Source organism: Bradyrhizobium liaoningense (assembly GCF_018130825.1).
GTDB lineage: Bacteria > Pseudomonadota > Alphaproteobacteria > Rhizobiales > Xanthobacteraceae > Bradyrhizobium > Bradyrhizobium liaoningense_B.
On sequence record NZ_JAFCJS010000004.1, the window covers coordinates 221,389 to 672,742 of the forward strand.

Sequence of the window (451,354 nt, forward strand, 5' to 3'; positions counted from 1 at the left end):
CTTGATCTCCTGCTTGGCGCAGATCTGCTTGGCCATCGGGGAGACGTTGTTGCTCATCTCCTTGTCGACGGTCTCGTCGGTGCAGTGCTGCATGGTCATCTCGGGCATCGCCGAGCCGGTCCTGACCATCTTCATTTCCCAGAGGCCGGCCTTGCGCACCGGCAGGTCGTCGGCAGAGGCGCCGGCTGCCGACAACACAACGCAAAGGGCCGAGCCGAGCAAAGCGAGTTTGCGCGTCATGAGGGAAGCTCCCGGCAAAGAGATTGCGACGTTACGACGCCTCAGTAGAGCGTGCGGATCGGCCGGTCGGCGGCGCCATAGGGCACCCAGCGGCAGGAGAACGAGATGTATCCACCCTCATAGGCCTGCACGCCCAGGAATTTGACGACCTTGCCGTAGCGCGCGCAATGATCGACCGCGACCTGCCGCGCATCGACCTGGTTCGCCATCGAATAGGCGATGATACCGCCGGTGTCGTTACCCTTGAACGGAGGCACCGGAAGGATATCGGCGCGCGCCGACTGGCTCGCCATCATACCCAGGGCAAGAAGGCCCGCGGCCGCAATGATTCGCATTCCCGTCACTCCAATTGGCTGGCACTAGTTTACGGTGCCGGGGCCAAAGTGAAAAGAACCGAGGCCGGCCGGCCGCGCCGTTCTGGTCAACTCCTGGCGAAGTGTTGCCGCGCTGCACTTGACCTCTTCCGGCCTTCGCGGCACCGTTCGAGCTTCGAAGACCCAGCTGTCCGGATTGCCCATGCGCGCCCCCTCCCTGAAATCGCTCCGCTTCGCCGCCATGCTCGGCCTCATGTTCGGGGCGCTGTCGCTCGGCGAGGCCCGGGCCGCCAATCCGCTGGAGCTGAACTTCTGGCTGAGCGGGCCGCGCTATGACGGCGCCGTCGCCGATTGCGACAGGGCGCTGCCGACGATCGCCACCCAGTTCTGGGAGAAGGAAAGCTCGTTCTGGAATTCCTCGTTGAAGATCACGGGCTTCTCGGCCGTTCGCGAGGTCGCCTTCCGGCCCTGGCAGTCCGACAACATCCCGCGCCGCTACTGCACCGGCGAGGCCATGCTCACTGACGGCAAGGTGCGCAAGGTGCATTTCTCGATCATCGAGGATGGCGGCTTTGCCGGTTACGGCAACGGCGTCGAATGGTGCGTGGTCGGGCTCGATCGCAACTGGGCCTACAACCCGGCCTGCCGCGCCGCGAGGCAGTAATTCGAACGCCCTGATTCGGCCCGATCAAGCGGCCGAACGAGCGGCGCACGAAGTTTGTTCTTGAAATGTTCTCATCGCCTGCTAGGCTCGATTGCACAGTCTAGTTGAGGGGCGTCGCCATGTTTCATTCCAGATTGCGTTCGTTCTCCCGTCTTGTGATCTCACTCACCCTTGCCGCCGGGCTGGTTTCGCTCGCCGGCGGCGCGAAAGCCCAGGACAGGCGGCAGAACGCGCCCGGCGAATTCGATTTCTATGTGCTGTCGCTGTCATGGTCGCCGTCGTTCTGCGAGGAAGCGGCCGAGCGTGGCGGCCGCTCCCAGATTCAGTGCAGCGGCCGGCCCTACGCCTTCGTGGTGCACGGGCTGTGGCCGCAATATGAGAACGGCTTTCCGGAATATTGCCAGCGGCCGGCGCCGCGGCTGAGCCGCAGCATCGTTTCCTCCATGCTCGACCTGATGCCGGCGCCGGGCCTGATCTTCAACGAGTGGGACAAGCACGGCACCTGCTCGGGTCTCGCCGACCGCGGCTATTTCGAGACGATCCGCAAGGCGCGCGCCGCGATCAAGATTCCGGCCGAGTTTCTCGATCTGTCGCAGGCCAAGACCGTCGCGCCCGGTGACGTCGAGGAGGCCTTCATCAAGGCCAATCCGGGCCTCAGCAGCGCCGCCGTCTCGGTCACCTGCAACCGGACGCGATTGTCCGAGGTCCGGATCTGCCTCAGCAAGGACCTGCAATTCCGCGCCTGCGAGGAGATCGACCGCCGCGCCTGCCGCCGCGACCAGGTGACGATGCCGCCGATCAGGGGTGGATAGAGTTCGTCATTCCGGTTCGCGCGGAAGCGCGAACCCGGAAATCCATCTCGCCACAAACAATGCTGACAGATGGATTTTAGGCTCGGTGCTGCGCACCGCCCCGAAATGACGGGAGTTACTTTCATCGCGCGATGTCGTAACTCTCCGCCATGAACTACCGACACGCCTTCCACGCCGGCAACTTCGCCGATGTCATCAAGCACATCGTGCTGGCGCGCATCATCACCTATCTGCAGGACAAGCCGGCCGCGTTCCGCGTCATCGACACCCATGCCGGGGCCGGCCTCTACGATCTCGAAAGCGACGAGGCGCGCCGCGGCGGCGAGTGGCTGACCGGCATCGCGCGGCTGATGCAGGCGCGCCTGTCGAACGAGACCATTGCACTGACCAAGCCCTATCTCGACATCGTCCGCGCCTTCAATCCGAAGGGCGAGCTCAAGGTCTATCCGGGCTCGCCGCTGATCGCGCGCGGCCTGCTGCGGCCGCAGGACCGTCTCGTCGCCTGCGAGCTCGAGCCCAAGGCGCGCAAGGCGCTGATCGATGTGCTGCGCCGCGACGAGCAGGCTCGCGTGGTCGATCTCGACGGCTGGGTGGCACTGCCGGCCTTCGTGCCGCCGAAAGAGCGCCGTGGTCTCGTGCTGATCGATCCGCCGTTCGAGGCAAAGAACGAGTTCGAACGGCTGGGCGAAGCCTTCTCGGCAGCCTTCGCGAAATGGCCGACCGGTATCTATGTAATCTGGTATCCCGCAAAGAACCGCCGTGCCACCGACACACTGGCGCAATCAGTGGCGCGGCTCGCAGCCGCAGCAAAACCACCGGGCAAATGCCTGCGTCTCGAATTCAGCGCCGCACCGCAACTCGACGGCGCCCCCCTCACCTCCACCGGGCTCTTGATCGTCAATCCGCCCTACACGCTGCACGGCGAGCTCAAAACCATCCTGCCCGAGCTGGAGATGCCGCTCGGCCAGGGCGGCGCTGCCAGATTCCGATTAGAGGTACCCAAGACGTAACACTCCGTAGAGGTACCCACGACGTAACACTCCGGCATTCTTGGGAAAAATATGCAGTAGCGGTAGTCAATCCGCAACGAACCGTATTATGCTGTTTGCGTGACTGGCTTTACGTTCCGCTTCCGCGAATGGTTGCGGCGGAGTGAAGGCCCTAAGAAAGATCCGATCGGGCCGATAAGGCTCGCTCAAGGATGGCCAGCTCCCGGGCTCCGTATTGCCCGGTCATGTCGTGACGTGCGTCTGCGTCGCGACGGAGGAGCAATGAGGGGGAGTTTCCCGATGGCCATGACGGGAACGGTCAAGTTCTTCAACGGCGAGCGCGGCTACGGCTTCATCAAGCCCGACGACGGCGGTCGCGATGTCTTCGTTCACATCACCGCTGTTGAGCGGGCGGGATTGAAGGACCTTGCCGAAGGACAGCGTATTACTTTCGAAGTCGAACCGGACAAGAAGGGGAAGGGACCGAAGGCGGTCAACCTGGTCATCCTTTCCTAGCGTGCCCTGAAAAAAATCCCGGCCGCGAGCGGCCGGGAGGCTGTGGTCCGGTATTTTCTTCTTCAGCTATCAGAAGTGATAGTTCACGCCTGCGCGCACAACGCTGGCGCTGTAGCCGTTCGACACGCCGGTGATTGCGAACTGGCTCGTCGACAGGTCGATATAGAGATATTCGAGCTTGGCACTCCAGTTCGGAGCGAGGCCCACTTCCGCACCAGCACCGATGGTCCAGCCGGCGGTGGTGTGCGACTCGGTCCAGCCGAAGGTCTGCGCGCGCAGCTCGCCGAAAGCGAGGCCGGCGGTGCCGTAGAACAGCACGTTGCTGAAGGCATAGCCGGCGCGGCCGCGCAGCGTGCCGAACCACGGATTGGAAAACTTCCACGGCGCGAAGGTGTCGTCGGCGCCGGCGGCCTGGATGTCGCCCTCGACGCCGAACACCCACGGGCCGTTCTGGAAATTGTAGCCGGCCTGGATGCCGCCGACGAAGCCGGACGGCTTCGATGGGTTGTTGTCGACCGACCCCCATTCGTAGCCGATGTTGCCGCCGAGATATGGACCCGCCCAGCTATATGCATTGAGCGGCTGGTTGACGGTATAGGGCGCTCGCTGCCCGTAATTGAGATCGGCGGCCTCTGCCGAAGCTGTCCAGCCGGCAACCAACGCGGCCGCGCCCACAACGAGCCTCTTCATCACTTAACTCCAACGCAACTGCCGCCCCGCGAACGCCCGCGCCGCCGCGCGAGGCGAAACCGCGTGGTTACGGAACCAAGAACCTTTCGCGTAGGATTTATCGAGAGTTTTAAGTTAAAGGCCTGTTAAGCCGGGTTACCGCGCTCTTAACAGGCTTAAGCAAGCGTTACCGGGAACCGCGCCGCCATCCTGTGCGTGCCGCACGGCCGGAACTTCAAATCGGTCCCCCCAGCGCCTAAATTCGCATCATGGTTCACGATTCCACCGACAATCCGGACGACCGCGCGCGCAAATCGCCGCAAGCCGCTGCGAACGACGTGCCGCCCGGGGGGCTGGCCGCGCCCGACGTCGATCCCGCCACCACGGGCGGCGACGACGAGGACGATGCGCTGCTGCCCGATATCCTCGAAGAGAGCGGCGCGGTCGGCGACGAGCCGTTGGCGACCGGCCACGAAGCGATCGAGCGCGCGGTCCGGCTCGCCCCGACCTCGCCCGGCGTCTACCGCATGCTCAACGCCAATGCCGACGTGCTCTATGTTGGCAAGGCCAAGAACGTCAAAAAGCGCCTGTCCAACTACGCGCGCCAGAGCGCGCCGCAGCCGGCGCGCATCCTGCGCATGATCGCAGCCACCGTGACGGTGGAGATCGTCTCGACCAACACCGAGACCGAGGCGCTGCTGCTCGAAGCCAACCTGATCAAGCAGCTGCGGCCGCGCTTCAACGTGCAACTGCGCGACGACAAGTCGTTTCCCTATATCCTGATCACCGGCGATCATTGGGCGCCGCAGATCCTGAAACATCGCGGCGCGCAGACGCGGCCCGGGCGCTATTTCGGCCCGTTCGCCTCCGCCGGAGCGGTCAACCGCACCATCACGGCGCTGCAGCGCGCGTTCCTGATCCGCTCCTGCACCGATTCCTTCTTCGAGAGCCGCACCCGGCCCTGCCTGCTCTATCAGATCCGCCGCTGCGCCGGCCCCTGCACCCGCGAGATCGATTTCGGCGGCTATTCGACGCTGGTGCGCGAGGCGAGCGATTTCCTCTCCGGCAAGAGCCACGCGGTGAAGCAGGAGCTCGCCGGCGAGATGGAGAAGGCCTCGAGCGAACTCGAGTTCGAGCGCGCCGCGCTTTACCGCGACCGCCTCGCCGCGCTGTCGGCAATCCAGTCGCAGCAGGGCATCAATCCGCGCACGGTGGAGGAAGCCGACGTGTTCGCCATCCACCAGGAGGGCGGCTTCTCCTGCGTCGAAGTGTTCTTCTTCCGCACCGGCCAGAACTGGGGCAACCGCGCCTATTTCCCGCGCGCGGAGAAGACCTTCACGCCGGAGGAAGTGCTCGGCTCGTTCCTCGCCCAGTTCTACGACGACAAGCCGCCACCGAAGAACATCCTGCTCTCGCACGAGATCGAGGAGAGCGAGCTGCTCGCCAACGCGCTCTCGATCAAGGCCGGCCACAAGGTCGAGGTCACCGCGCCCAAGCGCGGCGAGAAGAAGGAGCTCGTCGCCCACGCGCTGACCAATGCGCGCGAGGCGCTCGGCCGCAAGCTCGCGGACACCGCGACCCAGAGCCGCCTGCTCGACGCCATGGCCGCGACGCTCAGCCTGCCGCATGCGCCCAAGCGCATCGAGGTCTACGACAACAGCCACATCCAGGGCACCAATGCGGTCGGCGCTATGATCGTCGCCGGCCCCGACGGCTTCGTGAAGAACCAGTACCGCAAGTTCAACATCAAGTCGGAAGGGATCACGCCGGGCGACGACTTCGCCATGATGCGCGAGGTGCTGGAGCGCCGCTTCAAGCGCCTGATCAATCCGCCCGAGGAGGGCGCCAAGGTCAAGGATGATGACTTCCCGCAATGGCCCGACCTCGTGATCATCGACGGCGGCCGCGGCCAGCTCAATGCGGTGCGCGAGATCTTTGCCAATCTCGGCCTGACCCAGGTGTCGCTGATGTCGGTCGCCAAGGGGCCGGACCGGGATGCCGGGCGCGAGACCCTGTTCATGCCGGATCGCGAGGCGATCAAGCTGGAGCCGCGCGATCCCGTGCTCTATTTCATCCAGCGCCTGCGCGACGAGGCCCACCGCTTCGTCATCGGCTCGCACCGCAAGCTGCGAAAGAAGGACATCCGCGAGGCCGGCCTGCAGGAGATTCCGGGCATCGGCCCGTCACGCAAACGTGCCTTGCTGCACCATTTCGGAACCCTGAAGGAGATCGAACGGGCCTCGATCGCCGATCTCGGCAAGGTTCCGGGGGTGAGCGCCGAAAGCGCCCGCAGGATTTTCGAGTATTTCCATCCCCAGCCGGGGTGAACTAAAGGGGGACCGCGGTCATAAGGGCGTCGCATCCGGCATCGCATTTGTGAGCGGGACGGTTGACCTTCAGCCTTGAGCGGTATTGGTAGGACGGATGAACATCGCCACGACACGAGGGACAACCAGCCGCGCGATGTCCCTCCCCAACATCCTGACCTATGGCCGGATCGCCGCGATCCCGGTCGTGGTCGGATGCATCTATGCGCAGTCGATTCTGGATCAGCCGCTCTGGCTGCGCTGGCTCGCGGTCGCCATCTTCATCGCGGCCGCGGTCACCGATTACCTCGACGGCTATTACGCGCGGATCTGGAATCAGCAATCGGCGTTCGGCCGGATGCTCGACCCGATCGCCGACAAGCTGCTGGTCGCCTCCTGCCTGCTGATGCTGGCCGCCGACGGCATCATCCACGGCTGGTCGTTGTGGGCCGCCATCGTGATCCTGTGCCGCGAGATCCTGGTCTCGGGTCTGCGCGAATACCTCGCCGCGCTCCGCGTCAGCGTGCCCGTGACCAAGCTTGCGAAGTGGAAGACCACGGTCCAGCTGGTCGCCATCGGCTTCCTGCTCGCGGGACCTGCCGGCGACGAGGTGGTGCCCGTGGTCTCGATGATCGGACTGGCGCTGCTGTGGGCCTCGGCGATTCTGACCATCTACACCGGCTACGACTATTTCCGCGCCGGCATCCATCACCTCATCAAGGAGGATGAGGGATGAAAGTGAAGTATTTTGCCTGGGTGCGCGAGCGCGTCGGCAAGGCCGAGGAGACCATCGAGCCGCCGGCGACCGTGCGCACCGTGGAGGAGCTGATCGCCTGGCTCTCCGGCCGGAGCGAGGCCTATGCGTATGCGTTCGAGAAGCCGAAGGTGATCCGTACCGCAATCGACCATGCCCACGTCAAGTCGGACGCCGTGATCGCGGGCGCACGCGAGATCGCGTTCTTCCCGCCGATGACCGGCGGTTAGGCTCATGAGCTGCCCCGTCACCATCCGTATCCAGGAAGACGATTTCGACATCGCGCGCGAGATCGCGGTCCTGACCAAGAGCCGCACCGACATCGGCGCGGTCGTGAGCTTCTCCGGCATCTGCCGCGCCGACGACGACAGCGCCAGGATCGCCGCACTCACGCTCGAGCACTATCCCGGCATGGCCGAGGAAGAGATCAGGCGCCATACCGACGAGGCCATTTCGCGCTGGCCGCTCAACGGCGTCACGGTGATCCACCGCGTCGGTCGCTTCATGGCCGGCCAGAACATCGTGCTGGTGCTCACCGCCTCGCAGCATCGCCACGCCGCATTCCAGGCGGCCGAGTTCCTGATGGATTACCTCAAGACCAGCGCCCCGTTCTGGAAGAAGGAAGAGAGCGCCACCGGCACCGGCTGGGTCGAGGCCCAGGCCCGTGACGACGAGGCCGCCGCACGCTGGACCAAATCCTGATGGCAAAAACTGCGAAAAAGACCGCGCGCGGCCGCGCCGCGCCGAAGCTTGCGAAGGTGGGGCCCGGCGAGCTTCTCACGCTGCTCGACTTCGTCCGCTATGCGGTGAGCCGCTTTGTCGAGGCGAAGCTCGCCTTTGCCCATGGCACGACCGACCCGGTCGCGGAAGCCGTTTTCCTGGTCTCCGAGGCGCTGCATCTCACGCCCGACCAGTTCGAGGGCTTTGCCCACGCGCGCGTCACCGTCGCGGAAGGCAAGACCCTCCTCGACCTCATCCACCAGCGCGTCACCACCCGCAAACCGGCCGCCTATCTCGTCAACAAGATCTACATGCGCGGCCTGCCCTTCTATGTCGACGAGCGCGTCATCGTTCCGCGCTCCTTCATCGGCGAACTCCTGGATTCGCATTTCGGCGACGAGGGCGGCCCCGGCTCGCTGATCGACGACCCCACTGCCGTCGATCGCGTGCTCGATCTCTGCACGGGATCGGGATGCCTTGCGATCCTCGCCGCGCACCACTTCCCGAACGCTGCGGTCGATGCCGTCGACATCTCCAAGGGCGCGATCGAGGTCGCTGCGCGCAATGTCGAGGACTACGGGCTCGAGGACCGGATCACGCTCTATCGCGGCGACCTGTTCGCCCCGCTCGGCGATGCGCGATATGACCTGATCATCACCAATCCGCCCTACGTCGATGCCGAAGGCATGGCGGCATTGCCGCCGGAGTGCCGGGCCGAGCCAAAACTCGCCTTCGACGGCGGCGCCGACGGTCTCGACGTGGTGCGGAAGATCCTGCGCGATGCGCCCGATCATCTGACGCCCGGCGGCGGACTGATCTGCGAGATCGGCCGCGGCCGCGAATTGGTCGACGAGGCCTTCCCGGAACTGCCGCTGCTATGGCTGGACACGGAGGACTCCGAGGGCGAGGTGTTCTGGATTTCGGCCGCCGATCTCGGCTGATCCGCCACGGCCACGCGACTTCGACGGAACAAGTCAAATTCGGCCACGTTCATCCCCCGATGCATTGTCTCGCTCTCGGAGGATGTCCGTATGCTCGCGCCATCGGGCGAATTGCTGCGCGCCGGTGTGGCGCTCAAGCTCAATCACGTCAAACGGGCTGCTCAATCCTATCTGCGTGACCAGACCAGCCAAGCCACCGGCAAGGTGACATCCTACGCGGTGGCCGGCGGACTGTTCGCGGTCGCGGGCCTGTTCGTTGTCGCAGCATTCTTCGTCGGGCTGATCGCCCTGTATCGCTGGATCGCCGTCACCTACGGGCAGTTCTGGGGTTTTGGTACCGTCGGCGCAGTGCTGCTCGTGCTGGCCGCGGTCTGTGCCGGGGTGGCGATGGCGCAGATGAGGCGCAAGCCCAAGCCGATCGTGCCGCTCGCGAGCCGTCTGCGCGTGGCGGTCGCGACGCCGCGGATCCCGCGCGGAACGGTCAAGGAGGCCGTGAAGGAGGTGGCGACGACGATTCCATTGGCGCCGCTCGCGCCGGGCGAACGCGGCCATGGCAGCCGGAGCCGGCCGGCTCGCACCAACCGGCCCGTGCAGCTTGGCCTGATGCTCGCAGCGGTCGGGCTGCTGGGCGTGACGGCGGCGCGCCGGCGACGCCACGGGCAAAAGCTGGAGACGTGACATGCTGGTGCGGCGCTCCGAGTCAATCGACAGCTGGCTGCTGGTGGCAGCCACCGCCGTCTTCGTGCTGACCGCGGAGCGCTACTTCCAGGACTCCAGCCTGATCCGGCCGGGACCTCCGCCGGACCACCGCAAGCAAGAGGCGAATTCACCGGAAACCCACCCGGCGGGCGCGGCCGTGCAGCCCGGCCGCGGACGTCACGCGAAGAGCCCGTTCGCGATCCCGTGGGCGGGCTGGAAGGATATTTTCTGGCGCACCTATCAGCGCATCGACGAGGATCGCCTGCTCGCCACAGCCGGCGGCGTCGTGTTCTTCGGGCTGCTCGCGATCTTCCCGGCCGTCACCGCACTTGTCTCCTCTTACGGTCTGTTCGCCGATCCCTCGACGATCAGCGCCAATCTGCAGACGCTCGCGACCATGCTGCCGGAGGGTTCATTCCAGATCGTCGAGGAGCAGGTCGCGCGCGTGGTGTCGCATGGCAATACGACGCTCGGGGCCACCTTCCTGCTCGGCCTTCTGCTTGCGATCTGGAGCGCCAATGCGGGGGTCAAGGCGATCTTCGATGCCCTCAATGTCGCCTATGAGGAGCGCGAGAAGCGCAGCTTCATCGAGCTCAACATGGTGTCGCTGGCCTTCACCGTCGGCGGCATCGTGGCTCTGCTGCTGATGGTGGGGGCCGTCGTCGCCTTCCCGCTCGCACTCAACCATCTCGGCATGGCGCCCGAGAGCAAGCTGATCGTGGCACTGGCGCGATGGCCGCTGCTGTTCCTCATCCTGCTGGTGGCGCTCGCGATCCTCTACCGCTTCGCTCCCAGTCGCGATTCGCCGCGCTGGCAATGGCTGAGCCTCGGGGCGGTGACGGCCGCCATCCTCTGGATCGCCGGCTCGGCGCTGCTGTCCTTGTATCTCTCGGAATTCGCCAATTACAACGCGACCTACGGCTCGCTCGGCGCGGCGATCGGCCTGATGATGTGGATGTGGATGTCGGCGATCGTCATCATGTTCGGCGCCGAGCTGAACTCGGAGATCGAACGGCAGACCCTGCGGGACACGACGACCGGGCGGCCCAAGCCGCTCGGCACCCGCGAAGCCGTCTCGGCCGACACGGTCGGTGCCAGCGCGCCAGCTTGAACGTGGGCGGTCAGGCCGGGAGCCGGCCTGACCGCATTTCGAGCAGATCAGCGCTTGGTGATCACGGCTTCCAGATATTCGCTGTGCACGACGATCGTGCCGTCGTCGGCATGGTTGAACTCGCCGAGCAGCGCCAGCAGATCGCGCTTCAGCGCCGCCTGGCCGTCCGCGTCGAGCGCGGCAAACGCCTTCAGCGTAGGTCCGTAGAAGGTCTTGAAGATCTCGAGCCAGTGCTCCGGCGAGCGATAGCGGAACACGAACATGCGCGGCTCGGCGGCGATCTCGGAGGCCTGGCCAGCGAACATCTCTTCAAGCCGCGCCTGTGTGCCCCACAATGCCGGCGACTTCACGCCCGCTGGCGGCGGCAGATGCTTGCCGATGGTCTTGAACAGCTGGCCGATGAAACCCTGCGGCGTCCAGTTGGCGAGGCCGATCTTGCCGCCGGATTTGCAGACCCGCGCGAGCTCGGAGGCCGCCTTGTCCTGGTCCGGCGTAAACATCACGCCAAAGGTCGAGAGCACGACGTCGTAGCTGGCGTCGGCAAACGGCAGCGCTTCGGCATCCGCTTCGCGGAACTCGATCATGAGATGTTCGGCCGCCGCGCGCTCGCGCCCGCGCTTGAGCAGCGCCGGCACGTAGTCGGTGGACGTGACGTCACACCAGCGCCGCGCCGCGGCCAGCGTCGCATTGCCGTTGCCGGCGGCGACGTCCAGCACCTTGCTGCCGGCGCGTATGTCGAGTGCCTCACAGAGCTGTTCGCCGACGATCTGCAAGGTGGTGCCGACGACGGCATAGTCGCCCGACGACCAGGCGCCGTGCTGGCGCTGCTTGACGGCGGCAAGATCGGGTTGGGCTGCGGTTGGCTTGAGCGCGGCGGATGTCGACATGGCAATCTCCTAAGGTTGAAAACGCCGGGACGATAGGGCGCATGCGGCTCGCTGGCCTTGAGAGGGGCGTTATTTTACGCTGAGAGCGCCTTGATTTCCGAACGGGAGCCGAGGGGGAACTGTGACATTTCAGTTCGAGGATTTCCTGCTCGACCCCGAGCGCCGCGAATTGCGACACGCGGACGCGCTCGTCGCGCTCGAACCCCAGGTGTTCGATCTCCTGACCTACCTCGTCCGCAACCGCGATCGCGTGGTGACGCGGGACAATCTGCTCGATGCGATCTGGAACGGCCGCGTCGTCTCGGAATCGACATTGACCAGCCGGATCAACGCCGCGCGCCGCGCGATCGGCGACAATGGCGAGGAGCAGCGACTGATCCGTACCGTCGCGCGCAAGGGCGTGCGGTTCGTCGGCGCGGTGACCGAGCTGGCCCGCGCCGCCGGACCGGCCGGGACAGACGAGGCGCCCGCGCCGCCGACGGGCCTGCCCCTGCCCGATCGCCCCGCGATCGCGGTGCTGCCCTTCACCAACATGAGCGGCGAGGCCGAGCAGGATTATTTCTCCGACGGCATCAGCGAGGACATCATCACCGCGCTGTCGAAGCTGCGCTGGTTCTTCGTCATCGCTCGCAACTCCTCCTTCATCTACAAGGGCCGCACGGTTCATTTGCGGCAGGTCGCCGACGAGCTCGGCGTGCGCTACGTCGTCGAGGGCGGCGTCCGCAAGGATGGCGAGCGCGTCCGCATCACGGCGCAGCTCAACGACGTCGCCACCGGCAGCCATCTCTGGGCCGAACGCTACGACCGCGAGCTCGCCGACGTCTTCGCCGTCCAGGACGAGATCACCGAGGCGATCGTCGCCGCGATCGAGCCGCAGCTCTATGCCGCGGAGAATTTTCGCGCCCAGCGCAAGCCGCCCGACAGCATGGACGCCTGGGACCTCGTCATGCGCGCGCTCTCGCACTATTGGCGCGTGACGCGGCAGGATCACGTGGTGGCCCAGGCCCTGCTCGAAAAGGCCATCGCGCTCGACCCCACCTACGGCAAGGCGCTCGGCCTGCTCGGCACCAGCTACATGTTCACGGCGCATATGGGCTGGATGGACATGGCCATCGCGATACCCACCGCCGAGCGCGCGGCACGTGCCGCGATCCGCGCCGACGACGAGGATGCCTGGGCCCACAACGCGCTCGGCCACGTCCATCTGTTCGCGCGACGGTTCGAGGACTCGCTGGCCGAGTTCGAGACGGCGCTACGGCTCAATCCGAACTTCGCACTGGCGCAGGGCTATCATGGCCTGGCGCTGGGCTATTGCGGTCGCTGGCAGGAGGCCGACGAGGCGGCGCGGCGGGCGATCCGTCTCAGCCCGCGCGACCCCTATGCCCCGGTCTATTTCGGCATCGCCGCCTATGCGCGTTTCCTCGGCGGCGACGACGAGGAGGCCATCCGCCTGGCGCAGGAGGCCTTGCGCCAGCGCAGCGACTTCGTCGGGGCGCACCGGGTGCTGACCGCGGCCGCCGGCATGGCCGGGCATCGCGAGATCGCCGCCGCCGCGTTGAAGGAACTGCGCCGTGCCCAGCCCAACGTCTCGCTCGCCTGGATCGCCGAGTTCATGCCGATCAAGCTCGCCAATGACCGCGAGCGCTACCTCGAAGGCTTTCGCCGGGCTGGCCTCACCTGAAGCCCGAACAGCCCGCTATCCCCTCGAATCAACAATGATGTTAAGCTCATGCGGCTTGGGGGAGCATGAGGCGTGACGGGTTCGCACAGTGACCCGTGTTTTCCCGGGTGAGGCATCAGCTCTTGAGGCGTAACGCGCGGCATGATTCGCATTTCGACGATCTTCATCGCCATCTGCATGGTTCTGGTCGCGGCTTCGCTCGGCCTTGTGCTCTACGCTGTCGCCGGCATCAGCGGAACCGAATCCGCGATTGTGGCGCTGACCGCACTGACCTTCCTCATCCTCTACAACGCGGTGTCGATGCGGTTGCGCGACCGCAGCGACGTCGGCGGCCAGATCGCGGACCTCTCCCGCGGCACCGCCGACCTCGCCCGCCAGGTGGCCGAGTTCGGCCGCCGGCTGGCGGCGATGGAGGGGCGCATCGCCTCGTCCAACTCGACCAATTCCGACCGCATCCAGTCGGTGGTCGGCGAGATCAACGAGCTCGGCGGTCTGGTCAAGCAGCTCGCTTCCACCGTATCGGCGCATGAGGACCTGCTGGCGGGTGCCGCGCCTGGACCTGCGGCGGCGCCGGCGGCACGACCGGAGCCGGAAGCACCGATCGACCTGATCGCGCCGTTCGAGGAGCGACCCGCCGCGCCGCCGCCGCTTCCGCCTGCGGCTGTGCAGCCGGGGCCGGCGGTTCAGGCCCAGACCGCCAATGCGGTCCAAACCACCAACGGGCGCAACCAGACCCAATTGCTGGCGACGCTGCGCAACGCGATCGACGAGAACCGCATCGACATCTTCCTCCAGCCGATGGTGACGCTGCCGCAGCGCAAGGTGCGGTTCTACGAAGCCGTGACGCGGGTGCGCGACGAGCGAGACCAGCTGATCGCCGCCGAGGATTTCATCAGCATCGCCGAGGCCTCGGGGCTGATCGGGCGCATCGACAACATGGTGATGCTGCGCTGTGTGCAGGTGCTGCGGCGCCTGATGGTGCGCAACAAGGATGTCGGCGTGTTCTGCAACGTCGCAGCCTCCACGCTCGGCAATTCCACGACCTTCGCGCAATGCCTCGACTTCCTGGAAGCCAACCGGGCGCTGGCACCGTCGCTGGTGCTGGAGTTCAAACAGTCGACCTTCCGCAATCTCGGTCCGGTCGAGACCGAGAACCTCGCCGCGCTGGCCCAGCGCGGCTTCCGCTTCTCGATCGACCATGTCACGGATCTCAGGATCGAGCCGCGCGAGCTCGCCGACCGCGGCGTGCGCTTCATCAAGGTGCCGGCCACGCTGCTGCTCGACCCCAGGCAGGCCTCGACCTCCGACATCCACCCGTCCGACCTCTCCGACCTGCTCGGCCGCTTCGGCATCGACCTGATCGCCGAACGGATCGAGGGCGAGCGCGCCGTGGTCGATCTGCTCGATTATGACGTACGGTTCGGCCAGGGGTTCCTGTTTGCACCGCCCCGGCCATTGCGGCCGGAGGGGGCATCTGCTACCGGCGGGGCCTCGCCGAACCAGGCGCAGGACACTCAGGGACCCAATGGCTCCGGCACACAAAGCTCAGGCGCGACCTCTTCGGCGCCTCCGCCCCAGCGCCTCACCGGTAACGCGGCGCTCGCGCGCCGCATCTGATCGGCCGCACGCATCATGACCACGCTGCATTTTGCCGAAAGCCTGCGCGAGCTCGTGGGCGGGGTCGACGTCGTGCTCAGCGACATCTGGGGCGTGGTCCATAACGGCCTGGAGTCCTTCCCGGAGGCCTGCGAGGCGCTGCACACCTATCGCAGCCGCGGCGGTACGGTGATCCTAATCACCAACGCGCCGCGCCCGGCCGACTCCGTGCAGCGGCAATTGCGCAAGCTCGGTGTCGCCGACGAGACTTATGACGCGATCGTGTCATCGGGCGACCTGACCCGGCTCTATGTCGCCGAGCATCCCGGTCGCAAGATGTTCTGGCTCGGCCCCGAGCGTGACAATTCGATCTATCGCGGCCTCGACGCAACGACCGCGCCTCTGGAAGAAGCCGACTACATCGTCTGCACCGGCCTCTATGACGACGAGACCGAGACCGCCGAAGACTATCGCGGCATGATGCTGAAGGCGCGCGAGCGCAATCTGACGCTGGTCTGCGCCAACCCCGACATCGTGGTGGAGCGCGGCGACCGCCTGATCTATTGCGCCGGTGCGATCGCCGAGCTCTATCGCGAGCTCGGCGGCGAGGTGATCTTCTACGGCAAGCCGCACCGCCCGATCTACGAGCGCGCCATGCGGCTGGCCGGCGAGCGCCAGGGCCACATGATCGACCGCAAGAAGGTGCTGGCGATCGGCGATTCCGTTCGTACCGACCTGACCGGCGCGCGCGCATTCGGCATCGACTGCCTGTTCGTCACCCGCGGCATCCATGCCGAGGAGTTCGAAGGCCTCGACCAGCTCGACCCGGCCTCGGTGATGGAATTGTTCGGCCACCCGCCGAAGGCGCTGATGCGCGAATTGAAGTGGTGATGGCCGACATCGTCATTCCATAGTTCGGTGCAGCGCACTGCCCCGGAATGACGGACCCAACGCAGAAAGCCCGGGACGCGCCCGGGCCTTGCGAATTCAGCCGAAAGCTCTGGCGCGCTTACGCGCTCGCCATGTCTGGGAAGACCGCCTCGATCTTGGTCTTCAGCGTCGCCGCATTGAACGGCTTGACGATGTAATTGTTCACGCCGGCCTTCTTGGCCGCGATCACGTTCTCGGTCTTCGATTCCGCCGTGATCATGATGAAGGGCGTGGTGGCGAGGTTCGGATCCGCGCGCACTTCGCGCAGCAGGTCGTAACCCGTCATCGGCTCCATGTTCCAGTCGGAGATCACGAGCCCGTACTTCTTGCCGCGCATCTTGTTCAGCGCCGCCGAACCGTCGCTGGCATCATCGATATTCTCGAAGCCAAGCTGCTTCAGCAGATTCCTGATGATTCGGATCATGGTGCTGTAGTCATCAACCACCAGAACCGACATCGACAAATCAACCGCCATCTCGACTCCCCCAACGCAAACCCAGGAATATTACGATCGGACCTGCCAGGCCGAAGGCCCGTCCAGTTCCACGTTCCAAGGACTAGCACCAAGGCTTTAAACAGCGCGTTAACTGGGGCCGCCCCCGAAGAATTGAAATCCTGTTCAATGCGGGCCCCCTCCCCCGCTTGACTTCATCGGGCGGCTCAAGCCACGGTCCCGGCCGGTCCCGCCGGTTCGAGAAATTCCCCTGATGGCCCCGCAATTTACAGTTATTCGCGACACCACGCCGGATTCCTTGATTTCCAGGGGCGCCGTGGTCGCCATGGGCAATTTCGACGGGGTCCATCTCGGCCACCGGGCCGTCATCGCGGCCGCCCTGGAAATGGGCCGGACGCATGGCCGCCCTGCGCTAGCATTGACCTTCGAGCCGCACCCGCGGCGGTTTTTCAGCCCCAACACCCCGCAATTCCGCCTGACGGACGAGCGGGCCAAGCTGCGGCTTCTGGCCGGCACCGGGCTCGCCGGCGCCGTGGTCATGACCTTCGACAAGGCAAGGGCCGGCACCAGCGCGCAAGATTTCATTCACCAAGACCTGATCGGACGTCTCGGCGTCAGCGGCATCGCGGTCGGCTACGACTTCCATTTCGGCAAGGGGCGGGTCGGCTCGCCGAGCCTCCTGGTCAACGAAGCGCCCCGGCTCGGCATCGAGGTCGACGTGCAGCCCCATGTCGATATCGACGAGCGGCCGGTCTCCTCCAGCGCGATCCGGATCGCGCTCGCCGAAGGCCAGCTCGACGAAGCCACGACCATGCTGGGCGCACCCTGGTTCATCACCGGCGAGGTGATCCACGGCGAGAAGCGCGGCCGCGACCTCGGTTACCCCACCGCCAACATCCGCCTGGACGCCAATTGCGGCCTCAAGCACGGCATCTACGCAGTGCGGGTCGGCCGCGGGCCTGGGCGCCTCGACGGCGTGGCCAGCTTCGGCCGTCGCCCGACCTTTGATAATGGCGCACCGCTGCTCGAAATCTTCCTGTTCGACTTCAAGGGCGACCTCTACGGACAGACGCTCGACTGCGCCTTCATTGGCTTCATCCGCGAGGAGCTGAAATTCGACGGTCTGGAGGCCCTGATCCGCCAGATGGACGACGATTCCGCCCGCGCCCGCACGATCCTGGCCGCCGCCCCGGACGCGTTTCCGCGGCTCGGCACGATCGATTGAGGCCGAAACCGGCCCGCCGGACCTTTGCGCTTCGGACCTTTGCGCTTCCCTTGGCCCCCTGCTATGGAGAGCCCATGTTTGCGCGGCGCATCATAGGGATTAGCGGCCCGGCTTCCGCCTGAGCTTTCGGCTCGGCGCAAGACCGGGATTTCGTCGTTTCACCCCCGCGATTCCAAGTCGCCATCCGTTTCCGCGCCCTTCCGAGCCAGTCATCCTCATGTCCGAAAAGCCGCAAAAGTCCCAAAAGACCGAAGCCAACGACTATTCCAAAACCCTGTTCCTGCCGCAGACCGAATTCCCGATGCGCGCCGGCCTGCCGCAGCGCGAGCCGGAGATCCTGAAATACTGGAACGACATCGGCCTCTACGACAGGCTGCGCAAGGAAGCCGAGGGCCGCGCCAAATTCGTGCTGCATGACGGCCCGCCCTACGCCAACGGCAACATCCATATCGGGCACGCGCTGAACAAGATCCTCAAGGACGTCGTGACCAAGAGCCAGCAGATGCTCGGTTTCGACTCCAATTACGTGCCGGGCTGGGACTGCCACGGCCTGCCGATCGAATGGAAGATCGAGGAGGAGAACTACCGCAAGAAGGGCAAGCAGAAGCCCGACTTCCGCGACTCCACCGCGATGGTGGCATTCCGGAAGGAGTGCCGCGCCTATGCGACGCACTGGATCAACGTGCAGCGCGAGGAGTTCAAGCGGCTCGGCATCATCGGCGACTGGGATCATCCCTACCAGACGATGAGCTATCCGGCCGAAGCGCAGATTGCGCGCGAGCTGATGAAGTTCGCCGCCAACGGCACGCTCTATCGCGGCTCCAAGCCGGTGATGTGGAGCGTGGTCGAGAAGACTGCGCTGGCCGAGGCCGAGGTCGAGTACGAGGACTACACCTCCGACATGGTCTGGGTGAAATTCCCGGTGACCTCGCCGGCTCACGGCGTGCTGGCTTCCGCCAGCGTCGTGATCTGGACCACCACGCCGTGGACGCTGCCCGGCAACCGCGCCATCTCGTTCTCGCCGAAGATCGCCTACGGCCTCTACAAGGTGACGGATGCACCGGCGGACAATTGGGCCAGGAACGGCGATCTCCTGATCCTGGCCGAGGCGCTGGCCGCGGACGTGTTCAAGCAGGCGCGCGTCACGGCTTACGAGAAGGTGCGCGACATTCCCGGCGACACGCTGGATGCCGTCGAATGCGCCCACCCCTTGCGTGGCCTCGGCGGCGGTTACGAGTTCATCGTGCCGCTCCTCGCCGGCGAGCATGTCACCGACGACACCGGTACCGGCTTCGTGCACACCGCGCCGAGCCACGGCCGCGAGGACTTCGACGTCTGGACGGCCAACACCCGCGAGCTCGATGCGCGCGGCATCCCGACCGCGATCCCCTACACCGTCGACGAGAACGGCGCCTACACCGCACAGGCCCCCGGCTTCACCGGCAAGCGCGTGCTCAACGACAAGGGCGAGAAGGGCGATGCCAACGAGGCCGTGATCCAGGCCCTGATCGAGCGCGGCAAGCTGCTCGCGCGCGGCCGCCTCAAGCACCAATATCCGCATTCCTGGCGCTCCAAGAAGCCGGTGATCTTCCGCAACACGCCGCAATGGTTCATCGCGATGGACAAGGACATCAGCGAAGACGGCCAGGCGAAGAAGGGCGATACGCTGCGTGCCCGCGCGCTGCATGCGATCTCCGTCACGCAATGGGTGCCGCCGTCGGGCGAGAACCGCATCAACGGCATGATCGCCAATCGTCCGGACTGGGTGATCTCGCGCCAGCGCGCCTGGGGCGTGCCGATCGCCGTGTTCGTGCGCGAGAAGGCGGACGGCTCGGCCGAGATCCTGCAGGACGAGATCGTCAACCAGCGCATCACCGAAGCCTTCATGGAGGAAGGCGCGGATGCCTGGTACATGGACGGCGCCCGTGAGCGCTTCCTGGGATCGCGCGCGGGTGAGGACTGGAAGAAGGTCGACGACATCTGCGACGTCTGGTTCGATTCCGGCTCCACGCACGCCTTCGTGCTCGAGGACCGCCAGAACTTCCCGCAGCTCGGCAACATCGTCCGCAAGGTCGACGGCGGCAACGACACCGTGATGTATCTCGAAGGCAGCGACCAGCATCGCGGCTGGTTTCACTCCTCGCTGCTGGAAAGCGCCGGCACGCGCGGCCGCGCACCCTACGACATCGTGCTCACCCACGGCTTCACGCTCGACGAGAACGGCCGCAAGATGTCGAAGTCGATCGGCAACACCGTCGAGCCGCAGAAGGTGATCAAGGATTCGGGCGCGGACATCCTGCGCCTCTGGGTCTGCGCCACCGACTATGCCGACGACCAGCGCATCGGCCCTGAGATCCTGAAGAACACCATCGAGACCTATCGCAAGCTGCGCAACACGGTCCGCTGGATGCTCGGAACGCTGCATCATTTCAAGGCGAGCGAGAAGGTCGCTCATGCCGAGATGCCAGAGCTCGAACGGCTGATGCTGCACGAGCTTGCCAAGCGGGCCGCCGTCATCCGCTCGGCTTACGCGGTGTTCGACTACAAGACCGTCGTCGCCACGCTCTCCGCTTTCCTGAACAGCGAGCTGTCGGCCTTCTACTTCGACATCCGCAAGGATACGCTGTATTGCGATCCGCCGTCCTCGCCGGCGCGCAGGGCGGCGCTGACGACGATCGATCTGTTGTGCGAGTCCGTCCTGAAGTGGCTCGCTCCGATTCTGAGCTTCACCGCCGAGGAGGCCTGGCGGATGTACAGGCCGCAGGCCGAACCGTCGGTGCATCTCACGGTTTTCCCCGATGCGATGGACGCATTCCTCGACGACAGGCTCGCCGCGAAATGGGAGATCATCCGCGACGTCCGCCGCGTCGTCACCGGCGCGCTCGAGCTCGAACGCGCCGCCAAGAACATCGGCTCCTCGCTCGAGGCGTCGCCGGTGATCTATGTCGCCGACCGGAACGTGCTGATGACGCTGTTCGACACCGATCTGGCGGAGGTCTGCATCACCTCGAACTACGAGGTGCGTGAGGGCGAGGCGCCGGCATCGGCGTTCCGTCTCGATGCGGTGCCCGGCGTTGCCGTCGTGGTCGAGAAGGCGGTCGGCACAAAATGCGCCCGCTCCTGGAAGATCTCGCCGACGGTCGGCGAAGACCCCGAATATCCCGACGTCACCCCGCGCGACGCGAAGGCGCTGCGCGAATGGAAGGCGCTGGGGGTTGGGGTTTGATCTAGCGTCGTCCTGGCGAAAGCCAGGACCCATAACCACCGTCGCAAGTTGCAACGAAGGCTGATGACCACGAGTCCCTCAAACAACGACCGCCTGGGGTTATGGGTCCTGGCCTTCGCCAGGACGACGGCGGACAATGTGGCGACGGCATTGGCATGACCCCCCTCCGCGCCGGCATCATCACGGCCGTGGTCACGGTCATCCTCGACCAGGCCTCAAAGCTCTGGCTGCTCAACGTGTTCGACCTCGCCCGGCTCGGCGTGGTGAAGGTGACGCCGTTCTTCGACCTGGTGCTGGCCTGGAACATCGGCATCAGCTTCGGCTGGCTCCAGAACGACGGCCAGGCGGCGCAGATCGCGCTGATGGCGGTCAAGGCCATTGCGGTGGTCGCGCTGGCGATCTGGATGGCCCGGTCGCACACCGTGCTCGCCACGATCGCGCTCGGGCTGATCATCGGGGGCGCCATCGGCAACGGCATCGACCGCCTAGCCTATGGCGCGGTGGTCGATTTCGCCCTGTTTCACATCGAAATCGGCGGAAATACCTATAATTGGTACGTGTTTAATCTCGCGGACGTGGCCATCGTTGCTGGGGTGGCGGCGCTATTGTATGATTCCTTCCTGGGGGTACCCGCCGCAAAAGCGCCCTGATCCCGGCCGATACGACCGGCACGTGGAACCTTGCTTTTGCGAGGGTTTAAGCCGCGAGCGAGCGGCAAACTGCCACAATTTGGAACAGGTACAGTGATGCGCAGCTCGAAGACCAGCGGTTCGATGGTTCGCGATGCCCGGTTGGGGTTCTGGCGAGCATTGAAATTATCCGCCGTCGCGGTCGGCATCGGTCTCGTCATGTCGGCAGGCGCGGCCCGCGCCGGCGACGACGGCGACGATGACGATGACATGACCTTCGAAGAGAAGCTCATCGACAACCTGATGTCCGGCATCGGCGCCAAGAGCATGGAGAAGAAGGGTATCGAGTACCGCGAGCGCTCGCCGCTGGTGGTGCCGCCCAAGCTCGACCTGCCGCCGCCCGCCGGAACCGAAGCCAAGAACGCGCCGAACTGGCCGAAGGACCCCGACGAGAAGCGCCGCAAGGAAGCGATCGCCCAGCGGAAAAAGGCCGTCAAGGCGACGGAGAGCTGGCAGGCTGCCCGGCCGCTGACGCCCGCCGAGATGAAGGCCGGCCAGGTCGCCGCCCCGGAACGCACGAGCAATGACCCGATCCAGCCGGGCACCAACGGCAACCCCTCGCTCAGCCCCGCCCAGCTCGGTTTCTCCGGCGGTCTGTGGAACATGATGAAGGGCGGCAACGGCTCCGAAGAAAAGAAGTTCGAGTCGGAGCCGCCGCGCCAGTCGCTGGTCGAGCCGCCGCCGGGCTACCAGACGCCGTCGCCGAACTACGCCTATGGCGCCGGGCCGGACAAGTCGCGGCGGACCTATTTCGACATCATGTCGGGCAAGGACAAGGAACAATAGCGTTCCTCGTCCGTCGCAACATCCCGATAGACGCCAATCCGGCGCCGGCGGCGGCTGCACGCCGGACGCGGTCTATAAATTGCCTATCAGTAACTTGCCTAAGCGTTGAGTTCTCTGCTTCGTGACGCGAAGCCTCAGCCGCACGGTATACCATGCCGTGCCCTCCGAGCCGGACATCCGGGCTCGGCCTGTCATAAGGATCATGATGTCCGCTAACCGATCGGCTGCCTGCCTCCTTGCCGTGCTGCTTTCGACCAGTGTCCTGTCGGCCGGCCCCGCCGTTGCCCAGACCACGGTGACATCGGCACCACCCGCCAGCTTCACGCTCAGCAATGGCATGCAGGTCGTGGTCATTCCGGACCACCGCACGCCCGTGGTCACCGAGATGATCTGGTACAAGGTCGGCTCGGCCGACGAGACGCCGGGCAAATCCGGGCTCGCGCATTTCCTCGAGCACCTGATGTTCAAGGGCACCTCGAAGCATCCGGTCGGCGAATTCTCCCAGACCGTGCTTCGCGTCGGCGGCAACGAGAACGCCTCGACGTCGGTCGACTACACCAACTATTACCAGCGGGTGCCGAAAGAGCAGCTGCCGACCATGATGGAGTTCGAGGCCGATCGCATGACCGGCCTGATCCTCAAGGACGAGAACGTGCTGCCCGAACGCGACGTGGTGCTCGAAGAGTACAACATGCGCGTCGCCAACAATCCCGAGGCGCGGCTCAACGAGCAGATCATGGCCGCGCTCTATCTCAATCATCCCTATGGCCGGCCGGTGATCGGTTGGCACCAGGAGATCGAGAAGCTCGATCGCGAGGATGCGCTGGCCTTCTACCGCCGCTTCTACGCGCCGAACAACGCGATCCTGGTGATCGCCGGCGACGTCGAGGCCGCAGACATTCGCCCGCTGGTCGAGCGCAATTTCGGCTCCATCCCGGCCCAGCCCGCGATCCCGGCCCGCCGTGTCCGCCCGCAGGAGCCGGAGCCGGCCGCCCCGCGCACCGTCACGCTGGCCGACCCGCGCGTCGAGCAGCCGAGCCTGCGCCGCTATTATCTGGCGCCCTCCGCAACCACGGCCGCAGCCGGCGAGAGCGCGGCCCTCGACGTGCTGGCGCAGTTGATGGGCAGCGGCAGCAATTCCTACCTCTACCGCGCCCTCGTCGTCGACAAGCCGCTCGCAGTCTCCGCCAGCGCCAGCTATTCGAGCATCTCGCTCGACCCGACCCAGTTCGCGATCTCGGCCGCGCCCAAACCCGGCGTCAGCTTCGCCGAGGTCGAGCAGGCGGTCGACGGCGTCATTGCCGACATCGCGCAGAACCCGATCCGCGCCGAGGATCTGGAGCGCGTGAAGACCCAGCTCATTGCCGAGGCGATCTACGCCCAGGACAATCAGGCCGTGCTGGCGCGCTGGTATGGTGGCGCGCTGACCACGGGCCTGTCGATCGAGGACATCAGGAGCTGGCCCGACCGCATTCGCGCGGTCACCGCCGAGCAGGTGCGCGCCGTCGCGCAGAAATGGCTCGAGAAGAAGCGCTCGGTGACGGGCTATCTGATCAAGGACACTACAGCCGCCAAGCGCGAGGAGAAGCGTTCGTGACCTATCCCTTCCTTCGCGCAAGACACTTCGCACTGTCCCTCGCCACCGGCGCGGCGCTCGCGCTCGCCACGATCTCGCCGTCGCAGGCGGCCGCAAAGATCCAGCGCCTGGTCTCGCCCGGCGGCATCGAGGCCTGGTTCGTGCAGGACGCGACCGTGCCGCTGATCGCCATGGAATATTCCTTTGCCGGCGGCTCGTCCCAGGATCCCAAGGACAAGTCGGGCGTCGCCAATCTGGTCGGCGACCTGCTCGACGAGGGCTCCGGCGATCTCGACTCCAAGACCTTCCACGAGCGGCTCGACCGCCGCGCCATCGAGCTCTCCTTCAGCGCCAGCCGCGACAGCTTCCGCGGCAGCCTGCGCATGCTGCGCGACAACAAGGACGAGGCCTTCGACCTGCTCAGGATGGCGTTGACCTCGCCGCATTTCGACACCGTCGACGTCGAGCGCATCCGCTCCCAGGTTCTCTCCGGCCTGCGTCGCGAGACCACCAATCCGTCATCGCTGGCGAGCCGCAAGTTCCTCGAGGTCGCCTTCGGCGATCATCCCTATGGCCGGCAGAGCAACGGCACGCTGGACAGCGTGCCGACCATCACGGTCGCCGACCTCAAGGATTATGTCGGCCGCGTGCTCGCCAGGGACGGGCTGAAAGTCGCTGTTGTCGGCGACGTCGATCCGGCGACGCTCGGCAAGCTGCTCGACCACACGTTCGGCAGCCTGCCTGCCAAGGCCAATCTCGTGCCGGTGCCCGACGTCGACGCGGCCAAGCCGCCGCAGCGCGCCTTCGTGCCGCTCGACGTGCCGCAGACCGTGATCACCTTCGGCGGCCCCGGCGTGAAGCGCAGCGACCCCAACTTCATGGCGGCCTATGTCGTCAACCACATCCTGGGCGGCGGCGGACTGTCCTCGCGGCTCTATCGCGAGGTCCGCGAGAAGCGAGGCCTCGCCTATTCGGTGTTCGAATCCCTGCTGTGGATGGAGCATTCGGCGGTCTTCATCGGCAATACCGGCACCCGCGCCGACCGCGCCGGCGATACCATCGACGCCATCGAGAAGGAGGTACGCCGCATCGCCGAGGAGGGCCCGACGCAGAAGGAGCTCGACGAGGCCAAATCCTACCTCAAGGGCTCGCAGATGCTGGCGCTCGACACCTCCTCCAAGCAGGCGCAGGCGCTGCTGCAGTACCAGCAGGACAAGCTGCCGATCGACTACATCGAAAGGCGCAATGCCATTGTCGATGCGGTGACGCTGGACGACGCCAAGGCGGCCGCCAAGCGGCTCTGGGGCCAGGGCCTGCTGACGGTCGTCGTCGGCCGCGCCCCGCAGGCCGCCGCGCAGCCCGCGGCCACGGCGCCCAAGTCCAATTAGCAGTCGAACTGACCGCTTCTCCATACGCTTCCTGAAATGGCCGGGCTCGCCCCGGCCATTTGCGTTTTCCATGAGCGCCATTGCCGAACATGGATGTCCGCGATATGTCCGGGCATCACGAATGGTGCCATCATGCTGCGGATATCCCGCGATCTCGTCATCGACGAGGACGACATCGAGATCGGCTTCGTCCGCGCCTCCGGCCCGGGCGGGCAGAACGTCAACAAGGTCGCGACCTCGGCCCAGTTGCGCTTCGACACGCGCAAGCTGACCTTGCCCGAAGATGCGGCGCTGCGCCTCGCCCGCATCGCCGGCCAGCGCATGACCAAGGAGGGCGTCATCGTGATCCACGCCCAGCGCTTCCGCACCCAGGAGCGCAACCGCCAGGACGCCATCGACCGCCTCGTCGAGATCCTCAAGGAAGCGATGGTGCGGCCGACGCCGCGGCGCGCAACGCGGCCGACCTTCGCCTCCAAGCAGCGCCGGCTCGAAGGCAAGAAGCGCCGCAGTGACGTCAAGGCCGGACGCGGCGGCCGCTTCGACGACTAACAGGCGCGGCAAAAAACTCCGGCCGCAAGGCGACCGGAGCTTTGCCGGTTTACCCGCTGACTAGTAACGCTTGGACGGGGCTGCGCCGCCCGTCGCGGCATCGTCGGCCGTTCCCTTGCGCGCAGCGCTGCCCGTGGTGCCGACCGCGCCTCGGGTAGACTTGGTTGACTTCATGCCGGCCTTCTCGCCCGCTGCGCCCGGCTGAGCATTCATCTCCTCATCTTCGCCGACTGCCGCGCCGCCCTGCATGGGCTTGCTTTGCACGGTGCCGCCAGGCCTGGCGCCCGACGACGTCCCTTGCGCGAGAACGGGCGTCGCAATGAGGGCCGCGAGAGCGCATGCGATTGCAGAGGTCTTCACCAACTTCATCCATTATCTCCTGGATTTTTTCGCGATGAACGGATCGGCTGCCTTCTGCGCCGTTCGCCTGCACCGGACCGGTTCATCGCGTAGAGAGTTCGAACGGCGCGTTGGTGATGCAAGCCGCGTCGTGTGGTGATCGTTTAGGGTTTTCGCGGCGGTTTCGCGGAATTGTGCTCCGCATATAAGGCAGCGCGGAACACCACACGCCACAAGCATCCACGCACGCAGCGAAACAGCCCGCTACTACCACCGCATGTTTGGCCGCGCCTAGTGTTTGCGCACGTTGTTGCAGATGGGCGGATTCTTGGCGATGCGCGTAGTCGTGCTGGGATTGTGCACCGCAATGGTGCTGGTGGTGCGGGTTGCCGATGCGCAGATGCCGTTGCCGGCCGCAAAGCCGCCGGATGGCGCCACATTGTTCAAGCAGCAATGCGCGGTGTGTCACACCTTGAGCCTGTCGGAGCCGATGCGACAAGGCCCGCCCCTGGTCAAGGTCGTCGGCCGGCCCGCCGGCAAGGCCGAAGGCTTCAAATACTCGGAGGCGATGTCGAAAGCGGACTTTGCCTGGGACGAGACCCGGCTCGATGCCTGGCTGAGCAATCCTCAAGCCGTCATTCCCGGCGTGACCATGGTGTACCGGCAAGCCAAGCCGGAGACTCGCGCCGCCATCATCGCCTTTCTCAAGGAGCAGAACTGAATGGCAAAGCCAGTCCATTCCATGATCCGCGTGCTCGACGAAGCGCGCTCGCTCGACTTCTACGGGCGCGCCTTCGGCCTGGAGGTCGCCGACCATCTGAAGTTTTCCGACTTTGCCCTGATCTATCTGCGTCACCCGTCCTCACCTTTCGAGGTGGAGCTGACGGTGAATTTCGATCGCAAGGAACCGTACGCGCTCGGCGACGGCTATGGGCATCTCGCCGTGGTGGTCGAGGATCTCGATGCCGAGCATGCCCGCTTCGAGCGCGAGAAGCTCGCACCGGGCCCCTTACGCGACTTCAAGCATGACGGCCGAACGCTGGCGCGCTTCTTCTTCGTCAGCGATCCCGATGGCTACAAGATCGAGGTGATCCAGCGGGGCGGACGCTTCGGCTGATCACATCACAAAAATCCAAATCATAAAAATCCACGGAGGAATGCCATGAGAGAAGTCGATCGTCGAAGCAAGCACAGCCGCCGCGTCTTTCTCAAGGGCGCGGCGACCGCCGTGCCGGTCGTAACAGTCGCGACCAGCGTCGCCGTCAGCATCGAAGACGCATGGGCCGATGATGCGAGCGCGCTCTCGCCCGCGACGATGAAGACGCTGCTGAAAGTCGCGCGCGACATCTATCCGCACGATGTCCTCGGCGACAGCTATTACATCACCGCGATCAAGCCGTGGGACGCCAAGGCGGCCAAGGATCCCGCCGTCAAATCGCTGATCAGCGACGGCATCGGCCGGCTCGATCAGAACGCGCGCGATCGCCACAAGCTCGCTTATGCCGAAGTGCCCTGGGAAACCGATCGCGTAGTGCTGCTGAAGGAGATCGAGGGAAGCGACTTCTTCCAGAAGGTGCGCGGCGACCTCGTCGTCTCGCTCTACAATCAGAAAGAGGTCTGGCCGCGCTTCGGCTACGAGGGCTCCTCCGCCGAGCATGGCGGCTACATCAACCGCGGCTTCGCCGACATCGACTGGCTGCCGAAGGCTTAAGCTCACCCAACGGTTCAGGAGAACGCATATGGCAAAATTCGATCTGAACGACTCCAGCGTTGTGGTGATTGTCGGCTCCGGTGCCGGCGGCGGCACGCTGGGCAACGAGCTCGCGCAAAAGGGCGTCAGGGTTGTCATCCTGGAAGCAGGTCCCCGCATCGAGAACCAGGACTTCGTCAACGACGAGTGGGAGAGTTTTTCCCAGCTCGCCTGGACCGATGCCCGCACCACATCCGGCACGTGGCGCGTCGCCAAGGATTTTTCGGGCCTGCCCGCCTGGATCGTCAAGGCGGTCGGCGGCTCCACGACACATTGGGCCGGTGCCTCGCTGCGCTTCGACGAGCACGAGTTCCGGGTGAAGAGCGCCTACGGCAACATTCCCGGCGCCAACCTTTTGGACTGGCCGGTGACGCTCGCGGAGATGGAGCCGTGGTACGCCAAGGCCGAGAACAAGATGGGCGTGACCCGCACCAACGGCATTCCAGGACTTCCCGGCAACAACAACTTCAAGGTTCTGGAGGCCGGCGCCAGGAAGCTCGGCTACAAGACCGTGCACACCGGCAACATGGCCATCAACAGCCAGCCGCGCGACGGGCGCGGCTCCTGCCAGCAGATCGGCTTTTGCTTCCAGGGCTGCAAGTCCGGCGCGAAATGGTCGACGCTCTACACCGAGATCCCGAAGGGCGAGGCGACCGGCAATCTCGAAGTCAGACCCAGCAGCATGGCGGTCAAGATCGAGCATGACGCCAGCGGCAAGGTGACCGGCGTCGTCTATGCCGACGAGACCGGCGCCATGCAGCGCCAGAAGGCACGCATCGTCGCGGTCGCCGGCAATTCGATCGAGAGCCCGCGGCTGCTGCTCAACAGCGCCTCGACCATGTTCCCCGACGGCCTCGCCAATTCATCGGGCCAGGTCGGCCGCAACTACATGCGGCACATGACCGGCAGCGTCTATGCCGTGTTCGAGAAGTCGGTGCACATGTATCGCGGCACCACCATGGCCGGCATCATCCGCGACGAGTCGGTCAACAACCCGAAGCGTGGCTTCGTCGGCGGCTACGAGATGGAGACGCTGTCGATCGGCCTGCCGTTCATGGCGGCGTTCCTCAATCCCGGCGCCTGGGGCCGTTCGTTCACCTCAGCGCTCGACGGCTATCCCAGGATGGCCGGCATGTGGCTGGTCGGCGAGGACATGCCGCAGGAGACCAACCGCATCACGCTCGACCCGGTCGTGAAGGACAAGTTCGGCCAGCCGGTCGCGAGCGTGCATTTCGACGATCATCCCAACGACGTCGCGATGCGCGCGCATGCCTACAAGCAGGGCGCCGCCGTCTACGACGCCGTCGGCGCCACCGTGACCTATCCGACCCCGCCCTATCCGAGCACGCACAATCTCGGCACCAACAGGATGAGCGAGAAGCCGCGCGACGGCGTGGTCAACAAGTTCGGGCAGAGCCACGACGTCAAGAACCTGTTCGTCTCCGACGGCAGCCAGTTCACCAGCGGCGCGGCCTGCAACCCGACGCTGACCATCGTCGCGCTGGCGATCCGCCAGGCGGACTACATCGCGGGAGCGATGCAGAAGAAGGAGATTTGAGCCCTGCTCTCTCCCGCGTCATTGCGAGCGGAGCGAAGCAATCCAGAAATGTCTCTGCCGAAAGACTCTGGATTGCTTCGTCGCAAGGGCTCCTCGCAATGACGGTGTGGATGGAGTCGCGTAGCCCGGATGGAGCGCAGCGTAATCCGGGGCCGCCGCCGCTTGTGGCACGAATCCCGGATTGCGCTGCGCTCCATCCGGGCTACGGACCTGGGACAGCTACTCGGCCGCGTCGAGAATGGGCGCAACGGTTGCCTTGAAATCCTGGACCGGCGTGACGCTCCGGGAGCGGTAGATCAAACACGAGCAGCGCAAGAGCGAAGCGAAATTGTTGACCTCGCCGTGATGGTCGAGCACCTCGTTGTAGAGCGTGGTCAGGAACTTGCCGAGGCTCATGCTCTCCTTGGCCGCGATCTCCTCCAGCGTGTCCCAGAATGCCATCTCGAGCCGGATCGAGGTGCAGTGCCCGCCGATCCTTAAAGAGCGGGTCTGGGATTCGTAGTCGCGTTGGGGCTGGTGCGCGAAGAGATGGCACATGGCGTCCTCCCGTCCTGTTGCCATTTTTTCACGATGCTACACCGCAGCCCGGCACCCCACAATCAGGACGGTATCCGAACCTCCGTCCGTCCCGGTTGCGCGATTTTCTCGAACGCCCAATGTCTTCAATGTGATAGGCAACCCTCTTCCCCAGGCGGCCACGACCCTGTTGCCCAACACATGCTTTTGACGCAACACGGCCTAGAATAGCGCCGTCAGCGAATCCAGATCGTAAGCCTCATGCCCGTCCGCCAGCTTCCAGAACAGGTCGTCAACCGCATCGCCGCCGGCGAGGTGGTCGAGCGGCCCGCGAGCGTGGTCAAGGAGCTGGTCGAGAACGCCATCGATGCCGGCGCGAGCCGGATCGACGTCTTCACCGATGGCGGCGGGCGGCGGCGGATCGGCATCACCGACGACGGCAGCGGCATGACCGCGAAGGACCTGTCGCTCGCGGTCGAGCGCCATGCCACCTCCAAGCTCGACGACGAGGATTTGCTCCAGATCCGCACCCTCGGGTTCCGCGGCGAGGCGCTGCCCTCGATCGGATCGGTGGCGCGGCTGTCGGTCACGACGCGGCACGCCAGCGAGCCGCATGCCTGGGCGCTCAGCGTCGAGGGCGGCGAGAAGTCCGAGATCATGCCGGCGGCGCTGGCGCACGGCACGCGCGTCGAGGTTGGCGACCTCTTCTATGCGACGCCGGCGCGGCTGAAATTTCTGAAGACCGACCGCACCGAGGCGGAAGCCATCCGCGAGGTGGTGCGGCGCCTTGCCATGGCGCGGCCCGACGTCGCCTTCACGCTCGCGGGCGAGGAGCGCGCGCCGGTGACCTGGACCGCCGCGCTACCCGGCGCGGCCGGGCGCCTGACGCGGCTCGGCGATATCCTCGGCGCTGAATTCCGCAGCCACGCCATCGAGGTCCATGCCGAGCGCGAGGGTGTCGTCGTCGCCGGCTATGCCGCGGCTCCCGCGCTGACCAAGGCCAATGCGCTCGGGCAATATCTCTTCGTCAACGGCCGCCCGGTGCGCGACAAGCTGATCCTGGGCGCGGTGCGCGCGGCCTATTCCGACTATCTGCCGCGCGACCGCCACCCGGTGCTGGCGCTGTTCGTCACGCTCGATCCGCGCGAGGTCGACGCCAACGTGCACCCGGCGAAGACCGAGGTACGCTTCCGCAATGCCGGCCTCGTCCGCGCGCTGATCGTACACGGATTGAAGGACGCGCTCGCGCGCGAAGGCCGCCGTACCGCCGCCAACAGCGGCGAGAGCGCGCTGTCCGCATTCCGCCCCGCCTTCACGCCGCAGCGCCCGGCAAGCTGGGACTGGCGCGCCTCGCCGTCCGCTCCGGTCGCGCCGATGCCGTCATTCGAAGGCTCCGCCGCGCCGGCGTTCGCAGAGCGCGCGCAGGCCACCTTCGATGTCGGCGCGCCCAGCGCGGACGTGCGGATCGAGACGCAGCCGGTGGCTGACCTCGTCGACCGCCCGCTCGGCGCGGCGCGCACGCAGATCCACGAGACCTACATCGTCTCGCAGACCCGCGACGGCCTGATTATCGTCGACCAGCACGCCGCGCATGAGCGCATCGTCTATGAGCGGCTGAAGGCCTCGCTGGCCGAGAACGGCGTGCAGCGGCAGATCCTGTTGATCCCCGAGATCGTCGAGATGGACGAAGCCACTGTCGAGCGCCTGCTGGAGCGCAGCGAAGAGCTGGCCTCGTTCGGCCTCGCCATCGAATCCTTCGGCCCCGGCGCGGTCGCGGTGCGCGAGACACCGTCGCTGCTCGGCAAGACCAATGCGGGCGGCTTGCTCCGCGATCTCTCCGAGCACATGGCCGAATGGGACGAGGCGCTTCCGCTCGAACGCCGCCTGATGCACGTCGCCGCCACCATGGCCTGCCACGGCTCGGTGCGCGCCGGACGGAGGCTGCGGCCCGAGGAGATGAACGCCCTGCTCCGCGAGATGGAGGAGACGCCGAACTCCGGCCAGTGCAATCACGGCCGGCCGACCTATGTCGAGCTGAAGCTGAGCGATGTGGAGAAGCTGTTCGGGCGGCGGTGAAGGTGCCTTGACGCCGTAGGGTGGGTTAGCCCTGCAGATGCGCGAAGCGCATCTGCTCGGCGTAACCCACCTCTTCTTTTTCCGCGGAAACAGACGTGGTGGGTTACGCCTTCGGCTAACCCACCCTACGGCAGCGCGGCCCTACGGCCTCTTCAAAAACACGAACTCCGTATCGTCATAAGCCCGTCGCTCCAATTCCTCGTACCCTTCCGGCGTCACGAACTGCGCGGCCTTGGCCTCCTCCACCACCAGCAGCGCGCCCGGCGTCAGCCAGCCGCCATCGCGCAGGCTCGCGAGCGCCTTCTCGGCAAATCCCTTGCCATAGGGCGGATCGAGGAACACCAGCGAGAACGGCTCGACGGGATGCGCGGGGCCCAGATCAGTCGCATCGCGGCGATAGACCTTTGTGACGCCGCCGAGGCCGAGCGACTCGACATTGTTGCGCAGCAGCGCGCGTGCCTCCGCCCCGTTGTCGACGAACAGCGTGAACTTCGCGCCGCGTGACGAGGCCTCGATGCCGAGCGCGCCGGTGCCGGCGAAGAGATCGAGCACGCGCGCATCTTGAATCGGATCGTCATAGGCGTGCACGAGGATGTTGAACACGGACTCGCGCAGGCGGTCCGCCGTAGGACGGATGTCGCGCGAGGACGGTGAGGCGAGATTGCGCCCCTTCAACCTGCCGCCGACGACGCGCAAGCTAGTCCTCCCGCGGCGTCAGGTCGCGCTTGCCGTGATAACCACGCTTGGGACGGCGCGGCGGGCCGTAGCCGTTCGCCTCCATCTCGTTGCGCTCACGCGCCTCCTCGCTGCCGGTGCGCTGCACCAGCACGCGGCGGCCCTTGCGGTCGTTGATGACGGCACGCTTCATCGGCGTCTTCGGCGCATCGTCACCGCGCCCGGCGGATTTCGACGGCACGTCGAACTCGGCGCCCGACTTCTCGATCACCTTGTCTCCGAGCTGCTCGCGCAGCACGCGCGACTTGATCTCGTCGACCTGGCCTTCGGGGATCTCGCCGAGCTGGAACGGGCCGTAGGAGACGCGGATCAGCCGGTTCACCTCGAGCCCGAGATGGGCGCAGACGTTGCGCACCTCGCGGTTCTTGCCTTCGCGGATCGCGAACACCAGCCAGACATTGGCGCCCTGATCGCGCTCGAGCGTCGCCTCGATCGGACCGTATTTGACGCCCTCGACCTCGATGCCGCTCTTGAGCTCATCGAGCTGCGCCTGGGTGACGTCGCCATGGGCGCGGACGCGGTAGCGGCGCAGCCAGCCGGTGTCCGGCAGCTCGAGCGTGCGCGCGAGGCCGCCGTCATTGGTGAGCAGCAAGAGGCCCTCGGTGTTGAAGTCGAGCCGGCCGACACTGATCAGGCGCGGCAGGCCTTCGGGCAGATTGTCGAACACGGTCGGACGACCCTCGGGATCGTCATGCGTCGTCATCAGCCCGCGCGGCTTGTGATAGAGGAACAGCCGCGTGCGCTCGCGCGGCGGCAACGGCTTGCCGTCGACCAGGACGACGTCGTTCGGCGTGATGTCGAGCGCCGGCGAGTTGATGACGCGGCCGTTGACGGTGACGCGGCCCTGCGTGACCATTTCCTCGGCGTCGCGGCGCGAGGCGAGCCCCGCACGCGCCAGCGCCTTGGCGATGCGCTCGCCGGCCTTCTTCGGCTTCGGTGCCTCGTCGCGGCGCGGACGTCCCTCGAAATCCCGATCCCGCTCGCGATAGGCGCCGCGGCCGCCGAAGGCGGGGCGCTTCTCGAAGATCCTGCTCTCGTCCTCGTTGTCGCGGCGCGGACGGTCGCGGAAGCGGCCTTCGCTGCGCGGATGCTCCTGCCAATCCATGCGGCCTTCCGGGCGCTGGCGCGGACGATCGAATTTCGGACGGTCACCACGTTCGCTGTCACGATCACGCGGCCGATCGAATTTCGGACGATCGCGGAACGGACGATCGCCAGATGCGCGGTCATCGCGCGAACGCGAGAAGCGCGGACGGTCCTCACCGCGGCCGCCGTCGCGACGGTCGTCGCGCTTCTGCCAGGGCTTGTCCTCGCCGCGGTCGCGGCCGCCAAAATCCTTGCGCGGGCCGCGATCCGGTCCACCCCGCGAAAACTTCCGGTCCTCGAATTTGCGTTCGGAACGCTCACCGCGTGGCGCGCGATCACCGCGATCGAAATTCGGGCGGTCTCCACGCGGCTTGAAGCTGCGCTCGCCACGATCCTCACGCGGCCCGCGATCCCGGTCGCCGCCGCGCGAAAACTTCCGCTCGCCGTCGAACTTGCGTTCCGGACGGTCGCCACGCGGCGAATATGGCCGCTTGTCGCCGAACTTCTTGTCACCGGACCGGTCGGCGGGACGGGACTCGTCGCGATCCCGGCTGCGCGGCGGGCGGTCGTCACGGCCATAGGACGGGCGATCACCGCGCGGTTTGAACGAGCGCTTCTCGCCATCGCGCGAGGAGCGGTCGGAAAACGGCCGGTCGCCACGCGGTTTGAAGCTCCGCTCGCCACGGCCCTCGGCGCCGCGGTCGTCGCGCTTGAAGCGCGGACGGTCGGAAAAATCGCGGCGCGGGGCATCGCCGTCCTCGCGACGGCGGAAGGGGCGGCCCTCACGACCCTCGCGGGGCGGACGGCTGTCGCGGTCGCCCTTGCCCTCGAAGCCGCGCTTGGCGAATTTCTTCTCGGGACCGCGCGGCTTGCCGCTACGGCCCTTCGACGGTCCCTTGGAGGGGCCTCGCCGGCCGCGGGAATCGTTGTCTTTGTCGCTGTCGCGAGGCATGAATAATCTCACTCAGGGGTGGCCAGAAAGCAGTGTGCGCGCTCGTTCCGAGCCGCATGCTCAGGCAAAACCGGTATTCACTCTTGCTGAAGGCGGAGCTACTAGCAGGTTTCTGGCGATGATACGAGGCTTGAAAGCCCCCTCTTTCATGGATTTGGCGCTTCTGGCGGCCGAAAATGCCGGAAAAGCGGGCGAAGTTCCGATCGCATGTGTGGTGGTCCGCGATTCCGAGGTCATCGCCACCGCGGCGAACCGGACGCTGACCGACCATGACCCCACCGCCCATGCCGAGATCGTCGCGCTGCGCGAGGCTGCGAAAAAGATCGGCAGCGAGCGCCTCGTCGACTGCGACCTCTACGTGACGCTGGAGCCCTGCACCATGTGTGCGGGCGCGATCTCTTTTGCAAGGGTCCGCCGGCTCTATTACGGCGCGGCCGACCCTAAGGGCGGCGCGGTCGAGTCAGGCGTGCGCTTCTTCGCCTCGCCGACCTGCCACCACGCGCCGGAAGTCTATTCCGGCGTCGGCGAGAGCGAGGCGGCGCGGCTGCTCAAGGAGTTCTTCCGGGAGCGGCGTTAACCCGCGGAGAAGAATTCGTGCAGCGCCTTCGCGGTCACATCGGGGTTCTCCTCCGTCAGGAAGTGCCCTGAATCCACCGGCATGCCGTCAACGTTGGTCGCCCATTGCTTCCACGTGTCGAGCGGGGTCGCTGCGGCCTGGGCCACGCCGGCATTGCCCCACAGCGCCAGCATCGGCACCGTGATCTTCTTGCCGGCCTCGAAATCGGCCTTGTCGAGGTCGTAGTCGAAATAGGCGCCGGCGCGGTAGTCCTCGCACATCGCGTGCACGCGGGCGGGATCGCGGAACGGGGCGATGTAGTGCTCGAGCGCTCGCTCGTCGATCGCATCCAGCGTCTTCGACTTGGTCTGGCTCGCCATCTTGACGCGCAGGAAGAACTCGCCATTGCCGGAGATCAGCGTCTCCGGCAGCGGCGCAGGCTGGGCCAGGAAGGTCCAATGATAGATCTTCAGCGCATAGGCGCGGTTCATCCGCTCCCAGTAATTATAGGTCGGCAGGATATCGAGCACGGCGAGCTTCGACAGCCGACCGGGATGGTCGAGCGCCAACCGATACGACACACGGCCGCCGCGGTCGTGGCCGGCGAGCGCGAAGTGCACGTGGCCGAGCTGCTCCATCGCCTCGACCATGGCCTTGGCCATCGCGCGCTTGCTGTAGGGCATGTGCAGCGCATCGCTCTCGGGCATGTCGGACCAGCCATAGCCCGGCAGGTCGGCGACGATCAGCGTGAACTTGTCCGCGAGTTGCGGCGCGACGCGGTGCCACATCACGTTGGTCTCGGAGAAGCCGTGCAAGAGCAGCAGCGGCGGGCCTTTGCCGCCGACGCGGGCGAAGATGCGACCGAACGAGGTGTTGATCCATTCGGAGGCGAAGCCGGGATAGAGGTCGGCGAGATCGGACATCTTTCTGCATCCTTGTCTGGTCAGTCCTGAGAGCTGCTCCCAACAAAAAAATGTCGAATACAACCCCATGCACAGTAGCACGCGTCCTCGGCGAAGGACGCTAAGTCCAACAGCCGACTACGCATTTCTGGAATGTCGATGTGGCGGCGCGATGGCGCAAGGTTTTTGCGCGCGCAGCGGAAAAACCGCTGTCAGCCCTTGGCCTTCTCCGCTTCCACCGCCTGCCAGCCGATGTCGCGGCGGCAGAAGCCGTCCGGCCAGTTGATGCGGTCGACGGCCTGATAGGCGCGCGCCTGCGCCTCGGTCACGGTCTTGCCCAGCGCGCAGACGTTCAGCACGCGGCCGCCATTGGCAAGGATCGCGCCGTCCTTCGCGACAGTTCCGGCGTGGAAGATCTCGACGGTGTCGACCTTCGCGGCATCATCGAGCCCCTCGATCCGCGTGCCCTTCTGGTAGTCGCCGGGATAGCCCTTCGCCGCCATCACCACGGTGATCGCGGATTCCGGATGCCAGCGCAGATCGAAATGCTTCAACTCCCCGTCGCAGGCGGCGATGAACGCCGGCACGATGTCCGACATCATGCGCAGCATCAGCACCTGGCACTCGGGATCGCCGAAACGGACGTTGAACTCGAACAGCTTTGGTCCCTGCGTCGTCAGCATGATGCCGGCGTAGAGAATGCCGCGGAACGGCGTGCCGCGCTGCTTCATGCCGGCAACCGTCGGCAGGATGATCTTGGCCATGATCGCGTCGTGGATCGCGGGCGTCACCAGCGGCGTCGGCGAATAGGCGCCCATGCCGCCGGTGTTCGGGCCGACGTCGTGGTCGAACACGCGCTTGTGGTCCTGCGCGGACGCCAGCGGGATCGCCGTCTCGCCGTCGCACAGCGCAAAGAAGCTGATCTCGCGGCCGGGCAGAAACTCCTCGATCACGACCTCGGCGCCGGCCTCGCCAAAGGCGCCCTCGAACATCATGGCGATGGCATCTTCCGCCTCGCGCACGGTCTTGGCGACGACGACGCCCTTGCCGGCGGCGAGGCCGTCGGCCTTGACCACGATCGGCGCGCCCTGGCTCTGGACATAGGCGCGCGCGTCATTGGCGTTGGTGAAGCGCTTGTAGGCGCCGGTCGGAATGCCGAATTCGGTGCACAGCGCTTTCGTAAAGCCCTTGGAGCTTTCGAGCTGGGCCGGGATCCTGCTCGGCCCGAACGCCTTGATGCCGGCAGCAGTGAGGTCGTCGACGATGCCGGCCGCCAGCGGCGTCTCCGGGCCGACCACCACGAGCTCCACCGCATTCTTCTTGCAGAAGTCGATCACGGCGGCATGGTCGGCGATGTCGAGCGCCACGCATTCGGCCTCGCGCGCGATACCGGCATTGCCGGGTGCGCACCAGAATTTGGTCACCAGGGGGGAGGCCGCGATCTTCCACGCCAGGGCATGTTCGCGGCCGCCGGAACCAAGCAGGAGAATGTGCATCGAGGGCTCAGAAATAAGGGGTTTGCTGGGGGCGGAGGTCGCACGAATCCGCGCCGGTCTCAAGGGGGGCGTGCTCAATCACCCCCGTCATTCCGGGGCGCGGCGTGCAGCCGATCTTACCCTCCCCTGGAGGGGGAGGGTCGCTACGCATGTAGCGAAGCGGAATGCGTAGCGGGGTGGGGTGACGGTCTCTCCGCACGCGATACTGCCCGTGGGGAGAGATCACCCCACCCCGCTCGCGCTGCGCGCGATCGCCCCTCCCCCTCCAGGGGAGGGTAAGTCAGACCTGCTTCCCCGCGATGATCTCCTGCAAGGTCGCCACATGCCGCGCGAAGGCGCCTCGGCCGGTTACGGTCGCGGTGACCGTGGTCTGCGGCTTCTTGCCGACGAAGGCCTTGTCGACCGAGACGTAGCCGGCCTTGGCCAGGGTCTCGATATGGGCGCCGAGATTGCCGTCGGTCGCGCCGGTGAGCTTCTTCAGGCGGGCGAATTCCAGCCCGACCTCCGCAGGCAGCGCGTTCAGCGCCGCCATGATCTTCAGGCGCAACGGCTGGTGGATGATGTCGTCGAGCTCTGCCACTTCTAGCTCCGACGCATCCAGAGGCCGCCGACGAACAACCCGCCGCCGTTGACGCCCGCCATCCACAGCAGGAACGGCATTCCGGGGATGTAGACATATCCGATCAGCGTCAGCGCGATGATCACGGCGCCAATCACGATGAAGGCCGTGCCGAACCACACGCCTGCCAACATGTAGAACATCATGATGTAGACCGGCCAGAACGTCGTCTGCTGACGCGGCGTGAATTGGCCGAACACGCAGCAGAAGATGCCGAATGCAATGATGAACAGGAACGTCAGCAGATAGCGGTGATCGAAGGTACGGATGCGGGATTGTGCATAATTGTAGGCGCTGAGGGCGAACAGCCCGAGAGTCGCGAAGACGTAGACGCCGATCCAGATATAGAGGCCATAGCGCGGCCAGAGCCAGCTCAGGACGTTCCCGGCGAAAACCAGACCGCCCCACATCAACATGATGAGACCGGAGAGCTGGTAGATCAGCGATTGCCGCACGCGGCGGACGGTATCATCGATGTCAGCCAGTGCATCTGTGGCCTGCTTGCTGTCGATCATGACTGCCCTGCCCCGCGCGTAGCGACGTCCTCGGCGATCGCGGAGATCGCTTTCGGGCTGGTGACCATGCCCATGTGATTGACGCCCTCGATGACCTTGACGTCGACGGACGGCTTCACCGCCTGCACGGCCTCGGCATATTTGTCCGAGATCATCATCTCGTCGTCGGCGGCGCCGAAGATGGTCATCGGATGCGTCACGGCCGGCAGGTCGAGCCGATAGCCGCGCGTGGCAAAATTGCGCATCAGGCGGTCGGAATAGGTCGGCACCAGAATACGCTCGGAATTCGGCGGCACAGCGAACGCCAGCACCGGGAGTTGCGAGCAACAGTCGATGCCGAGCTTGCGCAGCGCGGCGAGACCAAGAAGGCGCGGGATGTCGGGATTGGCCCAGCCACCGGAATTCGGTCTATTGGTCGGTGCGTCGTAGCCGAGATAGGGCGCGATCAGCACGGTGCGGACGAACAGGTCCTGCATGATCGGCGTCGCGGCCACACGCAGCGAGAAGCCGGCACCCGCGGAATGACCGATCAGGGTCAGCGGCAAATCAGGTGCGGACTTGCGCACGTGGGCGACGAAATCGACGAGATCGTCCTCGAGTTGACCGACATAGCCGATGTCGCCGCGGGTGCCCGAGGCGCCGTGACCGCGCATGTCGAGCGCCCAGGTCTCGACGCCGCGCGCGGCGAGCGCGGCCGTCAGCGCGTGATTGACGGTAGCGGACGAGGCCGAGGAGCCATGGATGAAGATGGCGCCGCGATCCGTGGCCGCCCCCTTCGGCGCGTAGTGGCGGAAGCCGAGCCAGGTGCCGTCGCGGGCCTGGAAGCGCTCGAGCGGCGGCAGCGTGGACCAATCGATGCCTTTGGCGGAGTCCGAGACAGAGCGCATCTCGGCGGGCCGCTCGAGCGGCGTCGCGATCAGGGCGGTCAGGAGGAGCGCCACGGCGCCGACCGCGCACAGCCCCCATTTCAGCAAGCCCAGAGCACCTCGCAGCATGGCCAACTCTCACCTAATTCATCCTCGATAGAGAACTCTATAATACAGAGTACTCTCCCATTCAATCCCCGGATTGGCGCCGCGCGGCGAAAATCCTTAACGTCGGGTCTGACCCCAAAATGCCGAATCGTTTGCCGATGCCGCCTGCGGAACAACTGAACAACGCGTTCGAATTCACCGTCTCCGAGCTCTCGCAGTCCCTGAAGCGGACTGTGGAGGACACCTATGGCCATGTCCGGGTCCGCGGCGAGATCTCGGGATTCCGTGGTGCCCACTCCTCCGGCCATTGCTATTTCGCGCTCAAGGACGAGAGCGCCAAGATCGAGGCGGTGATCTGGAAGGGCGTGCACGGCCGCATGCGCTTCAAGCCCCAGGAGGGGCTCGAGGTGATCGCCACCGGCAAGCTCACGACCTATCCGGGCTCCTCGAAATACCAGATCGTGATCGAGGCGCTGGAGCCGGCCGGCATCGGCGCGCTGATGGCCTTGATGGAGGAGCGCAAGAAGAAGCTCGCCGCCGAGGGCCTGTTCGACGAGGCGCGCAAGCAGCTTTTGCCCTGGCTGCCGGAGGTGATCGGCGTCGTGACCTCGCCGACCGGCGCGGTCATCCGCGACATCCTGCATCGGCTCGAGGACCGCTTTCCCCGCCGCGTGCTGGTGTGGCCGGTCAAGGTGCAGGGCGAAGGCTCGGCCGAGCAGGTCGCGGCCGCGATCCGCGGCTTCAACGCGCTGCCCGAAGGTGGCAAGATTCCGCGCCCCGACGTGCTGATCGTCGCGCGCGGCGGCGGCTCGCTGGAGGATCTCTGGTCGTTCAACGAGGAGATCGTGGTGCGGGCGGCGGCCGAGAGCATGATCCCGCTGATCTCGGCGGTCGGGCACGAGACCGACATCACGCTGATTGATTTCGTCGCCGACAAGCGCGCGCCGACGCCGACCGCGGCCGCCGAGATGGCCGTCCCCGTGCGCAGCGAATTGTTCGTCGAGGTCGCCGATCTCGGGCGCCGCACCCGCGCCTATTGGCAACGCGCGCAGGAGAGCCGCCGCAGCGAGCTGCGCGCCGCAGCACGCGCATTGCCGGCCGCGGGCGATCTGCTCGCGATCCCGCGGCAGCGGCTGGATTCGGCAGGCAGCGCCCTGCCCCGTTGCCTCAAGGCCAACACGCATGCGCATTTCCGCAGGTTCACCGCGGCCAGCTCAAAGCTGACGCTGCGGGTGCTGCACGGCCAGATCTCGCAGGCCGATCATCGCCTCACCGTGTGCGGCGAGCGGCTCGGCCTGTCGGCGCGCTCGCTGCTGCGGCAGCGGCGCGACCGCTTTGCCGGGCTGGAGGTGCGCCTGCGCGCCTCAAAGCTTTCCAATGCGCAGGCGCAGCGCAATGCGATTGCCCGCCAGCGCGAGCGCACGCATCGGCTTGCCGAGCGCGCCGGCCGCGCGCTCGTCACGCTGCTGCAGCGGCTGGAGGCCCGCGTCGAGAACAGCGGCAAGCTGCTCTCCGCTCTGTCCTATCGCAGCGTGCTCGCGCGCGGCTTTGCCCTGGTGCGCGACGAGGCCGGCCATCCCGTGCATGCGGCGGACGCGATCGGCCCCGGCGCGCGCGTCGAGATCGAGTTTGCGGACGGCCGTGTCGGCGCGACCGCGGATGCGGATCGCCCTGCGCCAGCGGCAAAGCGCGCCCCGGCGCAAGCGAAGCCAGCCGCGCAGGAGACAAAGCCAGCGCCGAAGCGCGTGGGCAAGCCGGTGGATCAGGGCAGCTTGTTCTGAGGCGGGAGGGCGGCGCTCGGCCCTCGGTGTCATTCCCCGCGAAAGCGGGGAATCCAGTACGCCGCCGCTTCTCGATGAATCACAGACGCCTCGGCGTACTGGATCGCCCGGTCAAGCCGGGCGATGACAGTGAATGTGTGGAGACACGCGTACAACATTCTCGCTGTCGTCCCGGCGAAGGCCGGGACCCATAACCACAGGAAGGAGTTTGGCGAAGACTCGTCGTTCGGTACTCCGACCGCCTGCAATTGATAGATCACGCGGTATGGGTCCCGGCCTTCGCCGGGACGACGCGAGGAAAAAGTACGCCTCACACGTCTAACCTAATACGCAGCGACAAGGCTCCCGCCCTACCGGCAGGACAATCCCGCGTCGATCGTGGTCCAGAAGCCGCAATGTTCCGGCGCCAGCTGTGGGGCGCCGGCGTGGGCTTCGTACAGGAAGATCGCGACGGTGAAGACGATCAGGGCGGAGGCGAAGAGCGTGATGCGGTTGCGCATGTGAGATGCGTTTAATCGACATCGTGGTCGAATGATGGCACGGCCACAGGCTGAAACCACGGCCGCGCGCGCTCCGTAGATTCACGGTCGGCCATTTTCCGTGCAGGGCGGTGGTCGATGCGGGGCTGTCCGCCAGACGTTGTTCCCCGGGCGGCCCCGCTTCCGCCTTCGCTCTGTCGAGCTACGGCGGGACAAGTCCGTAGCCCGGATGGAGCGCAGCGTAATCCGGGGTCGAGCTGCAACTTCGACTGTCCCGGATTTCGCTGCGCTCCATCCGGGCTACGGCAGTGCGCTCACCGCGCCAGCCATTGCGCGACTTCCTTCTGCGACTCCGCGCGCGCATCGGCATCCGTGCCGAGATGGCCGTGCTCAGGCGCGGCGGCGTCGCTGCTGCCGCTGGCCGCGTGCAGCGGCGTGTTGGCGCGATCGAAATCGTGATAGGCGCCGGGGTAGACCACGATGCGCGCGAGCGCGCTGCGGCCGCGCGCGCCGTCGACCATCTGGCGGCAGGCCGGCGGCGAGGAGACGTCGTCATCGGCGCCGATCAGCACGAGGGTCGGCACCCGCGCGCTCCATCCCAAACCCGCCGAGATCCGGCAATCCGGATAGAACGCAATCGCGGCGCGGAAATCCGGCCCCTGATCGCGCGCCGTGCTCTGCGGACGCACCGCCCAGAGCAGTGCGCTGGCGCCGTTGGCCCAGCCCATCAGGCTGATGCGGTCGCGCGCCACCCAGGCCTGATTCATCAGCCAAGCGCGCGAGGCCGCGATGTCGGCGACGCGCTCGCGCCGCGCCTTGACGTGACTCTCCTTGACGCGACACTGCGGACCGAGCTCGCGCGAGCCGTAGCTGTCGGGCATCAGCACGGCGTTGCCAGCCTTGAGCAGGCGCTCGGCCCAGTCGCGATAGCGCGGCAGCACGGGATCGGAATGGCCGCCGAGGCCGCCGCAGCCATGCAGCGCGATCACGGTCGGAAACGGCCCCTCTCCCTCGGGCTTGTAGAGCTGCGCATGCAGCACTCCGGACGCCAGAGGAATCTCGACCTGATGCGGCGCGGGTGCCGGCGCCGCGTGCGCAGCCGGTATCAGGAGCATCAGGAACAGGGCGATCAGTCGAAGGCGCATCGGACTCTGCCGTATCAGGTGCCGGCCGCGAGCGGCGGGACGATCCTTCGCCCGGAGCAGTACCATGCGTAAACGGCGGCAAAACATCACAAACCGGTGGGTTTAACGGGCGGACAAGCCACCCTATCTATGCTACATCCCGTCCAACACATCGTGCCCTTACGGGCCTTCCACGGAGACTTTCGACCGTGCTGAACAAGTTCGGCTCTTCCGGCCATGGCGAAGCGCAGGTGCAGTATCTCGACGGCGATTTCCGCGTGATCTCGCCGGGGACCTTCGTGCGTTGCGCCATCACCGACACGCGGATCCCGCTCGACGAACTGAAGTACTGGAGCGTGGACCTGCAGGAGGCCTACGCCACGCCCGCCGCGGTGCTGCAGCGGCACTTTCCCGGCGCGCTGAAGCAGTCGTGATCCTTCGGCTCTCGTAACTCTCGTAGGGTGGGCAAAGGCGCAAAGCGCCGTGCCCACCGTCTCTCCAAGACCGCGACAACCAACGTGGGCACGCTTCCGCCTTCGCTCTCCGAGCTTCGGCGGACAAGTCGCTTTGCCCACCCTACGATACCGCGCTTGTGGCATCGTTCTGCTATTGCGGCTCTGGACCATCTCCGCCTACGCACGTCTTGATGAAACTCTTCCTGCTCTCCCCGACCACCTTCTGATCGATCGCCTGCTTCAGGCAATCGACCCGCGCCTGCGCCATGCACAGCTGCATCTGGTCGCGCTTGTCCTGGCCTTTCAGGTTTTGCGTGGTGGCGAGACAGGTGACGCGCTTGGCCGCGGGAACCGGAACGGTAGTGGGAGCGGCGGACGGGGTCGCCGTCTGCGCGAACACGGGCGCAACAATCAGACACACAAGGCTGGCGGCGACGGCGGCGGACGGCAGTTTCATCGAACTCTCCTGATCGTCCGAGATCGATAGGGAGGGTGCGATGAATGAGGCGTGAATGCCGAACTGCCGTAGGGTGGGCAAAGCGCAAGCGTGCCCACCGCTTCGATTATCGAGTGAGGCAGCATTGTTGGTGGGCACGCTGCGCTTTGCCCACCCTACGGGACCTGCCGACCTTCACGCCTCACTGAGAAATGATCCTCGTCATCCCGATCCGCGTTGCATCGAATCGTGCTTACACTCCGAGGTAAGTCATTTCGCTTTGTGGTTGGATTTTTCGTCGCGGTCCGGCGTCCTTAAGTTGTTCGACGAAGTCTTGCTGAAACAGAGCGCTGCTAAACTGCGTGTTAGGTAATTAGCCCTGTTCTTTTTATCGCGCAGACAATCAAGTCAACCAAACGGCCGTCGAGCTTTGGAATTGGCGCAGTCTGTGAACGGGCTCATATCGAAGAGCCATCTGACGGGCTACGATCACCTCGAAAATCCGCGGTGGAATATCTGTAAATTCCAAAGTCAATCGATGGGGGTGATCATGCCCATCATACTGGACTTGCTCTATCGCGAATATTGCCGCGCCCGCCTCGCCGAAATGCGCAAACAGCTTCTGATCGCAGCTGAACGCTTTGAAGCGCTCGAAGCGGACTACCTTCTTTCGGATCAAAGTGACGACGAGAAAGCGGCACATCGCAAGGCCGGCCGCGGCGCGCCGAATTGAAGCGACCCAAACCGGCAATCTCTTCCGCGTCGCAGTGACCAGGCAATTGGCATCAGTTTGGATGGCAGCGATGAACACGCCCGAATGCTATACCGTCATGGTGACCTGCGCCTCGTGCCTGACCATCATCGGATTGATGGTCGTTGGGGCGTGGTGAGCACGACTGACTGCTGAACCGCGATCGCGGACCGTGACCGGCTTTGCAGGCAAGCACGTTCCGTCGGAACATGGCACGGCCGATGGTCACGGCACCCAACAAGGCAGCGCCGTAGAGTGGGCAAAGCGAAGCGTGCCCACCCGACGAGATCAGCGTCTGGAGAACCGCCGCTCGCGCGCCTTGTAGAGATGATCGCTGATCAGTTGCCGCAGCTTGGCGGGGTCGTCGAATTCGAGCTGGACGGCGAACGGCACGATGCCGGCGGGCACGCCTTCGCTGCCATGCAGGCGGGCAAGATCCTTTTCCGTCGTCACCAGCGTCAGTTGCTCGCGCTGTGCTTCCGCCGCGAGCGCGGCGAGCTCCTCGCGCGAGAACATGTGATGATCGTCGAAGCGGCGCGTGCGCGCGACATCGATGCCACTGCCCTGCAATGTGCGGAAGAAGCGCGCGGGATCGCCGATGCCGGCGAAGGCGAAGACCCGCTTGCCGAGGAGCTGCGCGAGCGAAGCCGCATCCGGCTTCAACCGCGCGCGCAGCTCGGGCTTGTTGCGCTTGGCGAGCTCGCCCGCGACATCGTTGGCAGCGCGGCCGTCGCCGATCAGCACCAGCGCGTCGGTGCGCGCGAGCTGCGCCTGCAGCGGCGCGCGCAGGGGGCCGGCCGGAAACACCGCGCCGTTGCCGAGACCGCGCTCGCTGTCGATCACGATCAGCGAGGCATCCTTCAGCAGGCGCGGGTTCTGGAAGCCGTCGTCCATCAGGACCACGGTGGCGCCTTGCGACTTCGTCAGTGCGACGCCGTCGAGGCGGTCGCGCGCAACGGCGACAGGAACGTCGCGCGCCATCATCAAGGGCTCGTCGCCGACATCAGCCGCGGTGTGACGCATCCGATCGACCATGACAGGGCCCTTCAGGCGTCCGCCATAGCCGCGGCTGAGCACGACAGGCGTCTCGCCGAGCTCGCGCAAAAGCTTGGTCAGCGCCAGCACGGTCGGCGTCTTGCCGGCGCCGCCGACATGGTAGTTGCCGACGCAGATCACGGGGATGCCGGCGTCAAAGCCCGTGCGCAGCATGCGCCGTTCGGTGATCGCGCCGTAGAGCGCACCGAGCGGCCATAGCGCGTGCGATTGAAGGGAACGTGGCCGGTACCAGAAGGCCGGCTCACGCATTGGCGGCTCCCATCTCGATCCGCAATTGCAGCAGATAGGGCTCCAGCGCGGTCATGGTGCGGTTGAGCGCGCCGCCGAGTTGCTCGACGACGCCGGCACCTGCCTGCTGCATCTTGTCACGCAACGTGGGATCGGCCAGCAGCTGGCCGAGCTGCTTGACCAGCGCTTCCGGCGTGTCGGCCTGGCGCGCGCCGCCGCTCGCATCGAGCGCCTCGTAGACGTCGGTGAAGTTGAAGACGTGCGGGCCATGGACGATCGCCGCCCCTAACTTGATCGCCTCGATCGGATTCTGCCCGCCGTGGCGGATCAGCGATCCGCCCATGAACACGATCGGCGAGAGGCGGTAGAACAGGCCGAGCTCGCCCATGGTGTCGGCGACGTAGACGTCGGTCGCGGCCGTCGGCAGCTCCTCGCGCGAGCGCAGGGCAGGCTTGAGGCCCGACGCCGTGACGAGGCCTGCGATCGAGGAGCCGCGGTCGGGATGGCGGGGCACGATCACGGTCAGAAGCTGCGGGAAGAAGCCGACGAGGCTGCGATGCGCGGCGACCAGCATCTCGTCCTCGCCCGGATGGGTCGAGGCGGCGACGATGATCGGCCGCCCGCGCGTCATCGCCATCAGCCGTTCGAGCTTGGCGGGATCGGCCGGCGGTGCGGGCACGTCGAGCTTGAGATTGCCCGTGGTGACGACGTCGCGGCCGCCGAGCGCGGAGAAGCGCTCGGCATCGGTCCTGGACTGCGCGAGACAAATATCGAACCGCGACAGCAGCGCCGAGATGGTGCCGTGCATCCGGCGCCAGCGCGGGAAGGAGCGCGGCGACATCCGCCCGTTGATCAGCACCATCGGCACCCGGCGCGCAGCGCCCGCCAGGATCAGGTTGGGCCACAAATCGGATTCGATGAACAGCGCCAGCGACGGCTTCCAGTGGTCGAGGAAGCGCGCAACGTAGCGCGGGGAATCATACGGCACGTATTGATGGATGACGTCGGGCGGAAAGCGTTTTGCGACGACCGCCGCCGAGGTGACGGTGCCCGAGGTGAGCAGGATGCGCAAATTGAGATCGCGCAGGCGCTCGATCAGGGCGGCCGCCGCCAGCACCTCGCCGACGCTGGCGCCGTGGATCCAGACCAGCGGGCCGTGCGGCCGCACGTCGCGGGACAGGCCGCGCCGCTCACCGACCCGCGCGGGGTCTTCCTTGCCCTGCTTCAGCCGCCGCTTGATCAGCGCAGGCGCGAGCGGCACCAGGCCGGAGGCCAGGCGCCGATACATCCGCAGCGTGATCGGCAGCGCAATGGGCAGCGATTTAGGCATCTTCCGGTCCAGGGCGGCCGAGCTGCGCATAGGCGCGCCGGGTCGCCTCGTTCAGCGTGTCCTCCAGCTCCTGCCGCAGCGTCTCCATCATGGCGGCGTCGGCATCTGCGGGAACGTGGATTTCCTTGATGCCGACCAATGCGCCTCGCCCGAATGGCAAATTGATGGTGGTGCGGTCCCAGTTCTTCAGCCGGATGAAGCGGCTCGTGGCCATCGCAAAAGGCATGATCGGCCGCCCCGATTCCCGTGCCAGCATGATGATGCCGAGCCCGGCCACGCGCGAGCGCTTGGGGACATCGGCGGTCAGCGCGACATTACAACCGTCCTGGAGCGTCCGCACCATTTCCTTGAAGGCGCCGACACCACCTTTGCGGTGGAAAGCCCCGCCGTGATCGCCGGAACCTCTGATCGTGCCGATGCCGAGCCGCTCGGCGGCGATGGCATTGAACTCGCCGTCGCGGTGCCGGGAGATCAGGACCCTAGCCTTGTACCAGTCCTTGTTCTTGATGAAGGGGGTGAGGAAGTGCTGGCCGTGCCAGAAGGCGAAGATCGCGGGGATCTGCGGCTCGACGATGTCATAAACGTCGGGCGGATCGAACGTGAACTTGTTGGTCCGCCAGACAAGGCGCAGATATTCGGCCGCCAGGACCCCGACGGCACGCTGAACGAAGCTGCTTCGCAGCGTATTGCGAAGCAGTTTTTTCAACGCGCCGGTTCTTGATTGGGGTCGAGCAGCCGGTGGAGATGGACGATGAAATAGCGCATCTGCGCATTGTCGACCGTGCTCTGCGCCTTGGCGCGCCAGGCGGCGTGCGCCGTCGCGTAGTTCGGATAGAGGCCGACGATCTCGACGTCGTCCAGGTTCTTGAAGGTGTTGTGCTCGAGATCGACGAGCTCTCCGCCGATGACGAGGTGAAGCAGTTGTTGCGGGGCACTATCTGGCATGGGTTCTCTTTCTAACGGGCTGCCCGGCAAAGCAGTGGTCGACAGGCACGCGAAAGCGCTTCAGGGCAAGGGACGGTCTCGAAAATGCGCGACAATGCTCGCATGACGATCGCGTCCCGCTGCCACCAGCACCCCGTGGGCCACTTCCCGGCGGTTATAGAGGATGGGATCTCCGGAGAGGTCGCTCATCCTACCATCCGCTTCCTGCACGATCAAATCGGCGGCCGCAAGGTCCCAATCATGGCTGTTGCCGCCCGCAAAAGCCGCATCCAGCGCGCCATGGGCGACCCGGCAGAGCCGGAGCGCGAGCGAGCCGATTCGCCGGTGCAGCTTGATCTCGCCGAGCGAGGGCTTCAGGCGCTCGATCAGGGGTTTGGGCCCGGCCACGCGCGAGAAGTCGAGCTCGGATCCGGCAGTAGCCTGCACGGCTCTGCCGTTGAGTGTCGTGCCTCGCCCTCGGACCGCAAAGAAGAACTCGTCGCTGGTCGGTGCGAACACCGCGGCGAGCACGGGCGTGGCGCCCTCGACCAGCGCGACGCTGACGCACCATTCGTCATGGCCGCCCAGATAATTGCGCGTGCCGTCGATGGGATCGACCACCCACGTCAGCCGGCGCGACAGCCGGGTGGAATCGTCGGCGCTCTCCTCGGAGAGCCAGCCATAGTCCGGCGTGGCGGCGCGCAGGCGCGCTTCGAGCAGGTCGTTGACGGCGATGTCGGCCTCCGACACCGGCGAGGAGACGCCCTTGATCCACTTCTTCAGCTCGGTGCGGAACATCGACTGCGCGAGCGCACCCGCCTCCCGCACCGTGTCCTTCAGCAGCGCCGCATCGCGGTTCAGGATGGTTTCGTCGAGGGAGTTCGCGTCAGCGTCCGCCAAGCGTCAAGCCCTCGATGCGCACCGTCGGCGCATTGATGCCGTACCGGAACTCCAGATTGTTCGCCGGCTGCATCGACTTGAAGATCTCGAACAGATGGCCGGCGATCGTGACCTCGCTGACGGGATAGGTGATCTCGCCGTTCTCGATCCAGAAGCCGGAGGCGCCGCGGCTGTAATCGCCGGTGACGCCGTTGACGCCGGAGCCGATCAGGTCGGTGACGTAGAAGCCCTGCTTGATGTCGGAGATCAGCTCGGCCGGCGTCGGCGTGCCGGCTTCGAGATGCAGATTGTACGGCCCCGGCGAGGGCGAGGACGAGACGCCGCGATGGGCGTGGCCGGTGGTGGCGAGCCCAAGCTCGCGCGCGGTGGCGCAGTCGAGCAGCCAGGTCGTCAGCACGCCTTCGTCGACGAGGGCGATTTTCTTCACCGCGACGCCTTCGGCATCGAAAGTCTGCGAGCGCAGGCCGCGCTTGCGCAGGGGATCGTCGATGATGCGGATGTTCTTGGCGAAGAGCTGCTGGCCGAGCTTGTCCTTGAGGAAGCTGGTCTTGCGCGCGATCGAGGCGCCGTTGATGGCGCCGACGACGTGGCCGACCAGCGAGCCCGCGACGCGCGGGTCGAACACCACGGGCACCTTGCAGGTTTCGACCTTGCGCGGATTGTAGCGCGCCACGGTGCGCTCGCCGGCGGAACGGCCGACGGTTTCCGGCGACAGCAGATCGGCGCCATGCGGCGCGGAGGTGAAATCGTAGTCGCGCTCCATGCCGGTGCCCTCGCCTGATATCGCGGTGGCCGAGATGCCCTGGCTGGAGCGCAGGTAGGAGCCGTGGAAGCCGGTCGAGGTGACGAGCACCATGCCGCCCATGCCGGCGGAGGCCGAGGCGCCGCCGGATTTTGTGACTCCCTTCACTGCGAGTGCGGCAGCTTCAGCGGCGAGCGCACGGCGCTCGAGCTCGCTGGTCGCGGGCACATCGGGATCGAGCAGATCGAGATCGGGGAAGTCGCGCGCCAGCAGCGCGGGATCGGCCAGGCCGACATATTTGTCTGATGGCGCAACCTTCGCCATCGCCACCGCGCGTTCGGCAAGCTTGGTCACGGCATCGCCGCTGACGTCGTTGGTCGAGACCACCGCCTGGCGCTGGCCGACCAGCACGCGCAGGCCGACATCGTCGCCCTCGGAGCGCTCGGATTCCTCGACGCGGCCGTCGCGCACCTCGACCCCTTGCGAGACGCCGCGCACCGCGACCGCATCGGCCGCATCGGCGCCTGCGCGTTTGGCCGCCTCCACCAGCCGCTGTGCGAGATCGGACAGCGCGGACTGATCGAACAGGTCGCGATTGGCCTTGGAAGAATCCTGGGGCGAAAGCGTCGAGCTTGGTGAAGGGTTCACAAACGAAATCCTGTTGGGGCGGAGGTCGGGGCTCGGGACGGCCGAACCCACCAGATGTGCCCAAATGGTGCGGACTTCAAGCATTTTCAGCCCGCAAAAAGCTCAGATTCGCTTCTTCGGCGCAACGTCTCGTCAATCATGCGCGCCAAGGTCTTGTCAATCATGAGCCGCGGTGACGCTGGGTTAACCAGCCTTTTTAAGCGGTTTCGGAAACGGCCGCGCTAAGGTCCTCGCATCGACCGGGAACATAATCCTGGCGGGGAGAACGAAAGCCGTGAGGCGTCAAACATCAGCATGCGGGGTCGCTCCCGCCGGGTCGAGCCGCAGCTTGCGGCTCGACCCCCTTTCCCTTCCGGTCCGCTTCGACGCGCATGATCCGCGCGCCGACGGATACACCAGGCAGATCGAGCTTCATCGCGAGCGTGTCGTGCTGCGCCGTGCCGTCCGCGGCATGCAGATGGCGATCAACGTCCGCGTCAGCGATTTCACCGGCGTCGCGCTGCGCGGCAATGACGAGGCGCAGGCGCTCGTCCTCGTCCATCGCGACCCCTCGCTCTCCGTTCCGCTGCTGGTCGGTGCCGAAGCCGACGAGCTCACCGAGGCCTGGGCGATCTGGAGCGAGATTTTTGCGCTTCCGCAACTCGACGAAGGTGCGCGCAAGCCCGCAGCCCGCCGCCGCCGCGCCAACGCGATCCGCGCCCGCCGTCCGAAATTCTTGATGCGCCGCCGCACCGGCATGGTGCGCGAGCTGGCCGTTCATCAGGGCGAACGCGAGATCATCGCGAGGAACTGAAGGTGCCGTAGGGTGGGTTAGCCGTAGGCGTAACCCACCTCTTCTGTTTCCGTGGAGAGAGACAGTGGTGGGTTACGCTTCGCTAACCCACCCTACGAGTCACGCCGCCCGCATCACGGCGTCCGCGAGCAATCCCGCAAACAGTAGCAGCCCTGCATCCCGGTTCGATTTGAACAGGCGCAGGCAGAGCGCGCCATCAGCGATGTTCAAGCGCACGATCTGCGACGCCAGATGCGCGGCAAAGGCCGCAAGCCCAAGCCAGGCCGGCCAGCGCACATCGCCGGAGGCCAACGCGACGCCGATCAGCACCACCGCAAGCCCATAGAACAGGATCAGCGCCTGACGCGTATGCGCGCCGAACAAACGCGCAGTGGACTTGACGCCGATCAGCGCGTCGTCCTCGGCGTCCTGATGCGCATAGATCGTGTCATAGCCGATCACCCAGGCGATCGACCCCGCATAGAGCACCAGCGCGGTGAGGTCGATGCGTCCGAGGATGACGGCAAAGCCCATCAGCGCGCCCCAGGAGAAGGCAAGCCCGAGGAAGACCTGCGGCCACCAGGTGACACGCTTCATGAAGGGATAGATGGCGACGACCGCGAGCGAGGCGATGCCGGTCGCGACGGCAAAACGGTTGAACTGGAGCAGCACGACGAGACCGATCACGGCCTGCGCGACCATGAAGGCGAGCGCCTGCTTCACGGTGATCTGCCCCGCGGGCAGCGGCCGTGAGCGCGTGCGCTCGACCTTGGCATCGAGGTCGCGGTCGGTGATGTCGTTCCAGGTGCAGCCCGCGCCACGCATCACGAAGGCGCCGATGAAGAACAGCACGATGGTGAGCGGCAGACGGTTGACATCGTGCGCGATGCCGGCGGCGAGCGCCGCCGACCACCAGCACGGCATCAGCAGAAGCCAGGAGCCGATCGGACGATCGAAGCGGGACACGCGCAAGTAAGGCCGCGCCCAATGCGGCGCGAGCGTATCGACCCAGTTGCCGGTGGAGTCGGCAACGCGGGCGGATGTATCACTCATCGGGTCAGAACGTTGCCGTTGAGCGTATCGAACGTGCTGCCGCCCTTCTTGCCGGCATTGGCCTCGGGCGCCGAGCCCGAACCCAGCACCTCGCTCAGCGACGGACCGGCCGGACCGCGCGGCTGGTTCTGCATCTGCTGCGCGACGTTGCAGACCTTGGTCTGCATGGCCTCGGTGTTCTTGTGGCCGTCCTTCATCTGCGCGCCGACCTGCGGCGGGATTCCGCACTTCGAGGCATTGGCCTCGATGTACTTGATCATCTTCGACTCGGCCTGGCTGAAATTGCGGATCAGCTTGCAGGCCTCGTCCGGCGGCGCGTGACGGTCGCTCGCCGCCTTGATCGCCTTGCCGCGCTTCTCGGCCTCCTCGCGCAGGGGCATGAACGCCTTCATGCAGTCCTCACCCGGGCCCTGCGTCGGCGGGGCCGCACTGAAAGCGCCGGCGCCGCCGATCGGGGCTGCGCCGTTCACCGGAAACGAGGATTGCGGCGCCGTGCCGACGGAGGCGGTCGGCGCCGAGCCGTTCACGGGCGGAAACGCCGAGCTGCTCGCGGCCTGGTTCGGCAGCGGCGCCGGGAAGGCGCTCTGCGCATAGGCGCCCGCGGCACCCATGGTGACCATGGCGGCAGTGATCGGAACCATCAGATGACGGATCATCAAGGCAGTCTCTCCGGCAGGAGCTTACGGGGTTCGGCGTCTTCCCAATTGAAGCGCACCCAGCGTGTTCGTGTTTTTACGATTCCCGCCGACGCTTAACAACCCGCCGAATAGGGCAAGAGCGCGGCGCGGGGACGCACCGATTCGGCGATATTTACCCCCAAAACGACTGGTTTCGGTTAAGAACGGCCCCAAATTGGACCTTTGAACGATGCCATCCCACGATTTTCGCGCCCCCCGCCTGTTCGTCGATGCCCCCCTCGCCCAGGATGCCAGGGTCCCGCTCGACCGCGACCAGAGCAATTATCTCGGCAATGTGCTGCGGCTGGCCGCCGGGGCCGAGGTCCTGGCCTTCAACGGCCGCGACGGCGAGTGGCAGGCCGCGATCGAAGGCCGCAAGCGGCCCGACGGCCTCGTCATCCTCCAGCAGACCCGGCCTCAGGACCGGCTGGCCGACCTCACTTATGTCTTCGCTCCGCTCAAGCATGCCCGGCTCGACTATATGGTCCAGAAGGCCATCGAGATGGGCGCCGCCAGCCTGCAGCCGGTCCTGACCCGGTTCACCCAGGCTTCCCGCGTCAACACCGAGCGGATGCGCGCCAATGTGGTCGAGGCGGCGGAGCAATGCGGGATCCTGAGCATCGCCACTGTGGCCGAGCCGGTGCCGCTGGACCGGTACCTCAGCCAGCGCCCTGCCGACCGGCTGCTGATCTTCTGCGATGAGGCGGCAGAGGTCCAAAACCCCGTTCAGAGCCTGCAAGGCGCGCGTGAGGCCGGGCAAGGTATCGACGTGCTGATCGGCCCCGAAGGCGGTTTTGCCGAGGAAGAACGGGCGCTGCTGCTGCGGCAGCCCACGATCCTGCGGCTGGCGCTCGGCCCCCGCATCATGCGGGCCGACACCGCCGCCGTCGCCGCACTGGCGCTGGTGCAGGCGGTGCTGGGCGATTGGGCCGGCCAAACCGCCTGATCCCTCGCATTGCCCGCCTGTTAAGCGATTGATCCTTTGGAGGTCGAAACCGCTGTCGGGCCATGCTAAGGGCTGCGCCAATTCGCCTCCCCCTTGCCCTGCCCGGTTCCGCCGGGACGATGGACCCTGAGATGACTGCGACTGCCACCTCAAATGCTGCCGGCTCCGCCGCCTGGGCGGATACGCTGCTCTTGTCGTTCGCGCAGGCCGGCTATGTCAGGGCCGAGCCCGCGATCCTGCAGCCGGCCGAGCCGTTCCTGGATCTGTCCGGCGAGGACATCCGCAAGAGCCTGTACCTGACGAGCGACCTGTCCGGCGAAGAGCTCTGCCTGCGCCCGGACCTGACCATTCCCGTCGCCCGCGACTATCTCGCCTCGGGCCGGGCCGGCCAGCCGGCCGGGTTCAGCTATCTCGGACCGGTGTTCCGCTACCGCAGCGGCCAGGCCAGCGAATTCCTGCAGGCCGGCATCGAATCGTTCGGCCGTCAGGACCGCGCCGCGGCCGACGCCGAGATGCTGGCGCTGGCCCTGGAGGCGACGGCCGCCTTCGGTGTCCGCGACGTCGAGATCCGCACCGGCGACGTCGCGCTGTTCAACGCGCTGCTCGACGCGCTCAACCTTTATCCGGTCTGGCGCCGCCGCCTGGTCAAGGATTTCAACCGCAAGATCAGCCTCGAGCAGGATCTGGAGCGGCTGGCGGCCGCGGCCACCGCGACGCGCAGCGAATATGAGGGCGTGCTGGCGGCCCTCGCCGGCTCCGACCGCAAGGCGGCGCTCGCCTTCGTCACCGATCTGATGTCGATCGCCGGCACCACCAATGTCGGCGGCCGCACCACGGCCGAGATCGCCGACCGTTTCCTCGAGCAATCGACGCTGAAGGGCGGCGCGCTGCCGCGCGAGGCCATCGCCGTGCTCAAGCGCTTCCTGTCGATCGCGGGCAATCCGGACGATGCCATCGCCGAGCTGCGCGCGCTGACGACTGACGCGAAGCTCGATCTTGCTGCTGCGATCGACCAGTTCGAGAGCCGGGTCGGCTTCATGGCCGCGCGCGGCATCGACGTGAAGCAGACGCGCTTTTCGACCGCGTTCGGGCGCGGCCTCGACTATTACACCGGCTTCGAATTCGAGCTGCATCACAGGGGCAACGGCGCCGAGCCGCTGGTCGCCGGCGGCCGCTATGACGGGCTGATGACCCAGCTCGGATCGAGCGAGCCGATCGCCGCGGTCGGCTTCTCGGTCTGGGTGGACGCGCTGAACCGGATCGGCCGCAAGGTGGGAGCTTAAGTCATGAGCGCGCCATTCGTTCTGGCCGTTCCCTCCAAGGGCCGCCTGCAGGAAAACGCCGAAGGCTTCTTTGCCCGTGCCGGCCTCAAGCTGTCGAAGGCCGGCGGCGCCCGCGACTATCGCGGCACCATCGCAGGGCTGGACAATGTCGAGGTCGCCTATCTCTCGGCGAGCGAGATCGCATCGCAGCTGTCGCGCGGCTTCGCCCATCTCGGCGTCACCGGTGAAGACCTGGTGCGCGAGAACATTGCCGATGCCGACAAGCGCGTGTCCCTGATCGAGGGGCTCGGCTTCGGCTATGCCGACGTCGTGGTCGCGGTGCCGCAGGCCTGGATCGACGTCCGCACCATGGCCGATCTCGACGACGTCACCACCGGCTTCCGCGAGCAGCATCACATGCGCATGCGGGTGGCGACCAAGTTCGTCAACCTCACCCGCGCGTTCTTCCAGAGCCACGGCATCACCGATTACCGCATCGTCGAGAGCGCGGGCGCAACCGAAGGCGCGCCGGCGGCCGGCAGCGCCGAACTGATCGTCGACATCACCACCACGGGCGCGACGCTCGCCGCCAACGGCCTCCGCGTGCTCGACGACGGCGTGATCCTGCGCAGCCAGGCCAATCTGGTCGCCTCCCGGGAAGCCGACTGGTCGCCGCAGGCGCGCGAGACCGCGCGAGTCATCCTCGATCACATCGCAGCAAGGGCGCGCGCCAACAAATACCGCGAGGTCCGCACCCGCTTCCGGCAGTGCGACGCCGCCCTGCTCGGCGAAGCCCACAGCCGGTTCGGCGTCGAGGCCCCATTTGGCGGGCCGACCTCGTCCGGCATGCTGACGCTGCACTGCCCACCGGGGCAGCTCTATGCGCTGGCGAGCTTCCTGCGCGAGCACGGCGCCGAGACCGTCTCGGTGGTCTCGCTCGACTACGTGTTCGACCAGCAGAACCCGCTGTTCGCCAAGCTCGAGGCGTTCCTGCGGCGGTGAGCCCCAGGTCCGTTCAGCGTAGCGACAGCTAACGGCAGCTATCATATGCTGTTGAGATGACCTTGATCGCCTTTGGAACCCTAATCGATGACGCTGGGCTCTGACGTTTCCGCCCTGACGACCACCGCGGCGAACTCCGCCGCGAAGGGATTGTCGATTGTCGTCCCCGTCTATAACGAGGCGGCGGGTCTCGCCGCGCTGCATCAGCGCATCTGCGAGCTCGCAAAAACCTTGCGCGAGCGCCACCGCCTCGGTTGCGAGGTCGTCTATGTCGACGACGGCAGCGCGGACGCGACGCTGTCGATCGCACGCAACCTGCCGGCCGACGCCATCGACGTCCAGGTGGTGTCGCTGTCGCGCAATTTCGGCAAGGAGGCGGCGCTGATGGCCGGCCTCGACCACGCCCGCCTCGGCGCCGTGATGTTCATGGACGGCGACGGCCAGCACCCGCCGGCCCTGGTCGAGCAGCTGGTACGGCACTGGATCGATGACGGCTATGACGTCGTCTATACCGCCAAGGCGCATCGCGACAACGAACCCTTCCTGCGCCGGCTCGCCGTGCACGGTTTCTACGCGCTGATCAATTGGGGCGCGCGCCAGAAGATCCCCGAGGACGCCGGCGACTTCCGCCTGCTGTCGCCGCGCGCGGTCGCAGCGCTCAGGCAGCTGCCCGAGCGCAACCGTTTCTTCAAGGGCCTCGCCAGCTGGATCGGCTTCCGCCAGATCCGCGTCGACTACGAACCGGCGGCACGCGCCCATGGCGTCACCACCTTCAACGCCGCGCGATTGCTCGGTCTGTCCATCGAGGGCCTGACCTCGTTCTCGGTGGCGCCGCTGCGTTTCGCCAGCCTGCTCGGCGTGGTGCTCGCCGGCGGCGCCTTCCTGTTCGGCCTGTCGATCCTCTGGGAGGTCTGGACCACCGGCAAGCAGGTGCCCGGCTATCCCTCGCTCGTGGTCGGCCTGATGACCATCGGCGGCGTCCAGCTCATCATGATCGGCATCGTCGGCGAATATATCGGCAAGATCCTTTCCGAGCTGAAGGCGCGCCCGATCTACTTCGTCGCCGAGCACAGCCAGAAGCATTTCGAGGCCGGCAAGGCCCAGGACGCTTCAACCCAGGACGCTTCAAGCCAGGACGCCTCGAGCAGGACGGCGGCCGAATGAGCAGCGCCGCGAGCCCGCGGCGAATCTGGCTCTGCGCCGACGATTACGGCATCAGCCCGGGCGTCAACCGCGCCATCCGCGACCTGATCGAACGCGGGCGTCTCAACGCCACCTCGGTGATGATGGTGGGAGCTGCGATCGAGCGCAGCGAGGCCGAGGCGCTGCAGGCCTCGGCCAAAGCGAGCCCGCGCTGCGCGATCGGATTGCACGTCACGCTGTCGGCGCCGTTCCGGCCGCTCACCATGCATTTCCGTCCCCTCGACGGCGATATGTTCATGCCCTTTCCGAAGCTGTTGCGCGCCGGCCTTGCACGGCGGCTCGACCGCGAATTCTTTCGCGCCGAGGTGAAGGCGCAGCTCGCGGCCTTCGTGGACGCCTTCGGCCGCGCGCCTGATTTCGTCGACGGCCATCAGCATGTGCAGCTCTATCCGCAGGTGCGCGACGGCTTTGTCGATGCGGTCGCTGAGGCTGCGCCACAGGCGTGGGTGCGCCAGGGCGGCCGTAACCTGCCACTGGCACAGCGGCTGGCCTCGCCCAAAGCCATGGTGCTCGACATCCTCAGCGCGCAATTCCGCCGCCGCGCCGGCGGCGCCGGTCTCGGCTTCAATCCCGGCTTTGCCGGTGCCTACGACTTCACGCGCGCCGCCGATTTCGGCGAGCTGATGCGGCAGTTTCTGGACGGCCTGCCGGATGGCGGCCTCGTGATGTGCCATCCCGGCTTCGTCGACGACATCCTCACCAGCCTCGATCCGATGACCAACGTCCGCGAGCGCGAGCACGCCTATCTCAAGAGCGATGCCTTCGCGCGCCTGCTGGCGGACAGCAACGTGACACTGGGATGAAACCGGCGAAACGCCGGCCAAGGGGCAGCTAAGGGGCAGCTTGTCGCATACCGAAATTTAATCCGGCCGGCACTGTTGGGGCCACAATGGAACCCTACATCTCCTGCGCGCTTGATTTTGCGCGAAGGAGACAGATCATGACGCCGCAGGAACGCCAGCTCGTCGACGACCTTTTCGACCGGCTTTCAAAGCTGGAAAATGCCCCGCGCGATCCCGACGCGATCGCCGCGATCTCCGACGGCCTGCGCAAGGCGCCCAGCGCGGTCTACGCGCTGGTGCAGACCGTGCTGCTACAGGATGAAGCGCTGAAGCGCGCCAATACCCGGATCCAGGAACTGGAAGCGGCCCATGCGCCCGAGCCGGCCCAGTCCGGCGGCTTCCTCGATACCATGCGCGACTCGCTGTTCGGGTCGAGCCCGTCGCGTGGCTCGGTTCCGAACGTGCCGCCGCGTGAGCAGCGGCCGGTCTGGAACACCGGCCAGGCGATGCAGCAGTCCCAGCCGGGCTACGGCCAGCCGCCTTACGGCCAGGCTCCGGGACAAGGTTATGGCGCCCCGCCGGCCGGCGGTGGCGGCGGCTCGTTCCTCGGCACGGCCGCGGCGGCCGCGGCCGGCGTGGTCGGCGGCTCGCTGCTGCTCTCGAGCATCCGCGGCATGATGGGCGGCTCGCACCAGCAGGCCTTCGGCGACACCAACGCGCTCGGCGACCGCAGCTCTGGTGGAAGTCCTTGGGGCGGCAGTGACCAGTCCGGCGGCTCGCTCGCGCGCGATGCCGGCCTCGGCGACATCGGCTCTAACCGCCGCGACGACTCGCGTCAGAGCTTCTCCGACCAGGCCTCGAACGACCGGGACAACAACGACCAGAACTACGACGACGATCACGACGACAGCATGGACATGGCCGACGACAGCGATTTCGGCGACGACGACGGCGGCAGCGACTACGCGTGAGGCTGCTCCATAACATTGCAAACAAGAACGGCCGCCGAGGAGGCGGCCGTTTTCATTTGAATCGTCTGGCGCTCTGGCCCCTTCACTTCTCCCCTTGCAAGGGGAGAGGGTGAACAGCGAGCGCTTGGCTACATCACCACGACCTTGGTGCCGACATTGACGCGGCCGTAGAGGTCGATGACGTCCTCGTTGCGCATGCGGATGCAGCCGGAGGAGACGTTGGTGCCGATGGTCCAGGGCTCGTTGGAGCCGTGGATGCGGTAGAGCGTGGAGCCGAGATACATCGCACGGGCGCCGAGCGGATTTTCCGGGCCGCCTTCCATGTGCCGGGGCAGATCGGGCCGGCGCGCGATCATTTCCGCGGGCGGGGTCCAGTCCGGCCATTCGCGCTTGGCCGTGATCGACTTCACGCCCGACCAGGTGAAGCCGGGACGCCCGACGCCGATGCCGTAGCGCATCGCCTTGCCGTTGCCCTCGACGAGATAGAGGAACTTGTTGGGCGTATCGACCACGATCGTGCCGGCGCCTTCCTTGCCGCTATAGTCAACAAGCTGTTTCTCGAATCTCGGATCGAACGGGCGCTGCCGCGGGTCGACCATCTCCTGCTGCAGACTTGCGCCTTGCTGATATCCACCTTGCATCTGCGGCTCGCCCATCGGCGGCAGGCGGCGCTGATCGTAGTAGCCGGGCTGCTGCTGATATACCGGGCGCTCCGGCGCATAGGCGGGGCCGCGGCCCGGACCGTCGCCGAACAGAAACTCGATGAAGCCGCCGCCCATGTTCGCATTGGAGGCGACGCGTACCGGCGCCGGCGGCACGCGCGGCTGGTAGATCACCGCGGGCGGATCGTTCGGCACCGTGTTGTCGAAGGCGCCGGCGCCGCTGGTGCCGGCAATGAAGGTGCAAGCGCTGCCGAGCAGCGCGACAGACATTTTCTTGAACATCGACGTACTCTGTACTGTTTCGTCTAGATCACATGCGTCGTGCAGGGCTGATGACTGATCCGCGCCCGCGACGTGGTCAATAAAAAGCAAAAGCCGTTTTGTTTGGTAAACAGAAGCGGCGTTTCGATTCACCACGTCGCAAGCGGGCCCGCAATTTGGCGATCAGCGTTTATTTTCGATGAACGCGGTGCGGTGATGGTTAATCGCTTCTTTGCGCGCCGTCGCGCGCAGCCGCAACGACAGTTCCTGCTGTGAACTTCGTGTTAAATCGCTTCTGCCTACAAAGACGCGTGAGTGAGGTGGGGGGAGTGTCCTGATGGCTGTTCACCGCAAACGTTTTCGTGTCGAGGATATCGCCGGTGGCGAGATGCCCATTCTAGACGTAACTGAAGAGGCAGGGCCGATGCACAGCGAGATCATGGCCGAGTTGCGCGCGATCCGCGCCCAGATGGCGAAGGGCATTACGGCTGCCCCGCTGTCCGGCAGCGCCGCGATGGCGGCGATCGACGCGTCGACGGCGCATGAGCTGTCCGAAGCGCGCACCATGCTCGAGACCTACCGGGCGCAGATCGAGCAGTGCGAGAAGCTGAAGGTCGAGCTCGACCTCATCCACGACGCCATCGACCGCACCAAGCGCGAGATCGCGACCCTGCACGGCAAGAGCTTCGACGGCGGCGAGATGGCCAAGGTCAATGGCGAGCTCGGCGCGGTGGTCGGCGGCACCGAGCAGGCGACCCAGCAGATCCTCGAAGCGGCCGAGTCGATCGACCAGGCCGCCAGCGCGATGTCCAAGGTGGACTCGGCCGACCAGCAGAAGCGGCTCGCCGACGACATCCAGGAACGCGTCATCTCGATTTTCGAAGCCTGCAACTTCCAGGACCTGACCGGCCAGCGCATCAGCAAGGTCATGAGCACGATGAAGTTCATCGAGCAGCACATCAATGCGATGATGGAGATCTGGGGCGGCGTCGACGCGATCAAGGCCCATGTGCCGGCGCCGGTCGACCAGCGCAGCGAGGACGAGAAGCTCCTCAACGGCCCCAAGCTCGCCGGCGACGTCGGCCACGCCTCGCAGGACGACATCGACGCGCTGTTCGACTGAGCGGACGCGGCATAGGAAACAGCAAAACGCCGGCCCTTGAGGCCGGCGTTTTTGTTTTGGGACTCACATTGTCATTCCGGGGCACGCGAAGCGTGAACTATGGTGCGCACTTGCGCACCTGAGAATCTCGAGGTTCCGGGTTCGGTCCTGCGGACCGCCCCGGAACGACAATCAGAAAATCACGCCCTCGGCGCGCAGCGGACGTAGACCATGTTGCCGTAGCGGGTGGCGGCGTCCTTGTCGATGAAGCGGGTGATCAGGACACGGCCGTCGAAGGAGACGATCTCGCGGTCCTGGTCGCCAGGGGTCGGACCCGCCGGCCCGATATAGTTCTTGCCGCTAGGCGAGCCCTTCAGCCGCAGCTCCTGCGGCGTCGCCTGGTCGGCCAGATGCATGATCACGCCGCCGGAGGAGCCGGCGGTGATCACGTAAGGATTCTTGCACTGGGACCTCGCCGCGGCTTCGGTGCGGGCGCGGTCGGCCGGGTTCTGGAACGAGGCAAGACCCCAGCGGCCGACGATCTCGTCGGCGCGGATGGTCGCCGGCATTTCCGGAGCGACGCCGGGCTCCGCCTCGGGCGGCGGCGGCGACGATGAGAAGGACGGCAGGCTCATACCGCCGCCGCAGGCGCCAAGCAGCAGCGCCAAGCCAGAAGCGGCCGCCAGATTGGCAACCGTGCGCGCGCGAGCTGAACTGATCATGGCATTCCCCCGAACAAGACCATGGCCGCACCCCTCCCGCAGCCAAGCGCAAAACCGCTGCCGGAGCAATGACGTCCTTTGACACGCCGGCGCCCCGAACAAGTTTCCAATGCCACCATCCTATATCCGCCTCACCAATCGCTTAACCACCTTTGCTTGACAGGATCGCGGCCAAGCCATATTCCCGGGCGCACTATTAGCACTCGGAAAGCCCGATTGCTAAGCGCGCCGTTCGATCCTCGGGACGAGGGGGAATGGCAGCGCCGCCCCACCCACTTCCACTACTTCCGAAGCGAGCCTCCAAAGGGAAACGTCATGGCTAAATCCAAATTTCGTCCGCTGCATGACCGTGTCGTGGTCAAACGTATCGACGCCGAGGAAAAGACCAAGGGTGGCATTATCATTCCGGACACCGCCAAGGAAAAGCCGTCCCAGGGCGAGGTTGTCGCCGTCGGCCCGGGCGGCCGTGACGAGACCGGCAAGCTGATCCCGATCGACCTCAAGGTCGGCGACCGCGTGCTGTTCGGCAAGTGGTCGGGCACCGAGGTCAAGATCGACAACGAAGAGCTCCTGATCATGAAGGAGTCGGACATCATGGGCGTTCTGGCCTAAGGCCATCCGCCTGAACGGCCGCTGAATGTCATGCCCGGATCGCGGAGGTCCGGGCATCCATCATTCCGCCGCACAGCACCAAACAAGACACATTACGAAACACGAGGGATTGCAGACCATGGCTGCCAAAGACGTCAAGTTTTCCGGAGACGCGCGCGATCGCATGCTGCGCGGCGTCGACATTCTCGCCAACGCCGTCAAGGTGACGCTCGGCCCGAAGGGCCGCAACGTCGTCATCGAGAAGAGCTTCGGCGCGCCCCGCATCACCAAGGACGGCGTCACCGTCGCCAAGGAGATCGAGCTCGAGGACAAGTTCGAGAACATGGGCGCCCAGATGGTGCGTGAGGTCGCCTCCAAGACCAACGACCTCGCCGGCGACGGCACCACCACCGCGACCGTGCTGGCCCAGGCCATCGTGCGCGAAGGCGCCAAGGCGGTTGCCGCCGGCATGAACCCGATGGACCTCAAGCGCGGCATCGACACCGCGGTGGCCGCGGTCGTCAAGGACATCGAGAAGCGCGCCAAGCCCGTTGCCGCCTCCTCCGAGGTCGCCCAGGTCGGCACCATCTCGGCCAACGGCGATGCCGCCATCGGCAAGATGATCGCCCAGGCGATGCAGAAGGTCGGCAACGAGGGCGTCATCACCGTCGAGGAGAACAAGTCGCTCGACACCGAGGTCGACATCGTCGAGGGCATGAAGTTCGACCGCGGCTATCTCAGCCCCTACTTCGTCACCAACGCCGAGAAGATGACCGCCGAGCTCGAGGACGCCTACATCCTCCTGCACGAGAAGAAGCTGTCGGGCCTGCAGGCCATGCTGCCGGTGCTCGAAGCCGTGGTGCAGTCGGGCAAGCCGCTCGTCATCATCGCCGAGGACGTCGAGGGCGAGGCGCTGGCCACCCTGGTCGTCAACCGCCTGCGCGGCGGCCTCAAGGTTGCCGCCGTGAAGGCGCCGGGCTTCGGTGACCGCCGCAAGGCCATGCTCGAGGACATCGCGATCCTCACCGGCGGCCAGCTGATCTCCGAGGAGCTCGGCATCAAGCTCGAGAACGTCACGGTGAAGATGCTCGGCCGCGCCAAGAAGGTGGTGATCGACAAGGAGAACACCACGATCGTCAACGGCGCCGGCAAGAAGCCCGACATCGAGGCCCGCGTCGGCCAGATCAAGGCGCAGATCGAGGAGACCACCTCGGACTACGACCGCGAGAAGCTGCAGGAGCGCCTCGCCAAGCTCGCCGGCGGCGTCGCGGTGATCCGCGTCGGTGGCGCCACCGAGATCGAGGTCAAGGAGAAGAAGGACCGCGTCGAGGACGCGCTCAACGCCACCCGCGCCGCGGTGCAGGAAGGCATCGTCCCCGGCGGCGGCGTCGCGCTGCTGCGCGCCAAGAAGGCGGTGGGCCGTCTGTCCAACGCCAATGACGACGTCCAGGCCGGCATCAACATCGTGCTGAAGGCGCTGGAAGCCCCGATCCGCCAGATCTCCGAGAACGCCGGCGTGGAAGGCTCGATCGTGGTCGGCAAGATCCTGGAGAACAAGTCCGAGACCTTCGGCTTCGACGCCCAGAACGAGGACTATGTCGACATGGTCGAGAAGGGCATCATCGATCCCGCCAAGGTGGTGCGCACCGCGCTGCAGGACGCTTCCTCCGTGGCCGGCCTCTTGGTGACCACCGAAGCCATGGTCGCCGAGCTGCCGAAGAAGGACGCTCCGCCCGCGATGCCCGCCGGCGGCGGCATGGGCGGCTTCTGAGCCCATCCTGATCTTACAGCACCAACGAAGGCCGCCTCCGGGCGGCCTTCTTTTTGCCGACGTTGCCCCAAGCTTTTCCGATTCAACCGGCGGCCAAAACTCACTACGGTGGCGCCGATTCTGATTGTTTGGGCATGATCCGCTCGGAAAACCGCTTCACACTTTTCCGGATCATGCCCCACTGCCCGAGGATTTCGTCGATGCGCGCGCTCCTGGTTTGTTCGACTGCCCTCCTGGCGGCTCTGCTCGCCGTCTCGCCCGAAGTCGCCTCCGCCCAGATGAAATTGTCGCCCAAGGCCGCGGCGCCGGGCGGAACCGAGACGCGCTATTTCACCTCGATCGACGGGCTGATGGACGGCAATGCCGACGTGATCCTGAAGGAGACGCGGCAGGGCAAGACGGTCACCGCGGCCGTGCTCGACGTCTGTTACCCCGTCGCGAAGAATTCCGAGCGCAAGGACCGCTTCGTCGTCAATCTCCAGGTCGCCGGCCAGACGCTGACCGGCACGACGCAGAGCATCAGTGAGAAGTCGCCCGTCAGCGTCAAGCTGCAGCGCAAGCAGAGCGGAGACACGTTCGAATTCCGCGGCCAGATCAGCATCGGCCAGGCGGTGACCGAGGTCACCTCGCCCGACAATTCCGATCTCAGCGAGAAGGAGTTTCAGGACAACCAGACCTCCGATGACGGCATCACGTCGCAGCCGAAGGATTTCACCGACGTCTCGCCCGAGGCGATCGCGGTGAAGGTCAAGCTGGACGCGGCGACCGAGTTCCTGAAGAGCCTGAAGGGCCAGGCGGTCGAGGTGACGCTGGCGAGCCTCAATGTCGGCTGCGACGCGCTGCGCGCCGGCGAGCAGACCGTCAACATGTCGGTCGACCCGGAGCGAGCAGCCGCGCTGCTGGCAAAATTCAAAGCGATGCCGGGCGTCACCGCGGCAGGCTGGACCGCGGGCATGACCGAGATGGACCGCACCATCCGTTTCCCCGCCGCCGACTGGCGCGACGGCGACAAGATCAACCGCGACAAGCTCGCGGCCGCCGTTGCCGGCGTGCTGAGCAGGACGCTCGCGGCAAAGCCGGTGTCGCAAAGCTTCAACCCGGCGACCGGCAAGCTCAAGCTGGTGTTCAAGCGGCCGAACCAGGATCATCCGGCGCTCGAGCTCACCGACACGATCGAGGTCGCAGGCCTCGTCTCGCCGGACAAGCCCGGCACCACCGACAAGCTGATGCTCTGGATCGGCAGCCCCGCGACCACGACCGCCGACGAGAGCAGCGGTGCCAAGCTCAACCTCTCGGACGACGCTTCGGCCGACGAGGAAGGCGATCTGCCCGACGACAACGGCTCGGTCGAGGCGCTCGCCAGGGAGTTGAAGGGCCAGCGCTGGGACGCGGACAAGTCGGTGTGGAAGTAGGCGTAGCCATTCCGGGGCGACGCGTCAGCGTCGAACCCGGAATCTCGAGATTCCGGGTTCGCGCTTCGCGCGCCCCGGAATGACCTGACGGTCAATTCCCGTTCACGCGAAAGCGCAGCGGCTTGGGGCCGATCAGCGTCAGCACGTCGCCCTGGCGTTTCCAGGTCTCGATGCTGCCGAGCGCTGCGACCAGCTCATCGTCGGCCTGGGCCCTGGCCGGCGGACAGGACCGGTCCTGGATCTGGCCGGGGACGAAGATCACTGTGTTGCCGGCGACCGAGAACTGGCCCTTGCCGCCCTTGCACCAGAGCTCGAGCACGACCTCGCCATTGTCGCCGATCTCGATGTTCGGAATCCGCTTCGAGCCTGCTTGCGGCAACGCCTCCAGCGTCATCTCGGTGCCGAACGGAAAACCCTCCTCGGCGCGCGCGAGCGTGGACATCGCGAGCATTGCAACCACAGCGCACACCATCTGCCTGAGCGAAACCATGACACCTCTCGACCGACCTGATTTGCCGCACCTTCTATAAGACGGCGGCGTCATTGAGAAGGTTCGCCTGCGCAGGATGCAAAAATCCCCGCGGGGGCGAACCTCGCGGGGATTTGCGTCGAAGCGAGACGCCGATTGCTACTTCAGGACCATTGCCGTGAACGGCCAGACATAGGCCTGCAACGTCACGAGCACACCGACCAGACAGGCCAGCACGATCGAGTGCCAGAACACGAAGCGCAGGATGGTGCCCTCGTGGCCGTACCAGTTGGTGGCGGTGGAGGCGACCACGATCGACTGCGCGTCGATCATCTTGCCCATCACGCCGCCGGAGGAGTTCGCAGCAGCCATCAGGATCGGCGACAGGCCGAGCTGCTCGGAGGTGATCTTCTGGAGGTTGCCGAACAGGATGTTCGACGACGTATCCGATCCCGTCAGCGCCACACCCAGCCAGCCGAGCAGCGTGCCGAAGAAGGGATAGAGCACGCCGGTCGCGGCGAAGGCGAGACCGAGCGTGGCGTCGACGCCGGACAGCCGCGTCAGCGTGCCGATCGCGAGCATCGCCGAGATCGTGATCAGCGAGATCGCGCACAGGCGGATGGTGCGGCCGTACTCGGTCAGTAACCGTCCGGGACCGACGCCCATCAGGAAGCCCGAGATGATCGCCGCGATCAGCATGCCGGTGCCGGTGAACGAGAGATAGGTGAAGCCGAACACCGCGGCTTCCTTGGTCGGCGCCGGCGCCACCGGCGGCATCTTGTTGATCATCTGGTGCAGCTCGGGCACAGGATAGTTCCAGACGAAGATCGAGTTCGCCCAAGTCTTGAACGCACCATTGCCCCAGATCAGCATCACGATGCAGACGATGATCCACGGCAGCAGCGCGCTCCAGAGCTCCGCTTGCGTGAGCGGGGTTTTGTCGAGCGGCTTCGCCGGCGCCATGGTCGCCGCCGATTCATCGTGCCCGCGCAGCTCCGGCGACAACCAGAGCTGCTTCGGCTGCCACACCTTCAGGAACAGGATCAGCGCCCCCATCGAGATCAGCGACGCCCCGATGTCGACGATCCACGGATTGATGAAGTTCGAGATCACGAATTGCGGGATCGCGAACGACACACCGGTGACGAGGATCGCCGGCCAGACGTCCTTCATGCCCCTCCAGCCCGCAAACGCCCACACCACCCAGAACGGGACAATCAGCGAGAAGAACGGCAACTGCCGGCCGACCATCGCGCCGAGGATGTAGGGATCGAGCCCGGTGACCGAGGCAAGGCCCTGGATCGGCGTGCCGAGCGCGCCATAGGCGACCGGCGCGGTGTTGGCGATGAGTGAGAGGCCCGAGGCCGCGAGCGGCGAGAAGCCGAGCCCGATCAGCACCGCGCCCGTGATCGCGACCGGCGTACCGAAGCCCGAGGCGCCCTCGAAGAACGCGCCGAACGAGAACGCGATCAGCAGCAGCTGCAGCCGCCGGTCCTCGGTGACGCCGCCGATGGCGCGCTTGAGCAATTCGAAGCGCCCGGTGCTCACCGTCACCTGGTAGAGGAAGATGACGTTGAGGACGATCCAGCCGATCGGGAAGAAGCCGGTGACGATGCCCAGCACCGAAGCGCGGATCGACATGCCCGTGGGCATGCCAAACACCCGAATGGTGATCAGGTTGGTCACGATCACGGCGATGACGGCCGCGATGTGAGCCTGAACGCGGCCGCTCGCGATCAGGACCAGCAGCGTGACGACGGGCACGGCCGCCGCGATCGTCGACAGCACCGGGCTGTTCAGCGGATCATAGACTTGATTCCACATGGTCTTCCTCCCCACGCATGTTTGCGGCAGACGGCCCGCGTGGAGAGCCGAGCCTGCTTTTCGCCGGAAGCGATAACCCCCGAATTGGACGCGAATTCCTCGCGAATGCGGCGGTTCCCGTCCGCTCACAAGCTCGCGAAATCCCGGGGCACCCCGCCCCGCGCCATCGCGCCCATGCTAGGGTTGCAGGCTGCGACAATCCAACGCAATTTGCAGAACTTGCGACTTTAGTCTAAGCGCGCCCGTTTCCGCCATTGCCTCAAGTCTTTGGCTCAGGGCATTTGTGCACATCCCCTCGAGGAGACAGAGCTCTGTGAAGAACATCCGCGCCACGCTCGCGACCGTCTGGCGAATCGCCATCCCGTATTTCCGATCCGAGGACAAATGGGCCGGCCGCGGCCTGCTCGGCGCCGTCATCGCGATCGAGTTGGCCCTGGTCGGAAACGACGTGCTGCTCAACCAATGGCGCAGCCGTTTTTACAACGCGCTGCAAGACAAGAACTGGGACGGCTTCAAACGCGAGATGCTGGTGTTCTGCGTACTGGCGACCGTCAGCGTCGCGCTCGGCGTCTACCAGCTCTATCTCAACCAATGGCTCCAGATCCGCTGGCGCAACTGGATGACGAACCAATACCTCTCCAGCTGGATGCACGACGCGAACCACTATCGCATGCAACTCGCCGGTGATGCGGCCGACAACCCCGATCAGCGCATGAGCGACGACGTCAAGCTGTTCGTCAGCCAGACGCTGGGAATCGGCGTCGGGCTGCTGAGCTCGATCGTGACGCTGGCGTCTTTCGTCATCATCCTGTGGGGCTTGTCGGCGGCGGCGCCGCTCCTGCTGTCCGGCAGCGAGATCGCGATTCCCGGATATCTGGTGTGGGCTGCACTGATCTACGCCATTTTCGGCACGGCTTTCACGCAGTGGATCGGCTCCCCGCTGGTCAATCTGGATTTCCATCAGCAGCGCCTCGAGGCCGATTTCCGCTACAATCTGGTGCGCGTGCGCGAAAATTCCGAACAGATCGCCCTCCTCAAGGGCGAGAGCGCCGAGCGCGAGCGGCTGTCCGAGCGATTCAGTCGCGTGGTCGGCAATTGGTACGGCATCATGAGCCGGACCAAGCGGCTGACCGCCTTCACGCAAAGCTACTCCCAGGCCGCAGTGGTGTTTCCTTTCGCGCTCGTCACGCCTGCCTATCTCGCCGACAAGATTCAGCTCGGCGCGCTGATCCAGATCTCGGAAGCGTTCGGCAAGGTGCAGGACGCTCTATCTTTCTTCGTCTCGGTCTATCGCACCATGGCGGAGTGGCGGGCCGTGGTCGCACGTCTCGACGGGTTCGAATCGTCGATCAGAAGCGCAGAGACGCTTGCCATCGATCCGGCCTCGATCCGGATCACGCAGGCACCCGCGCGCGAGATCGAATTGCGCCAACTCCTCGTCAGTCTGCCGAACGGGGAGCCGCTGGTCGCAGCCGACGGCTTCCACCTTCGCGCCTCCGAGCGCGTGCTGGTGACCGGCCCCTCCGGTGCGGGCAAATCGACGCTATTCCGCGCCATCGCCGGCATATGGCCATTCGGAAAGGGCGCCGTGGCGGTACCCGAGAAAGCCAAGCTGATGATGCTGCCGCAGCGCCCCTATTTCCCGATCGGGCGCCTCGGCGACGCCATCATCTACCCGGCCCCAGGAGGGGCGTTCACATCCGTCCAGATCAGCGAAGCCGTGCTCGCGGTCGGGCTGCCCAACCTCGCCGGACGGCTCGACGAGGACGGTCACTGGAACCGGACGCTGTCGCTGGGCGAGCAGCAGCGCCTCGGGCTCGCCCGCGCCCTGCTGCATGCCCCCGACTATCTCTTCCTGGACGAGGCGACGGCGTCGCTGGACGAGCCGTCCGAGGCGCGGCTGTACCGGCTGCTGGCGGAGAAGCTGCCGCAGGCCACCATCGTCTCGATCGGCCACCGCTCGACGCTCGACGTCTTCCACACCCGCAAGGTGGCGATGGTGCAGGACGGCGAGATCCACGTCCTCGGCAACGCCGGCAAGCTCGCCGAGACGGAGCCGACCGCCGCGCGCTGAGGCGACACAACCAGGCCGGAGGCCATTGTGACCTCGACTGGACCTTCTTTGCAGCCATCCTTCGAGACGCCCGCCTCCGGCGGGCCCTCAGGATGAGGGCTGTCCTCGCGGCAAGATCCTAAAGCGCGATGAGTTGCGATGAATCGTCATCGCGCTTTAGGTTATTGTTTGAGCATGATCTTTTCGGAAAACCGCTGCGCACTTTTCCGGATCATGCTCTAGACCCTCTTGGTGAGGAGCGCCGCCTTCCGGCGCGTCTCGAACCATGCAGGCCGAGCGCTCCCACAGAAGTACGACGCAAAGCAAAAGGGCGGCAGGTTGCCCCGCCGCCCTCGTGAGTAGTCCCGAGAAGAAACTTACTTCAGGTTGGTCATCGCCGTCAGGTCGAACGACAGCTTGGCGATGCCGGCCGCGCCGCACCAGTTGGAGCCGACGCCCGACGGATTGATCGGCGTCACGAAGGTGCCGGTCGAGGCGCTCAGGTTGCCGCGAGCCGACCAGTCGCTGGTGAAGGCGTTACAGTCACCCTTCGACAGGTCCGTATCCGAGTAGCGCAGATCCAGCGTCATGACCTTGTAGGTGAAGCCGATGCCGATGTTCCAGGTGTTGTAGTCGGCATATTTGATGCCGTTCGGGAAGGCCGGCACGCCGTAGAAGCTATCGGAGGTGCCGAGCCACTGACGACCGAACTCACCCGACACATACATGCCGACGCCGCTCGAGCCGAACACCGTGCTGGGCGCGGTATACTTGCCGACGATCGAGGTGTAGTTGCCCCAGGCGCCCGAGTTCAGATAGCTCGGGGTGTAGTATTCGTTCAGGCCGAACGACCAGTTGTCGTTCACGGTGTAGGTGAACTTGCCGTAGACTTCGAAGAAGCTCAGGTCCTTCTTGATCACGTTGGTGTTGAGCAGGGCCTTCTCGGCGCACTCGGCGCCCTGGAAGACGCCGGCGTTGTCGATGCCGGTGCCGCCGAAGTAGCAGGTGCCGCCCGGATACAGGTAGCCCCACACGCCGATGTCGAAGGCGAACGCGCCGAAGGTCGGGCGGATACCGCCGTAGACGTCGATCTCGGCCGCAGCGCGGTTCGGGAAGGAAATGCTCTCACCGGCCACGCCGACATAGAGCTGCAGGTCCTTGGTGACGTTGTAGCGCGGCTCGAAATAGGCCGCGACCGACGGCTTGTGGTTCGACTGGGTGATACCGCGGAAGATGTAGTCGCTCATGATCGCGCCGCCGAAGGCGATATCCCAGGGATCGAAAGCAACCACCGGCGGGGCCTTCTTGGCCTTCACTGCCATGTCCGCTGCAAAAGCCGAACCCGTCGTCACCATTGCCAGCGCCGTTGCCAACAAAGCCACTTTTTTCATTTCGATCCCCATCTACCCGTTCTTACTTACCAGTCGGCACCCGGAAGCCCCCCGGGGCATGCGACCAATCTGCAAAATTGCGTTACTGCGACAATCTGGAGCGAGGGATGCGAACGGTGAAGCAAAAAGCGCGGGCATCTGCCGACTTTTTAGGCGTTTTAACGTTTCCAGGAAAGGTTGTGGGCCTGTGTGGCTTCTCGACCACATCATTTGCACGTCAGAGTGCATAAGGGGGCCGTGCAAGTACGGATGCCTTTGGCTCCGTGGTGCCGACGCAACGAATCAACCTTCCCCAAAGAATCGGCAGCACCCGCCTTTCACAGGGCGATGCAAAAAGGCCGCAGCGTCGCCGCTGCGGCCTTCCCGGTGTTCGATCATGGCCGGGGCATTGGACCCGGCCTTCAGCCTAGCCCTGCCCCTCGGCCGGCGTCGGTTCCGCAGAAGACGAAGGCATCGCCCAGCTTGTCTCGGCGACAGGCTCGGGAGCCGGAGCTGCCGCCGGCGCTGACGGCTTCGGCGCGGGAGCTGCCTTCGCCTTCTTCGGTGCCGCTTTCTTTGCAGTCTTCTTGGCGGCCTTCTTCGGTGCAGCCTTCTTGGCTGCCGCCTTCTTTGCCGTCTTCTTGGCAGCTTTCTTCGGGGCGGCCTTCTTTGCAGATTTCTTGGCAGATTTCTTCGCGGACTTCTTGGCGGCCTTCTTCTTCGTCGCCTTCTTGGCAGACTTCTTCGCCGCTACAGCCTTCTTGGCCTTTTTGGCCTTCTTGCTTTTCTTCTTCTTCGCTTTCGCCATCGTGGTCCTCCTGTTGCCGCCGAACAATGGTCGATCGGGCGCCTTCAGTCGTCACCTCGGGAGGAAAGCTCAGCTCGACGCGTTCAGTGCCGGCCGCGACCCGCCCGTAGCCCAATCGAGAAGCTCAATCGTGTGTACGACCGGAACTGACGTGCCACTGGCAATCTGCACCATGCAGCCGATATTGCCCGCGGCAATCATGTCCGGCTTGACGCTTGCGATGTTGGCGACCTTGCGATCGCGCAACCGGCCCGCAAGCTCGGGCTGGAGAATGTTGTAGGTCCCCGCCGAGCCGCAACACAAATGGCTCTCGGGTACATCTTTCACCACGAATCCATTCTTGGAAAGCAATTCTTTCGGAAGCCCCGTGATTTTCTGTCCGTGCTGCAACGAACATGCGGAGTGATAGGCGACGACGATGTTGTCGCCTCGCTCGGTCGTCGCGAGGCTGAGGCCGGCGACGTACTCGGTGATGTCCTTGGCGAGCGCGGACACCTTCGCAGCATCGGCGGCAAACGCAGCGTCCTCGCGCAGCAGATAGCCATAGTCCTTGATGACCGTGCCGCAGCCGGAGGTCGTCACCAGGATGGCATCGAGCCCCTCGCCTGCCGCCTCGGCGCTCCACGCCGTGACGTTGGCACGCGCCCGCGCCAATGCATCGTGGTCGTTGCCGAGGTGATGGGTCAGCGCGCCGCAGCACTGCTCGTCCCTGACCAGGACGACCTCGATGCCGTGACGGGTGAGCAGGCTGATGGCGGCCTGGTTGATGCGCGGCGCCAGCACCTGCTGGGCGCAGCCCTGGAGCAGCGCGACCCGGCCGCGCTTCTTGCCGAGGGCTGCGAACACGCTGCCCGGGAGCGGCCCCGGTGACGGCAGCCGGTTCGGCGCCAGCGCCAGCATCGCCTTGATGCGCTGGATCAGTCCGGGCGTCGCCGAGGGCCGCGGCGTCGGCAGGAACACGGCGAGCGGACGGGCCAGCCGCGCCAGCATCATGCTCCAGCGAAAACGCTGCGGGTCCGGCAGGACGAAGGCCAGAACCTGGCGCAGCAGGCGCTCAGTCAGCGGCCGCTGATAGCGCTGCTCGATCCTGACCCGGGCCTGGTCGACGAGATGCATGTAATTCACCCCGGAGGGACAGGTCGTCATGCAGGCCAGGCACGACAGGCAGCGGTCGACATGCTTGACCACCTCCGCCGTCGGGGTCTGGTCCTTCTCCAGCATCTCCTTGATCAGATAGATGCGGCCGCGGGGGCTATCGAGCTCGTCGCCGAGCAGCACATAGGTCGGACAGGTTGCAGTGCAGAAGCCGCAATGGACACAGGCGCGCAGGATCTTGTCGGCTTCCGCGATATCGGGGTCGGCGAGCTGCGCGAGTGAGAATTCGGTCTTCATGATGCCGCAGCGCCCCGCGTCAACCGTCCCCGGTTCAAGATCGTCTTCGGATCGAAACTGGCGCGCACCCGCTCGCTCAGGGCCGCGATGCCGGGCGCCTGCGGATGGAACACATCGACATCGCGCCTGACGTCCTCGGCCGCCCGGATCAGCGTGGCGTGCCCTCCAACCGCATTCGCGCACGCACGCACGACCGGGGCATGCGCGTCGCCCTTCGGCGGCAATGCGGCCCAGATCAATCCGCCGCCCCAATCATAGATCACGTCGCCGCCGGTCTCGCGCGCCAATCGCGTCCCGAGCGCCGCACCCGATGCCGGCGGGCAGACGATCCGCCAGACCGGCCAGGCCCCCAGCGCGCCGCCGGCCGCAAACGGCAGGACGTCGCGCAGCGTGGCCCATAGCGCGGACGACGCCGCGTCCTCGATCAGAGTTGCGGTTCCGAAGGGCGCCAGCAGTTCACGCAGCGAGCCGGCGCGGTGGGCGGCGGAGGCGGTGATGCCCTCGAGCCGCAGTGCGGTCAGCGCCTCGCCCTCGCCTGCAATGTCGCCAAGCCCGTCGGTCCTGGCCCGAAACGCCGATTTCGGCAGGTGCGCGGCACCGGAGACGTCAAAGGGCGAGCCCAGCGCCGCGGTCATCGCCTTGTTGGCGGCGGCATCATCTAACCCGCGCAGCAGCAGCGTCCGCTCGGCCTCGGGCTTCGGCATCACCTTGAGCGTGACCTCGGTCATCACCGACAGCGTGCCCCAGGACCCCGCGAGCAGCTTGCAGAGGTCGTAGCCGGTGACGTTCTTCACCACCTTGCCGCCGGTCTTGAAGCTGTCGCCGAAACCGGAAACGGCATGCGCGCCGAGCAGGTGATCGCGCGCCCCGCCCGCCCGGATGCGCCGCGGCCCGGCGAGCCCGGCCGCAATCATGCCGCCGATGGTGCCTGATACCGGCGTGCCGAGCAGCGGAGCGGTGTTCATCGGCTCGAAGGCGAATTGCTGGTTCTTGGCATCGATCAGCGACAGCACGTCGGCCAGCGGCGCGCCGGCCTGGAGCGTCACGATCAATTCGTTGGGCTCGTAGGAGGTGACGGCATTCAGCGCGGAGACGTCGAGCACGGCGTTGGTCGCCATGGCGTGGCCGATGCTGCGCTTGGAGCCATGGCCGATGATCTCGAGCGGCTGCTCGTTGGCAATCGCCGCGCGCACCACCTCTTCGACGTCTTTGGCGTCTCTGACCCTGAGCGTATCCACGGGAAAAGGCGGTAGCGAAATTCGCCGCCAAAATCAAATGCGGCGTGACGCCAGCGGCCACCGCCGTGCGATTGGAATCCTGCCGGACGCCAACATCGACGCTTCGATCATCATCGATACGTTCACGACATCGACACTTCGATCATCGGCGAACCAAAGCCGGCGGGCCATCGCTACGAATCTGCGCCGATCGCAGTCGCGATCAACCGATGGAGGCAGACATGAAGCGATCGACAGATGAGCGGCTGGTGCCGCGCGCCAACGAAGCGTTCAGCCGCAGGTCGGTCGTCCGCGCCTTCGGTGCCGTGCTGGCGATCTACCTCTCGCCATGGACGGCGGCGTCATCTCAAGCCCAGCAGCAAGGAGGAAGGACCATGAACCACTATGCCACGCAGAAATCTCTCAGCGACGCCGTCGACGGCGGCGGCCTGCTGGTCGTCGCGCAATGGGAGGCGAAGCCCGGCGAGGCCGACACGGTCGCAGGGATCCTCGACCGTTTCCTGCCGGAGGCGCAGCGCGAGGACGGCGTCAAGCTGTTCCTGATCTCGCGGGCGAAGGACAATCCGGCCCAATTCCTGTTCTACGAGCTGTTCCGCGACGAGGCCGCCTTCAAGGCGCACCAGGAGAGCGCGCATTTCAAGAGCTACATCGCCGGCCAGGCGCTGCCGCTATTGGCGAAGCGCGAGCGGGCGCAATACGGGCTGCTGTGAGGCTCGCGGAGAAGGGCCCGCACCGCGGGCCCTTCCTTTCACGAGCGCCTAGAACCGCGGAATGTCCGGAAACGCCAGCTTGCCCGCGTGCACATGCATGCGGCCGAGCTCGGCGCAGCGGTGCAGCGTCGGGAACACTTTTCCGGGATTGAGCAGGCCCTGCGCGTCGAAGGCGCATTTCAGGCGCTGCTGCTGATTGAGGTCGATCTCGGTGAACATGTCGCCCATGAGATCGCGTTTCTCGATGCCGACGCCGTGCTCGCCGGTCAGCACGCCGCCGAACTCGACGCAGGCGCGCAGGATGTCGGCGCCGAACGCCTCGGCGCGCTCGATCTCGCCGGGCTTGTTGGCATCGTAGAGGATCAGCGGGTGCAGATTGCCGTCGCCGGCGTGGAACACGTTGGCGCAGCCGAGCTGGTATTTTTCGCCGAGCTCGCGGATACGCGCCAGCGCCTTCGGCAGCGCGCCGCGCGGGATGGTGCCGTCCATGCAGAGATAGTCGGGCGAGATGCGGCCGACGGCCGGGAATGCAGCCTTGCGGCCGGCCCAGAACAGGTTGCGCTCGGCTTCCGAGGTCGAGATCTGGCAGGTGGTCGAGCCGCAGGCATTGGCGATGGTCTCGACGCGCGTGATCAGCTCGTCGACTTCGATCTTCGGACCGTCGAGCTCGATGATCAGCAGCGCTTCGACATCGAGCGGATAGCCGGCATGGACGAAAGCTTCGGCGGCGTGGATCGCGGGCCTGTCCATCATTTCCATGCCGCCGGGAATGATGCCGGCGCCGATGATGCGCGCCACGCATTCGCCGGCGGCCTCGACCTGCGCAAAGCCGACCATCAGCGCGCGCGCCGTTTCCGGCTTTTGCAGGATGCGCACCGTGATCTCGGTGATGACGCCGAGCAGGCCTTCGGAGCCGGTGATGACGCCCATCAGATCGTAGCCGGCGTTCTCGCACCCCTTGCCGCCGATGCGCAGGATCTCACCGCTCATCAGGACAATCTCGCAACCGAGCACGTTGTTGGTGGTCATGCCGTATTTCAGGCAGTGCACGCCGCCGGAATTCTCCGCGACATTGCCGCCGATCGAGCAGGCGATCTGCGAGGACGGATCGGGTGCGTAATAGAAGCCGGCATGCGCGACCGCCTGGCTGATGGCGAGATTGGTGACGCCAGGCTCGGTGACGACGACGCGGTTGTCGAAATCGATCTCGCGGATGCGCTTGAACTTGCCGAGGCCGAGCAGCACGCCGTCTTCAAGCGGCAGCGCGCCGCCTGATAGCGACGTGCCGGAGCCGCGCGGCACCACCTTGATACCGTGCTCGGCACAATATTTCAGGACGAGCGAGACCTGCTCGGTCGTGTCGGGCAGCACCACGACCATCGGCGGCTGCCGATAGGCGGTCAGCCCGTCGGATTCATAGGCCCGCATCTCGGCGGCACTGTCGATCACGCCCTCGCCTGGCACGATCGCGCGCAAGGCGGCGACGATCTCGCTGCGGCGCGCCAGCACTTTCTGGTCGCTCGCGGGCATCATGATGGCCATATTACGAAGCCTTCGTCCGATGGAGGAAATTGTCCCGCCAAATCAATCATGTCTTGCCCTCTTTGGGTAGGGTCCTCCGAAGGTCGCATTGCTTTGTTGCAGCGCAAGTTCTCTCTGGGGCAAGTCGGCTATCAGGAAACCTGTCAAAGTTTCGCGGCTTGTCCACCTGCATCGGACCTGCCAAAACCACGACCCTCCATCTGACCCGGGAAGAGACGAAGAGCACCCTTATGACAAAACTGACTTTCGGCGCGCTGGTTGCCCTCGCCATGACGGCCGCAGCGTCCACTGCCATATCTTCCAAAGCGATGGCGCAGGACGCCGCTGCAGGCAAGACGTCGTTCAACAAGTGCCTGGCGTGCCACGCCATCGGCGAAGGCGCCAAGAACAAGGTCGGCCCCGAGCTCAACGGCCTCAACGGCCGCAAATCGGGAACTGCGCCGGACTACAGCTATTCGGATGCGAACAAGAATTCCGGCATCACCTGGGACGAAGCGACCTTCAAGGAATACATCAAGGACCCCAAGGCCAAGATCCCCGGCACCAAGATGGCATTCGCGGGCATCAAGAACGAGACCGAGATCAACAATCTCTGGACCTTCATCGCGCAGTACGACAAGGACGGGAAGATCAAGCAGTAAGCGCGCGAACGGCGACCGCCGGAGCTTCGGTTCTGATCGAATCAGAACCGAAGCTCCGGCTTTTTGTTTTGGCAGGTTTCTTCACGCGAACCGGTATCCCCTTCGCTCGAAAACGCTTTAATCGGCGACGGCCTGCGCCGGGACGATGTTTCCGATCATCGTCTCGATCTCCGCCTTCACCAAATCCGGCACGGCGTTCTGCACCATGTGGCCGAGATCAGGCAGCACGATCAGCTTCGCGTTCGGCACCAATGCTGCGAAGGGGCGCGCGTGGATCTCGGTTTTCACAGTCTTGTCGGGCTCGCCCGCGATGATCGTGACCGGCGCCTTGATCTCGCCATAGCGCGCGACTTGCGCGGCGACCGACTCCTTCAGCGTCACCAGATCATAGGCATTGGCGACGAATTCGCGCGGGCGCAGCAATAGCGGCGTCGCGGAATCCTGCACGAAACCATCCGGCATAACTTGCGGCAAGAACACGTTGCGCGCGCCGGACTCAGTGACGAAATAGCCGAGCGGCAGCGTGATGGTGTAGGCGAGCAGCGGGCCGATCACCGGCGTTGCGATGATCTCGTTGTAGCGCCCGACGCCGCCGCGCCAGGGATGCGTGACGGGTGCCAGCATCACGAGGCCGGCGACGCGGGCCGGATGATCGAGTGCGATCCGCGCGCCGAGCGCGCCGCTCCAGGAATGCACGACGAAGACCGCGCGCTCGATTCCGAGCTTTTGAAGCGCCTCGTCGATCATCCGCGCCTGAACCTGCGGCGTCGAATCCTGCCGCCGCGCGCGCGTGCTCCAGCCGTGGCCGGGACGGTCGACCAGGATGACGCGATGGTTTTTCGCGAGCAGATCGCCGAGCGGACGCCGCATCACTTCGAGATTGGAGCTCGCGCCATGCAGCATCACGATCGGCAGGCCAGCCTCGTGCGGGCCGATGTCGACGACGTGAAGCACTGCGCCGTCGACCTCGATCATGCGGCCCTGCGGCGGAAAGGCGCGCTGCACGGCGACGACACCGGCTTGCGTGACCAGCGCCAGCAGGACCAGCGCCGTCACGACTGACATCACGATCATGGAGAGAATCCGGGCGATCCAGGGCACTTCACAATTACGAGCGTGGCACGTGGCAGTTTCGCCCCGGGCCCTTCGGCACTTCCACAGAAATTAAGGGGCTGTGGATATGTCCACAATTGCCAAACATAAAAAAACAAATGGAATCAATGTTGTTGCCCTGCGACACGCGAGCTTCGGACCAGCTTCATGCGACCGTCATCGCGGCTTCCATATAATCGCCACGGTCGGTTCCGCCATTTAGGCGCGGGTGGGCGCCGATCCTCCTCGCAGCCAGGGAGCTGCGGGAAAGACCGGCAGGATTTTGTCCTGGTTTGAACCGGAGGATTTTCGATGAGCTTCAGATCGAACGATACTGCGATCGACGAGATCGTGGCGAGCTGCAACGGCGACCTGCGCGGTGCCGTGCGGGCGCTGCTCCTGATCAACGAGCATCTCGAGGCGGAGCTTGCCAAGGCCTACGCCGCGGCGGCCGATCGCGGCCTCGCCGAGCGCGGCGGCAGCGTCCTGCATTAGCCCTGGTTCGTACCGTCCTCGGCCTTTTCCTCGTCGGGGGCGAGCGCCGGACAGGCGCGAATCGTAGAGCGGGCAAGCTTGGCATCGGCCCTGGACTTGTAGGGACCGTCGCCGAACCAGATATCGCCGATGATGACCGGATTGCTGGTCACGATGTCGCATCTGCCGGTGGCGCGATTGCCGACCACCCAGAACAGTCCGTCGGCGAGACTCATCGTTCCCGACGCGAGCAGCAAGCTACCCGCAAAGATCAAACGCTTCATGGCTTTGCTCCTGCGATGCAGGTAAGCCTATGGCCGTGCCGGCAATAGACCTCAAAACGCCGCGCATGCGATCTTGGTTAATCCAAAGACGCCGCGTTCCCTCAAGAAATGATCGAGTTCTCGGCTAGATGTCGCGACCTTCGACCTTCTCGGTCAGCGCCTTGACCTGATCGGGGATCTTCTCGAGGTGCGGATTGACGGCGAGCGCCTTGCGGTAGGCCTCGAGCGCACGCTTCTCGTCGCCGACCTCCTGCATGATCATACCGAGCCCTGCGAGCGCGCCGAAATGGCGGGGCTCCCGGATCAGCACCTCGCGGATGTCGGCGAGCGAGCGGCCGTAATCGTTCTGCATGTAATGGAGCGTGGCGCGGCGGTTCCAGGCCTCGATGTAATCGGGCCTGAGCTTGATCACCGAATCCAGCAGCTTGATCGCGATCTCGATCTTCTGCGCATCGACCGCGGTCTTGGCCCGCGACATCAAGAGCGCCGCGGTGTCGCTCGGGGTCTGCAGCCAGATCGCCCAGATCCGCGCCTCGACATGCTTGGCGCTGGCCTCATCAGGCGCCGCCTTCAGCGCGCCGAACAGGAAATCGAGATTCTTGCTGCGGTCGACCTTGGGCAGCTTGGGCGGCGCCTCCGGCAGCTTCTTCTGCTTGCCGGGCGGGGGCGGCGGCTCAATCTGCTGCGCCAGCGCCGGAGCGAGGCCGGTGGCGCTCAGGACAAGAGCCAGGCACAGCGTGCGCACGAAAGGGAATCTCACTGCCATGGTGAAAGTCTAAACGCGCAAAGCCGCCCTTGCAAAGCAAAGGCGGCGTCAAACTCGTGTGAGACCGTGGTCTTGCGGGGCGCGCGAAGGCGACCGCGAGGGCAGTATCAGCCCTGGCGAGCCTTGAAGCGGCGCTGCACCTTGTTGATCACATAGACCCGGCCCTTGCGGCGGACCAGGCGGTTGGCGCGATGGCGACCGCGCAGCGATTTCAGCGAGTTACGGACCTTCATGGCAGAATCCTGAACGTTCGAAAGGCCGTTTTCGGCACTACCGTTTCGGCACGCGCGAATGTGGCAAAATGAGATCTTTCCCGCTGGCAGACCGACCGCCCGGGACGGGGCGGTTCTTAAGGCATGGCGGGAGGTCATGTCAATGTTAACTGCCCGGTTCCGAACCGGCAATTTCGCGAAAACAACCCCATGCACAGTAGAAGGGGCCGGATCGGCCGGATCCCCTCCTCAGAGGCCAGGCACAGCAACGACTTTTGCAGGCAGCGGTTTTGCCTCCAGCGACGCCTTGCCAAATTCGTTATATCATATAATCAATTTGGCAACCCTCGGGAGGAAACCAATGCCGAAGCTGAAGCTGCCCAATATCGACGATGTCGTCGCCATCGACATCCACACCCATGCCGAGGAGCCCTGCGGCTGTCACGCCGATGACGGCTATGACGACTTCCAGGCGCAGATGGCGGAATACTTCAAGTCGCCGAACAAGCATCCGCCGACGGTGCCGGAGACCGCGGCCTACTACCGCTCCAAGAACATCGCCGCCGTGATCTTCCCGGTCGATGCCGAGCGCGAGACCGGCTTCCGCCGCTACAACAATTACGAGATGCTGGAGGTCGCCTCCGATCATCTCGACGTCCTCATCCCTTTCGTCTCGATCGACCCGCACAAGGGCAAGCTCGGGGCACGCGAAGCGCGCAAGCTGATCGAGGAATACGGCGTGCGCGGCTTCAAATTCCACCCGACCATGCAAGGCTTCTACGCCAACGACCGCATGGCCTATCCGCTCTACGAAGAGATCAACAATGGCGGCGCGATCGCGCTGTTCCACACCGGCCAGACCGGCGTCGGCTCGGGCATGCCCGGCGGCATGGGGATGCGGCTGAAATATTCCAACCCGATGTACATGGACGACGTCGCGGCCGATTTCCCCGACCTCAAGATCATCCTCGCCCACCCCTCCTTCCCCTGGCAGGAAGAGGCGCTGTCGGTCGCGACCCACAAGCCCAACGTCTACATCGATCTCTCGGGCTGGTCGCCGAAGTATTTCCCGCCGATCCTGGTGCGCTACATCAACTCGATTTTGCAGGACAAGATGCTGTTCGGCTCGGACTGGCCGGTGATCACGCCGGACCGCTGGCTGTCGGACTTCGCCAAGATCGACATCCGCGACGAGATCCGGCCGAAGGTGCTCAAGGCCAACGCGCGCAAGCTGCTGGGGATCTAGGCGCGTTCGCGTAAATCGACGGAGTCGCTTGCTCGCTTGCAGCGGCTCCGCAGCGGACGCAACACCAAGTCCGTGCAGGGTCGAGCAGGCCACTTACGACGAGAAAGCGGCAGGATAGGCGCGATGTCCGCAGCAGGAGACCAAGCCGATAGACGGGCCCTTACCGCACGTTTCCTTGGTACCTAAGCCCGATAGAGGGACCGCCCACAGCAAGATCCCGCGGCGGCTGATTGCCGAGATTCTGCAATGTCGGGGCCTGGTTTGGCGGTCTTTGCAGATTGGGGTAAACGAGGACGCCGTTTCTAATGACGGGCGCCGGTACATTCTGTCCTACAGTCTGCGCACGAGCATCGGCTGCAATCAGAACGGCGCCGAGCGCAAAGGCTGCACTTGCAAGAGAAATCGCTCTGCCAAACGTCATGGGCTATCCTCAAAATAATCGACTTTAGGTAGAGCACGCCTGTTAGAGGTTATCAAGGCCGCCGCTTCGCCCAAACGCGACATTTACTGAACTTTAGCCCGTTGCCATGCACAACCAAAGCTTGTTGGGGCGCCAGCAAGCTCGACCAGATTTGCGGCGTGGTATTGGTAAGGCAATGGCTCTACTGCTTGCGAGACGGCTGGCTGCGCTCTGCATTTTTGTGAGCGCTCTAACAGGCTGTGGCAGCCTGAGCGAAACAATCAGATACCGACTAACGGTTAATGTAGACGTTGATGGCAGGCTCGTCGTTGGTTCTGGCGTCATCCAAGTCAAGCAGTCTGACATGAGACCCATCTTTGGGTCTATGGGCGGCGCTGGAAATGAGATCAGCGGCGAAGCTGTGATGGTTGACCTCGGCTCTCGCGGCACTGTCTTCGCGCTTCTGCGAGGACCGAAGACTGGATTTGGAGATCTAGGTGGCCCTGCTTGGATGCTGTTTCATGTTTTTGCCGACCTGCTCAAGGGCGAGATCGATCCTCTTCCAAAAGTGCGGCTGTTGATAGAGCGACGCCCTTATCGCGTGTTGCAGCTCGATGACATTCCAATGTTGGTTCACTTCAGCGACCCCAATGATCCGAAGTCGGTGGTGCAGGTTGATCCAGCAAATCTCCAAGCAACGTTTGGAGCCGAAGTCGTGCTCCGCGATGTGACCATCGAGGTGACAGAAGACCCAATTAGTCGCGCGGTCGAAACAAAGCTGCCGTGGCTGAAGACCATTCAGGGTCAGCTCGATGGCAGTCATCTCTACACTGGTGGATCGTTCGCGAATGAGCTGAATGCATACGACTTCTATCGAGGAAGCAAATAGAGACTGAACAGGCGAATTTGACGCGAGCGGAGTCCGCTTCGGGTCACAAGCCGCCGATCATTCTTGCAGTGGCAGACTTCCGCTTTGCTCTGGTAAGCTGACGATGATGCGCACTCCCCAATCGGAGTTCTTGCGAACCACAACGGCCCGGAAGGACAACCAATGAGCATCAAAGCCGTCGTCTTCGACGCCTACGGAACGCTCTACGACATCCAGTCTGTCGCTGACGTCACCGAGGATGCGTTTCCGGGCTATGGCGAGATCATCACGCAGGTCTGGCGCATCAAGCAGCTCGAATACACCTGGCTGCGCTCGCTGATGCAGCGCTACCAGGATTTTGCCGTTGTCACGCGCGACTCGCTCGCCTATACGCTGCGCATGCTCGGCCTCGCCCATGACGGCGAGGCCTTCGAGCGCGTGATCGACAAGTATCTGCATCTCGATCTCTATCCGGATGCAACAAGCGCGCTTGCAGCCTTGAGGCCGCGAAAGCTCGCCATCCTCTCCAACGGCAGTCCGGACATGCTGAACGCGCTGGTGCGCAACTCTGGGCTCGACCGCCTGCTCGATGCCACCATCAGCGTCGATGCGAACAAGATCTTCAAGCCGAGCCCGCAGGCCTATCAGCTGATCGGCGAGGTACTCGGCACCGCGCCGGACGAGGTTCTGTTCGTCTCCTCCAACCCCTGGGACGTCGCCGGCGCGAAGTCCTTCGGCCTCGACGTCGCCTGGATCGAACGGGTGACGCCGGAAGCGATGGCGCTGGCTTGCGTCGAGAACGAACTCGTGGCACCGCTGACGATGTTCAAGGCGATCCGCACCCAGATGGACGAGCTTGGCTTTGCGCCGGACCACCGTGTCCGCTCGCTCTCCGAGCTGCCAAATATCATCTAGGGATCACCCAGGTATCGCCGCCCGCCCGTGAGACTGGAATGAGCCTGCAATCCGTTCGTGCCTTCTTCGCCGAGAACGCCCCCGACATCTCCGTCATGGAATCCCCGATCAGCTCCGCGACCGTGGCGCTGGCGGCCGAGGCCTATGGCGTCGAGCCCGGGCGGATCGCCAAGACACTGTCCTTGCGGATCGGCGAGCGCGTCATCCTGATCGTCGCCGCGGGCACCTCGCGCATGGACAACAAGAAGGTGAAGGCGCAGTTCGGCGGCAAGCCGAAGATGCTGGGACTGGAAGAGGTCGCCGAGATCACCGGCCACGAGGTCGGCGGCGTCTGTCCGTTCGGACTGAAGGCGCCGCTGCCGGTCTATTGCGACGTCTCGCTGAAGGCGTTCGACGTGGTGGTGCCGGCTGCGGGCTCGACCCACAGCGCCGTGCGCATCACGCCCGACCGTATGGCCGAGCTGACCGCGGCCGAATGGGTCGATGTCTGCGAGCACAGGCCGTAAGGCGGCTACGGCGCGTCGTCACCGACCGCGGCGCGCAGATCGAGCGCATTTGATGCCTGCCATGGCCCCGACTGCCTGATGCATTTGCCGGTCAGGGAGGCTACCATGGGGGCCATGACCGACGACAAGGTGAAGCGACGACTGACCACCGTCCTGTGCGCTGACGTGCACGGCTATTCTCGCCTCATGGAAGCAGACGAGACCGGAACGCTGGAGACGCTCCGCCGCTACCGCACTGCCATTGCGGGGTTGGTGGAACGTCACGACGGCCGCATCGTCAATACCTGGGGCGATGCCGTCATCGCCGAGTTCGCCAGCGTCGTCGAGGCCGTGCAATGTGCGGTCGAGATTCAGCAGGAAATTTCCAACCAGGATTCGGACCCACCTCACGCGCCCCCGATGCGGTTTCGCATCGGCATCAACCTCGGAGACGTGATGGTGGACGGTTCCGACATCTATGGCGACGGGGTCAATATCGCGTCACGACTGCAAGAACTCGCCGACCCCGGCGGCGTCGTGATCTCGAGCTCCGTCTACGATCAGGTGCACAACAAATTATCCGTTGGCTTCGACTGTCTCGGCCAGCGGCCAATGAAGAACGTTGCGCCCATGACCAGTTATCGGGTGACCATGAGCGGCCGGACCGGCCAGGGACGGAGCGTCGCAGTCGACGAAAGCCCAACTCGCCGGGAGGAAGCCGGTCACCTCCAGGTTGGCGACAGGCGCGAGCCATCCTCGTGGATGCATGCCGTCTTGGATGGGCTGGCAAGGCTGCCCCGCCCGGTTGCAGCGGCCCTCACAGTGTCGGCCTTTCTGATTCTGATCAATGTCTTCACCGGCATGCACAAGATCTGGTTCCATTGGCCAGTCGCAGCACTGCTCTTCGCAGTTGTCCTGCGGACAGCGCTCCGACATCGACCTCAGTCGGACAGCAAGGGGGAGCGCTGAACGAAGCGGTGACCGCATCGTCGCGCCTGCTGCTGCGCGCTTTTCCGGATCATGCTTCAGTCGTCGTCATAAGGCCGCGGCGGAGGCGGCGGAGCATTGTAGCGCGGGGGCGGCACAACGCGATTGCGCGGCACCTGCTGCGGCTGCATCTGGTTGTTGGACTGGAACACGGCGCGACAGCCGCTTGAGAGCAGCGGCGTGTTCTGCTGCAAGCAGGCCGTGATGCGGCTCACGTCCGGAATCTGGTCGCTGCACAGGCGCCATACATCCGGTGTGCAGGCCATCTGCTGTTCCATTGTTCCGCGATATTCCTGGGCGGAGGCAGCGCTCTGCGCGAAGATGCCGCCGATCGTGAGCGCCACACCCAGCGCAATCCGCTTTGCTCGCATGTCCAGATCCTTCTCGATTCCCTCGAATTCTCATCAATCAATGAGGCGCGAGCCGGTTCTGAACCAACAACAAAATGTGAAGGCGGAGCTGGAACCTACTCCACCTTGCCGATCTTCTTCACCGCCGCAATCAGCCGCGCGCTGTCAGCCGCGACGAATTCGGAGAAGGCCGGCGCGTCCTGATAGGCGACGAGACTGCCTGATGTCTCGAAGGCCTTGAGCACGTCGGGGCTCGTCATCACCTGCGCCATCGCCTCGCGCAGGCGCGCCGCGATCGGCGCGGGAAGAGAGCTCTGCGCAAAGAGGCCGGCCCAGATGTACATCTCGACGTCCTTGTAGCCGAGCTCCTGGAAGGTCGGCACGTCAGGGAAGCTCGCGATGCGCTGCGCGCCGCAATTGCCGAGCACACGCAGCTTGCCGTCCTCGACCTGCGGCTTCAGCGTCCCTGGAGCTGCGGCGATCGCCTGCACGGTGCCGCTGAGCAACGCGGTGAGCGCGGGGCCGGCGCCGCGAAACGGCACGTGCATGAGCTTGATGCCGGCGCTGTTCGCAAACATCTCCATCGCGACGTGGAGCGTGCCATAGGGACCCGACGAGCCGTAGGTGATCTGGCCCGGCCGCTTCCTCGCATCCTCGACGAAATCCTGCGCGGTCTTCCATGGTGCCGAGGCCGGCACCGCGAGCAGCGTGGGATCGGCCAGCACGCGCGCGATCGGCATGAACTGCGAGACCTCGTAGGCGACGGGACGGTCGAACAGCCGGTCGGCCTCGGGGAGCACCGCGAGCGAAGACAACGTCATCAGCAGCGTGTAGCCGTCGGGCTCGGCGCGCGCCGCTGCGGCATTGCCGACCGACCCACCGCCGCCGCCGGCACGGTTGTCGACGATGACGGGCTTGCCGAGGACCCGCTCCAGCGCCATCGCCACCGGGCGCGCCGCGAGATCGGCCTGGCCTCCGGCCGGGAACGGCACAATCATGGTGATGTTGCGCGCCGGATAGGCCTGCGCGAAGGCCCTGTCCGGCCAGGCAGCCCGCAACAACGGCAATGCCGCAGCGGCGCGCAAGAGATCGCGTCGATCCATGGTGGAGCCTCCCCCTGATTTTCTTTGTTTCTCCGGCCAGCCTAGCTTGGCCGCCGGCAAGAACAAGTCGTTTAACCAAGCCTTAACCATGTCCGGCCAGGTGCGGAACGCATCCCCGGACCCGCGGGTTGCCCTTCCCGGGAGGGAGTGATGCACAATCTTCGGACTATCGACGTCGCCCTGGACGAGATGCTGGTCAATCTCGCCGCGATCGTGTTGCGGCTTTCGGAGCCGGACGTGACGCGAACACCGGAAGCGCGGCGGGCCCTGGCGAAATCCGTCCATCAATACGCGGTTTGCGCGGCCCATTCGACCGACCCGCGCGTCCACGAGTTGAAGACGCGGCTGGAGGGAACGCTGAAGCCGAGCCTGCGCATCGTCGCGATCAACGGTGCCAGAGTGCAGTAGTCGAGCTCGTCTCCGCGAACGCAGATGCGGTGGGCACGCTTCGCTTTGCCCACCCTACGATAGTCTTTGCGAACGTGGCCAAATACAACGCAAGATCTCGTAGGGTGGGCAAAGGCGCGCTCTTCGCGCGCCGTGCCCACCATCATTCGCCGAAATGCCCCGCGATGTCCCGCATATCCCCTCCCCAATCCAACGGAAGGGCCCCCTGCTCCACATAACGATGGAAGCTGCTGAGAGACCAATCGCGCACCCGGGTGACGAGCCCATGCTTCACGGGATTGAAATGTATGTAGTCAACGTGCCGCTCCAAATCCGCGTCATCGCGAATGGCGTGCTCCCAGTAGCGGCGCTGCCAGATGCCCTTCTCGCGCTTCTTCAATTTGCTCATTGAAGGCGGCCCAGCCTCCAAGCCACGCGAAAATCCGCCCTTGATCACATTCCAACGCGATGAGAAGTCGATGTCGCCCTCCGGCAACGTCCAAATCGCGTGGAGGTGATCTGGTAAGATACAAATCGCGACCGTCTCGAATGGCTGGCGCTCAAAGACGGCTCGGTAGATTCGTCTCAGGCGATCAGCTTGATCGACGAGCAGCGTGCTCGACCGATCAGCGAGCACAACGGTGAAGAAGAACATCCTGCCCTGTGCGCGCCGATATCGAGACACTTGGTATCCCCTCAGGCGAAGACGTGGGCACGCTTCGCTTTGCCCACCCTACGATAGCTGCGTTTAGGATAGACTAGCGAGGTCTCGTAGGGTGGGCAAAGGCGCTCTTGCGCCGTGCTCACCAAACATAGTCACGACATCTTCAAACCCTTCTTCGGCCGCCGCTTGCAGGTGCCCGGCAGCTTTGCCGCGAGGAAATCGCCGAGCGCTTCGACGCGCGCGGGGCGCGGGCCGCCAGGTGGCGTCACCAGGTGCACGGCGCCTTCGGCCTGCTTCCAGTCCTTCAGGATCACTTCGACGGCGCCGGAGGAGATCGCTTCGCCGACGATGAATTCGGGCAGCTCGGCGATGCCGAGGCCGGCGATCAATGACGGCATCACGGCTTCGCCGTTGTTGACGCGGAGCGGGCCGCCCGGACGCACGCTCGCCTGCTCGCCGGCCGAATTGGTGTAGTGCCAGATGTTGGGCGTCGACATGTAGGCGTAGCTGAAGCATCTGTGCTCGGCCAGATGCATCGGATGCGTCGGGCGGCCGTGACGCTTGAGATAGGACGGCGCGGCCACCGTGAAGCGCGGCATGGTGAACAGCCGGCGCGCGATCAGCGAGGAGTCCGGCAGCCGCGCGATCCGCACCGCCATGTCGAACCCCTCGCCGATCAGATCCACGGTCGCATCGCTCAGATGCAGATCGACCGAGACTTCCGGATAGGCCTCGAAGAACTCCGGCAGCAGCGGCGCCACGGCCTTGATGCCGAATGTCATGGGCACGGCGAGCCGCACCAGGCCGCGCGGCGCCACCGACTGCGCCAGCGCCTCGTTCTCGGCCGCCTCGCCGTCGGCGAGCAGGCGCGTCGCGCGGTCGGCAAGCTTGTGGCCGGCATCGGTCAGCGCGAGGCGGCGCGAGGTGCGGTTGAACAGGCGGGCGCCGAGCCGCTCCTCCAGCCGGGTCACTGCCTTCGAGACCGTCGCCTTGGACATCGTCAGCTCGCTCGCGGCCCCCGCAAACGACCGTAATTCCACGACTTTTGCGAAGATCGCGAGCGCCTCGAAATCGGGGAGTTTTGCCATGGGAGCCGATCCAATCGGGGTATTTAAGGAAACAATGCGTTTCAACAGTTTCTATTTCTATACCACAGGCGGAGGCTTATCCAAGGGTCAATCGCAAACCCACGGAATGGAGAAATCCAATGACCAAGAAGCTTTCAGGCAAGGTTGCCCTCGTCACCGGCGGCTCGCGCGGCATCGGCGCGGCCTCCGCCCGCGCACTCGCCGATCAAGGCGCTGATGTCGCGATCAGCTATGTCGCCTCGCCCGACAAGGCGGAGGCCGTCGTCGCCGAGCTGAAGGCGAAGGGCGTCAAGGCGCGCGCGTTTAGGGCTGACCAGGCTTCGGCAAAGGATGTGACGCAGCTCGTCAACGATGTCGCCAGGGAATTCGGCCATCTCGACATCCTCGTCAACAATGCCGGCGTCGCCGCCGGCGGCGCGACCGACGATGCCAATGCAGATACAGACGCGCTGGCGCGCCAGGACCAGGTCAACGTGCATGGCGTGATCGCGGCGATCCGCGCGGCCTCGCAGTTGATGGGTGAAGGCGGCCGCATCGTTACCGTGGGCTCGATGCTCGCAGACCGCGCCTCGTTCCCGGGCCTTGCCGACTACGTCGCCACCAAGGCGGCCGTCGTCGGCTACACCAAGGGTGCGGCGCGCGACCTCGGACCGCGCGGCATCACGGTCAACGTGGTGCAGCCCGGCTCGATCAACACCGACATGAACCCGGACGACGACCGCGACTTCGCGGAAGCCCAGCGCAAGCAGCACGCGCTGCAGCGCTTCGGCCGCCCAGAGGAAGTCGCCGCAGGCGTGGTCTTCCTCGCAAGCCCGGAAGCCTCCTTCGTCACCGGCACGGTGCTCAATGTCGACGGCGGGTTCGGCGCCTGAACAAGGCGCCACTCGTCCAACCCAGGGAATCACGAAGATGATCGAACTCAGACCTTTCAATAAACTCGGCGGCGCCGACCACGGCTGGCTCAAGGCCAAGCACCATTTCTCCTTCGCAAGCCATTATGACCCGAACAACATGGGTCATGGCGCCTTGCGGGTGTGGAACGACGACGAGATCGCGCCGAACACCGGCTTTCCCGCCCATCCCCACGCCAACATGGAGATCATCACCTATGTGCGCGAGGGCGCGATCACCCACCAGGACAGCCTCGGCAATGAGGGGCGGACTGAAGCGGGCGACGTGCAGGTGATGAGCGCCGGCAGCGGCATCCGCCACTCCGAGTACAATCTCGAGCCGACCCAGACGCGGATCTTCCAGATCTGGATCGAGCCGACCACGCGCGGGGGCCAGCCGACGTGGGGCTCAAAGCCTTTCCCGAGGGCCGACCGCTCCGGCAAGCTCGTCACCATCGCGAGCGGCATCGAAGGCGACACCGACGCACTGCCGATCCGCGCCGACGCGCGGGTGCTCGCCACCACGCTGAAGGCGGGCGAGAGCGCGGAGTACGAGCCGCAGAAGTCGCGGCACCTTTATCTGGTGCCCGCGGCGGGTTCCGTCGAGATCAACGGCGTGCGCGTCAACGCCCGCGATGGCGCTGCGATCCGCGACGAGGATCGGCTGAAGATCACCGCGCTCGAAGACTCCGAGCTCGTGCTCGTCGACGCGGCTTAACGATCCAAACGACCAATCACCTTAGCAATCCCAACGGAAACCACACATGACCAAAGTTCTCGTCCTCTATTATTCCGCTTATGGCCACATCGAGGCGATGGCCAATGCCGTCGCCGAAGGTGCGCGCGAGGCCGGCGCCACCGTCGACATCAAGCGCGTGCCCGAGCTGGTGCCGGCCGAGGTCGCAAAAGCCTCCTACTACAAGGTTGACCAAGCTGCGCCGGTCGCCAAGGTCGAGGACCTCGCCAATTACGACGCGATCATCGTCGGCACCGGCACCCGCTTCGGCCGCATGTCCTCGCAGATGGCTAACTTCTTGGACCAGGCCGGCGGGCTCTGGGCCAAGGGCGCGCTGCACGGCAAGGTCGGCGGCGCCTTCACCTCCAGCGCGACCCAGCATGGCGGCCAGGAGACGACGTTGTTCTCGATCATCACCAACCTGCTGCATTTCGGCATGGTCGTGGTCGGCCTGAACTACGGCTTTGCCGGCCAGATGAAGCTCGACGAGGTTACGGGCGGTGCGCCCTACGGCGCCACCACGATCACCGGCGGCGACGGCAGCCGCCAGCCCAGCGCGAACGAGCTCGCCGGCGCGCGCTATCAGGGCCGCCAGATCGCGGAGACCGCCAGGAAACTTCATGGCTGAGCTGCATGGCTGATGCGACACGGGCGGCATTCTCATTCGGGAATGCCGCCCCATCTTTCGTGCACGGAATATTTCACCTGAAGCGATACGAATGGCTTTCGAACTCTTGTTGATCGCGCAGATGATCCGCAAGCCTGCGCAGGCGCTGGCGCGGCGATGGTATTGCCGCAGCCTGTTCCGCGCCTCGCGCGGCCGGTTTCACTGCGCGGGGTGCACGGGATCGTGAGACGCGTTCCCCATTACACTTGCGTGATGTCGGCGTGAGGCTGAACTAGCCCCGTCGGCATGGGCGCCGGCGCCGTCGACAGCCACCAGCCCTCGCCGGCAAACCAGCATGTCTCGTCGAGAGCGCCGTCTCGCCGCAGCGACTGCACGCTTTCCCATCCCTTTGCGAACGCCTCGGCCAGTCGCCGGGCGGCATCTTCATCCTGCAATCCCGCGCAGCCGATGAACTGGGCGCGGCTGAGGAATTTCGCGGGCCAGATCGCGCCGTCATCCGGGCGCGTGATCATCAACATGCCGCCGAGCGTGCCTTCGGGCGCGAGCGGAAACACCAGCCGTCCGCCGGGCCGCAGCGCCTCGAGCCATTCCGCAGCCGGCTGCGCCGCGCCCGCGCAGACATAGATCACGTCCGCAGCCGGCAGATCGGAGGCGATTCCCGAACGGTCGCGCACGTCGACATGAGCGACATCCTTGAGATTGTCGCGCGCAAGTCCCGCCAGGCGCTCGTCGATCTCGTAGGCATGAACGCGGCCCCCGGGGCCGACGAGATGCGCGAGGATCGCGGTGTAATAGCCGCTGCCCGCGCCGATCTGGATCACGGTCTCACCTTCCCTGACGGCGCAGCCGGTGAGCCAATAAGCATGTGCACTGGGCATGCCTATATTGAGGCCGCGCGCCGGATCCAGCGCGAGCAGCGCGTTCTGATAGAGGAAGGCGGGATCATCGTCAGGCGTGACCACATAGGGATGACCGCCGAGACAGATCGACCACGGCCCTGGTCCGACGAAAGGCTCGCGCCTGACGGTCCGGAAGGCCTCCTCAAGACGCGGATCCGCAGCTTTCGCCGCGGTGCAGATCAACTGCGCAAAGAATGCGCGATACTTTGCCGAACGATTGTCCATGTCGCCTCCGGGAAACCAAGGCGACGATAACACAACGTGCGCGACAACCGGAAACTACGCAATCGCGGGCTTTGTGACGGCGCGGTGAGGTGGCCTCGCCTCAACTGCGCTCGATTTTCCTCCTGACGAGGTCTTTGCCGATCGGCCGCGCCGGTTCGCTCCGCAGCACCAGCGAGGTCGTGACCGCGCCAAAGCCAGCGATGCGATCCACGATCGTCTCGAGGTCCTCCGGGGCAGGAACGAGCACCTTGAGCACGAAGCAGTCGTCGCCGGTGACGCGATGGACTTCGATGATGTGAGGAATCTCGCTGAACCGTTTGAGGCAGGTCTTGATGTGCTCGTGCGAGGTGCGCAGGCGCACCAACGCCATCAGGCCCAGCCCGAGGGCGCGCGGATTGATCCGGGCGCCGTAGCCTTCGATGATGCCGGCTTCCTCGAGCCGCTTGACGCGTTCGGACACAGCCGGCTGGGACAATCCGACGGAGCGGCCGAGCTCGGACAGCGGCACGCGCGCATTGGCCTGCAGCGCCTCGAGGATCTTCAGATCCTTGGCATCGATGCTTCCGAAGCGATCCAACAAAACTCTCCCTTCCGCCTTGAGATCATCGGCAGATGGTCGATTCCGCCGATGACTTGCCATGTGATGCAGGACCGCGATCGGTCACACTGCGACGTCACCTCAGATATCACGGGACGTTCATGCACGACATCATCACATTGCCGGGGCTCGGCGGCTCGGGAGACACCCATTGGCAGACGCTGTGGGAGCGCACTGATGCGCGCTTCACGCGCTTCCAGCCGGCGAGCTGGGATCAGCCGGATCTCGACGACTGGGAGCAGGCCCTGGAGCGCGCGGTCGCGCGCTGCGCGAAGCCGCCTGTTGTGGTCGCCCATAGCCTCGCCTGCCTGCTGGTGGCGCACTGGGCCGCGCGCTTCCCCTCCGCGATTGCCGGCGCCTTTCTGGTCGCCCTGCCCGATCCGGATGGCGGCAATTTTCCCGCGGAGGCCGTGGCGTTCAAGCCGGTGCCGGACCATCCGCTGCGCTTTCCCTCGCTGATCGTCGCGAGCACGAATGATCCCTATGGAGCGCTCGAGGTAACACGGCGGCGAGCGCAGGCCTGGCAGTCCGGCCTGATCGTGGCGGGCGCCCTCGGCCACATCAATGCCACGAGCGCGCTCGGCGACTGGCCGCAAGGATGCGCGTTGCTCGACGCCTTTCGCGTGGGCCTTTCGAAGTAACGGCGAAACGGGCGACGCCCGTCAGCGCGCCCCCTTGCCCATCGCCCGCGCCGCAAGAGCGGCGAGCCTGGGGTGACGGCGCAGGCCCTGCGCAGCGTGATCGCGCCAGGCAAAGGGTCGTCCGCGCCAGGACAGCGCCACGCTGGCATCGGTCAACGGCACCTGCTCGGCGCCAAACCGGCGCTTGTAGTCCTGATTGCCGACGCTGAGATCGAAGCGGCGCGCGCCCAGCGCATGCAGCGCTGCCATGGTGCGCTCGGTCACGAGCAGCCCCGGAGAAAAGTTCGCCCAGGTTTTGCCGGTATGACTGATGCGCAGCAGGAAATAGGTCGCGCCATGGCGGACGCCGAGCGTGGTCGCCGCGATGCCCTTGTCACAGACCAGGGCCGAGATGACGGCGTAGCCTTCAGCGACACCCCGGCGTGCCACCTCGCGATAGAATCGGGCGTGAACATCGTCGTTCAGGACGAACGGCGAGCCAAGCTGTCTCATCCGCTCCGCCTGCTGCAGGTCCATCACATCGAGGAATTCGTGCGCACGCCCGGCATCGGTGGCGATCTCGAACCGCGCATTGCCAAGGCGGCTGAAGACGCGCCAGCACCGCGGCATTTGCAGACGCCTGATCGAGGCCCGATAGGCTTCATAGTCGTCGCCGATGAGCACGAGGTTGCCGTTGACCGAGCAGGATCCCGCGCGGCCGAGCGACACCAGCGGGTTCGGCCTGCCGGCGACCTGCGCCGGCATCTTCTTCAGCCGCAGCAGGTCGAAGCCGTCGGGCAAGGCGCGCAACGCCTCGACCAGCGCCCTGCCGATCGCATCCATCGGCGCTGCATCGAGCGCCAGGATCGGCGCGTTGTTGTCGGAGACACCGAGATCGGCGAACTCGACGATGCGGATGCCGCGCCTGACATGGCTGATCATCGGCACGACCGCGAGGTCCTTGCCGGTCGCGACATCGGAGATCACGGCGATCAGCGGCGCGACGTCGCCAAACGCTTCGTACCAGGCACCGAGCCAGTAACCATGCTGGAAAGCGGTGCGATGGCCGGCACTCAGGCGCGATGCGGCCTGCCGCCAGTCACGCACGAAATCGACTGCGATTCCCGACGTGCTGGACACAAGACCATCTGGTTGCTCGACGCTGAGAAACGTCATCCCGAGAACATATGATTACCGAATGTTTCGAGATAGATTATGTTTTGCCGCAGACCACAAGTGACGTCGCTGCTTATCGTTAAGCACGTGCAACCACGGCGCCGCGACTGCGACAAGCTGTCAGCACTGGGGTTCCGTCTGGTCAACGCACTGGAACCTGGCGAGGAAGTGCAGGCCGGCGACCGCGAGGGCGAACATGAACCAGATCGGATTCTGCCGTTCGAGCAGGAAGGTCTCGGTGGCGCCGTAGTACAGGCCGAACAGCCAGACGGTCAGGAACAGCTTTGCCAGCGCGCCGCTGCGATTGTGAGCCTGGGCCGACTGGAAATTGCCGAGCGGTGCAAGCACGAAGACGAGGATCACCAACGCCAGCCCCGGAAGGCCGATGGTGACCGCGAGGTCGAGATAGGAGTTGTGGCTGTGCGCCGCTGACGTCGCCCATTCGGAGCCCTGGGCGGTCTGCCGCGCGGAGACGTCGTCCCAGAACGCCGCATAGCCGTGGCCGATGATCGGCTTTTCGGCGACCGCCGCGAGCGCGAACTCCCAGATGGCGGAACGGCCGGTGAAGGTGGGATCGAGCGGAAGCAGCCGCGTCATCGCTCCGAGCGCCGGGCTCAGCACGCTGCCGACCGTCAGCAGGTTCATCACGATCAGCGGCACGAAGCAGATGAGCCGCTTCAGCCACAGGCTTCGCGTGACATAGACCAGCGAGGCCAGCGCGTAGATCGCAAGACACAGCACCGAGGAGGTCTTGCCGCCGGTAAAGATCAGGAAGATGCCGGCGAGCGCGGCGATCGCCGGTCCCATCACAAACGACCCGACGGCGGACAGGTAGATGCCGACATAGACCAGGATGGTCATGACAGGCGAAGCCACGTTCTTGTGGCCGAAGCTGCCGCGCCAGTCGCCGGCGAGCTGCGGCTCGCTGACGTCGAGCGCGGTGTGGATCGAATATTGCGGGGCGAGGACAACACCGAGATAGCACAGCGCGAGCAGTGCGAGTGCGGCGGCGCCGAGACATAAATTGAAGCTGCGCTGCGTCGGCGGCAGGAGCGGCAGCAGCACGGCGAGCGAGGTCACGCTGGCCGCGAGCACGAAACGCTGGATCGAGACGCCGCGGCTCTCGGAGAAGACGATGTTGATCATCAACCAGCCGACCAGACACACATGCAGCGGCGTCACCAAGCTCTTCAGCGCGGGTGCATCCGTGACCGCGACGAGCAGCACCGCGACCGCAGCCAGCAGGCCCCAGGCGACGTAGGTGAGCGCCATGCGTCCGCCGACCACGGTCGCCGCGTCCTCGCTGCGCAGGTCGGGAAACGGATCGAGCGTCACCAGGATGAGAAGCAGGGCCGCAATCGCGACGAGACAGCGCGCCGCCCGCACGGCATTCAACCCGGCAAGGCCGTCGCGCACGATGTGGCCGAGCGATGGGGCCTCGACGTCAGTCGTGTCAGCGGCGCTGCGATCCATGGCTCAAGGCAGGTGGTGAAGCCGAAGCCTCAGCTCCTAGCTCATCCCCGTTAACCGTCCGTCAACCAGCACGCAGCTCTGCGGCCGCGCGGCCCTGTCGCACTCCTCCATATTTCTGCAAGGCTCGATGCCGACGACTTAACGTTACTCGACGAAACCGGCACCGCGCAGGCCTTGTCGGCAACGATTCGCCGGTAATGCGAGTATCATCCGCCGCCAAGTTTGCGATCGCTGAGCACTGGCAGCTCGCCAGATGCGCCCCGGTTAACAGATCATTAAAGACGAGCCGCCGCTTGATTATCGCCGAAGACGTTCTCGAATTGCCGGCCAGCTCACGCGTGGCGGTGGCGCCGCGTCTCCCGCTGCAACCCGGCTCGCCCGGGTCGGTATCCGTCGTCATTCCCGCCAAGAACGTCGCCGCCTATATCGGCGAAACCCTTGCCAGCGCGCTGACGCAGGCGGAGGTGACCGAGGTGATCGTCGTCGACGACGGCTCGATCGACGAGACCGTCGCGATCGTTCACGCCATCCGTGACCCGCGACTGCACCTGATGAGCAACGACTCCGCCGGCGTGTCGGCGGCGCGCAATCTCGGCGCGCGACATGCGAGCGGCGAGTGGCTGCTGTTCCTCGATGCCGACGACCGCCTGCGCCCCGGCGCGGTGGCGGCGCTGCTCGCAACGGCGCGCGACGCTCCGCGCGCGGTCCTCGTCTATGGCGACTACAACACGATCGACAGCGAGGGACGGCAGATCGGCCGGCGGGGCCTGCTGAAAGGACGCCGCAAGCCCTCCGGCGACGTGCTGGCACGGCTCGCCAGCGGCAACTTCCTCGTCAATGGCGGCATCGCGCTCGCACGTGCCGAGGCCTTCCGCGCCACCGGCGGCTTCGACACCTCACTCAGATATTGCGAGGACTGGCATTGCTGGTGCCGCCTCGCCGCGATCGGCGAGTTCGAGTTCGCGCCGAAGCTGCTGCTTGATTATCGCCTGCACACGGCCAACACCATGAACGCGGCGGTGCGGACGCCGAAGGATTTCTTTCCCGCGATCGCGCGTGTCTTCGACGACGGCCTGATCCTGGCGAGATTGCCCGAAGGCACGGCCGCCGGGCTGCGCCTCGCCGCGGAGATTCATCTCGTCACCTATTCGGCGATGCAGGCGGTCCGCTTCGGCAGATATCGCGACGCTCTCGGCTATCTCGCAATGGTTGGCAGGCGCTCGCTCAAGGCGCTGCCGCGCGCCGCGGCCAGGACAGCTCTCGCCCGCTTCGGCATCTAACTCTGCTCTGCAGCGTCAGGATACGATCTTCGAGGCCTCATAGGGCTTCGGCTCGATGCCGAATGCTGCCAGCATGGAACCGAACGCAACCAGCGCAGGATGCATGGCGACGACCGCCTTCGACGTCGCCAGCAGACGCGCCGTACGCAGCAACGACAGTGGCAGGCGACCGAGCATCTGCGCGAACACACGCAGCCGCGCCGCCACGCTCTGCGCAGCCTTGTACTGCACACGATAATTGATCGCACCGATGCGCAAGCCCCGCTTGGCGATCCAACCGAGGCTGGTGCGGCTCTGCGGTACGGTCTCAGTGATGACCGCTTCCGCCGTCCAGTGAAACAGCATGCCGGCGTCGCGGCACCGTACGAAGAAATCGCAATCGCCGCCGCCGAGGAAGTTGAAGCGCAGATCGAACGCAGGCTTGTCGAACCGCTCGAACGCCGCGCGGGTGATCAGGCAATTGCCGCAGCCATAGATCAGCGGTACGGCGCCGCTGTAATCATAAGCCGGGCAGAAGGCGGGATGACGCGCGAGCCACGGCTTGCTGTCGTCGTCGAAGACCGGCAGCACCGGGCCGCCGACCACGTCGGCGCCGGTCGCTTCCGCGGTGCGGACCATCAGCTCGAGCCAGTCGGGCGAGGCGATCTCGTCGTCGTCGATCATCAGGAAGCGGGTCGCGGCGGGAAACAGCGCCTGCGCCGTCTCGAACGCGGCGTTGATCGCCTGACAGTTGCCCTGCCGCTGCTCGACGAGGCAGATGCCCTGGAGCCTGCCGTCGGCGAGATATTCCGCGGCGACCGGCGCGCTCTCGCGCTTTGCCGCGTCATTCTCGACCATGACGACGGCAAAGGAACGCGGGGTGCGCTGGTTCACGAGCGAGTCCAGCGTCAGCCGCAGATGCTGCGGGCGGCGGAAGCAGGGAATGCAGACGACGATGCCGACCGACAGGTCGATGACGCGGGAGCTCGCCGCGATCTCCCGATTGGGATCGCGCACGGCATCCGAGATCCGGCTGGCGGAAAGGTCTGTCGGGATCAGCGTCATGACGTTCTAGATGTCCGAGATTTATTGAAAAAGCCCTGCATCAACCGCGTGGATCAGCGTTGTTCTGTGACGGCACATCACCGCGGGACAGATGCGTCCCAAAATGAACGACCGGCCTGGAAGCGCAGGACGGCAACAAGTCGCCGATCGGCTCGCATACATGCACTTAACCGCTTTCGCGCGTTTCTGCTGTAAATCCTCGCGAACATGATAGTGCAATTCGCAGTCCACTACGCTGCGAACGGGCCAACATGGACAATGCCGTAGTTAACGCCCATCCGCATTAACCCGACCGTAAGCACCGCGACCGGTGAAACGGCGCGGCATCGGATTTGCTCTTCGGGCATGCGGGTTTTTTCCTGTAAATTTGAATAGAACAAGCGCGGTCAGAAAATATGAACAAGCCAGCCACGATCGATTTCGCGACAGCCACGGCGATCGACGCCCCCGCGACCACACTCGTCCAGGCGCTGCATGATCTGGTCCCCGGCGAAGCCCGCGACAGCCTGCTCGCCGTTCACAACCTGCTGCGCCGCGAGCTGCCACGGGGCCGGCTCGCCATCTATGAAGCGGGCGGCGGCTCGTGCAGCGTTCTGCCGCCGGAATTGCTGAGCCGCAGCAAGGTCAGCGTCGTCGACATCGACGAGGACCAGGTCCGCAACAACACCTACGCAGACGAGGCGATCCTCGGCGATGTGCAGACCTACAGCTTCGGGAGCGAAACCTTCGATCTCGTGATCTGCTACAACGTGATCGAGCATCTGCCCCATGTCGATGCGGCACTCCTGAACTTCCGCGATGCGCTCAAGCGCGGCGGGATGATCCTGATCGGCGCGCCCAATCCGCGCTCGCTGTCCGGCGTCGTCACCAAATATTCGCCGCACTGGTTCCACGTCTGGTTCTACCGGCACATCCGCGGCATCAAGGACGCCGGCCTGCCTGGCGAGCCGCCGTTCCCCACCTTCTTTCATCCGCTGGTGACGCTGCCGCGGCTCGAAGCATTCGCAGCTGCCAACGGCCTCGAGATGATCTATCGCCGTGAGGTCGAGAGTCCGCGCTATCCCGAGATGCGCCGGCGCAAGCCGCTGTTCGCCGCGCTCGTCGATGCCGGCGCCGCCGTGCTGAACGCCATGCTCCCGCGCGGCACCGACGTCCGCCGTGGCGATTATCACGTCATCCTGCGGAAAAGCTGACGACCATGCGCGCGCAATGCACCGCGGGCAACGCGCAGTCTCGCGGCCTCGTTGCGCGCGGTAACGAACCGTTAATCTCTGAGGGACCTCGGCGTCACTGCGACGCGCCGAACGGCGGCCTGCGCTTAAACGCTTTGTTTGCCATTTCGGTGAATAGTCCCTCAATGAGTATGGTTAATTTTCCCTGTTGCGTTGATTGGGCACCTATATCCCGGGTGCGTGGCGTAAAGCGAAGAGTAACTCCTCAGCCCGCGGCCGTTGGAATGAAAGCTGGGGACTATGCTGGACTATAACCAGCCGATCAATCGGGCGAGACCAGAGGCCCCGCAACAGACACCCCAGACCGGCTTCAACGTGCTGGAACTGGTCAACCTGCTTTGGCGGCGCAAGGTCGCGATTGCGGCCGCCGCCCTGCTCGGCGCGACGCTCGCGGTCACGGTCGGCAAGAGCCTGACACCCCGCTACACCGCCACTGCCCAGCTCTATGTCGACCCGCGCGAGCTCCAGCTCGTCGATCGCGAGCTCACGCCCCGCGCGCAGGATGTCTCCGGCATGTCCATGGTGGTGGAGAGCCAGGCGCGCCTGATCACTTCCAACAGCGTGCTGCTCCATGTGATCCAGCAGGCGGGTCTCGACAAGGATCCCGAATTCGGCGGCGGCGACGCCAAGAGCCTGATGTCGTCGCTGCTCGGCCTGATCGGCCTCCAGCCCCGCGCGCCCTCCGCCGCCGAGACGAAGGAAGTGCAGCTCGCGGCGCTCGACGCGCTGAACCGACACATCACGATCCGCAAGACCGAGAAGAGCTTCATCGTCGACATCGAAGTGTGGTCGACCGATCCGGCGAAGGCGGCGATGCTCGCCAACACGCTGACGAACGCGTACCTCACGGAGTCCCGCAACTCGCAGGCTTCGGCCGCGCGGCGCGCTACCAACGATCTCTCCGGCCGGCTGAAGGAGCTGCGCGAGCGGCTGCGCAATGCCGAGACCGCGCTTGCCACCTACAAGGCCCAGAACAATTTCGTCGGTACCCAGGACTCGCTGATCAGCGACCAGCAGCTCTCCGCCAGCAACCAGCGGCTTTCCGCAGCCCGCGCGGCGACCATGGATTCGCAGGCCCGGCTCGACCAGATCGAGGCAAGCCGCCGCACGGCGGCCGATGCCGGCGCAATTCCCGAAGCGCTGCAATCGCCGACCATCGCCAATCTGCGCGCGCAATATGCCGATGCCCGCAAGAAATATGCGGAGCAGGCCGGCGAGCTCGGCCCGCGCCATCCGGCGCTGCGCCAGACCGAGAAGCAGGTCGAGGATCTCAAGCGCACCATCAGCGAGGAGATCGATCGCTTCGCCCAGTCGGCCAAGAACGATCTGACGCGGGCCCGGGATTACGAGGCGTCGCTGAACCGGGCGCTGGAAGCGCAGAAGCGGCAGAGCGTCCAGCTCAGCCAGGCGGCTGTCCGCCTGCGCGAGCTCGAGCGCGAGGCCGATGCCAGCCGCGACGTCTATCAATCCTTCCTCAAGCGCTCGCGCGAGACCGAGGAGCAGGAGACGCTGAACACCTCGGCCGCCCGCGTCATCGGCGAGGCAACCGTGCCGCAGCGGCGTTCGTTCCCGCCGGCCATGAGCCTGTTCGCCATGATCGGCTTCATCTTCGGCGCCATCGCTGCGTCGGGCTGGTTCGTCGCGGCCGAGCTGTTGTTCGCCGGCGCGACCGCACCGGCGCCGGCTCCGGCCCGCCCCCAGCGCACGCCGGCCCCGGATCCTGCGCGAGCGCCGCAGGTGGCACGAACTCCAGAGACCGAGCAGCCGCAGCAGGTCTCGCGAGCTCCGGAGGTTGCGCAAGCTCCGCCGGAAGTCGCTGCGCCACCGCTGCAACCTTCAATGGTCGAAAGACCCCTGATCGAAAAGCCGCTGATCGCGCGCCTCCAGGAGGCCGACGTCATCCACACGCTCGGTGCCATTCTCGCCACCGGCGGCGGCGTCGACCTGACACGGCTGGGCTGGCCGACGCTGCGCCCCGGCTTCCCCCTGACGAGCCTGCTCAACGCCTGGCGCGACATGCGCGCGGCGGTGGCCCGGCGCGCCGGCGGCAAGGCGCTGCCGGTGGTCGCGTTGCTCGGTCCCGGCGAGACCACCGGACGCAGCGTGACCGCGCTGAATTTCGCGCTCGCAGCCGCGCGCGACGGCGCCCGCGTGCTGATGATCGACGCCGACCATCTGGCGCATTCGCTCTCGAACAAGGTCAACCGCAACGGCAAGAGCGAACCGAGCAAGCTCGGCTGGCTCTCGAACGGCAGCAAGGCCGCACGCGAGATCAAGACGGTCAACGGCATCTCGGTGCTGCCCGCCGCTGAGGGCGATTCCGGCAAGGCGACCGAGGCCATCCGCAAGGCGATCGCGCAGGCGCGCTCCGCCGGCGGCTACGACCTCGTGATCCTCGACGGGCCGGTGACGCCGCTCGCGAGCGCGGGCCGCAAGCTGCTCGATGACGTCGATGCGCTGGTGGCGGTGCTGCCGACCAGCATGGACATCAACGACGGCCTCGAAGAGATCCTGAGCACGCTCGGCCGCGCCGAGCGCAAGCTCGTCGGCGTCGTGCTCGACGAGCTCACCCCCGCAACCCAAGCGCGCCAGCGAGGCAGACAATATGCTTGAGCGCCGCGTCAACCTGGACGGACGGGCCGCAACCGCCGAGGTGCCGCGGATCACCGTCGGCGGCCTTCGCATGGCCGCGCTCGACCTGGAAGCGACCGCCGATTTCATGATCGAGGCCACCGATCCGCAACATCGCATCGGCCGTCCGCTGTACCTGACCTCGGCCAATGGCGAGGTGCTGGCGCGCTGCTCGACCGAGCCGCAGACCGAGCGCCTGTTCCGCGCGGCCGATATGATCAATGCCGACGGCCAGCCGCTGGTGGCGGCTTCAAGACTGCAATCCTGGTTCCCGCTGCCCGAACGCGTCGCGACCACAGACCTGTTCCACGTCGTCGCGCGCAAGGCCGAAGCTATCGGCCGCACCTTCTACATGTTCGGCGCCAGCGAGGCCGAGAACGCCACGGCGGTCGCGAACGTCCGCAGCCTGTATCCGAACCTGAAGATCGTCGGACACAGCCACGGCTATCTGCGCGGCGAAGCCCTGCGCGCGAAAGTCGAGGAGATCAACGCGCTCGCCCCCGATTATCTCTGGGTCGCGCTCGGCGTGCCCAACGAGCAGGCATTCGTCGAGGAATACACGCCGCTGCTCACCAATGTTGGCGTTATCAAGACATCCGGTGGCTTATTCAACTTTTTGTCGGGCAGCCGGTCCCGCGCGCCGCAATGGATGCAGAAATTCGGACTCGAATGGGCCTGGCGCACATGGCTCGAGCCACGCCGCCTGTTCTGGCGCTATTTGACCACCAACCCCCGCGCGCTCTATCTTCTCTTCAGCCGCAAACGGCCCTTCAATCGCTGAGAGAAGAGTAGCATACGACATGACCGATCGACCGACTGTCCTCGTCACAGGAGGCGCAGGCTATATTGGCTCGCATGCCTGCCGCGCACTGACCGCCGCCGGCTATCAGCCCGTCGTTTATGACAATCTCTCGACAGGTCACCGCAGCTTCGTCACCGGGCCGCTCGTGACGGGCGATCTGCTCGACGGCGCGGCGCTGGCGCGCGCCTTCGCCGAGCACAAGGTCGGCGCGGTGATGCATTTCGCGGCCGCCAGCCTCGTCGGCGAATCCATGACCGACCCGCAGAAATATTACATCAACAACGTACAGGGCACGTTGTCGCTGCTGCAGGCGATGCGCAACGCCGGCTGCCATCGCATCGTGTTCTCCTCGACCGGCGCCGTCTACGGCAATGCCGATTCCAAGGAGCTCCCGGAAGATTTCCCCTGCGCGCCGATCAACCCCTACGGCGCATCGAAATGGATGATCGAGCGCATGCTCGCCGATTATCGTGCGGCCTATGGCTTCGGTGCATTCTGCCTGCGCTATTTCAACGCCAGCGGTGCCGATCCCGCCGGCGGCATCGGCGAATTGCGCGACAACGAGACCCATCTCATTCCCCGCGCGATGATGGCGCTGCAGGGCCATGTCGACTTCGCCGTGTTCGGCGACGATTACGACACGCCCGACGGCACCGCGATCCGCGACTACATCCATGTCACGGACCTTGCCGCCGCGCATGTCGCGGCGCTGAAGCTTCTGGAAACCGGACATGCCGGCGGCAGCTTCAACCTCGGCACCGGCGCGGGCTTCTCGGTGCGCCAGATCCTCGACGCGATCAGGCAGGAGACCGGGCGCGAGGTGCCGCACACCGTCAAGCCGCGCCGCGCCGGCGATCCCACCTACCTGGTCGCCGATCCCTCCGCCGCGCGAAAAGTTCTTAACTTCGTGCCGCGGCACTCCGACCTGCCGACGGTGATCCGCACCGCCTGGGCCTGGCACCAGAAGGCCCATCCGCTTAAGGCGCGTTAAGCAACCGTAACATCCGTACCTTGCCTGCCGTGCCTCCAAACGGCTAGAATGGAGGCACGCTGCCGCCGTTGGCGTATCGCCGACGGCCGCATTTTTGGGCATCACCGACGATGAGGTCGGGATGCATGGCTCCCGCCTGTTGCGCGAGCCGATTTTTCCTGATGTCAGGACCACAATCGAATCTGCGTGACGGCCTGTCATCAGGCGCGGATTCAAAGGAGTATCGATCCAATGCATCAGGCTGCACGCCTGGAGTTCGAGCGCGTGATGGATGAGTTCGTCCGCTGGCATGTCGTGCCCGCGGACGAGCGCTCGCCTGCGCCGGCCTGGTGGTGGGGGCCTGCGATGGCGGTGGTCGACGATCAGGAGCCGATGAGCCGCGCATGGTGCGCCGAGTTCGGCCTGAACGAGGGCGCGGGCTTCGCCGACGGCGCGCGCACGATCCTGGCGCTGTTCGTCGAGCAGACCTCGCTGACGGGACCGCAGGACTTTCCGAGCATTGCCGAGGGCGCCGATCACGAGGTCCGCGAGCTGCACCCGCAGCCGTCAGACGACAGCGCGTTTCAGCCGTAGCGCCGCAGCCGCGGTGGCAACCGGATCCGGCTCGGGCTGGAGCGGTGGCGCGACCGGCAGCACCATCGGCCGCAGCAGCTCGGCCATCTGCTTCGCCGGCAGCGGCTTCGAGATCAGGAAGCCCTGCATCTCGTCGCAGCCGTGGCTGCGCAGGAACGCCTCCTGCTCGGCATTCTCGACACCTTCGGCGACGACGGTCATGCCGAGCGCCTTGCCCATGCTGATGATCGCCTGCGCGATCGCCTGATCCTCCGAATCCTGCGGCAGGTCGCGCACGAAGGAGCGGTCGATCTTGATCGTGTCGATCGGGAAGTGCTTCATCAGCGACATCGACGAATAGCCGGTGCCGAAATCGTCGATCGCAAGGCGGATGCCGCGGCTCTGGATGGCGTCGAGCACCTTGAGCGCACGTCCGACATTGCGCATCATCATGCTCTCGGTGACCTCCAGCTGGAGCAGCACCGGCGACATGCCGGAAGCCGCCAGCGCCTCGTCGACGTCCTGCAACAGATGCTCGTCGGCAAACTGCCGCGGCGACAGGTTGACCGCCATCGACAGCGGCAGCAGGCCACGGCGCTGCCAGGCCATGGCCTGCGCGCAGGCCTCGTTGAGCACCCAGCGGCCGATCGGCACGATCAGCCCGGTTTCCTCCGCGAGCGGAATGAACTGGGCGGGCGAGACGCTGCCGAGATCGGGATGAGTCCAGCGCAGCAGCGCTTCCACGCCGGTGATCTGGCCGGTCTCCATGTCCACCTTGGGCTGATAGTTCAGCGAGAACTGCTCGCGCTCCAGCGCCCGGCGCAGAGCGCTTTCCAGCGACAGCCGCTCGATCGACTGGGTCTTCACTTCCTTGGAGAAGAAGCGGTAGCCGTTCTTGCCGTCCTCCTTGGCGAGATACATCGCCATGTCGGCGTTCTTGGTCAGCGTCTGCGCGTCGGAGCCGTTGGCCGGATAGATCGCGATGCCGATCGAGGCCGTGGTGTGGCACTCGTGACCGGCGAGCTCCATGGGCTCGGCGAGCGCCGTGAGCAGCCCGGTCGCGATGCGCTGGACGTCGTCGATCTCGCCGCACTGGTCGAGAATGACCACGAACTCGTCGCCGCCGAGCCGCGCCACCACGTCGCTGGCCCGCAGCGCGCCGCGCAGGCGATTCGCCACCTCGAGCAGCAGCAGATCGCCGGCCTCGTGCCCCAGCGAATCGTTGATGACCTTGAAGCGGTCGAGATCGATGAACAGCACCGCAAAGCGGTGGTCGTGGCGCTGCGCTGTGTCGATTGCTGCGCGCAGCAGCCCGTTGAAGGTCTCGCGGTTCGGCAGGTCGGTCAGGCTGTCGTGCGAGGCGAGATACTCGATCCGCTCGTCCGCCTGGTTCTTCTCGTCGGCCCGATCGAAATTCTCCATCGCGAAGGAGACGTTGTCGGCCAGGCGTTGCAGCAGTTCGACGAACTCTTCCGTGAAGGCTTCGGGCTCGGTCGACATGTAGATCATGACGCCGACGGCGCGGTCGTGCGCGATGAGCGGAAACGCCGCGCCCGACCGCGCGCCGTCGCCGCGCACGATGGCATGGAAGACCCGGACGCGATCGTCGTTGAGATAGTCGTTGCTGATGCAGGGCTGGCGCGTGCGGAACGCCGTGCCGCTCATGCCGCGCCCCTCGGGGCGCTCGGGGTCGATGGAAAGACGGACGTTGCGCGTGGTGTCCGCGGACGGTCCGGCCGCCGCCACGATCTCGAGCTGATCGCTGCCTTCCGTTGCCAGCGCGATCGTCGTCGAGGTGAATTTCGCGCCATTCGACGCGGCGAGGCAGACGAGGTCGAACAGCTCGGCGCGCGACTTGGCCCGCATGATCGCCTCGTTGGTGGCGCTCAGCGCCGCGAACATGCGCGTCAGACGTTCCTTCTGCGCCTCGGTCCGGGCCTTTTCCTCGGCGCGATCGAAATTGTCGAGCGCGAACGAGACGTTCTCGGCAAGCCGCCCCAGCAGCTGGATGAGATCCTGGGTGAAGGCGCCCTCGTCCGGCGAGAGGAACAGCAACACGCCGACGGCCTCGCCGCCGTTGCTGAGCAACGGGAAGCAGGCACCCGATTTCGTCCCTTGCGTGCGTGCGATCCGGTGCCAGTGCGCGGTGCGGATGTCGGTGAGAAGATCGTTGGCGATGCAGGGCGTGCGCGTACGGAAGGAGGTGCCGGTGAGCCCGCGTCCCTCCGGGTCATCGGCCGAGGTCGAGAAGCGCCATTCCTTGACGAGGCCGCAGCTCTCGCCCTTGGTCATGGCAATGTCGAGATAGTGTCTCGTTGCATCCACCATGGCGATGGTCGCGGAGGAGAAGGTACCGCCGAGCACCGCCGCCTCGCAGACCACCTCGAACAATTCGGCGCGGGTCTTCACCCGCATGATCGCCTCGTTGGTCGCGCTCAGCGCCTCGAGCATGCCCCTGAGGCGATTGCGCTGCATCTCGGCCTTGGCCTTCGCCTCGGCACGGTCGAAATTCTCCAGCGCAAAGGAGACGTTGGCCTGGAGCTTGCACAGCAGCTCGACGAGTTCGGGCGTGAAGGTGCCGCACTCCGGGGAGTTGAACAGGAATACGCCCTCGACCCGGTCGCCGTTGAACAGCGGCAGCGCCGCGGAGGCCGCGATGCCGTTGCGGCGGGCGCTGGCCTGCCAGGGCACGATGCGGTCGTCGGCGAGCACGTCGTTGCTGACGGCAGGCTGGCGCGTGCGGAACGCGGTGCCGGTCAGCCCGCGTCCTTCCGCCACCTGCTCGGAGATCGAGAACTTGAAGTTGCGAACCTGGTCGGCATTCGGTCCGTAGCTCGCGACCACGCGCAGCAGCTCGGCGCGCTGGTCGACCAGCGCGATGCTGGCCGAGGTGAACTTGGCGCCTTTGGCCGTCGCCTCGCAGACGAGGTCGAACAGCTCGGAGCGCGACCGCGCGCGCAGGATCGCTTCGTTGGTGGCGCTGAGCGCCGCATACATGCGCGCCAGGCGCTCTTCCTCCGCCGCGATCCTGGCCTTCTCGGCCTCCCGGCCGAAATTCTCGATCGCGAACGAGACGTTCTCGGCCATGCGCAGCAGCAGCGCGACGATCTCCTCGTCCTTGGCCCAGGAGCGGCTGATGAAGAACAGGAGCACGCCGACGCTTTCGCCGCGCTTGATCAGCGGCGCGACCACGCAGGCGGCGACGCCGGTGTTGACGTTGGCCTGCTCCCACGGCGAGCCCTTGGTGCGGCTGGCGAGATCGTCCTCGACGATGGCTTTCTGCGTCCGGAACACCTCGCCGGAGATGCCCTTGCCGTAGGGATTTTCCGGGTCGACCGAGTAGCGCGCCTGGGTCACGAGCTCGAGGTTCTGCCCGGTGGCCGCGACAGGCTTCATCCAGTGCGAATCCGCTTCGCGGAGCAGCACGATGGTCGCCAGCGACTTGCCGCTGTGCACGGAGGCGTCGCAGACGAGCTGGTACAGCTCCTGCTCGGTCTTGGCCCGCAGGATCGCTTCGTTGGTGGCGCTGATGGCGCCGAACATGCGGTTGAGCCGGCGTGTCGCCCGTTCGCTGGTCTGCCGCGCGGTCTCGCGCGCGAAATTGTCCAGCGCGTAGGAGATGTTCGCCGACATGCGCTCGAACAGCGATACCATCTGGTCATTCAGCGAATTGGCTTCGCTCCGCGTCACGTACAGCACGCCGACGCTCTTGCCGTTGCAGAGCAGCGGCAACGCCGCCGCCGCGCCGATATGCGCCTTGGTGGCTCCCTCACGCCACGCCAGCGAGCGCGGATCGTTCAGATAGTCGTTGCTGACGCACAGCTTCTGATCGCGAAATGCCTCGCCGCCGACGCCCGATCCTTCCGGCGTGCCGGCGTCCGTCGTGATCTCGATCGAGCGCAGCCGCGGGATATCGTCGCCACAGCCGGCCGCAAAGCGCAGCCGCCGGCCATCCGGGCCCACCAGGAACACGGCCACGGCCAAAAAGTCCCCGCTCGAAAATCCGGCGTCGCAGACCTTCTGGTACAGCTCGTCCGGCGATCTCGCGTAGAGGATCGCTTCATTGATGGCGCTCAGCGCCGCAAAGGTGCGCGCGAGTGTCGTCGGCACGATCTCAGCTCCCGGGCATTTCTGCCTATTTCTCCCGGTGCCTTTATGAACGGCGATCGCCTAAGTGGTCGTTATTCCGCCGGGCAAACCGTCGATCAAAGTGAACGAGCTGCGAACGGCCTCCGCAAAACTGTCGGGAATACCGCCGCACGGGACGAAGCTTCGACGAAAGGCGTGTTCCGTTTACGAATTTGCAGCCCTGTATTGGTTTACGGGAGATTGATATCGCGGCTCTGCTTTGAGACGATGGCCCCCAACAAGCAGCCTGTTAAGGGCACCAAGCCGGGGAAACGCCATGCCGCTCGTCAGGGCCGACCGCCTCACGCGCATCAGCGCCGCGCTGCTCCAGGCGGCCGGGGCTTCCGAGGAGGAAGCCGACGCCGTCGCGACCGGCTGCGTCAACGCCAATCTCGCCGGCCACGACTCCCACGGCGTGATCGCCGTTCCCACCTATATCGACCGCATCAAGGCAGGGCACATCGTTCCCGGCGCGAAATGGACCATCGTCCAGGAATCGCCGACCACGACCGTGATCGACGGCCATTGGGGGTTCGGCTTCCACGTCAACGCCAAGGCGATGGCGCTGACGATCGAGAAGGCGAAGACGGCGAACGTCGCCGCCTGCACCGTGTTCCGGCAGAGCCATGTCGGCCGCCTCGCCGCCTATCCCTTGATGGCGATGCGCGAAGGCATGATCGGGATTGCGACGGCGGATTCCGGCCGCTCGCCGAAGCACGTGGCACCGTTCGGCGGCAAGGAGGCGAGGCTCGGCACCAACCCGATCTCGATCGCGGTGCCGTCCGACCTCGATGCGCCGTTCTATCTGGACATGGCGACCTCGGCGGTCGCTGCCGGCAAGATCCAGCTCGCGGTCGCGCGAGGCGAGGAAATTCCCACCGGCTGGATCATCGACGCCGAAGGACGGCACACCACCGATCCGACCCAATATCGCAAGGGCGGCGCGCTGCTGCCGCTCGGCGGCACCGAGGGCTACAAGGGTAGCGGCCTCGCCGCCATGGTCGAGGTGCTGTGCGGCCTGCTCACCGGTCTCGGTTTCGGCGTCGAGCCCACGGGGCGGCACAATGACGGCTGCTTCATGGCCGTGTTCAACGTCGCAGCGTTCCGCCCGCTCGAGGAGTTCAAGCGCGAAGTCGCCGAGTTCGCATGCTATCTGAAGTCGACCCCGCCGTCCGAGGGCAGCGCAGGCGTCTACTATCCCGGCGAGATCGAGGGCGTGCGCGAGCAGCAGCGCCTGCGCGACGGTATCGTGGTCGAGGATGCGACCTGGGACAAGCTGCGCACACTGGCGCGCGAGTACCGGCTCGACACCGTCCTTTGCCTCGCCTGACGCTATCAGGAGAACAGCAGCATGAATCGGCAGATGGTATTGGTCGGCTTCCTCCAGGCGCAAAACTGCACCAACTTGCCGAGCTCCTGGCGGCATCCGGACTCGCGCGACGACTCCATGTCCGCGGATTACTATCAGGAGATCGCAAAAATCCTCGAAGCCGGCAAGTTTCACATGGCCTTCTTTGACGATCGCCTGGCGATGCCGGACCGCTATGGCAACGACCACGCCCACACCGTCGAATACGGCATCCGCTGCGTGAAGATGGACCCGCTGATCGTGCTGACGACGATGGGCATGGTCACCGAGAGACTCGGCCTCGGCGCAACCTGCTCGACCACCTACTACGAGCCCTTCGACGTCGCCCGCCGCTTCGCGACGCTCGACCTGATGTCGGGCGGGCGCGCGGGGTGGAACGTCGTGACCTCGCTCAACGACGGCGAGGCGCTCAACATGGGACGCGACTCCCATCCCGAACATGATTCCCGCTACGACAAGGCCGACGAGTTCATGGAGGTCGTGCTCGGCCATTGGGACACCTGGGAGGACGGCGCGATCATCATGGACAAGACAAGCGGCCGCTTTGCCGATCCCAGCAAGGTGAAGCGGCTCGATCACAAGGGGCAGGCGTTCAAGTCGCGCGGGCCGTTCACCGTGCCGCGGTCGCAACAGGGCCATCCCGTGATCATCCAGGCCGGCGCCTCCGGCCGCGGCCAGCGCTTTGCCGGCCGCTGGGGCGAGGTGATCTTCACCGCCGCGCGCAACCTCGCCGCCGCCAAGGAAGGCTATGCTTCCGTGCGCAATGAGGCCGCCAAGGCTGGCCGCGATCCCGACCAGATGTTTCTCTGCAATCTGACGACGCCGGTCTGCGCTGCGACCAAGGCGGAGGCCGAGGACAAGATGGCACTGATCAACAAGCTGCCGCTGCAGATCGACGCGCTGTCGCTACTCGCCGAAGCGCTCAACTACGACTTCGCCTCCAAGGATCTCGACGAGCCCCTGACGACGGAGGACTTGAAAAGTATGCAAGGCATTCTGGGCATTCGCGACGGCGTGCTGAAGAATTCAGGCAAGAGCAACCCGAGTGCGCGCGACTTCGTCACCTTCTCCGGCCGCGGCCAGGTGCAGGACGCCATGGTCGGCGGGCCCAAGGAGATCGCCGACAAGCTGGAGGAAATGTTCGTCGAGCGCGGCTGCGACGGCTTCGTCATCGCCGCAACCTATGTGCCCGGGTCCTATGCCGACTTCGTGCAACACGTCGTGCCGGAATTGCAGCGTCGCGGCCTGTTCCAGAAGGACTATCGCGGCAAGACGCTGCGCGAAAATCTCGGGCTGAAGCGGCCGGCCGCCGGGGCCTGGAAGGTGCAGCCGCGCGATGCCGCGGAATAACGACGAGGACACATTATGCGCTGGCTGAAATTCACCACCGCGGGCAAGACCTCCTGGGGGATCGTTGAGGGCGATCAGGTCATCGCGATCGACGGCGATCCCTTTGGCGAATGGCAACGCAGCTCGCGCACGCATCCGCTTGGCGAGGTCAAGATCGAGCTGCCGCTGATCCCGCGCACCTTCTATTGTGTCGGCCTGAATTACCTCAAGCACCTGAAGGAAGCCGCCGACAAGCGCGGCGAGGTGCCGGCCGTGCCCGACCGTCCCGAGATCGGCTATCGCGCGCAGAACGCGCTGATCGCGCATGACGAGGAGGTCGTGATCCCGTCCCTGGCGACGGACAAGATTCACTATGAAGGCGAGCTCGTCGTCGTCATCGGCAAGAAGGTGAAGCATCTCACCAAAGAAAACGCGATGGATTGCGTGTTCGGCTACACCATCGGCAACGACGTCAGCGAACGCAGCTGGCAGAAGGCAGATCGCAGCCTGTGGCGCTCGAAAAACGCCGACACCTTCAAGCCGATGGGCCCGTGGATCGAGACCGAGGCGAATCTTGCCAGGATGGAGACCATCGTCCGGGTCAACGGCAAGGAGACCAACCGCTTCTACACCAACGACATGATCTTCGGCGTGGTGCCGTTCCTGGTCGAGTTGACCAAATATTTCACGCTATGGCCCGGCGACGTGATCTGGATGGGCACCGACGGTGCCTCGCCGGATATCAAGCACGGCGATGTCGTGGAGATCGACATCACCGGTGTCGGCACGTTGCGGAACAGGTTCGTGCGGGAGCAGCGGTGACAAAAGTGCCGTAGGGTGGGCAAAGCGTAGCGTGCCCACCAACCTTCGCAGATCGAGCGAGATGGTGGACACGGCGCAAGAGCGCCTTTGCCCACCATCTTTCCGACGTCGTGAAAGAAATCGTGGGCACGCTTCGCTTTGCCCACCCTACGAGAGCGGTGCGAGCACACGGCACTTCCCGTGCCTCAAAACGGCAGCGCCACGCTCGTCTTGATCTCCTTCAGCACCACGTTGCTGCGGACGTAGCGGATGCCGGGAATGCGGAACATGAACTCGTCGAGGAAGCGGTTGTAGGCCGCCATGTCCTGCACCACGACGCGCAAATGATAGTCGGCATCGCCCGTGGTCGCGAAACACTCCAGCACCTCGCGGCGCGTCGTGACCCTGGCCACGAATTCGTCGACGAACTTCGCATCGTGCCGCTCCAGCGAGACGTGGAGGATGGCCGACATCGTAAATCCCGCCTGCTCGCGCGCGACCAGCGCCGCGTAGCCCTGGATGACACCGCTCTCCTCCAGCGCCCGCACCCGGCGCCAGCAGGCCGAGGTGGACATGCCGACCTCGTCTGCGAGTTGCTGGTTGGTGGCGCGGCCGTCCTTCTGGAGGTGGGCGAGAATCCGCGTGTCCTGCTCTTCGATCATGGAAGCCTCCCAAGTCGGGAACCTCTACCAGATTTGATCGTCTCGCGCAAAATTCTACCGAATTCGTGATCCTCACGGGATAAATAGGTAAGACCTACCAGCCTCACAGGCATAACCTTCCATCATTAGGGCAGGATGCCGCGCGAGGTCCGCCATGGACGTCATTCCGTCACTCGACACTTACGATCTCTCCGATCGCTATGATCGCGAGGAGGGCCGCGTGTTCCTCACGGGCACGCAGGCCATCGTCCGCATCGCGCTCGACCAGGCGAGGCGCGACCGGGCGAACGGACTCAACACCGCGGGCTTCATCTCCGGCTATCGCGGCTCGCCGCTCGGCGGCGTCGATCTCGAGCTGTGGCGCATCCAGGAGCGGTTGAAGCGGGACCGCATCGAATTCCTCCCCGCAGTGAACGAGGACCTCGCGGCCACGGCGGTGCTCGGCTCACAGCAGGTCGAAACGCAAGCCGACCGCGAGGTCGATGGCGTGTTCGGCCTCTGGTACGGCAAGGGCCCCGGCGTCGATCGTTCCGGCGATGCGCTCAAGCACGGCAATGCCTACGGCTCCTCGCCGCACGGTGGCGTGCTGGTGGTCGCCGGCGACGACCACGGCTGCGTGTCATCGTCGATGCCGCACCAGTCCGACGTCGCCTTCATGAGCTGGTTCATGCCGACGCTGCACCCAGCCGATGTCGGCGAATATCTGGCGTTCGGCGAATATGGCTACGCGCTGAGCCGCTTCTCCGGTATGTGGGTCGGCTTCAAGGCGATCTCGGAGATTGTGGAATCGGGCGCATCCGTCGCGCTGCGCCCGCCACGCCCCTTCCGCGCGCCCGACTTCACGCCGCCGCCGGGCGGCCTGCATTATCGCTGGCCCGATCTGCCGGGTCCGCAGATCGAGGAGCGGCTGGAGGCGAAGAAGCACGCCGTCTACGCCTTTGCAAAGGCCAACCCGATCGATCGCCACATCTACGACATCCCCGGCGCGACCTACGGCATCGTCACGACCGGCAAGGCGCATCTCGATCTGATGGAAGCGCTGCGGCTGATGGGCCTCGATGAAACGGCCTGCCGCAGCATCGGCATCGACGTCTACAAGGTCGGCATGGTCTGGCCGCTGGCGTTGCATGACGCCATGGACTTCGTGAAGGGCAAGCGCGAGATCCTCGTGGTCGAGGAGAAGCGCGGCATCATCGAGAGCCAGTTCAAGGAATATTTTTACGATTATCCCGGCAGCAAGCCGGAGCGCATGGTGGGCAAGCATGACGAAACCGGCGCTCGGCTGATCTCCTGGATCGGCGAATTGTCGCCGCGCGCGCTGGCGAACGTGCTGGCGCGCAGGCTTGATCCGATGTTTCCGGGACTCAATCTTGCCGCCCGCGTAGCCGCCTTGATGCCGGAGGCCGCGCGCACGATCAACGTCGCGGGCGCAACGCGCACGCCCTATTTCTGCTCCGGTTGTCCGCACAACACCTCGACAAAGGTGCCGGAGGGATCGAAGGCGCTGGCCGGCATCGGCTGCCATTTCATGGCGAGCTGGATGGACCGCGAGACCTCGTCGCTGATCCAGATGGGCGGCGAGGGCGTGAACTGGGCGGCGTCATCACGCTTCACCGGCCACAAGCATGTTTTCCAGAATCTCGGCGAAGGCACCTATTATCATTCGGGCTCGATGGCGATCCGGCAGGCGATCGCCGCCAAGGCCAACATCACCTACAAGATCCTGTACAACGACGCCGTCGCGATGACCGGCGGCCAGCCGGTCGACGGTCCGGTCAGCGTGCACGCCATCGCGCACAGCGTCCGCGCCGAAGGCGTTGAGCGCATCGCCCTCGTCTCGGACGATCCCGCGCATTTCAACCCGGCGGACCTGCCCGGCGGCGTCACCATCCACCCCCGCGAGGAGATGGATACCGTGCAGCGCGAGCTGCGCGAGGTCTCCGGCGTCTCCGTCCTGATCTACCAGCAGACCTGCGCTACCGAGAAGCGGCGCCGGCGCAAGCGCGGCCAGATGGCCGACCCGAAACGCTTTGCCTACATCAACGACCTCGTCTGCGAGGGCTGCGGCGACTGCTCGGTGGAATCCAACTGCCTCAGCGTCGAGCCGAAGGAAACGCCGTTCGGCCGCAAGCGGCAGATCAACCTGTCGGCGTGCAACAAGGATTTTTCCTGCCTCAACGGCTTTTGCCCGAGTTTCGTGACGGTCGAAGGCGCGACGCGGCGGAAGAAGAGCGCGAGCCAGATCGATGCGGCCGGCCGCGCCGCCACGCTTCCGTTGCCCACGCCCGCCACGCTTGACCGGCCTTACGACCTGCTGGTGACCGGCGTCGGCGGCACCGGCGTGATCACGGTCGGCGCGCTGATCGGCATGGCCGCGCATCTCGAACGCTTTGGCGTCTCGGTGCTGGACTTTACGGGCTTCGCGCAGAAGTTTGGGCCTGTGCTGAGCTATATCCGCCTCGCCGCGAGCCCTGAAGCGCTGCATCAGATCCGCATCGACCAGGGCGCGGCCGACGCGCTGATCGGCTGCGATCTCGTCGTCAGCTCCTCGCCAAAGGCGTCCGGCACCTATCGTCGCGCCACGCGTGCCGCCGTCAACACTGCGGAGATGCCGACCGGCGACGTCGTTCGCTTCCGCGACGCCGATCTCGCCTCCCCAGCCCGCCTGCGCGCGATCCGTCAGGTCATCGGCGACGGCAATCTCGACACCATCAACGCCAACGCGCTGGCCGACCGGCTGCTCGGCGATGCCGTCTTTGCCAACATCATCATGCTGGGTTTTGCCTGGCAGCACGGACTGGTTCCGGTCTCGCTGTCGGCGCTGCTACGTGCGATCGAGCTCAATGGCGTCGCGGTCGAACGCAACAAGCAGGCCTTTGCCTGGGGCCGGATCGCCGCCGCCGATCCGGACTTTCTGCCGAAGGCGGACGATGCGCCGGAAGCCGAGACGCTCGACCAGCTCATTGCCCGGCGCGGCGAGTTCCTCACGGCCTATCAGAACGAGGCCTATGCGACGCGTTACCGGGCGATGGTCGCAAGAGTCCGCAATGCCGAAGCCGGCCTGAACAGCGAGGCGCTGACCGAGGCGGTTGCCCGCGCGCTGTTCAAGCTGATGGCCTACAAGGACGAGTACGAGGTGGCGCGTCTGCACATGCGAAGCGGCTTTCTCGACGCGTTGAAGCGCGAGTTCGAGGACGGCTTCAGCGTCCAGTATCACCTTGCCCCACCGTTCCTGCCGTCCAAGCACGACGCCCGCGGCCGGCCGCACAAGCGCGCCTTCGGCCAGTGGATTCAGATGCCGCTCGCTGTGCTCTCTCGTTTGAAGGGATTGCGTGGGACGCCGTTCGATCCGTTCGGCTACACTGCGGAACGGCGCGCCGAACGGGAGCTGATCGCCTGGTATGAGGGCCTGATCGAACGGATGCTCCGGGACCTCGACGCGACGCATCTGCCAAATCTCGTGGCGATAGCCAAAGGTCCGATGGAGATCCGCGGCTACGGCCCGGTGAAGGACGCCGCGATCGGGAAGGTGAAGGCCGACATCGAGCGGCAGTTCGCTGAACTCGACACGCCCTCGCCGGCAAGAATGCACGCCTACGGTTGACGTGGCGCCGCCGAGGCTTCAGCCTCTGAACCCGAGAGGCGCCCTGATGGCGCCCCTGCAATCGCGGGTGACGCATCATGGATTTCGACCAGTTGACGCTGACCGAGGCCGCGGCCGGCCTCAGCGCCGGGACAATCACGAGCACCGCGCTCACGACAGAAGCCCTGGCCCGCGCCAAGTCCAACGCCGAGCTCAATGCCTTCGTCACCCTGGACGAGGCCGGTGCCTTGAAGGCGGCAGCGGCGTTCGACGCGACGGGTGATAAGACAAAACCGCTCGGCGGCGTACCGATCGTGATCAAGGACAATATCGAGGTGGCCGGGCTGCCCTGCAGCGCCGGCACCCCGGCGCTGAGGGATTACGTTCCGAAGGCCGACGCGCCTGTTGTGGCCAAGCTGCGCGCCGCGGGCGCCGTCATCATCGGCAAGACCAGCATGCACGAGCTGGCCTTCGGCATCTCCGGCTACAACACCGCATTCAAGAGCGGTGCCGAATACGGCGTGCGCAATGCCTATGATCGCGCCCTGATCGCCGGCGGCTCCTCGTCAGGCACGGGCGCGGCGATCGGCGCGCGGATCGTCGCGGGCGGGCTCGGCACCGACACCGGCGGATCGGTGCGGGTGCCCGCCGCGCTGAACGGATGCGCCTCGCTGCGTCCGACGGTCGGCCGCTATCCGCAAGAGGGGATCGCGCCGATCTCGCACACCCGCGATACCGCAGGTCCGATGGCCGCGACCATGGCCGACGTCGCCCTGCTCGATCGCGTGATCGCGGGTGGCGATGCGCTTGCGCCGGCCGATCTGAGGCAGGTCCGCGTCGGCATCGTGAAATCGATGCTGGCCAATCTCGATGCCGACACCGAGGCCGCCTTTCAGACGGCGGTCGCAAAAGTGAAGGCGCAAGGCGTCACGGTCATCGAGATCGAGATGCCACGGCTGGCCGAGCTCGACGGCCAGGCCAGCTTTCCCGTCGCGCTGTACGAAGCCTATGACGATCTGGTCGCCTATCTCAAGCACACCGGCACCGGCCTCACCATCGAGGCAGTGGCGGAGAAAATCGCCAGCGCCGACGTCAAGGGCACCTATGATGGCCTGGTGATCCCGCGCAAGCTGCCCGCGCCCGATGGCTCGCTGGTTGACGCCAAGCCGATCTATGATGCCGCGATCAAGACCGCTCGGCCCGCGCTCCAGGCGTTGTACGCCAGGAGCTTTGCCGACAACCGGCTCGATGCGATCGTCTTCCCGACCACGCCGCGCGTCGCCATTCCCTCCAACCCCGAGTCCAGCAGCCTCGAGAATTTCGGCCTGTTCATCCAGAACACCGATCCAGGCAGCAATGCCGGCATTCCCGGCATCCAGATCCCGATCGCGCTCGGTGCCAGCAGCAGATTGCCGATCGGGCTCGAACTGGATGGCCCCGCGGGCAGTGATCGCCAGCTGCTCGCGATCGGAATGGCGCTCGACGGAGTGTTTGGAAGATTGCCGCCGCCGCGACTGATGAGATCGTAGGGTGGATTAGCCGAAGGCGTAATCCACCTCTTCTGCTGCCGCGGAGAGAGACAGTGGTGGGTTACGCCCTGCGGTCTGCGCTTCGCGCAGTCCGCAAGGCTAACCCACCCTACGGTCGTGCCGCCGCGGCGCCGCTCACGAATACGGGTTGATCAGCTTCTGCTGCTCGGCGCTGTGGTGCGCGAGCATGTCGATGAAGGTCCTGACCTTCGCCGACAGATGATGGCGGTGCGGATAGACCGCATTCATGGACAGCTCGACCGTCCGATATTCCGGCAACAGGCGCACGAGGCGGCCGGCTTCGAGGTCGTCCTGAATGAGAAACCCCGCCATCAGGCACACGGCCGCCCCCTCCAGCGCGACCTTCCGCAGCGCTTCACCGCTGTTGGTGACGAAGCTGCCGGAGATGCGTACCGAAGCCGGCGCGCCCTTGCGATCGAGGAAACGCCATTCGTCGCCAAACGGATAGTTCAGGTGACGACCGCAATTATGCGCGGTGAGCTCGTCGAGCTTCTGCACCCGGCCGTGCTTCTCGATGTAATCATGGGAGCAGCACAGCACGTGACGCCAGGTGGCGAGACTCCGCACGATCAGGCTCGAATCCGGCGGCGGCGTCATGCGCAGGGCAACATCGTAGCCTTCCTCGATGAGATCGACATCGGCCTCGCCCATGCGCAGATCGATCTTGAGCTCCGGATAGGCCGACAGCAGTTTCGCCACCACCGGCGCCACGAACGGCACCATGTGGGTGGCAACGTGAATGCACAGCGTGCCTCGGGGCACCGACTGCAACTCGCTCGCGATGTCGTCGGCCTGTTCGAGATCGGCGAGGATCTGGACGCAGCGATCGTAATAGGCCTTGCCGATTTCGGTCAGGTTGACCTTGCGCGTGGTGCGGTGAAGCAGCCTGACCCCGAGCCGGTCTTCCAGCGCCTGAACGTGATTGCTCACCATGGTGGTCGACATGTTGAGCTTGCGGGCTGCTGCGGAGAAGCCGCCGGTCTCGACCACCCGGCTGAACACTTCGAGGCTCGTCAATCGATCCATGGCCGCCTGATTATCCGCTTCGGATCGATAATCGCGAGACATTCGTCCCGGATCATCAGTTCACACACATGGCGCGTCCCGCTTGCAGCTTGGCCTGGCAGAGGACGCACGTCTCGGCAGCAATCGCGCGACAGAGGCGGCAATCGCTCTGGGGCAGCCGCGGCCTCGGCCCGGTAGACATCACGAACCAAAGTGACGGCTCCGATTATCCACCTCCAATGGATAATCCTTCCAGAATTTAGCCAATTATCACTGAAGCCGGCAAGACCGATAGTCTCAGCGAGCCGACAGGAGACCGCAATGTCCGAGATGCCCCGCACCGAGACCTTCCAGCAAGCAACTGAAATCACTCGCGATTACGCCAAGGCGCCGGCTGTCCCGGCCCGGAACATGGTCCGGCGCGCGGCCCTGGTGCTCGCCCTCCTCGCAGGCACGGCCACCATGGTCTACTACGGCCACGATTACTGGACCTACGGCCGCTACCTCGAGACCACCGACGACGCCTATGTGAAGGCGGACTCCACGATCATCGCGCCAAAAGTCTCCGGCTACATCGCCAAAGTGCTGGTCGGCGACAACGAGAAGGTCAGGGCGGGCCAGCTCCTCGCCAGGATCGACGACCGCGACTTCAAGGCGGCGCTGGATCAGGCTCGCGCCGACGTCGCCGCCGGCGAAGCCTCGGTGCGCAACATCGATGCTCAGCTCGAGCTGCAGCAGCCGGTCATCGAACAGAGCACCGCCGATGTCGCGGCCGCAGACGCCAATCTCAAATTCGCGCAGGAGGAGCGCGCCCGCTACGACGACCTCATGAAGTCGGGCTCCGGCACGATCCAGCGCGCGCAGCAGACCGATGCGGCGCTGCGCGCCAGCAACGCGCAATTGCAGCACGCGAAATCTGGCCTCGTGGCCGCGCAGCGCAAGGTCGACGTGCTCACCACCCAGCGCGCCCAGGCCACCGCCCAGCTCGAACGCGCCCGCGCGGTCGCGCAGCAGGCGGCACTGAACCAGTCCTATACCGAAATCACCGCGCCGGTGGACGGCACGGTCGGCGCCCGCTCCTTGCGCGTCGGCCAATATGTGCAGGCCGGCACGCAGTTGATGGCGGTGGTGCCGCTCGATGCGGTCTATGTCGTCGCCAACTTCAAGGAGACGCAGCTGACCCATGTGCGTCCCGGCCAGCCGGTCGAGCTGCACGTCGACAGTTTTCGCAACCAGACCCTGCGCGGCCATGTCGATAGTCTTTCGCCGGCCAGCGGACTTGAATTCGCACTGCTGCCGCCGGACAACGCCACCGGCAACTTCACCAAGATCGTGCAGCGCGTGCCCGTGAAGATCGTGCTCGACGATCACAGCCTCACCGGCTTGCTGCGGCCCGGCATGTCCGCGGTGCCGACGGTCGACACGAAGGCGACGGTGCTGGCCGAACGCGAGACGGCCAAGCGCCTCGCCGACAATACGACGCGCCCGAACGGCGGCTGAGGCCGGCAAGCCTCCGCCGGGATTGTCAAATCCCACCGGATGATCCTCCCAGGACTTCCTCGATTATCAAGACCGTCCGCCCAATACATCCTGTCTCCGTAATTGAGACGAGGCTTCCATGAGCACGCTCCAACCCGCCCTCACCGCCGCATCCGCCGCCGACATCCCCGCGCCCGCCGCAGCACCGGCGGTGCCCGCCAAAACCTGGATCGCGGTGATCGGCGCGACGCTCGGCGCTTTCATGGCGGTGCTGAACATCCAGATCGTCAACGCCTCGCTCGCGGACATCCAGGGCGCGATCGGCGCCGGCATCGACGACGGCGGCTGGATCTCGACGTCCTACCTGATCGCGGAAATCGTGGTGATCCCGCTCTCGGGCTGGCTGGCGCAGGTGTTCTCGATCCGCATCTATCTGCTGACCAATGCGGTCCTGTTCCTGCTTCTGTCGGCCGCCTGCGCGCTAGCGCAGGACCTGCCGCAGATGATCGTGCTGCGCGCGGTGCAGGGCTTTACCGGCGGCGTGCTGATCCCGATGGCCTTCACGCTGATCATCACGCTGCTGCCGCGCGCAAAGCAGCCGGTCGGCCTGGCGCTGTTCGCACTGTCGGCGACGTTCGCGCCGGCGATCGGACCGACCATCGGCGGCTATCTCACCGAGAATTTCGGCTGGCAATACATCTTCTACGTCAACCTCGTGCCCGGCGCGATCATGGTCGGCATGCTCTGGTACGCGCTCGAGGCGAGGCCGATGAAGCTTTCGCTGCTGCGCGAAGGCGACTGGGCCGGCATCGTCACCATGGCGATCGGGCTCTCGGCGCTCCAGACCGTGCTGGAGGAAGGCAACAAGGACGACTGGTTCGGCTCGCCCTTCATCGTCAAGCTCTCGATCATCGCAGCCGTGACGCTGACCGCCTTCCTGGTCATCGAGCTCACGGTGAAGAAGCCGCTGCTCAATCTGCGCCTGCTGGTCCGCCGCAATTTCGGCTTCGGCATGCTCGCGAACTTGCTGCTCGGCATCGCGCTGTACGGCTCGGTGTTCATCCTGCCGCAATATCTGGCGCGCATCCAGGGCTACAATGCCGAGCAGATCGGCATGGTGCTGGCCTGGACCGGACTGCCGCAGCTCCTGCTGATCCCGCTGGTGCCGCGCCTGATGCAGAAATTCGACGCGCGGATCATCATCGGCATCGGCTTCGTGCTGTTCGCGGCCTCGAACTTCATGAACATCTACATGACCAACGACTACGCCGCAGACCAGCTGTTGTGGCCCAACGTCGTTCGCGCCATCGGCCAGGCGCTGGTGATGGCACCATTGTCGGCGGTCGCAACGGCTGGCATCGAGGCGGAGAACGCCGGCTCGGCCTCCGGCCTGTTCAACATGATGCGCAATCTCGGCGGCGCCATCGGCATCGCGCTGTTGCAGACGGTGCTGACCAAGCGCGAGCAATATCACTCCAACGTGCTGATGCAGTCGGTCTCGGTGTTCGAGCAGGCCACCCGCGCGCGGCTCGAGCAGCTCACGCAATATTTCATCAATCACGGCATCCTCGACCGTGCAGATGCCTCACATCGCGCCTATGTTGCGATCGGCCACATCGTGCAGAAGCAAGCCTATATCTTCGCCTTCAGCGACACCTTCTATCTGCTCGGCATGGCACTGATCGTCGCTCTCATCGCCGTATTCTTTCTGAAGAAGCCCGGCCAGGTCTCGGCCGGCGGAGCCCACTGATCCCAACCGGAGAAAAGGAGAACGACCATGAAGCCCCGCATGAATTTCTACCAAGCCGCTCCCGACACCATGAAGGCGCTGATGGCGCTGGAAGAGCAGATCCAGTCGACGGGCCTGGAGAAATCGCTGATCGAGCTGGTCAAGATCCGGGCATCGCAGATCAACGGCTGCGCCTTCTGCATCAACATGCACACCGAGGACGCCCGCAAGCGCGGCGAGACCGAGCAGCGCATTTACCTGCTCAACGCCTGGCGCGAATCCCCGCTCTATTCCGACCGCGAGCGCGCCGCGCTGGCCTGGACGGAAGCCGTGACGCTGATCTCAGAGACGCACGCGCCGGACGATGTCTACGAACAGGTTCGCGCGCAATTCTCCGACGCGGACACGGTGAACCTGACCATGCTGATCGGCGCCATCAATGCCTGGAACCGGATCGCGATTGCGTTCCGCGCCGTGCATCCGGTGAAGGTGAAGGCGTCGGTGGCGTAGGCCACAGTATCGCCTTACGCACAGCCTCGTAGGGTGGGCAAAGGCGCACTTGCGCCGTGCCCACGTCTTCTCACGCATTCGCTGAAGGAATGGTGGGCACGCTTCGCTTTGCCCACCCTACGATAGCGGAGTATGACGCTCAGACCGCCGTCGCCTTGGCGAACTCCACATAGATCTCGCGGAGCCGCGTCGCCATCGGGCCGGGCTTGCCGTCGCCGATCTTCTTACCGTCGAGCGCGACCACCGGCTGCACGAACGAAGATGCGCTGGTGATGAACGCTTCCTTGGCGGAAAGCGCTTCGGCGACGGTGAAGGAACGCTCCTCGACACGGAGCTGGCGCTCCTCCGCGAGCGCGATCACGGCCTTGCGGGTGCAGCCCGGCAGGATGGCGTTGGAGTTCTGGCGGGTGACGATGACGTCGTCCTTGGTCAGGATGAACGCCGTGGACGAGCCGCCTTCGGTGACGTAGCCATCCTGCAGCATCCAGGCTTCGCCGGCGCCGGCTTGCGCCGCGGCCTGCTTCGCCAGCACCTGCGCCAGCAGCGCCACGCTCTTGATGTCGCGGCGCTCCCAGCGGATGTCGGGCACCGTGATCACGTTGATGCCGGTCTTTGCCACGGGGGCGTTGATGATGTCCTTCTCCGAGGTGAACATCACCAGGCTCGACTTGACGTCACCCTTGGGGAACGGGAAGTCGCGGCCCTTGTCGGCGCCGCGCGTCACCTGGAGGTAGACGAGGCCGCTCACGACCTTGTTGCGCGCGATCAGCTCTTTCTGGATCTCGGTGATGCGTTCGATCGTCTCCGGCAGCCTCAAGCTGATCTCGCCGACCGACCGCTCCAGCCGCGCCAGGTGCGAGGCGTTGTCGACCAGCTTGCCGTCCAGCACCGCCGAGACCTCGTAGATGCCGTCGGCGAACAGGAAGCCGCGGTCGAGGACCGAGATCTTGGCTTCCGAGAGCGGGACGAATGAGCCGTTGACATAGGCGAGCGGGTCCAAGGCAGGTCTCCTGGGAGGAAAAGGATTTAGCCGTCCCTATACGGGATTTGGTGCGCCCAATAAACCCTCGATCCGTCATTCCGGGGCGGCGCAAAGCGACGAGCCCGGAATCCATTTCGCCCCGCGTACGCCGCCCGATGGATTCCGGGCCCGCGCCAAGAGGCGCATCCCGGAATGACAGAGGAGCTAGTGCGACAGAATCTTCGACAAGAACTTCTGCGCGCGGTCGCTGCGGGGCTTGCCGAAGAAGTCGTCCTTCGGGGCGTCCTCGACGATCTCGCCGCGGTCCATGAAGATCACGCGGTTGGCGACCTTGCGGGCGAAGCCCATTTCGTGGGTGACGACCATCATGGTCATGCCTTCGCGGGCGAGGTCGACCATGACGTCGAGCACCTCGCTGACCATTTCCGGGTCGAGCGCCGAGGTCGGCTCGTCGAACAGCATGACGATCGGATCCATCGCGAGCGCGCGTGCAATGGCAACGCGCTGCTGCTGGCCGCCGGAGAGCTGCGCGGGGAATTTTTGCGCCTGCTCCTTCAGGCCGACGCGCTCCAGCAGCTGCATGCCCTTGGTGACGGATTTGTCGTGCCCACGGCCCAGCACCTTCTCCTGCGCGAGGCAGAGATTATCGATGATCTTGAGGTGCGGAAACAGCTCGAAGTGCTGGAACACCATGCCGACGCGCGAGCGCAGCTTCGGCAGATTGGTCTTGGGATCGTTGACCTTGGTGCCGTCGACCGAGATGTCGCCGCTCTGGAACGGCTCCAGCGCGTTGACGCATTTGATCAGCGTCGACTTGCCCGAGCCCGAGGGGCCGCAAACGACGACGACCTCGCCCTTGGTGACGCTGGTGGTACAGTCGGTCAGCACCTGGAAGGTCGGGCTGTACCATTTGTTGACGTGGCTGATTTCGATCATGACCGACACGCTCTAGCGAATGATGGCGATGCGCGACTGCAGGCGACGAACGCCGAAAGACGCGATACAGGAAATGGTGAAGTAGACGACGGCGGCGAACAGATACATTTCAACGAGACGCCCGTCGCGCTGCGCGACCTTGCTGGCCGCGCCCAGGAAATCCGGGATCGACAGCACGTAGACCAGCGAGGTGTCCTGGAACAGCACGATGGTCTGGGTCAGCAGCACGGGGAGCATGTTGCGGAACGCCTGCGGCAGCACGACGTAGCGCATGGTCTGGGCGTAGCTCAATCCGAGCGCGCTGGCCGCTGCCGGCTGGCCGCGCGAGATCGACTGGATGCCGGCGCGCATGATCTCGGAGAAATACGCCGCCTCGAACATGATGAAGGTGATGAGCGAGGAGGCGAACGCGCCGACGCTGATCGGACGCGAGGCGCCGGTCACCCACTGCCCGATATAGGGCACCAGGAAGTAGAACCAGAAGATCACCAGCACCAGCGGCAGCGAGCGCATGAAGTCGACATAGAGGCCGGCGATGCGCCCGAGCGTCTTGTAGCCGGACAGCCGCATCAGTGCGATCGCCGTGCCGAAGATCAGGCCGCCGAGCGCGGCGAGCGCGGTCAGCGTCAGCGTGAAGGTCATGCCCTCGTAGAACAGATAGGGCAGCGACCGGCGGATGACGTCGAAATCGAAACTCCCGAGCATGGCGCTATTTCCCCGTGATGTAGCCGGGGATCGCGACGTAGCGCTCGAGATAGCGCATCGCGGTCACGACAATGGCGTTGACGAGGAGATAGAGGAGCGTCGCGGCCGTGAAGGCCTCGAACACCTGGAACGAGAATTCCTGCATCGAGCGCGCCTGTCCGGTCAGCTCGATCAGGCCGATGGTGATGGCGACCGCCGTGTTCTTGATGGTGTTGAGGAACTCGGAGGTCAGCGGCGGCAGGATGATGCGGAACGCCATCGGCAGCAGCACGTAGCGATAGCCCTGCACGGTGGTGAGCCCGAGCGCGGTCGCGGCCATCTTCTGCCCGCGCGGCAGCGAACCGATGCCCGCCTGCAATTGCACCGCGACGCGCGCCGACATGAAGAAGCCGACGCCGATCGCCGCCGTCCAGAACGGCGCGTTCGGCAATTGCTTCAGCCACAGGCCGGCGGCCCTCGGCAGCAGTTCCGGCAGCACGAAGAACCACAGGAAGAGCTGCACCAGCAGCGGCATGTTGCGGAAGAACTCGACCCAGCAGAAGCCGAACCAATAGGCGCCCCGCGACGGCAGCGTGCGCATGACGCCGACGATCGAGCCGAAGATCAGCGCGATGACCCAGGCGAGCAGCGCCGTCTTGATGGTCAGCGCCAGTCCCGACAGCAGCATGTCGAGATAGGTGCCGGTCCCCATCGGGTTCGGCTCGAAGAAAATTCCCCAGTTCCAGTGGTAGTTCACGTGTCCCCCGCGCGAACGCGCCCATATTGTCCCGGGCGCCTATGCAAATGTCCGGCCACTCCCTCCAGAATGGCTGGAATTCTTCCCTCTCCCCGCAAGCGGGGAGAGGGAAGAGCATATCTTACTTGTAGTCGTCCGGATTCGGCGAATCCGTCGGCTTGGCGAACTCGTTCTTCAGCTCGGCCGAGATCGGCGTGCTCAGGTTCAGCCCCTTCGGCGGGATCTTGGTCGTGAACCACTTGGCGTAGATCTTCTCGCCCTCGCCGGAGGTATAGACCGCAGCGGTCGCCGCATCGACCACCTTCTTGAACGGCGCGTCGTCCTTGCGCAGCATGATGCCGTAGGGCTCCGGCTTGGAGAACGCGTCCTTGGAGATCGCATAGTCATCCGGCGACTTGGAGCCGGCGACGAGGCTGGCGAGCAGGATGTCGTCCATGACGAAGGCGACCGCGCGGTCGGTCTCGACCATCAGGAAGGCTTCGGCGTGGTCCTTGGCCGGGATGATGTTGGCGCCGAGACCCTTCGCGACATTGGCTTCGGTGAGCTGCTTGATGTTGGTGGTGCCGGCGGTCGAGACCACCGTCTTGCCCTTGAGGTCGTCGATCGACTTCAGGCCGCTCGACTTCTTGAAGACGTAGCGGCTGGCGGTCAGGAAGTGGGTGTTGGTGAAGGCGACCTGCTTCTGGCGCTCGGCATTGTTGGTGGTCGAGCCGCATTCGAGATCGATCGTGCCGTTGGCCATCAGCGGGATGCGCGTCGCGGAGGTCACCGGGTTGAGCTTGACCTCGAGCTTGTCGAGCTTGAGCTCCTTCTTCACGGCGTCGACGATCTTGTAGCAGATGTCCATCGCGAACCCGACCGGCTTCTGGTTGTCGTCCAGATAGGAGAACGGGATCGAGGAGTCGCGGAAGCCCAGCGTGATGGCGCCGGTGTCCTTGATGTTCTTCAGCGTCCCGGTCAGCTCCTGGGCCCCGGCCTGGCTGACGGCGAAGGTCGCGACAAGCGCGAGCCCGATGTGACGGAAATGTTTCACTTTTTTCTTCCCCTTTCAGGATGATGCGGCCGGATGCAAGCACAAATCGGGCCGGATTAGAATGTGACTTTCGGCTGGATGGCGGCTCAGGTTAACGGCTCAGGCCAGTGGCTTTGGCAATTCCCCGAGATCCCAGAACAGCCCGGCCATCACCGTCAAGGCCTCTTCGGTCAATGGCAGCAGGATGTGCTCATTGGGCGCATGCTGGGAGCAGCCGGGATAGGAGTGCGGGACCCAGATCGTCGGCAGGCCCAGGATCTCGGAAAAGACGTCGTTGGGCAGCGAGCCGCCGAAATTCGGCAAAACCGCCGGCGCCTTGCCGGTGGTCTCCTGCACCGAATCCGCGGCCCATTTGATCCAGGGGCTGTCGAAATCGGTGCGTGAGGCGGCAAAGCTCTGGGCCGCCCGAACCTCGACCATCGGAAAGCCGCGTCCGACCAGATGCGCACGGATGGCGTCGATCAGGCCGTCGATCTTGGTGCCGACCACGAAACGCAGTTGCAGCACGGCATTGGCATGGCCGGGAATGGCGTTGGCCGGCTTCTCGATATTGCCCGAGGACATCGCCAGCACTTCGAGCGTGTTCCAGGCGTAGAGCCGCTCGGCCGCCGACAGCCCCTCCTCGCCCCAGTTCTCGGCCAGCGCCGGCTCGTCCGCGGTCGGCACCACCTCGACGTCGGCAAGATAGCTGCGGATCTGGTTGGTGAGCCGCGGCGGCTTCAGGGCCTCGAGCTGGAGGCGGCCGTGACCGTCGACCAGCGTCGAGATCGCGTTGACCAGGATGGTCGCGGGGTTGGCGAGCACGCCGCCCCAATTGCCGGAATGGTGGCCGCCATCGCGTAAGTTCGCGTCGAGGTGGATGCGGATGCCGCCGCGGCAGCCGAGGAAGAGTGTGGGGCGATCTGCGGACAAGCGCGGGCCGTCGGAGGCCATGAACAGGTCGGCCTTGAGCGCGTCGCGATTGAGATCGCAGACCTTGCCGAGATCGGGCGAGCCGATCTCCTCACCCATCTCGACGATGAACTTGGCATTGAAGCCGAGCTTGCCGCCGCGCGCGTCGCGTACCGCACGCAGCGCTGCCATGTTGATGCTGTGCTGGCCCTTGTTGTCGGCGGTGCCGCGGCCATAGAGGCGCGTACCCGCAACCGTCGTGCGCCAGGGATCGCGCCCCTCGCGCCATTCGCCTTCCATGCCGTCGACAACGTCGCCATGGCCGTAGACCAGCACGGTCGGCGCGGGCGCGCTTTCGTGGTGCTCGGCGAACAGGAACGGCGCCTTGCCGCTCGGGGATTCGACGATACGGCTGGTGAAATCGAGCGCAGCGAACGCCGGCTGCATCTCCTGTTCCAGATAGGCGCGCAGCTCAGGGCCACGCGAGGGATTCTGGCTCTCGGTCTTGTAGGCGACGCGACGGTCGAGTTCAGCGAGGAACGCGCCGGATTTGAAATCGTCGCGGGCGCGGGCGATGGCGTCGGCTCTGGTCATTGCTTTCATTTTCAAGGTTTCGACGCGGGCGAACGTAGCGGGCTACATAGGCCGTCGAAAGTGGCGGGGAGTTGGATCGTTCTTGGGTAGTTCTTGTGATTTCGTTCTTGCTCTCTTGAGATTGGCTTGCCAAGCGCGGCAGCACCGCTGATTTTGACCTTGCCAATATCCCAACATATGCAAGAACTTCGCCAGATTGGGGCGCACATCTATCATTCGAAGAGCGCTCAGTACAGGGCGCCGAGGGACCAGCATGGCCAAAGAGATCAGGCTCAACGCGTTTGCGATGAATTGCGTCGCACACCAGTCACCGGGCCTTTGGACCCATCCTCGCGACCGCACAGCCGAATATAACCGCCTGCCCTACTGGATCGATCTGGCCAGGACGCTGGAGCGCGGCCGCTTCGACGGGTTGTTCCTGGCCGACGTGCTCGGCGTCTACGACGTCTATGGCAACAGCCCTGACGCAGCCTTGCGCAATGCAGCACAGACGCCGTCGAACGAGCCGCTGCTGCTGCTGTCGGCAATGGCCGCGGTGACGAAAAATCTCGGCTTCGGCGTCACCAGCAATCTGTCGTTCGAGCCGCCCTACCCGTTCGCGCGGCGGATGTCGACGCTGGATCATCTCACCGAGGGGCGGATCGGCTGGAACGTCGTCACCGGCTATCTCGACAGCGCCGCGCGCGGCGCCGGCAAGGACAAGCAGACCGGACATGACGATCGCTACGACATCGCCGACGAATATATGGAGGTCGTCTACAAGCTCTGGGAAGGCAGCTGGGAAGACGACGCCGCGCTGCGCGACCGCAAACGCGGCATCTTCACCGATCCCGCAAAAGTCCATCGCGTCAATCATGAGGGCGCGAACTACCGCATCAACAACACCATTCACCTCAGCGAGCCGTCGCCGCAGCGCACGCCCGTGCTGTACCAGGCCGGCACCTCGCCGCGCGGCCGGCAGTTCGCCGCGCGCCACGCCGAATGCGTGTTCATGTCGGGCCCATCGGCCAAGGTGATCGCGCCGCGAGTCTCCGCGATCCGCCAGGAAGCCGCCGCGCTCGGCCGCAACCCGGCCGAGATCCTGATGTTCTCGATGATGACGATCATCCTCGGACGGACGGAAGCCGAGGCAAAGGAAAAATACGCCGACTATCGCCGCCATATCAGCGCTGAAGGGGCGCTGGCGCTTATGTCGGGTTGGACCGGCGTCGACTTCTCCGGCTACGACCTCGACCAGCAGGTGCGTCACGTCCAGAACGATGCCGGCCGCAGCGCGATGGACAACGTCACCCGCGCCGACCCCGATCGGGTCTGGACCGTGCGCGACGTCATCGAGCATGTCGGCATCGGCGGCGCCGGTCCTGTCGTGGTCGGCACGCCCGAGATGGTCGCGGACAAGATCGAGCAATGGTTCGAGGCCACCGACGTCGACGGCCTCAACGTCGCCTTCGCGATCTCGCCCGGCGATTTCGAGGACATCGCCGACATGCTGGTGCCGGAGCTGACCAAGCGCGGACGGTATAAGCCGGAATATGCGAAGGGCACGCTGCGGGAGAAGCTGTTCGGCGGCGGACGCGCGCGGCTCGATGCGCCGCATCCGGCGGCGGGGTATCGCGTGGGGAAGACGGGGTAGCTGCTGCTTGCCGCTTTTCCGGATCGTCGCTGCGAGCTGCGCTTCATTGCGCGATCTGCCGAACTGCACCCGCGGACACCGCTGCGTTCCCTCCCCCCTTGCGGGGGAGGGTTAGGGAGAGGGGTGCCACACGGGGACTCTCTCTGCAGCGCACGACCTGTTCTCGACGACGGCGACACCGCCTCCTGGGCTACCCCTCTCCCCCGCCCTCCCCCGCAAGGGGGGAGGGAGCAGAGCGGAGCGCGCGGCGCCCTACACCTTCCCGTCCACCATCACCTCAATCAGCTTCGTCCCCGGCCGATTGAACGCCGATGACAGCGTCGCCCTCAGCTCGCGAGGATCACTCACCTTGATCGCCTCGCAGCCGAGCGCCTTGGCGACGCCGGCAAAATCCACGGGTGGATCGACGAAGTCCATGCCGACGTAATTGTCATCGCCATGGAAGGCGAGGAGGCGCTGCTTGATGATGCGGTAGCCGCCATTGTTGGCAATGACGACGTTGAGCGGCAGCTTGTGATGCGCCGCGGTCCACAGCGACTGGATCGAATACATCGCGCTGCCGTCGCCGGAGAAGCACACCACGGGACGATCCGGATTGGCGATGCTGGCACCGACGGAGGCCGGCAGGCCCCAGCCGATGCCGCCGGAAGCAAGCCCGTGATAGCCGTAGCGATCACGGTGCGGACGCAGGTTCGTGACCTGGCGGCTGGAGGTGAGCCCTTCGTCGACGAGGATGGCATGGTCGGGCATGGCCTCGACCATTTGCAGCACCAGAAAGTCGGGATCGATGGGGTTGCGGCCCGCACTCTTGCCGATCTGCTCGACCAGTGCGGCGCGGCGCGCGCTCCAGTTCTTCGGCGCAAGCTCGGCGAGTCGCTGTCTCGCGCGGCTCGTAAGTGTTGTGCCGCCCATCTCCTTCAGCACCGGAATCAATGCGCGCAGCGTTTCCTTAACGTCAGCCTTCAGCGCGATCTCGGCGCCGTAATTCTTGGCGATCTCCCAATCGACGAGGCCGATCTGCACGATGCCGAGCCCGTCAGGCAGCGCGTCGACCTCGCTATAGACCGACATCCGCAAGGGATCGCCACCCAGCGCAATCAGGAGATCGTAAGGCGCGAGCGTATCGCGCGCCGCCTTCTGCACGCGCGCCAGCGTGCCGACGAAGCTCGGGCTCTCCGAGAGGAAATGCGAGCCATAGGGCGTCGAGGATTGATAGGCGTCCGCGCCGAGCAGCTCGGCCAGTTCAGCGGCCTCCTTCAGCGCGTCGCTCTTCACCACCTCGTCCATGGTGACGACCACGGGGCGCTCCGCCCTAAGCAGCCGTGCGGCGAAAGCCCGGAGCGCTTCGTCCGATGGTTTGGTGCGCGCATCGATGCGAGTGGACCGGCCGAGATCGATCCCGGCTTCGCTGTTGAGGATGTCGCCGGGCAGCGAGATGAACACCGGCCCGGTCGGCGGCGTCATCGCGACCTTGGCGGCGCGGCGCACGATGCGCGGCAGGTCCTCCAGCCGCGTCACCTCGACCGCCCATTTCACCAGCGGCTCGGCCATGCGCACCAAGGGGCCATAGAGCACCGGCTCCATCAGGCCGTGGCCCTGCTCCTGCTGGCCCGCGGTCAGGATCATCGGCGTTCCCGTGAACTGGGCGTTGTAGAGCGAGCCCATGGCATTGCCGAGGCCGGGCGCGACATGGACGTTGCAGGCGACGAGCTTTCCCGAGGCGCGGCTGTAGCCATCGGCGATCGCGACCACCAGGCTCTCCTGCATCGCCATCACATAGGTGAGATCGGGATGATCCTCCAGCGCATGCATGATCGGCAGCTCGGTGGTGCCGGGATTGCCGAACAGGTGCGTGATGCCCTCGTCCTTGAGCAGCGCGAGAAAGGCAGAGCGGCCGGTGATCTTGTTCTTCATGTTTCCTCCAGGAGCGGACGTTGCCGCAAGGACTGAAAGCATGATGGCCGAAGTGGGAGGATGCGCGCAAGGAAGCGCGGTCATGGCTGCGTTGCGCGGGAGCGGAGCTACATCTCCTCGCGCCCGAGCTCGAACGGGTCCTCGCCGCTTCCGCGCTTCTTCTTTTTCGAGCGCTGCCAGACCACGCCGGGAAAGCCCTTCAGCGGCACCAGGGGCTCGCCGGTATAGGCCCATTCCTGCAGCTCCTCGATCGCGATGTGATAGAGCGGCTGGCGACCGGTGCGTTCTTTGAATAAGGCACGCGGGATGTTGACCATGTGCGGGCCGCGCGGGCGTTCGTACATGACCGGCGTGCCGCAATGCGAGCAGAAGCTGCGCGCGGTCTTCGTCGCCTTGTCCTCGTAGCGGGTCAGCGCGGTCTTGCCGGAGGTGATGCGAAAGCGCTTCTTCCAGCTGCCGATATAGGTCGCGTAAGCCGCGCCGTGGGCGCGGCGGCTACCGGCAGAATGATCATGCCACGCCCAGCGCGCGGGGACGTCGATTTCGAACGTGACCTTGCCGCAGAGGCACTGGCCGGTGGCTGTTCCTGCGGCGGCTGCGGCTTTGGCCATGGAAGTCTCTCCGTCGTCATTGCGAGGAGCGACCATACACGATTGTCATTCCGGGGCGCGACGAAGTCGCGAGCCCGGAATCCATTGGGCGGCAAGCGAAGACGTGAGATGGATTCCGGGTTCGATGCTGCGCATCGCCCCGGAATGACGGGAGAGGTCAGGCCGGCGTCAGTTCGTCATACACCGGATAATCCGTATACCCCTTCTCCTCGCCGCCGTAGAACGTCGCGCGGTTGTACGGCGTGATCGGATAGTCGTGCTCCAGGCGCCGCGGCAGATCGGGGTTGGAGATGAAGATGCGGCCGAACGCGATGATGTCGGCGTGTCCCTCGGCAATCGCCGCATTCGCGGTCTCGCCGGTGAAACCGCCGGCGGTCATCAGCACGCCGCTGTAGTGCGGGCGGAACAGCACCATCGCGGAGGGCACGTTCTCCCAGTGGACGTCGGCGCGGCCGGCGCCGCTGGAGCGCGGCTCGATGAAATGCAGATAGGCGAGACTGAGCTTGTCGAGCGCCTTCACCACGTGGGTGTAGAGCGGCATCGGATCGGGCTCGCCGGAATCATTGGCGATGCCGTGGGGCGACAGCCGCACAGCGACGCGGTTGGCGCCCCAGACATCGATCGCGGCCCGCGTGACCTCGAGCAGCAGCCGCGCGCGGTTCTCGATTCCGCCGCCATATTGATCGGTGCGCTGGTTGCTGCGCGATTGCAGGAACTGCTCGAGCAGATAGCCGTTGGCGCCGTGGATCTCGACGCCGTCGAAGCCGGCGGCGAGCGCGTTCTTCGCGCCCTGCCTGAAGGCCTCGATGATGTCCTTGACCTCCTCCGTCTCCAGCGCGCGCGGCGTCTCGTAATCGGTGATCTTGCCGTCGGCGGTCATCGCCTTCATGCCCTCGGCCTTGATCGCGATCGCCGAGGCCGAGACCGGCAGCTCACCGCTATGGAAGGAGGAATGCGAGACGCGGCCGACATGCCAGAGCTGGAGGAAAATGATGCCGCCCTTGGCGTGCACGGCATCCGTCACCTTGCGCCAGCCGGCGATCTGCGCCTCCGAATAGATGCCGGGCGTCGCCGGATTGCCGCGGCCGTGCGAGAGCACCGGCGAGGCTTCGGCGATGATCAGGCCGCCCTTCGTGGCGCGCTGGCCGTAATACTCGGCGTTGAGCGGGCGCGGCGAAAAGCTCTCGCGCTCGGCGCGCATGCGCGTCAACGGCGCCATCGCGACGCGATGCGCGAGCTTGTACGGACCGACCTGCAACGGCTTGAACAACGCCTCGAATTTCATGCGGACCCCGGATGGCTATGGAAGGATGCGGATCATATAGCGAGGGGCGGCCCCTGGAAAAGACGCCGCCCCTGCAAAAAGTAGATATTCCCTCTCGCGGAACGCAGGAGGAAATAGATGTTACGCCGTCTTGATCCAGACGGCCTTCACGTTGAGATATTCCTCGACGTGCTGCTTGCCGGACTCGCGGCCGTAGCCGCTCATCTTGTAGCCGCCGAACGGCACGGCCGGGTCCATCGCCTGGTAGCAATTGACCCACACCGAGCCGGCGCGCAGGCGCTTCGCGACCGCATGCGCCTTGGTGACGTCGCGCGTCCACAGGCCGGAGCCGAGGCCGAACGTGGTGTTGTTGGCACGCTTGACCAGCTCATCCATGTCCTTGAACGCGATCGCGGAGATGACGGGACCGAAGATCTCCTCCTGCGCGATGCGCATGTTGTCCTGGACGCCGGCGAACACGGTGGGCGAGACGAAGAAGCCCTTCGATAGCGCGCCTTCGGTGACGCGGCCGCCGCCGGCGAGAGCACGCGCACCTTCCTTCTGGCCGATGTCGAGATAGCCGGTGACGCGCTCGAGCTGCTGCTCGGACACCAGCGGGCCGATCTGCACGTTGGGATCGAGGCCGTTGCCGACCTGCAGCTTCTTGCCGAACTCGGCGACGCGGCCGACGAACTCCTCGTAGATCGCCTGCTCGACGAACAGGCGCGTGCCGGCGCTGCAGATCTGACCCGAGTTGGCGAACACCGCCATCGCGGCACCCGGCACGGCGGCGTCGAGATCGGCATCCGCGAACACGATGTCCGGCGACTTGCCGCCGAGTTCGAGCGAGACGCGCTTGAGGTTGCCGGCCGAGGCCCGGATGATCGACTGCCCCGTGATATGCGAGCCGGTGAAGGCGACCTTGTCGACGTCGTGGTGCGAGGCGAGCGCGGCGCCCGCGGTCTCGCCATAGCCGGGCACGACATTGACGACGCCGGGCGGAATGCCGGCCTCCATAGCCAGCTCGGCGATGCGCAGCGAGGTCAGCGGCGCCTCTTCGGCGGGCTTGAGCACGACGGTGCAGCCGGTCGCGATCGCAGGCCCGATCTTCCAGATCGTCGCGCTGAGCGGACCGTTCCAGGGAATGATGGCGCCGACGACGCCTATCGGCTCTTTCAGCGTATAGGAGAAGATTTCGCCGGGCAGCGAGTTCTCGATGGTCTCGCCATGGATCGCCGTGGTCTGGCCGGCATAGTAGCGCAGCATGCCGATGGCGCGCAGGCGATAGGCGCGGGTGCGGCTGAGCGGCGCGCCCATGTCGAGCGTGTCGAGCTGCGACAATTCGTCAAAATTCTTCTCGACGAGGTCGGCGAGCCTGAGCAAGAGGTTCTGCCGCTCGAACGGTTTCACCTTGCTCCAGGGACCCTCGAAGGCGCGGCGGGCGGCGGCGACCGCACGGTCGATGTCTTCCTTGTCGCCCTCGGCGACCGTCGCGAGCAGCTCGCCGGTCGCGGGATTGCGGGTCTCGAAGCGCTTGCCCGAGGCGGCGTCGCCCCACTTCCCGTCGATCAGCATCTGCTTGTAGGACCCGTTGGCGAACGGGTGGCGCGTGATCGGAATAGCCTGCGACACAGCCATGGCTGCACTCCCTGTCAGGTCATTGATTGGTTCGATCTCGGTGGGACCGTTAGGCCTGGAAGAATACAGCGGTGCCGGAGGGGCGTAAAGGCGGCGTGGAACGAAGACCTCCCATGCCGACTTGTGCAGGGTCGCGCCAGCGCCATGCTATAGCTCGACCGAGCCCCATCCTGCGGAGACGAGCCATGTCACATCCAGCCATCATCAAGGACAATGTTGCCGTGATCACCGGCGGCGCGTCCGGCATCGGATTTGCCGCCGCCATGGCTTTCGCGCGTGCCGGCATGAAGGTATGCATCGCTGACGTCGACGAGGCGCGGCTGGCGGAGGCCGCAACAAAACTGTCATCCGTCGCGTCTGCCACACATGTGATGACGTTCGCCGTCGACGTCAGCCGTGCCGAAAGCGTGATGGAACTGGAACGCGCCGTGGGCGCGCATTACGGCGGCACCGACGTGCTCATGAACAATGCCGGGATCCAGCCCGGCAGCACGCTGTTTGGCGTATCAGACAATTGGCAGCGCATCATCGGCGTCAACATGTGGGGCATCATCAACGGCTCCCGAATCTTCGCGCCGAGCATGATCGCACGCGGCAAAGCCGGTCTCATCATCAACACCGGCTCGAAACAGGGCATCACCACCCCGCCGGGCGATCCCGCCTACAACGTCTCCAAGGCCGGCGTGAAGGCCTTCACTGAGGCGCTGCAGCACGATCTGCGCAATACCGGCGATTGTCACGTCACCGCACATCTGCTGATTCCAGGTTTCGTCTTCACCGGCCTCACCGCAAAGGGCCGCACCGAAAAGCCGGCCGGCGCCTGGACGCCGGAGCAGACCGTGGATTTCATGCTGGCACGGCTGGAGGCCGGCGACTTCTACATCCTGTGCCCCGACAATGACGTACCGCGCGCGCTGGACGAAAAGCGCATGCTCTGGGCGGCCGGCGACATCGTCGAGAACCGCCCGCCGCTGTCGCGCTGGCATCCGGACTATGCGGATGCGTTCGCGCGGTTCGTGAAGGGGGAGTGACTATTTGACCCTCATGGTGAGGAGCGCGCCCTTGCGCGCGTCTCGAACCACGCAGGCCCGTCTCGGGCCTCGATCCTTCGAGACGCCCGCTTTCAGCGGGCTCCTCAGGATGAGGAGTTACAGCGTCTCTTGCTGGTGCCCGCAATTCTTGCAGGCGAACTTGACCCGGGTTTGGCCTTTTTCCGCCTGCACCCGGTTCGGCGCGCCGCACTTGCCGCAGACGGCCTCGATGCGGGTCGTGCCCTGCTTGACGACGATGGTCTTCTTTTCCATCGATTCGCGGATCAGGCGCTCGGCCTCTTCACGCAGGGATTGTTTCGACAAAGCTCGTCTCCGCCTCTGAAAGCGCGAGAGCCATATCGCACCTGCGTTGGAATCTCAATGCGCAAAGCCCGCTCAGACCTCGACGATCACATAACTGTCCTCGACATGCACCGGAAACGTCTCGGCAACATAGGGGCCCTTCTGCAATTCCTCGCCGCGCTCCACCGCAACCGGATATGACCGGATCCTGACGCGATTGGGATCGAACCAGGATTGGCCGTTGCGCATGTCGAACTCCCAGCCGTGCCAGGGACAGCGCAGCATCTCGCCGACGCGCGAACGCTCGTAGACGCCGGGCTCGGGCGAGGTCAGCCGCGCCACGCAGGCCGCCTTCTCCAGCGGCGCGCCTTCATGCGGGCAACGGTTCAGAAGCGCGAAGAACTCGCCATTGACGTGGAACACGACGATGTCGCGGCCGGCGATAGCGACGACCTTGTTACCGCCGGGCGGGATCTCCGAGATGGTGGCGACGATGTGACGGGCCATACTGGTCTCAGAACTTGTAGACCGCGCGGGCGTTGGTGCTGAAGATCTTCTTCCGCTCTGCCTCGGTCAGCGGCGTCTTGAAGGCGAAGCGCGGATCGTCGAAGTCCCAGTGCGGATAGTCCGACGAGAACAACAGACGGTCGATGCCGACCCATTCGATCAGCGCGCGCAGATGCCGCGCCTCGTCCGGCTCGTCGATCGGCTGCGTCGTGAACCAGAAGTGTTCGCGGACGTATTCGGACGGCTTGCGCTTGAGGTGCGGCACCTCGCTGCGGAAGCGCTCGAAATGCTGGTCCATGCGCCACACCGCCGACGGGATCCAGCCGAAGCCGCCCTCGATGAAGACGATCTTCAGTTTTGGAAACCGCTCCGGCACGCCTTCGATGACGAGGCTCGCAAGCTGCGCCGCGATGGTGTGCGCGTTGGACTGGTGCTCCTCGACATAATAAGACGGCCAGCCGCCGCCGGTCGGCGCATGCCCACCATAGCCGCCGACATGGATGCCGAGCGGCAGGTCGAGCTCCTGGGCACGCTCATAGATCGGCCAGTAGCGGCGGCGGCCGAGCGGCTCGTTGGCGCGCGGCGAGACGTTGATCTGGATGTACTCGCCGATTTTGGCGCAGCGCTCGATCTCGGCGATCGCGAGGTCCACCCCGTCCTGCCCGACCAGGATCGAGGCCTTCAGGCGCGGATCGCGATGCGACCAGAACGCCAGCTGCCAGTCGTTGATGGCGCGCTGGATCGCCGCGCCGAATTCCAGGTTCTGCTGCGAGAAGATGAAGAGATCGAGCACCTGCAGGATACCGAACTCGACGTCGAGCGGATCGAGATGCTGCTTCTGCATGAAGGCGAGATCGGAGCCGGGCGGCCCGCCGGTTGGCGGCCAGGCATCACGTCGCGCGATCAGCGGCGATGAACGCGGATAGGGCGTGGTGAAGAGATAGGGCGTGCGCAGATGGCTGCCATATTCCTTCAGATGCTGCTGCCAGCGCTTTGGCAGGAACGCGTTGAGATCCTCGACCGAGTGCAGGCTCGGATGCACGTCGCAATCGACGATGCGCAGCCGCGATGCGGCGGGCTTCTCGTCGTCACGCAGCGGACGGTCGATGACCTCACTCATGCGAACCTCCAGAATTAGTTGACTGACAACCGCGCAAACGTCTCCAGTGGATTGTCGACGCACATCTTCTCGATGATGCTCTTCGGCAGGTTCGGCGGGATCGGATCGTCGCCATCGAACTGCCAGTGCGGATAGTCGGACGCGAACAGGAACATCTTGTCCGAGCCGATCTGGTCGATGATCTCCTCGACGCTCCTGGCATCCCCGGGTGCATCGAACGGCTGCATGGTCACGCGAAAATTCTCGCGGATGAACGCGGCCGGCTCGCGCTCGACCCAGGGCACCTCGACGCGCACGCCGCGCCAGGTCTTGTTGGCGCGCCACATGAAGGCCGGCAGCCAGCTCACGCCTGACTCCATCAGCACGACCTTGAGGTCCGGGAACTTGCCGAATACGCCCTCGTAGATCAGGCTGAGGATCTGCGCCTGAAAGGCCTGCGCCTCGACGAAGTAATATTCGTAGCGATGCGACGGCCAGCCGGCCGAGCTCGGCGCCTGCCGGTATTGCGTGCCGGCGTGGATCGCGAGCGGCAGCTTGTACTTCTCCGCGAGCTGGTAGACCGGCCAGAAATGCCGCCGCCCCAGCAGCGTCTCGCCCTGCGCCAGCACCAGGATGGAGACGAAGCGATTGTCGCCGGCGCGGCGCTCGATCTCCTCGATCGCCAGATCCGGCGCCTGCATCGGCACCACGATGGACGCACGCAGGCGCGGATCGCGCGACAGCCACTCGGCGGCGATCCAGTCATTGATGGCCTTGCAGAAGTCGGCCGCCATGTAGGCGTCGAACACGGCCTGTGCGCCGTAGAGCACGTTCAGGATGGCGTGGCTCGCACCCAGCTGATCGAACGCGCCCCTTTGCACCATCGCGAGATCGGAGCCGGGTTTCGAACCATTCGCCGGCCGCCAGTCGGCGCGGCCCGAAAGGGGCATGTTCGGCGGATAGGAGGTGAGATCGAGCCCGTCGATGGCGCGGCTCACCACCTGCTCTTTCCAGTGATCGCCGAGATAGGGAAGCAGCGTCGTGCGGGTGCCACCAACCGCAGGATGGATGTCGCAGTCGATCCGCGTCGCCGCCATGCAGGTTTCCTCGCACAGTCTTTATTGGCGGCGTTCTTCGCGCCGCCTGGGCAGAGTGCGCCGGTCGCCGCCACCACGCAAGGGTGCGCGCCCGCGCGATCCGTCATGGCTCGGTTGCATTTCGCAGGCGCGATATGCGGATCAGATGCGGTGGATGCTCCGGCACCCACCGCGTCAGACTGCAAGCCGCTGCGCCTCAAGCCGCCTTGGAAACCTCCATCAGCAGACGCTCGGCCTTGGCATCCTCGATGCGGTTCACCAACCGGCTGCTCTCGTGATTGTCGCGCACGGTCTTGGTCAGCGTGATGCAGGTCTGGATCAGCATCACGATGCCCATCGCGAGATAACCTTTCATCCAGAGGTCGATCGGCAGGAAGAAGACGCCGATGGCGACGAGGAAGGCGGAGGCTGCGAAGGACGCATAAGTGAAGCTCACCCAGGCACTGCTATGGGGCTGGCCGTTCTGGTTCATGATGGTCTCCTGTTGGTTCGAATGATGATGAAATCCGAGTTCAGGCCGGCTGGGTGCGCTTGGACTTCAACCGCGCCAGCACGTCGTCCGCGGTCGTCTTGAGCCGGGGGCCAAAGCCCTGCTCGGCAAGTCTCTCGGCGGTGGCGAGCGGTCCGGTCGCCGCATCGAGCTCGACCAGCGCGTCGTCGGCGGCCTGGGCTTCCACCTGCCGCTCGCGCAGACGCTTCAAGGTGCTCTCGGCTTCCGGCAGCGTGGATTCGTAGGGACGCACCGCCTCGATGCCGCTGCGGCGGAGCGAGCGCACCGCTTCCGAGGCACGGGCGAGGCGCCGGCCGCGATCGAGCTCGGTGATGCGGGCTTGCGCGTTGGTCACGTGCCGCTTCAGCCGCGCGATCTCGGTCGCGAACAGCGCGCGTGCCGTCATCGCCGCATCACGGTCGGCTTCGAGGCCTGCGATGGCCTCGGCGGCCTCCTTCGCGAGGTCCTCGCGGCCGCCATCGAGCGCGGCAACTGCGCGAGTTTCGAGATCGGTGATGCGGGCGCAGGTCGCCTCGAGCTTGCGGCCCTCCTGCTGGTCCTGCGCAATCGCCAGCGCCAGCGTGCGCTTGCTGCGCTCGAGGGCGGTGGCGGCATCGCGCATCTGCTGGTCGAGGATCAGCAGGGCCGTACGGTCCTCCAGCTCCTCGCCCGCGGCGGCCACGCTGCCGCGGAAAAGCGTCACGACGGTCTTGAACATGGTCTGCTCCCTGTTTATGAGCGTTGCTCACAAATGCTTTGTAGCAGGAAACTTGAACAACGTTCAATGAATTTTTGAGCGACGCTCAAAAATGTGGTTAAGAATGACTAAGACCCTGGAACGTCGAGAGAAATTGCGGGTCGACCTGATCCGGGCGGCCGAGCAGATGATCGCTGAGCGGGGGTTGGCGGGTCTTAAAACCCGCGATCTGGCCCGCGAGATCGGCTGCGCCAATGGCGCGGTCTACAATCTCGTCACTGATGTGGACGAGCTGGTTCTACGCGTCGGCTCGCGCACGCTGCATCGCCTCGACGAGGCACTCAGCGCGGCGGAAAGCGCGGGTGAATCTTCGCCACAGGAGACGCTGGTCCGCATCGCCATCGCCTATTGCGATTTCGCCGCCGAAAATCTCGAGCTCTGGCGCGCGCTGTTCGAGCACCGCATGGCGGCCGACAAGGTCCTCCCCGACTGGTCGGTCAACGACCAGCTGCAGCTGTTCCGCCACATCTATCATCCGCTGGCGCAGCTGTTTCCCAAGCGCAGCCAGGAGGAGCTCGGCGTCACCGCACGCAGCCTGTTCTCGGCCGTGCACGGCATGGTGGCGCTGGGGCTGGAGCAGAGGCTGGTCGCGGTGCCGCTGCCGGCGCTGCGCAAGGAGATCGCGAACCTCGTACGCGCGATGATCGACGGGCTGGTCGCGCGCACGAAGTAAGAAGGATCGGCGGCGACTGACTAAAATTTCGCCTGTCGCATCGCGGGTGGTGCGCTTAGCTTCACGGCGAAACGTCCCCCCACCTCCCCCCGGAGCCTCTCATGCCCCTCCTCATCCGCGGCGGCACCGTCGTCAATCACGATCATTCGCGCCGCGCGGACGTGCTGATCGAGGGCGAGACCATCGTGGCCGTGGGCCCGTCGATCGAGGCGCCGGCGGGCACCGAGATCGTCGATGCCGGCGGCGCCTACGTCATCCCAGGCGGGATCGATCCGCACACCCATCTCGAAATGCCGTTCATGGGCACCGTGACCGCGGACAATTTCGAATCGGGAACCAAGGCGGCGCTGAGCGGTGGCACCACCATGGTGGTGGATTTCTGCCTGCCCGATCCCGGCCAGTCCATGCTCGCGGCCTATCAGGAGTGGCGGCACAAATCCGAGAAGGCGGCCAGCGACTACGGCTTCCACATGGCGGTGACGTCGTGGTCGAAGCAGATCTATGACGAGATGGAGACCGTGGTCAAAACCTACGGCATCAACACCTTCAAGCATTTCATGGCCTACAAGGGCGCGCTGATGGTGAACGACGACGAGCTCTACAACTCGTTCGCGCGATGCGCCCATCTCGGCGCCATGCCTGTCGTCCATGCGGAGAACGGCGACGTCGTCGCCCTGATGCAGGAGGCGCTGATCGCGCGCGGCGTCACCGGCCCGGAGGGCCACGCCTATTCGCGGCCGCCGGAGGTCGAGGGCGAAGCCACCAACCGCGCCATCATGATCGCCGACATGACGGGCACGCCGGTCTATATCGTGCACACCAGCTGCCGCGAGGCGCATGAGGCGATCGCGCGGGCACGCGCCGCCGGCAAGCGCGTCTATGGCGAGCCGCTGATCCAGCATCTGCTGCTCGATGCCGGTGAATACCAGAACAAGGACTGGGATCATTCCGCCCAGCGCGTGATGTCGCCGCCGTTCCGCGACAAACAGCATCAGGACAGCCTCTGGGCCGGCCTGCAAGCCGGCTCGCTCCAGGTGGTCGCGACCGACCACTGCGCCTTCACCACCGAGCAGAAGCGGTTCGGGCTCGGCGATTTCAGAAAAATCCCGAACGGCACCGGCGGCCTCGAAGACCGCCTTGCGTTATTGTGGACCGCGGGCGTCGCCACGGGACGGCTGACCAAGGAAGAGTTTGTCGCGGTGACCTCGGCGAACATCGCCCGCATCCTCAACATCTATCCGCGTAAGGGCGCGGTCGCCGTCGGCTCGGATGCCGATTGCGTGGTGTGGGATCCCAAGGCGAGCAAGACCATCAGCGCCAAGCGGCAGATGAGCAAGATCGATTACAACGTGTTCGAAGGCTTTTCCTGCACCGGCGGGCCCGCGGCAACTTTGTCGCGCGGCCGCATCGTCTGGAAGGCTGGCGATCTGCGCGCCGAAGCAGGCGATGGCCGCTACGTCGAGCGGCCGGCATTCTCGCCGGTGCATGTGGCGAATTCGACGTGGAAGGAATTGACGGCCCCGCGGGCCGTCAGCCGCGGAGCAGTGACGCCGTAACGCCGCTCCCACCTCGGTCAGAAGCGATAGTTCACACCGGCGGTCACGGTGTGGACCCTGTCCTTCAGGCTGCCGCTGACGGTCACCGGGGGGATGGAATTGGTCAGAACGAAATCGTTGGCGCCGAAATCGTAATAGTCGTACGCAAAGTTCGCCGACCAATGCGCCGCGAATGCCCAGTCGAGACCGACGCCAGCAGTCCAGCCGGTCCGCGTGATGGTCCCCTTGGGATCGACAGGAACTCCCAGAAGCGGAGGCGTGAGAACGATGTCCGCCTTTTCCCGCGTCCAGGCGACGCCGCCGCGGCCATAAGCAAGCCAGTTGCCGGCGAAGCTGTAGCCGAGCCGTGCGGTCGCCGATGCCAGGAAGTCGTTGCTGACCGTGAATTGCGTCGGGACGGTCAAGGGAACGACCACACCACCGAAGACGGGGTTGAAGGTGGCGGTGCCGGGCGTCTTGCTTGTCAGGCTTGACCACGCGGCTCGACCTTCGACACCGATAACCCAGGCCGAGGCAAACTGATAGTCGCACCCGATCTGTCCGCCGCCGATGAACCCGGCGGAGCTGAAATCGCCCGAGCTTCTGATCTTGTCGTAGCTGAAATCGCCTCCGGCATGAACGCCGATGAAGCAGCCGGTCCAGCTGAATTGCTTCGTCGCCACCGGAGCCTTGACCGCCAGATCGGCGGCACCTGCCGCGCTTCCAAATCCCAAAATCGAAACCAACCCAACGCCAACCGCCGCAAGACGACGCATTCCCAGTCCCCGCCAATTCCAAAAACAACGACGCTCTTGTTACAGGAAACCGGTTGCCGCGACAGGCGGACGCATCCCTCCGGTTGATTATTGTGTGGACGTGTGGCCAAAGGGCTACATCGACGAGTAGGCTGCGTGATCTCAGCACAGCGACAACGCCACCATCGCCAGTAACACGGTGCGCTGCCGCAGCCTCATGGCATGTGCCTTGCCTCTTCCCGCAAGAAGCGCTGTCAGGAGACCCTCATGAGCATGTCATCATCCCATATGGATCGTCGTAGCGTTCTGCTTGGCGGTCTCGGTATCGCGACGACGACCATGCTCGCGCCTCCCTCCGCCTGGGCGCAGAGCCGAGCCGAGACGCTGCTGGTGGTGCAGGAGCTCGGGCCGAATTCGCTGGACATGCAGGGCGTCGGCTCCAACCAGACGGTCAATGGCCTCTCCTGGAATTGCTACGACCGCCTGCTGACCTACGCTTCCAAGACGCTGCCCGATGGGACGACTTCGTACGATCGCGAGAAGCTCGCGCCTGAGCTCGCCGAGAGCTGGGAGGTCGCGGCCGACGGCATGTCCTGTACCTTCAGGCTTCGCAAGGACGCGAAATTCCACGACGGCACGCCTGTCACCGCCAAGGACGTCAAATGGTCGTTCGACCGCGCCGTGAAGGTCGGCGGCTTCCCGACCTTCCAGATGTCGGCGGGATCGCTGGAGAAGCCCGAGCAGTTCGTGGTGGTCGACGATTACACCTTCCGCATCGACTATGTCCGCAAGGACAAGATGCTGCTGTTCAACGTCGCCGTCGTCGTGCCCTTCATCATCAACTCCGAGCTCGCCAGGAAGAACGCGACGGCGGAAGACCCGTGGGCGCTGGCGTGGCTCAGGAACAACGAGGCCGGCGGCGGCGCCTACAAGATCGAGAGCTGGAAGCCCGGCAGCGAGACCGTGCTGGCGCGGTTCGACGACTGGAAGAGCGGACCGCTGCCAAAGGTCAAGCGCGTCATCGCGCGCGACGTCCCCTCCGCCGGCACCCGCCGCGCCATGCTGGAGCGGGGCGATGCGGATATTTCCAGCGGCTTTGCGCCGCGTGATTTCGAGCAGATCATCAGGGAGGGCAAGGTCAAGGTCTCCGGCGTGCCGATCCCGAATGCGCTCTGGTACGTGGCGCTGAACACGGCGAAGCCGCCGTTCGACAATGCCAAGCTGCGCCAGGCCATCGCCTGGGCGATGCCGTATGAGCAGATCCAGACCAGCGCCTTCTTCGGCCGTGCCGTTCCGATGTATGGCGGCGCGGCGGAGGTCTCAAAACCGGTCTGGCCACAGCCGTTTCCCTATGTCACCGATCTCGACAAGGCCAAGACCTTGATGAAGGAAGCAGGATTCGAATCCGGCCTGGAGACGACGCTGTCGCTGGACACAGGCACGGCCACGGTCGGCGAGCCGACCGCCATCCTGATCCAGGAGAACCTCGCCAAGATCGGCATCAAGGCGGGAATCGAAAAGATCCCCGGCGCGAACTGGCGCACGACGCTGAACAAGAAGGAGCTGCCGCTCGCGCTCAACCGCTTCAGCGGCTGGCTGGATTATCCCGAGTATTACTTCTACTGGAATTTCCACGGCAACAACTCGATCTTCAACATCTCCTCCTACCAGAACAAGGAGATGGACGCGCTGATCGACAAGGCACGCTTCACCACGGATGCCGCGGAGTACGACAGATGCGTGAAGGCTTTCATCGCGCTCTGCATGCGCGACGTCCCCGTCATTCCGCTTAACCAGCCGATCCACGACGTTGCCATGCAGAAGAGCGTCAGCGGCTACGAATTCTGGTTTCACCGCGAGCCGGACTACCGCCAGTTCGCGAAGGGCTAGTTCCGGCGAGCGACGTTGATTGCGCCCGAAGAGGCGCGCGCCTGCGCGGTCGGAAAGCCACGCTCCAGCCGCGCCGCGCTCGCATGCAACATCGCCGCATCGAGCCTGCCCTGCCGCGATCCCTCCAGGGCGCAGGCAAACACCCGATAGAACTGTGCACCGTCATAGGCGACCAGCAGCAAATCGACGCCTGCATTGATCGCCTCGACGACGGCCTTGCAGACGTCGTTCTGGTAGATCGCGCCCATCACGAGATCGTCGGTCATCACCATGCCCTGGTAGCCCCATTTGCCGCGGACAATCCCGTCGACGACGCGCTTGGAATGCGAGGCGGCGCGATCGGGATCGACGGCGGTGAGCGTGACATGGCCAACCATGAGGGCGCTGCGCGAATGCGACAGCACTTCGCGGAACGGGAGCCAGTCGGTCGCCTCCAGCTCCTTCACCGGCGTGTTGAGACTGGCGCTGAAATGATGCGTATCGGTGCGCACGCGGCCGATGCCGGGAAAATGCTTGAGCGTGGCGCCGACGCCTGACCCTTCCAGTCCGCGGACATAGGCGCTCGCGATCGTGCTGACGACGACGGGATCGGTCGCAATCGCGCGCTGGCCGATCAGCGTGTGGAAATCGAGGCGGTTGCGCCGCTGCGGCGGCTTGAGGTCGAGCACCGGCGCAAGGTTGAGGTTGACGCCGAGCCCCGCGAGTTCGCGGCCGTGGATGCGGCCGAACTCTTCCGCCTTGGCTTGCTGCTCGTCCGGAGCGAGCCCGGTGAGCGTCGCCAGCGCCGGCACCTTCGTCAGCGGCGGCGCGAGATGTCCGACGATGCCGCCCTCCTGGTCCGCCGCCACGACCAGCGGCGGCAGGCCAGCCGCACGGCGCTTGTCCTGGAGCGCCGCGATCTCGGCCCGCAGCGCCTCGATGGTCCGGCCCCGGATGTTGTGGCGGGTGACATAGATGCCGCCGATCAGGCCCTGCTCGGCAAGGCGCGTGACCTCGGGAAAGGAGGAATAGCCGACCATGAAGTGGGGCCCGAGCTGCCGCGTCTCGGCGGCGCTGGCGGCAAGGACATCGCGCTTGCGCAGCTCGAATTTCAGATGCGCCGCCGACATCAAGAGCGGCGGCAGGCACCACAGCATGACGAGCAGCTTGCCCGCGATGCTGCGCCAACGACCTCGGCGCAGCAGAAGGATGACGATCGCGATGCTTGCAGCGACAAGCACAAAGTTTCCGGCGCCGCGCAGCGGGACCAGATAGGGATCGTTCTTGTTCGCGGCCGCGAATGCGACGATAGGCGCGGCCAACCAGAGCAGGATGAGACCGATACGGCGAAGGAATTGCATGATGCGCCACATGCGATGGTGATGAATGCTTCGCACCTATCAAGGCGATCTGCGCTGCGCGAGAGGCAAAAGCGCGCCTGCACGAAATCTGCAAAAGACTCCTGAAACCATGCAGACGATGATCCCGCCGTCTGCACAAGTGCCGTTCAGATTTCGTGATGCCACCCATCACGAAAGGTCTTCTGCACATGACGAGCCTGGCTTCGACGATCGTAGCGGAAATCAAGCCGACCAGTCACTCCTCGATCCCAGCCAAGGTCGGGCTTGCGCTGGTGCTGGCCGCGCTCGCCGACTGGCTGTTCTACGGCCCGCGGATCGGACTGTCGCTGACGCTCTTTGCGATCGCGATGGCTTGCGTGTCGGTGCTGTTCAATCATGCCGCCCTGGATCTGCGGCGCGCGATGATCAGCGGGGCCATTTTCGTCGCCGGCCTCGCGCCGGCCGTCGAGGAGCTCAACATGCTGTCCTTCCTGATCCTCATCATGGCGCTGGCCATTGCGCTCCTGGTCGCGACCAATCCTGATGCGACCGAGCTGACCGAGCGCGCCCGTGCGCTGCGCAATTTCTTCCTGCTCGGTCCCTTCAGGTTCTTCCTTGATGCGCTCCAGGTGTTCAACATGTCGGCGTTCACCCGCGGCATCGCGCTCTGGCTGATGCCTGCGGCGCTGAGCACCGTCTTCGTCGCGCTGTTCGCCGCGGCCAATCCGGTGATCGAGCAGTGGGTGTCCCTGCTCAATCCAAAAATCATCCTCGAATATATCAGCATCCCGCGCGTGCTGTTCTGGACCATGATGCTGACGCTGGTCTGGCCGTTCATCCATGTGCGTTGGCGGCGCAAGACGATTGTCACCACTGATGTCGCCGATGGCCCCGTACCGCCGCCGCTGCCGCCGATGGTCTCAGCGGAGTTTCTCGGTCCCTCGACGATCCTGCGCTCGCTGATCCTGTTCAATCTGCTGTTCGCGGCGCAGTCCATCCTCGACGGGATCTATCTCTGGGGCCATGTGGCCCTGCCCGATAACATGACTTATGCGACCTACGCCCATCGCGGTGCCTATCCGCTGATCGTCACTGCTCTGCTCGCCGCCGCCTTCGTGCTGGTGGCGATGCGTCCGGGCGGCCCGGCGGAGAAATCGAAGGTGATCCGGCCGCTGGTCTATCTCTGGGTCGGCCAGAACGTCCTGCTGGTCGCCTCCTCCATCCTGCGGCTCGATCTTTACGTCGGCATCTACATGCTGACCTATTGGCGCATCGCGGCCTTCATCTGGATGGGGCTGGTGGCACTGGGGCTGATCCTGATCGTCGCCCGCATCGCACTCGACCGCTCCAACCGCTGGCTCGTCGGCGCCAACCTGATCGCGTTAACGATCGTGCTTTACAGCGTTTCGCTGGTGAACTTCGATGCGTTCATTGCCGACTACAATGTTGCCCACAGCCGGGAAGCATCGGGCAATGGCGTGCAGATCGACATCAACTATCTCCTGACCCTTGGGCCGCAGGCGCTCCCCGCCATCGACAAGGCGATTTTGCTCCGGCCCGGCACCCCCGAGAGCTGCCTTGTGTCGCGCCGCGACCGCCTTGTAGAACAGCAGCGTCAGGATCTGGCGTGGCGGAGCTGGGGCTTTCGGAACTGGCGGCTCCAGCGTCGACTGAACGCACAGGCGAAAGATCGGACCAGCGGCCAATCGGCAGGCTGACGAGGAAGCGGAGAGTTTCTTGGCGCATCGCATTCTCATCGTCGACGACGAAGGCCACATCCGCGAGGTCATCCGCGTCGCCCTGAAGAAGGCCGGCATGGACGTGATCGAGGCGCGCGACGGCAAGGAGGCGCTCAGCCGCTTTGCCGCCGACAGGCCCGATCTCATCGTGCTCGACATCGGCATGCCCGAGTTCGACGGTCTCGACGTCTGCCGCGAGATTCGCAAGAGTTCGGACGTGCCGATCCTGTTCCTGTCGGCCCGCGACGAGGAGATCGACCGCATCCTCGGCCTCGAGATCGGCGGCGACGATTACGTGACCAAGCCGTTCAGCCCGCGCGAGCTGGTGGCGCGGGTCAATGTCATCCTGCGCCGCCTCAGCCCGCGCAACGGCGAGGCCAAAACAAGTCCGGCCGCGCTGGTGCAAGGCGGCCTCCTCATCGATCCCGAACAGCACGTGGCGTCGTTCGCCGGCACGCCGCTGAAACTCACCGCGATCGAGTTCGGCATTCTGCGCGCGTTCCTGACCCGACCGACCTCGGTGTTCAACCGCGAGCAGCTGATGCGGGCGGCCTATCAGCTCAACATCCAGGTCTCCGATCGCACCATCGACAGCCACATCCGCAACATCCGCGCCAAGCTCGCGGCGCTGGCCTGCGACAACGTCATCGAGACCATCCACGGCGTCGGCTTCAAGCTCGGCCGCTGCGAGAAAGAGGCATGAGCGCGGCGCCCGACAAATGGCGGCCGTCGCTGGGGCTGGTGATCTTCGCGGTGCTGGCGACCGTCGCGGTGCTGCCGCTGGTCGGCCTGTTCTTCTTCCGCCTCTACGACAACCAGCTGATCCGCCAGACCCAGGCCGAGCTGATCGCGCAGAGCCGCGTGCTCGCGACGATCTATGCGCAGGAGGTCACGGCACGGCTCGACAGGGGCCTGGTGCTTGGCCCCGAGGTGCCGCCGAACGTGCTGCCCGATCCCGGCGACCAGGTGACGCCGATCCGCCCCGCGCTCGACCTCACCGCCAACGACCTCTTGCGGCGGCGGCCCGATGCGCTGCCCGCGCCCCGGCCGGCGCAAGCAGCCTATGTCGAGATCGGCGCCAGGCTGACGCCGATCATCCGCGAGACCCAGAAGGTGACACTGGCGGGCTTTCGCATCCTCGATCCGCAGGGCGTGGTGATCGCCGGGCGGCAGGAGGTCGGGCAATCGCTCGCCCATATCGAGGAGGTCGCGGATGCGCTGCACGGGCAGTACCGGGCGACCTTGCGCAACCGCGTACCGGACAAGCCACCGCCGCCGATCTATTCCTTCAGCCGCGGCCTCGGCGTGCACGTGTTCTCGGCGATGCCCGTCATCGTCAACAACCGCGTCGCGGGGGTGATCTACACCACGCGAACGCCGAGCAATATCTTCGACCATCTCTACCAGGAGCGCGGCAAGTTCGTGCTGGCCGGGCTCGCCGTGATCCTCGGCACCATCGCGATTGGCCTCGTGTTCTCGCGCACCATCACGCTGCCGATGCGCGAGCTGATCGACCGGGCCACGCGGATCGGCCGCGGCGACCGCGAGGCGTTCAGGCCGCTCCGGCATTACGGCACGCGCGAGTTCGCGCAGCTCTCGCACAGCTTCCTCGGCATGGCCGAGCAGCTCGCAAGGCGCTCCGACTATATCGCGACGTTCTCGGCCCACCTCACCCACGAGCTGAAATCGCCGCTGACCTCGATCAAGGGCGCGGCCGAGCTGTTGCAGGACTCGGTGCAGGGCAAGGCCGGCAGCCTGACGCCGGCCGAGCAGAATACGTTCATCGCCAACATCCTGTCCGATACGCAGCGGCTGGAGGCGATGGCGCAGCGGTTGCGCGAGCTCGCTCGCGCCGAGAGCCTGCCGCAGAACGAGCGCACCGAGCTTGCGCCCGTGATCGCCGATCTCAGGAACAAGTTTCCGGCAAGCTCGATCGAGGCCAGCGGCAGCCTCGACCGGGCGATCGGCATGTCCTCGGAGAAGGCGCTGATCGTGCTGTCACACCTCGCTGATAACGCGGTACGGCACAAGGCGAAGTCGATCCGGCTGGAAGCGGTGGACGAGCGGACGACCCTGCTGCTGACGATGAGCAATGACGGCGAGCCGATCTCGGCGCCGAACCGCGACAGGATCTTCGATGCGTTCTTCACCACCCGCCGCGACCAGGGCGGTACCGGGATGGGGCTGGTGATCGCACGTGCGGTGATGGCGAGCCATGGCGGCTCGATCAGGCTGAAGCCCACTGACCAAGGGGCCGCCTTCGAACTCCAGTTTCCAGTCGCCTAGATCGCGAACACCCAGGCGGCGACGATGGTGCCGATGGTGACGAGACCAGCGATGGTCCAGCCGGCGGCGTATTCCAGTTCGGGATGACCGGTGGCCCGCATGATCTCTGCCGGATCGGCGGTATGCTTCTCTGCCATGACAGCCTCGCACGTTTCTTCCCGCGTCATAGATAAGTCGCACCAGCCGCCATTAGGTTCCATCACGGAAATGCGAGGCATGACGCAGCTAGGTTTGTTCGCCGATCCGCAGGAAGGCCCGACCGGCCTTCGCTATGCGGACAATTTTATCGATGCCGCCGCCGAGCAGGAGCTGATCGGCCGCATCGCAGCATTGCCGCTTCAACGATTCCAGTTCGGCGCGTTCGAGGGCAACCGGCGCGTGGCCTCCTTCGGCTACCGCTATGACTATTCGCTGCAACGGCTCACCGAGGCCGAGCCGATCCCCGTGTGGGTGCTGCCGGTCGCGCGCGAGGTCGAGGCCTGGGCGGGGCTCACCGAGGGCAGCGTGCGCCAGGTGCTGTGCACCGAATACGAGGTCGGCGTCGGCATCGGCTGGCACCGCGACAAGCCGCATTTCGACAAGGTGCTCGGCCTGTCGCTGGGCTCGCCTTGCAAATTCCGCTTCCGCCGCCGCAGCGGCGATAGATGGGAGCGCCACACGCTCGAGGCCCTGCCGCGCTCGCTGTACCTGATGGACGGCGAGGCGCGCTCGCAATGGGAGCACAGCATCCCGCCGGTCGAGGCACAGCGCTACTCCATCACCTTCCGGACGATGAAGCAGCGGTAGGCAGGCCCTCCAAACAAAAACTGCGAAAACAACCCCATGCACAGTAGAAACCGCTTTGCTGCGTGAGGCGGGGACGCGCGACGCAACGGTTTGACACACCGGTGCAAAACGGCCGCTTCGCGCAATCGTCGGGCGGGTGGCGTCTTGCCTTCCAAATCCGGTTGCATGCTAGACTGGATGCCATCCACGGCAGGAGGGAAGCATGGCCGACAACAAGGCGAAGCGCGGCGGCGCCGATCGCGCCCTGATCGCGCTCACCGAAAAATACGAAGTCGCCTACTGGTCGAAGAAGTTCAAGGTGCCCCCCGCGAAGCTGAAATACGCGGTCAAGAAGGTCGGCCGCTCCGCTAGGAAGGTCGAGGAATACATCCAGCTCCAGAAGCACCGCGCGTCCGACAAGAGCCGGATCGCGCTCAGCGAGGCCTACGAGGTCCGCTACTGGTCGAAGAAATTCAAGATCACCCCGGCCAGGCTGAAGGCCGCCGTGGACGCGGCCGGCCATTCCGCCAAGAAGGTCGAGGCCTACCTCGCGGCCCAGAAGGCGGCGAAGAAAGCCAAGAAGGCCGTCAAGAAGACCGCGAAGAAGACCGTCAAGCGCAAGAAGGCCGCCTGAGAGCCCGGGGGAAAGGGATGAGATCCGGTCCAGCGATCCTCGCCTGCGCTCTCGTTCTTGCCGGGGCATCCCACCTCCCCGGTGCCTCCGCAGCCACGCCCGCAAAGGTCTCGGGCGCGACCGCGCTGGCGCTCGCGGGGGTGATCGCGCCGCTGTCACCGGACCTGACCGGCGCCGAGAGGAAGGCGGTGGCAATGCTGTTCGCCGCCAATGCCGACATTCCCTACAAGAAGGCCATCGTGGTGACGGCGGACCGGATCGTCTGCCGCACCGGCAATGTCGACATCACCATTCGCAATTGCGAGGTGACCTTCGGCAAGAAGGTGAAGACCGTGAACGGCTCCACCGCCAACGAGATCTTCGCCACCGAAGCGCTGGCCGGCGTGCCGCCCGACGGCGCGGCGGGATCGAACTTCGAGAGCCTCTCCAAGCTGAGTTGCACGATCGATCCCAACGCGATCAGGCGGAAGGACGGCAGCGGGGCGGATTGCACGTTCCTGCCGGGGAATTGATTGCGGCCGGGCACGCGAGGCGCAGGTGCCGTGAAATCGCCTCAAGGCGAGCCAACTAATAAGGCGAATTGAGAAGACAGGCCCAGGGAGCGAGCCAATAACAGGCGCGCGAGGCCGGCACCATGATGAAGAATTACCTCGCATTTTTCCTGCTTTTGACCGTGACTGCCGCCTCCGCGCATGGCCCGCTGCCGGCCCGGCTGACGGCGCCGTCCGACCTTGTCCCGGCAGGCCTCACCGATTCCGACACCACCGCGGGCGGCACCGCGCGGCTGTGCGAGCAGGTCAGCTTCTCGCGCGGCCTGCGTTACGGCGAGAACGAGGCCAATGTGCTCGATGTCGCCACCAGCACGACCAAGGCGGACACGCCGCGGCCGGTGCTGCTCTTCGTGACCGGCGATACCTTTACCGGCGACCGCGGCGCGCCGGAGCTGGCGCGCCAGATCCAGGACCAGGCCATGTGCTTTGCCGCGCGCAACGACATGATCGGGGTCCGGGTCAACTATCGCCTGGCGCCGGCGGCCACCTGGCCCACCGGGGCAACCGACGTGGCGGCGGCGCTATCCTGGATCCACGGCAATATCGACCTGTTCAACGGCGATGCCCGCGAGATCGTCGCGGTCGGCTACGGCGCCGGCGCCTTTCACGTCGCCACCCTGCTGGCGCATCCGGAGTTGCAGACCGACCGTGCCGACGTCGCCGGTGTCGTGCTGGTGTCCGGGATCTACCGCGTCGGCAAGGACGCCAGCGACAGCGAGAAAGCCTATCTCGGCACGGACGCGACCCAATACGACAAGCGATCGGTCTTTCCCGGTATCCTCAACGTCGATGTGCCAATCGTCCTGGCCTGGGCCGCGGACGATTCCGCCGGCCTCGTGGCGCAAGGCGAGACGCTGAAGAAGACGCTCTGCGGCGCCGGCCACTGTCCGCGCAGCGCAATGCTCCGCAGTCGCGACGGCATCGCCGCCGCGTTCGGCCTCGACGGTTCCGGCGACAGTCTTGCCGAGCCGACGCTGCTGCTGGTGCATCAGTTGGAGGCGCGAGGGCTGCCGTAGGGTCGCACGACGAGGCGTGCGGTCGGGCGTTGCCAGAAGTCACGAGCGATCGTCGGCGCGTCAGCACGTCTGCCGCTTTCGGCCGCGCCGCTTTGAAGCGGGCGCCCAGCCACACGATTGCCAAACGCTTGACCTAGATCAAGCGGCCTTGGTGCGGATTGAGCCGACCTCGTTGGGGGCCAACGACAAGGGTTCGAGCATGCGCGTCATCGGCAGGATGCTGTTCGTTTCCGTGATTGCCGTCGCATCGCTCGGCGCGATGTCGCAGCAGCAGCAACACTCGGAGCAACAGCCGAGCGACAAGGAAATCCGCATCGGCAATGTCATGCCGTATTCGGGACCGCTGTCCGAGTTCGGCGCGATCGGGCAGGCGGAGGCCGCCTATTTCGACATGATCAACGCGCGTGGCGGCATCAACGGCCGCAGGATCCGCTTCATCACGCGCGACGACAATTCCGATCCGGCGAGCGCGCTGGAGCTGACGCGCAATCTGGTCGAGAAGGACGACGTGCATGTGATGTTCGGCTCGTTCGGCACGCCCGGCAATCTCGCCACGCGCTGGTACCTGAACGAGAAGAAGATCCCGCAGCTGTTCGTCGCCTCCGGCGACGAGGAGCTGAGCCAGGCGAGGGCGTTTCCCTGGACCATGGGCTGGCAGCCGTCGTTCCGGTCGGAGGGACGCATCTACGCCAACTACATCCAGGCTTATTACCCGCGGAAGAAGATCGTCGTGCTCTGGCAGAACGACCAGTTCGGGCGTCAGCTCTACAAGGGCATTCAGGAAGGCCTCGGTGACCTGAACCGTCATGTCCTCGTCGACATCGCCTTCGACATCAACGACGAGCATCTCGAAGGACACGTCTCGATCCTCAAGCGCGCGGGCGCCGACATCTTCGTCTTTCTCGGCGTTCCCTCGACCGCGTCCAAGGTGATCAAGCTGGCGGCGTCGCTCAAATGGCGCCCGGTCTTCATCGTGAACGATGCCTCGGCCACGATCGCCAATGCGATGGCGCCGGCGGGCCTGGAGAATTCGGCCGGCGTGATCTCGGCGGCCTTCCTGAAGGATCCGAGCGATCCCGCCTGGAAAGACGATCCCGCCATGAGGGAATGGTTCACCTTCATGGACAGGTATCATCAGGTCGAGAGCACCAACAGCAGCGCGGCGGTCTACGGTTACGCCGCGGCCGAGGCGCTGACGCAGGTGCTGAAGCAATGCGGCGACGATGTCTCGCGCGAGAACATCATGCGCCAGGCGGCCTCGCTGAGGGATTATCAGCCTTCGGTCGCCTTGCCCAATATCAGGATGAACACCTCGCCCGAGCGCTATCTGCCGATCAGGCAGATGCGGCTGGTCCAGTTCGACGGCCGTTCCTGGCAGCCGTTCGGCGATGTGATCGAGACGGCGTTTACGGAGGGGGCGGCGCGGTGAGGTGATGAGGGCGTACAGCGGCGAGGTGTCTCACGCGCACCTTTTGCTGGGCTACCCCTCTCCCCCGCCCTCCCCCGCAAGGGGGGAGGGAGCGCAGCGGAGTGTGCCGCTACGATGTGCCTCACTGCAGCGTCGCATTCAGCATCGTCGCAATTGATTAGAACGAACTCGCGCCACGACCAAGGTGCGTTCCCTCCCCCCTTGCGGGGGAGGGCTAGGGAGAGGGGTACCACACGGGAACTCTCTCGATCAGAAAGCGGCGACGTGAGCCCACACCCTCACGCCGGCTTCAGCGAGGCCAGAGCATTCTCCAGCAGCGAGCGCACGCGGGCGGCGTCGCCGGACTTCACCACGGCCGGATCGAGATAGAGCTCGAGCCCCGGCGCGCGCTCGGTGATGATGCCGCTCTTCTCTGCCGCGGCATCGTTCAACGCGTCCACTGAGTAGGGAATCACCTCGCGGCTGATGCCCTTCATCGTGATGGCGGGCAGCGCGTGGGCGCGGACGATGTCGCTGACCAGCGCGAAAGTCTCGTAGCTCAGCACGATGCCGCCGGGCTCGGCGATGGATTGCAGGCGCGCGGCGAGGTTCGCTTCGGCACCGATGATGGTGTAGTCCATGCGGTCGGTGCTGCCGAAATTGCCGACATTGCAATAGCCGGAATTGATGCCCATGCGCGAGCGGAACGGCTGCTCGATGCCGGACGCGCGCCATTTCGCGTTGAGCTCGGCAAGGCGCTGCTGCATGCGCCAGGCCATCTGCAGGCAGGCCTCCGCGTCCGCGCGATCGCCCTTGGTCTCGGGATCGCCGAAGAAGATCAGCATGGCGTCGCCGATGAACTTGTCGATGGTGCCGCCATATTCGTGGGCGATCGCCGACATCTCGGTGAAATATTCGTTGAGCAGCTGGGTCAACTGCTCCGGCTGCAGCCGCTCGGCAGTGGCGGTGAAATTCTGGATGTCGGAGAAGAAGATGGTGAGCTTCTTGCGCTCGGTGTGGATGGTGACGTCCTTCTGGCCGGAGAAGATGCTCTTGTAGACCTGCGGCGGGATGTAGCGCGAGATCTTCATCGACAGCGAAGCCAGGAAGTCGTTGGCGGATTCCAGCTCCTTGTTCATGGTCTTGATGCGGCGCGCCTGGCGGCGCTGCAACGACAGGAACGACAGCCCGCTGCCGGCGGCGATCAGGAAATAGGCCAGCAGGAACTTGAACGAGAAGATGTTGGCGGCGATCGGCTGGGCGATGATCACCTCCTGGATGCCCCTGACATCGCCGACCTTCCAGTCCTTCTTCGGGCTTTCGGGGTGGCTGTTGTGGCAACTGACGCAGGCCGGCCCCATGGTCACCGGCGCAACCAGGCGGACCTTGTCGTTGAACAGCGAAGTCTCGGTCTCCACGATCTTCTGCTCGGGGTCCTTGCGCAGCGCATCCAGCGCGTCCTTCTCGAACTTGTCGAGCTGGTGCGGGGCGCGGTTCTGGAACGGGAAGTCCGAGACGAAGCGGTAGGTGATGTTCTCCTGCTGCGCGCCGATCACCCGTCCGAGCTCGAGCGACAGCGTCGCCGGGATCGGGATCGCGCCGGGAACGGATTCGTAATTGTGCACCACCCTGGTGGTGCCGTTGGGATTGGCCAGCACCCGCCCGACCACATTGGTCGCGTAATAGCTGCGCACGCTCGTGATCACCGAATTGAGATCGGCGGCCTGCCGGCGCAGCGCGGTCTTGGAGAGCTCGGTCAGGTCCAGCCACACCGCGAGCGGCAAAGCGAGCAGCAGGAAAGCGATCGCGGCACCGGTCAGGACGCCGCTCTTGCGCTGTTCTTCGGAGATCTCTTGTTTCACCCTGTGGCTCCGTTGTGTCCGATCTTGTCGCAGATCCCTCGGATTTGCGGCACAGCCTGCGGCGGCACAGAGCCAATAAAAGCAGGCCCGCGCAACCCCATTTTATGGTGGTCACTCCAGGTGCCTTTTCGTTTCATGACGAATGTTTAAGATCGAGACGAACCTGCATTCACTCCGCCGGGAGCCTGGATATGACCGAGACCATCCGCATCAAGCGCTTTGTCGCGCGCCCCGTGATCGTGCCGATGAACCTGCCGCTCCAGACCTCGACCGGGGCGGTCGCCAGGGCGCCGCTGGTGCTGATCGACTGCGAGACCGACCAGGGGGCGGTGGGGCATGCCTACCTGTTCTCGATCACGCCATCGGCCTTGAAGCCGCTGACGGCGATGGTCACCGAAATGTCGGAGCTCGTCGCCGGCGACGAGCTGCTGCCGTTCGAGATCGAACGCAAGCTGACCCAGCGCTTCACCCTGCTCGGCCTCGCCGGCCTGCAGCGGCTGGCGCAATCCGGTATCGACATGGCCGCGTGGGATGCGCTGGCGCGCACACGCGGCCGGCCGCTGGCGCGTCTGCTCGGCGGCGCGCCGAAACCGGTCAGGGCCTACAATTCGAAGGGCCTCGGCATCATGCCAGCGGGGGCCGCAGTTGAGGAGGCGCACAAGCTGCTGGCCGAGGGTTTTCACGCCGCAAAAATCCGCGTCGGCCGGAGCGATGCGCGCGAGGATCTCGCCGTGGTGCGGGCGGTGCGCAAGGCCGTCGGCGACGACGTCACGCTGATGTGCGACTACAACCAGGCGCTCACGGTCACCGAGGCGATCCGCCGCGGCGAGATGCTCGACGATGAGGGCCTGAGCTGGATCGAGGAGCCGATCCGCCACGACGACTACGCCGGAAACGCCCGCATCGCGGATGCGCTGCGCACGCCGGTCCAGATCGGCGAGAATTTCGACAGCGCGTTCGCGATGCAGTCCGCGCTATCGGCGGAAGCCTGCGACTACGTCATGCCCGACGTGCAGCGCATCGGCGGCGTCACCGGCTGGCTCCGCGCCGCCGCGCTGGCGCACGCCGCCGGCATCGAGATGTCGACGCACCTGTTCTCGGAAGTCAGCGCGCATCTGCTCTGCGTGACGCCGACCGCGCACTGGCTGGAATATGTCGACTGGGCCGACGCAGTGCTGGCGAGCCGGCTGACGATCAAGGACGGCTTTGCGCTGCCGAGCGAGGAGCCCGGGAACGGGATCGCGTGGGACGAGGCGGCGGTCGCCAAATATCTCGTGACATAAGGCCGCCTGTCGCAGCGTCGATCCCCGATCGACGGGCCTACGACCGAACAGCGGCCATCATGCTCAGCTCGACCGGCGCTCCCCGCGGCAACTCGGCGACGCCGACGGACGTGCGCGTGTGACGGCCGCGATCGCCGAGGCGTTCGATCAGCCGGTCGGAGGCACCATTCATGACCTGCGACTGTTGGGTAAATCCAGGCGCTGAAGCGACGTATCCCACGACCTGCAAGACCTGGACGATCCTGTCCTCTCCGCCCGTTGCGTGGTTAATGGCCGCAATACAGAGATCGGCGCAGAGCGCCGCAGCCTCTTGCGCGGCCGCGATATCGACGCCTGCGCCGACCTTGCCCGCATACATCAGGTCTTCGCCGCGACGCGGAAGCTGACCGCTGACATACGCAATCCCGCCATGGATGATCACCGGCAGGTAGTTGCCGCCGGGCTTGTTCACGCTGCTCATCTCGCCAACCTGTCTTCCTTTTGCATCCGGCAAAGCGACACATCTCGCCGAACGCCGCAACCCCGATCGTGCCAGGCGCGTCGCCGGGGCGGATGAGCGGACAATGGCAGGCGGCGAGTCTCGGATCAAGGTTGCGAGGCTTTTGCATACCGAAGACTGTGTCGATCCAGTCGCACGAGACCGCGCCTGCGCGCATTGCACAGCGGCGGCGCGCGCGATAACGATCTCCCATGACCACCTGGCGCCCTCATCCCCACATCCGCGTCGTCGCGATCGGCCTGCACTGGCGGGACGAGCGGCTGCTGGCGGCCGAGGTTCGCGACGATGCGGGGCGCATCAAGGGCGTGCGTCCGCTCGGCGGCGAGATCGAGTTCGGCGAGAGCTGGCGGGCCGCGCTGCTGCGGGAATTCAACGAGGAGCTCGGCATCGACGTCACCATCACAAGCGCGCCGCTGATGCTGGAGAACATCTTCGTGCACGAGGGATCGACCGGCCACGAGGTGATGTTCATCGCGGAGGTCGCCTTTCCGGACGGCGCTTTCGCCGGCCGGGACCGCATCGATTTCCGCGAGGACAACGGAGAAGAGATCGTCGCGCGCTGGTTCGACCTTGCCGAGCTCGACGTGGATGGCGGGCCGAGCCTCTATCCAACCGGGCTGAAAGACTTGCTGCTCCGACCAGCGAGACAGTTCGTTTGACGGTCGCTGTCTACCATAACTCCGCGCCCGGGATTTTCTTCCGGACCGCGATGCGCTGGATCCAGATGCAGCGGCGGACGGATCTGTTGGAGCGGCCGACGGCGGATATCCCCTCGCCGGCCTGAAGCAGCGGCGCCACGTTTTCGCGAAGCGTGCGGCAGCGCTGGAGCTCAGCCTGCCAGTCGATGATCGCGGCATCGGCGCGCGATGCCATCAGTACCAGCACCACCATGGCAAGGCAGCTCGTTCGCATCCGCATTCCCTTCATCACGCTCCCCCGTCATTACGCCGGTAGCGGAAGTCGCAATGCGACGCGCCCTGCATGATCGTCTGCGTGCGCGTGAGCTTGATATCTGGACCGAACCCTTCCACGACTGCGAAGTCCGAGGTGCAGACCAGGAGGAAGCCGAGCTCCGGCTCGCCGAGCGCCTTGTAGAACTCGGCATAGGCGCAATGCGTGACGTCGACCGCAAAGGCGTCCGCCGTCTGCTCGATGACGTCATAGGCGAGCGCGTCGTCGCTTCCATAGGTCCTGAAGGCCGACGAGACGGCTTTGCCGAGATCGGGATCGTGCTTGTCTCTGTTCTTCGCCTTCCAGAATTCCTCGCCGAAGCCGCGATAGAGATCGCCAAGCGCCTTGCGGACCAGCGCATTGGCGCGGGCCTCGCCGAGCTCGGCCTGCAATGCCTTGACCAGCGGCACCAGCACCTGGGCCTGGATTTTTGCCTGTTCGATGACGGACACGCTCATGGGCGGCCTCGTGTCTGAAAGGGAGATCGTAGCCCGGATGGAGCGCAAGCGTAATCCGGGAAGACGCCCGTGAGGATACACCCCGGATTGCGCTACGCTTCATCCGGGCTACGGGCGGCTATCGAAAAGTCAGATCATGGCTTGCCCAGCCGAAGCTCGCGGCTGCAAGCCCGCCTGCGCCCTTTGGGCTTCGGCGCGGCATCCTTCTCTCGCTATCGCGAGCGAAGGATGGTGGGCACGACAGGGATCGAACCTGTGACCCCTACCATGTCAAGGTAGTGCTCTCCCGCTGAGCTACGTGCCCTAGAGGTCATTTCATCGGTGGGGTCCCTATAACGGCTCAGGGGACCCGGCGCAAGGACGGAACGGGACCGATTTAGGCCGCCAGCATCTTGTTCACTTCGCTGACCAATTCGCGCAGATGCACGGGCTTGGACAGCACCTTGGCGTTCTTGGGGGCGTCCGAATCCGAGTTCAGGGCCACTGCGGCAAAGCCGGTGATGAACATGATCTTGATGTCGGGGTCGAGTTCCGAGGCCCGGCGGGCGAGCTCGATGCCGTCCATTTCCGGCATCACGATGTCGGTCAGCAGCATCTCGAACGGCTCTTCCCGCAGCCGCTGATAGGCGGCCATGCCGTTGTCATGGGACGAGACCTGAAAACCGGCGTTTTCCAGCGCCTTGACCAGGAAACGGCGCATGTCGTTGTCGTCTTCGGCGAGCAGGATCTTTGGCATGGCAGGAAACGTCGAATCCCCAGAGGATATCAGCAGAGGTTACTAAGCCCGACAGAGGGTAAATTTGGGGTGAAAATCTTTACCATGGGCCGGCTGCGCTGCCGGCTCTTTGTGGACCCGAACGGGCTCCGAATCAATCGAGCCGGACGAGCCGGTCCCCACCCCGATGTCCGCACGGTTAAGACTGGTTCCAACGTCCATCACATCTTTTCGCTTGGCAGAATGGTTGCGATTCCGGACAATGACGACACATAAGAGCCGCTCGAACCGGCCGAATCATTTCGATCCGGAGCCCATGCCGGATCGTGCGGCGCCAAAGGGGGCGAAGCCTGAGTAAGGGACGAAGCCTGAGAAGATGACCCGGTTTGACGGCGAGATGTCGCCAGCGTTCGAGATCTTCGAGCCCGCCGAATGGCGCGCGCCTGTCATCTTCAACTCGCCCCATTCCGGCTCGACCTATCCGGACGAATTTTTGGCGGCCTCGCGGATCGACCTGCCGCAGCTGCGCCGGTCCGAAGATTCCTTCATGGACGAGCTGATCGGCCATTTGAGCGCACGCGGCTTTCCGACCGTGCGGGTCAACTTCCCGCGCTCCTATGTCGACGTCAATCGCGAGCCCTATGAGCTCGACCCCCGCATGTTCAGCGGGCGCCTGCCGAGCTTTGCCAATACCCGCTCGATGCGGGTTGCCGGCGGCCTCGGCACCATTCCGCGCGTGGTCGGCGACGGCCAGGAGATCTATCGCGAGCGCATCCTGGTCGACGATGCGCTGGAGCGGATCGAGACGCTCTACAAGCCCTACCATCGCGCGCTGCGCCGGCTCATCAACAAGGTGCACCAGATGTTCGGCACCGTGGTGCTGGTCGACTGCCATTCGATGCCATCGGTCGGCGTCAGCAGGGACGAGCCGCGGCGGCCCGACGTCGTGATCGGCGACCGCTACGGCACCAGCTGCACGCCGCTGCTGCCCGACAGGGTCGAGGAGACCATGGGCGGGCTCGGCTATTCGATCGGCCGCAACAAGCCCTATGCCGGCGGCTTCATCACCGAGCATTACGGCAACCCCGCGAGCGGCCTGCACGCGGTGCAGCTCGAGCTCAACCGCGCGATCTACATGGACGAGCGGCGGCGCGAACGCGGTCCCCGCTTTGCGCAAGTCGCCACCGACTTCGCGGTGCTCGCCGACGTGCTGGCCACCACGATCCCGTTCGGAGATCTCGGCCCGTTCCAGGCCGCGGCGGAATAGGCGACAGATTTTTCTTCGCGCGCCCGGCGCGCGTATCGAGCGCGAACGCATTTGCGCTTCGCGTCGCTATGCGCATTGAATCGAAAGCAGAGGCCCAAAGAAAAAAGGGCCGCTTCTGATGAAGAAGCGGCCCAAGTCTAGGGAGGAAACGCCCAAGGAGGGCAGCGGTAACGCAGAGCGCTACCGCACCGCAACAATATGCGGCCGCGACGCACAAAGTGCAAGGGCTTTTGCGCCGATTCCCATGCAATATGCACATGGCTCAATTGCTATAAGAGAAACCTAGATTCAGTTTCTTTGATAAGGAAATTCAATGGGTTGATAGTCATTTGCATACGAACAAGGCATATTCGGAACTAAGTTTTCAACTCTGTGATCGATATTTGGCCAGCATATGACTGACCTGGGGCAGCCACGTCCGGCATCCAAAATACCAGGGTGCAAATCAAGACAGCGCTGCACGCCGGAGGCGATTTGAGCTAGGCAGGAGCGAGCTTCACACTGACTTTCGTTTTGAGGAACTCACCGTGACGGTGATCGACTTCTCCGCCTTCATCGGACGGCTCGCCACCGCCTCCGGCGAAACCATCCTGCCGTTCTTCCGCACCTCGCTGTCGATCGACGACAAGAGCAAGACCAAGGATTTCGACCCGGTGACGGAGGCCGACCGCGCCGCCGAGGCGGTGATGCGGCGGCTGATCAAGGCGAGCTTCCCCCAGCACGGCATCGTCGGCGAGGAATTCGGCAATGAGCGCGAGGACGCCGACTATGTCTGGGTGCTCGATCCCATCGACGGCACCAAGTCCTTCATCGGCGGCTTCCCGATCTGGGGCACGCTGATCGCGCTGCTGCACAAAGGCACGCCGGTGTACGGCATGATGCACCAGCCCTTCATCGGCGAGCGCTTCTCCGGCGACAACGGCTCGGCCAATTACAAGGGCCCCTCCGGCGAGCGCCGGCTCCAGGTCCGCCGCTGCGCCTCGCTGTCGGAGGCGACGACCTACACCACCTCGCCGCTGCTCATGAACGAGCGCGACCGCGCCATCTTCGGCCGGATCGAGCAGGGCGCGCGGCTGTCGCGCTATGGCGGCGACTGCTACTCCTATTGCATGCTGGCGGCCGGCCACGTCGATCTCGTGGTCGAGACCGAGCTGAAGCCTTACGATATCGCGGCCCTGATCCCGATCGTGACCGGCGCCGGCGGCGTCGTCACCACCTGGGAAGGCAAGCCGGCCCAGGGCGGCGGCCGCATCGTTGCCGCCGGCGATGCCAGAGTTCACGAAGAAGCACTGAAGCTGCTCAACCAATAACAAACGCGAGCGGGAGGCTTGCATGACCATCTCACGCAGGCTTCTACTCGGATTGTTTCTGCTGCTGCCTTCAGCGGTGGCGGCGCAGAATTTTCCTGCAAAACCGATCAAGCTGATCGTGCCGTTCCCGGCCGGCGGGCCCAACGACATCATCGCGCGGGTGATCGGGCAGCGCATGTCGGAACTATCCGGGCAGCCGGTGCTGATCGACAATCGCGGCGGCCAGGGCGGCGTGCTCGGCACCGACGCGGTCTCGAAGGCCCCGCCCGACGGCTACACCATCGCGATCTCCTCGGCCGGCGCGCTCGCGATCAGCCCGAGCATGGAGCGGGTCGCCTATGACACGCAGGTCGATCTCACGCCGGTGACGCTGGTTGCGACCGTGCCGGAGATGCTGGTGGTCGCCACCAATGTGCCCGCGAAGGACATCGGCGAGCTGATCGCGCTGGCGAAAGCGCAGCCGGGAAAGCTCAACTTCGCCTCCTCCGGCCCCGGCAGCCTGCCGCATCTCGCCGGCGAATTGTTCAAGCTGACGGCCAAGATCGACATCGTGCACGTGCCCTATCGCGGCGCAGCTCCTGCGGTGAACGACCTGCTGGGCCAGCAGGTGCAGATGACCTTCCTCGATCTCCCGGTGCTGCTGCCGCAGGTCAAGGCCGGCGCGCTGAAGCCGATCGCGGTCGGCTCTGCCGAACGTGCACCGACCGCGCCCGATGTGCCGACTCTTTCGGAAGCAGGTTTTCCCGATCTGCGCGTCGAGAACTGGTACGGCATGGTGGCACCGAAGGGCACGCCGAAGGAGATCGTCACCGCGCTGCATGCCCTCGCGACCAAGGCGATGGCGGATCCGGCGGTGAAGGAGAAGCTCGCTGCGCAAGGCGCGACGCTGATCGGCGACGAGCCGGAGCATTTTCGCTCATTCATCGCCGATGAGACCAGGAAGTGGGCGAAGGTGATCAAGGACGCCGGGGTCGAGACGGCGAGGTAACTCTCTTACCCTCCCCTGGAGGGAGGATAAGCGAAGAGCTCACACCGCCTCTGCCCTTAGATGCTCCACCAGCATCTTGGCCGGCCGCGGCAGCGTCTTGAAGCTGCGCGCGCAGATCACGAGCTTGCGGTTGGCCCAGGCGTCGCGCAGGCGGACCATGGCGAGCGGCATCAGCCTGGCGCAGCGGCGGGCGGCGGATATCGGCACCAGCGCGATGCCGACGTCAGCGGCGACCATCTGGCAGATCGCGTCGAAGTCGCGCAGGCGCGCGCGGTAATGCGGGCGCATGCCGAGCCGGGCGGCGTGCTTCGAAATGTGCATCTGGAGCGCAGTGGCGCTGGTGAGCCCGACGAAGTCGCAAGCGCCCGTCTCCTGGAAATCGATCTGGCGGCGGCCGGCGAACGGGCCGCGGCGCGACGTCACCAATGTCAGGTGATCCTCGCTGAACACGAAGCGCTCGATATGGTCGGGCAGCGCGTGCTCGGCGGCGAAACCGAGATCGGCGGCCCCTGCGGTGATCGCGGCCGCGATGTCGGTGCTCTCGCGCTCCTCGATGTCGATGGCGACGTCGCGATGCTCGCGCAGGAAGCCGGCCAGTGCCTTCGGCAGGTGCTCCGACAGGCCGGAGGTGTTGACGAGAAAATGCACGCTGGCGCGCACGCCGCTGGCAAAGCCGGCGAGATCGCCGCGCATGGCGTCGATCTGGTGAAGCACGAGCCTGGCATGATCGAGCAGGCTCTCGCCGGCCGCGGTCAACTCGACGCCGCGGCGCCCGCGCTTGAGCAGCGCGACGCCGAGCGCGTCCTCGAGCCCCTTGATGCGCGCGCTGGCCGAGGCCAGCGCCAGATGCGACCGCTCCGCGCCGCGCGTGATGCTGCGCTGGTCGGCGACCGCGATGAAGAGCTGGAGATCGACGAGATCGAAGCGCATGGCAGATTTCTCCTCAGCCTTCGCCCTATACGAAGGCTGTCTCCGTAACCTTCAGATTGTGCCCGGGCGCGGCTTCGGTCAATGTGCCGGCATGATCGATCCGCTTCTTCTCATCATTATCGCCGCCGTGTTCCTGATCGCCGGATTCGTCAAGGGCGTGGTCGGGCTCGGCCTGCCGACCGTCTCCATGGGCTTGCTCGCGGTGAGCATGGCGCCGAGCCGCGCCATCGCCATCGTGATCGTGCCGGCCATCGTCACCAACATCTGGCAGACCTTCGTCGGCCCGTATTTGCGCGACATTCTCAAACGATTGTGGCCGCTGATGATCGGCACCGTGATCGGCTGCTGGCTCAATGCCGGCGCGCTGACCGGCCCGCATGCGCGCTACGGCACCGTGGTGCTCGGCATCCTGCTGGTGATTTACGCGATCATTGGCCTCAGCAAATTCCAGTTTCGCGTCGCGCCTGGCAACGAGAAATGGGTCGGCGGCGTGGTCGGCGTCATCACCGGCGTGATCTCGGCCTCGACCGGTGTGCAGGTGATCCCGTCGATGCCGTTCATGCAGGCGATCGGCATGGAGAAGGACGAGCTGGTGCAGGCGCTCGGCGTGTTCTTCACCACCGCGACGCTGGCGCTCGCCTTCAACCTCACCGCCGGCGGATTGCTGACGCCGGCCAATGCCGTGCCCGGCGCCGTGGGCCTCGCCATGGCCTTTGCCGGCATGTTCATCGGCCAGTCGGTGCGCGCGCGGATGCCGGCCGAAGCGTTCCGCCGCTGGTTCCTGATCGCGATGATCCTGCTCGGCCTCTATCTCGCCGGCACCGCGCTGGCGAAGGAGTTCGCGTAGGACGAACGTAGGGTGGGTTAGCATCGCGGATTGCGCGCAGCGCAAACCGTGAGGCGTAACCCACCAACTTCGTTCGGCATTCGAGGAGGCACGGTGGGTTACGCCTACGGCTAACCCACCCTACGCAGGGTCACGTCATCCGTTCGAACGAGCTACCGCGTCTCCAGCATGGCGACGCGGATGCCGAGATAGATGAAGAGGCCGCCGAGCGCACGGTTGATCCAGGCGATGGCGCCCTCGGACTGCCGCAGCCGGTTGGCGGCCTTGGCCGCGAACGCGGCGAGCACCAGGCACCACAGCGTCCCCGTAAAGATGAAGATCAGGCCGAGCGTCAGGAAGGCGAGCGGCTTGTGCGGCGCATCGGCTGCGACGAATTGCGGCAGGAACGCCAGGAAGAACAGCGCGACCTTGGGATTGAGCGCGTTGGTGAAGACGCCCTGAAGGAAGACCCGGCGCAGCGAGCTCCGCTCGCCCTGGTCCCGGACCGCCGCCAGCACCGGGCGCGACCACAGCATCTGGAGGCCGGTGACGACCAGATAGGCCGCCCCGACCAGCTTCAGGATCGAGAAGGCGGTCGACGAGGCCATCAGCAGGGCCGAAAGCCCGATCGCCGCGCCCGCGACATGGAAAAAGCAGCCGCAACTGATGCCCAGGGCGGCGGCGGCCCCGCCCCGCCAGCCCATCTGCATGCTGCGGCCGATCACATAGACCGAATCCGGCCCCGGCGTGATGTTGAGCAGTATGCCCGACAGGATGAAGAGCCAGATTTCGTGAATGCCCAGCATGCGTGAGGTACCCAGGTCAGCCTTGAGAAGCCGGCTTATTCGGTTCGCTCCTCCCCGTCCACCACCGGGATTGCGTAGGATTTACCTTGAATTTGCAATGCGATCATACTTCCGCTCGGCCCCATCTGCTTTATAAAGGCAGGGTTCTTGAAATGCGGGATTCGAGGCGACTGCCACGCCGTGGCCGGTCCCCCCTCCCTTGGAGCTCCGAGGATATGGAAAGACGTCTGGCAGCCATCGTCTGCGCCGATGTCGCCGGCTATTCGCGCATGATGGGCAGCGACGAAGCCGGCACCCATGCCGCCTTCAAGGCCCATCGCGCCGCGATTCACCCCATCATCCTCAATCACGGCGGCCGCGTCGTGAAGAACACCGGCGACGGCTTCCTGCTGGAGTTCGCCTCCATCGTCGGCGCCACCGAGGCGGCGGTCGCGATGCAGACGCTGATGGCGGAGCGCAACCATCATCTGCCGGCCGATCGCGCCATGCAGTTCCGGCTCGGCATCCACATGGGCGACGTCATCGCCGACGAGGACGAGGTCTTCGGTGACGATGTCAACATCGCCGTCCGCCTCGAATCCGTGGCGAGCCCCGGCGGCTTCGCCATCTCGGCCAAGGCCTACCGGGAGGCGAGCAAGCATCTCACCGTGCCCCTGACCGATGCCGGCAACCACCGCTTCAAGAACATCAAGGATGCGGTCGGGGTCTTTACCTGGACGCCCGAGGGCGCGCCGGCGCTCGCACCCGAGCTGCGAGAGGCATCCGCCCTCTCGCAGCAGTACCGCACGGCGATCGTCGGCGTGCTGCCCTTCGCCAATCTCAGCGACGCCCAGGACGAATATTTCTCCGACGGCCTCACCGAGGATCTGATCCACGCGCTGTCGCTGCAATCCTTCTATCGTGTGCTGAGCCGCAACTCGACCTTCGCCTTCAAGGGCAAGAATTTGAGCACGCGCCTGATCGCGCGCGAGATCGACGCCACCTATCTGATCCAGGGCTCGGTGCGCCGCGCCGGCGCCAAGATCCGCGTCACCGCCGAGCTGATCGCGCCGGAAACCGGCGAGCAGCTCTGGACCGGGCGCTACGACCGCGACATCGGCGATCTGTTCGCGATGCAGGACGAGATCACCACCAATCTGTCCGCCGCCATCGCCACCGAGATCGTCCGTGCCGAAGCCTCGGCGCCGGCGCGGCTCTCGACCGACGTCACCGCATGGGACCGCTTCCTCAAGGGACTGTCCCATTACTACCGGCAGACCAAGGAAGACCTGGCCACCGCGGTCGACCTGTTCCGGGAAGCCATCAGGCTCGATCCCAAGCTATCGATCGCGCATGCCTATCTCGCCACGATCCAGATCCAGAGTATCCAGTTCGGCTGGGTCAAGGGCACGCGGGAGATGTGGGCCGAGGCGATGCATCTCGCCGAGACCAGCGTCCGGCTCGATCCGCGCTCCTCCTTCGCGTTCTCGATCCTGTCCTGGGCCCACGGCATGGAAGGCCATTACGAGGCCGCGATGGACGCCGCCAAGCGTGCGGTCGCGCTCAACCCCTATGACAACGGCGCGCGCGGGGTACTCGGCATCTGCCATTTCATCATCGGCGAGCATCGCGAGGCGATCGAGCTGTTCTCGATGGCCTCGCAGCGCGACAACAGCGACCCGCGCTATCAATGGGCCGCGCTGAACGCCTTCAGCCATTATCTCCTAAGACAATATGACGCGACCCTGTCGTGGGCCCGCGAGCAGCTCTACATCAACCCGAACCACATGCAGGCGCTGGCGATCCGCGCCGCAGCGCTGGCACAGTTGGGGCGGGACGATGAGGCAAGCGAGGCGACCCATGTGCTCATGGGCAATTACCCGACCCTGAACGTCGACCGTCACCTGCGCAATTTCCACTGGAAGCGGCCCGAAGACCTCGCCCATTATCGCGAGGGTCTGCTGAAGGCCGGCGTGCCGCTCGGCAAGCTGACCCTGGTCCAGAGCGACCTCAAACGCGCCGCCGAGTCCTGACGGCCGCGGTCCCGCCCTTCACGGCAAGCTGCGCGCGCCCGCTGTTGTTGACAGGACAGTGAAATCAGCCACACTTCATTGCACGTTGAAGTAGTATAGTCTGCTGTCGGTTTGTTAGGACTTTCCGCGCTTGATCGGCGCGTCCTTTTTTGCGATTCGCCGTTTTCAGGATTCGGGCCATGCATGACCGCTCTTCGAAGCCGCCCTTCGACCCTTCGATCCAGGTCTCGCCGAACAATCCCTGTCCATTCCTGCGCGGCCTCGTCGGCGAAGGCTTCGTCGATGGCGGGACAGTGCCGCTCCGGACGCTGTCACAAACCATCGCGAATGCAAGCGGCGAGACGGGGCTGAAGAAGACCTCGGCCCGCATCCAGGTCCGCGGCGTCGCGCTGATCGCCAACGGCGCCTGTCACATCCTGCAGAGCATCTTCTGGGGCGCGCAGCTCAATGGCTTGCGCGGCGGCCCGCTCGACAAGCTCGGTGCCGGCTCGCGCATCCTCGGCGTCGACGGGTGTGTCAACGAGGAGGAGATCGCGCGGCTCGCCGGTTTCGGCAGCACCTATGCCGATCCCGATGGCGGCACAGAGACCGGGCTCAACGCCTCGCAAATCCAGACCTTCATGAAGGACAACCTCAAGCGCGCCGGCAAGCAAGCGCGCTGGTACTACCCGATCCTGATGAAGTTCGAATGGCCGATCCTGCTCAAGATCATGGGCAAGGGCCAGGGTGACGACCGCTATCTCAGCGTGGCCGAGGTGAGGACATTGTTCAACGAGCGCAAATTCCCTGACAGGATCACCCAGCGGGTCGTCAGCCAGCCGGTCACTCCGCCCTCGCTGATCTTGCGCGCTGCCGGCGGACTGGTCGCCGCGCTTCTCGTCTTCGGCATCGTGGCGCTGCGCTTTCCCGATCAATTCCAGCCAATGCTGCCCGGCATCCTCGGGGACCTCGTAGCGCCGCCATTGCCCACGCAAGTCGAACCGCGAGCCGCGTACTGGCTCGAGCAGAACTGGGCGCTGGAGGACCGGCACTGGTTTCATCACGCCAGCCAGGGCACCGCGACCTTCCCTGTGCCCTATAGCTGGTTTATGGCGCTCGAGCAGCCGCGGCTTCATTTCTTCGCCAAGCCCGGGATGCTGCACGACAGCGACCATCTGCAGCGCTTCGGCTTCATCCCGAGCCCGCAGACGATCAACACCGACGACGCCACACTGCGCCGGTTCGGCTATGCCAACGTCTACGACAAGACGAAGCCGGTGCCGGCGCGACTCTGGGATCCGCCGGTGAACTGGGGCGCCCAGGCCGAAAACGTCGACGGCCTGCCCGTCGGCTTTGCGCGCATGACCGGCGTCGCCGATCCCGCAACCGGCCAGCTCGGCGAGGACCGGATCGGCCTGACCTGCGCCGCCTGCCACACCGGCCAGATCCATTACAAAGGCATCGACATCCGTTTCGACGGCGGTCCGGCGATGACCGATTTGAGGAAGCTCGAGGTCACGACCGGCCTGTCGATCGCCTACACGCTCTACGTCCCGGGTCGCTTCACGCGCTTCGCCGACCGTGTGCTCGGCTCCTCCGCCAGCGATGCGGACCGCGATGCGCTGAAGCAGAAGCTGAGCGCGATCGGCACGTTCCTGGTCGACTGGGAGAAGACCTACGCGAAAACCATCGCCGGCAAGACGAGGCTCAATCCGAAGACAAAGCGGGAAGAGCCGCAAGAGAATACCGAGGAAGGATACGGCCGTCTCGACGCGCTCAACCGCATCGGCAATCAGGTCTTCGCCCAGGACATGACGCTCAGCGGCCTCAGCGGCTTCGAAAAGAACCTGCATGCCCAGGACGCGCCGGTCAGCTTCCCGCCGATCTGGACCGTACCCTGGCTCAAATACGCGCAATATGATGCGTCCATCGAACAACCGCTGATCCGCAACGCCGGCGAAGCGCTGGGCGTGACCGCGCTGCTCAACCTGTCCGACAACACCCCCAAGGACAGGCTGTTCAGCTCGTCGATGGACGTCAAGAATCTGAACTGGATCGAGGACCTGCTGAAGGGCTCGCCGCCCTATCCGAAGAAGCAACTCTCCGGACTGACATCGCCGAAATGGCCGTCGGACATCTTCGGCGATGCTGCCTGGAAGATCGATGACGAGCGCGTCAAACGCGGCCGCAGGCTCTATGCGGAGATCTGCGTCGAATGCCATCTCGGTCCGGTCAACGATCGCAAGTTCGACGACGAATTTCCGGCCCAGAGCATCTGGTCATCGCCCCGCTGGGAGACCATCGGCAACGACAAATTCCTGAACGAGGTCCAGAAGAGCGTCAAAGGCATGGGGACCGACCCCGCCCAGGCCGGCGTGCTGGCGACGCGGACGGTTCAGGTACCGGGCTTCCTCCAGCTCAACCCCACGCAGAACCTCAATGCCTGGTGGAACTGCAATCTGCCGGATATTTCTTCGACCGACATGCCGTACTCGCTTGGCCTGATGGTGCTCGTTGACATCGTCGCCCGCAAGGCGATGGACGATGCGAAGATCGACCCGAAGATTCAGGATGCCTGGTGGGGCAAGCGCAAGAACTGCCCGAATCCCGGTCCGCAGCCGGCCGAGAAGAACGAGCCGGGGCCCTGGTATCGCGCGCGCCCGCTCAACGGCGTCTGGGCCACAGCGCCCTACCTGCACAATGGATCGGTCCCCTCGCTGTACTGGATGCTGAGCCCCGCGGCCGAGCGGCCGAAATCGTTCTGCATGGGTGGTGGCCGCGACTACGATCCGAAACAGGTCGGCTTCGCGGTCTCCGACGGCGAGAGCTGCAAGACCGGGCAGTCGCGCTTCTCGACGCGGGCGTCTGATGGCACCGACATGTATGGCAACAGCAATGCCGGCCACTCGTTCGACGGCACGCCGGGGCCCGGCAAGGACGGCACCATCGGCCGCGTGCTCAAAGAGCAGGAGCGCTACGACCTGATCGAGTATCTGAAGACGCTGTAGCGCGCTGGTTCTTACGCGCCCGGCTCCTCATCCTGAGGAGCCCGCTGAAAGCGGGCGTCTCGAAGGATGGCCGCGGGCGAGATCCGGGCCTTCATGGTTCGAGACGCGCGTTCCGCGCTCCTCACCATGAGGGGCTTGCGACGAAGCGGGGCGAGGGAGCGCACCGTCGTCCCGCCTCACTTGAATAGCGGCGTGCCCGGCACGAAGGCGTCGAAGGCGGCCCAGAACTGGGAGCGGTAGCGATCCTGCTCCTGGAGGATCTCGTGCTTGGCCCCTGCGATCACGAGATGCGAGCCGGCGCGCAGATGGTAGGCGAACTCCTCGATCGCCGCGGTCGAGACCACGGTGTCGTTGGAGGCCGCCAGCATCAGGATCGGCTGGCGGATCTCGGAGGGGTAGTTCATGCCCTTGAAGGTGTTCATCGCGCGGAACGCGGTGTCGGCCCAGGCGACCGTCGGTGACGCCAGTCCCAGCGTCGGATCCTCCTCCAGGATCGCGGCATTGCGCGCATAGCGGACGGGATCGCTGGTCAGCGGATTGTTGATGAAGGGATTGAGCCCGGTGATGTGATCGCTGCCGCCGGGGACATAGCGGCCGCCCATGCCCATCAGGCGCATCGTCTTCAGCAGCGTCCGCGCCGGCAACGAGGTGGCGCGGCCAGGCAGGTCGATCATCGGCGCCGACAGCACCATGCGGTCGAACCAGCGCTTGCCCGCATGCGCGACCCGCAGCATCACCGTGCCGCCCATGGAGTGGGCAAGCGCGAAGAAGGGCGGCGGGCAGTCCGGCAGCACCACCTGCTGCACGAAGGTCTCGACGTCGATCTCGAAATCGGAGAAGTCGCGCACATAGCCCTTGCGCGGATCGCGCAGGCGCCGCGAGGAATGGCCCTGCCCGCGCCAGTCGATCATCGCCACCGCAAAGCCGCGATCGCGCAAATCGCGCACGGTCTCGAAATATTTCTCGATCTGCTCGCTGCGGCCGGTGAAGACGCAGACCGTGCCCTTGCGGCCCGCCGGCGGCGCCCAGCGCGCAAAGCGCAGCTCGGCGCCGTCGGGGGTCTTGATGGTGCCGCTGACGACGTTTTCGGGAACGGGGTTGGACGGTATCGAGAGCAGCGTCATGATTGGGAGGGCTGGGCGCGAAGTGCTGCAAATCAAGGGGCGGGAGCGCCGAAAAGGCGCTGTTGCCGCCCTCTTGAACGCCGTCTCACCCCACCCATATCACCTTCGTGCAGGCCGCTACCAGTGTTTCGGAACCGGAACATCAGGCTGCACACAGACTAAAGCCCGGCCCGATGGCGGGCGGGTTACCCAACAGTCGCTCAATGGAGGACTTGACCATGCGTACCTACGATCTCACCCCCTTCTATCGTTCCACCGTCGGCTTCGACCGTCTGTTCAACCTGCTCGACCAGGCCAGCTCTGACGGCAGCCCCGGCTATCCCCCCTACAACATCGAGCGCACCGGCGATAACGCCTACCGCATCACCGTCGCGGTCTCGGGCTTCGCCAAGGATGAGCTCTCCATCGTCGCGAAGGAAAACACGCTGACGATCAAGGGCGAGAAGGTCGCCAACGAGAACTCGAAATCCGAAGTGCTCTATCGCGGCATCGCCGCGCGTGCCTTCGAGCGCGCCTTCCAGCTTGCCGACTTCGTGCAGGTGAAGGACGCCTCGCTCGAGAACGGCCTGCTTCACGTCGATCTCGTCCGCGAAATTCCCGAAGCCAAGAAGCCGCGCCAGATCGCGATCAACACCAGCGCTCCGAAGGCGCAGGTGATCGAGAGCTCGGTCGCCGCCTAAGCACGGCACGCCACTTCCAGGTTTGAGAAAACGCCCCGGTGCCCCGGGGCGTTTTTTTATTTGTCCAGCTGTGCTCGTGAAACGCCGCGAGTAGCCCCGCGGCTACTCCTCCGTCGATATATTTCCTACCGACCAGCTGTCTTGTCAGTGCCGCAGAATCCAGCGGCAGTTTTCGGTTGAAATGGAAATACAGGTTGGACCTGTCATTCTACGTTACCCCGCACACTGCGTAAGTTCGCCCACGCGTCCCGCACATGCCCGACCAAGACGCTTCTCACAGGTAAGTGACTGAGCGTAACGCCGCTGCCCCGCGCTCCGTCCTTTGGACATCGAACACAAAACGAGACGGAGAACGATCATGTCACTTTGGCGCAGCCTTTTCGTCGCCGCGAGCCTGCTGGCGGCCCCCCTCAGCCTTGCTCACGCGCAGACACCGCAGGCCGTGAAGGCGAAGAACGTCGTGCTGGTGCACGGCGCCTGGGCCGACGGCTCGAGCTGGTCGGAAGTGATCCCGATCCTCCAGGCGGCAGGCCTGCATGTCACCGCCGTGCAGAATCCGCTGTCGTCGCTCGCCGACTCCGTCGAAGCCACCAAGCGTGCGCTGGCCGAGCAGGATGGACCGACCGTGCTGGTCGCGCATTCCTGGGGCGGCACGGTGATCAGTCAGGTCGGCACCGACCCGAAGGTCACCGGCCTCGTTTACGTCGCCGCACGTGCGCCCGATGCCGACGAGGATTTCGTCGCGCTGTCGAAGCAGTTTCCGACCGGCCCCGTGCGCGCCGGCATCGTCGAGCGCGACGGCTACACCAAGCTGTCGGAGGAGTCCTTCCTGAAGTATTTCGCCAATGGCGTGAAGCCGGAGCAGGCCAAGGAGCTCTACGCGGTGCAGTGGCCGACGGCGGCCTCGATCTTCGCCGGCCGCACCACGGAAGCGGCATGGCATAGCAAGCCGAGCTGGTACGCGGTGTCGAAGAACGACTACACCATCAACCCCGATCTCGAACGCTTCCTCGCCAAGCGCATGAACGCCACCACGATCGAGCTCGATGCCGGCCACCTCTCGCTGGTGTCGCATCCGAAGGAGGTGGCGAATCTGATCCTGGAGGCTGCGGGATATCCGCGGAGCTGAGGATGGTTGCGTGAATGCAAAAGGCGCCTGAGTTGCTCGGGCGCCTTTTGTTTTGCTCCAATGTCGTCCTGGCGAAAGCCAGGACCCATTACCCCAGGGAGTGGTTTAGCGAAGACTCGGAGTTCGGTACTCGCACCCGACCCACTCGATAGACCTCGCGGTATGGGTCCTGGCTTTCGCCAGGACGACACCGTTGGTGTGGTCGCGTGATCGCGTCAAATGGCGAACGCACCGAAACGCTAATCCAGCCCCTGCGCGGCCGGCATCTCCTGCGTCGGCTGGATCGTCGGAGCAGGCTTTGCCTCGCCGACAGCTGGCGCCGGGGCCTGCGGCGCGGCCTCGGCGGGCTTTGCCTGCACGGCGGCGGTCTGCTGCGGAGCTTGTGCCTGTGCAGGCTGCGCCCGGGCCTGCGGCGCCGGCTCGGCCGGCTTCACCGACGCGACCGGCGCCTCACCGCGCGGCGGGGCCGCCTTGGGCAGCGGCACGGTGCGCTTGGCAACATGCGGGATTGGAGCGGGCGGGCGCGGCGGGCCGCTGCGGATCATGGTGGGCGGCGGCAGCGCGCTTTGCGGGCCGTAAGAGCCGACCGCGCGCTCCTCATAGGGCGGCGCCATGCCGTAGGCATCGGCCGCCGGCATGAAGCGGATGATCCGGCCGTCGCGGGCATCGATCACCAGCCGGCCGTCGTCGCCGCGGCGGTCGATCACGGCGATGGTATAGACGCTGCCGCGCAGCCGCGGGATGCCGAGCGGCGAGAAGCCGTTGTCGCGCAACACCGCGTAAACCTCGGTCGACGGCAGCAATGCCGGGGCCGGGCCACGCTCTTCGTAGCCATAACCGTAACCGTAGCGCGGCGGCGGGGGCGGTGCGGCTTCCGGCGGCGCATAGGGCCCGTCGAAATCCGAGACCGCGATCATGGCCCCTCCCGCAATACCGTTCGCGGGAACTTGCGCTTGAGCCGTGCTAGCGGCCAGTGCCAGCGCGGCGGCGGCGACACATCCTGTGAAAAACTTCATGGTCGAGACGCTCCTGTCAGGCCCCGAACGGAGTGCGCTCTTTCGCTTCTTGCGGCGTGACGCGCCGTCCGAATGGCCGATCCGAAGCTTTATCGGGGATTTCGGCGTCCACAGGGCCGGATCAGGGCGCGTTTGCTTCAAAACCGGGGCTGCGCAACTTTCGGAAAGCGATTGATTGACATATCGGGAATCGGGACTTCCACGCGCTTGTGTGCTAGACAAAAATTTGGCACAGTGATGGTTAGGACAGGAAAGCTGTCTCAATTTTGCTTGCGGTTCCGGCATAGGGATTGCAACGAAAGTCGGTGCTTCCGAGCGCCAAGAAGGCAACAGGCAAAGCCGTTCTCGGGGACGAAGAACGCCTAGGCCTGAATTTAAGAAAATGCGGCTCGCAGCGGACGAGCGGTGACCCAGAGGCGGGTGCCGCGGAACGCCCAAGGTGCGCCGAAGATGGCGGTGAGACAGCTTGCCGCATGGAGAGGATTGGAACAATGAACGGGTCGCAATTCGAGCGCGCAAACATCGTGGCAGAAGAGCTGTCGGCGACGGTCGCCTCGAAAACGACCGATCCGATTCAGGAGCACAATTCGCGGCCCAAAGCCGAAGGCCTCTACGATCCGAGCCTGGAGAAAGACTCTTGCGGCGTCGGCTTCATCGCCAACATCAAGGGCAAGAAGTCGCACGAGATCGTCTCGGACGCGCTGAGCATCCTCTGCAACCTCGAGCATCGCGGCGCCGTCGGCGCCGACCCGCGCGCCGGTGACGGCGCCGGCATCCTGGTGCAGATCCCGCACGCCTTCTTCAGCCGCAAGGCCAAGGAGATCGGCTTTACGCTGCCCGCGCCCGGCGAATACGCCATCGGCGCGCTGTTCATGCCGCGCGACACCGCCTGGCGTAACGTCATCAAGAGCATCATCGCCGACCAGATCAAGGAAGAGGGCCTCACCCTGCTCGGCTGGCGCGACGTGCCGACCGACAACTCCTCGCTCGGCGTCACCGTGAAGCCGACCGAGCCCGCCTGCATGCAGGTGTTCATCGGCCGCAACGGCGTCGCCAAGACCGAGGACGAGTTCGAGCGCCGGCTCTACATCCTGCGCAAGTCGATCTCGCAGGCGATCTACCAGCGCCGCGACCGCGGCCTCGCCGGCTATTACCCGTGCTCGATGTCCTGCCGTACCGTGATCTACAAGGGCATGTTCCTCGCCGACCAGCTCGGCAAGTACTATCCCGACCTGCACGAGAAGGACTTCGAGAGCGCGCTCGCGCTGGTGCATCAACGCTTCTCGACCAACACCTTCCCGGCCTGGTCGCTGGCGCATCCCTATCGCATGATCGCGCATAACGGCGAGATCAACACGCTGCGCGGCAACGTCAACTGGATGGCGGCGCGCCAGGCCTCGGTGAGCTCCGAGCTCTACGGCAAGGACATCAACCGGCTCTGGCCCATCTCGTACGAAGGCCAGTCGGACACCGCCTGCTTCGACAACGCGCTCGAATTCCTGGTACAGGGCGGCTACTCGCTGCCGCACGCCGTCATGATGATGATTCCGGAGGCATGGGCCGGCAATCCCCTGATGGATGAGAAGCGCCGCGCCTTCTACGAATATCATGCCGCGCTGATGGAGCCGTGGGACGGCCCCGCCGCGATCGCCTTCACCGACGGCCGCCAGATCGGCGCCACGCTCGACCGCAACGGCCTCAGGCCGGCGCGCTATCTCGTGACCAAGGACGACCGCATCGTGATGGCGTCCGAGATGGGCGTGCTGACGATCCCCGAGGACCAGATCATCACTAAGTGGCGCCTGCAGCCCGGCAAGATGCTGCTGGTCGACCTCGAGCAGGGCCGCCTGATCCCCGACGACGAGATCAAGGCCGAGCTCGCCAAGAGCCATCCCTACAAGGAGTGGCTGGAGCGGACCCAGATCGTGCTGGAAGAGCTGCCGAAGGTGCCGACCACCGGCGTGCGCTCCAACCTGTCGCTGCTCGATCGCCAGCAGGCGTTCGGCTACAGCCAGGAAGACATCACCATCCTGATGACGCCGATGGCGGCCACCGGCGAGGAAGCCGCGGGCTCGATGGGCAACGACACGCCGATCTCGGCGCTGTCGGACAAGGCCAAGCCGCTGTTCACCTACTTCAAGCAGAACTTCGCGCAGGTCACCAACCCGCCGATCGACCCGATCCGCGAGGAGCTGGTGATGAGCCTCGTGTCCATCATCGGACCGCGGCCGAACCTGTTCGACCTGCAGGGCCTCGCCACCACCAAGCGCCTCGAAGTGCGCCAGCCGATCCTGACCGACGCGGACCTGGAAAAGATCCGCTCGATCTCCGACGTCGCCGAGTCGCACTTCAAGTCGCGCACGCTGGACACCACCTTCCACGCCGGCCTCGGCGCGGCCGGCATGGACCAGGTGCTCGACGAGCTCTGCGCGCGCGCTGAAAGCGCGGTGCGCGAGGGCGTCAACATCATCATCCTGTCCGACCGCATGGTCGGTACCGACCGCGTGCCGATCCCGGCACTGCTGGCCTGCGCCGCCGTGCATCATCATCTGATCCGCGTCGGACTGCGCACGTCGGTCGGTCTCGTCGTCGAATCCGGCGAGCCGCGCGAAGTGCATCACTTCGCCTGCCTCGCCGGCTACGGCGCCGAAGCGATCAATCCGTACCTCGCGTTCGAGACCATCATCGCGATGAAGGACCGCCTGCCCGGCTCGCTCGACGACTACGAGATCGTCAAGCGCTACATCAAGTCGATCGGCAAGGGCCTGCTCAAGGTGATGTCCAAGATGGGCATCTCGACCTACCAGTCCTATTGCGGCGCGCAGATCTTCGACGCGGTCGGCCTCAAGGCCGACTTCGTCTCGAAGTTCTTCGCGGGCACGCATACCCGCGTCGAGGGCGTCGGTCTTGCCGAGATCGCGGAAGAGGCCGTGCGCCGCCATGCCGACGCGTTCGGCGAGGCGCAGGTCTACAAGAGCTCGCTCGACGTCGGCGGCGAATATGCCTATCGCAGCCGCGGCGAGGACCATGCCTGGACCGCCGAGTCGGTCTCGCTGCTCCAGCACGCCGCGCGCGGCAACTCGCAGGAGCGCTACCGCGCCTTCGCGAAGATCCTCAACGAGCAGTCGGAGCGGCTTCTGACGCTGCGCGGCCTGTTCCGGATCAAGAACGCGGACGAAGAGAAGCGCAAGCCTGTAGCCCTCGACCAGGTCGAACCGGCCAAGGACATCGTCAAGCGCTTCGCCACTGGCGCGATGAGCTTCGGCTCGATCTCGCGCGAGGCGCACACCACGCTCGCGATCGCCATGAACCGGATCGGCGGCAAGTCGAACACCGGCGAAGGCGGCGAGGAAGCCGACCGCTTCAAGCCGATGCCGAACGGCGATTCCATGCGTTCGGCGATCAAGCAGGTCGCCTCGGGCCGTTTCGGCGTCACCACGGAGTATCTCGTCAACTCCGACATGATGCAGATCAAGATGGCGCAGGGCGCCAAGCCCGGCGAAGGCGGCCAGCTGCCCGGCCACAAGGTCGACGCGACCATCGCCAAGGTGCGTCACTCGACGCCGGGCGTCGGCCTGATCTCGCCGCCGCCGCACCACGACATCTACTCGATCGAGGACCTGGCGCAGCTCATCTACGACCTCAAGAACGTCAACCCGACGGGCGACGTCTCGGTCAAGCTCGTCTCCGAGATCGGCGTCGGCACGGTCGCCGCGGGCGTCGCGAAAGCACGCGCCGACCATGTCACCATCGCGGGCTTCGAGGGCGGCACCGGTGCTTCGCCGCTGACCTCGATCAAGCATGCCGGCTCGCCGTGGGAGATCGGCCTCGCCGAAACCCACCAGACACTGGTGCGCGAGCGGCTGCGCAGCCGCATCGTGGTCCAGGTCGACGGCGGCTTCCGCACCGGCCGTGACGTCGTGATCGGCGCGCTGCTCGGCGCCGACGAGTTCGGCTTCGCCACCGCGCCGCTGATCGCGGCCGGCTGCATCATGATGCGCAAGTGCCATCTCAACACCTGCCCGGTCGGCGTCGCCACCCAGGACCCCGTCCTGCGCAAGCGCTTCACCGGCCAGCCCGAGCACGTCATCAACTACTTCTTCTTCGTCGCGGAGGAAGTGCGCGAGATCATGGCTTCGCTCGGCTTCCGCACCTTCAACGAGATGGTCGGCCAGGTGCAGCTGCTCGACCAGACCCGCCTGGTCGCGCACTGGAAGGCCAAGGGCCTCGATTTCTCGAAGCTGTTCGTCAAGCAGAAGGAAGAGAAGGGCCAGAAGATCTATCACTCCGAGCGCCAGAACCATCATCTGGAGGCGGTGCTCGACCGCGCGCTGATCGAGAAGGCGACCCCCGCCCTCGACCGCGGCGCGCCGGTGAAGATCGAGGCTGCGATCAACAGCACCAACCGCTCCGCTGGTGCGATGCTGTCGGGCGCGGTCGCCAAGATCTACGGCCATGCCGGCCTGCCGCAGGACACCATCCATGTCAGCCTCAAGGGTACAGCCGGCCAGGCCTTCGGCGCGTGGCTTGCCAATGGCGTCACCTTCGAGCTCGAGGGTGAAGGCAACGACTATGTCGGCAAGGGCCTGTCGGGCGGCAAGATCATCGTCAAGCCGCCGGCGAACTCGGCTATCGTGCCCGAAGAGAGCATCATCGTCGGCAACACCGTGATGTACGGCGCGATCCAGGGCGAGTGCTACTTCCGCGGCATCGCCGGCGAACGCTTTGCCGTGCGCAACTCGGGCGCGGTCGCCGTCGTCGAGGGCGCGGGCGATCATTGCTGCGAATACATGACCGGCGGCATCGTGGTCGTGCTCGGCAAGACCGGGCGCAACTTCGCGGCCGGCATGTCGGGCGGCATCGCCTACGTACTCGACGAGACCGGCGACTTCGACAAGCTGTGCAACATGGCGATGGTCGAGCTCGAGCCGGTGCTGTCGGAAGAGCTGATCAACGCCGGCACATACAATCACTCCGGTGACCTCGAGGCGCATGGCCGGGTCGACGTGTTCAAGAATCTGCTCGCCTCCGACGTCGAGCGGCTGCACGTCCTGATCTCGCGCCACGCCAAGGCGACCGGCTCCAAGCGCGCCGCCGAGATCCTTGCCAACTGGAAGGACTGGCTGCCCAAATTCCGCAAGGTGATGCCGGTCGAGTACCGGCGCGCGCTGCGCGAAATGGCCGCCAACGCGGACGCCGAGCCGAAAATCGCGATCGGGGCGTAGGAAGAAGCCTCATGGTGAGGAGGCGCGTAGCGCCGTCTCGATCCATGAGACCACCATCCGGGCCTCCATCCTTCGAGACGCGGCGCGAAAAGCGCGCCGCTCCTCAGGATGAGGGGTGAGAGAACAAACGAATTAAGCGGCAGGGACTTCGGGTTTAATGGGCAAGATCACGGGTTTTCTGGAAATCGAACGGCACGACCGCAAGTACACCCCGGTCGCCGAGCGCGTGAAGCACTACAACGAGTTCGTCGTTCCCTTGAGCGAGAGGGAAGTGCGCGACCAGGCCGCGCGCTGCATGAACTGCGGCATTCCCTATTGCCACGGCACCGGCTCGGTTGCGCCCGGCACGCCCGGCTGCCCGGTCAACAACCAGATCCCCGACTGGAACGACCTCGTCTACCAGGGCAACTGGGAAGAGGCCTCGCGCAATCTGCACTCGACCAACAATTTCCCTGAGTTCACCGGGCGCATCTGCCCTGCGCCGTGCGAAGCGTCCTGCACGCTCAACATCGACGACAACCCCGTCACCATCAAGACCATCGAATGCGCGATCGTCGACCGCGCCTGGGACAATGGCTGGCTGAAGCCGGAAGTGGCCGCGGAGAAGACCGGCAAGAAGGTCGCCGTGATCGGATCGGGCCCGGCCGGCATGGCCTGCGCGCAGCAGCTCGCGCGCGCCGGCCACGACGTGCACGTCTACGAGAAGTACGCCAAGGCCGGCGGCCTGCTGCGCTACGGCATCCCCGACTTCAAGATGGAGAAGGGCGTCATCGACCGCCGCGTCAAGCAGATGGAAGGCGAAGGCGTCACCTTCCACTACAACAGCCATGTCGGCGCTGACGGCAATGTCGATCCGCGCGAGATGCTCAACGAATACGACGCCGTGGCGCTGACCGGCGGCGCGGAAGCCCCGCGCGACCTGCCGATCCCCGGCCGCGACCTCGCGGGGATTCACTACGCCATGGATTTCCTGCCGCAGCAGAACCGCCGCGTCTCCAGCGAGCCCTTGAACGGCGTCCAGGAGATCCTGGCCGGCGGCAAGCATGTCGTCGTCATCGGCGGCGGCGACACCGGCTCGGACTGCATCGGCACCTCGCTGCGCCAGGGCGCGCTGTCGGTGACCCAGCTCGAGATCATGCCCGCCCCGCCCGAGCGCGAGAACAAGGGTCTCACGTGGCCGAACTGGCCGCTCAAGATGCGCACCTCCTCCAGCCAGGCCGAAGGCGCGGTCCGCGAATACGCCGTGCTGACCCAGAAGTTCACGGGCGAGAACGGCCAGGTCAAAAAGCTGCACTGCGTCCACGTCGACGACAAGTTCAAGCCGATTGCCGGCACCGAGTTCGAGCTCGACGCCGAGCTCGTCCTGCTCGCCATGGGCTTCGTCCATCCCGTGCACGAGGGCCTGCTCAAGCTGCTCTCGGTCGAGCTCGACCCGCGCGGCAACGTCAAGGCCAACACGCTGGACTACCAGACCTCGCGTCCGAACGTGTTCACCGCCGGCGACATGCGGCGTGGGCAATCGCTGGTGGTCTGGGCGATCCGCGAGGGACGCCTGTGCGCAAGGTCGATCGACACGTTCCTGATGGGGAAGACGGATCTGCCGCGGTAGGCGCTCGGCTTGCTGCTAGATTTAAAGGTCATCGCCCGCGAAAGCGGGCGATTTAAAAATCGGTCGGCGATCAAACGCTTGGGACACGGTCAGAACAAACCTACACCGAGAGTAGACCTCATATCCGTTCCAGAAACTGACCGACATCCGTTGCTAACAGCTCCTCCCTCGTCATGTGGCGAGCAATCCGCCAACTATCCGCCTTGCTCCACCCGTTAGGATGCTGATCCATCCTTTCGTAAGGCGTGAGTTGTGAAAAGCTCGAACCGAAGGCGGCCTTAACGGCTCGGTCAGGGAGGTAATTTTCGAGAGCCCTAAATTCAGTCAAACAGATTTGTATGCCGTTCCCTTTGCACAGCTCCTCGAACTGGATTCTCCGATCTGCCGCAGGATTGGCAGGCGCCGGGCGCTCGCTATCGATCAATGCGAACAGTTCATTCGTGATACGCTTGAGTTCCAACAATTCCAGCTCACGTTTGCCTGTAACCATTTGATCACCACCAAGCGGGACAATCACGACCATATGCTCTTTGCCGAACAAACGAAGAAACTGCTGGACGGTCTTAACGTCGTTGACGCCTTCAACCAGGAGAACTCGGCTGCATCCCATTTCTTGGAAGCTGGAAAAGCTCAGTTCGCCCAAGAATTGACTATAGCTAGGCGTAGCTTCAAACGGACGCACAATTGGACCAGCACCACTCTTTTGCACTGAGTAGATTCTCTCAGCGACCGAACGCGCTAGGCCAACACTGTGAGTCGAGAAGACACAGCCGACCTTGGCGTATTGAGCAAGCGCTAAAAGGAAATCAATTTGAAGGGCGGGATGTAGATTAGTCTCTGGCTCATCCACCAATATTAGGGATGGCCTTGCTGTCGCAGCATTTCCAAGCGCAATTATGAATTGACTTATCCCAGCTCCAAGCTCCCCCAGCCGATAGGGCTGCTTGTCAATCGACACCAACAACGTCTTGAGCGCTTCTGAGGCATTGATTTCCAACTGATCAAATTCAAAAAGCCTACGAATCTCGTCAGTTATCCTACCTATGGCCCGAGATTGCGCCTTGTTTCCCGAAGTCTTCCACGTATTCCAGAGATCGATAAATGCCGTACCAATCAGCAGATCAAAATGTTGCGCGGAGCCTTGGTTGATAGCGTTTCGAAATGGACCATAGTACTTCGCATCCAAGAGCATACGAAGTATTTTGAGTACGTGGCTAAAGTCGAACCGCCCCGAACCACCAGCAGCGCTGTAGATGTCTCCACCAATTGGGCCGTAGCCTGAGGGCGAGGTAACTGGACTGGCCCCGCCTTCAACGGAGAATACTTGAACCTGCCACTCAAGCGGAGAGCTCCGGCTACAACTCGCGACAACCCTGCTTACGGTGTGCGTCACTCTCTCATTCGCTCGCAGGCCTATGGCTTCAATCTCTAGAGAGATGCCGCGGTCGTTGGTGTTGTTGAACACCTCTTCCGGATCGGACGTTCCCGGGTAACCTGATATTGAGAACGATCCGCCATTCGACGCGACGACAAGATTTGGATTTATGTGAAAGGGGCGCGCCAGAACATCAAACAGCGAGCGCATCTCGTAAATCAGCAGCTTTAGAGAAGACTTGCCAGCGTTGTTTGGACCTAGAAGGGCCGTCAGCCCTGTTCCAAATTCGATTGTTGCAGGATTTTGGTCGGAAAACCCCCGGTAATTCTTGACCGTGAGCCTTGTGGTTATCATCCCGCTTCTCTTTTTGCTCGCCAAAGTTGAGCAGTCAGAGATACATGTTTTTGAGAATACAAGCGAGACCGCTTCTGGCCAATTAATTCTGCAGCCTCACCCCCACCATCACCACGGTCCCCTGCGAGCTTGACCCCGCCTGGTTCGAATCCAGGATGTCGTGGCGCAGCGTGCCCTTGATCCAGATGTTGCGGTTGAGCTTGTAGATCAAATTGCCTTCGAGCGAGTAGGTTTTGTCGTTGCGGTTCTGGTTCTGGTAGTCGTACGTGCCGTAGGTGAACTTGCCGACGGCGGTGAGCCAGCGGCGGAAGTCGTGGTCGACTTCGGCGGCATAGGTGTGCACGAGCACGCCGGATGACCCGGGGACCGTGGTCTCGTTGATCTGCGTGTCGGTGAAGAACTTCACCGTGGTGAGGCCGCTCGCATTCCAGATCAGCGAGCCCGCGGTGAGGAAGCCGGAGAGCTGGCTGAGGCGCGGATCGACATAGTTGCGCGCGGAATAGCCGACCGAGATCTCGCCGGTGAGGATACGCGAGAACTCGAAGGACGAGCCGACCTTGGCATAGCCGCCGTTTGAATCGCGGAAATAGCCGTTGCGGTCGGCGGGCTGGTCGTGGACGCGGGTGTCGCCCTGGATCTCGACGAACGGCTTCAGCCCCGGCTTCAGATCGTAGGAGAAGCGGCCGACGCCGCCATACTGGTTGAAGTCGCGGTCGTTGTTGCTGAACGTCGAGCCGTCGGTGAGCTTCGAATCCGTGTAGGCGGTGCGGTCGACGGTGGCGCCGGCGGCGACCTGGAAGCGGTTGAAGGTCTGGTCGAAGCCGAGCGTCGTGCCGTAGGTGGCGTAGACCGGATACTTCTGCAGGCCGGCCTGCACGTTGGGGCTGCCGGGATTGTCGGTGGCGAGCCGCAGACGGAGCTGCGAGGTCAGCTTGAGATCGCGGCTGACGTCGACGCGGCCGTCGACATGGCCGGTGAAGTCCGGGCGGTTGATCTCGACCGGCGAGGGCGAGGCGAAGCCGTCGATCGTCGCCGGCATGTTGTTGGTGTAGCCCGAGAACGAGCCGCGCAAATCCGCGACCAGCGCGTGACGCTCCCAGTCGGACACCACGAGGAGATCGGGCGCGACGACATAGGCCGGCGATCCCACCGGCTTGTTCAGGCGCGCCGGGTTGGTGTCGTAGCCGGCGGAGAGTTCGAGCCCGCCCTTGATCAGGAAGCTGCCGGCGTAATCGCCGACCGCGCCGAACGCGTCGTCATCGGCCTTGAGGCGGCGACGCAGCGGCTGGCCGGGCACGTTGCCGGCCATCGCCGGGGGTACCGGTGTCTTGTGCGCATTCTCGGACGGCGGCGGCGCGATGCGCGGCGGACCCAGCGTCCTGACCGGCGTTGCCGGCGGCGGCGACGAGCCGGGGCCGAGCGGGCGCTTCGGCTTGGCCTGACCGGGATAGAGCTTTGGCTGCTGCCGCTTGCGGTTGAGCGAGTCGTAGCCGGAGCCGCTGGCGCCGTTGGCGGCCGGCAAGCCGTAGGTCGGGACCTGGCCGACACGGGAGGTCGCCGGTGCCTGCTGGCTCCTGCGCGGATCGGCATTGGGATCAGGCAGCGTCGGCAGCGCATCCGAGGGCGCCTGCGGCATGGCCGCCGTGCGGCGTGTCGGCAGCGTGTCGGGCGAGGCAAAGCCGCCGCGGTTGGGATTGAACAGGTCGGGCGTAAGGCTCTGGGCGGCCGCCGGGGCGCTGCCGAGGACCGTCAGCGCCAGGCACGGCAAAGCGGCGCGCAGGAAATACGCGCGTTTGCTCCGGCCCATGCCTGGAGACGACCCCACGATGGAATAACTCCAACGAAATCAAACACTTTCAAGACGGCCTCCAACCGGCTGGCGGGAACCCATCGTTAATGGAGTTAAAACAATTATGGTTAATGACCGGTTGAGGGCATAAGGGCTCTCGTCGCCTCCAAAGCGGCGGCATGCTAAGCAGGCACCAACGGGCGAACGCCCCTCCTCCCTGGACCTGAGCATGCCGAGTTCGAAACCGCTGATGACCCAATCATCCGGCTCCATCCCCGATAGCATCGAATCCGCGCTCCGCACGCTGGAGACGGAGAGCGGCGGCATCAACGCCCTCGCCGCGGCGCTGCGCGGCCCGCTCGGCGCGACCTTCGCCAGGGCGGTCGACCTGATCCGCAACGCCAAGGGCCGCGTCATTGTCACCGGGCTCGGCAAATCCGGCCACATGGCGCGCAAGATCGCGGCGACGCTGGCCTCGACCGGTACGCCCGCCTTCTTCGTCCACACCGCGGAAGCCGCCCATGGCGACCTCGGCATGATCACCACCGACGACGTCATCATGGCGCTGTCCTGGTCCGGCGAGCAGCCGGAGATGAAGACGCTGGTGAACTATTCGGCGCGCTTTGCGATCCCCATGATCGCGGTGACCTCGAACGCTTCGTCCTCCCTCGGACAAGCCGCCGACATCGTGATCGAGCTGCCCAAGGCGCGCGAAGCCTGCCCGCACAATCTGGCGCCGACCACCTCGACCATGATGCAGGTCGCGATCGGCGATGCCATCGCGATCGCGCTGCTCGAAGGCCGCGGCTTCACCGCGCTGGAGTTCGCGCATTTCCACCCCGGCGGCAAGCTCGGCGCGATGCTGAAATTCGTCCGCGACTACATGCGCACCGGTGCCGAGATCCCGCTCAAGCCTGAAGGCACCAAGATGTCGGACGCCGTGGTCGAGATGTCCGCCAAGGGGCTCGGCTGCGTCTGCATCGTCAACGATGCGGGTGAAGCCGTCGGCATCATCACCGACGGCGATTTGCGCCGCCACATGCGGCCCGATCTTTTGACCGCGACGGTCGATGAGATCATGACCAGGCAGCCGAAGTCCGTGCCGCCCTCGATGCTGGCGAGCGAGATGATCGAGGTGCTGAACACGCGGAAGATCACGACCCTGCTCGTGACCGAGGCGAACAGGGTGGTGGGCATCGTGCACCTGCACGATCTGCTGCGCGCGGGCGTGGCGTAAGGCGCGCGCTACTCTCTCCACCGTCATTGCGAGCGCAGCGAAGCAATCCAGAAGACCCTCACCCTGAGGAGCGCGCCCCTTCGCGCGCGTCTCGAAGGGCGAGGCCACCAGCCGGGCCTTCATCCTTCGAGACGCGCGAAGACGCGCTCCTCAGGATGAGGAATTGAACGCTAGACCGGAAACCGCGCCGCCGTCTCCTCCAGCGGCATCCGCAGCCCGTTCGCCAGATACGACACCGTGCGATAGAAGCCGCACAGGAGCATAATCTCCAGGATCTGCGGCTCGTCGTAATGCGCGGAGAGCGCGGCGAATTCCTCGTCGCTCAACGTCGCGCGGTGATGCAGCGCGTCGACGGCGGCGATCAGCGCCTGCTCGGCCGGCGACCAGCAGGCGGACGTCGCATCGCCCAGGATTGTGGCGCGGACCTCGTCCTCGGTGAGCTTCGCCGGTCCGGCAAAGACAGCGACATGCACGCCCCATTCATATTCGCATGTGTTGAGCGCGCAGGTGCGATCGATGACGATCTCGCGGTCGCGCAGCGACAGCGGCCCGGGATCGAGCAGTCCGCCGGCGCGGAACTTGTCCCAGGCGCGGGGGTGGCCCGCCATCACCCGGAACAGCAGCAGCGGCGACGCGCCACGCATGATGCGGTCGAACTGCGCCTGGATCTCCGGGGGATAAGGCGGCGTGAGCGGCGCGATGCGCGGCGAAGCCTCGGACATGGCGGAAGACATGGGCGGTCTCCGTTGCTACAATTATCATAGCAGTACGCTACACTATTTGTAGCAATACGCAAGGGACCGACGATGGCGAAACAGGCCGACTCAAAGACACGCAGCGTCCGCGGCTCGCGCACGGGCCGGCCGATCATGGTGCTGCTCGACCTGCTCGGACGGCGCTGGACCTTGCGGATATTATGGGAGTTGCGCGAAGAGCCCCTCACCTCGCGCGCCCTGCGCACCGCTTGCGACGAGGCTTCGCCCACGGTGCTGCAAGCGCGGCTGACGGAGCTGCGCGAGGCGGGATTCGTGGAGCTCGGCGACGGTGGAGGCTACGGGCTGACGGCGCTGGGGCGCGAATTGTGCGAGACGTTCATGCCGCTACACCGGTTTGCGGAGAGGTGGAAGTCTTCTCCCTCGCCCCGCTTGCGGGGAGAGGGTCGGGGTGAGGGGGAGTCTCCGCGCAAACGGTGAAAGATGGACTCGCGGAGAGTCCCCCTCACCCGGATTGCATCTGCGATGCAATCCGGCCTCTCCCCGCAAGCGGGGAGAGGCGAAGAATCCTACGCCGCCGCGACCGTCAGGTTGGCACCGTCGACCTGCACCACCCTCACCCGCGTCCCCGCCGGCGTATCGGGGCCGGCGACGCGCCAGACCGTGTCGCCGATGCGCACCGTGCCGCTGCCGTCGATGATCGGTTTCTCCAGCGTGAACTCGCGGCCCAAGAGCGCCTCGGTGCGCTTGTTGAGGAACGGGCTTGCGCTTTCGTCGGGCTTCGGCCGGGCTAGCCGGCGCCAGACCGGGACGGCTGCTGCCGCGAACACTGCGAACATCACAAGCTGGATCTGCCAGGACAGATGGATGGCGAACGAGAGCAGGCCCACCAGCAAAGCAGCGAGCCCAAGCCAGAACAGGAACACGCCCGGCGCGATCGTCTCCAGCGCCATCAGGATGAAGCCGAAGATCAGCCAATTCCAGGTGCCGAGCGATACGAACATGTCGGTCATGACACGACCTCTGAATATTGGCGCATGCCCTTGTCGCAAGGCATGCGCCGGTGACTTTATCCCTGCCGCGGCGGTACCGTCGGGGGCGTGCCGCCGGTCGGCGGCACCGATCCGGTGCGGCGCGCGGCGGCAGCCGCAGACGCTGCGCTTTCGCCGAACGTTGCCTTCGCGATCTCGCCGATGCCGGCGAGCGAGCCGAGCATGCTCGTGGCCTCCATCGGCAGCATGATGATCTTCTGGTTCGGCGCCTCCGCGAACTGGCCGAATGCCTTGATATATTTGTCGGCGATGAAATAGTTCAACGCGGCGACGTCGCCCTTGGAAATGGCTTCCGACACCGCCTGCGTCGCCTTGGCTTCGGCCTCGGCCAGACGCTCGCGCGCCTCGGCATCGCGGAAGGCGGCCTCGCGGCGGCCTTCGGCCTGGAGGATCTGGCCCTGCTTGGCGCCCTCGGCGCGCAGGATTTCGGACTGGCGCTGGCCCTCGGCGGCGAGAATGTCGGCGCGCTTGACACGCTCGGCCTTCATCTGCCGGCCCATGGCCTCGACGAGGTCGGCCGGCGGCACGATGTCCTTGATCTCGATACGGTTGACCTTGACGCCCCAGGGCGAGACCGCGGCATCGACCACGCGCAAGAGACGCTCGTTGATCTCGTCACGGTGCGACAGCACCTGGTCGAGATCCATCGAGCCCATCACCGAGCGGATGTTGGTCATGGTCAGGACCGTGATGGCCTGGTTGAGGTTGGCGACCTCGTAGCTCGCCTTCGCGGCATCGAACACCTGGAAGAAGGCGACGCCGTCCACCGTCACCGTGGCGTTGTCCTTGGTGATGACCTCCTGCTCGGGAATGTCGATCACCTGCTCCATCATGTTGATCTTGCGCCCGACGCGATCGAAATAGGGCACGATCAGGTTGAGCCCGGGGCTCAGCGTCTGGGTGTATTTGCCGAACCGCTCGATGGTCCAGTCATAGCCCTGCGGCACCGTCTTCACGCCGGAAATCAGCGTGACGATGACGAGCAAGACCAGAACAATCGCGAAAATGTCGAAACCGCTCATAGCTCCTCCAAGGTGGAAAGAAGCCGGGAAGGGCCCTTTCCGGCGCTGTCATTGGTCGGGATCACGACCCTACCGGTTCAGCGGTCGCAATTCACGTCGGTATCGGCGCAATTCCACACAAGACGTTGGGGGGAGAGAACGATCGCGATATGTATTTGCAGGCGGCTCTTGAAAGCGCGCGGACGCAAACCTAGCGGCGGAAATTAACGAATTCGGCCCCAGGCGTCCGCCACGGACGGCGTCACTCGATGACCTCATTCGCGATTGCGAGCAGGCCCGGGGAAAGCGTGACGCCGAGCGCCCTCGCCGCCTTGAGGTTGACCGCCAGCTCGAACTTGGTGGGGTTCTGGACCGGCAGGTCGGCCGCCTGCGCGCCCTTGAGGATGCGATCGATGTAGCCCGCCGCGCGCCGGAGCTGCTCGGCGCTGTCGGTGCTGTAGGACATCAGCCCGCCCTCCTCGACGAAGGTGCGGCTCCAGAACACCGCCGGCACATGGGCTTCATTGATCGCTGCCAGCAGATGCACGCGGTTGGCCATGGTGAAGAAGTCCGGCAGGATCAGCAGGCCACCGTCCTGCCGCGAGGCCAGCGCCGCGATCGAAGCGGCGTCATTCACCGGCGCGGGTTCGACCGTCACGTGAAGCGCCCGTCCGGCGTCCTCGATCGTGCGCAGCATCAGGGGCGCGAACGGCGCGGTGGCGGGATTGTAGACGACGAAGACGCGGGACACTTTTGGCGTGACCTGCGTCAGCATCTCCAGCCATTTGCCGGCCAGCGGGCCGTCATAATCGGTGAAGCCGGTGATGTTGCCGCCAGGATGCGCGAGGTTCTGGACAAAGCCCTGGCTGACGGGATCGGTGACCACGGCGAACACGATCGGGATCGTCGTGGTGCGCCGGCGCAGCTCTTCGACCGAGGGCGTGCCGACCGCGAGCAGGATGTCCGGCTTCAGCGCGACCAGCTCGTCGGCGAGCCGTGCGATTCGTGTCCGGTCGCCCGCCCCGCTGCGCCAATAGATTCTGAGATTGTCACGCTCCTTCCAGCCGTGGGCCGCAAGCGCCTCGACCAGAACGGCGCTGCGCGTCTGCCCGATCGCATCGTCGGCGGCCGTGACCGAGAGCACGCCGAGCCGCCGCGCGGCATCCGGCTGCTGGGCCTGCACTGATGACGGCATTGCCGCGATCATCCCAAGAAGCGCCAGAAGCTCGCGGCGGTTCATGGGAGACACCATCAGATCCAGCCCTGAAGCTCGCGCAGCACCAGCGAGCGGATCACATCCATGCCCTGTTCGCTGTCGTTCAGGCACGGGATCGCGGAAAACTGCTCGCCGCCATTGTGCCTGAAGATCTCGGCGTTCTCCTGCGCGATCTCCTCCAGCGTCTCCAGGCAATCGGCGGAAAAGCCCGGCGTCACCACCGCAATGCGGCGCACGCCCTCTTTCGCCAGCCGCTCCATGGTCTTGTCGGTATAGGGCTGGAGCCACTCGTCATTGCCGAAGCGGGACTGGAAGGTCAGCAGGAGCTTTGTCTCGTCCATGCCGAGCCGGCGGCGCAGCGCCTCGGTCGTGGCGATGCAGTGGCTCTGATAGGGATCGCCCTTGTCGACATAGGATTTCGGCATGCCGTGGAACGAGGCGACGATCAGCTCGGGCTTGAACGGGAGCGTTGCCAGATGCGTTTCGATCGAGGTCGCGAGCGCCTCGATATAGGCTTCGTCCTCATAATAAGGCGGCGTCACCCGCAGCGTCGGCTGGTTGCGCAGCTGCGCGAGCACGCGGAACACTTCGTCGCAGACGGTGGCCGAGGTCGAGGCGGAATATTGCGGATAGAGCGGGACGGCGAGGATGCGCTCGCAACCCTCAGCGATCAGCGCGTCGATGCCCGACTTGATCGATGGGTTGCCGTAGCGCATCGCCCAGTCCACGACGACGTTGCGGCGATCCGACAGCACGGCCGCGAGCTTGTCGGCTTGCGAGCGCGTGATGGTCTTCAACGGCGACTCGTTCTTCTCATTGTTCCAGATCTTGCGGTAGTCGAGCGCCTTGGTGCGGGGACGGCTGCGCAGGATGATCCCGTTCAGCACCAGCTTCCAGATCAGGCCCTGGTCCTCGATCACGCGGGCATCCGAGAGGAACTCCTTCAGGTAGACCCGGACGCCGGGCGCGTCGGCCGTATCCGGCGTGCCGAGATTGACCAGGAGCACGCCGACGCGCGGCAGGGCGGACCGGGTGGCCGGTTTCGCAGTCTCGAGGGGGACGACGCTGTTCATGGCTGGTTGGGTCGCGCGTTGGTCCGAACTTGTCAAGATGAGGGCGGTTTCGCTAGGGTCGCACCCAAGCGGGGGGAGGGACGATGACGCTCGCGGAATGGTGCGTATTCGGAGCGCTGCTGCTTTACCTGTCCACGATCGCCTCGATCAAATGGATCAGGTTTCGCAGCTTCGACAATTCCCGGCCGCGCGATCCCGCCTTCTACGAGGATGCCATCGCGCAGCGCGCCCTGGGCGCCCACCAGAACGGCATCGAGACCTTCCCGTTCTTCGCCTTCGCGGTGCTGCTCGCCGAATTCAGGGACTCGCCGCAGCGGCTGATCGACGAGCTCGCCGCGCTGTTCCTGATCGTGCGGATCGCCTATGTGCTGACCTATCTCGGCAACCGCCCGACGCTGCGCTCGATCCTCTGGAGCATCGGCTTTGCGATCAATCTCGGGATCTTCTTCATGCCGATGCTGAAGCGGTTCTTGCCGGTGTGAGACGGCTTCACGCCGGTAGAATGCGCTCCCGCGTGGCGATGAGGTCGCGGATCCATGCCGGGATCGGCACCGGCCGATGGGTCTCCTGGTTGGTGTAGACCCACACGATCTCGCCGGTCACCAGCGCATCAGCGCCGCCTTTCCGGAAAATGGCAAGCTCGAAGACGAGGCTCGAATTGCCGATCCGCGCCACGCGTGCACCGACGTCGAGCTCCCAGTCGAACCTAACAGGCGCCTTGTACTCGATCAGCGACTTCACGACATGGAAATCGATGCCGGTCGCCTTGGCGTCCGCATACTGGTCGTAGCCCAGTGCGCGGAAATATTCGGTGATGGTGGTGTCGAAATAGGTCAGGTAATGCGCGTTGAAGACGACGCCCTGCCCGTCGATCTCGGAATAGCGCACCCGGAACGGGTGAAAGAACCAGAATTGTTCACGCGACATGGCATCCCCCGAGACGTTCTTGTTGGTTTGACCGACTGAATATCCGACCGGAGGGAGTTCGCAAAGCCAGAGCCGTAGCCCGGATGGAGCGAAGCGTAATCCGGGGAGACTATCCGCGCTGATGCTGTCCCGGATTGCGCTTCGCTCCATCCGGGCTACGAGACTATCGCCTCAAAAACACGTGGTCCGTTCGGCCGCGATGTAGCCGAACAGGAGGCCGACGCCGAACAGCAGCACGAGGGCGGCGGCGCCGAATTCGATGCCGCGCATGAACAGCGCGCCGCCGCCATCGCGGCCGGCGCTGAGGCGTGCGGCGACGTCCTTGGCGGAGACGGCGATAACGGCGATGGCCGCGACCGTGATCGCGGTGCCGAGCCCCATCAGAAAGGTCGCGGCGATGCCGGCCCAGAACAGGCCCTGGGCCAGCGCGAACACCAGCACCAGGATCGCACCCGAGCAGGGACGGATGCCGACGGTGAGGATCGCGGCAAAGCCGCGCCGCCAGCCGCCGGGCCCGGCAAGCTCGCTCGGCGTGGGCCCGTGGGAATGGCCGCAATGCTCGTCATGGACGTGGTCGTGGGCGTGGTGGCTATGGTCGTGCGCATGGGCATGAGCATGATCGTGGTGATGATGATCGTGCTCATGATGATCATGCGCATCGTGATGATGATGATGGCCGTGATCGTGGTGATGCGGCACGCCCGCCATTGCCGGCACCGGCTGGGCCGCCTGCAGCGCGCGGAGGAAGGTGCGTCCCTTGACCCAGACGAGCCGCAGGCCGAACAGCGCGATCAGGGCGTAGCTCGCGATCTCGATCACCCCTTCCGCCTTGCACATGGTCTTGGCGGTCGCGTTCAGGATCCAGGCCGAGATGCCGACAATGAGGATCGCCACCACCGACTGCATCAGCGCCGAGGCAAAGGACAGCGCGATGCCGCGCCGCGCGGTCTCGCGGTTGGCGACGAGATAGGAGGCGATCACCGCCTTGCCGTGGCCGGGACCTGCGGCATGGAAGATGCCATAGGCGAACGAGATGAACAGCAGCGTCCACACCGCCGAGCCGTCGGACTTGGCGGCGCGGATGGTCGACGACATCTGCCGATAGAATTCCGACTGCTTGGCCAGCAGCCAGCCGATGAGGCCGCCGGCCTCGGGCTCGGCCGCCTGCGTGGGTCGCGGTGCGCCGAACGGATTCTGCGCGAGGAGATCGTGGAGCGCGGCATCGGCCGCGATCACGACCAGCAGAACGGCCATGCAGGCGAGAAGCCCGCGGGTGAGCGGGGAAAGATGCTGCTTCAAGGGCAATCCACCGTGATCTTGTTGGCGAACATCATGCCGAAATTGCTGTTCTCGCCGTTCAGGAAGGTCTGCTCGTTGAGCTTCCGGGCGGTGGCCGAGCCGTCGCTGGGACGGTCCAGCTTCATCTGGCAGCCCGCGGGCGCGCCGACCAGCTTGACCGGGTTGTCCTTGGCCATCTGGAAGTCGATGAAGAAGGAGCGGTCGAACACTTCGAGCACCAGCTGCCTCGGCTTGACCGGGTTCTTCAGCGGCAGCGTGAAGTGCAGGGTCAGCACCGTGTCCTTGTAGTCGAGGAAATAGTCGACCGGCTCATTGAAGCGCTCCTTCTTGCCGTCGGCCTTGGCGAAAGTGAAATAGGCATATTCCTTCAGCGACTCGACATTGGTCTGCGCCAGCGGCCCGAGCTCCTCGCGCGTAAAGGCGCCCTTGGTCTTGCTCTCGAGCCCCTGCACTGCATAGGCCGAGAACATGTCGTCGAAGGTCCAGGCGTGGCGCACGCCGGTGATGCTGCCGTCCGCCGCATAGAGCAGCTCGCTGGTTGCGGTGATCCAGACATGCGGATGCGCGCTCGCCGCGCCCGCCGCGAGCGTGAGGCCGACGGCGAGCAGCCATCCGAACAGGCGACGCATGCGCATCAGGCCGCCTTGGCGTCGTCGAGCAGGCCGCGGCGGCGGAGCAGCGCGTCGGGCTCCGGCGGACGGCCGCGGAAGGCTTCGTAGGCGGCTTCCGGATCGACCGATCCGCCGCTCGAATAGATGTCGTCGTGCAGGCGCTTGGCCACGGTGGGATCGAAGATGTTGCCGGCCTCCTCGAACGCGCCGAAGGCGTCGGCGTCCATCACCTCGGACCACATGTAGCTGTAATAGCCCGCGGCATAGTGATCGCCGGTAAAGATGTGACCGAACTGCGTGGGCCGGTGACGCAGCGCGATCTCCTCGGGCATGCCGATCTTCTCCAGCTCCGTCTTCTCGAAGGCACGGACATCCTGCGCGGCGGCCGCCGGCTGGGTGTGGAACTCGAGATCGACCAGCGCCGAGGAGACGAACTCGACCGTGGCAAAGCCCTGGTTGAACTTTCGCGCGGCCAGGAAGCGCTGCAGCAGGTCGTCGGGCAGCGGCTCGCCGGTCTGGTGGTGGCGGGCGAACTGCTGCAGCACCTCGGGCCGCTCCTGCCAGTGCTCGTAGAGCTGGGACGGCAGCTCGACGAAGTCGGTGAACACCGACGTGCCCGACAGCGAGGGATAGGTCACGTTGGAGAGCATGCCGTGCAGGCCGTGGCCGAACTCGTGGAACAGGGTGCGGGCGTCGTCGGGCGACAGCAGCGCGGGCTCGCCGTCAGCCCCCTTGGCGAAATTGCAGATGTTGAGGACCAGCGGGGCGACGTCGCCGTCGAGCTTCTGCTGGTCGCGCAGCGAGGTCATCCAGGCACCCGAGCGCTTCGACGGCCGGGCGAAGTAGTCGCCATAGAACAGCGCCTTGTGCCTGCCGTCCGGCCCCTTCACCTCCCAGACCCGGACGTCGGGGTGCCAGACCGGGACGTCCTTGCGCTCCTCGAAGGTGACGCCGAACAGGCGCGTGGCGCAGTCGAAGGCGGCGGCGATCATGTGGTCGAGGCCGAGATACGGCTTGATCGCGGAATCGTCGAAATTGGCGCGCTGCAGGCGCAGCTTCTCGGCGTAGTAGCGCCAGTCCCAGGGGGCGAGACTGAAATTACCGCCCTCTTCCGTGATCAGCGCCTGCATCTCGTCGCGGTCGGCGAGCGCGCGGGCGCGGGCCGGCTTCCAGACCCGCTCCAACAGGCTCCGCACCGCCTCCGGCGTCTTGGCCATGGAATCCTCGAGCCGGTAGGCGGCGTAGGTCGGGTAGCCCAGGAGGTTGGCGCTCTCCTCGCGCAGCTTCAGGATCTCGACGATGGTCGCGTTGTTGTCGTTGGCATTGCCGTTGTCGCCGCGGGCGATGAAGGCCTTGTAGACCTTCTCGCGCAGGTCGCGCCGTGCCGAGCTCTTCAGGAACGTCTCGACCGAGGAGCGCGACAGCGTGACGATGGCCTTGCCGGCCATGCCGCGCTCTTCCGCCGCAGCCTTGGCGGCGGCGACAAAGCTCTCCGGCAGGCCCTGGCGATCGGCTTCCCCGAGCTCCATGAACCAGTCCTGCTCGTCGCCGAGCAGATGATGGCTGAAGCCGGTGCCGAGCTGGGCCAGCCTCTCATTGATCTCGGCCATCCGCACCTTGGCTTCTTCCGAGAGACCGGCGCCGGCGCGATGGAAACGGGTGTAGGTGCGCTCCAGCAGGCGGAGCTGCTCGGGCGACAGACCGAGCGAGGTGCGGTTCTCGTGCAGATGGGCGATGCGACCAAACAGCACGGCGTTCATCATGATCGGATTCCAGTGCCGCGCCATCCGCAAGGAGACCTCCTTGTCGATCTCCAGGATGGCCGGGTTGGAATGCGCCGAGACGAGGTCATAGAACACCGCCGCGACCTTGCTCAGCAGCTTGCCGGAGCGCTCCAGCGCCGTGATGGTGTTGGCGAAGTCGGGCGCCGCGGGATCGTTGGTGATCGCCGCGATCTCGGCGGAATGATCCGCGAAAGCCTGCTCGAAGGCCGGGAGGAAGTGCTCCGGCCTGATCTCGTCGAAGGGCGGGGTCGCAAACGGCGTCACCCAGGCCTTCAGCAGCGGATTGATCCCGGAGTCCGTAGTCTGGCGGGTTTCTGACATCGCAAGTCCCGATCTTTGTGGCTCAATTGTTGCGGCCAGCTATAGCACGCCATGGGGCTTTTTTGGGCCATTTGGCCTTGCTCCCGGCCGCCTTTTCGGGGAGATTGCGGCCCTCGAAGACAGGACCCCTGAGCCTCATGAACGCGCCTTCCTCCTCGTCCCGCCAGATCGTCTGGCCCAGCGTCATCACCGTCATCAGCGCCGCCATCCTGATCGGCGCGGAGGTGTTCGGCGCGGCCTTTGCCGGCGGCTGGGCGCTCGCGATCCTGTTCGGGCTCGGCGATCAAGGCGCCCACATCCTGCAGGCCGTGCTGTTCGCACTCGGCGTGCTCGTGATGACCGCCTTCATCCGCGCCGCTCAACGCGTCGAGCCTTTCACGAAGCGCGGCTGACGCTTCACGCGCGTGAGCATCACGCGCAGCGCAGCGAAAACTTAACGCTCGTTCATCTTCAGCGTCGCTCGCGCAACAGCGCGCAAGCAGACGTTAGGCAATTCTGTTCTCAGCCTAAAAAAATTCTTGCGAAGCAGAGTCAAAACGCTTATGTGCGGACTTGCCCAATTTCGCACGTGCCTGTGGTCGTGTGTCAGTCGGTAGGTATCCGGACAAGAGGCCGGACAGCCGCCAAGGGGTGAAGAAGCCGAGGGGCTCTTCGGAAGTGCGGAAGTCGAGGACTGAAAAGTCGAGCGACCGAAGCAAACCCGGAGCGTCCAGCATCTCTCTCAAAGAGATGCCATGTCGAAGGTGACTTCGCTCTTTGCAACCGTGACTGGCAGCCGGAGGCGAACCGGCGCACCCCGCTCTCAACGGGGGACGCGACTTAAAGCAACGACGGATCGGGCTTTTTTGGTCTCTACCGGCAGTCCAACGCCGGCGCGGGCTACTGAAAAGGCTTGTCCTTCATTGCCAGGTGTGCGGGCGGGAATCTCTCCCAACCAATCCACGGCAGCACAGTCTGGTTTGAGTTTTTTGGCTTCAACGCGCCTCCATCGCGCGATGTGGCCGAAGCACTCTCATCAGGCGTCACGTTGATACGGCTCCCGTCGCTGGGACCGTTGGAGAGTGCCATGACCGAACGTATCCAGGAATTCCTGCGCAACCGCCGCAACGAAGGCCTCGACACCGAGCCGTGCCTCGTCGTCGACCTCGAGGTCGTGCGCGACAATTACCAGAGCTTCGCCAAGGCGCTGCCCGACAGCCGCGTGTTCTATGCCGTCAAGGCGAACCCGGCGCCGGAAGTGCTGGCGCTGCTGGCGTCCATGGGCTCCTGCTTCGACACCGCGACCGTCGCCGAGATCGAGATGGCGCTGGCTGCCGGTGCGACGCCGGACCGCATCTCGTTCGGCAACACGATCAAGAAGGAGCGCGACATCGCGCGCGCCTTCGCGCTCGGCATCCGCCTGTTCGCGGTCGACTGCGCCGCCGAGGTCGAGAAGGTCGCCCGCGCCGCCCCCGGCGCGAAGGTGTTCTGCCGCATCCTCTATGACTGCGCCGGCGCCGAGTGGCCGCTGTCGCGCAAGTTCGGCTGCGACCCGGAGATGGCGGTCGAGGTGCTCGACCTCGCCAAGCGCCTCCGGCTGGAGCCGTGCGGCATCTCCTTCCATGTCGGCTCGCAGCAGCGCAAGGTGAAGGCGTGGGACCGTGCGCTGGCGATGGCCTCGCAGGTGTTCCGCGACTGCGCCGAGCGCGGCATCAACCTCTCCATGGTCAACATGGGCGGCGGCTTCCCGACCAAGTACCTGAAGGACGTCCCGCCGGTCGTGACCTACGGCCGTTCGATCTTCCGCGCGCTGCGCAAGCACTTCGGCAACCAGATTCCGGAGACCATCATCGAGCCGGGCCGCGGCATGGTGGGCAACGCCGGCGTCATCGAATCCGAGGTCGTGCTCATCTCGAAGAAGAGCGACGAGGACGAGGTGCGCTGGGTGTATCTCGACATCGGCAAGTTCGGCGGTCTCGCCGAGACCATGGACGAGTCGATCCGTTACGCCATCCGCACCCGTCACGACGGCGCGGACATGACGCCGTGCGTGCTCGCGGGTCCGACCTGCGACAGCGCCGACGTGCTGTACGAGAAGAACCCGTATCCGCTCCCCGTCACGCTCGAGATCGGCGACAAGGTGCTGATCGAGGGCACCGGGGCCTATACGTCGACCTACTCGTCGGTGGCGTTCAACGGCATCCCGCCGCTGAAGACCTACCACATCTAAGCAGCCTCTCTTTTTCAGAGGCCTGACGAACCCGGGAGCCGGCTTGCCGGCTCCTCCCTGACATCTCTGATCTCTGACGACGCCTTGGACAGGCGTGCTTTTCGCACGCCGGTTCAAGCGGGGACTGACGCGCCATGACTGCTTTTCGGAAGCCACAAGTCGCCCTCACTTCGAAAGCCGCTCCGTTCGCGATCCGTGCGGAACGTGCTGTCGACGTCGCCGCCCGTGAAGCGCTGCTGGATGCCTGCTTTGGCGAGAACCGCCATGATCGCACCTGCCAGCGCCTGCGCGACGGACGCGCACCTGCTGCAGGCCTTGCCCTGTCGGCTGTGCGCGAGGGGACACTCGTGGGAACCGTGCGGCTGTGGCACGTCAGCGCCGGAGGCAGGCCCGCTCTGGTCCTCGGACCGCTGGCGGTGGACCCTGCCTGCCGCGAGCTCGGGATTGGCGCCGCGCTGATGCAACAAGCGCTGGCCGCCGCCCGGGCGCGCGGGCATGAAGCCGTGATCCTGCTCGGCGATGCCCCCTATTACGCCCGCTTCGGCTTCTCGGCGGCGAAGACCGGCGAGCTGTCTCTGCCCGGCCCGTTCGAGCGCGACCGCCTGCTGGCGATCGAGTTCGCCGAAGGTGCACTCGATGGCGCCGAGGGGATGATCGTCCCGACCGGCGCGGCCCTGTCCAAACGGAGGTCGGTTCGTCCCCTCCAGGCGCACGCGGCCTAACGGATCGCTCTCATAGCGAAGACCGAAGCCGCATCGAGCGGCAACGCCCGGCCGCCTGTGCCATGCCCGTTCCTTTGGGGTTGCGCAGGCGCCGGAAACGCCCTTTAACCCCGCGAAACACCCCTTCAGTCGAGGCCCATGACCATGTCCCGTCGCCTGATCTCCACCGGCTCCCCGTTCGAGAAGACCGCCGGCTACAGCCGCGCCGTGGTCGATGGCGAGTTCGCCTTCGTCGCGGGAACCACCGGCTATGACTACACCACGATGACGATGCCGGCCGATGTCACGAGCCAGTCACGCAACTGCTTCAAGACCATCGAAGCCGCCCTGAAGGAGGGTGGATTCGAGATGGCCGATATCGTCCGTGCGACCTACTACGTCACCGACGCCAGCTACATCGATGCCCACTTCGCCGTGTGCGGCGAGGTTCTCGGCGACATCAGGCCGGCTGCGACGTTGCTTGTCGTATCCGCTCTCGCCAAGCCCGAGATGAAGGTCGAGATCGAAGTCACCGCCAAGCGCCGCAGCGTCTAACAAGCGCCCCGCAGCGCCTGAGCCAACCCACCCTTTGTCCGCCAGCACGTTCCGGAGAAACGATCCCATGAGCCCTCCCTCGCAGATCTACGCGAAGATCACCGGTCCCATCGTCATGGTCGGCTTCGGCTCCATCGGCAAAGGCACGCTGCCGCTGATCGAGCGGCATCTCGACTACGACAAGTCGCGCATCACCGTGCTCGATCCCAAGGACGAGGGTCGCAAGGCGCTCTGCGAGAAGCACAATGTCCGTTTCATCCAGAAGGGCCTGACCAAAGACAATTACCGCGAATTGCTCACCCCGTTGCTCACCGAAGGCGGCGGCCAGGGCTTTTGCGTCAATCTGTCGGTCGATACCGGCTCGACCGACATCATGGAGCTCTGCAACGAGCTCGGCGCGCTCTACATCGACACCGTCAACGAGCCCTGGCTCGGCTTCTATTTCGATTCCTCGAAGGGCCCGGAGGCGCGCTCCAACTACGCGCTGCGCGAAGTGACGCTGGCCGCCAAGAAGGCGCGCCCGGCGGGCTCGACCACGGCCGTCTCCTGCTGCGGCGCCAATCCCGGCATGGTCTCCTTCTTCGTCAAGCAGGCGCTGCTCAATGTCGCCGCCGATCTGAAGCTCAATGCGCCCCGGCCGAAGACCAAGGCGGAATGGGCTGACCTGATGCGGCAGGCCGGCATCAAGGGCATCCACATCGCCGAGCGCGACACCCAGCGCTCGAAGAAGCCGAAGGAGCCTGACGTCTTCGTCAACACGTGGTCGGTGGAAGGTTTTCTGTCGGAAGGCGTGCAGCCGTCCGAGCTCGGCTGGGGCACCCATGAGAAATGGATGCCGGAGAATGCGCGCACCCACGAGGCCGGCTGCGGCGCTGCCATCTATCTGATGCAGCCCGGCGCCAACACGCGCGTGCGCACCTGGTGCCCGACCCGCGGCGCGCAATACGGCTTCCTTGTCACCCACAACGAGTCGATCTCGATCTCCGATTACTTCACGGTGCGTGACGCCTCCGGCAAGGCGGTCTACCGGCCGACCTGCCATTATGCTTACCACCCCGCCGACGATGCCGTGCTGTCGCTGCACGAGATGTTCGGCCGCGCCGCCAAGATGCAGGAGAAGCACCACATCCTCGACGAGAACGAGATCGTCGACGGCATCGACGAGCTCGGCGTGCTGCTGTTCGGCCACGACAACAATGCCTACTGGTACGGCTCGCAGCTCTCCATCGAGGAGACCCGCGAGCTCGCGCCCTACCAGAACGCCACCGGCCTGCAGGTGACCTCCGCCGTGCTCGGCGGCATGGTGTGGGCGCTGGAAAACCCGAACGAAGGCATCGTCGAAGCCGACGAGATGGATTTCGATCGCCTGCTGGAAATCCAGCTGCCCTATCTCGGCCCGGTCAAGGGTTTCTACACCGACTGGACGCCGCTGACGGGTCGTCCGGGACTGTTCCCGGAGGACATCGACACCAGCGATCCCTGGCAGTTCCGGAATATCCTGGTGCGGTGAGGCCCAGCCTCTGTCCGCCCGTCATTCCGGGGCGGGACGATGCGTAGTGTCTCGCCCCAAACGCGACTGTCATGCCCCGGCTTGACCGGGGCATCCAGTACGCCGCGGCCTCTCCGTATCCCATCGCTGTCTCTGGAATACTGGATCCCCCGCCTTCGCGGGGGATGACACCGAGCGCGTGGCTGGGAGAGCGGCCGCCAGCTACTTCTTCTCAATCGGCGGCGCGATCTTTTCGGCCGGCGCCGGCGGCAGTGCCGGCTTGGTCGCCGTGCCCTGCGTCTGCGGCTCGGGCCGCGCGGGCTCGGGGGCCGGGGTGGTCGGCCGGTCGCCGCCGGGCTTGGCTTCCGCGGGCGTCTTGTCCTGCTCGTCGGACGGCGTACCCTGGAGCGGCTGCGTCGCCTGCGCCAGCTCCGCCCGGCTTTCGGCGCGGATTTGTGCCAGCGACATCACCGACACCACGACGCCTGCTGCGAACAGCGAGCCGGCAATTGTCAGGTCGAGCTTCAGTCTGCGCTTGTCATCTGGGCCGGGCATGTCGATCACCGCCTTTGTCCGCGGAATCAACGAAGCTGGGGCGCGCCGGTTCCGAGACCGCGAAGGCGGGAACCGCCTCATCACGCACCAAGAGGCCGCGCTCACTCGGTCGTGCTGACTTCCCAGGTGGCGTGGCGCACGCCCGGCAGATGCTGGAGATCGGTCGCCACTGCGTTCAGCTCGTTCGGGTCGACCGCGGTCGCGACCAGCTTGGCGGCGATTTCCATGATGTCCTCGCCGATCTCGGCGACATCGATATCGGCGACCGGGTATTTCGCGGCCTCGAGCTTGTCGACGAGGCGGTCGCGCATATCAGGCAATGCGTCGGTCGCGACCGCCAGCTTGAAGTAGTAGGTCGCCTCCAGTGCCTTCTCGTTCAGCGGGATGCGGTTGATGGCGTTGACCAGCGGGCGCAGCATGGTGTTGCCGGCGATGACGAACACGGTCAGCACCGCGGCCTGGGCGACGAGGTCGGCGCCGGCGCAGGAGCCGACCGCGGCCGAGGCCCACAGCGTTGCCGCGGTGTTGAGCCCGCGCACGTCCATGCCCTGCTTCATGATGACGCCGGCGCCCAGGAAGCCGATGCCGGAGACGACGTAGGAGATCACCCGCACTGCGCCGTCGGCGCCGGTCAGATGCATGGCGAGATCGACAAAGGCGGCCGCGCCCACCGCGACCAGCACGTTGGTGCGCAGGCCCGCGGTACGCTGGCGATATTGCCGTTCGGCGCCGATCAGCGTGCCCAGCACAAAGGCCGTGGTCAGGCTGACCAGCGTGTCGGCGAAATCGGCCAGCTGGAAGGTCGTCAGAAAGCGCATGGATGTGAGCTGCCGTAGGGTGGGCAAAGCGACTTGTCCGCCGTAGCTCGAAGAGCGAAGGCGGAAGCGTGCCCACGGCTCCCGTCAACGCAGAAAGATCGTGGGCACGGCGCAAGCGCGCCTTTACCCACCCTACGGCCTGAAGGATGACAGTTTAAAGCTCCAGCAGGCCGCCATCCCCATTTTCGTCCGCGAACGCCAGCAGCGTGCCCTTGACGTTCCAGGCAATCGCGGCCACCGGCGGGGTGCCGTTGCGGCGAACGAGGATCTCGGCGCCGTCCTCGAGCCGCACCATCAGCACGGTGCCGTCGCTGTAGCCGCAAGCGAGGATGTCGTTCTTCGGATGGCAGGCCACGACCGACACGCGCGCCTGCAGCGGCGCGAGCATCGCGGGCTCCTTGCCCATCGGGCCGTCCTTGCTGGCGAACGGCCAGATGATGACGGTGTCGGCGCCGGAGGTCGCCAGGCCCTTGCCGCCCGCGCTCCAGGACATCGAGCGGACGCGGCCGGGATAGCCGGTCATGCGCATGTGGCGGTTATCGGCGAGCCGCCAGCCATGCAGCGCCGGCTCGTGCATCGCGGTGACCAGAAACTTGTTGTCGGGGCTGAAGGTGACCGCGTGATGCGAGCCGGCCCAGGGCAGGAATTCGGCCGAGCCTTCCATGTTCGGAAACCACAGCGTCGCGCCATTGTAATGCGCGATCGCGAGCCGCAATCCCTTCGGCGCGAACGCGAGCCCGCCGACGGTCGAGGGCACGTCGAGCGACTTCTCCTCGCTCTTGCCGCTCTTGACGGTCGCCGTCTTGCCGGCCGACCAGGCGAACGCGCCGTCGGCGTGCAGCGCCACCGCGTCGATCCAGCGCCGCTTGGGGTCGGTGGCGAGCAGCGTCACCTCGCCCTTGGCATCGAGCGAGACCACCTTGCCGTCGTCACCGCCCATCACGATGCGCTTGCCGTCGGAGGCGGTGGAGAGAATGCCGCCGCTGTGCACGGCAACGGTGGTGATCTCCCCCTTGGCGTCGACGAACGCGACGTTCTCCTCGCCGCCAACGAAAGCGGCGCGAGGCCCAAGAAAATGCACGGACGTCACGGCCATCCCGAGCGCGACCGGTTTGACGCGGTCGGTGACGGAGACGATCGAGGCGGAATCGGGGGGCGGCGAAAACTCTTTCATCACGAGACGATGCAGCTCTCGAAACCCTTGCGGATCGCTTCTTCCGGCAATTCGCGGCCGATGAAGACGAGGCGGCTCTCGCGCGGCTCGCCCTCCTTCCACTTCCGCTGGTGGTTGCCCTCCAGCATCATGTGGACGCCCTGGAAGACGTAGCGATCGTCGTCATCGTGGAAGGCGAGGATGCCCTTGGAGCGCAGGATCTTGCCGCCCTCGACCTGCACCAGGTTCTGCAGCCAGGGCATGAACATGTTGGGATCGAGCGGCTTGTCGGTCTTGAGCGAGAGCGACTGCATGTCCTCGTCGTGATAGTGCTTCAGGCCGTGGCCATGATCATGGTGGTGATGGTCGTGGCCGTGATGGTGGTGATGATCATGGTCGTGGTCATGATCATCGGCCTCCAGGAAATCCGGCTCGATGTCGAGGATGCGGTCGAGATCGAAGGCGCCGCGGTCGAGCACGTCGGCCAGCGCCACCGAGCAGCGCTCGGTGCGATGCAGCTTGGCATAGGGATTGATGCCGCGGATGCGGGCCTCGACCTCGGCAAGCTCGGGCTTGGTGACGAGATCGGTCTTGTTCAGCACGATGACGTCGGCAAAGGCGATCTGGTTCTTGGCCTCGGGCGCGTCCTTGAGCCGGTCGGACAGCCATTTGGCGTCGGCGACGGTGACTACCGCATCGAGCCGGGCGTTCTTCTGGACGTCCTCGTCGACGAAGAAGGTCTGGGCGACCGGCGCGGGATCGGCAAGACCGGTGGTCTCGACGATGATGGCGTCGAACTTGCCCTTGCGCTTCATCAACCCGTCCATGATGCGGACGAGGTCGCCGCGCACGGTGCAGCAGATGCAGCCGTTGTTCATCTCGAACACTTCCTCATCGGCGCCGATGATGAGGTCGTTGTCGATGCCGATCTCGCCGAATTCGTTGACGATGACGGCGTATTTCTTGCCGTGGTTCTCCGACAGGATGCGGTTCAAAAGCGTGGTCTTGCCGGCACCGAGATAGCCGGTCAGCACGGTCACGGGAATTTTCTGGGCGGTCGCTTCAGACATAACAACTCCGGACTATTAGGCTTTTTCGCGCGACGCGAGGCGGGGTGGCCCCTGCCCTAATGGTCAAGCGCGCTGGTCAGGGCCTTTATATTGTGCCTGACCATGTCAATGTAAGTGGGTGCAGGGCCCTTTTCGCCGGTCAAACCGTCCGAAATCAGGGTCCCGCCGACCTTGGCCCCGGTCTCGGCCGCGATCCGCCGGATCAGGCGGTCGTCGCTGATATTTTCCAGGAACACGGCCGGGATCCTCGCGGCCTTGATCTGGCCGATGATGGCCGCGATGTCCCGCGCGCTGGGCTCGGTTTCCGTGGAGACGCCCAGGGGAGCGATGAACTGGATGCCGTATTCGGCGGCGAAATAGCCGAAGGCGTCGTGGGTGGAGATCACCTTGCGCCGCTCCGGCGGGACTTTGCCAACGACCTCGCGGACCTCGCGATCCAGCGTTTCGAGCTTTTCCAGATAGGCTTTTGCCTGGGCACGGAAGAACTCCGCGTCCTCAGGAGCGGACGCGGCCAGCGCGTTGGCGATGTCGGTCACGTAGATCCGGGCATTGGGGACCGACTGCCAGGCATGGGGATCCGCAGCCGAGCCGAGTTTCAGCGGCGCAATGCCGGCGCTCGCGGTGACCACTTGCGCCTTGCTGCCTGCGGACTGCACGAGGCGCGGCAGCCAGCCCTCCAGCCCAAGCCCGTTGACGATGACGAGCTTCGCCTCCGCGACGCGCTTCGCGTCGCTCGGCGCCGGCGTGTAGACATGGACGTCGCTGTCGGGGCCGACCAGCGTCGTGACGCTGACCCGGTCGCCGCCAACGTTGCGGACGAAATCGCCGAGGATCGAGAAGCTCGCAACGACGTTGAGCCGCTCCGCGGCGTGCAGCGGCGAGGCGATCAGCAGGAACACGCAAAGCAGGATACGCCGCATCGTCAGGCTTCCAGATGCCGGCCGGGAAACAGCTGGCGGACAATGCCGCCGACGCGGCCGAACAGGACGGAGATGACGTAAAGCACCGTCGCCACCAGAATGATCGCCGGGCCCGAGGGCACGCGGGTCTGGAACGAGAGTACGAGGCCGGCATAGCCGGAGACAGCGGCGGCCACCACGGCGATGCAGATCATCGCGGTGAGATCGCGCGACCAGAACCTTGCGATACCCGCGGGCAGGATCATGAGCCCCACCGCGAGCAGCGTGCCCAGCGCCTGAAAGCCGTTGACGAGGTTGATGACGACCAGCGCCAGGAAGGCGAGATGCGCAGGTCCACCGGCCCGGCTCACGGTGCGCAGGAACAGCGGATCGACACTCTCGATCACCAGCGGGCGGTAGATCACCGCGAGCACCAGCAGCGTGACCGTGGCATTGAAGGCCACCACCAGCAGCGTCTGGTCGTCCATCGCGAGGATGTTGCCGAACAAGACGTGGAGCAGGTCGATATTGGTGCCCTTGATCGAGACGATGGTGACACCGAGCGCCAGCGAGGCCAGGTAGAAGGTTGCGAGCGAAGCATCCTCCTTCAACCCGGTCGAGCGCGCGACGACGCCTGCGAGGATCGCCACGGCAAAGCCGGCGATCAGGCCGCCGGCCGTCATCGCGAACAAATTGAGGCCGGAGAGCAGGAAGCCGATGGCGGCGCCGGGCAGGATCGCATGCGCCATGGCGTCGCCGACGAGGCTCATCCGCCGCAGCATCAGGAACACGCCGATCGGCGCGCCCGCCAGCGACAGCGCGATCACCGCGGCAAGCGCCCGCCGCATGAACTCGAACTCGGTGAACGGGCCGATCAGCGCGTCATAGATCATCTGGTGTCACGCCGCCTGCGAGCGCCCATCTTCGCCACAGGCCGCGGCGGTGTCGTCGAAGGCCTCGCACATCCGCATCGCGACCATCAGGTTCTCCGGCGTCAGCACCTCCGCCGTCGGCCCCCAGGCCACGGGACCGCGCGCCAGCACCAGCGTCTCGCTGAAATGGTTGCGCACCATCTCCATGTCGTGGAGGGCGGCGAGCACGGTGCGGCCCTCGCTATGCCAGTGCTTCACCAGCGCGAGCAGGTCGGCGGTGGTCTTGCTGTCGATGGCGTTGAAAGGCTCGTCGAGCACGATCAGGCTGGCGTCCTGAAGCAGCACGCGCGCGAACAGCACGCGCTGCATCTGGCCGCCGGAGAGCGTGCCGATCGGCCGGTTCTCGAAACCATTGAGGCCCACCGACGCGATCGCGCGGAGAATCTTTTCGCGCGCGGCCTTGCCGATGCCGCCGAACAGGCCGGTGCCGCGCCACAGCCCGGTGCCGACGAAATCGAACACCGAGATCGGGAAGCTGCGGTCGATCTCCGCGCTCTGCGGCAGATAGGCGATGTCGCGGGCATCGAGCCCGCCGAGATGGATGCTGCCGTCGAGCGGCTTGAGGATGCCGACGATGCCGCGCAGCAAGGTCGACTTGCCGGCGCCGTTCGGGCCGATCACCGCGACCAGCGCGCCCGGGGCGACCTCGCCGCCGAGATGATGCACGGCCGGATGCCGGTCATAGCCCAGCGTGACGTTATGGAAATGCAGCGCCGCCATCCTCACCTCATCGCCAGGAAGACCACGCCCCAGAGCACGGCGCAGACGGCGAGCGCAGCCGCGAGGCGGCCCGCCATGGTCATGCGCAGGATCGACCAGGGCGCCGCCTGGGCCGGATGCGGCGAGGCCGCGTCATGAACATGAGCGTGGGTGTGGTCGTGCCCGTGCGCGTGATCATGGGAATGGCCGTGAGAGTGGCCATGAGCATGGTCGTGCTGGTGGGCGTGGGACGCGGCGGGAACCATCCGAGAACGTTATATTATAACATTACGCCTGTCCACGCCGGGGTCAGGGCTTACCGATCACCATGGCGATGGCAGCGGCGACGAACGGGAACGGCACGGAGACGGCGCAGCGGAACCAGACGAAGCGGGCCGGCATAAACGGGATTTCCCACAAAATGACCCGCTGGAAGGCAAACAGCGCCCAGGCCACGACATAGGCGACCACCTGCGGTACCCCGCCGCCCGACTTCAGCGCGACAGTCCCGATAGAGAAGCCGATCACCGGGCCGCCGGGGGTTGCCGCGCCGGCGACCACGGCGGTGGCAACACCGAGCCAGCCGCTGTCCGGTCCGAGCCAGCCGGTGATCACCTCCTGCGGGATGATCGCGGCGATGTAGCCGGAGCCGATCACGCCCAGCGCAATCCGCGGCACGATGTTGATGAAGTCCATCGAACCTTCGCGCAAGGAGGCCTTGAACACCGGCGGGCCGCGGCGGAAGGCGATCAGCCCGACGCCGAGCACCGAGCCCCACAGCAGGATGTCGATCAGGAGCGCTGCGCTCAACTCTCGTCATCCTTCGCGAGCGGCTTCGGATAGAGCCGGACATAGACGAAGCGGCCGAGGGCGCCTGCGAGCACCGGCAGCGGCAACGAGATCACGATCCGCCACAGCGTGAAATCGGTGCCCATGATCGGGATTTCCCAGGCGACCGCCCGGCCGTAGCCGATCAGCGTCCAGCTCACGACCATGGCGATGGTGGCGCCGAAATCGGCGCCGACCGCGAGTAGCGCGCTCGCCACCGGATAGGCGGTGAAGGGACCGCCGGGCAGGATCGCACCGAAGGCGGTGCCGATCAGAAGGCCCATCAGGCCGGATTTCGGCCCGAGCGAGCGCGAGACTCTTTCGTGCGGCAGGATCTCAGAGATGAAGGCCCCGAGCAGGCAGCCGGCCAGCACGCGCGGCAGGATGCCGCCGAACAGCGACAGGTCATGGGTGAGGATGTCGAGAACACCGTCGGTGCCGTCACGCCGCCAGACCAGCGTCGCGCTCACCGCCACCAGGGCCGCGATGATGATGGTCGACCAGCCGATCGGCTTGCGCACGCGTCCCGGCCGCGGCTCGGACTCTGCGTCCTCGGCAGGCGCCGGGGCTTTCGGGGAAAGTTCTGACAACGGGCTCGGTCGTATCGAGGGTGATGCCCATCCTGATTAAGGGCGCCGCCAACGCGATGCAAACGGTAGGATCACAGGCCGATACGCGCGCCGCGCAGGACTCGTTCGGCGAATTCCGCACAGCAAAAAGGCGGCCGCCTTTGTCACTTCCGTCATTCCGGGGCGGCTCGAAGAGCCGAACCCGGAATCTCGAGATTCCGGGTTCGCGCTTCGCGCGTCCCGGAATGACGAGGTGAGGGCTCAGGCCTTGTCGAACAGGGACTCGACGTATTCCCAATTCACGAGGTTCTCGACGAACGCCTTGAGATAGTCGGGACGACGGTTGCGGTAGTCGATGTAGTAGGAGTGCTCCCAGACGTCGCAACCGAGGATCGGGGTGGCGCCGTGCACCAGCGGATTCTCGCCGTTCGGGGTCTTGGAGATCTCGAGCTTGCCGTTCTTGACCTGGAGCCAGCACCAGCCGGAGCCGAACTGGCCGACGCCGGCCGCCTGGAAGTCGGTCTTGAACTTCTCGAAGCCGCCGAGGTCCTCGTTGATCTTCTTCTCGAGCTTGCCCGGGAGCTTGGTGCCGCCGCCATTGGGCTTCATCCAGCTCCAGAAGTGGATGTGGTTGTAGTGCTGGCCGGCATTGTTGAACACGGCGGGGTTCTTGCCGAACGAGCCCTTGACGATCTCCTCAAGGGACTTGCCTTCCCATTCGGTCCCCTTGAGCGCGTTGTTGCCGTTGGTGACGTAGGCCTGATGATGCTTGTCGTGGTGATATTCCAGCGTCTCCTTCGACATGTACTGGCCGAGGGCGTCATAGGCGTAAGGGAGTGGGGGCAGCGTAAAGGTCATGGGTTCTTGTCCGCAACTGGTGGGGAACGTTCTAACGGTCACCCCTTATAGAAGGTTCCGCCGCCATTAAATACCTCAGAATTTGCGAAAAGGCGTGATGGGGGGCCTTCCCCGAATGCACAAATTCGTCGCAACGGGCCGCCGTCGATCAAGCCGGCGGTTCGCAATAAAATATCATTGCCTTTGAAGCGCTTAAGACAGAACAAGCGCGCCACGAAGCCGGAGCTGTGAAGGACGACGCCATGAGCATCGAGATCGACATTTTGAACGGCGACGCCTCGTGGCCGATTGCAAAGCCGCTGCTCAGCGCGGTCTGGGGCCAAGACGCCGCGGAGAAGCCAGCCTGGAGCCACGTCAAATGGGCCAATGCCGATCTGCGCGTGCTGCTCGAGACGCCCGAGGACGGCCTCGTCTGCCATGTCGGCGTCTACTTCCGCACCGTCACCTGGAACGGACAGAAGGTTCATGTCGGCGGCATCGGCGGCGTCTGCACGCGCGAGGACCGGCGCGGCCGCGGCTACGCGACCATCGCGATCGACGCCGCGGTGCATACCATGCGCGCCAACGAGGCGGTCCGCTTCGGGCTGCTGTTCTGCGAGCCGCACAATTTCGCGTTTTACGAGGCCCGCAGCTGGCTGCCCTTCAAGGGCGAGGTCTATTGCGAGCAGCCGGAGGGGCGAATCCGCTTCGACTACATGGCCCCCTACGTCTTCAACATCGTTCGGGCCCCGACGCTGGGCACCATCGACCTATGCGGTCTGCCGTGGTGAGCCCTGCGTGAGATGGGGGCTGGCGCGGGCCGCGCCGGCTCTATAATATGTCGATCATCATCCAATATTCCGCACCGTGGCACATGACGATCGACGCCCCGATAGACGCCGTGCCGCCCCGAACCCCGGCCGCCGCCTCCCCCATCGCCGGCCTGCTGACGGCGCCGATCCTGCCGACGCTGTTGCGGCTCGCGATCCCCAACATGATCGCGATGGTCGGCAGCACGCTGGTCGCGATTGCCGAGACCTCCTATATCGGCCGGCTCGGCACCATTCCGCTGGCTGCGATCGCGCTGGTGTTTCCGTTTGCGATGCTGACGCAGATGATGAGTGCGGGCGCGATGGGCGGCGGTGTCTCCTCGGCGATCAGCCGCGCGCTCGGCGCGGGAAATCGCGACCGCGCCGCGACACTGGCGCTGCACGCCGCCATCATCGGCCTCTGCGGCGGGCTGTTCTTCACGGTGATGATGCTGGCGTTCGGCCGCTCGTTCTTCACGCTGCTCGGCGGCCGGGAGCGCGTGCTCGAGGAAGCCAGCGGCTATTCGCAGGTGCTGTTCTCCGGCGCGGTCGCGATCTGGCTCGTCAACACGCTCGCGTCCGTGATCCGCGGCACCGGCGACATGCGCCTGCCGTCGATGATTCTGATCGGGGCGAGCGTGCTCCAGATCGCGCTCGGCGGCACGCTGGGGCTCGGCCTGTTCGGCGCACCGCAATTTGGCATGCCCGGCGTTGCGAGCGGCCAGCTGATCGCGTTCAGCTGCGCCGCGATCTTCTTTCTCTGGTATCTCCTCTCCGGCCGCAGCCGGCTGCAACTCGACCTCCGCGCGTTCCATTTCGAGCGCGCGATGTTCCTGGACATCCTTAAAGTGGGCGCGGTCGCCTGCCTGTCGCCGCTCCAGACCGTACTCACCATCCTGATCTTCACGAGAATCCTCGCGACCTTCGGCACCGAGATGCTGGCCGGTTACGGCATCGGCTCGCGGCTGGAATTCTTGCTGATCCCGATCACCTTCGCCTTCGGCATCGCCTCGGTGCCGATGGTCGGCATGGCGATGGGTGCCGGACAAGTGAAACGCGCGCGGCGCGTGGCCTGGACGGCGGCAGCGGCCTCCGGCCTCACCGTCGATACGATCGGCCTCGTCGTCGCGCTCGATCCCGCACTGTGGGTGTCGCTGTTCACGCGCGATCCCGGCGTCACGGCGGCGGCGCACAGCTACTTCCACTTTGCAGGTCCGGCCTTCGTGTTTTTCGGCATGGGCGTGTCGCTGTATTTCTCCTCGCAAGGCGCCGCGCGCGTCGGCGGTCCGGTGCTGGCCTCCACAGCGCGGCTGCTGATCGTCGCAATCGGCGGCATCGGCCTCATGATCGCGCAGGCGCCGGCCTGGACCTTGTTCGCGCTGGTCGGCGGCGCCATGGTCGTGTTCGGGCTCTTGACGGCCGCGTCGGTCGCGTTCGCCCGCTGGGGCAAATGAGCGCAGGCAAATCGCGCGCAGGAATGTGATTCAATCCGGCGTTGCACTATCCTGCCGGACTGCTATGGAGGCGCCTCCATTTTCGGGGCCTCTCCATGTTCAGCAGATTCGCCATCCTCTCCGTCATCCTGACTGCGCTGCTTGGCGCGACGGCCGCGCATGCGCAGAGCGCCGACGGGACCTGGCTCACCCAGGCCGGCGATGCCCGCGTGAAGATCGGCAAGTGCGGCGGCGGCATCTGCGGCCACATCGTCTGGCTGCGCGAGCCCATGGACACCGCGACCGGTCAGCCCGCCACCGACAGCAAGAATCCCAATCCCGCGCTCGCAAAGCGCCCGATGATCGGCCTGCCGCTGTTCAGCGGCATGCAGCCGTCAGCTCCGAACAAATGGTCCGGCCAGATCTACAATGCCGATGACGGCAGCACCTATGCGAGCAGCGTCACGGTCACGGGCGCGGATTCATTGCGGGTCGAAGGCTGCGTCGGCGCGCTCTGCGGCGGCGAGACCTGGACGCGCGCGGGGCGCTAGCTCGCCGCCGCCATCATCGCCTTCAGCGCCGTCGCCGCCGAGGCGTAACCGCCCCGCGCGCCGTCGATGAAGTGTACGTGATCGCTGCGCAGCGCCGACGGCGTGAAGCAGGTCATCATCGCGGCATCCTGCTGATAGAGGCCGTAGCGCACGACGCCGTCGCGCGCGGCGGCCGCGAGACGATCGCTCAACGCGCGCTCGAGCTGCGGCGTGCAGTCGAGAATCATGCGCAGGCCGTCGTCATATTTGCGGAAGTCGGAATTCTCGACGACCTGGCGTTTGTAGAGGCTGGGCACGAAACCGCCGATCTTGATGTCGAAGCGCATGATCAGATAGGCGAACAATGTATAGGCCAGCACGGTGGCTCTGCGCGCGATCAATGGACCGCCGCGCCTGGTGCGGGCTTCGAAGTCCAGCCCCTGCGGCGGCCATTTCAGCGGCGGCCCCTGCGGCGGTACCGGGCGGCCGCCCTCCGGGCTGCGCTCGACGAGATGGATGATGTCCTCGATCACCTTGCGGAACGCCTGCGGATCGACGCCGCGCACCGGCATCACCAGCACCGACAGGATCAGGCCGCGCGCAGCCGGCATCACCTCGAAGCGGCACGACAGGCCGGAGAGGTCAGGTTGCGTCCCGGCGGGCGCTTCCGACACGGCGAACTCGCCGCGCTTCATCGCGGCATCGGCCCAGGCGAGCCCGCCGCCGGAGAACATCGCGTAGGACAGGTTCGGCGACGGACCGAAACGCGCGACACGCACATCGAGGCCCTGCGCCCGGATGGCGCTCACCGGCACCAGCGCGATGCGCATCTTCAGATCGAGATCCTCCCGCACCCAGGTTGCCGTCGCCGCCAGCGCATCGCGGGCGCGGTCGAGATCGCCGGGCGCGACCGCAAAGCTCGCGCCGTCGCCGCCGAACACGAAGGGGAATTCCCGCCCCTCCAGCGCATTGGTCACCGCCGCGATCACGGCCGCACCGGCCATGTTGACCGCCTTGTAGCGCTGCGCCGCAATCGCCTTGGTGGAATCGACGATGTCGGCGACACCGATGCTCCAATCGTCCGGCAGCGGCGCATAGAGCGAGGGATCCATCAGGCTGGTGAAGCCGCGGAAGACGGGAATGCCGCCGTAGAAGGATTCGCCTGATGTCATCGGGTGAGGCCGGATGGTTGGGAGCGTCCGAAATCAGATACGTGGCAGGGTCGATCAGGGTTCGCTTCCCGATCATTGGCCGAAACGGAGCCGGACAACAAGATCGCAGCGCGCCGCAATGCCGCAGATGGTCATTGATCGGCATCAAACAGCCGGCCGCGAATGACGTTTACGGTTGGTCCATCTGAAACGGTCGCGCGGGGATGATCGGGGTGTCTGATTTCGGCAGCAAGGACTCCGCCTCGCCGGTTCGCCGGCGCACCGGGCTCGATGCGATCAGTGCGGTCAAAATGCCGGAGATGCTCACCGCCGCCGTGGATGCCTGGGCCGAGGTCCATCAACTGTCGCGCTCGGATGCGATCTGCAAGCTGGTCGAGCTTGGCCTGAAGATCGCGCCCGCCGCGCCGGCATCAGCGCATTCGGTCGCATCGGACGCCACCCGGATCGAGGAGCTGGCGGTGCATGAGATCGAGGGGCTGCTCGATCCCGCCTTGCCGGAGGACGAACGCGATCGCCGTATCCGCCGCCTCACCGAGGGGCCGCCGGAATTCTTACATCAACGGATTGACCTGCCGAAGCAGCATCGGACCTGAAGGCTTAATGCAGCTTCTCGTCCTGGCGCTTGCGCAGCTTGGATGCCGGGACGTCGTGGCAACCGACCAGACGCACGAATTGCTGCGGGTACATCTCGTAGCCGTGATCGCCGGAATTCTGATGCGACATCGGCGGACAGCGGGCGTCATCCGGCTTCGCGCGCGATGGCTCGGTCAGAGCCTGACTTGAAGCGGTCATGTTTGAAGTGGCCATCGACTGCTCCCCTTCGATTAGGGCAGATCGATTGACGTAACCCAATCGATTGCGGGGTATCTTAAGACCAAATCCGGCGTGCTGTCATTGCGCCGGATCAACGCAATTGTGGCAGCTCGGTTCCGCTTACGCCGTATTCCCTGCGTCGACCGTGAACACGGTACCGGTGACGTTGCGGCCGCCCTCGCCCAGGAGATATTCCACCATGCGTGCGACGTCATCCGTCTCCGGCAGACGGCGCAGCGCGCTGCGTCCCGCGATGCGCTTGCGGCCTTCGTCAGAGAGATTGTGCGTGAGCTCGGTGTCGATGAAACCAGGCGCGATCGCGTTCACGGTGATGCCGAGCTTGCCGACCTCGCGCGCAAGCGACCGGGTGAAGCCGGTCGCGGCCGCCTTGGTCGCCCCATAGACGGAGAGGCCGTTGTAGCCGGTGGTCGCGATGATCGATGAGATGTTGATGATGCGGCCGGCGCCGTCGGCCATCATCTGCCGCGCCACATATTTGGTGAGGATGATCGGCGACAGCACGTTGAGCTGCACCAGCGCCTCGATCTCGGAATTGTGCATGGTGGCGAGCAGGCCTTCGGTGCCGAGGCCGGCATTGTTGACGAGGCCGTAGATCGGGCCGAACTCGTCGCGCACGAGTTTTGCGAAAGCGGGGATCGCGTCGATCACGGCGAGATCGCAGGCGCGGAAATGCAGGCGGCCGTCGGAGGCGGCGATGGCCGCCTTGAGCTCGTCGCTCTCGCGGCGCGCCGCCGCGATCACGTTGAAGCCGGCAGCGACCAGGCGCTCGCCGATCGCCAGTCCAATGCCGCGGCTGCCGCCGGTGACGAGAACGTTATGCATCGGTGCGCGCCAGTTTTCCGGCCGGGGTGACGTCGAGCGCTTCGACGAAGCGGATCACCGCCGGCACCTTGTGGGACGCGAGCTGAGCGCGGCACTGCTCCAGGATCTGGTCGCGGATCTCCTTCACCCGGGCCTGATCGGTGCCCTCGGTGAGGATCACGTCCGCAACGACGATGCCGCCGGTAATCGGGCTCTTGCGCGATTTGGCCCGCGACATCCGCACATCCGCGTGACGATTGATCACCGCTTCGATCTCTTCAGGATGGACCTTCAGTCCGCCAATATTGATGATGCCGCCACGGCGGCCGACAAAATAATAGCGGTCGCCGCGCAATTCGACAATGTCGCCGCTGTCGACAAACCCGTCCTCGTCGGCGAGCGCGGCCGCATTGCGGCCGATGTAAGCATGGGCCGTGCGCGCCGAGCGGATCCGCAGCGAGCCGTCCACGACCTTCATCTCGACGCCGTTGCGGTTGCCGAGATAGTCGGCCGGAAAACCCTCGAGCCCGTCATTGACGGCGAAGCCGACGCCGGCCTCGGTCGAGGCATAGGCATGGCCGACGGAGGAATTGGGGAACGCCGCCTTGAGGCCGTCGAGCACGGCCTGGTCGGCGATCTCGCCGGAGAGACGGACGTAGCGCGGCGCGAAGTGCGCCGCCGAACCGCTCATCAGGAGCTTGCGCCAATGCGAGGGCGTGCCGGAGATGTGCGAGACGCCGCGCGCATTCAGCCGCGCGACGTGATCGGCGAGCGCCTCATGCGGATCGGACAGCACCATCGAGCCGCCGGAGAGAACGGCGCGGAGGAAGATCTGCAGGCCGCCATAGCGGCGGATGTCGTAGAACGTGGCCCAGACCGGCGCAGGTCCGCGCGCGGGGCCTTCGGCGACGATGGCGCCGGTCAGCGCTTCCAGGGTGTGGCCGGCGATCTTGGGTACACCGGAGGTGCCCGAGGTGAGCATCAGCCATTCGGTGGCGCGCTCGGTCCTTGCCGGCGCCGTGGCTTGAAGCGGCAATTGTGCGGTGACGATGAGCGGCACGCCGGTCTCCGCCCAGTGATCGGGCTCGTCGGTGACGACGGCATCGATCCCGGCATCGGCGATCAGCGTGTCGAGATGCGCCGGGTTGAGGTCCGGCGGACACAGCAGCATGCGACGGGCGATACCGTCGAGCTCGATCATGGCAAGGCCCGACCGGAGCTGGTCGGACAGCTTGAGCAGCACGGCGCGGCCGGACAATTCGTGCAGCCGGCCGGCCAGGACCGTCTGCGACAGGATGTCGGTCAGCGACACGACATCATGCGCATCGGAGATCGTGCGGCCCTTCAGCTCCGCGCCGAGATGGTCGCGGAGCGCAAAGATTTCACGCGGGGACATTTTCGTAGGCCCGCACGAAATCGCCCACCGTGGCGGGGAACGCTGCGTCCTCGGAAATGGTGAAGGGATCGACACCGGTCTCATCCTCGAGGCGGGCGACCAGGATGGCGAAGGCGAGCGAGTCGAAGCCCGTCTCGTGCAGGGACAGATCGTCCGAAAGCGCGGGCAGCGTGACGTGCTGCTCCTTGGCGATCTGCTGGATCGCTTCGATGACCTTAGACCTTACCGACATGGCTGGCTCTCTTTTGTTGTCGATCGCAGTGTTGCGGCGGCTCTTGATGACCGCCTCCCCATGGCCGTCTGTTTACCCGACAGAAGTAAATGGCTTCTTGGACAATTCAGAGAAAATTGGACCTATCTGCCGGATTTTGGTTGCGGTTAGAGCCGGATCGTACCGTCGACGATCTCGGCATAGGTATTGGAATCGAGCGCAACATAAGCGCCGGACTTGGGCTCGAGCATGAACAGCGGATCGGAGACCGCGGCCGGGTCAAAGCCCTCGCGGGCCAGCTCGCCCTTCTTCTGCTTGAAGGTCTCGGTGGCATCGAGCTCGCGCGAGATGCGGATGAAGACCGGGCAGGCGTAAGCCGGCAGGCGCTGGCTGAGATGCGCAGGCAGTGCGGTGATCTCAAAGCCCTCGTTCACGACGATCGCGCTCATGCCGGCGCGGCCGTCGGTACCGGGAATGCTGACGCCATAGGTGGTGGCGTCGACCACGCCGGTGAAATCGCGCACGGCATCGTTCACCTCCGAGGTCGCGACGTTCTCGCCCTTCCAGCGGAAGGTGTCGCCGATGCGGTCGACGAAATGAAAGAAGCCCTTGTCGTCGAGCCGCATTAAGTCGCCGGTGCGGAACCAGGCATCGCCCTTGGCGAAGACGTCGCGCAAAATCTTCTTCTCGGTCTCGCCGGCATCGGTATAGCCCTCGAAGCGGCCGCCGCCCTGGTCCGCGGTGCCGATGCGGCCGATCGCTTCGCCGGCCTCGCCGCGGGCGCAGGCGAGGCAGAAGCCGTCTTCATTGCGCAGCGGCGCGCCACTGTCAGGGTCGAGCTTGACGATGCCGGCGGGAAAGCGATGCGCAAGCAGCGGCGGAATGCGTCCGATCGCGCCCACCTGTCCCTCGACGTTGAATAGCGAGAAATTGCCTTCGGTGGCCGCATAGAATTCGAGGATGCGGGGAATGGCGAAGCGGCCCTGAAAATCTTCCCAGATGTCGCCGCGCAGGCCGTTGCCGCAGACGAGCCGCAGCCGATGCCGGTTCTCGTATTCCGACGGCGGTGCCTTGAGCAGATAGCGGCAAAGCTCGCCGATATACTGGAACAGCGTGCAGTCGTGCCTGACGATGTCGGGCCAGAACTGCGAGGCCGAGAATTTTTCGGCGATCGCCACCGAGCCGCCGGCAGCCAACATGCTGCAGGGCGCGACGATGCCGCCGACCGAGTGAAACAGCGGCAGGCAGTCGTAGAGCCGGTCCTGCGGCGTGGCGCCGGTGAGGCCGGCGAACCAGAAACCCCAATTGAGGATGCGGCGGTGGCTGATGCTGGCCGCCTTCGGCAGGCCCGTGGTGCCGGAGGTGTAGATCAGCAGCGCACGGTCGTCGATGGTGACGTCGCCACGTTCCTCCGCCAGCAGCGGACCGTCGTCGAGCGCGGCGAGCGCCACGTCGATAGCACGCTCGCTGCGGGCATCGCCATGGGTCCAGACCTTCGCGTCCGTCTTCAGATACGGCTTCGCGCTCTCCAGCATCGCCACCAGATCGTGCGCGACGATGATGTGCAGGGGACTTGCGACATCGAGGCAATGCGCGAGCGATTGGCCGACGAGCCTGGTGTTGATCAGCGCAACCACACCGCCGATCCGGCTGATGCCGAGCCACGCCGCGACATAGTCGATGCCGTTCGGCATGATCAGCGCAACGGTATCGCCCTTGGCAACGCCGACCGAGCGCGCCCAGCGCGCATAGCTGGTAACGCGTTTCGCCAGGCCTTCGTAATCAAGCGTTGCGTCATCGGCGATCAGCGCAACGCGGTCGGGCTGGCGCTGCGCCCAATCGTCGACGACGTCGGCGAACAGGCGGCCCGGCAGCGCCTCGATCCGCGCGGTGAGCTCGATGGCCTTCAGCCAGATCTTGGATGCCGACGGCGCGCGCGCGGCTTTCGGTTGCTCGGTGACCCCGGTGGTCATGCCGTTCATTCTTTCGGAACGTGTCTGCTGTTGCCGGCAGCTTAGCTCGCGCGTCCTGCCCAGGCGTTAAGAGACAAGGTAAAAGCCGGTTAGTGCGCGATTAACTCTAGTCATCCTTTACCAAGCCGGCGGGAACGGCGTGCGGCCCGGGGCGATTCTTGCGATAGCAGGTCCAGTCATTCGGGCGCGCTGCGCGCATCCCCGCGCCCGCTTGCGGGGAGAGGCGAACTGGAGGCAATCATGATCACCAGACGACATTTCCTCCGGACCGCCGCTTGTACCGCAGCCGCGCTCGCTGCGCCGCGTGCGTTTGCGCTCGGCAACCCCTCTTATCCCTCGCGCAGCGTGAAATGGGTGGTGCCCTACGCGCCGGGCGGCGCGACCGACGTGCTGTCACGACTGCTCTGCCAGCGCCTGTCCGACCGGCTCGGCCAGACCTTTGTGGTCGAGAACAAACCCGGCGCCGGCAGCAATATCGGGACGCAGGCCGTGATCGCCTCGGCTCCCGACGGCTACACGCTGCTGCTGACCTCGACCGCGAACGCGATCAATGCCTCGTTCGATCCGGCGCTGCCGTATGATTTCGCCAAGGGCATCGCGCCGGTCGCAGGCGTCGCGCGGATCCCGCTGGTGCTGGTCGTCAATAACGATCTGCCGGTGAAGAGCATTGCCGACTTCATCGCCTACGCCAAGGCCAATCCCGGCAAGATGTCGATCGCCTCCTCCGGCATCGGCACCTCGCTGCATCTGTCCGGTGAGCTGTTCAAGTCGCTGGCCGGCGTGCAGTTCACCCACGTGCCCTATCGCGGCTCGGCGCCGGGCCTGACCGACGTGATGAGCGGCCAGATCCAGGGCATGTTCGACAACGTCACCTCGTCCTTCGAGCTGGTGCGCGCCGGCAAACTGCGCGCGCTCGGCGTCACCACGCGCGAACGCTCGGAGATTTTGCCGGACGTGCCGCCGATCGCGGACACGCTAGCCGGCTATGAGACGAGCTCGTTCTACGGCGTCGGCGCGCCGCACGACACGCCGCTCGAAATCGTCGACCTCCTCAACCGCGAGATCGACACCGCCCTTTCCGACGCCGAGATCAAGGCTCGCATCGCCGAGCTCGGCGCGATCCCGCTGCACGGCAGTGCCGGCGCGTTCGGCGGCATGCTGACGGCGGAGACCGAGCGCTGGCGCAAGGTGGTCGCGTTGTCGGGGATCAGGAAGGAATAGCGATCCGGCCTCGCCGCGGCTAGGCGATCCCTGGCAAACCGGCTACTCTCTTCTACCCTGCGTTGTCGGAGTTGAAAGGGAGGCGACCCGTGGCTCTCGATCCGTCGGAATTTCCTGTCCAGGTCGCGCCGTTCGAGCAACCACTGACGAATTTTGCCAGCCGCGTGAAAGATGGGCAGGCCAGGGTGGTCGCAATCGGCTCGTCGACCACGGCGGGCGAAGGCGGCATCGCTCCCTATCCGCAGCGGCTGCTGGCGGCTCTGCGGATCAAATTTCCAAATGTCGCAATCGAGGTGATCAATCGGGGCGTCGGCGGCGAAGACGCGCCTTTGGAGCTGAAGCGGTTCGACCACGACGTCTTCGATCTGAAACCCGATCTCGTCATCTGGCAGGTCGGCACCAATTCGGTGTGGCAGGCCGACGGTCCCTCGTTCGCGGCCACCACGAAGGCCATCCGTGAAGGTGTCGACCGACTGCTCGGCGCCGAGCGGATCGACGTGACCCTGATGGACCTGCAATATGTGCCGGCGGTGCTGACACCGGCCAAGCGCAAGAAGGCGGACGCCATGGTCGCGGCGATCAGCCAGATCGCGCACAAGAAACGCGTCAACGTCTTCCGCCGCTTCTCGCTGATGAAGGGCTGGAATGAGGTCGCCAAGATCTCGTTCGACCGCCTGGTGGACCCGGGCGACGATACCAGGCTGCATGCCAGCGACTGGACCACGGACAAGATGACCTGGCAATTGGCCGATGCGATCGCCGCCGCGACCAGCAAGGCGCCTCACGGCACCTCAAGCATGATCCGGAAAAGTGCGAAGCGGGTTTCCGGAAAGATCGCGCGTCAACAACAGCCTAAAGCGCGATGACGATTCATCCAAATCTCATCGCGCTTTAGCCGATTCTGCCGCGGCGCAGACGTGGCGGTGGTGCGTTGACCGGATAATACGGATTGAGATCGCAGGTCGCGGCGCGGCCTGAAGCGGTGGCGCGGCACTGCGGCAGCGACGCGAAGGAGCAGTCGTACCACTCCCCACCACCGCCATTCGCGCCGGAATAGACATGCATGCAGACGGGAAAATTGGGGTCGAAGGTCTGCGCGTGCGACGGCACGGTCGCAAGCGCCGCGCCGACGATCATGACTAGGCCGAATGAGAAACGCATGAAGAACCCTCCTGCGCTCCGGATTGCTCAATATACCCTCTTGTGACGCTTGCGCGGAGGCGGCGGCGGTTCGTCGAAGGCATAATAGGGATTGAGGTCGCAGCTCGCAGAGCGGCCTGACGCCGTGGCGCGGCACTGCGGCAGCGAGGTGAAGGAGCAGTCGTAATAGTCGCCGCCGCCTCCGCGGCCGCCCAGCGTATAGACGTGCATGCACACCGGATAGCGCGGATCATAGGTCTGCGCGCTGGCATCCGCCGCGACAAACAGCGTGGCAATCGCGGTGAGGGTCAGGATCGGCAAACGCATGGAGACATCCTCGAATCGGTGGCGTCGGCAGATCGGATGCCGACGCCCTCCTATGACATAACACCGCCGCGGAGGCGACTGTTCCCAGGGACATATGACGGCAAGGTGAGGTGGGCTTGTCGCGACGCGCGTCGTCATGGCCGGACGTGACCCGGGCATGACGAGCAACGACCCCGCGCCAAGCTAGCCCAGCCCCTGCAGCACCAGCCGGTTCAACCTCGCCGCAAACGCCGCGGGGTCTTCCGGCAACTCGCCGTCCAGGATCTGCGCCTGCTCGAGCAGGAGCAGGCTGAGATCGTCGACGTCCCCGGAGCCGGCCTGGGCCCTGGTGATCGCTCCCACCATCGGATGGCGCAGGTTGATCTCGAGCACCGGCTTGGTGCGCATGCCGCGGTTCTGCTGCGACAGGATGCGCTCGAGCTCGCGGCTCGGGCCCTGGCTGTCCGCAACGAGGCAGGAGGCCGAGCTGGTGAGGCGCGTCGAGGCCTTGACGTCGCTGACGCGCTCGCCGAGCGCGGCCTTGATCACGGCGATGGTGGCCGCTTCATCGGCGACGGGCTCGTCCTTCTTCGCCTCGTCCTTGTCGTCGAGGCGTGGGATCAGGTCGAGATTGAGATCGCCCTGGCTCAGCGACTTCAGCGGCTTGCCCTCGAACTCCGTCGGCATCGAGGTCCAGAAGGCATCGACCGGATCGGACAGCAGCAGCACCTCGATGCCGCGCGCGGTCGCAGCTTCCAGCCGCGGGTTGGACTTCAGCCGCTCGATGCTGTCGCCGACGAGATAATAGATCTCGGTCTGGTTCGGCTTGAAATCGGCGACGACCTCTTTCAGCGACCGCTTCTCGCCCGAGGTCGTGGTGAATCGCGACAGCGCCAGCAGCTTCTCGCGCCGCTCGAAATCCTCGTAGATGCCTTCCTTCAGCACCGCGCCGAAGGCGTCCCAGATCCTGGCGAAGTTCTCGGCATCCTTGTCGGCGAGGCTTTCGAGCTCGGACACGACGCGGGTCGCCACGGCCTTGCGTATCTGCGCCAACTGCGGATTGTTCTGAAGCATCTCGCGCGAGATGTTGAGCGGGAGATCCTCGCTGTCGACGACGCCGCGGATGAAGCGCAGGTACCCGGGCAAGAGATCGGCATCATCGGTGATGAAGACGCGGCGGACGTAGAGCTTCACCCGGCCCTTGCGGTTCGGCTCGAACAGGTCGAACGGCTTGGCCGAGGGCGCGAACAGCAGCACGGCGTAGGAGTAGCGCCCTTCGGCGCGGTAGTGCAGCGTCATCGCGGGATCGTCGAAGGCCGAGGCGATCTGCTGATAGGCCTTCTTGTAGTCCTCCGGCGTGAGCTCGGATTTCGAACGCTGCCACAGCGCGCTCGCCGAGTTGATCTGGCGTGGCTCGCCCTCTTCCGGCACCAGCTCGATGGGGAACAGGATGTTGTCGGAGTAAGCGCCGACGATACGCTCGATCTCGTAGGTTTCGAGGTATTTCTTGGCGTCGTCCTTGAGATGCAGGACGATCTCGGTCCCGCGCACGAGGCGCGAGGCGTCCTCCTCGCTCGCCCGGGCGATCTCGAAGCCGGAGCCGCCGGAAGACGTCCAGGTCCAGACGTCGCTCTCGCCGGCACGGCGGCTGATGACGACGATCCTGTCGGCGACCATGAAGGCGGAATAGAAGCCGACGCCGAACTGGCCGATCAGGCCGAGACCGTCCTTGGCTTCCTTCAGCCTGGACACGAACGCCTTGGTGCCGGAACGGGCGATGGTGCCGAGATGGTCGATCAGCTCCTGCCGCTCCATGCCGATGCCGTTGTCGGCGATCGTGAGCGTTCCGGCCGTCTTGTTCGGGATGATGCGGATCTTGAGCGCGTCGCCCTCGCCCAGCAGCGCCGGATTTGCGATCGCCTCGTAGCGCAGCTTGTCGCAGGCATCCGAGGCATTCGAGACGAGCTCGCGCAGGAAGATGTCGGTCTCCGAATAGACGGAATGCACCATGAGGTGCAGAAGCTCGGAAACCTCGGCCTGGAAGGGCTGCATATGCACAGCCGTATCTGACGTCGTCATGCGTTTATCCGGTCAAATCAGAGGGGAAAGCCCGGATATAACGCGATGGGAGGGCGGATCAAGAGGACGTGAAGCGGTGAGCCCCTGCCTGGGGCGGACGCGATCCTGCCCATGGACGCTGGGCGCTCAGGTCACGCAACGGCCGGGCTGGAGCAGCTTGGCGACCTCGGTCAGCGAGCTGACCATCGGCTCGCAGGCGATCGTCGGCTTGTTGCGGCCCTGCTGCTTCTTCTGGTTCTGGAGCAGCACCGGCGGCTTGGCGTTGCCGGTCTCGATCACCGCGGGGACCCGCAGCAGCACCGAGGTATCGGCGAGGTCGTTCAGCCGCATCGACACGGTGCGGGTGGGAACTGCTGGCTGCTTGATCTCGGCCAGCCGGTCGGTCTTGCCGGCCCGATTGACGTTGTGTCCCGGCTTGTCAGACTTGTCGGCGACCGCCTGCCAGCGGTCGGCCAGATCGTGGCCGGAGGCGAATTGCACGGCGCCAAGCGTTGCGGCAATCGCGAAGGCACCCAAAAATACCTTTTGAATCTGTGACATGGTTGTCAATCCCTCGCCCCATGGCGATCGAGGGAACAACGCGAGCGGAGGACCGGCGGTTCTCGGCCGTCACGATCACTTAACCGTGTGCGAAAAGCTCGGGGCGCCCATGCAAAAAAATTCGCAACCGCCTGGAACGAGTCCGGTAGTCGGGAGTCGTCTCTGCAGCCGGCTATTCCCCCCTGCCCCATAAGCCGGCGACGTAGGGCGCGACTGTGGTGATGCCAGTCGCGCCTTACTTTTGTCTGGGGCTCACTTCGCTTTCCCCGCCAGCCAGTCCCGCCCCTCGCCGTAGAGCTTCTCGACCTCCGCACCGGTGAGGCCAGGCATGTCGCGCTTCACCTTGTAGCCGATCAGCTCCTGCATGTAGGCGAGGTGGCGGTAGCCTTCGGGAAGTGCGGCGAGCGCCTTTTGATCGAGGCGGAGCGTCGCGGCGGGATCGACCGGGTCGATCCGGTCCTTCTCGTAGATCGGCTGGCGGCGGACGATGCCCCATTTCCCGTGCCGCTTCTCCAGGAAATCGTAGAAGCGCCCGGTGCAGACGACGTCGCAGAGCACGTCGTGCACAGGTGCGCGCTGCGAGATCGTCATCTTGGTCTGGGCGATGGCGCGTTCGCCGGACAGATCGATGCTGGTGCCGCCGAGGAAATGCAGGATGCGCACGCCCCTGGCGAACCCCTCCTGGCTGACGCGCATGAAATCCCGCGCCGGCCCCTGAAACCAGGTGGCGGACATCCACCCCTCCTCGTGCCAGACGGTCGCAAAACGCTCCCAGTCCCCGGCGTCGCGCCAGACCGCCCAGTTCTCGACGAGGTCGCGGATGGCGAGGCGATCGAGGAGTTGCTGGTCCATGGTGCGCTTCTCCCGGCGGCTTGAGGCTGCGATGAATGTCATCGGCCCGAAATATCAACGGGGCAATGAGGTTGGCGTCAAGCGTTCGATGCCTCGGGGCCGTTCGAATTGCCCACAGCGAGAGAAACGCGATACGAGCAGCGAGCCTTGCAATCAACCGGACCGCGATTAATATCCGCAGCGATGCAGATGAAATTCCCCTTGCTGGCCGCGTTTCTCGGATTGCTCGCGGCTTTCCCCTCTCACGCGCAGACTGATACGCAGAGCGAAAGTGCCCAGGCCTGGAAAGCGAAGCTGTCGGCGCACATCGCCAAGAGCAGGCTATTTCCAGCCCAGGCACTGGGGCAAACCGGGGAGGCCAGGGTAGGCTTCGTCATCGACCGGTCCGGCAAACTGGTCTCGCGGGCACTGGCTGCGAGCACAGGCTCGCGACTGCTCGACGATGCTGCGCTGGAGATCGTCGTCCGTGCCCAACCGTTTCCGGTGCCGCCTTCGGAGCTGAAGGAAGAGACTTTCTATTTCGTAGTGCCGATTGTCTTCGACGGCCGTCAATTCCAGGTGCCGACCAACGGGCTAGTGCTGAGCACGCCGGCTTCCGGCTTTGCGGAGTCCGAGGCTATGGCCGCGTGGCGCAAGGCGGTCACCGAGCACGTCTGGCGCAACAGGGTATTTCCTCCACAGGCGATCGGCCGGAGGGGTGATGCCGGCGTCATATTCGTTGTCGACCGTTCGGGAAAACTGATCTCGAACGCACTGATAGAAAGTTCGAGCTTCCCACCGCTGGATGCCGAGGCGCTCGCGATGATCGAACGATCCAGGCCATTCCCGAAACCGCCCGCTGACGCGAAGGACGATCTGCAGAGAGTGACCGTCCTCATGACTTTCGACGGGATCGGGCCGAATCTGGCGCCGTCGCCGGAACGAGAAAAAAAGCTCCAATCCTGGGTCGAGGACCAAGCCAAGCTGAATGCAAAATCCCCTGGGCCAGACGACACCAAGCTAAATTCCATGCTTCGCAGCATCTGCCGAGGTTGCTGAGGCAAGAGCAAACCAACTCTCCGCCACACATGGAAACGGCGCGCCTCGCGACGCGCCGTCTTCTTGTCCGATAGATACTTCCTTACGCCGCCGGCACCTTCGGCGCGCGGTTGCGGGAGTTGCGCTGGAAGAACAGCGCCTGGCTCGCCACCGCCGACACCATCGCCGGCTGGAACGGTTTTGAGATCAGGAACGCCGGCTCCGGGCGTTCGCCGGTGAGGAAGCGCTCCGGATAGGCGGTGATGAACACCACCGGCACCTCGAAGGTGCGCAGCAATTCGTTGACGGCATCGAGCCCCGACGAGCCGTCGGCGAGCTGGATGTCGGCAAGGATCAGGCCGGGTCGCTTGTTCTTGGCAAGCGCCACCGCGTCGGCATGGGTGCGCGCAACGCCGACGACATTATGGCCGAGATTCTTCACCAGGCTCTCGAGGTCCATGGCGATGAAGGTCTCGTCCTCGATGATCAGCACGTCGGTGGCGATCTCGGCCGCCATCTCGCGCCCTGCGGCGTCAGCGAGCCGCCGCGTCTCGGAAACGTCAGTGCTGAGGATGAAGGCGACTTCCTCCTCCGAAAATCCCTCCAGCGACAGCAGCAGGAACGCCTGCCGCGGCAACGGCGTGATGTTCGACAGCCGCCGCTCGGGTGGCATCGGCAGAGGCGTCACCTCGGCATCATCGTTGACGGAAACCGAATTCCAGATCTGGGTGAACAGCCGGAACAGGCCCGCGCGCGGCCCGTGGCTCTCGTCGAGCACCGACGGATCTCCCAGCATGGCTTCCAACATGGCTGCGACATAGGCGTCACCGGAGGCCTGGCTGCCCGTCAGGGCGCGTGCGTACCGGCGCAGCAACGGCAAGTGTTCAGCGACAAGCTGTGAACGGGACATCCCCACTCCATTCATCTTCGGGCCAATCTTAGAGAAACAGGAACAACGAGGGGAGGCCCGGGTTCCCCTGCAGGGCTGACTACGCCTCAGGACAAGAAAAGTTCCGCGAGAGGGGGAACTTTTTGACGAACCTGGAATTGTGCCTATCCAGGGAACGGCTCCCGGTTGAGAAAACTTCTCGAATTTACAGTAACTTAACTCGGGGAAACGTGGAACAGGTCATGAAAGATCTCAAGTCTCAAGCCAGCAAAAGCACGACCCCCGGCAAGGGAGGCCTTACTCCGGAGATCCAATCCCGGATCGGGCATCAACTGCGCGCCATGTACGACGATGTCGTGCGGCAAGGGGTTCCGGACCGGTTCGCGGAACTGATCAAGAAACTTGATGCGCCGGGAGGCGCACCCCAAGTGGAAACGGATGGGGGCTCCAACGACAACAACAATGGGAGGGATTAATGCCTCTCACGGAATCCCTGCGTAACGACATCCTTGCGGCCGTGCCAAGTCTGCGCGCGTTCGCGATCTCGCTCAGCGGCAATGCCGACCGGGCCGACGATCTGGTTCAGGAAACGCTGTTGCGCGCGCTCGCCAACATCGACTCCTTCCAGCCCGGGTCCAACCTGCCGGCCTGGCTGTTCACGATCCTGCGCAACCTGTTTCGCTCCGACTATCGCAAGCGGCGGCGCGAGGTCGAGGATGCCGAGGGCAATTATGCGAAGACGCTGAAGACGCAGCCCTCGCAGAATGCGCATCTCGAGTTCGAGGAGTTTCGCGGCGCGCTCGAGAAGCTTCCGCAGGACCAGCGCGAGGCCTTGATCCTGGTCGGCGCCTCCGGCTTCTCCTATGAGGACGCGGCCTCGATCTGCGGCTGCGCGGTCGGCACGATCAAGAGCCGCGTCAATCGCGCGCGCTCGAAGCTCGCCGCGCTGCTCTATGTCGACGGCGCCGAAGACTTCGGGCCCGACGAGACCGTGCGTGCCGTGATCGGCGGCAGCGGCGGATAGCGTAGCCATCGGGTCCTCAGCAGACGTGTGAAGGCGGCCGTTCGCGCGGCCGCCTTCGCGTACGTCCTCACTCTTCCACGAACGTCACCGTATCAGGCACGCTCGCGCGCGAGGTGCGGTAGCTGTTGACCTTGTGGGCGTGGTCGGCATAGCCGAACGAGATGCCGCAGACGACGCGGCGGTCGTCGGGCAGATTGAAATGGCGGCGGATCAGGCCGGAATGGCGCGCCAGCGCCGCCTGCGGAATCGTGCCGAGCCCGAGCGCCTGCGCGGCCAGCATGAAATTCGAGACATAGGCACCGCAATCGATCGCGCCGTAGATGCCGAGCGGCTCGTTGGTGTGAATGATCGCGATATGCGGCGCACCGAAGAAATTGTAGTTCTCCAGCGCCTGCTTTGCGTAGGCGCTTCTGTCGCCGCGGGCGATGCCGAGCGTGTTGTAGAGCTGAAAGCCGCTCTCGCGGCGGCGCTCGAGATAGACCCCGACATATTCGCGCGGCGGGGTGAAATCGTAATCGTCGCCGAGCCCCTTCGAAGCCTCCGCGTAGATCGCCTTGCGAAAACGCTCCTTGGCCTCGCCGCTGGCGATGATGACCTGCCAGGGCTGGCTGTTGCACCAGGACGCGGTGCGCTGTGCGGTGGTCAGCACATGCTCGATGGTGGCGCGGTCGACCTCCTTGGGCAGGAAGGCGCGAACGGAGTAGCGCTCGTTGAGGAGCTCTTCGAGCACGCCGATACGATCGTTTTGTTTCACTTGTGCGTCCATGAATCAGCTCGCATTCTTCGTAGGGTGGGTTAGCTCGCGGCTGTGCGAAGCACAGTCCGCTAGCGTAACCCACCTCTTTTGTTTCCGCTTCGGCAGAAGAGGTGGGTTACGCCCAGCGGTTTGCGCTTCGCGCAATCCGCGGGGCTAACCCACCCTACAAGACCATATCACCGTCCCTTGGTCGGGATCTTGTTATACGGCACGTCCTTGTCGACGCGGATATCGCCCGGCAGGCCCAGCACGCGCTCGGCGATGATGTTGCGCAGGATCTCGTCGGTACCGCCGGCGATGCGCATCGAGGGCGAGGATAGCAGCATCTGCTGGAATTGGCCCTGCACCGTCTCCTCGTCGCTGCCGGTCAGAACACCGGCCGCGCCCTGCAGGTCCATGGCATAGGTCGCGATGTCCTGCAGCATCATGCCCGACACCAGCTTGCCGATCGAGTTCTCCGGCCCCGGCCGCTCGCCCTTCGACAGCGCCGAGATGGTGCGGTAGCTGGTGTATTTCAGCCCGCTCGACTTCGCCGCCCAGCCCGCCAGCTTGGAGCGCACGGCGGGATCGTCGATGGCGAGCCCGTCCTCCAGCATCAGGCTGGAGCAGAACTCGAACATCTCAGGCACGCCGGTCGCAAGCCGTGCGCCGATCGACATGCGCTCGTTCATCAGCGTGGTCAGCGACACGCTCCAGCCCTCGCCGACCGCGCCGAGCCGCTGGCTGTCGGGGATCACGACGTCGGTGAAGTAGACCTCGTTGAACTCCTGCATGCCGTTGGCCTGCTTGATCGGCCGTACCTCGACGCCCGGGCTCTTCATGTCCAGGAAGAACATGGTGAGGCCCTTGTGCTTGGGCACATTCGGATCGGTGCGTGCGATCAGAAGACCATAATCGGAATAATGCGCGCCCGAGGTCCAGATCTTCTGGCCGTTGACGACCCAGTTGTCGCCCTTCTTCTCGGCGCGGGTGCGCAGGCCGGCGACGTCGGAGCCGGCGGAGGGCTCGGAGAACAGCTGGCACCAGATCTCCTCGCCCGAAGCGAGCTTCGGCAAGTAGCGACGCTTGGCATCCTCGCTGCCGAAGGCCATCACGGTCGGCCCGCACATGCCCTCGCCGATCTGGAACGGCTGCGTCAGCTTGCCGTAGACGCCTTCCTCCTGCTGCCAGATCACCCGCTCGATCGGACTCGCGCCGCGGCCGCCATATTCCTTCGGCCAGTGCAGGCAGGACCAGTTGCCCTCGAACTTCTTCTTCTGCCAAGCCTTGCCGACATCGACGATGTCGTGCTTGGCAAGCCGAATGCGGCCGAGCGAGGACTTTGACAGTTCGGCCAAAAACTCCTTCGGCGCGTTGGCCTCGACCCATTTGCGCGCGGTCTCGCGGAATGCGGCTTCCTGCGGGGTGTCGTCGAAATTCATCTTCGAACTCTCCTCTCTCGTGCCCCGGACGCTGCGCAGCGCGAAGCGTTGCGCTGCAGAGCCGGGGCCCATTGTGGCTTTCTGGGTCCCGGCTCTGCGAAGCAGCGCCGCGCGCTGCATCGCGTCCGGGACGCGGCTAGCCTCTTCCCTTGGTCGGGATCTTGTTGAACGGCACGTCCTTGTCGACACGGATATCGCCGGGCAGGCCCAGCACCCGCTCGGCGATGATGTTGCGCATGATCTCGTCGGTGCCGCCTTCGACGCGTGTGCCCGGCGCACGCAACAGCATCGCCTGGAAACGACCGGCCAGCTCGGCATCCTCGCCGCTGACCACGCCGCTCGCGCCCTGCAAGTCCAGCGCATAGGTCGCGACGTCCTGGATCATCGAGCCCGCCACCAGCTTGCCGATGGAGTTTTCCGGCCCCGGCCGCTCGCCCTTCGACAGCGCCGAGATCGCGCGCATGCTGGTGTATTTCAGCCCGCTCGCCTTCACCGCCCAGTTCGCCAGCTTCGAGCGCACCGCGCGATCCTCGATCGCCGGACCGTCGTCGAGCATCAGGCTGGAGCAATATTCGAACAGCTCCGGGAAACCGGTCGAGACGGCCGCGCCGATCGCGCTGCGCTCGTTCATCAGCGTGGTCAGCGAAACGTTCCAGCCGTCGCCGACCTCGCCGAGGCGCTGATGATCGGGGATGCGGACATTGGTGAAATAGACCTCGTTGAAGTCGGAGGCGCCGCTCGCCTGCTTGATCGGCCGCACCTCGACGCCCGGGCTCTTCATGTCCAGGAAGAACATGGTGAGGCCCTTGTGCTTGGGCACGGTCGGATCGGTGCGGGTGAGCAGGATGCCGTAGTCGGAATAATGCGCGCCCGAGGTCCAGATCTTCTGGCCGTTGATGATCCAGTCGTCGCCGTCCTTTTCCGCGCGGGTTCGCAGGCCGGCGACGTCGGAGCCACCTGCGGGTTCGGAGAACAGCTGGCACCAGACCTTCTCGCCGGAGGCGAGCGGCGGCAGATAGGTGCGCTTATGCTCCTCGCGCGCGAACGCCATCATGGTCGGTCCGCACATGCCGTGGCCGATGATGAACATGCGGGACAGCTGGCCGAACGGTCCTTCTTCCTGCTGCCAGATCACGCGCTCGATCGGCGATGAACCGCGACCGCCATATTCCTTCGGCCAGTGCAGACAGGCCCAGCCGGCATCGGCCTTCTTCTTCTGCCAGGCCTTTGCGACCTCGAGAATGTTGGCGTTCTTGAGCACGGTGCGGCCGAGCGAGGATTTGCGCAGCTCTTCTTCGTATTGCTTCGGTGCGTTCGCGCCAATCCAGGCGCGGGCGGTGGCGCGGAATTCGGCTTCCTGCGGGGTGTCGTCGAAGTTCATGACGCTTCTCTTCTTCGTAGGGTGGATTAGCCGAAGGCGTAATCCACCAATTCTGTCGAGCATTGCCGGCGGATGGTGGGTTACGCCTTCGGCTAACCCACCCTACGCACCTGTCGTTACGCCGCGTTCTTCTTGCGCATGCGGTCGATCAACTGGTCTTCCCAATAGGACAGGCTGCCGAGTCCCAGCGCCATCGCGTTGGCGCGGCGGTAGTACATGTGGCAGTCGAACTCCCAGGTGAAACCCATGCCGCCGTGAACCTGGATGTTGTTCTTGGCGCAGTGCTGGAACGCCTGCGTCGCGCTGATGCGCGCGGCCGCGGCGGCTTCCGGCAATTCGGCCGCATTGGTCGAGAGCGCCCAGGCGCCGTAATAGCTGTTGGAGCGCGCCAGCGTCGCCGAGACATACATGTCGGCCAGCATGTGCTTGACGGCCTGGAACGAGCCGATCGGACGGCCGAAGGCGATGCGGTCGAGCGCGTAGTCACGGCCCATCTCCAGCGCGCGGTCGGAGCCGCCGACCTGCTCGAAGGCGCACAGCACCGCGGCGCGATCGAGCACCTGAGTCAGGATGCTCCAGCCCTCACCGGCCCCACCGAGCGGCTCGGCCTTGCAGTCTTTGAAGGTGATCTCCGCCTGCCCACGGGTCGGATCGAGATTGGTGAGGCTTTTGACCTCGACGCCGCCCGCCTTGAGATCGACCAGGAACAGCGAGATGTCGTTCTCGCGACCGCTCGATCCCGTGCGCGCGGCAACCACCGCGAAGTCGGCGATCGCGCCATCGGCGACCGGCTTCTTGACGCCGTTGAGCACGCCGTTCGCAGCCGCGACCTTGACGTTCTTCGGCGCCGGATTGCCCTTGCCCTCGAACAGCGCCAGCGTGCCGATCGCCTCGCCTGCGGCGATCGCGGGCAGCCATTTCTTCTTCTGCGCGTCGCTGCCTGCGATCAGCAGCGCTTCGGCGGCAAGATAGACGGTCGAGGAGAACGGCACCGGCGCGTTGGCCCGCCCCATCTCCTCCGCGATCACACAGAGCTCGAGATGGCCGGCACCGGCGCCGCCGAACTCTTCCGGGATCGCAACGCCAAGAAAGCCCATCTCGGCAAGGCCCTTCCACAGCTCCTTGCCGTAGGGCGCCTTGCCGTCGAGCACGACGCGCACCGCCTTGGGCGAGCATTTTTCCGCGAGGAATTTGCGCGCCTGGTCGCGGAGCTGTTTCTGGTCGTCGGAGAAATCGAAGTTCATGGCGGGCTACCTCTTATTCATTGTTATTCAGACCGTCATTCCGGGGCGCGACGAAGTCGCGAGCCCCGGAATGACGAATGGAAAGAGCGTCGTCTTCATTTCAGCACGATCACATCTTCATCCGGCTTGTCCGCATAGAGCCGCTCCACCAGCGCGGCGCGGCGTTCGAGGCCGGCGCGCTGGTTGATGTAGCCCTTGTCGGTGAGCTCGTTGCCGTCGATCGAGGGCGGCTCGACCATCAGCATCGCGCGGGCGATGATGCGGCTGCTGGCGCCTTCGCACTCCCGGTTGTGAGTCTCCAGCCCGCGCCTGAAGCAGGCGATCACCTCGGGGTGCCTCACCGCATCCGCAAAGCTCAGATCGGGATTGCCGACGAGCTGGCGGCAGGCATGCAAATTGGGCCAGGCCAGCAGGCCGATGAAGGCGCGATCCTGACCTGCGACCAGCGCGTCATGCACGACGGGCGTCGCCGCCGCGATCGTATCGGTGCGGAGCGAGCCGACATGGACGAAAGTGCCTGTGGTGAGCTTGAAGTCCTCGACCACACGGCCGGCGAAGATGATGCCCTTCACCGGATCGGCATCGTCGACGAAAATGCCGGCATCGCCGATGCAGTAAAAGCCTTCTTCGTCGAACACCTTCTTGGTGAGATCCGGCTGGCCGAAATAGCCGGGCGTGACGTTGACGCCGCGCAGGCGCAGCTCGTATTTCGAGCCGCACGGCACCATCTTCAGTTCGACGCCGGGAAACGGCAGGCCGATCAGACCGACGCGCTCGGTATCCCAATAGGTGCCGGTCGAGGTCGGCGCGGTCTCGGTCGAGCCCCAGCCGGTGTAGAACACGATGCGCTCGCCCGTGGTCTTCACGGCGAGGGCCTGCATGCGCTCGTAGAGATCGTCCGGCAGCCGCGCGCCGCCATAGGCCATGATCGAGAGGTTCTTGAAGAAGGAGCGGCACAGCGCGTCATCCTTCTCCATCGCAGCCGCAAGCGCGGCATAGCCGGCGGGAACGTTTGCGTAATAGGTCGGCGAGATCTCGCGCAAATTGCGCAGCGTCTCCTCGAACTGGCCCGGCATCGGCCGGCCGTCGTCGATATAGAGCGTGCCGCCATCGACCAGCACAGGGTGGAACGCCGCGTTGCCGCCCATCGTGTGATTCCACGGCATCCAGTCCAGCATGGTCGAGATCGGACCGTCAGGTGTGCGCGGCCGCACCTGCATCATCATCGCGGCATTGGCGCACATCATCTCCTGCGTGTTGATGACGGCCTTGGGCATACCGGTCGAGCCTGATGTGAACAGCAGCTTGCCGACAGTCTGCGGCGTGATTTTTGCGATCGACGCATCGACGTCAGGCGTCACAGGCGTCGCGGCGAGCTCGGCGAAGCTGACGCTCTTGGTGCCGTCGCAGGGCCGCGCGACGTGAACCACGGTGACATCGCTGAGGTCCAGCGCTTTCAACGCCTTCTCGAAGGTCGGGCCGTCCTGCACCATCACCACGGCCGGCTTGATCAGGTCGAACAAATATTTCAGCTTGACGTGATCGTGGCTCATCAGCGAGTAGGCCGGCGACACGGGAGCAGCCGGAGAACGCGCCTGCATCGCGGCCTGCGTCATCAGCGCATGCTCGATCGAGTTGCCGGAGAGGATCGTGACCGGACGTCCCTCGAGCTTGAGGTTGAGCAGGCCTTGCGTCAGCGCATCGACCGTGCGCTTGGCTTCGCCATAGGACACCTTGCGCCATTCGCGATTGGAACCGCCGCGCTGCGCGAGCCAGATGCGCTCGGGCGCTTCCTTCGCCCATTTCGCCAACGAGGCCGGGATGTGTGTCTCGTGGGCTTGCAGCGGAATGCGCGACTTCAGCACCACCGTGCCGTCGGCGCGCCGCTCGACGTCGATGTCGCGCTTGAGCCACTCGACCTTGCGAAAGGCGGGCTTCGTCATCACCGCCGCCGCGCTCCCACTCATTTTGCGTCTCCCGGAATTACTGTCCTTTACGGATCTTCGTGCTTCAGCGCCTGATATAGACAGGCTTTCGCTTCTCAAGGAAGGCCCTGATGCCCTCCGAAAATTCCTCGGAGCGGCTGCACAGGACCTGATTGCGGTCCTCCATCGCGATCGCAGCTTCCAGCGATCCGGCATCGACGCTCATGTTGAGACATTCCTTGGACAGGCGCAGCCCGACGGGCGAGGCGGTCGTCATCGCATCGACATAGGGCTCGGCCGCGGCATCGAGCTTGTCTTCATCGACAACCTCGGAGACGAGCCCGACCGCAAGCGCGCGCTCGGCACCGATGAAGCGCCCAGTGAGGATTAGTTCCGACGCTACGGAGACACCGACGAGGCGCGGCAGAAAATAGCTGGTGCCGATGTCGCAGCCGCCGAGGCCGAGCTTGATGAAGGCGCAGTTCATCCGCGCCGACTTCGTTGCGATGCGGATGTCGGAGGCCAGCGCCAGGGCAAAGCCGCCACCGGCCGCCGCACCCTGCACCAGCGCAAGGATCGGCTGCGGGCAGCGCCGCATCAGCATCACGATGTCGGCGATGCGCCGCTGCGAGTCCAGGGATTCCGTGACGCCCGGCGGCTCCTGCTGGCCGGCCCGGCGCGCCATCGCGGCCTTGAGATCGAGGCCCGCGCAGAAATTCTTGCCGGCGCCCCTGAGCACGACGACGCGCGTGTCGCGGTTACGCTGCAGGCCCTGGAAATAGACGTTGAGCGCGTCGATCAGCGCAGGATCGAGCGCGTTGAGGTTTTCCGGACGATTGAGCGTCACCCGGTCGACGCCGTCGTGGTGCTCGATCAGCAGCGGTTGGGACATGGGAGCCTCGCACTTTTGTGTCACACGGGGACCGTCTCCCACCCTCCCCTGGAGGGGGAGGGTCGGCTCACATTGCGCGCAGCGAAATGTGAGACGGGGTGGGGTGACAGTCTCTCCACATCCACACTGCCCGAGAGGAGAGATCACCCCACCCCGCTCGCGCTGCGCGCGATCGACCCTCCCCCTCCAGGGGAGGGTCAGAAGGGCACCGCTTACCTTGGCGCCATGCGGATGGCGCCGTCGAGACGGATGGTTTCGCCATTCAGCATCGGGTTCTCGACGATGTGCACCGCGAGCATGCCGTACTCGTTCGCATCGCCGAGGCGCGATGGATGCGGCACCTGGGCGCCGAGGCTCTTGCGGGCTTCTTCGTTGAGACCCATCAGCAGCGGCGTGAAGAACAGGCCGGGCGCGACGGTGTTGACGCGAATCTTCTGGCTGGCGAGGTCGCGCGCGGCCGGCAACGTGAGGCCGACGACGCCGCCCTTCGAGGCCGAATAGGCGATCTGGCCGATCTGACCTTCGTATGCCGCAACCGAGGCGGTGTTGATGATGACGCCGCGCTCCTCGCCGACCGGCTCGATGGTGACGAGGCGCTCGGCGAACAGCCGCAGGCAGTTGAAGGTGCCGATCAGGTTGACGTTGATGATGCGCGCGAACTTTTCGAGCGGATAGACGCCGTCGCGGCCGACGATACGCTGCGAACCGCCGATGCCGGCGCAGTTCATCAGCACGCGCGCAACGCCATGCGCCGCTTCTGCTTTCGCGATCGCCGCCTTGATCTGCTCCTCGCTGGTGACGTCGGCGTGCAGCGCGACGCCCTTGACTTCGGCGGCGACCTTCTCGGCGTTCTCCTTGCTCTGGTCGATCACGCCGATCTTGGCGCCCTTGGCGGCCATGGCGCGGGCGGTCGCGGCACCAAGGCCCGAACCACCGCCGGTGATGAGAACGGCTACGTCTTTCAACTGCATCGTAAGCTACCTTTCCTTGGGCGTTTCTTCTCTAGACTTGAGAGTGATGGCCGGATTATCCGGCCGCGGCAGCTTCCCCGGCTTGCGTGAGGATGCCGCCGCAGATCAGCGTTTCCATGTGCTTGATGTATTGCCGGCAGACTTCGTCGGTGACCGGGCCGACGCCGGTCGCGCGGGACATCGCGTGCCGGCCGAAGAACAGGTGATCGCAGGCGCCGATCAGGCTGGTGTAGAACAGCACCGGATCGGTCTTGCGGAATTCGCCGCTGCTCTCGCCTTCGGCGAGCAGGCGGCGGTGAAAATCGAGCAGCGGCGCGACGAAGAATTTCGAGACTTCGTCGGCGGAGCCCGCACTGGTTTCGTGCAGGAGATAATGGATCAGCCGGTTCATGTAGGGGAACCGGTAATAGGCTCGGATGATGCCGCCGATATGCAGCTTCAGCTTCGCCGTCGCCGTAATCGGCTGCGCCAGCAGATATTCGAGATTGGACAGCTCGGTTGCCGCGTTGCGCTCAAGCAGCGCCAGCAACAGGCCATCCTTGTTGCCGAAATGATATTTGACCAGCGCGGCGTTGGCGCCGGATTTCTGGGCGATGTCGGACAGCGAGATCTCGATCGAGGAGCGTTCGATCATCAGCTCGCTGGCGGCCACGAGCAATTTCTCTGCCGTGGAATTTTTTCCGCCGGGGAGCTTGTTCGGTACGCTGGTAGCCACGGAGATCCCTGTTTGGCCGCTGGAAGCGGGGCGCAGATAAGCGCAAGCAGCGCCTCATCACAAGAGTTAATTGATCGATTGACTAAATGATCGCGCGCCCGTTTAATCCGCCCCCGACAACCAACCATCCAGAAGAAATTCAGGGAGAAACCGATATGGCCGAGGCTTACATCGTCGCCGCTGCGCGTACCGCCGGCGGGCGCAAGGGGGGCCGCCTCGCCGGCTGGCATCCGGCCGATCTCGCCGCAAAAGTGCTGGACGAGCTGGTCGACCGCACCAAGGTCGATCCCGCCCTGGTCGAGGACGTGATCATGGGCTGCGTCATGCAGGTCGGCGAGCAATCCAACAACGTCGCGCGCAACGCGATCATGGCCTCGAAGCTGCCGGAGAGCGTGCCGGGCACCTCGATCGACCGTCAGTGCGGCTCCTCGCAGCAGGCGCTACACTTCGCAGCGCAGGCCGTGATGTCCGGCACCATGGACGTGGTGATCGCCGCCGGCGTGGAATCCATGACGCGCGTGCCGATGGGCCTGTCGTCGCAGCTCCCGGCCAAGAACGGCTTCGGCAATTACAAGAGCCCGGGCATCGAGGCGAAGTATCCGAACATCGTGTTCAGCCAGTTCACCGGCGCGGAGATGATGGCGGAGCGGTACGGCCTCTCCAAGGACGAGCTCGACGAGTACTCCTTTGGCAGCCATCAGCGCGCGATCGCCGCGACGCAAGCCGGTCACTTCAAGAAGGAGATCGTGCCGCTCGAGATCACCCGCGCCGACGGCAGCAAGGACACCCACCACATCGACGAAGGCATCCGCTTCGACGCCACGATCGAAGGCATCAAGGGTGTCAAGCTCATTGCCGAGAACGGCAAGCTGACCGCGGCCAGCGCCAGCCAGATCTGCGACGGCGCCTCCGGCGTCATGGTGGTGAACGAGAAGGGCCTGAAGCAGCTCGGCGTCAAGCCGCTGGCGCGTATCCATCACATGACCATGATGGGCGGCGATCCCGTCATCATGCTGGATGCGCCGTTGCACGCCACCAAGCGTGCGCTGGAGAAGGCCGGCATGAAGATTGGTGACATCGATTTGTTCGAGGTCAACGAGGCCTTCGCCTCGGTGCCGACCGCGTGGCTGAAGACCACCGGCGCCGATCCGGAGCGTCTCAACGTCAACGGCGGCGCCATTGCGCTCGGCCATCCGCTCGGCGGCTCCGGCACCAAGCTGATGACCACGCTGGTCCACGCCCTGCACCAGCGCGGCAAGCGCTACGGCCTGCAGACCATGTGCGAAGGCGGCGGCATGGCGAACGTGACGATCGTGGAGCGGCTGTAGTCGCCGTTGCACCGCTCAGGCGTTGCCACACTAAAGGTGTCGTCCCGGCGAAGGGGGACCCATAGCCACGGAGTGTGTGGTTATGCCGGGCTGGGGCGACACGGCATTTCGACAACTGCGATTGGTGGTTATGGGTCCCGGCCCCCGTGCGCAATTGCGCACTAGGCCGGGACGACCACGGTGTTTGCCTCGGGACCTGAGATGACCCATCCGTCCATCTACGCCAAGACCACACCCGACAAGATCGCCTACCAGATGGCAGGCACCGGCAAGGCGATCACCTATCGCGAGCTCGACGAGCTCTCGAACCAGGGCGCAAACCTCTTTCGCTCGCTTGGCCTCAAGGCCGGCGACCACATCGCGCTGCTGATGGAGAACCGCCTCGCTTTCATGGAGCTCTGCTGGGCCGCACAGCGCAGCGGGCTGTATTACACCGCGATCAGCCGCTATCTGAAGCAGGACGAGATCGACTACATCATCGCCGATTGCGGCGCCAAGGTCGTGATCACCACGCCGAAATGCGCCGACCAGATCAAGGCCCTGATCAAGGGCGCGCCCGGCGAGCCGATCTTCTACATGATGGACGAGCCGCTGCCCGGCTTCCGCTCCTACGACAAGGAAGCCGCGGCGCAGCCGATAACGCCGATTCCCGACGAGGTCGCCGGCTACGACATGCTGTACTCGTCGGGCACCACCGGCCGGCCCAAGGGGATCAAGAAGGCGTTCGAGGGCAACAGGATCGACGTGCCGAACGCCTTCCTGCGCGTGCTCTGCGCCGACATGTGCGGCATGAATGCCGAAAGCACCTATCTGTCGCCGGCGCCGCTCTATCACGCCGCTCCCCTGCGCTTCAACATGATGGCGATCGTGCTCGGCGGCACCTCCATCATCATGGAGCATTTTGACGCTGAAGAGTTCTTGAAGCTGGTCGAGAAATACAAGGTCACGCAGTCGCAGCTGGTGCCGACCATGTTCGTGCGCATGCTGAAGCTGTCGGACGATGTGCGAACCAAGTACAATGTCTCGACGCTGAAGGGCGCCATCCACGCCGCCGCGCCCTGCCCGGTCGACGTCAAGGCAAAGATGATCGAGTGGTGGGGCCCGATCCTGATCGAGTATTACGCGGGCTCCGAAGGTAACGGCGTCACCGTCTGCAACTCGCAACAATGGCTCGAGCACCGCGGCAGCGTTGGCCGCGCCGTGGTCGGCAAGATCAAGATCCTCGACGAGAACGACGAGGAGCAGCCGACAGGCGAGATCGGCACGGTCTATTTCGCCGATGCGCCCGCCTTTACCTATCACAACGACCCCGAGAAGACGAAGAAGGCCTACAACGCCAAGGGCTGGTCGACGCTCGGCGATGTCGGTTATCTCGACAAGGACGGCTTCCTCTTCCTCACCGACCGCAAGTCCTACATGATCATCTCGGGCGGCGTGAACATCTACCCGCAGGAAACCGAGGACGTGCTGATCACCCACCCCGAGGTCGCCGACGTCGCGGTGTTCGGCGTGCCGAACGAGGAGATGGGCGAAGAGGTGAAGGCGGTGGTGCAGCCGCACGATATGAGGCGCGCCGGCAAGGAGCTCGAGGCCGAGCTGATCGCGTTCTGCAAGACGCGGCTTTCAGCGATCAAGTGTCCGCGCTCGATCGATTTCGAAGCCGAGCTGCCGCGCACGCCGACCGGCAAGCTGGTGAAGCGGCACCTGCGCGATAAGTATTGGCCGAAGACGGCGGCGAAGATTTAGGGCGGGATGCGTAGGGTGGGTTAGCGAAGCGTAACCCACCTCTTCTGCTTCTGCGGAGACATAGGTGGTGGGTTACGCCTTCGGCTAACCCACCCTACGCTTCCTCAACCTCAATCAAACAGACTCGGCGTGTGGTTCACCAGCGCGCCCTCGATCTCGAGCATCTTCAGCTTCGTCACCACGCCACCATTCGCCGAGAAGCCGCCGGGCTTGTTGCCGGCCGCCAGCACGCGGTGGCAGGGCACGACGATCGGGCACGGGTTGCGGCCGAGCGCCTGGCCGACGTCGCGCGACAGCTGGACGCCGCCGAGCTGCTTGGCGATGTCGCCATAGGTGATGGTCTTGCCGGGCGGAATGGCGCGGGCGATCTCGTAGACGCCGCGGTTGAAGGCAGGCACGTCATCGAGATCGAGCGGGATGTCGGTGAGGTCGTCGGGCTCGCCCGCGAGCAGTTTTGTCATGCGGTCGATCGCGTGCTGCACCTCGGGGGGCGGCTCGGCTTCGGTGGCATCAGTGTGGCGCTGGCTGATGCGGGTGCGGATCTTCTGCTCGCCGCCCATCGGCAATTGCGTGCCGTTGATGCCGCGCGGGCCCCAGGCGATGGCGCAGAGGCCGATCCTGGTGTCGAACAGGGCAAAATGCTGGTCGGTCATGGCTTGGTTCCTGAGCTTGCGTCCTTGTCGCATGCCCCCAATGTGATCTCGGCCTAAATCTAGGCTTGGAAATAGTTGCGATCCACCCGGTTTCCGGGAATCTTGCACAGGAGTTCCAGTCCTCTCGCGAGCCCAGAATGCAAAGCCTCCACGTCAATGGATACGACATGCCCTATCTCGACGTGGGCGAAGACAAAGGCCGTCCGCCGCTGGTCTGTGTGCACGGCTCTCTCTCCGACTTCCGCATCTGGGGCTGCGTGCTGGGGCCGCTGACGCAGCGGCACCAGGTGATCGCGGTCAGCCTGCGGCACTTCTTTCCGGAGCGCTGGGACGGCGTCGGTGACACCTATTCGATCGCCCAGCACGTCGACGACGTCATCGCCTTCATCGAAAAGCTCGATCTCGGCCCTGTCGACCTGATGGGCCATTCCCGCGGCGGGCACATCTGCTTCCGCGTGGCGCAGCGGCGCCCCGATCTTCTTCGCCGGCTGGTCCTGGCCGAGCCCGGCGGCGAGCTCGATGCCAGCCTCGACCCCGATTATGTCGGCGGCCCCTCGCCGCTGCTGGCGCGCTTCAAGGCTTCGGCCGAGAAGATCGCGGCCGGTGATGTCGACGGCGGCCTCGCCGTGTTCGTCGACACGCTGGAAGGCGCCGGTACCTGGCCGCGACTGCCGGCGATGGTGAAGCAGAATCTGCGCGATAACGCCTACACACTGATCGGCCAGGTCCGCGACAACCGCCCGCCGTTCTCGAAGGCGGATGCGGAAGCGATCAAGATGCCGACGCTGTTCATCCTGGGGGCACGGACCAAGGGCCTCTTGCCGAAGGTGCTGCATGCGCTCGCCGCGCATGTGTCCTATTCGAAGACGGCGATCATCCCGAACGCGACGCATCCGATGTTCGAGCAGGCGCCGCAGAAATATTCCGAAGTGGTGCTGGATTTTCTGGCGAGCTGATCATGCAGACACTCCGCGTCAACGGTTACGACATGGCCTATCTCGAAGTGGGAGAAGGCCATCCGCTGGTCTGCGTGCACGGCACGCTCGGGGATTTCCGCACCTGGTATTCGGTGCTGGGCCCGCTGTCGAAGAGCCATCGGGTGATCTCGGTGAGCCTGCGGCATTTCTTTCCCGAGCATTGGGACGCCGTCGGCGACGACTACAAGATGGCGCAGCACGTCGCTGATACGATCGCCTTCATCGAGCAGATCAAGCCCGGCCCGGTCGATCTGATGGGCCATTCGCGCGGCGGGCACATCGCGTTTCGCGTGGCGCAGGCGCGGCCGGATCTGCTGCGAAAGCTGGTGCTGGCCGAGCCCGGCGGCGATCTCGATGCCAGCCTGCCGCTACCCGAAGGCACGCCCGCGCATCCGCCGCTCGCCGCGCGGACAGTGCGCTCGGTCGAGATGATCCGCGCCGGCGATATCGAAGGCGCACTGCAGAACTTCTACGAAGGCATCGAGGGCGACGGCTCCTGGCGGCGCGTGCCTGCTGCGGCGAAGCAGCAATTGCGCGACAACGCGCTGACCTTCCTCGGCCAGATCAACGAGCAGCGCCGGCCCTACACGCTCAGCGATGCACAGGCGATCAGGACGCCAACGCTGCTGATCGGCGGCGGTGCGACGACCGGAAGCCTGTCAGTGATGTGGCGCGTGCTGGCGGAGCACATCGCAGGAGCCAAGACGGCGGTGATCGAAAATGCGGGCCACTGGATGTTCGAGCAGGCGCCGCTGGAGTTCGGCGAGGCGGTGAACGCGTTTCTGGCGGAATGAGCGCATGTGAGGCGGGCAGCGCCGGTGATCTCCCTCGCCCCGCTTGCGGGGAGAGGGTGGGGTGAGGGGGAGCCTCCGCGCGGACGGTGAAAGTGAGACTCGCGGAGGCTCCCCCTCACCCGGAATTTGCGATGCAAATTCCGGCCTCTCCCCGCATGCGGGGAGAGGCGAAGAAACTCACACCTTCCACACACCCACCGGCATCTTGATCGTCGCGTTGAGGCGGTTCCAGACATTGATCGTTGCGATCGAGAGAATCAGCGTTGCCAGCTCACGCTCGTCGAAATGCTTGGCGGCCTCGTTCCAGATCGTATCGGGCACCGGGTCCGCACGATCGGCAATGCGCGTGACGGCTTCGGTCAGCGCCAGCGCGGCGCGCTCGGCTTCGGTGAAATAGGGCGCATCGCGCCAGGCCGACACGGCGAACAGGCGTTCGTCGGTCTCGCCCAGCTTGCGGGCGATCTTGGGATGCATGTCGACACAGACGCTGCAGCCATTGATCTGGCTGGCGCGCAAATGCACCAGTTCCAGGAGCTTTTCCGGCAGGCCCTGCTTGGTCAGGTTGCCAATGGATTGAAGGTGGTTCATGGCCTCGGGCAGGATCATGACCGGGTGGTTCATGCGGGCGTGCATCATTTTCGTCTCCGTCTGTCGAATTTCGAAGGTTCCGGTCACATCGGCCGGATTGGCTTCGTCATGGGCATGACGGATCGCGATGAGGGAATGTGACCGATGACCGAAAAAAATCTTGAAGAGAATTTTCTCAGCCACCAGTTCGAGGCCAGCAGGGACCATTTGCGCGCGGTCGCCTACCGGATGCTGGGGTCCCGCGCCGAGGTCGACGACGCCGTACAGGAGGCCTGGCTGCGGGTCAGCCGCTACGACATGTCGGATGTTGCGAACTTGCGCGGCTGGCTGACGACCGTGGTCGCACGCATCTGCCTCGACATGCTGCGCGCCCGAAAGTCGCGCCGCGAGGACCCGATGGGCCCGCATGTGCCGGAGCCGGTCGACGACACGCGGCAGCGCGAGGCGGAGATGGCCGATTCCGTCGGCGCGGCGCTGCTGGTGGTGCTGGAGACCTTGCAGCCGGCGGAGCGGCTCGCTTTCGTGCTGCACGACATGTTCGCCGTGCCGTTCGAGGAGATCGCACCGATTGTCGGGCGCTCGGTCGACGCCTCGCGCCAGCTGGCGAGCCGCGCGCGGCGGCGCGTGCAGGGCGCGCCGGTGCCCGATGCGAACATGTCGCATCAACGCAAGATCGTCGATGCGTTCCTCAAGGCATCGCGCGAAGGCGATTTCGAAGGCCTGCTCGCCGTGCTGGATCCTGACGTCGTGTTTCGCGCCGACCAGGCCGCGGTACGGCTCGGCACGCTGCCGGAGATCCGCGGCGCGGACGCAGTCGCGCAGCTCTACAAGGGCCGCGCCCAGGCCGCACGCACGGCGCTGGTCGATGGCGAGATGGGTGTGGCCGTCATCCTCGGCGGTCGTCTGCGCATCGCACTGCGCGTGGGCTTCAGCGGCGACCGGATCGCGGTGATCGAGGCGGTGGCCGACGCAGACGAAATCGCCGCGATGGATGTGGAGGTGCTGGAGCGCTAGGCCGGCGTGGCATCGTGCGGTTGCGGGTGCTAGGCTTTCCGCTCAATCGCGCGGTGCCCGCGCGCAAGATGCAAAAGGACGCAAGTCATGACCTTCCGCTTCACGCCCCTGCTCGCTTTGTCGCTGCTCGGCCTTGCCGCCGGTGCCACGTCCGCGCTCGCGGCCACTGACGAGAAGCTGAAGGCCGCCGCCGAGCAGGAGAAGGCGCCACTGATCGAGACATTGCGCGACATGGTGATGATCGAGAGCGGCAGCAGCGACGTCGAGGGCCTGAAGAAGATGGCCGACTTCACGGAAGGACGCCTGAAGGCGCTCGGCGCCGCCACCGAGCGGCGCAAGACCACGGCAGGCGCCGGCGCCGACATGGTGATCGCGACGTTCAAGGGCACGGGCTCGCGGAAGCTGATGCTGATCGCGCATATGGACACGGTCTATCAGCGCGGCATCCTTGCAAGCGAGCCGTACCGCGTCGACGGCAACCGCATCTATGGCCCCGGCATCGCCGACGACAAGGGCGGCATCGCCGTGGTGCTGCATGCGCTCAAGATGCTCAAGGACGCTGGCTGGAACGACTACGCCACGCTCACCGTGTCATTCAATCCGGACGAGGAGGTCGGCTCGATTGGATCCGGCGAGATCATCGCCGAGCTCGCCGACCAGCATGACGTCGTGCTCTCCTGCGAGCCGACGGTGGCCTCGCCGCCGGCCAAGAACGACTCGCTGCTATTGGGTGCCAGCGGCACCGCGACGGGCATCATCAAGGTGAAGGGCCGCGCCTCACATGCGGGTGCAGCGCCCGATCTCGGCCGCAACGCGCTGATCGAGCTCTCGCATCAACTGCTGCAGACGCAGGACGTCGCCAAGTCGATCCCGGGCACCCAGCTCAGCTGGACGACGGCGAAGGCCGGCACGGTGCGCAATCAGATTCCGGAAGAAGCTGAGGCCGGCGCCGACATCCGCCTCACCATTCCCGACGGCATCGCCAAGCTCCAGGCGGCGCTGGACGAGAAGATCAAGAACCGCCTCGTGCCGGACACCGAGACCACCATGAAGATCGTGGCCGGCCGTCCGCCCTTCGTCGCCAGCGACCGCGGCCGCGCGGTGGCGCAAGAGGGACAGGCGATCTATGCCGAGATCGACCGCAAGCTCGACATCGCCGAGATGACCGGCGGCGCCACTGACGCCGGCTATGCCAACCGCAGCGGCAAGGCGGTGGTGGTCGAGAGCTTCGGCCTCGCCGGCTTCGGCTATCACGCCCGCGACGAGTTCATCGACACCAACTCGATCGTGCCGCGGCTCTATCTGATGAGCCGGATGCTGATCGAGCAGGGGAAGAAGAAATAGGCACCGGGCCTCACCCGGTCTTTTCCTCGAAAACAACCCCATGCACAGTAGACGGACCAAGCAATATCAATAGCTTAGGCGGCACCCAAGAGGGCGTCTGGCGCGCCCCGGCCGTGCTTGACGCCCTGCCAGTGCCGGGAGTAGCTTCGAATACGGAATTCCGTATTCCATGTTGGAGCCGCCGGCGTGATCCCTCTCGACCCGCTCCCGAACCTGATCGACCAGGTCTATGCGCGCATCCTGGAGGCGATCTCCGATCGCACGCTCGAGCCCGGCCAGCGCATCCGGCAGAACGAGCTTGCCGACAAGCTCGGCGTGTCGCGCCAGCCGGTGTCGCATGCGCTGCATCTGTTGCACCGGCAGGGTCTCGTCGCCGAGAGCGGCAAGCGCGGCTTTGAAGTCACCCAGCTCGATCCCTCACGGATCCGTCAGCTCTACGAGGTGCGCGGCGCCATCGATGCGCTGGCCGCCCGGCTTGCCGCGGTGCGCGTCGGCGCCGACGCAGTGGGACGCGCGCGACTGGAGGCGGCGCTCGCCGCCGGGCGCGGCATCGACCGCAACACATCGCTTGCCGAGCTCATCGCACTCGATGTCGATTTTCACCGCGCGATCTATCAACTCGCCGGCAACCCCGTGATCGAGGAGACGATGGCGCCGCAATGGCCGCATATGCGCCGATCGATGGCGACCGTGCTCTCCGAGCTCGACTATCGCGACAGCGCCTGGACAGAGCATGCCGATATTGCCGGACACGTTCTCAGCGGCGCTGCGAAGGCGGCCGAACGCGCCGCGCTGGCGCACGCGCAGACGGCAGGACGATTGACGGAGGAGAGATTGAGGGCGACGGACGAGGTGGCGGCGTAGCGACAAAAGCACGCCGTCATTCCGGGATGGTCCGAAGGACCAGACCCGGAATCTCGAGATTCCGGGTTCACGCTTCGCGTGCCCCGGAATGACAACAAAAAACAACACAAGGAGGACGACCCATGAAACTGTCCCAGGAGCAACTGGAGTTCTTCCACCGCGAGGGCTGGCTGTTCCTGCCCGAGCTGTTCAGCCAGGAGGAGGTCGATTTGCTCGCGCGCGAGGCGGTCGGTATCTACGACGCCAACCGGCCCGAGGTCTGGCGCGAGAAGAGCGGCGCACCGCGCACGGCCTTCGCCGCGCATCTCTACAACGAGGCCTTCCGCATCCTCGGTGCGCATCCGCGCATGATCGACCCGGTCGAGCAATTGTTCGGCGAGCCCGTCTACATGCACCAGTTCAAGATCAACGCGAAATCGGCCTTCACCGGCGACGTCTGGCAGTGGCACCAGGATTACGGCACCTGGAAGCGCGACGACGGCATGCCGGAGCCGCGCGCGATGAACATCGCGATCTTCCTCGACGAGGTGATGCCGATCAACGGCCCCCTGATGCTGGTGCCACGCAGCCAGAACGCCGGCGATCTCGAGGCCTCGCACGACCTCGCCACCACCTCCTATCCGCTGTGGACGCTGGACGAGGACACGGTGACGCGCCTCGTCAAGCAGGGCGGCATCGTCGCGCCCACCGGCAAGCCCGGTGGCATGCTGATGTTCCACGGCAATCTCGTGCATGGCTCGAGCGGCAACATCACACCCTACCCGCGCAAGATCGTGTACCTGACGCTGAACGCGGTCTCGAACTACATCCGCACACCGACGCGGCCGGAGTACATCGCGCATCGCGATTTTTCGCCCATCAAGACGGTGGATGATGATGCGCTGGTGCGGCTTGCCCGTGCGCCGCGGCAGGCGGCGGAGTAGGCTCTCCCTGTCATTCCGGGGCGCGCGTAGCGCGAGCCCGGAATCCATCGAGCCGCAGAGACAGTCGATCAATGGATTCCGGGCTCGCGACTTCGTCGCGCCCCGGAATGACGAGCTTTGATTGTTGCACCAGGACATCCCCCATGAACCTCTTCCGCCTCCTGCAAGCCCGCGCGTCCGCCGGCAAACCCGTTCGCGTCGCGCTGATCGGCGCGGGCAAGTTCGGCTCGATGTTCCTCGCACAGGTGCCGCACACGCCGGGACTGGAGGTGCCCATCATCGTCGACATCGACCGCGATCGCGCGCGCGAGGCGTGCCGCACCGTGGGCTGGAGCGCCGAGCGGATCGCCGCCACCGTCTTCACCGACGACGGCGCTCGCGCCATCGCCGGCGGCGCGATGGATGTGGTGGTGGAGGCGACCGGCAATCCCGCCGTCGGCATCCGCCATGCGCGTGCCGCGATCGCGGCGGGCAAGCATATCGTGATGGTCAATGTCGAGGCCGACGTGCTGGCGGGACCGCTGCTCGCCGAGGAGGCGCGCAAAGCAGGCGTGGTCTATTCGCTTGCCTATGGCGACCAGCCGGCATTGACGGCGGAGATGGTCGACTGGGCCCGCGCCACCGGCTTTCGCGTCGTCGCCGCGGGCAAAGGCACAAAGTACCTGCCGGCGTATCACGACGTGACGCCCGACGGCGTCTGGCAGCATTACGGCCTGACCGCGGGCGAAGCGCAGTCGGCCGGCATGAACCCGCAGATGTTCAACTCCTTCCTCGACGGCACCAAATCGGCGATCGAGATGGCCGCGATTGCCAACGCCTGCGGCCTCGACGTGCACGCGGAAGGCCTGTTGTTTCCGCCCTGCGGCGTCGACGATTTGCCGCACATCATGCGGCCGCGCTCGCGCGGCGGCGTGCTGGAGCGGTCCGGCGTGGTGGAAGTCGTCTCCTCGCTCGAACGCGACGGACGGCCGGTGTTTCGCGACCTGCGCTGGGGCGTCTATGTCGTGCTGGAGGCGCCGAACGACTACGCTGCAGACTGCTTCAGGCAATACGGCCTGAAGACCGACGCCAGCGGACGCTTCGCCGCGATGTACAAGCCCTATCATCTGATCGGGCTCGAGCTGAACATCTCGATCCTGTCGGCCGCGCTGCGCGGCGAGGCGACCGGCCAGGCTTTCGGCTTCCGCGGCGATGTCGCCGCGGTGGCCAAACGCAACTTACGCGCCGGCGAGATGCTGGACGGCGAAGGCGGCTACACCGTGTGGGGCAAGCTGGTACCGGCCGCCGCGAGCCTGAAAGCGGGCGCCCTGCCGATCGGCCTCGCGCACCGCCTCAAGCTGAAGCACGACGTCGCCCATGGCGAGATCGTGCGCTGGAGCGATGTCGAGTTCGACGCGAACAACGAGACGATCAGGACAAGGAAGGCGATGGAGGCGGCGTTCGCGAACGAGGGATAGCGGCGTGATGGATTGTTCGGCCGACGCCAGCGCTCTCTCCGTTCCCTCCCCCTTGCGGGGGAGGGTCAGGGAGAGGGGTGCCGCACGGGGATTCTATCCGTCGCACATCGCGCTCTTGCATTAGTCAACAACCGGCACCTTTTGCTGGGCTACCCCTCTCCCTAGCCCTCCCCCGCAAGGGGGGAGGGAACGTACCTCCGTTGACGACAGTGAATCCGGTCTCAACGACGAGCGCCTTCACTACTCTCCGCAAGCGCACCGCCGCGATTGCCCAATCATGCAGCAGATCGCAGGCCCTTCCGACTTTCGTCTGTCCCGCATTCGCAGTTGCGAGCGCGGCATGAGGCTTGATTGTCGCTGGCTGACAGGTCATCCTTGCTGACGGAACCGCAACGATCGGAATTCCAATAACAAGAGCCCGTCAGGGCCTTCGGAAACGCCTCACAAGTCTCAACAAAACAACGTCGATCTCGACCAAGACAAGACGACCCCAAAGATCGTTCCCCTTAAGTCGAAGCATCGGCATTACGGAGGGAAGTGCATGGAACGTCGTAAATTCCTGACGGCAGGCGGATTGGGCCTGGCCGCGAGCGCTGTTGCTGCGCCGGCTATCGCGCAATCGATGCCCGAAGTCAGATGGCGGCTCGCCGCGAGCTGGCCGAAGGCACTCGATACGCTCTACGGCGGCTGCGAATATTTCTGCAAGCGCGTCGCCGAGATCACCGACAACCGCTTCCAGATCCAGCCGTTCGCCGCCGGCGAGATCGTGCCGGGCCTGCAGGTGCTGGATGCCGTCTCGAACGGCACCGTCGAGATGGGCAACACCGCGCTCTACTATTACTGGGGCAAGAACCCCGCCTTCACCTTCGGCACCGCCCTTCCCTTTGGATTGAACACGCGTCAGCAGATCTCGTGGCTGCTGTGGGGCGGCGGACAGGATCTCGTGAACGACCTACTGAAGGAGCACAACGTCTACGGCATTCCGACCGGTGCCACCGGCGCGCAGATGGGCGGCTGGTTCCGGAAGGAGATCAAGTCTCTCGACGACGTCAAGGGCCTCAAAATGCGCATCGGCGGCTTTGCCGGCACGATCATGGCCAAGCTCGGCGCGGTGCCGCAGCAGATCGCCGGCGGCGACATCTATCCGGCGCTGGAGAAAGGCACGATCGATGCCGCCGAATGGGTCGGCCCCTACGACGACGAGAAGCTCGGCTTCGTGAAGGTCGCCAAATATTACTACTATCCCGGCTGGTGGGAGGGCACGAGCCAGGGCCACAACGTCTTCAACCTCGACAAGTGGAACGCGCTGCCGAAGCACTATCAGGCGGCGGTCGATGCGGCCTCGCGCGACACCTACACCTGGGTCACCGGCAAGTACGACGCGCTGAACGCGCCGGCGCTGAAGCGGCTCCTGGTGTCGGGCGCGATCCTGAAGGCGTTCCCGCAGGAGGTGCTCGAGGCCTGCTACGGTGCCGCCAACGAGATCTATGCCGATCTCTCCAAGAGCAATCCGCACTTCGGCAAGATGTATGCGAGCCTGACCGCCTTCCGCGGTGAGGCCCTGCCCTGGTTCCAGGTCGCCGAGCTGAGCTTCGACAGCTTCATGATGCGGATGCGGATCAAGACGTGAGACGCTGAGCGGCGCACACGACTAAAGAATGAGAAGCCCCGGAGATGGCGACATCTCCGGGGTTCTTCTTGTCGACCCCAGCTATCGTAGGGTGGGCAAAGCGAAGCGTGCCCACCAATTTGCCCGAGAGAAGAAGATCGTGGGCACGGCGCTATGGCGCCTTTGCCCACCCTACGGCTGCGGAGTTCGGCGAGAGGTCGCGCTCGGCCTTCGCAACTGCGAGCATCCCGACGGCGCTTGCTTATCGCGAGGCGAGCAGTCATCCTGACCGCTAAACCGCAACGCGCGGGATTCACAAAGAGCCCTGAAGGGCCTTCGGAAACACCAAAAATCGTCACAACACCACGTCGATCACCGGCGAAGCCAAGACGACATCAAGATCGTTTCCCCTCGTCGAAGACATCGGCGCAACGGAGGAATACGCATGAAACGTCGTGAATTCCTGAAAGTGACAGGTGCAGGGCTGGCGGCAAGCACAGCGATTGCCGCGCCGGCGATCGCGGAAGGCTCGCCGGAAACGAGATGGCGGCTGGCCGCGAGCTGGCCCAAGGCGCTCGATACGCTCTATGGCGGCTGCGAATATTTCTGCAAGCGCGTGGCCGAGGTCACCGACAACAAGTTCCAGATCCAGCCGTTCGCAGCCGGCGAGATCGTCCCGGGCCTGCAGGTGCTAGACGCCGTGTCGAACGGTACCGTCGAGATGGGCAACACCGCGCTGTATTACTATTGGGGCAAGAACCCCGCCTTCACCTTCGGCACGTCGCTGCCGTTCGGGCTGAACACGCGGGCGCATATTTCCTGGCTGCATTTCGGCGGCGGCACCGAGATGCTCAACGACCTCCTGAAGGAATACAACGCGATCGGCATTCCGACCGGCTCGACCGGCGCCCAGATGGGCGGCTGGTTCCGGAAAGAGATCAAGTCGATGGAGGATTTCAAGGGGCTGAAATTCCGCGTCGGCGGCTTCGCCGGCACGATCATCGCGAAGGTCGGCGGCGTGCCGCAGCAGATCGCGGGCGGCGACATCTATCCGGCTCTGGAGAAGGGCACGATCGACGCGGCCGAATGGGTCGGCCCCTATGACGACGAGAAGCTCGGCTTCGTGAAGGTCGCGAAGTACTACTACTATCCGGGCTGGTGGGAAGGCACCGGCCAGGGCCACAACATCATGAATCTCGACAGGTGGAACGCGCTGCCCAAGCACTACCAGGCCGCGATCGAGATGGCCTCGCGCGACACCTTCACCTGGGTCACCGGCAAATACGACTACGTCAACCCGTCGGCGCTGAAGCGCCTCTTGGTGGCCGGCGCGATCCTCAAGCCGTTCCCGCAGGAGGTGCTCGAGGCCTGCTACGGTGCCGCGAACGAAATCTACGCCGATCTTTCCAAGAGCAACCCGCACTTCAAGAAGATGTATGCGAGCCTGTCGGCCTTCCGAAACGAATCGCTGGCCTGGATGCAGGTCGCCGAGCTCAGCTACGACAGCTTCATGATGCGGATGCGCACGCGGACGTGAGGCGGTGAGCCGGTAGGTCGAACCACACTGAGGCTGTCATCGCCCGGCTTGGCCGGGCGATCCAGTATCCCAGAGGCCGACGTTGGAGAGCACGCTCTCATCACGTCCGCCGCGGCGTACTGGATGCCCCGGTCAAGCCGGGGCATGACAGCGGTGGCTGTGGTGGAACGGGCAAAATCAAACGAAGAAAGCCCCGGAGATGTCTCCGGGGCTTTTTGTTTTGGATTGTCCCGCTTTCGCGGGGATGACAGTTGCCGTTTGGCTAGATCAACCCGCCGGCGTCGGCGACACGACGCTGGTGATAGTCGGTGTCGCCAAAGCTGTTCTCGATCATGGTGAGGCGCTTGAAGTAGTGGCCGATCTTCGCCTCCATGGTCATGCCGATGCCGCCGTGGAGCTGGATCGACTGCTGTCCCACGAACTTCAGCGACTTGCCGATCTGCACCTTGGCCGCGGCGATCGCGTTGGAGCGCTCCTTGGCGTTCTCGAAGTCGTTCGCCATGGTGGCGAACATCGACATCGAGCGCGCCTGCTCGGCCGCGACGAACATGTCGGAGGCGCGGTGCTGAAGCGACTGGAACGAGCCGATCGCGACGCCGAACTGTTTTCGCGTCTTGATGTACTCGACGGTGGTCTTCAGCGACTCGTCCATCAGACCGACCGCTTCGGCGCAGAGCGCGATTCGGGCCTCGTCGACCACGCGCTCGATCAGGGCGAGTGAGTCCTCGGGATTGCCGATCGCCGCATCGGCGCCGACCTCGACGCCGGTGAGCGTGATGTCGGCGGCGTGCAGGCCGTCCTGGGTCGGGTAGGACTTCTTGGTGACGCCCTTGGCGTTCGCCGGGACCAGGAAGACGCCGATGCCGGTCTTGTCGCGGCGGTCGCCCTTGGTGCGCGCGGTGACGACAAGCGTGTCGGCGTTCTCGCCGTTGAGCACCACGAACTTCTCGCCGTCGATGACCCAGCCGTCGCCCTTCTTCTTCGCGGTGGTCGAGACGTCGAACAGATCATAGCGCGAGTTCTTCTCGAGCTGGGCGAAGGCCAGCGTCTTGCTGCCGTCGATGATCCCGGGCACGTGCGCAGCCTTCTGCGCATCGCTGCCGGCATGGCGCAGGAAGCCGCCGCCGATCACGACCGTGGCCAGATACGGCTCCAGCACCAGCGCCTTGCCGAGCGCCTCCATCACGATCATGGTCTCGACGCCGCCGCCGCCGAAGCCGCCATCGGCCTCGCTGAAGGGCAGGCCGAGCAGGCCCTGCTCGGCAAGCTTGAGCCAGACCGTTTTGCTCCAGCCGCCCTTCTCCTTCATGTACTTCTTGCGCTGCTCGAAATCGTAGGAATCGGTCAGCAGGCCGTCGATGCTTTCCTTGAGAAGCCGCTGCTCCTCGTTCAGGTCAAAATCCATGTTCTTTGGTTCCTCGTACCCGGAATTTTTGCTTCGTCATTCCGGGACACGCGCGATAGCGCGGGGACCCGGAATCCAGAGGTTGCGGCGCGAGATTCCGGGTTCGCGCTGACGCGCGCCCCGGAATGACGTTTAGAGCCCCAGCACCGCCTTGGCGATGATGTTGCGCTGGATCTCGTTGGAGCCGCCGTAGATCGAGACCTTGCGGTTGTTGAAGTAGCTCGGCGCGATCTGGGCGGTCCATTCCATGGCCTCGTTCGAGCCGTCGTCGCCATGCACGTCGTAAGGCGCGGCGAACGGGCCGATCACTTCCATGAGCAGCTCGGTGGTGGTCTGCTGGATCTCGGAGCCCTTGATCTTCAGCACCGAGGAGGCCGGATTGGGCTTGCCCTTGCCGTGCTTGCCCTCGTCGGCGACGACGCGCAGCTGCGTCAACTCGAGCGCCTTCAGCTCGATCTCGCACGCCGCGAGCTTCTCGCGGAAGGCGGCGTCCTGGATGATCGGCTTGCCGCCGGATTCAACCTTGGAGGCCAAGTCGCGGATGCGGCGCAGCCGCTCCTTGGAGACGCCGACGCGGGCAATGCCGGTGCGCTCGTTACCGAGCAGGAATTTTGCGTAGTCCCAGCCCTTGTTCTCTTCGCCGATCAGGTTCTCGTAGGGCACCTCGACGTCGTCGAAGAAGACCTCGTTGACCTCGACGCCGCCGTCGATGGTCTGGATCGGGCGTACCGTGACGCCCTTCGACTTCATCGAGAACACGATGAAGGAGATGCCCATCTGCTTCTTGGCGCCGGGATCGGTGCGGCAGAGGCAGAAGATCATGTCGGCGTGCTGGGCCAGCGTGGTCCAGGTCTTCTGGCCGTTGATGATCCACTTGTCGCCCTTGCGCTCGGCCTTGGTCTTGAGCGAGGCAAGGTCAGATCCCGAACCGGGCTCCGAAAAACCCTGGCACCACCAATCGTCGACATTGGCGATGCGCGGCAGGTACTTCTTCTTCTGCTCCTCGTTGCCGAAGGTGTAGATGACCGGGCCGACCATGCTGACGCCGAAGGCGAGCGGCTGCGGCGCCGGATAGGACTGCAGCTCCTCGTTGAAGATGTAGTGCTGCACGCTGGTCCAGCCCGTGCCGCCGAACTGCTTGGGCCAGTGGCTGACGCCCCAGCCCTTCTTGTTGAGGATGCGCCACCACGTCACCATCTCGTCCTTGGTGAGATGACGGCCCTCGACCAGCTTGCGCCGCGTATCCGGCGGCACGTTGTCGCGGAAGAACGACCGCACTTCCTCGCGAAACGCCTGCTCTTCTTTCGTGAATGCGAGATCCATCGGATCCTCCTGTTTCCTCGTCGTCCTGGCGAAAGCCAGGACCCATTACCACCGGCCTTCGTTTTGCGAAGGCAATTGCCGTCTGTGCCCCTTACCCCGGCCGCGGAGTATGGGTCCTGGCTCCCGTGCGCAATTGCGCACTAGGCCAGGACGACGGTGAGTTACTGCAACACCTCGAACAGTCCCGCCGCGCCCATGCCGCCGCCGACGCACATGGTGACGACCGCGTACTTGGCCTTGCGGCGGCGGCCTTCGATCAAAGCATGGCCGGTGAGGCGCGCGCCCGACATGCCGTAGGGATGGCCGACCGAGATCGCGCCGCCGTTGACGTTGATCTTCTCGGGGTCGATGCCGAGCTTGTCGCGGCAATACAGCACCTGCACGGCGAAGGCTTCGTTGAGCTCCCAGAGGCCGATGTCGTCGACGGTGAGGCCGTGGCGCTTGAGCAGGCGCGGCACGGCGAAGACCGGGCCGATGCCCATCTCGTCCGGCTCGCAACCGGCGGAGACGAAGCCGCGGAAGATGCCGAGCGGCGCAAGACCGCGCTTTGAAGCTTCCTTGTCGCTCATGATCACCGAGGCGCTGGCGCCGTCGGAGAGCTGGCTGGCATTGCCGGCGGTGATGGAGAAACCTTCGCCGCGCACGGGCTTGAGGCCGGCGAGACCTTCGATCGTGGTCTCGGGGCGCGGACCCTCGTCCTGCGACAGCGTGACTTCCTTCATCGAGACAGTGCCGGTCGCCTTGTCGGTGACCGCCATCTGCGTCGTGATCGGCGCGAGCTCGTCCTTGAACTTGCCGCCCTGCTGTGCGGCCGCGGTGCGGCGCTGGCTCTCCAGCGAATATTCGTCCTGCTTCTCGCGCGAGATGCCGTAGCGCTTGGCGACGATCTCCGCCGTGTCGATCATGGGCATGTAGACCTCGCCCTTGATCTTGAGCAGCGCCGGGTCCTGGGCGTGGAAGCCGTTCATCTTGTCGTTCTGGACGAGCGAGATCGACTCGCCGCCACCGCCAACGGCGATCTCGACGCCGTCGAAAATCACCGAGCGCGCGGCAAGCGCGATCGCCTGCAGGCCCGAGGCGCACTGGCGGTCGATAGTGGTGCCGGCGACAGTCACGGGAAGGCCGGCGCGGAGCAGCGCCTTGCGCGCGATGTTGCCGCCGGTGGCGCCCTGCTGGAGCGCTGCGCCCATCACGACGTCCTCGATCTCCTTCGGATCGACCTTGGCGCGGGCGACCGCTTCGCCGATGGCGTGGCCGAGCAGGGTTGCGCCCTCGGTGGCGTTGAGCATGCCGCGATAGGCCTTGCCGATCGGGGTGCGGGCGGTGGAAACGATGACGGCGTCGGTCAAGAACGACCTCCTGATGCAGTTTGGGTGGATTGTGACGGTTTCTGCTGCTGGCGCAATTCGTGGCGCGACAATTTTCCGACCGGCGTGCGCGGCAGATCGGCGACGAACTCGACCTCGGCCGGCAGCTCGTGCTTGCCGAGCTTGCCGGCAAGCTGGGAGCGCAGCTCGTCGAGCGAGAACGGCTTTGCGTCGGGCTTGAGCTTGATGAAGGCTTTCGCGGCTTCGCCGCGGTACTGGTCGGGAATGCCGAGCACGATCACCTCGTGCACGCCCGGAATGGTGTAGATCGCCTGCTCGATCATCTGCGGATAGACGTTGAAGCCGCCGGAGATGATCATGTCCTTCTTGCGGTCGACCAGGAAGAAATAGCCATCGGTGTCGACATAGCCGATATCGCCGGTCAGGAAGCGGCCATCGATGAAGGCATCCGCGGATCCCGCCGGCTTGTTCCAGTAACCCCTGGTGACGTTCGGGCCCTTGATGCGGATCTCGCCGACTTCGCCCGGCGGCAGCACCTTTGTCGGATCTTCCAGCGAGACGACGTCGAGCTCGATGCCGGGCAGCATCAGGCCGATCGAGCCGGGCTTGTCGGGACCCATGGGCGGATGGCCGGTGCCGGGCGAGCAGGTCTCGGTCATGCCCCAGCCGCTGCGCAGCTTCTTGCCGACCTTGCGCTCGAAGAAGTTGGCGATCTCGACCGGCAGCGGCGCGCCGCCGGAGCCGATGGTCGCCAGCGAGGAGAAGTCGCGCTTGTCGAGATCGGGCAGCGCGGCGATCGCGATCCACATCGTCGGCACGCCCGGGAAATAGGTCGCGCGCTTGACCTCGATATCGCGCATCACGGCCTCGACGTCGAAGCGCTGGTGGATCGAGATCAGATTGCCGCGGCTGAGCGAGGACAAGAGCACGACCGTGAGTGCATAGATGTGGAACAGCGGCAGCACGCAGATGACGCGCTCGACCACGTCGCCGCGCGCGGCGCGGGCCGGCTTGCCCCAGACGTCGTAGATCGACACCGCCGAGGTGAGATTGCCGTGCGAGAGCATCGCGCCCTTGGGCAGGCCCGTGGTGCCGCCGGTATATTGCAGCAGCGCGACGTCGTCGGCCGTGACGGAAGGCCACTTCCCCGGCGCGGTCGCGCCCTCGACGAAGGTCATGAAGGTGACGATGCGGGGATCGCTTGGGATCGCCGCCTGCGGCGTGCCGACCTTGCCCCAATTGTCGTCCTCGCAGACGACGAGCTTGTCGATCAGGCCTTTTTCCAGAAACTTCAGCGCGGTCGGCAGCAAGGCCTGGAGGTTCGAGGTGACGAGCAGACGCGAGCCGGAGTCGGAGACCTTGTGCGTCAGCGCGATCTCGCCGTCGAGCGGGGAGAGATGCGCGACGCGGGCGCCTGCCTTCAGCGCACCGAAGAAATTGACGGGGTGGTCCGGCGTGTTGCCGAGGAACAGCGCGACGGAGCTGTTTTTGCCGATGCCTTCGCGCAGGAACGCCGCGGCCGCGCGCTCGGCCTGAGCTGCGAGCTCGGTATAGCTGATCGGCCGGTCCCGGAATTCCAGCGCGGTGCGCGGGCCGTACTCGGCGGCAGCTTTCGACAGGAGGTCAGGGAGCGCGCCCTGGACGATGGTGTCGTCCCACCGCACGCCCTCGGGGTAAAACTGTTCGCCGGGATGGGTCATTTTCTGCATCACACTCAGTGGTCATTCCGGGACGCGACGAAGTCGCGAGCCCGGAATCCATCAGGCAGCGCACTCAGAGGCGAAATGGATTCCGGGCCTGGCCCTGCGGGCCCTCCCGGAATGACGCCGAGAGTGCAGGCCCCCATCACGCCGCCTTCGACGCCGCAGCCAGCGAGGCGAACGTCTTGCCTTCCGCCGCGAGCTTCTTCAGCAGCGGCGCGGGCTCGAGGCTCGGGTCGTTGGTCTCCTTGGCGTAGAAGGCCAGGCGATCGGCGATGTGCTTGAGGCCGACGGTGTCGGCCCAGAACATCGGGCCGCCGCGGTAGATCGGCCAGCCATAGCCGTAGAGCCAGACCACGTCGATGTCGGACGGGCGCGCCGCGATGCCCTCTTCGAGGATCTTCGCGCCCTCGTTGATCATCGGATACATCATGCGCTCGAGGATCTCCTCGTCGCTGACGGCGCGCTTCTTGCGGCCGAGACGCAGCAGCGTCTCGTCGATCAGCTTCTCGACCTCCGGATCGGGCAGCGGCGCGCGCGAACCTTGCTCGTACTTGTAATAGCCCTTGCCGGTCTTCTGGCCGAAGCGGCCGGCTTCGCAGAGCGCGTCCGCGATCTCCGACTTGATGCCGCGGTCCTTGCGCGAGCGCCAGCCGATGTCGAGACCGGCGAGGTCGCCCATCGCGAACGGCCCCATCGGCATGCCGAACTTCGTCACCACCGCGTCGACCTGCTGCGGCAGCGCGCCTTCGAACAAGAGCTTCTCGGACTGCCTGCCGCGCTGGGCCAGCATGCGGTTGCCGACGAAGCCGTCGCAGACACCGACCACGGCCGGCACTTTTGCAATTTTGCGCGCGATCGTGACAGCCGTCACGAGAGCGTCCGGCGCGGTCTTGTCGGCGCGCACGATCTCGCACAGCTTCATGACGTTGGCCGGCGAGAAGAAGTGCATGCCCAAAACGTCCTGCGGACGCTTGGTCGACTTCGCGATCTCGTCGATGTTCAGATACGAGGTGTTGGAGGCGAGCACGGCGCCGGGCTTGGCGAACTGGTCGAGCTTGCCGAACACCTCCTTCTTCACCGCCATGGTCTCGAACACGGCTTCGATGACGAGGTCGGCATCGCCGACATTCTCGATGCCGACGACGCCGTTGATCAGCGCCATGCGCTTGGCGGGCGCGTCCGCCGGGATGCCGCCGCGCGCGGCGGTCGCTTCCCAGTTCTTCTGCATGATGCCGAGGCCTCGCTTGAGCTGCTCCTCGCCGGTCTCGATCAGGGTGACGGGAACGCCGGCATTGGCGAAGGACATCGCGATGCCGCCGCCCATGGTGCCGGCGCCGAGAATGGCGACACGGTTAACGGGGCGCGACTTGGTGCCCTCGGGCACGCCCGCGATCTTGGCGGCCTCGCGCTCGGCAAAGAAGGCGTAGCGCTGCGCCTTGGACTGGTCGCTGGCGACGAGCTTGAGGAAGCCTTCGCGCTCCTTCTTCAGACCTTCGTCGAACGGCAGGTCGATGGCGTAACCGACGGCGTCGGCGGCCGCGAACGGCGCTTCCAGGCCGCGCGACTTCTTGGTCATGGCGGCGACCGCATTGGTGAAGATCGAGCGATCGGCCTTGGCGGCCGCGATCTTGGAATCGTCGTCGCGGAGGCGCCGCAGCGGACGCTTCTCCGCGATGAGCTTGCGGACGAAAGCCTCGCCGCCGGAGGCCGGTCCCTCGATGATCTCCTCGATCAGGCCGTTCTTGAGCGCTTCCGCCGCGCCAATGGGGTCGCCGCCCACGATCATCTTGACTGCAAGCTCAGGCCCAACCGCGCGCGGCAGGCGCTGGGTTCCACCGGCGCCGGGCAGGAGGCCCAGCTTGACCTCTGGCAGGCCGAGCTTGGCTTCCTTCACCGCAACGCGGAAATGACAGGCCAGCGCGACCTCGAGGCCGCCGCCGAGCGCGGTGCCGTGGATCGCGGCAACGACCGGCTTCGGCGAATTCTCGATCTCGGCGAGGACGTCGTTGAGGGCCGGCGGCTTCGGCGGCTTGCCGAATTCCGTGATGTCGGCGCCCGCGATGAAGGTCCGGCCGGCGCAGGTCAGCACGATGCCATTGATGGCGGGATCGGCGACCGCTGCCTTGATGCATTCCAGGATGCCGCCGCGCACTGCGGCACTCAGCGCATTGACCGGAGGGCTATTGACCGTGACGATCCCGACTTCGTCATGACGCTCAAGCTTGACCACTTCGCTCACGGTTTCCCTCCTTGGTGGGGATTTACTTTTGTTCGATTTCGCGGTGCGGAATTTAATTCCGCATCTTGACGGCAGGGTTATTTTGAAGCACGGACGTTGTCAACGACTCCGCGCAAGAAGCAGATCAGGGATGAAGCGTACAGGAAAGAAGACTGCGACCGATCGGAATTTCGTCGTCGCGCTTTCCCGCGGACTGGACGTATTGCGCGCATTCCAACCCAATGACGGCCTGCTCGGCAATCAGGAGATCGCGGCGCGGACCAATCTGCCGAAGCCGACCGTATCGCGGCTGACCTATACGCTGACCAAGCTCGGCTATCTGACGCCGGTTCCCCGTTTCGAGAAGTACCAGCTCGCGCCCGCCGCGATGTCGCTCGGCTACGCCGCGCTCGCCAATCTCGGTGTTCGGCATTTGTCCGAGCCGTTTCGCGAGGAGGTGATGCGCGCCACCGGCGGCGCCGTCGCCGTCGGCGGCCGCGACCGTCACAGCATGATCTATTTCGGGCAGAGCCGCGGCAGCGAGACGGTCGGCGTTCAACTTGACGTCGGCTCGCGCGTGCCGATTGCAACCAGCGCGATGGGCCGCGCCTATTTCTGGGCGCTCGACGAAGACAACCGCACTGAAGTGTCGCGCATCCTGCGCGAACATTACGGCAGCCGCTGGCCCAAGATGCGCGATGGCCTCGAACGTTCCGGCGAGACCGTCGCGAAATACGGCTTTGCGATCTCCGTCGGCGATTGGCACGACGACATCGGCGCCGCCGGCGTCGCGCTCAAGCTCAACGACGGAACCGGACCTTACGCATTCAATTGCGGTGCGCCCGCATTCCGTTTCACGGAAGAGCGTTTGATCAACGACATTGGACCGCGTCTGCTTGCGATGGTAAGGAACATCGAAGCGGCACTCGGTGGTCTGATGCCGCATTCCAAAAAAGAAGTCAGCAAAAAGCTGAAATCAGGAGGAAAAGTTGCGCGTGTGGCCGAGGGGATCAGATAGCCTTTGTCATGACAGGGAGCGGTTCGCATCGCCCCTTCGCCCACTGAACATCGTGGGCGAGACGAGATGACGCAGGCACAGCTCGCGCAGGGGACATCGCCCCTGCTCGCGGTTCGCGACGTCAGCGTCGTGTTCGGCGGCATCATCGCGCTCAATGGCGTGTCCTTCGACATGCACAAGGGCCAGATCCTCGGGTTGATCGGCCCCAACGGCGCCGGCAAGACCACGCTCTTCAACTGCCTCTCGCGGCTGTATCAGCCGTCGTCCGGCGACATCCTGATGGAAGGCGTCAGCATCCTGTCGCGCCCGCCGCACCGGATCGCCGAGATCGGCATCGGCCGCACCTTCCAGAACGTGGCCCTGTTTCCGAATTTGTCGGTGATGGACAATGTCCGCGTCGGCGCCCATTCGAAAACCTCCAGCGACATCATCAGCGACTCCTTGAAGCTCGCCTGGGTTCGGCGCAGCGAGAACGACGTCAACAAGAAGGTGCACGAGATCCTCGCCTATCTCGACCTCGAAGACGTCGCCCACACCACCGTGTCCGGCCTGCCCTTCGGCACGCAGAAGCGCGTCGAGCTGGCGCGCGCGCTGGCCGCCGATCCGAAGATCCTGCTGCTCGACGAGCCTGCCGGCGGCCTCAACCACGAGGAAGTCTATGTGCTCGGCGACCTCATCCGCAAAATCCGTGACGAACGCCACATGACCGTGCTGCTGGTCGAGCATCACATGGGCCTCGTGATGTCGATCGCCAACCACGTCGTCGCGCTCAATTTCGGCAAGAAGCTCGCGGAAGGCACGCCCGCCCAGGTGCAGGCGGACCCCGACGTCATCAAGGCCTATCTCGGGAGCAAGGACCAATGACGACTCTGCTCAACGTCAAGGACCTGCGCGCCTATTACGGCCAGGTCCAGGCGCTCCACGGCCTGTCCTTCTCCCTCAACGAGGGCTCGCTGACGACGCTGCTCGGGGCCAACGGCGCCGGCAAGACCACCACGCTGCGCGCGATCTGCAACATGGTGCGCTCCACCGGCGCGATCGAATTCGACGGCAAGCCGCTGAGCAACCGCTCGACCGAGAACATCGTGCGGTTCGGCATCGCCCATGTGCCGCAGGGCCGCGGCACCTTCACCACCATGACGGTGGAGGAAAACCTCCAGCTCGGGGCCATCACCCGCAAGGACAGCGCCGGCATCGTCTCCGACATCGAGCGCATGTATGCGCATTTCCCGGTGCTGAAGCAGCGCCACACCCAGCAGGCCGGCACGCTCTCCGGCGGCGAGCAGCAGATGCTCGCGGTCGCGCGTGCGCTGATGCTGCGGCCGCGGCTGATGCTGCTCGACGAGCCGTCCTTTGGCCTCGCGCCGCTGGTGGTGCGCGACCTGTTCGGCATCCTCGGCAAGATCAACCGCGAGGACAAGGTGTCGATCCTGGTGGTCGAGCAGAACGCCCAGCTCGCGCTCGAGCTCGCCGACCAGGCCTACGTGATCGAGACCGGCCGCATCGTGATGTCGGGCAATGCCAAGGACATCGCGAACAACGAAGAAATCCGCAAATCCTATCTGGGTTACTGAGGGAGCCGGGACAATGGAGCTGTTTACCAACCAGGTCCTGGCCGGCATCGCCACGGGCGCGATCTACGCCTGCATGGCGCTCGCCGTGGTCATGATCTACCAGGCCATCGACCATCTCAACTTCGCGCAGGGCGAGATGGCGATGTTCTCGACCTTCATCTCCTGGCAGTTGATGCAGTGGGGCGTGCCCTACTGGGCCGCCTTCGTCATCACGCTGGCGTTCTCCTTCGTCGGCGGCATCGCGATCGAGCGCATCCTGTTCAAGCCGCTCGCCAAGGCGCCGGTGCTGACCAACGTCGCCGGCTTCATCGCGCTGTTCGCGATCATCAACTCCTCGGCCGGCCTGATCTGGGACTTCACCATCAAGCAGTACCCGACCCCGTTCGGCTCCGCGCCGTTCCTCGGCAGCCAGCTGATCTCGACCCACCAGGCCGGCATGATCGGGGTCACGGTGCTGCTGCTGCTCGGCCTCTACTTCTTCTTCCAGTACACCCGCATCGGCCTTGCGATGCGCGCGGCCGCCTCGGTGCCTGAATCGGCGCGCCTCGTCGGCATCAACACCTCCTGGATGATCGCGCTGGGCTGGGGCATGGCAACCGCGATCGGCTCGATCGCCGGCATGCTGATCGCTCCCGTCGTGTTCCTCGAGCCCAACATGATGGGCGGCGTGCTGATCTACGGCTTCGCCGCGGCCGTGCTCGGCGGCCTCACCAGCCCGTTCGGCGCCGTGGTCGGCGGCTTCCTGGTCGGCGTCTTCGAGAACCTCGCCGGCACCTACATCCCCGGCGTCGGCAACGAGCTGAAGCTCCCGATCGCGCTTGCGCTGATCATCTCCGTCCTGGTCGTCAAACCCGCTGGCCTGTTCGGCCGGCACATCGTCAAGCGAGTTTGATCATGAGCGCTGCAGAAGAAGTCGTTGCAGAAGGCCACCAGGCGGTCGAGGCCGTTCCGAAGCGGGCCATGACGCTGGGCACCGGCACCTCGCTGGTGGTGCTCGCCGCGCTCGTGATCGTCCCCGTCTTCGTCAAGAATTTCGTCATCTTCCAGATGACGATGCTCCTGATCTACGGGCTCGCCGTGCTGGCGCTGAACATCCTGACCGGCGGCTCGGGCCAGTTCTCGCTCGGCCAGAGCGCGTTCTACGCGGTCGGCGCCTATACTTCGGCAGTGCTGATGGAGCACGCCAACATCAACTACGCACTTACCATTCCGATTTCCGCCGTGGTCTGCTTCGGATTCGGTTACCTCTTCGGCAAACCGGCCCTGCGGCTGTCAGGCGTCTATCTCGCGCTCGCGACCTTCGCGCTCGCCACCGCGATGCCGCAGCTCCTGAAGCTGAACTTCCTCGAGCACTGGACCGGCGGCGTGCAGGGCCTCGTCGTCACCAAGCCCGACGCACCGTTCGGCCTGCCGATGTCGCAGGACATGTGGCTGTACTATTTCACGCTCGTCGTGACGATCGCGATCTACATCTTCTCGGTGAACCTGTTGCGCTCGAGGTCGGGTCGCGCCTTCATGGCGATCCGCGACAACGAGATCGCGGCCTCCTCGATGGGTGTCAACGTCGCGCTCTACAAGACGCTGGCCTTCGGCGTGTCCGCGGCGATCACCGGTATCGCCGGCTCGCTCGGCGCCATCGCGGTGCAGTTCGTGGCCCCCGACAGCTACACCATCACGCTCGCGATCTCGCTGTTCCTCGGCATGGTGGTCGGCGGCGTCGGCTGGCTGCCCGGCTCGTTCGTCGGCGCGGCCTTCATCATCTTCGTGCCGAACATGGCGGAGAGCATCTCCAAGGGCCTCTCCGGCGCCGTGTTCGGCGTGCTGTTGTTCCTGGTCATCTACCTCGTGCCGCATGGCGCAAGGCAGATCGCAATCCTGGGCCAGCAACTCGCTGGAAAGCTCAGAAAGAATTGAACCCGTTAGTCGTAAGAAGGAGACCCGAATTGTCTTTTGGAAGAACACTGCGAGCCGCCGCGCTGGTCACGGCAACGGCGGCCATCACTTTCAACTCCGGCGCGGCATTTGCCCAAAAGAAATATGATACCGGCGCTTCCGACACCGAGATCAAGATCGGCAACATCATGCCGTACAGCGGTCCGGCGTCGGCCTATGGCATCATCGGCAAGACCGAAGAAGCCTATTTCAAGATGATCAACGACAAGGGCGGCATCAACGGCCGCAAGGTCAACTTCGTCACCTATGACGACGCCTATTCGCCGCCAAAGGCGGTCGAGCAGGTCCGCAAGCTGGTCGAGAGCGACGAGGTGCTGGCCGTGTTCAACCCGCTCGGCACGCCCTCGAACACCGCGATCCAGAAATACCTGAACGCCAAGAAGATCCCGCAGCTGTTCGTCGCCACCGGCGCCACCAAGTGGAACGACCCGAAGAACTTCCCCTGGACCATGGGCTGGCAGCCTTCCTACCAGAGCGAAGCGCAGATCTACGCGAAATGGCTGATGAAGGAGAAGCCGAACGCCAAGATCGCGATCCTCTACCAGAACGACGATTTCGGCAAAGACTACCTCAAGGGCACCAAGGACGGCCTCGGCGCCAAGGCCTCGTCCATGATCATCATGGAAGAGAGCTATGAGGTGTCCGAGCCGTCGATCGACGGCCACATCGTCAAGATCAAGGCCGCCAATCCCGACGTGCTGCTGATCTACGCGACGCCGAAATTCGCGGCGCAGACCATCAAGAAGACCGCCGAGCTCACCTGGAAGCCGCTGCAGATCCTGACCAACGTCTCGATCTCGGTCGGCAGCGTGATGAAGCCGGCCGGCTTCGAGGCCTCGCAGGACGTGCTGTCGGCGGCTTATGCCAAGGACTCCACGGATCCGCAGTGGAACAACGACCCCGGCATGAAGAAGTGGAACGAGTTCGTCGACAAGTACATGCCCGGCGCCGACAAGACCGACACCGGCATGGTCTACGGCTATGGCGCGGCTTCGACGCTGGCCAAGGTCCTGGAGATGTGCGGTGACGACCTCACCCGCGCCAACCTGATGAAGCAGGCGGCCTCGCTGAAGGATTTTGCCCCGGACACCCTGCTGCCCGGCGTCAAGATCAACACCAGCGCCACCGACTTCGCTCCGATCGCGCAGCTGCAGATGCAGCGCTTCAAGGGCGAGAAGTGGGAACTGTTCGGCGAGATCATCAGCGGCGACGTCGCCTCCGAGTGACACGCTGACGCCATAGTCCTGGCATCGAAAAGCCCCCGCGAGCGATTGCGGGGGCTTTTTGTTGACGTCGGGCGTCAATCTTGTTCAATGCGGCCGATCCAGCCCGGGGTAGGAGAACAATGACTGCCGTTCGTTTTCAGGTTGTGGCCGTCTCGGCCGCCCTCGCATTGTGCACCGCGATGACGAGCCCGGTGCTGGCGCAAAAGAAATACGACAGCGGCGCTTCCGATTCCGAGATCAGAATAGGCAACATCATGCCCTATAGCGGGCCGGCCTCGGCCTACGCCGTGATCGGCAGGACCGAGGAAGCCTATTTCAACAAGATCAACGCCGAGGGCGGCATCAACGGCCGCAAGATCAAGTTCATCTCTTACGATGACGGCTATTCGCCGCCGAAGACGGTGGAGCAGGCGCGCAAGCTGGTCGAGAGCGACGGAGTGCTGCTGATCTTCGGCTCGCTCGGTACCTCCACCAATGGTGCGATCCGCAAATACATGAACGAGAAGAAGGTCCCGCAATTGTTCGTGGCGAGCGGCGCCTCGAAATGGAACGACCCGAAGCAATATCCCTGGACCATGGGCTGGCAGCCGAGCTACGCGAGCGAAGCGCGCATCTACGCCAAGTACATCATGAAGGAGAAGCCGGACGCCAAGATCGGCGTGCTCTTTCAGAACGACGATTTCGGCAAGGACTATCTGAAGGGACTGAAGGAGGGCCTGGGGCCCAAGGCCGCGATGATCGTGTTGGAAGACAGCTACGACACCTCGGAGCCCGCGATCGACGAGCACGTCGTGAAACTGAAAGCCTCGGGCGCCGACGTCTTGATCAGCATCGCCACCCCGAAATTTGCAGCGCAAGCGATCAAGAAGGCGGCCGAGATCAACTGGCATCCGGTCCACATCATCTCCAACGTCTCGGCCTCGGTCGGCGGCGTGCTGGAGCCGGCGGGCCTCGAGATCTCGCAAGGCATCCTGTCGGCCACCTACACCAAGGACGGCTCCGATCCGCAATGGAATGCCGACGACGGCATGAAGAAGTTCTACAATTTCCTCGCGCAGTACGCGCCCAAGGCCAACAAGCTCGATGCCGGCGTGGTGTTCGGCTATGCCGCGGCCCAGACCATGGTGAAGGTGCTGCAGATGTGCGGCGACGATCTCACCCGCGAGAACGTCATGAAGCAGGCCGCCAGCATCAGGGATTTCGAGCCCGACACGCTGCTGCCGGGCATCAAGATCAACACTGCGCCGGATAATTTCGCCCCGATCGAGCAGCTCCAGATGATGCGCTTCAAGGGCAGGAAATGGGAGCTGTTCGGCGACGTCATCTCGAGCGAGATCGGACATTGAGCGCCGCAAGCGCGCAATTCAAAATAGCTCATGTTTCACAGAACAACTTCCGCGCAACGGATTGAGCGGCGCATCCATCTCGCACGCCGGAATATTCCCCATCGTCTCGAAAAAAGAGCGTCCCGCTGCGACAGCTGACTTTGACCAATCGCTGAAGATGTAGCCTCGATCGACTAAAGACGAAGCCCCTGCGGCCTTGCCGCAGGGGCTTTTCCTTGAAGCTCCCGGACAAATCGTATTGAATTGCGGCAGCGTTACCAAGAACAATCAAGCCAAGAAAAGGGACGCACACATCAAGAAAATAGGGAGATAGGAATGCCCGCTGTCACCGGCAAGCTTGCGGCCGCGTCACTGGCGCTCGCGCTCATTGCGGCCTCGGCCTCCACTGCATCGGCCCAGAAGAAATACGATACCGGCGCCACCGACACCGAAATCAAGATCGGCAACATCATGCCCTACAGCGGACCGGCCTCCGCCTACGGCATCATCGGGCGGACCGAAGCCGCCTATTTCAAGAAGATCAATGACGAGGGCGGCATCAACGGCCGCAAGATCAATTTCGTTTCCTACGACGACGCCTATTCGCCGCCGAAGACGGTGGAGCAGGCGCGCAAGCTGGTCGAAAGCGACGAGGTGCTGTTCATCTTCAACTCGCTCGGCACGCCGCCGAACTCGGCGATCCAGAAATACATGAATTCGAAGAAGGTGCCGCAGCTGTTCGTCGCCACCGGCGCCACCAAGTGGAACGATCCGCAGAACTTCCCGTGGACGATGGGCTGGCAGCCCAATTACCAGAGCGAGACGCAGATCTACGCGAAATACATCCTGAAGACCATGCCGAACGCCAAGATCGGCGTCCTTTACCAGAACGACGATTACGGCAAGGACTACCTCAAGGGCCTGAAGGACGGCCTCGGCGCCAAGGGCGCAAGCATGATCGTGCTGGAGGAAAGCTACGAGACTTCAGAGCCGACCATCGACAATCACATCGTCAAGCTGAAGGCGACCGGTGCCGACGTCTTCATCAACATCACCACGCCGAAGTTCGCGGCACAGGCGATCAAGAAGATCTCCGAAATCGGCTGGAAACCGACTCACTTCCTCAACAACGTCTCGGCCTCGGTCGGCAGCGTGATCAAGCCCGCCGGCTTCGAGAACTCTCAGGACATCATCTCGGCCGCCTATCTGAAGGACGTTTCCGATCCGCAGTGGAAGGACGACGCCGGCATGAAGGGCTTCCTTGACTTCATGACGAAATACTTCCCGGAGGGCGACAAGCTCGACGGCGGCACCATCGTCGGCTACGGCGTGGCACAGACGCTGGTCGAAGTGCTGAAGAAGTGCGGCGACAATCTCACGCGCGAGAACGTCATGAAGCAGGCGGCGAGCCTGAAGGATTTCCGCACCGAAGTGCTGCTGCCCGGCATCAAGGTCAACACCGGCGCCAACGACTTCGCACCGATCAGTTCGCTCCAGCTCATGAAGTTCAAGGGCGACAAATGGGATCTGTTCGGCGACGTGATCAGCGCCGACGCCGGCGGCTAGCCGCAAGAAAGCACGCAAAGCAAGCCCCCTGCGGCCTCACGCAGGGGGCTTTTGTTTTCCCTTCCGATTATGATCACGCGATTGCACAATCGAATGACAGGAAAGCCTGCTTACGCTTTTGCGCCTGATGCGGTAGGCATGTGACTGGCGCTCGCCGCCGATCTCTCCTGTTCGCCGAAGGCCTTCGTCATGACCGACCGCCGTCCGCTGCTCCGCGCACTCTACGACGCCGCCGTTGCCGCCGCCCATCCGAATACAATTCTGGCGCCGCATTTGCGGCCAGCGCCCAAGGGACGCGTGATCTGCCTTGCCGCCGGCAAGGGCGCCGGCGCAATGGCCGCGGCCGCGGAGCGGCATTATCTCGACACGCTGAAACTCGCGCCGGAGCGGCTGGTCGGCATCGCCACCACGCGCCATGGCTATGGCGTGCCGACGCGCCGCATCCGCGTGGTCGAGGCCGGCCATCCCGTACCTGACGAGGCCGGCCTGAAGGGCGCCGCCGACACGCTCGCGCTCGCAGGCGAGGCCGGTCCCGACGATCTCTTGCTGGTGCTGCTCACCGGCGGCGGCTCGGCGAACTGGATCGCGCCCGTGGACGGCATCAGCTTCGCGCAGAAGCAGGCGGTCAACAAGGCGCTGCTGCGCTCGGGCGCGCCGATCGGCGAGATGAACGTCGTGCGCAAGCACCTTTCGCGGATCAAGGGCGGGCGGCTCGCGCGCGCCGGCAGGAACGCGGCCGAGATCGTCACGCTCGCGATCTCCGACGTGCCGCATGACGATCCTTCCGCGATCGCCTCCGGTCCCACTGTACCCGATCCGACCACGCTGGCCGACGCGCGCGCGATCGTCGCGAAGTACCGGCTCGACGTCGACGATGCCGTGCGCCGCGCGCTCGACGATCCCAATAACGAGAGCTGCAAGCCCGGCGATGCCGCCTTTGCGCGGGCGTCGTTCGAATTGATCGCGCGGCCCAAGCAATCGCTCGACGCCGCGGTGAAGCTTGCCAAGGACGCCGGCTACGAGACCATCGATCTCGGCGCCGATCTCGAAGGCGAGGCGCGCGAGGTCGCGGCCAATCATGCGAAGCTGGCGCTGCAGGCGCGCGTGCAGGGCAAGCGCATCGCGATCCTCTCCGGCGGCGAGCTCACGGTGACCGTGCGCGGCAATGGGCGCGGCGGGCCGAACCAGGAATACGCGCTGGCGCTCGCGGAGCTGTTGAAGGATACGCCCGATATCTCGGCACTCGCCGGCGACACCGACGGCGCCGATGGCGGCGCCGGCCACCCGACCGACCCCGCCGGCGCGCTGATCGACGCTGCGACCTTTGCGAAGATGAAGGCGCACGGGCTGCAGCCGCAGGCCTATCTCGACAACAACGACGCGACGACGTTCTTCGAGGCCACGGGCGATCTGCTGCAGCCGGGCCCGACGCTGACGAACGTGAATGATATCCGGGTGATTTTGGTGGATTGAGGCGCCCTTACCCTCCCCTGGAGGGGGAGGGTCGATCGCGCGAAGCGCGAGCGGGGTGGGGTGATCTCTCCATTCGGGCAGTGTTCGCGAGGAGAGACCGTCACCCCACCCCGCTACGCATTTCGCTTCGCTCATGCGCAGCGACCCTCCCCCTCCAGGGGAGGGGCAGGCTCAAAACTCGTTGGCGATCTTCGAGAGCATCCCGATCAGAGCTTCGCGGTTGGCCTGGCCGAGCAGATCGTTCAGCCGCGCCTCGTGCTTGGTGGCGACGAGCTTCTTCGCCCGGGCCAGCACGGCCTTGCCCTTGTCGGTCAAGACCAGGATGTGCGAGCGGCGGTCGTTGGTGGAGCGGATCCGCGCGCAAAGGTCGCGGCTTTCGAGATTGTCGAGCATGGCCACGAAGTTGGGCCTGAGGATGCCGAGGGTGGAGGCGATCTCGGTCTGGTTACGGCCCGGGTTCTTCTCCACCAGCAGCAGCACGGAGAACTGCGCCGGCGTCAGCTGGAGCGAGGCCATGCAGCGCAAAAAGTTCTCGAACACCTTGAGCTGTGCCCGCTTCAGGACATAGCCGAGCTGTTCGGACAACTCGCCTAGCTGGAGGGCTTCGGCCAGCGGCTCGCCAATGTCCTTGCGGCCCTTGGCCGCGTCGGCAGGCTTTTCGGAAGACTTTTCAGCGGTTTTGGAAACGGTCATCGCCTCGTGCTCGTAATCCCGCTAAGTTCGGGACGGGTCGTTCCTCACCCTTGATGTTATATTTGATAATTGTTATGGACCATATCAAATATCGTCAGCGTATTTCAATGGCTGTGAGGGGACCATCCACCGCAATTGCGGAGGCCGGTCCCCGATCTTGAGGGGGAGCGTCCGGTCTTGAACACCACTATCATGCTGTTCCTGGTGCAGGACGGCATCACCAATGGCGCAATCTACGCGCTGCTCGGCCTGGCGCTGGTGCTGGTGTTCGCCGTCACCCGCGTCATCCTCATTCCCCAGGGCGAATTCGTCACCTACGGCGCGCTGACCTACGCCTCGCTGGCGGCCGGCCAGATGCCGGGAACGGCGAAGCTCGCGCTGGCCCTCGGCATCGGCGCCTTCGCCTTCGACCTGTTCGTGGCGCGCAAGGCGCTGCACGGGCGGCTGGTCGTCCGCAGCTTCGTCACCAACATCGTGCTGCCTTCCATCGTGCTGGCGCTGACCATCTATTTCGCCGCCCAGAAGCCGCCGGTCGCCATCTGCATCGCGCTGTCGCTGGTGATCGTCGCCATGATCGGCCTTTATCTCTACCGCATCGCCTTCCAGCCGCTGGCGCACACCTCCGTGCTGGTGCTGCTGATCGCCTCCGTCGGCGTGCACCTCGCGCTGCAGGGCCTCGGCCTGTTGTTCTTCGGCGCCGAAGGCCAGCGCGGGCCTGCCGTGCTGTCCGGCGCCTTCACCGCCGGCGCGCTGCGCTTCACCGGCCAGAGCATCACCGTCTACGCCATCACCATCGCCTTCATCGTCGGGCTCTGGCTGTTCTTCGGCCTGACGCTCTACGGCAAGGCGCTGCGCGCGACCGCGGTGAACCGGCTCGGCGCGCGGCTTGCCGGCATCCGCACCACGCTGTCGGGGCAGATCGCGTTCCTGCTGGCCTCGGTCATCGGCGCGCTGTCGGGCATCATGATCGTGCCGATCACGACGCTCTACTATGACTCGGGCTTCCTGATCGGCCTGAAAGGCTTCGTTGCCGCGATCATCGGCGGCCTCGTCAGCTATCCCCTCACCGCCGTGGCGGCGCTGGTCGTCGGCATCGTCGAGGCGTTCTCGTCCTTCTATGCCTCCAACTACAAGGAGGTGATCGTCTTCATGCTGCTGATCCCCGTGCTGCTGCTGCGCTCGCTCGCCGCGCCCGCGGTCGAGGAAGAGAAGGACTGACGCCAAGATGCAGAGCCGGCTTCCCATCCTCGTCTTCGCACTCGTCATGGCGGCGATCCCGTTTGTCCCGGGCATGCCGCCGTTCTGGATCGTGCTGCTCGACAATATCGGCCTTGCCGCGCTGGTCGCGATGGGCCTCGTGCTGCTGACCGGCGTCGGCGGCCTCACCTCGTTCGGGCAGGCCGCCTTTGTCGGCTTCGGCGCCTACACCACCGCAGTGCTCTCGACGGCCTACGGCCTGTCGCCCTGGCTGACGCTGCCGCTGTCGCTCGTGGTCAGCGGATCGCTGGCGGTGCTGCTCGGGCTGATCACGGTCCGCCTGTCGGGCCATTATCTGCCGCTCGGCACGCTCGCCTGGGGGTTGGGGCTGTTCTACCTCTTCAGCAAGCTGGAGTTCTTAGGGCGCAACGACGGCATCTCGGCGATCCCGCCGCTGTCGATCGGCACGTTCAAGATGCTCTCGCCCGGCTCGATCTATTACGCGATCTGGGTCGCTGTGATCCTCTCGGCTCTGCTCACGATGAACCTGCTGGACTCCCGCACCGGCCGCGCCATCCGCGCGCTGCGGCGCGGCCATGTCGCCGCGGAAGCCTTCGGCGTGCACACGCCGCGGGCCAAGCTGCTGGTGTTCATCCATGCCGCGGTGCTGGCCGGGCTTTCGGGGTGGCTCTACGCGCATCTTCAGCGCGCGGTGAACCCGACGCCGTTCGGCGCGCATATGGGCATCGAATATCTCTTCATCGCGGTGGTCGGCGGCGCCGGCTATGTCTGGGGCGGCGTGCTCGGCGCGGCGATCGTCGTGATCCTGAAAGAGGTGCTGCAAAGCTATCTGCCGCTGATCCTGCCCGGCTCCGGCCAGGTCGAGACCATCGTGTTCGGCATCATGCTGGTGGCGCTGCTGCAGCTCGCCCCCGGCGGCCTCTGGCCCTGGCTGATCTCCTTCCTGCCCGAGCGCACCAGCGGCAAGAAGCCCGACACCTCGCTGAAGCTCGAGCAGCGCAGCCGCGCGCCCGCCGAGGCCGGCGTGCTGCTTCAGGTCGAAAAAGCGCGCAAGCAATTCGGCGGCGTGGTCGCGGTCAACAACGTCTCCTTCGACGTCCAGGCCAAGGAGATCGTCGCGCTGATCGGGCCGAACGGCGCCGGCAAGAGCACAACCTTCAACCTGATCACCGGCGTGCTGTCGGCCACATCAGGCTCGATCTCGGTGCTCGGCAAGAAGGTCGACAAGGCGCCGCCGCAGGAGATCGTCAAGCTCGGCATCAGCAGGACCTTCCAGCACGTCAAGCTGGTCCCCGACATGACGGTGCTGGAGAACGTCGCGATCGGCGCGCATCTGCGCGGCCATTCCGGCCCCATCGCGTCGATGCTGCGGCTCGACCGCGCTGACGAAGCCAAGCTGCTCGCGGAAGCCGCACGGCAGATCGAGCGCGTCGGCCTCGCCGAGCAGATGCATCAGCTCGCAGGTTCGCTCTCGCTGGGCCAGCAGCGCATCGTCGAGATCGCCCGCGCGCTCTGCGTCGATCCGATGCTGCTGCTGCTCGACGAGCCGGCCGCGGGCCTGCGCCACATGGAGAAGCAGCGCCTCGCCGCGCTGCTCCGCGAGCTCCGCGACGGCGGCATGTCCGTCCTTTTGGTCGAGCACGACATGGGTTTCGTGATGAACCTCGCCGACCGCATCGTGGTGCTCGATTTCGGCACCAAGATCGCGGAAGGCACGCCCGCGACGATCAAGACCAATCCCGAAGTGATCAAGGCCTATCTCGGAGTGGCGGCATGAGCGCGCTGTTGTCCGTCACCGATGCCCACGTCGCCTATGGCAAGGTCGAGGCCGTGCGCTCGGTCTCGCTGGAGGTCGGCGCCAACCAGATCGTCACCATCGTCGGCGCCAACGGCGCCGGCAAGACCACGCTGCTCTCGGCCATCATGGGCATCCTGCCACTGAAGGGCCGCGTCGCCTTTGCCGGGCAGGATCTCGCCCGGCTCGACATCGAGGATCGCGTCGCGATGGGCCTCGGCCTCGTCCCCGAGCACCGCGAATTGTTCGTGACCATGAATGTCGAGGACAATCTCGAGCTCGGCGCCTTCCGCATCGAGCGGAGCCGGGCGAAGTCCTCGATCGAGCGGGTCTATGCGCTGTTTCCGCGGCTCAAGGAGCGGCGCAAGCAGCTCGCCGGCACGCTCTCCGGCGGCGAGCAGCAGATGCTGGCGATGGGCCGCGCGCTGATGGGCGAGCCGAAGCTCCTGATGCTGGACGAGCCGAGCCTAGGCCTCGCCCCGATCATCGTCGCCGACATCTTCCGCATCATCACCGAGCTCCGCGCCGCCGGCGTCTCCGTGCTGCTGGTCGAGCAGAACGCGCAGGCCGCGCTGAAGATCGCGGACCAGGCCTATGTGATGGAGCTCGGCGAGTTCGTGCTCAGCGGCAAGGCCAGCGACATCGCCGCGAACGAGCGGGTTGCGGCGAGCTATCTCGGCTTCCAGCACGAAGGCGCGAGCGTGATCTGATTTCTCTTACCCTCCCCTGGAGGGGGAGGGTCGCTTCGCATGGAGCGAAGCGAAATGCGAAGCGGGGTGGGGTGAAGGTCTCTCCCCGCGCACAGTTCCCGTGTTGAGAGATCACCCCACCCCGCTCGCGCTTCGCGCGATCGACCCTCCCCCTCCAGGGGAGGGTAAGCGAGCAGCGGCTTATGTCGTAACCTTTGTCGTTCCCTTCTCACCCTTCAACGACGCGACCTCCGCTTCCAGCTCTGCGATCCGCTGATCCCGCGCCGCCAGCGCCGCGGCGACATCCGGGGCGTCGAACTTCTGCGGAATGTGCTGCGGGCAGTTGGTGTCCCAGGCCGCGATCTTGAAGAGGATGACCTGCTCCGGCCGGGCGCGATATCCCTTCGGCATCAGCGACGTCGTCAGCGCCTCGTCGTCCTCGACCACATGGGCCTCGCCCCAGATCTTGACCCGGCGGCGATGGGCGTAGTCCATCACGAAGATGTAGGCCTTGGGGTTCTCGGACAGATTTCCCTGGGTGATGTATTGCCGGTTGCCGGAATAGTCGGTGAAGGCGAGCGTCTGCTTGTCCAGTACCTTCAAGAACCCCTTCGGGCCGCCGCGGTGCTGGATGTAGGGCTGCCCATCGGCCGAGGCCGTCGCAAAGTAGAAGCTGTTGGCGTCGGCCAGGAACGCCGCGAGGTTCTCGTCGACCTCGGTGCGCCATCCCCGCTGCTCGGCATGAGCATAGCCCTCGCGCGATCCCTTTCGGGTCTGGATCGATTTCACCGCCGGCGAGAAGGCAACGTCGCTGGCATAGGTATGTACGGCAGTCATCGGAACATCTCCTGAAATTCCGGCGCATCTCTGCGTCTTCGGTTGCAGAGATGGACCTTTCGGCTCTTAAAACAATCGACCGCCTTGACACTTCATCGTTGCGATATATGCAATAATGTCCATGGACCGCCTGGAAGCCATGCACGTCTTCGTCACCGTCGCCGATCTGCGCGGCTTCGCGCCGGCGGCGCGCAAACTGCGGCTGTCGCCGTCGGCGGTGACGCGGCTGATCGCGGCACTGGAGGAGCATCTCGGCGCGCGGCTGCTGCAGCGGACCACGCGGCAGGTGAGGCTGACCGATGTCGGCACGCGGTACCTCGAGCGCGCGCGGCGCATTCTCGCCGATGTCGAGGAGGCCGATGGCTCGGCGCGGCAGGAGCGCAACCGGCCGAGCGGGCGGCTGGTGGTGTCGGCACCGGTCGGCTTCGGCCGGCTGCATGTCGGGCCGGTCATGACCGCCTATCTCAAGCGCTATCCCGACGTCGCCGCCGAGCTCAGGCTGTCGGACAACCTCGTCAATCTCGTGGAGGATGCCGTCGATGCCGCCGTGCGGATCGGCCATCTCGCCGATTCCTCGCTGGTGGCGCGCCAGGTCGGCGAGATGCGGCGGATAGTGGTGGCGACACCAGGCTACCTGAAGCGCCATGGCGAGCCGAAGACGCCGGAGGCGCTGGTCGATCACCAGACCATCCAGTTCGGTCCCACCGCCAGCTGGCATTTCGTGCAGGACGGCCGCGATATCGAGGTGACGCCGTCACCGCGCTTCACCAGCAACAGCGCCGACGCAGCGCTGCAATATGCCGAGGCCGGCGGCGGCGTGACGCGCGTGCTGGCCTATCAGGCCGCGGAGAGCCTGAAGCGCGGACGGCTGAAAATCGTGCTGGCGAAATACGAGCAGCCGGCGCTGCCGATCCACATCGTCTACCCGACCTCGCGCCTGCTCTCGGCCAAGGTGCGCGCGTTCATCGACCTCGTGGTGGAGACGGCGGAGTGGCGGTTTGGGTGAGGATCTCGTGTCCCGGACGCGCTGCAGCGTGCAACGCTGCTGCGCAGAGCCGGGAGCCAGAAGGCAGCAGAGTACCATGTAGACGCATGGGTCCCGGCTCTGCGGAGCGGCACTTCGCGCCGCACCGCGTCCGGGACACGAGAGAGCATCACCCTTTCTTCGGCACTACGCGGAACGTGCCGCTCGCGCGCGCGATCACGATGTCGTCGGCCTTGATCAGGCACTGCGCGAAACAGATCGTCTTGCCGGTCTTGATCACGTCGCTCTCGATCGAACACCACTGGCCGATCTCCGCGGAGCCGACGAAATCGACCGAGAGCGAGACCGTCACGAACGACGTGGTCCAGCCCGTCGCCTGCGCGCAGCTATAGCCCATGGCATTGTCGGCGAGCGCGGCGATGAGGCCGCCATGGATCAGGCCGCGGCCGTTGGTATGGGGCCTGGCCAGCCGGAGGCCGATGATGACGGCCTTGTCGGTGTTCTTCGCGTAGAGCGGCTCCCAGGGCTCGGTGAGTGGGCTCTTGCGAAAGAGCGGCTCGAAGCCGTCGGGGATGTCGGTGGACGTCATGGCTGTCTCGCGTTGCTGTGTCGCCGGCATTGAACGCGATGTGGATGACAGTTTCACCGCCTACAAAGTTTTAAACGGAATTTGCGCGGGCGTTTGAAATGGGCGGCGGCGCTATCGCAAGCAGAGGCCGTAGGGTGGGTTAGCCGAAGGCGTAACCCACCACCGTCTGTATCCGCGGAAGCAGAAGAGGTGGGTTACGCCGAGCAGCTGCGCTTCGCGCAGCCGCGCGGCTAACCCACCCTACAGGACCGTCGTTGCCGCCCTAAAACGCCAGCGCCGTAGGGTGGGCAAAGCGAAGCGTGCCCACGAGCTTTCGCGATCATAGGAAGATCGTGGGCACGGCGCTTTGCGCCTTTGCCCACCCTACGGCACCGACGGTGCCGCCCTAGAACGGCAACCCCACATAATTCTCCGACAGCGACGTCATCGCGGCCTGGGACTGCGTGACGTAGTCGAGCTCGGCGAGCTGGATGCGGGCGCCGATGGTGCCGGTGTCAGGGAATTTGTGCAGCATCGAGGTCATCCACCAGGAGAAGCGCACGGCTTTCCAGACACGGGCCAGCGCCCTGGTGGAGTAAGCGTCGATGCCGGCGCTGGACTTCTCGTCGTAGAACTCGCGCAGCGCGCTCGACAGATAATGCGCATCGCTGGCAGCTAAGTTCAGCCCCTTGGCGCCGGTCGGCGGCACGATGTGGGCGGCATCGCCGCACAGGAACATTTTGCCGAAGCGCATCGGCTCGGCGACGAAGCTGCGCAAGGGGGCGATGCTCTTCTCGATCGACGGTCCCGTGACGAGGCTGTCGGCGGCCTCCTGATCGAGCCGGCGCTTCAGTTCGTCCCAGAAGCGATCGTCCGGCCACTGGTCGACATGGTCGTCGAGCGAGCACTGCACATAGTAGCGGCTGCGCTTCATCGAGCGCATGGTGCAGAGCGCAAAGCCTCTCGCATGGTTGGAGTAGATCAGCTCGTGGCTGACCGGCGGCGTCTCGGAGAGGATACCGAGCCAGCCGAACGGATAGATCCGCTCGAACTCCTCGATCGCCGAGGCCGGCACGCTGGCGCGGCTGACGCCGTGGAAGCCGTCGCAGCCGGCGATGAAATCGCAATCGAGGGTGTGGGTGACGCCGTCCTTCACATAGGTTACGCGCGGGTGACTGCCGTCGAAATCATGCGGCTGCACGTCCCTCGCCTCGTACACCGAGACGAGACCGGCGGCCTTGCGCGCGTTCATCAGGTCGAGCGTGACCTCGGTCTGGCCGTAGATCATCACCGTCTTGCCGGTCGCAGCCTTCATGTCGATGCGGTGGCGGCGGCCGGAAAAGGCGAGCTCGATGCCTTCATGCACGAGGCCTTCGGCATGCGCCCGCGTGCCGGCGCCGACCTGGTCGAGCAGCGCGACGGTTCCCTCCTCCAGGAGGCCGGCGCGGATGCGGCCAAGCACGTAATCGGGGCTCTGCCGCTCCAGGATGACATTGTCGATGCCGTATCGATGCAGCAGTTGCCCAAGCAACAATCCAGCCGGCCCGGCCCCGATGATTGCGACTTTTGTCCGCAATACTTGCTCCTCCCGATTCGCGGACGCGCTTGTCGCGCCGATCCGCAGACGATAATTATATCATATAATTGTTGGGCAAAAGGGGAGAGCGCGTCGCGCGGGCAGCGACAAATCCATGCAACATGGCTGACGTAGATGTCGTGTCAGTTCCGGCTTGAACGTGCCGACCAATTATATAACATGTTAAATAATGAGCCCGGGCCAACGAAGCCCGGCTTTGAAAAGAGGGAGAGACGCGTGATGAGAAAAGCCTGTCTGGCTTTGCTGCTGGCAGCAAGCGTGACGCCTGCATTTGCGCAGGACAAGACTTTCGACCTGAAGGTCTCGCACTGGGTGCCGGCGTCGCACCCGCTGCAAAAATCGCTGGAAGACTGGGTGGCCGCGGTGAACAAGGATTCCGGCGGCACCATTACCGGCAAGGTGTTTCCGGCCCAGCAGCTCGGCAAGGCGTTCGACCATTACGACATGGCGCGCGACGGCATCGCCGACGTCACCTACGTCAATCCCGGCTACCAGCCCGGCCGTTTCCCGATCATCGGCGCCGGCGAATTGCCGTTCCTGATCTCGGATGCCAAGGGCGGCTCGATGGGGCTCGATGCCTGGTATCGCAAATATGCCGAGAAGGAGATGAAGGACGTCAAATATTGCCTCGCCTTCGTCCACTCGCCGTCCTCCTTCCATTCCAAGACCAAGAAGATCGTGATGCCGGAGGACGTGAAGGGCCTGAAGATCCGTCCCGCCCACGCCACCATGGCCAACTTCGTCACCTCGCTCGGCGGCACCAATGTGCAGTCTTCCGCGCCCGAAGTCCGCGACATCATCGAACGCGGCGTCGCCGACGGTGTCACCTTCCCCTGGGGCTCCCTCGTGCTGTTCGGCATCGACAAGGTGACGAAGTACGACATGGAGGCGCCGCTCTACACCACGACCTTCGTCTTCGTGATCAACAAGGACAAGTACAACGCGATGTCCGACAAGCAGAAGGCCGCGATCGACAAAAATTGCACGGTCGAGATGGCCGGCGCGGTCGGCGAGCACTGGGGCAAGTTCGAGGACGGCGGCATCGACAAGATCAAGGCGGAATCCGGCCACGAGGTCTACAAGCTGACGCCGGAGCAGATCGCCGCCTGGAAGAAGGCGGCCGAGCCGCTGGTCAAGACCTGGGGTGAGGGCGCCAAGAAGGCCGGCGCCGATCCCGATGCGGCGCTTAGCGAGCTGAAGGCGTCGCTGAAGAAGTACAACGCGCTGGCGGAGTGAGGCGATGGCAGGCTCTCTCTCCCCCTCGCCCCGTTCCTACGGGAAGAGGGTTGGGGTGAGGGGCTGCGTCCGCAAAGTTGCTGACAGACGGGCTCGCGGAGAGTCCCCCTCACCCGGATTGCATCTCCGATGCAATCCGGCCTCTCCCCGCACGCGGGGAGAGGCGGAGTGCGCAGCGAGACCGGGATCTATCAATGCCATTACGTAGGAAACTCCCATGAAGCGCGCCTGGATGGATCGCTTTATCGACACGATCGAATGGATCGCGGCCGGCTTCGTCGGCATCGTCGCGCTCGACATCTTCCTGTCGGTGCTCTTGCGCAACACGCTGAACTATTCGATCCCCGACTCTTTCGACATCGGCCGCATGCTGCTCGGCATCCTGATCTTCTGGGGCATCGCGGCGACCTCCTATCGCGGCACCCACATCACGGTCGACCTGGTCTGGGGCAATGTCGGGCCGCGCTACCAGCGCTGGATCGACGTGTTCGCGACCCTGGTGCTGCTGTTCGTCGTCACCGTGCAGACCTGGACGCTGTTCGACAAGGTCCGCGGCACCTACAACGACAACGTCCAGACCTTTGACATGCACATGCCGACCTGGCCGTTCTTCGCGGTCGCCTGGATCGGCGACGCCGCGGCCGTGCTGCTGATCGCGATCCGCACCTACCGCCTGATCTTCCATCCCGAAGACATGCACGATCCCAAATTGAAGGCGACGGAGTAATCATGAGCACCGATGCCGTCGCCTTAATCGGCTTCGTTTCCCTGTTCGTCCTGATGCTGCTGCGCGTGCCCGTCGGCATGGCGATGGGCCTCGTTGGCGTGTCCGGCTTCGCCTATCTCGTCAACGGGACGGCCGCGCTGAAGCTGGTCGGCCAGACCTCGATGCGCACGGTCACCGACTACACGTTCGGCGTCATCCCGATGTTTCTGCTGATGGGCTCGTTCGTTTCCAATTCCGGCATGAGCCGCGAGCTGTTCCGCGCCGCCAACGGTTTTGTCGGCCACTTGCGCGGCGGGCTCGGCATCGCCACCGTCGGCGCCTGCGGCGGCTTTGCCGCGATCTGCGGCTCGTCGGTCGCGACCGCCGCGACCTTCTCCGCCGTCGCTTACCCAGAGATGCGCCGCTTCGGTTATCCGCAGTCCTTCGCCACCGGCGTGATCGCGGCCGGCGGCACGCTGGGGGCGATGCTGCCGCCCTCCACCGTGCTCGCGGTCTACGGCATCATCACCGAGCAGGACATCGGCAAGCTCTTCATCGCCGGTATCATCCCGGGCCTCCTGGCGATGACCATGTACATGATCACGATCTTCCTGATCGGCTATTTCCGCCCTGATTTTCTGCCCAAGGGCAAGGTGCTGCCGTGGCGCGAGCGCTTTGCCGGCCTCAAGGACATCTGGGCGCCGGTGCTGCTGTTCATCTTCGTGATCGGCGGCCTCTATGGCCTGCCCTTCCTGCCGCGCTTCACCCCGACCGAAGCCGGCGGCGTCGGCGCCGCCGGCGCGTTCATCATCGGCGTGGTCACCGGGCGGCTCGACCGCGAGAAGATCCTGGCGTCGCTGCTGCAGGCGACGCGCACCGCGGCCGCGGTGTTCACCGTGCTGATCGGCGCGCTGATCTTCGGCTACTTCCTCACGGTGACGCAGACGCCGCAGAAGGTGACGGAATTCTTGACCGGCCTCGGCCTCGGCCCCTACGGCGTGCTCGCGCTGATCATGGTGATGTATCTCGTGCTCGGCTGCCTGATGGACGCCATGGCGATGATCATCCTGACCGTGCCGATCATCTTCCCCGTCATCACGCATCTGGGCTTCGATCCGATCTGGTTCGGCGTCATCATCGTGATGACGGTCGAGCTCGGCCTGATCCATCCGCCGGTGGGCATGAACGTCTTCGTCATCAAGAGTGTGGTGAAGGACGTGTCGTTCTCCACCATCTTCAAGGGCGTGATCCCGTTCGTGGCAACGGACCTCGTGCGCCTCGTGATCCTGATCGCCTTCCCGCTGCTGGCGACCTGGCTGCCGACGCGGATGATGGCGCATTAGCTGATCGAAGACCGCCACTTACCCTCCCCCTCCAGGGAGGGTAAGTCGCAGTATCGTTCGTCATAGTCAGTTAAGAGGTGACCGATGACACCGACCCTCGAAACCAGATACGTCTTCACCATCACCGCGCGCATCGGCGAGGTCATCACCGCCGGCGAAACCGGCATTGGCGTTCGCCGCATCATTCCGATCATCGGCGGCGAAGTGACGGGTGCGATCACCGGCAAGGTGCTGCCGTTCGGCGCCGACTTCCAGACCATCCGCCCCAACGAGCTGATCGACCTCGAAGCGAAGTACGCCTTCGAGACCGACGACGGCGCCGTCGTCTATGTCGAGAACAAGGGCATGCGCTTCGGGCCTGTCGAGCTCCTGCAAAAGCTCAAGCGCGGCGAGCCGGTCGATCCCAAGCTGATCTATTTCCGCACGGTGCCGAAGTTCGAGACGGGGCACGAGAGGTATCGCTGGCTGATGCAGCACATTTTCGTTGGCTCAGCGGCGCGGCATGCGGATCGCGTCGTGATCGACGTGCATCAGGTGGTGTGAGGGGGCGGGCCGTAGTCCCGGCGAAGGCCGGGACCCATACCGCGTGATCTATCGATTGCGGTCGGTCGGAATACCGAACGACGGGCCTTCGCCAAACTTCTCCCTGGGGGTATGGGTCCCGGCCTTCGCCGGGACGACACCCAATTTGGAGGACGGCTTTTGCCCACCTGACCTCAGCCCCCTCCTTGACTCCTCCAAAATTCGTTATACAACATAACTATTCTGATAAGGACGCAAATGACACAGGGAAACGCCGAGACCGCTGCTGCGGGCGCCTCCGGGCTTTTGAGGATCGAGCGGGCGGACCGGGTTCTGACCGTGGGTCTGAACCGGCCGGCCAAGCGCAATGCGCTCAATGACGGTATCATCCTGGAAATCGGCGAGTGTTTTGCCTCCCTGCCCGAGGACATCGGCGCGGTCGTCATCCACGGCATCGGCGACCATTTCTCCTCAGGCCTCGACCTGTCCGAACTGACCGAGCACGACGCCACCGGCGGCCTCCTTCATTCCCAGATGTGGCACCGGGTGTTCGACCGCATCCAGTACAGCCGCGTGCCTGTCATCGCGGCGCTCAGGGGCGCGGTGATCGGCGGCGGGCTGGAGCTTGCCTGCGCGGCGCATATCCGCGTCGCCGAGCCCTCGACCTATTTCGCACTGCCGGAGGGGCAGCGTGGCATCTTCGTCGGCGGCGGTGGCTCGGTGCGGCTGCCGCGGCTGATCGGCGTTGCCAGGATGATGGACATGATGCTGACCGGCCGCGTCTACAGCGCGACCGAAGGCGCTTCCTACGGCTTCGCGCAATATCTGACGGAGGCCGGCAACGGGCTCGGCAAGGCGCTGGAGCTTGCGACCAAGATCGCCTCCAATGCGCCGCTGACGAATTTCGCCGTGCTCCAGGCGCTGCCGATGATCGCGGAAGCCAATCCGCAGACCGGCCTTCTGATGGAATCGCTGATGGCCACCGTCGCGCAGAGCGACAAGGAAGCCAAGCGCAGGATCCGCGAATTCCTCGAGCACAAGACCGCCAAGGTGAAGCCCAAATCATGAGCGCGCAGCCGTCCTCTTCCAGCATGGAGCGCGGCGCGAGCAATTCTCCGCTGCGGCCCATTTCGTTCGGCGATCCCGTCGTCAATGTCGAGCGACGCGACGACGGCACGATCTACCTGCGGCCGAAGCAGCCGCTCGGCGACTATCCGGTCCGCATCACCGACCGCCTGCATCATTGGGCGACGACGACGCCGGACCGCGTCTTCATGGCCGAGCGCGAGGGCGGCCGCGGCTGGCGCAAGATCACCTATGCCGAGCTGCTCACGGCGAGCCGGCACATTGCATCGAGCCTGATCGCGCGCGGCCTGTCGGCCGAGCGGCCTGTCGTGATCCTCTCAGGCAATTCGATCGACCATGCGCTGCTAGCCTTCGGCGCGTTCTACGCCGGCGTTCCGTTCTGCCCGGTGTCGCCGGCCTATTCGCTGGTGTCGAAGGATTACGGCAAGCTGTCTTACCTGATGAAGCTGCTGACGCCGGGCCTCGTCTTCGCCGAGGACGCCGGCAAGTTCGCCGACGCGCTCGCGGCCAATGTCGCGCTCGGCACCGAGATCGCGGTATCCTGGGGCACCGTGCCGGGCCGCGACGTCACCCTGCTCGCCGATCTCATGGCGACGCCGATCCACGGCGATCTCGACGCGGTGCACGGCAAGATCGGCCCTGATACCATCGCAAAATTCCTGCTGACCTCCGGGTCGACCGGCAATCCCAAGGCCGTCATCAATACCCAGCGCATGATCTGCGCCAACCAGGTGATGCTGCGCGAGACGCTCGCCTTCCTCAAGGACGAGCCGCCCGTCATCATCGACTGGCTGCCCTGGAACCACACCTTTGGCGGCAACCACAATATCGGCCTGACGCTCTACAATGGCGGCTCGATGTATCTCGACGCCGGCAAGCCGGTGCCTGGAGGCATCGAGGAGACCGTACGCAATCTCCAGGAGATTTCGCCGACGGTCTATTTCAACGTGCCCAAGGGCTATGAATCGCTGCTGCCATACTTGCGCGACGATCAGGGCCTGCGCGCGAAGTTCTTCGACCGGCTGCATGCGATGTTCTTCTCGGGCGCGGCGCTGTCGCCGTTCGTCTGGAACAGCCTCGACGAGCTCGCGGTGAAGGAGAAGGGCTATCGCGTGCCGATGCTGACCGGCCTTGGCGCGACCGAGACCTCGCCATTCTTCATGTCGGTCAATCCGCGCACCAGCCGCTCCGGCCATGTCGGCCTGCCGGTCTCGGGCAACGACGCCAAGCTGGTGCCGAACAACGGCAAGCTCGAGGTCCGCGCCAAGGGGCCGAACGTGATGCCCGGCTACTGGCGCCAACCCGACATCACCGCGAAATCCTTCGACGAGGAAGGATTTTACAAGATGGGCGACGCGCTGAAGCCGTCCGACCCTGACGATTTCAACGCCGGCTTCGATTTCGACGGCCGCGTCAGCGAGGACTTCAAGCTCGCCAGCGGCACCTGGGTCAGCGTCGGCCCCCTGCGCGCGCGCCTCACCGCGGCCTGCGCGCCGCTGGTGCGCGACGTCGTCATCGCCGGCATCAACCGCGACGAGGTCTCCGCGCTGATCGTGCTCGATCTCGACGGCTGTCGCCTGATCAACCCGACGCTGCCGGCGGACGATCTCGTCGTCGCCACGCGCGACCGCCTGGTGCGCGAGGCCTTTCGCGAGCGCCTGACCCGCTTCCTCAGCCAGGCCACGGGATCCTCGACGAGGATCACGCGCGCGATCCTGATGGATACGCCGCTGTCGATCGACAAGGGCGAGGTCACCGACAAGGGCTCGATCAACCAGCGCGCGGTGCTGGAGCATCGTACCGCCTTGATCGACGAGCTCTACGCTGCCAATCCGTCGGACCGTGTGATATCGGTCGGCTAAGAAACCATCGCCAAAGGAGAACGCCATGTTGTTGAAGGATCAGGCAGCCATCGTCACCGGCGGCGCATCGGGACTGGGCGCTGCCACCGCGCGAAAGCTGGCGGCGCAGGGCGCCAGGGTCGCGGTGTGCGACCTCAATGCCAAGCTCGCTGAAACCGTTGCCGCCGAGATCAAGGGCGTCGCCGTGACCTGCGACGTCTCCGACGCCGCTTCCGCGGAGGCCGCGATCGCGCAGGCGACCAAGGCCCATGGCCCGGCGCGCGTGTTGGTCAATTGCGCCGGCATCGGCGTTGCCAAGCGCGTCGTCGGCCGCGACGGTCCGATGGCGCTCGCCGATTTCGACAAGGTGATCAGGGTCAATTTGATCGGCACCTTCAACATGCTGCGCCTTGCCGCGACCGAGATGTCCAAGCTCGAGCCGCAGGCGACCGGCGAGCGCGGCGTCATCATCAACACCGCCTCCGTCGCCGCCTATGACGGCCAGATCGGCCAGTCGGCCTATTCGGCGTCCAAGGGCGGCATCGTCGGCATGACGCTGCCGATCGCGCGCGAGCTCGCGCAGTTCGGCGTCCGCGTGCTGACCATCGCGCCCGGCCTGTTCCTGACGCCGCTGCTCGCGAACCTGCCGCAGGAAGCACAGGACTCGCTCGCCGCAGCGATCCCCTTCCCGCGCCGGCTCGGCCAGGCCGACGAGTTCGCCGCGCTCGCGCTGCACATGGTCGAGAACGCCTACCTGAACGGCGAAGTGGTCCGCCTCGACGGCTCGCTGCGCATGGCGCCGAAGTAGAGCGCGCCACATGTTCGTGAACCGGCGCGAGGTCCAGATCCAGTGGGGTGATTGCGACCCCGCCAATATCGTCTACTACCCGCGCTACTTCGCGATGTTCGACGATTCGACCTCGACCCTGTTCGAGGTCGCCGGCTTCTCCAAGCAGGACCTGGTCCGCAGATACGGCCTGGTGGGAATCCCCATGGTCGACACGCGGGCCAAGTTCTACATCCCCTCGACTTATGGCGACTGGATCACCATCGAAACGAAGATCGAGAGCATCAAGCGCTCGAGCTTCGAGGTGAAGCACAACGTCTACAAGGGCGAGGCGCTGGCGATCGAGGGTTTCGAGACCCGCGTCCTGGTCGGCCGCGATCCTGCCAACCCCGACAAGCTGAAATCGGCACCGTTTCCGCAGGAAATGGTCGCCAAATTCACGGGAAGCTAAATCGCCGCATCACCAAAAGACGGGGCTGAATTCACGTCCGATTTCTGCTTTCAAAGAAAACACGTCAAGGGAGGAATAGATGAAACGCTTTTACCTGACCGCCGCCATTGCCGCGGCGACGCTTGCACTGCCGGCGCTGCCCGCGCTGGCCCAGACCAGCGAAATCACCATCGGCATCACCACCACCACGACCGGCCCGGGCGCGGCCCTCGGCATTCCCGAGCGCAACGCGCTGGAATTCGTGCCGAAGGAGATCGGCGGCGTGCCGCTGAAGGTGATCGTGCTCGACGACGGCGGCGATCCCACCACCGCGACCACCAACGCCCGCCGCTTCGTGACTGAATCCAAGGCCGACATCATCATGGGTTCGGCGCTGACGCCGCCGACCATCGCGGTCTCCAACGTCGCCAACGAAGCCGGCATCCCGCACTTTGGTCTGGCGCCCTTCCCGATCACGCCGGAGCGCATGAAGTGGTCGGTTGCGATGCCGCAGCCGATCCCGATCGTCGGCAAGGTGCTGTACGACCACATGAAGTCGAAGGGCATCAAGACCCTCGGCTATATCGGCTATTCCGACTCCTATGGCGACCTCTGGTTCAACGATCTGAAGGCACAGGCGGTGCCGATGGGCATGACCATCGTCGACGAGGAGCGCTTTGCCCGTCCGGATACGTCGGTGACCGGCCAGGTGCTCAAGCTCGTCGCCGCCAATCCCGACGCGATCCTGGTCGGCGCCTCCGGCACCGCGGCCGCGCTGCCGCAGACCGAGCTGCGCGAGCGCGGCTATCAGGGCCTGATCTACCAGACCCACGGTGCCGCCAGCATGGACTTCATCCGCATCGCCGGCAAAGCGGCCGAGGGCGTGCTGATGGCCTCCGGTCCCGTCATGGACCCCGAGGACCAGCCGGACGAGGCCGCCACCAAGAAACCGGGCCTTGCGCTCAACACCGCCTATGAAGCCAAGTATGGCCCGAACAGCCGCAGCCAGTTCGCCGGCCACTCCTACGATGCGTTCGAGATCCTCAAGCGCATCATCCCGACCGCGCTGAAAACCGCAAAACCCGGCACGCCGGAATTCCGCGAAGCGATCCGTCAGGCTCTGCTGACGGAGAAGGAGCTGGCGGCGAGCCAGGGCGTCTACAACTTCACCGAAAAGGACCGCTACGGCCTCGACGAGCGCTCGCGCATCCTGCTCACCGTGAAGAACGGCAAGTACACGCTGGTGAAGTAGGCGCAGCGAGAGATTTGACACGACGAGAGCCGGCCCGATGGGCCGGCTCTTTTCATTTGCAATCCGCGTGAGCGCCTAAGCCGCCTGCCGCAGCGGGGTCCAGGCGAACTCCGGATAATAGCTATCCATCATGCGGTCGACATACGCCGTGAGGTTCGGAAATCCCTCGGCCCGCTGTCGCAGCCCGGATTCGAAGAACGGCGTCAAAATCCCTGCGAGCGCGCCGAAAGCTGTCGCATCGACGCCGCAGGGCTTGTTGCCCATCAGGTAGGCCTTGTCGCCGAGCTGCACCGACAGCGCGAGCAGCGAGCGCACCGCGAGATCGACGTCGTCATCGGGCGCATGGCGGCCGAGGCCGGAGAGCAGATAGTTCTCGGCGACGCGGAACTGCGCGTCCTCGCGCAGCTTTTCGCGGTTGTGCTCCGGTGCGCCGTCGAAGAAATGCGCGGGCCCCTTGGCGAAGTTGACCGGATCGACCCAGCGCGCGCCGACCAGCGCCCAATAGACATGATGCTCGATCATCCGCTCGAACGCCCAGGCCTGCGCACGCTCAGCCAAGGAGAGGCCGGCGTCGAAATCGAAGCCGTAGCGGCGCTCGATATGGGCGCGGATGAAGGTGGAATCAGCCACCGCCTCGCCGCCATCGTCGATGAACGGCAATTGCCCCTTTGGGGAGGCGGGCGGCATTGCGCGCTCCTTGCGGTAGGGCAGCCCCGCCATCTTGAGCTGCACCTCGGTCTTGGTGACGAAGGGGCTGATTTCCGGCAGGCCGAAGCCGGTGCCAAAGCCGTAAAGCGTGATCATCATGCGCGTTCTCCTGGTCTGCCGAAAACTTGACGGAACCTAGTGCCGGGCTGCTGCCACCATGGTGGCAGCAGCCGTGATATCTTCTGCGAAGCGGGCCCCCCGCCAGGCGCGGCCCATCACATGACGGACCAGCGCGTCCGCGGCCTGGGTCAGCGAGCGTGCCGCCACGCTGGCGAGCGCAAATCGGAGATCAACGGCCATGAGATCGAGCGAAACAAGGCGGCCGAACGCCTGGGCGGACCACAGTTGCGCCCGCAACATCGGGACAACCGGGCCGAAATGGGTTGGAACGATCATGGACAAATCCTCTTCAGTCGATGTGTTGTCCCGGTATAGAACCCCCCTGCTGCCAACATCCTGTCAGCAGCAACGCGCCGCTTTCTGAACCGCCCCCGATAAGAGAATTGTCATGAGACGCGCCGACCGGCTGTTTCAGATCATCCAGGTGCTCCGGCGCACGCGGAAGCCGCTGACGGCGGACGCGATTGCGGCCGAGCTCGAGACCTCGAAGCGCACGATCTACCGCGATATCGCGACGCTGATCGGCCAGCGCGTGCCGATCCGCGGCGAGGCCGGCATGGGCTACATCCTGGAAAAGGGATTTGACCTGCCGCCTTTGATGCTGACGCCCGACGAGATCGAGGCGGCGGTGCTGGGCGCGCAATGGGTCGCGGGCCATGCCGATTCGGCGCTCGCGCGCGCGGCCGAAGACCTGATGGCCAAGATCGCCGACACCGTCCCCGAGCGCCTGCGCCCGTTCGTGCTGGAGCCCGCCAGCCGGGCGCGGCCTAGCTGGAACAGGGAGCCCGATCGCCTCGACATGGTGCGCACGCGCACCCAGATCCATGAGGGCAAGAAGATCATGCTGCGCTATCGCGACGAGCAGGGCCGCGCCAGCGAACGCATGATCTGGCCGATCTCGGTCGGCTATCTCGAAGCCGTGCGCCTGCTCGCGGCCTGGTGCGAGCTGCGCAGCGATTTCCGCAGCTTCCGCACCGACCGCGTGGTGGACGCGACCTATCTCGACGAACGATATCCGGAGCGGCGCGACGTGCTGCGCGCGAGGTGGCGGCAGAGCCTGGTCTGGGGCCCGCCGAAGGACACGTGAGCGCGATGGAGGAAATCGATCTCTCGGCCTACTGCCAGAGTTGCGGCGCCTGCTGCGGCTATTCGCAGAACTGGCCGCGCTTTTCGATCGAGAGCGACGAGGAGCTTGCCGCGATTCCCGAAGCGCTGGTCAACGACCGCCAGTCCGGCATGCGTTGCGAGGGCGATCGCTGCGTGGCATTGCAGGGAGAGATCGGCAAGGCGACCGCGTGCGGCATCTATGCGGTACGGCCGGAAGTGTGCCGCACCTGCATGCCTGGCGACGCCGAATGCGCGATGGCGCGGCGGAAGTTCGGGCTGCCAGTTATACAGTCTGCTTAGGCCAGGACGGCTTCGCTGATCTCGTCGTCGATCTCATCATCGAGCGGTGCGAGCACCGACAATGGCTTGGTCGACAGCGTGATCGGCTTGCGGCCCCCCGACAGCGACGGCGATGATTTGGCCGAGCTCGCACGCGACAGCGCGTAGAGCGTCGAGCCGACGCGGCCGCCGTTCTCGATCAGGTCGCGCTCGCTGCAGCTTGCTGCGATCGCGACCGCCAGCGAGTGCAGATGGCTGCGGCGGTAGCAGAACAGCGCCAGCCTGGCGCGCGCGTCAGGGGAAACACTCTCAACCAGCCTCGGCAGGCCGCTCTCGCTGGCGCGATACATCTCGCCAAGGAGTTCGTCGCGAACCGGGCAGAAATCGCTTTCAAAGGCGTCGCGGCTTGAAAACATTGCAGTTCTCCCTCGTGTGCGGAAGATGCAGCGCAATTCTCTAATGAAAGGTTAACCACGCTGGGCGGTAGTCACCCGGGGTCCTTGCGCGCTGCCCGCGAATCAGAGGGGCCCGGCAGGCAGCTTCCCTGCGGCCATCCTTCGAGACGCCCGCCTTCGGCGGGCCCTCAGGATGAGGACTTGGTGCGCAGCGAAATGCCAGACCCTCATGGTGAGGAGCGCCGCCTTACGGCGCGTCTCGAACCATGAAGGCCGAGCAGCCAGCCGTGGCGAGCCTCAGTTCGCCGCCATGAAGATGGAGAGGCCGAAGCCGGTCAGGTGGTGCAGCGCCTGGTCGACGCCGATCAGGGTCCAGAACCAGGGATGCGCAAGGTCGACGCCGAAATTGGCGGAGACGAATCCCTTGGCGCGGTCGATCGTGATGTGGATCGCGAAATCGATGAAGGCCACGAACCAGAATTTCGGCGCGACGATCACGATCAGCGGCAGCGCGACCGCAAGGTGAACCAGGCAATGCACCAGCAGCGGCAGGGCCCAGCCGTGCTTCTGGTCCTTGCCATGCGCCATCCAGGCGGTCTGGAGGACGAAATCGGCGATGATGTGCTTGAAGGTGAGCAGCAGCATCCAGCCAATGAGCGCTTCGACCGGAACCGCCGATGACAGGGATGGAAACGACAAAGCTGACGCCCTCATTGACGTGACAAGAAAGATTGGAGCGTTCAGCGCAACTTCTTCTTGGACCGGTCAAATCGCCGGGACGGGCAATTTATGACATCTCCCGCGGCGGAATGCAGCCGGGGGGAACCGGAAAATCGCAAACTGTGGCTAACTGGTGATAGGATGACCAATCGCCGCGCCCGCGTCGAGTAAGGTTACCTCCGGCTCGAAATTTGCATTCCGCGACCTTCGCGGTATCATCGACGACAGGGAATATCGTTCTTTTTTCAGGCGTTTACGAATTACAGGGCGTCCGCGGTGATCACACCAGCGAGCCGCCCGCCACCAAAGAATAAGGCCAAGAGTGCTGCCATGAGTACTGAAGGCCCCAATTCGTCACCGACCGAACCGCCGCCGCGGCGCCCCAAGGTGATCAAGACCAACCAGCAACAGGTGTTGCTCTACGTCGTGCTGACCCTGCTGCTGTCGCTCGCCACCGTCTGGGGCGGCCGCGCCATGCTGCACAATTCGGAGACGCTGACCTTTGCCGTCGGCGCCCCCAACAGCGACGAGGCGCTGTTCGCGGCCAAGCTCGCCGCGGTGCTGAAGAACAACGCCTCGCGCTTCCGAATCAAGATCGTCAACAACCCTGATAACACCAAGGCGCTGGCGCAGTTCGACCGCAGGCAGGCCGACCTCGCCGTGCTGCGCACCGACGCCAAGGTGCCGCTACGGGCGCGCACGCTCGCAATTCTCGAGCACGACCTCGTGCTCCTGCTCGGACCCGGCAACAAGAAGATCAAGTCGCTCGCCGAGCTGAAGAAGAAAAAGGTCGCGGTCATCGCCGAGAACGAATCCTCGCTCGCCTTCGTCCGCGGCATCCTCGACATTCCCGAGGGGCCCGATGCCGCGAAGATCCAGATGGCGCCGCAGGGCGCAACGCTCGACAAGCTGTTTGCGCCGGCAAACGGCTTCGGTGCGGTGATCGCCATCGTCCACGCCTCGAAAGCGGTGCGCGACAAGAGCTATGAGCAGGTCGCCAAACGCGGCGGCTTCACGCTCAATGCCATCGACGAAGCCAAGGCGCTCGCGCGCAAATTCCCCGGCATTTCCGAAGAGACGCTGACGGCAGGAACGCTGTCGGCCTCGCCTGAAATTCCCGACGACGATCTCGATACGATCGGGCTCGAATGGCTGCTGGTCACGCAATCCCGGATGTCGGTGAGCACGGCGGGCGAGCTGGCGCGTACCATCTACGAGAACAAGTCCGCCCTCAGGCTCGACAGCGGCTTCGCCAGCAGGATCGAGCCGGCTTCCGTCGAGAAGGACGCCTTCGTGATGGCGCATCAGGGTGCGGCCGACTACATCAACGACGACACCAAGTCGTTCATGGATAAGTACAGCGACCTGATGTATCTGGGCGCCGCCGCGCTCAGCGTCATCGGCTCGATCTTCGCCGCGATCTACGCCAAGATCACGAGGATCGCGCCGGAGAAGGCCAGCGAGCTCGCCACCGCCATCCTCGACATCGGCGAGCGCATCGAGCACGCCCATTCGCTGGATCAGCTCGAATGCCTGCAGGACGAGCTGGAAGGCATTTTACGCGGCGCCGTCATCGGCCTCAGAGACGGCACCATCAGTACCGACGGGCTCGACACATTCAAGCTCGGCTACGAATTCGTCCGCGACGAGATCGGCATGCGCCGCGACTACCTCAAGCGCCACGCCGGCGAAGCCGAGAAGGCCGCCCGCGACGCCGCAGCATCCCCGCACGACGACAGCAATGTCGTGGTGGTGAAGACCGCGCAGAGCGCTTGATCGCAGCGTTGCCCCCTCAAGGGGCTAGGCGGATTTTCCTTGCCGGCATCCCTCGAAACGCCCGCTTTGGCGGGCTCCACGCCAGGAACCGGTCCGATCCGCAACCGTTGGTTACCCGATACAACTGGAGAAACGCGCCATGCGTATACTCCTCGTGAGCTTCCTCCTGGGAATGCTGGCGGCCGTTGGCTATTTCGCTTATTCCGCGATGGCGGTCGAAGGCGAGCCGATCCCGACGGAAGGCTATGTGGCCCTCGCCCTGGGAGCCGGATTTTCCGTCATCGTCGGCATCGGATTGATGGTCCTGCTGTTCTTCAGCAGCCGCCGCGGCTACGACGAGCCGCCGCATTTCAGGTAACGCCTCGGCCAACCATCGCCCCCGCCTTCGTCGCTCCGATTCGCCGATGCTTCAGCCAGCGCCCGTCGTTGACGGCCCCGGCCCGGGGAGGCACTTTGGCGCGGAGGTTCCAGCCGGGACCGCAAAAGCCAAAACCGAGCCGCCTTCCCACATGTCGAAGCCGCTGATCTCCGCACTGGCCCAGTTCGTGGCCGCCACAGCCGGCCGCAACATGACCAAGGCGGCCTATGCGGCCGTCGGCGTCGGCGTACTCAGCATGGTGCTGCTGACGGACAACCGGGCCAATGAGGCGAGCAGCTGGGTCCACGGCCTGCTCTGGGCCTGTCTCGTCTACTTCGTGTTCGAATGGCTGGTCCGGCTGCGCCACATGGCGCGAACGGGGCGCCTTGCGCTCTACATGTCCTCCTCCGCCGGCATCGTCGACGCGGTCGGGGCGCTGGCCGTGCCCGTTGCGCTGGTTCTCGGCGTCGCGCCGAAGACGGCCTGGCTGCTCAGCGTGCTCTGGGTGCTGAAGGTGGTGCCGGGCATTCCAGGCCTGCGGCAGCTCCGTCGCGTGCTGGTGCTGGAATCGGGACCGCTGCTCAGCGTGCTCGTGATCTTCCTGATGGTGGTCTTCCTCGCCTCCGTCGCCGAATATTTCCTGGAGCGGGACGTGCAGCCGCAGACGTTCGGCAGCGTCCCGGCCGCACTGTGGTGGGCCGTCGTAACCCTCACCACGACGGGGTACGGCGACGTCGTCCCGGTCACACCGCTGGGGCGCATCGTGGCGGCGCTGGTGATGATCTCCGGCCTCGGCGTGTTCGGCCTCTGGACCGGTATTCTGGCGACCGGCTTTGCCGCGGAGACGCGGCGCGACAATTTCCTCAAGACCTGGGAATCGGTCAGCAAGGTGCCGTTCTTCGCAGCGCTCGGACCTGCCGCCATCGCCGACGTCACCCACATGCTCCGCACCATGGAGCTGCCGGCGCGCACCATGATCATCCGCAAGGGCGCTCAGGGCGACTGCATGTATTTCATCGCCGCCGGCGAGGTCGAGGTCGACCTGCCCGGCAAGAAGGTGCAGCTCGGCGAGGGCGCCTTCTTCGGCGAGATGGCGCTGCTCGGCAACAACATGCGCGGCGCCAACGTCTCGACCACGAAGGTGTCGCGGCTCTTGGTGCTCGACCTCGTCGACTTCCGCGTGCTGATGGCACGGCATCCCGATCTCGCCGAGACCATCGATGCCGAAGCAAAACGGCGCGCGCTCGAAAACAAATAAAAGGAGACAAGAATGTCGGATACAGCCGACGCGGCATCGGGCCCCGTGCTCGAGATCACAGCTGCACGCGCCACCATCCGCCTCAACCGGCCCAAACATCTCAACCGGCTTCAAGCGGAAGATCTCGGCGAGCTGGTCAAGCTATTTGATGCCATCGAGGCCAACCCTGCCATCCGCGTGCTGGTGCTGACCGGCACGGGCCGCGCCTTCTCCGCCGGCTACGATCTCAATTCGGTCGCCGAGCGCGCGGTGAGCGCGAACGAGCAGCAGAGCGCGGGCTCCGCCTTCGAGGTGGTCGTCAACCGGCTCGAGGATCTGGGCGTGCCGACGATCTGCCGGCTCAACGGCGGCGTCTATGGCGGCTCGACCGACCTCGCGCTCGCCTGCGATTTCCGCATCGGCGTCGATACCGCCGAGATGTTCATGCCGGCGGCGCGGCTCGGGCTGCATTATTACCCGAGCGGCATCAAACGCTACGTCACCCGCCTCGGCCTCGACAATGCAAAGAAGCTGTTTTTGACCGCGCAGAAGATCAGCGCTCCCGAGATGCTGCGCATCGGCTATCTCACCGCCATGGTGCCGGAAGAGACGCTCGACGAGGAGGTCGACAGGCTCGCCAATATCCTCGCCGGCAACGCGCCGCAGGCGATGCGCGGCATGAAGCGCGCCATCAACGAATTCGCCCGCGGCGAGCTGGACGAAGCGGCGGCCGACCAGCGCCACCGCGACAGCATGCGCGGCGACGAGATCAAGGAGGGCATCAAGGCGTTCGCGGAGAAGCGGCCGCCAAAATTCTGATCACGCCCGCCTCGACCGCATCGCGCGCACCTGCGTGAGCTTGGGATCGCGGACGAGCGCCCGGTAGCGTTTGCTGTCGATGGCATAGATCGCGATCCGCCCCTCACCGTCGGCATGAACGCCCCAGCCGAAGCGCTTGCCCAGGCTCGACGCCCTCATGCACGCCTGCCCGCGGGAGAAGAACGCTTCACGGGCCGCATGCTTCTCCGCTGTCGTCGCCTTCACATCGAGGGCGCGTCCCGCGGCTGACGTCGCGAAGATCACGTCGTCGGACGTGTATGTGTAGGGTGCCTTGGCGATCATTCCATATTGCAGGCATGCCACCGTCGGCTTCCCCGCGCGCAGCGGCGGCTCCTCGCCAGTGCGCGCGGGACAGTCCTCAGCAACCCGGATAAAGGTGTTGAAGCAGTTGGTCGTGTGCGTCGTCTTCGTCATCTACAAGCCTGGTTCATTCACCCCCCAACAGCCGCAGCATGCTGCGCCGCCATCTCGTCATCCGCCGCATTGATCCGCTGGAACGCGGGACGCGACGTCATGCGCTCGGCATAGCGAACGAATACATCTTTTTTCGGCACGATGCCGAACATCATGGTCCAGCTGAAGGCGACGCCCCACAACACGTCCGCAGCCGTCATGCGCTCGCCGAGCAGATACGGGCCCTTCGACAATTGCGTCTCCAGCGCACCGAGCATGGTGTCGTAATCGGCATAGGGCGATTGCGTGACCGGGGCCGGCTCGCGCTGCATGAATTTGTCGATCAAGGCCGGCTCGAACGAGGCGCCGTAATAGGCGATCCAGCGCAGGTACGGACCACGCAGCGGATCGTCCAGCCCGGGCGTCAGCCCCGCCTGCGGGAAGAGATCGGCGAGAAAGATGGTGATCGCGACCTGCTCGGTCACGAGCTCCCCGTGGTAGCGGACCGCCGGCACCTTGCCGAGCGGATTGACGGCGAGATAAGCGGGCTGGCGTTGCTCGCCGGCCTTCATGTTGAGGATTTGGAGATCGTAAGGCGCGCCCAGTTCCTCCAGCAGCACCCGCGTGCCGGTGGCGCGCGTCTGGGGCGAATAATACAGCGTGATGCGGTTCGAAGCGGTCATGGGGGTCTCCTCGGGTGCCGTCTGGCGAGGCGCATCTTGTAGCGGCCCATACCTGACATCCTGTGTCAGGTATGCTTTAAGGCATCATGCGCGCGAGCCGGATGCTGTCGATCCTCACCACCCTCCAGGCCAGGGGGCAGGTCACCGCGCCCGAGCTCGCGGAGACTTGCGAGGTGTCGGTGCGTACGATCTATCGCGACATCGACGCGCTCGCGGCCTCCGGCGTTCCTGTCTATGCCGACCGCGGTGCGGAGGGCGGCTATCGCCTGCTCGACGGCTATCGCGTCCGGCTCAACGGCCTGTCGCAGAACGAGGCGGAAGCGCTGTTCCTTTCCGGACTCCCCGGCCCGGCCGCGGCCCTCGGGCTCGATGCGGCCATGCTCGCCGCGCAGAACAAGCTGATGGCCGCGCTGCCCGCGAATCTGCGCGAGGACGCCGGGCGGATGCAGGAGCGCTTTCACCTGGACGCACCGGGCTGGTTCGGCGAGGCGGAAGAGCCGAAGCATCTGCGCATCATCGCCGGCGCGGTGCTGCGCGGGACGCTGATCAAGATCCGCTACCGGAGCTGGCGCGCGGAGAAGCAGCGCCGTGTCGCTCCGCTCGGCCTCGTGCTGAAGGGCGGCAGCTGGTACCTCGCGGGGCAAGTCGACGGCAGCGTACGCACCTATCGCGTGGCGCGCGTGCTCGACTGCACCGCGCTCGACGACCGCTTCGATCGTCCTGCCGATTTCGATCTCGCGGCCTATTGGCAGGCTGCGACACTTCGCCTCGAAGCGGAGATGCATCCCAATGTCGCGGTCGTCCGGCTGTCGCCATTCGGCGTCAAGCTGCTGGACGCGTTGAGCCAGCCTTACGTCAAGGCGCGCACCGAGATCGAAGAGACCACTGACGCAGACGGCTGGCGCATCGCGCGGGTGCCGACCGGCAAGACGTCATGGCACGCCGCGGCCGAATTGCTGCGGCTCGGCCCCGAGGCCGAAGTGCTGGAGCCGGCCGATCTGCGCGAGAAGATGGCCGAGATGACCCGCGCCATGGCCGCGCGTTATGGCGCGGCGCAGAAAGCCTGATCGCGGCGCACCCTCCCGCGGCCGACGAAACAATCCTGAAACACGATTCTCAGGTCAGGCCGTGAACGCATTCGCGATTCAGGCCGACCGAGATGCAGGGACACAACAACGGCCTCGCGCCATATTGGAGAATGAAGATGTTTCGTAAGCTTGCTCTTGGTCTGATCGCTGCCGGCTCGCTCGGCGTTGCCGCGCTCGCCCCCACCGCCGCCTCGGCCGGCGGTTTCCATCATCATCACTGGGGTCACGGCTGGGGCCCGGGCTATGGCTTCGGCGGCATCTACGTCAACACCGGCGTCAGCAACTGCTACCAGGAGCGCGTCGTCCAGACCCGTCACGGCCTGCGTGTCCGCGTCGTGAACGTCTGCGCTTACGGGATCTACTGATATCGCCGTCACGACAAAGCTCCGGTCGCATCGCGGCCGGAGTTTTGCGTTTGCTCAAGCCTTTGGTGAGCTGGCTTGCCGCTGCCGGCGAAACCAGGCCCAGGTCTCGCGCGTCGTCCTGATGTAGCCGCGGCCGCGATAGACGATCTCGCCGTCGACGATCCCGTTCAGCTTCGGCAGGGCATGAAAGGGAATCGAGGGATAGGCGTGATGCTCGACATGGTAGGGCATGTTCCACGCGAACCATTTGACGATGGCACCGGTATAGGTGGTGCGGGTGTTCTGGAAGGCGCTGCGGGTGCGGTCGCAACCGGTGTGCTCGGCATAGAGATAGGGCCGCAGGAAGAACTGCCCGATCACGAGCGGCACGATCCAGACCCAGAGCAGCAGCGCTGAGGAGAACCACAGCGAGAGCGCAAACAGCAACGCATAGAGTGCGACATAGGCGCGCGCCTCGGCCACGATGGTGCCGCGCCTGTTCTCGGGAATCCAGGGCACGACGACCTTGCCGGTAACGGCATGGCCGAGCATCAGCCGCAGGCGGCCGGCGACCTGGAGCAGGCCACTATAGGCGATCGCAAGTTGCGTGTCGGACGTCGGCTTCACGCCGACGATCAGCTCCGGGTCCTTCTCTGGATCCTGGGTGTAGCGGTGATGGTCCCAGTGGAACAGGCAGTAATATTCGTAAGGCAATCCGATGATGAAGGCCGAGAGATAGCCGACCGCGAGATTAAGGCTGCGGCTTTTGAACGCGGTCTTGTGCGCGGTCTCGTGCACCGCCATGAACAGGAAGGCGACGAGATAGCCCTGCACCGCCATCAGCGGCAGCGCCCAGAGCACGCCATAGCGCGAGGTCACCATCCAGATCAGCGCACCGACCAGCGCAATCACGCCGTAATGGCCGAGGCTCTGCGCCGCGCCCCTGAGATTCGAGCGCACCGACAATTCACGCAGCATCGCCGGGCTCAGCGGTTTCAGGCGATGGCCGGGCTCTGAAACGGTCGCGTCGGTCATGATCGGATGCCTGCGTTATTTGGCGAGGAGCGCTGCGATCTCGGCCTTGATGAAGGCCTGGTCGCGCGGGTTGTTGACGGGATTGCCGGCGCGATGGCCGTGCAGCGACGGGATCGGATGCAACACGGCTGACTTTGCATTGACCAGCTTGCCGAGTTCGTCCTCGTTGTCGCGGACGTCGAAATAGCGATCGGTCGCGCCCGGCATCAGCAGCATATCCGCCGTGATCGCCGCGAGCGCACGATCGAGATCGCCGCCGAAAGTCTCGCAGCGGCTGATGTCACCGCGCTGCCAGATGCCGATCTGCGCCAGCAGATCGTTGGCATCACGCCGCGCGAAGGTCGCGTCCCATGCGCGGACGAGATAATCCTCCAGCGAGGTGAAGCCGGCCTCGCGCCAGAGTTCGTCGCGATAGAAGCCATGCGACATCGCCCAGCCGGCATAGACGCGCCCCATGGCGCGATAGCCGGCGACGGGCCTTTCGATGAAGCGGCCGTCGCGGAAAGCGGGATCGGTCGTGAGCGCCGCCTTCACGCTCTCCAGGAAGACGTGATTGTAGGGCGCGCACCGCGCGCTGCCGCAGACGACCGCGGCACGCTCGACCATATCAGGGTGCAGCGCCGCCCAGTGATAGGCCTGCATGCCGCCCATCGACCAACCATAGACCAGCGCGAGCTTTGTGATGCCGAAGCGCTCGACGAGAAGGCGGTGCTGAACGGCGATCGCGTCGTGATAGGTGACTTGCGGAAACGGCGCGGCAGAATTCGAGGGCGAGGACGACAGGCCGTTGCCGAACAGGTTTGGGATGACGATGAAATAGCGCACGGGATCGAGCACGCCATCGGGCCCAACCAGCCACTCGGTGTCGACATGCTGCGCGCTGAACGAGGTCGGATAGAGGATGACGTTGTCCCTTGCCGGGCTCAGCGTGCCGTAGGTCTTGTAGGCGAGCTTCAGCTGGGGGAAGACGGCGCCGGACTGGAGCGCGACGTCGCCGGCCTCGAAGATCTCGTAGTCGCGCTCAGCCACCATGCATCCGCCCTCGCTCACGCGGCCGCCACAACGCGCCGCGGTAACGGCAATGCATCGATCATGCCGGCCCGCAGACGCACCATTGCGCCACCCTAAATAACTGTACGTTTAGTACATTTATTGTAGAGCGGCAAGATAAATCCGATCGAAGCGTCTCAGGCGATGGCCGCGATATATCGCGCCACCGATGCCGCGAACGCGGCCTTGGCATCGCCGGCGATGTTGCGTCCCCACCAGGCGCCGTAGATGCGATCGAACGCGAGGGGCTCGACTGCAGCAGCGATCCGCCGCACCGCGGCCGCGTTGAGCGGCATGTAGTTCGGATAGGAGTACATGAAGCTGACGAAGCGGCGGTCCATCGTCACCTGCGCGATGTCTCCGGTGAGCAGCGCGCCCCTGCCCTCCGCGCCACGTGCCCAGTGCAGCATGGTGGCGCCGGCGAAATGGCCGCCGGTGCGCAGCAGCAGCACATCGTCGGAGATAAGGTGCCGATCGCCGGTCCAGTGCACGATCGATGGATGGGAACGCGTCACCCATTGGCGATCGTCGGCATGCAGGTAGACCGGCACACCGCCGAACGCATCGCTCCAGTCGGCGAGCGCGCCATAATAATGCGGATGCGAGATCGCGATCGCTTTCAATCCGCCGAGCGAGCGCACATGCGCGATTGCATCCGGCATCGCCAGCGGCACGCAGTCCCACATCATGCATCCCTCGCTGAGCGGCACCAGCAGCGCGCGCTGGCCGATGGCAAAGCTCGGCTCGAGCCCGAGACCGGCGAGGCCCAGATCGTCGCGCCAGACCACGCGGTGACGTTCCGCCAGCGCTTCGCGCGTCAGGAAGCTCTGTCCTTTCCAGTTCACGAATTGCCGTTCGTCCTCGCAGATCGGACAAGATGCGGGCGGACGTCCGCTGTCCGAAAATTGCGCGCCGCAGGTTTCGCAGGTCCAGAGGGGCATGGTCAGGATCCGAAAGAGGCCGGAACGGCGTGACGCGACATCGTCCCGCCGACGCAAGCGGCGAGGAACCAACGCTGTCAGCGCAGGTTACGTTCTGGTCCATGCCGGCGCAATTGGCCGGTCATCACGATCAGCTTTGCACGAGACCCAACTCGACCGGCAGGAACATTTCAGCGTCTCGATGACATCGCGCCCCTCACCATCCCGCATCTGGCCGCTGTTTGCAGTCAATTTCTTCATGGCCGACATGCAGTCCGGCATCGGCCCCTTCGTCGGCGTGTTCCTGCAGGAGCGCGGCTGGGCGAGCGGGCTGATCGGCACGGCCCTGACGATCGGCAACATCGCCGGCATGCTGATCACGACGCCGGTCGGTGGCTTCATCGATGCAAGCCGCAACAAGCGCATGTGGGTCGTCATCCCCGGCATCTGCGTGGTCGCGGCCTCCGCGATCATCCTCATCTCGCAAAATTTCTGGGCCGTCACTTTCTCCCAAATCGCCCAATCGCTTGCGAGCGCCGCCATCGTGCCGGCGGTCACCGGAATCACGCTCGGCATTGCCAGGCAGAAAGGCTTCAACGCGCTGAACGGCCGCAACCAGGCCTTCAACCACGCCGGCAACATGGTCGGCGCAGCATTGTCGGGCTATCTCGGCTACAAGTTCGGCTATGTCGCCGTGTTCGTGCTGGCGGCGGTGTTCGGCGCCATCGCGATCGCCTGCGTGATGATGATCCCGGCGAAATCGATCGATGATCGCGCCGCACGCGGCAGCAGGGAGGACGACAGCAAGGCTCCGCCGGACGGCATGTCCGTCCTCCTCAAGCACAAGCCGCTTCTGGTGCTGGCATTGGCGCTGGCGCTGTTCCATCTCGGCAATGCCGCGATCGTGCCGCTCTACGGGCTCGCGGCCGTGGCCGAGGAACAGGCCAACGGACCGAGCTTCGTCGCGACCACTGTCGTGATCGCGCAAGGCGTGATGATCGTGACCTCGCTGATCGCGATGCAGGTCGCCGGCAAGCGCAACTACTGGCCGGTGATCCTGGTCTCCTTCATGTTCTTGCCCGTCCGCGGCGTGCTCGCCTTCTTCGTCACGGGATGGTGGGGCGTCGTGCCGATGCAGGTGCTCGACGGCATCGGTACCGGACTGCAAACGGTCGCGGTCCCCGGCATGATCGCGCGTTCGCTCAATGGCACCGGCCGCATCAATCTCGGCCAGGGTGCCGTGATCACGGTGCAGGGTATCGGCGCCAGCCTCAGTCCCGCGCTCGGCGGCTGGATCGCGCAATGGATCGGCTACGGCCCGACCTTCCTGCTGCTCGGCGGCTTTGGCCTTGCGTCGATCGCGCTGTGGCTGGCCTTCGGGACGACCGTGAGGAAGTATTGAGACCAATCGTCGCGGGAAATACCGGCACAATTTACGCGTCAATCCGGGCAACCATCAGACTGCGGCACCTGGTCACGGTCTCAACGCGCCGTTGCGAGTGGCTTATCACGCAATCCAGCGCTTTTCTCGTTGCGGCGCCCTGGCCCGGCGGCGAGGATACTGGCTGCAGAAAATCGCTCAGCGAACGATCCCCACTCGACCGATGATCCAGCCGCAACTCTCATTCGATGGCGACCCCAACGGTCCGGCCTATGAAAGATGGCGCGAGCAGTTTTGCCGTCAGGTGGCGAACGTCGATTTCGTGCCGGTCGGCGAAGGGCGAGTTCACCGGACCATTGCGCCGGCGATTCTACCCCGCATCAGGCTCTCGGCCTCGTTCGGCACGCCGATGTCTTTCGTGTCATTGGGGACGAACGACGAATTGATCATTACGATGTCGCCCAATTCGGCTTTAAGCGGGGCCATGGGCAAGCGCCCGCTGGAGATCGCGGCCGGCGACATCACGATCGGCGACCCCTCGATCAAGGGCGCCTGCATCACGCAGATCAAGCACGGCAATTTCCAGACCGCGCTGCTGCCACGCAAGGCCCTGCTGCGCGCCTGCCCGAATGCCGAGGACCTGATTGCGCGGTCGATCTCCGGCGCCAATCCGATCACGTCGATGTTCCTGCGGTATTACGACCTCGCGCATGCGCATGCCGACAAGCTCGCGCCCGCGGAGCTCGATGCGGTCTCGCAGCACCTGTTCGACCTCTCCGTGCTGATGATCGGAGCACGCGGCGATGTCGCCGAGGAGGCGCGGCTACGCGGCCTTGCGGCAGCGCGTTTCGAAGCCATCAAGGCCGACATTCTGGCGCAGCTGGACAAAGCCGCACTGTCGCTGTCCGACCTTGCGACCGCGCACCGCATCAGCCCGCGCACGATCCAATTGCTGTTCGAGAAGGCCGGCATCACCTATAGCGGCTTCGTGCTCGAGCAGCGCCTGCTGCGCGCCGAGCGGCTGCTTCGGAACCCGGGCCTGCGCTCGCGCAAGATCATCGAGATCGCGCATCTCGCGGGATTTCACGACATCTCCTACTTCCATCGCGCGTTTCGCCGCCGTTTCGGAGCGACGCCCGACGACGTCAGGAAGCTGGCTGGCGAGGCCGATTAAAGCATGATCCGGAAAAGTGCGAAGCGGCTTTCCGGAAAGATCATGCGTAAACAACAACCCGTAGCGCGATGACGATTCATCCGAATCTCATCGCGCTTTAGGCGGGCCCCGCCGCGACGGCGCCGGAACGGCGCCTGCTATGCCCCAAAACTCTTCTGGACCGCCTTGTCGAGCGTCTCGCCGCCGACGAAGCGCTGGCGCAGCTCGCGCTTGAGCAGCTTGCCGCTCGGATTCTTCGGCAGGCTATCCACGAAGATCACGCGCTTGGGCACCTTGAAATGCGCCATCTGGCCGGCGCAGTGCTTGATGACGGTGTCTTCGTCGAGCTTTTCCCCGCTCTTGACCACGACGATGGCGGTGACCGCCTCGATCCAGCGCGGATCGGGCAGGCCGACCACGGCGACCTCGGAGACGGCGGGAATGCGATAGACCATCTCCTCGACCTCGCGGCTCGCGACATTCTCGCCGCCGGTCTTGATCATGTCCTTGACGCGGTCGACCACGGTGATGTGGCCTTCGTCATCGACGGTGGCGAGATCGCCGGAGTGAAACCAGCCGCCGGCAAACGCCGCCGCGGTCTTCAACGGATCGTTGTAATAGCCGGAGAGCAGATGCGGCGAGCGATGTACGATCTCGCCGACTTCGCCGACCTTGACGTCTTCCATCGAAGTATTGACGACGCGCGTCTCGACATTGAGCACCGGCTTGCCGGCCGAGCCGGCCTTGCGCAGCTGATCCTCGGGACGCAACACGGTCGCCAGCGGCGCGATCTCGGTCTGGCCGTAGAAATTCCAGAATTTTACGGCGGGCAAGCGGCGCTGAAGTTCAAGCAAGACTTCCACCGGCATGATCGAGGCGCCGTAATAGCCCTTCTGCAGCGTCGACAGGTCGGTCTTGTCGAAGTTCGGCGAGCGCAGCATCGCGATCCAGATCGTCGGCGGCGCGAAGAAGGACGTGATCCTGTGCGCCTGGATCAGCGCCAGGATGTTGTCGGCCGTCGGCTTGCCCGTGATCACTCCGGAGGCGCCGAGATAGATTTGCGGCCCCAGGAACACATCTAACTGCGCGCAGTGATAGAGCGGCAGCGCATGCAGGAACTTGTCCTCCGCGCTCATGCCGCCGTCGATGACGCAGCTGACATACTGCCACATGACGGCTTCATGGGTCAGCATCGCGCCCTTGGGCAGGGACTCCGTGCCGCTGGTGTAGACGATCTGCGCGAGATCGCGGCTGTCGACCGACGCATCCAGGAACGAGCCGTCAGCATCAAGAAGATCGTCGAAGGTGGTGAGGCCGGCCGGAGCAGCCGCGGGATCCTCGCCCGGCAGCCAGATCATCTTCTCGACGGCGCAGTCCTTCGCGCTCGCGGCCTTCGCGGGCTCGACAAAATCGGGACCGGTCGCGAGCAGCTTGGCGCCGGAGCTCTTCAGGATGAAATTGATCTCCTCCGGATTGAGCATGAAGTTGATCGGCACCAGCACCGCGCCGATCCGCGCCAGTGCGAAGCGCAGCGCCGCGAAGGCGTGCGAGTTGCGCGAGAGCACGGCGAGGCGGTCGCCCTTCTTCACGCCGAGGCCAAGCAGGCCGCGGCCGAGCCGGTTGCAGATCGCGTCCATCTCGGCAAAGCTCCAGCTGACATTGCCGCAGCTCACCGCGAGCTTGGCCGGCTCGCGGCCTGCCGAGCGGCGCAAGAGATCGCCGATGGAATGCTCGCGCGCTTTCGAGATGGTGGCTGCGGTGTCGCCGGTCATGTGTTCCTCCGTGTGATGTCTTTGTTTGTTAGGTTTATTGCTTGAAATCTTGCGTCATCTGCGCCGGGCCGCCTGCGCGTGTTCCATGTACATGTGCTCGACCGACCGATCGAGCGAGGCGATCTTCTCGAAACCGCGCCGCCAGTCCTGCAAGTGCCGGCGGGTCCACAGCACCCCAGCTTCGCGGTCACGGCGGCGGATCGCGTCGATGAGATGGCGATGCGCCGCGACCAGGCGCGGGCCGCCTTCGGCGACGCCGGTCACGATCATCTCGGTGGTCGGATAGAACAGTTGCGCCGCCGGCTCGCGCGCCAGCTGGAGCACGCGGTTCTGCGAGGCTTTTGCGACCAGCACATGGAATTCGGCATCGCATTCGGCAAGCATCGCGGGATTACCAACGACGGCCTCGCTGCGCGCGAGATTGTCGGCGAGCTCGGCGACGTTCTCCTCGCTCGCCCGCTCCACCGCGCCCTCGATGCTGGCGACCTCCAGCGTCATCGAGGCCTCGTAGAGTTCGCGGAAGGTGACCTCGTGCAGCACCAGCGCGCGGCTGAGGCGGCTTGCGAGCTTGCTGTAGCGCGGCAGGCAGGCATGCAGGCGGCGCGATGAATCGCGGCGGATCAGCCCGCCCTCCTCCAGCACGCGGATGCCTTCGCGAATGGTCGAACGATTGACGCCGAACTGGCGGACCAGGTCGTGCTCGGTGCCGATGGGATCGCCCGGCTTGATGCGACCATTGACGATCTCGCGCTCGATGGCGTCGGCGACCTTCTGATAGGCGGGCGCGACATCGATCGGACGGAACAGCGGCGCGACGGGCACGATAGCTCCTAATGGCGTTTGTCGGACAAACTATAGGATCGGTCTGAAACCGCGTCAAACTGCGTCATTTGTACCGCAGATGCAGCAAATTGACTCCTGCGGAACCCCACTCTAACTTTGTCGGACAAAGGGACAGAATAGTCCCGCATAAGAGGAAACGTATCCATGAGACCTATCGCAGCCCTCGTGTCTGCGGCCGGCCTGCTGTCGGCTGCCCTGATCATCTCCGCCTCGGCCCAGCAGACCCCGCTCAAGATCGGCGTGCTCTCCGACTTCTCCTCGGTCTATTCCGACATCGGCGGCATGGGGAATGTCGAGGCCACCAAGATGGCGATCGAGGATTTCGGCGGGCAGATGTTCGGCAAGCCGATCGACATGGTCTCGGCCGACGTGCTCAACAAGCCCGACGTCGCCTCGACCATTGCGCGCAAATGGTGGGAGACCGAGGGCGTCGACATGATCATCGACCTGCCGACCTCGGCCACCGCGCTCGCGGTGATGGAGCTGTCGAAGCAGTACGAGAAGATCATGATCGTGACGGATGCGGCCAGCTCCGACATCACCGGCAAATCGTGCTCGCCCTATACGGCGCACTGGACCTACGACACCTATGCCAACGCCCACACCGTCGGCAGCGCCATCGTCAAGAACGGCGGCGACACCTGGTTCTTTCTCACCGCCGATTACGTGTTCGGCCATTCGGTCGAGCGCGACACCGGCGACGTCGTGAAGGCCGCCGGCGGCAAGGTGGTCGGCAGCGTCAAGCATCCGCTCAACACGGCAGACTTCTCCTCCTTCCTGCTGCAGGCCCAGGCTTCCAAGGCCAAGATCATCGGGCTCGCCAATGGCGGCGGCGACACCATCAACGCCATCAAGCAGGCCGGCGAGTTCGGCATCGTCGCCGGCGGCCAGAACCTGGCCGCGATCGTGATGTTCATCTCCGACGTGCACAGCCTGGGGCTGAAGCTCGCGCAGGGGCTGATCATCACCGAGGCCTATTACTGGGATCTCAACGACAAGACCCGCGCCTTCGGCAAGCGCTTCATCGAGCGCGTCAAGCGCATGCCGACGATGAACCAGGCCGCGACCTACAGCGCCACGCTGCATTACCTCAAGGCGGTGCAGGCCGCCGGCACCAGGGACACCAAGACGGTGATGGCCAAGATGCGCGAGCTGCCGGTCAAGGATGCCTTCACCGACAACGGCACGCTCCGTGAGGACGGCCGCATGGTGCACAGCATGTATCTGTTCCAGGTGAAGAAGCCCGAGGAATCGAAGGGGCCGTGGGATTACTACAAGCTGCTCGCCGAGGTCCCTGCCGACCAGGCGTTCCGGCCGCTGAAGGATGGCGGCTGCCCGCTGGTGAAGTGAGCCAGGCAGGCACGCGGGCAATCAATCGCGTGCCTGGTCTCCCGGAGCCGATCTCAGAGCTTGTGCCCCTTCTGGCGCAGCGCCTCGATGAGGCGCTGCTTCAATTCGTCGGCGGCCTTCTGGCCGACGTCCTGGCTGATCTGCGCGCTCGCCTGCGCCAGCGCGTCCGACTTCTCCAGGAACTTTCGGCCCGCGGGCCCGGCGTAGAAGGTGTCGATCTGATGCAGCTCGTCCACCGTGAAAGTTTGGGCATAGAGCGCCGCGATCTGGTCGGTCAGGGACGCAACGAGCGGGGCATAGATCTCGGCGCCGGGCGCCGTCACCGCATCGTAGTCGCGCTCGATCTCCGGCCTGTCCTGCGCGACCACGGGCCGCAGCTTGAGCAGGAGCTGCGGCAACAATGCGCGATACTGGTCCGCGACCTTCAAGGTGGCGACGAGCTTGCGCGCCGCGCTCATCGCCTCCGGCGACGGCGCCTGTGCCGCTGCGCCGCAGACGAGAAACAGGAGAGTGCCGGCGATCGTCAACAAACGTCTGGACATTGAGCTCTCCGTTGGACCTCTCCGTGAACGACAGGCGGCGCGATGCTTCAGCGGCTCGCAGAGGCAGCGGTTGCGGCCGCCGCGCTCTCGGCCGCCATCTCGGGCTGCTCGACCTCCGTCACCTTCACGAACAGGTTCGGCACGCGATCGGCCCGATCGAGCAGCCAGGCGGCGCCGACCATGATGACGATGCCGGCGATGGAGACGGCGAGCTGCTCCCAGATTCCCTTGGTGTACTGCGTCAGGATCCAGTGCGCCGAGAACGACAGGAATACGCCGAGGCAGAAGATCGGCAGCGAATGCTGGCCGCAGAGGATCACGGGCCGCAGCCAGATCGCATGCAGCGCCCGCCATTTGCGCGAGATGAAATAGGTCACCCAGATCGCCAGCGCCAGGAAATGCGTGAAGCGCAGCATGTCGAGGTCGGTCTTGTCGATCGGGTAGATCAGCTTGATCATCCATTTCGGGATCAGGGCCTCGAGCGCGTGGATGTGCCAGGTCATCACGATCAGCAAAGCAAAGATGATCCACGCTGCAGCGAGCCACATCGCCGGCTTCGACCAGACCCATTTGGCGACCTTGTCGATCTGGCCGATGCCGCACCAGGCCGCGAACACGAACATCAGCTGCCAGCAGAACGGGTTGAAGTACCATTTCGTGCCGGGCGGATAGGAGGCGATGTTCCAGTCGAACCAGCGCGAGAGCACGTAGAGCACGACGGAGCCGGCCAGCGTCAGGTTCGGCCGGCGCACCAGGCACCACACCACGAACGGCGAAGCAACCACCAAGGCGATGTAGAGCGGCAGGACGTCGAGATTGACCGGCTTGTATTTGAGCAGGATCGCCTGCCCGATCAGCTCGTCCGGATGCGCCAGGAAATTGAAGACGTTGAACTCGTGCGCGTACATCGGATTGTCGAAGCGTCGCACGGTTCGCGCGATCTGCGCCGTGAACAGCAGGAACAGCATGATGTGGGCGACATACAGTTCGGCCGCCCGCCGCCACAGCCGCTTCAGCGCGGCGAGAAACCACCCCCCCGCGACGATCGGTCCGTAGATCCAGCCGACCAGATAGCCGGAGATGAAGACGAAGAACTCGGCGGCGTCGCTGAAGCCGTAATTGCGCAGCGTCAGCCACGCCACGACGTCGTGCGGGATGTGGTCGAGGAAGATCATCCACAGGCCGAGGCCGCGGAAGAGATCGAGCCGCAGGTCGCGCTCGATCGGCGCAAGGAGTGCTGACTGGTCCCGTATGTTCATGGCCCCGCCTCTTCGGGTGGGCGTCGCGCCACGGCGGCGCCGGCAAAATGGAATGCTAAAAAATGCGCATCAAAAGTCACCTGACCTCGTGGCCAGCTGCCCGCCCACGGTAGCCGACCTCCGTGTCTGCGCAAGGGACTTTGTGATCGCGACGACGCCGACCATCGCCGGGCCGCGCCGAAGCGGCGGCCGGCTCAAAAAAACATCGAAAACAACCCCATGCACAGTAGACGCTTACCGCCAAGGCATTGCTCGATTTGGGAAATTCAAATGCTCCGTCCGGCAAGAAACCACGGCCCGGATGGTAAGAAAATACAGGGCTCGCTTCTCATTGCGATACGGCCGGGCATTGCTTCCCGTCGCCAGCGCGACAGGCGGGGCCAAACGTAATCTTGCCGGCATCAGCGATCGTCGGCGGCGGAGGCGGCACGATCTCGATCGGCGCCAGAACGCTCGGGCCAAGCGGAGCGGCGGGATCGGGCGACGTGGCGCCGCAGACCGGGCTGCCGCCGGCTCCGAGAGAGCAGCCGCCCACATCGCGCGAAATGATCAAGAGATGGCCGTCGACATAGCTGATGTCGTAGTTCACGGACGTCAGACCCGAGGCGACGATGCCGTAGACCCCGGGATTGCGCGCTCCCTGCGCCGAGCCGCCATAGGCGAGCGTGCCGGACAGCGCGGCCGGCCCCTCCCCGTTGACGAAACCGGAATAGGCCACGCTGCCTCCCGAGAACGGCACACCGTCGTACATCCTGGTGACGTCGCCCGCCTTGACGGCGAGGGCCGCCTTGTTGACGGTCAACCCGCCGTCGACATAGGTGATGACGTAATTGGCCGAGGAGAGGCCCGACGCGGTCAGGCTGTAGTGCCCCGCATTCACCGCGCCCTGTGCCGTGCCGCCATAGAGAAGCGCACCCGACAGCACGGACGCGGTCTCGCCGTTCATGAAGCCGGAATATGTGACGCTGCCGCCGGAGAAGGCGAGGCCGTCATAGGTCTTGGACGCGTTGGCGGTGATGGTGAGCGGCGCCTTGTTGACGGTGAGGCCCACCGCGGTCGATCCGATATAGACCGGGCCGCCCGAACCGGTCGCGCGGAGAATATCGGGGCCGCTGAGATTGTAGCTGCCTGCGCCCAGCGAGGTCGTCACTGCGCTGCCCCAGCCGAGCGTGACGCGATCGGCATTCACGCCGGTCGCGGTCAATCCGCCGAGCGATGCCAACGTGCCATAGGTCGTGCTCGCCGACCCCGACACATTCACATAGGCATCGTAGACGGTGTCGCCAAACGCGCGCAGCACCGGCTGACCGTTGTTGGCGCCGCTGACGGACTTGCCCCAGATGCCGGCGAAATCAAAACCGTTGTTGATGAAGGTGAAGGGATCGCGCATCTGGGCCGTGGTGAGCATGTTGCCCCCACAGATGTTGCCAACGTAGTTGTAGCCGCAGGCGGAACTCTGCCCCGTCGTCTCGCTGTTCGCGTAGCTTTGGGAAACCGAGCTTCCGTCGCCGTTGACTCCCACGACCCCGCCGACATTGGTGGTGCCGGAAACCGCGCCCGTGGCGTAACTGCGGCTCACTGTGCTGATGAACCAGTTCATCCCCACCAGCCCGCCGACCTCGTGAACTCCTGAAACCGCTCCCGTGGCGTAGGAGTTCGTTATTGAGCTGGTGTCGTAGTTCATCCCCACCAGCCCGCCAACGCTATGGTCCCCGGACACGTTACCGGTTGCGTAAGACTGGCTCACGTTGCCACCTTCGAAGGTAGCTCCCAGCAATCCGCCGACTTCGCTGTTGCTGGACACGTTGCCGGTGGCGTAGGAGCGGATCACATTGCCGTACGAGACGTATCCCAGCAGTCCACCGACAAATGCGCCGGTCGCCGTGACATTTCCGGTGGCGTACGTGTCGCTGACGTTAAGGAGGGTGCCCCCGCCGACCAGCCCGCCCGTGTTGCTGACGCCCGTCACCGCACCTGTGGCGTAGGAGTTGCTCACCGTGGCCAGGACGTAATTCATCGGCGCCACCTCCCAGCCTGACGCAATTCCCACCAGCCCACCCGCACCTTCGTAGATTGCGGACACATTGCCGGTGGCATGTGAGTTGGATACGGAGCCGGCGATCATGCGACCTGCCAACCCGCCGACGGCGTTGTAGCCCGCAATCGTGCCGGTGGCATACGAATTGACGATCGTGGTGAGGTAGGAGTCCCCGAGCAGCCCGCCGACGAGAGCGCTGCCGCCGGTCACATTGCCGGTGTTGTATACGTTGCTGATGGTGTTGTAATCCAAGCCGCCGTTGCCGTAGTAACCAGCCTGCCCCACCAGCCCGCCGACGGAATTGTTGCCCGTCACGCTGCCGCCTTCCAGCCCGACGTTGCGGATGGTGGCGCCCGTGGCAGCGCCGAACAAGCCAACATTGTCGGCGGTCGGCCGATAGATCGTCAGATTTCCGATGACATGGCCGAGCCCGTCGAAAATTCCGGAAAAAGAGCTGGAACCGCCATTGCCACCGATCGGCGTGAAGCCCGCGCCGCCATTCCAGCCGGCCGTGGCGCTCGCATCGATGTTCGTGCCCAGCACATAGTTGCCGGTGAGATTCGCATTGATGTTCTGCAAGGCGTTGAGATCCGTGATCACCGTGTAGGTGATCGGCGCGGCGCTGCCGCTCTGGGTCTGAAACAGGCTGCCCGCCGCGAGGTTGACCGGCGCGTTGACGTTGTAGGTGCCCGTCGCGGTGGTCTGCGCATATTGCAGCACGAGCCCGTCGAGGCCGGTCGTGCCGGTCGAGGTCAGCGACGCGTTGATGCTGATGGCGTTGTCGGCCCTGAGCGTGAGGATGTGCGATGCCCAGCTGATCGGCGCGTTGACGGCGATGTTGCCCGCATCCGTGCCGCTGCCGGAAGTCGTCACGGTGACGTCGCCGCTCGCAAGCGCGGTTTGCAAGGCCTGCGCATAACTGGCGTCGATGGTGATGTTGACGGGGTCGATCAGCCAGTGCCCGCCCAGCGTGTCGACCTTCAGGTCGGCGGCGAGATTGACCTTGGCGGCGGAGGTCTCGACCGATCGGGCGCGCAGCGTGCCGCCGGCATTGACCTCGCCATGCCTGGCGTCGCCGAGCAGCAGGATGCGGCCGTTGCGGCTGCCGATGCTCGCGGCCTGCACCATGCCGGTGTTGTTGACGACACCCTTCATGGCGTCGCTGGCGCCCTTGGCGGTGAGGATGGCGACACCGCCATCGGCGCGGATCAGTCCTTTGTTCTCGACCAGGGTCTTGACCGTGGAGGCCTTGACCTCGACCGAGAGCAGACCGTCGCCGTTGAAATCGAGCAGAACGTCGGTGCCGGCCGCGAGCGCCGTGCTGCCAATGATGGTGCCGGAATTGCTGACGCTCGGCGAGATCAACGCCACCACCTTGCCGGAGATGCTGCCCTCGTTGCTGATTGCACCGCTGCTGCCGGTGAAATTGTAACGGCCGGCCAGAAAATCCGCGTTGCTGATGCCGAGCGTGGAGGCGACGAAGCCGCCGGTCTGCACGCTGCCGGTCTTGCCGACGGCGATGCCGTTCGGATTGATCAGGAACACCTGCCCGTTGGCGCTGAGATTGCCGAGGATCCTGGAGGGGTCCTGTCCGACGACGCGATTGAGCGCGACAGAGGATGCGCCGGGTTGATTGAAGGTCACGGAATTGCCGGCACCGATCGAAAAGCTCTGCCAGTTCGCGATCATCCGGTCACTCGACTGGTTGACGGTCATCGCATTGCCGGACTGGCTGATCGTGGCCTGCCCCGACACGACCTGGCCGCCGGTGGGCAAGGTCTGGGCCAGCGCCGGCGGCGTCAGCATCGTGGTCGCGGACAGGGCGATTGCGAGGCGCGTCTTCGGCAGGATCGATGTCATGGCGTGCCCTCTCGAAACGTCAGAAGCGAATGCCGGCCTGCAGCCAGAACTGGTCGCTGGCCTTGACGCCGTCGGCATTCGCGCCGGTGATGATGGAGCGGCCGGGATTGTCGCCCAGCGTATGGGCCCAGCTTGCCGACACGTTCAGCCACTCGCGCGTCCAGCGCGCGGCAAGACCGGCGCTGGCAAGCCCGTAATCATTGCAGCCGCAGACATTGAGCGGCGGGATGCCGTTCGGCGACACGTTGAGCTTGACGTAGCCGCCGTCCACGAAGCTCGCGAGCTGCAGGCCGCCGAAGCGCGGAGGTATCGGGGCGTTGTAGCGGAGCTCGAGCGTGCCGAGCACGCCCATGTCGCCCCGGGCTTCGCCGACCGGATAGCCGCGCACACCGAACGGGCCGCCCAGCGCAAAATCTTCCGAGGAATCGAGGTTCTTGTTGGCCCATTGCCCATAGAGCCGGCCGAACAGCGCGAAGTCACCGGGCAACGCTTGAAGCCGCGCGACCGCGGCATTGATCCGGTTGAACTGCCCTTGCGTCTTCAGCCCGGCCTGATCCGCCGCAAGCGCGCCCGGCACGCGTCCGAGATCGAGATCGCCGAACGTCCAGCTCACCGACCAGTTGGTGATGCCGCCGCCGAGCAAACCATCGCGCCGGTCACCACTGAAGCTGAGCGTGCCCGAAATGGAGCGCTTGTCATCGAGCTTTCCGGCGATGCTGTCGTCGACCAACGCCTTCCAGGTCACCGCGCCACCGAGCTGGAGGTTGAGATCACGCGAACGAATCAAGCCGTAGTCGACCCCGCCATTGGCGAAATGGGCAAAGCCGGTGAGACCAAGCGCGCGGCCGATGGCGTCGATGTTACGATAGCCGAGATAGCCGTAGCTCGCATTGGCGATGAGGCCGCTGGCACCGAGCGGTGCGCTCGTCGCCAGCGTGCCGTACTCCTGGCCCTGCGACACCGTGCCGGACAGCCGCGTCAGGTCGCCATATCCGGACACGTCGGTGAACGTCACTAGCCCGTTGGCTTGCGCCTTGCCGACGCTGGAGCTGCCGTAATTGTCGGCCCAGATGCCGCCGCCGAGAATGGGCACTTGGGCGACGCCGACCACGAGCTTGCTGGTGTTCGGCGCCTCGCCCGGTGCGAGCCTGGCGTGCACCGATACGCCCGGCAGGTCGTTCATGCGCAGCAGCGCGTTTTCCAGATCCTGCCGCGTCACGCCATCCGGCTTGAGCCGGCCCTCGATGATGGCGCGCAGGAGATCCTCGCGCACGCGCACGCCCTTGGCGCGATCGAGCGTGATGGTCTTGAGCGCGCCCTCGACGATCTCGATCGTGACGATGCCGTTGGTGACGTCCTGAGGCGGCAGCAGCGCGCGCGCCAGCAGCCGGCCCCGGCCCTGGAGCACGGCGGTGACCTGATCGGCCAGCGCATAGAGTCCCTTGATGCCGAGGCGCTTGCCGCGCACCGCAGCGACGAGCTGCTCGCGCGCGTCGTCCGGCAGCAGCTCCACCTTGCCGGTGAAGCGCACCCCCTTCACGGTGATGCGTTCTCCCCGATCAGGAATCGCCGCGGGCGCCTGTTGCGGACTTATCCCGTCAGGGGCCGGCAACCTTTCCTGCCGCTGAAATTCCTGCTGCCGCTGCATCTCGCGCAGCAGCGATCCGGCATCCTGCGCAGCGGCCGGGACCGCGGCGCCCACCATCAGCATCGCCGCCCAGACCGCCCGGCACCGTCCCATTCCCATCCGACAACCCGCTTCACTTCCACGGGCACGGCCTTCAGGCAATTAGGCAACAACATCAGCGAATTACATCGCTTGCAGTGTCCCCTTGTGATGGCTTTGGGCGCGCCCGCAACGGGCATGCCACGGGCTTTATGCAACCCGCCAGCGAAACTGCGAGGCGGTGTCTCGATTTCTCATTGCGCGCAAAAGCTCCGCATGAATTTCGCCCTGCGCGCAAACCGCCCGATCCGGTTCGGGCCTGTTACGAGGGGATGCTGGTCATCCACTTCCACCACATCTGCCGCGTGATGAGTTGCGGGTCCCAGGAGCGCTGATCGCGCGCCAGGGCCCGGAACTCGCGCGGCGTCAGCCCGTGCAGACGCTGGAAGGCGCGGGTGAAGCTCTGCGGATGCACGAAGCCATGCGCTTCCGCGATGTCCGAGATCGATTTGTGCCGTTGCGCCGAATCGGCGAGCGCCATCCGGGCGCGATGCATGCGCTGCTCCTGGATATAGCTTGCGATGCCGCCCGCATTCTCGAACAGATAAGACAGTTTTCGCGGGGAGATGGCGAAGTGCGCCGCAATGCTCTCCGGCGTCAGTTCGGGGTTCAGCGCATGGTCGATGACATGGCGGCAGATCATGTCGAACAGCGCGAGCTGCACGCCGCCGGCGGCATCCTCGCGCACCGAGCCGTTGATCACCGTTGCCGCCAGCTCCAGCGTCGGCTTCGCCAGCGCCTCGCCCTCGCGCACAGTGAGGAGGGGCGCCCGGCGCCACAGCGCCATCAAATGATCCCGGAACATGCCGACCAGCGCGCCACCGCCGGCGAAGATGCGCATGTTCTGCTCGTCCGGCGCGCTCAGCAGCGGCGCCAGCAGCGGCCGCGGCACGAAGAGGTGGATGCTGGCATAGTCCGGCGTCTCCGTCATCTGCGGCTGCGCGCAATCGAACGTCATGAAATCGCCGGATGCGCTCGACGCCGTCTGCGCGCCGAACCGCGGGCGGCAGCCGCCGTCCACATAGAACTGCAGGACATAATGGCTGACGCCGTCACGCCCGATCTGGTAGCGCGAGCGGTCGAACGACTGCGCCTGCGTCTTCGCCGTGCCGAGCACGAGCGCGCCGAGCTGATAATATTCGACCCGGGCGTGGAAGCGCTCGGGGTTCTTGAGCCGGGTCTGGCCGAGGAGGCCGACCTGCTCGTGCCAGATCGCCAAAGCCTGCTTGTGCGGCGTGCCCTGCGTATCAAGTATGAAATGAGGAAGCGGCGATTGATCTGCCGCGTTGTCGTCCGCCCCCTGCACCTGACTTCCCCTTCACCGCTTACGAACCAGTGTCCCGATACCTAGTGCGCGGCCGTGATCATTTCCAGATGTGCCCAGAGCTGTGCCGCCGGCGGGCTGCACACCCGTGACCTGCATCGCGTGACCTGCATCGCACGGCTGCCATTCTGTCAGGTCTGCTCGTCGCCGCGGGCGAGCATCTCGTTCAGCATCGCCTCGGCCTTCTGCTTGAGCGGCCGCGCGCCGCTGTCGGAGGCGATCGCGATCGCGGCGCGCAAGGCCGTCAGGATCGCGGCCTTGTTCGCCTCGCCCGAGGGCGGCGTCACCACGGCCTCGCCGAACAGGGCCTCGGCCTCGAGGCCGGAAAAGCCCTGCTGGCGGGCGGTGTTGCGGGCCTCGCGCAGCATGTTCTGCGCGGCCTGGACATCGCCGAGGCGGTGGGTCGCGAGCGCAAGATAGATCGAGCTGCGCAGCACCGCCGAGGTGTAGCCGACCGCCTTCGCCTCCTCGCGCGCCTCGCTCAGCATGCCGCGCGCCCGGTCGAACAGCCCCTGCTCGAGATAGGCGATGCCGAGGTGGCAGGCGAGCACCGGCACGAACAGCCGGATGCCATGCTTCTGCGCCAGCACGAAGCCTTCCTCCAGAATCGCAGCGGCCGCCGCCGGATCGTTCCGCCCGAGCTTCAACCACCCACCGCTATAGGCGGCGGCAACGCGGTCGTAGGGGCGGCCAGTCTCCTCCGCGATCGCAGCCGCTTCGCGCTGGAGCTGTTCGGCGGCATCGAGCTCACCCATGACGGTGTGGGTGATGCTGTTCATCATGCAGCAGAGGAGGAGCAGGGATTGCGGGGTCGTGCCGATCGGAGCACTTGCTGCCGAGCCCGCGAGATGGCCTCGCGCCGCAGCCAGCATCTTCTCGGCGCCACGGTAGCGGCCGGAAAGAAAATACGCCTGCCCAAGCCCATATTGCGCGAGATTGCGCCAGCCAGGATTGCCCGAGCTTTCCGCCAGGTGCACGACGTCTTCACCGATCGCGACAGCTTCGACCGGCGTTCCATAGAAATTCTGCGCACCCGCCCTCATGGTCATGGCCGCAACCTTGCGTCCGATGTCGTTGATCGCATCGGCTCGCCGTTCGGCCTCGCTTCCCAGATCCAGAGCTTCGGCAACGCGCCCTGATCCGGCAAAGGCCAAACGAGCCTCCATCCGGAGGTCAATGGCATTCGTCTCTCTCGCGTGCGTCACAGGGGTCTTGTCGAGCGATTCCATCGCGGTCTCGAAATAATCGACCGCGTCGGCATAGGCTGAGCGAGCCAGGCATCTTCGAGCGGCGCTCCTGCCATGGTGAAATGCCTTCTGCCAATCCTTCGCCCTCGTGGCGTGATAGCAGAGCGCGTCCGGCCCGTCGGTCCATGCTTCGTCGCCCTCAAGAGCCGCGAGAATACTGGCATGGATGCCTTCGCGCACTTTTTCGACCATCGAATCGTAGGTGACCTGCCTGACCATCTCGTGCCGGAATTCGAGCGAGTCCTCCAGCTCGCTATCGATCCTGACGAGCAATTCGGCCCGGTCGAGCGTGGTGAGGCAATCCTGCAGGACGTCTTCCGGCAAGGCCGCGACTTTCCGCAGCATGGCCTGGTTTGCCCGGGGTCCGAGCGCCGCGGCGATCTGCAGAAGCGATCGCTCCTGTCGTGACACGCGATCCAGCCGTGCCGCGATCACACCTTGAATGCTGCTGGGGATACCGAGCTCGTCGACGGGACGCGCCAGAGACAGGTCGCCCCACTGGCCGAGAAGCATGCCGCTGTCCTTCAGACTGCGGCAGACTTCCTCGATGAACAGTGGGACATTGGCCGTATGAGAGATGATCTGGTTCTTCAGCTCTGAGTTCGTCGTGGCGGGGCCGAGCATCTCCGTCAGCATGGCCAGACCCGAATCGTCGTCGAGAGGCCGCATCGCCACGATTTCCGCGTGACAGCGCGCGATCCATACCGGCATTCCATTGGGCCGCGTCGTCAGTAGCACAAGCAAATCGGGGCATTGCAGCGTGGACAGAGTGGCCACAACCGAATCGCTGGTCCGGTCGATCCAGTGCACATCCTCGATCAGCAGGATCGTGCGCTGGCGACGGGCGACACTCTCGACGATCGCGCAGCTCGCGTCCGACATCGCTCGGCCGCGCGCGTGAGGCTCCAGTTCGTCCCAGTGCGGATCGGAAATCGGCAGGTCCAGAATCGCGTCGACGGCTCGCTGCTGCACCACGGGCAGCGCGTCTCTGGGATCGTCCACCTTGCTCTGATCGAGGATCGACAGCATCAGGCGCTTGAGGGTGCTGTATGGTGCGCCCTGGAGATTCGGGCTGCACTCGGCATCGATCAGCCGCCAGCCGCTGGCCCGAAGGTCCTGCGCGAACTCATGCGCAAGGCGCGACTTCCCGATGCCGGCGTCCCCCATCAACAGCACCGTCTGCCGGCCAGCGGCGACCCTTTCCGCAGCACGCCATAGCAATGCCCGCTCCGTCGTGCGATCGACGAATCGGGAGACACTGCGCGCACGCCTGACTCGCCAGCTCGAAAGATCGCTGGCCCCCATGACGCGGTACACCGGCAAGGGCTCGCCAAAACCACGGAGTGCCTTGCGACCCAGAAACTCGAAGCGGACGTGCCCGTCCGCGAGCTCCTGGCAGGCTTGGGAGACGTAGATCTGGTTCGCCTCGGCCGCCGCCTCGAGCCGCGCGGCCAGATGCTGGGCGGCACCACCGATCTCGTAGACCTTGGAGAATTCGTTGGCGACCATGTAGGCCACCACATGGCCGGAGTGGAGGCCGACCCGAACCTGAAGTCCGGGATCGCCCAGGCTGCCGACACGCCGGACAAGCTCGATCGCCGCGTGGCAGGCCAGCGGTGCATGATTGTCGTCGGCGATCGGGGCGCCGAATACGGCGGCCACTCCGTCGCCCAGCTCCTTGCTGACGATGCCGCCGAACTGGCGCACCGCGCCTCGCATCGCTGCAAGAGCCGGCTCGAGACGCGACACCGCCTCCTCCGGCTCCAGTTCGGCAACAAGACCTGTGGAATCGACGACGTCGGCGCGAAGGATCGTCACGAACCGTCGTTCGCTGTCTGGGTCGACGCGCTCGCGGACCGCCGCCCCGCATTTGGAGCACCAGCTATCGCCTGGACCAATCGCCGACTGACACGCGAAGCAATGCATTCCAGCGCCTTCAACGAACTGCCTCGGCAGTCCCGCTCCAACGCCCGCAAGGCGTTTGAACGTACATTACCCATAGAGGAATGCATGGCAATTGGGCTTGCGGGATACGCGATGTTACTGGATGGTGGCTTGCTGGACGAAGTGCAGTCTTGGGTGGTAGCGTGACTGCACACAACAAATTGTGTGATCGGTCGCGACGCGCTGCGCATTTCGGGCAGCCAGCGACAGGTTTTGACAAACAGACATATCGGGGAAAGAGGCGATGGCCGGACTGGTATATAGCGGCAAGGCATTTCGAGACTTGATGAACAGCAATTACTATCCCCTGGCGAACATGAAAAAGAGCGTCGCCAAGCTCAAGGCCTCGGAGGATATCGACCTGCCGACCCTGGAATACGGCCAGTACCACCTGATCTTGACGCCGCCATCGAAGTGGCCGCAGGGAAGCGCCAAGTACTGGCACAAGGAGAAGGGCCGGGCCCGCGTCGACCTCAGCACCCAGCCGAACACGGTCCCCCTGTCCAAGGATGAGTCCGGCGTCATTCCTCTGACCCGCTGCGATCTGCTCGATGCCTGCGTCCGCAAGTGCTTCAACTCCGAGCCGCCGATCCCGATGAAGACCAAGATCATCACCCATGCAGCGAGCGATGCCTATGCTCACCGGCATGAGATCCGGCTGGAGTGGGAATATCGCAATGGCGAGGACAAGGCGCCGACGCTACTCAACCTGACGATGGTCTGCCCGCACAGGTCCTGATTAGAAGCATTCTGCGTCGTCAAGAGAATCATCGACGCCCGTGCGCGACAAGCGCGCGGGCGTTTTGTTTGCAGGCGCCGCGCCGCGTCGCGCCCGTCCTACCTCCCGTCACGGCTCTGTCGCACGAACATGATCCGCTGCTCTTCCGTGCATGCGCGAGTCACCTCCGAAGAGGACGACCGTCGCGCGCGTTGGACAGGGAGCGCGGGCGAAAAGGTCGACATCAAGTTTCAGCCGGAGGGGCTGGTGTTCGGCGAGGCGCCGTCGACGCTGATGGGGCGGACGGGAAGGCCGTCAAGGAGTTTTGAGAGAAGCCGCGGCGGGCTAGGTCACGAACCGCCCGCGCTTCATCGCGACTAGAGCTGCAGGACATGCGACTCCACGTGCGCCACAGACCCTCCGAGCAGGCAGCCGACGGGCCTGCTGCCGGCGAAGCCGATGCGCACCCGGATCTCGGACAAGGCTCCCATGGCCCGCCCCTGCATGATGGTGATCCGCCCGCTGTCGCGTTCGACAAGTCCGTTCTTGAGCAGCCCGAACGCGAGCGCCGCCGCGGCAATGCCGGTGGCAGCGTCCTCCGGGTAGCCCGACGATTTCGGAAACTGCCGCGCCTCGAAGCGCCGTTCGCCCTGATGGTCCACGGCGTAGGGATAAAGACCGGTGGACCCGATCCGCCCGCAACACGCTTCAATCTGCGCCGGGTCCGGCACCAGTTCGTTGAGCTCGCGGACGCCCTTCATCGGGATGAGCGTCTTCACCCGCGACGTGACGGCGTTCTGTATCGGCAGGTCAAGCAGATCGCGGCGCGACAGCTTGAGCACCGACAGAACGTCATCCTCTTCAGCACGCGAGAGATCGACAACCTTGCCGACAGGCTGGCTGATCTCGACGGACGGCTCGCCAGAGCTGCCACGATCGACATAACCTGTCACCGCTCCGCTGCGCGTCTCGATGCGAACCTGGTCACCGGACAACAGGCCCTTGGCCGCGAGCAGCCACAGCGCGCCGATCGTCGCGTGACCGCACATCTCCATCTCGTGTCGCGGAACCCAGAAGCGAAAGACATAGTCGGAGTCGAGGCTCGGCGCCGGCAGGACGAATCCCGATTCGTGACCGAAGTGCTGAGCCACCGACTGCATTCCTGCAGGCTGTAGGTTCGAGGCGTTGATGACGATCGGACAGGGGTTGCCGCCACGCCCCATATGCGTGAACACATTGACGAGTTCGACCTCGGTCATTGGATAGCTCACCTCCCATTGCCCCATCACTCCCCAAAACAAAAACGGCCCGCATCAAGCGGGCCGTTTTCATATCGGATCCGGTGAAATCCGAATTTGGTTGCGGGGATAGGATTTGAACCTATGACCTTCAGGTTATGAGCCTGACGAGCTACCGGGCTGCTCCACCCCGCGTTAAACCGTTGCCTAGCCTTCTTCAAAATGCCGGGGACGGTGGATGAGGGCCGGCGCTGTTCGCGTGGCTTTCCTCTTCCGGTCCAAAGGCTTCCTTGGAAGACAACCCCGGGGCAAAGCCCGTCGGGTGCGGGGGGTATGTATCAAGGCGGGCTGCCTTTGGAAAGGGCTGCGGGGACGTTTTTTTCGACTTTATGACAGGCAGATGGACCGGATTCCGGTCGATTTGCCGTAGACTTGCCAGAAGTTCCGCAAAGGGCCAGCTTGCGGCAACAAAAAGCGGGACAAACGCCTTTGAGGGGAGAACGCCATGGACCACGCCTTGGATCGTCCCTTGGATCGTTCCTTGGACCGATCCCTGACAAGCGCTGCGGTCGGAGCGCTGGAGGATGGCTTCCATGCCATGGTCGCGCGGTCGCGGACGGGGCCAGCGCCCGATCTGGCCGGGCGGCTCGACCGGCTGGCGCGGTTGCGCAGCGTCGTCGCCGACAACGAAGAACGCTTCCGGCAGGCGATCTCGGCCGATTTCGGCCACCGCTCTTCGGTCGAGACCACCATCGCCGAGGCCATGATGGTCTACAGCGAGATCCGGCATGCGACAAAGCACCTGAAGGGCTGGATGGCGCCGCAGCGCATCGCCACCGCGCTGCAATTCCTGCCGGCGCGCAACCGGCTGATGGCGCAGCCGCTCGGTGTCGTCGGCATCATCGCGCCCTGGAATTATCCGCTGCAGCTGACGCTCGCGCCGGCGATCGGCGCGCTCGCGGCCGGCAACCTGGTCATCATCAAGCCGAGCGAGCTCGCGCCGCACTTTTCCGCGCTGCTGAAGGAGACGGTGGCCGCGAAGTTCGATGCGACCGAGCTGCTGGTCACCGGCACCGAGGACGACGTGGCGAAAGCCTTCGCCGGCCTCCCCTTCGACCATCTGGTCTTCACCGGCTCGACGCGGGTCGGGCGGCTGGTCGCGGAAGCCGCGGGACGCAATCTGACGCCTGTCACGCTCGAGCTCGGCGGCAAGTCGCCCGCGATCATCGACGCATCCGCCGATCTCGAGGAGGCGGCCGAGCGCATCGCCTACGGAAAGCTGCTCAATGCCGGCCAGACCTGCATCGCGCCGGATTACGTGCTGGTGCCGGAAAATTCGGTGCAGGCCTTCGCCGAGAAGGTGCGCGCGCAGATGCGGCGCATGTTCGGCACCGATCCCGCAAACAAGGACTACACCTCCGTGATCTCCGACCGGCATTATGCCCGGCTGGAGGGGCTCGTCGCCGATGCCGCACAGCGCGGCGCAAAGATCCTGCAACCGGCGAAGGCGGACGATCCCAACTGGAAGGCGCACCGCAAGTTTCCGCCGACGCTCATCATCGGCGCGACCGAAGCGATGGCGGTGATGCAGGAGGAGATCTTTGGCCCCGTGCTGCCGGTGCTTGGCTATCGCGAGCCGGCGGAGGCGATCGCCTTCGTCAACGCGCGCGAGCGGCCGCTGGCGCTGTACTGGTTCGGCAAGGACCGCAGCGTGCGCGACGAGGTGCTGGCGCGCACGGTCTCCGGCGGCGTCACCGTCAACGACTGCCTGTTTCATTTTGCGCAGATCAACCAGCCGATGGGCGGCGTCGGCGCGTCCGGCACCGGCGTCTATCACGGCGAATGGGGCTTTCGCACGTTCAGCAAGCTGAAGCCGGTGTTTTATCGCTCGAAGTTCAACCGCCTCGCCGATCTCTATCCGCCCTATGGCGGCAAGATCGCGCGGCTGGAGAAGCTGATGCGGTTGATGTCGTAGCTGACACAAACACCGTCATTGCGAGCGCAGCGAAGCAATCCAGAATCTCTCCGCGGCGACAGTCTGGATTGCTTCGCTCCGCTCGCAATGACGATAAGAAATGCAAAGGGGGAAACAACATTGGCCGACACATTCGATTTCGTCGTCGTGGGCGCGGGCTCCGGCGGCTGCACCGTCGCAGGCCGGCTGTCGGAGGATGCGGCGACATCGGTGGCGCTGCTCGATGCGGGCGGGCGGAACGACAATTGGCGGATCACCACGCCGTTCGGGCTCGCTTTGCCGTACCGCGCGGCCAACTGGGCGTTCGATACCGTGCCGCAGAAGGGATTGAACGGCCGTATCGGCTATCAACCGCGCGGCAAGGGCCTCGGCGGTTCCTCGGCGATCAACGCGATGGTCTACATCCGCGGCAACAAATGGGACTACGACCACTGGGCCGCGCTCGGCAATTCCGGCTGGTCGTATGCGGACGTGCTGCCCTACTTCAAGCGCTCGGAGCACAACGCCGATTTCGACGGCGCGTATCATGGCAAGGGCGGCCCGCTGCATGTCAACAGACTGCGCTCGGAGAATCCAATCCACGACGTCTTCCATCAGGCTGCGCGCGAGGCGCAGTTCCGCATCCGCGAGGACTTCAATGAAGAGGACCATGAAGGGCTCGGCAGCTACCAGGTGACGCAGCGCAATGGCGAGCGCTGGAGCGCGGCGCGCGCCTATGTGCAGCCCCACGTGGACAAGCGCGCGAATCTGCGCGTCGAGACGGGGGCGCACGCCACGAAAATCCTGTTCGAGGGTGGGCGCGCAGTCGGCATCGAATATGTGCAGGGCAAGCAGAAAAAGCAGCTGCGCGCCCGCCGCGAGGTGATCCTCGCCGGCGGCGCGTTCCAATCGCCGCAGCTATTGATGCTGTCGGGCATCGGCGATGGCGAGGCACTTGGCAAGCATGGCATTGGCATCACCCATCACCTGCCGGGCGTCGGACGCAATCTGCAGGACCATCCGGATTTCGTGTTCGTCTACGCCTCCGACTATCCGCACTTCGTTCACTCGTCACTGGGACGGCTTCCATCCCTGCTGCGCGCGATCCAGCGGTACCGCAGGGAGCGACGCGGCCTGATGACCACCAATTTCGCCGAGTGTGGCGGCTTCCTGAAGACCAGGCCCGACCTCGACGTATCAGACATTCAACTGCACTTCGTCATCGCGATGCTCGACGACCACGGCCGCAAGAAGCACAAGGAGGCGGGCTTCTCATGCCATTTCTGCCTGCTCAGACCGAAGAGCCGCGGCAGCGTATGGCTGAAAAGCGCCGATCCGCTCGCAGCCCCCATGATCGATCCGAACTTTCTGGGTGAGGCGGAGGATCTCGAGGCGATGGTCGCCGGCTTCAAGACCACGCGGCGCCTGATGGAGACGCCGGCACTGCGCGCGCTGCAGAAGAAGGACATGTTCACATCCGATGTGCGAACCGACGACGACATACGCAGCGTTCTGCGCGCGCGCGTCGACACCGTCTATCACCCCGTCGGCACCTGCAAGATGGGCACGGATGCGATGGCCGTGGTCGATCCCGCGCTGAAGGTGCACGGCGTCGAGGGACTGCGCGTCGTCGACGCCTCGATCATGCCGACGCTGATCGGCGGCAACACCAATGCGCCGACGATCATGATCGGGGAGAAGGCGGCGGATATGATCAGGGGAGAGATGCGGGCGAGTTAGGCGATGCGGTCGCCCAATTCTCCGCTGTCGTCCCGGCGAAGGCCGGGACCCATACTCACGCGGGAAGTTGCGCGGCGAGCCGGTAACTCCGAATCTTCGCCAGAATACGTTTGGTGGCTGTGGGTCCCGGCCTTCGCCGGGACGACGACGGAGTAAATGGCGCCTTCCAAGCCATACGGCCTTGCTCAACTCAGCAAGAATCCGCCGTCCACCGTCACCACGCTCCCCGTCATGTACCGCGACGCCTTCGACGCCAGCAGCAGGATCGCGCCGTCGAGATCGGATTCGGCGCCGACGCGGCGCTGGGGGATGCGTTTGGCGAGGCGCTCGCCGGCGGGCGTCGACCAGAAGGCGTGGTTCATCTCGGTGTCGATGTAGCCGGGCGCGAGCGCGTTGATGCGAATGTTCTGCCCGGCGAGCTCCAGCGCCATCGCTTTGGTCGCCTGGAGGATGCCCGCCTTGGAGATCGCGTAAGGCGAGACTGCCTTGAGCACGCCGGTGCCGAGCACGGAGGCGATGTTGACGATGTTGCCTTCCTGCTTGCGCGCGATCATGCGGCGGGCGATTTCGGTCGCAAGGAAATAGGCGCCCTTGAGATTGGCGCCGATCACGGCATCCCAATCCGCCTCGGTCTGCTCGGTCGCCAGCTTCTCGATGGCGATGCCGGCATTGTTGATCAGCACCGTGACCGGACCGAGCGCGGCTTCCGCGGCATCGACGGCCTTCGCGATCGAGGCCGTGTCGGTGACGTCGAGCGCGACGGCGGCGGCGCGGCCGCCCTTGCCGCGGATTTCTTCTTCCAGGCTCTTCAATTTGTCCGTCTGCCGCGCGGCGAGCGCGACGGCCGCGCCATGCGCGGCCAGCACCCGGGCAAATTGCCGCCCCAGCCCCTGGCTCGCGCCCGTGACGAGGATGGTTTCTTTACTGACGTCGAATAGGCCTGACATGACAATGTCCTTGCGCGTGCCCCCTGATCCTTTGGAGCCAATCAATACAGACGATTTTAGCGATCTGAAACCGGAATGACCGGCTCGGCGTTCATTCGTTCCATCAAGGCAGGGTTGTGCTCATGAACAGTTTCGATTTCGCCGTCTATGCCGCGCTCGCCGTCGCGGTGGGCCTCGGTTTCAGGACCGGCCTGCTCCGCAGCGCCATGACCATCCTCGCCTATCTCATCGCCGCGCCGATCGCGGTCGCGCTGATGCCGCTGATCGCGCCGCAGATTGCAGCCAATCCGAACTCGCCGCTGCTGCAGAACTGGATCTGGTTCTTCGGCATCTTCGTCGTCGTCGGCATGCTGTTCGGCCATATCGGCCGCGTCGCGCTGAACGACACCATCGGCGAAGCCGGCATCGGCGACCGGCTCGGCGGCGCCGCGCTCGGCGCCGTCAGGGTCAGCCTCGTCGCCACCACGCTGGTGCTGGTGTTCGACCGGATCGTGCCGGCGAACCTCCAGCCGCCATTCCTCGCCGGCTCGCATCTGCGGCCGTTGTTCTCCACGGTCGGCCAGATGGGCTTCAAGTCACTGCCGCCGGAGGCGGCGTCCGTAATCGACCGCCTCAAGCAGGAGCGTCGCATCTAGAGCGCGATCGGATCGCGCTCTAGCTTATTGTCTGGGCATGATCTTTTCGGAAAACCGCTACACACTTTTCCGGATCATGCCCGTTTGCATCGCCGCGGGCCGCGCCATGCATTTTGACGCGGCTCCCTCCCTTATCAGCCGCGTCACAGTTGGCTAGAGTGCGGCCCATCCAAAACCTGCCTGACATTACGGAGTGATACAGTGGATCTTGGGATCAAAGGTCGCCGCGCCATCGTCTGCGCATCCAGCAAGGGCCTGGGGCGCGCCTGCGCCATCTCGCTGGCGGAAGCCGGCGTTGACGTCACGCTGACCGCGCGCGGCGCCGAAGCTTTGAAGAAGACCGCGGACGAGATCCGGAAGGCCTATCCTGGCGTGAAGGTCACCGAGATCGTCGGCGACATCACGACGCCGGCGGGGCGCGAGGCGGTGCTGAAGGCCTGCCCGGATCCCGATATCCTGATCAACAATGCCGGCGGCCCGCCGCCCGGCGATTTCCGCAACTGGACCCGCGACGACTGGATCAAGGCGATCGACGCCAACATGCTGACCCCGATCGAGCTGATCAAGGCGACCGTCGACGGCATGATGGCGCGCAAGTTCGGCCGCATCGTCAACATCACCTCGGCCGCGGTAAAGGCGCCGATCGACATCCTCGGCCTCTCCAACGGCGCGCGCGCCGGCCTCACCGGCTTCATCGCCGGCCTGTCGCGCAAGACGGTGATCAACAACGTCACCATCAACGGCCTCTTGCCCGGCCCGTTCGAGACCGACCGCCTGACCGGCACCGCGAAGGCCGAAGCCGACAAGCGCGGCACGACGCCGGAGCAGATCCTGGCCGAGCGCGCCAAGCTCAACCCCGCGGGGCGCTTCGGCCAGCCCGACGAGTTCGGCTATGCCTGCGCCTTCCTCTGCGGCGCCAAGGCCGGCTTCATCACCGGGCAGAACATTCTGCTGGACGGTGGTGCGTTCCCGGGCACGCTGTAACGCCCCTTTGCTCTCTCCCCGCTCCTGCGGGGAGAGAGCGCCTCGCAACATCACCGCTGCTTCGTCGGTTCGTCCTCGTCCCGCTCGCTGGGATCGGAGGAATCGGCGCTGAGGCGCTCGTCGGTCCAGTCGATGCCGAAGGCATCGAGACCGTCGGCGAGCAGATCGCCCAGCATCGGCTCGCCGAGCAGGTACTGCACCGTTTCATGCCGGGGCTTACGATACTCGGACCGCGCCTCCACCGCGCGGGCACGTAAATCGTCCCAATCGTCGATCGTGCCGTCGCCGCGACCGAGCCAGGTCAGCGCGACGAGATCGACCTGCTCGTCCTCGTTCAGCGCAACGATGAAGCCGCCGAGCTCGCTGGCGACGGGATCGGAGCCGTCATCCCCCAGCACATCGACCGCATCGTCATCGCTCGGATTCGAGCCCGAATCGGGATCGGCATCCCCTTCCTTGACGTCGAATTCGCGCGCCTTCTCGATGATGAAGGCGACTTTCTCGGCGGAAATTGCAAGCTCTGGCATGGCAGCCTCTCTTGGCGTCGCGTCCTCTTGGGTTCCCGCGATAACGCCGCATCGCACCAGATGATCCATTGCACTTGACGGCGGAAAACCGCATGTTTCGGCACCAAAACAAGAACATGGGGAAGGCGCCCGATGCGGTGGAAAGTGGGCAGGGTCAAAATCACTGAGGTGGTGGAATTGGAGACGGTCGGCTCGACCCGCTTCATCCTGCCGCTGGCGAGCAACGATGAAATCCGCAAGCTGCCCTGGCTGATCCCGCATTTCGCCACCGAGGAGGGCCGGCTGAAAATGTCGATCCATTCGCTGGTGGTGGAAACGCCGAACCGGCGCATCGTGGTCGACACGGGTCTCGGCAACGACAAGCAGGGCCGCAACGTCCCGACCTGGAACAACCGCACCACGCCATTCCTGGAGACCATGATTGCGGCGGGCTTTGCGCCTGACAGCATCGACACGGTGCTGTGCACGCATCTTCATGTCGATCACGTCGGCTGGAACACGAAGCTGGTCGATGGCCAATGGGTGCCGACCTTCCCGAAGGCGCGCTACGTCTTCGGCCGCACCGAATACGAGCACTGGCGCGACCATTCCACCGAGCCGGACAAGGCCGCCGTGTTTGGCGATTCCGTGCAGCCGATCGTCGACGCCGGCAGGGCCGATCTGATTCCGAGCGATCATCAGCTGTGCGACGAGATCAGCATGATCCCGACCCCGGGCCACAGTCCCGGCCATATGAGCATCCTGATCAAATCCGGCGGCGAGCAGGGCCTGCTCACCGGAGACGTCGCCCACCATCCCTGCCAGATGGCGCATCTGAACTGGTCCTCGACCGCCGATTCCGACCAGGCGCAATCCGCGGCGACGCGGGCCGAGCTGTTCGGCCGCTTTGCCGAAACGGAGACGCTGGTGATCGGCGGGCATTTTTCGGCCGGGCACATCAGGCGCGACGGGGACGCGTTCAGGTTCGTGGCGCTGCAATGACGCGGTCGTAGGGTGGTTAGCCGAAGGCGTAACCCACCACGTCTGCATCCTTGGAGAGAGAAGCGGTGGGTTACGCCCGAACTGCGCTTCGCGCAGCCGCGGCCTAACCCACCCTACAAAGTAAGGGCTGCAATGCACCTCGTTTTGAGCGGTTGAATTTCCCGCCGCCCTGTTCCATGAAGCTCTTAACCGATCGGTCCAATCTCCAGGGAGAAACGAGAATGAAGCTTGTTCGTTATGGCGAAAAGGGTGCGGAAAAGCCCGGCCTGATCGACAAATCCGGCCAGTTGCGCGACCTGTCGGCGCATGTGAAGGACCTCACGGGCGAGGCTTATTCGCCGGAGTCCCTGAAGAAGCTGGCGGCCCTCGACCCCGCCTCGCTGCCCGCCGTCTCCGGCAAGCCGCGGTTCGGCGCGCCCGTCACCGGCATCTCGAAATTCGTCGCCATCGGCCTCAATTACAGCGACCACGCCAAGGAAACGGGCGCTGCGATCCCGACCGAGCCGATCATCTTCATGAAGGCCAACACCTCGCTCTCCGGCCCGAACGACGCGGTGGAGAAGCCGCGCGGCTCGACCAAGCTCGACTGGGAGGTCGAGATCGCCGCCATCATCGGCACGCGGGCCAAGTACGTTTCCGAAGCCGACGCGCTGAACTATGTCGCCGGCTATTGCGTCTGCAACGACGTCTCCGAGCGCGCCTTCCAGATCGAGCGCCTGGGCCAGTGGACCAAGGGCAAGTCCCACGACACCTTCGGCCCGGTCGGCCCCTGGCTCGCCACCAAGGACGAGATCAAGGACGTGCAGAACCTGTCGATGTGGCTCGACGTCAACGGCCAGCGCCGCCAGACCGGCTCGACCAAGACCATGATCTTCTCCATGGCCAAGTGCGTCTCCTATGTCTCGCAGTTCATGACGCTGCTGCCGGGCGACATCATCACCACGGGCACCCCGCCCGGCGTCGGCCTCGGCATGAAGCCGCCGACCTTCCTCAATGTCGGCGACGTCGTGACGCTCGGCATCGAGGGCCTCGGCGAGCAGCGCCAGGAGATCGTGGCGGCGTAAGGCCTCCGCCCTCATCCTGAGGAGCGCGCAACGCGCGCGTCTCGAAGGATGCGCCACAAGCACAGTCGCCCGACGTTCGCGCCGGGTGACGAGAGACCCTCCCTCGCTGTCCATCCTTCGAGACGCGCGCCAAGGGGCGCGCTCCCTAGGGATGAGGACCGTATGTCTGGATAGAGGTTATTTCCCATGAAACTCTCCTTCTCCCAAGCTTCGCCCTTCGCCCGCAAGGTGCGCATCGCCGCGATCGAGCTCGGGCTGATCGACAAGATCGAGCTGACGCCCGCGACCGTCGCGCCGGGCACGGTCAACGAGGACTATTCGCGCATTACGCCGCTGAAGAAGCTGCCGGTGCTGATCACCAATGACGGCGACGTCATTTTGGACTCCTACGTCATCGTCGAGTATCTCAACGAGATGGCCGGCGGCGGCCTGATCCCGGACTACGGTCCGCGGCGCTGGAAGGCCAAGACCAATCACTCGCTGATCAACGGCATGCTCGATTCCATGCTGCTGTGCCGCTACGAGAAGATGGTGCGGCCGCAGGGCCTGCAATGGCAGGCGTGGTCGGACGATCACTGGAACCGGGCCTGGACCGGCATGGCGCGCTTCGAGAACATGCCCGAGGTGCTCAACGGCCCGTTCGACATCTCGCAGATCGGCCTCGTCTGCGTGCTCGGCTATGCCGATTTCCGCTTCGCCGATTGCGGCTGGCGCAAGGCCTATCCGAAGCTCGACGCCTTCCACCAGAAGATGCTGGAGCGGCCCTCCGTGAAGATCTCGGTGCCGCCGGCGGCGTAAGAGCGGAGTTCTCATGAGCCTTAAGTTCTCGGTCGGCGATCTCACCATCCATCGCGTCATCGAGCAGGAGACCTCGTTCGTCCCGGCACTGGAGATGCTGCCGGGACTGACGGCGGAGGTGCTGGCCGAGAACCGGGCGTGGATGCGTGAAGCGAAGGCGCTGGACGAGCAGGACGTGCTGCTGCTGTGCTTCCAGTCCTATGTGGTGAAGACGCCGCACCACACCATCTTGATCGACAGCTGCATCGGCAACGACAAGCCGCGGCCCAATCGGCCGAAATGGAACATGAAGACCGACGACACCTATCTGCGTGCGCTGAACGCCGCTGGATTTGCGGTCGACGACATCGACTTCGTGATGTGCACCCATCTGCACGTCGATCACGTCGGCTGGAACACGCGGCTGGAGAACGGCCGCTGGGTGCCGACCTTCCCCAAGGCGCGCTACGTCTTCGCCAGGCAGGAATTCGACCACTGGTCCGAGCAGAATGCGAAGGCGGAGATTCCGCCTTTCGCCGATAGTGTGCTGCCGGTGGTCGAGGCCAAGCGCCACGAGCTGGTCGGCAACGACCATCAGATCGGCGATCACGTCCGCATCCTGCCGACGCCCGGTCACACGCCGGGCCATATCGCTGTTACGATGGGGCGCGGCAAGGACGACGCGGTATTCTCCGGCGACCTCATGCATTCGCCGCTGCAGACGCTCTATCCGGAGCTGTCGATCAAGTTCGACGTCGACCCGGCCGCGGCAGCGAAAACGCGCCGCAGCTTCCTGGAGCGCTATTGCGACACCGATACGCTGTGCTGCACGGCACATTTTCCGTCACCGTCGGTGGGGAAGATCCGGCGCAAGGGCAACGCGTTCGTGTGTGAGTCGGTTTAGCGAGATGCCGTAGGGTGGGCAAAGCGAAGCGTGCCCACGATGCTCTCGCGTTGAAAAATGGTGGGCACGGCGCTTTGCGCCTTTGCCCGCCCTACGATTCCACCCGAGTGGAGGAAACGATGCCCGATCTCCCCCCAATCCCCCTGCCCGCCGGTATCCGCTCGCGCTATGTCGACGGCATCAACGGCTTGCGCATGCATGTGCTCGAGGCCGGTTTCGAGACCAGAGGCCGTCCCTGCATCCTGCTGCTGCACGGCTTTCCGGAGCTGGCCTTCTCCTGGCGCAAGGTGATGCCGGCGCTCGCGGAGGCCGGCTATCACGTGATCGCGCCGGACCAGCGCGGCTATGGCCGCACCACGGGATGGACCGCGGACTATGACGGCGACCTCGCGCCGTTCTCGCTTCCGAACCTGGTGCGCGATGTGCTCGCTTTGGTGTCGGCGTTCGGCTACAGGCAGGTCGATCTCGCAGGGCATGATTTCGGCAGTCCGGTCGCGGCGTGGTGCGCGCTGATCCGGCCCGACGTGTTTCGTTCGGTGACGCTGATGAGCGCGCCTTTCGGCGGAGCGCCGCCTCGTCCCTTCAACACGGTTGATAGTCCTGCAAAGCCGGCGGCCGAAGACCCCGTTCATCGCGAGCTCGCCGCGCTGCCGCGTCCGCGCAAACATTATCAATGGTACTATTCGACACGTCCGGCCAACGCGGACATGCAACACGCGCCGCAGGGCGTGCATGATTTGCTGCGCGCCTATTATCATCACAAGAGCGCGGACTGGACCGACAACAAGCCATATCCGCTCAAGTCCTGGTCCGCGGGCGAGCTTGCAAAGCTGCCGACCTATTACGTGATGGACGCCGGCGAGACCATGGCGGAGACGGTCGCGAAGGAGATGCCCTCGCCCGCCGCGATCGCCTCCAACCAATGGCTGCCGGACAGCGACCTCGCCTATTACAGCGCCGAATATGGCCGCACCGGATTCCAGGGCGGCTTGCAATGGTATCGCTACGGCACGTCGGGCATGCTCAACAGCGAGATGCAGCTGTTTGCGGGCCGCAGCATCGACGTGCCTTCCTGCTTCATCTCCGGCAAGCAAGACTGGGGCACCTATCAGCGCCCCGGCGTGTTCGAGGCGATGCAGGGGCGCGGCTGCACAAAAATGCTCGGCTGCCATCTCGTCGACGGCGCCGGCCATTGGGTGCAGCAGGAGCAGCCGGCCGAGGTGAGCCGGTTGCTGCTCGACTTCCTCGCAAAGGCCGGCAAGGCCTGATTTGACCTCGGAACCACCGCAGCCTATATAGTTTAGAATAATTCTAAACTAAGAAAACAGGGCCGCCGTGAAGAATTTTGCCGATCTGACCGAGCGCGAGGTGCTGGCGGTCGCGATCTCCTCCGAGGAGGAGGACAGCCGCATCTACATGACCTTCGCCGAGGACCTGAAGGAGCGTTATCCCGACTCGGCAAAACTGTTCGAGCAGATGGCCGAGGAGGAGCGCGGCCATCGCCACATGCTGCTGGAAATGTACGAGCAGCGCTTCGGCCAGCATCTGCCGCCAATCCGCCGCGAGGACGTCAAGGGATTCCTGAAGCGCCGTCCGATCTGGCTCACCAAGAACCTGCCGCTCGACACCATCCGCAAGGAAGTCGAGACCATGGAGCTCGAGGCCGAGCGCTTCTACGCCAAGGCCGCCGAGCAGGCCGAGGATGTCAATGTACGCCGGCTGCTCGGCGACCTCGCCGAGGCCGAGAAGAGCCACGAGCATACCGCCGCCAGGCTAACCGACGAGATCCTCAAGCCCGACGTGCGCGCCGAGGAAGACCGCACGCGCCGGCGCATGTTCGTGCTGCAATATGTGCAGCCGGGCCTCGCCGGCCTGATGGACGGCTCGGTCTCGACGCTGGCGCCGCTGTTCGCGGCCGCCTTCGCCACACATCAGAACTGGCAGACGTTCCTGGTCGGCCTCGCCGCCTCGATCGGTGCCGGCATCAGCATGGGCTTTGCGGAAGCCTTGTCCGACGACGGCTCGCTGACGGGACGCGGCTCGCCCTGGCTGCGCGGCGTCACCTGCGGCGCGATGACGACGCTCGGCGGGCTCGGCCATACCGCGCCGTATCTCGTGCCCGACACATGGGCCAATGCGTTCTGGATCGCGACGGGAATCGCCTGCGTCGTCGTGTTCTTCGAATTGTGGGCGATCGCCTTCATCCGCTCGCGCTACATGGACACGCCGTTCCTCCAGGCCGTGTTCCAGATCGTTCTCGGCGGCGCCATCGTGCTGGCAGTGGGGATATTGATCGGAGCAGCGTAGCGGCCACACACTCGCTGTCATGCCCCGGCTTGACCGGGGCATCCAGTACGCTGCGGCAGCAGTTCGTTCACACAACTCCCGCCGCGGCGTACTGGATCGTCCGTCCCGCCCACACATCAATCACCATCAAACAGCGGTTGCGGCGTTCGGCCAAACTGCGCATCATCCTCTAACAACCAGAGCGGGAGACGCGCGTGGCCAAATCGGAATGGAGTTTCAAGAGTGCGGTCGGGCTGTCAGCCGCATTGAGCGCGAAGAAGGTCTCGGCGGTCGAGCTCACGCAGGATGCGATCGCCCGTATCGAGCGTCACGACGGCAAGATCAACGCGATCTGCGTCCGGGATTTCGATCGCGCGCTCGGCGCCGCGCGCGAGGCAGACGCCGCATTGGCCCGCGGCGAGCGCAAGCCGCTGCTCGGCCTGCCCGTGATGATCAAGGAATCCTTCAACGTCGCCGGCCTGCCGACGACCTGGGGATTCGTGCCGCAGAAGGATTTCAGGCCTGTGGAAGACGCACTGCCGGTGGCCCGCATCAAAGAGGCCGGCGGCGTGATCCTCGGCAAGACCAACGTGCCGGTCGGCCTCGCCGACTGGCAGAGCTACAACGACATCTACGGCACCACCAACAACCCCTATGATCTCGGCCGCACGCCGGGCGGATCGTCCGGGGGATCGTCGGCAGCCCTCGCCGCGGGCTATTGCGCGCTCGCCACCGGCTCCGACATCGGCGGCTCCCTGCGCGTGCCGGCATTTCATTGCGGCATCTTCGCGCACAAGCCGACCATCAATCTCTGCCCGGCACGCGGTGAGACCCCGCCGCCGTTTCCAGCCCTTCCACGCGAAGGCGACCTCGCCGTCATCGGCCCGATGGCGCGCACCGCTGCGGATCTCTCCTTGCTGCTCGACGTCATGGCCGGACCGGATCCGCTGGAAGCCGGCGTCGCCTACAAGCTCGACCTGCCTGCTGCGCGACATCAGTCGCTGCGGGACTTTCGTGTCCTGGTGATCGACAGCCATCCGCTGCTGCCGACCGACCGGGATGTCCGCGGCGCGATCGACACGCTCGCAACCGATCTCGCGAAGGCCGGCGTCACGGTCGCGCGCGAGAGCGCGCTGCTGCCGGATTTCGCGGAGACCTCGCGGCTCTACATGCGCATGCTGCTGGGCTTCCTCGGCGCGTTCTTCCTGCCCGAGGTGCTGGCGGATTCGCGGGCACGGGCAAGCCAATTGTCGCCGGAGGACCGCAGCCTCGGCGCCGAGCGGCTGCGCGGCACGATCGCAAGCCACCGCGCCTGGGTCCTCGACGCGGGTCACCGCGCCGGCCTGCGGGCGAAATGGCGCGCGCTGTTCAACAATTTCGACGCGGTGATCTGCCCGATCATGCCGACGCCGGCTTATCCGCATGATCATCTGCCGGAACAGAGCCTGCGACGCATCAGCATCGACGGCACGGATTACCCCTATTCCGACCAGCTCGCCTGGCCGGGCATCGCGACGCTTCCGGGCCTGCCCGCGACGGCCGTTCCGCTCGGCCTGTCGAAAGACGGACTGCCCGTCGGCGTCCAGATCGTCGGCCCGTGGCTGGAGGACCGCACGCCGCTGAAGCTCGCCGAACTGATCGAGCGGGAGTTCGGCGGGTTCGTGCCGCCGAAGATGTTTGACGACTGATGCTTTCGAGGATTTCCGTAGCCCGGATGGAGTAACATGACTTCGAGATTCCGGGCTCGCGCTCCGCGCGCCCTGGGATGACAGGGAGGGAGGAAGCACCATGAGCCAGGACCTCGAACAGCTCACCGCGCTCAACCGCGACTATGTCGCCGCCGTGCAGGCCTGCGACGTCAGGCGCTTCGACGAGATCCTTGCGTCGGAGTTCTACTGCTCCAATCCCGACAAGACGCTGGTCGATCGCGCCGCCTTCCTGCAGCAGACGGCGCAGCCGATCGCGATCCGCAATCTGCATGCTTACGACATCATCATCCGCATCATGGGCGATTTCGCCATCATCCACGCGGCGACCAGCTACACCACGGCCGACGGCCAGCAGGCGACGGGGCGGTATACCGATTGCTGGGCGAAGAAGAACGGGACGTGGCTGGCGGTGTCCGCGCACGTGTCGCGGTGAGGTGAGCCCATTGCTCCACACCCTCCACGGTCATGCCCCGGCTTGACCGGGGCATCCAGTACTCCGCGGCGGCAATGTAAACGAACGACCGCCGCGGAGTACTGGATCGCCCGCCTTCGCGGGCGATGACACCTGTTTTGTAGCTGCGCTGGTGAACGCCAGCGCTCAGCTGTCGAACACGATCACGCTGCGCAGCGTCTTGCCGGCTTTCATGTTGGCAAAACCCTCGTTGATCTCGCTGAGCTTCAGCTTCGCCGAGATCCAGTCCTCCAGGTGCAGCCGGCCGCGCAAATAGAAATCCACCAGCCTCGGCATGTCGACGCGGAAATGGTTCGAGCCCATCGAGGAGCCCTGGATCCGGCGTTCGCGCAAAAAGTCAAAGCCGTGCAGCTCGATCTTCTGGCCGAACGGGATCATGCCGACGATGGTGGCGGCGCCGCCGGCGGCGAGCATGCCGAACGCCTGCTCCGCGGTCTCCTTGCGGCCGAGCACCTCGAAGGCGTGATGCACGCCGCCATTGGTGAGGTCGCGGACCTGCTTCACGACGTCGCCGTCGGCGGGATTGATGATGTCGGTGGCGCCGAGCTTGGTCGCGAGCTGGAGTTTTACCGGATTGGTGTCGATGGCGATGATGCGGCCGGCGCCGGCGATCTGCGCGCCGTTGATCGCGGCCATGCCGACCCCGCCGCAGCCGATCACCGCCACGGTCTCGCCCGCCGTCACCTTCGCCGTGTTCACCACCGCGCCATAGCCGGTGATGACGCCGCAGCCGATCAAAGCGGCGAGATCGAGCGGCATGTCCTTGCGGATCTTCACGATGGCGTTCTCGTGCACCAGCATCTGCTCGGCGAAGGAGGAGAGATTGAGGAACTGGTGCAGCTTCTCCGGCTTCGACCACTGCATGCGGTTGGAGACGCCCGGCAGCATCTTCACCGTCGCGTCGGTGCAAAGCACGGTGCGGCCGGTGGTGCAATTGTCGCAGGTGCCGCAGAACACCGACAGGCAGGTGACGACGTGATCGCCCGGTTTCACATAGGTGACATCGGAGCCGACCTGCTCGACCACGCCGGCCGACTCATGTCCGAGCACCGCGGGCAGCGGATGCGGATAGAGGCCTTCCATGAAGTGCAGATCGGAGTGGCAGAGGCCGGCGACCGCGGTGCGGATCAGGACCTCTCGCGGCCCCGGCTTCGGCAGGCTGACATCCTCGATGACCAGCGGCTGGTTGACTTCATAGAGGACGGCGGCCTTCATCGAGCACTCCCTATCGCGTTTTTTGTTTGATCGCGGCGCGCAGCCTACGCTGCCAGAACCAGTTCGCCAACCTCGCTCATGCCGGCATCGCGATCACCGAGCAGCAGCGCGGCGATCTTCGCTTGCGCGGCATTTTCCGTCAGCCGGAACGGATCGCTCGGCGACACGCGATGGTCGATGACGAGGCGCGACAGCAGCAGGCGTCGTGCGTCCCCGCGCATCTCGTGAATGCGATGCGCCTCCCAGGCGAGCGCCACTGCACTGGCGACATGATAGAGCACGCTGGTGGCGCGGCGCGCATCGGCCTCATTCTCCGACTTACCCGCGACCTCGCGCGCGAAACCCACTGCACGATCGACCAGGCCGCGCAAATTGTCGCGCCAGGCCTGCGGCACGGAGGCGCTGTCGTCGAGCCGCGCATGCAGATCCGCGGCGAGCGCGGATTCGGCGCCGTGACGGCCGACCGCGCGCCGAAGCGCGTCGATCGCGACGATGTTGCCGGTGCCCTCCCAGACCGAGCCGAGATGCGCATCCCGCAGCAGGCGTGGGGTCGCGAATTCCTCGATGTAGCCGATGCCGCCACGCATCTCGAGCGCATCGCCGCAGACCTTGCGTGCATCGCGGGTGGCACGGAATTTCAGCGTCGGGGTCAGGATGCGCAGCAGCGCCGCCGCATCCTGGCTGCCGGCCTCGGCACGGTCGAGCGCCTCGGCGGTGAGGAAGCTCATCGACAGCGCCTGCTCGACCGGCAGCATGATCTTCAGCATCTGCCGCCGCCCGAGCGGCAGATCGATGATGCGCTGACCGAACACCACGCGGTTCTTCGCCACAGTCATCGCATCGTGATAAGCGCGGCGCATCAACGCGGCCGACTTGACGCCGTTCGACAGCCGCGACGAGTTCACCATCTCGGCCATCTGCACGAAGCCGCGATCGAGCTTGCCGACCGCATAGGCAATCGCGCCTTCGAGCTTGATCTCGCCCGAGGCCATCGAGCGCGTGCCGAGCTTGTCCTTGAGCCGCACGATCCGGTAGTGGTTCTGCGCGCCGTCATCGAGGAAGCGCGGCATCAGGAACAGGCCGACGCCGCGCGTGCCGGGACCGGCGCCTTCGGGGCGCGCCAGCAGCATCACGACTTTCGCGTCGGCATTCGAGCAGAACCATTTTTCGCCATAGAGGCGCCAATGGTCGCCCTCCTGCACCGCGCGCGTGGTCAGTGTGCCGACGTCGGAGCCGCCCTCCTTCTCGGTCATGAACTGGCCGCCTTGCGTCAGCTTGCTCATGTCGGTCGAGGTCAGTCCGTCCAGATATTTTTCCTTCAGCGCCTCGCTGCCGAAATTCGCCAGCAGCTTCGCACAGCCGTCGGTGACGTTGATCGGGCAGCCCATGCCGAATTCGGTCTGGTTGAACAGGAAGGTGAAGGCGTGCTTGGCCACGACCGGGTACTTGTCCGGCCAGCCCATGATGCCCTTGCGGATCGAGAGCGCGTGGATGCCGAACTGGCCGAACGCGGCGTTCTCCAATTCGCGATAGGCCGGGTGATATTCGATCGACTGCACGTCGCGCCCGAACTTGTCGCGCTGGTGCAGCACCGGCGTATGCCGGTCGGCGAGCCGCGCGCACTCGTCGAGCACGCCGCCGGCCATCTCGCCGAGACGGTCGAGATGCGGTTCGATATGGCGGAACAGATTATCCGGCAGATGGATGCGGAGCAGATCCGTCAGCGCCTGATCGGCACGATAGAAATTCATGCCTGACGTATCAGGCGCCAGCAGGCCGGATGGCTCGGCCGCGACATGTTTCGGCTGCGCTGTGACCGGCTTGTGCATGATCGTCCTCTTCGTTTCCGTCCCGCGGACATTTTGCGCTGTTTTGGCGCTTGCCGCTTTGGATGATGTCGATCATGCTCCAGCCACGAAGCACGATAAAGCCGCAAATTGTCAGGGAGGCATGATCGCCGTGAAGGAGCAATTCGCTCTGCGGAATTGTGATCGACCCGGCTGGTCGTCCGCGCGGCGGATGCATAGATCAGCGGCTTCCCGTCCTGAGAGATCACGCCATGGAACATCCGAAATACAAGATCGCGCTCATCGTTGGTGCCGGTGAAGGCCTGAGTGCCTCGCTGGCGCGACTGCTCGCCGCACAAGGCATCCGCGTCGCGCTGGCGGCGCGCAAGGTCGAGAAGCTGGGCGCTCTCTGCAGCGAGACCGGCGCGAAGGCCTATGCCTGCAACGCCACCGAGCCGGGGGAGGTCGAGCGGCTGTTCGGCCTCGTCGAGCGCGAGATCGGCACGCCCGACCTCGTCGTCTACAATGCCAGCGGCCGCACGCGCGGACCGTTCGTCGATCTGATCCCGGCCGACGTGGCGCAGGCGATCGCGGTCAGCGCCTATGGCGGCTTCCTGGTGGCGCAGCAGGCCGCCAAGCGCATGCTGCCGAACCAGCACGGCGCGATCCTGTTCACCGGCGCTTCCGCCAGCGTCAAGGGGTATGCGCAGTCGGCCTCCTTTGCGATGGGCAAGTTCGCGCTGCGCGGCCTCGCCCAGAGCCTGGCGCGCGAACTCTCGCCGCAAGGCATCCATGTCGCGCATTTCGTGATCGACGGCGGCATCCGCAGCGCGGCGCGCACGGAACCTGCCGACAAGCCGGATTCGATGCTCGATCCCGATGCCATCGCGCAGAGCTACTGGAACGTGTTGCAGCAGCCGCGCAGCGCCTGGAGCTGGGAGCTGGAGCTGCGGCCCTGGGTGGAGAAGTTTTGAAGTCGAGCTGCCGTAGGGTGGGCAAAGGCGCAAAGCGCCGTGCCCACCATCTCGGGCACGATAGGCAATGGTGGGCACGCTTCGCTTTGCCCACCCTACGAGAGCAGGGAGGAACAATGAGCAGCGAGACCACGATCGACACCGGCACCAGTGAACTCCTCTGCACCATCCGCGACCGCGTCGCCGTCATCACGCTGAACCGGCCGGAGGCACGCAATTCGCTGTCGGACGCGCTGACCCCGGCGCTGCGCACCATGATCCGGACCTGCGCCGAGGATCCGAACGTCGGCGCGCTGCTGCTCACCGGCGCGGGCGAAGCGTTCTGCGCCGGCGGCAACGTCAAGGGCATGGGCGCGCATCGCGACCCCAAAAAGCTGGAGATGTCGCTGGACGACCGCATCGCCGATCTGCAGGAGCGGCAGCGGCTGCTGACCGGCGCGCTGGTGTCGGTACGCAAGCCGACCATCGCCGCACTCCCCGGCCCCGCGGTCGGCGCCGGGCTTGCCATCGCCATGGCCTGCGACATCCGCATCGCCGCACAATCAACCTTCGTCGCCACCGGCTATGCCCGCATCGCGCTCAGCGGCGACTACGGCATCGCCTGGCTGCTCACCCGCCTCGTTGGCACCGCGCGGGCGCGCGAATTGATGTTCACCGGCGACCGCGTCGACGCCGCGCGCTGCGAAGCCATCGGCCTCGTCAACCGCGTCGTGCCCGACGACAAGCTGCAGACTGAGGCGTTCGCGCTGGCAAAGTCACTCGCCGAAGGCCCGCGCCTGGCATTGCGCTACATGAAGGACAATCTCGACGAGGCCCTGCTGTTCGACTTCGAAACCGCCAGGGACCATGAAGCCGAGCGACTGGTGCGCCTGACCACGACGGCGGACCACAAGGAGGCGGTGCAGGCGTTTATCGAGAAGCGGAAGGCGGTGTTTGCGAGGAAGTAGCAAGATTCGGCAATCTCTGACCGTCACCCTGAGGTGGCCGCGCCTTCGCGGCCCTCGAAGGGCGACAGCCCGGCTGTCGCTGCGAGTCGCGTTTCACGAGCAGCGGGGCCGTGCATCCTTCGAGGCTCCCCATGGGACGCGTTGCGTCCCATGCCTCGCACCTCCAGCGACGACCGCTTCGCGGTCGCGCGGGGATGACGGGATGCGAGTGCAGAAAGAATCCCAGATTACGCTGTGCTCCATGCGCTGCGCGGGCCGAACCATTCGATCATTCCATATAGTAGGGACCCTATTTTTGGGAGTGCTGAATGGATTGGTCTGAGGTGGTCCGGAAGGCCGCCATCCTGGCGGAGAAGACGGGCTATGTTACGTTCGATCAACTCAACGAGTTGGTGCCGTCGACTGAGGCGGAACCGGAGGACATCGAGGCCATACTCACCGCTTTAAGCGAGCGGGGTATCTGGATCGAGGAAGAATAGGCCTTATCGTAGCCCAGATTGCGCTGCGCTCCATCGGGCTACGCAGCTCGCTACTTGGCTGGCGCCCGCGCAAAATCCACGAACGCCCTTAGTGCGGCCGGCAGTTGCCTCCGGCTGGGGTAGTACAGGAAGAAGCCGGGATAGGCAGGACACCAGTCGGCGAGCACGCGCACCAGCTTGCGTTTGGCCAGCAGCGCTTCGACCTGCTGCTCGAAGACGTAGGCAAGGCCGACACCATCCAACGCGGCATCGACCATCAAATCCTGGTCGTTCATGGTCAGTGGCCCCGTGACATCGATCGCGAGCTCGATGCCGCCGCGCTCGAACTCCCAGTGGTAGAGCGCGCCTGACGTGAAGCGATAGCGGATGCAGGGCAGGCCCTTCAGGTCGTGCGGCGTGGCTGGCTGCTTGTGCGATTTGAAGAAGGCTGGCGAGCTGACCACGGCAAAACGGTGCCGCGGGCCGATCGGCACGGCGATCATGTCGGCGGCAATGGTCTCACCGAAGCGCACGCCGGCGTCGAAGCCGGCCGCGACCATGTCGATCAGGGAATCGTTGATGACGATCTCGACGCTGACATCGGGAAATTCTTTCAGGAAGCGCGTCACGACCGGCAGCAGCACCAGCTGGGCGGACTGGCGCGCGGCGGTGAAGCGCAGCGTGCCGGCGGGCTTGCCGCGAAAATTGTTGAGATCCTCGAGCGCATCGTCGATGTCGCGGAAGGCCGGCGTGATGCGGGCGAACAGAAGCTCGCCCGCTTCGGTGAGCGCCACGCTGCGGGTGGTGCGGTTGACGAGCCTCAGGCCCAGCCGCTCCTCGATAGTGCGCAGGCCATGGGACAGCGCCGAGGGCGTGACGCCAAGCTCCGTGGCCGCCGCGCGAAAACTGCGGTGACGGGCGATGGCGAGGAAGGTCGCGAGGTCGGACGGGTCGATCCGCATTGATGAACTATTCTCAGTAGTTTGTGGAACATATAGCGGATTATCTCAGCTATGGCGAGAAGCTACACCTTGCCCATCGGCTTCGGCACATCGCCGGGCCCAAATGGAAAGGGCAACACCATGCGTGTCTGGTTCATCACAGGAGCGTCCCGCGGATTTGGTGCGTTGATCGCTGAAGCGGCATTGAAGGCGGGAGATGCCGTGGTCGCAACCGCACGCGAACCCTCGACCGTCACGGCCCGCCTCGGCGCGCACGAGCGGCTGCTGGCCACCCGGCTCGACGTCACCAGCGAAGCAGAAGCGCACGAAGCCGCCGGACAGGCCGTGAAGAAGTTCGGCCGCATCGACATCCTCGTCAACAATGCCGGCTACGGCCTTCTGGGCGCGATCGAGGAAGCCAGCGACGCGGAAACGCAAAAGCTGTTCGGCACGAACGTGTTCGGCCTGCTCAGTGTCACCCGCGCGGTGCTGCCCCATATGCGCCGCCAGCGTTCCGGCCACGTCATCAACATCTCGTCGGTCGGCGGCTACGCAGGTTTTCCCGGTTGGGGCGTCTATGGCGCGACCAAATTCGCGGTCGAGGGAATCAGCGAGGCGCTATCAGGCGAAGTCGCGCCGCTCGGCATCAAGGTGACCGTGGTCGAGCCGGGCTTCTTTCGTACCAACTTCCTCGACGAAAGCTCGCTGTCGCGCACGGCCGTGCAGATCGAGGATTACCGTGACAGCGTCGGCAAGACTCGCGCGCATGCTGCCGACGTCAACGGTGGACAGCGCGGAGACCCGCGCAAGCTGGCGCAGGCCTTCCTGAAGCTGGTCGATGCGAAAAACCCGCCGCTGCGGCTGCCGCTCGGCAGCGATACCGTGGACCGGATCGAGGCGAAGAACATCCTCGTCGCGCGCGAGCTGGCGGGCTGGCGGACGGTCGCGACCTCGACCGACTTCACCGATGACGATGCCAAATGAGGGCAAAAAAATGCCCGGCGCTGGATGACCAGGCCGGGCTTGCAGTGGTGTAAGGCCGAGGCTGAGGGGCTGTCGGCCTGACGGGAAAGGGCGGCGAGACGCCAGCTCGCGCAGGGAATGTCTTTCGGTGCGACGCTGATCTCCTTGTCGAAGCGCACCAGCTTCCAGTCATCGGGATGGTTGACGAAGGCGAAGCCGGACTTGCGCGCCAGCGAGATCATGGCCTCGTTGGAGCGCAGCGTGTCGCCGAACATGCGCTCGGCTCCAAGCGCAGCCGCGCGGCATTCGAGATTCCTCATCAGCGCAGTGGCGATGCCGTGGCCGTGCCAGCGGTCACCGACCGAGAGGCCGAACTCGAGCGTCGCGGTTTCCGCATGCAACGCATAGCGCGCCTCGGCGACGATGGTCTCGAAGCCGTCGACCATCATGGTCGCGACGACAGTGAAACGCTCGCGTGCGCCGACCTCGAGGAAGTCGTGCAGCAGGCCCTTCGGCAATTCGCTGATAGCGCCGAAGAAACGGTTGTAGCGGGAGCGGGTCGAGAGCGAGCGGAAATAGTGCTGCAGTTCGTCGGTGTCGCGCGGCTCGACGAAGCGAACGTTGAGCGTCGTGCCGTCGCGGGTGCGCAGCGTATCCGAATATTGCTTCAGGTCTTCGAGGCGGAGGATGCTCATGACACGAGCCTTTAAGAAATTTGCCCTTCACAAAAAGGGACCGCCGGCGCCCCTGTGAGCAGGCGGCGCCGGCCTGGCGGCCAATCAGGCCCGCCAGAAGGGTTTGTCGGCCTCGTAGGCGATATCGGACCAGGACAGCCCGACGTCATGGAGATCGCGGGCGGTCCAGTGGGTCAGCTCGCGCCGGGTCCGGTAGCGCTCGTGCCAGACGTGCAGGGTCTCACCGATCTGGTAGAGCAGGCCGTGCGCATGATGATTTGTCATCGAATTGTCGGTCAAAGTAGACATTTTCAGCTCCTGGAGCTAAGTTGACCGCTAATATCTGCTTCCAAGTGCGCCGCGACAAACGACAATTTGTACCCTTTCGCATGAAATAACGTCATGCATCCTGCTGCCAGATGACTGCCAGATTGCCCTCCCTGAATGGTCTGCGGGCGTTCGAGGCCGCCGCGCGCCATCTCAGCTTCACGCTGGCCGCCAGCGAGCTGAACGTGACCCAGACCGCGATCAGCCATCAGATCCGCAGGCTCGAGGAGGAGCTCGGCATCCGCCTGTTCATCCGGCAGAATCGCGCGCTGGCGTTGACTCCGGAGGCGCGGGACTATCTCCCGGGCGTGCGCGCCGCCTTCAACGACCTGCGCCTTGCCACCGATCGCCTGCTGCGCAAGGACGATGACAAGGTGCTGACGGTGTCGACGATCGCCTCGCTTGCCGCAAAGTGGCTGCTGCCGCGACTGACCGATTTCCAGGAGAGCCATCCCGGCATCGACGTCCGCATCACCACCTCGACCAGCCTGGTCGATTTCCAGCGCGACAATGTCGATGTCGCGATCCGCTACGGGCGCGGCCAATGGCCGGGCCTGCGCGCCGACTGGCTGATGGCGGACGAGTTGTTCCCGGTGTGCAGCCCCTCGCTGCTGCGCGGTGACAAGCCGCTACGTCGTCCGGAGGATCTGAAGGACCACGTGCTGCTGCACACCAACGTCAGTGACGACTGGCGGCTGTGGCTGACGGCGGCGGGCCTTTCGGCCGGCATCTCCCGGCAGCCCGGCATCACCTTCGACATGACCTTGATGACTGTGCAGGCGGCGATCGACGGCATGGGCGTGGCGATGGGACGGACCTCCTACGTCCAGGACGACATCGCCAAGGGACGGCTGGTGGTCCCGTTCAAGATCGCGCTGCCGGCGGATGCAGGGTTTTACCTGGTCTCTCCCGACGGCCGTCGGGAGGCGCCGAAGCTCACCGCGTTCCGCCAATGGATCCTCGCTGCAACGCAAAATAAAGCCTGAAAAATCATCAGCTTCCTCCGGAAAACCGGTTGACTCCCTCGTCCCCGCGCGGGAAGGGGATGACAGATTGTCGCAGCTTCAATCTGTCGCCTTGCCGTGAAATGAGTTCCGGTCCGGCCACGTCTTTCCAAGGGGAGCAACGCCATGGCTGGACCAGCCACTTCAACCAATCCGCCCGTGATCAAATCGCGCATCGGCGCGATCCTGCGCGCAACCAGCGGCAATTTCCTCGAGCAGTTCGATTTCTTCCTGTTCGGCTTCTACGCCGCCGCGATCGGCAAGGCGTTCTTCCCCTCGACCAACGAGACGGCCTCGCTGCTCAACACCTTCGGCGTGTTCTGGCTCGGCGCCTTGATGCGCCCTGTCGGCGCGATTGTGCTCGGGGCCTATATCGACCGCATCGGCCGCCGCCAGGGCCTGATCGTCACGCTCGGCATCATGGCCATCGGCACCGTCGTCATCGCATTCTGCCCGAGCTACGCGACCATCGGCATCGCGGCGCCGGTCATCGTGCTGATCGGCCGCCTGCTGCAGGGCTTCTCCGCCGGCGTCGAGCTCGGCGGCGTGTCGGTGTATCTCGCTGAGATCGCAACGCCCGGCAATCGCGGCTTCTACACCTCGTTCCAGTCATCGAGCCAGCAGGTCGCGATCTTCGTCGCCTCGATCCTCGGCTATCTCCTGTCCGAGGTGATGCCGGCCGACACGGTGGCCGCGTGGGGCTGGCGGATTCCGTTCTTCGTCGGCTGCCTGATCATTCCCTTGATCTTCTTCCTGCGGCGCACGCTGGAAGAGACGCCGGCGTTCCTCGCGATGAAGAAGCACCCGACCGCGAGCGAAGTGTTCGCCTCCGCGCTCGCCAACTGGCGCATCGTCATCCTCGGCATGATGATCGCGATCCTGACCACGACGACGTTCTACTTCGTCACCGTCTACACGCCGACCTTCGGCAAGACGGTGCTGAAGCTGTCGACGCAGGATGCGCTGCTCGTGACGCTGCTGGTGGCGGTCACCAACTTCATCTGGAATCCTGTCGGCGGCGCGCTGTCCGACCGGATCGGGCGCAAGCCCGTGCTGATCGGGATCGCGGGTCTTTCGCTTGTCACCGCCTATCCGGCGCTGTCATGGCTGGTGGCCGCGCCGACCTTCGGCAAGCTGCTCGCGGTCGAGATGATGTTCTCGTTCTATTTCGGCATGTACAGCGGCACCATGCTCGGCGCCCTCGTCGAGATCGTGCCTGCGCATGTGCGCACCACCTGCTTCTCGCTCGCCTTCGCGCTCGCCGCCGCGCTGTTCGGCACGTTCACGCCGTTCGCCTCGACCTGGCTGATCGACTACACCGGCAACAAGGCCGCGCCGGGCGCCTGGCTGATGTTTGCCGCACTGCTCGGCATCATCGCGGCGTCGATCGTCTATCGCGACGGCGGCAAGGCGGTGCCGACGTATGATGCGGCGGCGGAACCGGTTGCGGGGCATTGAGGGTCACGTCAATCATCGCTGCCTCTTAACCCTCCCCTTGAGGGGGAGGGTCGCTTCGCATGCAGCGAAGCGAAATGCGAAGCGGGGTGGGGTGACGGTCTCTCCGCATCGAGCGCTGCCCGTGGGGAGAGATCACCCCACCCCGCTCGCGCTTCGCGCGATCGACCCTCCCCCTCCAGGGGAGGGTAAGCCTACAGCTCCACCACCACGTAATCGCTCTCGACCGTCACGGGAATCGTCTCCGCGACATACGGGCCCTTCACCACGCTCGCGCCCGGCTCGACATGGGCCGGATAGGCCTTCACGCGGAAGCGGCGGGGGTCGCAGTAGGACTGGCCGGTGCGGATGTCGAACTCCCAGCCGTGCCAGGGGCAGCGGATGATCTCGCCTAACTTGGTGTATTCGATCTCGCCGGGATTCTTCGACTGTGCCAGGCCGATCAGCGGCCCCTCGCACAGCGCCGCGCCCTGATGCGGGCAGCGGTTCATCAGGCCGAAATACTCGCCCTTGATGTTGAAGATCGCGATCGGCCGTCCGTCGATCTCCAGGAATTTTCGCGTGCCCGGCGGAAGCTCATCCACTGGCGCAATGACGTGTCTTGCCATCAGGAAATGCCGTACAGCTTCTTCGCATTGCTTAGATAGAACGCCTCGCGGTTGGCTTCGCTGACACCCGCCGGCAGCACGCGCGACGGCTCGTCATAGTCCCAATGCGGGTAGTCGGTCGCGAACAGCAAGCGGTCCCAGCCGATCCATTTGATCACGTCGAACAGATCCTCGCGCCTTTCAGGATCCTCCATCGGCTGCGTCGTCCACCACACCTGCTCGCGGATATATTCCGACGGCGGCCGCTTCACGTGCGGCACCTCGCTTCGGAGCCGCTGCCAGGCCTTGTCCAGCCGCCACGCCAGCGAGGGCGCCCAGCCGAAGCCGGCCTCGATCATCACCATCTTCAGTTTCGGGAAGCGCTCGAACACGCCCTCCAGCACGAGGCTCGCCAGCGCCGATTGCTGGCATTGCGAATGCCCCACCATCTCCTCGATGTAGTAACTCGGCCAGCCCGACGGCGTGATCGGGTTGCCGCCGAAGCCGAAGGCGTGGACGCCGACGGGAAGGCCGGCCTCTTCCGCGGCCTGATAGATCGGCCAGTAGCGGCGCTGGCCGAGCGGCTCGACGTTACGACTGAGCAAGAGCACCTGCACGAAATTCTTGTCGCCGGCGCGCTCGCGGATCTCTGCGGCGGCCGACAGGCCGTCCTCATTGCCGACGACGATCGAGGCCTTCAGCCGCTTGTCCTTGCTGGTCCATTTGTCGATCTGCCAATCGTTGATCGCCGAGCAGAGCGCGGCCGAGAGCTCGTGATTGCGGATGCCCTGCCCGGTGTTGAGCGGATTGAGCACGCCAAGCTGCACATTGTTGGGATCGAGCAATTGCTTCTGCATGAAGGCGAGCGAGGAGCCCTGCGGGCCGCCCTCCGGCGGATAGGCATCGCGGCGCGAGGCGTTGGGTTGCGCCTTCGGATAGGGCGGGCCTTCCATCATGCCCTGATAGGCATGGACGCCGTAGATCTCGAGATGATGCTGCCAGCGCTTGGCAAGGTAGGGATAGAGCTCGGTGCGGGTGGCGCGTGCCGGATGGATGTCGCAGTCCGCGATCGCGGTTTTGACGGTCAGTGGGGAAGCGGCTTCTTGGTTCTCGCGGAACTGGATATTCATCGCCTTGCCTCCTTTGGCAGCGGGCTCACGTCAGGCGGGGATAGGTTGCATGCGGATTGTCGATCATGATCTTGCGCACGAGATCGGGGGACAGACCTTTGGGCAGCGCGTCCTGGTCGTCGAACTGCCAGTGCGGATAGTCGGTAGAGAATAAGACCAATTCGTCCGACTGCATATGCTCAAACAGGCGAATTAATGTCTCGGGTTCCGGCGGTGCATCAAATGGCTGTAACGAGAAGCGGATGTTGCTGCGCACAAGTTCCAGCGGCGCGCGATCGACCCACGGCGTCTCCATCCGCACGCCGCGCCAGAACTTGTGCAGTCGCCAGAGATAGGGCGCGATCCAGGAGACGCCTGACTCCAGCATCACCATTTTCAGCCGCGGATACTTTGCGAACACGCCTTCGACGATCAGGCCGGTGAGCTGGGTCTGGAACGCCTGGGCCTGACCGACATAATCCTCGATGTGATAGGAGCCCCATCCCACCGCAGTCGGCGGATTATGATAGGCGGAACCTGCGTGGACGCCGATCGGCAGGCCGAGCCGTTCCGCGGCTTCATAGATCGGCCACAGTGCGCGCTTGCCGAGCGGCGTGTCACCCATGACAAGCATCAAGACCTGCACGAAGCGACGATCTGGCGCGCAGCGCTCGATCTCGGCGACGGCCTTCTCGATGCTTTGCGTGGGGATCACGATCGAGCCGCGCAGTCGCTTGTCGCGATCGAGCCATTCCTTCACCAGCCAGTCGTTCAGCGCGCGGCAGAAGGCGGCCTGCATGTCCTCGGAAAACACCATCTGCACGCCATAGAGCGGATTGCAGATGGCGTATTCAAGCTGGAATGGATCGAGCACATGGCGCTGCATGTCCGCAAGGCTCTCGCCCGGCTTGCCGCTTTCAGGACGCCAGTCGGGTCGCGCCGTGATCGGCGAGTTCTGCGGATAGGATTGCGAGACGAGGTCGACCATGCCGCGCGTCGTCACCTGATCGCGCCAATAATCGTTCAGGTACGGCAGCAGGCTGGTCAGATGCGGCACGGCCGGATGCACGTCGCAATCGACGCCGCCGGCGATCAGGGACGCCATGACGTCTCCCTTCTCACGTTTCCTCGCATGTCTCTTCTTCTACCCACCATTCAAGCAGGCCTGCCCGTCGCCCGCAACTCGGCCAAGCCTGCTGTCATATGCTAGGAAGGCTGAGCTCGGTTGCGAAGGGATAAGGGGTACAGGATGAAAGAGCTCGTCGGCATTGCGGAACAGGTCGCGGCGAAACTGATCGCGCGCAAACAGACCATTGCGGTTGCGGAATCATCGGCAGGCGGTCTGATCGCCGCCAGCCTGCTCGCGGTGCCCGGCGCCTCCGCCTATTTCCTCGGCGGCGCCGTGGTCTACACCCGCGATGCCAGGCGCGTGCTGATGGATATTTCGGATGAAGGAATGAAGGGCTTTCGATCCTCATCGGAGCCCTATGCGAAACTCTTGGCCGAACAGATGCGCAGCCGCTTTGGCTGCGACTGGGGCCTGTCCGAGACCGGCGCCGCCGGTCCCACCGGCAACCGCTACGGTGATGCCGCCGGCCATAGCTGCATGGCCGTCGCAGGCCCCGCGGCAGAGGTGATGACGCTGGAGACGGATAGCAATGACCGGTTCGCGAACATGCAGGTGTTTGCTGCGACGGCGCTGAGGTTGTTGTTACGGAATTTGGAGAGATGAATGCCCACACATGGGGATGCTGCGCGATAAGCCGTCGGCCTGAGGCCGCCCTTGGCCCGCCGCGTCGCCGTGCCCGGCTAAGGGCAGGACAAGCCGTTGCCGGGCTCGCGGCATAGCTTCGCGCGAACCTCGACAATATCGATCTTGCAGTCCCTGGCTCTCCACACGCGCGAGACGTAAGCCGCGTCGGCACGATCTGCTGCAAGAAGATTGAGCTGCTTCTTGATGGCCGCACTGCACATCAGACCAGGGTTGCCATCGAGATATCTCGCCTGGGCTCCAAGCTCTTGTCGGGTGAGCTCCGCGAATGGCCCCAGACGCAATTGCGATTCGATCGCTGCAATCTCCGCGTCGCTGGCCTGCGGCCGGACAACGCCATTCGTCTTGCGCTCGAAGCCGTTTGCGATCGCCGCCCCAGTTGCCGACCCAAGATCTGCAAACTCTAGCGCTGCGTCCGGAAACTCGCCACGTTGGAAACCAGCCAAAAGGTAGGATTTGCATGCCAATGGGTCGCTCGCGAGCTTCAAAAGGACCGCGAGCACCGCACGATCCAGGGCATTGATGTGCTCGTCGTCGGCATAGGCTTCCATCTCGGAAGCCAGGATCATGTTGAGCGTACCATTGGCCGCGGGCCATCCGCCTCTGTTGAACACCTCTTCGGTCTCCCGGAGGAAGACGTCCCTGAGACTTCGATCGCTGCGGGCAATCGAAGCGGCCAAAGGAAACCGCGCGATGTTCTGATCGAAATCGCGCGCAAACGCGCTCGGCCCGGCGAGGTACGCATACACCAGGTTTCCGGCCAGCAGGGCGACGGCCAGGAGCAACAGGATGGATCTTTTGGTCACGCGAGAAACATGGCTGAGCTACCGTGGCGCCATCATCTCACGCCGAGCCGCCCTCATCCAATGCAACTACAGGATGCTCTTAATGAATCCTTTCGCGGCCATGACAGGTTGGGCAGGTCCTCGCTACCGCCCCAAATGCCGCATGAAGATCCGCACCACATAGCCCTGCACCCTCGGCGCCTCGTCGTAGAGGTCCGACGCGATGCGCTCGATGGTCTCGCGCAGGGACAGGAACTGCGCCTGTCGCGCGCTGCTTTCGGTGCCCTGCATGCCCGCGAGTTCGTCCATCGCGGCGTCGGAGATCTGGCACTGCACGACCTCGCCATCGTCCAGCATGGTGAAGCGAAAGGCCAGCCGTTCCAGATCATGGCCAATGATCTTGTCGCGCAAAAGTGGCATCAAGTCGTCCCGGTCGAGCCCCGCGCCGGACAATGCTGAAAATCTGACGCGTTGTCACCACCCGCACTGAAGCGCGATGAGATTTGGATGAATCGTCATCGCGCTTTAGGTTGTTGTTTACGCATGATCTTTCCGGAAAGCCGCTTCGCACTTTTCCGGATCATGCTTTAGGGGACATGGCGGTCATACGACGCGCGTCAACAGCACTCGCGTCAGCCCCGCCGCGCTCCGACCTCAATAGACGAGCGCTGTTCCAGCCGGCTTGTCCAGTGCCGCGGCCAGCGATCGATATTCCTCGCAGTCGGTCCCGCAGATGGATGCGATCCGACCGAGATGATAGAGCGCTTGCTCGCGGTTGCCCCGCTCGAGCTGCCACAGTCCATAATATTGCCACGTCAGCACGTGGTTCGGATCTGCCTGCAAGGCGCGCTCGTACCAGACCTGCGACTGTTCGTAGTCGCCGAGCTTGCGGTACGCATAGCCGATGAGATTGGCGACGTTCGGATGGTCGTCCTGGCCGAGCGACTTCAACTGCGCGATCGCGGCTGCATAGTCGTTGCGCTCGTAGATGGTGTCATAGGCGACGCGGTAGCCGGCGGCGAAAGCGGGATCGCCGATGCTGGACTGGTTGCCTTGCTTCTTGCCCTTCTGGGTTGCCTTTGTGCCCGGCCGCTTCGGATAGGTTGGCTGCGGCTTCTGATCCGAATAGGCGCCGCCATAAGGATCGGTAGAACCGGAACCGCCACCGCCTCCTCCACCACCGCCCGCCGCGAACGCCGGCGAGCTCAACTGGGCTGCCGCAAATGCACCCAGCGCGACGAGCCTGATCATCCCTGTGAACATCTTCGTCTCCTGTCCTGCTTCAAGCGGCCCCGGACGAATCGATAACCCTGCCTCGGCAGCGATATTCCAGGACGCTGCGCTCACAGAAACGTCAGCGTTCGTACGACAGTTCTGTTGTCCCTTACTGGAATGCCACTTCGGCAAAGCTTCTCAGCTTTCGCGAATGCAGGCGTTCGGATTCCTGCTGCTTGATCCGCTCCAGCGCTTTCAGGCCGATCTCGAGATGCTGGCCGACGCGGCGGCGGTAGAACTCGCTCGCCATGCCGGCAAGCTTGATCTCGCCATGCAGCGGCTTGTCGGAAACGCACAGCAACGTGCCGTAGGGAACGCGGAAGCGGTAACCGTTGGCGGCGATCGCTGCCGATTCCATGTCGAGCGCCACGGCGCGCGACTGCGACATGCGGCGGATCACCTCGGGCCCCGAAATCTCCCAGTTGCGGTTGTCGACGCTCGCGACGGTCCCCGTGCGCATCAGGCGCTTGAGCTCGAAACCTTCGAGGCCGGTGACGTCCTCGACCGCCTCCTCGAGCGCGACCTGCATCTCGGCCAGCGCCGGGATAGGGACCCAGAGCGGCAGCTCGCGGTCGAGCACGTGGTCCTCGCGCACATAGCCGTGCGCGAGCACGTAGTCGCCGAGCCGCTGCGTATTGCGCAGGCCCGCGCAATGACCAAGCATCAGCCAGGCGTGCGGCCGCAGCACCGCGACGTGGTCGGTGACATTGCGCGCATTCGACGGGCCGGTGCCGATATTGATGAGGCTGATGCCGCGGTAATCGGGTTCGACCAGGTGGTAGGCCGGCATCTGCGGCGTGCGCACGGGTGCGACGCCGGTCGTCGCGCCACCTGCGTGCGTGATGACGTTGCCGGGCGCGACAAAGGCTTCGAGGCCGGCTTCGCCAGCCTGGAGCCGCTGCTGGCAGAGCTGCGCGAAGGCGTCGATATAGAACTGGTAGTTGGTGAAGATCACGAAGTTCTGGAAATGCTCGGGATCGGTGCCGGTGTAGTGGTAGAGCCGGCGCAGCGAGTAGTCGACGCGGGCGGCGCGAAACAAGGAGAGCGGCTCGGGCGCGCCCGGCTGCAGCTCGAAGGTGCCGTCGGCGATGGCATCGTCCATGGTGGCGAGGTCAGGCACATCGAACGCATCGCGCAGCGAGCGCGTGACGGGCGAGTTCTCGCTGGTGGTGATGGCGGCCTCGATGTTGATGTCGCGGCGATAGGCGAAGTGGATCGGGATCGGCTCGGCAGACTCGCCGATTTCCACGGGCACGCCATGGTTCTGGATCAACAGACCGATCTGCTCGGTGAGATAGGCGCGGAACAGATCCGGCCGCGTGACGCTGGTCTCATGCACACCGGGTCCGGCGACGAAGCCGTAGGACAGCCGGGAATCCAGCCGCGCATGCGTCGCGGTGGTGAGGCGGACGAAGGGATAGTAGGCCCGCACCCGCGTGGTGACGGCTTCGCCGCCGACATAGGCTTCGAACCGGTCGCGCAGGAACTTTGTGTTGCGCTCGTAGATCTCTTCGAGCCGGGCGACGGCAAGAGACGCATCGGAGAAGGATTTGGTGGCGATGGACGGAGGGGACTGCATGTTCGACCGCCGGGTTATTTGCGATTGAGTCGAACTATAGCAAAGAAGAAGGTGTCGTAGGGCGGGTTAGCGCAGCGTAACCCACCACTTCCGCTGCTGCGGATAGAGAAGCGGTGGGTTACGGCTTCGCCTAACCCACCCTACGAGATCGAATGCTGTAGGGTGGGCAAAGCGAAGCGTGCCCACCCTATGCCAATTGTGCGAAAGATGGTGGGCACGGCGCTTTGCGCCTTTGCCCACCCTACGAGATCGCGAATGGGGCTCGCGGATGCGCGCCAAGCGCGCTCCGGGATGACGCGCTTTCGCGCTCACTTCTCGCGGAAGGCCCGCATCAGCTGGTCGTGCAGCGGCTTCATCAGGTAGGACAGCATGGTGCGGTCGCCGGTCTGGACGAAGGCTTCCACGGGCATGCCGGGGATGATCTTGACGTCACCGAGGCGGGCAATCTCCTCCGGCGGCATCGAGACGCGGATGGTGTAGTAGCTCTGGCCGGTGCGCTGCTCGGTGGTGACGTCGGGCGAGACGCGGCTGACGACGCCATTGAGCTCCGGCGTGGTGCGCTGGTTGAAGGCGGACAGGCGCAGCAGCGTCTTCTGTCCGATCTGGAGCTTGTCGATGTCGACCGGATTGACCTTCGCCTCGACCTGGAGATCGTCGGCCTGCGGCACGATCAGCATCAATGTGTCGCCGGCGGTGACGACGCCGCCCACGGTGTGCACCGTCGATTGCAGCACCATGCCGTCCTGCGGCGCGCGGATGTCGACGCGGCGAAGCTGGTCCTCGGCGGCGACCTTGCGCTCGATCAGCTCGCCGATCTTGTCATTGGTCTCGCGCAGATCCTTGGAGACCTCGCTGACCATGTCCTTGTCGACCTGGATGATCTGGAGCTCGGTCTCGGTGATCTTGCCCTTGGCCTGTGCGCGCGAGGCGATGTACTGCGCACGCTCGCCGTTGAGGCGGGCACTGTCGCGCTCGAGCTGGGTCAGTCGCGAGATCTGAACCAGACGCTTGTCGTAGAGATCGCGGACGCCGGTCAGCTCGTTCTGGACCAGCGCGATCTCCTTGTCCTTGGCGGTCTCTTGCGCGGACAGGCCCTCGATTTCCTCGTTGAGCTGCAGGACGCGCTCGCGGAGCTGCGCCTTCTGGCCGGCGCGGCCGTTGACGCGGACCTCGAACAGCTTGGTCTCGGCGGAGAGCAGCGCCTTGACGTCGGGATCGCTGCTGCGATCGAGCAGGGATTGCGGAAACTCGATCTTGTCGAGACCGCGCTGCTCGGCCTGCAGCCGCGCCGTGCGCGCCTGCGCGGCATCGAGATTCTTGACGACGATGGAGAGGTTTGCCCTGGTCACGGTGTCGTCGAGCCGCACCACGATGTCGCCGGCCTTGACCAGATCGCCGTCGCGGGCGCGCAGCTCGCCGACCACACCGCCGGTCGGATGCTGCACCTTCTTGACGTTGGATTCGACCACGACCTGGCCCGGCGCGATCAACGCGCCCGAGATCAGCACCGTCGATGCCCAGCCGCCGAGGCCGACGACGAGAACCAGCACGATGCCGAGACCGAGCATCAGGTGAAACTTGATGGAATCACGCACGGTCTTCTTGGCGGCGGGCTTCGCGCCGCCGATCGCCATCGTGCTCATGACTTTGTGCTCATGACTTGGCCACTCCGCCTTCACTGACGACCTTGATCGGGGCCGGCGGCGTCACCCGCGGCTGGAGCACCTGGGCGAGCACCTGCTCCTTCGGGCCGAAGGCCTGCATGCGACCATCGCGCAGCACCAGGATCTGGTCGACCGCCTCGACGCCGATGGGGCGATGCGCCACCACGATGACGATGGCACCGCGCTCGCGCGCCGAGCGGATCGCGCGGGTCAGCGCCTCGTCGCCTTCGGTATCGAGGTTGGAATTGGGCTCGTCGAGCACGATCAGGAACGGACTGCCGTAGAGCGCGCGCGCCAGCGCCACGCGCTGCGCCTGGCCTGCGGACAGCGCGGTGCCCTGCTCGCCGACCTGCGTGTTGTAGCCTTCGCGCATCTTGATGATCATCTCGTGCACGCCGGCCTCCTTGGCGGCGGCGATGATGCCGTCAGACGTCGCTTCGGGATCGAACCGGCTGATGTTCTGCGCGATGGTGCCGCCGAACAGTTCGACGTCCTGCGGCAGATAGCCGATATGGCGGCCGAGCACGTCGCTTGACCATTGATCGAGCGCCGCGCCGTCGAGCCGCACCTTGCCGCGCACCGGCTGCCAGACGCCGACGAGCGCGCGGATCAGCGAGGATTTGCCGGAACCGCTCGGCCCGATCACGCCGAGACCATTGCCGGCGGCGAGCGCGAAGCTGACGTCCTGCACGATGAGACGCTGGTCGCCCGGCGGCACCATGGCGACACCCTCGACCGAGAGGCGGCTGGTCGGCGCCTGCAGCTGGGTCGGCATGGTCTGCGCCGGCATCTGTTCCAGAAGGCGCGTGAGGCGCTGCCAGCTCTGACGGGCCGCGACGAAGGATTTCCAATGCGCGATGGCGAGATCGACCGGCGCCAGCGCACGGGCCGAGAGGATCGAGCCGGCGATGATAATGCCCGCGGTCGCCTCCTGGTGGATGACGAGATAGGCGCCGACGGCGAGCACCGCCGATTGCAGCATCATGCGCAGCACCTTTGCGACCGCCCCCAGGCCGCCGGCGACGTCGCTCGCACGCTGATTGCCGGCGAGATATTTTTCGTTGGCCTCGCTCCAGCGCTGGTTCATCCGGCCCGTCATGCCCATCGCCACCATCACCTCGGCGTTGCGGCGGCTGGACTGGGCGAGATCGTTGCGCTGCGCGGCAAGGCCCATCGCCTCCTTCGCCGGCTGGCGGGACATGAATTCGGTGACCAGCGTCAGGCCCACCAGGATGATGGCGCCGACCAGGGCGGTCACCCCGATCAGGACGTGGAAGGCGAAGCAGATGGCGAGGTAGAGCGGCAGCCAGGGCAGGTCGAAGAACGCGCTCGGGCCCATGCCGCCGAGGAAGGAGCGGACATTGTCGAGGTCGCGCAGCGGCTGCAGGCCCTCGTTGCGGCTCCCGACCAAGAGCGGCAGGCGCACGATGGTGTCGAACACGCGCTTGTTGAGGGCATCATCGAGCGCGGTTCCGATCCGCCCCAGGATCCGGTTGCGGATCATGTCGAGCACGCCCTGCGCCATGTAGAGGAAGCTGGCGAGGATGATGAGGCCGACCAGGGTTGGAACACTGCGGCTCGGCAGCACCCGGTCGTAGACCTCCAGCATGAAGATCGACCCGGTCAGATAGAGCAGGTTGATCACGCAGCTCATCAGGCCGACGCCGACAAACGCCGTGCGACAGGCGCGCAGCGCGTCAGCGAGCTCTGAACGGCGAACGCCGGGTACGGCTGCCATCAGTCTGATCTCTTTCGGGTATGGGGCAAGGCCCCTGATTTCAAAGGCAATTTCAGGAGTAATTGACCCGGATTAACATCGCGTTCTCGCCCCTTCGTCAACGCGGTTGATTCAATCCGAACCCCTGGTTGCCACATCTCTACCCTTGATGGCCCCGCGCGCAAGCCCGGAATCTCACAGGCTTGCGGCTTTTTCTTGCGGACCTGACGCCTTTCCCAAGACGGGGAGGCGCCAGGTTGGATTGCGGCGCTAGAGCCGCCCGCCGCCGCGCACCAGGCGGACCACCAGCAGCAGGATGATGGCGCCGATCGCGGAATAGATGATCTCCGAGACCAGCCCGACGCCAAGATGGATGCCGAGCTTCGGGAACAGGAAGCTGGCGACGAACGCGCCGGCGATGCCGATCACGATGTCGCCGATGATGCCGAACCCGGCGCCGCGGACCACCTTGCCCGCAAGCCAGCCGGCGACCAGGCCGACGAACAGGATGACGATGATGCTTTGGCCAGAAATGTACATAAGTTGAAGTCCCTCTCCGTGAACGGGCGCATGGAACCGGAACCGGGATGAATGAGGTCTGAATGGGTTCCGCAGGCTCGCGCCGAAAGGCGGCGCCAACAAAAAAGGCGAAAACAACCCCATGCACAGTAGAGCGCGCTTGGCCGGAATGCGGGCGGCGAACTGTGACAAGTCGGTGTTGTCGTAGGGGAATTTTGGAGAAGCGCGCACACTGCTCTTCACCTCTCCCCACTTGTTGTGGGGAGAGGTCGGATCGCCCCCGGCGATGCGAAGCATCGTCCGGCGCGATCCGGGTGAGGGGGTACAGGTCTCTCGACAGTCTCTCGTGGGGAGAGAGGCCCCTCACCCCAGCCCTCTCCCCGTGAGAACGGGGCGAGGGAGCGCACCGCCTACGTCGCCACCACCGGCTCCGCCAGCACGCACCTGGCCGCCCTTCCCGGCCCAACCTCCACATTGTCGGGCAGTTGCTCCAGGCAGCGCGGCTGCGCCACGGGGCAGCGGGGGGCGAAGGAGCAATTGTGGGGTTTCTCGGCCAGCGAAGGCGGGGTGCCGGGGATGGTCTCGAGCCGCTGCCCCCGCTTCGCACCATGAATGGTCGAGGCAAGCAGGCCCTTGGCATAGGGATGCACGGGGCTGCGGACGATGTCGCGCAGACTGCCCTGCTCCACGATCTGGCCGGCATACATCACCGCGACACGGTCGCAGATCTCGATGGCGACGCCGATATCGTGGGTGACGAAGATGACGGACATGCCGAACTCGCGCTGCAGCTCGCGCAGCAGCAGCAGGATCTGGATCTGCACGGTGGCATCGAGCGCCGTGGTCGGCTCGTCAGCCAGCAAGATCTTGGGACGGCAGGCGAGCGCGAGTGCGATCATCGCACGCTGGCGCATGCCGCCGGACATCTCGTGCGGATAGGCGTCGAGCCGGCGTTTTGCCGAGGGAATGCGCACGACCTCGAGCATCTCCAGCGCTCTCGCGCGACCCTCCGCATAAGACTTGCCTTCGTGGCGCACGACGCTTTCGGCGATTTGCGCACCGATGGTGTAGACGGGGTCAAGCGCGAGCGCGGGCTCCTGGAAGATCATCGAGACAGTCTGGCCGCGGAACGACGACAGCTGCTCGTCGTTCATGGCGAGCACGTCCTGTCCCATCACGTTGACCGTGCCCGAAATCTGCGTGCGCTTCTTCGGCAACAGCCGCATTAGGGCACGCAGGGTCACGCTCTTGCCCGAACCGGATTCGCCGAGCAGGCCGAGCACCTCACTGTTGCCGAGCGAGAGATTGAGGTCGTTCACGGCATAGACCGTGCGCTCGCCGGTGAAGCGGATGTTGAGGCCTGAGATCTCGACGAGTTTTGTCATGACGGCAGTTTGGGGATCCGGTCGTGGTAGTCGGTGGCGCGCTGGAAGGCGGCGCCGATGGTGAGCAGGGTCGCTTCATCGAAGGAGCGGCCGATCAGCTGCATGCCGACAGGCAGACCGCTCTTGGTGAAGCCCGAGGGAATGGTCAGCGACGGCAGGCCCAAAAAGTTCACCGGGCGGGTGAACAGCGTCAACCGCTGCAACAGCGCCGGCGCGTTCGGGCCGCCACCGACATCGCTCTCCTCGATCGACGGCGCCGGCACCGGGGACGCCGGTGCGATCACCGCATCGACGCCCGCAGTCGCCGCATTGTGCGCAGCTAGCGCCGGGCCACGCCAGCGCATCGCTTCGAGATAGGTGACGGCGGGAACGGCCAGGCCGTTCTGGAGGCGCATCAATGTCTGCGCGCCGTAATCCTGCGAACGCTCGATCAGCCAGCGCTTGTGGAAGGCGGCGGCTTCAGCGGCCAGCACGAGCTGGCTCGCCGCCTGCAATTGCCGCTGGTCCGGCAGCTCGACCTTGACGATGTCGGCGCCCTCGCGCTTGAGCACCGCAATGGTCTCGTCGAGCACGCGCGCGACCTCGCTGTCGAGATCGTCGACATAGTAGGTCGCGGGCACACCGATCTTGAGGCCGTTCAGGGAGCCCTTGGTCGCGGCGACGTAGTCCGAGAGAGGCTCGCGGCTCGCGGTCGGATCCTCCGGATCCGGGCCGGCCGTCAATGCCAGCAGCAGCGCGCAATCCTCCGCGGTACGCGCGAGCGGGCCGACCGTGTCGAGCGATTGCGAAAGCGGCATCGCGCCGGCGCGGCTGACGCGGCTCCAGGTGGTCTTGAGCCCCGTGACACCACAGAAATGCGAGGGCATGCGGATCGAGCCGCCGGTGTCGGAGCCGAGCGCGGCATAGGTCAGGCGCGCTGCGACCGCCGAGCCGGAGCCCGAGGACGAGCCGCCGGTGATGTGCGCCACGTTCCAGGGATTGCGCACCGGACCATAATGGCTGTTGTGCCCGGTCGCACCATAGGCGAACTCGGCAAGATGCAGCGTGCCGAGGCGGATTTGGCCGGCGTCCTTCAGCCGTTGCAGAGCCGTGGACGTCGTGGTCGCGACGAAGTCGCGGCGAATCAGCGAGCCGCAGGTCGCGACGTGGCCGGCGTCGTAATACATGTCCTTGTGCGCGAGCGGCACGCCGTGCAGCGGTCCGCGCGCGTTGCCCTTGGCGAGCTCGGCGTCGGCAGCGTCGGCCGCCTTCAGCGCGGCTTCCGCCTCGATCGACATGAAGGCGTTGAGATGCGGCTGCCATTGCGCGATGCGGTGCAGCAGTGCACGCGTCACCTCATGCGAAGACAGCTGCTTCATCGCGATCGCGCGCGCGACCTCGGTGAGCGTCATCAAGGCAGGTTCGAGGCTCATTTCGACACCTTCTGCGACTGCGCAACCACGTAGGACGCGGGCTCGAGGTCGAAAGGCAGCGTGCCGGCGATCGCGGCAAAACCCTCGAAGGCGGGCCCGATGGCGTTGGAGATGCGCGTTGCGATCTCATCGTCGACGGGAATGCCCGAGACTTGCGCGATGGGCTTGATCTCTTTTGGTGTCGGTCTTGTCATGCTGTTTCCCCTGCGGGCGCGCGGCTATGGCCCGAACCCGGAATCGCCATGTAGCACGCGGCCTCGTGGCCCATTGTATCGACGGCCGTGAGCTTTGGTGCGGCATTTGCGCAGAGCGGCTCCGCAAACGCGCAGCGGGTGTGGAAGCGGCAACCCGGGGGCGGATCGATCGGGTTGGGCGGATCGCCCGTGATCGGCGGCTTCTCGGTGCGCCTGTCAGGATCTGAGGACGGCATCGCGGCGAGCAGCGCGCGCGTGTAGGGATGCGTAGGACTATCCCAGACCTGGTCGACCGGGCCGAGCTCGACGACCTCGCCGAGATACATCACCAGCACGCGGTCCGAGATGTAGCGGACCACGTTGAGGTCGTGGCTGATGAACAGATAAGTCAGGCCGAACTCGCGCTTGAGATCGGCGAGCAGATTGAGCACCTGCGCCTCGACCGACTTGTCGAGCGCGGAGACGGCCTCATCCAGGATCACCAGCCGCGGCGACAGCGCCAGCGCACGGGCGATGTTGACGCGCTGGCGCTGGCCGCCGGAGATCTCGTGCGGATAGCGGTTGGCGAAGTTTTCGGGGCGCAGGCCCACCTTGCCGAGCAGCTCGCGCGCCAGCGCGCGGGCCGTACCATCGGCCATGCCGTGGACTTTTGGACCAAAGGCGATCGACTCTTCGATAGTGAGACGTGGATTGAGCGAGGCGTAGGAATCCTGGAACACCATCTGCATGCCGCGGCGCAGCTCGCGCAGCGACAAGGATTGGCCGACGGTCATGCCGTCATAGATGATGTCGCCGTCATCGCGCGGCATCAGATGCATCAAGAGCCGCGCGGTGGTGGACTTGCCGCAACCGGACTCGCCGACGATGCCGACCGTCTCGCCCTTGGCGACGGAGAAGGAGACATTGTCGACGGCACGTACGGTCCGCTTGGCGGCGAACAGCCCACCGCGAACCGGGAAATGCTTGGTCAGGCCGTTGACCTGGAGCAGCGGCTGCGCAACGCCGCCGCGGTCCTCGACCTGCTCCAGCATGGCGACGGAAGTGTTCGTTTCGCTCATGGCCTAGTTCCTGATGTCCATGGCGCTGCGCAGGCCGTCCGAGAGCAGATTGAAGCAGATGGAGACCGCGAAGATCATCGCTCCGGGAAGTGCCGCGACCCAGGGATTGACGTAGATCGCGGTGCGCAGCGTGTTCAGCATCAGGCCCCATTCCGGCTCCGGCGGTTTTGTACCGAGGCCGAGGAAGGACAGACCGGCCGCGAGGATCATCGAGACCGAGATCAGGCTCGTGGCATAGACGAAGATCGCGCCCAGCACGTTGCCGAGGATGTGCACGCGCATGATGGTGAAGGCGCCGGCGCCGGAGGCACGTGCGGCCTCGACGAAGTCCATGTTGCGCACGCCTGTGGTGACGCTTTCGGCGACGCGGGTGATCTGCGGTACGAACACGATCGTCAGCGCCACGATGGAGTTGAGGATGCCGGCGCCGAGCGCACCGGAGATCGCGATCGCCAGCAGCACGGACGGGAAGGCGTAAAACACGTCGACCGTGCGCATGATCGCGGTGTTGAGCTTGCCGCCGACATAGCCGGCGACGATGCCGAGAGAGGTGCCGATGCAGAAGGCGAGAATGACCGGCAGGATGCCGATCACCAGCGACAGCCGCCCGCCATAGATCAGCCGCGCCAGCATGTCGCGGCCGAGCTCGTCGGTGCCGAGCGGATAGCCTGCCGTGCCGATGTGACGGAGGCGGCGGATCATCGAGCCTTTGTAGGGATCTTCGAGACCGAGCCACGGCGCGAGGATCGCGGACAGGAAGATCAGCAGCAGCACCAGCGCGCAGGCCATGCTGACCTTGTCGCGCATGATGCGGCGGCCGACAGTCGCCCAATAGCCGCGTGCCTTGGTGGCGGGCGCAGCCTGCAGCGCGGCGTCGGCGGTGGCGGACAACGGAAGCTCGCTCATCGCTAGCCCCGCTTGATGCGCGGGTCGATCGCGGCTTGCGCGATGTCGACCAGCAGGTTGAGGAAGACGAAGAACAGCGCCAGGATCAGGATCGTGCCCTGCAGCAGCGGCAGGTCGCGCTGGAAGATCGCCGAATTGAGCAGGAAACCCGAGCCCGGCCAGGAGAACACGGTCTCGATCAGGATCGAGCCGCCGAGCATGTAGCCGAGCTGAAGCCCCATCACCGCGAGCGCGGTGGGCGCGGCGTTCTTGATAACGTGGCGGAACACGCCGGTTTCGCGCAGGCCTTTTGCGCGTAGCGCCTCGACGAAGTCCTGGCTGAGGATATCGCCGGTGAGCGCGCGCACCGTGCGGGTGACGATGCCCATGGGAATCACCGAAGTCGTGATCGCCGGCAGCACGAGATATTTGAGGTGCGCCCAATCCCACGCCCAGGAATTGGAGCCGCTGGGACCGGCGCCGACCGCGGGCAGCCAGTTCAGCTGCACCGAGAAGATGATGACGAGCAGCATGCCGAGCCAGTAATGCGGCACCGACACGCCGGCGATGGCAAAGGAGGTCGCGACCTTGTCGATCCAGGTCTCGCGGAAATAACCGGCGATCAGGCCGAGCAGGATGCCCATGGTGAAGCCGATGACGGCGGCGGCGATCGCGAGCGTGACGGTGTTGCCGACCGCGCGCATGACCTCGGCCAGCACCGGGCGTCCCGTCGCGATGGAATTGCCGAGATCGCCATGAAGGGCACGGAGCAGCCAAAGCCCGAACTGCACCGGCAGCGGCCGGTCGAAGCCATAGGCGGCGCGCAGCTGCGCCGCGAGCTCCTGCGACGCATCGGCCGGCAGCACCGCGACGAGCGGATCGCCCGGCGTGATGTGCACGAGCAGGAAACACACCAGCGCCACGCTGATGACGATCGGGACGACATAGACAATGCGTCTGGCGGTATAGGCGAGCACGTTTGGTTCTTTCTTCCTTCTCCCCTTGTGGGAGAAGGTGGCGCGCAAGCGCCGGATGAGGGGTATCTATCCGCGGTTACAGCATTATCGAATGAGAGAGGGTCTCTCCGCGGAGAGAGACCCCTCACCCGGCTTCGCCGTCGCGAAGCCACCCTCTCCCACAAGGGGAGAGGGTGCACCGAGCAAGCCGGTGGATTACTGCGCGATCGACACCGGCGAGAAGTCGATGAACCAGCTCTTCGGCTGCACGACGCCTGTGACCTTCGGGCTCATCGCACGCGGGCCGACGTCGTGTGCGACGTAGAGGAAGGCGGCGTCATCGACGGAGGCCGCGTGCAGCTCGGCGAGCGCGGCGTCGCGCGCGGCGGGATCGAAGGTCTGGCGCGCCTTCTTCACCAGTTCGTCGAACTTGGGATCGTTGATGAAGCCCCAATTGTTCGAGACCGGCGGCGCCATGCTCGACTGCAGGAAGCGCACCAGCGCGAAGAACGGGTCCATCGCCGCATAGGTGACGTTGGTCGCGTTCGAGCCGTTGGCGCTGGGGTCCTTGGCGCCGCGACGCCAGTTGGTGAACAGCGTGTTCCACTCGATGACGTCGAGCTTCACGTCGAAATAGCATTCGGCGAGCGCCTGCTGGAGATATTCGTTCATCGGCAGCGGCTGCATCTGGCCCGAGCCCGACGCCGAGGTCTGGATCTTCACCGCCAGCTTCTTGTTCGGGCCAAAGCCCGCTTCCTGCATCAGTTTTTGCGCAGCAGTCTTGTCGTACTTGATCTCGAAGGTGGGCTTGCCGCGCCAGGGATGGCCGGGCTCGAAAGTGCCGGACGCCGGCACCATCAGCCCCGCAAGCAGGCCGTCCTTGAGGCCTTCGCGATCGACGCAGAGGTTCGCCGCCTTGCGCACGCGGATGTCGTTCCAGGGCGAGCCCTCGACGCGCGAGAACTGCCACGGCCAGACATGCGGCTGCTCGTTGGCGTAGAGCTTGAAGCCGCGCTGCTTGAGCTCGGGCAGCGCGTCCGGCGCCGGTGCTTCGACCCAATCGACCTGACCGGACAGCAGCGCCGCGGTGCGTGCATTGGCTTCCGGCATCGGCAAGAGCACCATCTTGTCGACCTTGGGTACGCGATCCTTGTTCCAGTAGCTCGCGTTCTTCACCAGCTCGAGCCGCTCGCGCGGGGTGAAGCTCGCCATCTTCCACGGGCCGGTGCCCGAAGCGTCCTTGGCGAACGCGGTCCATGCCGCCTGCGACTTCGCCTTGGCGTCGGCGCCTTCCGCCTTGTCGTAGAAGGCCTGCCACTTCGCCGGGCTCGCCATGAACAAATTGGTGAGATTGATCGGCAGGAAGCTGTCGGGCTCCTTGGTGGTGAGCTCGACCGTCATGTCGTCGATCTTCTTCGCGGAGGCCAGCGTCGGCATGCGCGAGGCCGTGACGCCGACCTGGCTGGCGTCGAATTGCGGCGCGTCCTGCTTCAGCACCTTCTCGACATTCCACACCACGGCGTCGGCATTGAACGGCGAGCCGTCATGGAAGGTGACGCCGGGACGCAGCTTGAAGGTCCATTTGGTCTTGTCGGCATCGTCGACCTTCCACTCGGTGGCAAGGCCGGGGATCACCACGCTCGGCTTGTCGGCAGAGGACAGATCCCAGCCGGTCAGCGCGTCATACATGGTGAGGCCGGTGAAGCGGTTGCCTTCAAAACCCTGATCGGGCTGGCCGAGGGTGCGCGGAATATCGGCAGCAGTCATGCCGATGCGCAGCACAGTTTCCGCACTCGCTACACGCGGCCATGCGGCCGCGCTGCCAAGCGCCAAGAGCGCGATCAGCGCCGCCCGTGTCTTCTTGTTCTTGATAAGCATCGCCTCGATCCTTCTTCGGCTTTCGATGATTAATTTTGATGCAATCGTATGCAATGGCTATGCCAAGGAGAAACTTATTCTGCAAATTGCCCCTGCGACGACAAGTCCTTGTGATCAATTGAAGACAAAGCAGCCCGGCTGCCTATTCTGGCATCAAGATTGCAGGTTTGGCCCCGAAATCCCCTGGGAGTTTGGGCCATGCGTATTCGTCTATCGACCTGTCTCGCCGTGCTTGCGCTGGCAGCTTCCGTAATCTCGGCGCGCGCCGAAACGGTGGTGCGCTACGGCATCTCGATGGCGGACATTCCGCTGACGACGGGCCAGCCCGATCGCGGCGCCGGCGCCTATCAGTTCACGGCCTACACGATCTACGATCCGCTGGTGGCGTGGGAGATGGACGTCGCCGATCGCCCCGGCAAGCTGGTGCCGGGCCTCGCCACCGAATGGAAGGTCGACGATGCCGACAAGACCAAATGGCGCTTCACGCTTCGCAAGGGCGTGAAGTTTCACGACGGCAGCGAGTTCAACGCCGATGCGGTGATCTGGAATCTGGACAAGGTGCTCAACGACAAGGCGCCGCAATTCGACAAGCGGCAGAGCGCGCAGGTGAAGACGCGCCTTCCCTCCGTCGCCAGCTATGCCAGGATCGACGACTTCACGGTGGAGATCACCACCAAGACCGTCGACTCCTTCTTCCCCTATCAGATGCTGTGGTTCCTGGTGTCGAGCCCGGCGCAGTATGAAAAGCTCGGCAAGGATTGGGACAAGTTCGCGAGCCAGCCCTCCGGTACCGGCCCGTTCAAGCTGACAAAGCTGGTGCCGCGCGAGCTCGCCGAGCTCAGCAAGAATCCGGACTACTGGAACAAGAAGCGCATTCCCAAGGTCGACAAGATCGTGCTGGTGCCGATGCCGGAAGCGCTCACGCGCACCAACGCGCTGCTCGCCGGCCAAGTGGACCTGATCGAGACGCCGGCGCCGGATGCCGTGCCGCAGCTGAAAGCGGCCGGCATGAAGCTGGTCGACAACGTCACCCCGCATGTCTGGAATTATCACCTCAGCGTGCTGCCCGGCTCGCCCTGGACCGACATCCGCCTGCGCAAGGCGCTGAACCTCGCGATCAACCGCGACGAAGTCGTCGGGCTGATGAACGGCCTCGCCAAGCCCGCCAAGGGCCAGGTCGACCCGTCGAGCCCGTGGTTCGGCAAGCCCAGCTTCGAGCTGAAGTATGATCTCGCCGCCGCCAAGAAGCTGGTGGAGGAAGCGGGCTATTCGAAAGCAAAGCCGCTGAAGACCACGTTCATCATCGCGCAGGGCGGCACCGGCCAGATGCTGTCGCTGCCGATGAACGAATTCCTGCAGCAGAGTTTCAAAGAGATCGGCATCGACATCGACTTCAAGGTGGTCGAGCTCGAGACGCTCTACACGCATTGGCGCAAGGGTGCGGCCGACGAGATGAACGCCGGCATCACCGCCAACAACATCGCCTATGTCACCTCAGACCCGCTCTACGCCATCGTCCGCTTCTTCCACTCCGGCCAGATCGCGCCGGTTGGCGTCAATTGGGGCGGCTACAAGAACCCGAAAGTCGACGCGCTGATCGACGAGGCCAAGCAGACCTTCGACAGCGCCAAGCAGGACGAGCTGCTGGCGCAGGCGCATGCGCTGATCGTCGACGATGCCGTGCTGGTCTGGGTCGTCCACGACACCAACCCGCATGCGCTGTCGCCGAAGATCAAGCAGTTCGTGCAGGCGCAGCACTGGTTCCAGGACCTGACGACGATCGGGGTGGAGTGAAGGGCGGCGAACGCGCTGTCGTAGGGTGGGCAAAGCGAAGCGTGCCCACCATGATGCGACGAGAGAAAGACGTGGGCACGGCGCTTCGCGCCTTTGCCCCCCCCTACGGGAGCTGTGGCACGCCACTTCGTCAGCAGTAATCGTAGGGTGGGTTAGCCGAAGGCGTAACCCACCACTGTTCGCGTCCGCAGAAACGGAAGTGGTGGGTTACGCCAATCGATTGCGCTTCGCGCGATCGCTTGGCTAACCCACCCTACAAATCACACATCCGCTACTTCGTCAGCAGCGCATACGCGCCGGTCCAGTCCTCCGGCGGCGGATTGAGCTGGAATTCCTTGATCCTCGCTTCGTAGAGCTTGAACAGCTTTTCCAGCGTGTCGGCGTCTTCGCTGCGGCGGCCACGCTCGATCGCGTTCATTGCGCCCTGCCAGTCGCGGTTGCGGTAGCAGCCGAGCATCTCGATGGTGATGTTGCGCAGGCGCTGGAAGGCGGCCGAATGCATCACGTCCTCGCGGCCGGCGATGGCGTAGATCACCTCCGGCTCGGTCTTGCCCTTGACCATGATGAAGTCGAGCTCGAGGATCGCGAACTTGTCCTTGGCGGCGAGCGCCGTCCTGGAGCCGACGATGATCGGGAAGCCGTATTCCTTGGTCTGCCCTTCCAGGCGCGAGGCGAGGTTCACGCAGTCGCCGAGCGCTGTGTAGTTCTTCCGCAGATCGGAGCCCATGTTACCGACCACGCCGATGCCGGTGTTGAGGCCGATGCCGACATTGAGCGGGATGTAGACATGGCCGCCCTCGGCAGCCTCCTGCTCGCGCTCCTTGTTGACCTCGTCGATCTTCTCAAGCATGCCGATCGCCGCCGCGCAGGCGTTGACCTCGTGCTCGGCATCGTCGAGCGGCGCGTTCCAGAACGCCATGATGGCATCGCCCATATATTTGTCGACGTAGCCCTTCCGCTTGGTGATCACGTTGGTCAGCGGCGTCAGGAAACGGTTCATCAGCGCGGTGAGACCTTGCGGATCGTGCTTGTAGCTCTCGGAGATCGTGGTGAAGCCGCGCACGTCCGAGAACATGATCGTGATCTCGCGCTCCTCGCCACCAAGCTTGAGTTTCTCCGGCGTGAGCTGCTCGACCAGCTCCGGCGACAGATATTGCGCGAACATGCCGCGGATCTCCTTGCGCTGCCGCTGCTCGCGCACGAAGCTGCCGAAGATCAGCGTCAGGTAGATCGCGGTGGTCGAGAGCAGCGGGTAAGTGAAGTCGATGAGCTGGCGGTGCTGCGCGTAGAAGAACCAGGACGTGCCGACCAGGATCGCGGCGAACATCGCACCCGCCAGCACCAGGCGGACGGGACCGAGATTCGGCGTGAAGATGATGACGAGTAGGCCGATGAACAGCGCGGCGAGCAGCTCGATACCGAGCGCATAGTTCGGCTGCGAGATCATCGCGCCGGTCAGAACGCTCTCCAGCACCTGGGCGTGGATCTCGACACCCGGCATGGCCCGGGATACCGGTGTGGTCTTGATGTCGTTCAGGCCGACCGCGGAGGTGCCGACCAGCACCAGCTTGCCGGCGATCTTGCTCGGCGACACCGTGTTGTCGAGCACGTCTGCGGCCGAGACGTAGATCGAGGGATCATAGCGGGCGTAGTGCACCCAGAGCTGGCCGTTCCTGTCGGTCGGGATCTCGACGCCCTTGAGGCGGATGGCGCGCACGCCGGACTTGTCGGTCCGGACCAGCAGCGTCGGCGTGCTGGTGACGACCCGCAGGATCTCCAGGCTGAGCGAGGGCATGATGTTGCCCTGGGCGCGCATCACCATCGGCACGCGGCGGATCAGGCCGTCGCGCTCGGTCCTGATCGTGAACAGGCCGCGACCGGCGGCGACCTTCTCGATCACGGGCACGTTGCGCAACAGGCCGGGAAACTCGAACAGAAACTTCTCGGCATCCGCCTCGCCGACCGTCGCCACCCCTGTGAAGGGAAGCGTCTTGTCGATCTCCGACGTGATGTGCGACTGCCCGGTCTCGCCCAGCACCACGCGCGAGCGCCTGATCGCGTCGGAGAGGATCTGGTCGTTGGTCGGCAGCTCGCGCAGCTTGGCACGCGTGGCATCGTCCAGATAGCGCATCTGTCCCGCGACCAGGTCCGGGTTGAGCCGGTCGGGTTCCGAGAACACCACGTCGAAGCCGATCGCGACCGCACCATTGCTGGTGAGGTTCTGGATCAGGTCGGCGATCCGCGTCCGCGGCCACGGCCACTGGCCGAGCTTGGCGAGGCTCTTGTCGTCGATGTCGACGATGGCGACCGGCCGCACCGTCTTGTGGCGCGGATCGATCAATTGAAACATATCGAAGGTGCGCAGCCGCAATTCCTGGATCGGCGGCGGGTCCCAGACGCGGGCGCCGGCGAATATGACCAGCAGCGCAAGGCACATCAGCCGCGCGAAGCCTAACTTCTGCGCAAACCACCGCCGCAAGATCCTGAGACGTCTCATGCTGGTCGAGTTTCCCGGAGCCCGCCTTCGGCCGTAACAGGGCCGACAATACGCAATCAGCTATGCCTTTGGTACTGGAATCCGCCGCGGACAGGGTGCCGCCGCCGATCCCGGCGAATGCCCGTCAGGCGTGGGTCGCAACGATGAAATCGCTGGCGTGCAGGCTGCCCGCGGCCAGATTCTTCAGCAGGATCGACTGGTGATCGTCGAGCGTGACCAGCGCGCCACCCGCCTGCTGCGTGATGACGATGTCGCTGAAGGACTTGATGCCGGCGAACTCGCGCAGGTCGATCTTGTCCTGGCCCAGCTCGAAATCGACGATCGTGCTCTGGACCGGAAGCGTCGAATTCGTGAAGGCGAACTGGTCCTGCCCGCTGGTCCCGACCAGGGTCGGTCCCGTGGGCGGATCGACGACCAGCGTGCCGCCGTTGCCGTCGCTGACGAACTCGAAGCTGTCGATGCTGTAGCTGCCGGCGAACTTGATGTTCGCGGTTTCGGTGCCGTCGCTCAGCGTCAGCACGCCGCCGAGATGGTCGGCGTTTTCGGTGTAGACCACCCCGGTCAGATGCGCGAAGTCGATGTCCTTGAGGTCGATCAGATCCGAATTGGCGACGGTGCCGTCGCCGGCAAAGCCGTTGATGGTGCCGGTGAAATCGGCGGCGTGCTCGATCGCGAGCGTGCCGGTGGTTCCGCTGTCGTTGGCGAAGGTCACGTCCTGCGACGAAGCCTCGCTGAGGTTCAGCACCGTGCCGCTCTCGATCGTCATGGGCGTGTCGGCGAGCGGATCATAGACGGTGGTACCGCCTTGACCGTCGCTCTGAAGGTGCCAGTTCACGTCCCTGCCGAGGAACAACAGCGTGACGGTGGTCGTGCCGTTGTAGAAGCCGACCGTGGTGATGTTCGTATCCGCGTTGTAGTCGGCCTGCGCCGACATCGTGGACGTCCAGGCGAGGTCCTTCAGGTCGATCAGATTGTTGGACGAGAGCGGGGCTCCGGCCGGAGACCCCGAGATCAGCCCGTGGAAATCCTTGGAATCGTCCAGGATCAGGGTGCCGAGCCCGTTGTCGTAGTAGACGGTTATGCCCGAGAACTCTCCGTTGACCAGCGTGCCCGCAACCGAGCCCTCGATCTCCACGACGGCCTTGTTGGAGATCTCGATCGCGCCGGTGCCGGTGACGTTGCCCTTGATGTCGATCGTCGACACGTCGTTGCCGGAGAACGGGCCGGCCTCGACCAGGCCGTCGAGGACGACCGCGCCATTCACGGTGAACACGGTGCCGGGCTCGGTCAGCAGCGTCACGCCGGAAGCGACGGTCAGGTCATGGATCGTGACGTTGGTCGCGCTGTCGACGGTGATAGGTTCGCCCCCGGCGAGCAGCTTCACGTCGTAGCTGGCCGCCGGCACGCCCAGGCTCCAGTTCGACGCCGTGTTCCAGTCGCCGCCGGCCGGATTGGTCCATTCATCGACCGGAGCGATCTCGACGATGGTGCCGCCGGCGCCGTCGCTGCTGGTGATGAAATGCGTGTCGCTGTAGTCGCCGATCAGCTTCAGCGAGATGCTGTGGCCGTACGCATCGCTCACGACGAGATTGCCGGTCGCGGAATCGTAGACGGTCGCGGTCCCGCTGTCCCAGGTGATGGTCGACAGGTCGATCTTCTCGTTGGCGGCAAAGCCGGCGATCGAGCCGCCGAAGGTCGCGGTGTCGATCTCGAGCCCGGCACCGTCACCCGCGAAGGTGATGGTCTGGGCCACCGCGTTCTTGATCTCGAGCGTCGCGCCGGCATCGATCGTGACCGAGCCGGAGCCGGACAGCGAGCCGAACAGCGTCAGCGTGCCGGTGTGGACCTCGATGGAGTGGTTGTTGGTGATGGTGCCCGTGATCGACGCCGTGCCCCAGCTTTCGATCTCGTTCGTATTGGTGATGCCGAGGCCGGCCACGGAAATCGAGGCGCCGTTGAGCAGATCGATCTCGCCGCCGTTGACGATCGAGGACACGTTGCCGAAGACGCTCGTTCCGGACACCGTCCAGATGCCAGTCGCCAGGTTGTTGAAGGTCGCGCTCGCGACCGAGATGTTGCCGTTGATATGGCCGCTATTGTTGATGGTGACGGCGCCGCCGGTCTCGACGATCGCGTAGGTCGCCGCGGTCACGCTCGAGGCGGCGGCCGGCCCGATCGTGCCGGAATTGTCGATCGTCGCCGAGCCGGTGGCGTTTTCCTGGATGAAGATCGCGGCATGGCCGGTCGCGCCCACGATCGAGCCGGTGTTGGTGATATGCGTCGAGCCGGACGCGACCGGATCGCCCAGCTCATTGGCGTCGTTCTGCGTGACCCTGATGCCGGCAGAGCTCGTGCCGGTGATGCTGCCGTGATTGACGATGGTGACATCGCCCGCGCCCGCCGCCAACGCCGACAGACCGACGGCGCCGCTGGCGGAGCCATTGTTGGTAACGGTCACGTCGCCGCCGCCGTGATCGAAAGCGGCGATCGCGGTACCTGCGGCGGTGATCTGCGAGATCGCGCCAGTCGTGACGGTGATGTCGCCGACGCCCCAGGTGAACGCCTCGATGCCGTAGCCGGCATCCGCGGTGATCGCCGCATCGCTGGTGACGATGACGTCGCCATTGACCGCGCCCGAGAAGGCCCCGTTGCCGCCGGGCTTGTAGCCGGCGATGATCGCGCCCGGCGTGGTCAGGTCGTTGTTCAGCGCCGAGCCGGAATGGATCGTGCCGTGCGCTTCGACCGAGATCGTGCTGCCGACATCGTCGTCGATCGCAGCCGCGAAATTGACCGCCACGATGCCGGAGCTGCCCGAGGTGAGAACGCTGCCGGCCTCGGTCGTGACGGTCTGGCTGCCGGTGCCATAGCTGCGCGACCGGATGCCGTAGATCGCGCTGCCGGTGATGGTCCCGCCGGCATCGATGGTGATGTCGCCGCTGCCCCAGGTGAGGGCATCGATGCCGTAGGCACCGCCGACGGCGCCGCCAAGCTGGGTGATCGACATGTCGCCGCCATTGGCGGCATTCGAATTCTCGACGAGCACGCCGGCCGAATCGGCCCCGATGCCGGTCGCCTTGCCGGTGAGATCGTTGACCGTGATGTTGCCGGTAGCGGTCGACCCGTCGCTCAGCCAGATGCCGTGGCCGGCGGAGCCGGTGATGTCCCCGGTCGCGGTCAGCGAGACGTCGCCGGCACCGTTCTGGGTGACGTCGATGCCGTTGCTCGCGCCCGTGAGCGTGCCGCTCAGCGTGAGCGCGACGCTGGCATGCGTCCCCTTCGACATCGAGACGTCGAGCGCGTCGCCAACCGACGCCGCGATGTCGGCATCGCCGGTGACGGTGATTGTGCCGTCGGCCGCCGCCTCGCCCGTGATGGTCCCGGTGAAACTCTGGCCGGCGACCTTGTCGAGCTGCAGCGTGCCGGTGCCGCCGGCGAAGGTGACAGTTTGCGCATCAGCGCCGCCGAGCTCGAGCGTCGCGCCGTCGGCGATGATCAGGGCGCCGGCGCCGGTGATGCCGCCGGCGAGGTTGAGCGTGCCGGCCTGGACTTCGATGCTGCCGCCGGTGTTGGTGACGCCGGCCGCGATCGTGTTGGAGCCCGAGACGCTGTAGAGATTGCCGGCATTGCTCAGGCTGCCGCCATTGATCGACACGCCGGTCAGATAGAGCTTCGATGTGCCGTCAACCGAGATCGTGCCGCCGGTATTGGTGATGGTGGCGGCCGTCAGCTTCAGCGTGCCGCCGGTCACCGCCTCGATCAGGCCCTGATTGGTGACGGCGTGGATCGTGGCCGGATCGATCGTCAGCGTGCCGCCGGTGACGGCGATCGTACCGGTGTTGGTGATATCGGCATTGTCGATCGCGCTGGTGCCGGTCGATTCCAGCGTACCCGCGATCGTGAGCGTGCCGCCGTCGATGACCGTACCGACGAGATCGAGCGCCGAGCCGAGGGCGACCGAAACCGCGCCGGTCCCGTTGGTCACCGTCGTCGAGATCAGCTTCAGCGTGCCGCCGTCGGTCGCGGCCAGCGTGCCGGTATTGGTGACGGCCTGGTGGTCGATGTCGAGCTCGGCGCCATTGGCCCGAAGCGTGCCGGCATTGGCGATGCTGGCCGAGGTCATGGCGGCGAGCGTCAGCACGCCGCCGATCGCCTCGATCAGGCCGTTGTTGGTGATGGAGGCGTCGGAAATCGTGGTCGCGCCAGTCGATTCCAGCGTGCCCTGGATGGTGAGCGCGCCGCCGGTCAGACTCACGCCCGACAACGTCAGATCGCCATCGACGGTGATCGCCGCAACGCTCAGCGTCGCCCCGCCGTCGATGCGGCTGGCGCCGGTGACGTCGATCGTGCCCGCACCCTTGATCGCGCCGCCGCTGATCGTGGCGTCGTCGAGCGTCAGCGCAGCATTGCCGTCGACGACGACGTTGCCGCTCGAATTGTCGACCGTCGAGCCCTGATCGATCACCAGCGCACCGCCAGCCAGCACCTCGATGAGGCCGGCATTGGTGACGGTCTCGTCGCTCAGCGCATTGCCGGTGCCGCTGACGTTGAAGAGGGCGTTGTTGTTCAGGATGCCGCAGCTCAGGACGGCGTCGCCGGTGAGATCCATCTCACCATTGTTGGTGATCGTGCCGGCGCCCTGGAGACCGGCGTTGAAGATCGGGCCACCCTCGTCCTCGCCGTTCAGGGTGCCGATCACCTCACCGGCTCCGCCGATCGTCGCGTTGTTGACGACCAGCCTGCCGGAGGAGTCGATGGTGATCTGGCCGGCATTGGTGACGCCGGACCCCTGATGGATCGTCAGCCAGCCATTTGCCAGCACCTCGATCACACCGCTCGACGTGTTGTCCACGGTCTGGCCGGCGAACTCGGCGAAGCCCTTGACGTTGACCGTGCCGGAATTGTTCAGCGTGCCGTTCTCGATCAGGCTGACGCCGTCGAGCTCCAGCGTGCCGAGAATGGTGACGGTGCCGCCGTCGACCGTCGTGCCATCGACGATCAGCGTCGCGCCGGCATCGGTCTTCAGCGTGCCGCCGGCATTGTGGATCTCGGCCAACGTCTTCAGCGTGCCGCCGAATACTTCGAGCGTGCCGGAATTGGTGATCGTGGTGCCGACGGCGAAATCGCCGCCGGCCTTGAGCGTCAGGTGCCCGGCATTGGTCAATACGCTGGTGTCCAGGATCTCGGCCAGGCCGCCGACCGACGCCGTGCCGGTCGCGGCGTTGGTGAAGATCGAGTCCGCGCGCATGTCGAGCGAGCCCGCGATGGTCAGCGAGCTCTGGTTGATCAGCTGCGGCGGCGGACCGCCGAAATCATTCATCGTGATCGACTTGGCATAAGCCGGCGCGTCGATCGTGGCCGGGAAAGACGGCGTCAGGCCGTGCAGTTGGTCGGTGATGACGATGACGTCGTCGTCGATGGTCGGGACGGTGCCGGTCGCCCAGTTCGCGGCGTCTTTCCAGAAGCCGCCGGAGGGAGCGCCGGGCTTCTCGGTCGCGATCCACACCACGGCGGGCGCATCGGTGCCGGTGATCGTGACGGTGATGGTCTGTTGCGCGGTCGCGCCTTGCGCGTCCGTGACCGTCACGGTGTAGACCAGCGTCAGCACCTCGCCCTTCGGAATGAAATCGGCGAGGTAGACCGGAAGGTCGGCCAGCGACCAGTTGATGGTGCCGGTGCCATCGCCGGTGCTGTCGGCCCCCGACACGATCGCAACCGACATCGCGCTCTGGAATGCCGCGAGCGGGCCCGGCGGAACGGTGCTGCCATCAGGCAGCGTCGCACTGGTCAGCGCCACCGACACGGTATGCGTGTCGGTCAGATCGACGTCGTTGAAGTTCAGCGTGCCCGAGGTCGCCTCATCGCTGATAAGCGGGCCGCCCGGCACGCTGGTGCCGCCTTCGAAAGTGATGGTCGGAACGCTGCTGGTGATCACCGGCTTGTCGTTGGTGCCCGTGATCGTGATGGTGATCGGGATGAACGCGGATTCTGGGTTGACCAGGAAATTGGTGTCGACGCGGACCATGTAGGTCAGCGTCAGCGTTTCGCCGGCCGCGAGGAAATCGAAGACGTTGTCGGGGATCGTGTAGGTCCAGACCGCCGAGCCGTTGTTGTTGTTGCCGCCGGCGGGGACCACGCTGATATCGATCAGCGTTGCCGCGATGTCCTGCTTCTGGAGAGCGCTGAGCGAGCCGGTGACGTCCTGCTGGCCGGCGTTCTTGTAGACGTAGTTCGGTGCCTCGGCGAGGCTTATGCTCACCGTCGGCCGGTCGCCGAGATTCTGATCGACGAAGGTGATCCGGCCGGAGATCGTGTCGGAATGCGTGGTGTCGCCGGTCGTGCCCGCGCGCTCGCTCAGCGAGAACGCCGTGTTCACATTGCCGCTGAGATCGAGGCTCCGCGCCAGTGGCTGGCCGGGAATACGGGTCGCGGTCGACGTGGATCCGCCCGACTCCTCCGATCCCGCGCGATTGAGGTTCGTGAAGGTCGCGATCGCGACGTCGCCCGCCCCCGACTTGAACACGACATCCTGGGTGATCGGCGTGATCGTGTCGGTGAAGTTCGTCAGCTTGGTGTTGCTGTTGTTGTCGGTGAACTTCAGCGTGAACACGTCCGTGATCAGCTTCTGCACGTCCGGCGACATCAGCGCGTTGCTGATCGAGACGTTGCCGCCGCTGATCTGGATCATCTGGCCGGCCTGGTTGACCGTCGCGATCGGCAGCAGCGTGATCTTGTCGAACAGGATGTAGGAGCCCGTAGTGCCGTTCGGCTCGACCAGCACCTGGAAGCTCGCCTGCGGCTGCGGGTCGCCGCCGCCGGCGGGAACGACGAAGTTGATCTGGGTCAGCACCGCGGTGCCGCGGATGCCCATGGTCGCGACCGGCGTGTCGACCTTCATGTCGCCGTGCTTGGCGGTTTCGCCGGCGACGAAGGTGATGGTGCCTGCGACCAGGCTCAGCAGCGAGGAGTTGTTCGACCCGTTGGGGTCGTAGACCATCTCGTTCAGCACCATCCGCGCATTGGAGGACAGGCCGAACACGGTGCCGTCGATGAAGGTGATGCCGAGCGTCGAATCCGCACCGGTCGACACCACGTCGCCCTTCTCGACATTGTCGCCGTTGTTGAGGATGACCGAAACGCCGTTGCGGATCGCGGTCGCGCTGCCGGAGAGCTTTGTGACGTGGCCGATGACCTGGGCCGCAGCAGTGCCCGGCGCGGCCTGGGCAACCTGGACGTGCCCCGTCAGCGCGTTGACGACGTCGCCGGTGAGGTGGGCGCCATCGGACGAGGCGAGTGCGGCACGCTTCTCACCCCTAAAATAATCGTGAACGACGAAGTCCCGCCCCTCATGGGACAGCACGAGGTCGAGACCTGAGCGCTTGAAGTCGCCGTTGAAGATCAGGTTCGGGTCGGGAACAACGACAGCCCCGGCGGGCACGTGACCGTGCGCCTTGGCGGTAAAGGAATCGACGTGGACATAGGCGGGCGAGTGGGAACCCTCGCCGTGGAAGGGAATCGCGGCGTCAAATTTGCCAGCGTAATTCAACGGGGCACCGTAAAAGGGTTAATAATTATGAAAGTATCGACCGCCTAAGCTTGCTTAGCATTACCAAGTCCTTAGCGAAACCATCTATTGCTTGTGTGATTTCGCATCACTTGGCCCTGCGGACGCCTAGGAAACTACGGTTCCAGCAAGGAACCGAGGTAATACTTGCAGTATTCTGAAGTCGAATTCGGCTTTTTTGCGGACATTTCCAAGCATCCAAAGTAACCCGCTGTATAGATTGGACAGCAGATACTCATGTCATCTTTTCCCAGGGGTTCCCCGCGGCATCCTGCGGCAAATACGGGTCTAAATCTGTGACCTAACTAACAGACCCCGTGAAATCGCGGGCTCGCTAGCCATAGGACGCAGAATCGCCAGCCCCACAACCCTAACTTGCAATCGGCTGCATTTCGCCGTCGCCGGACATTTCCTAGCTGCCGATTCGTAAAATTTTACGCAATTTGGGCGGGCTTGTTTCAGCCTGTCCCACGGTTTTGGGACCCCTGCCGGGCGCGTTAAGCAGAACAAAACGGCCCCTCTCGCACTATCTCCGCGAAAGCAACAAAGCCCGGCACGTCGAGGTCGAGAGAGACCTGGGCGAAGCCGGAAGGGGATGTCAGATGGAGACCGCTGCTCGCTCGCGCGCCTGGCGCGCAATCCTAGTCCTGTGCGGACTGGTCCTGTTCGGGTCGGCCGCCGAGCTTCGCGCCGGCACACTGCTGTCGCCGGGTGCCGGCATGCTCGTGCGCAAATCCGCCGAGCCGTTCGGCGTGTTCGCTTTCGCCATCTCGTCCGGCGGCCTCCAGCAGAAATGGTCCGCGCTGAAGTCCAGGCTCGACGACGACATGGTGCAGCTCGCGCTGTGCGACGGCGACCGCGACAATTGCGCGTCGCCCGCGGCCCTCAAGCTGCTCGCCATCGTCGACCAGGCCCGTGCCCGCGACGGCCGCGCCCGACTGGGCGAGACCAACCGCGCCATCAATCTCGCCATCCACGCCGCCAATGACGGCGCCGACGACGTCTGGAGCTCGCCGCTTGCGACCTTCGCGCGCGGCGCCGGCGATTGCGAGGACTATGCCATCGCCAAGCTGGCCGCGCTGCGGCTTGCGGGCGTCGCCACCGAAGACCTCCGCATCGTCGTGGTGCGCGACACCCGCGTCGGCGAAGAGCATGCGGTCGTGGCCGCAAAGCTGGACGGCCACTGGCTGATGCTCGACAACCGTCGCATGGCGATGGTCGAGGACGACGTTGTGCGCGGCTACCAGCCGTTGTTCGTGCTCTACCAGTCGGCCGTGATGAAATATGTCGACGAGCCGGTGCGGCTGTCGATGGCGCCCGCCGAGGCGCATTGATCCTTTTGTAGCCCGGATGGAGCCAACGGGTCGGCGCAAAGCGCCGCCCGATGACAGGCTCCGCGAAATCCGGGACTCTGACCACTGGCACCGGCCCCGGATTACGCTTGCGCTCCATCCGGGCTACGAAGCGAGTCACGCAGGTCCGTCCCCACCAAAAACCCATTCCACCGCGCGATCCGGGACGCTAGCATGGCCCCAGGCTTTGCGGGGGCGACTGGAATGCGGTTCATCGTGCTGTCCGTGCTTGCGCTGCTGGCGTTTGCGGCGGCGCCCGCGTCCGCGCAATCCGACCGCGCCATCGCCGACAGGCTGCCGCTGTTCGCAAAGAACAACTGCCAGCAGATCCGCGATCCCGGCAATCAATTGTTCTGCGGTGACACCGAGCTTGCCGCCGCCGCCGCGAAGCTGAGCACGGCGGTCGAAGCGCGGCTCGCGCGCCTGCCCGATCGCCTGCCCGCGATCGAGGAGAACGCGATCTGGGGCCGCCAGCGCAATCTCAGTTGCGGCATCGTCGGCCAGGCTGAGATCCGCGCCGACGATTTCGACTGGGTCAAGGCGTGCCTGCTCAAGGTGACCGAGGAACGCGCCGCGATCCTGCGTGATCCCGATTTCGACTGTCTCGCCGCGAATACGGCGGCGGGCGCGGTGATCTGCGCGGATCCGTCGCTGGCGCTTGCGGAAACCGAGCTCAACGGCCAGGTGCTTGGCCTGATCGGCAAGCTCGACCCGACCGCGGCGCGCTTTGCCTTCGCCGAATACGGCAGGTGGACGCGAGAGCGCGATCGCAAGTGCAATCTCGTGGGCAAGGAGAATGTGCCGCTGCAAGAGCTCGAGTCCGCGGAGGATTGTCTCGCCGACTACCTCACACGCAAGACCGACGAGATCCGCACGGCCAAGGGCGATCCGAAAAAGGTGTTCGGCCGTCAGGTCGCGGCCCGCATCCCCGATACCGACGCCGTCGATTTCTGCGCCGCGCGGATTCACGCCGCCAATTCCTGCGGCAATTTCCTGCGCATCAACCGCGTCTACGCCGTCGACAGCCAGGTGACCGACCAGGAGGCGCAAGTCACGGGCGAGATCGAGATGGTGGTGCTGGCCCCCTTCACCACCTGCAGCAAGGTCGCCTCCGGCTGCACCGGCACCTGCTGGGACGCCAGGACAGGCCGTCCGCAGCCGGGCGCCGGCAACAAGGAGCGCTCCGCAGACGCCTTCAACGTCACGCGCCGGCTGAGAATCCAGCGAACCTTCGCCTTCGTGAAAGCCGCCGACGGCTGGCGCTGCCGGGAAGACGAGCTGGCCCCGGTGAATTCGGGCAACGCGGGCGGGGGATCGTAGCTCTTACCCTCCCCTGGAGGGGTCCGGGACGGGCGTAGCTCGCCCGTGGGTCGGCTCACACTGAGTGCAGCGAAATGTGAGACGGGGTGGGGTGACAGTCTCTCCACAACGGACAGCGCCCGTGTCGAGAGATCACCCCACCCGCTCGCGCTGCGCGCGATCGACCCTCCCCCTCCAGGGGAGGGTGAAAGCGAAGATCAAAACATCAGATTGTCCTTCACCAGCACCCAGCGGCCGTTCTTGACCTGCTGGACCTGTGTGACGGTGGTGGCGAGATGGTTGGTCTTCGAGAACACCGTCGGCGGCGAATTGAAGATGTCCTGGAACTTGTCGCCGGACTCCAGCGCGTCGAGCATCTTCTGGCCAGTGAGATCCTTGCCAGCCTTGTTGGCATAATGCGCGAACGTCATCACCGCATTGTAGCCAATGATCGCCTGGGTGTTGGCGTCGGCGTTGAACATCTTCTTGTAATTGACGAGCCAGTCCTTCGCCTTTCCTTTCGCGGTGTCTTCGTAGGGAATTTCGAAGTTCGAAGCGGCATACAAGCCTTCCACCGCGTCCTTGCCGAGCGCCGGCACTTCGAGCACGTTGACGGGGGTGGCGCCGAGGAAGGTGACGTCCCAGCCGAGCTTCTTCGCTTCGGTCATCGTGCCGATCGGCTCACGGAGGACCGCGCCGAGCACAACGAGGTCGCAGCCGTCGGACTTCATCTTGGCGACCTGCGCCGAGAAGTCGGAGGCGCCGCGCTTGTAGCTCGTGATCGAGGCCGGCTGCACCTTCATGGCGGCGAGCTGCTGGTTGAAGCCGTCGAGCACGTTCTTTCCGTACTCGTCGTCCTGATGCATGATGCACGGCTTCTTGAAATTCTTTGCCTCGATCATGTATTTGAGCGCTGCGCGCGTGCTCTCGACATAGGGCAGCAGGTTGTTGAACTTCAGCCGCTCCTGCGGCTTGGCCGGATCGAACTTGAAGGTGAACTCGGCCGCCGTCAGCGGAAACAGCTGCAGCACGCCGGCATCGAGCAGGATATCCTGCGCGGCGAGCACGGTGGGCGATCCCATCGGCCCCACCATCGCGAAGATCTTGTCGCGCTCAATTAATTTCTGCGAGGCCAGCACGGCCTTCTTCGGATCGTAGCCGCTGTCCTCGACCACCAGGCGGATCTTGCGGCCCTGGACACCGCCGCCGGCGTTGACCTCCTCGACGGCCATCTTCATGCCGTTGGAGACGGGCACGCCCCAGCCCTTGATCGGACCCGACAGATCCTGATGGGTGCCGATGACGATCTCGGTTGCCGAGATGCCTTCATTGGTGATCTTGGTTTGCGCGACGGCCGGCAGACAGGTGAGCGCAAGAGTGCTCACAGCAAGGCCGAACGTTCCGAACGATCTCGACATTGACGTCTCCTCTCCTTTGGGCCCGTATTGTACGAAGGGCGGGGGCCACAGCTCCTTCGCTTTCTCAAATCGGCATGCGCCTCACGCCACCGCGCGCTCGCGATACATCGCGTCGATCTCGGCGGCGTAGCGCTTGTTCACGAAGCTGCGCTTCAACTTCATGGTCGGCGTCAGCTCCTCGTCTTCCGGGGTGAGCTGGCGCTCGATCAGGTAAAATCTCTTGACGGTCTCGACACGGGCGAAGTTGCCGTTGACCTGTTCGATCTCGCGCCAGATCAAGTCCTGGATCTCCGTCGCGCGGCACAGGCTGGCGTAATTGGTGAAGGGAATGTCGTGGTCCTGGGCGAACTTCTCGACGTTCTCCTGATCGATCATCACGAGGCAGGTCAGGTACGGCCGCTTGTCGCCGACCACGACGGCATCGGAGATATAAGGCGAGAATTTGAGCTGGTTCTCGATCTCGGACGGCGTGATGTTCTTGCCGCCGGAGGTGATGATGATGTCCTTCATCCGATCGGTGATGCGGACGAAGCCCTCGTTGTCGATGGTGCCGACGTCACCGGTGTGCAGCCAGCCGCGAGGATCGATCGTCTCCGCGGTCTTCTCCGGCTGGTTGAGATAGCCCATGAACAGGAAGTCGCCCTTGATCAGGATCTCGCCGTCGGGCGACAGCGTGACCTCGCCCCAGGGCACGGCGGTGCCGACCGAGCCCAGCTTGATCCGCTCCGCCGGCATCATGGTGGCGACGCCGCAATTCTCGGTCTGGCCGTAGAGCTCATGCATGTCGATGCCGAGCGCGAGATACCAGCGGATCAGTTCCGGCGCGATCGGCGCTGCGCCCGTAAAGGCGATGCGGCAGCGGTCGAGCCCGATCATGCGGCGAATGTTGCGGAACGCGAACTGGTAGGCAAATCGGTTGGCGATGCGCAGCGACAGCGGCGGCGCCCTGCCCTCGATGCGGCAATCGACCATGCGATAGCCGACCTCGATGGCGCGGCGGTAGACCCATTGCTGCAGCGGCGTCGCGTCCTTCAGCGCGATGGTGATGGCGGAATAGAATTTCTCCCAGATGCGGGGGACTGCGAGGAAGACGGTCGGCTGCACCTCGCGCAGATTGTCCGGCACGGTCTCCGGGCTTTCGGCGAAATTCATCACCGAGCCGAGTGCGACCGAGATGTAATAGCCGCCGATGCGCTCGGCGACGTGGCAGAGCGGCAGGAAGATCAGCCGGTCCTCGTCCTCCCGCGCCGGGATGAAGTCGTTGGCGTACCGCATCTGGTGCGTGACGCTGCGGTTGGCGTGCATCGCGCCCTTGGGCGGGCCCGTCGTGCCCGAGGTATAGACGAGAACAGCGAGATCGCCGGCGCTGCGGCTGTCGATCATCTCCTGCCACAGCGCCTCGCGGCCGACCATGTGGTTGCGCCCGAGCGCGCGGAACTCGTCGAACGACATCACCATGTCGTCGGAGAAGCCGCCGAGGCCCTCCATGTCGAACACGATGATCTTCTGCAGGGACGGGCAGCGCGCGCGGCATGTGAGGATCTTGTCGAGCTGCTCCTCGTCCTCGGCGAAGATCACCCGGGTCGCGGAATCGTTGACGAGATACTCGACCTGGGACGAGGAATCGGTCGGATAGATTCCGCTAGAGACGCCGCCGGCGCAGAGGATGCCCATGTCGGTATAGACCCATTCGGGCACGGCATTGGCGATGATGGAGGCGACGTCGCCGGGCATGAAGCCGATGGCGCGGAGCGCGTAGGCGATCTCCTTCGAGATCTCCAGCCATTGGCGCCAGCTGGTCGGCTGCCAGATGCCGAACTTCTTCTCACGGATCGCCGCCCGCTCGCCCCGCGTCTCCGCAGCTCGCAAAAAGCTCTTTGCGATCGTATCAGCGACCGTCAGCACCGCCGGTCGGGCCATGCACGTCTCCTCCTTGTCGCCTTCTCCCTCCGCTGCCTGCCTTGCCGGCGGTCTATGCGCTGGAGGGGTTACCCATCTAACGCCACGTTTTCTTCTTTTTCCAGCGCCGTTCGCCTCGCGCGCCGGCTTCCTTGGCGCCAAGGTAAAACTCCTGGATGTCCTGGGAATGCATCAAGCGGTCGCAGCTGTCGTTCATCACGATGCGGCCGATCTCGAGCACATAGCCGTAATGCGCGGTCTCCAGCGCCACCTTGGCATTCTGCTCGACCAGCAGGATCGACATGCCCTGCTCCTCGTTGACGCGGCGGATGATGGTGAAAATCTCCTTCACCAGCAGCGGCGACAGGCCGAGCGAGGGCTCGTCGAGCAGCAGCAGCGTCGGCCGGTTCATCAGGGCGCGGCCGATCGCGAGCATCTGCTGCTCGCCGCCGGAAAGCTGGCCGGCCGGCTGGTTGATGCGCTCCTTCAGGCGCGGGAAATAGCCGTAGACGCGCTCCAGATCCTCCGCGACGCCGTCGCGATCCTTGCGCGGATAGGCGCCCATCATCAGGTTCTCCCGCACCGAGAGGAACGGGAACACCTCACGTCCTTCAGGCACGTGGCTGAGGCCGAGCCGGACGATCCGGTCGGCTTCCATGCGCTGGATCGACTTGCCCATGAACTCGATCGCGCCCTTCTGCGGATCGAGGATGCCGGAGATGGTCTTCAGCACCGTGGTCTTGCCGGCGCCGTTGGCTCCCAGCAGCGTGACGATGCGGCCGCGCGGCACCTCCAGCGAGATGCCGCGGATCGCCATGATCGGCCCGTAATAGCTCTCGATGTTGGAGAGCTTGAGGATGATCTCGGGTGTAACGGCGGCATCCATCGCGTCAGGCTCCGAGATACGCGGCGACGACGTCGGGGTGCTGCTGCACCTCGGCGGGCGAGCCCATCGCCAGCACGCGGCCATAGTTCAGCGCAATGACGCGGTCGGAGACGCGGTTGACCAGCGACATGTCGTGCTCGACCATCAGCACGGTGACGCCGAGCTCGCTCTTCATGTCGCGGATCCAGAACGACATGTCGTCGGTCTCCTCGACATTGAGGCCGGAGGACGGCTCGTCGAGCAGGATCAGCTTCGGCTCGGAGCACAGCGCCCGCGCCAGCTCGATCACCTTGCGGACGCCGTAGGGCAGGCCCGAGATCAGCTTGTCGCGATAGGGTTCGAGATCGAGGAGCTCGATGACCTGCTCGACCCGGCGGCGGTGCACCTTCTCGCTGGCGCGCACGCTGGGCAGGAACAGCAGCTCCTGCCAGAGCTGGGTGGTGGAATGGCGGTGGCGGCCGACCAGGAGGTTCGACAGCACGGTCGCATTCTCGAACAGCTCGATGTTCTGGAAGGTGCGGGCGATGCCGAGCTTGGCGATGTCGTAGGGCGGCTGCTCGGTGATGTCCTGGTCCTCGAAGAAGATGCGGCCCGAGGTGGGCCGGTAGATGCGCGAGATCAGGTTGAAGATCGAGCTCTTGCCGGCACCGTTCGGCCCGATGATCGAGAGGATCTCGCCCTTCTCCACCGCGAACGACACCGCATCGACCGCCTTCAGGCCTCCGAAATGCAGCGACAGGTTCTCGGCGCGGAAATAGCTCATCGGTTGCGCTCCGACTTCACGTAGATCTTCTGCCGCTTGAAGGTGGCGCGCTTGTAGAGCGGGAACAGCTGGAAGAAGAGCTTGATCTTCAGCCAGCGGCCGTAGAGCCCGAGCGGCTCGAACAGCACGAACAGCACGATGATGATGCCGTAGATCGCGCCCTTCAACCCGTTGAGCGAGGCGAAGGCCGCGACTTTCGACTGGATATTGCCTGCCGTCGCCGAGCTCGCCCCGAATGTCGCGGCGACGCCGGCGATGATGCCGGGCATGTCGTCCTTCAAGTATGTGAGGAACGGATCGATCATCACGATGAAGATCGCCCCCAGCACCGCGCCGTGCAGAGAGAAGGTGCCGCCGATCAGGATCACGATGATGAACTCGATCGAAAGCTGGAGCGTGAACATCTCCGGCGAGATGAAGGAGAGCTTGTGCGCGAACAGCACGCCGGCAAAGCCGGTGATCGCGGCCGAGATCGCAAACGACTTCACCTTGTACAGCGCGACATTGACGCCCATGCTGCGCGCCGCGGTCTCGGAGTCGCGGATCGCGACGAAGGCGCGGCCCGTCGGAGAGCGCAGCAAATTGAGCGTGCCGACGATGGTCAGCACCAGCACGGCAAGGCACAGGTAATAGAAGGTCGGACTGTCGCGCGGCACGGTGACGCCGAGCAGCGACAGCGTCTTGACCCGCATGCCCTCGTTCCCGTGGGTCACGCTCTCCCACCGCGCCAGGATCTCCTCCACGATGAGGGCAAAGGAGATGGTGGCGATGACGAGGTAGATGCCGGTCAGGCGCAGCGCGGGAAAGCCGACCAGCGCGCCGATCAACCCGGTCAGGGCACCGGCGGCGAGAAAATAGACCGGGAACGGCACGTTGTATTTCTGCAAGTAAGCCGCCGTGTAGGCCCCGATCGCGAGGAACGCGGCATGGCCGAGCGAAGCCTGGCCGGTGAAGCCGGTCAGGATCAGCAGCGCCACGCCGACGGTTGCATAGATGCAGACGAAGACGAGCTGGCTCATCAGATAGCTGGAGAGCACGTAGGGCACGATCAACAGCAGTGCGATCAGGATGCCGTAGGAGACGTAATAGCCCGAATGCGGAAACAGCTTGATGTCGTCCTCGTAGTCGGTCTTGAACAGGAAGCGCATGCGTTCAGACCTTCTTGCGGACGTGAAGGCCGAACAGGCCTTCGGGCTTCAAGAGCAGCACGGTGAGCAGCACGATATAGGGGGCGACGTCCTTCCAGCCCTCGGCGAGATAGAAGCCGGCCATGCTCTCGATCACGCCGATCAGGATGCCGCCGACCACGGCGCCCGGGATCGAGCCGAAGCCGCCGAGCACGGCGGCCGGAAAGGCCTTGAGGCCGAGCACGAGGCCGACATTGGAATGGATGAAGGTGATCGGCGCCAGCAGCACGCCGGCGCAGGTCGCCACCGCCGCGCTGATCGCCCACACGATCGACACCACGCGCTTGACCGGAATGCCCATGTAATAGGCTGCGAGCATGTTCTCGGAGCTGGCACGCATCGCGGTGCCGAGCGTGGTCTTGTTGAAGAACAGATAGAGCAGCGTGCACAGGATCATCGTCGCCGCGATCACCGAGAGCTTGTCGTAGGCGAGGACGAGCGAGCCGATCCGCAGCACGCCCTGGCTGAACGGCGTCTCGATCTTCAGATCGTCGGTGCCCCAGATCATGCCCGCGATCGAACGCAGGAAATAGCCGAGGCCGATCGTGGCCATGATGATGGAGAATTGCGGATAGCCGAGGATCGGCCGCACCACCACGCGCTCGGCCAGCATGCCGAACAGCGCCATGGCCGCCACCGCACCGGCAAAGCCGATCCAGTAGTTCAGGCCCATCATGCCGATGAAGGTGAAGGCGAAGAAGCCGCCCAGCATCATCAGATCGCCCTGGGCGAAATTGACGACCTCGGTGGCCTTGTAGACGAGCACGAAGCCGAGCGCGATCAGGCCGTAGACGCAGCCGAGCGCAACACCGCTGACCAGCTGCTGAACGAAATCCAGCATCGCCGCGCTTCCTCCCGACGCAACCGGCGGAGCTTTTTTCCGCCTCGCCGCATCTTGTGTCCAGTCGCTACGCAGTCGTTTCGCTGCGTTAGCTCCATTTGTCCCGGCGCCAATTCAGCCTGAACGCCCGCGCACTGTCAACAAACGGTGACTTGCCTTTAGTCCAAGACGGATGACGGAATTTGCGGCAATGCGATTCACCGCGCCGAAACATCTTCGGGTCATGGTCGCGGGCGATGCAAAACCGGATGGTATGGCCGTCATGAAGCCGGACAACTCGGCACTGGAAGTCCGAGGGTTAACGAAGCGTTTTGACCGTCTGGCGGTCGACGGCCTCGATCTCACCATTCACGCCGGCGAATTCTACGCCCTGGTCGGTCCCAACGGGGCCGGCAAGACCACCACTTTGCGCATGGTTGCGGGCCTGCTCAGGCCCGACGCCGGCGCGGTCTCGATCTTCGGCATCGATGCGCTGGCAAACCCCGTCGCCGCCAAGCAGGTGATGGCGTGGGTCTCCGACGAGCCCATGATCTACGACAAGCTGACCCCGCTCGAATATCTCGAATTCGTCGCCGGGCTCTGGGGCATCGCGCCGTCGATCTCGGAACCGGTCGCGGAGGAACTGCTGAGCTCGCTGGGGCTCGAGCCGCACCGGCACGAGCGCTGCGAGGGCTTTTCCAAGGGCATGCGCCAGAAGGTGGCGCTGGCCGGCGCGCTGGTGCACGATCCCCGTCTCATCATTCTCGATGAGCCGCTGACGGGACTGGATGCCGTCTCCGCCCGCCACGTGAAGGGCCTGCTCAGCGAGCGCGTCCGCGCCGGCTGCACCGTCATCATGACCACGCACATCCTCGAGGTCGCCGAGCGCATGGCCGACCGCATCGGCGTGATCGCCTCGGGCCGCCTCGTCGCCGAGGGCACGCTCACCGAGTTACGCCAGCAAAACGGCCATGCCGACACCAGCCTGGAAGATCTCTTCATCGCGCTGGTGACGCTGCAGGAAGCCGCATGAGCTCGGCGACCGCGCTGTCCTGGTTCGCCCGGCACGAGCTCAGGCTCGCCTGGCGCGAATGGTTCGCCATGATGACTGGCGGAAGGCGCACGCGGGCGCGCGCCGCCGTCATCGGCCTGCTGTTCTTTGCTGCGCTGCTGCACGTGCCGGCCTGGGCCGTGATCGGCCGCTTCGCCGATCTGCAGCTGCCGCTCGACAAATCCTCGCTGATCGTGATCACGGCGACCATCTTTCTCGCCTGGACCTTGATGCTGTCGCAGGCGATCGAATCGGTGACGCGGGTGTTCTACGCCCGCGCCGATCTCGACCTGATCATGTCCTCGCCCGCGACGCTGGCCAATCTCTTCTCGGTCCGCATCGCCGCGATCGCGCTCACCGTCACCGCGATGGCGCTGCTGTTCTCGACGCCCTTCATCGACGTTCTCGTGATCGGCGGCGGACCGCGCTGGCTCGCGGCGTACGGCATCGTGATCGCGATGGGCCTGTCGGCCGCGGCGATCGCGATCGCCGTCACCATCCTCCTGTTCCGCCTGATCGGCCCAGCGCGGACGCGCCTCGTGGCGCAGATCCTCGCCGCCATCATCGGCGCCGGCTTCGTGATCGCACTGCAGGTCGCCGCGATCATGTCCTACGGCACGCTGTCGCGCTTCACCATCCTGACCTCCGGCAGCATGGCCGCCCACGCCCCCGAGATCGACAGCATCTGGTGGTGGCCGGCGCGCGCGACGATGGGCGACAACGAGGCGCTTTTGCTGCTTCTGGCGCTTGCGCTCGTGCTGCTCGGAAGCGTCATGGCGATCTTCTCGGGCCGCTTTGCCGACACCGCGATCGATGCCGCCGCTTACGGCAGGTCCGGCCGCCGCAGCGCGAAGCAGCGCGCGTTCCGCGGCGGATCGCGGCAGCAGGCGCTGCGGCGCAAGGAATTCTCGCTGCTCTGGCGCGATCCCTGGCTGATCTCGCAGACGCTGATGCAGCTACTCTACCTGGTGCCGCCGGCGCTGCTGCTCTGGCGCAATTTCGCCGAAAGCTCCGCGGCCCTGACGCTGATCACGCCCGTGATCGTGATGGCGGCGGGACAGCTCGCCGGCGGGCTCGCCTGGCTGACGATCTCCGGCGAGGACGCCCCCGACCTGGTCGCAACCGCGCCGTTGATGCCGTCGAGCGTCATCCGCGCCAAGATCGAGGTGGTGCTGATCGCAATCGCCGCCATCTTCTGCCCGCTGGTCGCTGCGCTCGCCTTCGCCTCGCCATTCCAGGCCGCGGTGAGTGCCGGAGCCATCATCGTCAGCGCGGCGTCCGCGACCGCGATCCAGCTCTGGTTCCGCGTCCAGGCGCGGCGCAGCCAATTTCGCCGCCGCCAGACCTCGTCGCGGCTCGCGACCTTTGCCGAAGCCTTCTCCTCGATCGGCTGGGCCGCCAGCGCCGCCCTGCTGCTCGCCCTGCCGCTGGCCGGCCTGATCAGCGGTCTGATCACCGCAGGCCTCGTCGCCATCACCTGGAAGTTCAGCCCAAAGCGCGACTAGATGGCGGGAATGACAGGTGCGACACTGACGCGCTGTTGATCGCCAACTGTTGGCGGCGCGCTGCATTGCACGCTAGACTTTCCCCTGAAGTCATCGGGGACGGATTCATGCGGCGACTGGTTTCGGCGGCTCTGGCGCTGTTCGGCGCATTCCTCACCCCTGCCCTCGCCCAGCAGCCCCAGCGCAGCGAATGCCTGGCGATGGCCAATGCCGCGCCGCGGGTCATGCCGGTCGTCTTCAAACAGGTGGCGGCGGCCGCGGAGGTCGAGATCACTTATGCCGGCCACTCCACCTATTTCATCGACACGCCCGGCGGCCTGCGCATCGCCACCGATTATAGCGGTGCCTATCAGGTGGGGCGGCTGCCCGACGTCGTCACCATGAACCGGGCGCACAGCACGCACTATTCTTTATATCCGGACAAGCGCATTCCCCATGTGCTGCATGGCTGGGGCGAGGACGGCAAGCCGGCCATTATCTCCGAGCGCATCGGCGACACCTTCATTCGCAACGTCACCACCGACATCCGCCGCTATTTCGGCGACGATGCCGGCACCGACATGATCCGCGACGGCAACTCGATCTTCATCTTCGAGGTCGCCGGCCTCTGCATCGGCCATCTCGGCCACCTCCACCACAAGCTCGACGACAGTCATTTCGCTCAGATCGGACGGCTCGACATCGTGATGGTGCCGATCGACGGCACCTACACCATGTCGCTCGACGGCGTCTCCGAGATCACCAGGCGGCTGCGTGCTTCGGTGGTGCTGCCGATGCACCGCTTCGCCACCCCGCTCGACGACTTCATGCGCCGGATCGGCCAGCAGTTCGAGATCGACCATCGCATCGATCGCTCGTTCCGGATGTCGCGAGATACGCTGCCGACCAAGCCGACGGTGATCATCCTCGACGGGGTCTGAGGCGCAATTTTCTCCAAGCCGGCTGCCGTCCTTTGGTGCTGATCTCCTGCAAGAGGAGATCGACATGACCGACTTTGCGCGACTGTTGCACGCCGATGGACCGAACCCGGAGCATGCCGCGGCACTCCAGCTTTACGGCCGCTTCGTCGGCGATTGGGAGGCCGAGATTACCGCTCACGGCCCCGATGGAACGAAGCACACAGCGCCCGGCGAAATCCATTTCGGCTGGGTTCTGGAAGGCCGCGCGGTGCAGGACGTCTGGATCATTCCCCGCCCTGCGGGCGCGCCGGCCTTGCCGATCGCCGGCAATTGGTACGGCACGACGCTGCGGGTCTATGATCCCTCCATCGATGCGTGGCGGATTTCCTGGTTCGATCCCGCGCGCTGCGTGTTCCGCCAGCAGATCGGCCGTCCGCGCGGCGATGACATCGTGCAGGAAGGCACGACCGACGCAGGCGAGAGGACGCGCTGGAGCTTTACCGAGATCACCGACGATTCCTTCCACTGGCTCGGCGAGGTCAAGCCTGCGACCGCAGCCGATTGGCGGCTCGTCGTCGACGTGAAGGCGAAACGGCGCAAGGCCTGACGACAGCGCCGCTGTGCTCGAGACGAAGGGCGCGGTTGCGCGCCGCGCGCTGCTGCATGCAAGGACGAACTGCTAGGCTCCCGCCACAAAATATAAAGGGAGCGAACGCCGATGGCTGCAAGCGGTCTGCCCGCCAACACGAGCGGGCTATTCGTCGAGCCGCGCGAGGACTGGCTCGCGCTGCATCAGGAAGAGATCATCGATCCCTTGCGGCCGATCGTCGATCCTCACCACCATCTCTGGAATCGCGGGCACCGCTATCTGATCGAGGAGATGGCCTCCGACATCGCCTCCGGCCACAACGTCATCGCCACCGTCTATGTCGACTGCCGCTCGATGTATCGCGCGCATGGGCCTGAGGCGTTCCGGCCCGTCGGCGAGGTCGAGTTCGCCAACGGCGTCGCGGCGATGAGCGCGAGCGGTGGTTACGGCAAGGCCGCGATCTGCGCCGGCATCGTCAGCCATGCCAATCTGCTGCTGGGTGACGCCGCAAGACCCGTGCTGGAAACGGAGATCGCCGCCGGCAACGGCCGCTTCCGCGGCATCCGGCATTCCTCCGCCTGGGACGAAGACCCCGTCGTCGCCGGCATGTATGCCAACCGGCCGAAAGGCCTGTTGCAGGACCCGGCCTTCCGCAAAGGGTTTGCCCATCTCGCCCCGCTGAACCTCAGCTTCGATGCCTGGCTGTTTCATCCGCAGATCGGCGAGCTGACCGAGCTGGCGCGCGCCTTCCCCGACACCAGGATCGTGCTCGACCATTGCGGCGGACCGGCGGGCGTCGGCCGCTTTGCGGGACGGCGCGAGGAGGTGTTCCCGCAGTGGCGCGCCTCGATCCGGGAGATCGCAACATGCGAGAACGTGGTGGTGAAGCTCGGAGGCCTTGCGATGTGCCTGCTCGGTTACGATTTCCATCTGCGCGAGAGGCCGCCGTCATCCGAGGAGCTTGCCGCGGCCTGGCGGCCCTATGTCGAGACCTGCATCGAGGCGTTCGGCGTGAGGCGCGCGATGTTCGAGAGCAATTTTCCGCCGGACAAGGGCCAGTGCAGCTACCAGGTGATCTTCAATGCCTTCAAGCGTATCGCCGCGCCCTTGAGCGAGGCCGAGAAGACGGCTCTGTTCTCGCAGACCGCGACCGAATTCTATCGGCTCGATTTGCCGTCGTGACAGGATCTGCGCCCTGACGAGAAGAGGGGCCGGGATGTTGATCCCGACCCCTCTTCGTCGTGGCCGCTGGGAAGCGTCCTTGAAAGCGTTATGAGATGACTAGCCGGCGCCCATCAGCGAGGCGGGACGGCGCTCGCCGGTGGAGACGAACATCCGCTTGAGCTTGTTGACGACGCGGACCAGGAAACCGATCATCACCGGATTGGTCTTGCGGCAGAAGGCGATCTTCTTGACGTGGCCTTCGACATGCCATTTGGCATGCGCGCCGTCGCGGAAGAAGATGACGTCGCCGGGGCCATAGCGCTTCGGCGGCATGCCTTCGCTCTCGAGCACGATCGATCCTTCCATAATCATGATGGTCTCGTCGATGTCGTAGTACCAGTTGAAGCGCCCTTCGGTGCAATGCCAGATGATTGTCTGGGCGGTGCCGTCGGCGCTGGTCGACAGGACGCGCGAGCGCGACACCGGATTGCCTTCGATGATCCAGGACGGCTCGATCGGCCGCAGCTCGAGCTCCACATTGCTACTACCGATTTCAATCAATGCGCGCGACATCTACTTCCCCGGGGAATATTAATATGTATGGCCGGGTCTCGGCCCGGATTGTTTCGAAAGATATTGGGAACGCTAGTAGCCGGTTTTTAATTCTTCCTTACGCAGGCCCCGACAATCAGCTGCAAGTTGCAGGTGCGAAGCGGTTAACGTCAGGATTTCCCTGCGAATCCGCGCAGATGAACCCATCTTTTCCGGGGTGCGACAAAGTGCGCGAAGTATCAGGAAGGAGCCACGCCGATGCCCCTCAGCCCAGAGGTTCTGACAGCCAAAGGCGAAATGGTCGCCCGGCTTGGCGACTTCGATATCTCCCTCGCGCCGGACGAAGAGCCCTGGTTCACCATCGACGGCATCGAAAGCCCGCGGCAGATCGGCAGTGACGGCTCCGGCGGCGCGTTCGTGCTGCTGCCGTCACGGAATGTGCTCTACGTGTCATCCGAGGGCCGCGCGGGAATCATCGCGGAGAGCTTCGAGGCATTCATCCAGCTCGTCGTCGCCCGCCCCTACTGGCTCGACATCCTCAAATTTTCCACCGGCGGCGACCTCTCGGAGATGCGGCGCGCGGCAGATGCGCTGGAGGCGACACTGGACGACGAGGACGGGATCAACGAGGCCCGCGAGGACATCCGCAGGGGTCTCGACCTGCCAGAGGCGGACGATCCGGTCGGCGCGCTCTACGAGGCGGTGGCTACTTCAGACGCCATCGTGCGGGCGACCGACGGCAGCCCGTTCACGACGCTGTTCAACCGTTTCAGCATCGACAACAACCCGATGCTGCGCAACGCGGCGGCGTGAGAGTCGGGAGTCACTGTCGCGAGGAGGTTCACCTCTCCCTGACGCGATTGCCGCGCACTCCGTCCTCATCCTGAGGAGTCCGCCTTAAGCAGGCGTCTCGAAGGATGGCCGCAGGGAAGCCACTTCTATATGCGAAGCGCGTTACTTGGCCCACTCGCCCTTGCGGAACACCGGGACCTTGCTGCCGTCGGCCAGAATGCCGTCGATGTCGGTCTCGGCCGAGCCGATCATCCAGTCGATATGGATCAGGCTCTGGTTGCCGCCTTGCGCGGAGATCTGTTGCGGGGTGAGCTGCGCGCCGTTGACGAAGCACTTGGAATAGCACTGGCCGAGCGCGATGTGCGAGGCGGCGTTCTCGTCGAACAGCGTGTTGTAGAACAACAATCCACTCTGCGAGATCGGCGAGGAATGCGGCACCAGCGCCACTTCGCCGAGCCGGCGGGCGCCCTCGTCGGTGTCGAGTACCTTGTTGAGCACCTCCGCGCCGCGCGAGGCCTTGGCGTCGACGATCTTGCCGTCCTCGAAGCGCACCGCGATGTTGTCGATCAGCGTGCCCTGGTAGGACAGCGGCTTCGAGCTCACGACATGGCCATAGACGCGGCGGCAATGCGGCGTGGTGAAGACCTCTTCGGTCGGAATGTTGGCATTGCAGCTGATGCCGTTCTTGGACAGCGAGGCGCCGCCCTCCCATTCATGGCCGTCGGCGAGCCCGATGGTGAGGTCCGTCCCCGGTCCCGAGTACTGCAGCGCGCGAAAACGCTGGCCGTTGAGCCAGTTGGTGCGCTCGCGCAGCACCGCATTGTGGCTCGCCCAGTTGCCCATCGCGTCCTCGCGATCGACGCGGGACGCGGCGAAGATCGCATCCGCGAGCTTGCCGACGGCGACGTCCTCGGGATCCCCAGGGAATACCTGCTTGGCCCAGGACGGGCTCGGATAGGCGATGATGTTCCAGTTGGTGTCGAAATTGACGATCTTTTCCAGCGCCGGCTGATAGGCCATGGAATTGGCCTTGCTGGCGCGTGCGACCTTGGACGGGTCCTCGCCCGACAGCAGCATCGGATTGTCGCCGACGATGGCGAGCCGCGCGGTGTTGTCGGAGAATGCCTTGGCCATGCCCTCATACAGCCAGCCGGCGGCACGATCGAAGCTGTTGTCGTGACCGTGGCGGTAGCGCGCCAGCGTCATCTCCTCGTCCGACAGGATCGGCGTGACGATCCCGGCGCCGGCCTTGTAGGCATGCACCGCGATCCGCCGCACCAGCGGCAGCGCGATCGCCGGCGCCGTCAGCAGCAGATCCTGTCCCGGCCGCAAACCCAGGCCCACCTTCACCGCCACCTCGGCAAGCCGGTCGAGTTTCGCGGGATCGATGGGAGTGGCGGTGATGCGTTGATCGGTCATGCCGGGTCCTCTGCCGAAAGTCTCTCGTTCAATCTAAGTCTAGCATCGCCGGACACAAGTATGCGAGCGCCTTGCGACACATGAAAGATACGCAGTTTCACGCATCTTGGTTTTCAACGTGTTGAAGATTTCAGCACCCGATCGACCATGGCGGGCGCAAGCCCCAGGTAATTTTTCGGTGAGGTGAGCGCCTCGATTGTGGCACGGTCGATGCGGCTCGATATCCGTGAATCTGCGGAGAGCGCGTCGGCAAGGCTGATCCCCTTGTCGTTGGCCTCGCGGCAGGCGTCATAGACCACGTCATGCGCCTCCTGCCGCCCGATCTGCGGCGCGAGCCCCATCATGACCGCTTCGGCCACAATCAGGCCGCGGCTGACGGCGAGATTGTCGTTCATCTTCCTGTCGTCCACGATCAGGCCTGCGAGCGCGAACTTCGCCTGGTGCAGCGCGCCGGCCGTCAGCACGAAGCTTTCCGGGATCGCCATCCATTCGGCGTGCCAGGGACCGGTGGCGCGCTCGAAATCCTGCACCATCGCGTCCAGCATCAGGCCGGCGTGCTGGCGCACCGCCTTGGACGCCGCAAGCATCAGCTCCGAAGAAATCGGGTTGCGCTTCTGCGGCATGGTCGAGGAGGCGCCGCGGCCCTTGACGAAGGGCTCGTAGACCTCGGCGAACTCGGTCGAGGCCATGATCATGATGTCGAGCGCGATCTTGCCGAGCGAGCCGGTGACGAGCGCGAGGAAGTTCACCGCCTCGGAAAAGCCGTCGCGCGCGACGTGCCAGGTCGAGGCGGGAACGCCGAGCTCGAGTTCGGCGCAGAGCGCCTCCTGCACCTCGAACCCCTTGTCGCCGAGCGAGGCCAGCGTGCCGGCCGCGCCGGCGAACTGTCCGACCAGGACGCGCGGCTTCAATTGCGCCAGGCGCTCGGCGTGGCGGTCGAACATCGCGAGCCAGATCGCGGTCTTGTAGCCGAAGGTGACCGGCAGCGCCTGCTGCAGATGGGTGCGGCCTGCCATCGGCGTGTCGCGATATCGCTGCGAGAGATCGGCAAGGATCTTGCGCAGCTCGGCGATATCCCGCTCGACGATCTCGAGCGCGGCGCGCAATTGCAGCACCACGGCGGTGTCCATGATGTCCTGCGTGGTCGCGCCCCAATGCACGTAGCGGCCGGCCTCGCCGCACTGCTTCACCATCTGGTGCACCAAAGGAAGGATGGGATAGCCGACGATGTCGGTCTCCTGCCTGAGCAGATCGAAATCGAGCGCGGCGACATCGGTCCGCGCCGCGATCTGATCGGCGGCGTCCTGCGGGATCACGCCGCATGCCGCTTCCGCCTTCGCAAGTGCCACCTCGACCTCGGCATAACGGCCGACCAGCGCGAGGTCGGAAAACACCTCGCGCATCTCCGGCGTGCCGAACGCGTCGCGGAACAGCATGGAATCGAGCACGGTGGTCGAGGCGTGAAAGGCGGACATGGGCGTTTCTTTGTGGCTGTTGTTCTGTCTGCGGGCAGCTTAACGACGTCGCAATGTTCGGCAAATGGACATTCGCAGTTCGTCACATGTTCTCAGCTTCGCCCGAGCGGAAGCCAGTACGATGCGGGACTTATGTCTCGCGCTGTCCGAGCGCCGTCATTGCGAGGAGCTCTTGCGACGAAGCAATCCAGGCTGCCTCCGTGGAGAGATTCTGATTTGCTTCGCTGCGCTCGCAATGACGGCGGCGGGAGTCATGTTCCTATCCAAACTTTAATTCAGCGCACTTCGCCAGCTGCACTATCACTGACGTGCGGCGCGCGAGATGCCGCATGACGAGGAGACCACAATGTTGAAATCGTTTCGCTTCGTTGCCGGAGCTTGTCTGCTTGCGAGCCTGTCGGCGGCAACACTGACGCATGCGTCGGCGGCGCCGATCGGACAACCGCTGGCGATGACGCACGCGGACCAGGACCAGATCGAACAAGTGCGCTGGTATGGACGCCGCGGCTGGGGCTGGGGCGGCGGCGCGTTCGTCGGCGGCCTCGCGGCCGGTGCGATCATCGGCGGCGCTGTGGCCGCGCCCTATTATTACGGCTCGCCATATTATTATGAGCCGGGCTATCCGCCCCCGCCCGCCGCCTATGGACCGCCGCCGGAAGGCGACGTGCAGTACTGCATGCAGCGCTACAAATCCTACAATCCGAACACCGGCACCTATCTCGGCAATGACGGCAGGCGCCATCCCTGCCCGTAGGGATTCTGCTCTCGTAGCCGTGTAGCCCGTCAGTGCTCGACCCATGAATGCCCGCGACAATCTGGCCGGAACGGCCAGATTGTCATTTCAGGTCGTATTCGTCCTCAAAAATCGCATGGCTGCCATCACGCGATCGTGGTGAACCGGAGAGACCGTTCGGCGGACTCACAGACTTCAAGTCGAAATCCATTTTGATTTTTTTATTGCTGATACCGCTGTGAGATCTGAGTCTCGACGTGCAGTTTCTATTCCGGGATCATCTTCTCGACACTGACCTGCGCGAGCTGAGCCGCGAGCAGGTTCCCGTTGCCGTGGAACCGCAGGTTTTCGATCTCGTCGTCCATCTCATGGAGAACCGCGACCGGGTGGTCAGCAAGGACGAGCTGATCGACAAGATCTGGCATGGGCGCAGCGTCTCGGAATCCACCCTGACCAGCCGGATCAACGCGGCCCGCAAGGCGATCGGCGACAATGGCGCGAACCAGGCGCTGATCCGTACCATCGCGCGCAAGGGATTTCGCTTCGTCGGCGACGTGCAGACACAGCTTGGCACGGTTCCGCCGGAGCTCGGTCGCCTCACCCCGGCGCCGCAGGCCGTGCTCGCGCTGCCCGATCGGCCCGCGATCGCCGTGCTGCCCTTCACCAACATGAGCGGCGACCGCGAACAGGATTATTTCTCCGACGGCATCAGCGAAGACATCATCACGGCGCTGTCGAAGCTGCGCTGGTTCTTCGTCATCGCGCGCAATTCCTCCTTCGTCTACAAGGGCCGCGCCGTGCACATCCACGAGGTCGCGCGCGAGCTCGGCGTGCGCTACGTGGTCGAAGGCAGCGTGCGACGGAGCGGCGACCGCCTGCGCGTCTCGGCCCAGCTCAACGACGTCTCGACCGGCAGCCATCTCTGGGCCGAGCGCTACGACCGCGAGCTTGCCGACATCTTCGCGGTGCAGGACGAGATCACCGACGCGATCGTCGCCGCGATCGAGCCGCAGCTCTATGCCGCCGAGAGCTTTCGCGCCCAGCAGAAGCCGCCGGGCAGCCTCGATGCCTGGGGCCTGTTGATGCGAGGGCTGTCGCATTACTGGCGCATCACCCGCGAGGACAATGCGACGGCGCAAGGACTGCTCGAGAAGGCCGTCGCGATCGACCCGGCCTATGGCAAGGCGCTGGGCCTGCTCGCGACCAGTCACATCTTCGGCGCGCATATGGGCTGGGCCGACATGGCCGCGACCGTGCCGGTCGCCGAACGCGCGGCGCTTGCCGCGGTGGAGGCCGATCGCGAGGACGCCTTCGCCCATCACGGCCTCGCCTATACCTATCTGTTCCGCCGCCGTTTCGACGATGCGCTGGCGGAGTTCGAGCAGGCCTTGATGCTCAATCCGAACTTCGCGATGGCGCACGCCTTCCACGGCGTGACGCTGTGCTACGCGGGACGATGGCAGGACGGCGATGCCGCTGCGCGGCGCGCGCTGCGGCTGAGCCCGCGCGATCCGCTCGCGGCGATCTATTGCGGCGTTGCGGCGTATGCCCAGTTCATCGGCCGCAACTACGAGCAGTCCATGCAGATGGCGCGGGAATCGATGCGGCAGCGCGCCGATTTCGTCGGTGCCCATCGTGTGCTGACCGCCGCCGCCGGCATGTCGGGGGATCCCGCATTCGCGGCGTCCGCGCTGGAAGGCCTGCGCCGCGCCCAGCCCGGGATCTCGCTCGCCTGGATCACGCGCGAATTGCCGATGCTGCGGGAAGAAGATCGCGCGCATTATCTGGAAGGATTTCGGCGCGCGGGGATGAGGTAGCCGTTCACCCTCCCCTGGAGGGGGAGGGTCGGCTCGCATCTGAGCGTAGCGAAGATGAGAGACGGGGTGGGGTGACGGTCTCTCCACGACGGACACTGCCCGTGCGGAGAGATCACCCCACCCCGCTCGCGCTGCGCGCGATCGACCCTCCCCCTTCAGGGGAGGGTCAGGGAAAAGCTACTCCTGCATCATCTCGCCGCTGCCGCCGAACTCGGCCGGGAAATCCTTCAGCTTGGGCAGACCGTCGCGCATCGGCAGCACGGTCTCGGCGTAATTGACGTGGACGCCGGGCGTGAACGCGAGCGTGGGGATGGTGGCGGTGAAAACGTCGATAAGGCCGAGCGGGGGGTGATTGGTCATCAGATGGCCGCCGCACTTCCTGCAATATTTGCGCTGGCTGAGCGGCGTCTTGGCGAAGGTCTCGACATGCTGGGCGCCCTCGGTGATGCGCACGGCTTCGGGCTTCCACAGGCTGAAGGCGTTCACCGGTCCGCCGGACCAGGACCGGCAGGAACGGCAATGGCAATAGCCCATCGCCTCCGGCGCGCCCGTGACCTCGACCGTGACAGCGCCGCAGAAGCAGTTTCCGACATGTTTCATTTGGGTCGTCTCCATGATGAAGGATCGATATCGCGTGTCGGCGCGCCACGCGTCCTCCATTCGGTGGACGCGTGGCGCGAGGCTAAGACTATACTGATCTGCGCCAGGGAATAAGCATCGACACCCGTTGTTTGTACTGCCGGTAGTCGTCGCCGAAGAGCTCGATGAGGTCGTGCTCCTCCAGCGCGATGCCGACGAAGATGTAGAGCGTGGTCACGGCCGCGAACAGCAGATGGCCCACAGTCATGACCGGCGCCGCCCAGAACGCGATGATGAAACCGAGATAGATCGGATGACGGACGAACTTGTAGAGCAGCGGCGTCTTGAAACGCGGCGGCGCGGCTTCCCGGCCGACTAGATGATCGGTCACCTGAGACAGGCCGAACAACTCGAAGTGATTGATGATGAAGGTCGAGGTGAACACCAGCACCCAGCCCGCGAAGGACAGCGTGACCACCGTCACGGCAAGATCGGGGTTCTCGACCTCCCATATGACCGTGGGCAGCGGACGCCACTGCCAGAACAGGAGGAGCAATGACAGGCTCGCGAACAACACGTAGGTCGAGCGCTCGACCGGCTTGGGGACGAACTGCGTCCACCACGCCTTGAATTGTTGGCGCGCCATCACGCTATGTTGAACCGCGAACAGCGACATCAGCAGCAGATTGACGATGACCGCGCGGACGACGGGCGCTTCGGCTCCGGTGTCGATGGTCTTCGGCACCATCACCCCCATGACGAAGCCGATGGCGTAGAGAACGGTGACGAAAAAGACGAGATATGCCGCAATTCCGTACAGAAAGGCGATGAACCTGAAAATGCGCGAGCCCGCAACCTCCGGGCCGATGGAATGAACCTGGTGATCAAGTTGGGTCATAGAACGCTCCGTTGTGCCGAGACATCGGCACTGTTTGGTCTTCGCACCATGCCGGATCGGAGGTCCTCCGACTTTCGCGGAGGGTTGATTTTCGCCTGAGACGACTTTGATTTTTGCTTGAGACGACGGAAACGTGCGATTTTTCTTTGAAAACAACGTGCTGGACGGCGATCTGCGGGAGCTCACTTGCTCCGGAGTGGCCGTGCCGTTGCAGCCGCAGGTGTTCGATCTGCTGCTTTACCTCGTCGCGGAGCGCACCCGAGTGGTCAGCAAGGATGACCTGATCAGCCAGATCTGGAGCGACCGCATCGTCTCGGATTCCGCCCTGAACAGCCGCATCAACGCCGCGCGCAAGGCGCTGGGCGACGACGGCGCGACCCAGCGGCTGATCAAGACCATTCCGCGCAAGGGCTTTCGTTTCGTCGGCGACGTCCGGGAAGACGGGGCCGCCGCGCCGGCGCCCGCTGAACCCGCAACGGCGCGCGCAGTGACCGACCGTCCGGCGATCGCGGTGCTCGCCTTCGAGAACATGAGCGGCGATCCCGCACAGGATTATTTTGGCGACGGCATCAGCGAGGACATCCTCACCGCGCTGTCGAAGCAGCGCTGGTTCATGGTGATCGCCCGCAACTCGTCCTTCACCTACAAGGGTCGCGCGGTCCACATCAGACAGATCGCCGAGGAGCTCGGCGTTCGCTACATCGTCGAAGGCAGCGTGCGCAAGGCGGACAACCGGGTGCGCATCACCGCGCAGCTCAACGACGCCACGTCAGGCAGCCATCTCTGGGCCGAGCGCTACGACCGCGAGCTCGTCGATGTCTTCGCCGTGCAGGACGAGATCACCAACGCGATCGTCGCGGCGATCGAGCCGCACATCCACGCGGCGGAGAATTTTCGCAGCCATCGCAAGCCGCCCGCGAGCCTGGACGCCTGGGACCTCTTGATGCGCGCGCTGTCACATTACTGGCGCGTGACCCGGCAGGACCACGCGGCCGCCAAGGCGCTGCTCGAGCGCGCGATCGCAATCGATCCGAATTACGGCCAGGCGCTGTCGGTGCTGGCCGTGAATGACATGTTCGGCGTGCATCTCGGCTGGACCGAGCTGGCCGCGGTTGCCCCGGTCGCGGAAGCCGCCGCGCTCAAAGCGGTGCGCTGCGACCACGAGGATGCCTGGGCGCATGCCGCGCTCGGCAGCGTCTACTTCTCGACACGGAGGCTTGCGGACGCATTATCCGAGTTCGAGCAGGCCCTCGCGCTCAACCCGAACTTCTCGCTGGTGCAAGGCTACCACGCGCTGGCGCTGTCCTATGCCGGACGGTCGAAGCAGGCGTTTGCGGCGGCGCAGAAGGCGATCCGGCTCTCACCGCGCGATCCGTCGCTGGCGATCTATCACGGCATCGCCGGCTATGCGCGCTTCACCGAGCGGCAGTATGACGAAGCCATCGCGCTCGCGCGCGAGGCGATCCGCCACCGCGGCGACCTCACCGGCGCCTACCGCGTTCTCGCCGTTTCGGCCGGCATGATCGGCGATGGCGCGCTGGCGGAGATGGCACTCGGCGAGCTCCGCCGCACCCAGCCGAACATCTCGCTGCAGTGGATTGCGACGAAACTGCCGTGGGCCAGCGACGCCGATCGCGAGCACTATCTCGAGGGATTCCGGCGGGCGGGATTGCGGTGAGGCGCGACGCTGCTCTTACCTCCCCTGGAGGGGTAAGAGCGCGGCGATGCTACGCCACGCGCTTCCGGCGCAAATGGACGATGACGTCGAGCCGCGCGATCTCGTGGCCGGGAAGCGCCTCGGGCATCCTGGTGAAGGCGAGGCCATCGGCGACATCGACCAGCACATCCTCGCCTTCGAGGTAGAAGTGCGGATGCACCGATGTGTCGGTATCGAAGAACGACTTGATGCCGTCGGCGGCGATCCGGCGCAACAGGCCGGCTTCCGTGAACTGGTTCAGGGTGTTGTAGACGGTCGCGAGCGACAGATAGGCGTTCGCGGCCATCGCCTCTTCATAAAGGCTCTCCGCGGTGACGTGACGGTGGCCGCGCAGGAACAGCAACTGGCCGAGCGCCAGGCGCTGGCGGGTTGGCCGCAGACCGGCATCGACGAGCAATTGCAGGCAGTGCTGCAGGCCCTCATCGACCTCGGGTCCCACGACGTCAGGCTCGTTGTCGTCGCCCGCATGGATATTCGCGGCGTGCATGTCCATCGATCGTCTCACGTCTGCAAGAACCAGGACGCGCAACACGACATCCCGCCAGTTGCTATTGGATCGCAGAAGCGGCGGCCCGGCTTTGATCCGGATCAAATTTGGCGCCGACCCGCCTCCGACCTATCGCAAGGCGGACGGATTTATTCCCGGCCAGAATGGCTAAAGCGCGATGATGAACCATCATCGCGCTTTATCTCTTTGTTGGAGCATGATCTTTCGGAAAACCGCTTCACACTTTTCCGGATCATGCTCCAGGCATCGATGAGGCTCACATGTCCAGGCCGGTTCCCGACAAGGCAGAGGTCGCGCTCGAATATCCCGACAAGTTCTATGTCGGCACCTTCGAGCATTCATCGCGCTTCGAGGCGCGGCTCGACGGCAGCGGCGTTGCGCTCGTGCTGCAGCATCCGGGCGCGGCCGATGAACGCAAATCGGTGCATCTGCATATCAACTTCGGACTGCTGGCCGGCATCCTGCGGGAGCTAGCCGGCAGCGTCGCGGCCATCCCCAAGGACGACATCGCGCACCGCGAGCAGCTCGCTGACGCGCTCGACGAATTGCGAAAGGCGCTGCGGACGCCCTGAAAGCTATTTCGCTTTCACCTGGATCGGCTTCGGGGCCGGCGCGGCCGCCCATTCCTTGTCGGCACGCGGGCCGTTGAGATCGCCGGTCAGCCCGACGAGCTGGCCGGGCAGCACGTCGAGGGTCTGCTGCCAGGTCTGGGTCTGGCACAGGAATTTTATGAGGCAGCCCTTCAGCTTCAAGCGATCGGCGGATTCGCGCCAAAGCGAGACCGAATAAGACTTGCCGTCCTCGGCATTGTAGATGTCGCCGGCAAACCGTCCCTCGGGCGTCGCCTGCAGTCCCATGATGAGCTGGTGGCCGAGCAGCGTGCGGGCGCGCTTGTCGGCGTCAGGGTTTTCCTTGTCGCGATAGGGCTGGCCGCGCTTGTCGGCCGGCTCCTTCATCCAGACGATGAAGCCGCAGATGCGGTCGCGCGCCGGGCCGCAGCGCTCGAGCCGGATGCGGGCGCGGCCGTCCTCGACGAGCCATGTGCCGCTGGGATCGGTCGGGGCGGCCGCGCCGGCGCGCCCACCGATGATCATCATCACGACGGTGATCGCGACGCGCAGCACGAAGCGAAGGAGAAGGTTCATCTGCATGCCTTTCGTTGAGCAGGGGGGCGCGTCAGTTCAGTTGCGCCATCAGCGCGTCGGCGCCCTTGTCGAGGCCTGCGGTGGCAGCCGCGAGCGCGCCGACGCTGGCCTTGATGTCGTAGGCGCCGGGGTATTGCTTGGTGACGTAGGCGCTGATCAGGCGTGAGGTCGAAGCGTCGAAGATCTCGACACCGTAGATGACCGAGCCGGTCAGCATGCCCTCGCCGTCGCGTGCCGCCTGCACGCCGTTGTAGACCGCGCCGGCCATGTCGAAGCGGGAGAGCGTGCCGAGCACCGGCGTGTTGGTGACGGCGCCGGTCAGCGTCAGCCGGATGCGCAGCGTGTTCGGCCCGCGCTCGCGCACCAGGGCGAAGCGGCCGCGCAGCCGCTCGGCGAAACAATTCTGCATGTAGGCGGCGAGTGTCGCCTTGTCCTTGTCGGACATGTCGCCGAACTGATGATCCTTGCCGCGATAGACCACGACGGGATCGAGGATCACTTTATTATATGAGCGCCAATCGACCGGCGTGGAATAGCGGTAGGGCACGCGGCCGGAGCTGTCCGACTTGTCCGGCGCCATGTAGGCCGAGGACGCCATCTCCGAATAGGGCACGGGCGCGACCGTGGCGCAGCCGGCCGAGGCGACGCAAAGCACCAGCGTTCCCAGACCGCGCAGGGCGATCGAGCGATCCATTCCAGACTCCTCTTGCGGCTTCTTTGGAAGGCCAACCTTTGAAATTGCAATGACGACCGCAGCCGCGCTTGGGACCAGACACGGCTGCGGCGCTCACCATTGCCGGCCCAAGGCATCGTCCGGGGCCTTTTCGGATCCCTCGGGCCGTCTCAGTGTTTCCAGTTATAAAACCGACCAGTTGGTTTGTAAAGTCGCAAAACGGCGACCTGACACATTTGGCCGCAGGCGCGGTTTTGGGCAGCGTCCGGTTGGAATTCGTTAACGATGAATCAGGCGCGCTTGCGCGGGGTTGCAGCCTTTGCCGCCGATGCCGCTCCGGATTTTGCGGCACGCTTCGTGGCCGGCCGTTCGAGGCCGGTCCACTGCCCGTCGTCGAGCAGGCGCGCGAACAGCCGCTGGTGCTCGTCCTTGCTGAGCGGTGACATGCCGAACAACGAGCTCAGCAGCAGTCCGAGCGCGCCGGCCCAGCGCAACATCGCGAGATCCGGGTCGGCGGCTTCTTCCTTGATCGCCGCCATCCTCTTCATCTCGAGTTCGCGCGGCAGCGCCATCAGGCTGGGATTTTCGACCATGGCCGCAACCAGGGCCAGCGCGGCGGAATTCGGCGTAGTCGCCGCTTCCCTGATCGTGGCAAGCTGGGTCGCCAGATTGGGATTGGCCGAGGTCGCGCGCACCTTCGCCATATAATGAGTCGAGAACTCCTCGAAATGCGCCATCTGCCGCTCGAGCAATGCCTTGAGCACAGCCTCCTTGGTGCGGAACTGGTGCATCACCCCGCCCTTGCTGAGGCCGCTCTCGCGCGCGATCGCATCGAGCGTCAGTCGGCCAGGCCCGTCGCGCGCGATGATGGCGATGGCCGCTTCGAGCGCAGCGTTGCGGGACCGTTCGGAGCGCGTGGCGTTGTCCATGGCGGACTTGTCTCCGTGACAGGAGGATGAATCAAGTGAAAACAGGACGCGCTGTACATTTTTTGTGCGAACCCTGTCGAGACTTTCATCTTGCGGCGCCGAATGAGACTGTGTGAGCCTCGTTCGTGGATGGGGACTGGGATGGGCCGGCCGTCGCTTTGCGCGCGAGGACGTCGCGAAGCGTTTACGGCTGACCGCGCTTGAGAAAGATACGATATGCCAAAACGCGTGTTGCTTGGTCTCCTCCTCGCTTGCGGCCTCACGGCCCCGGCGCTGGCGCAAGAGCCGAAGACGGGGGGCGTGATCAATGCCGTGATCCAGCCCGAGCCGCCCGGCCTGATGCTTGCGCAGGTCCAGAACGGCCCGACCCAGATGGTGTCGGGCAACATCTTCGAGGGCCTCTTGCGCTACAGCCCCAAGCTCGAGCCGCTGCCGGAGCTTGCCGAAAGCTGGAGCGTCAGCGAGGACGCCAAGACCTACACCTTCAAGCTCAAGAAGGGCGTGACCTGGCATGACGGCAAACCCTTCACCGCCGCCGACGTCCTGTTCTCGATGGAGATGCTGAAGCAGACGCATGCGCGTGCCCGCACCAATTTGGCGCAGGTCGACAAGATCGAGACACCGGACGACTATACGGTGGTCTTCACGCTGAAGCAGCCGTTCGGCCCGTTCCTCGGCATCTTCGAGGTCGGCTCGATGCCGATGGTGCCGAAGCATCTCTATGAAGGCACCGACTGGAAGACCAACCCCTACAACAACGCGCCCGTCGGAACCGGCCCCTTCATGTTCAAGGAGTGGCAGAAGGGCTCGTTCATCCGCCTGGTCAAGAACCCGAACTACCACGAAAAAGGCAAGCCCTATCTCGACGAGATCTACTGGCAGATCATCCCCGACGCGGCCGCGCGCTCGGTGGCGTATGAGACCGGCAAGGTCGACGTGCTGCCCGGCGGCTCGGTCGAGAATTTCGACGTGCCGCGGCTGTCCAAGCTGAAGGACACCTGCGTCACCGGCGCCGGCTGGGAGTTCTTCTCGCCGCTCTCCTGGCTATGGCTGAACAACCGCCAGGGTCCGCTCGCCGACAAGCGGGTGCGGCAGGCGGTCATGTACGCGATCGACCGCGATTTCGCCAAGGACGTGATCTGGAACGGACTCGGCAAGGTTGCGACCGGCCCGTCCGCCTCGACCATCAAGTTCTACACCGATGACGTGAAAAAATACCCTTACGATCCGGCCAAGGCCAAGGCGCTGCTGAAGGAAGCCGGCTACAAGGGCGAGAAGATCCGCCTGCTGCCGCTCGCCTATGGCGAGACCTGGCAGCGCTGGGGTGAAGCGGTGAAGCAGAACCTCCGGGACGTCGGCATGAACATCGAGACGATCGCCACCGACGTTGCCGGCGGCAATCAGAAGATCGGCGACTGGGACTACGACATCGCCTTCACCTATCTCTACCAGTATGGCGATCCCGCGCTCGGCGTCGGCCGCAATTATATCTCCAGCAACATCGCGAAGGGACAGGTCTTCAACAACGTCGAGGGCTACTCCAACCCGGAGATCGACAAGCTGTTCGCCGACGGCGCGACCGCGACCCCGGATTCCAAGCGCAAGGAGATCTACGACAAGGCGCAGAAGATCCTGGTCGAAGACGTGCCGGTGGCCTGGATGCTGGAGCTGCAATTCCCGACCATCACGCGCTGCAAGGTCAAGAACCTGATCACCACGGGGATCGGGGTCAACGACGGCTTCAAGGACGCATGGCTCGACAAGTGAGCCCTTCCTTCTTCACCTCTCCCCGCCTGCGGGGAGAGGTCGAATGTGCGCATAGCGCACATTCGGGTGAGGGGGAGTCTCCACGAGTCCAACTGCTGATACGCTCGCGGAGAGTCCCCCTCACCTCAACCCTCTCCGTGGCTCCAGGTCACATCACCAATATGACTCACTAGATGCTCTCCTTCGTCGCTCAGCGTGTCGTGAAGGGCGTGATCGTCCTGCTCGCGATCGTCGTCCTCAATTTCTTCCTGATCCGGCTGGCGCCCGGCGACCCCGCGATCGTAATGGCGGGCGAGGCCGGCGCCAGCGACCAGGTCTTCGTCAAGCAGCTCCGGGAGAAGTTCGGCCTCGACAAGCCGCTGCCCGAGCAGCTCTTCATCTACGTCAAGGGCGTCGCCACCCTCGACCTCGGCTTCTCCTTCCGCCAGCAGGCGCCGGTCGCCAGGCTGATCGGCGAACGGCTGCCGGCGACGCTGCTGCTGACGCTGACCGCCTTCGCGATCTCGCTGATGCTCGGCATCCTGTTCGGCACATTCGCCGCGCGCTTCGCCGGAACGTTCCTCGACACCGGCATCACCGTGTTCGCGCTGATCTTCTACGCCATGCCGATCTTCTGGGTGGCGCTGATGGGCATCCTCCTGTTCTCGGTCACCATGGATTGGCTGCCGAGCTTCGGTTACGAGACGGTCGGCGCCAACCTCACCGGCCTCGCCCACGCCGTGGACGTCGCAAAGCACCTGATCATGCCGGCGATGACGCTCGGCCTGTTCTTCATGGCGACCTACACCCGCATGACCCGCGCCTCGATGCTCGAGGTGAAGCGGCTCGACTTCGTCAAGACGGCGCGCGCGAAGGGCCTCTCCGATGCCGTGATCCAGCGTCGCCACGTGCTGCGCAACGCGCTGCTGCCGGTCGTGACGCTTGCCGGCGTGCATTCCGGCACGCTGATCGGCGGCGCAGTCATCACCGAGACCGTGTTCGCCTGGCCGGGCATCGGGCGGCTGATGTACGACGCACTGCTGCAGCGCGACTACAATCTGCTGCTCGGCGTGTTCGTGATCTGCTCGGCCATGGTCCTGATCTTCAACCTCATCACCGACCTCGTCTATCGACTGGTCGATCCGCGCATCGAATACGCCACATGAAACAGTTCTGGAAATCGATGCTGAAGAGCCCCAGCGGCGTCATCGGGCTCGTCATCCTCCTCCTCGCGATCTCGGTCGCGGTATTCGGACCGATGCTGTTCCCGAACTCGCCCTGGCGCATGGTGCAGCGGCCGTTCCTGCCGCCGTTCACGCTTTCGACCGTGCCGCTCGGCACCGACGCGCTCGGCCGCGACGTGTTCGCCGGCATGATTTTTGGCGCCCGCGTGTCACTCCTCGTTGGCCTCGTCTCGACGCTGGTCGCGCTGGTGGTCGGCGTCCCCATCGGCGCCATGGCCGGTTATTTCGGCGGCAAGGTCGACGACGCCCTGATGCGCTTCACCGAGTTCTTCCAGACCATTCCGAGCTTCGCGCTCGCCATTGTGCTGGTCGCGATCCTGCAGCCCTCGATCTATTCGATCGTGGCCTCGATCGCGGTGGTGAGCTGGCCGCCGGTCGCTCGTCTCGTGCGCGGCGAGGTGCTGTCGTTGCGTACGCGCGAATATGTCCAGGCCGCAATCGTCACCGGCCAGAGCAACACCTGGATCATCCTGCGCGAGATCCTGCCCAACGCGTTGTCACCGGTGATCGTGCTGGCCTCGCTGATGGTGGCGACCGCGATCCTCCTGGAATCCTCGCTGGCCTTCCTCGGCCTCGGCGATCCCAACCTGATCTCATGGGGCTACATGGTCGGCGCCGGCCGCACCGTGATCCGTCAGGCCTGGTGGATCACCGTATTCCCCGGCGTCGCCATCCTGATCTCCGTGCTCGGGCTGAACCTGATCGGCGAAGGCCTCAACGACGCGCTCAACCCGCGCCTGTCGCGGGAGGGCCGCTGATGATGACCGCCCCGCCCGCCGTCTCCATCAAGAATCTGCGAATCGCGCTGCCGAAAGGCGCCGAGCGTCCGTTCGCCGTCGACGGCGTCTCGCTGGATCTGCGGCCCGGCAAGATCGTCTGCGTCGTCGGCGAGTCCGGCTCCGGCAAGTCGATGTGCGCCCATGCGCTGATGGGGCTGTTGCCGGACACGGTGTCGGTCGCCTCCGGCGAGATCCAGTTCGAGGGCCGCGACCTGCTCAAGCTCGACGACGACGGCTGGCGCGACCTGCGCGGCCGCCGTCTGGCGATGATCTTCCAGGAGCCGATGACCGCGCTCAATCCGTTGATGCGGATCGGCGACCAGATGGCAGAGATGTTCGAGGCCCACGGCCTGCTGACGCCGAAGGAGCGGCGCGCCAAGGCGCTGTCGCTGGCGCGCGAGGTGGGCCTGCCCGACCCTGAAAGAATCGTGCGCGCCTATCCGCATCAGCTCTCCGGCGGCCAGCGCCAGCGCGCCATGATCGCGATGGCGCTCGCACTCGAGCCCGCGGTGCTGGTCGCGGACGAGCCGACCACTGCGCTCGACGTCACCACGCAGGCGCAGATCCTTAAACTGATCCGCAACCTGCAGCGCAACCGCAACATGGCGGTGATGTTCATCACCCATGACTTTGGCGTCGTCGCCGACATCGCCGATCAGGTCGTGGTGCTCCGCCACGGCAAGGTCGTCGAGGAGGGCCCCGCCGCGACTGTCTTCAGCGAGCCGCAGCACGACTACACCAAGGCATTGCTCGCCGCCGTGCCGTCGATGGACCCGCCGGCGCGCGCGCCGCTGGACGACCAAGCCAGAGCGGTCGAAGTGATCGGGCTGGACAAGACCTATGTCACCTCCGGCGGCTGGTTTCGCGAGGACCGCCGCGTCGATGCCGCGCGCGAGGTCAACTTCAACATCCTCAAGGGCGAGACGCTCGGCCTCGTCGGCGAATCCGGCTCCGGCAAGTCGTCGGTGGCGCGTCTCGTGATGCGGCTGATCGAGGCCGACCGCGGCACGGTGCGGATCGGCGAGACCGATCTTACGCAGCTTTCGGGCAAGGCGCTGCGCGCCGAGCGTCATCGCATCCAGATGATCTTCCAGGATCCGTTCGCCTCGCTCAATCCGCGGCGCAAGGTCGGCCATATCATCGCCGATGGCCCGATCGCGGCCGGCACCGATCCGAAGGTGGCGTTCGACCGCGCCCGCGATCTGCTGAAGATGGTGGGCCTGGATGCCGGCGCACTCGAACGCTATCCGCACGAATTCTCCGGCGGCCAGCGCCAGCGCATCGGCATCGCCCGCGCACTCGCGCTCGAGCCCGAGATCATCGTCGCCGACGAAGCCGTCTCCGCGCTCGACGTCTCCGTGCAGGCGCAGGTGTTGAAGCTGCTCGAAGATCTCAAGGCGCGCCTCGGTCTGTCGATGCTGTTCATCACCCACGATCTGCGGGTCGCAGCGCAGATCTGCGACCGCATCGCGGTGATGCAGCGCGGTGCCATCGTCGAGTTGAAGCCGACTGCGCAGCTCTTCGCCGCGCCCGAGCATGCCTATACGCGCGAGCTGCTCGCGGCAGTGCCCGGGCGGAAGGAGCGCGCGCCGGCGGCGTGAGAGCGGGGTGCTTCGCTCCGGTATCCCGTTCCGCTCCCGCAACGAAGCAGTCACGGGCTTTTTATCCCTCGTGACCGCCCGCACAGCTGCAAACCTGAAGCCTGCACCCCATATGCGCATGGAATGATTTCCATCATCTGATGATGGATTTGCCGATCTATTTGGAGCCGACATGGGCCAGGTTATTCAGTTTGTCTCGCGATCCGAGCGCGAACGCGTTCGCCTCATCCAGGAGGCACGCGCGATCTATGACAGCATCTTCCCGGCTGATCCGGCCGGCGAGCGGCACGACAAGGCGACGATCAGCCGCGCGACCGCCAGCGGCGATGCGGGAAACCTGGCGTGATCAAGATCATCGCGGTTCTGTGTAGCCTCGCCGCTCCGGGAAACTGCCACGAGCAGATCGTCACAACGTCGGACTTCGCCAATGTGTCGATGCAGTCTTGTCTGATGGGTGCGCCGCAGCTCGCCGAATGGATGAACCAGCATCCGGCCGAGCGCCTGGCCGGATGGCGCTGCGTGATCGGTCAGCAGGGCGGCAGGGGCATCTAGGGCCGGCGGCCCGCTACCCCCAAGGACTTTCGTGCCGGAAGCGGCTCGCGCAAGGCAGTGACGGCACTCCATCGCCGGGGTAACCTCTCGTTGCGGCCATTGGCAGCAAGGGGGAGCCGGATGGAAGTCGCGAGCCTCGTTCTTCCCGTATTCGCAATCATCGTCACCGGCTGGCTTGCGGGCGAGCTCGGCTATCTCTCACGATCGCTGGCAGACGCGCTGGTGCACTTCGCCTACAACGTGGCGATGCCGGCGCTGCTGGTCGTCACGATCGCGCAGGAGCCGGCGCGCAATCTGCTGGAATGGCGTTTCCTGCTCGCCTTCGGCGGCGGCTCCCTCGTCTGCTTCGCGCTGGTCTTCCTGGCGGTCCGCGCCGGCGGAAAGCACGATCTCGCCAGCAGCACGATCCATGGCATGGCGGCGGCGATGACCAATACCGGCTTCGTGGCGCTGCCGATCCTGCACGCGATCTACGGCCAGCCCGCCGTGCTGCCGGCTGCGGTGGCGACGGTGTTCGTCGCGGCCGTGATGTTTCCGATCACGGTCATCCTGCTGGAAAGGGACGCGCGCGGCTCGTCCGCGCAGTCCGCGGGCCTCGCGAGGCAGATCCTGCTCAATCCGATGGTGCTGTCGACGCTTATCGGTCTCGTCTGGGCGATCACGGGCCTGCCGATTCCGGCGCCGGTCGCGGCCTATCTCAACATGATCGCGGCCGCGCTGACGCCCTGCGCACTGTTTGCCATCGGGCTCGGCCTGTCGGTCGAAGGCCTGCGGTCCAGCCTGAAGGCATCGTTCGCGCTCGCGGCCGTGAAGCTCGTGGTCATGCCGCTGATCGTCTACGGACTTTGTGTGATCACCGGCCTCAACGCGCTCTACACCGTCGCCGCCGTGATATGCGCCGCCGTGCCGACGGCGAAGACCGTGTACGTCCTGGCGCACGAGCACAAGGTCGAGGAGAAACTGGTCGCGGCGACGGTTTCGGTGACGACGATGCTGTCTGTCGTCACCTTGCTGGTCGCGCTGTACCTGCTCTCCGGTCTGGCGACCGGGACACGTTGACCCGCATGGGCGCGCTTATCTCGTGGTATTGCTCCAGGTCGGAACCGCGTTGGTCACGCCGACCGACGGCCAATTATACGTTCCGATCGATGGCGCCGTGACCGTGCCGACCGTCTGTCCAGATGAGCCGTAAGCCGCCCTGGGCTGCGCAATTGGCGCCCCGGCACCGCTATAGGTCGGACCCACCACGGTTGTGCTGTAATGTCTGCTCGAGCGGGCCTTCTTCGCTTCAGCCGCGAAGGGCGCGGCAAGCAGTCCGGCGGTGATGAATGCGGTGATGGCGAGCCTGATACTGGTCATGGCTGATCCCTCAGTCGTTGGGATGCCCCTTTGCTCATCTGACCATACGTCGGACGATTTCCATAGGCCTCCCGTTCATAACTCCGTGCGCGCGCGAAGGTGCCGCAGCCGGGCGCGCGGCCTTCGGATGGACCCGAATCAGCGCTAGTGCATTGCCTGGACGACTTCCTGGACGCGAGTGACATGACCGGCCCCGAACTGAAGCAGCTTCGCAGCGACCTTTCCGACGTCATCGAGCGCAAGCTGACGGCAGCCGACATGGCCAAGCTCTGCGGGTTGCCGGAGAAGGGCGGGGCCGACACCATCCGGCGCTGGGAGGTGAGCGGCCCGACGCCGTCGGCGACCAAGGTGCTGCGCGTGCTCGCGATGGCGAGCGAGCGCTATCCGATCCTGGAGAAGTTCGACATCTTCGATCGCCACGACGTGCGCGAGCAGGACCGGCCGGCCAAGCGCGCAGCGTTCCGCGCGCAAATGCGCGACGAAGTGCTGCGGCGCCTTGGTTAACGAAAGGCGCACGCAAGCTCACCGGCTTGCGCAAAATTAAGCCTTCCTTCAGCATTTCTTAAGCTGGCATTAAGCACAAAAATCAATTGCAACCCAATAAGTTAGGTTGGCTGCCGCAGTGCCACGGATGTGACAGCATTTTCGTCAAAAGCGAGCTATCTGCAAAACCAACGACGGCGCTGAACGCGCCAGCCGGGGACCTTACGTGTTGGAGTTCAAGACTATGAAGAAGATTCTGTTTGCGACCGTGGCGCTGCTGGTGGCGGGCGCTGCCGCGCCGGCGATCGGTGCCGATCTCGGTAACCGCAACTATTACAAGACGCCCGCGCCGGCCTACGCCGCGCCGATCTACAACTGGACCGGCTTCTACATCGGCGGCCACCTCGGCGGCGCCTTCTCCAGCGACAACAATTTCAACGGCCTTTCCACCGGCAACAACGGCAACGGCCGTTTCCTCGGCGGCGTGCAGGTCGGTGCGGACTGGCAGCTCAACCCGAACTTCGTGGTCGGCGTCGAAGGCCAGTATTCCTGGCTGTCCGGCAGCGTCGGTGCGGTGTTCCCGGGCGGCGTCGCCTACACCAACGACCAGCGTGGCCTCGGCTCGATCACCGGCCGCGTCGGCTACACCTGGGGCCCGGGCCTCGTCTACGTGAAGGGCGGCTACGCCTATTCCGACAACAACGAGAAGGTGACCGTCGGCGGCGTGCCGACCGCCTTCGTCATCGATGGCGATCACCGCAACGGCTACACCATCGGCGCCGGCCTCGAATACATGTTCGCCCCGAACTGGTCGGCCAAGGCCGAGTACCAGTATTACAATTTCGGCGACGCGCACTTCACCGGCGGCCCGCTGGCGGGTACCGGCAACTTCACCACCGACGACCACACGGTCAAGGCCGGCCTCAACTACCGCTTCAACTGGGCGAGCCCCGCCGTCGCGCGCTACTGATCGGCTGACAGAACCTCAATCCGACCAAGGGCCGGCGATCTCGCCGGCCCTTCCTTTTTCGCTGTGCGGAACCGCGCAACCAATGCAAGCAATTGCGCCAATTGCGATTTTTTAACCGGCCCTGCCGATACTGCCCGCCACAAAACAGAAGCAAGAGCGTGGGGGAATTTCGATGGCGATCCGTCTGGGCGCTGGCCGTTTGCTTGGTCGATTCAAGCCTGGTTTCAAAAAGCCACAATGGGGCGTGCGCGGCAGCCTGTTCACCGCCTTCGCGGTGATCGCGGGCATGGGCCTCGTGATCGCGGCCGGCGCGGGCCTCGCGCTGCAGAATCTCGGCGGGCGCATGATTGAGCTGAGCGGGCGGGACATTCCGCGCCTCGCCGCCAGCCTGCAATTGTCGGCCTTGAGCGCGAGCCTTGCGGCGCAGGGACCGGCCCTGCTCGCGGCTCAGAGTGAGGAAGCCCTGAACGAGCGCACCAAGAAGCTCAGGGAATTGCAGGAGCAGACGCAGCAGAAGCTCAACGAGATCATCGAGCTCGGCGGCGACAAGGCGGTCGTCGCCGGACTCAGCGAGACCATGAAGAGCATCAACGAGGCGGCCCAGAGCCTGGCCAAGGCCGCCCGCGAACGGCTGGACATCGCGGCCCTTCATGACAAGCAATATGACGCGCTGCGCAGCGCGCAGGGCGCGTTCGTCGGCGCGGCCAGTCCGGCGATGCTGGAGGCGCAGACCCGGGTCAACGCCATTCTCGGCTCGGCCAACCTGTCGGCCGAAGATGCCACCGAAGCTGCGCAGACCGTCGGCCAGCTCGGCAACGTCGTTGCCAGCGGCAATCTCGCAGCCGCCAACATGAGCGCGGCGCTGTCGGCGAACACCAGCGACAAGCTCGACGACATCCAGAAGGAGTTCAAGACAGCACAGGGACGCCTGCGCTCGAACCTCGATCTGTTGCCGGACAATGAGGGCAACAAGATGCTGCGCGCGACGGCGGAAAAGCTGCTCGCGCTCGGCAACGGCAAGACCGGCGTGTTCAATCTGCGTGAGAAGGAGCTCGACTCCATCGACTACGGCCAGACCATCCTGGACGAGACGCGCAAGCTCAATGTCGGCCTCGGCATCAGCGTGCAGCAGCTCGTCGACGGCGTGCAGAAGGAAACCAACGCCTCGACCTCCCAGGCGCGGCAGGAGATTTCGCTCGCCACAACGGTCATGCTGGCGCTGGGCGCGCTGATGCTGGTCGGCTCGGCCCTGTTCGTCTGGCTCTATGTCGGCCGCAACATCCTGCGCCGTATCACCGGTCTGCAGCGCGCCATGCAGCAGCTCTCGGCCGGCGACCTCGGCACGGAGATCGCGCGCTCGAAGCACAATGACGAGATCGGCGCGATGACCGACACGCTGACCGTGTTCCGCGACAGCATGGTCGAAGCCCGCGCGCTCGCCGGCGAGCAGGACAAGGACCGCGCGGCCAAGGCCGAGCGTGCCGCCCGCATGGAATCCAGGATCGCCGACTTCGAGGGCACGGTGCGCACCGCGCTCGACAATCTGGCGCAATCGGCCAATTCGATGCAGTCAACCGCGCAGAGCATGTCGACCACCGCCGACCAGTCCAACGCGCTGGTGAACGCGGTCGCCTCCGCCGCGGAGGAGACCTCGGTCAACGTGCAGACCGTGTCGTCAGGCACCGAGCAGCTCTCGTCCTCGATCGAGGAGATCAGCAAGCAGGTGGTGACCTCGGCCGCGATCGCCAAGAAGGCGGTCGACGAGGCCGGCGCCACCGACACCACCGTGCAGAGCCTCGCCGACAGCGCCAGCCGCATCAGCGTCGTCGTCGACCTGATCCAGACCATTGCCTCGCAGACCAATTTGCTCGCGCTGAACGCCACCATCGAGGCGGCCCGCGCGGGCGAGGCCGGCCGCGGCTTTGCGGTGGTCGCCTCCGAGGTGAAGAGCCTCGCGAGCCAGACCGCCAAGGCGACGGAAGAAATCCGCACCCAGATCGCCAGCATGCAGCAGGTCACGACCTCTGCGGTCGGCGCCATCCAGGGCATCGGCCGGATCATCGGCGAGATCAACGACGTCACCACCACGATCGCGGCGGCGGTCGAGGAACAGGGCGCGGCCACCCGCGAGATCGCCCGCAACATCCAGCATGCGGCCGGCGGCACCAGCGAGGTCTCCAGCAACATCGTCGGCGTCTCCACCGCCTCCGCCGAAGCCGGCGCGGCGGCAAGCGAAGTGCTGGGCGCCTCCGACGCACTCCGCCGCGAAGCCGACATGCTGCGCGGAGAGATCGACGCGTTCCTCAACAACATGCGGGCGGCGTGATCGTCATTCCGGGGCGGCGCGTAGCGCCGAACCCGGAATCTCGCGCGACAATCTCCGGATTCCGGGTTCGCGCTCGCGCGCCCCGGAATGACTGCGTTTTGGCAGGCTTCAACCGGCACGCGGAAAAATCCGTCCGGTATGCCGGCCATGCGGAGACCACGGCCCGCCTTTTTTCGGCTGGCGTCCCGCCCCATGTGCGGGTACCGATAGTGCATGCATTCGAAAACCGACACCGTGCAGTCCTCCGCCGAGGCCCTGCGCTATCCCTGGGAACAGCATCCCGGCCCCGAAGAGGTCGTGGAGATCAGGCCCGGCGTGTTGTGGGCGCGGCTGAAACTGCCGTTCCGCCTCAACCACGTGAACATCTATCTGCTCGCCGATGGCGACGGCTATGCGATGGTCGATGCCGGTTTCGGCAACGAGGAGACGATCGAGGCCTGGACGAAACTGTTCGACGGCCCCCTGAAGGGCGTCAACATCACGCGCCTGATCGTCACCCATTCGCACCCCGATCATGTCGGGCTTGCGGGCTGGATCGTGGAGCGCTTCAACTGCCCGCTGGTGATGTCGCAGGTCGAATATCTGCAATCGGTCTATCACCAGAACCGCGGCACCGAGGAGCGTCGCAACGCGCAGCGCCTGTTCTTCCGCCGTCACGGCATGGACGAGTCGCTCACCGAAAAGCTGCTCGGCCGCGGCCAGGATTATCTCAAGCAGGTGTCGGTGCTGCCGCCATCCTACCGCCGCATCTCGCATGGCGACGAGATCGTGATCGGGCCGCGCCGCTTCAAGGTGATCACCGGCGGCGGCCACGCGCTCGACCAGGTGATGCTGTATTGCGCCGACGACAAGCTGTTCCTCTCCGCCGACCAGGTGCTGAGCAAGATCTCGCCGAACGTCAGCGTCTGGGCGGTCGAGCCCGACCAGAACTCGCTCGGCGAATATCTGGCCTCGCTCGCGAGCCTCACCACCACCCTGCCCTATGATCTGCTAGTGCTGCCCGGCCATGGCGTACCGTTTTACGGCCTCAAGACCCGCATCAAGCAGCTCGCCGACCACCATGAGGAGCGCTGCCGCCTGATCGCGGACGCCTGCCGCGAGGTGCCGAAGACCTCGCGAGAACTGGTGCCCGTGGTGTTCAACAAGCACGTGCTTGACGAACACCAGATGGGCTTTGCCGCCGGCGAGCTGGTCGCCCATGTCAACTACATGATCGTCGAGGGCCGGCTGACGGCCGAGACGAAGGACGGCGTGCTGCAGTTCCGGACGACGTGAGCGGTGCTTCACCTCGCCCCGCTTGCGGGGAGAGGTCGGTCGCGAAGCGACCGGGTGAGGGGGACTCTCCACGAGTCCAACTCTCACCATCATTGCCGAAACAGCCCCTCACCCCAACCCTCTCCCCGTAAGAACGGGGCGAGGGAGCGCGCCGCCGTCGCGGCTAACATCTCACTTCATATTCGCGATCGCGTGCAGCGCCGCGATGTAGCCGAACGGCCCGAGACCGCAGATCACGCCCGTTGCCACGAACGAGATCTTCGAGTGGCGATGATACTCGTCGCGGGCGTGGATGTTGGAGATGTGCACTTCCAGCACCGGCCCCTCGAATATCTTGATCGCGTCCATGATCGAGACCGAGGTGAACGACAGGCCCGCCGGATTGATGACGATCGCATCGGCATCCTGCCGCGCCGACTGGATCAGATCAACGAGCACACCTTCATGGTTGGACTGGTGGAAGGCGAGCTTGAGCCCAAGCTTGGCGGCGGCGTCCTCGCAGCTCGCATTGACCTCTGCGAGCGTCGTCGTGCCGTAGATGTGCGGCTCGCGGATGCCGAGCATGTTGAGGTTGGGACCGTTGAGGATCATCACGCGCTTCATGGAAGGTCCTTTTGAGGGTTAGCCGCCGAACCACTTGGCCGGGCCGGTGACGAGAACGGGAAACAGCGTCAGCAAGGCTAGCACAGCCAGCTGCGCGATCATGAAGGGCCAGACGCCGCGAATCAGATCGTCCATCGAGACGCGGGAGACACCGGCGACCACGTTGAGCACGACGCCGACCGGCGGCGTGATCAGGCCGATTGCGTTGTTGATGATGAAGAGCACGCCGAAATAGACGGGGTCGATGCCGGCCTGCTTGACGATCGGCATCAGGATCGGCGTCAGGATCAGGATCGTCGGCGTCATGTCGAGCGCGGTGCCGACTATGACCACGATGATCATCAGGACGATGGTGAGGAGCGTCTGGTTGCCCGCGAACGGCTTGACCAGCGCGACGATCTGGTCGGAGATTTCCGCGACCGTGATCAACCAGGACGACACCAGCGCGGCGGCGACCAGGAACATCACGACGGCCGTGGTCTGCGCGGTCGAGACCAGCAGCGCCGGCAATTGCGCCGGCCTGAGCTCGCGATAGACGCCCATCGCCACGACGAGCGAATAGACCGCGACGACGACGGCGGCTTCCGTCGGCGTGAAGATGCCGAAACGCAGGCCGAAGATGATGATCATCGGCAGCATCAAGGCCCAGAATCCGTCGATCAGCGCGCGCCAGACCTCGGCGACGCTCTTGCGTGGCAGGCGCACCGGGTTCTCCTTGCGCACCACCCACCACCAGGCGACGCACAGGCCGACGCCTAGCAGCAGGCCGGGCACGATGCCGGCCAGAAACAGTTTCGAGATCGAGACGTTGGCGGCGACGCCGAAGATGACGAAGCCGATCGAGGGCGGAATCACGGGAGCGATGATCCCGCCAGCCGCGACGAGCCCGGCCGCACTGGCGCGGTTGTGGCCGGCCGCGGCCATCATCGGCACCAGCAGCGCGCCGAGCGCCGCGGCGTCCGCGACCGCCGACCCCGACAGCGAGGCCAGGATGCAGGAGGTGAGGATCGCGACATAGCCGAGGCCGCCGCGGAAATGCCCGACCAGCGCGATGGCGAAATTGAGGATCCGGCGCGCGAGACCGCCAGTGTTCATCACCTCGCCGGCGAGGATGAAGAACGGCACCGCCATCAGCGGGAAGGAATCGACGCCGTTGACGACGTTCTGCGCGATGATCTGGGAATCGAACATCGCCAGATACGTCATCAGCGCGATACCGCAGACGATCAGCGCGAACGCGATCGGCATGCCGATCGCCATGGCGCCGAGCAGCGAGAAGGTGAAGACGGCGACGGTCATCCCTGGAGCTTTCCGCCGGCGGCGTCGGGAGAATGCGCGAGCTCCTCGGACTCGCTGATGGCGATGAGATCGGCATCGGCGATCTGCCCGGTCAGGAGCCGGTACAGCTCGTACACGATGATCACGCAGGAGGAGGCGCCGAACACGATGCCCGCGGCATAGAACAGGCCGACCGAGAGGCCCGAGGCCGGCGCCACCGTGTCCCAGTTCAGCACCGTCTGCTTCCACGAGCCCTCCGTCAGCAGGATGGAAGCGTAGAGCATCAGCGCATGGCTGAGGCCGTAACAGACCTTGCGGCCGAGCGGCGGCAGCACCTTGACGAGGCTGTCGACGCCGAGATGGGCATGCTCCTTCATGCCGATGATCGCGCCCAGGAACACCATCCAGACGAACAGCCAGCGCGACAGCTCCTCCGAGACGGCGATGCCGGAGTTGAATCCGTAGCGCAGCACCACGTTGCCGAACACCAGCACGACCATGGCGGCAAGCAGTACGGCAATGACGGCACGCAGCAGCCAGAAATAGGCATCGACGATCGTCTTCATCACGCCCGGCCCGCCGCGCTCAAGGTTTGAGCGCATGCACGCGGTCGAGCTCGCCGTTGAACAGCTTGACGAGCGCGGGATCGTAGTCGGCGGAGAATTTCTCCGCGATCGGCTTCGTCTTCACGCGCATGCGCTCGAGCTCGGCCGGCGCGATCTCGTTGATCTCCATGCCCTTGGCCTTGAGCTCGTCGATCGCGGCCTTGGCCTGCTCGCGGCTGACCTTGCGCTGGTAGTCACGGGCCTCGATCGCGGCGTCCTGCAGGATCTTCTGCTCGTCGGGCGAGAGCCCATCCCAGAACTTCTTGGAGATCAGGATGATGTTGGTCGAATAGGTGTGGTTGGTGACGCTGAGATACTTCTGCACCTCGTAGAACTTGTTCGACAGGATCACCGAGAATGGATTCTCCTGGCCGTCGACGGTGCGGGTCTCCAGCGCGCTGTAGAGCTCGGAAAAGCTCATCGGCACCGGGTTGGCGTTGAACGCCTTGAAGGTCTCCAGATAGACCGGGTTCGGGATCACGCGGATCTTGATGCCGTCGAGGTCCTCGCCCTTGGCGATCGGACGCCGGCTGTTGGTGACGTTGCGGAAGCCGAGATCCCAATAGGCGAGACCGACCAGCCCCTTCTCCGGCAGTTTTGCCAGCAGCGCCGCACCGAGCGGACCGTCGAGCAGCGCATCGGCCTGCTGCGGGGTCGAGACGATGAAGGGGAAATCGATCAGCCCGTAATCCTTGACGATTCCGACCAGCGAGGTTGTCGCAGGCGATTGCATCTCCTGGGTGCCGGCGCGCAGCGCCGATTGCTGCTGCATCTCGCTGCCGAGCTGGTTGGCGGGGTATTCGCGCACCTTGATCTTGCCGCCGCTCCTGGCCGCGACGATCTCGGCGAATTTCTGCACGCCTTTGCTGACGGGATGGTCGGTGTTGTTGAGGTGCCCCCAGCGGATGGTGCGCTCCTGAATGGCCTGCCCAGACGCCGGCGCCATTACGCCCAGGGCGACCGGGCCGATCGCCGCCACGAAAGCCAGACCTTTGAACCGAACGGGCATCGCCCCCTCCCTGTTTGATCTCGTTCTTAGGAGCGGGAAACTGTTATATGACGAAATATAAATCAACTGATATTTTTTGTTTTGTATGATATTAAAAGAAACGCTTGATAAAGCTTGGAAATTTGTCAAAACGCGGGGCCAAAGCGCTAGGATGAGGCATGGACACCCTTCCCGACACGACCGCCGAGACCGTGGGCGACAGCGCCTATCGCCGGATCCGCACCGACCTGATCTTCGGCAAGCTGACGCCGGGTCAGAAGCTCAAGCTTGAGCGGATGAGCAGCGCCTACGGCACCAGCATCTCGACACTGCGCGAGACGCTGAACCGGCTGTGCTCGGAAGGATTCGTCGTCGCCGAAGGCCAGCGCGGCTTCGAAGTGGCGCCGATCTCGGCGGCGGAATTCCAGGAGATCGCCGAGCTGCGCGAGCTGCTCGAAGGCCACATGATCGAGAAGTCATTTGCGGCCGGCGATCTCGATTGGGAGGCGCACATCGTCTCGGCGCATCACAAGCTTGCCGCGATGGAGCGGATGCTGCTGTCAGGCGAGCGGTCCGACGCCGAGAGCTGGAAACAGTGCGATTTCCAGTTTCACCGCGCGCTCGTCGCGGCCTGCGGCTCCAGGGTGCTGCTCGATGCGCACGCCGCGGTCTACGACCGCTATCTGCGCTACCAGATGATCGCCGTGGTGTTTCGCGGCGAGATGGCGGCCGCCGAACATCGCGAGCTCAAGGAGCTGGCGCTGAAGCGCGATGCCATGGGCGCGAACAAGGTGCTGCACACCCACATCCACGATTGCGTGACGCACGCCTTGCGCAATTCGGATTGGTTGAAGCCCGTTACGGCCAAGGACGTGCGCAGCGAGCCGCGCAAGAAGGCGAAGGCCGGATAGACCGGGGGCCTCGGCGCATGGTGCAAAGCAACATTACCTCTCGCGCGAGCTTGATCCGGATCAAGTTTGAAATCGCACGATAGGGCATTTTGCCCAAATGCCCCACACGGCCAAATGTGGGATAGCGCATAGACATTGGAGCTGGAAAAGCTCTAAGAAGATGCGGCCCTTTTGGTCAGTTCCGTCTCAGGTTTTGCCGATGGATTACAGCCAGTTCTTCAATTCCGCCCTCGATCGTCTCCACTCCGAGCGGCGCTATCGCGTGTTTGCCGATCTGGAGCGCACGGCGGGCCGGTTCCCGCACGCGGTCTGGCATTCGCCGAAGGGCAAGCGCGACGTCGTGATCTGGTGCTCCAACGACTATCTCGGCATGGGCCAGCACCCGAAGGTGGTCGGCGCCATGGTCGAGACCGCGACCCGCGTCGGCACCGGCGCCGGCGGCACCCGCAACATCGCCGGAACGCATCATCCGCTGGTGCAGCTCGAGGCCGAGCTCGCCGACCTCCACGGCAAGGAAGCCGCGCTGCTGTTCACCTCGGGCTATGTCTCGAACCAGACCGGCATCGCGACCATCGCCAAGCTCATTCCGAACTGCCTGATCCTGTCGGACGAGCTCAACCACAATTCGATGATCGAGGGCATCCGCCAGTCCGGCTGCGAGCGCGTCGTGTTCCGCCACAACGACCTCGCCGACCTCGAAGCGCAGTTGAAGGCTGCGGGCCCGAGCCGGCCGAAGCTGATCGCCTGCGAGAGCCTCTATTCCATGGACGGCGACGTCGCTCCGCTCGCCAAGATCTGCGATCTCGCCGAGAAATACGGCGCGATGACCTATGTCGACGAGGTTCACGCGGTCGGCATGTACGGCCCGCGCGGCGGCGGTATCGCCGAGCGTGATGGCGTCATGCATCGCATCGACATCCTCGAAGGCACGCTCGCCAAGGCATTCGGCTGCCTCGGCGGCTACATCGCCGCCAACGGCCAGATCATCGACGCCGTGCGCTCCTACGCGCCGGGCTTCATCTTCACCACCGCGCTGCCGCCGGCAATCTGCTCGGCCGCGACCGCCGCAATCAAGCATCTGAAGACCTCGAACTGGGAGCGCGAGCGCCACCAGGACCGCGCCGCCCGCGTCAAGGCGATCCTCAGCGCCGCCGGCCTGCCGGTGATGTCGACCGACACCCACATCGTGCCGCTGTTCGTCGGCGATCCCGAGAAGTGCAAGCAGGCCTCCGACCTCCTGCTCGAAGAGCACGGCATCTACATCCAGCCGATCAACTACCCGACCGTGCCCAAGGGCACCGAACGCCTGCGCATCACGCCCTCGCCCTATCACGATGACGGCCTGATCGATCAGCTCGCCGAGGCCCTGTTGCAGGTGTGGGACCGCCTCGGCCTGCCGCTGCAGCAGAAGTCGCTGGCCGCGGAGTGATCGTCCTCCTGGCGAAAGCCAGGACCCGTTACCCCAACTGCGGATTGTTGTAGCTCGCTGTGGCGCCTGCGTGCCCATAACCACGTCCTGTGGTTATGGGTCCTGGCTTTCGCCAGGACGACGTTAGGGTTGGCACCTTAACGACAACCCCAGTTCCTCCCCCCGCACGGCATTTCGCTGTCGCTTGCGTCCCTGCAACGCGCTAGATTTACAGGGAAAATGAGACCGGGCGCATCCGCGCCCAGGGAGAAGCGCGCTCGCCATGCTGCACGACTGGGGCGTGATCGCCGCCGCCTTCGGCTATATCGGCTTTCTGTTCCTGGTGGCGAGCCATGGCGACCGCCGCTCGCTCGCCGGACCCGGCCGCGCGTCAGGGCTGATCTATCCGCTGTCGCTGGCGATCTACTGCACCTCCTGGACCTTCTTCGGCTCGGTCGGCTTCGCCACCCGCACCTCGACCGACTTTCTTGCGATCTATGTCGGCCCGATCCTGATGATCGGGCTCGGCGCCGGTGTGCTCCGCCGCGTGATCCAGCTTGCGAAAGCCCACAACATCACCTCGATCGCCGACTTCATCGGCGCGCGCTACGGCAAGAGCCAGGCGGTGGCGGCGACCGTGGCGCTGATCGCGATCATCGGCTCGGTGCCCTACATCGCGCTCCAGCTCAAGGCGGTCGCCTCCTCGCTGGAGACGATCCTGAGCGAGGACCAGGCTTTCTCCCACATCCCGATCCTCGGCGACATGGCACTGATGGTGACGCTGGCGATGGCGGCCTTCGCGGTACTGTTCGGCACGCGGCAGACCGATGCGACCGAGCACCAGCACGGATTGATGCTGGCGGTGGCGACCGAATCCATCGTCAAGCTGGTCGCCTTCCTCGCCGCCGGCATCTTCGTCACCTTCTGGATGTTCTCGCCGCATGAATTGTTCGAACGGGCGATGAAGACGCCGGAGGCGGTGCGCGCGATCAACTATTCACCGTCGATCGGTAACTTCCTGACCATGACGCTGCTGTCGCTGTGCGCGGTCATGCTGCTGCCGCGCCAGTTCCACGTCAGCGTGGTGGAGAATTCCAGCGATGCCGAGGTCGGCCGCGCGCGCTGGCTGTTCCCGCTCTACCTCGTCGCCATCAACCTGTTCGTGATCCCGATCGCGCTCGCCGGCCTCGTCACCTTCCCGTTCGGCGCGGCCGAGCCCGACATGTACGTGCTGGCGCTGCCGATGGAGGGCGGCGCGGATCTGCTCAGCGTCGCCGTCTTCGTCGGCGGCCTGTCGGCAGCGACCGCGATGGTCATCGTCGAATGCGTCGCGCTCTCCATCATGGTCTCGAACGACCTCGTGGTGCCCCTGGTGCTGCAGCGGCGGCCGGAGGGACGCACCGGCGGCGCCGATTTCAGCGACTTCCTGCTGCGCTCGCGCCGGCTCGCGATCTTCACCATCATGGTGATGGCCTATTTCTACTATCGCGCGCTCGGCAACACCCAGCTCGCCGCGATCGGCCTGCTGTCCTTTGCCGCCATCGCCCAGCTCGCGCCGAGCTTCTTCGGCGGGCTGTTGTGGCGGCGCGCGACCGCGCGCGGCGCGATCGGCGGCATGCTGGTCGGCTTTGCGGTGTGGCTCTACACGCTGTTCATGCCGAGCTTCATGGATTCCTCCACGACCGGCATCCTGTGGCTCCAGCACGGTCCGTTCGGCATCGAGGCGCTGCGGCCGCAGGCGCTGTTCGGCGCCGACCTGCCGCCGCTGATGCACGGCGTGATCTGGTCGCTATCGCTCAACATCCTCACCTATGTGCTGCTCTCGCTGGCGCGACGGCCGTCGTCGATCGAGCTGGTGCAGGCCGATCTGTTCGTGCCCAACACGCTCGCCCCGATCTCCCCGAGCTTCCGCCGCTGGCGCACCACCGTCACGGTGCAGGACATCCAGAGCACGGTGGCGCAATATCTCGGGCCCGACCGCGCCCGGCATTCCTTCGATGCCTTCTCGGCGCGGCGCAATGTGCGGCTCGAGCCCGGGGCACCCGCCGATTTCGAGCTGTTGCAGCACGCCGAGCACCTGATCGCCTCGTCGATCGGCGCGGCCTCCTCGCGCCTCGTGATGTCGCTGCTGCTGCGCAAACGGACCGTCTCCGCGAAAGCCGCGCTGAAGCTGCTCGACGATTCCCATGCGGCGCTGCATTTCAACCGCGAGATCCTCCAGACCGCGCTCAATCATGTCCGCCAGGGCATCGCGGTGTTCGATGCCGACCTGCAGCTGATCTGCTCCAACCGCCAGTTCGGCGACCTCCTCAACGTCCCCCCGCATTTCATCCAGTTCGGCACGCCCTTGCGTGAAATCCTGGAATTCATGGGCGTAAGCGATCCGGACAACCAGGCCGACCGCGAGGCGATGATCGAGCAGCGGCTCGTGGCCTACACCACCGACAGCGAGCCCTATCTCGAGCGCTTGCCGGAACGCCACATGGTGATCGAGGTGCTCACCAACCGCATGCCCGGCGGCGGCTTCGTCATCACCTTCACCGACGTCACGCCGACCTTCGAGGCGGCGGAAGCGCTGGAGCGCGCCAACGCGACGCTGGAAAAGCGCGTGCGCGACCGCACCGAGGAATTGACCCGGCTGAACTCGGAACTCGCGCTGGCCAAGAGCACGGCGGAAGATGCCAGCATCTCCAAGACGCGCTTCCTCGCCGCCGCCAGCCACGACATTCTCCAGCCGCTGAACGCGGCCCGGCTCTATGTCACGAGCCTGGTCGAGCGCCAGCACAGCGGCGAGGAGACGCGGCTGGTCGAGAACATCGACGAGTCGCTCCAGGCCATCGAGGAGATCCTCGGCGCACTGCTCGACATCTCCCGGCTGGATGCCGGCGCGATGGCGACCTCGATCTCGAGCTTCAAGATGGCCGATCTGATGCGCTCGCTGGAGATCGAGTTCGCGCCGATCGCGCGCGCCAAGGGCCTAAACCTCGCCTTCGTGCCCTGCTCGCTGCCGGTGCAGTCGGATCGGCTGCTGCTGCGGCGCCTGCTCCAGAACCTGATTTCCAACGCGATCAAATACACCCCGCGCGGCCGCGTGCTGGTCGGCTGTCGCCGCCAGGGCGCCTCGCTCAAGATCTGCGTCTACGACACCGGCGTCGGCATCCCGCCGGTCAAGCGCGGCGAGATCTTCAAGGAATTCCACCGCCTGGAGCAAGGCGCGCGGATCGCGCGCGGCCTCGGCCTCGGGCTGTCGATCGTCGAACGTCTGGCGCGCGTGCTCAACCACAGCATCGCGATCGGCTCCAATACCGGCGGCGGCTCGGTCTTCTCGGTGACGGTGCCGACGGCGAAAGCGATCACCCTCACCGCCGCCGTCACCAGCGCCACGCCGCTGGCGCGCACGCCGATCGCGGGCGCGCTGATCGTCTGCATCGAGAACGATGCCGCGATCCTCGACGGCATGCGCACGCTCCTGAAGGCCTGGGACGCCGAGGTGATTGCGGTCGCCGATCCCGAAGCCGCGATCGCCGCGATCGAGGCCGCCGGCAAGCGCGTCACCGGCCTGCTCGTCGACTATCACCTCGACCGCGGCAACGGCATCGCCGCGATCCGCGACGTCCGCCGCCGCTTCGGCGATGCCATTCCAGCGATCCTGATCACCGCCGACCGCAGCCCCGCCGTGCAACAGGCCGCGCGCGAGGAAAAGATCGCGGTGCTCAACAAGCCGGTGAAGCCGGCCTCGCTGCGCGCCCTGCTCGGCCAGTGGCGCACGCAGCAGATGGTGGCGGCGGAGTGAAGCGCACCGACGTTCAGAAGTCCGTGGAGACGCTGAGTGCGCGCCACCTCTCCAACTCTTCGAGACGTTGCCGGTCCGTCGTTGCGATAGCGTTGACCGCGTCGCTCCCGAGCGCGATGCGCAGAGGCGGTCGATCCATGTTCGCAAGCTTCAACACGACGTCAGCCGCCTTGCCCGGGTCGCCCGGCTGGCGGCCATCGTAATCACGCTGCATCCTGACGGCGGCGCCGACGACCGCGTCATACTCCGGACGACCTTCATCAGTTTCATGTGCGGCCTGGGCGAAGCCCGTCCGGAAGCCGCCGGGCTCGACAATCGTCACATGCACGCCGATCAGGGCCATCTCGCGCGCAAGCGATTCCGAAAAGCCCTCGATTCCCCATTTCGCGGCCGAATAGGCTGCGCGCGCCGGAGCGCCGATCCGGCCGCCGACGGACGAGACCTGCACAATATGCCCGCGACGTTGCCGGCGCAGTACGGGAATCGCCGCCTTGGTGACGATGATGGTACCCATCAAGTTGGCCTCGATCTGCCGTCGGAACGAAACGAGGCTCGTGTCCTCGACCGATCCGAGGTCACCATAGCCGGCGTTGTTCACGACCACATCGAGGCCACCGAACGTCGTCACAGCGAGCGCGATGGCTGCTTGCGCGGCAGCTTCATCCGTGACGTCGAGCGTTGCGAGCCGCAGTCTTTCGCCGAAACGTTCCCGCAACGATTCGAGCGGTCCGAGCGTCCGCGCAGTGGCAACCACCTGGTCGCCCGCGGCGAGTGCCGCTTCCGTGATAGCACGCCCAAGCCCGCGAGAGCTGCCGCTGATGAACCAGGTCTTCAAACTATCCTCCGCATGGTCTCACGGCGCCAGCCGCGTGAAGACATAATCGCGGCTCCTGGCGCGGGCTTCGTGACAGCCCCAGCAGGTGCGGTGCTGGGCCTCGTCGACCGGCTTGCCGTCGATGAACCGGCCAAAACCCCAGCCGCCGGTTGAGGCATATTTCTTGGAATCCTTGACCATCACCTGGACCGTGGTGGCGGCGCCGGGAATCGTCGCTGATGCAAACTCCGGTGACTGTTTCCGCTTCCAGGCGCGCTTGACCAGAATGGTGCCGTCCGGAAACGGAAGCTTGCCGGCCTGATAGGCGTCGACGGCCGTCTGGTTGCCGAGGACAGCGCGAAGCTCGTCGAGCGGCGCCGCCTCTTCGGCCGGTGCGATCAGCTCCCACTGCTTGTAGCCCGCAGGAATCGTGACGCCGAAGATCGGCGAGGCATTGGCCGGCGCAGGACCTTCGGCGAGCGCAATCGTGACCAGGTACGGCACGCAAGTCAGCAAAACGACCAGCAGGACCACGGCGAGCACGAGGGCAGTGGAGAATGAGAATTTCTTCTTTTCAGGTTCAGTCGGCGTCATGAGGCTTCATCAAGCTGGAATCAAAATGTGCATCTCGGCCCAGCCTGACCGGGCCGAGACGCTGACGAAATCTTCAGGCGCCGTCGGCGTCGATGACGGCCTTGGCGAAGGCCTGCGGGGCTTCCTGCGGCAAGTTGTGGCCGATGCCGCCGGTGATCAGGCGAAAGTCGTAGCGGCCGGAGAACTTCTTGGCATAGGCGCTGGGATCAGGATGCGGCGCGCCGTTGGCGTCGCCTTCCATCGTGATCGTCGGCACGCTGATGACGGGAGCTGCCGCGAGCTTCTTTTCGAGCTCCTCATATTTCGTCTCGCCCTGGGCAAGCCCAAGCCGCCAGCGGTAATTGTGGATCGTGATCGCGACATGATCCTTGTTGTCGAGCGCCGCCGCGCTGCGGGCGAAGGTGGCGTCGTCGAACTTCCATTGCGGCGAGGCGAGCTTCCAGATCAGTTTCGCGAAATCATGCGTGTACTTCTCGTAGCCGGCGCGGCCGCGCTCGGTCGCGAAATAGAACTGGTACCACCATTGCAGCTCGGCCGATGGCGGCAACGGGGCGCCGCCGGCGGCCTGACTGGAGATCAGATAGCCGCTGACCGACACCAGTGCGCGGCAGCGATCCGGCCACAGCGCCGCGATGATGTCGGCGGTGCGCGCACCCCAGTCGAAACCGGCAACGACGGCCTTCTTGATGTCGAGCTTGTCCATCAGCGCGATGATGTCGGCGGCCATTGCCGCCGGCTCGCCGTTGCGCGGCGTTTCGCTGGAGAGGAACTGCGTCGTGCCGTGGCCGCGCAAATAAGGAATGATCACGCGATAGCCGGCCTTGGCGAGGATCGGTGCGACATCGACGAAAGCGTGGATGTCGTAGGGCCAGCCGTGCAGCAGGATCGCCACCGGACCATTCGATGGGCCTGCCTCCGCATAGCCGACATTGAGGACACCGGCCTCGATCTGCTTGATCGCGCCGAAGGACGCATTCGATGCGGAGGCGCGCGGCGCTTCCGTCTCGGCGCGGGCGAGATCGATCACGCCGAGACCGACGGCGACGGTTCCCGCGGCGGCGCCAAGGAACGTGCGGCGATGCTTGTCGATGAGCTGCTTCATGTGTTGCTACCTCGTTGATGGTTGGTAATGGGCGTCAGATCAGCGCGACCGCGACGTCGATGTTGCCGCGGACGGCCTTGGAGTAGGGGCAGGTCTGGTGCGCCTCATCGACGATGTCGCGCGCGACCTCGCGATCGAGGCCCGGCAGGCTGACATTGAGTCGCGCCCGGAGGGCGTAAGCGCCTTCATCGAGAAGAAGATCGATTTCCGCATCGATCGCGCTTTTTCTCGGAAGCACGATTTTGCGCTTGCGCGCCGCAATCTCCATCGCGCCTTCGAAGCAGGCCGACCAGCCGGCCGCGAACAATTGCTCGGGATTGGTGCCGATGCCGACACTGCCCGGCGACGACAATTTGACATCCAGGCGACCATCGGAGCTGCGGGACATGCCGTCCTGTCGCCCGCCGCTGGTGCGGGTCCTGGCCGTGTAGAGCAACTTTGCCGCTTTGGTCATGAAAGGTCTCCTTGCCGTCGCGCAACTGACTACCAGCCGCCTCGGCAGGACACCCGTTGGGACTTGTGAGATGTTGTGAGGCCGGCAGGGAACCCGGTCAGGAGGCCTGCAAACGCGGTCTGATGCCGATGCAAGGCCGGTCTTGCCGGATCGGCGCCCGCTGGCTATCCGGTCTTTCAAATGAGCAAGATTTCGCGATGACTGAACCGGCCGCGCCCGCGGCAACAACGCTGTCGTTCGGGCCATTCACCGTGAGGCCGCATGAGAGGCTCGTGATGCGCGACGGCATCGCGCTGCCGATGGGTGCCAAGAGCTTCGATACGCTGATCGCACTGATGGCGCGGCCGAACGAGGTCGTCAGCAAGTGGGAGCTGATGGCGCGGGTCTGGCCCGGCATGGCCGTCGAGGAGGCCAACTTACGCTTTCACATCGCGGCGCTTCGCAAGGTCCTCGGCGACGGCAAGGACGGCGCCCGCTACATCACCACGCTCTCGGGCCGCGGCTATTGCTTCGTGGCGCCGATCTCGCAAACGGAGATTGCGGCGAAACCGCGTTCCGCACCGCGGATGGGGCTGCCGCCGGTAAAGCTGCCGAATCGGCTGCAACGCATGGTCGGACGCGACGATGCGGTCGCCGCCATCTCGGACAAGCTCACCACCGCCCGCTTCGTCACGATCGCCGGCCCGGGCGGCGTCGGCAAGACGGCCGTTGCCGTGGCGATCGCTCACGACCTGCTTGAGACGTTCTCCGACGCCGCACACTTTGTCGATCTTGCCGCGCTGAGCGATCCCGATCTCGTGATCACGTCGATCCTGCTGATGCTGGGTCTACCGGCCGAGGCCGACGATCCCCTGCCCGCGCTGCTCGCGCACCTCAGGGACAAGCGGATGCTGCTGATCCTCGACAATTGCGAGCACGTCATCGCCGCGGCGGCACCGCTGGCGGCGGAGATCTTCCACGCCGCGCCGCATGTCCATATCCTCGCAACGAGCCGCGAAGCCCTGCGTGTCGAAGGCGAGCAGGTCTATCGATTGGCGCCCCTCGCCGTTCCGCCAGACGACGCCCGACTGACTGCGGCGGCCGCGCAGACCTATCCCGCGCTTCAGCTCTTCATCGAACGGGCGACCGCCGGCGGCGCGCAGATCGCACTCGACGACGGCAATGCCGCGATCGTCGCCGGCATCTGCCGCAAGCTCGACGGCATGGCCCTGGCGATCGAGCTCGCAGCCGGCCGGGTCGAGGCCTACGGGCTGGAGCAGACGGCGGCGCTGCTCGACGAGCGCCTCAATCTGCTCTGGCAGGGTCAGCGCACCGCGCCGCCGCGGCAGAAGACGTTGCAGGCGACGCTGGACTGGAGCTACGGGCTCCTGTCCGGCATCGAGCGCCTCGTGCTGCGCAGGCTCGCGGTCTTCGCCGGGCATTTCACCATCGACGCCGCGCTCGAGGTCGTGCCGGACGAACACGTCGACCGCGCCCGGCTGTTCGACGCCATCGACAGCCTCGTCGCCAAATCGATGGTCGCGCCGCGACCGGTCGGCGCCATGATGCGTTACCGTCTGCTCGACACGACGCGCGCCTATCTGCTCGAGAGCGAGCCAAGCGACGCGGCGCTCTCGGCCCGCCACGCGACCTACTACCGGCGATGGCTGGAGCAGGCCGGCCCGACATGGGAGACGGTGCCGAGCGCCGACGAACGTGCCATCCATTTTTCAGCGCTGCACAATGTGCGCGCCGCGCTGGATTGGTGCTTCGGTGCAAACGGCGAAGCGGGCATCGGCATTGCACTCGCCGCGGCGGCAGCTCCGATCTTTCTCGCGATGTCGCTGCTGATCGAATGCCGGCGCTGGTCGGAACGGGCGCTGCTTGCAATCGATGCATCCTCGCGCGGCAGCGCCGAGGAGATGCACATCCAGGCCGCCCTCGGCCTGACCTTGATGTTCACGCGCGGGGGCAGTGAGGCGGCGCACACGGCCTTGAGCCGGGGCCTCGCGATCGCACAGGCGCGCGGCGATGCGCCGAACCAGCTTCAGCTGCTCGGCCGGATGCACATCTTCCACGAGCGGATGGGACAGTTCGACGCCGCGCTTGGTTACGCGCGGCAGAGCCTCACGGTTGCCGAGACGCTGGGCGATGCCGCATCCATCGCCCTCGCCCACTCCCTCCTGGGCGTCTCGCTGCATCTGGCCGGTGAGCATCGTGACGCGCTGAACATGCTGCAGGCTGCCTGGCAGGGGCCGGGCACGGAGCGGATCAGCACCGTCCACGGCTTCGATCATCGCAACCGGGCCGGCATCTCGCTGGCCCGGGAGCTCTGGCTGCAGGGCCGGCCTGCGGATGCGCGGCAGTTGGCGCGGCAGACGGTCACCGAAGCCGCGCAGATGGATCATCCGATCACGCTCTGCATTGCGCTGATCTGGGCGGTTTCGATCGATCTCTGGAGCGGAGAGCTCGACGATGCGGAAGAGAACATCGACCGCTTCATCGCGCATGCCGAGTCGCGCTCGATGGGGCCTTATCTCGCGGTCGGCCGGGGCGTCAAAGGCGAGCTCGCGATCCGGCGCGGCGACGCCGCCGGCGGCGGCGAGACGATAAGAGCCTGCCTGCGCGAGCTCCACGATGCCGGTTACGAGCTGCTCACCACGACGTTCAACATCGCGCTGGTGCAGGGGCTTCTGGCGCTCGGGCAGATCGAGCAGAGCGCGCACCTGATCGACGATGCGATCCGCCTCGTCGAACAAAGCGGCGATCATCTCTACATGCCCGAGTTGCTGCGGATGAAGGCCAGAGTTCTGTTGTCGCTGCCGGAGTCCAAGGCTGAGCAAGCAGAAGCCCACTTCATGCAGTCACTGGATTTGAGCCGCCGCAAGAGCGCAAAAGCCTGGGAACTGCGGGCCGCGATCGATCTTGCCGAATTTCTCGCGGAGCGCGATCGGTGCGAGGAAGCGACACGATTGCTTCAAGCGGCTCTTGATGGCTTTGCTGAAGGTTCCGATACGGCGGATCTTAGGGTCGCCAACGAACTGCTACGGACATTGTCAACTCCGTTATCCTGAGGTGCGAGTGGCGCGAAGCAAAGCATTGCGCCGGGAGCCTCGAAGGATGACGGAGCGAGGCTACCCCGTCGGCGTGCCCTGCTTCCACTGGCCGCCGGCGATTTTCGCGGCCGCAATCACCGCCTGGGTACGGCTCTCGACCCCGAGCTTTTGCAGGATCGCCGAGACATGCGCCTTGATGGTGGCTTCGGAGACGCCGAGCTCGTAGGCGATCTGCTTGTTGAGGAGGCCCTCGGACAGCATCATCAGGACCCGGACCTGCTGCGGGGTCAGCGTCACCAGACGGTCACGCAGGCGCGTCATGTCGGGGTCGGCGGCGGCGGACAGGTCGGTGTCGGCGGGAACCCAGACGTCGCCTTCCATCACCTTGAGAATGGCATCGCGCAGCGTCTCGACGCCGAACCGCTTGGGGATGAACCCGGAGGCGCCGAAATCAAGCGAGCGGCGGATCGTGGCGCTGTCGTCAGAGGCCGAGACGATCACCACCGGGACCGCCGGATATTGCGCGCGCAGATAGATCAGGCCGGAGAAGCCGGAGATCCCGGGCATCGAGAGGTCGAGCAGGATCAGGTCGACGTCGGAGGTCTGTTCGAGGAGCTTGGTCAGATCCTCGAACGATCCGGCCTCGTCGATCCTGGCCGAGGTCAGGACGCTCGCCACAGCCTGCCGCAGCGCGTCGCGGAACAGGGGATGGTCATCGGCAATGACGAGATGGGTCGAGGGAGCGTTCATCGTTCTCTTGCTATCGTTCGCAACCGGCCGGCGAGTCGATGCCGCGGCAGGTCAATTCTTCCCTGCCCGGCCGTGGCATGCAAGTGCCCATTATCCCTTTGCTGCAAAGGGGTTAATCCACAAGCCTTCGCTGCCGTGCCGGCGCCCGATACCGGGCAGTCAGGTGCGCGTCAGTGCGCAAGGCCGAAAGTCGTATTGGGGCGGGTTTCACGCCGATGTTACCTTGCGGGCAAGACCTGGGTCGATCCGGCACATCCGGACACCCGGGGCGCGAGGAAACGCATTTCGGGGAGCGACCCAATATGTCGACAATGGCTGTGTCTCAAGCAGGCGCGGGAGGGATGACGAAGGACGAACGTTTCGTCATTCTCGCCTCCTCGCTCGGTACCGTCTTCGAGTGGTACGATTTTTACCTCTACGGTTCGCTCGCCTCGATCATCGGCGTGCAGTTCTTCTCGGATTATCCGCCGGCCACACGCGACATCTTCGCGCTGCTGGCATTCGCCGCCGGCTTCCTGGTGCGTCCGTTCGGCGCGATCGTGTTCGGCCGCATCGGCGACATCGTCGGCCGCAAGTACACCTTCCTCGTCACCATCCTGATCATGGGTCTGTCGACCTTCATCGTCGGCCTGCTGCCCAACGCGGCCACCATCGGTATCGCGGCCCCGATCATCCTGATCGCGCTGCGCCTCGCCCAGGGCCTGGCGCTCGGCGGCGAGTATGGCGGTGCGGCGACCTATGTCGCGGAGCACGCGCCGAACGGCAAGCGCGGCTACTACACCTCCTTCATCCAGACCACGGCGACGCTCGGCCTGTTCCTGTCGCTGCTGGTGATCCTGTTCACCCGCACCGCGACCGGCGAAGCCGATTTCGCGAAGTGGGGCTGGCGCATCCCGTTCCTGGTGTCGGTGCTGCTGCTCGGCATCTCGGTCTGGATCCGGCTGCGCCTCAATGAATCGCCGATCTTCCAGAAGATGAAGGACGAAGGAAAGAGCTCGAAGGCGCCGCTGACGGAAGCCTTCGGCAACTGGCAGAACGGCAAGCTCGTGCTGCTCGCGCTGCTCGGCGGCGTGATGGGCCAGGGCGTGGTCTGGTACACCGGCCAGTTCTATGCGCTGTTCTTCCTGCAATCGATCCTGAAGGTCGACGGCTACACCGCCAACCTGCTGATCGCCTGGTCGCTGTTGCTCGGCACCGGCTTCTTTATCGTGTTCGGCGTGCTGTCCGACAAGATCGGCCGCAAGCCGATCATCCTCGGCGGCTGCCTGATCGCGGCACTGACCTTCTTCCCGATCTTCAAGATGATCACCACCAACGCCAACCCGGCGCTGGAAAAGGCGATCGAGTCGGTCAAGGTCGACGTGGTGGCGGATCCCGCGGGCTGCGGCGACCTGTTCAACCCGGTCGGCACCCGCGTCTTCACCGCGCCTTGCGACACCGCGCGCGCCTACCTGTCGCAGTCGTCGGTCAAGTACTCGACGACGCCAGGCGCGGCCGGCTCCGGCGTGAAGGTCGTCGTCAACGGCAAGGAAGTGCCGTACGCGAACGCCAAGGACAGCAACCCGGCCGTCCTCGCCGCGGTGCAGGCAGCCGGCTATCCCAAGGTCGGCGATGCGGGCATCGTGAAGATGGCCCATCCGTTCGACATCTTCCGTCCGCAGGTGGCCGCGACCATCGGGCTGCTGTTCATCCTGGTGATCTTCGTCACCATGGTCTACGGCCCGATCGCCGCGATGCTGGTTGAACTGTTCCCGACCCGCATCCGCTACACCTCGATGTCGCTGCCCTACCACATCGGCAACGGCTGGTTCGGCGGCCTGCTGCCGGCGACCGCCTTCGCCATCGTGGCTTCGACGGGCGATATCTATGCGGGCCTTTGGTACCCGGTTACGTTCGCGGCTATCACCGTTGTGATCGGCTTCTTCTTCTTGCCCGAGACCAAGGACGTCGACATCAAGGCGACCTGATCGGAAGCCAGCGAACCCAAACGACACGAACCGGCCGCGGTCTCCGCGGCCGGTTTTGTTTTGTCCCTACTGATTGCTGCCGATGAATTGCAGCACCACCTCGCGCCGGTGCGGGCGGGCGCGGTGCTCGATCAGGTAGATCGCCTGCCAGGTGCCGAGCGCAAGCCTGCCGTTCAGGACCGGGACCTGCAGCGAGGTCTGCGTCAGCATGGTCTTGACGTGCGCGGGCATGTCGTCCGGTCCCTCGGTATCATGCGTCCACCCCGCATTCTCCGGCGCGAGCCGGGACAGCGCGGTGGTGAGATCGACGAGCACGGAAGGATCGGCGTTCTCCTGGATCGTCAGCGACGCCGAGGTGTGGCGAACGAACAGCGTCAATGCGCCCTCGCCTGCGCGCGCCTCGGCGATGAATCTTGCGGCTTCGCTGGTGAGGTCGGTGAAGCCGCGGCCCGGCGTCTGCACGGTCAGCAGTGACGAGGAGATGGTGGCGGCTTGCACCGTCGACGGCGCCGAGCGGGTTACGGATTTGGCTGATGTCATAGAGGGTCTCGACTGATCGAACACTGCCGTAGGGTGGGCAAAGGCGCAAAGCGCCGTGCCCACGTCTTCTTTTCATCATTGTAGAAACATGGTGGGCACGGCGTAAGAACGCCTTTGCCCACCCTACGGCATCTCAACGCATGGATCGCGCGAAGGGCCTCAAATCTTCCCCGACACGTCCTTTTGCACCCGGTTGGCCATGTCGATCAGCCTCCGCCAGGCCTTTTCCAGGAACGACATCACGCGATCGAGGTCCTGATCGCTCGGCAGCGGGATCTCGATCTTGCGATCGCCTTCGGCGACCTTCGGCTCCGCCTTCTTCAGCGGGTCGGATTTCGGCAGCGCTTCCTCGATCTTGCCCGACACGGTCGGCCCGGCCGCGAGCTGTCCCTTCAGCTTCTCGACCTCGGCCTGGAGCCGGCCGATCTCGGCGTCGAACGCGGCGCGCTCGTCGGGCACCGCATAGCAGGCCCAGCCGGTACCGTTCCTGGTGCAGGTCGACATCGTTCCTGTGCGGGTGTCGAGCCGCAGCACCCCCTCGGGGATCGGCGTCATGGTGTAGCGGCCGTTTTCGCTGTCTGGCGCCGATTGCGCGGCCACCAGGCTGCCACTGACGACCATCACGGCGACGCACGACGCCGCGAGCCATGATGCTGTGGATGACGTCACTGGTCTCATCGCACTCTCCGCCACCACGCCCAGGTGGCACGTCCGCAATTCTACACCGCGGCGCAGCGATTTGCCGCCAAAAACACCCGTCCGAAATCAACGGTGCCGGCGGCCCGTTTGATCCCGGCAGCGCGGCGAAATAGCGGCCACATCCACCGATCATGAGGAGAGCTGCTGCGGTGCGGCGTCACGCTGTGTGCAGCGTTGCCGCGCGCGGCAATATCATCAGGAAAATCAAATACATAATAGAAAGCGACGCAATCGTGACTTGGCTTGACTTGATTATGGGCCATCAGTATGGTCCGCGCGGCTTTTGAGGGTGGCGGGCGTAATTTCCATTCAGCCGGTGCGTTTCGGGTCTTCGTTGCATGACACAGGGCACGGGACACGGCGAGAATGGAGATCGCGATAGATCGCCCGAGGAAGCTGCGCTTTCCGATCGGCTCGGAAATCTTGATCAGCGGTTGTCCGAACTTCGCGACCGCCGCACCAAGACCGAGCAACCCGCAGGTAACGGTGAGGACAGAGCGGCCAGAGCCTCGGCGATGGCGCTTGGTTTTCGGTTATCCTCCGAGTTGGTCGCCGGTGTCGCTGTCGGGGCGGGGATTGGCTGGGGGTTCGACCGCTTGCTGTCGACGTCGCCTTTCGGATTTATCGTGTTCCTGCTGCTGGGCTTCGTGGCCGGCGTGGTGAATGTGGTGAGATCGGCGGGCGCGGGTCAAAACAGGCGCGGTGGTTCGTAAGGCGATCCACACAGGAGAGGAATGATCGTGCCGGCCTTGCCGGTACGGGCCGGCCCGGCCGGCAGACCGAGACCCGCCGGCATTGCCCGGCAGACCAAGAGATGCCGCGCCGATGAAAATCGATCCGATCCACCAGTTCAACATCGAGCCTCTCTTCACGATCGGCCATATCGGCAATCACACGATCGCCTTCACCAATTCATCGCTCTACATGCTGGTGGCAGTTGCGATCATCTCGCTCCTGATGCTCGCCAGCGGCACGCAGCTGATTCCCGGGCGTCTGCAGTCGGTCGCCGAGATCTCCTACGAGTTCGTTGCCTCGACCATCCGTTCGACGGCCGGTGCGGAAGGCATGAAGTTCTTCCCGCTGATCTTCTCGCTGTTCATGTTCATCTGCGTCTCGAACCTGGTCGGCATCATCCCCTACACCTTTACGGTCTCGAGCCACCTGATCGTCACCGTAGGACTGGCGCTGCTGGTCTTCTTCACCGTGCTGATCTACGGCGTCGCCAAGAACGGCCTGAAATTCTTCTCGATTTTCGTTCCTCACGGCGTCCCGGGCTACATCCTGCCGCTGGTCATGTTCATCGAGATCCTGTCGTTCTTCCTGCGGCCGGTCTCGCACAGCATTCGTCTGTTCGCCAACATGCTGGCCGGCCACATCGCGCTGAAGGTGTTCGCGGGCTTCGTCGCCATGCTCGGCTTCTCGCTCGGCGCCATCGGCTGGGTCGGCGGCGTGCTGCCGCTGGCGCTCACGGTCGCGCTGTACGCCCTCGAGATTCTGGTCGCGTTCCTGCAAGCCTATGTGTTTGCGATCCTGACCTGCATCTACCTCAACGACGCCATTCATCCGGGACACTGAGCGGTCCGGGGAATTTCCACCCACAACCCAATCTTTCTTCCAAGGAGTCTAAAATGGATCCGGCAGCAGCAAAACTTATCGGCGCGGGCATCGCGTGCATCGGCATGGGCGGTGCGGGCGTCGGCGTGGGCGTGATCTTCGGCAACTACCTCGCCGCAGCCGTCCGCAATCCGTCGGCCGCTCAGGGCCAGTTCGGCAACCTGATCTTCGGCTTCGCCGTGACCGAAGCGCTCGGCATCTTCTCGCTGCTGATCGCGCTGCTTCTGCTGTTCGTTTTCTAAAGAACGACTTCTTTCGCGCCGCTTCATCCGAAGCGGCGCGTGACAGCAACAGGAGTACTCCATGGCCGAGAGTCATGGCGGGGCAAAAGGACCGGCGGCGGGCGCCCACACCGAAGCCGATGGCGGTCATCACAGCGGCGGGTTTCCGCCGTTCGAGAGCAGCACCTTCGCTTCACAGCTGGTGTCGCTCGCGATCTTCTTCGTCCTGCTTTATGTGATCGTGTCCAAGCTCGCTCTGCCGAAGGTCGGCGGTGCGATCGAGGCGCGCCAGAACAAGATCGAGGGCGACCTCACCGAGGCGCAGGCGCTGAAGGACCAGTCCGAGGCGGCGCTGAAGGCCTATGAAGGCGAGCTCGCTTCGGCGCGTTCGCGCGCGCAGGCGATCGGCAACGAATCCCGCGACAAGGCGAATGCGCAGGCGGAAGCCGAGCGCAAGACGCTGGAAGAGCAGCTGGCGGCCAAGCTCGCCGAGGCGGAGAAGACCATCGCCTCGACCCGCACGACCGCCATGACCAACGTCCGCGGCATCGCGGCCGATGCAGCGGGCCAGATCGTGCAGCAGCTCACCGGCGTCGTTCCGGATGCGGCGTCGGTCAATGCCGCCGTTGATGCGTCCTTGAAGGGTTAGTCGAGATGTTCTTCGATCCTGAAACCTGGGTCGCCGTCGCCTTCGTGATCCTGATGGTCGTGTTCGGCTATCTCGGGGTCTTCAAGTCGGCGATGACCGCGCTCGATCATCGCGCCGAGCGCATCAAGGCCGAGCTCGACGACGCCGCGCGCCTCAAGCAGGAGGCGGCCAAGGTGCTCGCCGACTACAAAGCGCGCAGTGCCACCGCCGAGCGCGAGGCTGCCGACATCATCGCCAACGCCAAGGCCGAAGCCGAGCGCATCGCGGCCGACGCCAAGGCGAAGATGGAAGACTTCGTCGCCCGCCGCACCAAGACCGCGGAGAGCAAGATCGCGCTCGCCGAGGCCCAGGCGCTGGCCGATGTCCGCGCCGCAGCCGCGGAAGCCGCCGTCCAGGCCGCCTCCACGATCCTGTCGCAGTCGGTCAAGGGCCAGGTCGCCGACGACCTGCTCGCCAAGGGCATCAACGAGGTTCGGCAGAAGCTGAACTGAGGGCCTTGCCTTCATCAATCAAAAAGCCGGCGCGCGAGCGCCGGCTTTTTTGTTGGTCCGAGAGCGTTTCCGCAACGCGCCTCACTCGTAGTCCACCTTCATCAGATACAACCCGTCCGGCGGAGCGACGATGCCGCAGGCGGTGCGGTTGCGAGCGGCAAGCGCTGCGGAGAGATCGTCCGCGGTCCAGCGGCCCTCGCCGACCCAGACCAGCGATCCCACCATCGAGCGCACCTGGCTGTGCAGGAACGAGCGCGCCGAGGTGATGACGGTGATCTCGCGGCCGTCGCGGATGACGTCGAGCTGGTCGAGCGTCTTCTCCGGCGATTTGGCCTGGCACTCGGTGTCGCGGAAGGTGGTGAAATCGTGCTTGCCGAGCAGGCGCTGCGCCGCCGCGTGCATCGCCTCGGCATCGAGCCGGCGCGGCACGCGCCAGGCATGGCCGACGTCGAGCGCGAGATTGGCGCGGGTGTTGACGACGCGGTAGCGGTAGTGGCGCTTGAGCGCCGAGAAGCGCGCCTCGAACGTATCAGGCACAATCTCGGCCTCGAGCACCGCGATCGGATGCGGGCGCAGATGCGCATTGAGCCCGTCGCGAAAGCGGCCGGGCGGAAACTGCTTCTCGACGTCGACATGCGCGACCTGGCCGCGGGCATGCACGCCGGCATCGGTGCGGCCGGCGCCATGCACCCGCAAATCCGCGCCGGTCATCGCCTTCACCGCCGCTTCCAGCGCACCCTGCACCGACGGCAGCGTGTCCTGCACCTGCCAGCCGAAGAACGGCGCGCCGTCATATTCGATGGTGAGCTTGTAGCGGGGCATCAGGCCAGCCGCATCGGCGGCTTCACAGGCACGCCGCGCAGGAAGTCCGCGGCCTGCATCCGGCCCTTGCCCTCGCGCTGAAGCTCGATGATGCGAATGGCATCCTCGCCGCAGGCGATCGTGAGCTGCTCATCCAGCACCGCGCCGGGCTCGCCCGATCCTTTCGCCAGCTCGCAGCGCAGGATCTTGACGCGCGCATTCTCAAGCTCGGCCCAGGCGCCGGGAAACGGCGACAGGCCGTGAATATGGCGCAGCACCGCGCGGGCGGGCTTGCTCCAGTCGATCCGCGCCTCGGCCTTGTCGATCTTGGCGGCGTAAGTGACGCCGTCCTCGCTCTGCTTTTTGAGCTGGAGCCCGCCGCGAGCGAGCGCGGCCATGGCACGCACCATCAGATCCGCGCCAAGGCGCGAGAGGCGATCGTGCAGATCGACCGCGGTCATATTGTCCGTGATCGGAAGGCGCTCGGCCATAGCGACGTCGCCGGTGTCGAGGCCGACATCCATCTTCATCACCATGACGCCGCTCTCGGCGTCGCCCGCCATGATCGCGCGATTGATGGGCGCGGCGCCGCGCCAGCGCGGCAGCAGCGATGCGTGCAGATTGTAGCAGCCGAGTTTTGGCGCATCGAGGATCGCCTGCGGCAGGATCATGCCGTAGGCGACGACCACGGCTGCATCCGCATCGAACGCGCGAAACTCTTCCAGCGCTTCCGGCGTCTTCAGCGTTTTTGGTGTCAGCACGGGAACGCCGAGTTTTCGCGCGGCTTCCTCGACCGGCGTCGGCTGCAACTGCAGGCCGCGCCGCCCGCCCGGCTTCGGCGCGCGGGTGTAGACGGCCACGATCTCGTGGCCGTGCGAGACCAGCTCCAGGAGCGTCGGCACGGAGAAATCGGGCGTGCCCATGAAGATGAGGCGGAGGGGCATCGACGGAGAACCCTACTCGCCCGCGCGCTTGGCGGCTTTCTCGAACTTCTTCATCACGCGGTCGCGCTTGAGCTTCGACAGATAGTCGACGAACAGCACGCCGTTGAGATGGTCGATCTCGTGCTGGATGCAGGTGGCGTAGAGGCCTTCGGCGTCCTCCTCGTGCACCTTGCCGTCGAGATCGGTGAAGCGCACGCGCACCTTCGCGGGACGTTCGACCTCCTCGTAATATTCGGGGATCGAGAGGCAGCCTTCCTCGTAGACCGAGAGCTCTTCGGAGGAAGCCAGGATCTCGGGATTGATGAACACCCGCGGCTCGTGCTTGGTCTCGCCGCTCTCGTCGCGCTTGGCGAGATCCATGGTGATCAGCCGCAGCGGCTGCGCAACCTGGATCGCGGCGAGGCCAATGCCAGGCGCGTCGTACATGGTCTCGAACATGTCGTCGGCAAGCTTGCGGATCTCCGAAGTGACCTTCTCGATCGGCTTGGAGACCAGGCGCAGTTGCTTGTCGGGCAGGATGATGATTTCTCGTAGGGCCATGGCCGCGATTTAAGCCCCATGCCGGATGCGGTCAATGCGGTGAGGAACCCCGTTAACCCTCCGCTAACCATAAAACTTCAGGTTTTGTTAACCATAAAAATTAGGGGGCGGTTAACCGCCAACGTTCCCTCTTCGTTCGCGTCAGACTGCGAATCGGTTAGAAGGGCTTGCATGAACGAGATCATTTTCATGCTCGGCGACTGGCCGGTGCGCACCATCGACGCGCTGATCGGCTTCGGCGCGGTTGTCCTCATCCTGCTGGTTGTGATCGCCGTCGTCATCGCCCGCTCGGGGCAGCGCGGCGCGGAACTCGCCATGGCGCACGCGATCCGGGCCGACGAGCTCGAGGAACGCCTCGCTCAAGTGCTGCGCGCCCAGAGCGAGGCCTCGGGGCGGGTCGACGCCATGACCCAGGCGCTGGCCGGCCGGCAGGCCGAGATGGCCCGGGCCGTCAACGAGCGGCTGGATTCGGTCACCCACCGCGTCGGCCAGTCCATGGAACATTCGACCCGCAACACCATGGAGAGCCTGCGCGCCCTGCACGAGCGGCTCGGCATCATCGACAGCGCGCACAAGAACCTCACCGACCTCACAACGCAGGTGACGACCCTGCGCGACGTGCTCGCCAACAAGCAGTCGCGCGGCGCCTTCGGCCAGGCGCGGATGGAGGCGATCGTCCAGGACGGTCTTCCCAAAGGCTCCTACGAGTTCCAATTCACGCTATCGACGGGCAAAAGGCCCGACTGCGTCGTGTTCCTGCCCGACCAACGCCCGCTCTGCATCGACGCCAAATTCCCGCTGGAGGCGATGACGGCGCTGCACGACGCCCGCACCGACGAGGAGCGGCGCATTGCCACGCAGCGGCTGCGCGGCGACGTGATGAAGCATGTCAGCGACATCGCCGAAAAATACCTCGTCACCGGCGAGACCCAGGAGATGGCGCTGATGTTCGTGCCGTCGGAATCGGTCTACGCGGAGATCCATGACGGCTTCGACGATGTGATCCAGAAAGCCTATCGCGCTCGCGTCGTGCTGGTGTCGCCTTCGCTGCTGATGCTCGCGATCCAGGTGATGCAGCAGATCATGAAGGACGCGCGCATGCGCGATGCCGCCGACCAGATCCAGACCGAGGTGATCAAGCTCGGCGACGATCTCGGCCGCCTGCGCGACCGCGTGGTCAAACTGCAGAAGCATTTTTCCGACGCGAACGAGGACGTCCGCCAGATCCTGATCTCCGCCGACAAGATCGAGAAGCGCGCAGGCCGGATCGAGGAGCTCGATTTCAGCAAGAGCGACGCGCCGGATGGGCCAAGGCTGGTGGCGACGGCAGGGCCGGAACTGTTTCCGCGGAAGCTCCAGGCGGGGGAGTGAGCTTAAGGCACACTGTCGTCGCCCGGCTTGACCGGGCGACGACACCTCCCAAGCCGCCCCCAGAATCTGCTAACACCACCCCATGACCGCTCCCGACGCGACCTCCTCCGCCGTGACCGCCGCCCCCGCGACCTCTTGGCGCGAGAGCCTTGCCGTCTACCTGCAACCGCGGGTGCTGATCGTGCTGTTCCTCGGCTTTTCCTCGGGGCTGCCGCTGGCGCTATCGGGCTCGACGCTGCTGGTTTGGATGCGCGAGGCCGGGGTTGATCTCAAGACCATCGGTCTGTTCGCGCTGGTCGGCACGCCCTACACGCTGAAGTTCCTGTGGGCGCCGCTGGTGGATGCGCTGCATGTGCCGCTGTTCACCCGCGCCTTCGGGCGGCGGCGCGGCTGGCTGGTGTTCTCGCAATTGCTGCTGATCGTCTCGATCGTGCTGCTGGCGCTGACCGACCCCGCACGCTCGCCGTTCTACGTTGCGCTCGGCGCGCTGCTGGTGGCGACGACGTCGTCGACGCAGGACATCGTGGTCGATGCCTTCCGCGTTGAGAGCCTGCCCGAGAGCGAGCAGGCCGCCGGCATGGCGGCCTACGTCGCAGCCTATCGCATCGGCATGCTGGTCTCGACCGCGGGTGCGCTGTTCATCGTCTCCGGTTTCGAGGGCACCGGCATTCCGCGCCAATCAGCCTGGATGTGGGGCTATGTGGTGATGGCGGCGATGGTGCTGATCGGGACGATCACGGCGCTGGTCGCGACCGAGCCCGAACAATCGATGCGGGCCGAGGCCGCGACGCAAGAAGAGAGCGCGTTCACGCGCGTGCTGCATGCGGCGATCGGCGCGTTCTCGGAATTTCTGTCGCGCAAGGACGCACTCGCCGCACTTTCCTTCGTGGTGCTGTTCAAGTTCACCGACGCCTTCTCGGGCACGATGACGGCGCCGTTCGTGATCGACCTCGGCTTCACCCGCAACGACTATGCGGCGATCGTGAAGGGCGTGGGCCTTGCCGCAACGCTGATCGGCGGCTTTGCCGGCGGGTTCGTCGCGCGGCGCTATTCGCTGGCGACGTCGCTCTGGATCGGCGGCGTGGTGCAGGCGCTCGCCAATCTGTCCTTCTCCTGGCTCGCCGTGGTCGGCACCAATCAATGGGCGCTGGCGCTCGCCATCTGCGCCGAGAACTTCACCAGCGCCATCGGCACCGTGATCTTCGTCGCCTATCTCTCGGCGCTGTGCCAGAATCCGCTGCACACGGCGACGCAATACGCGCTGCTCACCGCGCTTGCGGCGGTGGGGCGGACGTATCTCTCGTCAGGCGCCGGATACGTCGCGGAAACGACGGGCTGGGCGCTGTTCTTCGTGATCTGCGTGCTGGTGGCGATCCCGAGCCTGGTGCTGCTGGCCTGGCTGCAGAGGCGCGGGCACTTTGAGGCGCTGGGGCCGGTGAGGGTATGACGATGCCGTAGGGTGGGTTACGCCTTCGGCTAACCCACCCTACTCACCTCGGGCGCCCTTACTGCTTCTTGATCAGGCTCCACTTCGTGATCACGGCCTCGCTCATCTGGCCGGGATCGCTGGCGCAGGCGACCTCGTCGACCTTGACCGAGATCTCCTTGCCGACGAACGACTTCAGCTGCGCGGCCTGCGCGTCGCTGGAGGTGACGAGCTGGAACGTCTCGGGGCCGGTCTCGAGATTGCACAGCCCGCTCGGCGGCGGCAGGCGACGCGGCTCGGAGGTGATCTGGTAGGTCGCGATCCGCTTCCCGGCGTTCTTGACGTCCCGCACCTTCATTGCGTTCAGCTCGCCCGAGAGCACGTCGCCGGTGTTGATCGGCTTGCCGGGCTTGGACGGCGGCGGCGCCGTATCGTCCTGCTGCGCGGAGATGGCCGGGGTCACCAGCAGCATCATCGTCGCGGCCAAAGCCAAGCGTGTGGCGAAAAGTTTCGTCATATCGTCCGTTCCGTAAGTTCTGGATAGCTAGAACAGAGTCCGCTGCCGCATGGCGGCCGATAGCGTCCCCTCGTCGAGATAATCAAGCTCGCCACCGACCGGCACACCATGCGCGAGTCGGGTTACTTTTACGTTGGCGTCCTGAAGCAGGTCGGTGATGTAATGCGCCGTGGTCTGGCCGTCGACGGTGGCATTCAGCGCCAGGATGATTTCGTGCACTTCCGGTGCATGCGCACGCGCCACCAGCGCGTCGATGGTGAGGTCCTGCGGGCCGACGCCGTCGAGCGGCGACAATGTCGCGCCCAGCACATGATAGCGGCCTTGCGTCGCATTGGCCCGCTCCAGCGCCCAGAGATCGGCGACGTCGGCGACAACGACGATGATGGCGGGATCACGCTTCGGATCGGTGCAGACCGTGCAGGGATTTTGCGTGTCGATGTTGCCGCAAGTCTTGCAGACCTGGACCTTGTCCAGCGCGACCTGCAACGCGGACGACAGCGGCATCATCAGCGCTTCGCGCTTCTTGATCAAATGCAGCGCCGCGCGCCGCGCGGAGCGCGGACCGAGGCCCGGCAGCCGCGCGAGAAGCTGGACCAGCCGCTCGATCTCGGGACCTGCAACCGCGCCCATGTTACTGGCCGAACAGCCCCGGCGGCAGGCCAAGCCCGCCGGTGAGCGACTGCATCTTGTCCTGCACCGCCGTCTCCGCCTTGCGGCGGGCATCGCCGAGCGCGGTGACGAGCAGGTCTTCCAGCACCTCGCGCTCCTCCGGCTTCATCAGCGAGGGATCGATCTTGATGCCCTTGACGTCCATCTTGGCGGTCATGCGCACGGCGACGAGACCACCGCCGGAGATGCCTTCAACCTCCACATTGGCGAGTTGCTCCTGCATCTCCTGCATCTTGGATTGCAGTTGCGCCGCCTGCTTCATCATGCCGAGAAAATCAGCCATCGGTGTGTATCCTTGGAAAGGTCGGCTCAGAGATCGTCGTCGCCGTCGGAACCGTCGGGCGGATCGTCACTGCCATAGTCCGCATTAATATTGGATTCCGGCGCCTCGGGGGCAAGCCTGCGGACCTCGACGACCTTCGATCCGGGGAAGCGCGACAGCACCTCCTGCACGCGCGGATCGGCCTCGGCGGTACGCGCATGCTCCTGCTTGGCGGCCTGGTTCACCGAGCGCAGCGTCGGCTGGCCCGCTTCGTTCGAGACGATCACGGTCCAGCGCCGGCCGGTCCATAGCTCGAATTTTTTCGCAAGCTCCGAGATCATGGTCTTGGAGGCGTTCGGCTCGAGCGCGACCTCGAGCCGGCCCTCCTCGAAACGGACGAGGCGCATGTCGCCTTCGAGCGCGCCCTTGGTCATGAGGTCGCGCTTCTGGCCGGCGAGCGCCACGAGTTGGGTGAAGCTGGTGATGCGCAGCTGGGGCGCGGCGCCTTGCGGATCGGGCGCGGGCGCCGCCATCTGCGGACGGGCAGCGCCGCCGAATGCGGTCGGCGACGATGTCGGCATGCGAACGGGCGCGGCAGACGCAACCGGCGCTGCGGAGGCCATCGGTGCCGCCGGCGCACCGCTGCGCGCAGCACCGCCGCCGTTCACCACCGGCGAGCCGCCGCCGTTCTGCTCCAGCATCCTGATCGCTTCGTCCGGCGTCGGCAGGTCGGCGACATAGGCGATGCGCACCAGCACCATCTCGGCGGCCGCGGCGGGGCGCGTCGCGGCCTGCACCTCGGTGATGCCCTTGAGCAGCATCTGCCACATCCGCGACAGCACGCGCATCGAGATCTTCGAGGCGAAATCCTTCGCGCGCACACGCTCGGTCTCGCCATAGGCGACATTGTCGGCGGTCGCCGGCACGATCTTCACGCGGGTGACGAAATTGACGAATTCGGCGAGGTCGGAGAGCACGACGATCGGATCGGCGCCGACATCGTACTGGTCTCGGAACTCCTTGAAGGCGCTCGCGATATCGCCGCGCGCCAGCGAATCGAAGAGGTCGATGACGCGGGTGCGGTCGGCAAGACCCAGCATCTGCCTGACGGCGTCCGCCTTCACCTGCCCCGCCGCATGCGCGATCGCCTGGTCGAGCAGCGACAGAGAGTCGCGCACCGAGCCCTCCGCGGCGCGCGCGATGATGCCGAGTGCCTCGGGCTCGATCTCGACGCTTTCCTTGGTCGCGATATTGGCGAGATGCTTCATCAGCACATCGGCCTCGACGCGGCGGAGATCAAAACGCTGGCAGCGCGACAGCACGGTGACCGGAACCTTGCGGATCTCGGTCGTCGCGAACACGAACTTGGCGTGCTCCGGCGGCTCCTCCAGCGTCTTCAGGAAGGCGTTGAACGCCGCCGTCGACAGCATGTGGACTTCGTCGATGATGTAGACCTTGTGGCGGGCGCTGGCCGGCGCATAGCGCACGCTGTCATTGATCTGGCGGACGTCGTCGACGCCGGTGTGCGAGGCCGCGTCCATCTCCAGCACGTCCATGTGCCGGCTTTCCATGATCGCCTGGCAATGCACGCCCAAGGTCGGCATGTGGATGGTCGGCCCCTTCACCGAGCCGTCCGGCATCTCATAGTTGAGCGCCCGGGCAAGGATGCGCGCAGTGGTGGTCTTGCCGACGCCGCGGACGCCGGTGAGGATCCAGGCCTGCGGAATGCGGCCGGTCTCGAACGCATTGGAGACGGTGCGGACCACGGCCTCCTGGCCGATCAGGTCGTCGAAGCTGGAGGGACGGTATTTCCGCGCCAGGACCCGGTAAGGCGCATTGCCGGCCGGGCCGGCGCTATCAGGATTGGGAGGGGCGCCAGCGTCGGTCATCGGTCGATCCGCAATGAAATCTCTCTCGGCCGGCTTTTGCGGAAAGGAGCGCGCTGGCGGGGGGCCCGCCGGCGCAATTCGCTCGGAAAAACAGGTAGGAGACTGACGAGCGACCCGATCCGGACCTCGTTAGGGCTGCTTCCTTCCGGACCTGACCCGGTTGGCGAGTGGCTCGTCCACCGCCAATCTCCCGGTCCCTATTTGGGGCCAAAGGGAGCGGAAAGCAAGCGGGTATCGGCGCGAACGGATCGAGTTTGCCCAGCATCCGGGCAATCCCGGGCCTGCCCAGCCGATAGGCTGTGCTTTCACTGCTGGCGCCGCCTTGGTAAGAACGCGGCCGGAACTCCATCCAACCAGAAAAGCGATTGATCCCAATGGTTACACGTCGTGATGTTGCATCGATTGTCGGACTTGGCGCTGTGACCGCGGCCGCGCTGGCCGCGCCGGCCGTGGCCCAGACCGCCGATCCGAACGAATCGACCTTCGCC

At 65.0% G+C, this 451,354-nt stretch carries 422 protein-coding genes, 2 tRNA genes, 1 other RNA gene and 1 pseudogene (2 of these 426 running past the window's edge); 213 read left to right on the forward strand and 213 right to left on the reverse strand.

Annotation, left to right across the window (positions count from 1 at the left end):
- Positions 1–240 carry the start of a DUF3617 domain-containing protein gene (locus JQ603_RS19700; protein WP_212341841.1) on the reverse strand. It extends 291 nt beyond the left edge of the window, so 240 of the gene's 531 nt are visible here — the first part of the coding sequence; it begins with the start codon at positions 238–240; its stop codon lies beyond the left edge, outside the window.
- A gap of 41 nt (positions 241–281) precedes the next feature.
- Positions 282–575, reverse strand: a complete 294-nt coding sequence (locus JQ603_RS19705; RefSeq protein WP_212341843.1) for a hypothetical protein — start codon at positions 573–575, stop codon at positions 282–284.
- Between the two features lie 181 nt (positions 576–756).
- Between JQ603_RS19705 and JQ603_RS19710 the strand changes: the two genes are divergently transcribed.
- From JQ603_RS19710 to JQ603_RS19725, 4 genes are all read left to right on the forward strand, one after another.
- On the forward strand, positions 757–1,218 hold the full coding sequence (locus JQ603_RS19710) for a hypothetical protein (RefSeq protein WP_212341845.1): 462 nt from the start codon (positions 757–759) through the stop codon (positions 1,216–1,218).
- Between the two features lie 119 nt (positions 1,219–1,337).
- Complete coding sequence (locus JQ603_RS19715; RefSeq protein WP_212341847.1) at positions 1,338–2,030, forward strand: ribonuclease T2 family protein; 693 nt, start codon at positions 1,338–1,340, stop codon at positions 2,028–2,030.
- A 149-nt stretch (positions 2,031–2,179) separates the two neighbouring features.
- Positions 2,180–3,040, forward strand: a complete 861-nt coding sequence (locus tag JQ603_RS19720; RefSeq protein ID WP_212341849.1) for a 23S rRNA (adenine(2030)-N(6))-methyltransferase RlmJ — start codon at positions 2,180–2,182, stop codon at positions 3,038–3,040.
- Between the two features lie 279 nt (positions 3,041–3,319).
- The gene (locus tag JQ603_RS19725; protein WP_008544396.1) at positions 3,320–3,535 is read left to right on the forward strand and encodes a cold-shock protein; all 216 of its coding nucleotides are present in this window, start codon (positions 3,320–3,322) and stop codon (positions 3,533–3,535) included.
- Positions 3,536–3,604: 69 nt separating this feature from the next.
- On the opposite strand, the gene JQ603_RS19730 is transcribed toward JQ603_RS19725, so the two are convergent.
- A complete protein-coding gene (locus JQ603_RS19730) occupies positions 3,605–4,225 on the reverse strand; it encodes an outer membrane protein (RefSeq protein WP_212341851.1) in 621 nt (206 codons plus the stop codon).
- Between the two features lie 248 nt (positions 4,226–4,473).
- On the opposite strand from JQ603_RS19730, the gene uvrC reads away from it, so the two are divergent.
- The 7 genes from uvrC to JQ603_RS19765 all read left to right on the forward strand — a co-directional run bounded on the left by uvrC (position 4,474) and on the right by JQ603_RS19765 (position 10,735).
- Positions 4,474–6,531, forward strand: coding sequence for an excinuclease ABC subunit UvrC (gene uvrC, locus JQ603_RS19735; protein WP_212341853.1), 2,058 nt, complete (start codon positions 4,474–4,476; stop codon positions 6,529–6,531).
- A gap of 97 nt (positions 6,532–6,628) precedes the next feature.
- Positions 6,629–7,246: a CDP-diacylglycerol--glycerol-3-phosphate 3-phosphatidyltransferase gene (gene pgsA, locus JQ603_RS19740; protein WP_063687274.1), complete on the forward strand. Its 618-nt coding sequence runs from the start codon at positions 6,629–6,631 to the stop codon at positions 7,244–7,246.
- Positions 7,243–7,494: a molybdopterin converting factor subunit 1 gene (moaD, locus tag JQ603_RS19745; RefSeq protein ID WP_212341855.1), complete on the forward strand. Its 252-nt coding sequence runs from the start codon at positions 7,243–7,245 to the stop codon at positions 7,492–7,494. Before pgsA ends, moaD begins: the two co-directional genes overlap by 4 nt.
- Positions 7,495–7,498: 4 nt before the next feature.
- The gene (locus tag JQ603_RS19750) at positions 7,499–7,966 is read left to right on the forward strand and encodes a molybdenum cofactor biosynthesis protein MoaE (RefSeq protein ID WP_212341857.1); all 468 of its coding nucleotides are present in this window, start codon (positions 7,499–7,501) and stop codon (positions 7,964–7,966) included.
- Entirely contained in the window at positions 7,966–8,925 is a 960-nt protein-coding gene (gene prmB, locus JQ603_RS19755) for a 50S ribosomal protein L3 N(5)-glutamine methyltransferase (protein ID WP_212341859.1), read from the forward strand. The genes JQ603_RS19750 and prmB overlap by 1 nt, the downstream gene beginning before the upstream one ends.
- A gap of 90 nt (positions 8,926–9,015) precedes the next feature.
- Positions 9,016–9,603: a phage holin family protein gene (locus tag JQ603_RS19760; RefSeq protein ID WP_212341861.1), complete on the forward strand. Its 588-nt coding sequence runs from the start codon at positions 9,016–9,018 to the stop codon at positions 9,601–9,603.
- A 1-nt stretch (position 9,604) separates the two neighbouring features.
- Positions 9,605–10,735 carry a YihY/virulence factor BrkB family protein gene (locus JQ603_RS19765; protein WP_212341863.1) on the forward strand — a complete coding sequence of 377 codons (1,131 nt, stop codon included), beginning with the start codon at positions 9,605–9,607 and terminating at the stop codon, positions 10,733–10,735.
- A 47-nt stretch (positions 10,736–10,782) separates the two neighbouring features.
- On the opposite strand, the gene JQ603_RS19770 is transcribed toward JQ603_RS19765, so the two are convergent.
- Positions 10,783–11,622, reverse strand: a complete 840-nt coding sequence (locus JQ603_RS19770; protein WP_212341865.1) for a class I SAM-dependent methyltransferase — start codon at positions 11,620–11,622, stop codon at positions 10,783–10,785.
- Between the two features lie 121 nt (positions 11,623–11,743).
- Between JQ603_RS19770 and JQ603_RS19775 the strand changes: the two genes are divergently transcribed.
- The 3 genes from JQ603_RS19775 to JQ603_RS19785 all read left to right on the forward strand — a co-directional run bounded on the left by JQ603_RS19775 (position 11,744) and on the right by JQ603_RS19785 (position 15,790).
- A complete protein-coding gene (locus JQ603_RS19775) occupies positions 11,744–13,303 on the forward strand; it encodes a winged helix-turn-helix domain-containing protein (protein WP_212341867.1) in 1,560 nt (519 codons plus the stop codon).
- 141 nt (positions 13,304–13,444) lie between these two features.
- On the forward strand, positions 13,445–14,920 hold the full coding sequence (locus JQ603_RS19780; RefSeq protein ID WP_212341869.1) for an EAL domain-containing protein: 1,476 nt from the start codon (positions 13,445–13,447) through the stop codon (positions 14,918–14,920).
- 15 nt (positions 14,921–14,935) lie between these two features.
- Positions 14,936–15,790: a TIGR01459 family HAD-type hydrolase gene (locus tag JQ603_RS19785; RefSeq protein ID WP_212341870.1), complete on the forward strand. Its 855-nt coding sequence runs from the start codon at positions 14,936–14,938 to the stop codon at positions 15,788–15,790.
- 118 nt (positions 15,791–15,908) lie between these two features.
- Here the strand turns inward: JQ603_RS19785 and JQ603_RS19790 are convergent, their stop codons facing one another.
- Complete coding sequence (locus JQ603_RS19790; protein WP_007596883.1) at positions 15,909–16,304, reverse strand: response regulator; 396 nt, start codon at positions 16,302–16,304, stop codon at positions 15,909–15,911.
- Positions 16,305–16,536: 232 nt separating this feature from the next.
- On the opposite strand from JQ603_RS19790, the gene JQ603_RS19795 reads away from it, so the two are divergent.
- The 7 genes from JQ603_RS19795 to arfB all read left to right on the forward strand — a co-directional run bounded on the left by JQ603_RS19795 (position 16,537) and on the right by arfB (position 25,722).
- Positions 16,537–17,508 (forward strand): bifunctional riboflavin kinase/FAD synthetase, encoded by a 972-nt coding sequence (locus JQ603_RS19795; RefSeq protein WP_212341871.1) that lies wholly within the window; start codon positions 16,537–16,539, stop codon positions 17,506–17,508.
- Between the two features lie 217 nt (positions 17,509–17,725).
- A complete protein-coding gene (gene ileS, locus JQ603_RS19800; RefSeq protein ID WP_212341872.1) occupies positions 17,726–20,734 on the forward strand; it encodes an isoleucine--tRNA ligase in 3,009 nt (1,002 codons plus the stop codon).
- A 155-nt stretch (positions 20,735–20,889) separates the two neighbouring features.
- Complete coding sequence (gene lspA, locus JQ603_RS19805) at positions 20,890–21,384, forward strand: signal peptidase II (protein ID WP_212341873.1); 495 nt, start codon at positions 20,890–20,892, stop codon at positions 21,382–21,384.
- A 96-nt stretch (positions 21,385–21,480) separates the two neighbouring features.
- Positions 21,481–22,209, forward strand: coding sequence for a hypothetical protein (locus JQ603_RS19810; protein ID WP_212342444.1), 729 nt, complete (start codon positions 21,481–21,483; stop codon positions 22,207–22,209).
- A 202-nt stretch (positions 22,210–22,411) separates the two neighbouring features.
- A complete protein-coding gene (locus JQ603_RS19815) occupies positions 22,412–23,806 on the forward strand; it encodes a M16 family metallopeptidase (protein WP_433996647.1) in 1,395 nt (464 codons plus the stop codon).
- Positions 23,803–25,173 (forward strand): M16 family metallopeptidase, encoded by a 1,371-nt coding sequence (locus JQ603_RS19820; RefSeq protein WP_212341875.1) that lies wholly within the window; start codon positions 23,803–23,805, stop codon positions 25,171–25,173. The genes JQ603_RS19815 and JQ603_RS19820 overlap by 4 nt, the downstream gene beginning before the upstream one ends.
- A 132-nt stretch (positions 25,174–25,305) precedes the next feature.
- Positions 25,306–25,722, forward strand: coding sequence for an alternative ribosome rescue aminoacyl-tRNA hydrolase ArfB (gene arfB / locus JQ603_RS19825; protein WP_212341876.1), 417 nt, complete (start codon positions 25,306–25,308; stop codon positions 25,720–25,722).
- A gap of 60 nt (positions 25,723–25,782) precedes the next feature.
- Here the strand turns inward: arfB and JQ603_RS19830 are convergent, their stop codons facing one another.
- Positions 25,783–26,091, reverse strand: coding sequence for a hypothetical protein (locus JQ603_RS19830; RefSeq protein WP_212341878.1), 309 nt, complete (start codon positions 26,089–26,091; stop codon positions 25,783–25,785).
- A gap of 304 nt (positions 26,092–26,395) precedes the next feature.
- Here JQ603_RS19830 and JQ603_RS19835 point away from each other — a divergent pair, with 304 nt between their 5' ends.
- From JQ603_RS19835 to JQ603_RS19850, 4 genes are read left to right on the forward strand one after another with little or no spacing between them, the layout of a single operon-like run.
- The gene (locus JQ603_RS19835) at positions 26,396–26,782 is read left to right on the forward strand and encodes a c-type cytochrome (protein WP_212341880.1); all 387 of its coding nucleotides are present in this window, start codon (positions 26,396–26,398) and stop codon (positions 26,780–26,782) included.
- The gene (locus JQ603_RS19840; RefSeq protein WP_212341882.1) at positions 26,783–27,178 is read left to right on the forward strand and encodes a VOC family protein; all 396 of its coding nucleotides are present in this window, start codon (positions 26,783–26,785) and stop codon (positions 27,176–27,178) included.
- Between the two features lie 45 nt (positions 27,179–27,223).
- Positions 27,224–27,772 carry a gluconate 2-dehydrogenase subunit 3 family protein gene (locus tag JQ603_RS19845; RefSeq protein WP_212341884.1) on the forward strand — a complete coding sequence of 183 codons (549 nt, stop codon included), beginning with the start codon at positions 27,224–27,226 and terminating at the stop codon, positions 27,770–27,772.
- Positions 27,773–27,800: 28 nt separating this feature from the next.
- Positions 27,801–29,369, forward strand: coding sequence for a GMC family oxidoreductase (locus JQ603_RS19850; RefSeq protein WP_212341886.1), 1,569 nt, complete (start codon positions 27,801–27,803; stop codon positions 29,367–29,369).
- 219 nt (positions 29,370–29,588) lie between these two features.
- Here JQ603_RS19850 and JQ603_RS19855 read toward each other — a convergent pair whose 3' ends face one another.
- Positions 29,589–29,906, reverse strand: coding sequence for a ribbon-helix-helix domain-containing protein (locus JQ603_RS19855; protein WP_183242904.1), 318 nt, complete (start codon positions 29,904–29,906; stop codon positions 29,589–29,591).
- 240 nt (positions 29,907–30,146) lie between these two features.
- On the opposite strand from JQ603_RS19855, the gene mutL reads away from it, so the two are divergent.
- Positions 30,147–31,961, forward strand: coding sequence for a DNA mismatch repair endonuclease MutL (gene mutL / locus JQ603_RS19860; protein ID WP_212341888.1), 1,815 nt, complete (start codon positions 30,147–30,149; stop codon positions 31,959–31,961).
- 141 nt (positions 31,962–32,102) lie between these two features.
- Here mutL and rsmD read toward each other — a convergent pair whose 3' ends face one another.
- Complete coding sequence (rsmD, locus tag JQ603_RS19865; protein WP_212341890.1) at positions 32,103–32,657, reverse strand: 16S rRNA (guanine(966)-N(2))-methyltransferase RsmD; 555 nt, start codon at positions 32,655–32,657, stop codon at positions 32,103–32,105.
- 1 nt (position 32,658) lies between these two features.
- Positions 32,659–34,734 carry a pseudouridine synthase gene (locus JQ603_RS19870; RefSeq protein ID WP_212341891.1) on the reverse strand — a complete coding sequence of 692 codons (2,076 nt, stop codon included), beginning with the start codon at positions 34,732–34,734 and terminating at the stop codon, positions 32,659–32,661.
- Between the two features lie 118 nt (positions 34,735–34,852).
- Here JQ603_RS19870 and JQ603_RS19875 point away from each other — a divergent pair, with 118 nt between their 5' ends.
- Positions 34,853–35,311: a nucleoside deaminase gene (locus tag JQ603_RS19875; RefSeq protein WP_212342446.1), complete on the forward strand. Its 459-nt coding sequence runs from the start codon at positions 34,853–34,855 to the stop codon at positions 35,309–35,311.
- On the opposite strand, the gene JQ603_RS19880 is transcribed toward JQ603_RS19875, so the two are convergent.
- From JQ603_RS19880 to JQ603_RS19900, 5 genes are all read right to left on the reverse strand, one after another.
- On the reverse strand, positions 35,308–36,213 hold the full coding sequence (locus tag JQ603_RS19880; protein ID WP_212341892.1) for an alpha/beta fold hydrolase: 906 nt from the start codon (positions 36,211–36,213) through the stop codon (positions 35,308–35,310). The two genes, JQ603_RS19875 and JQ603_RS19880, sit on opposite strands and share 4 nt — an antisense overlap.
- Before the next feature lie 191 nt (positions 36,214–36,404).
- Positions 36,405–37,688, reverse strand: a complete 1,284-nt coding sequence (gene purD / locus JQ603_RS19885; protein WP_212341893.1) for a phosphoribosylamine--glycine ligase — start codon at positions 37,686–37,688, stop codon at positions 36,405–36,407.
- Between the two features lie 280 nt (positions 37,689–37,968).
- Entirely contained in the window at positions 37,969–38,268 is a 300-nt protein-coding gene (locus JQ603_RS19890; RefSeq protein WP_212341894.1) for a winged helix-turn-helix domain-containing protein, read from the reverse strand.
- 2 nt (positions 38,269–38,270) lie between these two features.
- Positions 38,271–38,822: a hypothetical protein gene (locus JQ603_RS19895; protein WP_212341895.1), complete on the reverse strand. Its 552-nt coding sequence runs from the start codon at positions 38,820–38,822 to the stop codon at positions 38,271–38,273.
- Positions 38,819–39,817, reverse strand: a complete 999-nt coding sequence (locus JQ603_RS19900) for an alpha/beta hydrolase (RefSeq protein WP_212341896.1) — start codon at positions 39,815–39,817, stop codon at positions 38,819–38,821. The genes JQ603_RS19895 and JQ603_RS19900 overlap by 4 nt, the downstream gene beginning before the upstream one ends.
- 137 nt (positions 39,818–39,954) lie before the next feature.
- Between JQ603_RS19900 and xseA the strand changes: the two genes are divergently transcribed.
- A complete protein-coding gene (gene xseA / locus JQ603_RS19905; RefSeq protein WP_212342448.1) occupies positions 39,955–41,577 on the forward strand; it encodes an exodeoxyribonuclease VII large subunit in 1,623 nt (540 codons plus the stop codon).
- 350 nt (positions 41,578–41,927) lie between these two features.
- Here the strand turns inward: xseA and JQ603_RS19910 are convergent, their stop codons facing one another.
- The gene (locus JQ603_RS19910) at positions 41,928–42,077 is read right to left on the reverse strand and encodes a hypothetical protein (RefSeq protein ID WP_018648402.1); all 150 of its coding nucleotides are present in this window, start codon (positions 42,075–42,077) and stop codon (positions 41,928–41,930) included.
- Between the two features lie 293 nt (positions 42,078–42,370).
- The gene (locus JQ603_RS19915; RefSeq protein WP_212341897.1) at positions 42,371–43,201 is read right to left on the reverse strand and encodes a dienelactone hydrolase family protein; all 831 of its coding nucleotides are present in this window, start codon (positions 43,199–43,201) and stop codon (positions 42,371–42,373) included.
- 188 nt (positions 43,202–43,389) lie between these two features.
- On the opposite strand from JQ603_RS19915, the gene JQ603_RS19920 reads away from it, so the two are divergent.
- On the forward strand, positions 43,390–43,614 hold the full coding sequence (locus JQ603_RS19920) for a DUF2093 domain-containing protein (RefSeq protein WP_183242872.1): 225 nt from the start codon (positions 43,390–43,392) through the stop codon (positions 43,612–43,614).
- 172 nt (positions 43,615–43,786) lie between these two features.
- Here the strand turns inward: JQ603_RS19920 and JQ603_RS19925 are convergent, their stop codons facing one another.
- On the reverse strand, positions 43,787–44,092 hold the full coding sequence (locus tag JQ603_RS19925) for a hypothetical protein (protein ID WP_212341899.1): 306 nt from the start codon (positions 44,090–44,092) through the stop codon (positions 43,787–43,789).
- Positions 44,093–44,621: 529 nt separating this feature from the next.
- Here JQ603_RS19925 and JQ603_RS19930 point away from each other — a divergent pair.
- Positions 44,622–44,804 (forward strand): hypothetical protein, encoded by a 183-nt coding sequence (locus tag JQ603_RS19930; RefSeq protein ID WP_245003730.1) that lies wholly within the window; start codon positions 44,622–44,624, stop codon positions 44,802–44,804.
- Positions 44,805–45,110: 306 nt separating this feature from the next.
- Here JQ603_RS19930 and lpxK read toward each other — a convergent pair whose 3' ends face one another.
- The 6 genes from lpxK to JQ603_RS19960 are packed head-to-tail and all read right to left on the reverse strand — an operon-like array spanning position 45,111 to position 50,650.
- Positions 45,111–46,127, reverse strand: coding sequence for a tetraacyldisaccharide 4'-kinase (gene lpxK / locus JQ603_RS19935; RefSeq protein WP_212341901.1), 1,017 nt, complete (start codon positions 46,125–46,127; stop codon positions 45,111–45,113).
- The gene (locus tag JQ603_RS19940) at positions 46,120–47,436 is read right to left on the reverse strand and encodes a 3-deoxy-D-manno-octulosonic acid transferase (protein ID WP_245003731.1); all 1,317 of its coding nucleotides are present in this window, start codon (positions 47,434–47,436) and stop codon (positions 46,120–46,122) included. The genes lpxK and JQ603_RS19940 overlap by 8 nt, the downstream gene beginning before the upstream one ends.
- Positions 47,429–48,142: a lysophospholipid acyltransferase family protein gene (locus JQ603_RS19945; protein WP_212341905.1), complete on the reverse strand. Its 714-nt coding sequence runs from the start codon at positions 48,140–48,142 to the stop codon at positions 47,429–47,431. Before JQ603_RS19945 ends, JQ603_RS19940 begins: the two co-directional genes overlap by 8 nt.
- Entirely contained in the window at positions 48,139–48,381 is a 243-nt protein-coding gene (locus JQ603_RS19950) for a DUF4170 domain-containing protein (RefSeq protein ID WP_018648410.1), read from the reverse strand. Before JQ603_RS19950 ends, JQ603_RS19945 begins: the two co-directional genes overlap by 4 nt.
- A gap of 60 nt (positions 48,382–48,441) precedes the next feature.
- On the reverse strand, positions 48,442–49,260 hold the full coding sequence (locus tag JQ603_RS19955) for an inositol monophosphatase family protein (protein WP_212341907.1): 819 nt from the start codon (positions 49,258–49,260) through the stop codon (positions 48,442–48,444).
- Positions 49,247–50,650 (reverse strand): TldD/PmbA family protein, encoded by a 1,404-nt coding sequence (locus tag JQ603_RS19960; protein ID WP_212341909.1) that lies wholly within the window; start codon positions 50,648–50,650, stop codon positions 49,247–49,249. The genes JQ603_RS19955 and JQ603_RS19960 overlap by 14 nt, the downstream gene beginning before the upstream one ends.
- Before the next feature lie 274 nt (positions 50,651–50,924).
- Between JQ603_RS19960 and JQ603_RS19965 the strand changes: the two genes are divergently transcribed.
- Positions 50,925–51,443, forward strand: coding sequence for a DUF6101 family protein (locus JQ603_RS19965; RefSeq protein ID WP_212341911.1), 519 nt, complete (start codon positions 50,925–50,927; stop codon positions 51,441–51,443).
- Between the two features lie 99 nt (positions 51,444–51,542).
- Here the strand turns inward: JQ603_RS19965 and ubiA are convergent, their stop codons facing one another.
- Together ubiA and JQ603_RS19975 are read right to left on the reverse strand one after the other, a co-directional pair.
- Positions 51,543–52,475 carry a 4-hydroxybenzoate octaprenyltransferase gene (gene ubiA / locus JQ603_RS19970; RefSeq protein ID WP_212341913.1) on the reverse strand — a complete coding sequence of 311 codons (933 nt, stop codon included), beginning with the start codon at positions 52,473–52,475 and terminating at the stop codon, positions 51,543–51,545.
- Entirely contained in the window at positions 52,472–53,131 is a 660-nt protein-coding gene (locus JQ603_RS19975) for a hypothetical protein (protein ID WP_212341915.1), read from the reverse strand. Before JQ603_RS19975 ends, ubiA begins: the two co-directional genes overlap by 4 nt.
- Positions 53,132–53,342: 211 nt before the next feature.
- On the opposite strand from JQ603_RS19975, the gene JQ603_RS19980 reads away from it, so the two are divergent.
- The 6 genes from JQ603_RS19980 (at position 53,343) to JQ603_RS20005 (ending at position 59,318) form a co-directional block, all read left to right on the forward strand.
- Positions 53,343–54,098, forward strand: coding sequence for a 16S rRNA (uracil(1498)-N(3))-methyltransferase (locus tag JQ603_RS19980; protein WP_212341916.1), 756 nt, complete (start codon positions 53,343–53,345; stop codon positions 54,096–54,098).
- Positions 54,099–54,229: 131 nt separating this feature from the next.
- A complete protein-coding gene (locus tag JQ603_RS19985; protein WP_212341917.1) occupies positions 54,230–55,381 on the forward strand; it encodes an ATP phosphoribosyltransferase regulatory subunit in 1,152 nt (383 codons plus the stop codon).
- Positions 55,382–55,384: 3 nt separating this feature from the next.
- Positions 55,385–56,362 (forward strand): ATP phosphoribosyltransferase, encoded by a 978-nt coding sequence (gene hisG / locus JQ603_RS19990; RefSeq protein ID WP_212341918.1) that lies wholly within the window; start codon positions 55,385–55,387, stop codon positions 56,360–56,362.
- An 87-nt stretch (positions 56,363–56,449) separates the two neighbouring features.
- On the forward strand, positions 56,450–57,526 hold the full coding sequence (locus JQ603_RS19995) for a glycosyltransferase family 2 protein (RefSeq protein ID WP_212341919.1): 1,077 nt from the start codon (positions 56,450–56,452) through the stop codon (positions 57,524–57,526).
- Positions 57,523–58,368, forward strand: a complete 846-nt coding sequence (locus JQ603_RS20000; RefSeq protein WP_212341920.1) for a ChbG/HpnK family deacetylase — start codon at positions 57,523–57,525, stop codon at positions 58,366–58,368. The genes JQ603_RS19995 and JQ603_RS20000 overlap by 4 nt, the downstream gene beginning before the upstream one ends.
- A gap of 137 nt (positions 58,369–58,505) precedes the next feature.
- Positions 58,506–59,318 carry a DUF2076 domain-containing protein gene (locus tag JQ603_RS20005; protein ID WP_212341921.1) on the forward strand — a complete coding sequence of 271 codons (813 nt, stop codon included), beginning with the start codon at positions 58,506–58,508 and terminating at the stop codon, positions 59,316–59,318.
- 128 nt (positions 59,319–59,446) lie between these two features.
- On the opposite strand, the gene JQ603_RS20010 is transcribed toward JQ603_RS20005, so the two are convergent.
- Positions 59,447–60,262 (reverse strand): L,D-transpeptidase, encoded by an 816-nt coding sequence (locus JQ603_RS20010; protein ID WP_212341923.1) that lies wholly within the window; start codon positions 60,260–60,262, stop codon positions 59,447–59,449.
- Between the two features lie 316 nt (positions 60,263–60,578).
- On the opposite strand from JQ603_RS20010, the gene JQ603_RS20015 reads away from it, so the two are divergent.
- Complete coding sequence (locus JQ603_RS20015) at positions 60,579–61,364, forward strand: protein phosphatase CheZ (RefSeq protein WP_212341924.1); 786 nt, start codon at positions 60,579–60,581, stop codon at positions 61,362–61,364.
- A gap of 179 nt (positions 61,365–61,543) precedes the next feature.
- Here JQ603_RS20015 and JQ603_RS20020 read toward each other — a convergent pair whose 3' ends face one another.
- Positions 61,544–62,065, reverse strand: a complete 522-nt coding sequence (locus JQ603_RS20020; protein ID WP_212341925.1) for a hypothetical protein — start codon at positions 62,063–62,065, stop codon at positions 61,544–61,546.
- A gap of 315 nt (positions 62,066–62,380) precedes the next feature.
- Here JQ603_RS20020 and JQ603_RS20025 point away from each other — a divergent pair, with 315 nt between their 5' ends.
- From JQ603_RS20025 to JQ603_RS20035, 3 genes are all read left to right on the forward strand, one after another.
- On the forward strand, positions 62,381–62,677 hold the full coding sequence (locus JQ603_RS20025; RefSeq protein ID WP_025033779.1) for a co-chaperone GroES: 297 nt from the start codon (positions 62,381–62,383) through the stop codon (positions 62,675–62,677).
- Positions 62,678–62,795: 118 nt separating this feature from the next.
- Positions 62,796–64,427 carry a chaperonin GroEL gene (gene groL / locus JQ603_RS20030; RefSeq protein WP_212341926.1) on the forward strand — a complete coding sequence of 544 codons (1,632 nt, stop codon included), beginning with the start codon at positions 62,796–62,798 and terminating at the stop codon, positions 64,425–64,427.
- A 200-nt stretch (positions 64,428–64,627) separates the two neighbouring features.
- Complete coding sequence (locus JQ603_RS20035; RefSeq protein ID WP_212341927.1) at positions 64,628–65,839, forward strand: hypothetical protein; 1,212 nt, start codon at positions 64,628–64,630, stop codon at positions 65,837–65,839.
- A 91-nt stretch (positions 65,840–65,930) separates the two neighbouring features.
- Here the strand turns inward: JQ603_RS20035 and JQ603_RS20040 are convergent, their stop codons facing one another.
- Together JQ603_RS20040 and JQ603_RS20045 are read right to left on the reverse strand one after the other, a co-directional pair.
- Positions 65,931–66,329 (reverse strand): META domain-containing protein, encoded by a 399-nt coding sequence (locus JQ603_RS20040; RefSeq protein ID WP_212341928.1) that lies wholly within the window; start codon positions 66,327–66,329, stop codon positions 65,931–65,933.
- Positions 66,330–66,467: 138 nt separating this feature from the next.
- Positions 66,468–68,132, reverse strand: coding sequence for an L-lactate permease (locus JQ603_RS20045; RefSeq protein ID WP_212341929.1), 1,665 nt, complete (start codon positions 68,130–68,132; stop codon positions 66,468–66,470).
- Between the two features lie 313 nt (positions 68,133–68,445).
- Here JQ603_RS20045 and JQ603_RS20050 point away from each other — a divergent pair, with 313 nt between their 5' ends.
- Positions 68,446–70,206, forward strand: coding sequence for an ABC transporter ATP-binding protein/permease (locus JQ603_RS20050; RefSeq protein WP_212341930.1), 1,761 nt, complete (start codon positions 68,446–68,448; stop codon positions 70,204–70,206).
- A gap of 356 nt (positions 70,207–70,562) precedes the next feature.
- On the opposite strand, the gene JQ603_RS20055 is transcribed toward JQ603_RS20050, so the two are convergent.
- The 4 genes from JQ603_RS20055 to JQ603_RS20070 form a co-directional block, all read right to left on the reverse strand.
- Positions 70,563–71,576, reverse strand: a complete 1,014-nt coding sequence (locus JQ603_RS20055; RefSeq protein ID WP_212341932.1) for a TorF family putative porin — start codon at positions 71,574–71,576, stop codon at positions 70,563–70,565.
- A gap of 406 nt (positions 71,577–71,982) precedes the next feature.
- Complete coding sequence (locus JQ603_RS20060; RefSeq protein WP_212341934.1) at positions 71,983–72,363, reverse strand: histone; 381 nt, start codon at positions 72,361–72,363, stop codon at positions 71,983–71,985.
- Positions 72,364–72,432: 69 nt separating this feature from the next.
- Complete coding sequence (gene glcF, locus JQ603_RS20065) at positions 72,433–73,755, reverse strand: glycolate oxidase subunit GlcF (protein ID WP_212341936.1); 1,323 nt, start codon at positions 73,753–73,755, stop codon at positions 72,433–72,435.
- Complete coding sequence (locus tag JQ603_RS20070; RefSeq protein ID WP_212341938.1) at positions 73,752–74,993, reverse strand: FAD-binding protein; 1,242 nt, start codon at positions 74,991–74,993, stop codon at positions 73,752–73,754. The genes glcF and JQ603_RS20070 overlap by 4 nt, the downstream gene beginning before the upstream one ends.
- Positions 74,994–75,214: 221 nt before the next feature.
- Between JQ603_RS20070 and JQ603_RS20075 the strand changes: the two genes are divergently transcribed.
- Complete coding sequence (locus JQ603_RS20075) at positions 75,215–75,703, forward strand: putative quinol monooxygenase (protein WP_245003734.1); 489 nt, start codon at positions 75,215–75,217, stop codon at positions 75,701–75,703.
- Between the two features lie 48 nt (positions 75,704–75,751).
- Here JQ603_RS20075 and JQ603_RS20080 read toward each other — a convergent pair whose 3' ends face one another.
- Positions 75,752–77,245: an FAD-linked oxidase C-terminal domain-containing protein gene (locus JQ603_RS20080; RefSeq protein WP_212341940.1), complete on the reverse strand. Its 1,494-nt coding sequence runs from the start codon at positions 77,243–77,245 to the stop codon at positions 75,752–75,754.
- A gap of 230 nt (positions 77,246–77,475) precedes the next feature.
- Between JQ603_RS20080 and cycA the strand changes: the two genes are divergently transcribed.
- Positions 77,476–77,886 carry a cytochrome c-550 CycA gene (cycA, locus tag JQ603_RS20085; RefSeq protein ID WP_212341942.1) on the forward strand — a complete coding sequence of 137 codons (411 nt, stop codon included), beginning with the start codon at positions 77,476–77,478 and terminating at the stop codon, positions 77,884–77,886.
- Between the two features lie 117 nt (positions 77,887–78,003).
- On the opposite strand, the gene JQ603_RS20090 is transcribed toward cycA, so the two are convergent.
- Positions 78,004–78,960 (reverse strand): alpha/beta fold hydrolase, encoded by a 957-nt coding sequence (locus tag JQ603_RS20090; protein WP_212341944.1) that lies wholly within the window; start codon positions 78,958–78,960, stop codon positions 78,004–78,006.
- A gap of 330 nt (positions 78,961–79,290) precedes the next feature.
- Here JQ603_RS20090 and JQ603_RS20095 point away from each other — a divergent pair, with 330 nt between their 5' ends.
- Positions 79,291–79,473 (forward strand): hypothetical protein, encoded by a 183-nt coding sequence (locus JQ603_RS20095; RefSeq protein WP_018648440.1) that lies wholly within the window; start codon positions 79,291–79,293, stop codon positions 79,471–79,473.
- Here JQ603_RS20095 and JQ603_RS20100 read toward each other — a convergent pair.
- The 3 genes from JQ603_RS20100 to ykgO form a co-directional block, all read right to left on the reverse strand.
- The gene (locus JQ603_RS20100) at positions 79,470–79,736 is read right to left on the reverse strand and encodes a hypothetical protein (RefSeq protein WP_212341946.1); all 267 of its coding nucleotides are present in this window, start codon (positions 79,734–79,736) and stop codon (positions 79,470–79,472) included. The two genes, JQ603_RS20095 and JQ603_RS20100, sit on opposite strands and share 4 nt — an antisense overlap.
- 124 nt (positions 79,737–79,860) lie before the next feature.
- Positions 79,861–80,502 carry a tetratricopeptide repeat protein gene (locus tag JQ603_RS20105; protein ID WP_212341948.1) on the reverse strand — a complete coding sequence of 214 codons (642 nt, stop codon included), beginning with the start codon at positions 80,500–80,502 and terminating at the stop codon, positions 79,861–79,863.
- Between the two features lie 107 nt (positions 80,503–80,609).
- Complete coding sequence (ykgO, locus tag JQ603_RS20110) at positions 80,610–80,735, reverse strand: type B 50S ribosomal protein L36 (RefSeq protein WP_006611362.1); 126 nt, start codon at positions 80,733–80,735, stop codon at positions 80,610–80,612.
- A 340-nt stretch (positions 80,736–81,075) separates the two neighbouring features.
- Here ykgO and JQ603_RS20115 point away from each other — a divergent pair, with 340 nt between their 5' ends.
- The 5 genes from JQ603_RS20115 to JQ603_RS20135 all read left to right on the forward strand — a co-directional run bounded on the left by JQ603_RS20115 (position 81,076) and on the right by JQ603_RS20135 (position 85,597).
- A complete protein-coding gene (locus JQ603_RS20115) occupies positions 81,076–81,960 on the forward strand; it encodes a 4-hydroxyphenyl-beta-ketoacyl-CoA hydrolase (protein WP_011090280.1) in 885 nt (294 codons plus the stop codon).
- A gap of 764 nt (positions 81,961–82,724) precedes the next feature.
- A complete protein-coding gene (locus tag JQ603_RS20120; protein ID WP_212341950.1) occupies positions 82,725–83,249 on the forward strand; it encodes a hypothetical protein in 525 nt (174 codons plus the stop codon).
- A 162-nt stretch (positions 83,250–83,411) separates the two neighbouring features.
- Entirely contained in the window at positions 83,412–84,143 is a 732-nt protein-coding gene (locus JQ603_RS20125) for a haloacid dehalogenase type II (RefSeq protein WP_212341952.1), read from the forward strand.
- A 38-nt stretch (positions 84,144–84,181) separates the two neighbouring features.
- On the forward strand, positions 84,182–84,649 hold the full coding sequence (locus JQ603_RS20130) for a YbaK/EbsC family protein (RefSeq protein ID WP_212341954.1): 468 nt from the start codon (positions 84,182–84,184) through the stop codon (positions 84,647–84,649).
- Between the two features lie 114 nt (positions 84,650–84,763).
- Positions 84,764–85,597 carry an adenylate/guanylate cyclase domain-containing protein gene (locus JQ603_RS20135; RefSeq protein WP_212341956.1) on the forward strand — a complete coding sequence of 278 codons (834 nt, stop codon included), beginning with the start codon at positions 84,764–84,766 and terminating at the stop codon, positions 85,595–85,597.
- 56 nt (positions 85,598–85,653) lie between these two features.
- Here the strand turns inward: JQ603_RS20135 and JQ603_RS20140 are convergent, their stop codons facing one another.
- Both JQ603_RS20140 and JQ603_RS20145 read right to left on the reverse strand, forming a co-directional pair.
- A complete protein-coding gene (locus JQ603_RS20140) occupies positions 85,654–85,986 on the reverse strand; it encodes a hypothetical protein (RefSeq protein ID WP_212341958.1) in 333 nt (110 codons plus the stop codon).
- Positions 85,987–86,081: 95 nt separating this feature from the next.
- The gene (locus tag JQ603_RS20145) at positions 86,082–87,068 is read right to left on the reverse strand and encodes a tripartite tricarboxylate transporter substrate binding protein (RefSeq protein WP_212341960.1); all 987 of its coding nucleotides are present in this window, start codon (positions 87,066–87,068) and stop codon (positions 86,082–86,084) included.
- A 150-nt stretch (positions 87,069–87,218) separates the two neighbouring features.
- On the opposite strand from JQ603_RS20145, the gene JQ603_RS20150 reads away from it, so the two are divergent.
- Positions 87,219–87,476, forward strand: a complete 258-nt coding sequence (locus tag JQ603_RS20150) for a hypothetical protein (RefSeq protein WP_212341962.1) — start codon at positions 87,219–87,221, stop codon at positions 87,474–87,476.
- A 142-nt stretch (positions 87,477–87,618) separates the two neighbouring features.
- Here JQ603_RS20150 and JQ603_RS20155 read toward each other — a convergent pair whose 3' ends face one another.
- Together JQ603_RS20155 and JQ603_RS20160 are read right to left on the reverse strand one after the other, a co-directional pair.
- A complete protein-coding gene (locus JQ603_RS20155; RefSeq protein ID WP_212341964.1) occupies positions 87,619–88,140 on the reverse strand; it encodes an REP-associated tyrosine transposase in 522 nt (173 codons plus the stop codon).
- A gap of 131 nt (positions 88,141–88,271) precedes the next feature.
- A complete protein-coding gene (locus tag JQ603_RS20160) occupies positions 88,272–89,207 on the reverse strand; it encodes a LysR family transcriptional regulator (RefSeq protein WP_212341966.1) in 936 nt (311 codons plus the stop codon).
- A 119-nt stretch (positions 89,208–89,326) separates the two neighbouring features.
- Between JQ603_RS20160 and JQ603_RS20165 the strand changes: the two genes are divergently transcribed.
- The 4 genes from JQ603_RS20165 to JQ603_RS38325 all read left to right on the forward strand — a co-directional run bounded on the left by JQ603_RS20165 (position 89,327) and on the right by JQ603_RS38325 (position 91,687).
- Positions 89,327–90,079 (forward strand): SDR family NAD(P)-dependent oxidoreductase, encoded by a 753-nt coding sequence (locus tag JQ603_RS20165; RefSeq protein WP_212341968.1) that lies wholly within the window; start codon positions 89,327–89,329, stop codon positions 90,077–90,079.
- A gap of 37 nt (positions 90,080–90,116) precedes the next feature.
- Entirely contained in the window at positions 90,117–90,815 is a 699-nt protein-coding gene (locus tag JQ603_RS20170) for a pirin family protein (RefSeq protein ID WP_212341970.1), read from the forward strand.
- Between the two features lie 46 nt (positions 90,816–90,861).
- Positions 90,862–91,461, forward strand: a complete 600-nt coding sequence (gene wrbA / locus JQ603_RS20175) for an NAD(P)H:quinone oxidoreductase (RefSeq protein ID WP_212341972.1) — start codon at positions 90,862–90,864, stop codon at positions 91,459–91,461.
- Positions 91,462–91,552: 91 nt separating this feature from the next.
- The gene (locus JQ603_RS38325) at positions 91,553–91,687 is read left to right on the forward strand and encodes a hypothetical protein (protein WP_018648458.1); all 135 of its coding nucleotides are present in this window, start codon (positions 91,553–91,555) and stop codon (positions 91,685–91,687) included.
- A gap of 13 nt (positions 91,688–91,700) precedes the next feature.
- Here JQ603_RS38325 and JQ603_RS20180 read toward each other — a convergent pair whose 3' ends face one another.
- A complete protein-coding gene (locus JQ603_RS20180; RefSeq protein WP_212341973.1) occupies positions 91,701–92,585 on the reverse strand; it encodes a protein-L-isoaspartate O-methyltransferase family protein in 885 nt (294 codons plus the stop codon).
- A gap of 100 nt (positions 92,586–92,685) precedes the next feature.
- Positions 92,686–93,162 (reverse strand): Lrp/AsnC family transcriptional regulator, encoded by a 477-nt coding sequence (locus JQ603_RS20185; protein WP_212341974.1) that lies wholly within the window; start codon positions 93,160–93,162, stop codon positions 92,686–92,688.
- A gap of 122 nt (positions 93,163–93,284) precedes the next feature.
- Between JQ603_RS20185 and JQ603_RS20190 the strand changes: the two genes are divergently transcribed.
- Entirely contained in the window at positions 93,285–93,824 is a 540-nt protein-coding gene (locus tag JQ603_RS20190; RefSeq protein WP_212341975.1) for an RBBP9/YdeN family alpha/beta hydrolase, read from the forward strand.
- A 21-nt stretch (positions 93,825–93,845) separates the two neighbouring features.
- Here JQ603_RS20190 and JQ603_RS20195 read toward each other — a convergent pair whose 3' ends face one another.
- Both JQ603_RS20195 and JQ603_RS20200 read right to left on the reverse strand, forming a co-directional pair.
- Positions 93,846–94,979, reverse strand: coding sequence for a GNAT family N-acetyltransferase (locus tag JQ603_RS20195; protein WP_212341976.1), 1,134 nt, complete (start codon positions 94,977–94,979; stop codon positions 93,846–93,848).
- Positions 94,980–95,099: 120 nt separating this feature from the next.
- Positions 95,100–96,452: an O-antigen ligase family protein gene (locus JQ603_RS20200; RefSeq protein WP_212341977.1), complete on the reverse strand. Its 1,353-nt coding sequence runs from the start codon at positions 96,450–96,452 to the stop codon at positions 95,100–95,102.
- 293 nt (positions 96,453–96,745) lie between these two features.
- Between JQ603_RS20200 and JQ603_RS20205 the strand changes: the two genes are divergently transcribed.
- Positions 96,746–97,732: a glycosyltransferase gene (locus JQ603_RS20205; RefSeq protein ID WP_212341978.1), complete on the forward strand. Its 987-nt coding sequence runs from the start codon at positions 96,746–96,748 to the stop codon at positions 97,730–97,732.
- Between the two features lie 15 nt (positions 97,733–97,747).
- Here the strand turns inward: JQ603_RS20205 and JQ603_RS20210 are convergent, their stop codons facing one another.
- The gene (locus JQ603_RS20210; protein ID WP_212341980.1) at positions 97,748–98,776 is read right to left on the reverse strand and encodes a glycosyltransferase family 2 protein; all 1,029 of its coding nucleotides are present in this window, start codon (positions 98,774–98,776) and stop codon (positions 97,748–97,750) included.
- Positions 98,777–99,171: 395 nt separating this feature from the next.
- Between JQ603_RS20210 and JQ603_RS20215 the strand changes: the two genes are divergently transcribed.
- The 5 genes from JQ603_RS20215 (at position 99,172) to JQ603_RS20235 (ending at position 105,005) form a co-directional block, all read left to right on the forward strand.
- Positions 99,172–99,969: a class I SAM-dependent methyltransferase gene (locus JQ603_RS20215; protein WP_212341982.1), complete on the forward strand. Its 798-nt coding sequence runs from the start codon at positions 99,172–99,174 to the stop codon at positions 99,967–99,969.
- A gap of 279 nt (positions 99,970–100,248) precedes the next feature.
- Positions 100,249–102,621: an exopolysaccharide transport family protein gene (locus tag JQ603_RS20220; protein WP_212341984.1), complete on the forward strand. Its 2,373-nt coding sequence runs from the start codon at positions 100,249–100,251 to the stop codon at positions 102,619–102,621.
- Positions 102,614–103,420, forward strand: a complete 807-nt coding sequence (locus JQ603_RS20225) for a WecB/TagA/CpsF family glycosyltransferase (RefSeq protein ID WP_212341986.1) — start codon at positions 102,614–102,616, stop codon at positions 103,418–103,420. The genes JQ603_RS20220 and JQ603_RS20225 overlap by 8 nt, the downstream gene beginning before the upstream one ends.
- A 19-nt stretch (positions 103,421–103,439) precedes the next feature.
- A complete protein-coding gene (gene galE / locus JQ603_RS20230; protein WP_212341987.1) occupies positions 103,440–104,432 on the forward strand; it encodes a UDP-glucose 4-epimerase GalE in 993 nt (330 codons plus the stop codon).
- A gap of 231 nt (positions 104,433–104,663) precedes the next feature.
- Complete coding sequence (locus JQ603_RS20235) at positions 104,664–105,005, forward strand: hypothetical protein (protein ID WP_212341989.1); 342 nt, start codon at positions 104,664–104,666, stop codon at positions 105,003–105,005.
- On the opposite strand, the gene JQ603_RS20240 is transcribed toward JQ603_RS20235, so the two are convergent.
- A complete protein-coding gene (locus JQ603_RS20240) occupies positions 104,979–109,094 on the reverse strand; it encodes a bifunctional diguanylate cyclase/phosphodiesterase (RefSeq protein ID WP_212341991.1) in 4,116 nt (1,371 codons plus the stop codon). The two genes, JQ603_RS20235 and JQ603_RS20240, sit on opposite strands and share 27 nt — an antisense overlap.
- 295 nt (positions 109,095–109,389) lie before the next feature.
- Here JQ603_RS20240 and JQ603_RS20245 point away from each other — a divergent pair, with 295 nt between their 5' ends.
- Genes JQ603_RS20245 through JQ603_RS20255 form a run of 3 tightly spaced genes read left to right on the forward strand, consistent with a single transcriptional unit; the run spans position 109,390 to position 112,632 of the window.
- Positions 109,390–110,442, forward strand: a complete 1,053-nt coding sequence (locus JQ603_RS20245; RefSeq protein ID WP_212341992.1) for an Ldh family oxidoreductase — start codon at positions 109,390–109,392, stop codon at positions 110,440–110,442.
- A 21-nt stretch (positions 110,443–110,463) separates the two neighbouring features.
- Positions 110,464–111,831 carry an LLM class flavin-dependent oxidoreductase gene (locus tag JQ603_RS20250; RefSeq protein ID WP_212341993.1) on the forward strand — a complete coding sequence of 456 codons (1,368 nt, stop codon included), beginning with the start codon at positions 110,464–110,466 and terminating at the stop codon, positions 111,829–111,831.
- Positions 111,832–111,846: 15 nt separating this feature from the next.
- Positions 111,847–112,632, forward strand: coding sequence for a fumarylacetoacetate hydrolase family protein (locus JQ603_RS20255; RefSeq protein ID WP_212341994.1), 786 nt, complete (start codon positions 111,847–111,849; stop codon positions 112,630–112,632).
- Between the two features lie 185 nt (positions 112,633–112,817).
- Here JQ603_RS20255 and JQ603_RS20260 read toward each other — a convergent pair whose 3' ends face one another.
- Positions 112,818–113,273, reverse strand: a complete 456-nt coding sequence (locus JQ603_RS20260; RefSeq protein ID WP_130365525.1) for an Lrp/AsnC family transcriptional regulator — start codon at positions 113,271–113,273, stop codon at positions 112,818–112,820.
- Between the two features lie 154 nt (positions 113,274–113,427).
- Here JQ603_RS20260 and JQ603_RS20265 point away from each other — a divergent pair, with 154 nt between their 5' ends.
- Positions 113,428–116,877 (forward strand): indolepyruvate ferredoxin oxidoreductase family protein, encoded by a 3,450-nt coding sequence (locus JQ603_RS20265; protein WP_212341995.1) that lies wholly within the window; start codon positions 113,428–113,430, stop codon positions 116,875–116,877.
- Between the two features lie 77 nt (positions 116,878–116,954).
- Positions 116,955–118,385 carry an indoleacetamide hydrolase gene (iaaH, locus tag JQ603_RS20270; RefSeq protein ID WP_212341996.1) on the forward strand — a complete coding sequence of 477 codons (1,431 nt, stop codon included), beginning with the start codon at positions 116,955–116,957 and terminating at the stop codon, positions 118,383–118,385.
- A gap of 135 nt (positions 118,386–118,520) precedes the next feature.
- On the opposite strand, the gene JQ603_RS20275 is transcribed toward iaaH, so the two are convergent.
- Positions 118,521–119,432, reverse strand: coding sequence for a LysR family transcriptional regulator (locus JQ603_RS20275; protein WP_212341998.1), 912 nt, complete (start codon positions 119,430–119,432; stop codon positions 118,521–118,523).
- 300 nt (positions 119,433–119,732) lie between these two features.
- Between JQ603_RS20275 and JQ603_RS20280 the strand changes: the two genes are divergently transcribed.
- From JQ603_RS20280 to JQ603_RS20290, 3 genes are all read left to right on the forward strand, one after another.
- The gene (locus JQ603_RS20280; protein WP_212342000.1) at positions 119,733–120,911 is read left to right on the forward strand and encodes an HlyD family secretion protein; all 1,179 of its coding nucleotides are present in this window, start codon (positions 119,733–119,735) and stop codon (positions 120,909–120,911) included.
- A gap of 118 nt (positions 120,912–121,029) precedes the next feature.
- Entirely contained in the window at positions 121,030–122,640 is a 1,611-nt protein-coding gene (locus JQ603_RS20285) for an MDR family MFS transporter (RefSeq protein WP_212342002.1), read from the forward strand.
- A 27-nt stretch (positions 122,641–122,667) separates the two neighbouring features.
- Positions 122,668–123,129: a carboxymuconolactone decarboxylase family protein gene (locus JQ603_RS20290; protein WP_212342004.1), complete on the forward strand. Its 462-nt coding sequence runs from the start codon at positions 122,668–122,670 to the stop codon at positions 123,127–123,129.
- A gap of 139 nt (positions 123,130–123,268) precedes the next feature.
- Here the strand turns inward: JQ603_RS20290 and JQ603_RS20295 are convergent, their stop codons facing one another.
- From JQ603_RS20295 to JQ603_RS20320, 6 genes are all read right to left on the reverse strand, one after another.
- Positions 123,269–124,129, reverse strand: a complete 861-nt coding sequence (locus JQ603_RS20295) for a D-amino-acid transaminase (RefSeq protein ID WP_212342006.1) — start codon at positions 124,127–124,129, stop codon at positions 123,269–123,271.
- A 186-nt stretch (positions 124,130–124,315) separates the two neighbouring features.
- Positions 124,316–125,047 (reverse strand): amino acid ABC transporter ATP-binding protein, encoded by a 732-nt coding sequence (locus tag JQ603_RS20300; RefSeq protein ID WP_018648485.1) that lies wholly within the window; start codon positions 125,045–125,047, stop codon positions 124,316–124,318.
- 12 nt (positions 125,048–125,059) lie between these two features.
- On the reverse strand, positions 125,060–125,752 hold the full coding sequence (locus JQ603_RS20305; RefSeq protein WP_018648486.1) for an amino acid ABC transporter permease: 693 nt from the start codon (positions 125,750–125,752) through the stop codon (positions 125,060–125,062).
- Positions 125,753–125,756: 4 nt separating this feature from the next.
- Positions 125,757–126,488 (reverse strand): amino acid ABC transporter permease, encoded by a 732-nt coding sequence (locus JQ603_RS20310; protein WP_212342007.1) that lies wholly within the window; start codon positions 126,486–126,488, stop codon positions 125,757–125,759.
- Between the two features lie 121 nt (positions 126,489–126,609).
- On the reverse strand, positions 126,610–127,521 hold the full coding sequence (locus JQ603_RS20315) for an amino acid ABC transporter substrate-binding protein (protein ID WP_212342010.1): 912 nt from the start codon (positions 127,519–127,521) through the stop codon (positions 126,610–126,612).
- 99 nt (positions 127,522–127,620) lie between these two features.
- Positions 127,621–129,006 (reverse strand): M20 family metallopeptidase, encoded by a 1,386-nt coding sequence (locus tag JQ603_RS20320; protein WP_212342012.1) that lies wholly within the window; start codon positions 129,004–129,006, stop codon positions 127,621–127,623.
- Positions 129,007–129,259: 253 nt separating this feature from the next.
- Between JQ603_RS20320 and JQ603_RS20325 the strand changes: the two genes are divergently transcribed.
- Complete coding sequence (locus tag JQ603_RS20325) at positions 129,260–130,639, forward strand: LLM class flavin-dependent oxidoreductase (RefSeq protein WP_212342014.1); 1,380 nt, start codon at positions 129,260–129,262, stop codon at positions 130,637–130,639.
- A 252-nt stretch (positions 130,640–130,891) separates the two neighbouring features.
- On the opposite strand, the gene JQ603_RS20330 is transcribed toward JQ603_RS20325, so the two are convergent.
- From JQ603_RS20330 to JQ603_RS20345, 4 genes are all read right to left on the reverse strand, one after another.
- Positions 130,892–132,553: a thiamine pyrophosphate-binding protein gene (locus JQ603_RS20330; RefSeq protein ID WP_212342016.1), complete on the reverse strand. Its 1,662-nt coding sequence runs from the start codon at positions 132,551–132,553 to the stop codon at positions 130,892–130,894.
- Between the two features lie 107 nt (positions 132,554–132,660).
- A complete protein-coding gene (locus JQ603_RS20335; protein WP_212342018.1) occupies positions 132,661–133,164 on the reverse strand; it encodes a GFA family protein in 504 nt (167 codons plus the stop codon).
- Positions 133,165–133,321: 157 nt separating this feature from the next.
- Positions 133,322–134,449 (reverse strand): alkene reductase, encoded by a 1,128-nt coding sequence (locus tag JQ603_RS20340; RefSeq protein ID WP_212342020.1) that lies wholly within the window; start codon positions 134,447–134,449, stop codon positions 133,322–133,324.
- A 120-nt stretch (positions 134,450–134,569) separates the two neighbouring features.
- Positions 134,570–136,066 (reverse strand): aldehyde dehydrogenase family protein, encoded by a 1,497-nt coding sequence (locus JQ603_RS20345; protein WP_212342022.1) that lies wholly within the window; start codon positions 136,064–136,066, stop codon positions 134,570–134,572.
- Positions 136,067–136,251: 185 nt separating this feature from the next.
- Between JQ603_RS20345 and JQ603_RS20350 the strand changes: the two genes are divergently transcribed.
- Entirely contained in the window at positions 136,252–137,097 is an 846-nt protein-coding gene (locus JQ603_RS20350) for an SDR family NAD(P)-dependent oxidoreductase (protein ID WP_212342024.1), read from the forward strand.
- Positions 137,098–137,214: 117 nt separating this feature from the next.
- Here the strand turns inward: JQ603_RS20350 and JQ603_RS20355 are convergent, their stop codons facing one another.
- The 6 genes from JQ603_RS20355 to JQ603_RS20380 all read right to left on the reverse strand — a co-directional run bounded on the left by JQ603_RS20355 (position 137,215) and on the right by JQ603_RS20380 (position 141,311).
- On the reverse strand, positions 137,215–137,421 hold the full coding sequence (locus JQ603_RS20355) for a hypothetical protein (protein ID WP_183242680.1): 207 nt from the start codon (positions 137,419–137,421) through the stop codon (positions 137,215–137,217).
- 72 nt (positions 137,422–137,493) lie between these two features.
- The gene (locus JQ603_RS20360; RefSeq protein WP_212342026.1) at positions 137,494–137,907 is read right to left on the reverse strand and encodes a Rieske (2Fe-2S) protein; all 414 of its coding nucleotides are present in this window, start codon (positions 137,905–137,907) and stop codon (positions 137,494–137,496) included.
- A gap of 7 nt (positions 137,908–137,914) precedes the next feature.
- Positions 137,915–139,027 carry an amidohydrolase family protein gene (locus JQ603_RS20365; RefSeq protein ID WP_212342028.1) on the reverse strand — a complete coding sequence of 371 codons (1,113 nt, stop codon included), beginning with the start codon at positions 139,025–139,027 and terminating at the stop codon, positions 137,915–137,917.
- Between the two features lie 14 nt (positions 139,028–139,041).
- Complete coding sequence (locus JQ603_RS20370) at positions 139,042–140,103, reverse strand: amidohydrolase family protein (RefSeq protein ID WP_212342030.1); 1,062 nt, start codon at positions 140,101–140,103, stop codon at positions 139,042–139,044.
- A 196-nt stretch (positions 140,104–140,299) separates the two neighbouring features.
- A complete protein-coding gene (locus JQ603_RS20375; RefSeq protein WP_212342032.1) occupies positions 140,300–140,575 on the reverse strand; it encodes a YiaA/YiaB family inner membrane protein in 276 nt (91 codons plus the stop codon).
- A gap of 40 nt (positions 140,576–140,615) precedes the next feature.
- Entirely contained in the window at positions 140,616–141,311 is a 696-nt protein-coding gene (locus JQ603_RS20380; protein ID WP_212342034.1) for a PspA/IM30 family protein, read from the reverse strand.
- Between the two features lie 103 nt (positions 141,312–141,414).
- Between JQ603_RS20380 and JQ603_RS20385 the strand changes: the two genes are divergently transcribed.
- Complete coding sequence (locus tag JQ603_RS20385) at positions 141,415–142,023, forward strand: TetR/AcrR family transcriptional regulator (RefSeq protein WP_212342036.1); 609 nt, start codon at positions 141,415–141,417, stop codon at positions 142,021–142,023.
- A gap of 101 nt (positions 142,024–142,124) precedes the next feature.
- Positions 142,125–143,579 (forward strand): dihydropyrimidinase, encoded by a 1,455-nt coding sequence (gene hydA, locus JQ603_RS20390; RefSeq protein ID WP_212342037.1) that lies wholly within the window; start codon positions 142,125–142,127, stop codon positions 143,577–143,579.
- Between the two features lie 17 nt (positions 143,580–143,596).
- Here hydA and JQ603_RS20395 read toward each other — a convergent pair whose 3' ends face one another.
- On the reverse strand, positions 143,597–144,334 hold the full coding sequence (locus JQ603_RS20395) for an outer membrane protein (RefSeq protein ID WP_212342038.1): 738 nt from the start codon (positions 144,332–144,334) through the stop codon (positions 143,597–143,599).
- Positions 144,335–144,586: 252 nt separating this feature from the next.
- Here JQ603_RS20395 and JQ603_RS20400 point away from each other — a divergent pair, with 252 nt between their 5' ends.
- Positions 144,587–146,203, forward strand: coding sequence for an ABC transporter substrate-binding protein (locus JQ603_RS20400; protein ID WP_433996649.1), 1,617 nt, complete (start codon positions 144,587–144,589; stop codon positions 146,201–146,203).
- On the opposite strand, the gene JQ603_RS20405 is transcribed toward JQ603_RS20400, so the two are convergent.
- Positions 146,200–147,543 (reverse strand): glycoside hydrolase family 3 protein, encoded by a 1,344-nt coding sequence (locus JQ603_RS20405; protein WP_212342040.1) that lies wholly within the window; start codon positions 147,541–147,543, stop codon positions 146,200–146,202. The two genes, JQ603_RS20400 and JQ603_RS20405, sit on opposite strands and share 4 nt — an antisense overlap.
- A gap of 188 nt (positions 147,544–147,731) precedes the next feature.
- On the opposite strand from JQ603_RS20405, the gene JQ603_RS20410 reads away from it, so the two are divergent.
- From JQ603_RS20410 to JQ603_RS20420, 3 genes are read left to right on the forward strand one after another with little or no spacing between them, the layout of a single operon-like run.
- The gene (locus tag JQ603_RS20410) at positions 147,732–149,240 is read left to right on the forward strand and encodes a DUF4153 domain-containing protein (protein WP_212342451.1); all 1,509 of its coding nucleotides are present in this window, start codon (positions 147,732–147,734) and stop codon (positions 149,238–149,240) included.
- A gap of 19 nt (positions 149,241–149,259) precedes the next feature.
- Positions 149,260–149,964: a response regulator transcription factor gene (locus JQ603_RS20415; protein WP_212342041.1), complete on the forward strand. Its 705-nt coding sequence runs from the start codon at positions 149,260–149,262 to the stop codon at positions 149,962–149,964.
- A complete protein-coding gene (locus tag JQ603_RS20420; RefSeq protein WP_212342042.1) occupies positions 149,961–151,547 on the forward strand; it encodes an ATP-binding protein in 1,587 nt (528 codons plus the stop codon). Before JQ603_RS20415 ends, JQ603_RS20420 begins: the two co-directional genes overlap by 4 nt.
- Here the strand turns inward: JQ603_RS20420 and JQ603_RS20425 are convergent.
- The gene (locus JQ603_RS20425; RefSeq protein ID WP_007597071.1) at positions 151,544–151,684 is read right to left on the reverse strand and encodes a hypothetical protein; all 141 of its coding nucleotides are present in this window, start codon (positions 151,682–151,684) and stop codon (positions 151,544–151,546) included. The genes JQ603_RS20420 and JQ603_RS20425 overlap by 4 nt on opposite strands.
- Positions 151,685–151,763: 79 nt before the next feature.
- On the opposite strand from JQ603_RS20425, the gene JQ603_RS20430 reads away from it, so the two are divergent.
- The 5 genes from JQ603_RS20430 (at position 151,764) to JQ603_RS20450 (ending at position 155,942) form a co-directional block, all read left to right on the forward strand.
- Positions 151,764–152,333, forward strand: coding sequence for an alpha-ketoglutarate-dependent dioxygenase AlkB (locus tag JQ603_RS20430; protein ID WP_212342043.1), 570 nt, complete (start codon positions 151,764–151,766; stop codon positions 152,331–152,333).
- A gap of 202 nt (positions 152,334–152,535) precedes the next feature.
- Complete coding sequence (locus tag JQ603_RS20435; protein ID WP_212342044.1) at positions 152,536–152,946, forward strand: DUF3606 domain-containing protein; 411 nt, start codon at positions 152,536–152,538, stop codon at positions 152,944–152,946.
- 17 nt (positions 152,947–152,963) lie between these two features.
- Positions 152,964–153,458 (forward strand): hypothetical protein, encoded by a 495-nt coding sequence (locus JQ603_RS20440; RefSeq protein ID WP_212342046.1) that lies wholly within the window; start codon positions 152,964–152,966, stop codon positions 153,456–153,458.
- Between the two features lie 125 nt (positions 153,459–153,583).
- Positions 153,584–154,513 (forward strand): alpha/beta hydrolase, encoded by a 930-nt coding sequence (locus tag JQ603_RS20445; RefSeq protein ID WP_212342452.1) that lies wholly within the window; start codon positions 153,584–153,586, stop codon positions 154,511–154,513.
- Between the two features lie 199 nt (positions 154,514–154,712).
- A complete protein-coding gene (locus JQ603_RS20450) occupies positions 154,713–155,942 on the forward strand; it encodes an ABC transporter substrate-binding protein (RefSeq protein ID WP_212342453.1) in 1,230 nt (409 codons plus the stop codon).
- Between the two features lie 278 nt (positions 155,943–156,220).
- Here the strand turns inward: JQ603_RS20450 and JQ603_RS20455 are convergent, their stop codons facing one another.
- On the reverse strand, positions 156,221–157,783 hold the full coding sequence (locus JQ603_RS20455; RefSeq protein ID WP_212342048.1) for an adenylate/guanylate cyclase domain-containing protein: 1,563 nt from the start codon (positions 157,781–157,783) through the stop codon (positions 156,221–156,223).
- Positions 157,784–157,974: 191 nt separating this feature from the next.
- On the opposite strand from JQ603_RS20455, the gene JQ603_RS20460 reads away from it, so the two are divergent.
- Positions 157,975–159,066, forward strand: a complete 1,092-nt coding sequence (locus JQ603_RS20460; RefSeq protein ID WP_212342049.1) for an enolase C-terminal domain-like protein — start codon at positions 157,975–157,977, stop codon at positions 159,064–159,066.
- 37 nt (positions 159,067–159,103) lie between these two features.
- Here JQ603_RS20460 and JQ603_RS20465 read toward each other — a convergent pair whose 3' ends face one another.
- The gene (locus JQ603_RS20465) at positions 159,104–159,526 is read right to left on the reverse strand and encodes a RidA family protein (protein ID WP_212342050.1); all 423 of its coding nucleotides are present in this window, start codon (positions 159,524–159,526) and stop codon (positions 159,104–159,106) included.
- Between the two features lie 230 nt (positions 159,527–159,756).
- Here JQ603_RS20465 and JQ603_RS20470 point away from each other — a divergent pair, with 230 nt between their 5' ends.
- Positions 159,757–160,224: an NUDIX hydrolase gene (locus JQ603_RS20470; RefSeq protein ID WP_212342051.1), complete on the forward strand. Its 468-nt coding sequence runs from the start codon at positions 159,757–159,759 to the stop codon at positions 160,222–160,224.
- 10 nt (positions 160,225–160,234) lie between these two features.
- Here the strand turns inward: JQ603_RS20470 and JQ603_RS20475 are convergent, their stop codons facing one another.
- The 4 genes from JQ603_RS20475 to cpdR form a co-directional block, all read right to left on the reverse strand.
- Positions 160,235–160,477 (reverse strand): hypothetical protein, encoded by a 243-nt coding sequence (locus JQ603_RS20475; RefSeq protein WP_245003737.1) that lies wholly within the window; start codon positions 160,475–160,477, stop codon positions 160,235–160,237.
- A 14-nt stretch (positions 160,478–160,491) separates the two neighbouring features.
- Positions 160,492–160,974, reverse strand: coding sequence for an L-2-amino-thiazoline-4-carboxylic acid hydrolase (locus tag JQ603_RS20480; RefSeq protein WP_212342053.1), 483 nt, complete (start codon positions 160,972–160,974; stop codon positions 160,492–160,494).
- 229 nt (positions 160,975–161,203) lie between these two features.
- Positions 161,204–161,278: transfer RNA gene (locus tag JQ603_RS20485), tRNA-Val, on the reverse strand.
- A gap of 72 nt (positions 161,279–161,350) precedes the next feature.
- Positions 161,351–161,710, reverse strand: coding sequence for a cell cycle two-component system response regulator CpdR (gene cpdR, locus JQ603_RS20490; RefSeq protein ID WP_007597092.1), 360 nt, complete (start codon positions 161,708–161,710; stop codon positions 161,351–161,353).
- A 355-nt stretch (positions 161,711–162,065) separates the two neighbouring features.
- Here cpdR and JQ603_RS20495 point away from each other — a divergent pair, with 355 nt between their 5' ends.
- The 3 genes from JQ603_RS20495 to JQ603_RS20505 all read left to right on the forward strand — a co-directional run bounded on the left by JQ603_RS20495 (position 162,066) and on the right by JQ603_RS20505 (position 165,254).
- Positions 162,066–162,956: an N-formylglutamate amidohydrolase gene (locus JQ603_RS20495; protein ID WP_212342055.1), complete on the forward strand. Its 891-nt coding sequence runs from the start codon at positions 162,066–162,068 to the stop codon at positions 162,954–162,956.
- A gap of 527 nt (positions 162,957–163,483) precedes the next feature.
- Entirely contained in the window at positions 163,484–164,266 is a 783-nt protein-coding gene (gene hisN, locus JQ603_RS20500; protein ID WP_212342058.1) for a histidinol-phosphatase, read from the forward strand.
- A 22-nt stretch (positions 164,267–164,288) separates the two neighbouring features.
- A complete protein-coding gene (locus JQ603_RS20505; protein WP_212342060.1) occupies positions 164,289–165,254 on the forward strand; it encodes a Bug family tripartite tricarboxylate transporter substrate binding protein in 966 nt (321 codons plus the stop codon).
- A gap of 39 nt (positions 165,255–165,293) precedes the next feature.
- On the opposite strand, the gene JQ603_RS20510 is transcribed toward JQ603_RS20505, so the two are convergent.
- The gene (locus JQ603_RS20510; RefSeq protein ID WP_212342062.1) at positions 165,294–166,184 is read right to left on the reverse strand and encodes a LysR substrate-binding domain-containing protein; all 891 of its coding nucleotides are present in this window, start codon (positions 166,182–166,184) and stop codon (positions 165,294–165,296) included.
- Positions 166,185–166,275: 91 nt separating this feature from the next.
- Here JQ603_RS20510 and JQ603_RS20515 point away from each other — a divergent pair, with 91 nt between their 5' ends.
- On the forward strand, positions 166,276–167,031 hold the full coding sequence (locus tag JQ603_RS20515) for a sulfite exporter TauE/SafE family protein (RefSeq protein ID WP_212342063.1): 756 nt from the start codon (positions 166,276–166,278) through the stop codon (positions 167,029–167,031).
- A gap of 152 nt (positions 167,032–167,183) precedes the next feature.
- On the opposite strand, the gene JQ603_RS20520 is transcribed toward JQ603_RS20515, so the two are convergent.
- The gene (locus JQ603_RS20520) at positions 167,184–167,816 is read right to left on the reverse strand and encodes a LysE family translocator (RefSeq protein WP_212342064.1); all 633 of its coding nucleotides are present in this window, start codon (positions 167,814–167,816) and stop codon (positions 167,184–167,186) included.
- Between the two features lie 215 nt (positions 167,817–168,031).
- On the opposite strand from JQ603_RS20520, the gene JQ603_RS20525 reads away from it, so the two are divergent.
- Positions 168,032–169,828: an adenylate/guanylate cyclase domain-containing protein gene (locus tag JQ603_RS20525; protein WP_212342065.1), complete on the forward strand. Its 1,797-nt coding sequence runs from the start codon at positions 168,032–168,034 to the stop codon at positions 169,826–169,828.
- A 179-nt stretch (positions 169,829–170,007) separates the two neighbouring features.
- Positions 170,008–172,815 carry a di-heme-cytochrome C peroxidase gene (locus JQ603_RS20530; RefSeq protein WP_212342066.1) on the forward strand — a complete coding sequence of 936 codons (2,808 nt, stop codon included), beginning with the start codon at positions 170,008–170,010 and terminating at the stop codon, positions 172,813–172,815.
- Positions 172,816–172,991: 176 nt separating this feature from the next.
- Here the strand turns inward: JQ603_RS20530 and JQ603_RS20535 are convergent, their stop codons facing one another.
- Positions 172,992–173,939, reverse strand: coding sequence for an alpha/beta fold hydrolase (locus JQ603_RS20535; protein ID WP_212342067.1), 948 nt, complete (start codon positions 173,937–173,939; stop codon positions 172,992–172,994).
- A 218-nt stretch (positions 173,940–174,157) separates the two neighbouring features.
- Between JQ603_RS20535 and JQ603_RS20540 the strand changes: the two genes are divergently transcribed.
- Together JQ603_RS20540 and JQ603_RS20545 are read left to right on the forward strand one after the other, a co-directional pair.
- On the forward strand, positions 174,158–174,619 hold the full coding sequence (locus tag JQ603_RS20540; RefSeq protein ID WP_212342068.1) for an Hsp20 family protein: 462 nt from the start codon (positions 174,158–174,160) through the stop codon (positions 174,617–174,619).
- Positions 174,620–174,977: 358 nt separating this feature from the next.
- Complete coding sequence (locus JQ603_RS20545; protein WP_212342069.1) at positions 174,978–175,748, forward strand: alpha/beta fold hydrolase; 771 nt, start codon at positions 174,978–174,980, stop codon at positions 175,746–175,748.
- A 239-nt stretch (positions 175,749–175,987) separates the two neighbouring features.
- Here JQ603_RS20545 and JQ603_RS20550 read toward each other — a convergent pair whose 3' ends face one another.
- Positions 175,988–176,764 carry a hypothetical protein gene (locus JQ603_RS20550; RefSeq protein ID WP_212342070.1) on the reverse strand — a complete coding sequence of 259 codons (777 nt, stop codon included), beginning with the start codon at positions 176,762–176,764 and terminating at the stop codon, positions 175,988–175,990.
- A 491-nt stretch (positions 176,765–177,255) separates the two neighbouring features.
- Between JQ603_RS20550 and gltB the strand changes: the two genes are divergently transcribed.
- Together gltB and JQ603_RS20560 are read left to right on the forward strand one after the other, a co-directional pair.
- Positions 177,256–181,989 (forward strand): glutamate synthase large subunit, encoded by a 4,734-nt coding sequence (gene gltB, locus JQ603_RS20555; protein WP_212342072.1) that lies wholly within the window; start codon positions 177,256–177,258, stop codon positions 181,987–181,989.
- Positions 181,990–182,146: 157 nt separating this feature from the next.
- Complete coding sequence (locus tag JQ603_RS20560; RefSeq protein WP_212342074.1) at positions 182,147–183,598, forward strand: glutamate synthase subunit beta; 1,452 nt, start codon at positions 182,147–182,149, stop codon at positions 183,596–183,598.
- A gap of 118 nt (positions 183,599–183,716) precedes the next feature.
- On the opposite strand, the gene JQ603_RS20565 is transcribed toward JQ603_RS20560, so the two are convergent.
- A complete protein-coding gene (locus tag JQ603_RS20565; RefSeq protein ID WP_212342076.1) occupies positions 183,717–185,327 on the reverse strand; it encodes an ATP-dependent nuclease in 1,611 nt (536 codons plus the stop codon).
- Between the two features lie 82 nt (positions 185,328–185,409).
- Positions 185,410–187,152: an outer membrane beta-barrel protein gene (locus tag JQ603_RS20570; protein ID WP_212342078.1), complete on the reverse strand. Its 1,743-nt coding sequence runs from the start codon at positions 187,150–187,152 to the stop codon at positions 185,410–185,412.
- Positions 187,153–187,345: 193 nt separating this feature from the next.
- Between JQ603_RS20570 and JQ603_RS20575 the strand changes: the two genes are divergently transcribed.
- Positions 187,346–188,353: a KpsF/GutQ family sugar-phosphate isomerase gene (locus JQ603_RS20575; protein WP_212342080.1), complete on the forward strand. Its 1,008-nt coding sequence runs from the start codon at positions 187,346–187,348 to the stop codon at positions 188,351–188,353.
- Positions 188,354–188,523: 170 nt separating this feature from the next.
- Here JQ603_RS20575 and JQ603_RS20580 read toward each other — a convergent pair whose 3' ends face one another.
- Entirely contained in the window at positions 188,524–189,075 is a 552-nt protein-coding gene (locus JQ603_RS20580; RefSeq protein ID WP_212342454.1) for a carboxymuconolactone decarboxylase family protein, read from the reverse strand.
- Positions 189,076–189,159: 84 nt separating this feature from the next.
- Here JQ603_RS20580 and JQ603_RS20585 point away from each other — a divergent pair, with 84 nt between their 5' ends.
- Complete coding sequence (locus JQ603_RS20585) at positions 189,160–189,546, forward strand: winged helix-turn-helix transcriptional regulator (protein ID WP_212342081.1); 387 nt, start codon at positions 189,160–189,162, stop codon at positions 189,544–189,546.
- An 89-nt stretch (positions 189,547–189,635) separates the two neighbouring features.
- Here JQ603_RS20585 and JQ603_RS20590 read toward each other — a convergent pair whose 3' ends face one another.
- The 4 genes from JQ603_RS20590 to hemH all read right to left on the reverse strand — a co-directional run bounded on the left by JQ603_RS20590 (position 189,636) and on the right by hemH (position 193,408).
- Positions 189,636–190,079 (reverse strand): NfeD family protein, encoded by a 444-nt coding sequence (locus JQ603_RS20590; protein WP_212342082.1) that lies wholly within the window; start codon positions 190,077–190,079, stop codon positions 189,636–189,638.
- 56 nt (positions 190,080–190,135) lie between these two features.
- A complete protein-coding gene (locus JQ603_RS20595) occupies positions 190,136–191,140 on the reverse strand; it encodes an SPFH domain-containing protein (protein ID WP_212342083.1) in 1,005 nt (334 codons plus the stop codon).
- Positions 191,141–191,381: 241 nt separating this feature from the next.
- Positions 191,382–192,359, reverse strand: a complete 978-nt coding sequence (locus JQ603_RS20600; RefSeq protein ID WP_212342084.1) for an ABC transporter substrate-binding protein — start codon at positions 192,357–192,359, stop codon at positions 191,382–191,384.
- Between the two features lie 11 nt (positions 192,360–192,370).
- Positions 192,371–193,408 carry a ferrochelatase gene (hemH, locus tag JQ603_RS20605; protein ID WP_212342085.1) on the reverse strand — a complete coding sequence of 346 codons (1,038 nt, stop codon included), beginning with the start codon at positions 193,406–193,408 and terminating at the stop codon, positions 192,371–192,373.
- A gap of 83 nt (positions 193,409–193,491) precedes the next feature.
- Here hemH and JQ603_RS20610 point away from each other — a divergent pair, with 83 nt between their 5' ends.
- A complete protein-coding gene (locus JQ603_RS20610) occupies positions 193,492–193,890 on the forward strand; it encodes an MAPEG family protein (RefSeq protein ID WP_183242541.1) in 399 nt (132 codons plus the stop codon).
- Positions 193,891–193,897: 7 nt separating this feature from the next.
- Here JQ603_RS20610 and JQ603_RS20615 read toward each other — a convergent pair whose 3' ends face one another.
- The 4 genes from JQ603_RS20615 to JQ603_RS20630 form a co-directional block, all read right to left on the reverse strand.
- Positions 193,898–194,335, reverse strand: a complete 438-nt coding sequence (locus JQ603_RS20615) for an acyl-CoA thioesterase (RefSeq protein ID WP_212342086.1) — start codon at positions 194,333–194,335, stop codon at positions 193,898–193,900.
- A gap of 171 nt (positions 194,336–194,506) precedes the next feature.
- Positions 194,507–195,634 (reverse strand): nickel/cobalt transporter, encoded by a 1,128-nt coding sequence (locus JQ603_RS20620; protein ID WP_212342087.1) that lies wholly within the window; start codon positions 195,632–195,634, stop codon positions 194,507–194,509.
- The gene (locus tag JQ603_RS20625; protein ID WP_212342089.1) at positions 195,631–196,269 is read right to left on the reverse strand and encodes a DUF1007 family protein; all 639 of its coding nucleotides are present in this window, start codon (positions 196,267–196,269) and stop codon (positions 195,631–195,633) included. Before JQ603_RS20625 ends, JQ603_RS20620 begins: the two co-directional genes overlap by 4 nt.
- On the reverse strand, positions 196,269–198,350 hold the full coding sequence (locus tag JQ603_RS20630; protein WP_212342091.1) for a M3 family metallopeptidase: 2,082 nt from the start codon (positions 198,348–198,350) through the stop codon (positions 196,269–196,271). Before JQ603_RS20630 ends, JQ603_RS20625 begins: the two co-directional genes overlap by 1 nt.
- Before the next feature lie 137 nt (positions 198,351–198,487).
- Between JQ603_RS20630 and JQ603_RS20635 the strand changes: the two genes are divergently transcribed.
- The 5 genes from JQ603_RS20635 to JQ603_RS20655 all read left to right on the forward strand — a co-directional run bounded on the left by JQ603_RS20635 (position 198,488) and on the right by JQ603_RS20655 (position 203,325).
- Complete coding sequence (locus JQ603_RS20635) at positions 198,488–198,742, forward strand: hypothetical protein (RefSeq protein WP_045004054.1); 255 nt, start codon at positions 198,488–198,490, stop codon at positions 198,740–198,742.
- Between the two features lie 674 nt (positions 198,743–199,416).
- Positions 199,417–200,559, forward strand: coding sequence for a type III PLP-dependent enzyme (locus tag JQ603_RS20640; RefSeq protein ID WP_212342093.1), 1,143 nt, complete (start codon positions 199,417–199,419; stop codon positions 200,557–200,559).
- 134 nt (positions 200,560–200,693) lie between these two features.
- Positions 200,694–201,281 (forward strand): GNAT family N-acetyltransferase, encoded by a 588-nt coding sequence (locus JQ603_RS20645; protein ID WP_212342095.1) that lies wholly within the window; start codon positions 200,694–200,696, stop codon positions 201,279–201,281.
- Positions 201,282–201,425: 144 nt separating this feature from the next.
- Positions 201,426–201,815, forward strand: coding sequence for a RidA family protein (locus JQ603_RS20650; protein ID WP_212342455.1), 390 nt, complete (start codon positions 201,426–201,428; stop codon positions 201,813–201,815).
- Positions 201,816–201,882: 67 nt separating this feature from the next.
- A complete protein-coding gene (locus tag JQ603_RS20655; protein WP_212342096.1) occupies positions 201,883–203,325 on the forward strand; it encodes a homospermidine synthase in 1,443 nt (480 codons plus the stop codon).
- A gap of 201 nt (positions 203,326–203,526) precedes the next feature.
- On the opposite strand, the gene JQ603_RS20660 is transcribed toward JQ603_RS20655, so the two are convergent.
- The 11 genes from JQ603_RS20660 to JQ603_RS20710 all read right to left on the reverse strand — a co-directional run bounded on the left by JQ603_RS20660 (position 203,527) and on the right by JQ603_RS20710 (position 211,685).
- A complete protein-coding gene (locus JQ603_RS20660; protein WP_212342098.1) occupies positions 203,527–203,859 on the reverse strand; it encodes a hypothetical protein in 333 nt (110 codons plus the stop codon).
- Positions 203,860–203,960: 101 nt separating this feature from the next.
- Complete coding sequence (locus tag JQ603_RS20665; RefSeq protein WP_212342100.1) at positions 203,961–204,677, reverse strand: MgtC/SapB family protein; 717 nt, start codon at positions 204,675–204,677, stop codon at positions 203,961–203,963.
- A 154-nt stretch (positions 204,678–204,831) separates the two neighbouring features.
- Positions 204,832–205,851 (reverse strand): WD40 repeat domain-containing protein, encoded by a 1,020-nt coding sequence (locus tag JQ603_RS20670; RefSeq protein WP_212342102.1) that lies wholly within the window; start codon positions 205,849–205,851, stop codon positions 204,832–204,834.
- Positions 205,851–206,900, reverse strand: a complete 1,050-nt coding sequence (locus tag JQ603_RS20675) for a CobW family GTP-binding protein (RefSeq protein ID WP_212342104.1) — start codon at positions 206,898–206,900, stop codon at positions 205,851–205,853. The genes JQ603_RS20670 and JQ603_RS20675 overlap by 1 nt, the downstream gene beginning before the upstream one ends.
- Positions 206,901–206,956: 56 nt before the next feature.
- Positions 206,957–207,820 carry a metal ABC transporter substrate-binding protein gene (locus JQ603_RS20680; protein ID WP_212342106.1) on the reverse strand — a complete coding sequence of 288 codons (864 nt, stop codon included), beginning with the start codon at positions 207,818–207,820 and terminating at the stop codon, positions 206,957–206,959.
- 2 nt (positions 207,821–207,822) lie between these two features.
- On the reverse strand, positions 207,823–208,692 hold the full coding sequence (locus tag JQ603_RS20685; RefSeq protein ID WP_212342108.1) for a metal ABC transporter permease: 870 nt from the start codon (positions 208,690–208,692) through the stop codon (positions 207,823–207,825).
- Positions 208,693–208,698: 6 nt separating this feature from the next.
- Positions 208,699–209,451, reverse strand: a complete 753-nt coding sequence (locus tag JQ603_RS20690; protein WP_212342109.1) for a metal ABC transporter ATP-binding protein — start codon at positions 209,449–209,451, stop codon at positions 208,699–208,701.
- A gap of 2 nt (positions 209,452–209,453) precedes the next feature.
- Positions 209,454–209,696, reverse strand: coding sequence for a hypothetical protein (locus tag JQ603_RS20695; protein ID WP_018648561.1), 243 nt, complete (start codon positions 209,694–209,696; stop codon positions 209,454–209,456).
- 43 nt (positions 209,697–209,739) lie between these two features.
- Entirely contained in the window at positions 209,740–210,240 is a 501-nt protein-coding gene (locus JQ603_RS20700) for a hypothetical protein (protein WP_212342110.1), read from the reverse strand.
- Positions 210,237–210,848: a permease gene (locus JQ603_RS20705; RefSeq protein WP_212342111.1), complete on the reverse strand. Its 612-nt coding sequence runs from the start codon at positions 210,846–210,848 to the stop codon at positions 210,237–210,239. Before JQ603_RS20705 ends, JQ603_RS20700 begins: the two co-directional genes overlap by 4 nt.
- 240 nt (positions 210,849–211,088) lie before the next feature.
- A complete protein-coding gene (locus JQ603_RS20710; RefSeq protein WP_026312923.1) occupies positions 211,089–211,685 on the reverse strand; it encodes a superoxide dismutase in 597 nt (198 codons plus the stop codon).
- Between the two features lie 242 nt (positions 211,686–211,927).
- Here JQ603_RS20710 and JQ603_RS20715 point away from each other — a divergent pair, with 242 nt between their 5' ends.
- The 3 genes from JQ603_RS20715 to JQ603_RS20725 all read left to right on the forward strand — a co-directional run bounded on the left by JQ603_RS20715 (position 211,928) and on the right by JQ603_RS20725 (position 214,457).
- Positions 211,928–212,455, forward strand: coding sequence for a GNAT family N-acetyltransferase (locus JQ603_RS20715; RefSeq protein ID WP_212342112.1), 528 nt, complete (start codon positions 211,928–211,930; stop codon positions 212,453–212,455).
- An 83-nt stretch (positions 212,456–212,538) separates the two neighbouring features.
- A complete protein-coding gene (locus JQ603_RS20720) occupies positions 212,539–213,927 on the forward strand; it encodes an MATE family efflux transporter (protein ID WP_212342456.1) in 1,389 nt (462 codons plus the stop codon).
- Positions 213,928–214,022: 95 nt separating this feature from the next.
- The gene (locus tag JQ603_RS20725) at positions 214,023–214,457 is read left to right on the forward strand and encodes a DUF2147 domain-containing protein (protein ID WP_212342113.1); all 435 of its coding nucleotides are present in this window, start codon (positions 214,023–214,025) and stop codon (positions 214,455–214,457) included.
- Here the strand turns inward: JQ603_RS20725 and JQ603_RS20730 are convergent.
- Positions 214,454–215,608: a DUF3095 domain-containing protein gene (locus JQ603_RS20730; RefSeq protein ID WP_212342114.1), complete on the reverse strand. Its 1,155-nt coding sequence runs from the start codon at positions 215,606–215,608 to the stop codon at positions 214,454–214,456. The genes JQ603_RS20725 and JQ603_RS20730 overlap by 4 nt on opposite strands.
- Positions 215,609–215,811: 203 nt before the next feature.
- Between JQ603_RS20730 and JQ603_RS20735 the strand changes: the two genes are divergently transcribed.
- Positions 215,812–216,201, forward strand: coding sequence for a hypothetical protein (locus JQ603_RS20735; protein ID WP_212342116.1), 390 nt, complete (start codon positions 215,812–215,814; stop codon positions 216,199–216,201).
- Positions 216,202–216,205: 4 nt separating this feature from the next.
- On the opposite strand, the gene JQ603_RS20740 is transcribed toward JQ603_RS20735, so the two are convergent.
- From JQ603_RS20740 to JQ603_RS20760, 5 genes are all read right to left on the reverse strand, one after another.
- Positions 216,206–216,415, reverse strand: coding sequence for a hypothetical protein (locus JQ603_RS20740; RefSeq protein ID WP_212342118.1), 210 nt, complete (start codon positions 216,413–216,415; stop codon positions 216,206–216,208).
- Between the two features lie 126 nt (positions 216,416–216,541).
- Positions 216,542–217,264: an SDR family NAD(P)-dependent oxidoreductase gene (locus tag JQ603_RS20745; RefSeq protein ID WP_212342119.1), complete on the reverse strand. Its 723-nt coding sequence runs from the start codon at positions 217,262–217,264 to the stop codon at positions 216,542–216,544.
- Positions 217,257–218,639: a class I adenylate-forming enzyme family protein gene (locus JQ603_RS20750; RefSeq protein ID WP_212342121.1), complete on the reverse strand. Its 1,383-nt coding sequence runs from the start codon at positions 218,637–218,639 to the stop codon at positions 217,257–217,259. The genes JQ603_RS20745 and JQ603_RS20750 overlap by 8 nt, the downstream gene beginning before the upstream one ends.
- Entirely contained in the window at positions 218,626–218,871 is a 246-nt protein-coding gene (locus JQ603_RS20755; RefSeq protein WP_015688794.1) for an acyl carrier protein, read from the reverse strand. The genes JQ603_RS20750 and JQ603_RS20755 overlap by 14 nt, the downstream gene beginning before the upstream one ends.
- Positions 218,872–219,017: 146 nt before the next feature.
- Positions 219,018–220,832: a long-chain-acyl-CoA synthetase gene (locus JQ603_RS20760; RefSeq protein WP_212342123.1), complete on the reverse strand. Its 1,815-nt coding sequence runs from the start codon at positions 220,830–220,832 to the stop codon at positions 219,018–219,020.
- Between the two features lie 231 nt (positions 220,833–221,063).
- On the opposite strand from JQ603_RS20760, the gene JQ603_RS20765 reads away from it, so the two are divergent.
- Both JQ603_RS20765 and JQ603_RS20770 read left to right on the forward strand, forming a co-directional pair.
- Positions 221,064–222,044: a Bug family tripartite tricarboxylate transporter substrate binding protein gene (locus JQ603_RS20765; RefSeq protein ID WP_212342125.1), complete on the forward strand. Its 981-nt coding sequence runs from the start codon at positions 221,064–221,066 to the stop codon at positions 222,042–222,044.
- 89 nt (positions 222,045–222,133) lie between these two features.
- On the forward strand, positions 222,134–222,910 hold the full coding sequence (locus tag JQ603_RS20770; RefSeq protein ID WP_212342126.1) for an SGNH/GDSL hydrolase family protein: 777 nt from the start codon (positions 222,134–222,136) through the stop codon (positions 222,908–222,910).
- Positions 222,911–222,935: 25 nt separating this feature from the next.
- Here the strand turns inward: JQ603_RS20770 and JQ603_RS20775 are convergent, their stop codons facing one another.
- From JQ603_RS20775 to JQ603_RS20795, 5 genes are all read right to left on the reverse strand, one after another.
- On the reverse strand, positions 222,936–223,205 hold the full coding sequence (locus tag JQ603_RS20775) for a DUF3551 domain-containing protein (RefSeq protein WP_212342128.1): 270 nt from the start codon (positions 223,203–223,205) through the stop codon (positions 222,936–222,938).
- A gap of 27 nt (positions 223,206–223,232) precedes the next feature.
- Entirely contained in the window at positions 223,233–223,511 is a 279-nt protein-coding gene (locus JQ603_RS20780; protein ID WP_212342130.1) for a DUF3551 domain-containing protein, read from the reverse strand.
- A 183-nt stretch (positions 223,512–223,694) separates the two neighbouring features.
- Positions 223,695–225,569, reverse strand: coding sequence for a molecular chaperone HtpG (gene htpG / locus JQ603_RS20785; RefSeq protein ID WP_212342132.1), 1,875 nt, complete (start codon positions 225,567–225,569; stop codon positions 223,695–223,697).
- Between the two features lie 126 nt (positions 225,570–225,695).
- Positions 225,696–226,109: a hypothetical protein gene (locus JQ603_RS20790; RefSeq protein ID WP_212342134.1), complete on the reverse strand. Its 414-nt coding sequence runs from the start codon at positions 226,107–226,109 to the stop codon at positions 225,696–225,698.
- A gap of 252 nt (positions 226,110–226,361) precedes the next feature.
- Positions 226,362–226,961, reverse strand: a complete 600-nt coding sequence (locus tag JQ603_RS20795) for a nuclear transport factor 2 family protein (protein WP_212342136.1) — start codon at positions 226,959–226,961, stop codon at positions 226,362–226,364.
- 189 nt (positions 226,962–227,150) lie between these two features.
- Between JQ603_RS20795 and JQ603_RS20800 the strand changes: the two genes are divergently transcribed.
- Positions 227,151–227,999, forward strand: a complete 849-nt coding sequence (locus JQ603_RS20800; protein ID WP_245003738.1) for an energy transducer TonB family protein — start codon at positions 227,151–227,153, stop codon at positions 227,997–227,999.
- Between the two features lie 82 nt (positions 228,000–228,081).
- Here JQ603_RS20800 and JQ603_RS20805 read toward each other — a convergent pair whose 3' ends face one another.
- Positions 228,082–228,888 carry a response regulator gene (locus tag JQ603_RS20805; protein WP_212342140.1) on the reverse strand — a complete coding sequence of 269 codons (807 nt, stop codon included), beginning with the start codon at positions 228,886–228,888 and terminating at the stop codon, positions 228,082–228,084.
- 221 nt (positions 228,889–229,109) lie between these two features.
- On the opposite strand from JQ603_RS20805, the gene JQ603_RS20810 reads away from it, so the two are divergent.
- Both JQ603_RS20810 and JQ603_RS20815 read left to right on the forward strand, forming a co-directional pair.
- Positions 229,110–229,343 (forward strand): NepR family anti-sigma factor, encoded by a 234-nt coding sequence (locus JQ603_RS20810; RefSeq protein WP_080135209.1) that lies wholly within the window; start codon positions 229,110–229,112, stop codon positions 229,341–229,343.
- Entirely contained in the window at positions 229,343–229,891 is a 549-nt protein-coding gene (locus JQ603_RS20815) for a sigma-70 family RNA polymerase sigma factor (RefSeq protein WP_018646832.1), read from the forward strand. Before JQ603_RS20810 ends, JQ603_RS20815 begins: the two co-directional genes overlap by 1 nt.
- A gap of 67 nt (positions 229,892–229,958) precedes the next feature.
- Here the strand turns inward: JQ603_RS20815 and JQ603_RS20820 are convergent, their stop codons facing one another.
- From JQ603_RS20820 to JQ603_RS20855, 8 genes are all read right to left on the reverse strand, one after another.
- On the reverse strand, positions 229,959–230,657 hold the full coding sequence (locus JQ603_RS20820; protein ID WP_212342142.1) for a nitroreductase: 699 nt from the start codon (positions 230,655–230,657) through the stop codon (positions 229,959–229,961).
- A 167-nt stretch (positions 230,658–230,824) separates the two neighbouring features.
- Positions 230,825–232,069, reverse strand: coding sequence for an acyl-CoA dehydrogenase (locus JQ603_RS20825; protein WP_212342144.1), 1,245 nt, complete (start codon positions 232,067–232,069; stop codon positions 230,825–230,827).
- A 136-nt stretch (positions 232,070–232,205) separates the two neighbouring features.
- On the reverse strand, positions 232,206–233,450 hold the full coding sequence (locus JQ603_RS20830; protein ID WP_212342146.1) for an acyl-CoA dehydrogenase: 1,245 nt from the start codon (positions 233,448–233,450) through the stop codon (positions 232,206–232,208).
- Positions 233,451–233,566: 116 nt separating this feature from the next.
- Positions 233,567–234,694, reverse strand: a complete 1,128-nt coding sequence (locus tag JQ603_RS20835) for an acyl-CoA dehydrogenase family protein (protein WP_212342147.1) — start codon at positions 234,692–234,694, stop codon at positions 233,567–233,569.
- Between the two features lie 95 nt (positions 234,695–234,789).
- The gene (locus JQ603_RS20840) at positions 234,790–236,661 is read right to left on the reverse strand and encodes an AMP-binding protein (protein WP_212342148.1); all 1,872 of its coding nucleotides are present in this window, start codon (positions 236,659–236,661) and stop codon (positions 234,790–234,792) included.
- 43 nt (positions 236,662–236,704) lie between these two features.
- Complete coding sequence (locus JQ603_RS20845; RefSeq protein ID WP_212342149.1) at positions 236,705–237,511, reverse strand: enoyl-CoA hydratase/isomerase family protein; 807 nt, start codon at positions 237,509–237,511, stop codon at positions 236,705–236,707.
- 212 nt (positions 237,512–237,723) lie between these two features.
- A complete protein-coding gene (locus JQ603_RS20850) occupies positions 237,724–238,482 on the reverse strand; it encodes an SDR family NAD(P)-dependent oxidoreductase (protein WP_212342150.1) in 759 nt (252 codons plus the stop codon).
- A gap of 55 nt (positions 238,483–238,537) precedes the next feature.
- Positions 238,538–239,140 (reverse strand): TetR family transcriptional regulator, encoded by a 603-nt coding sequence (locus tag JQ603_RS20855; protein ID WP_035667712.1) that lies wholly within the window; start codon positions 239,138–239,140, stop codon positions 238,538–238,540.
- 212 nt (positions 239,141–239,352) lie between these two features.
- On the opposite strand from JQ603_RS20855, the gene JQ603_RS20860 reads away from it, so the two are divergent.
- Positions 239,353–240,525 (forward strand): acetyl-CoA C-acetyltransferase, encoded by a 1,173-nt coding sequence (locus tag JQ603_RS20860; RefSeq protein ID WP_130365654.1) that lies wholly within the window; start codon positions 239,353–239,355, stop codon positions 240,523–240,525.
- Positions 240,526–240,726: 201 nt separating this feature from the next.
- On the forward strand, positions 240,727–242,271 hold the full coding sequence (locus JQ603_RS20865; RefSeq protein WP_212342152.1) for an acyl-CoA synthetase: 1,545 nt from the start codon (positions 240,727–240,729) through the stop codon (positions 242,269–242,271).
- A 110-nt stretch (positions 242,272–242,381) separates the two neighbouring features.
- Here JQ603_RS20865 and JQ603_RS20870 read toward each other — a convergent pair whose 3' ends face one another.
- A complete protein-coding gene (locus JQ603_RS20870) occupies positions 242,382–242,924 on the reverse strand; it encodes a methylated-DNA--[protein]-cysteine S-methyltransferase (protein ID WP_212342153.1) in 543 nt (180 codons plus the stop codon).
- Positions 242,925–243,061: 137 nt separating this feature from the next.
- On the opposite strand from JQ603_RS20870, the gene JQ603_RS20875 reads away from it, so the two are divergent.
- Both JQ603_RS20875 and JQ603_RS20880 read left to right on the forward strand, forming a co-directional pair.
- Positions 243,062–243,880: an alpha/beta fold hydrolase gene (locus tag JQ603_RS20875; protein ID WP_212342156.1), complete on the forward strand. Its 819-nt coding sequence runs from the start codon at positions 243,062–243,064 to the stop codon at positions 243,878–243,880.
- A gap of 2 nt (positions 243,881–243,882) precedes the next feature.
- Positions 243,883–244,695, forward strand: a complete 813-nt coding sequence (locus JQ603_RS20880) for an alpha/beta fold hydrolase (protein ID WP_212342158.1) — start codon at positions 243,883–243,885, stop codon at positions 244,693–244,695.
- A gap of 177 nt (positions 244,696–244,872) precedes the next feature.
- Here the strand turns inward: JQ603_RS20880 and JQ603_RS20885 are convergent, their stop codons facing one another.
- Positions 244,873–245,328 carry a carboxymuconolactone decarboxylase family protein gene (locus JQ603_RS20885; protein WP_212342458.1) on the reverse strand — a complete coding sequence of 152 codons (456 nt, stop codon included), beginning with the start codon at positions 245,326–245,328 and terminating at the stop codon, positions 244,873–244,875.
- A gap of 99 nt (positions 245,329–245,427) precedes the next feature.
- Here JQ603_RS20885 and JQ603_RS20890 point away from each other — a divergent pair, with 99 nt between their 5' ends.
- The 7 genes from JQ603_RS20890 (at position 245,428) to JQ603_RS20920 (ending at position 254,031) form a co-directional block, all read left to right on the forward strand.
- Positions 245,428–246,297, forward strand: coding sequence for a sigma-70 family RNA polymerase sigma factor (locus JQ603_RS20890; RefSeq protein ID WP_212342160.1), 870 nt, complete (start codon positions 245,428–245,430; stop codon positions 246,295–246,297).
- Between the two features lie 87 nt (positions 246,298–246,384).
- On the forward strand, positions 246,385–247,641 hold the full coding sequence (locus JQ603_RS20895; RefSeq protein ID WP_212342162.1) for a M20/M25/M40 family metallo-hydrolase: 1,257 nt from the start codon (positions 246,385–246,387) through the stop codon (positions 247,639–247,641).
- Positions 247,642–247,827: 186 nt separating this feature from the next.
- Entirely contained in the window at positions 247,828–248,505 is a 678-nt protein-coding gene (locus tag JQ603_RS20900; protein ID WP_212342163.1) for a GntR family transcriptional regulator, read from the forward strand.
- Between the two features lie 122 nt (positions 248,506–248,627).
- On the forward strand, positions 248,628–249,428 hold the full coding sequence (locus tag JQ603_RS20905; RefSeq protein ID WP_212342166.1) for a phytanoyl-CoA dioxygenase family protein: 801 nt from the start codon (positions 248,628–248,630) through the stop codon (positions 249,426–249,428).
- Between the two features lie 143 nt (positions 249,429–249,571).
- Positions 249,572–250,885, forward strand: coding sequence for an NAD(P)H-dependent oxidoreductase (locus JQ603_RS20910; protein ID WP_212342168.1), 1,314 nt, complete (start codon positions 249,572–249,574; stop codon positions 250,883–250,885).
- 541 nt (positions 250,886–251,426) lie between these two features.
- Positions 251,427–252,515: a TRAP transporter substrate-binding protein gene (locus tag JQ603_RS20915; RefSeq protein WP_212342170.1), complete on the forward strand. Its 1,089-nt coding sequence runs from the start codon at positions 251,427–251,429 to the stop codon at positions 252,513–252,515.
- 424 nt (positions 252,516–252,939) lie between these two features.
- Positions 252,940–254,031: a TRAP transporter substrate-binding protein gene (locus JQ603_RS20920; protein WP_212342172.1), complete on the forward strand. Its 1,092-nt coding sequence runs from the start codon at positions 252,940–252,942 to the stop codon at positions 254,029–254,031.
- 262 nt (positions 254,032–254,293) lie between these two features.
- On the opposite strand, the gene pimD is transcribed toward JQ603_RS20920, so the two are convergent.
- The 5 genes from pimD to JQ603_RS20945 all read right to left on the reverse strand — a co-directional run bounded on the left by pimD (position 254,294) and on the right by JQ603_RS20945 (position 262,029).
- Positions 254,294–255,436 carry a pimeloyl-CoA dehydrogenase small subunit gene (gene pimD, locus JQ603_RS20925; protein WP_212342174.1) on the reverse strand — a complete coding sequence of 381 codons (1,143 nt, stop codon included), beginning with the start codon at positions 255,434–255,436 and terminating at the stop codon, positions 254,294–254,296.
- Positions 255,437–255,568: 132 nt separating this feature from the next.
- Complete coding sequence (pimC, locus tag JQ603_RS20930; RefSeq protein ID WP_212342176.1) at positions 255,569–256,759, reverse strand: pimeloyl-CoA dehydrogenase large subunit; 1,191 nt, start codon at positions 256,757–256,759, stop codon at positions 255,569–255,571.
- 161 nt (positions 256,760–256,920) lie between these two features.
- Positions 256,921–258,108 carry an acetyl-CoA C-acyltransferase gene (locus JQ603_RS20935; RefSeq protein ID WP_212342178.1) on the reverse strand — a complete coding sequence of 396 codons (1,188 nt, stop codon included), beginning with the start codon at positions 258,106–258,108 and terminating at the stop codon, positions 256,921–256,923.
- Complete coding sequence (gene pimA, locus JQ603_RS20940; protein ID WP_212342460.1) at positions 258,105–259,787, reverse strand: dicarboxylate--CoA ligase PimA; 1,683 nt, start codon at positions 259,785–259,787, stop codon at positions 258,105–258,107. The genes JQ603_RS20935 and pimA overlap by 4 nt, the downstream gene beginning before the upstream one ends.
- A 145-nt stretch (positions 259,788–259,932) precedes the next feature.
- The gene (locus tag JQ603_RS20945) at positions 259,933–262,029 is read right to left on the reverse strand and encodes a 3-hydroxyacyl-CoA dehydrogenase NAD-binding domain-containing protein (protein ID WP_212342180.1); all 2,097 of its coding nucleotides are present in this window, start codon (positions 262,027–262,029) and stop codon (positions 259,933–259,935) included.
- A gap of 130 nt (positions 262,030–262,159) precedes the next feature.
- Between JQ603_RS20945 and JQ603_RS20950 the strand changes: the two genes are divergently transcribed.
- From JQ603_RS20950 to JQ603_RS20990, 9 genes are all read left to right on the forward strand, one after another.
- The gene (locus JQ603_RS20950) at positions 262,160–263,026 is read left to right on the forward strand and encodes an IclR family transcriptional regulator (RefSeq protein WP_212342461.1); all 867 of its coding nucleotides are present in this window, start codon (positions 262,160–262,162) and stop codon (positions 263,024–263,026) included.
- A gap of 66 nt (positions 263,027–263,092) precedes the next feature.
- Positions 263,093–263,890 (forward strand): ABC transporter ATP-binding protein, encoded by a 798-nt coding sequence (locus tag JQ603_RS20955; RefSeq protein ID WP_212342182.1) that lies wholly within the window; start codon positions 263,093–263,095, stop codon positions 263,888–263,890.
- On the forward strand, positions 263,887–264,600 hold the full coding sequence (locus JQ603_RS20960) for an ABC transporter ATP-binding protein (protein WP_018646804.1): 714 nt from the start codon (positions 263,887–263,889) through the stop codon (positions 264,598–264,600). Before JQ603_RS20955 ends, JQ603_RS20960 begins: the two co-directional genes overlap by 4 nt.
- Before the next feature lie 13 nt (positions 264,601–264,613).
- Positions 264,614–265,492 (forward strand): branched-chain amino acid ABC transporter permease, encoded by an 879-nt coding sequence (locus JQ603_RS20965; RefSeq protein ID WP_212342184.1) that lies wholly within the window; start codon positions 264,614–264,616, stop codon positions 265,490–265,492.
- A 2-nt stretch (positions 265,493–265,494) separates the two neighbouring features.
- The gene (locus JQ603_RS20970; RefSeq protein WP_211405447.1) at positions 265,495–266,514 is read left to right on the forward strand and encodes a branched-chain amino acid ABC transporter permease; all 1,020 of its coding nucleotides are present in this window, start codon (positions 265,495–265,497) and stop codon (positions 266,512–266,514) included.
- A gap of 29 nt (positions 266,515–266,543) precedes the next feature.
- Positions 266,544–267,779: an ABC transporter substrate-binding protein gene (locus JQ603_RS20975; RefSeq protein WP_212342186.1), complete on the forward strand. Its 1,236-nt coding sequence runs from the start codon at positions 266,544–266,546 to the stop codon at positions 267,777–267,779.
- Between the two features lie 119 nt (positions 267,780–267,898).
- Positions 267,899–269,125 carry an ABC transporter substrate-binding protein gene (locus JQ603_RS20980; protein ID WP_212342188.1) on the forward strand — a complete coding sequence of 409 codons (1,227 nt, stop codon included), beginning with the start codon at positions 267,899–267,901 and terminating at the stop codon, positions 269,123–269,125.
- Between the two features lie 315 nt (positions 269,126–269,440).
- Entirely contained in the window at positions 269,441–270,670 is a 1,230-nt protein-coding gene (locus JQ603_RS20985; protein ID WP_212342190.1) for an ABC transporter substrate-binding protein, read from the forward strand.
- Positions 270,671–270,859: 189 nt separating this feature from the next.
- Entirely contained in the window at positions 270,860–272,143 is a 1,284-nt protein-coding gene (locus JQ603_RS20990; protein WP_212342192.1) for a glycerate kinase type-2 family protein, read from the forward strand.
- Positions 272,144–272,314: 171 nt separating this feature from the next.
- On the opposite strand, the gene JQ603_RS20995 is transcribed toward JQ603_RS20990, so the two are convergent.
- A complete protein-coding gene (locus JQ603_RS20995; RefSeq protein ID WP_212342194.1) occupies positions 272,315–272,836 on the reverse strand; it encodes a MarR family winged helix-turn-helix transcriptional regulator in 522 nt (173 codons plus the stop codon).
- Positions 272,837–273,013: 177 nt separating this feature from the next.
- Between JQ603_RS20995 and JQ603_RS21000 the strand changes: the two genes are divergently transcribed.
- From JQ603_RS21000 to JQ603_RS21010, 3 genes are read left to right on the forward strand one after another with little or no spacing between them, the layout of a single operon-like run.
- Complete coding sequence (locus JQ603_RS21000) at positions 273,014–274,054, forward strand: branched-chain amino acid ABC transporter permease (protein WP_212342196.1); 1,041 nt, start codon at positions 273,014–273,016, stop codon at positions 274,052–274,054.
- A gap of 7 nt (positions 274,055–274,061) precedes the next feature.
- Complete coding sequence (locus tag JQ603_RS21005) at positions 274,062–275,831, forward strand: branched-chain amino acid ABC transporter ATP-binding protein/permease (RefSeq protein ID WP_212342198.1); 1,770 nt, start codon at positions 274,062–274,064, stop codon at positions 275,829–275,831.
- A complete protein-coding gene (locus JQ603_RS21010; protein ID WP_212342200.1) occupies positions 275,828–276,559 on the forward strand; it encodes an ABC transporter ATP-binding protein in 732 nt (243 codons plus the stop codon). Before JQ603_RS21005 ends, JQ603_RS21010 begins: the two co-directional genes overlap by 4 nt.
- Positions 276,560–276,739: 180 nt before the next feature.
- Here JQ603_RS21010 and JQ603_RS21015 read toward each other — a convergent pair whose 3' ends face one another.
- Positions 276,740–277,375: a pyridoxamine 5'-phosphate oxidase family protein gene (locus JQ603_RS21015; protein ID WP_212342202.1), complete on the reverse strand. Its 636-nt coding sequence runs from the start codon at positions 277,373–277,375 to the stop codon at positions 276,740–276,742.
- A gap of 121 nt (positions 277,376–277,496) precedes the next feature.
- Here JQ603_RS21015 and JQ603_RS21020 point away from each other — a divergent pair, with 121 nt between their 5' ends.
- The gene (locus tag JQ603_RS21020; RefSeq protein WP_212342462.1) at positions 277,497–278,381 is read left to right on the forward strand and encodes a LysR family transcriptional regulator; all 885 of its coding nucleotides are present in this window, start codon (positions 277,497–277,499) and stop codon (positions 278,379–278,381) included.
- A 148-nt stretch (positions 278,382–278,529) separates the two neighbouring features.
- On the opposite strand, the gene JQ603_RS21025 is transcribed toward JQ603_RS21020, so the two are convergent.
- Both JQ603_RS21025 and pobA read right to left on the reverse strand, forming a co-directional pair.
- Positions 278,530–278,949 (reverse strand): PaaI family thioesterase, encoded by a 420-nt coding sequence (locus JQ603_RS21025; protein ID WP_212342204.1) that lies wholly within the window; start codon positions 278,947–278,949, stop codon positions 278,530–278,532.
- Positions 278,950–279,334: 385 nt separating this feature from the next.
- Positions 279,335–280,504 (reverse strand): 4-hydroxybenzoate 3-monooxygenase, encoded by a 1,170-nt coding sequence (gene pobA, locus JQ603_RS21030; protein ID WP_212342206.1) that lies wholly within the window; start codon positions 280,502–280,504, stop codon positions 279,335–279,337.
- Positions 280,505–280,744: 240 nt separating this feature from the next.
- On the opposite strand from pobA, the gene JQ603_RS21035 reads away from it, so the two are divergent.
- From JQ603_RS21035 to JQ603_RS21075, 9 genes are all read left to right on the forward strand, one after another.
- Positions 280,745–281,761, forward strand: a complete 1,017-nt coding sequence (locus tag JQ603_RS21035; RefSeq protein WP_212342208.1) for a TRAP transporter substrate-binding protein — start codon at positions 280,745–280,747, stop codon at positions 281,759–281,761.
- Positions 281,762–281,978: 217 nt separating this feature from the next.
- Positions 281,979–282,488, forward strand: coding sequence for a TRAP transporter small permease (locus JQ603_RS21040; RefSeq protein ID WP_212342209.1), 510 nt, complete (start codon positions 281,979–281,981; stop codon positions 282,486–282,488).
- A gap of 2 nt (positions 282,489–282,490) precedes the next feature.
- On the forward strand, positions 282,491–283,810 hold the full coding sequence (locus JQ603_RS21045) for a TRAP transporter large permease (RefSeq protein ID WP_212342210.1): 1,320 nt from the start codon (positions 282,491–282,493) through the stop codon (positions 283,808–283,810).
- A gap of 84 nt (positions 283,811–283,894) precedes the next feature.
- Complete coding sequence (locus JQ603_RS21050) at positions 283,895–284,353, forward strand: DUF3237 domain-containing protein (RefSeq protein ID WP_212342211.1); 459 nt, start codon at positions 283,895–283,897, stop codon at positions 284,351–284,353.
- 237 nt (positions 284,354–284,590) lie between these two features.
- Positions 284,591–285,400, forward strand: coding sequence for a crotonase/enoyl-CoA hydratase family protein (locus tag JQ603_RS21055; RefSeq protein ID WP_212342212.1), 810 nt, complete (start codon positions 284,591–284,593; stop codon positions 285,398–285,400).
- Entirely contained in the window at positions 285,397–287,280 is a 1,884-nt protein-coding gene (locus JQ603_RS21060; protein ID WP_212342213.1) for a feruloyl-CoA synthase, read from the forward strand. Before JQ603_RS21055 ends, JQ603_RS21060 begins: the two co-directional genes overlap by 4 nt.
- A gap of 25 nt (positions 287,281–287,305) precedes the next feature.
- Positions 287,306–288,067, forward strand: coding sequence for an SDR family NAD(P)-dependent oxidoreductase (locus JQ603_RS21065; protein WP_212342215.1), 762 nt, complete (start codon positions 287,306–287,308; stop codon positions 288,065–288,067).
- Between the two features lie 10 nt (positions 288,068–288,077).
- Positions 288,078–288,497 carry an acyl-CoA thioesterase gene (locus JQ603_RS21070; RefSeq protein ID WP_212342217.1) on the forward strand — a complete coding sequence of 140 codons (420 nt, stop codon included), beginning with the start codon at positions 288,078–288,080 and terminating at the stop codon, positions 288,495–288,497.
- Positions 288,498–288,576: 79 nt separating this feature from the next.
- Positions 288,577–289,728 (forward strand): ABC transporter substrate-binding protein, encoded by a 1,152-nt coding sequence (locus tag JQ603_RS21075; protein WP_212342219.1) that lies wholly within the window; start codon positions 288,577–288,579, stop codon positions 289,726–289,728.
- Positions 289,729–289,803: 75 nt separating this feature from the next.
- On the opposite strand, the gene JQ603_RS21080 is transcribed toward JQ603_RS21075, so the two are convergent.
- The gene (locus JQ603_RS21080) at positions 289,804–290,532 is read right to left on the reverse strand and encodes a glutathione S-transferase family protein (protein ID WP_212342463.1); all 729 of its coding nucleotides are present in this window, start codon (positions 290,530–290,532) and stop codon (positions 289,804–289,806) included.
- A 39-nt stretch (positions 290,533–290,571) separates the two neighbouring features.
- Entirely contained in the window at positions 290,572–290,832 is a 261-nt protein-coding gene (locus JQ603_RS21085) for a hypothetical protein (RefSeq protein WP_212342221.1), read from the reverse strand.
- A gap of 112 nt (positions 290,833–290,944) precedes the next feature.
- On the opposite strand from JQ603_RS21085, the gene JQ603_RS21090 reads away from it, so the two are divergent.
- Complete coding sequence (locus JQ603_RS21090) at positions 290,945–291,643, forward strand: helix-turn-helix transcriptional regulator (protein ID WP_183249310.1); 699 nt, start codon at positions 290,945–290,947, stop codon at positions 291,641–291,643.
- A 5-nt stretch (positions 291,644–291,648) separates the two neighbouring features.
- Positions 291,649–291,963: a YkgJ family cysteine cluster protein gene (locus JQ603_RS21095; RefSeq protein WP_212342464.1), complete on the forward strand. Its 315-nt coding sequence runs from the start codon at positions 291,649–291,651 to the stop codon at positions 291,961–291,963.
- On the opposite strand, the gene JQ603_RS21100 is transcribed toward JQ603_RS21095, so the two are convergent.
- Together JQ603_RS21100 and JQ603_RS21105 are read right to left on the reverse strand one after the other, a co-directional pair.
- Positions 291,960–292,358 carry a hypothetical protein gene (locus tag JQ603_RS21100; protein WP_212342223.1) on the reverse strand — a complete coding sequence of 133 codons (399 nt, stop codon included), beginning with the start codon at positions 292,356–292,358 and terminating at the stop codon, positions 291,960–291,962. The genes JQ603_RS21095 and JQ603_RS21100 overlap by 4 nt on opposite strands.
- Positions 292,359–292,634: 276 nt before the next feature.
- The gene (locus tag JQ603_RS21105; protein ID WP_174221653.1) at positions 292,635–292,982 is read right to left on the reverse strand and encodes a DUF3307 domain-containing protein; all 348 of its coding nucleotides are present in this window, start codon (positions 292,980–292,982) and stop codon (positions 292,635–292,637) included.
- 405 nt (positions 292,983–293,387) lie between these two features.
- On the opposite strand from JQ603_RS21105, the gene JQ603_RS21110 reads away from it, so the two are divergent.
- From JQ603_RS21110 to JQ603_RS21125, 4 genes are all read left to right on the forward strand, one after another.
- Positions 293,388–294,833: a TAXI family TRAP transporter solute-binding subunit gene (locus JQ603_RS21110; protein ID WP_212342225.1), complete on the forward strand. Its 1,446-nt coding sequence runs from the start codon at positions 293,388–293,390 to the stop codon at positions 294,831–294,833.
- A gap of 139 nt (positions 294,834–294,972) precedes the next feature.
- Entirely contained in the window at positions 294,973–295,191 is a 219-nt protein-coding gene (locus JQ603_RS21115; RefSeq protein ID WP_212342227.1) for a hypothetical protein, read from the forward strand.
- A gap of 151 nt (positions 295,192–295,342) precedes the next feature.
- Entirely contained in the window at positions 295,343–296,449 is a 1,107-nt protein-coding gene (locus tag JQ603_RS21120; protein WP_212342229.1) for a cyclic nucleotide-gated ion channel, read from the forward strand.
- 12 nt (positions 296,450–296,461) lie between these two features.
- Positions 296,462–297,247 carry an enoyl-CoA hydratase/isomerase family protein gene (locus JQ603_RS21125; protein ID WP_212342230.1) on the forward strand — a complete coding sequence of 262 codons (786 nt, stop codon included), beginning with the start codon at positions 296,462–296,464 and terminating at the stop codon, positions 297,245–297,247.
- On the opposite strand, the gene JQ603_RS21130 is transcribed toward JQ603_RS21125, so the two are convergent.
- Together JQ603_RS21130 and JQ603_RS21135 are read right to left on the reverse strand one after the other, a co-directional pair.
- Positions 297,248–297,682 carry a DUF6157 family protein gene (locus JQ603_RS21130; RefSeq protein WP_212342231.1) on the reverse strand — a complete coding sequence of 145 codons (435 nt, stop codon included), beginning with the start codon at positions 297,680–297,682 and terminating at the stop codon, positions 297,248–297,250.
- Positions 297,683–297,699: 17 nt separating this feature from the next.
- Complete coding sequence (locus tag JQ603_RS21135) at positions 297,700–298,344, reverse strand: glutathione S-transferase family protein (protein ID WP_212342232.1); 645 nt, start codon at positions 298,342–298,344, stop codon at positions 297,700–297,702.
- Positions 298,345–298,430: 86 nt separating this feature from the next.
- Here JQ603_RS21135 and JQ603_RS21140 point away from each other — a divergent pair, with 86 nt between their 5' ends.
- Together JQ603_RS21140 and JQ603_RS21145 are read left to right on the forward strand one after the other, a co-directional pair.
- On the forward strand, positions 298,431–299,411 hold the full coding sequence (locus tag JQ603_RS21140; protein WP_212342233.1) for a helix-turn-helix transcriptional regulator: 981 nt from the start codon (positions 298,431–298,433) through the stop codon (positions 299,409–299,411).
- Positions 299,412–299,548: 137 nt separating this feature from the next.
- The gene (locus tag JQ603_RS21145; protein WP_212342234.1) at positions 299,549–299,797 is read left to right on the forward strand and encodes a hypothetical protein; all 249 of its coding nucleotides are present in this window, start codon (positions 299,549–299,551) and stop codon (positions 299,795–299,797) included.
- 54 nt (positions 299,798–299,851) lie between these two features.
- Here JQ603_RS21145 and JQ603_RS21150 read toward each other — a convergent pair whose 3' ends face one another.
- The 3 genes from JQ603_RS21150 to JQ603_RS21160 all read right to left on the reverse strand — a co-directional run bounded on the left by JQ603_RS21150 (position 299,852) and on the right by JQ603_RS21160 (position 302,802).
- A complete protein-coding gene (locus JQ603_RS21150) occupies positions 299,852–300,811 on the reverse strand; it encodes a fatty acid desaturase (RefSeq protein ID WP_212342235.1) in 960 nt (319 codons plus the stop codon).
- A 15-nt stretch (positions 300,812–300,826) separates the two neighbouring features.
- On the reverse strand, positions 300,827–301,843 hold the full coding sequence (locus tag JQ603_RS21155) for an alpha/beta fold hydrolase (RefSeq protein WP_212342237.1): 1,017 nt from the start codon (positions 301,841–301,843) through the stop codon (positions 300,827–300,829).
- Between the two features lie 155 nt (positions 301,844–301,998).
- Positions 301,999–302,802, reverse strand: coding sequence for an MBL fold metallo-hydrolase (locus tag JQ603_RS21160; protein WP_212342239.1), 804 nt, complete (start codon positions 302,800–302,802; stop codon positions 301,999–302,001).
- 181 nt (positions 302,803–302,983) lie between these two features.
- On the opposite strand from JQ603_RS21160, the gene JQ603_RS21165 reads away from it, so the two are divergent.
- A complete protein-coding gene (locus tag JQ603_RS21165) occupies positions 302,984–304,183 on the forward strand; it encodes an MFS transporter (RefSeq protein WP_212342241.1) in 1,200 nt (399 codons plus the stop codon).
- Between the two features lie 202 nt (positions 304,184–304,385).
- On the forward strand, positions 304,386–305,336 hold the full coding sequence (locus JQ603_RS21170) for an AraC family transcriptional regulator (RefSeq protein WP_212342243.1): 951 nt from the start codon (positions 304,386–304,388) through the stop codon (positions 305,334–305,336).
- Positions 305,337–305,473: 137 nt separating this feature from the next.
- On the opposite strand, the gene JQ603_RS21175 is transcribed toward JQ603_RS21170, so the two are convergent.
- Both JQ603_RS21175 and JQ603_RS21180 read right to left on the reverse strand, forming a co-directional pair.
- Complete coding sequence (locus JQ603_RS21175) at positions 305,474–307,087, reverse strand: acyl-CoA synthetase (protein ID WP_212342245.1); 1,614 nt, start codon at positions 307,085–307,087, stop codon at positions 305,474–305,476.
- A 54-nt stretch (positions 307,088–307,141) separates the two neighbouring features.
- The gene (locus JQ603_RS21180) at positions 307,142–307,909 is read right to left on the reverse strand and encodes a FadR/GntR family transcriptional regulator (RefSeq protein ID WP_211412408.1); all 768 of its coding nucleotides are present in this window, start codon (positions 307,907–307,909) and stop codon (positions 307,142–307,144) included.
- Between the two features lie 165 nt (positions 307,910–308,074).
- On the opposite strand from JQ603_RS21180, the gene JQ603_RS21185 reads away from it, so the two are divergent.
- Positions 308,075–309,280, forward strand: coding sequence for an ABC transporter substrate-binding protein (locus JQ603_RS21185; RefSeq protein ID WP_212342247.1), 1,206 nt, complete (start codon positions 308,075–308,077; stop codon positions 309,278–309,280).
- Between the two features lie 53 nt (positions 309,281–309,333).
- Here the strand turns inward: JQ603_RS21185 and JQ603_RS21190 are convergent, their stop codons facing one another.
- The 6 genes from JQ603_RS21190 to JQ603_RS21215 all read right to left on the reverse strand — a co-directional run bounded on the left by JQ603_RS21190 (position 309,334) and on the right by JQ603_RS21215 (position 321,202).
- Positions 309,334–309,822, reverse strand: coding sequence for a DUF2059 domain-containing protein (locus JQ603_RS21190; protein ID WP_212342249.1), 489 nt, complete (start codon positions 309,820–309,822; stop codon positions 309,334–309,336).
- Positions 309,823–309,869: 47 nt separating this feature from the next.
- Entirely contained in the window at positions 309,870–311,081 is a 1,212-nt protein-coding gene (locus JQ603_RS21195) for an OpgC domain-containing protein (RefSeq protein ID WP_212342250.1), read from the reverse strand.
- A 328-nt stretch (positions 311,082–311,409) separates the two neighbouring features.
- The gene (locus JQ603_RS21200) at positions 311,410–314,979 is read right to left on the reverse strand and encodes a filamentous hemagglutinin N-terminal domain-containing protein (protein ID WP_212342252.1); all 3,570 of its coding nucleotides are present in this window, start codon (positions 314,977–314,979) and stop codon (positions 311,410–311,412) included.
- Between the two features lie 19 nt (positions 314,980–314,998).
- Positions 314,999–316,720, reverse strand: a complete 1,722-nt coding sequence (locus JQ603_RS21205; RefSeq protein ID WP_245003739.1) for a ShlB/FhaC/HecB family hemolysin secretion/activation protein — start codon at positions 316,718–316,720, stop codon at positions 314,999–315,001.
- 247 nt (positions 316,721–316,967) lie between these two features.
- The gene (locus tag JQ603_RS21210) at positions 316,968–318,011 is read right to left on the reverse strand and encodes an AraC family transcriptional regulator (protein WP_212342254.1); all 1,044 of its coding nucleotides are present in this window, start codon (positions 318,009–318,011) and stop codon (positions 316,968–316,970) included.
- A 149-nt stretch (positions 318,012–318,160) separates the two neighbouring features.
- A complete protein-coding gene (locus JQ603_RS21215) occupies positions 318,161–321,202 on the reverse strand; it encodes an ATP-binding protein (RefSeq protein WP_212342256.1) in 3,042 nt (1,013 codons plus the stop codon).
- A gap of 262 nt (positions 321,203–321,464) precedes the next feature.
- On the opposite strand from JQ603_RS21215, the gene JQ603_RS21220 reads away from it, so the two are divergent.
- Complete coding sequence (locus JQ603_RS21220) at positions 321,465–321,959, forward strand: hypothetical protein (RefSeq protein ID WP_212342258.1); 495 nt, start codon at positions 321,465–321,467, stop codon at positions 321,957–321,959.
- A gap of 356 nt (positions 321,960–322,315) precedes the next feature.
- Here JQ603_RS21220 and JQ603_RS21225 read toward each other — a convergent pair whose 3' ends face one another.
- Together JQ603_RS21225 and JQ603_RS21230 are read right to left on the reverse strand one after the other, a co-directional pair.
- Positions 322,316–323,197, reverse strand: a complete 882-nt coding sequence (locus JQ603_RS21225) for a PhzF family phenazine biosynthesis protein (RefSeq protein ID WP_212342259.1) — start codon at positions 323,195–323,197, stop codon at positions 322,316–322,318.
- A 97-nt stretch (positions 323,198–323,294) separates the two neighbouring features.
- Positions 323,295–323,371 (reverse strand) — tRNA-Met (locus JQ603_RS21230).
- Positions 323,372–323,681: 310 nt separating this feature from the next.
- Between JQ603_RS21230 and JQ603_RS21235 the strand changes: the two genes are divergently transcribed.
- On the forward strand, positions 323,682–325,151 hold the full coding sequence (locus tag JQ603_RS21235) for a coniferyl aldehyde dehydrogenase (protein ID WP_212342260.1): 1,470 nt from the start codon (positions 323,682–323,684) through the stop codon (positions 325,149–325,151).
- A gap of 120 nt (positions 325,152–325,271) precedes the next feature.
- Positions 325,272–326,870 (forward strand): GMC family oxidoreductase, encoded by a 1,599-nt coding sequence (locus tag JQ603_RS21240; protein ID WP_212342261.1) that lies wholly within the window; start codon positions 325,272–325,274, stop codon positions 326,868–326,870.
- Between the two features lie 185 nt (positions 326,871–327,055).
- Here JQ603_RS21240 and JQ603_RS21245 read toward each other — a convergent pair whose 3' ends face one another.
- On the reverse strand, positions 327,056–327,817 hold the full coding sequence (locus JQ603_RS21245) for an SDR family oxidoreductase (RefSeq protein WP_212342262.1): 762 nt from the start codon (positions 327,815–327,817) through the stop codon (positions 327,056–327,058).
- Positions 327,818–327,939: 122 nt separating this feature from the next.
- Between JQ603_RS21245 and JQ603_RS21250 the strand changes: the two genes are divergently transcribed.
- Together JQ603_RS21250 and JQ603_RS21255 are read left to right on the forward strand one after the other, a co-directional pair.
- Positions 327,940–328,452 carry a CvpA family protein gene (locus JQ603_RS21250; RefSeq protein WP_212342263.1) on the forward strand — a complete coding sequence of 171 codons (513 nt, stop codon included), beginning with the start codon at positions 327,940–327,942 and terminating at the stop codon, positions 328,450–328,452.
- A 201-nt stretch (positions 328,453–328,653) separates the two neighbouring features.
- Positions 328,654–329,436 carry an SDR family oxidoreductase gene (locus JQ603_RS21255; protein WP_212342264.1) on the forward strand — a complete coding sequence of 261 codons (783 nt, stop codon included), beginning with the start codon at positions 328,654–328,656 and terminating at the stop codon, positions 329,434–329,436.
- Between the two features lie 50 nt (positions 329,437–329,486).
- Here JQ603_RS21255 and JQ603_RS21260 read toward each other — a convergent pair whose 3' ends face one another.
- Positions 329,487–329,963 carry a DUF3775 domain-containing protein gene (locus JQ603_RS21260; RefSeq protein ID WP_212342266.1) on the reverse strand — a complete coding sequence of 159 codons (477 nt, stop codon included), beginning with the start codon at positions 329,961–329,963 and terminating at the stop codon, positions 329,487–329,489.
- Positions 329,964–330,095: 132 nt separating this feature from the next.
- Here JQ603_RS21260 and JQ603_RS21265 point away from each other — a divergent pair, with 132 nt between their 5' ends.
- From JQ603_RS21265 to JQ603_RS21300, 8 genes are all read left to right on the forward strand, one after another.
- Positions 330,096–330,944 carry an MBL fold metallo-hydrolase gene (locus JQ603_RS21265; protein ID WP_212342268.1) on the forward strand — a complete coding sequence of 283 codons (849 nt, stop codon included), beginning with the start codon at positions 330,096–330,098 and terminating at the stop codon, positions 330,942–330,944.
- Between the two features lie 221 nt (positions 330,945–331,165).
- Complete coding sequence (locus JQ603_RS21270) at positions 331,166–332,008, forward strand: fumarylacetoacetate hydrolase family protein (RefSeq protein WP_212342270.1); 843 nt, start codon at positions 331,166–331,168, stop codon at positions 332,006–332,008.
- 186 nt (positions 332,009–332,194) lie between these two features.
- Complete coding sequence (locus tag JQ603_RS21275) at positions 332,195–332,806, forward strand: glutathione S-transferase family protein (protein WP_212342271.1); 612 nt, start codon at positions 332,195–332,197, stop codon at positions 332,804–332,806.
- Positions 332,807–332,819: 13 nt separating this feature from the next.
- Positions 332,820–333,689, forward strand: coding sequence for an MBL fold metallo-hydrolase (locus JQ603_RS21280; protein ID WP_212342273.1), 870 nt, complete (start codon positions 332,820–332,822; stop codon positions 333,687–333,689).
- A gap of 119 nt (positions 333,690–333,808) precedes the next feature.
- Entirely contained in the window at positions 333,809–334,957 is a 1,149-nt protein-coding gene (locus JQ603_RS21285; protein WP_212342275.1) for an alpha/beta fold hydrolase, read from the forward strand.
- A gap of 67 nt (positions 334,958–335,024) precedes the next feature.
- Positions 335,025–335,996, forward strand: a complete 972-nt coding sequence (gene mbfA, locus JQ603_RS21290; protein WP_212342277.1) for an iron exporter MbfA — start codon at positions 335,025–335,027, stop codon at positions 335,994–335,996.
- 194 nt (positions 335,997–336,190) lie between these two features.
- Positions 336,191–337,663 carry an amidase gene (locus JQ603_RS21295; protein ID WP_212342279.1) on the forward strand — a complete coding sequence of 491 codons (1,473 nt, stop codon included), beginning with the start codon at positions 336,191–336,193 and terminating at the stop codon, positions 337,661–337,663.
- A gap of 100 nt (positions 337,664–337,763) precedes the next feature.
- Entirely contained in the window at positions 337,764–338,117 is a 354-nt protein-coding gene (locus JQ603_RS21300; protein WP_212342280.1) for a nuclear transport factor 2 family protein, read from the forward strand.
- Positions 338,118–338,282: 165 nt separating this feature from the next.
- Here JQ603_RS21300 and JQ603_RS21305 read toward each other — a convergent pair whose 3' ends face one another.
- Positions 338,283–339,371 carry a Zn-dependent alcohol dehydrogenase gene (locus JQ603_RS21305; RefSeq protein ID WP_212342281.1) on the reverse strand — a complete coding sequence of 363 codons (1,089 nt, stop codon included), beginning with the start codon at positions 339,369–339,371 and terminating at the stop codon, positions 338,283–338,285.
- 44 nt (positions 339,372–339,415) lie between these two features.
- A complete protein-coding gene (locus JQ603_RS21310; RefSeq protein WP_212342282.1) occupies positions 339,416–341,200 on the reverse strand; it encodes an acyl-CoA dehydrogenase family protein in 1,785 nt (594 codons plus the stop codon).
- Between the two features lie 230 nt (positions 341,201–341,430).
- On the opposite strand from JQ603_RS21310, the gene JQ603_RS21315 reads away from it, so the two are divergent.
- The 3 genes from JQ603_RS21315 (at position 341,431) to JQ603_RS21325 (ending at position 343,558) form a co-directional block, all read left to right on the forward strand.
- On the forward strand, positions 341,431–342,132 hold the full coding sequence (locus tag JQ603_RS21315) for an SDR family NAD(P)-dependent oxidoreductase (RefSeq protein ID WP_212342283.1): 702 nt from the start codon (positions 341,431–341,433) through the stop codon (positions 342,130–342,132).
- 116 nt (positions 342,133–342,248) lie between these two features.
- Complete coding sequence (locus JQ603_RS21320) at positions 342,249–343,079, forward strand: enoyl-CoA hydratase (RefSeq protein ID WP_212342284.1); 831 nt, start codon at positions 342,249–342,251, stop codon at positions 343,077–343,079.
- Between the two features lie 308 nt (positions 343,080–343,387).
- On the forward strand, positions 343,388–343,558 hold the full coding sequence (locus tag JQ603_RS21325; protein WP_212342285.1) for an RNA polymerase sigma factor region1.1 domain-containing protein: 171 nt from the start codon (positions 343,388–343,390) through the stop codon (positions 343,556–343,558).
- A 50-nt stretch (positions 343,559–343,608) separates the two neighbouring features.
- Here JQ603_RS21325 and JQ603_RS21330 read toward each other — a convergent pair whose 3' ends face one another.
- Complete coding sequence (locus tag JQ603_RS21330; protein ID WP_212342288.1) at positions 343,609–344,499, reverse strand: LysR family transcriptional regulator; 891 nt, start codon at positions 344,497–344,499, stop codon at positions 343,609–343,611.
- A 120-nt stretch (positions 344,500–344,619) separates the two neighbouring features.
- Between JQ603_RS21330 and JQ603_RS21335 the strand changes: the two genes are divergently transcribed.
- Complete coding sequence (locus tag JQ603_RS21335) at positions 344,620–345,462, forward strand: oxidoreductase (protein WP_212342290.1); 843 nt, start codon at positions 344,620–344,622, stop codon at positions 345,460–345,462.
- Between the two features lie 53 nt (positions 345,463–345,515).
- On the opposite strand, the pseudogene JQ603_RS21340 reads toward JQ603_RS21335, so the two are convergent.
- Both JQ603_RS21340 and JQ603_RS21345 read right to left on the reverse strand, forming a co-directional pair.
- A pseudogene (locus tag JQ603_RS21340) lies at positions 345,516–346,136 on the reverse strand (N-acetyltransferase family protein); the annotation flags it as partial.
- An 84-nt stretch (positions 346,137–346,220) separates the two neighbouring features.
- Positions 346,221–346,424: a DUF1127 domain-containing protein gene (locus JQ603_RS21345; protein WP_018643363.1), complete on the reverse strand. Its 204-nt coding sequence runs from the start codon at positions 346,422–346,424 to the stop codon at positions 346,221–346,223.
- Positions 346,425–346,534: 110 nt separating this feature from the next.
- On the opposite strand from JQ603_RS21345, the gene JQ603_RS21350 reads away from it, so the two are divergent.
- Together JQ603_RS21350 and JQ603_RS21355 are read left to right on the forward strand one after the other, a co-directional pair.
- Positions 346,535–347,428: a transcriptional regulator GcvA gene (locus tag JQ603_RS21350; RefSeq protein ID WP_211405372.1), complete on the forward strand. Its 894-nt coding sequence runs from the start codon at positions 346,535–346,537 to the stop codon at positions 347,426–347,428.
- A 144-nt stretch (positions 347,429–347,572) separates the two neighbouring features.
- Positions 347,573–348,904, forward strand: coding sequence for an MFS transporter (locus JQ603_RS21355; RefSeq protein ID WP_212342292.1), 1,332 nt, complete (start codon positions 347,573–347,575; stop codon positions 348,902–348,904).
- 191 nt (positions 348,905–349,095) lie between these two features.
- On the opposite strand, the gene JQ603_RS21360 is transcribed toward JQ603_RS21355, so the two are convergent.
- From JQ603_RS21360 to JQ603_RS21370, 3 genes are read right to left on the reverse strand one after another with little or no spacing between them, the layout of a single operon-like run.
- Complete coding sequence (locus JQ603_RS21360; RefSeq protein WP_212342294.1) at positions 349,096–349,509, reverse strand: Rieske (2Fe-2S) protein; 414 nt, start codon at positions 349,507–349,509, stop codon at positions 349,096–349,098.
- Complete coding sequence (locus JQ603_RS21365) at positions 349,509–350,618, reverse strand: amidohydrolase family protein (RefSeq protein WP_212342296.1); 1,110 nt, start codon at positions 350,616–350,618, stop codon at positions 349,509–349,511. The genes JQ603_RS21360 and JQ603_RS21365 overlap by 1 nt, the downstream gene beginning before the upstream one ends.
- A gap of 25 nt (positions 350,619–350,643) precedes the next feature.
- Positions 350,644–351,702 (reverse strand): amidohydrolase family protein, encoded by a 1,059-nt coding sequence (locus JQ603_RS21370; RefSeq protein ID WP_212342298.1) that lies wholly within the window; start codon positions 351,700–351,702, stop codon positions 350,644–350,646.
- 144 nt (positions 351,703–351,846) lie between these two features.
- Here JQ603_RS21370 and JQ603_RS21375 point away from each other — a divergent pair, with 144 nt between their 5' ends.
- Positions 351,847–352,329, forward strand: a complete 483-nt coding sequence (locus tag JQ603_RS21375; RefSeq protein ID WP_212342300.1) for a CinA family protein — start codon at positions 351,847–351,849, stop codon at positions 352,327–352,329.
- 77 nt (positions 352,330–352,406) lie between these two features.
- Here the strand turns inward: JQ603_RS21375 and JQ603_RS21380 are convergent, their stop codons facing one another.
- From JQ603_RS21380 to JQ603_RS21445, 14 genes are all read right to left on the reverse strand, one after another.
- Positions 352,407–353,153: a hypothetical protein gene (locus JQ603_RS21380; protein ID WP_212342302.1), complete on the reverse strand. Its 747-nt coding sequence runs from the start codon at positions 353,151–353,153 to the stop codon at positions 352,407–352,409.
- A gap of 144 nt (positions 353,154–353,297) precedes the next feature.
- Entirely contained in the window at positions 353,298–353,573 is a 276-nt protein-coding gene (locus JQ603_RS21385) for a DUF1488 family protein (protein WP_020607898.1), read from the reverse strand.
- 234 nt (positions 353,574–353,807) lie between these two features.
- Complete coding sequence (locus JQ603_RS21390) at positions 353,808–354,416, reverse strand: tetratricopeptide repeat protein (protein WP_212342304.1); 609 nt, start codon at positions 354,414–354,416, stop codon at positions 353,808–353,810.
- A gap of 121 nt (positions 354,417–354,537) precedes the next feature.
- Positions 354,538–356,007, reverse strand: coding sequence for an AMP nucleosidase (locus JQ603_RS21395; protein WP_212342306.1), 1,470 nt, complete (start codon positions 356,005–356,007; stop codon positions 354,538–354,540).
- A 308-nt stretch (positions 356,008–356,315) separates the two neighbouring features.
- Positions 356,316–357,650, reverse strand: coding sequence for an HlyD family type I secretion periplasmic adaptor subunit (locus JQ603_RS21400; protein ID WP_212342308.1), 1,335 nt, complete (start codon positions 357,648–357,650; stop codon positions 356,316–356,318).
- A 10-nt stretch (positions 357,651–357,660) separates the two neighbouring features.
- A complete protein-coding gene (locus JQ603_RS21405) occupies positions 357,661–359,409 on the reverse strand; it encodes a type I secretion system permease/ATPase (RefSeq protein WP_212342310.1) in 1,749 nt (582 codons plus the stop codon).
- A gap of 249 nt (positions 359,410–359,658) precedes the next feature.
- Positions 359,659–359,928: a GlsB/YeaQ/YmgE family stress response membrane protein gene (locus tag JQ603_RS21410; protein ID WP_212342312.1), complete on the reverse strand. Its 270-nt coding sequence runs from the start codon at positions 359,926–359,928 to the stop codon at positions 359,659–359,661.
- A 389-nt stretch (positions 359,929–360,317) separates the two neighbouring features.
- The gene (locus JQ603_RS21415; RefSeq protein WP_212342313.1) at positions 360,318–361,292 is read right to left on the reverse strand and encodes an ABC transporter ATP-binding protein; all 975 of its coding nucleotides are present in this window, start codon (positions 361,290–361,292) and stop codon (positions 360,318–360,320) included.
- Positions 361,289–362,704 carry an amidase gene (locus JQ603_RS21420; protein WP_212342314.1) on the reverse strand — a complete coding sequence of 472 codons (1,416 nt, stop codon included), beginning with the start codon at positions 362,702–362,704 and terminating at the stop codon, positions 361,289–361,291. Before JQ603_RS21420 ends, JQ603_RS21415 begins: the two co-directional genes overlap by 4 nt.
- Positions 362,701–362,898: a hypothetical protein gene (locus JQ603_RS21425; RefSeq protein WP_212342315.1), complete on the reverse strand. Its 198-nt coding sequence runs from the start codon at positions 362,896–362,898 to the stop codon at positions 362,701–362,703. The genes JQ603_RS21420 and JQ603_RS21425 overlap by 4 nt, the downstream gene beginning before the upstream one ends.
- Positions 362,895–363,956, reverse strand: a complete 1,062-nt coding sequence (locus tag JQ603_RS21430) for an ABC transporter ATP-binding protein (protein ID WP_212342316.1) — start codon at positions 363,954–363,956, stop codon at positions 362,895–362,897. Before JQ603_RS21430 ends, JQ603_RS21425 begins: the two co-directional genes overlap by 4 nt.
- 3 nt (positions 363,957–363,959) lie before the next feature.
- Complete coding sequence (locus tag JQ603_RS21435) at positions 363,960–364,862, reverse strand: ABC transporter permease (protein WP_212342317.1); 903 nt, start codon at positions 364,860–364,862, stop codon at positions 363,960–363,962.
- Between the two features lie 2 nt (positions 364,863–364,864).
- Positions 364,865–365,818 (reverse strand): ABC transporter permease, encoded by a 954-nt coding sequence (locus JQ603_RS21440; RefSeq protein WP_122405859.1) that lies wholly within the window; start codon positions 365,816–365,818, stop codon positions 364,865–364,867.
- Positions 365,819–366,013: 195 nt separating this feature from the next.
- Complete coding sequence (locus JQ603_RS21445) at positions 366,014–367,675, reverse strand: ABC transporter substrate-binding protein (protein ID WP_212342318.1); 1,662 nt, start codon at positions 367,673–367,675, stop codon at positions 366,014–366,016.
- Between the two features lie 198 nt (positions 367,676–367,873).
- Between JQ603_RS21445 and JQ603_RS21450 the strand changes: the two genes are divergently transcribed.
- Complete coding sequence (locus JQ603_RS21450; RefSeq protein WP_212342319.1) at positions 367,874–369,469, forward strand: ABC transporter substrate-binding protein; 1,596 nt, start codon at positions 367,874–367,876, stop codon at positions 369,467–369,469.
- A 271-nt stretch (positions 369,470–369,740) separates the two neighbouring features.
- Here JQ603_RS21450 and JQ603_RS21455 read toward each other — a convergent pair whose 3' ends face one another.
- Together JQ603_RS21455 and JQ603_RS21460 are read right to left on the reverse strand one after the other, a co-directional pair.
- Entirely contained in the window at positions 369,741–371,966 is a 2,226-nt protein-coding gene (locus JQ603_RS21455; RefSeq protein ID WP_212342320.1) for a CHASE2 domain-containing protein, read from the reverse strand.
- A gap of 124 nt (positions 371,967–372,090) precedes the next feature.
- Positions 372,091–379,509: a FecR domain-containing protein gene (locus tag JQ603_RS21460; protein WP_212342321.1), complete on the reverse strand. Its 7,419-nt coding sequence runs from the start codon at positions 379,507–379,509 to the stop codon at positions 372,091–372,093.
- A 620-nt stretch (positions 379,510–380,129) separates the two neighbouring features.
- Here JQ603_RS21460 and JQ603_RS21465 point away from each other — a divergent pair.
- On the forward strand, positions 380,130–380,861 hold the full coding sequence (locus JQ603_RS21465) for a transglutaminase-like cysteine peptidase (RefSeq protein ID WP_212342322.1): 732 nt from the start codon (positions 380,130–380,132) through the stop codon (positions 380,859–380,861).
- 222 nt (positions 380,862–381,083) lie between these two features.
- Positions 381,084–382,199 (forward strand): hypothetical protein, encoded by a 1,116-nt coding sequence (locus JQ603_RS21470; RefSeq protein WP_212342323.1) that lies wholly within the window; start codon positions 381,084–381,086, stop codon positions 382,197–382,199.
- A 197-nt stretch (positions 382,200–382,396) separates the two neighbouring features.
- Here the strand turns inward: JQ603_RS21470 and JQ603_RS21475 are convergent, their stop codons facing one another.
- The 6 genes from JQ603_RS21475 to JQ603_RS21500 form a co-directional block, all read right to left on the reverse strand.
- Positions 382,397–383,596, reverse strand: coding sequence for an ABC transporter substrate-binding protein (locus tag JQ603_RS21475; RefSeq protein ID WP_212342324.1), 1,200 nt, complete (start codon positions 383,594–383,596; stop codon positions 382,397–382,399).
- Positions 383,597–383,677: 81 nt separating this feature from the next.
- Positions 383,678–385,516 carry an AMP-dependent synthetase/ligase gene (locus JQ603_RS21480; protein ID WP_212342325.1) on the reverse strand — a complete coding sequence of 613 codons (1,839 nt, stop codon included), beginning with the start codon at positions 385,514–385,516 and terminating at the stop codon, positions 383,678–383,680.
- Positions 385,517–385,592: 76 nt separating this feature from the next.
- Positions 385,593–386,381 (reverse strand): ABC transporter ATP-binding protein, encoded by a 789-nt coding sequence (locus JQ603_RS21485; RefSeq protein ID WP_212342326.1) that lies wholly within the window; start codon positions 386,379–386,381, stop codon positions 385,593–385,595.
- A 4-nt stretch (positions 386,382–386,385) separates the two neighbouring features.
- Entirely contained in the window at positions 386,386–387,144 is a 759-nt protein-coding gene (locus JQ603_RS21490) for an ABC transporter ATP-binding protein (RefSeq protein ID WP_018643391.1), read from the reverse strand.
- On the reverse strand, positions 387,141–388,292 hold the full coding sequence (locus JQ603_RS21495; RefSeq protein ID WP_212342327.1) for a branched-chain amino acid ABC transporter permease: 1,152 nt from the start codon (positions 388,290–388,292) through the stop codon (positions 387,141–387,143). Before JQ603_RS21495 ends, JQ603_RS21490 begins: the two co-directional genes overlap by 4 nt.
- A gap of 4 nt (positions 388,293–388,296) precedes the next feature.
- The gene (locus tag JQ603_RS21500; RefSeq protein WP_212342328.1) at positions 388,297–389,172 is read right to left on the reverse strand and encodes a branched-chain amino acid ABC transporter permease; all 876 of its coding nucleotides are present in this window, start codon (positions 389,170–389,172) and stop codon (positions 388,297–388,299) included.
- A gap of 262 nt (positions 389,173–389,434) precedes the next feature.
- On the opposite strand from JQ603_RS21500, the gene JQ603_RS21505 reads away from it, so the two are divergent.
- From JQ603_RS21505 to JQ603_RS21525, 5 genes are all read left to right on the forward strand, one after another.
- Positions 389,435–390,184, forward strand: coding sequence for an ABC transporter ATP-binding protein (locus JQ603_RS21505; protein ID WP_212342466.1), 750 nt, complete (start codon positions 389,435–389,437; stop codon positions 390,182–390,184).
- On the forward strand, positions 390,181–391,707 hold the full coding sequence (locus tag JQ603_RS21510) for a permease (RefSeq protein WP_212342329.1): 1,527 nt from the start codon (positions 390,181–390,183) through the stop codon (positions 391,705–391,707). The genes JQ603_RS21505 and JQ603_RS21510 overlap by 4 nt, the downstream gene beginning before the upstream one ends.
- A 107-nt stretch (positions 391,708–391,814) precedes the next feature.
- On the forward strand, positions 391,815–392,627 hold the full coding sequence (locus tag JQ603_RS21515) for an MBL fold metallo-hydrolase (RefSeq protein ID WP_212342330.1): 813 nt from the start codon (positions 391,815–391,817) through the stop codon (positions 392,625–392,627).
- 64 nt (positions 392,628–392,691) lie between these two features.
- Positions 392,692–393,213 carry a hypothetical protein gene (locus JQ603_RS21520; RefSeq protein WP_212342331.1) on the forward strand — a complete coding sequence of 174 codons (522 nt, stop codon included), beginning with the start codon at positions 392,692–392,694 and terminating at the stop codon, positions 393,211–393,213.
- A 111-nt stretch (positions 393,214–393,324) separates the two neighbouring features.
- A complete protein-coding gene (locus JQ603_RS21525) occupies positions 393,325–394,377 on the forward strand; it encodes an amidohydrolase family protein (protein WP_212342332.1) in 1,053 nt (350 codons plus the stop codon).
- Positions 394,378–394,476: 99 nt separating this feature from the next.
- Here JQ603_RS21525 and JQ603_RS21530 read toward each other — a convergent pair whose 3' ends face one another.
- On the reverse strand, positions 394,477–394,932 hold the full coding sequence (locus tag JQ603_RS21530) for a cupin domain-containing protein (protein ID WP_212342333.1): 456 nt from the start codon (positions 394,930–394,932) through the stop codon (positions 394,477–394,479).
- A 237-nt stretch (positions 394,933–395,169) separates the two neighbouring features.
- Here JQ603_RS21530 and JQ603_RS21535 point away from each other — a divergent pair, with 237 nt between their 5' ends.
- Entirely contained in the window at positions 395,170–395,724 is a 555-nt protein-coding gene (locus JQ603_RS21535; RefSeq protein ID WP_212342334.1) for a hypothetical protein, read from the forward strand.
- Positions 395,725–395,865: 141 nt separating this feature from the next.
- Here JQ603_RS21535 and JQ603_RS21540 read toward each other — a convergent pair whose 3' ends face one another.
- Positions 395,866–397,122, reverse strand: coding sequence for an aminopeptidase (locus JQ603_RS21540; protein WP_212342335.1), 1,257 nt, complete (start codon positions 397,120–397,122; stop codon positions 395,866–395,868).
- Positions 397,123–397,235: 113 nt separating this feature from the next.
- Positions 397,236–398,597, reverse strand: a complete 1,362-nt coding sequence (gene pcaB / locus JQ603_RS21545) for a 3-carboxy-cis,cis-muconate cycloisomerase (protein WP_212342336.1) — start codon at positions 398,595–398,597, stop codon at positions 397,236–397,238.
- Positions 398,598–398,943: 346 nt separating this feature from the next.
- On the opposite strand from pcaB, the gene JQ603_RS21550 reads away from it, so the two are divergent.
- Positions 398,944–399,351, forward strand: coding sequence for a BA14K family protein (locus tag JQ603_RS21550; protein ID WP_212342337.1), 408 nt, complete (start codon positions 398,944–398,946; stop codon positions 399,349–399,351).
- Between the two features lie 236 nt (positions 399,352–399,587).
- Complete coding sequence (locus JQ603_RS21555) at positions 399,588–401,147, forward strand: winged helix-turn-helix domain-containing tetratricopeptide repeat protein (protein WP_212342339.1); 1,560 nt, start codon at positions 399,588–399,590, stop codon at positions 401,145–401,147.
- Positions 401,148–401,324: 177 nt separating this feature from the next.
- Here JQ603_RS21555 and JQ603_RS21560 read toward each other — a convergent pair whose 3' ends face one another.
- Together JQ603_RS21560 and mddA are read right to left on the reverse strand one after the other, a co-directional pair.
- A complete protein-coding gene (locus tag JQ603_RS21560) occupies positions 401,325–401,747 on the reverse strand; it encodes a GFA family protein (RefSeq protein ID WP_212342341.1) in 423 nt (140 codons plus the stop codon).
- Positions 401,748–401,835: 88 nt separating this feature from the next.
- Entirely contained in the window at positions 401,836–402,624 is a 789-nt protein-coding gene (mddA, locus tag JQ603_RS21565; protein ID WP_212342343.1) for a methanethiol S-methyltransferase, read from the reverse strand.
- A 133-nt stretch (positions 402,625–402,757) separates the two neighbouring features.
- Here mddA and JQ603_RS21570 point away from each other — a divergent pair, with 133 nt between their 5' ends.
- Positions 402,758–404,302: a winged helix-turn-helix domain-containing tetratricopeptide repeat protein gene (locus tag JQ603_RS21570; protein ID WP_212342344.1), complete on the forward strand. Its 1,545-nt coding sequence runs from the start codon at positions 402,758–402,760 to the stop codon at positions 404,300–404,302.
- A 49-nt stretch (positions 404,303–404,351) separates the two neighbouring features.
- Here JQ603_RS21570 and irr read toward each other — a convergent pair whose 3' ends face one another.
- The gene (gene irr, locus JQ603_RS21575) at positions 404,352–404,834 is read right to left on the reverse strand and encodes a Fur family transcriptional regulator Irr (RefSeq protein WP_245003740.1); all 483 of its coding nucleotides are present in this window, start codon (positions 404,832–404,834) and stop codon (positions 404,352–404,354) included.
- A 275-nt stretch (positions 404,835–405,109) separates the two neighbouring features.
- On the opposite strand from irr, the gene JQ603_RS21580 reads away from it, so the two are divergent.
- A complete protein-coding gene (locus tag JQ603_RS21580; protein WP_212342346.1) occupies positions 405,110–405,421 on the forward strand; it encodes a hypothetical protein in 312 nt (103 codons plus the stop codon).
- A 3-nt stretch (positions 405,422–405,424) separates the two neighbouring features.
- Here JQ603_RS21580 and JQ603_RS21585 read toward each other — a convergent pair whose 3' ends face one another.
- The 3 genes from JQ603_RS21585 to JQ603_RS21595 all read right to left on the reverse strand — a co-directional run bounded on the left by JQ603_RS21585 (position 405,425) and on the right by JQ603_RS21595 (position 407,596).
- The gene (locus JQ603_RS21585) at positions 405,425–405,994 is read right to left on the reverse strand and encodes a DUF2147 domain-containing protein (RefSeq protein WP_212342348.1); all 570 of its coding nucleotides are present in this window, start codon (positions 405,992–405,994) and stop codon (positions 405,425–405,427) included.
- Between the two features lie 31 nt (positions 405,995–406,025).
- A complete protein-coding gene (locus JQ603_RS21590) occupies positions 406,026–406,688 on the reverse strand; it encodes a DUF3313 domain-containing protein (protein WP_212342350.1) in 663 nt (220 codons plus the stop codon).
- Between the two features lie 269 nt (positions 406,689–406,957).
- The gene (locus JQ603_RS21595; protein WP_212342351.1) at positions 406,958–407,596 is read right to left on the reverse strand and encodes a TetR/AcrR family transcriptional regulator; all 639 of its coding nucleotides are present in this window, start codon (positions 407,594–407,596) and stop codon (positions 406,958–406,960) included.
- A 216-nt stretch (positions 407,597–407,812) separates the two neighbouring features.
- Between JQ603_RS21595 and JQ603_RS21600 the strand changes: the two genes are divergently transcribed.
- From JQ603_RS21600 to JQ603_RS21630, 7 genes are all read left to right on the forward strand, one after another.
- Positions 407,813–409,363 (forward strand): ABC transporter substrate-binding protein, encoded by a 1,551-nt coding sequence (locus JQ603_RS21600; RefSeq protein ID WP_212342352.1) that lies wholly within the window; start codon positions 407,813–407,815, stop codon positions 409,361–409,363.
- Between the two features lie 173 nt (positions 409,364–409,536).
- Positions 409,537–410,508, forward strand: coding sequence for an ABC transporter permease (locus tag JQ603_RS21605; protein ID WP_212342353.1), 972 nt, complete (start codon positions 409,537–409,539; stop codon positions 410,506–410,508).
- Positions 410,505–411,344 (forward strand): ABC transporter permease, encoded by an 840-nt coding sequence (locus JQ603_RS21610; RefSeq protein WP_212342354.1) that lies wholly within the window; start codon positions 410,505–410,507, stop codon positions 411,342–411,344. The genes JQ603_RS21605 and JQ603_RS21610 overlap by 4 nt, the downstream gene beginning before the upstream one ends.
- 2 nt (positions 411,345–411,346) lie before the next feature.
- Positions 411,347–412,966, forward strand: coding sequence for an ABC transporter ATP-binding protein (locus tag JQ603_RS21615; RefSeq protein ID WP_212342468.1), 1,620 nt, complete (start codon positions 411,347–411,349; stop codon positions 412,964–412,966).
- Between the two features lie 172 nt (positions 412,967–413,138).
- Positions 413,139–413,312, forward strand: a complete 174-nt coding sequence (locus tag JQ603_RS21620) for a hypothetical protein (protein ID WP_212342355.1) — start codon at positions 413,139–413,141, stop codon at positions 413,310–413,312.
- A complete protein-coding gene (locus JQ603_RS21625) occupies positions 413,309–413,518 on the forward strand; it encodes a hypothetical protein (RefSeq protein WP_212342356.1) in 210 nt (69 codons plus the stop codon). Before JQ603_RS21620 ends, JQ603_RS21625 begins: the two co-directional genes overlap by 4 nt.
- A 120-nt stretch (positions 413,519–413,638) precedes the next feature.
- Positions 413,639–414,577, forward strand: a complete 939-nt coding sequence (locus JQ603_RS21630; protein WP_212342357.1) for an AEC family transporter — start codon at positions 413,639–413,641, stop codon at positions 414,575–414,577.
- 15 nt (positions 414,578–414,592) lie between these two features.
- Here the strand turns inward: JQ603_RS21630 and JQ603_RS21635 are convergent, their stop codons facing one another.
- Positions 414,593–414,877 carry a hypothetical protein gene (locus tag JQ603_RS21635; protein WP_212342359.1) on the reverse strand — a complete coding sequence of 95 codons (285 nt, stop codon included), beginning with the start codon at positions 414,875–414,877 and terminating at the stop codon, positions 414,593–414,595.
- 183 nt (positions 414,878–415,060) lie between these two features.
- On the opposite strand from JQ603_RS21635, the gene JQ603_RS21640 reads away from it, so the two are divergent.
- The 4 genes from JQ603_RS21640 (at position 415,061) to JQ603_RS21655 (ending at position 419,931) form a co-directional block, all read left to right on the forward strand.
- Complete coding sequence (locus tag JQ603_RS21640; protein ID WP_212342362.1) at positions 415,061–415,381, forward strand: hypothetical protein; 321 nt, start codon at positions 415,061–415,063, stop codon at positions 415,379–415,381.
- Positions 415,382–415,604: 223 nt separating this feature from the next.
- Positions 415,605–416,330, forward strand: a complete 726-nt coding sequence (locus tag JQ603_RS21645; protein WP_212342364.1) for an outer membrane protein — start codon at positions 415,605–415,607, stop codon at positions 416,328–416,330.
- 172 nt (positions 416,331–416,502) lie between these two features.
- Positions 416,503–418,656: a methyl-accepting chemotaxis protein gene (locus JQ603_RS21650; RefSeq protein WP_212342366.1), complete on the forward strand. Its 2,154-nt coding sequence runs from the start codon at positions 416,503–416,505 to the stop codon at positions 418,654–418,656.
- 213 nt (positions 418,657–418,869) lie between these two features.
- Positions 418,870–419,931, forward strand: coding sequence for an MBL fold metallo-hydrolase (locus JQ603_RS21655; RefSeq protein WP_212342368.1), 1,062 nt, complete (start codon positions 418,870–418,872; stop codon positions 419,929–419,931).
- A gap of 171 nt (positions 419,932–420,102) precedes the next feature.
- Here the strand turns inward: JQ603_RS21655 and aroQ are convergent, their stop codons facing one another.
- From aroQ to JQ603_RS21675, 4 genes are read right to left on the reverse strand one after another with little or no spacing between them, the layout of a single operon-like run.
- The gene (gene aroQ / locus JQ603_RS21660) at positions 420,103–420,534 is read right to left on the reverse strand and encodes a type II 3-dehydroquinate dehydratase (protein ID WP_212342370.1); all 432 of its coding nucleotides are present in this window, start codon (positions 420,532–420,534) and stop codon (positions 420,103–420,105) included.
- An 18-nt stretch (positions 420,535–420,552) separates the two neighbouring features.
- Positions 420,553–421,833: a TRAP transporter large permease gene (locus tag JQ603_RS21665; protein WP_212342372.1), complete on the reverse strand. Its 1,281-nt coding sequence runs from the start codon at positions 421,831–421,833 to the stop codon at positions 420,553–420,555.
- Positions 421,830–422,378: a TRAP transporter small permease gene (locus tag JQ603_RS21670; protein WP_212342470.1), complete on the reverse strand. Its 549-nt coding sequence runs from the start codon at positions 422,376–422,378 to the stop codon at positions 421,830–421,832. The genes JQ603_RS21665 and JQ603_RS21670 overlap by 4 nt, the downstream gene beginning before the upstream one ends.
- Before the next feature lie 19 nt (positions 422,379–422,397).
- Positions 422,398–423,426, reverse strand: coding sequence for a TRAP transporter substrate-binding protein (locus JQ603_RS21675; protein WP_212342374.1), 1,029 nt, complete (start codon positions 423,424–423,426; stop codon positions 422,398–422,400).
- 158 nt (positions 423,427–423,584) lie between these two features.
- Here JQ603_RS21675 and JQ603_RS21680 point away from each other — a divergent pair, with 158 nt between their 5' ends.
- From JQ603_RS21680 to JQ603_RS21690, 3 genes are all read left to right on the forward strand, one after another.
- On the forward strand, positions 423,585–424,316 hold the full coding sequence (locus tag JQ603_RS21680) for a GntR family transcriptional regulator (protein WP_212342376.1): 732 nt from the start codon (positions 423,585–423,587) through the stop codon (positions 424,314–424,316).
- A gap of 199 nt (positions 424,317–424,515) precedes the next feature.
- Complete coding sequence (gene hemA / locus JQ603_RS21685; protein ID WP_212342378.1) at positions 424,516–425,745, forward strand: 5-aminolevulinate synthase; 1,230 nt, start codon at positions 424,516–424,518, stop codon at positions 425,743–425,745.
- A gap of 262 nt (positions 425,746–426,007) precedes the next feature.
- Positions 426,008–429,517, forward strand: a complete 3,510-nt coding sequence (locus JQ603_RS21690) for a PAS domain-containing hybrid sensor histidine kinase/response regulator (protein WP_212342380.1) — start codon at positions 426,008–426,010, stop codon at positions 429,515–429,517.
- Positions 429,518–429,530: 13 nt separating this feature from the next.
- Here the strand turns inward: JQ603_RS21690 and JQ603_RS21695 are convergent, their stop codons facing one another.
- The 4 genes from JQ603_RS21695 to JQ603_RS21710 all read right to left on the reverse strand — a co-directional run bounded on the left by JQ603_RS21695 (position 429,531) and on the right by JQ603_RS21710 (position 432,481).
- Complete coding sequence (locus tag JQ603_RS21695) at positions 429,531–430,352, reverse strand: SDR family NAD(P)-dependent oxidoreductase (protein WP_212342382.1); 822 nt, start codon at positions 430,350–430,352, stop codon at positions 429,531–429,533.
- An 18-nt stretch (positions 430,353–430,370) separates the two neighbouring features.
- Entirely contained in the window at positions 430,371–430,925 is a 555-nt protein-coding gene (locus JQ603_RS21700; protein WP_212342384.1) for a cytochrome P460 family protein, read from the reverse strand.
- A 73-nt stretch (positions 430,926–430,998) separates the two neighbouring features.
- On the reverse strand, positions 430,999–432,027 hold the full coding sequence (locus tag JQ603_RS21705) for an alpha/beta fold hydrolase (RefSeq protein WP_212342386.1): 1,029 nt from the start codon (positions 432,025–432,027) through the stop codon (positions 430,999–431,001).
- 34 nt (positions 432,028–432,061) lie between these two features.
- Entirely contained in the window at positions 432,062–432,481 is a 420-nt protein-coding gene (locus JQ603_RS21710; RefSeq protein WP_212342387.1) for an organic hydroperoxide resistance protein, read from the reverse strand.
- Between the two features lie 197 nt (positions 432,482–432,678).
- Between JQ603_RS21710 and JQ603_RS21715 the strand changes: the two genes are divergently transcribed.
- Positions 432,679–435,534 carry an ATP-binding protein gene (locus tag JQ603_RS21715; RefSeq protein ID WP_212342390.1) on the forward strand — a complete coding sequence of 952 codons (2,856 nt, stop codon included), beginning with the start codon at positions 432,679–432,681 and terminating at the stop codon, positions 435,532–435,534.
- Positions 435,535–435,594: 60 nt separating this feature from the next.
- Here JQ603_RS21715 and JQ603_RS21720 read toward each other — a convergent pair whose 3' ends face one another.
- Positions 435,595–436,266: a response regulator gene (locus tag JQ603_RS21720; RefSeq protein ID WP_018643430.1), complete on the reverse strand. Its 672-nt coding sequence runs from the start codon at positions 436,264–436,266 to the stop codon at positions 435,595–435,597.
- Between the two features lie 341 nt (positions 436,267–436,607).
- Between JQ603_RS21720 and JQ603_RS21725 the strand changes: the two genes are divergently transcribed.
- Entirely contained in the window at positions 436,608–438,233 is a 1,626-nt protein-coding gene (locus tag JQ603_RS21725) for an MFS transporter (RefSeq protein ID WP_212342397.1), read from the forward strand.
- A 66-nt stretch (positions 438,234–438,299) separates the two neighbouring features.
- Here JQ603_RS21725 and JQ603_RS21730 read toward each other — a convergent pair whose 3' ends face one another.
- The 3 genes from JQ603_RS21730 to JQ603_RS21740 all read right to left on the reverse strand — a co-directional run bounded on the left by JQ603_RS21730 (position 438,300) and on the right by JQ603_RS21740 (position 439,735).
- A complete protein-coding gene (locus JQ603_RS21730) occupies positions 438,300–438,773 on the reverse strand; it encodes a secondary thiamine-phosphate synthase enzyme YjbQ (RefSeq protein ID WP_212342399.1) in 474 nt (157 codons plus the stop codon).
- A 159-nt stretch (positions 438,774–438,932) separates the two neighbouring features.
- Positions 438,933–439,451 (reverse strand): hypothetical protein, encoded by a 519-nt coding sequence (locus JQ603_RS21735; protein WP_212342400.1) that lies wholly within the window; start codon positions 439,449–439,451, stop codon positions 438,933–438,935.
- Positions 439,452–439,492: 41 nt separating this feature from the next.
- Positions 439,493–439,735, reverse strand: coding sequence for a hypothetical protein (locus JQ603_RS21740; RefSeq protein WP_212342401.1), 243 nt, complete (start codon positions 439,733–439,735; stop codon positions 439,493–439,495).
- A gap of 75 nt (positions 439,736–439,810) precedes the next feature.
- On the opposite strand from JQ603_RS21740, the gene JQ603_RS21745 reads away from it, so the two are divergent.
- From JQ603_RS21745 to gspM, 5 genes are all read left to right on the forward strand, one after another.
- Positions 439,811–440,185, forward strand: a complete 375-nt coding sequence (locus tag JQ603_RS21745; RefSeq protein WP_212342402.1) for an AtpZ/AtpI family protein — start codon at positions 439,811–439,813, stop codon at positions 440,183–440,185.
- 112 nt (positions 440,186–440,297) lie between these two features.
- On the forward strand, positions 440,298–441,047 hold the full coding sequence (locus JQ603_RS21750) for a F0F1 ATP synthase subunit A (protein ID WP_212342403.1): 750 nt from the start codon (positions 440,298–440,300) through the stop codon (positions 441,045–441,047).
- Positions 441,048–441,100: 53 nt separating this feature from the next.
- Complete coding sequence (locus JQ603_RS21755) at positions 441,101–441,328, forward strand: F0F1 ATP synthase subunit C (RefSeq protein WP_018643436.1); 228 nt, start codon at positions 441,101–441,103, stop codon at positions 441,326–441,328.
- A 61-nt stretch (positions 441,329–441,389) separates the two neighbouring features.
- Positions 441,390–441,956 carry a F0F1 ATP synthase subunit B' gene (locus tag JQ603_RS21760; protein WP_212342404.1) on the forward strand — a complete coding sequence of 189 codons (567 nt, stop codon included), beginning with the start codon at positions 441,390–441,392 and terminating at the stop codon, positions 441,954–441,956.
- A gap of 5 nt (positions 441,957–441,961) precedes the next feature.
- Complete coding sequence (gspM, locus tag JQ603_RS21765) at positions 441,962–442,447, forward strand: type II secretion system protein GspM (protein ID WP_212342405.1); 486 nt, start codon at positions 441,962–441,964, stop codon at positions 442,445–442,447.
- A gap of 81 nt (positions 442,448–442,528) precedes the next feature.
- Here the strand turns inward: gspM and truA are convergent, their stop codons facing one another.
- The 3 genes from truA to def are packed head-to-tail and all read right to left on the reverse strand — an operon-like array spanning position 442,529 to position 444,732.
- A complete protein-coding gene (gene truA, locus JQ603_RS21770) occupies positions 442,529–443,269 on the reverse strand; it encodes a tRNA pseudouridine(38-40) synthase TruA (protein WP_212342407.1) in 741 nt (246 codons plus the stop codon).
- On the reverse strand, positions 443,269–444,192 hold the full coding sequence (fmt, locus tag JQ603_RS21775) for a methionyl-tRNA formyltransferase (protein WP_212342409.1): 924 nt from the start codon (positions 444,190–444,192) through the stop codon (positions 443,269–443,271). Before fmt ends, truA begins: the two co-directional genes overlap by 1 nt.
- Positions 444,193–444,204: 12 nt before the next feature.
- Complete coding sequence (gene def / locus JQ603_RS21780) at positions 444,205–444,732, reverse strand: peptide deformylase (protein WP_080133421.1); 528 nt, start codon at positions 444,730–444,732, stop codon at positions 444,205–444,207.
- A 171-nt stretch (positions 444,733–444,903) separates the two neighbouring features.
- On the opposite strand from def, the gene JQ603_RS21785 reads away from it, so the two are divergent.
- Positions 444,904–446,103, forward strand: coding sequence for a DNA recombination protein RmuC (locus JQ603_RS21785; protein WP_212342411.1), 1,200 nt, complete (start codon positions 444,904–444,906; stop codon positions 446,101–446,103).
- An 82-nt stretch (positions 446,104–446,185) separates the two neighbouring features.
- Entirely contained in the window at positions 446,186–447,550 is a 1,365-nt protein-coding gene (locus JQ603_RS21790; protein ID WP_212342413.1) for an AmpG family muropeptide MFS transporter, read from the forward strand.
- Positions 447,551–447,608: 58 nt separating this feature from the next.
- On the opposite strand, the gene JQ603_RS21795 is transcribed toward JQ603_RS21790, so the two are convergent.
- The 5 genes from JQ603_RS21795 to ffs form a co-directional block, all read right to left on the reverse strand.
- A complete protein-coding gene (locus JQ603_RS21795; RefSeq protein ID WP_212342414.1) occupies positions 447,609–448,046 on the reverse strand; it encodes a hypothetical protein in 438 nt (145 codons plus the stop codon).
- 27 nt (positions 448,047–448,073) lie between these two features.
- Positions 448,074–448,676: a recombination mediator RecR gene (gene recR, locus JQ603_RS21800; RefSeq protein WP_018643446.1), complete on the reverse strand. Its 603-nt coding sequence runs from the start codon at positions 448,674–448,676 to the stop codon at positions 448,074–448,076.
- A 1-nt stretch (position 448,677) separates the two neighbouring features.
- Positions 448,678–448,998 (reverse strand): YbaB/EbfC family nucleoid-associated protein, encoded by a 321-nt coding sequence (locus tag JQ603_RS21805; RefSeq protein ID WP_211412300.1) that lies wholly within the window; start codon positions 448,996–448,998, stop codon positions 448,678–448,680.
- A gap of 26 nt (positions 448,999–449,024) precedes the next feature.
- A complete protein-coding gene (locus JQ603_RS21810) occupies positions 449,025–450,866 on the reverse strand; it encodes a DNA polymerase III subunit gamma/tau (protein WP_212342415.1) in 1,842 nt (613 codons plus the stop codon).
- Positions 450,867–450,960: 94 nt separating this feature from the next.
- Positions 450,961–451,057: signal recognition particle sRNA small type (gene ffs, locus JQ603_RS21815), an RNA gene on the reverse strand.
- 183 nt (positions 451,058–451,240) lie between these two features.
- Between ffs and JQ603_RS21820 the strand changes: the two genes are divergently transcribed.
- Positions 451,241–451,354, forward strand: the 5' portion of a protein-coding gene (locus JQ603_RS21820) for a transporter substrate-binding domain-containing protein (RefSeq protein ID WP_212342416.1). 732 nt of this gene lie beyond the right edge of the window; only the first 114 of its 846 coding nucleotides appear in the window; its start codon is at positions 451,241–451,243; its stop codon lies off the right edge, out of view.

What these genes read in the sequence shown, in the direction of transcription:
- JQ603_RS19830 (WP_212341878.1), bottom strand. Translation starts at nt 26,091, where the DNA reads ATGAAGTTGGTGAAGACCTCTGCAATCGCATGCGCTCTCGCGGCCCTC.
- JQ603_RS21300 (WP_212342280.1), top strand. Translation starts at nt 337,764, where the DNA reads ATGAGCCAGGACCTCGAACAGCTCACCGCGCTCAACCGCGACTATGTC.
- JQ603_RS20990 (WP_212342192.1), top strand. Translation starts at nt 270,860, where the DNA reads ATGACCGACCGCCGTCCGCTGCTCCGCGCACTCTACGACGCCGCCGTT.
- JQ603_RS20800 (WP_245003738.1), top strand. Translation starts at nt 227,151, where the DNA reads ATGAAATTCCCCTTGCTGGCCGCGTTTCTCGGATTGCTCGCGGCTTTC.
- JQ603_RS21325 (WP_212342285.1), top strand. Translation starts at nt 343,388, where the DNA reads ATGGATTGGTCTGAGGTGGTCCGGAAGGCCGCCATCCTGGCGGAGAAG.
- JQ603_RS21495 (WP_212342327.1), bottom strand. Translation starts at nt 388,292, where the DNA reads ATGCGCTTCCTGTTCAAGACCGACTACGAGGACGACATCAAGCTGTTT.
- JQ603_RS19930 (WP_245003730.1), top strand. Translation starts at nt 44,622, where the DNA reads ATGCCCATCATACTGGACTTGCTCTATCGCGAATATTGCCGCGCCCGC.
- JQ603_RS20265 (WP_212341995.1), top strand. Translation starts at nt 113,428, where the DNA reads ATGGACGTCATTCCGTCACTCGACACTTACGATCTCTCCGATCGCTAT.
- JQ603_RS19815 (WP_433996647.1), top strand. Translation starts at nt 22,412, where the DNA reads ATGATGTCCGCTAACCGATCGGCTGCCTGCCTCCTTGCCGTGCTGCTT.
- JQ603_RS20340 (WP_212342020.1), bottom strand. Translation starts at nt 134,449, where the DNA reads ATGAAATTCGAGGCGTTGTTCAAGCCGTTGCAGGTCGGTCCGTACAAG.
- JQ603_RS21680 (WP_212342376.1), top strand. Translation starts at nt 423,585, where the DNA reads ATGGACACCCTTCCCGACACGACCGCCGAGACCGTGGGCGACAGCGCC.
- JQ603_RS19840 (WP_212341882.1), top strand. Translation starts at nt 26,783, where the DNA reads ATGGCAAAGCCAGTCCATTCCATGATCCGCGTGCTCGACGAAGCGCGC.
- JQ603_RS20420 (WP_212342042.1), top strand. Translation starts at nt 149,961, where the DNA reads ATGAGCGCGGCGCCCGACAAATGGCGGCCGTCGCTGGGGCTGGTGATC.
- JQ603_RS20010 (WP_212341923.1), bottom strand. Translation starts at nt 60,262, where the DNA reads ATGTTCAAGAAAATGTCTGTCGCGCTGCTCGGCAGCGCTTGCACCTTC.
- JQ603_RS20015 (WP_212341924.1), top strand. Translation starts at nt 60,579, where the DNA reads ATGGCTGTTCACCGCAAACGTTTTCGTGTCGAGGATATCGCCGGTGGC.
- JQ603_RS20090 (WP_212341944.1), bottom strand. Translation starts at nt 78,960, where the DNA reads ATGATCGTGATGTCAGTCGTGACGGCGCTGGTCCTGCTGGCGCTGGTC.
- JQ603_RS20405 (WP_212342040.1), bottom strand. Translation starts at nt 147,543, where the DNA reads ATGCAATTCCTTCGCCGTATCGGTCTCATCCTGCTCTGGTTGGCCGCG.
- JQ603_RS21345 (WP_018643363.1), bottom strand. Translation starts at nt 346,424, where the DNA reads ATGTCTACTTTGACCGACAATTCGATGACAAATCATCATGCGCACGGC.
- JQ603_RS21310 (WP_212342282.1), bottom strand. Translation starts at nt 341,200, where the DNA reads ATGCACAAGCCGGTCACAGCGCAGCCGAAACATGTCGCGGCCGAGCCA.
- JQ603_RS20150 (WP_212341962.1), top strand. Translation starts at nt 87,219, where the DNA reads ATGCACAATCTTCGGACTATCGACGTCGCCCTGGACGAGATGCTGGTC.
- JQ603_RS21710 (WP_212342387.1), bottom strand. Translation starts at nt 432,481, where the DNA reads ATGACCAAAGCGGCAAAGTTGCTCTACACGGCCAGGACCCGCACCAGC.
- JQ603_RS21315 (WP_212342283.1), top strand. Translation starts at nt 341,431, where the DNA reads ATGGAACATCCGAAATACAAGATCGCGCTCATCGTTGGTGCCGGTGAA.
- JQ603_RS20410 (WP_212342451.1), top strand. Translation starts at nt 147,732, where the DNA reads ATGACGAGCCTGGCTTCGACGATCGTAGCGGAAATCAAGCCGACCAGT.
- JQ603_RS21755 (WP_018643436.1), top strand. Translation starts at nt 441,101, where the DNA reads ATGGATCCGGCAGCAGCAAAACTTATCGGCGCGGGCATCGCGTGCATC.
- JQ603_RS21375 (WP_212342300.1), top strand. Translation starts at nt 351,847, where the DNA reads ATGAAAGAGCTCGTCGGCATTGCGGAACAGGTCGCGGCGAAACTGATC.
- JQ603_RS21645 (WP_212342364.1), top strand. Translation starts at nt 415,605, where the DNA reads ATGAAGAAGATTCTGTTTGCGACCGTGGCGCTGCTGGTGGCGGGCGCT.
- JQ603_RS19795 (WP_212341871.1), top strand. Translation starts at nt 16,537, where the DNA reads ATGGCCCCGCAATTTACAGTTATTCGCGACACCACGCCGGATTCCTTG.
- JQ603_RS21595 (WP_212342351.1), bottom strand. Translation starts at nt 407,596, where the DNA reads ATGGACAACGCCACGCGCTCCGAACGGTCCCGCAACGCTGCGCTCGAA.
- JQ603_RS21610 (WP_212342354.1), top strand. Translation starts at nt 410,505, where the DNA reads ATGAAACAGTTCTGGAAATCGATGCTGAAGAGCCCCAGCGGCGTCATC.
- JQ603_RS20745 (WP_212342119.1), bottom strand. Translation starts at nt 217,264, where the DNA reads ATGCATAACGTTCTCGTCACCGGCGGCAGCCGCGGCATTGGACTGGCG.
- JQ603_RS20860 (WP_130365654.1), top strand. Translation starts at nt 239,353, where the DNA reads ATGGCCGAGGCTTACATCGTCGCCGCTGCGCGTACCGCCGGCGGGCGC.
- JQ603_RS21100 (WP_212342223.1), bottom strand. Translation starts at nt 292,358, where the DNA reads ATGTTTTCAAGCCGCGACGCCTTTGAAAGCGATTTCTGCCCGGTTCGC.
- JQ603_RS21805 (WP_211412300.1), bottom strand. Translation starts at nt 448,998, where the DNA reads ATGGCTGATTTTCTCGGCATGATGAAGCAGGCGGCGCAACTGCAATCC.
- JQ603_RS21560 (WP_212342341.1), bottom strand. Translation starts at nt 401,747, where the DNA reads ATGAAACATGTCGGAAACTGCTTCTGCGGCGCTGTCACGGTCGAGGTC.
- JQ603_RS20345 (WP_212342022.1), bottom strand. Translation starts at nt 136,066, where the DNA reads ATGGCTGTGTCGCAGGCTATTCCGATCACGCGCCACCCGTTCGCCAAC.
- JQ603_RS21430 (WP_212342316.1), bottom strand. Translation starts at nt 363,956, where the DNA reads ATGAGCGAAACGAACACTTCCGTCGCCATGCTGGAGCAGGTCGAGGAC.
- recR (WP_018643446.1), bottom strand. Translation starts at nt 448,676, where the DNA reads ATGGGCGCGGTTGCAGGTCCCGAGATCGAGCGGCTGGTCCAGCTTCTC.
- JQ603_RS19765 (WP_212341863.1), top strand. Translation starts at nt 9,605, where the DNA reads ATGCTGGTGCGGCGCTCCGAGTCAATCGACAGCTGGCTGCTGGTGGCA.
- JQ603_RS20430 (WP_212342043.1), top strand. Translation starts at nt 151,764, where the DNA reads ATGACGCAGCTAGGTTTGTTCGCCGATCCGCAGGAAGGCCCGACCGGC.
- JQ603_RS21615 (WP_212342468.1), top strand. Translation starts at nt 411,347, where the DNA reads ATGACCGCCCCGCCCGCCGTCTCCATCAAGAATCTGCGAATCGCGCTG.
- JQ603_RS21250 (WP_212342263.1), top strand. Translation starts at nt 327,940, where the DNA reads ATGAACAGTTTCGATTTCGCCGTCTATGCCGCGCTCGCCGTCGCGGTG.
- JQ603_RS20445 (WP_212342452.1), top strand. Translation starts at nt 153,584, where the DNA reads ATGAAGAATTACCTCGCATTTTTCCTGCTTTTGACCGTGACTGCCGCC.
- JQ603_RS21550 (WP_212342337.1), top strand. Translation starts at nt 398,944, where the DNA reads ATGTTGAAATCGTTTCGCTTCGTTGCCGGAGCTTGTCTGCTTGCGAGC.
- pcaB (WP_212342336.1), bottom strand. Translation starts at nt 398,597, where the DNA reads ATGTCCGCCTTTCACGCCTCGACCACCGTGCTCGATTCCATGCTGTTC.
- JQ603_RS21185 (WP_212342247.1), top strand. Translation starts at nt 308,075, where the DNA reads ATGAGACCTATCGCAGCCCTCGTGTCTGCGGCCGGCCTGCTGTCGGCT.
- JQ603_RS21740 (WP_212342401.1), bottom strand. Translation starts at nt 439,735, where the DNA reads ATGGCCCATAATCAAGTCAAGCCAAGTCACGATTGCGTCGCTTTCTAT.
- JQ603_RS21425 (WP_212342315.1), bottom strand. Translation starts at nt 362,898, where the DNA reads ATGACAAGACCGACACCAAAAGAGATCAAGCCCATCGCGCAAGTCTCG.
- moaD (WP_212341855.1), top strand. Translation starts at nt 7,243, where the DNA reads ATGAAAGTGAAGTATTTTGCCTGGGTGCGCGAGCGCGTCGGCAAGGCC.
- JQ603_RS21450 (WP_212342319.1), top strand. Translation starts at nt 367,874, where the DNA reads ATGCGTATTCGTCTATCGACCTGTCTCGCCGTGCTTGCGCTGGCAGCT.
- JQ603_RS21640 (WP_212342362.1), top strand. Translation starts at nt 415,061, where the DNA reads ATGACCGGCCCCGAACTGAAGCAGCTTCGCAGCGACCTTTCCGACGTC.
- JQ603_RS21145 (WP_212342234.1), top strand. Translation starts at nt 299,549, where the DNA reads ATGTTTCGTAAGCTTGCTCTTGGTCTGATCGCTGCCGGCTCGCTCGGC.
- JQ603_RS20950 (WP_212342461.1), top strand. Translation starts at nt 262,160, where the DNA reads ATGAAGCGTACAGGAAAGAAGACTGCGACCGATCGGAATTTCGTCGTC.
- JQ603_RS21350 (WP_211405372.1), top strand. Translation starts at nt 346,535, where the DNA reads ATGACTGCCAGATTGCCCTCCCTGAATGGTCTGCGGGCGTTCGAGGCC.
- JQ603_RS20840 (WP_212342148.1), bottom strand. Translation starts at nt 236,661, where the DNA reads ATGAGTGGGAGCGCGGCGGCGGTGATGACGAAGCCCGCCTTTCGCAAG.
- JQ603_RS21790 (WP_212342413.1), top strand. Translation starts at nt 446,186, where the DNA reads ATGACCGCTCCCGACGCGACCTCCTCCGCCGTGACCGCCGCCCCCGCG.
- JQ603_RS21690 (WP_212342380.1), top strand. Translation starts at nt 426,008, where the DNA reads ATGCTGCACGACTGGGGCGTGATCGCCGCCGCCTTCGGCTATATCGGC.
- JQ603_RS21265 (WP_212342268.1), top strand. Translation starts at nt 330,096, where the DNA reads ATGCGGTGGAAAGTGGGCAGGGTCAAAATCACTGAGGTGGTGGAATTG.
- JQ603_RS20520 (WP_212342064.1), bottom strand. Translation starts at nt 167,816, where the DNA reads ATGCTGGGCATTCACGAAATCTGGCTCTTCATCCTGTCGGGCATACTG.
- JQ603_RS21395 (WP_212342306.1), bottom strand. Translation starts at nt 356,007, where the DNA reads ATGCAGTCCCCTCCGTCCATCGCCACCAAATCCTTCTCCGATGCGTCT.
- JQ603_RS21810 (WP_212342415.1), bottom strand. Translation starts at nt 450,866, where the DNA reads ATGACCGACGCTGGCGCCCCTCCCAATCCTGATAGCGCCGGCCCGGCC.
- JQ603_RS21025 (WP_212342204.1), bottom strand. Translation starts at nt 278,949, where the DNA reads ATGACGTCCACCGACATCCCCGACGGCTTCGAGCCGCTCTTTCGCAAG.
- JQ603_RS21170 (WP_212342243.1), top strand. Translation starts at nt 304,386, where the DNA reads ATGATCCAGCCGCAACTCTCATTCGATGGCGACCCCAACGGTCCGGCC.
- JQ603_RS19940 (WP_245003731.1), bottom strand. Translation starts at nt 47,436, where the DNA reads ATGCCTAAATCGCTGCCCATTGCGCTGCCGATCACGCTGCGGATGTAT.
- JQ603_RS20480 (WP_212342053.1), bottom strand. Translation starts at nt 160,974, where the DNA reads ATGAGCGTGTCCGTCATCGAACAGGCAAAAATCCAGGCCCAGGTGCTG.
- JQ603_RS20885 (WP_212342458.1), bottom strand. Translation starts at nt 245,328, where the DNA reads ATGCACGCCCGCATGAACCACCCGGTCATGATCCTGCCCGAGGCCATG.
- JQ603_RS21745 (WP_212342402.1), top strand. Translation starts at nt 439,811, where the DNA reads ATGACACAGGGCACGGGACACGGCGAGAATGGAGATCGCGATAGATCG.
- cpdR (WP_007597092.1), bottom strand. Translation starts at nt 161,710, where the DNA reads ATGCCAAAGATCCTGCTCGCCGAAGACGACAACGACATGCGCCGTTTC.
- JQ603_RS21065 (WP_212342215.1), top strand. Translation starts at nt 287,306, where the DNA reads ATGTTGTTGAAGGATCAGGCAGCCATCGTCACCGGCGGCGCATCGGGA.
- JQ603_RS20255 (WP_212341994.1), top strand. Translation starts at nt 111,847, where the DNA reads ATGCGCTGGCTGAAATTCACCACCGCGGGCAAGACCTCCTGGGGGATC.
- JQ603_RS21150 (WP_212342235.1), bottom strand. Translation starts at nt 300,811, where the DNA reads ATGACCGACGCGACCGTTTCAGAGCCCGGCCATCGCCTGAAACCGCTG.
- JQ603_RS20720 (WP_212342456.1), top strand. Translation starts at nt 212,539, where the DNA reads ATGACGATCGACGCCCCGATAGACGCCGTGCCGCCCCGAACCCCGGCC.
- JQ603_RS20210 (WP_212341980.1), bottom strand. Translation starts at nt 98,776, where the DNA reads ATGACGCTGATCCCGACAGACCTTTCCGCCAGCCGGATCTCGGATGCC.
- JQ603_RS21285 (WP_212342275.1), top strand. Translation starts at nt 333,809, where the DNA reads ATGCCCGATCTCCCCCCAATCCCCCTGCCCGCCGGTATCCGCTCGCGC.
- JQ603_RS19785 (WP_212341870.1), top strand. Translation starts at nt 14,936, where the DNA reads ATGACCACGCTGCATTTTGCCGAAAGCCTGCGCGAGCTCGTGGGCGGG.
- JQ603_RS20680 (WP_212342106.1), bottom strand. Translation starts at nt 207,820, where the DNA reads ATGCGGCGTATCCTGCTTTGCGTGTTCCTGCTGATCGCCTCGCCGCTG.
- JQ603_RS20005 (WP_212341921.1), top strand. Translation starts at nt 58,506, where the DNA reads ATGACGCCGCAGGAACGCCAGCTCGTCGACGACCTTTTCGACCGGCTT.
- JQ603_RS20575 (WP_212342080.1), top strand. Translation starts at nt 187,346, where the DNA reads ATGCCGAGTTCGAAACCGCTGATGACCCAATCATCCGGCTCCATCCCC.
- JQ603_RS21670 (WP_212342470.1), bottom strand. Translation starts at nt 422,378, where the DNA reads ATGAAGACGATCGTCGATGCCTATTTCTGGCTGCTGCGTGCCGTCATT.
- JQ603_RS20045 (WP_212341929.1), bottom strand. Translation starts at nt 68,132, where the DNA reads ATGTGGAATCAAGTCTATGATCCGCTGAACAGCCCGGTGCTGTCGACG.
- JQ603_RS21080 (WP_212342463.1), bottom strand. Translation starts at nt 290,532, where the DNA reads ATGATCACGCTTTACGGCTTTGGCACCGGCTTCGGCCTGCCGGAAATC.
- JQ603_RS20685 (WP_212342108.1), bottom strand. Translation starts at nt 208,692, where the DNA reads ATGATCTATGACGCGCTGATCGGCCCGTTCACCGAGTTCGAGTTCATG.
- JQ603_RS21095 (WP_212342464.1), top strand. Translation starts at nt 291,649, where the DNA reads ATGGAGGAAATCGATCTCTCGGCCTACTGCCAGAGTTGCGGCGCCTGC.
- JQ603_RS21735 (WP_212342400.1), bottom strand. Translation starts at nt 439,451, where the DNA reads ATGAGACCAGTGACGTCATCCACAGCATCATGGCTCGCGGCGTCGTGC.
- JQ603_RS21405 (WP_212342310.1), bottom strand. Translation starts at nt 359,409, where the DNA reads ATGGCAGCCGTACCCGGCGTTCGCCGTTCAGAGCTCGCTGACGCGCTG.
- JQ603_RS20260 (WP_130365525.1), bottom strand. Translation starts at nt 113,273, where the DNA reads ATGATCGAAGAGCAGGACACGCGGATTCTCGCCCACCTCCAGAAGGAC.
- JQ603_RS20665 (WP_212342100.1), bottom strand. Translation starts at nt 204,677, where the DNA reads ATGCGCTTTCTGACGACCTTCCAGCTGGCCGATTTCGCCGACACGCTG.
- JQ603_RS20495 (WP_212342055.1), top strand. Translation starts at nt 162,066, where the DNA reads ATGACCCGGTTTGACGGCGAGATGTCGCCAGCGTTCGAGATCTTCGAG.
- JQ603_RS21125 (WP_212342230.1), top strand. Translation starts at nt 296,462, where the DNA reads ATGTCGGATACAGCCGACGCGGCATCGGGCCCCGTGCTCGAGATCACA.
- cycA (WP_212341942.1), top strand. Translation starts at nt 77,476, where the DNA reads ATGACAAAACTGACTTTCGGCGCGCTGGTTGCCCTCGCCATGACGGCC.
- JQ603_RS21060 (WP_212342213.1), top strand. Translation starts at nt 285,397, where the DNA reads ATGAGCGCGCAGCCGTCCTCTTCCAGCATGGAGCGCGGCGCGAGCAAT.
- JQ603_RS20365 (WP_212342028.1), bottom strand. Translation starts at nt 139,027, where the DNA reads ATGAGTGAGGTCATCGACCGTCCGCTGCGTGACGACGAGAAGCCCGCC.
- JQ603_RS20755 (WP_015688794.1), bottom strand. Translation starts at nt 218,871, where the DNA reads ATGTCGGTAAGGTCTAAGGTCATCGAAGCGATCCAGCAGATCGCCAAG.
- JQ603_RS21115 (WP_212342227.1), top strand. Translation starts at nt 294,973, where the DNA reads ATGCGTATACTCCTCGTGAGCTTCCTCCTGGGAATGCTGGCGGCCGTT.
- JQ603_RS21135 (WP_212342232.1), bottom strand. Translation starts at nt 298,344, where the DNA reads ATGACCGCTTCGAACCGCATCACGCTGTATTATTCGCCCCAGACGCGC.
- mutL (WP_212341888.1), top strand. Translation starts at nt 30,147, where the DNA reads ATGCCCGTCCGCCAGCTTCCAGAACAGGTCGTCAACCGCATCGCCGCC.
- JQ603_RS20640 (WP_212342093.1), top strand. Translation starts at nt 199,417, where the DNA reads ATGACCGAACGTATCCAGGAATTCCTGCGCAACCGCCGCAACGAAGGC.
- JQ603_RS20280 (WP_212342000.1), top strand. Translation starts at nt 119,733, where the DNA reads ATGTCCGAGATGCCCCGCACCGAGACCTTCCAGCAAGCAACTGAAATC.
- JQ603_RS20465 (WP_212342050.1), bottom strand. Translation starts at nt 159,526, where the DNA reads ATGAGCAGCGTGAACAAGCCCGGCGGCAACTACCTGCCGGTGATCATC.
- JQ603_RS21005 (WP_212342198.1), top strand. Translation starts at nt 274,062, where the DNA reads ATGCAGAGCCGGCTTCCCATCCTCGTCTTCGCACTCGTCATGGCGGCG.
- JQ603_RS20370 (WP_212342030.1), bottom strand. Translation starts at nt 140,103, where the DNA reads ATGGCGGCGACGCGGATCGACTGCGACATCCATCCTGCGGTTGGTGGC.
- JQ603_RS20395 (WP_212342038.1), bottom strand. Translation starts at nt 144,334, where the DNA reads ATGCGTCGTCTTGCGGCGGTTGGCGTTGGGTTGGTTTCGATTTTGGGA.
- JQ603_RS21590 (WP_212342350.1), bottom strand. Translation starts at nt 406,688, where the DNA reads ATGGATCGCTCGATCGCCCTGCGCGGTCTGGGAACGCTGGTGCTTTGC.
- JQ603_RS21050 (WP_212342211.1), top strand. Translation starts at nt 283,895, where the DNA reads ATGACACCGACCCTCGAAACCAGATACGTCTTCACCATCACCGCGCGC.
- JQ603_RS20825 (WP_212342144.1), bottom strand. Translation starts at nt 232,069, where the DNA reads ATGAATTTCGACGACACCCCGCAGGAAGCCGCATTCCGCGAGACCGCG.
- JQ603_RS21035 (WP_212342208.1), top strand. Translation starts at nt 280,745, where the DNA reads ATGAGAAAAGCCTGTCTGGCTTTGCTGCTGGCAGCAAGCGTGACGCCT.
- JQ603_RS20035 (WP_212341927.1), top strand. Translation starts at nt 64,628, where the DNA reads ATGCGCGCGCTCCTGGTTTGTTCGACTGCCCTCCTGGCGGCTCTGCTC.
- JQ603_RS19790 (WP_007596883.1), bottom strand. Translation starts at nt 16,304, where the DNA reads ATGGCGGTTGATTTGTCGATGTCGGTTCTGGTGGTTGATGACTACAGC.
- JQ603_RS21140 (WP_212342233.1), top strand. Translation starts at nt 298,431, where the DNA reads ATGCGCGCGAGCCGGATGCTGTCGATCCTCACCACCCTCCAGGCCAGG.
- JQ603_RS21205 (WP_245003739.1), bottom strand. Translation starts at nt 316,720, where the DNA reads ATGGGACGGTGCCGGGCGGTCTGGGCGGCGATGCTGATGGTGGGCGCC.
- JQ603_RS20505 (WP_212342060.1), top strand. Translation starts at nt 164,289, where the DNA reads ATGACCATCTCACGCAGGCTTCTACTCGGATTGTTTCTGCTGCTGCCT.
- JQ603_RS20220 (WP_212341984.1), top strand. Translation starts at nt 100,249, where the DNA reads ATGCTGGACTATAACCAGCCGATCAATCGGGCGAGACCAGAGGCCCCG.
- JQ603_RS19925 (WP_212341899.1), bottom strand. Translation starts at nt 44,092, where the DNA reads ATGAAACTGCCGTCCGCCGCCGTCGCCGCCAGCCTTGTGTGTCTGATT.
- JQ603_RS21160 (WP_212342239.1), bottom strand. Translation starts at nt 302,802, where the DNA reads ATGCCCCTCTGGACCTGCGAAACCTGCGGCGCGCAATTTTCGGACAGC.
- JQ603_RS21510 (WP_212342329.1), top strand. Translation starts at nt 390,181, where the DNA reads ATGAGCTCGGCGACCGCGCTGTCCTGGTTCGCCCGGCACGAGCTCAGG.
- JQ603_RS21020 (WP_212342462.1), top strand. Translation starts at nt 277,497, where the DNA reads ATGGACCGCCTGGAAGCCATGCACGTCTTCGTCACCGTCGCCGATCTG.
- JQ603_RS20790 (WP_212342134.1), bottom strand. Translation starts at nt 226,109, where the DNA reads ATGTCACAGATTCAAAAGGTATTTTTGGGTGCCTTCGCGATTGCCGCA.
- pimC (WP_212342176.1), bottom strand. Translation starts at nt 256,759, where the DNA reads ATGGATCTCGCATTCACGAAAGAAGAGCAGGCGTTTCGCGAGGAAGTG.
- JQ603_RS21275 (WP_212342271.1), top strand. Translation starts at nt 332,195, where the DNA reads ATGAAACTCTCCTTCTCCCAAGCTTCGCCCTTCGCCCGCAAGGTGCGC.
- JQ603_RS21195 (WP_212342250.1), bottom strand. Translation starts at nt 311,081, where the DNA reads ATGAACATACGGGACCAGTCAGCACTCCTTGCGCCGATCGAGCGCGAC.
- JQ603_RS21335 (WP_212342290.1), top strand. Translation starts at nt 344,620, where the DNA reads ATGCGTGTCTGGTTCATCACAGGAGCGTCCCGCGGATTTGGTGCGTTG.
- JQ603_RS19915 (WP_212341897.1), bottom strand. Translation starts at nt 43,201, where the DNA reads ATGCGCCTTCGACTGATCGCCCTGTTCCTGATGCTCCTGATACCGGCT.
- JQ603_RS20285 (WP_212342002.1), top strand. Translation starts at nt 121,030, where the DNA reads ATGAGCACGCTCCAACCCGCCCTCACCGCCGCATCCGCCGCCGACATC.
- JQ603_RS19725 (WP_008544396.1), top strand. Translation starts at nt 3,320, where the DNA reads ATGGCCATGACGGGAACGGTCAAGTTCTTCAACGGCGAGCGCGGCTAC.
- JQ603_RS19720 (WP_212341849.1), top strand. Translation starts at nt 2,180, where the DNA reads ATGAACTACCGACACGCCTTCCACGCCGGCAACTTCGCCGATGTCATC.
- htpG (WP_212342132.1), bottom strand. Translation starts at nt 225,569, where the DNA reads ATGACGACGTCAGATACGGCTGTGCATATGCAGCCCTTCCAGGCCGAG.
- JQ603_RS20290 (WP_212342004.1), top strand. Translation starts at nt 122,668, where the DNA reads ATGAAGCCCCGCATGAATTTCTACCAAGCCGCTCCCGACACCATGAAG.
- JQ603_RS21130 (WP_212342231.1), bottom strand. Translation starts at nt 297,682, where the DNA reads ATGACGAAGACGACGCACACGACCAACTGCTTCAACACCTTTATCCGG.
- JQ603_RS21655 (WP_212342368.1), top strand. Translation starts at nt 418,870, where the DNA reads ATGCATTCGAAAACCGACACCGTGCAGTCCTCCGCCGAGGCCCTGCGC.
- JQ603_RS21725 (WP_212342397.1), top strand. Translation starts at nt 436,608, where the DNA reads ATGACGAAGGACGAACGTTTCGTCATTCTCGCCTCCTCGCTCGGTACC.
- JQ603_RS20450 (WP_212342453.1), top strand. Translation starts at nt 154,713, where the DNA reads ATGCGCGTCATCGGCAGGATGCTGTTCGTTTCCGTGATTGCCGTCGCA.
- JQ603_RS19835 (WP_212341880.1), top strand. Translation starts at nt 26,396, where the DNA reads ATGCGCGTAGTCGTGCTGGGATTGTGCACCGCAATGGTGCTGGTGGTG.
- JQ603_RS21675 (WP_212342374.1), bottom strand. Translation starts at nt 423,426, where the DNA reads ATGCCCGTTCGGTTCAAAGGTCTGGCTTTCGTGGCGGCGATCGGCCCG.
- JQ603_RS21465 (WP_212342322.1), top strand. Translation starts at nt 380,130, where the DNA reads ATGGAGACCGCTGCTCGCTCGCGCGCCTGGCGCGCAATCCTAGTCCTG.
- JQ603_RS20515 (WP_212342063.1), top strand. Translation starts at nt 166,276, where the DNA reads ATGATCGATCCGCTTCTTCTCATCATTATCGCCGCCGTGTTCCTGATC.
- JQ603_RS21245 (WP_212342262.1), bottom strand. Translation starts at nt 327,817, where the DNA reads ATGTCAGGCCTATTCGACGTCAGTAAAGAAACCATCCTCGTCACGGGC.
- JQ603_RS19995 (WP_212341919.1), top strand. Translation starts at nt 56,450, where the DNA reads ATGACGCTGGGCTCTGACGTTTCCGCCCTGACGACCACCGCGGCGAAC.
- JQ603_RS21175 (WP_212342245.1), bottom strand. Translation starts at nt 307,087, where the DNA reads ATGACCGGCGACACCGCAGCCACCATCTCGAAAGCGCGCGAGCATTCC.
- JQ603_RS20690 (WP_212342109.1), bottom strand. Translation starts at nt 209,451, where the DNA reads ATGGCGGCGCTGCATTTCCATAACGTCACGCTGGGCTATGACCGGCAT.
- JQ603_RS20750 (WP_212342121.1), bottom strand. Translation starts at nt 218,639, where the DNA reads ATGTCCCCGCGTGAAATCTTTGCGCTCCGCGACCATCTCGGCGCGGAG.
- JQ603_RS20125 (WP_212341952.1), top strand. Translation starts at nt 83,412, where the DNA reads ATGAGCATCAAAGCCGTCGTCTTCGACGCCTACGGAACGCTCTACGAC.
- JQ603_RS21505 (WP_212342466.1), top strand. Translation starts at nt 389,435, where the DNA reads ATGAAGCCGGACAACTCGGCACTGGAAGTCCGAGGGTTAACGAAGCGT.
- truA (WP_212342407.1), bottom strand. Translation starts at nt 443,269, where the DNA reads ATGCCCCGCTACAAGCTCACCATCGAATATGACGGCGCGCCGTTCTTC.
- JQ603_RS21705 (WP_212342386.1), bottom strand. Translation starts at nt 432,027, where the DNA reads ATGAAGCAGCTCATCGACAAGCATCGCCGCACGTTCCTTGGCGCCGCC.
- JQ603_RS20335 (WP_212342018.1), bottom strand. Translation starts at nt 133,164, where the DNA reads ATGGCCAAAGCCGCAGCCGCCGCAGGAACAGCCACCGGCCAGTGCCTC.
- JQ603_RS38325 (WP_018648458.1), top strand. Translation starts at nt 91,553, where the DNA reads ATGGCTTTCGAACTCTTGTTGATCGCGCAGATGATCCGCAAGCCTGCG.
- JQ603_RS19880 (WP_212341892.1), bottom strand. Translation starts at nt 36,213, where the DNA reads ATGTCCGATCTCGCCGACCTCTATCCCGGCTTCGCCTCCGAATGGATC.
- JQ603_RS21040 (WP_212342209.1), top strand. Translation starts at nt 281,979, where the DNA reads ATGAAGCGCGCCTGGATGGATCGCTTTATCGACACGATCGAATGGATC.
- JQ603_RS20535 (WP_212342067.1), bottom strand. Translation starts at nt 173,939, where the DNA reads ATGACGCTGCTCTCGATACCGTCCAACCCCGTTCCCGAAAACGTCGTC.
- JQ603_RS20380 (WP_212342034.1), bottom strand. Translation starts at nt 141,311, where the DNA reads ATGTTCAAGACCGTCGTGACGCTTTTCCGCGGCAGCGTGGCCGCCGCG.
- JQ603_RS20025 (WP_025033779.1), top strand. Translation starts at nt 62,381, where the DNA reads ATGGCTAAATCCAAATTTCGTCCGCTGCATGACCGTGTCGTGGTCAAA.
- JQ603_RS21600 (WP_212342352.1), top strand. Translation starts at nt 407,813, where the DNA reads ATGCCAAAACGCGTGTTGCTTGGTCTCCTCCTCGCTTGCGGCCTCACG.
- JQ603_RS19780 (WP_212341869.1), top strand. Translation starts at nt 13,445, where the DNA reads ATGATTCGCATTTCGACGATCTTCATCGCCATCTGCATGGTTCTGGTC.
- JQ603_RS21515 (WP_212342330.1), top strand. Translation starts at nt 391,815, where the DNA reads ATGCGGCGACTGGTTTCGGCGGCTCTGGCGCTGTTCGGCGCATTCCTC.
- JQ603_RS21400 (WP_212342308.1), bottom strand. Translation starts at nt 357,650, where the DNA reads ATGAGCACGATGGCGATCGGCGGCGCGAAGCCCGCCGCCAAGAAGACC.
- JQ603_RS21085 (WP_212342221.1), bottom strand. Translation starts at nt 290,832, where the DNA reads ATGATCGTTCCAACCCATTTCGGCCCGGTTGTCCCGATGTTGCGGGCG.
- gspM (WP_212342405.1), top strand. Translation starts at nt 441,962, where the DNA reads ATGTTCTTCGATCCTGAAACCTGGGTCGCCGTCGCCTTCGTGATCCTG.
- JQ603_RS20215 (WP_212341982.1), top strand. Translation starts at nt 99,172, where the DNA reads ATGAACAAGCCAGCCACGATCGATTTCGCGACAGCCACGGCGATCGAC.
- JQ603_RS20660 (WP_212342098.1), bottom strand. Translation starts at nt 203,859, where the DNA reads ATGCCCGGCCCAGATGACAAGCGCAGACTGAAGCTCGACCTGACAATT.
- JQ603_RS20960 (WP_018646804.1), top strand. Translation starts at nt 263,887, where the DNA reads ATGACGACTCTGCTCAACGTCAAGGACCTGCGCGCCTATTACGGCCAG.
- JQ603_RS20140 (WP_212341958.1), bottom strand. Translation starts at nt 85,986, where the DNA reads ATGCGAGCAAAGCGGATTGCGCTGGGTGTGGCGCTCACGATCGGCGGC.
- JQ603_RS20895 (WP_212342162.1), top strand. Translation starts at nt 246,385, where the DNA reads ATGACCTTCCGCTTCACGCCCCTGCTCGCTTTGTCGCTGCTCGGCCTT.
- gltB (WP_212342072.1), top strand. Translation starts at nt 177,256, where the DNA reads ATGAACGGGTCGCAATTCGAGCGCGCAAACATCGTGGCAGAAGAGCTG.
- arfB (WP_212341876.1), top strand. Translation starts at nt 25,306, where the DNA reads ATGCTGCGGATATCCCGCGATCTCGTCATCGACGAGGACGACATCGAG.
- JQ603_RS21305 (WP_212342281.1), bottom strand. Translation starts at nt 339,371, where the DNA reads ATGAAGGCCGCCGTCCTCTATGAAGTCAACCAGCCGCTGGTCATCGAG.
- JQ603_RS20055 (WP_212341932.1), bottom strand. Translation starts at nt 71,576, where the DNA reads ATGAAAAAAGTGGCTTTGTTGGCAACGGCGCTGGCAATGGTGACGACG.
- pgsA (WP_063687274.1), top strand. Translation starts at nt 6,629, where the DNA reads ATGAACATCGCCACGACACGAGGGACAACCAGCCGCGCGATGTCCCTC.
- JQ603_RS20920 (WP_212342172.1), top strand. Translation starts at nt 252,940, where the DNA reads ATGAAACGTCGTGAATTCCTGAAAGTGACAGGTGCAGGGCTGGCGGCA.
- JQ603_RS20630 (WP_212342091.1), bottom strand. Translation starts at nt 198,350, where the DNA reads ATGTCAGAAACCCGCCAGACTACGGACTCCGGGATCAATCCGCTGCTG.
- JQ603_RS20715 (WP_212342112.1), top strand. Translation starts at nt 211,928, where the DNA reads ATGAGCATCGAGATCGACATTTTGAACGGCGACGCCTCGTGGCCGATT.
- JQ603_RS20510 (WP_212342062.1), bottom strand. Translation starts at nt 166,184, where the DNA reads ATGCGCTTCGATCTCGTCGATCTCCAGCTCTTCATCGCGGTCGCCGAC.
- JQ603_RS21320 (WP_212342284.1), top strand. Translation starts at nt 342,249, where the DNA reads ATGAGCAGCGAGACCACGATCGACACCGGCACCAGTGAACTCCTCTGC.
- JQ603_RS20080 (WP_212341940.1), bottom strand. Translation starts at nt 77,245, where the DNA reads ATGGCCATCATGATGCCCGCGAGCGACCAGAAAGTGCTGGCGCGCCGC.
- JQ603_RS19705 (WP_212341843.1), bottom strand. Translation starts at nt 575, where the DNA reads ATGCGAATCATTGCGGCCGCGGGCCTTCTTGCCCTGGGTATGATGGCG.
- JQ603_RS20590 (WP_212342082.1), bottom strand. Translation starts at nt 190,079, where the DNA reads ATGACCGACATGTTCGTATCGCTCGGCACCTGGAATTGGCTGATCTTC.
- JQ603_RS19875 (WP_212342446.1), top strand. Translation starts at nt 34,853, where the DNA reads ATGATACGAGGCTTGAAAGCCCCCTCTTTCATGGATTTGGCGCTTCTG.
- JQ603_RS20330 (WP_212342016.1), bottom strand. Translation starts at nt 132,553, where the DNA reads ATGAAGAACAAGATCACCGGCCGCTCTGCCTTTCTCGCGCTGCTCAAG.
- JQ603_RS21225 (WP_212342259.1), bottom strand. Translation starts at nt 323,197, where the DNA reads ATGACCGAGGTCGAACTCGTCAATGTGTTCACGCATATGGGGCGTGGC.
- JQ603_RS21475 (WP_212342324.1), bottom strand. Translation starts at nt 383,596, where the DNA reads ATGTCGAGATCGTTCGGAACGTTCGGCCTTGCTGTGAGCACTCTTGCG.
- JQ603_RS20805 (WP_212342140.1), bottom strand. Translation starts at nt 228,888, where the DNA reads ATGTCCCGTTCACAGCTTGTCGCTGAACACTTGCCGTTGCTGCGCCGG.
- JQ603_RS20595 (WP_212342083.1), bottom strand. Translation starts at nt 191,140, where the DNA reads ATGAGCGGTTTCGACATTTTCGCGATTGTTCTGGTCTTGCTCGTCATC.
- JQ603_RS20530 (WP_212342066.1), top strand. Translation starts at nt 170,008, where the DNA reads ATGCATGACCGCTCTTCGAAGCCGCCCTTCGACCCTTCGATCCAGGTC.
- JQ603_RS20650 (WP_212342455.1), top strand. Translation starts at nt 201,426, where the DNA reads ATGTCCCGTCGCCTGATCTCCACCGGCTCCCCGTTCGAGAAGACCGCC.
- JQ603_RS19715 (WP_212341847.1), top strand. Translation starts at nt 1,338, where the DNA reads ATGTTTCATTCCAGATTGCGTTCGTTCTCCCGTCTTGTGATCTCACTC.
- iaaH (WP_212341996.1), top strand. Translation starts at nt 116,955, where the DNA reads ATGGATTTCGACCAGTTGACGCTGACCGAGGCCGCGGCCGGCCTCAGC.
- JQ603_RS20560 (WP_212342074.1), top strand. Translation starts at nt 182,147, where the DNA reads ATGGGCAAGATCACGGGTTTTCTGGAAATCGAACGGCACGACCGCAAG.
- JQ603_RS19845 (WP_212341884.1), top strand. Translation starts at nt 27,224, where the DNA reads ATGAGAGAAGTCGATCGTCGAAGCAAGCACAGCCGCCGCGTCTTTCTC.
- uvrC (WP_212341853.1), top strand. Translation starts at nt 4,474, where the DNA reads ATGGTTCACGATTCCACCGACAATCCGGACGACCGCGCGCGCAAATCG.
- JQ603_RS20695 (WP_018648561.1), bottom strand. Translation starts at nt 209,696, where the DNA reads ATGGTTCCCGCCGCGTCCCACGCCCACCAGCACGACCATGCTCATGGC.
- JQ603_RS20165 (WP_212341968.1), top strand. Translation starts at nt 89,327, where the DNA reads ATGACCAAGAAGCTTTCAGGCAAGGTTGCCCTCGTCACCGGCGGCTCG.
- JQ603_RS19810 (WP_212342444.1), top strand. Translation starts at nt 21,481, where the DNA reads ATGCGCAGCTCGAAGACCAGCGGTTCGATGGTTCGCGATGCCCGGTTG.
- JQ603_RS20160 (WP_212341966.1), bottom strand. Translation starts at nt 89,207, where the DNA reads ATGGCAAAACTCCCCGATTTCGAGGCGCTCGCGATCTTCGCAAAAGTC.
- JQ603_RS20835 (WP_212342147.1), bottom strand. Translation starts at nt 234,694, where the DNA reads ATGAACTTCGATTTCTCCGACGACCAGAAACAGCTCCGCGACCAGGCG.
- JQ603_RS20780 (WP_212342130.1), bottom strand. Translation starts at nt 223,511, where the DNA reads ATGCGTTTGCCGATCCTGACCCTCACCGCGATTGCCACGCTGTTTGTC.
- JQ603_RS20440 (WP_212342046.1), top strand. Translation starts at nt 152,964, where the DNA reads ATGAGATCCGGTCCAGCGATCCTCGCCTGCGCTCTCGTTCTTGCCGGG.
- aroQ (WP_212342370.1), bottom strand. Translation starts at nt 420,534, where the DNA reads ATGAAGCGCGTGATGATCCTCAACGGTCCCAACCTCAACATGCTCGGC.
- JQ603_RS20585 (WP_212342081.1), top strand. Translation starts at nt 189,160, where the DNA reads ATGGCGAAACAGGCCGACTCAAAGACACGCAGCGTCCGCGGCTCGCGC.
- JQ603_RS20250 (WP_212341993.1), top strand. Translation starts at nt 110,464, where the DNA reads ATGAATCGGCAGATGGTATTGGTCGGCTTCCTCCAGGCGCAAAACTGC.
- JQ603_RS21585 (WP_212342348.1), bottom strand. Translation starts at nt 405,994, where the DNA reads ATGAACCTTCTCCTTCGCTTCGTGCTGCGCGTCGCGATCACCGTCGTG.
- JQ603_RS20955 (WP_212342182.1), top strand. Translation starts at nt 263,093, where the DNA reads ATGACGCAGGCACAGCTCGCGCAGGGGACATCGCCCCTGCTCGCGGTT.
- JQ603_RS20375 (WP_212342032.1), bottom strand. Translation starts at nt 140,575, where the DNA reads ATGAACCAGAACGGCCAGCCCCATAGCAGTGCCTGGGTGAGCTTCACT.
- JQ603_RS21015 (WP_212342202.1), bottom strand. Translation starts at nt 277,375, where the DNA reads ATGACTGCCGTACATACCTATGCCAGCGACGTTGCCTTCTCGCCGGCG.
- JQ603_RS21540 (WP_212342335.1), bottom strand. Translation starts at nt 397,122, where the DNA reads ATGACCGATCAACGCATCACCGCCACTCCCATCGATCCCGCGAAACTC.
- JQ603_RS19710 (WP_212341845.1), top strand. Translation starts at nt 757, where the DNA reads ATGCGCGCCCCCTCCCTGAAATCGCTCCGCTTCGCCGCCATGCTCGGC.
- JQ603_RS20320 (WP_212342012.1), bottom strand. Translation starts at nt 129,006, where the DNA reads ATGACCAGAGCCGACGCCATCGCCCGCGCCCGCGACGATTTCAAATCC.
- JQ603_RS20545 (WP_212342069.1), top strand. Translation starts at nt 174,978, where the DNA reads ATGTCACTTTGGCGCAGCCTTTTCGTCGCCGCGAGCCTGCTGGCGGCC.
- JQ603_RS21520 (WP_212342331.1), top strand. Translation starts at nt 392,692, where the DNA reads ATGACCGACTTTGCGCGACTGTTGCACGCCGATGGACCGAACCCGGAG.
- purD (WP_212341893.1), bottom strand. Translation starts at nt 37,688, where the DNA reads ATGCACATTCTCCTGCTTGGTTCCGGCGGCCGCGAACATGCCCTGGCG.
- JQ603_RS21105 (WP_174221653.1), bottom strand. Translation starts at nt 292,982, where the DNA reads ATGCTGCTGCTCACCTTCAAGCACATCATCGCCGATTTCGTCCTCCAG.
- JQ603_RS21110 (WP_212342225.1), top strand. Translation starts at nt 293,388, where the DNA reads ATGAGTACTGAAGGCCCCAATTCGTCACCGACCGAACCGCCGCCGCGG.
- JQ603_RS20470 (WP_212342051.1), top strand. Translation starts at nt 159,757, where the DNA reads ATGACCACCTGGCGCCCTCATCCCCACATCCGCGTCGTCGCGATCGGC.
- JQ603_RS20625 (WP_212342089.1), bottom strand. Translation starts at nt 196,269, where the DNA reads ATGCGCATGCGTCGCCTGTTCGGATGGCTGCTCGCCGTCGGCCTCACG.
- JQ603_RS20740 (WP_212342118.1), bottom strand. Translation starts at nt 216,415, where the DNA reads ATGGCCACTTCAAACATGACCGCTTCAAGTCAGGCTCTGACCGAGCCA.
- JQ603_RS21260 (WP_212342266.1), bottom strand. Translation starts at nt 329,963, where the DNA reads ATGCCAGAGCTTGCAATTTCCGCCGAGAAAGTCGCCTTCATCATCGAG.
- JQ603_RS19870 (WP_212341891.1), bottom strand. Translation starts at nt 34,734, where the DNA reads ATGCCTCGCGACAGCGACAAAGACAACGATTCCCGCGGCCGGCGAGGC.
- JQ603_RS20645 (WP_212342095.1), top strand. Translation starts at nt 200,694, where the DNA reads ATGACTGCTTTTCGGAAGCCACAAGTCGCCCTCACTTCGAAAGCCGCT.
- JQ603_RS21785 (WP_212342411.1), top strand. Translation starts at nt 444,904, where the DNA reads ATGAACGAGATCATTTTCATGCTCGGCGACTGGCCGGTGCGCACCATC.
- JQ603_RS20830 (WP_212342146.1), bottom strand. Translation starts at nt 233,450, where the DNA reads ATGAACTTCGACGACACCCCGCAGGAAGCCGAATTCCGCGCCACCGCC.
- JQ603_RS19980 (WP_212341916.1), top strand. Translation starts at nt 53,343, where the DNA reads ATGCCATCCCACGATTTTCGCGCCCCCCGCCTGTTCGTCGATGCCCCC.
- JQ603_RS20810 (WP_080135209.1), top strand. Translation starts at nt 229,110, where the DNA reads ATGAAAGATCTCAAGTCTCAAGCCAGCAAAAGCACGACCCCCGGCAAG.
- JQ603_RS21445 (WP_212342318.1), bottom strand. Translation starts at nt 367,675, where the DNA reads ATGCTTATCAAGAACAAGAAGACACGGGCGGCGCTGATCGCGCTCTTG.
- JQ603_RS21490 (WP_018643391.1), bottom strand. Translation starts at nt 387,144, where the DNA reads ATGAGCTATTTCCGCGCCGAGAACCTGTCGCTGCATTTCGGAGGCCTG.
- JQ603_RS20850 (WP_212342150.1), bottom strand. Translation starts at nt 238,482, where the DNA reads ATGCAGTTGAAAGACGTAGCCGTTCTCATCACCGGCGGTGGTTCGGGC.
- JQ603_RS19750 (WP_212341857.1), top strand. Translation starts at nt 7,499, where the DNA reads ATGAGCTGCCCCGTCACCATCCGTATCCAGGAAGACGATTTCGACATC.
- JQ603_RS20180 (WP_212341973.1), bottom strand. Translation starts at nt 92,585, where the DNA reads ATGGACAATCGTTCGGCAAAGTATCGCGCATTCTTTGCGCAGTTGATC.
- JQ603_RS20655 (WP_212342096.1), top strand. Translation starts at nt 201,883, where the DNA reads ATGAGCCCTCCCTCGCAGATCTACGCGAAGATCACCGGTCCCATCGTC.
- JQ603_RS21455 (WP_212342320.1), bottom strand. Translation starts at nt 371,966, where the DNA reads ATGAGACGTCTCAGGATCTTGCGGCGGTGGTTTGCGCAGAAGTTAGGC.
- JQ603_RS20115 (WP_011090280.1), top strand. Translation starts at nt 81,076, where the DNA reads ATGCCGAAGCTGAAGCTGCCCAATATCGACGATGTCGTCGCCATCGAC.
- JQ603_RS19850 (WP_212341886.1), top strand. Translation starts at nt 27,801, where the DNA reads ATGGCAAAATTCGATCTGAACGACTCCAGCGTTGTGGTGATTGTCGGC.
- JQ603_RS21605 (WP_212342353.1), top strand. Translation starts at nt 409,537, where the DNA reads ATGCTCTCCTTCGTCGCTCAGCGTGTCGTGAAGGGCGTGATCGTCCTG.
- JQ603_RS20765 (WP_212342125.1), top strand. Translation starts at nt 221,064, where the DNA reads ATGATCACCAGACGACATTTCCTCCGGACCGCCGCTTGTACCGCAGCC.
- JQ603_RS19985 (WP_212341917.1), top strand. Translation starts at nt 54,230, where the DNA reads ATGACTGCGACTGCCACCTCAAATGCTGCCGGCTCCGCCGCCTGGGCG.
- JQ603_RS21200 (WP_212342252.1), bottom strand. Translation starts at nt 314,979, where the DNA reads ATGACATCGATCCTGCCGAAGACGCGCCTCGCAATCGCCCTGTCCGCG.
- pimD (WP_212342174.1), bottom strand. Translation starts at nt 255,436, where the DNA reads ATGGATTTTGACCTGAACGAGGAGCAGCGGCTTCTCAAGGAAAGCATC.
- JQ603_RS20095 (WP_018648440.1), top strand. Translation starts at nt 79,291, where the DNA reads ATGAGCTTCAGATCGAACGATACTGCGATCGACGAGATCGTGGCGAGC.
- JQ603_RS21045 (WP_212342210.1), top strand. Translation starts at nt 282,491, where the DNA reads ATGAGCACCGATGCCGTCGCCTTAATCGGCTTCGTTTCCCTGTTCGTC.
- JQ603_RS21235 (WP_212342260.1), top strand. Translation starts at nt 323,682, where the DNA reads ATGGACCACGCCTTGGATCGTCCCTTGGATCGTTCCTTGGACCGATCC.
- JQ603_RS21485 (WP_212342326.1), bottom strand. Translation starts at nt 386,381, where the DNA reads ATGGATGCCGCCGTTACACCCGAGATCATCCTCAAGCTCTCCAACATC.
- JQ603_RS20670 (WP_212342102.1), bottom strand. Translation starts at nt 205,851, where the DNA reads ATGAAAGAGTTTTCGCCGCCCCCCGATTCCGCCTCGATCGTCTCCGTC.
- lspA (WP_212341873.1), top strand. Translation starts at nt 20,890, where the DNA reads ATGACCCCCCTCCGCGCCGGCATCATCACGGCCGTGGTCACGGTCATC.
- JQ603_RS21365 (WP_212342296.1), bottom strand. Translation starts at nt 350,618, where the DNA reads ATGAATATCCAGTTCCGCGAGAACCAAGAAGCCGCTTCCCCACTGACC.
- JQ603_RS20870 (WP_212342153.1), bottom strand. Translation starts at nt 242,924, where the DNA reads ATGACCGACCAGCATTTTGCCCTGTTCGACACCAGGATCGGCCTCTGC.
- JQ603_RS20735 (WP_212342116.1), top strand. Translation starts at nt 215,812, where the DNA reads ATGATCGGGGTGTCTGATTTCGGCAGCAAGGACTCCGCCTCGCCGGTT.
- JQ603_RS20325 (WP_212342014.1), top strand. Translation starts at nt 129,260, where the DNA reads ATGGCCAAAGAGATCAGGCTCAACGCGTTTGCGATGAATTGCGTCGCA.
- JQ603_RS20060 (WP_212341934.1), bottom strand. Translation starts at nt 72,363, where the DNA reads ATGGCGAAAGCGAAGAAGAAGAAAAGCAAGAAGGCCAAAAAGGCCAAG.
- JQ603_RS20020 (WP_212341925.1), bottom strand. Translation starts at nt 62,065, where the DNA reads ATGATCAGTTCAGCTCGCGCGCGCACGGTTGCCAATCTGGCGGCCGCT.
- JQ603_RS21420 (WP_212342314.1), bottom strand. Translation starts at nt 362,704, where the DNA reads ATGAGCCTCGAACCTGCCTTGATGACGCTCACCGAGGTCGCGCGCGCG.
- JQ603_RS21760 (WP_212342404.1), top strand. Translation starts at nt 441,390, where the DNA reads ATGGCCGAGAGTCATGGCGGGGCAAAAGGACCGGCGGCGGGCGCCCAC.
- JQ603_RS20905 (WP_212342166.1), top strand. Translation starts at nt 248,628, where the DNA reads ATGAAACTGTCCCAGGAGCAACTGGAGTTCTTCCACCGCGAGGGCTGG.
- JQ603_RS21390 (WP_212342304.1), bottom strand. Translation starts at nt 354,416, where the DNA reads ATGTTCACAGGGATGATCAGGCTCGTCGCGCTGGGTGCATTTGCGGCA.
- JQ603_RS20760 (WP_212342123.1), bottom strand. Translation starts at nt 220,832, where the DNA reads ATGAACGGCATGACCACCGGGGTCACCGAGCAACCGAAAGCCGCGCGC.
- JQ603_RS20675 (WP_212342104.1), bottom strand. Translation starts at nt 206,900, where the DNA reads ATGTCTGAAGCGACCGCCCAGAAAATTCCCGTGACCGTGCTGACCGGC.
- JQ603_RS20820 (WP_212342142.1), bottom strand. Translation starts at nt 230,657, where the DNA reads ATGGACGCACAAGTGAAACAAAACGATCGTATCGGCGTGCTCGAAGAG.
- JQ603_RS21090 (WP_183249310.1), top strand. Translation starts at nt 290,945, where the DNA reads ATGAGACGCGCCGACCGGCTGTTTCAGATCATCCAGGTGCTCCGGCGC.
- JQ603_RS21070 (WP_212342217.1), top strand. Translation starts at nt 288,078, where the DNA reads ATGTTCGTGAACCGGCGCGAGGTCCAGATCCAGTGGGGTGATTGCGAC.
- JQ603_RS20040 (WP_212341928.1), bottom strand. Translation starts at nt 66,329, where the DNA reads ATGGTTTCGCTCAGGCAGATGGTGTGCGCTGTGGTTGCAATGCTCGCG.
- JQ603_RS19770 (WP_212341865.1), bottom strand. Translation starts at nt 11,622, where the DNA reads ATGTCGACATCCGCCGCGCTCAAGCCAACCGCAGCCCAACCCGATCTT.
- JQ603_RS21415 (WP_212342313.1), bottom strand. Translation starts at nt 361,292, where the DNA reads ATGACAAAACTCGTCGAGATCTCAGGCCTCAACATCCGCTTCACCGGC.
- JQ603_RS20100 (WP_212341946.1), bottom strand. Translation starts at nt 79,736, where the DNA reads ATGAAGCGTTTGATCTTTGCGGGTAGCTTGCTGCTCGCGTCGGGAACG.
- hydA (WP_212342037.1), top strand. Translation starts at nt 142,125, where the DNA reads ATGCCCCTCCTCATCCGCGGCGGCACCGTCGTCAATCACGATCATTCG.
- JQ603_RS20435 (WP_212342044.1), top strand. Translation starts at nt 152,536, where the DNA reads ATGGCCGACAACAAGGCGAAGCGCGGCGGCGCCGATCGCGCCCTGATC.
- JQ603_RS21165 (WP_212342241.1), top strand. Translation starts at nt 302,984, where the DNA reads ATGACATCGCGCCCCTCACCATCCCGCATCTGGCCGCTGTTTGCAGTC.
- JQ603_RS21385 (WP_020607898.1), bottom strand. Translation starts at nt 353,573, where the DNA reads ATGCCACTTTTGCGCGACAAGATCATTGGCCATGATCTGGAACGGCTG.
- JQ603_RS20475 (WP_245003737.1), bottom strand. Translation starts at nt 160,477, where the DNA reads ATGCGAACGAGCTGCCTTGCCATGGTGGTGCTGGTACTGATGGCATCG.
- JQ603_RS20135 (WP_212341956.1), top strand. Translation starts at nt 84,764, where the DNA reads ATGACCGACGACAAGGTGAAGCGACGACTGACCACCGTCCTGTGCGCT.
- def (WP_080133421.1), bottom strand. Translation starts at nt 444,732, where the DNA reads ATGGCCCTACGAGAAATCATCATCCTGCCCGACAAGCAACTGCGCCTG.
- JQ603_RS21750 (WP_212342403.1), top strand. Translation starts at nt 440,298, where the DNA reads ATGAAAATCGATCCGATCCACCAGTTCAACATCGAGCCTCTCTTCACG.
- JQ603_RS20610 (WP_183242541.1), top strand. Translation starts at nt 193,492, where the DNA reads ATGACGCTCGCGGAATGGTGCGTATTCGGAGCGCTGCTGCTTTACCTG.
- JQ603_RS20980 (WP_212342188.1), top strand. Translation starts at nt 267,899, where the DNA reads ATGACTGCCGTTCGTTTTCAGGTTGTGGCCGTCTCGGCCGCCCTCGCA.
- ubiA (WP_212341913.1), bottom strand. Translation starts at nt 52,475, where the DNA reads ATGAGTGATACATCCGCCCGCGTTGCCGACTCCACCGGCAACTGGGTC.
- JQ603_RS20460 (WP_212342049.1), top strand. Translation starts at nt 157,975, where the DNA reads ATGACCGAGACCATCCGCATCAAGCGCTTTGTCGCGCGCCCCGTGATC.
- prmB (WP_212341859.1), top strand. Translation starts at nt 7,966, where the DNA reads ATGGCAAAAACTGCGAAAAAGACCGCGCGCGGCCGCGCCGCGCCGAAG.
- JQ603_RS20200 (WP_212341977.1), bottom strand. Translation starts at nt 96,452, where the DNA reads ATGGATCGCAGCGCCGCTGACACGACTGACGTCGAGGCCCCATCGCTC.
- JQ603_RS21635 (WP_212342359.1), bottom strand. Translation starts at nt 414,877, where the DNA reads ATGACCAGTATCAGGCTCGCCATCACCGCATTCATCACCGCCGGACTG.
- JQ603_RS20425 (WP_007597071.1), bottom strand. Translation starts at nt 151,684, where the DNA reads ATGGCAGAGAAGCATACCGCCGATCCGGCAGAGATCATGCGGGCCACC.
- irr (WP_245003740.1), bottom strand. Translation starts at nt 404,834, where the DNA reads ATGGACATGCACGCCGCGAATATCCATGCGGGCGACGACAACGAGCCT.
- JQ603_RS20635 (WP_045004054.1), top strand. Translation starts at nt 198,488, where the DNA reads ATGAACGCGCCTTCCTCCTCGTCCCGCCAGATCGTCTGGCCCAGCGTC.
- glcF (WP_212341936.1), bottom strand. Translation starts at nt 73,755, where the DNA reads ATGAAGACCGAATTCTCACTCGCGCAGCTCGCCGACCCCGATATCGCG.
- JQ603_RS20600 (WP_212342084.1), bottom strand. Translation starts at nt 192,359, where the DNA reads ATGAACCGCCGCGAGCTTCTGGCGCTTCTTGGGATGATCGCGGCAATG.
- JQ603_RS21360 (WP_212342294.1), bottom strand. Translation starts at nt 349,509, where the DNA reads ATGGCAAGACACGTCATTGCGCCAGTGGATGAGCTTCCGCCGGGCACG.
- JQ603_RS20275 (WP_212341998.1), bottom strand. Translation starts at nt 119,432, where the DNA reads ATGGATCGATTGACGAGCCTCGAAGTGTTCAGCCGGGTGGTCGAGACC.
- JQ603_RS19910 (WP_018648402.1), bottom strand. Translation starts at nt 42,077, where the DNA reads ATGCGCAACCGCATCACGCTCTTCGCCTCCGCCCTGATCGTCTTCACC.
- JQ603_RS20550 (WP_212342070.1), bottom strand. Translation starts at nt 176,764, where the DNA reads ATGAAGTTTTTCACAGGATGTGTCGCCGCCGCCGCGCTGGCACTGGCC.
- JQ603_RS20225 (WP_212341986.1), top strand. Translation starts at nt 102,614, where the DNA reads ATGCTTGAGCGCCGCGTCAACCTGGACGGACGGGCCGCAACCGCCGAG.
- JQ603_RS20875 (WP_212342156.1), top strand. Translation starts at nt 243,062, where the DNA reads ATGCAAAGCCTCCACGTCAATGGATACGACATGCCCTATCTCGACGTG.
- JQ603_RS19975 (WP_212341915.1), bottom strand. Translation starts at nt 53,131, where the DNA reads ATGATCCGTCATCTGATGGTTCCGATCACTGCCGCCATGGTCACCATG.
- JQ603_RS20580 (WP_212342454.1), bottom strand. Translation starts at nt 189,075, where the DNA reads ATGTCCGAGGCTTCGCCGCGCATCGCGCCGCTCACGCCGCCTTATCCC.
- JQ603_RS20970 (WP_211405447.1), top strand. Translation starts at nt 265,495, where the DNA reads ATGAGCGCTGCAGAAGAAGTCGTTGCAGAAGGCCACCAGGCGGTCGAG.
- JQ603_RS21795 (WP_212342414.1), bottom strand. Translation starts at nt 448,046, where the DNA reads ATGACGAAACTTTTCGCCACACGCTTGGCTTTGGCCGCGACGATGATG.
- xseA (WP_212342448.1), top strand. Translation starts at nt 39,955, where the DNA reads ATGCCGCCTGCGGAACAACTGAACAACGCGTTCGAATTCACCGTCTCC.
- JQ603_RS21720 (WP_018643430.1), bottom strand. Translation starts at nt 436,266, where the DNA reads ATGAACGCTCCCTCGACCCATCTCGTCATTGCCGATGACCATCCCCTG.
- hemH (WP_212342085.1), bottom strand. Translation starts at nt 193,408, where the DNA reads ATGAACAGCGTCGTCCCCCTCGAGACTGCGAAACCGGCCACCCGGTCC.
- JQ603_RS21120 (WP_212342229.1), top strand. Translation starts at nt 295,343, where the DNA reads ATGTCGAAGCCGCTGATCTCCGCACTGGCCCAGTTCGTGGCCGCCACA.
- JQ603_RS21700 (WP_212342384.1), bottom strand. Translation starts at nt 430,925, where the DNA reads ATGACGCCGACTGAACCTGAAAAGAAGAAATTCTCATTCTCCACTGCC.
- JQ603_RS21215 (WP_212342256.1), bottom strand. Translation starts at nt 321,202, where the DNA reads ATGCATTGCTTCGCGTGTCAGTCGGCGATTGGTCCAGGCGATAGCTGG.
- JQ603_RS20245 (WP_212341992.1), top strand. Translation starts at nt 109,390, where the DNA reads ATGCCGCTCGTCAGGGCCGACCGCCTCACGCGCATCAGCGCCGCGCTG.
- JQ603_RS20725 (WP_212342113.1), top strand. Translation starts at nt 214,023, where the DNA reads ATGTTCAGCAGATTCGCCATCCTCTCCGTCATCCTGACTGCGCTGCTT.
- JQ603_RS20360 (WP_212342026.1), bottom strand. Translation starts at nt 137,907, where the DNA reads ATGGCCCGTCACATCGTCGCCACCATCTCGGAGATCCCGCCCGGCGGT.
- JQ603_RS20865 (WP_212342152.1), top strand. Translation starts at nt 240,727, where the DNA reads ATGACCCATCCGTCCATCTACGCCAAGACCACACCCGACAAGATCGCC.
- JQ603_RS20145 (WP_212341960.1), bottom strand. Translation starts at nt 87,068, where the DNA reads ATGGATCGACGCGATCTCTTGCGCGCCGCTGCGGCATTGCCGTTGTTG.
- JQ603_RS21620 (WP_212342355.1), top strand. Translation starts at nt 413,139, where the DNA reads ATGGGCCAGGTTATTCAGTTTGTCTCGCGATCCGAGCGCGAACGCGTT.
- JQ603_RS20730 (WP_212342114.1), bottom strand. Translation starts at nt 215,608, where the DNA reads ATGACATCAGGCGAATCCTTCTACGGCGGCATTCCCGTCTTCCGCGGC.
- JQ603_RS20890 (WP_212342160.1), top strand. Translation starts at nt 245,428, where the DNA reads ATGACCGAAAAAAATCTTGAAGAGAATTTTCTCAGCCACCAGTTCGAG.
- fmt (WP_212342409.1), bottom strand. Translation starts at nt 444,192, where the DNA reads ATGCCCCTCCGCCTCATCTTCATGGGCACGCCCGATTTCTCCGTGCCG.
- JQ603_RS20525 (WP_212342065.1), top strand. Translation starts at nt 168,032, where the DNA reads ATGGAAAGACGTCTGGCAGCCATCGTCTGCGCCGATGTCGCCGGCTAT.
- JQ603_RS21055 (WP_212342212.1), top strand. Translation starts at nt 284,591, where the DNA reads ATGACACAGGGAAACGCCGAGACCGCTGCTGCGGGCGCCTCCGGGCTT.
- hisG (WP_212341918.1), top strand. Translation starts at nt 55,385, where the DNA reads ATGAGCGCGCCATTCGTTCTGGCCGTTCCCTCCAAGGGCCGCCTGCAG.
- JQ603_RS19855 (WP_183242904.1), bottom strand. Translation starts at nt 29,906, where the DNA reads ATGTGCCATCTCTTCGCGCACCAGCCCCAACGCGACTACGAATCCCAG.
- JQ603_RS21715 (WP_212342390.1), top strand. Translation starts at nt 432,679, where the DNA reads ATGACTGAACCGGCCGCGCCCGCGGCAACAACGCTGTCGTTCGGGCCA.
- JQ603_RS20710 (WP_026312923.1), bottom strand. Translation starts at nt 211,685, where the DNA reads ATGACCTTTACGCTGCCCCCACTCCCTTACGCCTATGACGCCCTCGGC.
- JQ603_RS20795 (WP_212342136.1), bottom strand. Translation starts at nt 226,961, where the DNA reads ATGGACCAGCAACTCCTCGATCGCCTCGCCATCCGCGACCTCGTCGAG.
- JQ603_RS20300 (WP_018648485.1), bottom strand. Translation starts at nt 125,047, where the DNA reads ATGATCGAAATCAGCCACGTCAACAAATGGTACAGCCCGACCTTCCAG.
- JQ603_RS20910 (WP_212342168.1), top strand. Translation starts at nt 249,572, where the DNA reads ATGAACCTCTTCCGCCTCCTGCAAGCCCGCGCGTCCGCCGGCAAACCC.
- JQ603_RS21330 (WP_212342288.1), bottom strand. Translation starts at nt 344,499, where the DNA reads ATGCGGATCGACCCGTCCGACCTCGCGACCTTCCTCGCCATCGCCCGT.
- JQ603_RS21525 (WP_212342332.1), top strand. Translation starts at nt 393,325, where the DNA reads ATGGCTGCAAGCGGTCTGCCCGCCAACACGAGCGGGCTATTCGTCGAG.
- JQ603_RS20195 (WP_212341976.1), bottom strand. Translation starts at nt 94,979, where the DNA reads ATGACGTTTCTCAGCGTCGAGCAACCAGATGGTCTTGTGTCCAGCACG.
- JQ603_RS20565 (WP_212342076.1), bottom strand. Translation starts at nt 185,327, where the DNA reads ATGATAACCACAAGGCTCACGGTCAAGAATTACCGGGGGTTTTCCGAC.
- JQ603_RS20130 (WP_212341954.1), top strand. Translation starts at nt 84,182, where the DNA reads ATGAGCCTGCAATCCGTTCGTGCCTTCTTCGCCGAGAACGCCCCCGAC.
- JQ603_RS20965 (WP_212342184.1), top strand. Translation starts at nt 264,614, where the DNA reads ATGGAGCTGTTTACCAACCAGGTCCTGGCCGGCATCGCCACGGGCGCG.
- JQ603_RS20845 (WP_212342149.1), bottom strand. Translation starts at nt 237,511, where the DNA reads ATGTCCCAACCGCTGCTGATCGAGCACCACGACGGCGTCGACCGGGTG.
- JQ603_RS20075 (WP_245003734.1), top strand. Translation starts at nt 75,215, where the DNA reads ATGAAGCGATCGACAGATGAGCGGCTGGTGCCGCGCGCCAACGAAGCG.
- wrbA (WP_212341972.1), top strand. Translation starts at nt 90,862, where the DNA reads ATGACCAAAGTTCTCGTCCTCTATTATTCCGCTTATGGCCACATCGAG.
- pimA (WP_212342460.1), bottom strand. Translation starts at nt 259,787, where the DNA reads ATGACCCATCCCGGCGAACAGTTTTACCCCGAGGGCGTGCGGTGGGAC.
- JQ603_RS20170 (WP_212341970.1), top strand. Translation starts at nt 90,117, where the DNA reads ATGATCGAACTCAGACCTTTCAATAAACTCGGCGGCGCCGACCACGGC.
- JQ603_RS21470 (WP_212342323.1), top strand. Translation starts at nt 381,084, where the DNA reads ATGCGGTTCATCGTGCTGTCCGTGCTTGCGCTGCTGGCGTTTGCGGCG.
- JQ603_RS21580 (WP_212342346.1), top strand. Translation starts at nt 405,110, where the DNA reads ATGTCCAGGCCGGTTCCCGACAAGGCAGAGGTCGCGCTCGAATATCCC.
- JQ603_RS20235 (WP_212341989.1), top strand. Translation starts at nt 104,664, where the DNA reads ATGCATCAGGCTGCACGCCTGGAGTTCGAGCGCGTGATGGATGAGTTC.
- JQ603_RS20000 (WP_212341920.1), top strand. Translation starts at nt 57,523, where the DNA reads ATGAGCAGCGCCGCGAGCCCGCGGCGAATCTGGCTCTGCGCCGACGAT.
- galE (WP_212341987.1), top strand. Translation starts at nt 103,440, where the DNA reads ATGACCGATCGACCGACTGTCCTCGTCACAGGAGGCGCAGGCTATATT.
- JQ603_RS19730 (WP_212341851.1), bottom strand. Translation starts at nt 4,225, where the DNA reads ATGAAGAGGCTCGTTGTGGGCGCGGCCGCGTTGGTTGCCGGCTGGACA.
- JQ603_RS19950 (WP_018648410.1), bottom strand. Translation starts at nt 48,381, where the DNA reads ATGCCAGATAGTGCCCCGCAACAACTGCTTCACCTCGTCATCGGCGGA.
- JQ603_RS21075 (WP_212342219.1), top strand. Translation starts at nt 288,577, where the DNA reads ATGAAACGCTTTTACCTGACCGCCGCCATTGCCGCGGCGACGCTTGCA.
- JQ603_RS21010 (WP_212342200.1), top strand. Translation starts at nt 275,828, where the DNA reads ATGAGCGCGCTGTTGTCCGTCACCGATGCCCACGTCGCCTATGGCAAG.
- JQ603_RS21410 (WP_212342312.1), bottom strand. Translation starts at nt 359,928, where the DNA reads ATGTACATTTCTGGCCAAAGCATCATCGTCATCCTGTTCGTCGGCCTG.
- JQ603_RS21190 (WP_212342249.1), bottom strand. Translation starts at nt 309,822, where the DNA reads ATGTCCAGACGTTTGTTGACGATCGCCGGCACTCTCCTGTTTCTCGTC.
- JQ603_RS20615 (WP_212342086.1), bottom strand. Translation starts at nt 194,335, where the DNA reads ATGTCGCGTGAACAATTCTGGTTCTTTCACCCGTTCCGGGTGCGCTAT.
- JQ603_RS20880 (WP_212342158.1), top strand. Translation starts at nt 243,883, where the DNA reads ATGCAGACACTCCGCGTCAACGGTTACGACATGGCCTATCTCGAAGTG.
- groL (WP_212341926.1), top strand. Translation starts at nt 62,796, where the DNA reads ATGGCTGCCAAAGACGTCAAGTTTTCCGGAGACGCGCGCGATCGCATG.
- JQ603_RS21665 (WP_212342372.1), bottom strand. Translation starts at nt 421,833, where the DNA reads ATGACCGTCGCCGTCTTCACCTTCTCGCTGCTCGGCGCCATGGCGATC.
- JQ603_RS20400 (WP_433996649.1), top strand. Translation starts at nt 144,587, where the DNA reads ATGTCATCATCCCATATGGATCGTCGTAGCGTTCTGCTTGGCGGTCTC.
- JQ603_RS20350 (WP_212342024.1), top strand. Translation starts at nt 136,252, where the DNA reads ATGTCACATCCAGCCATCATCAAGGACAATGTTGCCGTGATCACCGGC.
- JQ603_RS20540 (WP_212342068.1), top strand. Translation starts at nt 174,158, where the DNA reads ATGCGTACCTACGATCTCACCCCCTTCTATCGTTCCACCGTCGGCTTC.
- JQ603_RS21220 (WP_212342258.1), top strand. Translation starts at nt 321,465, where the DNA reads ATGGCCGGACTGGTATATAGCGGCAAGGCATTTCGAGACTTGATGAAC.
- JQ603_RS21370 (WP_212342298.1), bottom strand. Translation starts at nt 351,702, where the DNA reads ATGGCGTCCCTGATCGCCGGCGGCGTCGATTGCGACGTGCATCCGGCC.
- JQ603_RS20385 (WP_212342036.1), top strand. Translation starts at nt 141,415, where the DNA reads ATGACTAAGACCCTGGAACGTCGAGAGAAATTGCGGGTCGACCTGATC.
- ykgO (WP_006611362.1), bottom strand. Translation starts at nt 80,735, where the DNA reads ATGAAGGTCCGTAACTCGCTGAAATCGCTGCGCGGTCGCCATCGCGCC.
- JQ603_RS20985 (WP_212342190.1), top strand. Translation starts at nt 269,441, where the DNA reads ATGCCCGCTGTCACCGGCAAGCTTGCGGCCGCGTCACTGGCGCTCGCG.
- JQ603_RS20915 (WP_212342170.1), top strand. Translation starts at nt 251,427, where the DNA reads ATGGAACGTCGTAAATTCCTGACGGCAGGCGGATTGGGCCTGGCCGCG.
- JQ603_RS21535 (WP_212342334.1), top strand. Translation starts at nt 395,170, where the DNA reads ATGCCCCTCAGCCCAGAGGTTCTGACAGCCAAAGGCGAAATGGTCGCC.
- JQ603_RS20775 (WP_212342128.1), bottom strand. Translation starts at nt 223,205, where the DNA reads ATGCGTTTCTCATTCGGCCTAGTCATGATCGTCGGCGCGGCGCTTGCG.
- JQ603_RS19760 (WP_212341861.1), top strand. Translation starts at nt 9,016, where the DNA reads ATGCTCGCGCCATCGGGCGAATTGCTGCGCGCCGGTGTGGCGCTCAAG.
- mddA (WP_212342343.1), bottom strand. Translation starts at nt 402,624, where the DNA reads ATGACCCAACTTGATCACCAGGTTCATTCCATCGGCCCGGAGGTTGCG.
- JQ603_RS20120 (WP_212341950.1), top strand. Translation starts at nt 82,725, where the DNA reads ATGAGACCCATCTTTGGGTCTATGGGCGGCGCTGGAAATGAGATCAGC.
- JQ603_RS20190 (WP_212341975.1), top strand. Translation starts at nt 93,285, where the DNA reads ATGCACGACATCATCACATTGCCGGGGCTCGGCGGCTCGGGAGACACC.
- JQ603_RS21280 (WP_212342273.1), top strand. Translation starts at nt 332,820, where the DNA reads ATGAGCCTTAAGTTCTCGGTCGGCGATCTCACCATCCATCGCGTCATC.
- JQ603_RS21650 (WP_212342366.1), top strand. Translation starts at nt 416,503, where the DNA reads ATGGCGATCCGTCTGGGCGCTGGCCGTTTGCTTGGTCGATTCAAGCCT.
- JQ603_RS21435 (WP_212342317.1), bottom strand. Translation starts at nt 364,862, where the DNA reads ATGAGCGAGCTTCCGTTGTCCGCCACCGCCGACGCCGCGCTGCAGGCT.
- hemA (WP_212342378.1), top strand. Translation starts at nt 424,516, where the DNA reads ATGGATTACAGCCAGTTCTTCAATTCCGCCCTCGATCGTCTCCACTCC.
- JQ603_RS19900 (WP_212341896.1), bottom strand. Translation starts at nt 39,817, where the DNA reads ATGCTGCGAGGTGCTCTGGGCTTGCTGAAATGGGGGCTGTGCGCGGTC.
- JQ603_RS19895 (WP_212341895.1), bottom strand. Translation starts at nt 38,822, where the DNA reads ATGATCGACAGCAAGCAGGCCACAGATGCACTGGCTGACATCGATGAT.
- JQ603_RS21530 (WP_212342333.1), bottom strand. Translation starts at nt 394,932, where the DNA reads ATGTCGCGCGCATTGATTGAAATCGGTAGTAGCAATGTGGAGCTCGAG.
- JQ603_RS20815 (WP_018646832.1), top strand. Translation starts at nt 229,343, where the DNA reads ATGCCTCTCACGGAATCCCTGCGTAACGACATCCTTGCGGCCGTGCCA.
- JQ603_RS21630 (WP_212342357.1), top strand. Translation starts at nt 413,639, where the DNA reads ATGGAAGTCGCGAGCCTCGTTCTTCCCGTATTCGCAATCATCGTCACC.
- JQ603_RS21480 (WP_212342325.1), bottom strand. Translation starts at nt 385,516, where the DNA reads ATGGCCCGACCGGCGGTGCTGACGGTCGCTGATACGATCGCAAAGAGC.
- JQ603_RS21730 (WP_212342399.1), bottom strand. Translation starts at nt 438,773, where the DNA reads ATGACATCAGCCAAATCCGTAACCCGCTCGGCGCCGTCGACGGTGCAA.
- JQ603_RS20305 (WP_018648486.1), bottom strand. Translation starts at nt 125,752, where the DNA reads ATGCTCGGGAGTTTCGATTTCGACGTCATCCGCCGGTCGCTGCCCTAT.
- JQ603_RS21355 (WP_212342292.1), top strand. Translation starts at nt 347,573, where the DNA reads ATGGCTGGACCAGCCACTTCAACCAATCCGCCCGTGATCAAATCGCGC.
- JQ603_RS20995 (WP_212342194.1), bottom strand. Translation starts at nt 272,836, where the DNA reads ATGACCGTTTCCAAAACCGCTGAAAAGTCTTCCGAAAAGCCTGCCGAC.
- JQ603_RS21500 (WP_212342328.1), bottom strand. Translation starts at nt 389,172, where the DNA reads ATGCTGGATTTCGTTCAGCAGCTGGTCAGCGGTGTTGCGCTCGGCTGC.
- JQ603_RS21270 (WP_212342270.1), top strand. Translation starts at nt 331,166, where the DNA reads ATGAAGCTTGTTCGTTATGGCGAAAAGGGTGCGGAAAAGCCCGGCCTG.
- JQ603_RS21155 (WP_212342237.1), bottom strand. Translation starts at nt 301,843, where the DNA reads ATGGTGGCTGAGCGCGACTACGAGATCTTCGAGGCCGGCGACGTCGCG.
- JQ603_RS20105 (WP_212341948.1), bottom strand. Translation starts at nt 80,502, where the DNA reads ATGGCAGTGAGATTCCCTTTCGTGCGCACGCTGTGCCTGGCTCTTGTC.
- lpxK (WP_212341901.1), bottom strand. Translation starts at nt 46,127, where the DNA reads ATGCGTGAGCCGGCCTTCTGGTACCGGCCACGTTCCCTTCAATCGCAC.
- ileS (WP_212341872.1), top strand. Translation starts at nt 17,726, where the DNA reads ATGTCCGAAAAGCCGCAAAAGTCCCAAAAGACCGAAGCCAACGACTAT.